Origin of the sequence: Bradyrhizobium sp. CCBAU 45389, from assembly GCF_028128625.1 — a bacterium.
GTDB lineage: Bacteria > Pseudomonadota > Alphaproteobacteria > Rhizobiales > Xanthobacteraceae > Bradyrhizobium > Bradyrhizobium liaoningense_B.
The window spans coordinates 449390-800130 of sequence record NZ_LBIY01000099.1 but is presented as its reverse complement, the minus strand read 5'-3'; the positions used below and the strand labels follow the sequence as shown (position 1 = coordinate 800130).

At 64.0% G+C, this 350741-nt stretch carries 339 protein-coding genes and 7 pseudogenes (1 of these 346 cut by a window edge); 197 read left to right on the top strand and 149 right to left on the bottom strand.

The window, feature by feature from the left end; genetic code table 11:
* The 6 genes from XH79_RS43060 to XH79_RS43035 form a co-directional block, all read right to left on the bottom strand.
* Positions 1–411: ATP-dependent DNA ligase (locus tag XH79_RS43060; RefSeq protein WP_442870031.1), on the bottom strand; the 411-nt coding region annotated here is incomplete at its 3' end.
* Between the two features lie 328 nt (positions 412–739).
* Positions 740–1084 (bottom strand): hypothetical protein, encoded by a 345-nt coding sequence (locus tag XH79_RS43055; protein WP_271585658.1) that lies wholly within the window; start codon positions 1082–1084, stop codon positions 740–742.
* Positions 1085–1557: 473 nt separating this feature from the next.
* The gene (locus XH79_RS43050; protein WP_271585657.1) at positions 1558–1800 is read right to left on the bottom strand and encodes a DUF6894 family protein; all 243 of its coding nucleotides are present in this window, start codon (positions 1798–1800) and stop codon (positions 1558–1560) included.
* 363 nt (positions 1801–2163) lie between these two features.
* On the bottom strand, positions 2164–2367 hold the full coding sequence (locus tag XH79_RS43045; RefSeq protein ID WP_271585656.1) for a hypothetical protein: 204 nt from the start codon (positions 2365–2367) through the stop codon (positions 2164–2166).
* Between the two features lie 382 nt (positions 2368–2749).
* Complete coding sequence (locus XH79_RS43040; RefSeq protein WP_271585655.1) at positions 2750–2950, bottom strand: hypothetical protein; 201 nt, start codon at positions 2948–2950, stop codon at positions 2750–2752.
* A 765-nt stretch (positions 2951–3715) separates the two neighbouring features.
* Complete coding sequence (locus XH79_RS43035) at positions 3716–3928, bottom strand: hypothetical protein (protein ID WP_271585654.1); 213 nt, start codon at positions 3926–3928, stop codon at positions 3716–3718.
* Positions 3929–4101: 173 nt separating this feature from the next.
* Here XH79_RS43035 and XH79_RS43030 point away from each other — a divergent pair, with 173 nt between their 5' ends.
* The 5 genes and pseudogenes from XH79_RS43030 (at position 4102) to XH79_RS43015 (ending at position 7329) form a co-directional block, all read left to right on the top strand.
* Positions 4102–4809, top strand: coding sequence for a recombinase family protein (locus XH79_RS43030; RefSeq protein WP_271585653.1), 708 nt, complete (start codon positions 4102–4104; stop codon positions 4807–4809).
* Positions 4746–5669 carry a recombinase family protein gene (locus XH79_RS43025; protein ID WP_271585652.1) on the top strand — a complete coding sequence of 308 codons (924 nt, stop codon included), beginning with the start codon at positions 4746–4748 and terminating at the stop codon, positions 5667–5669. Before XH79_RS43030 ends, XH79_RS43025 begins: the two co-directional genes overlap by 64 nt.
* A 69-nt stretch (positions 5670–5738) precedes the next feature.
* A pseudogene (locus XH79_RS43395) lies at positions 5739–5842 on the top strand (transketolase family protein); the annotation flags it as partial.
* A gap of 521 nt (positions 5843–6363) precedes the next feature.
* The gene (gene parS / locus XH79_RS43020) at positions 6364–6846 is read left to right on the top strand and encodes a type II RES/Xre toxin-antitoxin system antitoxin (RefSeq protein WP_271585651.1); all 483 of its coding nucleotides are present in this window, start codon (positions 6364–6366) and stop codon (positions 6844–6846) included.
* A gap of 19 nt (positions 6847–6865) precedes the next feature.
* Positions 6866–7329: pseudogene (locus XH79_RS43015) on the top strand (RES family NAD+ phosphorylase).
* A 460-nt stretch (positions 7330–7789) separates the two neighbouring features.
* Here XH79_RS43015 and XH79_RS43010 read toward each other — a convergent pair.
* Both XH79_RS43010 and XH79_RS43005 read right to left on the bottom strand, forming a co-directional pair.
* On the bottom strand, positions 7790–8041 hold the full coding sequence (locus tag XH79_RS43010) for an AbrB/MazE/SpoVT family DNA-binding domain-containing protein (protein ID WP_271585650.1): 252 nt from the start codon (positions 8039–8041) through the stop codon (positions 7790–7792).
* Positions 8042–8428: 387 nt separating this feature from the next.
* A complete protein-coding gene (locus XH79_RS43005; RefSeq protein ID WP_271585649.1) occupies positions 8429–8962 on the bottom strand; it encodes a hypothetical protein in 534 nt (177 codons plus the stop codon).
* A gap of 96 nt (positions 8963–9058) precedes the next feature.
* Between XH79_RS43005 and XH79_RS43000 the strand changes: the two genes are divergently transcribed.
* Together XH79_RS43000 and XH79_RS42995 are read left to right on the top strand one after the other, a co-directional pair.
* Positions 9059–9445 (top strand): addiction module antidote protein, encoded by a 387-nt coding sequence (locus XH79_RS43000; protein ID WP_271585648.1) that lies wholly within the window; start codon positions 9059–9061, stop codon positions 9443–9445.
* A gap of 279 nt (positions 9446–9724) precedes the next feature.
* Positions 9725–10003: a hypothetical protein gene (locus XH79_RS42995; protein ID WP_271585647.1), complete on the top strand. Its 279-nt coding sequence runs from the start codon at positions 9725–9727 to the stop codon at positions 10001–10003.
* A gap of 42 nt (positions 10004–10045) precedes the next feature.
* Here the strand turns inward: XH79_RS42995 and XH79_RS42990 are convergent, their stop codons facing one another.
* Positions 10046–10609: a hypothetical protein gene (locus tag XH79_RS42990; protein WP_271585646.1), complete on the bottom strand. Its 564-nt coding sequence runs from the start codon at positions 10607–10609 to the stop codon at positions 10046–10048.
* A 460-nt stretch (positions 10610–11069) separates the two neighbouring features.
* Here XH79_RS42990 and XH79_RS42985 point away from each other — a divergent pair, with 460 nt between their 5' ends.
* Positions 11070–11357 (top strand): helix-turn-helix domain-containing protein, encoded by a 288-nt coding sequence (locus tag XH79_RS42985; RefSeq protein ID WP_271585645.1) that lies wholly within the window; start codon positions 11070–11072, stop codon positions 11355–11357.
* A 96-nt stretch (positions 11358–11453) separates the two neighbouring features.
* Here the strand turns inward: XH79_RS42985 and XH79_RS42980 are convergent, their stop codons facing one another.
* Positions 11454–12038 (bottom strand): hypothetical protein, encoded by a 585-nt coding sequence (locus tag XH79_RS42980; protein WP_271585644.1) that lies wholly within the window; start codon positions 12036–12038, stop codon positions 11454–11456.
* Between the two features lie 391 nt (positions 12039–12429).
* Between XH79_RS42980 and XH79_RS42975 the strand changes: the two genes are divergently transcribed.
* Positions 12430–14088: a hypothetical protein gene (locus XH79_RS42975; protein WP_271585643.1), complete on the top strand. Its 1659-nt coding sequence runs from the start codon at positions 12430–12432 to the stop codon at positions 14086–14088.
* On the opposite strand, the gene XH79_RS42970 is transcribed toward XH79_RS42975, so the two are convergent.
* The 4 genes from XH79_RS42970 to XH79_RS42955 all read right to left on the bottom strand — a co-directional run bounded on the left by XH79_RS42970 (position 14003) and on the right by XH79_RS42955 (position 17482).
* Positions 14003–15733 carry an AAA family ATPase gene (locus XH79_RS42970; RefSeq protein WP_271585642.1) on the bottom strand — a complete coding sequence of 577 codons (1731 nt, stop codon included), beginning with the start codon at positions 15731–15733 and terminating at the stop codon, positions 14003–14005. The genes XH79_RS42975 and XH79_RS42970 overlap by 86 nt on opposite strands.
* A 143-nt stretch (positions 15734–15876) precedes the next feature.
* Complete coding sequence (locus tag XH79_RS42965; RefSeq protein WP_172646905.1) at positions 15877–16335, bottom strand: hypothetical protein; 459 nt, start codon at positions 16333–16335, stop codon at positions 15877–15879.
* A gap of 116 nt (positions 16336–16451) precedes the next feature.
* Positions 16452–17030, bottom strand: coding sequence for a hypothetical protein (locus tag XH79_RS42960; RefSeq protein ID WP_172646906.1), 579 nt, complete (start codon positions 17028–17030; stop codon positions 16452–16454).
* Positions 17030–17482: a hypothetical protein gene (locus XH79_RS42955; protein WP_259193001.1), complete on the bottom strand. Its 453-nt coding sequence runs from the start codon at positions 17480–17482 to the stop codon at positions 17030–17032. Before XH79_RS42955 ends, XH79_RS42960 begins: the two co-directional genes overlap by 1 nt.
* 73 nt (positions 17483–17555) lie before the next feature.
* Here XH79_RS42955 and XH79_RS42950 point away from each other — a divergent pair, with 73 nt between their 5' ends.
* Positions 17556–17843: a helix-turn-helix transcriptional regulator gene (locus XH79_RS42950; protein WP_172646908.1), complete on the top strand. Its 288-nt coding sequence runs from the start codon at positions 17556–17558 to the stop codon at positions 17841–17843.
* Positions 17844–17892: 49 nt separating this feature from the next.
* Here the strand turns inward: XH79_RS42950 and XH79_RS42945 are convergent, their stop codons facing one another.
* From XH79_RS42945 to XH79_RS42925, 5 genes are all read right to left on the bottom strand, one after another.
* Positions 17893–18063: a hypothetical protein gene (locus XH79_RS42945; protein WP_209944356.1), complete on the bottom strand. Its 171-nt coding sequence runs from the start codon at positions 18061–18063 to the stop codon at positions 17893–17895.
* 291 nt (positions 18064–18354) lie between these two features.
* Positions 18355–18561 carry a hypothetical protein gene (locus XH79_RS42940; protein WP_172646909.1) on the bottom strand — a complete coding sequence of 69 codons (207 nt, stop codon included), beginning with the start codon at positions 18559–18561 and terminating at the stop codon, positions 18355–18357.
* A 28-nt stretch (positions 18562–18589) separates the two neighbouring features.
* Positions 18590–19081, bottom strand: a complete 492-nt coding sequence (locus tag XH79_RS42935) for a hypothetical protein (RefSeq protein WP_253590955.1) — start codon at positions 19079–19081, stop codon at positions 18590–18592.
* A 16-nt stretch (positions 19082–19097) separates the two neighbouring features.
* Entirely contained in the window at positions 19098–19565 is a 468-nt protein-coding gene (locus XH79_RS42930; RefSeq protein WP_172646911.1) for a hypothetical protein, read from the bottom strand.
* A 711-nt stretch (positions 19566–20276) separates the two neighbouring features.
* Positions 20277–20504, bottom strand: a complete 228-nt coding sequence (locus tag XH79_RS42925) for a transcriptional regulator (protein WP_158332929.1) — start codon at positions 20502–20504, stop codon at positions 20277–20279.
* A gap of 772 nt (positions 20505–21276) precedes the next feature.
* On the opposite strand from XH79_RS42925, the gene XH79_RS42920 reads away from it, so the two are divergent.
* The 6 genes from XH79_RS42920 (at position 21277) to XH79_RS42895 (ending at position 26878) form a co-directional block, all read left to right on the top strand.
* On the top strand, positions 21277–21456 hold the full coding sequence (locus XH79_RS42920) for a hypothetical protein (RefSeq protein ID WP_014493201.1): 180 nt from the start codon (positions 21277–21279) through the stop codon (positions 21454–21456).
* A 10-nt stretch (positions 21457–21466) separates the two neighbouring features.
* The gene (locus tag XH79_RS42915; RefSeq protein ID WP_162136847.1) at positions 21467–21715 is read left to right on the top strand and encodes a hypothetical protein; all 249 of its coding nucleotides are present in this window, start codon (positions 21467–21469) and stop codon (positions 21713–21715) included.
* The gene (locus tag XH79_RS42910; protein WP_014493202.1) at positions 21696–22130 is read left to right on the top strand and encodes a hypothetical protein; all 435 of its coding nucleotides are present in this window, start codon (positions 21696–21698) and stop codon (positions 22128–22130) included. The genes XH79_RS42915 and XH79_RS42910 overlap by 20 nt, the downstream gene beginning before the upstream one ends.
* 196 nt (positions 22131–22326) lie before the next feature.
* Positions 22327–23265: a class I mannose-6-phosphate isomerase gene (locus XH79_RS42905; RefSeq protein ID WP_038959692.1), complete on the top strand. Its 939-nt coding sequence runs from the start codon at positions 22327–22329 to the stop codon at positions 23263–23265.
* Complete coding sequence (locus XH79_RS42900; RefSeq protein WP_271585640.1) at positions 23262–25547, top strand: glycosyltransferase family 4 protein; 2286 nt, start codon at positions 23262–23264, stop codon at positions 25545–25547. The genes XH79_RS42905 and XH79_RS42900 overlap by 4 nt, the downstream gene beginning before the upstream one ends.
* Positions 25548–25579: 32 nt before the next feature.
* On the top strand, positions 25580–26878 hold the full coding sequence (locus XH79_RS42895; RefSeq protein WP_271585639.1) for a glycoside hydrolase family 130 protein: 1299 nt from the start codon (positions 25580–25582) through the stop codon (positions 26876–26878).
* Positions 26879–26938: 60 nt separating this feature from the next.
* Here XH79_RS42895 and XH79_RS42890 read toward each other — a convergent pair whose 3' ends face one another.
* The 5 genes from XH79_RS42890 to XH79_RS42870 form a co-directional block, all read right to left on the bottom strand.
* Positions 26939–27232, bottom strand: a complete 294-nt coding sequence (locus XH79_RS42890) for a hypothetical protein (protein ID WP_225895068.1) — start codon at positions 27230–27232, stop codon at positions 26939–26941.
* 331 nt (positions 27233–27563) lie between these two features.
* Positions 27564–28565 carry a sensor histidine kinase gene (locus XH79_RS42885; protein ID WP_271585638.1) on the bottom strand — a complete coding sequence of 334 codons (1002 nt, stop codon included), beginning with the start codon at positions 28563–28565 and terminating at the stop codon, positions 27564–27566.
* Between the two features lie 973 nt (positions 28566–29538).
* A complete protein-coding gene (locus XH79_RS42880; protein WP_253590959.1) occupies positions 29539–30216 on the bottom strand; it encodes a Crp/Fnr family transcriptional regulator in 678 nt (225 codons plus the stop codon).
* A 182-nt stretch (positions 30217–30398) separates the two neighbouring features.
* A complete protein-coding gene (locus XH79_RS42875) occupies positions 30399–30866 on the bottom strand; it encodes a hypothetical protein (RefSeq protein ID WP_225895067.1) in 468 nt (155 codons plus the stop codon).
* 418 nt (positions 30867–31284) lie between these two features.
* Positions 31285–31449 (bottom strand): hypothetical protein, encoded by a 165-nt coding sequence (locus tag XH79_RS42870; RefSeq protein WP_168388416.1) that lies wholly within the window; start codon positions 31447–31449, stop codon positions 31285–31287.
* A gap of 172 nt (positions 31450–31621) precedes the next feature.
* Here XH79_RS42870 and XH79_RS42865 point away from each other — a divergent pair, with 172 nt between their 5' ends.
* Positions 31622–32626 carry an alpha/beta fold hydrolase gene (locus XH79_RS42865; protein WP_244981004.1) on the top strand — a complete coding sequence of 335 codons (1005 nt, stop codon included), beginning with the start codon at positions 31622–31624 and terminating at the stop codon, positions 32624–32626.
* A 103-nt stretch (positions 32627–32729) separates the two neighbouring features.
* Entirely contained in the window at positions 32730–33887 is a 1158-nt protein-coding gene (locus XH79_RS42860) for an AI-2E family transporter (RefSeq protein ID WP_244981005.1), read from the top strand.
* 63 nt (positions 33888–33950) lie between these two features.
* Here the strand turns inward: XH79_RS42860 and XH79_RS42855 are convergent, their stop codons facing one another.
* From XH79_RS42855 to XH79_RS42830, 6 genes are all read right to left on the bottom strand, one after another.
* Positions 33951–35042 carry a PAS domain-containing sensor histidine kinase gene (locus tag XH79_RS42855; protein ID WP_442870029.1) on the bottom strand — a complete coding sequence of 364 codons (1092 nt, stop codon included), beginning with the start codon at positions 35040–35042 and terminating at the stop codon, positions 33951–33953.
* Between the two features lie 29 nt (positions 35043–35071).
* Positions 35072–35863 carry an alpha/beta fold hydrolase gene (locus XH79_RS42850; RefSeq protein WP_172646919.1) on the bottom strand — a complete coding sequence of 264 codons (792 nt, stop codon included), beginning with the start codon at positions 35861–35863 and terminating at the stop codon, positions 35072–35074.
* Positions 35864–35977: 114 nt separating this feature from the next.
* A complete protein-coding gene (locus tag XH79_RS42845) occupies positions 35978–36376 on the bottom strand; it encodes a low affinity iron permease family protein (protein WP_172646920.1) in 399 nt (132 codons plus the stop codon).
* 86 nt (positions 36377–36462) lie between these two features.
* Positions 36463–36819: a response regulator gene (locus XH79_RS42840; protein ID WP_172646921.1), complete on the bottom strand. Its 357-nt coding sequence runs from the start codon at positions 36817–36819 to the stop codon at positions 36463–36465.
* A 121-nt stretch (positions 36820–36940) separates the two neighbouring features.
* Positions 36941–37312: a signal transduction histidine kinase gene (locus XH79_RS42835; protein WP_271585636.1), complete on the bottom strand. Its 372-nt coding sequence runs from the start codon at positions 37310–37312 to the stop codon at positions 36941–36943.
* Between the two features lie 27 nt (positions 37313–37339).
* Positions 37340–37741 (bottom strand): hypothetical protein, encoded by a 402-nt coding sequence (locus tag XH79_RS42830; RefSeq protein ID WP_271585635.1) that lies wholly within the window; start codon positions 37739–37741, stop codon positions 37340–37342.
* Positions 37742–38156: 415 nt separating this feature from the next.
* Here XH79_RS42830 and XH79_RS42825 point away from each other — a divergent pair, with 415 nt between their 5' ends.
* A complete protein-coding gene (locus XH79_RS42825; RefSeq protein WP_271585634.1) occupies positions 38157–38360 on the top strand; it encodes a hypothetical protein in 204 nt (67 codons plus the stop codon).
* Positions 38361–38575: 215 nt separating this feature from the next.
* On the opposite strand, the gene XH79_RS42820 is transcribed toward XH79_RS42825, so the two are convergent.
* The 7 genes from XH79_RS42820 to XH79_RS42790 form a co-directional block, all read right to left on the bottom strand.
* On the bottom strand, positions 38576–39385 hold the full coding sequence (locus XH79_RS42820; RefSeq protein WP_271585633.1) for a transglutaminase family protein: 810 nt from the start codon (positions 39383–39385) through the stop codon (positions 38576–38578).
* Between the two features lie 135 nt (positions 39386–39520).
* On the bottom strand, positions 39521–40405 hold the full coding sequence (locus XH79_RS42815; RefSeq protein ID WP_271585632.1) for a transglutaminase family protein: 885 nt from the start codon (positions 40403–40405) through the stop codon (positions 39521–39523).
* A gap of 226 nt (positions 40406–40631) precedes the next feature.
* Positions 40632–41399 carry a DUF1236 domain-containing protein gene (locus XH79_RS42810; protein WP_271585631.1) on the bottom strand — a complete coding sequence of 256 codons (768 nt, stop codon included), beginning with the start codon at positions 41397–41399 and terminating at the stop codon, positions 40632–40634.
* A gap of 86 nt (positions 41400–41485) precedes the next feature.
* Positions 41486–41755 carry a hypothetical protein gene (locus XH79_RS42805; RefSeq protein WP_172646926.1) on the bottom strand — a complete coding sequence of 90 codons (270 nt, stop codon included), beginning with the start codon at positions 41753–41755 and terminating at the stop codon, positions 41486–41488.
* Between the two features lie 48 nt (positions 41756–41803).
* Positions 41804–42157 (bottom strand): CsbD family protein, encoded by a 354-nt coding sequence (locus XH79_RS42800; RefSeq protein ID WP_253590966.1) that lies wholly within the window; start codon positions 42155–42157, stop codon positions 41804–41806.
* A gap of 150 nt (positions 42158–42307) precedes the next feature.
* On the bottom strand, positions 42308–42814 hold the full coding sequence (locus tag XH79_RS42795; protein WP_049803101.1) for a hypothetical protein: 507 nt from the start codon (positions 42812–42814) through the stop codon (positions 42308–42310).
* A gap of 50 nt (positions 42815–42864) precedes the next feature.
* Positions 42865–43941, bottom strand: coding sequence for a fatty acid desaturase (locus tag XH79_RS42790; RefSeq protein ID WP_172646927.1), 1077 nt, complete (start codon positions 43939–43941; stop codon positions 42865–42867).
* A gap of 432 nt (positions 43942–44373) precedes the next feature.
* Here XH79_RS42790 and XH79_RS42785 point away from each other — a divergent pair, with 432 nt between their 5' ends.
* The gene (locus XH79_RS42785; protein ID WP_014493230.1) at positions 44374–44574 is read left to right on the top strand and encodes a hypothetical protein; all 201 of its coding nucleotides are present in this window, start codon (positions 44374–44376) and stop codon (positions 44572–44574) included.
* A gap of 56 nt (positions 44575–44630) precedes the next feature.
* On the opposite strand, the gene XH79_RS42780 is transcribed toward XH79_RS42785, so the two are convergent.
* Entirely contained in the window at positions 44631–45404 is a 774-nt protein-coding gene (locus tag XH79_RS42780; RefSeq protein WP_271585630.1) for a sensor histidine kinase, read from the bottom strand.
* Between the two features lie 89 nt (positions 45405–45493).
* Positions 45494–45877, bottom strand: coding sequence for a response regulator (locus XH79_RS42775; protein WP_172646929.1), 384 nt, complete (start codon positions 45875–45877; stop codon positions 45494–45496).
* Positions 45878–46731: 854 nt separating this feature from the next.
* On the opposite strand from XH79_RS42775, the gene XH79_RS42770 reads away from it, so the two are divergent.
* The gene (locus tag XH79_RS42770) at positions 46732–47022 is read left to right on the top strand and encodes a DUF1488 domain-containing protein (protein ID WP_271585629.1); all 291 of its coding nucleotides are present in this window, start codon (positions 46732–46734) and stop codon (positions 47020–47022) included.
* A 223-nt stretch (positions 47023–47245) separates the two neighbouring features.
* Here the strand turns inward: XH79_RS42770 and XH79_RS42765 are convergent, their stop codons facing one another.
* From XH79_RS42765 to XH79_RS43180, 5 genes are all read right to left on the bottom strand, one after another.
* Entirely contained in the window at positions 47246–47560 is a 315-nt protein-coding gene (locus XH79_RS42765; RefSeq protein ID WP_028343627.1) for a hypothetical protein, read from the bottom strand.
* Positions 47561–47716: 156 nt separating this feature from the next.
* Entirely contained in the window at positions 47717–47920 is a 204-nt protein-coding gene (locus XH79_RS42760; RefSeq protein ID WP_172646930.1) for a hypothetical protein, read from the bottom strand.
* 101 nt (positions 47921–48021) lie between these two features.
* Complete coding sequence (locus XH79_RS42755) at positions 48022–48534, bottom strand: hypothetical protein (RefSeq protein WP_039153443.1); 513 nt, start codon at positions 48532–48534, stop codon at positions 48022–48024.
* 973 nt (positions 48535–49507) lie between these two features.
* The gene (locus XH79_RS42750; RefSeq protein WP_244981008.1) at positions 49508–49831 is read right to left on the bottom strand and encodes a hypothetical protein; all 324 of its coding nucleotides are present in this window, start codon (positions 49829–49831) and stop codon (positions 49508–49510) included.
* Positions 49832–50148: 317 nt separating this feature from the next.
* Positions 50149–50748, bottom strand: coding sequence for an ATP-dependent DNA ligase (locus tag XH79_RS43180; RefSeq protein ID WP_333938944.1), 600 nt, complete (start codon positions 50746–50748; stop codon positions 50149–50151).
* Between XH79_RS43180 and istB the strand changes: the two are divergent.
* Positions 50662–51422: pseudogene (gene istB / locus XH79_RS42740) on the top strand (IS21-like element helper ATPase IstB). The gene XH79_RS43180 and the pseudogene istB sit on opposite strands and share 87 nt — an antisense overlap.
* Positions 51423–52547: 1125 nt before the next feature.
* Here istB and XH79_RS42735 read toward each other — a convergent pair.
* On the bottom strand, positions 52548–52739 hold the full coding sequence (locus tag XH79_RS42735) for a CsbD family protein (RefSeq protein WP_028170261.1): 192 nt from the start codon (positions 52737–52739) through the stop codon (positions 52548–52550).
* 1000 nt (positions 52740–53739) lie between these two features.
* On the opposite strand from XH79_RS42735, the pseudogene XH79_RS42730 reads away from it, so the two are divergent.
* Positions 53740–54142 (top strand): annotated as a pseudogene (locus tag XH79_RS42730) (transposase); the annotation flags it as partial.
* A 472-nt stretch (positions 54143–54614) separates the two neighbouring features.
* Here the strand turns inward: XH79_RS42730 and XH79_RS42725 are convergent.
* A pseudogene (locus XH79_RS42725) lies at positions 54615–54941 on the bottom strand (transposase); the annotation flags it as partial.
* Positions 54942–54999: 58 nt separating this feature from the next.
* A complete protein-coding gene (locus XH79_RS42720) occupies positions 55000–55125 on the bottom strand; it encodes a DUF1003 domain-containing protein (RefSeq protein WP_244981009.1) in 126 nt (41 codons plus the stop codon).
* Between the two features lie 414 nt (positions 55126–55539).
* Here XH79_RS42720 and XH79_RS42715 point away from each other — a divergent pair, with 414 nt between their 5' ends.
* A complete protein-coding gene (locus XH79_RS42715) occupies positions 55540–55893 on the top strand; it encodes a hypothetical protein (RefSeq protein ID WP_232208625.1) in 354 nt (117 codons plus the stop codon).
* Positions 55894–55993: 100 nt separating this feature from the next.
* Here the strand turns inward: XH79_RS42715 and XH79_RS42710 are convergent, their stop codons facing one another.
* Complete coding sequence (locus XH79_RS42710; RefSeq protein WP_172646932.1) at positions 55994–57358, bottom strand: alpha,alpha-trehalose-phosphate synthase (UDP-forming); 1365 nt, start codon at positions 57356–57358, stop codon at positions 55994–55996.
* A gap of 261 nt (positions 57359–57619) precedes the next feature.
* Positions 57620–57868: a hypothetical protein gene (locus tag XH79_RS42705; protein WP_018273528.1), complete on the bottom strand. Its 249-nt coding sequence runs from the start codon at positions 57866–57868 to the stop codon at positions 57620–57622.
* Positions 57869–58077: 209 nt separating this feature from the next.
* On the opposite strand from XH79_RS42705, the gene XH79_RS42700 reads away from it, so the two are divergent.
* Entirely contained in the window at positions 58078–58353 is a 276-nt protein-coding gene (locus XH79_RS42700) for a hypothetical protein (protein ID WP_018648614.1), read from the top strand.
* Positions 58354–58381: 28 nt separating this feature from the next.
* On the opposite strand, the pseudogene XH79_RS42695 reads toward XH79_RS42700, so the two are convergent.
* Positions 58382–58719 (bottom strand): annotated as a pseudogene (locus XH79_RS42695) (IS701 family transposase); the annotation flags it as partial.
* A 186-nt stretch (positions 58720–58905) separates the two neighbouring features.
* Between XH79_RS42695 and XH79_RS42690 the strand changes: the two are divergent.
* From XH79_RS42690 to groL, 3 genes are all read left to right on the top strand, one after another.
* On the top strand, positions 58906–59175 hold the full coding sequence (locus tag XH79_RS42690; protein WP_092216775.1) for a hypothetical protein: 270 nt from the start codon (positions 58906–58908) through the stop codon (positions 59173–59175).
* Between the two features lie 343 nt (positions 59176–59518).
* Entirely contained in the window at positions 59519–59833 is a 315-nt protein-coding gene (locus tag XH79_RS42685; protein WP_271585628.1) for a co-chaperone GroES, read from the top strand.
* Between the two features lie 139 nt (positions 59834–59972).
* Positions 59973–61613 carry a chaperonin GroEL gene (gene groL / locus XH79_RS42680; protein WP_028338372.1) on the top strand — a complete coding sequence of 547 codons (1641 nt, stop codon included), beginning with the start codon at positions 59973–59975 and terminating at the stop codon, positions 61611–61613.
* A gap of 154 nt (positions 61614–61767) precedes the next feature.
* Here the strand turns inward: groL and XH79_RS43390 are convergent, their stop codons facing one another.
* The 4 genes from XH79_RS43390 to XH79_RS42665 form a co-directional block, all read right to left on the bottom strand.
* Entirely contained in the window at positions 61768–62115 is a 348-nt protein-coding gene (locus XH79_RS43390; RefSeq protein ID WP_370142613.1) for an exopolysaccharide biosynthesis protein, read from the bottom strand.
* Between the two features lie 106 nt (positions 62116–62221).
* Entirely contained in the window at positions 62222–62386 is a 165-nt protein-coding gene (locus XH79_RS42675; protein WP_018646276.1) for a DUF3309 family protein, read from the bottom strand.
* 510 nt (positions 62387–62896) lie between these two features.
* Positions 62897–63256, bottom strand: coding sequence for a hypothetical protein (locus XH79_RS42670; RefSeq protein WP_244981010.1), 360 nt, complete (start codon positions 63254–63256; stop codon positions 62897–62899).
* Between the two features lie 963 nt (positions 63257–64219).
* A complete protein-coding gene (locus XH79_RS42665) occupies positions 64220–65083 on the bottom strand; it encodes a transglutaminase family protein (protein ID WP_172646934.1) in 864 nt (287 codons plus the stop codon).
* A 397-nt stretch (positions 65084–65480) separates the two neighbouring features.
* Here XH79_RS42665 and ppk2 point away from each other — a divergent pair, with 397 nt between their 5' ends.
* Positions 65481–66170, top strand: a complete 690-nt coding sequence (ppk2, locus tag XH79_RS42660; RefSeq protein ID WP_370142616.1) for a polyphosphate kinase 2 — start codon at positions 65481–65483, stop codon at positions 66168–66170.
* A 653-nt stretch (positions 66171–66823) separates the two neighbouring features.
* On the opposite strand, the gene XH79_RS42650 is transcribed toward ppk2, so the two are convergent.
* Positions 66824–68521, bottom strand: coding sequence for a site-specific integrase (locus XH79_RS42650; RefSeq protein WP_016844141.1), 1698 nt, complete (start codon positions 68519–68521; stop codon positions 66824–66826).
* 460 nt (positions 68522–68981) lie between these two features.
* Here XH79_RS42650 and XH79_RS42645 point away from each other — a divergent pair, with 460 nt between their 5' ends.
* From XH79_RS42645 to XH79_RS42580, 15 genes are all read left to right on the top strand, one after another.
* Positions 68982–69422 (top strand): hypothetical protein, encoded by a 441-nt coding sequence (locus XH79_RS42645; protein WP_271585627.1) that lies wholly within the window; start codon positions 68982–68984, stop codon positions 69420–69422.
* A complete protein-coding gene (locus XH79_RS42640; protein WP_271585626.1) occupies positions 69412–70479 on the top strand; it encodes a DNA cytosine methyltransferase in 1068 nt (355 codons plus the stop codon). The genes XH79_RS42645 and XH79_RS42640 overlap by 11 nt, the downstream gene beginning before the upstream one ends.
* A gap of 43 nt (positions 70480–70522) precedes the next feature.
* Entirely contained in the window at positions 70523–70954 is a 432-nt protein-coding gene (locus tag XH79_RS43385) for a very short patch repair endonuclease (RefSeq protein WP_442870028.1), read from the top strand.
* An 894-nt stretch (positions 70955–71848) separates the two neighbouring features.
* On the top strand, positions 71849–72265 hold the full coding sequence (locus XH79_RS42635) for a nuclear transport factor 2 family protein (RefSeq protein WP_271585625.1): 417 nt from the start codon (positions 71849–71851) through the stop codon (positions 72263–72265).
* A gap of 305 nt (positions 72266–72570) precedes the next feature.
* Positions 72571–73080, top strand: a complete 510-nt coding sequence (locus tag XH79_RS42630; protein WP_245003981.1) for a sigma-70 family RNA polymerase sigma factor — start codon at positions 72571–72573, stop codon at positions 73078–73080.
* A 56-nt stretch (positions 73081–73136) separates the two neighbouring features.
* Positions 73137–74171: a FecR family protein gene (locus XH79_RS42625; protein WP_271585624.1), complete on the top strand. Its 1035-nt coding sequence runs from the start codon at positions 73137–73139 to the stop codon at positions 74169–74171.
* A 123-nt stretch (positions 74172–74294) separates the two neighbouring features.
* The gene (locus XH79_RS42620; RefSeq protein ID WP_271585623.1) at positions 74295–77735 is read left to right on the top strand and encodes a TonB-dependent receptor domain-containing protein; all 3441 of its coding nucleotides are present in this window, start codon (positions 74295–74297) and stop codon (positions 77733–77735) included.
* Positions 77736–77881: 146 nt separating this feature from the next.
* Positions 77882–78694, top strand: coding sequence for a hemolysin (locus XH79_RS42615; protein ID WP_271585622.1), 813 nt, complete (start codon positions 77882–77884; stop codon positions 78692–78694).
* Positions 78695–78706: 12 nt separating this feature from the next.
* On the top strand, positions 78707–80527 hold the full coding sequence (locus XH79_RS42610; protein WP_271585621.1) for a type I secretion system permease/ATPase: 1821 nt from the start codon (positions 78707–78709) through the stop codon (positions 80525–80527).
* Complete coding sequence (locus XH79_RS42605; RefSeq protein ID WP_271585620.1) at positions 80517–81827, top strand: HlyD family type I secretion periplasmic adaptor subunit; 1311 nt, start codon at positions 80517–80519, stop codon at positions 81825–81827. The genes XH79_RS42610 and XH79_RS42605 overlap by 11 nt, the downstream gene beginning before the upstream one ends.
* A 5-nt stretch (positions 81828–81832) precedes the next feature.
* A complete protein-coding gene (locus tag XH79_RS42600; RefSeq protein ID WP_271585619.1) occupies positions 81833–82456 on the top strand; it encodes a biliverdin-producing heme oxygenase in 624 nt (207 codons plus the stop codon).
* A 193-nt stretch (positions 82457–82649) separates the two neighbouring features.
* On the top strand, positions 82650–83612 hold the full coding sequence (exbB, locus tag XH79_RS42595) for a tonB-system energizer ExbB (protein ID WP_271585618.1): 963 nt from the start codon (positions 82650–82652) through the stop codon (positions 83610–83612).
* A 5-nt stretch (positions 83613–83617) separates the two neighbouring features.
* Positions 83618–84103, top strand: coding sequence for a TonB system transport protein ExbD (exbD, locus tag XH79_RS42590; RefSeq protein WP_271585617.1), 486 nt, complete (start codon positions 83618–83620; stop codon positions 84101–84103).
* Complete coding sequence (locus tag XH79_RS42585; RefSeq protein WP_271585616.1) at positions 84100–84924, top strand: energy transducer TonB family protein; 825 nt, start codon at positions 84100–84102, stop codon at positions 84922–84924. Before exbD ends, XH79_RS42585 begins: the two co-directional genes overlap by 4 nt.
* Before the next feature lie 70 nt (positions 84925–84994).
* The gene (locus XH79_RS42580) at positions 84995–85381 is read left to right on the top strand and encodes a hypothetical protein (protein WP_271585615.1); all 387 of its coding nucleotides are present in this window, start codon (positions 84995–84997) and stop codon (positions 85379–85381) included.
* 748 nt (positions 85382–86129) lie between these two features.
* Here XH79_RS42580 and XH79_RS42575 read toward each other — a convergent pair.
* Positions 86130–86420 carry a hypothetical protein gene (locus XH79_RS42575; RefSeq protein WP_212345328.1) on the bottom strand — a complete coding sequence of 97 codons (291 nt, stop codon included), beginning with the start codon at positions 86418–86420 and terminating at the stop codon, positions 86130–86132.
* A 158-nt stretch (positions 86421–86578) separates the two neighbouring features.
* On the opposite strand from XH79_RS42575, the gene XH79_RS42570 reads away from it, so the two are divergent.
* On the top strand, positions 86579–87871 hold the full coding sequence (locus tag XH79_RS42570; protein ID WP_271585614.1) for a c-type cytochrome: 1293 nt from the start codon (positions 86579–86581) through the stop codon (positions 87869–87871).
* 15 nt (positions 87872–87886) lie between these two features.
* On the opposite strand, the gene XH79_RS42565 is transcribed toward XH79_RS42570, so the two are convergent.
* Entirely contained in the window at positions 87887–88180 is a 294-nt protein-coding gene (locus XH79_RS42565; RefSeq protein ID WP_271585613.1) for a hypothetical protein, read from the bottom strand.
* 4 nt (positions 88181–88184) lie between these two features.
* Positions 88185–90155 (bottom strand): 4Fe-4S binding protein, encoded by a 1971-nt coding sequence (locus tag XH79_RS42560; RefSeq protein ID WP_271585612.1) that lies wholly within the window; start codon positions 90153–90155, stop codon positions 88185–88187.
* 151 nt (positions 90156–90306) lie between these two features.
* Between XH79_RS42560 and XH79_RS42555 the strand changes: the two genes are divergently transcribed.
* From XH79_RS42555 to XH79_RS42510, 10 genes are all read left to right on the top strand, one after another.
* Positions 90307–91062 (top strand): biotin/lipoate--protein ligase family protein, encoded by a 756-nt coding sequence (locus tag XH79_RS42555; protein WP_271585611.1) that lies wholly within the window; start codon positions 90307–90309, stop codon positions 91060–91062.
* Entirely contained in the window at positions 91059–91598 is a 540-nt protein-coding gene (locus XH79_RS42550) for a DUF6505 family protein (protein ID WP_271585610.1), read from the top strand. Before XH79_RS42555 ends, XH79_RS42550 begins: the two co-directional genes overlap by 4 nt.
* Positions 91595–92602 carry a DUF6352 family protein gene (locus XH79_RS42545; protein ID WP_271585609.1) on the top strand — a complete coding sequence of 336 codons (1008 nt, stop codon included), beginning with the start codon at positions 91595–91597 and terminating at the stop codon, positions 92600–92602. The genes XH79_RS42550 and XH79_RS42545 overlap by 4 nt, the downstream gene beginning before the upstream one ends.
* Positions 92599–93114 carry a DUF3305 domain-containing protein gene (locus XH79_RS42540; RefSeq protein ID WP_271585608.1) on the top strand — a complete coding sequence of 172 codons (516 nt, stop codon included), beginning with the start codon at positions 92599–92601 and terminating at the stop codon, positions 93112–93114. Before XH79_RS42545 ends, XH79_RS42540 begins: the two co-directional genes overlap by 4 nt.
* A complete protein-coding gene (locus tag XH79_RS42535; protein ID WP_271585607.1) occupies positions 93111–93731 on the top strand; it encodes a DUF3306 domain-containing protein in 621 nt (206 codons plus the stop codon). The genes XH79_RS42540 and XH79_RS42535 overlap by 4 nt, the downstream gene beginning before the upstream one ends.
* A gap of 132 nt (positions 93732–93863) precedes the next feature.
* Positions 93864–94646, top strand: a complete 783-nt coding sequence (locus XH79_RS42530; protein WP_271585606.1) for a molecular chaperone TorD family protein — start codon at positions 93864–93866, stop codon at positions 94644–94646.
* A 29-nt stretch (positions 94647–94675) separates the two neighbouring features.
* Complete coding sequence (locus tag XH79_RS42525; RefSeq protein ID WP_271585605.1) at positions 94676–94894, top strand: twin-arginine translocation signal domain-containing protein; 219 nt, start codon at positions 94676–94678, stop codon at positions 94892–94894.
* A gap of 2 nt (positions 94895–94896) precedes the next feature.
* Positions 94897–97839, top strand: a complete 2943-nt coding sequence (locus XH79_RS42520; RefSeq protein WP_212345342.1) for a formate dehydrogenase subunit alpha — start codon at positions 94897–94899, stop codon at positions 97837–97839.
* A gap of 12 nt (positions 97840–97851) precedes the next feature.
* A complete protein-coding gene (gene fdh3B / locus XH79_RS42515; RefSeq protein WP_011088224.1) occupies positions 97852–98448 on the top strand; it encodes a formate dehydrogenase FDH3 subunit beta in 597 nt (198 codons plus the stop codon).
* 39 nt (positions 98449–98487) lie between these two features.
* On the top strand, positions 98488–99501 hold the full coding sequence (locus XH79_RS42510) for a formate dehydrogenase subunit gamma (protein ID WP_271585604.1): 1014 nt from the start codon (positions 98488–98490) through the stop codon (positions 99499–99501).
* A gap of 17 nt (positions 99502–99518) precedes the next feature.
* Here XH79_RS42510 and XH79_RS42505 read toward each other — a convergent pair whose 3' ends face one another.
* The 12 genes from XH79_RS42505 to XH79_RS42450 all read right to left on the bottom strand — a co-directional run bounded on the left by XH79_RS42505 (position 99519) and on the right by XH79_RS42450 (position 110611).
* Positions 99519–99641 (bottom strand): hypothetical protein, encoded by a 123-nt coding sequence (locus XH79_RS42505; protein ID WP_271585603.1) that lies wholly within the window; start codon positions 99639–99641, stop codon positions 99519–99521.
* Positions 99642–99745: 104 nt separating this feature from the next.
* The gene (locus XH79_RS42500) at positions 99746–100033 is read right to left on the bottom strand and encodes a YciI family protein (protein ID WP_212345347.1); all 288 of its coding nucleotides are present in this window, start codon (positions 100031–100033) and stop codon (positions 99746–99748) included.
* 77 nt (positions 100034–100110) lie between these two features.
* A complete protein-coding gene (locus tag XH79_RS42495; RefSeq protein WP_271585602.1) occupies positions 100111–101085 on the bottom strand; it encodes a sugar ABC transporter substrate-binding protein in 975 nt (324 codons plus the stop codon).
* A gap of 42 nt (positions 101086–101127) precedes the next feature.
* Positions 101128–102105 carry an ABC transporter permease gene (locus tag XH79_RS42490; protein ID WP_018316000.1) on the bottom strand — a complete coding sequence of 326 codons (978 nt, stop codon included), beginning with the start codon at positions 102103–102105 and terminating at the stop codon, positions 101128–101130.
* Positions 102102–103052 carry an ABC transporter permease gene (locus XH79_RS42485; protein WP_271585601.1) on the bottom strand — a complete coding sequence of 317 codons (951 nt, stop codon included), beginning with the start codon at positions 103050–103052 and terminating at the stop codon, positions 102102–102104. Before XH79_RS42485 ends, XH79_RS42490 begins: the two co-directional genes overlap by 4 nt.
* Positions 103045–104568 carry a sugar ABC transporter ATP-binding protein gene (locus XH79_RS42480; RefSeq protein WP_271585600.1) on the bottom strand — a complete coding sequence of 508 codons (1524 nt, stop codon included), beginning with the start codon at positions 104566–104568 and terminating at the stop codon, positions 103045–103047. Before XH79_RS42480 ends, XH79_RS42485 begins: the two co-directional genes overlap by 8 nt.
* On the bottom strand, positions 104565–105959 hold the full coding sequence (locus tag XH79_RS42475; RefSeq protein ID WP_271585599.1) for an FAD-linked oxidase C-terminal domain-containing protein: 1395 nt from the start codon (positions 105957–105959) through the stop codon (positions 104565–104567). Before XH79_RS42475 ends, XH79_RS42480 begins: the two co-directional genes overlap by 4 nt.
* 61 nt (positions 105960–106020) lie before the next feature.
* Positions 106021–106905 carry an intradiol ring-cleavage dioxygenase gene (locus tag XH79_RS42470; protein ID WP_271585598.1) on the bottom strand — a complete coding sequence of 295 codons (885 nt, stop codon included), beginning with the start codon at positions 106903–106905 and terminating at the stop codon, positions 106021–106023.
* Between the two features lie 14 nt (positions 106906–106919).
* Entirely contained in the window at positions 106920–107822 is a 903-nt protein-coding gene (locus XH79_RS42465; RefSeq protein WP_271585597.1) for an NAD(P)-dependent oxidoreductase, read from the bottom strand.
* 21 nt (positions 107823–107843) lie between these two features.
* Complete coding sequence (locus XH79_RS42460) at positions 107844–109208, bottom strand: amidohydrolase family protein (protein WP_271585596.1); 1365 nt, start codon at positions 109206–109208, stop codon at positions 107844–107846.
* Positions 109209–109211: 3 nt separating this feature from the next.
* On the bottom strand, positions 109212–110291 hold the full coding sequence (locus tag XH79_RS42455) for a maleylacetate reductase (RefSeq protein WP_271585595.1): 1080 nt from the start codon (positions 110289–110291) through the stop codon (positions 109212–109214).
* Entirely contained in the window at positions 110288–110611 is a 324-nt protein-coding gene (locus tag XH79_RS42450) for a Dabb family protein (protein ID WP_271585594.1), read from the bottom strand. Before XH79_RS42450 ends, XH79_RS42455 begins: the two co-directional genes overlap by 4 nt.
* A gap of 107 nt (positions 110612–110718) precedes the next feature.
* On the opposite strand from XH79_RS42450, the gene XH79_RS42445 reads away from it, so the two are divergent.
* The 7 genes and pseudogenes from XH79_RS42445 to XH79_RS42415 all read left to right on the top strand — a co-directional run bounded on the left by XH79_RS42445 (position 110719) and on the right by XH79_RS42415 (position 119221).
* Entirely contained in the window at positions 110719–111642 is a 924-nt protein-coding gene (locus XH79_RS42445; RefSeq protein WP_271585593.1) for a LysR family transcriptional regulator, read from the top strand.
* Between the two features lie 12 nt (positions 111643–111654).
* A pseudogene (xylB, locus tag XH79_RS42440) lies at positions 111655–113099 on the top strand (xylulokinase).
* Between the two features lie 132 nt (positions 113100–113231).
* The gene (locus tag XH79_RS42435) at positions 113232–114755 is read left to right on the top strand and encodes a sugar ABC transporter ATP-binding protein (protein ID WP_271585592.1); all 1524 of its coding nucleotides are present in this window, start codon (positions 113232–113234) and stop codon (positions 114753–114755) included.
* Entirely contained in the window at positions 114748–115788 is a 1041-nt protein-coding gene (locus XH79_RS42430; protein WP_271585591.1) for an ABC transporter permease subunit, read from the top strand. The genes XH79_RS42435 and XH79_RS42430 overlap by 8 nt, the downstream gene beginning before the upstream one ends.
* Before the next feature lie 93 nt (positions 115789–115881).
* On the top strand, positions 115882–116829 hold the full coding sequence (locus XH79_RS42425) for an ABC transporter substrate-binding protein (protein ID WP_212345370.1): 948 nt from the start codon (positions 115882–115884) through the stop codon (positions 116827–116829).
* A 168-nt stretch (positions 116830–116997) separates the two neighbouring features.
* On the top strand, positions 116998–117465 hold the full coding sequence (locus tag XH79_RS42420; protein WP_271585590.1) for a MarR family winged helix-turn-helix transcriptional regulator: 468 nt from the start codon (positions 116998–117000) through the stop codon (positions 117463–117465).
* 46 nt (positions 117466–117511) lie between these two features.
* Positions 117512–119221 (top strand): FAD-dependent oxidoreductase, encoded by a 1710-nt coding sequence (locus XH79_RS42415; RefSeq protein WP_271585589.1) that lies wholly within the window; start codon positions 117512–117514, stop codon positions 119219–119221.
* A 153-nt stretch (positions 119222–119374) separates the two neighbouring features.
* On the opposite strand, the gene XH79_RS42410 is transcribed toward XH79_RS42415, so the two are convergent.
* On the bottom strand, positions 119375–121165 hold the full coding sequence (locus XH79_RS42410; protein ID WP_271585588.1) for a peptide ABC transporter substrate-binding protein: 1791 nt from the start codon (positions 121163–121165) through the stop codon (positions 119375–119377).
* 287 nt (positions 121166–121452) lie between these two features.
* On the opposite strand from XH79_RS42410, the gene XH79_RS42405 reads away from it, so the two are divergent.
* The 3 genes from XH79_RS42405 (at position 121453) to XH79_RS42395 (ending at position 124720) form a co-directional block, all read left to right on the top strand.
* A complete protein-coding gene (locus tag XH79_RS42405; protein ID WP_271585587.1) occupies positions 121453–122529 on the top strand; it encodes a HoxN/HupN/NixA family nickel/cobalt transporter in 1077 nt (358 codons plus the stop codon).
* 210 nt (positions 122530–122739) lie between these two features.
* Positions 122740–123063 (top strand): copper resistance CopC family protein, encoded by a 324-nt coding sequence (locus XH79_RS42400; protein ID WP_271585586.1) that lies wholly within the window; start codon positions 122740–122742, stop codon positions 123061–123063.
* Position 123064: 1 nt separating this feature from the next.
* On the top strand, positions 123065–124720 hold the full coding sequence (locus tag XH79_RS42395) for a copper resistance D family protein (protein ID WP_271585585.1): 1656 nt from the start codon (positions 123065–123067) through the stop codon (positions 124718–124720).
* A gap of 5 nt (positions 124721–124725) precedes the next feature.
* On the opposite strand, the gene XH79_RS42390 is transcribed toward XH79_RS42395, so the two are convergent.
* A complete protein-coding gene (locus XH79_RS42390; protein WP_271585584.1) occupies positions 124726–125613 on the bottom strand; it encodes a VOC family protein in 888 nt (295 codons plus the stop codon).
* A 167-nt stretch (positions 125614–125780) separates the two neighbouring features.
* Here XH79_RS42390 and XH79_RS42385 point away from each other — a divergent pair, with 167 nt between their 5' ends.
* Complete coding sequence (locus XH79_RS42385; protein WP_271585583.1) at positions 125781–126968, top strand: CaiB/BaiF CoA transferase family protein; 1188 nt, start codon at positions 125781–125783, stop codon at positions 126966–126968.
* Positions 126969–127179: 211 nt separating this feature from the next.
* Here the strand turns inward: XH79_RS42385 and XH79_RS42380 are convergent, their stop codons facing one another.
* From XH79_RS42380 to dctP, 5 genes are read right to left on the bottom strand one after another with little or no spacing between them, the layout of a single operon-like run.
* Positions 127180–128703 carry a malonate--CoA ligase gene (locus tag XH79_RS42380; protein WP_271585582.1) on the bottom strand — a complete coding sequence of 508 codons (1524 nt, stop codon included), beginning with the start codon at positions 128701–128703 and terminating at the stop codon, positions 127180–127182.
* Positions 128700–130109, bottom strand: a complete 1410-nt coding sequence (locus XH79_RS42375) for a malonyl-CoA decarboxylase (protein WP_271585581.1) — start codon at positions 130107–130109, stop codon at positions 128700–128702. Before XH79_RS42375 ends, XH79_RS42380 begins: the two co-directional genes overlap by 4 nt.
* Positions 130110–130127: 18 nt before the next feature.
* Complete coding sequence (locus XH79_RS42370) at positions 130128–131483, bottom strand: TRAP transporter large permease (RefSeq protein WP_271585580.1); 1356 nt, start codon at positions 131481–131483, stop codon at positions 130128–130130.
* The gene (locus XH79_RS42365) at positions 131480–132037 is read right to left on the bottom strand and encodes a TRAP transporter small permease (protein ID WP_271585579.1); all 558 of its coding nucleotides are present in this window, start codon (positions 132035–132037) and stop codon (positions 131480–131482) included. Before XH79_RS42365 ends, XH79_RS42370 begins: the two co-directional genes overlap by 4 nt.
* Positions 132034–133053, bottom strand: a complete 1020-nt coding sequence (dctP, locus tag XH79_RS42360; RefSeq protein ID WP_271585578.1) for a TRAP transporter substrate-binding protein DctP — start codon at positions 133051–133053, stop codon at positions 132034–132036. The genes XH79_RS42365 and dctP overlap by 4 nt, the downstream gene beginning before the upstream one ends.
* Before the next feature lie 123 nt (positions 133054–133176).
* On the opposite strand from dctP, the gene XH79_RS42355 reads away from it, so the two are divergent.
* Positions 133177–133863 carry a GntR family transcriptional regulator gene (locus tag XH79_RS42355; protein ID WP_271585577.1) on the top strand — a complete coding sequence of 229 codons (687 nt, stop codon included), beginning with the start codon at positions 133177–133179 and terminating at the stop codon, positions 133861–133863.
* Between the two features lie 34 nt (positions 133864–133897).
* On the opposite strand, the gene XH79_RS42350 is transcribed toward XH79_RS42355, so the two are convergent.
* The gene (locus XH79_RS42350) at positions 133898–134032 is read right to left on the bottom strand and encodes a hypothetical protein (RefSeq protein ID WP_271585576.1); all 135 of its coding nucleotides are present in this window, start codon (positions 134030–134032) and stop codon (positions 133898–133900) included.
* A 186-nt stretch (positions 134033–134218) separates the two neighbouring features.
* Here XH79_RS42350 and XH79_RS42345 point away from each other — a divergent pair, with 186 nt between their 5' ends.
* The 8 genes from XH79_RS42345 (at position 134219) to XH79_RS42310 (ending at position 142096) form a co-directional block, all read left to right on the top strand.
* On the top strand, positions 134219–135013 hold the full coding sequence (locus XH79_RS42345; protein ID WP_271585575.1) for a MetQ/NlpA family ABC transporter substrate-binding protein: 795 nt from the start codon (positions 134219–134221) through the stop codon (positions 135011–135013).
* A 141-nt stretch (positions 135014–135154) separates the two neighbouring features.
* Positions 135155–136192: a putative FMN-dependent luciferase-like monooxygenase gene (locus tag XH79_RS42340; protein ID WP_271585574.1), complete on the top strand. Its 1038-nt coding sequence runs from the start codon at positions 135155–135157 to the stop codon at positions 136190–136192.
* A 37-nt stretch (positions 136193–136229) separates the two neighbouring features.
* Positions 136230–136829: a CMD domain protein gene (locus tag XH79_RS42335; protein ID WP_442870035.1), complete on the top strand. Its 600-nt coding sequence runs from the start codon at positions 136230–136232 to the stop codon at positions 136827–136829.
* Positions 136830–136840: 11 nt separating this feature from the next.
* Positions 136841–137416: an alkylhydroperoxidase domain protein gene (locus XH79_RS42330; protein WP_271585572.1), complete on the top strand. Its 576-nt coding sequence runs from the start codon at positions 136841–136843 to the stop codon at positions 137414–137416.
* Positions 137417–137474: 58 nt separating this feature from the next.
* On the top strand, positions 137475–138632 hold the full coding sequence (locus XH79_RS42325) for an ABC transporter substrate-binding protein (RefSeq protein WP_271585571.1): 1158 nt from the start codon (positions 137475–137477) through the stop codon (positions 138630–138632).
* Between the two features lie 55 nt (positions 138633–138687).
* Positions 138688–140511 carry an ABC transporter permease gene (locus XH79_RS42320; RefSeq protein ID WP_271585570.1) on the top strand — a complete coding sequence of 608 codons (1824 nt, stop codon included), beginning with the start codon at positions 138688–138690 and terminating at the stop codon, positions 140509–140511.
* Positions 140511–141359, top strand: coding sequence for an ABC transporter ATP-binding protein (locus XH79_RS42315; RefSeq protein ID WP_271585569.1), 849 nt, complete (start codon positions 140511–140513; stop codon positions 141357–141359). Before XH79_RS42320 ends, XH79_RS42315 begins: the two co-directional genes overlap by 1 nt.
* Positions 141356–142096, top strand: a complete 741-nt coding sequence (locus XH79_RS42310) for an ABC transporter ATP-binding protein (protein ID WP_271585568.1) — start codon at positions 141356–141358, stop codon at positions 142094–142096. Before XH79_RS42315 ends, XH79_RS42310 begins: the two co-directional genes overlap by 4 nt.
* A gap of 3 nt (positions 142097–142099) precedes the next feature.
* On the opposite strand, the gene XH79_RS42305 is transcribed toward XH79_RS42310, so the two are convergent.
* Both XH79_RS42305 and XH79_RS42300 read right to left on the bottom strand, forming a co-directional pair.
* Complete coding sequence (locus tag XH79_RS42305; protein ID WP_271585567.1) at positions 142100–143614, bottom strand: ATP-binding protein; 1515 nt, start codon at positions 143612–143614, stop codon at positions 142100–142102.
* Positions 143615–143719: 105 nt separating this feature from the next.
* A complete protein-coding gene (locus XH79_RS42300; protein WP_271585566.1) occupies positions 143720–144538 on the bottom strand; it encodes a YkgJ family cysteine cluster protein in 819 nt (272 codons plus the stop codon).
* A gap of 522 nt (positions 144539–145060) precedes the next feature.
* On the opposite strand from XH79_RS42300, the gene XH79_RS42295 reads away from it, so the two are divergent.
* A complete protein-coding gene (locus XH79_RS42295) occupies positions 145061–145645 on the top strand; it encodes a LysE family translocator (RefSeq protein WP_271585565.1) in 585 nt (194 codons plus the stop codon).
* A gap of 37 nt (positions 145646–145682) precedes the next feature.
* Here XH79_RS42295 and XH79_RS42290 read toward each other — a convergent pair whose 3' ends face one another.
* On the bottom strand, positions 145683–146747 hold the full coding sequence (locus tag XH79_RS42290; RefSeq protein WP_271585564.1) for a ketopantoate reductase family protein: 1065 nt from the start codon (positions 146745–146747) through the stop codon (positions 145683–145685).
* Between the two features lie 1106 nt (positions 146748–147853).
* Between XH79_RS42290 and XH79_RS42285 the strand changes: the two genes are divergently transcribed.
* On the top strand, positions 147854–148705 hold the full coding sequence (locus XH79_RS42285) for an alpha/beta hydrolase (RefSeq protein ID WP_245003966.1): 852 nt from the start codon (positions 147854–147856) through the stop codon (positions 148703–148705).
* A gap of 199 nt (positions 148706–148904) precedes the next feature.
* On the opposite strand, the gene XH79_RS42280 is transcribed toward XH79_RS42285, so the two are convergent.
* On the bottom strand, positions 148905–149384 hold the full coding sequence (locus tag XH79_RS42280; protein WP_212345432.1) for a MarR family winged helix-turn-helix transcriptional regulator: 480 nt from the start codon (positions 149382–149384) through the stop codon (positions 148905–148907).
* A gap of 511 nt (positions 149385–149895) precedes the next feature.
* Here XH79_RS42280 and XH79_RS42275 point away from each other — a divergent pair.
* On the top strand, positions 149896–151479 hold the full coding sequence (locus tag XH79_RS42275; protein ID WP_212345435.1) for a porin: 1584 nt from the start codon (positions 149896–149898) through the stop codon (positions 151477–151479).
* Positions 151480–151828: 349 nt separating this feature from the next.
* On the opposite strand, the gene XH79_RS42270 is transcribed toward XH79_RS42275, so the two are convergent.
* From XH79_RS42270 to XH79_RS42250, 5 genes are all read right to left on the bottom strand, one after another.
* On the bottom strand, positions 151829–152272 hold the full coding sequence (locus tag XH79_RS42270; RefSeq protein ID WP_271585563.1) for a hypothetical protein: 444 nt from the start codon (positions 152270–152272) through the stop codon (positions 151829–151831).
* A 380-nt stretch (positions 152273–152652) separates the two neighbouring features.
* The gene (locus XH79_RS42265; RefSeq protein ID WP_212348669.1) at positions 152653–153300 is read right to left on the bottom strand and encodes a MarR family winged helix-turn-helix transcriptional regulator; all 648 of its coding nucleotides are present in this window, start codon (positions 153298–153300) and stop codon (positions 152653–152655) included.
* 958 nt (positions 153301–154258) lie between these two features.
* Positions 154259–155584: a flagellar protein export ATPase FliI gene (gene fliI, locus XH79_RS42260; RefSeq protein WP_271585562.1), complete on the bottom strand. Its 1326-nt coding sequence runs from the start codon at positions 155582–155584 to the stop codon at positions 154259–154261.
* 48 nt (positions 155585–155632) lie between these two features.
* Positions 155633–156361, bottom strand: a complete 729-nt coding sequence (gene flgF / locus XH79_RS42255; RefSeq protein WP_271585561.1) for a flagellar basal-body rod protein FlgF — start codon at positions 156359–156361, stop codon at positions 155633–155635.
* Positions 156362–156364: 3 nt separating this feature from the next.
* Complete coding sequence (locus tag XH79_RS42250) at positions 156365–157153, bottom strand: DUF1217 domain-containing protein (RefSeq protein WP_212348678.1); 789 nt, start codon at positions 157151–157153, stop codon at positions 156365–156367.
* Between the two features lie 143 nt (positions 157154–157296).
* Here XH79_RS42250 and motA point away from each other — a divergent pair, with 143 nt between their 5' ends.
* The 38 genes from motA to XH79_RS42060 all read left to right on the top strand — a co-directional run bounded on the left by motA (position 157297) and on the right by XH79_RS42060 (position 189291).
* Positions 157297–158193 carry a flagellar motor stator protein MotA gene (gene motA, locus XH79_RS42245; protein WP_212348681.1) on the top strand — a complete coding sequence of 299 codons (897 nt, stop codon included), beginning with the start codon at positions 157297–157299 and terminating at the stop codon, positions 158191–158193.
* Between the two features lie 2 nt (positions 158194–158195).
* On the top strand, positions 158196–159134 hold the full coding sequence (locus tag XH79_RS42240; protein WP_433996677.1) for a flagellar motor switch protein FliM: 939 nt from the start codon (positions 158196–158198) through the stop codon (positions 159132–159134).
* Positions 159115–159420: a hypothetical protein gene (locus XH79_RS42235; protein WP_271585560.1), complete on the top strand. Its 306-nt coding sequence runs from the start codon at positions 159115–159117 to the stop codon at positions 159418–159420. The genes XH79_RS42240 and XH79_RS42235 overlap by 20 nt, the downstream gene beginning before the upstream one ends.
* A gap of 76 nt (positions 159421–159496) precedes the next feature.
* The gene (fliN, locus tag XH79_RS42230; protein ID WP_212348690.1) at positions 159497–159871 is read left to right on the top strand and encodes a flagellar motor switch protein FliN; all 375 of its coding nucleotides are present in this window, start codon (positions 159497–159499) and stop codon (positions 159869–159871) included.
* Between the two features lie 2 nt (positions 159872–159873).
* Positions 159874–160914, top strand: coding sequence for a flagellar motor switch protein FliG (locus XH79_RS42225; protein WP_212348693.1), 1041 nt, complete (start codon positions 159874–159876; stop codon positions 160912–160914).
* Between the two features lie 13 nt (positions 160915–160927).
* Positions 160928–162013, top strand: coding sequence for a flagellar biosynthesis protein FlhB (gene flhB / locus XH79_RS42220; protein ID WP_212348696.1), 1086 nt, complete (start codon positions 160928–160930; stop codon positions 162011–162013).
* A 64-nt stretch (positions 162014–162077) separates the two neighbouring features.
* Complete coding sequence (gene flgB / locus XH79_RS42215) at positions 162078–162479, top strand: flagellar basal body rod protein FlgB (RefSeq protein ID WP_212348699.1); 402 nt, start codon at positions 162078–162080, stop codon at positions 162477–162479.
* 11 nt (positions 162480–162490) lie between these two features.
* Positions 162491–162907 (top strand): flagellar basal body rod protein FlgC, encoded by a 417-nt coding sequence (gene flgC / locus XH79_RS42210; RefSeq protein ID WP_212348702.1) that lies wholly within the window; start codon positions 162491–162493, stop codon positions 162905–162907.
* Between the two features lie 2 nt (positions 162908–162909).
* Entirely contained in the window at positions 162910–163239 is a 330-nt protein-coding gene (locus XH79_RS42205) for a flagellar hook-basal body complex protein FliE (protein WP_212348705.1), read from the top strand.
* 18 nt (positions 163240–163257) lie between these two features.
* Complete coding sequence (flgG, locus tag XH79_RS42200) at positions 163258–164046, top strand: flagellar basal-body rod protein FlgG (RefSeq protein WP_212348708.1); 789 nt, start codon at positions 163258–163260, stop codon at positions 164044–164046.
* 13 nt (positions 164047–164059) lie between these two features.
* Positions 164060–164536: a flagellar basal body P-ring formation chaperone FlgA gene (gene flgA, locus XH79_RS42195; RefSeq protein WP_271585559.1), complete on the top strand. Its 477-nt coding sequence runs from the start codon at positions 164060–164062 to the stop codon at positions 164534–164536.
* A complete protein-coding gene (gene flgI, locus XH79_RS42190; RefSeq protein WP_212348714.1) occupies positions 164533–165663 on the top strand; it encodes a flagellar basal body P-ring protein FlgI in 1131 nt (376 codons plus the stop codon). Before flgA ends, flgI begins: the two co-directional genes overlap by 4 nt.
* Before the next feature lie 67 nt (positions 165664–165730).
* Positions 165731–166492 (top strand): MotE family protein, encoded by a 762-nt coding sequence (locus XH79_RS42185; RefSeq protein ID WP_271585558.1) that lies wholly within the window; start codon positions 165731–165733, stop codon positions 166490–166492.
* Positions 166493–167188 carry a flagellar basal body L-ring protein FlgH gene (gene flgH, locus XH79_RS42180; protein WP_271585557.1) on the top strand — a complete coding sequence of 232 codons (696 nt, stop codon included), beginning with the start codon at positions 166493–166495 and terminating at the stop codon, positions 167186–167188. It begins immediately after the preceding gene.
* A gap of 42 nt (positions 167189–167230) precedes the next feature.
* Complete coding sequence (locus XH79_RS42175) at positions 167231–167674, top strand: flagellar basal body-associated FliL family protein (protein ID WP_271585556.1); 444 nt, start codon at positions 167231–167233, stop codon at positions 167672–167674.
* Positions 167671–168411 carry a flagellar type III secretion system pore protein FliP gene (gene fliP, locus XH79_RS42170; RefSeq protein ID WP_130365260.1) on the top strand — a complete coding sequence of 247 codons (741 nt, stop codon included), beginning with the start codon at positions 167671–167673 and terminating at the stop codon, positions 168409–168411. The genes XH79_RS42175 and fliP overlap by 4 nt, the downstream gene beginning before the upstream one ends.
* A 264-nt stretch (positions 168412–168675) precedes the next feature.
* Positions 168676–169620 carry a flagellin N-terminal helical domain-containing protein gene (locus tag XH79_RS42165; RefSeq protein ID WP_271585555.1) on the top strand — a complete coding sequence of 315 codons (945 nt, stop codon included), beginning with the start codon at positions 168676–168678 and terminating at the stop codon, positions 169618–169620.
* A 271-nt stretch (positions 169621–169891) separates the two neighbouring features.
* Positions 169892–170839 (top strand): flagellin, encoded by a 948-nt coding sequence (locus tag XH79_RS42160; RefSeq protein ID WP_271585554.1) that lies wholly within the window; start codon positions 169892–169894, stop codon positions 170837–170839.
* Positions 170840–171133: 294 nt separating this feature from the next.
* On the top strand, positions 171134–172081 hold the full coding sequence (locus XH79_RS42155; protein WP_271585553.1) for a flagellin: 948 nt from the start codon (positions 171134–171136) through the stop codon (positions 172079–172081).
* 304 nt (positions 172082–172385) lie between these two features.
* Positions 172386–174014, top strand: coding sequence for a flagellar basal-body MS-ring/collar protein FliF (gene fliF, locus XH79_RS42150; protein WP_212339945.1), 1629 nt, complete (start codon positions 172386–172388; stop codon positions 174012–174014).
* On the top strand, positions 174011–174718 hold the full coding sequence (locus XH79_RS42145) for a hypothetical protein (RefSeq protein ID WP_212339944.1): 708 nt from the start codon (positions 174011–174013) through the stop codon (positions 174716–174718). Before fliF ends, XH79_RS42145 begins: the two co-directional genes overlap by 4 nt.
* Positions 174719–174723: 5 nt before the next feature.
* Positions 174724–176031 carry a MotB family protein gene (locus tag XH79_RS42140; RefSeq protein WP_271585552.1) on the top strand — a complete coding sequence of 436 codons (1308 nt, stop codon included), beginning with the start codon at positions 174724–174726 and terminating at the stop codon, positions 176029–176031.
* On the top strand, positions 176028–177221 hold the full coding sequence (locus tag XH79_RS42135) for a chemotaxis protein (protein ID WP_271585551.1): 1194 nt from the start codon (positions 176028–176030) through the stop codon (positions 177219–177221). The genes XH79_RS42140 and XH79_RS42135 overlap by 4 nt, the downstream gene beginning before the upstream one ends.
* Positions 177218–178540, top strand: a complete 1323-nt coding sequence (fliK, locus tag XH79_RS42130) for a flagellar hook-length control protein FliK (RefSeq protein ID WP_271585550.1) — start codon at positions 177218–177220, stop codon at positions 178538–178540. Before XH79_RS42135 ends, fliK begins: the two co-directional genes overlap by 4 nt.
* On the top strand, positions 178491–179072 hold the full coding sequence (locus XH79_RS42125) for a transglycosylase SLT domain-containing protein (RefSeq protein WP_271585549.1): 582 nt from the start codon (positions 178491–178493) through the stop codon (positions 179070–179072). The genes fliK and XH79_RS42125 overlap by 50 nt, the downstream gene beginning before the upstream one ends.
* Positions 179073–179162: 90 nt before the next feature.
* Entirely contained in the window at positions 179163–180395 is a 1233-nt protein-coding gene (locus XH79_RS42120) for a flagellar hook protein FlgE (RefSeq protein WP_212339939.1), read from the top strand.
* 34 nt (positions 180396–180429) lie between these two features.
* Positions 180430–181905: a flagellar hook-associated protein FlgK gene (gene flgK, locus XH79_RS42115; protein WP_212339938.1), complete on the top strand. Its 1476-nt coding sequence runs from the start codon at positions 180430–180432 to the stop codon at positions 181903–181905.
* A gap of 3 nt (positions 181906–181908) precedes the next feature.
* Positions 181909–182955, top strand: a complete 1047-nt coding sequence (locus XH79_RS42110) for a flagellar hook-associated family protein (RefSeq protein ID WP_271585548.1) — start codon at positions 181909–181911, stop codon at positions 182953–182955.
* A gap of 69 nt (positions 182956–183024) precedes the next feature.
* Entirely contained in the window at positions 183025–183369 is a 345-nt protein-coding gene (gene flaF, locus XH79_RS42105) for a flagellar biosynthesis regulator FlaF (protein ID WP_212339936.1), read from the top strand.
* Positions 183369–183779 (top strand): flagellar biosynthesis repressor FlbT, encoded by a 411-nt coding sequence (gene flbT / locus XH79_RS42100; protein WP_271585547.1) that lies wholly within the window; start codon positions 183369–183371, stop codon positions 183777–183779. Before flaF ends, flbT begins: the two co-directional genes overlap by 1 nt.
* 14 nt (positions 183780–183793) lie before the next feature.
* Positions 183794–184216 carry a flagellar hook assembly protein FlgD gene (gene flgD, locus XH79_RS42095; protein ID WP_212339934.1) on the top strand — a complete coding sequence of 141 codons (423 nt, stop codon included), beginning with the start codon at positions 183794–183796 and terminating at the stop codon, positions 184214–184216.
* Positions 184213–184479 (top strand): flagellar biosynthesis protein FliQ, encoded by a 267-nt coding sequence (gene fliQ / locus XH79_RS42090; RefSeq protein ID WP_018641238.1) that lies wholly within the window; start codon positions 184213–184215, stop codon positions 184477–184479. The genes flgD and fliQ overlap by 4 nt, the downstream gene beginning before the upstream one ends.
* 73 nt (positions 184480–184552) lie before the next feature.
* A complete protein-coding gene (flhA, locus tag XH79_RS42085; RefSeq protein ID WP_212339933.1) occupies positions 184553–186634 on the top strand; it encodes a flagellar biosynthesis protein FlhA in 2082 nt (693 codons plus the stop codon).
* Positions 186631–187383, top strand: coding sequence for a flagellar biosynthesis protein FliR (gene fliR / locus XH79_RS42080; RefSeq protein ID WP_271585546.1), 753 nt, complete (start codon positions 186631–186633; stop codon positions 187381–187383). Before flhA ends, fliR begins: the two co-directional genes overlap by 4 nt.
* A 6-nt stretch (positions 187384–187389) precedes the next feature.
* Complete coding sequence (locus XH79_RS42075) at positions 187390–187809, top strand: hypothetical protein (protein ID WP_271585545.1); 420 nt, start codon at positions 187390–187392, stop codon at positions 187807–187809.
* Positions 187806–188282 carry a rod-binding protein gene (locus XH79_RS42070; RefSeq protein ID WP_212339930.1) on the top strand — a complete coding sequence of 159 codons (477 nt, stop codon included), beginning with the start codon at positions 187806–187808 and terminating at the stop codon, positions 188280–188282. The genes XH79_RS42075 and XH79_RS42070 overlap by 4 nt, the downstream gene beginning before the upstream one ends.
* A gap of 41 nt (positions 188283–188323) precedes the next feature.
* Complete coding sequence (locus XH79_RS42065) at positions 188324–188836, top strand: flagellar biosynthesis protein FlgN (RefSeq protein ID WP_212339929.1); 513 nt, start codon at positions 188324–188326, stop codon at positions 188834–188836.
* On the top strand, positions 188833–189291 hold the full coding sequence (locus XH79_RS42060) for a hypothetical protein (protein ID WP_212339928.1): 459 nt from the start codon (positions 188833–188835) through the stop codon (positions 189289–189291). Before XH79_RS42065 ends, XH79_RS42060 begins: the two co-directional genes overlap by 4 nt.
* Before the next feature lie 196 nt (positions 189292–189487).
* Here XH79_RS42060 and XH79_RS42055 read toward each other — a convergent pair whose 3' ends face one another.
* Complete coding sequence (locus XH79_RS42055; protein ID WP_271585544.1) at positions 189488–190258, bottom strand: response regulator transcription factor; 771 nt, start codon at positions 190256–190258, stop codon at positions 189488–189490.
* Between the two features lie 823 nt (positions 190259–191081).
* Between XH79_RS42055 and XH79_RS42050 the strand changes: the two genes are divergently transcribed.
* Positions 191082–192026 (top strand): hypothetical protein, encoded by a 945-nt coding sequence (locus tag XH79_RS42050; protein ID WP_212339926.1) that lies wholly within the window; start codon positions 191082–191084, stop codon positions 192024–192026.
* Positions 192027–192040: 14 nt separating this feature from the next.
* On the opposite strand, the gene XH79_RS42045 is transcribed toward XH79_RS42050, so the two are convergent.
* Positions 192041–192619, bottom strand: a complete 579-nt coding sequence (locus XH79_RS42045) for a MarR family winged helix-turn-helix transcriptional regulator (protein ID WP_183244958.1) — start codon at positions 192617–192619, stop codon at positions 192041–192043.
* A 651-nt stretch (positions 192620–193270) separates the two neighbouring features.
* On the opposite strand from XH79_RS42045, the gene XH79_RS42040 reads away from it, so the two are divergent.
* Positions 193271–194158 (top strand): dienelactone hydrolase family protein, encoded by an 888-nt coding sequence (locus XH79_RS42040; protein ID WP_271585543.1) that lies wholly within the window; start codon positions 193271–193273, stop codon positions 194156–194158.
* 99 nt (positions 194159–194257) lie between these two features.
* Here XH79_RS42040 and XH79_RS42035 read toward each other — a convergent pair whose 3' ends face one another.
* Together XH79_RS42035 and XH79_RS42030 are read right to left on the bottom strand one after the other, a co-directional pair.
* Positions 194258–195526: a serine hydrolase domain-containing protein gene (locus XH79_RS42035; RefSeq protein WP_271585542.1), complete on the bottom strand. Its 1269-nt coding sequence runs from the start codon at positions 195524–195526 to the stop codon at positions 194258–194260.
* Positions 195527–195646: 120 nt separating this feature from the next.
* Complete coding sequence (locus XH79_RS42030; RefSeq protein WP_271585541.1) at positions 195647–196495, bottom strand: SDR family oxidoreductase; 849 nt, start codon at positions 196493–196495, stop codon at positions 195647–195649.
* 141 nt (positions 196496–196636) lie between these two features.
* On the opposite strand from XH79_RS42030, the gene XH79_RS42025 reads away from it, so the two are divergent.
* Entirely contained in the window at positions 196637–197353 is a 717-nt protein-coding gene (locus XH79_RS42025) for an HAD family hydrolase (protein ID WP_271585540.1), read from the top strand.
* A 67-nt stretch (positions 197354–197420) separates the two neighbouring features.
* Here the strand turns inward: XH79_RS42025 and XH79_RS42020 are convergent, their stop codons facing one another.
* Both XH79_RS42020 and XH79_RS42015 read right to left on the bottom strand, forming a co-directional pair.
* Positions 197421–197828: a nuclear transport factor 2 family protein gene (locus tag XH79_RS42020; protein WP_271585539.1), complete on the bottom strand. Its 408-nt coding sequence runs from the start codon at positions 197826–197828 to the stop codon at positions 197421–197423.
* A 110-nt stretch (positions 197829–197938) separates the two neighbouring features.
* Entirely contained in the window at positions 197939–199408 is a 1470-nt protein-coding gene (locus XH79_RS42015) for a mannitol dehydrogenase family protein (RefSeq protein WP_271585538.1), read from the bottom strand.
* A 143-nt stretch (positions 199409–199551) separates the two neighbouring features.
* Here XH79_RS42015 and XH79_RS42010 point away from each other — a divergent pair, with 143 nt between their 5' ends.
* The 6 genes from XH79_RS42010 (at position 199552) to uxuA (ending at position 205796) form a co-directional block, all read left to right on the top strand.
* Positions 199552–200367 (top strand): FadR/GntR family transcriptional regulator, encoded by an 816-nt coding sequence (locus XH79_RS42010; RefSeq protein ID WP_271585537.1) that lies wholly within the window; start codon positions 199552–199554, stop codon positions 200365–200367.
* A gap of 89 nt (positions 200368–200456) precedes the next feature.
* Positions 200457–201416: a sialic acid TRAP transporter substrate-binding protein SiaP gene (locus XH79_RS42005; RefSeq protein WP_212340006.1), complete on the top strand. Its 960-nt coding sequence runs from the start codon at positions 200457–200459 to the stop codon at positions 201414–201416.
* 139 nt (positions 201417–201555) lie between these two features.
* The gene (locus XH79_RS42000; protein WP_212339918.1) at positions 201556–202134 is read left to right on the top strand and encodes a TRAP transporter small permease; all 579 of its coding nucleotides are present in this window, start codon (positions 201556–201558) and stop codon (positions 202132–202134) included.
* Between the two features lie 4 nt (positions 202135–202138).
* Positions 202139–203545: a TRAP transporter large permease gene (locus XH79_RS41995; protein WP_212339917.1), complete on the top strand. Its 1407-nt coding sequence runs from the start codon at positions 202139–202141 to the stop codon at positions 203543–203545.
* Complete coding sequence (locus XH79_RS41990) at positions 203542–204591, top strand: L-idonate 5-dehydrogenase (RefSeq protein WP_271585536.1); 1050 nt, start codon at positions 203542–203544, stop codon at positions 204589–204591. The genes XH79_RS41995 and XH79_RS41990 overlap by 4 nt, the downstream gene beginning before the upstream one ends.
* 14 nt (positions 204592–204605) lie before the next feature.
* Complete coding sequence (gene uxuA / locus XH79_RS41985; protein WP_271585535.1) at positions 204606–205796, top strand: mannonate dehydratase; 1191 nt, start codon at positions 204606–204608, stop codon at positions 205794–205796.
* A gap of 160 nt (positions 205797–205956) precedes the next feature.
* On the opposite strand, the gene XH79_RS41980 is transcribed toward uxuA, so the two are convergent.
* Positions 205957–206895: a LysR family transcriptional regulator gene (locus XH79_RS41980; protein WP_271585534.1), complete on the bottom strand. Its 939-nt coding sequence runs from the start codon at positions 206893–206895 to the stop codon at positions 205957–205959.
* 211 nt (positions 206896–207106) lie between these two features.
* Between XH79_RS41980 and XH79_RS41975 the strand changes: the two genes are divergently transcribed.
* The 6 genes from XH79_RS41975 (at position 207107) to XH79_RS41950 (ending at position 212994) form a co-directional block, all read left to right on the top strand.
* The gene (locus XH79_RS41975) at positions 207107–208189 is read left to right on the top strand and encodes an ABC transporter ATP-binding protein (RefSeq protein WP_212339913.1); all 1083 of its coding nucleotides are present in this window, start codon (positions 207107–207109) and stop codon (positions 208187–208189) included.
* Positions 208190–208224: 35 nt separating this feature from the next.
* Complete coding sequence (locus tag XH79_RS41970) at positions 208225–208941, top strand: HAD family hydrolase (protein WP_271585533.1); 717 nt, start codon at positions 208225–208227, stop codon at positions 208939–208941.
* A 15-nt stretch (positions 208942–208956) separates the two neighbouring features.
* Positions 208957–210264 (top strand): NAD(P)/FAD-dependent oxidoreductase, encoded by a 1308-nt coding sequence (locus tag XH79_RS41965; protein WP_271585532.1) that lies wholly within the window; start codon positions 208957–208959, stop codon positions 210262–210264.
* 21 nt (positions 210265–210285) lie between these two features.
* A complete protein-coding gene (locus XH79_RS41960) occupies positions 210286–211332 on the top strand; it encodes an ABC transporter substrate-binding protein (protein ID WP_212339910.1) in 1047 nt (348 codons plus the stop codon).
* 70 nt (positions 211333–211402) lie between these two features.
* On the top strand, positions 211403–212215 hold the full coding sequence (locus tag XH79_RS41955; RefSeq protein WP_260424180.1) for an ABC transporter permease: 813 nt from the start codon (positions 211403–211405) through the stop codon (positions 212213–212215).
* Entirely contained in the window at positions 212212–212994 is a 783-nt protein-coding gene (locus tag XH79_RS41950; protein ID WP_212339909.1) for an ABC transporter permease, read from the top strand. Before XH79_RS41955 ends, XH79_RS41950 begins: the two co-directional genes overlap by 4 nt.
* Positions 212995–213066: 72 nt before the next feature.
* Here the strand turns inward: XH79_RS41950 and XH79_RS41945 are convergent, their stop codons facing one another.
* Complete coding sequence (locus tag XH79_RS41945) at positions 213067–213717, bottom strand: TetR/AcrR family transcriptional regulator (protein ID WP_271585531.1); 651 nt, start codon at positions 213715–213717, stop codon at positions 213067–213069.
* A 207-nt stretch (positions 213718–213924) separates the two neighbouring features.
* Here XH79_RS41945 and XH79_RS41940 point away from each other — a divergent pair, with 207 nt between their 5' ends.
* The 3 genes from XH79_RS41940 to XH79_RS41930 are packed head-to-tail and all read left to right on the top strand — an operon-like array spanning position 213925 to position 218451.
* Entirely contained in the window at positions 213925–215262 is a 1338-nt protein-coding gene (locus XH79_RS41940; protein ID WP_271585530.1) for an MFS transporter, read from the top strand.
* A gap of 19 nt (positions 215263–215281) precedes the next feature.
* Positions 215282–216775, top strand: a complete 1494-nt coding sequence (locus XH79_RS41935) for a carboxylesterase family protein (RefSeq protein WP_271585529.1) — start codon at positions 215282–215284, stop codon at positions 216773–216775.
* Positions 216772–218451, top strand: coding sequence for a carboxylesterase/lipase family protein (locus tag XH79_RS41930; protein ID WP_271585528.1), 1680 nt, complete (start codon positions 216772–216774; stop codon positions 218449–218451). The genes XH79_RS41935 and XH79_RS41930 overlap by 4 nt, the downstream gene beginning before the upstream one ends.
* Positions 218452–218697: 246 nt before the next feature.
* On the opposite strand, the gene XH79_RS41925 is transcribed toward XH79_RS41930, so the two are convergent.
* The 5 genes from XH79_RS41925 to XH79_RS41905 all read right to left on the bottom strand — a co-directional run bounded on the left by XH79_RS41925 (position 218698) and on the right by XH79_RS41905 (position 222292).
* Complete coding sequence (locus tag XH79_RS41925) at positions 218698–219150, bottom strand: universal stress protein (RefSeq protein WP_271585527.1); 453 nt, start codon at positions 219148–219150, stop codon at positions 218698–218700.
* A gap of 73 nt (positions 219151–219223) precedes the next feature.
* A complete protein-coding gene (locus XH79_RS41920; RefSeq protein ID WP_212339903.1) occupies positions 219224–219652 on the bottom strand; it encodes a universal stress protein in 429 nt (142 codons plus the stop codon).
* A gap of 372 nt (positions 219653–220024) precedes the next feature.
* Entirely contained in the window at positions 220025–220783 is a 759-nt protein-coding gene (locus XH79_RS41915; RefSeq protein ID WP_271585526.1) for an amino acid ABC transporter ATP-binding protein, read from the bottom strand.
* Complete coding sequence (locus tag XH79_RS41910; RefSeq protein ID WP_271585525.1) at positions 220780–221442, bottom strand: amino acid ABC transporter permease; 663 nt, start codon at positions 221440–221442, stop codon at positions 220780–220782. The genes XH79_RS41915 and XH79_RS41910 overlap by 4 nt, the downstream gene beginning before the upstream one ends.
* A gap of 13 nt (positions 221443–221455) precedes the next feature.
* The gene (locus XH79_RS41905; protein WP_212339900.1) at positions 221456–222292 is read right to left on the bottom strand and encodes a transporter substrate-binding domain-containing protein; all 837 of its coding nucleotides are present in this window, start codon (positions 222290–222292) and stop codon (positions 221456–221458) included.
* A 237-nt stretch (positions 222293–222529) separates the two neighbouring features.
* On the opposite strand from XH79_RS41905, the gene XH79_RS41900 reads away from it, so the two are divergent.
* The 8 genes from XH79_RS41900 to XH79_RS41865 all read left to right on the top strand — a co-directional run bounded on the left by XH79_RS41900 (position 222530) and on the right by XH79_RS41865 (position 230365).
* Positions 222530–223447 carry an NAD(P)-dependent oxidoreductase gene (locus tag XH79_RS41900; RefSeq protein WP_271585524.1) on the top strand — a complete coding sequence of 306 codons (918 nt, stop codon included), beginning with the start codon at positions 222530–222532 and terminating at the stop codon, positions 223445–223447.
* 17 nt (positions 223448–223464) lie between these two features.
* The gene (locus XH79_RS41895; protein ID WP_271585523.1) at positions 223465–223818 is read left to right on the top strand and encodes a RidA family protein; all 354 of its coding nucleotides are present in this window, start codon (positions 223465–223467) and stop codon (positions 223816–223818) included.
* Between the two features lie 9 nt (positions 223819–223827).
* Positions 223828–225054, top strand: coding sequence for a pyridoxal phosphate-dependent aminotransferase (locus tag XH79_RS41890; RefSeq protein ID WP_271585522.1), 1227 nt, complete (start codon positions 223828–223830; stop codon positions 225052–225054).
* Positions 225051–226712 carry a thiamine pyrophosphate-binding protein gene (locus XH79_RS41885; RefSeq protein ID WP_271585521.1) on the top strand — a complete coding sequence of 554 codons (1662 nt, stop codon included), beginning with the start codon at positions 225051–225053 and terminating at the stop codon, positions 226710–226712. The genes XH79_RS41890 and XH79_RS41885 overlap by 4 nt, the downstream gene beginning before the upstream one ends.
* 3 nt (positions 226713–226715) lie before the next feature.
* Positions 226716–227981, top strand: coding sequence for an NAD(P)/FAD-dependent oxidoreductase (locus XH79_RS41880; protein WP_271585520.1), 1266 nt, complete (start codon positions 226716–226718; stop codon positions 227979–227981).
* Between the two features lie 10 nt (positions 227982–227991).
* Positions 227992–228735, top strand: coding sequence for an aspartate/glutamate racemase family protein (locus XH79_RS41875; protein ID WP_018641179.1), 744 nt, complete (start codon positions 227992–227994; stop codon positions 228733–228735).
* A gap of 108 nt (positions 228736–228843) precedes the next feature.
* The gene (locus tag XH79_RS41870) at positions 228844–229548 is read left to right on the top strand and encodes a GntR family transcriptional regulator (RefSeq protein WP_271585519.1); all 705 of its coding nucleotides are present in this window, start codon (positions 228844–228846) and stop codon (positions 229546–229548) included.
* Positions 229549–229585: 37 nt separating this feature from the next.
* Positions 229586–230365: an SDR family NAD(P)-dependent oxidoreductase gene (locus tag XH79_RS41865; RefSeq protein WP_271585518.1), complete on the top strand. Its 780-nt coding sequence runs from the start codon at positions 229586–229588 to the stop codon at positions 230363–230365.
* A 58-nt stretch (positions 230366–230423) separates the two neighbouring features.
* Here the strand turns inward: XH79_RS41865 and XH79_RS41860 are convergent, their stop codons facing one another.
* Genes XH79_RS41860 through XH79_RS41850 form a run of 3 tightly spaced genes read right to left on the bottom strand, consistent with a single transcriptional unit; the run spans position 230424 to position 234194 of the window.
* A complete protein-coding gene (locus XH79_RS41860; protein ID WP_271585517.1) occupies positions 230424–231218 on the bottom strand; it encodes an IclR family transcriptional regulator in 795 nt (264 codons plus the stop codon).
* A 19-nt stretch (positions 231219–231237) separates the two neighbouring features.
* On the bottom strand, positions 231238–232971 hold the full coding sequence (locus XH79_RS41855; RefSeq protein ID WP_271585516.1) for an FAD-dependent oxidoreductase: 1734 nt from the start codon (positions 232969–232971) through the stop codon (positions 231238–231240).
* Between the two features lie 8 nt (positions 232972–232979).
* The gene (locus XH79_RS41850) at positions 232980–234194 is read right to left on the bottom strand and encodes an ABC transporter substrate-binding protein (protein WP_271585515.1); all 1215 of its coding nucleotides are present in this window, start codon (positions 234192–234194) and stop codon (positions 232980–232982) included.
* Positions 234195–234748: 554 nt separating this feature from the next.
* On the opposite strand from XH79_RS41850, the gene XH79_RS41845 reads away from it, so the two are divergent.
* Positions 234749–236047, top strand: coding sequence for an MFS transporter (locus tag XH79_RS41845; protein WP_271585514.1), 1299 nt, complete (start codon positions 234749–234751; stop codon positions 236045–236047).
* Between the two features lie 9 nt (positions 236048–236056).
* Here XH79_RS41845 and XH79_RS41840 read toward each other — a convergent pair whose 3' ends face one another.
* Positions 236057–237583: a hypothetical protein gene (locus tag XH79_RS41840; RefSeq protein ID WP_271585513.1), complete on the bottom strand. Its 1527-nt coding sequence runs from the start codon at positions 237581–237583 to the stop codon at positions 236057–236059.
* A 195-nt stretch (positions 237584–237778) separates the two neighbouring features.
* Between XH79_RS41840 and XH79_RS41835 the strand changes: the two genes are divergently transcribed.
* From XH79_RS41835 to XH79_RS41800, 8 genes are all read left to right on the top strand, one after another.
* A complete protein-coding gene (locus tag XH79_RS41835; protein ID WP_271585512.1) occupies positions 237779–239128 on the top strand; it encodes an ABC transporter substrate-binding protein in 1350 nt (449 codons plus the stop codon).
* Between the two features lie 75 nt (positions 239129–239203).
* Positions 239204–240082: an ABC transporter permease gene (locus tag XH79_RS41830; RefSeq protein ID WP_271585511.1), complete on the top strand. Its 879-nt coding sequence runs from the start codon at positions 239204–239206 to the stop codon at positions 240080–240082.
* Positions 240079–240969: an ABC transporter permease gene (locus XH79_RS41825; protein WP_212339886.1), complete on the top strand. Its 891-nt coding sequence runs from the start codon at positions 240079–240081 to the stop codon at positions 240967–240969. The genes XH79_RS41830 and XH79_RS41825 overlap by 4 nt, the downstream gene beginning before the upstream one ends.
* 7 nt (positions 240970–240976) lie before the next feature.
* Complete coding sequence (locus tag XH79_RS41820) at positions 240977–242083, top strand: ABC transporter ATP-binding protein (protein ID WP_271585510.1); 1107 nt, start codon at positions 240977–240979, stop codon at positions 242081–242083.
* A 22-nt stretch (positions 242084–242105) separates the two neighbouring features.
* Positions 242106–242597: a (2Fe-2S)-binding protein gene (locus XH79_RS41815; RefSeq protein WP_271585509.1), complete on the top strand. Its 492-nt coding sequence runs from the start codon at positions 242106–242108 to the stop codon at positions 242595–242597.
* A gap of 2 nt (positions 242598–242599) precedes the next feature.
* Entirely contained in the window at positions 242600–244987 is a 2388-nt protein-coding gene (locus XH79_RS41810; RefSeq protein ID WP_271585508.1) for a xanthine dehydrogenase family protein molybdopterin-binding subunit, read from the top strand.
* 11 nt (positions 244988–244998) lie between these two features.
* The gene (locus XH79_RS41805; protein WP_271585507.1) at positions 244999–245796 is read left to right on the top strand and encodes an FAD binding domain-containing protein; all 798 of its coding nucleotides are present in this window, start codon (positions 244999–245001) and stop codon (positions 245794–245796) included.
* Positions 245797–245812: 16 nt separating this feature from the next.
* Positions 245813–247303: an amidase gene (locus XH79_RS41800; protein WP_271585506.1), complete on the top strand. Its 1491-nt coding sequence runs from the start codon at positions 245813–245815 to the stop codon at positions 247301–247303.
* Between the two features lie 41 nt (positions 247304–247344).
* On the opposite strand, the gene XH79_RS41795 is transcribed toward XH79_RS41800, so the two are convergent.
* The 3 genes from XH79_RS41795 to XH79_RS41785 all read right to left on the bottom strand — a co-directional run bounded on the left by XH79_RS41795 (position 247345) and on the right by XH79_RS41785 (position 249769).
* The gene (locus XH79_RS41795; protein WP_212339880.1) at positions 247345–247641 is read right to left on the bottom strand and encodes a hypothetical protein; all 297 of its coding nucleotides are present in this window, start codon (positions 247639–247641) and stop codon (positions 247345–247347) included.
* Between the two features lie 193 nt (positions 247642–247834).
* Positions 247835–248734 carry a LysR substrate-binding domain-containing protein gene (locus tag XH79_RS41790; RefSeq protein ID WP_018641158.1) on the bottom strand — a complete coding sequence of 300 codons (900 nt, stop codon included), beginning with the start codon at positions 248732–248734 and terminating at the stop codon, positions 247835–247837.
* Between the two features lie 66 nt (positions 248735–248800).
* Positions 248801–249769 (bottom strand): LysR family transcriptional regulator, encoded by a 969-nt coding sequence (locus tag XH79_RS41785; RefSeq protein ID WP_212339879.1) that lies wholly within the window; start codon positions 249767–249769, stop codon positions 248801–248803.
* 136 nt (positions 249770–249905) lie between these two features.
* Here XH79_RS41785 and XH79_RS41780 point away from each other — a divergent pair, with 136 nt between their 5' ends.
* The 11 genes from XH79_RS41780 (at position 249906) to XH79_RS41730 (ending at position 262425) form a co-directional block, all read left to right on the top strand.
* Entirely contained in the window at positions 249906–251219 is a 1314-nt protein-coding gene (locus XH79_RS41780) for a cation:dicarboxylate symporter family transporter (protein WP_212339878.1), read from the top strand.
* Positions 251220–251237: 18 nt separating this feature from the next.
* Positions 251238–252272: a PdxA family dehydrogenase gene (locus tag XH79_RS41775; protein ID WP_271585505.1), complete on the top strand. Its 1035-nt coding sequence runs from the start codon at positions 251238–251240 to the stop codon at positions 252270–252272.
* Positions 252262–253716, top strand: coding sequence for an MmgE/PrpD family protein (locus tag XH79_RS41770; protein ID WP_271585504.1), 1455 nt, complete (start codon positions 252262–252264; stop codon positions 253714–253716). The genes XH79_RS41775 and XH79_RS41770 overlap by 11 nt, the downstream gene beginning before the upstream one ends.
* A 17-nt stretch (positions 253717–253733) precedes the next feature.
* On the top strand, positions 253734–255170 hold the full coding sequence (locus XH79_RS41765) for an MmgE/PrpD family protein (RefSeq protein WP_271585503.1): 1437 nt from the start codon (positions 253734–253736) through the stop codon (positions 255168–255170).
* Positions 255171–255215: 45 nt separating this feature from the next.
* Positions 255216–256187, top strand: coding sequence for a Bug family tripartite tricarboxylate transporter substrate binding protein (locus XH79_RS41760; protein ID WP_271585502.1), 972 nt, complete (start codon positions 255216–255218; stop codon positions 256185–256187).
* 16 nt (positions 256188–256203) lie between these two features.
* Positions 256204–256992: an SDR family NAD(P)-dependent oxidoreductase gene (locus XH79_RS41755; RefSeq protein WP_271585501.1), complete on the top strand. Its 789-nt coding sequence runs from the start codon at positions 256204–256206 to the stop codon at positions 256990–256992.
* A complete protein-coding gene (locus XH79_RS41750; protein WP_271585500.1) occupies positions 256992–257810 on the top strand; it encodes an alpha/beta fold hydrolase in 819 nt (272 codons plus the stop codon). Before XH79_RS41755 ends, XH79_RS41750 begins: the two co-directional genes overlap by 1 nt.
* 64 nt (positions 257811–257874) lie before the next feature.
* Positions 257875–260034 carry a carboxypeptidase-like regulatory domain-containing protein gene (locus XH79_RS41745; RefSeq protein WP_271585499.1) on the top strand — a complete coding sequence of 720 codons (2160 nt, stop codon included), beginning with the start codon at positions 257875–257877 and terminating at the stop codon, positions 260032–260034.
* Positions 260035–260094: 60 nt separating this feature from the next.
* Entirely contained in the window at positions 260095–260886 is a 792-nt protein-coding gene (locus XH79_RS41740) for a fumarylacetoacetate hydrolase family protein (protein ID WP_271585498.1), read from the top strand.
* 237 nt (positions 260887–261123) lie between these two features.
* On the top strand, positions 261124–261870 hold the full coding sequence (locus tag XH79_RS41735) for a transporter substrate-binding domain-containing protein (protein WP_271585497.1): 747 nt from the start codon (positions 261124–261126) through the stop codon (positions 261868–261870).
* Between the two features lie 138 nt (positions 261871–262008).
* Positions 262009–262425 carry a hypothetical protein gene (locus XH79_RS41730; protein ID WP_212339869.1) on the top strand — a complete coding sequence of 139 codons (417 nt, stop codon included), beginning with the start codon at positions 262009–262011 and terminating at the stop codon, positions 262423–262425.
* Positions 262426–262435: 10 nt separating this feature from the next.
* Here the strand turns inward: XH79_RS41730 and XH79_RS41725 are convergent, their stop codons facing one another.
* The 4 genes from XH79_RS41725 to XH79_RS41710 are packed head-to-tail and all read right to left on the bottom strand — an operon-like array spanning position 262436 to position 265751.
* Entirely contained in the window at positions 262436–263179 is a 744-nt protein-coding gene (locus XH79_RS41725) for an IclR family transcriptional regulator (RefSeq protein WP_271585496.1), read from the bottom strand.
* Between the two features lie 20 nt (positions 263180–263199).
* Complete coding sequence (locus tag XH79_RS41720; RefSeq protein WP_271585495.1) at positions 263200–264051, bottom strand: HpcH/HpaI aldolase/citrate lyase family protein; 852 nt, start codon at positions 264049–264051, stop codon at positions 263200–263202.
* Positions 264051–264509 (bottom strand): MaoC family dehydratase, encoded by a 459-nt coding sequence (locus tag XH79_RS41715; protein ID WP_333938945.1) that lies wholly within the window; start codon positions 264507–264509, stop codon positions 264051–264053. Before XH79_RS41715 ends, XH79_RS41720 begins: the two co-directional genes overlap by 1 nt.
* A 39-nt stretch (positions 264510–264548) precedes the next feature.
* A complete protein-coding gene (locus XH79_RS41710) occupies positions 264549–265751 on the bottom strand; it encodes a CaiB/BaiF CoA transferase family protein (protein WP_271585494.1) in 1203 nt (400 codons plus the stop codon).
* 228 nt (positions 265752–265979) lie between these two features.
* Between XH79_RS41710 and XH79_RS41705 the strand changes: the two genes are divergently transcribed.
* From XH79_RS41705 to XH79_RS41680, 6 genes are read left to right on the top strand one after another with little or no spacing between them, the layout of a single operon-like run.
* Positions 265980–267005: a TRAP transporter substrate-binding protein gene (locus XH79_RS41705; protein WP_271585493.1), complete on the top strand. Its 1026-nt coding sequence runs from the start codon at positions 265980–265982 to the stop codon at positions 267003–267005.
* Between the two features lie 39 nt (positions 267006–267044).
* Positions 267045–267599 carry a TRAP transporter small permease gene (locus XH79_RS41700; protein WP_271585492.1) on the top strand — a complete coding sequence of 185 codons (555 nt, stop codon included), beginning with the start codon at positions 267045–267047 and terminating at the stop codon, positions 267597–267599.
* Between the two features lie 12 nt (positions 267600–267611).
* Complete coding sequence (locus XH79_RS41695; protein WP_271585491.1) at positions 267612–268901, top strand: TRAP transporter large permease; 1290 nt, start codon at positions 267612–267614, stop codon at positions 268899–268901.
* Positions 268902–268937: 36 nt separating this feature from the next.
* Positions 268938–270104, top strand: a complete 1167-nt coding sequence (locus XH79_RS41690; protein WP_271585490.1) for an acyl-CoA dehydrogenase family protein — start codon at positions 268938–268940, stop codon at positions 270102–270104.
* A gap of 21 nt (positions 270105–270125) precedes the next feature.
* Complete coding sequence (locus tag XH79_RS41685) at positions 270126–271679, top strand: AMP-binding protein (RefSeq protein ID WP_271585489.1); 1554 nt, start codon at positions 270126–270128, stop codon at positions 271677–271679.
* 7 nt (positions 271680–271686) lie between these two features.
* On the top strand, positions 271687–272934 hold the full coding sequence (locus tag XH79_RS41680; protein ID WP_271585488.1) for an acetyl-CoA hydrolase/transferase family protein: 1248 nt from the start codon (positions 271687–271689) through the stop codon (positions 272932–272934).
* Between the two features lie 2 nt (positions 272935–272936).
* Here XH79_RS41680 and XH79_RS41675 read toward each other — a convergent pair whose 3' ends face one another.
* Genes XH79_RS41675 through XH79_RS41665 form a run of 3 tightly spaced genes read right to left on the bottom strand, consistent with a single transcriptional unit; the run spans position 272937 to position 277281 of the window.
* On the bottom strand, positions 272937–273473 hold the full coding sequence (locus XH79_RS41675) for a hypothetical protein (RefSeq protein WP_212339859.1): 537 nt from the start codon (positions 273471–273473) through the stop codon (positions 272937–272939).
* 13 nt (positions 273474–273486) lie between these two features.
* Complete coding sequence (locus XH79_RS41670) at positions 273487–274806, bottom strand: hypothetical protein (protein WP_271585487.1); 1320 nt, start codon at positions 274804–274806, stop codon at positions 273487–273489.
* A gap of 60 nt (positions 274807–274866) precedes the next feature.
* Positions 274867–277281, bottom strand: coding sequence for an HAD family hydrolase (locus XH79_RS41665; RefSeq protein ID WP_271585486.1), 2415 nt, complete (start codon positions 277279–277281; stop codon positions 274867–274869).
* Positions 277282–277794: 513 nt separating this feature from the next.
* Here XH79_RS41665 and XH79_RS41660 point away from each other — a divergent pair.
* From XH79_RS41660 to XH79_RS41610, 11 genes are all read left to right on the top strand, one after another.
* A complete protein-coding gene (locus tag XH79_RS41660; protein ID WP_271585485.1) occupies positions 277795–278493 on the top strand; it encodes an RNA polymerase sigma factor in 699 nt (232 codons plus the stop codon).
* 144 nt (positions 278494–278637) lie between these two features.
* On the top strand, positions 278638–279462 hold the full coding sequence (locus tag XH79_RS41655; protein WP_018641141.1) for a flagellin: 825 nt from the start codon (positions 278638–278640) through the stop codon (positions 279460–279462).
* 62 nt (positions 279463–279524) lie between these two features.
* The gene (gene fliD / locus XH79_RS41650; RefSeq protein WP_271585484.1) at positions 279525–281207 is read left to right on the top strand and encodes a flagellar filament capping protein FliD; all 1683 of its coding nucleotides are present in this window, start codon (positions 279525–279527) and stop codon (positions 281205–281207) included.
* A complete protein-coding gene (locus XH79_RS41645; RefSeq protein WP_271585483.1) occupies positions 281207–281635 on the top strand; it encodes a flagellar export chaperone FliS in 429 nt (142 codons plus the stop codon). Before fliD ends, XH79_RS41645 begins: the two co-directional genes overlap by 1 nt.
* 159 nt (positions 281636–281794) lie before the next feature.
* The gene (locus XH79_RS41640) at positions 281795–282067 is read left to right on the top strand and encodes a hypothetical protein (protein WP_271585482.1); all 273 of its coding nucleotides are present in this window, start codon (positions 281795–281797) and stop codon (positions 282065–282067) included.
* Between the two features lie 268 nt (positions 282068–282335).
* The gene (locus XH79_RS41635; RefSeq protein ID WP_271585481.1) at positions 282336–283001 is read left to right on the top strand and encodes a flagellar hook assembly protein FlgD; all 666 of its coding nucleotides are present in this window, start codon (positions 282336–282338) and stop codon (positions 282999–283001) included.
* A gap of 31 nt (positions 283002–283032) precedes the next feature.
* Positions 283033–284298 carry a flagellar hook protein FlgE gene (flgE, locus tag XH79_RS41630; protein ID WP_271585480.1) on the top strand — a complete coding sequence of 422 codons (1266 nt, stop codon included), beginning with the start codon at positions 283033–283035 and terminating at the stop codon, positions 284296–284298.
* A gap of 3 nt (positions 284299–284301) precedes the next feature.
* On the top strand, positions 284302–284562 hold the full coding sequence (locus XH79_RS41625; RefSeq protein ID WP_212339850.1) for a hypothetical protein: 261 nt from the start codon (positions 284302–284304) through the stop codon (positions 284560–284562).
* A 15-nt stretch (positions 284563–284577) separates the two neighbouring features.
* Complete coding sequence (locus XH79_RS41620; RefSeq protein WP_442870034.1) at positions 284578–285036, top strand: flagellar protein FlgN; 459 nt, start codon at positions 284578–284580, stop codon at positions 285034–285036.
* 18 nt (positions 285037–285054) lie between these two features.
* Positions 285055–286830, top strand: a complete 1776-nt coding sequence (gene flgK / locus XH79_RS41615; RefSeq protein WP_271585478.1) for a flagellar hook-associated protein FlgK — start codon at positions 285055–285057, stop codon at positions 286828–286830.
* Positions 286831–286842: 12 nt separating this feature from the next.
* Positions 286843–287754 carry a flagellin gene (locus tag XH79_RS41610; protein ID WP_271585477.1) on the top strand — a complete coding sequence of 304 codons (912 nt, stop codon included), beginning with the start codon at positions 286843–286845 and terminating at the stop codon, positions 287752–287754.
* Between the two features lie 7 nt (positions 287755–287761).
* Here the strand turns inward: XH79_RS41610 and XH79_RS41605 are convergent, their stop codons facing one another.
* The 3 genes from XH79_RS41605 to XH79_RS41595 form a co-directional block, all read right to left on the bottom strand.
* Positions 287762–289336 carry an AMP-binding protein gene (locus XH79_RS41605; protein ID WP_271585476.1) on the bottom strand — a complete coding sequence of 525 codons (1575 nt, stop codon included), beginning with the start codon at positions 289334–289336 and terminating at the stop codon, positions 287762–287764.
* Between the two features lie 33 nt (positions 289337–289369).
* The gene (upp, locus tag XH79_RS41600; RefSeq protein ID WP_212339845.1) at positions 289370–290005 is read right to left on the bottom strand and encodes a uracil phosphoribosyltransferase; all 636 of its coding nucleotides are present in this window, start codon (positions 290003–290005) and stop codon (positions 289370–289372) included.
* 70 nt (positions 290006–290075) lie between these two features.
* Entirely contained in the window at positions 290076–290816 is a 741-nt protein-coding gene (locus XH79_RS41595; RefSeq protein ID WP_271585475.1) for a crotonase/enoyl-CoA hydratase family protein, read from the bottom strand.
* 86 nt (positions 290817–290902) lie between these two features.
* On the opposite strand from XH79_RS41595, the gene XH79_RS41590 reads away from it, so the two are divergent.
* Entirely contained in the window at positions 290903–291484 is a 582-nt protein-coding gene (locus tag XH79_RS41590; RefSeq protein ID WP_271585474.1) for a TetR/AcrR family transcriptional regulator, read from the top strand.
* A gap of 3 nt (positions 291485–291487) precedes the next feature.
* Here the strand turns inward: XH79_RS41590 and XH79_RS41585 are convergent, their stop codons facing one another.
* From XH79_RS41585 to XH79_RS41550, 8 genes are all read right to left on the bottom strand, one after another.
* Entirely contained in the window at positions 291488–291616 is a 129-nt protein-coding gene (locus tag XH79_RS41585) for a hypothetical protein (protein ID WP_271585473.1), read from the bottom strand.
* Positions 291617–291706: 90 nt separating this feature from the next.
* Positions 291707–292099 (bottom strand): hypothetical protein, encoded by a 393-nt coding sequence (locus XH79_RS41580; protein WP_212339842.1) that lies wholly within the window; start codon positions 292097–292099, stop codon positions 291707–291709.
* A 17-nt stretch (positions 292100–292116) separates the two neighbouring features.
* Positions 292117–292305 carry a hypothetical protein gene (locus XH79_RS41575; RefSeq protein ID WP_271585472.1) on the bottom strand — a complete coding sequence of 63 codons (189 nt, stop codon included), beginning with the start codon at positions 292303–292305 and terminating at the stop codon, positions 292117–292119.
* Between the two features lie 110 nt (positions 292306–292415).
* Positions 292416–292757 carry a hypothetical protein gene (locus XH79_RS41570; RefSeq protein WP_271585471.1) on the bottom strand — a complete coding sequence of 114 codons (342 nt, stop codon included), beginning with the start codon at positions 292755–292757 and terminating at the stop codon, positions 292416–292418.
* 81 nt (positions 292758–292838) lie between these two features.
* On the bottom strand, positions 292839–293756 hold the full coding sequence (gene dapA, locus XH79_RS41565; protein WP_271585470.1) for a 4-hydroxy-tetrahydrodipicolinate synthase: 918 nt from the start codon (positions 293754–293756) through the stop codon (positions 292839–292841).
* A 24-nt stretch (positions 293757–293780) separates the two neighbouring features.
* The gene (locus tag XH79_RS41560; RefSeq protein ID WP_271585469.1) at positions 293781–294035 is read right to left on the bottom strand and encodes a hypothetical protein; all 255 of its coding nucleotides are present in this window, start codon (positions 294033–294035) and stop codon (positions 293781–293783) included.
* 132 nt (positions 294036–294167) lie between these two features.
* A complete protein-coding gene (locus XH79_RS41555; protein WP_212339837.1) occupies positions 294168–294446 on the bottom strand; it encodes a hypothetical protein in 279 nt (92 codons plus the stop codon).
* Between the two features lie 22 nt (positions 294447–294468).
* On the bottom strand, positions 294469–294933 hold the full coding sequence (locus tag XH79_RS41550; protein WP_271585468.1) for a hypothetical protein: 465 nt from the start codon (positions 294931–294933) through the stop codon (positions 294469–294471).
* Positions 294934–295544: 611 nt separating this feature from the next.
* Here XH79_RS41550 and XH79_RS41545 point away from each other — a divergent pair.
* From XH79_RS41545 to XH79_RS41520, 6 genes are all read left to right on the top strand, one after another.
* Positions 295545–295634 (top strand): K(+)-transporting ATPase subunit F, encoded by a 90-nt coding sequence (locus XH79_RS41545; RefSeq protein WP_018641117.1) that lies wholly within the window; start codon positions 295545–295547, stop codon positions 295632–295634.
* A gap of 112 nt (positions 295635–295746) precedes the next feature.
* The gene (gene kdpA, locus XH79_RS41540) at positions 295747–297450 is read left to right on the top strand and encodes a potassium-transporting ATPase subunit KdpA (protein WP_271585467.1); all 1704 of its coding nucleotides are present in this window, start codon (positions 295747–295749) and stop codon (positions 297448–297450) included.
* 45 nt (positions 297451–297495) lie between these two features.
* Positions 297496–299610 (top strand): potassium-transporting ATPase subunit KdpB, encoded by a 2115-nt coding sequence (gene kdpB / locus XH79_RS41535; RefSeq protein ID WP_271585466.1) that lies wholly within the window; start codon positions 297496–297498, stop codon positions 299608–299610.
* A 59-nt stretch (positions 299611–299669) separates the two neighbouring features.
* Positions 299670–300275, top strand: coding sequence for a K(+)-transporting ATPase subunit C (locus XH79_RS41530; RefSeq protein WP_271585465.1), 606 nt, complete (start codon positions 299670–299672; stop codon positions 300273–300275).
* 40 nt (positions 300276–300315) lie between these two features.
* The gene (locus tag XH79_RS41525; RefSeq protein WP_212339832.1) at positions 300316–303039 is read left to right on the top strand and encodes a sensor histidine kinase; all 2724 of its coding nucleotides are present in this window, start codon (positions 300316–300318) and stop codon (positions 303037–303039) included.
* Positions 303036–303725, top strand: a complete 690-nt coding sequence (locus tag XH79_RS41520) for a response regulator (protein WP_212339831.1) — start codon at positions 303036–303038, stop codon at positions 303723–303725. The genes XH79_RS41525 and XH79_RS41520 overlap by 4 nt, the downstream gene beginning before the upstream one ends.
* A 156-nt stretch (positions 303726–303881) precedes the next feature.
* Here XH79_RS41520 and ku read toward each other — a convergent pair whose 3' ends face one another.
* Positions 303882–304763, bottom strand: coding sequence for a non-homologous end joining protein Ku (gene ku / locus XH79_RS41515; RefSeq protein WP_271585464.1), 882 nt, complete (start codon positions 304761–304763; stop codon positions 303882–303884).
* Positions 304764–304881: 118 nt separating this feature from the next.
* Here ku and ligD point away from each other — a divergent pair, with 118 nt between their 5' ends.
* Positions 304882–307548, top strand: a complete 2667-nt coding sequence (ligD, locus tag XH79_RS41510) for a DNA ligase D (RefSeq protein ID WP_271585665.1) — start codon at positions 304882–304884, stop codon at positions 307546–307548.
* A gap of 121 nt (positions 307549–307669) precedes the next feature.
* On the opposite strand, the gene XH79_RS41505 is transcribed toward ligD, so the two are convergent.
* Positions 307670–307834 (bottom strand): DUF3309 family protein, encoded by a 165-nt coding sequence (locus XH79_RS41505; protein WP_018318514.1) that lies wholly within the window; start codon positions 307832–307834, stop codon positions 307670–307672.
* Between the two features lie 179 nt (positions 307835–308013).
* Here XH79_RS41505 and XH79_RS41500 point away from each other — a divergent pair, with 179 nt between their 5' ends.
* Positions 308014–308331: a polyhydroxyalkanoic acid system family protein gene (locus tag XH79_RS41500; RefSeq protein WP_212339829.1), complete on the top strand. Its 318-nt coding sequence runs from the start codon at positions 308014–308016 to the stop codon at positions 308329–308331.
* 3 nt (positions 308332–308334) lie between these two features.
* Here the strand turns inward: XH79_RS41500 and treY are convergent, their stop codons facing one another.
* Genes treY through XH79_RS41470 form a run of 6 tightly spaced genes read right to left on the bottom strand, consistent with a single transcriptional unit; the run spans position 308335 to position 322344 of the window.
* Entirely contained in the window at positions 308335–311121 is a 2787-nt protein-coding gene (treY, locus tag XH79_RS41495) for a malto-oligosyltrehalose synthase (protein ID WP_271585463.1), read from the bottom strand.
* Between the two features lies 1 nt (position 311122).
* Positions 311123–312874, bottom strand: coding sequence for a malto-oligosyltrehalose trehalohydrolase (gene treZ / locus XH79_RS41490; RefSeq protein WP_271585462.1), 1752 nt, complete (start codon positions 312872–312874; stop codon positions 311123–311125).
* Positions 312871–314949 (bottom strand): glycogen debranching protein GlgX, encoded by a 2079-nt coding sequence (gene glgX, locus XH79_RS41485; protein ID WP_271585461.1) that lies wholly within the window; start codon positions 314947–314949, stop codon positions 312871–312873. Before glgX ends, treZ begins: the two co-directional genes overlap by 4 nt.
* Before the next feature lie 3 nt (positions 314950–314952).
* Positions 314953–317100: a 1,4-alpha-glucan branching protein GlgB gene (gene glgB / locus XH79_RS41480; RefSeq protein WP_271585460.1), complete on the bottom strand. Its 2148-nt coding sequence runs from the start codon at positions 317098–317100 to the stop codon at positions 314953–314955.
* Positions 317093–320386 (bottom strand): maltose alpha-D-glucosyltransferase, encoded by a 3294-nt coding sequence (gene treS, locus XH79_RS41475; protein WP_271585459.1) that lies wholly within the window; start codon positions 320384–320386, stop codon positions 317093–317095. Before treS ends, glgB begins: the two co-directional genes overlap by 8 nt.
* A gap of 11 nt (positions 320387–320397) precedes the next feature.
* Positions 320398–322344: a maltotransferase domain-containing protein gene (locus XH79_RS41470; RefSeq protein ID WP_271585458.1), complete on the bottom strand. Its 1947-nt coding sequence runs from the start codon at positions 322342–322344 to the stop codon at positions 320398–320400.
* Between the two features lie 204 nt (positions 322345–322548).
* On the opposite strand from XH79_RS41470, the gene malQ reads away from it, so the two are divergent.
* Together malQ and XH79_RS41460 are read left to right on the top strand one after the other, a co-directional pair.
* The gene (malQ, locus tag XH79_RS41465) at positions 322549–324510 is read left to right on the top strand and encodes a 4-alpha-glucanotransferase (RefSeq protein WP_271585457.1); all 1962 of its coding nucleotides are present in this window, start codon (positions 322549–322551) and stop codon (positions 324508–324510) included.
* A gap of 29 nt (positions 324511–324539) precedes the next feature.
* Positions 324540–326339, top strand: a complete 1800-nt coding sequence (locus XH79_RS41460) for a glycoside hydrolase family 15 protein (protein WP_271585456.1) — start codon at positions 324540–324542, stop codon at positions 326337–326339.
* Between the two features lie 17 nt (positions 326340–326356).
* Here XH79_RS41460 and XH79_RS41455 read toward each other — a convergent pair whose 3' ends face one another.
* The 7 genes from XH79_RS41455 to XH79_RS41425 are packed head-to-tail and all read right to left on the bottom strand — an operon-like array spanning position 326357 to position 334557.
* Positions 326357–327034 (bottom strand): phytanoyl-CoA dioxygenase family protein, encoded by a 678-nt coding sequence (locus XH79_RS41455; RefSeq protein WP_271585455.1) that lies wholly within the window; start codon positions 327032–327034, stop codon positions 326357–326359.
* 25 nt (positions 327035–327059) lie between these two features.
* Positions 327060–327872 carry an HAD family hydrolase gene (locus XH79_RS41450; protein ID WP_271585454.1) on the bottom strand — a complete coding sequence of 271 codons (813 nt, stop codon included), beginning with the start codon at positions 327870–327872 and terminating at the stop codon, positions 327060–327062.
* Positions 327869–328411 carry a gluconokinase gene (locus XH79_RS41445; protein ID WP_271585453.1) on the bottom strand — a complete coding sequence of 181 codons (543 nt, stop codon included), beginning with the start codon at positions 328409–328411 and terminating at the stop codon, positions 327869–327871. Before XH79_RS41445 ends, XH79_RS41450 begins: the two co-directional genes overlap by 4 nt.
* Positions 328398–329147, bottom strand: a complete 750-nt coding sequence (gene pgl / locus XH79_RS41440; protein WP_271585452.1) for a 6-phosphogluconolactonase — start codon at positions 329145–329147, stop codon at positions 328398–328400. Before pgl ends, XH79_RS41445 begins: the two co-directional genes overlap by 14 nt.
* Positions 329144–330655, bottom strand: coding sequence for a glucose-6-phosphate dehydrogenase (gene zwf, locus XH79_RS41435; protein ID WP_271585451.1), 1512 nt, complete (start codon positions 330653–330655; stop codon positions 329144–329146). Before zwf ends, pgl begins: the two co-directional genes overlap by 4 nt.
* A gap of 40 nt (positions 330656–330695) precedes the next feature.
* Positions 330696–331694, bottom strand: coding sequence for a phosphogluconate dehydrogenase (NAD(+)-dependent, decarboxylating) (gnd, locus tag XH79_RS41430; protein WP_271585450.1), 999 nt, complete (start codon positions 331692–331694; stop codon positions 330696–330698).
* 13 nt (positions 331695–331707) lie between these two features.
* Positions 331708–334557 carry a bifunctional transaldolase/phosoglucose isomerase gene (locus tag XH79_RS41425; protein WP_271585449.1) on the bottom strand — a complete coding sequence of 950 codons (2850 nt, stop codon included), beginning with the start codon at positions 334555–334557 and terminating at the stop codon, positions 331708–331710.
* 291 nt (positions 334558–334848) lie between these two features.
* Here XH79_RS41425 and XH79_RS41420 point away from each other — a divergent pair, with 291 nt between their 5' ends.
* The 4 genes from XH79_RS41420 to XH79_RS41405 all read left to right on the top strand — a co-directional run bounded on the left by XH79_RS41420 (position 334849) and on the right by XH79_RS41405 (position 340617).
* Entirely contained in the window at positions 334849–335541 is a 693-nt protein-coding gene (locus tag XH79_RS41420) for an STM3941 family protein (protein ID WP_271585448.1), read from the top strand.
* A 300-nt stretch (positions 335542–335841) separates the two neighbouring features.
* A complete protein-coding gene (locus tag XH79_RS41415) occupies positions 335842–337785 on the top strand; it encodes a PrkA family serine protein kinase (RefSeq protein ID WP_212339813.1) in 1944 nt (647 codons plus the stop codon).
* A 19-nt stretch (positions 337786–337804) separates the two neighbouring features.
* A complete protein-coding gene (locus XH79_RS41410) occupies positions 337805–339082 on the top strand; it encodes a YeaH/YhbH family protein (protein WP_212339994.1) in 1278 nt (425 codons plus the stop codon).
* Positions 339079–340617 carry a SpoVR family protein gene (locus XH79_RS41405; RefSeq protein WP_212339812.1) on the top strand — a complete coding sequence of 513 codons (1539 nt, stop codon included), beginning with the start codon at positions 339079–339081 and terminating at the stop codon, positions 340615–340617. Before XH79_RS41410 ends, XH79_RS41405 begins: the two co-directional genes overlap by 4 nt.
* Positions 340618–340825: 208 nt before the next feature.
* Here XH79_RS41405 and XH79_RS41400 read toward each other — a convergent pair whose 3' ends face one another.
* From XH79_RS41400 to XH79_RS41375, 6 genes are all read right to left on the bottom strand, one after another.
* Positions 340826–341266, bottom strand: coding sequence for a DUF1801 domain-containing protein (locus XH79_RS41400; protein WP_271585447.1), 441 nt, complete (start codon positions 341264–341266; stop codon positions 340826–340828).
* Positions 341263–341475 (bottom strand): hypothetical protein, encoded by a 213-nt coding sequence (locus XH79_RS41395; RefSeq protein ID WP_442870033.1) that lies wholly within the window; start codon positions 341473–341475, stop codon positions 341263–341265. Before XH79_RS41395 ends, XH79_RS41400 begins: the two co-directional genes overlap by 4 nt.
* 56 nt (positions 341476–341531) lie before the next feature.
* Positions 341532–341951 carry an SRPBCC family protein gene (locus tag XH79_RS41390; protein ID WP_212339809.1) on the bottom strand — a complete coding sequence of 140 codons (420 nt, stop codon included), beginning with the start codon at positions 341949–341951 and terminating at the stop codon, positions 341532–341534.
* Entirely contained in the window at positions 341948–342271 is a 324-nt protein-coding gene (locus tag XH79_RS41385; protein ID WP_212339808.1) for an ArsR/SmtB family transcription factor, read from the bottom strand. The genes XH79_RS41390 and XH79_RS41385 overlap by 4 nt, the downstream gene beginning before the upstream one ends.
* Positions 342272–342371: 100 nt before the next feature.
* Positions 342372–342821: a DsrE family protein gene (locus XH79_RS41380; RefSeq protein WP_212339807.1), complete on the bottom strand. Its 450-nt coding sequence runs from the start codon at positions 342819–342821 to the stop codon at positions 342372–342374.
* 97 nt (positions 342822–342918) lie between these two features.
* The gene (locus XH79_RS41375) at positions 342919–343539 is read right to left on the bottom strand and encodes a hypothetical protein (RefSeq protein WP_212339806.1); all 621 of its coding nucleotides are present in this window, start codon (positions 343537–343539) and stop codon (positions 342919–342921) included.
* Between the two features lie 209 nt (positions 343540–343748).
* On the opposite strand from XH79_RS41375, the gene XH79_RS41370 reads away from it, so the two are divergent.
* The 3 genes from XH79_RS41370 (at position 343749) to XH79_RS41360 (ending at position 346653) form a co-directional block, all read left to right on the top strand.
* Positions 343749–344318, top strand: coding sequence for an STM3941 family protein (locus XH79_RS41370; protein ID WP_271585445.1), 570 nt, complete (start codon positions 343749–343751; stop codon positions 344316–344318).
* Positions 344319–344626: 308 nt separating this feature from the next.
* Positions 344627–346192: an SUMF1/EgtB/PvdO family nonheme iron enzyme gene (locus tag XH79_RS41365; protein WP_271585444.1), complete on the top strand. Its 1566-nt coding sequence runs from the start codon at positions 344627–344629 to the stop codon at positions 346190–346192.
* A gap of 17 nt (positions 346193–346209) precedes the next feature.
* Complete coding sequence (locus XH79_RS41360; RefSeq protein WP_271585443.1) at positions 346210–346653, top strand: DUF4399 domain-containing protein; 444 nt, start codon at positions 346210–346212, stop codon at positions 346651–346653.
* On the opposite strand, the gene XH79_RS41355 is transcribed toward XH79_RS41360, so the two are convergent.
* The 3 genes in view from XH79_RS41355 to XH79_RS41345 are tightly spaced (each overlapping or abutting the next) and all read right to left on the bottom strand, a layout consistent with a single transcriptional unit that may run on beyond the window.
* Positions 346654–347709, bottom strand: a complete 1056-nt coding sequence (locus tag XH79_RS41355; protein ID WP_212339802.1) for a 2-oxoacid:ferredoxin oxidoreductase subunit beta — start codon at positions 347707–347709, stop codon at positions 346654–346656.
* On the bottom strand, positions 347706–349553 hold the full coding sequence (locus XH79_RS41350; protein ID WP_212339801.1) for a 2-oxoacid:acceptor oxidoreductase subunit alpha: 1848 nt from the start codon (positions 349551–349553) through the stop codon (positions 347706–347708). Before XH79_RS41350 ends, XH79_RS41355 begins: the two co-directional genes overlap by 4 nt.
* Positions 349523–350741, bottom strand: partial view of an FAD-dependent oxidoreductase gene (locus XH79_RS41345; RefSeq protein ID WP_212339800.1) — the 3' portion only. Its footprint extends 581 nt past the window's final position; 1219 of the gene's 1800 nt are visible here — the last part of the coding sequence; its start codon lies off the right edge, out of view — the gene reads right to left on this strand; its stop codon occupies positions 349523–349525. Before XH79_RS41345 ends, XH79_RS41350 begins: the two co-directional genes overlap by 31 nt.

Sequence of the window (350741 nt, the reverse complement as noted above, 5' to 3'; positions counted from 1 at the left end):
AGCTCCCGGCTCATGGCTGGATGGGTGCGGTTCTTGATCTTGAGCCATTCGCGCGTGCGGCCGGCGATATAGCGGCGATCGCGGCGCTTGGAGACGATGCCCTCCGAGGCGGAGGTCGCAGGCCGCGCGAAACAGGTCGGGCCCGATCGAGCCGCTCTCGAACGGGGCGATGAACATGCCGTCGGGTCGGCCGCGCAGCAGCCGGGCGAGGTTGGTCTTGCGCATCTCCAGCGGCAGCTGGCGCAGATCCTCGCCGCCGAGCGCGAGGACGTCGAAGGCGTAGAGCTGCACCTCGTCGTCGTGCCGGCGCGAGTGCAGTGTGTCGAAGTCGGAGACGCCGTCGACGCCGAGCACCACGGCCTCGCCGTCGATGACGAATTGCTGCGCGCGGTTGCGCAGCGCCGCCTGCACGATCCATGGGAAGCGGTCGGTCGCAGTTGTGCCCGTTCCTGGTGATCAGACGTACATTGCGGCCGCTCCGCTCGACGCGCAGCCGATAGCCGTCATGTCTCGTGGAACCAGTCGGGACCATCGGGGACGGCCTTGGCCGCGGTGGGCAGGCAGAACTCGAACGCAGGTGACATGAGAACGAGATAGTCACGCGGCCGCGAATATGCGAATCTTGCGGTCGATTTGAGCGTCGGGATTTCGACAGTGAGGCACCGATGACAATTGCATTGCCATACCTTGGAATTGCGGTCTGCTGCTCGCTCGCGATCTGGTTAGTGAGCCTGGTGCTTTAGGACCGAAGTGGAAGCGCCAGCTGCACGCCGATCGAGCGGCCAAGTTGGCTCTCGATGAAATCCTTCAAGGCGTCTGAGATCTCGTGATCTTCGGCGGCGATCCTGCGCTCGAGCTTGCGCGCGATGTCCTCGGATGCGTCGCGCGACCAGCCCTCGACCGGATTGAACGCGACCGCGCGAAGCACCCGGTCATATTGCCCGGCCAGCAGGTCGCCAATCAGCGTGCAGTGGTCGATGCCCTCGTCCGTCTCGCGGAAGGCCGCACCGTCTTGGAAGTCCTCAAGGACGATGTAAAAATCCTTGTCGAGGCGATCGTTCGGAATGATGGACTGCGAGGCCATACGCAGAACTCCACTGACCGGGGTCCAAGATAGGCAACGTTCGGCGGGAATGCGAGTCGCTTCATCTAAGCGACTGTCGAAGAGGCAGCGACACGGATGGCAGACTAAGACACTGCACATCCGAGGTACGCCGGTTGCCCAATCGTTGGTTAGACGGGCTCATGCGAGTTATTGCGCCCGGGCTAGCGAGACAGCCTTGGCTAGCCCGGCAACTTCGGCCCCGGCTCGTTCCCTCCTACCCGAGTTGGGGCCGACTTTTTTTGGCGCCTGGCAGGGCGGCCTTGGTTCATCTTGCGGCGCAGCTTCTGGATGACCGCGCGCAGCTCGGCGCGTACTTCTCAATGACCCGGCCGGCTCGGCTTTGCTTCTCTGGCTTCGGTCTGTTTCTCCAGCTCGGTCGTGCTCCAGTTTCACCGGGAGGAGGGGGCTGAACCGTTGAGATACATCAACGGGACGGCGGTAACCGTGGCACCTTACTGTCTCCTGAGGCGTTCGATCTGGACGGTGAACTGAACCCGCATCACTGGCCCAAAATCGTCGCGGATCTCAATAGAGGCTTCTCCAGGTTTGGTCGGGCGCTGGAAACTTTCCCGGGCGGCATCGGCCATTGCTCGGGACGCCTCCCGCTCCACGCCCTCCATGTCTGCAATCTCCGAACCTTCCTCGTCAACCACGAGACCGTCTTTGTCCCTCAGATCGAAATAATACCGCGCCATGAGCAGTGAGCCCTGCTTTACACACCGCGACGCGCAGTAGCTTGCGCGTTCCAGCCCTTCACCTCTGTTGTCCTACTCCGCTCTCACGAACGAGACGAGCAACCTGGCGAGGGCCGTCCCACACCTCAACAGCAGCGTGGGCTTCTAAGAATTTCTCGGATCGGGCTTGGGCGTCTGTGTCCGTGGGGCAATCGATTTCATAAACTGCACGGACAACGCCTCCTGCATCGACCGCGTACGCAACATATCGCATCGCAAGTCCCCTGATTGACGAGAACTGCTATCAAGATTCATTCGCCGCTTGATTGTTCCTGCGACGGCGTCTCATCGTGACGGAGGCTGGGGGCCTTTTGGATCTTGGCGTCACCTTGGCAATTCGACGCCGGGCGCTTTCAGCCACTCGCTCATATGCAGGCCCTCTTCGAATTGGCGGGCTTTGCGCAGCAACTCTTGCCGTCTGACACCTGGGGGAGCCGTCTTTGCACTTGCCCGCAGGCGCTCGGCTTCTGCGGCAAGTCGCTCTTCTAGAGATTGCGTTTGTTTGAAGCGACGCCGGCGCTTAGCCATGATCCGCTCCCCGGTCTGAGTTAGGCGGGAGCGCTGCACCGCGTTCTCGTCACCACCGATGTTTGCCACTGTGGCGTGCGGTGATGATTGGGAAACTACTTCGGTCGGCGGTCTTATTCCCCCTCAATTGTTAACTCCTGCACATAGGAGACCTCCGACTTTTGGCGTACTTCGCCTCGTTCTCTCGGAAACGGCTCTTACGTCTTTCGTCCTAGGAAGGTATCCGGCCTTGGATGGGGGACTGGTCGGCCATGGCGGCGCTCCCTGGCTATGCAGGCGGGAGCGCTCTCGGTCTCTCAGCCACCGACGCCTATGGACAAAGCCTTGGCCGGTGGTGGGGGTAAACTAGAGCCAGTCCCTTTGGTTCAAATAAAAGGAGCGTTCAGGCCCGATTCCCGGCGCTCTTCCCCCGTGACCGTTCCAGCGCGATGGCGGTTTCCAGCTCTTTCGCGAGAACCCTGTAATGAGTGACCACTCTGTCAAAGGCTGCGCGCTTAATTTCCGACTTCGCTGCATCCCTTAGCCGTTCGCACTTTACGATCTGCTCTCGCAACGTCGCGAGATGGTCGATCATGTCTTTCATGATGCCCCCTTGAAGAGCATCGTACCACGGGCGAATAAAATCGGGACATCGATTCACATTCGTTATAGCTGGAACCAGAGGTATCGGGAAAATTCGGCAATGCCGGGGCTGGCGAAGGCATTTCATTTCGGAATTATTGAGCCCGGCAGCGTGAGGGGCCGCTGTCCAAAAGCAGCGGTCCTTTACTTTGGGTCATTTACGGAACTGGCTGACATTTGCTGAGTTGCCTGCTCGCATCTGTTCCCAATACCAAATGCCCCAGCAAAGGCCCGAGCCGGGCGCCCCCTACACCGGCTTGGGCCTTCTTTTTGCGCTGCAGAGGCAGACTGGGATGCTGCAAAGCGGGGGGCGATCGTTGCCCCAATCGCTAGTTGATGCAGGTTGGGTCTGGGCTGGCGTGATGCCCTAACGCTGGCCCGGTTACCTTGGCCTCAACTCGCCCGACCTGATTTCCGGGAGAATCTGGCACAAACTTGCATAGCCAGCCCCACTCAACCTACATTAGGATAGGGACATGGGCAGTGAACAACTTGTGTTTGTGCTTGCCATTGGCGCTGGTGTTTCACCGTGGCCGCCACGGCGGCGCTACTCTTTGGCCTTTGATCTATCTCAATTGGCGCACGCGAGCCGCCCGCATCCTCCCATCGTATGGGAGGAGGCGACAGTGACAATGCGGCCTTGGATGTTGCACGCGCTGGCGTGGGGTGCGGCCGCCGTGGGCTTGGCAGCCGTCATTTCCATGAGCATGTAGTTGGGGCGCTGCATTCAATTTCGCACGTGCTCGGCCTCGACGGCGCGCAGCAGGGCGGCAAGACTGGGATATTCCACGCCATTGCGCGCGTAGCGGTTGACACGCTCGACATAGCGGGCCGATCCGTCGGACTTGCCGCGCCAGCTGAACTGTAGCTCGGCGCTGTTGTGCTGGCGCAGAACGTGGCCACCATTACCGAAATACTTGCTCATGGCGTGGGGCTTCATGGCCGCTCCTCCAGCTTCGCCAGCTCCGACTCGTCCATTCCCGGATAAGCGTCCCGGACGGGGACCTTCCTATTGTAGGCGAGAAGAGATTCGGCGGGGGTGAACAGCTTCACACTTCTTGGTTTTCAGGCAGCTTGGAATAGGCTGACAGCTGCACAGGTCGGGAGCCTTCCATGGGAACAGAGCTCACTGTCCAGCATGCCAGGCTGCCCCGGCGTCGGGAGCGCGAGCTCCGGGCTGCGCAATACGTCCGGATGTCGACGGACCGGCAGCAATATTCGATCGCAAACCAGATGGCGCTCATCGCGGCCTATGCAGCCGAGCATCGGCTCACGATCGTTCGCACATATATCGACGAGGGCATCAGCGGACTGAGGATCAACAACCGACTGGGGCTCATCGGTTTGATCAACGACGTTCAATCGGGTGCCGCCGATTTCGGGAATGTCCTGGTGCGGGACGTCAGTCGCTGGGGTCGATTTCAGGACACCGACGAGAGCGCTTATTACGAGTTCATCTGCAAGTTGGCCGGTGTGAAGGTGTTCTATTGCGCCGAGGTCTTCGAGAACGACGGAAGCCCGATGTCCGGCCTCTGGAAGAACATGAAGCGCCTGATGGCAGCGGAGGACAGCCGGAATCAGTCGGCGAAGGTTTTTGCGGGGCAGAGTCGAATTGCAGGGCTTGGCTATTGGGTGGGCGGTCGGCCCGGCTTCGCACTGCGCAGAGAGCTGATCGACGCAACTGGCAAGTCAAGGGGATTTCTCGAACATGGCCAGCAAAAGGCCTTGCAGACTGACCACCCGATGAGATCGCGGTCGTGCGATGGATATTCGAAAGTTTCGTCGGCGGGAAGGAGGAGACCGCTATCGCCCGCGAGCTGAACGCGAAAGGCGTTGCCAATCATCGACGCGTTCCGTGGAATCTTCAGATGATCGGTCGCATCCTTCGCAACGAGAATTACACTGGCAACACGGTCTACTGCCGGACATCGAACTACTTGCGAGGGCGCCGTGTCATCAACGCCAAGGCCAAGTGGATACGAGGGGTCGACGCACTTGAGCAGATTGTGCCGCGGAACGTCTTTGACGCCGCTCAACGAATTATTGAGCGACGACTGCGGCAACGGCTTTCCTCAGATGAATTGCTCAAGAAACTGCGCGTTCTTCAGCACCGGCTAGGCGCTCTGTCTCACAATGCGATCAATCGGGTCAATGGAGCCCCCAGCGCCGACCTGTACGAGCGGAGGTTCGGTAGCCTTCGTAACGCCTATGCCCTGATCGGCTACGTTCCGGATGGCGACTACAGCTACCTGGACACGCGCGGCGAGCGTGCCAATCTGATCAAGCAGCTAGCTGCCGAGATCGCCGGCCGCGTGCCGGGCGTGGGTCCTGATCTCATAGCGGAGCGAGCCGGTGGCTGCATGGCTGTGAAAGATGGGTCTTTCGTATCGCTACGCATGGTCCGATCCTGGAAACATTCTCAAAGGCATTGCCTGGCGTGGACACTGCGGCGTGGCTCGAAGGCCCGTCCTGGTCTCGTGGTCGTGGTCAGGTTGGATGAGCAGAACCGCCAGCCGGTGGACTTTATCTTAACGTCGATGACCGGCCTTCCGGAGCGTCCGCTGATCATGACCGAGGCCGTCGTGAAAAAGCGGTATCGGCGCAGGTTCAAGACCGCAGCGGAACTGATTCATGGGCTAAAGCGGAAGCTGGCCCGCGAACCGCGGGTTTCCTCCCATTGAGGTCGAGGCGTCCACCGAACAGCCGCCAAGGCCTTTGACGAAGAACTGAGGCTTCCTAGGTTGGCAGGCTATCAGGTCGCAGAGGATATCGCGCTGTTTCGCGTGATGCCGAACATGACAGTCATCGATCCCTGCGATGCCATGAGATCGAGCAGCTGGTGCCCGCCATCGCAGGGCGCGCACAGGTCGAGACAGCCTCTATTAGCCCCCGGGACACCGTTCGACGGCCAGATCGCTTTAGCTTTCTGCTCAGGTGAGTCCTTTGATGCGGCGCTTTCGTTGGCGCGGCATCGGACTGTGCAAATGCCCCGCCGAGGCGGGGCACAGTTCGTACGGTCGTCACCGGAAAACGCCTGTACTGCGTTTGACGAAGCATCGCCTTCCAGGGATTCGGTCGCTGCGTCCGGCTCGCTGACACGCTTGTCCCTGGTACACGTTTGTGGTACACGGTCCGAATATCGGGCGTCCGTAACAGGCTGATTTTTCTGCGGATTTTGGCATCTTTCGTTGGGTGGCAGAGAGTCCCACTCTCTCCGCCATCAGGCTCAAGAGTATCGGCTTTTCATCGCTGTGCATCCGTCAGCAAGTGCCCGCTGCCCTTCGCAACCAAGTTCGCCCGAGTTACACAGAGGGCTACGATCGATCGGTTGCGACATGTGACACATATTAGGCGACACATGACGCGAGGATTACTATGACTGCTGCAGCCGAGAAACCGGCTCCAAAGGGGCTAGGCAATGATCTGCAGAAGGTAGCCGATTTGCTCGGTGGGCCTCGCATCCTGTCGCGCCGCATCACAAGCACCCTCGAAGCCCACGAACTGCTGCTGGCTGGACTGCCGGGCTCCGCTCTGACCCACTTCGTCAGTCACCTCCTCTTCATTCAAACGGACTCGCTGGAAAAAGCCTTCGGAATGAGCCTTCGCACCTTTCAGCGACGCAAAGGCGCTCCGGACAAGCCACTCAACCAGGAGCAAAGCGGGCGGACCTGGAAGTTTGCCGAAATTCTGGCCAAGGCCACGGACGTGTTCGGTTCGCAGGAAGAAGCAGAGCAGTGGCTCGAGCGTCCGGCCATTGGTCTTGACCAGCGTCGCCCGATCGACCTGCTTACCACTCCGGCGGGCATCGAGCTCGTTGAACAGTACCTCACACGCCTCGCATACGGCGTCTATGCATGACGCCTTCTGTAGCTAGCCATTGGGAGGCGGCAAGCTCATCGCTTGGCGCCTCGATCAGGCGCGCTTTGCGTCGACCTCGGATAGTGGCGAAGGTGCATTCCAGGTCGACGGCCGGTGGAACAACAAAGGCGTTCGCGCCGTGTATTGAGCGCTTGATCCAGCGACCGACGATACTCGAAGTGGCGGTTCACAAAGGCTTCAAAGCGCTCGACACTCTGCCGCACGTACTGACCGCGCTACATATCGCCGACGCGTCAGACGTTCATAGTTCGCCCTGTCCACGTTCCGAACGCCAATTGGCTGCGACCGGGAATCCCGGGCGCGGGCCAGCAGGCGTCCGGTGATGTCTTGGCCAAGCACAAATTCGTCGTGATCTCAAGTGTGGTGTCCAATCACAGCTGGAATCTGATCTTCGATCCGACCAGGGCGAAGGCGGCGTTCGCGCTCGATGCGCGCCTTCATCCTTCGACATCACCGCTCTAATTCGACCGCGTAGTACCGACCGGCCGCGTGTAAAATATCGAAGAGGGGCAGCTGAAGATCTTTTCGTTCCATCTTGGATGCCGGCTTGCCGAGACGAGTTCCGGAGAGAGGGAGACTCGAACCCGCGCGCTTGACTCAGATCCAACCAAAATCGGCAAGGAGGAGCCGGCTAGCCTAGGCAAGATTCTTCGCATAAGGAGGCATCTCCGAAGAAGTGCCGGCCTTACTCGATAACATGTGTCATTTCTCGTTCGATCTGACTCTTTCTGCTTTAATCGGAGTCTGCCGCCGCCACTCGGCGCTAAGCAACAACTCGAGGCAGTTTGTCCTTTACGCCTGTCGCAGATGGCTGAAAAGGCTCTCGGAGCGCTTACTAACGGCCAAACCGACAGAGTGCTGCCCGATGCTGACGAGTTGATCGATCCGTGTCGGGAAAGGAATCATAACGACTTCACGCTACTTAAAGGTTGGCATAGGCTTTCCGATCTGCCTCGCTGCCCCATTCGCTAAAGGTGGCGAAGCAATGATCAACCAGAATAAGCTCGGCCTTTGTCATGACGACCTTATCACCAGTGATCATATAAGCGATCTCGTCACCCGCCTTCAGATGCAGAGCGGATCGGACTGCCTGGGGGATCGTGGTTTGAGATTTGGTTGCAAGTTTACTCGTAATCATGCACGCCTCTGTCGTTTCGCGTTCGACCTGAGTCATTCGCATCCAATTGGAGTCTGTCAGGCCGATCCAGCGATTGAACTTTGGGCGCCCAAGGCTATGACGCTCAAAGAGATTCTCGATGTGATCCAAACTGAGTAGTGAAAGTCTCCTATGGTCCCGGTGTCGTTTCTCGTTGAATCTGAGTCTTTCTGCTTCAATCGGAGTCTGCCAGCTCGGCGCAGGTGGAATGAGCACCGCTTAGATTACCGACCCACCAGCTCCGGATCGTCTCATCGGCCTTGTGAATACCAGAAATTCCGAAGGAGAAGATTGACACGTTTCGCGACCGCACGCCAGCATGAACCGATCATCGTCACAAGGATTCGAGTGGTGCCGCCACGGCAATCGCTTTCACAATGTTTGAACGACTTTTCAGACCGGCATTCAGCAGGCATCTCGAAAGGCTGCCGAACAATCGATCGGCTCAGCACAAGACGCGATTTCCAACATAAGCCGGTCGCCAATACCTCGAACCGGATTTCTGCGAACATGGAGTCCTTCGTCTTTCGCCAGCTCTGCAGTTCTCGCGAACTGCTCTGCTGAGGCCACAAGGTTGCTGGCCGCTCCCTTATTGCGCTGGAAATCGAAAAAGAGGCGCCAACCGCCGTCGCGCCACCGGAAAATTGTCAGATGGCCGGCGTCAATGTCGGAGTGGGCAAGTTCATAGCGGTGCAATTGCGCGATCTGATGAGCGTAGACAGGATCTCCAGCCTTGACCGGTGTTGAGGCTTCGAATTCGAAAGCGCCTTTAAACTTCATCATTGAAGCGGACTTCTGGATCTCTGTTTGAGCGGAAGAGGACTTGGGCGCATTGTACGCGTCCGGGCAAGACCCTGGTCCCGCAAGCTCGCCGTTGACTCGGTGGTTTGGCAGCCAGATCGAGCGAGAAACGACGGCATTGAGTTGTTGCTGCGGCATTTGTATCTTATAAAATACGGCGTGGCGTAGGTTAGAGAATCCGGCCAATTGTCGTTAGTGATTTGGCGCGCTCGCCAGCGGCGTTGGAGAAGAGCAATGGCCAAAACTAGACCATTTGACGCATCCGAGTATCTGGACAGTCCTGAGGCGATCGCCGCTTACCTAAGCGAAGCCTTTGAAACCAATGATCCAGGCTTCGTCACCGACGCTATCGGCATTGTTGCCCGCGCGCGCGGTATGTCCGCTCTTGCTAAGGATACAGGTCTTTCACGCGAAAACCTTTATAAGGCCCTTAGTCCAGAGGGACATCCCGAGTTCAGCACCGTTATGAAAGTACTTGGTTCTCTTGGTGTTGAACTGCACGCCCAACCGAAAGGCGTATTCGGGTCCCTGCCATATAAGGGGCCAGCAAAGTCGATCGCGGATATGGAGGCGGGGATCGCCGCGGAGGCGAAACGGCGGCATGCTCGCAATCGATACTAGTCTCATCATGCGCTATCTGGTGGGCGACGATCCCACCTGCCATTGGCGCGGCGGTCAATCCGTCGATAATCCCCCTGGTGCTTTTGTGCGCGTCCAACGATCGCCCCGGCTACGCCGTTTTTTGGCAAGGCTGATCGCGCTTAAGCGGCGTGAGCGACGCTTTGGGGCTGCCAATTCCAATGCAGTAGTTCGTCAATGCGCTTGGCAGGGTGATCCGGTAGGCGCGCCAAGTTTGGAGGCATAGCCAGGGCGATACTCTCGCAGCGGACGCGCCCATCCATGGAATTTGAGCTGACCAATCCAGTCCAGAAATGTCTGCAAATAGGCAATGAGCATGACGTAAGAAATGCCGCAAATGACCCAGAGAACCTTGCTGTGAGTGGTCTGCGCGGCCACCTGGAACGTGGCAGCCTATGCAAGCCAACCGAAGACTTTGAAGACGCCATCGGCCAGGCCGCGCATCGAGTAGATGAAGGCGTGATCGTCGGGCAGCTCGAAATGACGAAACTTCCAGGCCATCTAGAAGTCGTCCATGCGCGAGTACGGCCATTGACCTGAGGCAGGCCGTCCATCTTCCCACAGCTTGTACAATGTGCCCTCTCACATCACGAACACGCTTCTGAACGTGTCTTTCGCCTTTGCTGTGCCGGTCTGAAGGATGGGAAATCCTTCATCCAGGAACGCGCTATAGCAACCGAGATTGACGTAGATCATCAAGCCGACGCCAGGCGGATAATCCTTGCCGATCTTCTTCGTCACCACCTGATCGAGTGCGGCCGGGATTGCTTCAAATCTCTCCCGCCACTTCTCGACGGGGTCAGGACTGAGCTCAGCAAGCGCGGGTTCGTCGCCGCGCCGGCGGCCATCCTGATCGGCCTCCGTTGCCTCGAATTGCTGGATCTGGCCGTCGATGTGAATCTCGAAGTCCGGTCGATCGGCGGGCACCAAGCGAACCAGGTCCGATGACAGCGCGGTTGCAGCACGGGCGGCGATCCATGCATCCCGCAAAAAGGCGAGTCCGGCCTGGCCGAAAAAGACGTGTCGTGGCAGCGGACGAACAATCTGATCGACGCGAAGCCGGAATGCATCGGCAACCATCCAGTTGGAGAGCTCAGATCTCCAGCCGTCGAGCGTTGTGCGGGGAATGCGGAGCGGTGCGGACATCGGATGATTGAGACGAGATGCGCGGACTGGAAGTCGGCCCAAGCCGTACCGCCTTGGGCCTGCTGCCGTGCAGCGCGTTTGAGATCCAGCAACGACCGCTAGGTCGGCGCGGGGCCGTCAAACTTCCATAAGGTTCGCTGCTCGCCGATCTCCTCGAGTTCGGCGCGTGGGTGGAATGCCGGCCGAGACGATATCGGTTCGTTGCATCATTGCGGGATCACGAAGTCGGTTTGATGTGGGCGCCAGCCTATCCGATTCGCGGGGGTCCGTGGCGGCGACGGCGCCTGGCATTGCTGCGGGCCCGAAGCTGTTCCGCCAGGCGGCCGGCGCCTGCCGGTTCTTGTGAACAGGACACGTCTTAACGTATTTAACACTTTAAAGCGTGTTTTGTTCGCGCTCGCGGGATGCATCATCCTGCCGGATGAGGCGGCGAGAACGAGATCCGGAACGCACCAGGCGGTTGCTTGCGCGCAACCTCCGCCGGCTTCGTCTGGAGCGATCGTGGTCGCAGTACGATCTCGCCGACGAGACGCGTTTGCGCCAGGCGCTGATCAGCGCCCTCGAGCTTGCGACCGCAAATCCGACGTTAGACTCGCTGGACAAGATCGCGTTCGCGCTCGGTGTGGAGGTCGCGGAGCTGCTGTTGCCGGCTGCAAAAGTCCCGGCAGACCGGCCGAAGAGCGTCGATGCGCCCTCGCAGAAGCGGGGGGTCAGCAAGACTCGCCCCCGTCAGGCGGGCGGCCGCTGATCACATCCGCATGCGCTTCAGCATCTCGCCTCCTCGAATTGTCCGAATGTGTTTGCGGCGTCGCCGCACCCCTAGCGAGAACAACCGGCTGCGACGTCACAGGCTGTGCGCCACAGCTTGTAGCGCTTCGCGCGTGAGGTGCTTTTCCCGGATCAAGCCCGCGCCCTTGACCAGCTGCGCATAGTCTCCGACGGACGTGATCGGCCGCTTCCATTGTTGCGCGGCGAAGCAGATCGAGGATGCGTCGGGCCCCCATCGCAGGATCGCCGCATGTGATGGGGCCGCGATGTTCGCGACCGAGACGAGCGAGAGGTCCAGATGGCCGAGCTGCGCCGCGCCCGAACCAGGTTCGGCGGAGGCCTCGGAGGCCAGTTTCGTCAGCAGTCCCGCCAAATGGTCCTCGAGGGTGATGTGCTGCCCCTCACCAAGCGCAGTTCGGATCGGAAGCAGCGCGCCAAAGCCGCGAAGCGTCGTCAGCGAATCCTTGACGAAATCGGAACCGGCGGCCGCGATCAGCAACCGAGCGGCGTCGTGCGGGCTCATGTGAGCGGCGCCGCGCCCGTAACCCTTGAAGCTGATGAGCTCGGCCTTCTGCAGATTCCGCAAGTGCTGGACCACGGTCCTGGGCGGCAGACCGAGCGCGCCGGCGACCACGTCGGCGAGTTTCAGCGAGGTCACCACGGCGCGTTCCTGGGTTGATGACGAATCCTTGAAACTGTAATCGAATCCTTAGTGACGTAAAACGTGAAAGAAATCGGGTCTGCCCTCGGCGGGCCTCAGTCAGGGATTCTGACGCATTTCTGCCTCGATTTGTGCGGTTCTGCCTTGCCTCCAAGCCGGATCGTTGTGACATTGTCGCCACATTAGTAGCGTTTAATGTCGGTAAAGTGGGAGGGCAAGCCGTGGTCCTGTCTCGTCGTCGCCCCCGTCCCGGCCGGACCGCGCCGGCGAGAGCAGGCCAAGCCCGCCTGGCAAGGCCGCCGCCCGGCCCCTTGACCCCAAGCGTGGCCCCGCGCGCGGATGTGCGCGCACGGGTCTTCATCGGCGGCGGCCGCCCGGCACGCGCGCGGCGATGGCCGGCGCGGGCCGGAGCTCTCGATGGCTCGCCAGCGCTGCTGACCCGGAGGCGGCCATGAGCAAGCGGCGGCGCCGCGCGCGGCCGGACGATCACCTGCCGTATCCGCAGGATTTTCACCGGCCGCTCGATCCGCAGCGGCGGCTCGAGAAGTTCTTCCTCCGGACTGACGGCGAGCCGGCGCTCGAGGTGTTGCGCAAGCTCGACGAACGGTTCGGGATCGGCGGCGCCCTGCCGTATCTGACGATCCGGGCCGCCGATGCCAAGCGCGGGCCGATGATCGTCGTCTGCAATTCGGAGAACGGGGACGAACGATCGACCGAGATCTCGGCGGCGGGGCTGACCATGGCTCAGGCCCAGCTGCATCCGACGGCGCGGGTCAAGCTCGACAGATACGCGCAGGAGAAGCTGCTACGCCTGCAGTCGCAATATGTGCCGACCACGGTACGCTATGCGACGATCCTGCGCTGGTGGCTCGAGACGGTCGAGCCGAAGCGGCTGGCCAAGGAAAAGGAGGCGGCGCGGCGTCGCAACAACCGGGAGCGGGGGATCCGCGATCCCCTCGACCGGTTCGATGCGCATTTTCCCTACGTCACCAAGCTGATGGAGTTCTTTCGCGACCGGAGACTGTCGACCCATACGGAAGAGGTCGGTGACGACTTCAACAAATGGCTGCGCGCCGAACTGGTGACGGACGGGGCGCCGCTGGAAGGCGACCACCCGGTGGGCGGCGCCGACGGAACGGTGGCCCAATATCAGTATCGCCTGGCGTGCGCGTTGAAGGAATTGACAAGGCGGTTTCGTCCGCCGATCCGGCTCGGCTTCCGGCGCACCTACCCGCGCAAGAACGTCGAGCAGCGACTGGCGACGGGTTTCACCTGGCCCGAGGTGCTCCGGATCATCGTTTACTGCCTCGGCTACGTCTGGAACGAGGACGGGTTCGCCTGGGAATGGGTCGACGAGGAAGGGGGGCGGCGGCGCTGGCTGTTCGTTCCCAATCGCAAGACGCATATCCTCTACTTTTTTCCTGTGATCCGGTTCGTGCTGATTTATTTCCTCACCGGGACCCGCTTCTCCCGGATCGGCTCGCTCGGCTACAAGAAGGACGACTACCGCGGCTGGATCGATCTCGCGCGTCGCATGATCATCCGCAACGGCAGGCTCTCGCCGGATTATCCCAACAAGCCGCGCCGGCCGTCGCGCATCCTTCCCGCGGCACTGCGCATCTTTCGGTGGTGGCATGCGCAGGACCGGCGCCAGCAGGTTCGGGAGCAGTGGCACGATGTCGACAAGGGCGGCTATTACGTCGTCCACGACGGCCGTGGCGGCGAGGTCACCAATATCCGCTACCGGGCCAAGAAGGCGTTTGCGGCGGTCGGGATCACCCACACCAATCACGACCTGAAAACCGCCTGCGTCGGTGTGTTCTGGGAGGCGGGCTTCGACCTGCGCCGCATCGCCCGGCTGATCGGCAACGATCCGGACACGGTCGAGGAGGACTACCTCTTTCTGGTCGCGGAAAGTGAAGGCGTGTTGCGGCCCAGTCCCGACTGGTCGAAGCTGACATTCCTCAACTTCGTCGATCCGCAGCGCAAGTGCCGGCGCATTCCGCGCGCCTCCAGGCCGGGCCCGCCGCCGGAGCCGGCCGGTGGCTAGGCCGGCGCGCCGCAAGCGATCCAGCCCGCCGCGGCTGGCGCCCTGCGCGGTGACGCCGCGCTTCACCCGCGGCGACGTGCTCGCAACCTTGGAACCGGAGACCTGGATGCGATTCATCAGGCGGCGCGATCCGTTCTATCCGCTGTTGTGGACGGCGCTGGCGGCGCTGGCGGCCTGTGCGCGCATCCGCTTCCATCGCGCGGCGCTGTTCTCGCTGACCGACTACGAGGAACGGCGTCTGATCGTGCCGACGAACGGCGGGCATGCCTATCCCGTCATCCTGCTGCCGACCGCCGTCGCGGCGATGGAGCGCTATCTGGTGAGAATGACTCGGACGCAATTTGGATCGATCGGCGAAAGAATCGCATTCGTCGATGAAGACGAGAACGGGCCGCGGTTTTGCCCTTGCGGACGCGAAGAAACTGGTCATCTCCCGCATAAAGTGGCCAAGGTGCCCGTCGCCTGCGCCCTGAAACTGGCTGTGCGAACAAGACGCCAGCTCGAGCTTGATGCCCTGCTCGGCGGCCGAGCGTTGCATGGCCATCGGGAGCGTGGTCTTGCCGACGCCGGGCGGTCCCTCCAGGCACGCGCCGGCGTCGATCGCCGACCAGGGCATACCGGCTTTCCACATTTTCAGATCCGCGATCACGGATTTTGCCCAGCGCACCGCCTCGCCCATGCCGTGCAGGTCGTCGAGCGAAATGTCCCGAACGGACGCCGGCACGCGCCTCAGGTCGACGAGGCGTTTGAGTTGGGCGAGGCATTCCTCCGGCGATCGGTCGAACCGGATGCCGATCGATAGATCGGTGGCGGTGAGCAAGCGTGCGGCATCGTCCTCCAGCAGTTCGCGACAAGGTTTGCCGGTGACCACCCGGATCGCCAGCGCGATGACTCGCGCATCGATGGACGGCAACACGAGCCTGATCGGGTCCGACTTCAACACCACGGCCGGCAGGTGCGATTCCGCATCGGGCGAGATCGCGACGAACGGAAGCCCCAGGCACAGAGCGGAGAGTGCCTGCTTCTCGAATTCGCCGGTGTCCTTGGTCTTGCGGGGCTGTGTCATGGCCAGGCTGACCATGTCGAAATCTTCCCGCCGGCCCAAGTTGCCGGTATCCATCACCCGTACGCCCTCCGGAAAGAGGACGTCCTGCCAGTTGCCGATCACGGCCTGCAGCAGGTCGCGCTCGGCGACGTCGATGGTGACCACCGGCGCCGCAAGCTTCAGCCGGTCGAGCACGTCTTTGCGGCCGTCGAACAGACGGGCGAGAAGGAGACGCGCGGCGACCTTGGCGGCGGTCACCGGGTACGAAGGACCGGGCTTGGGCCTCTCGGGCAACGTCTCCACCTCGTCGTCGTCGAGCATCTCGACGAAGCTGTGGCGGCTCAGTTGCGAGAACGTGTTGGAAGGCGCGTCGGACGCCTTCTTCCGGGCTTTGCCGGCCCTCTTCGGAGCCGCCCCACGCTGTTTCATCGCCTTTACGAAAGCGGCGCGCATCCTGAATTGCGCAGCGTCCCGCCAGTCGTCCCGATAGACCGCGAGCTCCAGCGGACCCATGCCCGCGACGTCCTTGGACGGCGTCGTGTCGCCGGAGGCGGCGAGGCCGTCCGACTCCACGGCGATCTTCGGCAGGGTAGGAGACATCGTCAGGTCATCACCTTGGGGTTCGGATGAGGTTGAAGTCGGTGTTGTGAGCCGACGTGGCTAACGACTCGTCGCTCAACGCCGGCGGCGTCCAAGTTACCGACGACGCGAACGGAGAGGCGCTGGTCGCAAGCCTTTGACGCTCAGGTGCCATGCCCCTTGCGGCGCGGCGCGGACCGCTTGAGGGACGACAGCATGTTCGCCACCACCCACGAGGTGGCGAGCTGCTTGCGAAGCCGGGCCGGGAGCGGCATCTGCCGAAGCTTGATGGAGAGCACGAGCGCCGCGGCGGGATCGTCGAAGGCGCAGGCCAGCAGAACCGTCATGGCGAAGTCGACCTTGATGCCGATGGTGTCGGGCGACTTGCAGTGGATCACCATGGCGATGGCGGCCGCGGTGTCGCCGGCGATCGCACGGCGCCACTCCGGAATCGTGGTGGTCGTACCGCGCACGAAGGCCTTCACCTCCGCCTTGGAGGAGTCGTCGAACTCCTCGGCGGGGACGGTCCGCCAATAGCGGAGCGCGGGCGGCCATGCTGGGCGCCGGTGCCGGCCGGGATCGCCGCGTTCGTTGTCGTCGTAGTTCTTCAGGTCAGCCTCCATCGATCGCGCAGTCGACTGCGCGTTCGTTGCGATAGATGATGTTGCGCGGATCTTTCTCCTTAAGATCCACGGCGGGCCATGCCATGCCTCGCCGGGCCACGCCCCGGCACGGGGAGCTATTTGACCACTTCCTCCACCTGGAAGCGGCCGAACTCAGGGGTGTAGTCGCCGAGGCCGTACAAGCCGGCCACGCGGTAGAACGCGACGATGTCTTCGCGGTCGAGCAGCGAGGTCAGGAACGTGCCGTGGATGACGGCGCTCCAGCCGTCGAACATGGGCCGCGTCCTGACGGTGAGCGAACCGGTCCTACGGATCCGGACGGTCGTGCGGTACCGGAACCGCTCATCCTTCCACAACTCCGGCGCGGTCTTGGGACCGTCGTAGTGCAGGAGGGCCGGGCCGTCCGCGCGGAAGGCGGCCTTGGTGGTGTTGCCCATCTTCGTCGGCTTGGCGCCGTCTACGCAGACGCTCTTGATCATGTTCGCCGGCAGGCACGGCGCGCCGTTGTGCAGGTACAGCGAACCGTGGAATTCCAGCTCCGCCACCCGCAGATGGTCGGCCTCGGTCCTCTCGCTTTTGCCGGTCACGGCCTCGATCTGCTTGGCCAAGGGGTCGAGAGGATCGCCCAGGCGCGAATTGCGCATCAGCATGGGGCCGATGCCGATGAGGCGAAGGGAAATGTGCTCGATGCTCATCAGGTGATCTCCAGGGGCGAGCGGTAGTCGAAGAGGGCGGGAGGCGGCGGCGCCGCCGGCGTGGGCGGCGGCGGCTTGAAGGGCGACCGCGCGTACTTGCGGAAGCGCTCCATGCCGGTGACGCCGAGGTGACAGGGATGGCAGAGGGTCGTCAGGTCCTCGGCGAGTTCGCAGCGGAAGTTCCGGTAGGTGCGGTGGTGGACCTCCAGCCTCGCCTCCCGGCGCGAGGCGAAGCACAGCCGGCACCGGTGTCCGGAAGCCTCGAGCTCGGCCAGGCGGGCCGGGCTGGTTTGCCAAGCCGCGCTACTGATGTAGCGTCCGTACACCGTTCCGCGATCGGCGGATTCGGCAGGAGCCTCGGAGCAGATGGTGGAGATGGGCGTGTCGTCGGCGGAAATGGCCTGCGCAGGGGTGATCGGCTGCGGCTGGCCGTCGGTGTCGGGGAAGGTCATCAGAGTCCTCGTTCGGTTGCGTTGACAGGACTCTAACACCAGTGGCGCACAAGTGCACCAGAAATGCACAATAATGGTTAACGGAAGGCAAATTGCGTCTGCGCGCGCCTGGCTGGAGATTTCTCAGGCTGAACTTGCGCTCGCATCCAAGGTGGCGAAGCGAACGATCGCGCACATCGAGAATGGCGGTCGCATTCCCCACGACCGTACTCTCAAGGCGCTCGTCGATTGTCTGCAGGAGATGGGCGTCGAGTTTCTGATGGACGAGCACAACACCGAGCGGGGCGTGGGCATTCGGGTGAGGGAGGCCAAGCTTCACCCGGTAATCCTCGAGAGCCGAGACGAGGCAACGTCATCGTAGCGGGCCTCTTTTGCGGCTTCGGGCCCACCGGGCCGATCTGCATTCCGTCCTATTCCTCACTCGGCGTGGCGGCCGCGTCTCTCGGCACCAGCAGACTAAGCGCCGTCTCGATTTGCGCGAGCAGCCGTTCGATCTCTTCGCGTTCGTTGTGGCCGGGATCGCGCTCCAGTCGCTCCAAGAGCGCCTGCTTGCGCGCAAGCAGCTTTGCCAAGGTTGACATCGCACCTCCCGCGTGTTGGCGGCTAAGACTTCCACCGCGCTACACCTTGGCCAATCCAAGCCTGGAACCCATGCAGCGCATCGAGCAGGCCGACGCGTTCTTTTGTCCGTAGAGAACCTCGTTGTTCTTGATCGACTTCCATCCCAGCCGGAGCCAACGCGCGATATTCGGTACTGTCCTAATTCGGACAGTCGCGGAGGGGAATTAGGACACCGGCTACCGTTTGACTACGAGCCAGAAGAGGATGATGGCAAGGGCGTCTGACGAAAGAGGCCGCCAACTGAGGCGGCCTTACCAGCCATTCCTTTGAGCCTGATTGGCAAGCTTCTGCCAGCGCTCTGCAGCTTCCAGAAGCGTTTCCTTAGCCGCTTGATCGTCTACGGCTTCGGCCAGTGCCTCGGCTTCTCGCGCTCTGCGACGATATTCTTCCACCTTGGGCGACGCCATGGGGTGAAAACTGCGCTGGGGCGTGATGGTTGCTAAATTAAAGTAGGACACTCAAGAATCTAACTTAGGACACTAGGGCTTAATACGGACAGCACCCGATATTCTCATCAAACACGTGTGTGCCCGCGCGTTTGAGCGTGCCGATCCACTGCGCAATGATGACCAGATATTCCTTTGATTTGATCAGTCCCTGAATGTCGCCCGCGGGCAGGTCCGCGGCCGCGCCGTTCAAGGCCGCCAGGATGCGATCATCGCGCGATATCTTATGGACGAATTCATTCCAAGTATCCTTGTTGGTGCGACCGATGATCTTGTTGACCTCCCACTCGATCTGTTGCGGCAGGGTTCTGGCCCGCCCCTCCGCCGGAATCTTTCTGACCCCGATGACGCTTCTATGCAGCTTCGCTTCCGACCGAAGTGCGGACTGCTCCACCGCCCACTTCCGTCGGATCTCTGAATCCCAGCTAGTCCGCCGCTGCGCGGCGACAACTTGACTGAACCAGACCATCACCGCGGCGGAAGCCGCGGCACGATTCTCGGTCCGGACGCGGCGCCCGCCGCCCCAGATCATCTGGGCATTCGCATTGTTATATCGGCTCACGGCCCAGGTTGCCGAAGAGGAATCGCTGAGCCTCCAGCCGTCCACTCTCGGCAAACGCCTCGCGCGGCGTCGTGGCATGCGTCAAATGGAAATCATGGTAGGATGGACCCATGCTGCCGAGAAACAAATCGGCATAGCGGACGAGCGGGATGGAGCGTCCGTTCCTCTTGCGCTTTCCCTGCATCGGCAGAGCTAGCAGTTTGTGCTCTCCGACAGACGTTGCACCGAACATGGCCTCGCCCTGGTCGGCCACCATTCTGGCCCACAGATGCGCGTTAGCCCTGAATGCCGCGAAATTTCTTTCGACGACCTTGAAGGTGTCGAAGCGCCCTCGACCGGCGGTTGTTCGCCCTTCAACGTCGGTCGCATACCCCCGATTCAGGAATAGCCGCTCGAAACGAGGGCCCCGCGAAATGCTGACCTTGCTCAGTCGATCAGGTTGCAAAGCACGCATTGTACGATGCGGCCTCGATATAGACGCTGGGACTTGATACGACGGTGATGGAAGCGCGAGGGGCATCCGACATCAAGCGCCGGCGGCGAATTCACATGAAGCGCGACCGGCAGCGGCTGGCTGCCCCTTCCGGCGGGCTTCATCTTTCCCACGAAATCACCTCGATGGGTGCAAATCGCCTTGAAGCCAGCGGCCAAGGGCCTTGGACTTCATGGGGTCTTCATAAGCAGCAAGGGTCTCAAAGACCTGATTGCAGACAGCGCATTTGAACGTATGCAAGTCGACGTCCCTGGCGGGGTCTGGCTCGATGCTGACGAGCATCATCGCGGCGTAGCACTTCGGACAGGCGGGGCGCTCAAATGGAGCCGGAAGAACGGCGGACGACAGGTGCTGAGATTGGGCCATGGGTGCTTCCCCACAAATAGGCGGGAGCACAAAACTCTCGGTCACCGGTAATGCCGAGGTTGCGGGACCGGTGATGGTGCAACTATGCGCCCCAGGGAAGTCAAACGCGAGCTAATTCGAGCCCTGGCACCAGCCGCTGGCGGGCTTTTCACGGGGGCACCGTGGCGCGCGCGAGCTACTGCGCTTCATGGGTGCGGAAAAGCAGAAGCGCGGGTCGCACAGAATGAGCGACTGCCAGCAGCTGGCTGCTCACGCAAGGCGGCGAAAGGCGAACCTGAACAGGAAGTCCCGCTAACTGAATCAGCTTTATCTGGATCGTCCCGGCCTAGGCGCCGGGCGCTGGTTTGCTTTGGAGATTTTCGTTCGAGTCTCTTGTGCTTCCTTGGCCAATCTCAGTTCCTTGAGGCGCGCCATGTTTTCGCGAATATCAACGGCATTTTTTGCCTCTTCTTGCAAGACCACCTCGCGATGCGCGACCGCAAGGCGCTCTCGGTTCGCTTTGGCAGCGCGATGAAGTTCCCGATCGTCACTCATCCTATGGTCTCCGGCCTCGACATGCGGCTTGGAACGGTTAGCGGACCTCATTAGGCGCTCGGTTGAGGGCAGGAAGGCGCCCGCTTCGGGCTTTGCAAACCCGTCCGATGGTTTCACGGGCGTATCTCAATGTCGCGCCCATCGGTGCCTCGGTCCCAGCAGTCGTCGGGTCGAGCGTCTGGGCTGTGGTGGCGACCCTGCAACGATCAGCGCCACGAACAATCTCTTCATCACTGCTCATAGCACGTGCCGGCTGAGAAGTCTGACTTTGTTTCGTCGCCGCCTCAGGGGAGTGAACGATTCAATTCAACTCTGCGGGTGCGGCGAGGCCGACGACCGCCAACGGAGGCAGCCTCAACGCTGCGGGGTCCCTATTTCGATAGATCAGGGAGGCGCAGAACAGTTGCTTGGTTGTGGAGCGAACCTCAATCGCCATTCGGGACGTTCGTGGAAGCTGCTCCGGACTTCGAATTCGAGCCAACGACTCACTCCGAGGCGGAGAGCCCCGCAAATTCGATCTCGCTGCTGTTCCTCGACGTTTTAGCGCTCGCTATTCCCAGGACGTAAGCGTAGAGTTGCTTATCACCGCCCATCCTGCGGCTTCCACCGGTGACTGAGGGTAACGAACGCTCCCGCCGAAAGAAAGGAAGAGGAGCGTGGATGTCTCGATCTCGTTTGGCAGCCGACTGGATCGTGTCGCCGGTGATCTTCCTGCTGTTTCCTGTGCTCCTGGTATTTGCAGCGGTTGTCCCGCGTGGATAGCGCAACACGAATGCAATACCTGGTTGGCGGCCACAATGGAGCCGGCCGCGTCAATCTGAGTCGCGACACGGTGGCTGCAGCCTTGAAGAAGGCGCGGGAGCTCTTGCAGGAAGGCTATATGGACGTGCGGATCTGCACGCCGCGAGGCCAGATCCTGCTGCCTGACGAGTTCGATAAGCTCGAAGCCTGAGGGAACGGCTGTGCTGCCGCGCCAGAGCAAACGGCGGGCAGACGGTTTTCGCCTCGGCAGAAAGAAAACGTTGCGGGATGATCGGCGTGAATGTTGTGCGGAAAGGCAGCTGGACAAAGAGACGGCGACCTTAGTCGAGGAGCGCGCTGTCGACGCGTCGCTGCCGCTTTGCAACAGCAACTCGGATTTTGCGGCAACGCCGCCGTGTCTGTTCTGGTCGACTATCGAGTTTGATCGTAATGGATGGCTGCGCCTATGAAAGGCCGGACATGTTCAAGTCTAAACAATATCGTGCAGAAGCGGCCAAATACGGCGAACGGGTCAAGGGTTCGACCGATCTGGATGAAGGCCGCAAACTTCAGGAACTGCAGGACCGCCTCGTATCGCTTGCTGATAACGAGCAGAGACTGGCGGACGACTACCACGACGCAGTTCATGTCATAGGCCCGGACCAATCTCGCGGCGCGGCCCTTGCAAGCGAAGAGGAACGCGTTCTGCGGTGTCTTGGCGCGGCTGTCATCATGCAATGGAACGCTCTGCCGACGACGTTGCAGCGGGAGATCTTCGACACCGCTGGATCGGTCGGCAAGTTGCTGGAGACGGCGGAGCTTCGTGGGCAGATCGCGCGATTTCTGCACAAGCACAAGAATGACGCGAACGGCAACGAACATTGATGAAGGCACGCCCGTCTTTATGAACGCGCAAAGGTTGTTATCGGATGCCGGAGTAGCCACCTGATGGAGGACACGATCGGATCGCGGTGATAGCGCGCGTCGCGAGCGCGACGTTTTTTTAGCCACGCCAGATCTTACCGACCGCACCGACCAACAGCAGTCGCTTCGAGATGCGCGTCAAGGGTAAGGACAATCCATGACCATCGAACATGCCTCGGTGCAGGTTGCGCGCAAACCATGGGGGGTCGCAGACATCCGACCATGGAGCTGCATCGACGTTTCGGGCGACCCCGTCGGGGAGTTGTGGTTCGAGCGCATCGATAAAGATGCACCAGGCTCCGCCCTGCTGCTCAAGCTCCTGTTTACCAGCCAACCTCTGTCGATCCAGGTCCACCCCAACGATGAATTCGCGCACGCCATCGATCTGCCGAACGGGAAGACCGAGGCATGGTACATCCTGTCAGCAGCGCCGGGCGCGCGGGTAGCGCTGGGACTGACGCGGCGCCTCACGCCGCAGGCGTTGCGCGCAGCGATCAGGGACGGCTCGATCGCCGGTCTCGTGCAATGGCGCCCTGTTGCGAAGGGCGACTTCATCTGCGTCCCCGGCGGCACAATCCATGCCATCGGCGCCGGTATCGTGCTCGCCGAGATTCAGCAACGCAGCGATACGACATTCCGCCTGTTCGACTTTGGCAGGCACCGCGAGCTGCACGAAGACGACGCGGTGGCCGCTTCCGACGCCGGGCCATCCCAGGCTCAATCCGCTCCGCGGCGTCTCACGGACGCACGAAGAATTCTCGTCGCGAGCCCACAATTCGTGCTCGAGCGGGTCGATTTCCAGGCCAATTCGCAGTGGGCGCTCGATGCCGACCGGGAAACCTGGATGCTCGTGATCGAGGGGAAGGCGCGCATCGGGCATACGGATGCGACCGTCGGTGACGCGATCTTCATTGAGGCCGACAGCGCCGGCATCGCGATTGGCCTGGACGGAATGAGCGGCCTGGTCGCCTATCCGGGACCGGATCCCATGGTTTCGCTGCTGCAGGACTGCACCGGACGAGCGACCAAGTCTCCCGATGCATCCACCGGCACGGGCTCCAGGAAATCGGGCAAGATCATCGAGGCACAGACATGACGTCGCTCCGCCGCATCGCCCTTATCGGCAACTCGCTGCCTCGCCGTTGCGGAATCGCAACCTTCACGACGGACCTGCAGAGAGCGATATCGGCGTCACGCCCTGATCTGGAAACCTGCATCGTGGCGATGACCGATCGCGGCCAGGCCTACGACTATCCGCCGGCGGTCGCTTTCCAATTCAAGGACGACAATGTCGAAGACTACCTGCGTGCAGCGGATTTCCTGAATGCCGGCCGGTTCGATACCGTGTGCCTGCAGCACGAATTCGGTATTTTCGGCGGCGAAGCCGGCGCCCATATCCTCCCGCTGCTGGCGCGCCTGACCATGCCGGTCGTGACGACGCTTCATACCGTATTGGCCAACCCGTCAGCCAAGCAACGCGCGGTCATGGAGCGCATCGTCGATGCGTCGTCGAAGGTGGTGGTGATGGCTAACAAGGCCCGCGAGCTACTGCGCAGCGTCTACCTCGTGCCGGACGACAAGATCGAGGTGATCGCTCACGGCATTCCCGATGTCGCCTTTGCCGGGCCCGATGCGGCGAAGGCCAGGCTCGGATTTGACGGCAAGTCGGTCATTCTGACGTTCGGGCTGCTGTCCCCCAACAAAGGCGTCGAAGTCATGATCGATGCAATGCCCTCGATTCTGAAACACCGCGCGAATGCGGTGTATGTCGTGCTCGGCGCAACGCACCCCAATCTGGTTCGAGACCAGGGCGAAGCCTATCGCGAAAGTCTGATGGCGCGGGTCCGCGAGCTGGGCGTCGAGGACCACGTGGTGTTCCTCGACCGGTTCGTGGACCAGGCCACGCTGCTCGAATTCATCTCTATGTGCGACGTCTATGTCACGCCCTATCTCAATGAGGCCCAGATGACCTCTGGAACCTTGGCTTACAGTTTTGGGCTCGGGAAGGCGGTGGTGTCGACGCCCTACTGGCACGCACGCGAGCTGCTTACTGACGGATGCGGAGTTCTGGTACCATTCGGCGATGCGGCGGCGACCGGCGGTGAGATCGCCAAACTGCTCACCGACGACGCGCGCCGGCAAGAGATGGGCCAACGCGCATACGCCATGAGCCGGATGATGACGTGGGAACGCACGGCCGAGCGTTACATGTCCGCCTTCGAGGCCGCGCGGCAGGGTCATCGGCTCAAGGTCTTTGCGCGTCCCGATTCCGGCGCGCCGGAACCACGCGGCCCCGCTGCGCCCGACATGCAGATCAGCCATTTCATGATGATGTGCGACGACATCGGCTTGTTCCAGCACGCGGTTCAGTCGGTGCCGGATCGCTCGCACGGCTATTGCGTCGATGACAATGCCCGGGCGTTACTCTTGGCCTGCGCCCTCAACAATCCCGGCGAACAGGCGTTGCCGGAAATCCTGACGACCCGCTTTGCAGCATTCGTGCAGCATGCGTGGAATCCCGACATCAGGCGATTTCGCAACTTCATGGGCTTCAACCGAACCTGGCTCGAGGACAGAGGCTCGGAAGACAGTCACGGGCGGACGCTATGGGCATTGGGCGAGGCGGCGCGCGGAGACGCAAGCCCGTCGCGGCGCAGGTGGGCCACCGATTTGTTCGCCCAGGCTTTGTCGACGGCCGAGAGCTTCAGCTCGCCCCGCGCGTGGGCGTTCATGCTGCTAGGTCTGGACGCTTATTGCACTGTTGCTCCGGATGATCTCCACGCAAGGGAAGTCCGGCACGCGCTTGCTGACAGGTTGATGTCCTGTCTGGCGTCGGTAGAGACGCCGGACTGGGTGTGGTTCGAGGAAGGGCTCGCTTACGACAACGCGCGATTGCCGCAAGCCTTGATACTGACAGGGATGACGACTCAAACGCCGCAATACCGCGATGCGGGATTGCGCTCATTGCGCTGGCTGATGACGCAGCAGACGAGCGTGGCAGGTCATTTCCGGCCGGTGGGCACCGGCAGCTTCGGCGAACAGCGGCAACATCCCCGCGCCTTCGATCAGCAACCCGTGGAAGCCACGGCAACGATCGCTGCCTGCCTGACGGCGTGGCGTGCGGACGGCGATGCCGAGTGGAAAACCATGGCCATGCGCGCCTTCGGCTGGTTTCTGGGCAGCAATGATCTGTCCGTGGCACTGGTCGATCCGCACACCGGGAGCTGCCGCGATGGATTGCATCCCGATCGCGCCAACGAAAACCGTGGAGGCGAGTCGGTCGTCTGCTATTTGCTTGGACTTGCGGAGATTCGTCAGCTCGCGCGCGTCAACACCAGCCTGAACAAGCCCACGGCCTTACGCGCCGTGGGTGTTTGAATTTCCCTTTCATCCAGCGACCTGAGGATACCGTGTCACAAGCTACCTTCCTGAACCGGCAGGCGCTTCATCTGCGTCCCGATCCCGCGCGAGTTATCGTGCGGCCATTCAAGCCGGCGACTGAACCGCGCGATCTCAACCCCACCGACAAGATGCGCGCAAATCATATCGTCGAGCGAGTTCTCGCACTCGATCAGGAAGCCGTTGCCGCTCAGCTCGCGGACGTGCTGGACAATTTCAAGGGGCGACATCGCAACCTGTTGGAAAGATTCGAGGCCCGCGCGGACGAAATGGAGGACGCTTTCGCGACGCATGGCGTCTTCTCAAAGAAGCAGCGCCAGCTGGTCGGCGCCTATTTCCTCAATGAGTATTCATTCGAAGCCTCTGCCTTGTTCAATCCGAGCATCGTGGCGCACCCCGATCAATCGGGAGCGCCGAAGGGCGGCGTGCGCTTCATCCTCAGTCTCCGTGCCATAGGCGAAGGGCATGTATCGTCACTGACGTTTCGAACCGGGACCATCGCGGCTGACGGCAGTCTGGCTGTTGATCCGACGGCTCGGCTCGCGTCGATTCCGAGGATTTGCCATCGCATATCGGGGCCGGACGGCGAGCGTGTCGAGCTGACTTTCAAGCCCGAAGAAGACCTGACCGAGCGCGTCATCTTTCCCGTCACAGAATCCCAATCGAACGGCATAGAGGACGCGCGCTTTGTCGAATTCAGCGACGGCGATCGAAAGACGTATTACGCGACCTATACCGCTTACAGCGGTCGAGCCATCCGCTCCGAATTAATCGAGACCAGTGATTTCATGTCGTTTCGACTGACGCCCCTGCGAGGGGCTGCGGCTCGGAACAAGGGCATGGCACTGTTCCCGCGCAAGATCGGCGGCCAGCATGCCATGATCGCGAGGCAGGACAATGAGAACCTGTATCTAATCTATTCAGACGACCTCCACACGTGGGATGGCGGTCAAGCCATTTTGAAACCGCAGTTTCCCTGGGAGTTCGTCCAGATCGGCAATTGCGGGTCGCCGATCGAACTCGATGAGGGTTGGCTGCTGCTGACGCACGGTGTCGGCCCGGTCCGCAAATACTCGATCGGTGCGGCGCTGCTCGACAAGCACGACCCATCCAAGGTGCTGGCACGTTCGCGCGAGCCGCTATTGCGGCCTGAACCATCCGAGCGTGAAGGATACGTCCCTAACGTCGTTTATACGTGCGGCGGGATGCGGCACAAAAACCAGATCATCCTGCCATATGCCGTGTCGGACACATTCTCGAATTTCGCAACGATCGAGATTTCCGAGCTCATAAACGCGATGAAATGCTAGGGCGCGGCCAGCTGATCTCAGGAGCATACATCCAGTTCAATAGCTGCTTTTGTTCCCGAGCTACTCCTGCGCCTTGACGCCAGGCCGCACGCTTATCCTTGCGAGCTCGCGACGCTCGTCCTCTGTCAGCTGCCAATCCTCGCACTGGCTGCAAAGCTGCGCGAAGACGTCGTGTAATTGGCTTCGGGCTACCCTGACGATCTCGGTATCGTCGAATTCGCAAGACTTCAGGAAAATTGGCAAGGTAAAACTGGTCTGACGGCTTTCGAACTGAAACGTCAGGCGAATGTCCTCGCCACGTTCATTCGGCAGAATCACCTCGATGCGTGCGATCGTAATCTCGAACATATTCATGCGCATCTCTTGCTTGGTCGACCTTGAATTGAGCTTTTCAGCGGGCGCGCGGATTCCAACGAGGTTGCTCGGATGCACCGATATGAAGTCGCCCGTCCTTGAAGTTTTCAAAGGGAAGCGGCATGTCCGCAGCGTCACGGGCTCAGGCCTTTCGGGCATATTGCCGGGTTAGGCGCAGGCGCTGGCCGCAGACGTCGAGCCGATGGGCATTGTGCGAGGCCCCCTCATGCAGTCTCCCGGAAGGGCCGGCCACTCTGGAACGCGGACCTGATCTCCGTCTTCAAGGCTCCGCGTTGCGCCGGCCGCTACTATACGAAGATCTCAAGGTTCCTCACCTTGCCAGGCGATCTTTGCTCATGATCAGCGTAACGACCAGCCCCTCTTCCGACCAGTCGAATGCGATGGAGCCACCGAGCTGGGCCGCCATGCTCCGCTGCACCAATTTGCTTCCAAAGCCATTGAGCATTGCGGGAGCCTTAAGAGGCGGGCCACCCCGCTCGGTCCAGGTCACGACGACTTCGTCGCCATGGGCATTGCACGACACGTCCAAGGTGCCGCTTGCCAGCGATAGCGAACCGTATTTCGCCGAGTTCGTTGCCAGTTCGTGCAGCACAAGAGCGAGCGTTGTGCTCGACATTTCGCCGACTTTCATCTTGGGCACCGAAACGCGAATGCGGACGCTCGCCTCTCTTTCGTCGTAAGGCGCGAGCAAGATGGAGACCAGGTCACCAAGAAGCGCTCCTTCGCTCTTCCTTCCCGGTATGGGGCGAATGAGATCCTGTGCACGCCCCAAGGCCATCAGCCGATTTGTTAGCTCGTGGGCCATGTCTTCTTTGGTTGCGGCCGAACGCGATGTAAATTGAGTAAGCGCGGTCGCGATAGTCAGAAGGTTCTTCACGCGATGGCTCATCTCACCGGCCAGCAACTCGTTCGCTTCTTCGGCTTGCTTGCGTTGGGTAACATCGAGGAAGATGCCAAACATGGTTCGATCGGCGATGTCCACATCGTCGCCTTGCCCGCGCGCGGAGATCCAACGGATGTCGCCGTCGAACAAGATGCGAAAGTCAATCTCGTAAGCGCCTACTATTGCGCGGGTAGCGGCAAACGCAGACCTGACTCGTTCCAGATCGGCAGGATGGATGTTCCTGGACAAGATCTCGAATGTGATGTGTTTTTCACTCTTCGGAACGTCCCACAGGTCGTAGGCGCGTTCGTCCATCGTAATGGCGTCCGTATCCACGTTCCAGGCCCACAAGGCCACGCCGGCGGCGTCGGTCGCAGCACGCAAGTGCTTTTCATGCCAAACCGGCATCGATATCTTATCGGAGGACATCCGTTTTGCTTCCATCTTGTACACCGATAACGGCTGAGGGGCGCGGTGGTGCCGGGCAGTGCATATGAGCAGAAGAACGAGGCGCGGCGGAATCAATTTCCGTGATCGGCCCGCGCGCCGGCTGGCCTGCGCCCTCCGACATACACGCCGCGAGCGGATAAGAATGAGCCTTTGCCTTAGTCGGCGTGCGTGATCCTGCCCTTGCCTTTGCATGACTGGCATTTTGCTGGGTAGATCTTTCGGCCCGGTTCCACGGGCTGCATCACCGCAGCGAAGCCCGTTCCGCTGCATCCCGGGCAGGTATGCTCTTTGATCTTTAGCGTCATATCGACCTTTCAGGTTCCGCGGATCTGCGGCTACCAATTTCATTACAGATCGCGCGCTTCCATGATCTATCACGCTTCAGCGGTCCGTCCTGCTACTCGCGCTCCTGCGCCAAGCCAAACAAGAGCGGCCCGAGTTCGGCACTGGTCGAGATCTCGGGCCGCCCGAACGGCGCGGGGCGGCCCGCGACGCCCAGCGTCATCCGATCACATCCAGCTCGCGGTCGCTGTGCAATTTTGCTCACTCTTTGACGCCCCACTTGTTGGTCCCCACCTGCTCACGCGCCCTGATGCCGGGCACGCGAGGTAAGACCGGTCTGAGGTGCCTTCGAATTGAAACGTCGGCCGACCGTCCTCGCCGTGTTCGTTCGGCGGAATCGTCTCGATGCGTGATCTGTATGCTGAACGCATTCACGCGCATCACCTTGCTTGATCGAGCTTGAAACGACTTCCCTCGGTTTGATCTCGATCGCGCTCGGCAGCGATGCCGTCGCCACATACCGAATAACAACCATACTGGATCGCGATCAGCATCGCAGCGATCCAGCGAGAGGGCGAATGCTAAAGACCGGCGAGGGGGCCGACGGCCCCGACCTCCAAATGGCGGTGCCACGCATCTGCAGTCGATCAATCGACCGGTCGCGCGCCGGTCAGTCCTTCCGGCCCAGCTCCGACTTCTCAATCAGAACGGCGTTCAGGAGCGAGCTGTGGACCTCGATTTTTCCATTGTAGCTGATGAAGCCAAGCCTGCGGAATTTATTCATGAAGAAACTAACCCGCGATCGGGTCGCGCCGATCATTTCGGCAAGTGTTTCCTGACTGATCTTGACCCCAATAGGCTGCGGGCTGGTTTCCTTGCCGAAATTCGCGAGCAGAAGCAACAGCCGCGCCAGACGTTTTTCGCTGGAGTTGAATAGTTGGTCGATCAGATCTTCTTCGATTCGGCTATTGCGCGTGAGCAGGTACGCCATGAACAATTGGGAGAACTTGGGCCTGCCTTCGAGCGCTGAAATCATTGCCGGTTTCGATATTCTAGTGATGATGCTGTCTTCCATTGCCGTAGTCGTCGCGATACGCAATGGCTGGCCGTTGAGACAACCTTCACCAAAGAATTGTCCCGGCTCCAACATCCCGACGACGGCTTCCTTGCCCTGGTCGGAAACGACCGTGAGCTTGATCTTTCCTTTTTGAATGTAGAAAACCGCGTCCGCGACATCTCCCTGCACGAACACGTTCTGACCCTTGCCAAGCTTTGAGATCGATTTTCCTGCCCCAACCTTGGCGAGGAAGGTCTTGGGATCAAACTTGTCCTTCGCGGGCTTGGCCAAATGGACGCTCTCATTCCCTAGGTGTAGTGCCCCGTAATATTAGCAGAATGTCCGCTTCGTGGAAGGCGCAGCGCGGGAGAGCGGGAACGGAAATCACATCAGGGAATTCCGGCCCGCAAGGGGGGGCCAGGTATGGACATCCCGAAATACTGCGCAGATCGCGTCCTGCGCAGGTTCGCCGGCTATCCGCGTTGCTCCACCGCTTTTTCGCGGCCGAGCGATTCGGCACAAGCCCGTGCAACGGCCGAGTTTGGCTCGGTGCTTCCCGGCATCGTGGCCCAACCTCCCTTTTCGACGAACTTGCCTTGTTCCGATACATAGGTCGCCTTCTTCATTTCGGTCAGGTTCGCCGAGGCATCAGCGGTCTGTCGAAACTTTTCAACGCAGATGGGTGTGAGAGCTGCGACGACGGCCGTCGCAGCGCGGCTTGCAGCGAGGGTCTCTGCGGACCCACCGGTCACCCAGCCGCCCCAGCTGAAGCCAACGATCGCCAGGGCCATCGCCCCAGCCACAGCACCCCACAGAACGGAGCGCGCGGTCGCCTTTGTCTCCCGGGAGATGTCCATGATGTCGCCTTTGACTGAGAGGATCGAGATAGCTTGAGGAAGCCAAGCATGTCGATCGCTGGGCGGCTGTACCAAATTGCTCATTCAGCCTGCGTGGAGACCATTCGGACAAATTTGGATGGACACATTGCCGCACGACGTCACCCTAGACGAAGCTTTCCACAAATCGGCTGGATCGCATGCCCTGCGATGCTCAGACCTGTACGACCCTAGCTACATTCCCACGCAGTTGGGCGGCGAGTGCCAGCGGTCCACGCATTCTGTTCCTTTTTGAACAGCCAGCGCTGTCTACGCGTGCTCTGTTCTTTGATTGCCTGACTTGGACTCATACTTCCGATCGGCCCGGCCCTCGTGGCCGGGCTTTTCGTTCCGGTCCATGGATGTCTCTGTTAGCGTAGAACGGTCATCAGTCTGAGTCTGAGCAAAATCACAGCGGCCGTGCCCTTCACCGGCCGCCGCGAGAGAAAGCGAGGCCGCCAATTGGCGGCCTCATCGACAAGTTCTAACCGCCGGGCTCTTCCTTGTGATCATGCGGAGTGCCGCGATTTTTGTCGGTCTGCTCCGCATCCCCCGGCGTTTTCCCTGCCATATTTCCAGGGTTGAAATGGTACTTGCCATCGGGGTTCTCGCCAGGCTGCTTCTCATTCGGGTTCTTCTTGTTAGTCATTGGACCAGTCACTCCTTGGGAAGAGTAACAATGTTGAACGGGACCGAGGTCTCTATGTTCCCAAAGCTGCGATTGACCGCGTGGAACGAAAGCTCGCTCGTCCCCGTTGAGCATCAGCTGCAACATTTCTCATTGGCGTGAGGCGTCGTGCAGACCACTTGAGGTGTTGCACATGGCTTTTTCGCAAACACGTTCTTCCGCATTCCTATCCGACTGTCTGGCCGCCTTCAGGCGATATCCCGCCATCGCCGCGTTTGCTGGGGCCGCTACCCTTGTGGCGGCGACGGCGATCGCGAACCGGCATCTTGCCGATAAAGCGCAGCGTGATAACCCGCCACGGGGTCGGTTCATCGACGTCGACGGGGTTCGGCTGCACTATGTGGAGCGCGGCAATGGCCGGCCGCTGGTTCTCTTCCACGGCAATGGCAGCATGATCCAGGATTTCGAGTCGAGCGGCCTGATCGATCTGGCAGCCGAGAATTACAGGGTCATCGTCTTCGACCGACCCGGATTCGGGCATAGCCTGCGGCCGCGAAATGTGGTTTGGACGCCGGAGGCACAGGCGGACCTGTTCAGGAAGGCATTTGATGGGCTGGGCGTTCAGCGAGCCATCGTACTCGGGCATTCGTGGGGGGCGTCGGTCGCGGTCGCGCTGGCGATAAGGCATCCTTCCTTCGTCGAAGCGCTGGTGCTGGCATCGGGATACTATTTTCCGACCGCGCGAGCCGACGCAGTGGCCTCATCTCTACCCGCCACACCCGCGCTTGGCGATATCATCAGCTACACCGTCTCACCGATCCTGGGTCGATTGATGTGGCCGGCAATGTTGCGCAAGGTGTTTGGCCCGCAACCAGTCCCCGGCAAATTCGCCGGCTTTCCGAAGGAAATGGCCGTCCGGCCATCACAGCTCCGCGCCAGTGCGGCGGAATCGACGTTGATGGTTCCCGCTGCATTTGCTTCTTCGAAGACCTACGGCGAACTCGACATGCCGACGATCATACTTGCGGGCGAGGATGATCGTTTGATCGATATCGATGAGCAATCGGCCAGGCTGCATGACGAGGTCAAGCAGAGCAAGCTGCACCGCATTGCCGGAGCCGGACATATGATCCAGCAATCTGCCACGCGAGATCTAATGGCGGCTATCGACGAAGCCGCTGCCGAGACCCTGCACTAGTCCGTCGGATGCGGCGATGCGCTGGCGCGTACCGCTCGTCATGACCGCGCAGGGATACCTGGCTGCCGGCAGGACAGATTTGCGTGGAGGATGGAGGAGACCCTTGGTTTCGCTTTCGATGTTGCCGCAGGAGCCCCTCTCGTCGCCAGGGCAGGACGCCGGCGCGTCGGAATCGGAGGCCTTGCCAACGCAGGCGGTCGACAATGTCGAGATGCCTCTGCCGTCCAGTCCGCAGACGTTCTTTCTCGGTAGCCTGTTGACACTGGCCGTCCTGGCGGCCGTATACGTGGCAAGCTCGATCATATTGCCCGTGGTGCTCGCCTTCGTGTTGCAACTCATTCTGCAACCTGCTGTGGATCTTCTCGAGCGTATCGGCCTACCCCGTGCCGTCGGCGCGCTCTTGGCGATCCTGCTGGTCGTGGGAGCGCTCGTGGGCTTCGTGGCAGCCTTGTCAGTACCCGCCGCGTCGTGGGCGGAGAAGTTGCCGGACGGCTTACCGCGCCTGGAAACTCATCTGGTCGTCCTGAAGCGCCCGATCGAAGCGCTGCAAAAGGTTGTCCAGCAGGCGGAGCACGTCGCGGACTCTCCCGGGAAAAAGGAGCCCACCGTTTCGGTTCGCCGCGATCTCGGTCTGACCGGCGTGCTCTTTGCCGGAACGCGCGCTGTGCTCGACGGCCTGTTCACGACGGTTCTGGTGCTCTATTTCCTTCTGGTCGCAGGCGACATTTTTCTGCGACGCATCGTCGAGGTGCTGCCGAATTTTGCCGACAAGAGGCAGGCCGTGGACATCTTCCAGCAGATCGAAGCGGACATATCGGCCTATCTGCTCACAATCACGGCCATGAATGCTGCGGTGGGAATTGCGACGGCGGTTGCGATGTACCTCTGCGGGCTTGGAGATCCCTTGTTGTGGGGAGCCGCTGCCTTCCTGCTCAATTACGTTCCAATTCTCGGGCCGTTGTTGGGAACCATCATCTTCCTGCTGGCCGGAATGTTGAGTTTCGACAGCTTGTGGTGGGCCTTGCTGCCGGCGATTCTTTACTTCTGCATCCACCTCGCCGAGGGCGAGACCCTGACTCCCATGCTGCTTGCGCGACGCTTCACCCTGAACCCCGTGCTGATCATCCTGTCGCTGGTGTTCTGGTTCTGGATGTGGGGGGTGCCCGGCGCGATCCTGGCCGTTCCAATGCTGGCCATCCTGAAGATCGTCAGCGATCGCGTCCGTCCGCTAAAGGCTTTGGGGCACGTCCTCGAAGGATAATCGCAGCGTCTTGGTGATGGATTGAGGACGTACCGCCGGCGGGGCACGGCCAGTGCTGGCAGGCTACGAAAGAGGCATAGAGAAGGTGAAGCGGGTTCCAGCGGAGTTCGATGCGACGGTCAAAGCGCCCCCATGGGCCTTTGCGATCTGAGAGGCGATGTAGAGCCCCAATCCAAGCCCCTGCTTGCTCGCACGAGCTTTGCCGCGGAAGAACGGTTCGAACAACTTCTCCATCACCGTTTCCGGAATCGCCTCACCCGCATTGGCTACCCAGAGTTCGAACGATCCCTTTCGCGTCTCGGCGTGAACGACGACGGGTTTGTCGGTTGCCCCGTGCGTCACCGCGTTGCCGAGAAGGTTGGAGAGGAGTTGGCCGATGCGGATGCGATCGCAGTTCACCGGCTCGTGGATGGCAAATTCGGTCTCGATGACCCGGCCGGGTGAGGCCAGTCTCAGTTCGTCGACCACCTGGGCAAGGGCAGGTTCGAGCGGCGCTCTTGCATCGCGTTCCAGGGTAATGCCGCCGCCCAGCCGACCGCGCGCGAAGTCGAGAACGTTGTCGATCATCGAGGCCATTCGCATGACCGTGGTCTGCATCATGGCGATGATCTGGTGTTCCTTTTCGCTATGGACGGTTCGGTCGAGAATTCTCGCGCCGGCGCTAATGGAGGCGAGAGGATTGCGAAGATCGTGACCGAGCACGGCGATGAACTGTTCGCGCAACTCGGAGGTTTCGTGCTCGAGCCGCAGCAGTTCTTGCGTCGCCTTCTCGGCGCCAATCGCCAATTCTCGGTCGGCCAGAAGCTCGTGCTCGTAGCGCCGCCGATCCGTCGCCTTGATCAGGGCTAGACGGATGAGCAGCAGCCTTCCTTCCGGATCGCGGCGCTCGTTCGCGTTGGCGATCATCTGCAGCGGCGTACCGGCGGCGGTTAACACGTCGATGGCGAATTCGTCGAAGGATCCCTGCATTCGGAGCAGCGGCGCGATATGGGTTTCGTAATAGATACGGCCCGGCATGGTCAGGAAATCGCTGAAGCGCTTCCCGGTCATCCGTGGCGCCGTATGTCCGCTCCATTCCAGGAAGGTGAGGTTGACGTACTCGATCCGGCCGTTCGGCTGCAGGGTGACGTAACCGCACGGCGCTTTGTCGATCATGTCCTTGAACTGGGGATCGGAGGCGCGCACTAGACAAAAGGTCGCATCGCCGCGATGACCTCTTCCGGCGCGCTCAGATTTGGGCAATGCCCGGTCGCGTCCAGGACGATCATCCGGCTGTTGGGAATATTGCGGGCGACAAACTCGCCGACCTCCGGAGGGGCGATAATATCCTCGCTACACTGGAGAACGAGCGTCGGAAGGGAGACCTCCGCGAGGTCTTCGCGGTTGTCGGAGGTGAAGGTCACCCGGGCGAACGCTTTGGCGATTTCGGGATCGGTGCTGCAGAAGTTATTGGTTAGCTCCTGACCCAATTCCGGTCGGTCGGGATTGCCCATGATCATCGGCGCCATCTGCATCGACCAACCCATGTGGTTCGAGTCGAGAAACCTGAGCAATTCCTCGATCTGCTGAGCGCTGAACCCACCAACGTATCCGTCGTCGTCGATGTAACGGGGTGACGGACCGATGAGTACAAGCTTGCCGAACATCCCGGGGGCTTGTCGGGCGGCCAGCACGCCGATCATGCTGCTGACGGAATGTCCTACGAAGGCGGAATCCTTCAATCCGAGCTCCGTGCCGATTTCGACCACGTCTTTGGCGTAGCCGGACAGGGTCGAATATTTGGCGCTGTCGTAGGCCGAGAGGTCGGAGCCGCCGGCACCGACGTGGTCGAACACAACGGTCATGAAATCCTTTTCGAACGCGGGAGCCACAAAGCGCCACATGTTCTGGTCGCACCCGAAGCCGTGTGCGAAGATCATCGTCCGGTGGCCGGCGCCGCGAACGCGAACGTTATTTCGTTTGATTGTGCCTGCCATCAGGACTCCCCGTATCGCCCTTTATCGTGCAGTTCCTCTAACGTCGCCGGGCCGCGGTCCGGTTTGCGAGGCCTGAATGCAGTGGAGATGCCCGGTCCTGCGAGCCGATCCGGATCAGCCGGCGCGCTCGAGCATCTCGACTTTCGCTTTCTTGATTTCTTCATCCGACGCCTCCTCGATGCCCGCAATGCGGTTGCTTGCGGCCTTTGTCGCCAGGATCAATTCGTCGAGTTTCAACTGCAAGGCCAGCGTGTCGCGGTTCTGCGTTGCCTGGATCAGAAAGACCATCAGGAACGTCACGATTGTCGTGCCCGTGTTGATGACGAGCTGCCAGGTATCGCTGAAGCCGAATAAGGGACCCGTGATCGCCCACACGAGTACGACGGCAACTGCCAGCAGAAAGGTCGTCGGTCGGCCGGAAATGCGCGAGGTCGCAACTGCCAGCCGGGCGAACCAATTGCCGCTCGGCTGAGCATTCGCGGACGTAGAGCCTATGGGCAGATTTGCGCGCATTGAATGATTTCCTTGGCGAAGCGGAAGCCACACCGCAGATGTCCGCTAGTCAGCTATTGGCGATCGACGGACCGCAAGGAGCGCCGTCAGCTGATGGAAGGAGGCCGTCTTTCTTTTCCCATTTTTCTGACCGCTTCGACGATGCGGTCGGGTTGGTAGGGCTTGTGCAAGGTGAGACTGCCAGGCACCGGACGGGCCTCGACGGGCGAGAAGCCGGTCGCGTAGATCACCTGCAGCTGGGGATCATGCTCCCGACAACGTTCGGCGATCTGCCACCCGTCAACTCCGCCGGGCAGCCTGATGTCGGTGACCAGAACGTCCGCGATCTGCCTCTTGCACAATGCCAGCGCTTGCTCACCATTGGAGGCGTGAAAGACCTCGTAGCCTTCCTCGCGCAGAGCGTCGACCACCAATTCGCGGACAAGTGGATCGTCCTCGACCATAAGTATTCGCACCGGTGGCTCCTCAATACTCTTGACGACTGTTGCAAGTCTGGAACGGCCCAGCCTTGAGAGGGTTCCGCGGCGACGCTGCCAACGTCGCAGCATTCTCGGAATCAGAGACTCAGGCCATCCTGTGAAATGCCGGTGGCAACGTCTCTCGAACCAGTTCACTCAGATCCAGCGCCTCGCCGCTGTCCGCAATGTCGGAGAATAGAACCTCGACGAAGGGATGCTGTCGGTTGAATACCGCGCCTCGCTGGTATTTCGCGCTCACGATCCGCTGAAGTGCGGCAAGGTTCAGTCTGCCAAGCGCATTGTATTGATCGCGAAACAGGCTTTGTCGCCCACCACCATGCTCGATGGAGTCCGCCCAGACGTCCATCACCTTCCGCCCAATAAACGCTTCCACGCAATCATTTCCATCCTGAGCGAGAAGCCTTAGTCCATCCATGACGTGTGGTCCGTCATCGACCCGAAACTGTGTAAGCGACATGGGAGTCCTCCTGTTATCGGCGTCCATCTAGATCGGCGGGCAGTCGTGGACTGCTCCTCCCTCGTTGTCCCATCGCGACAGCGCCAGGGCATTTGATCTTGCATCGGCAGGCGAGTCTTCTGTCACCGGTAATTTGCCGCGACCGGCATCATCCTTGTGGTTGTGAAGAAACCGGGCGATTTGGCTGCGGAGCGCCGATGTCGCCAGTAACTTGCCGACCGACCCTGCAGTGTCGAAGATCTGCCGCTGCAGGGTCGTCGGCAGGGCGTTCCATTGCATGATGATGGCCGCGCCCAGACACCGCAAAACACGTTCTTCTTGGGCCGCAAGGGCTCCGCCGTGCGAGCGGTTCTCATCCGGATCGGGCGGGCGCTTGGTCAGCTCGCCGTGCTTGGCTTCTCTCGCCCGAGATTGCTGAGGTCTAAACACGTCGGGCCCCTTTCGCTGAAAGTCGCGGCCCCTTCCGAACAAACCCCGATGGGGTGATCAGACTCAAATAGATATGGGGATCAAAGGTCCCGACAACGAGCCCAGGGTCCAAATAAACTTGCACGATAGTTGGCATTGTTTGGCGTCCAGTTGCGTCGTGCAAAGAGCATTGCCGCGACAGCGGACTGCGGTGATCCCGCCAAACTCCCGGTCGTGAGCAATATTGACCAGCGGGCGGCGCTGCCGGGTCCATACTGCTGCGATCGCCGTGGACGCCGATCGGTGAGAGTTCGATAGTGCCGCTGCCCTTATTCCGCAGGGGGCGAGCGTGCTCGGGTCACAAGCCAGGGCCCCTAACGCCTCGCGCGACGTGGCGACCAGTGCTGGCTTTGGAGTGCAAGGTGAGGACGATGAAATGACAACGCTGCCGCGCAACGATCTGGACTGTCACGATTGGGCTACCCGGGCATCCGAGGCTCTGGCGCAAGCAAGGCAGTTGCCAGCTGGAGCGATCCGATTCGAAGCCATCAGAAAAGCCGAGCAACTTGGCTTTGCCGCTGAGATGAGGAAATGGCTGATACCGAAGAAGCCCAACCGCGCCCCGAAAGGGACTGGCTGACGGCGATCTCAGTTTCGAAGAGTAAAGTGCTGCTTTGCGTGAGAAGCTCCGGCCCAGAGAGCAGACCAGAAGGGCTTTCCTAAAGGAACGGCCCCAGGGCGTGGGGGCGCGCTGGGGCCGCCATTTCATCGGATGCGTGGGGGCACTTGCATCCGGTCGCCCGTTACCAAGCAACGCCGCCGACATTCGTTCCAGGAAAGCCGCAAGTCGCGTTGCTAGGAAGTGATCTCGTCGGTCCACACCTTGAAGCTCACCAGGGTGTTGGGCCCGAACGTCTGCGTAATCGGAACGTCAGCAGCGTCACGTCCCTGGGCAATCAGGATGCGTCCAATCCGTGGCACGTTGTTGCGCGGATCGAACGTGTACCAACGTCCGCCAATGTAGGCCTCGAACCATCCGGCGAAGTCTCCTGGGGCATAGGGGGGCGGCATGCCGATGTCGCCCAAATAGCCGGTGCAGTACCTTGCCGGAATGTTCATGCAGCGGCAGAACGTAATGGCCAGATGCGCAAAGTCGCGACAAACGCCCTTGCCCTCGTGGTACACTTCCCGGGAGGTCTTGGTGGCGCGCGCGTGCTCGTAGCCGAATTGAATGTGATTGTGGACGAAATCGCAGATCGCCTGAACGCGCGCCCATCCGGGCGGCTGCTTCTCGAAGAGCTTCCACGCGGTGTCGGATAGCTGGTCGGTTTCGCAATAGCGACTGCCGAGAAGATACACGATCGTCTCTGCCGGCAAGTCCTCGACCGCGTGTTGAGAAGCCGAGGGCACGGTGGCGTCCGGCAAGCCCGTGTCGCGAATGATGCCATCAGCCGCCAGGCGCAGTTGACCGGCTGGAGCAACGATACGGGTGCACCAGTTACCGAAGCCATCGCGGTATGGGTTGATCGCCACCGGAGGATCAGTGGTCAGATAGTCAGGCACGATAACGTCGGAAGCCCGGGTAAAATGAACGCCCAGGACCATGATCATGGGTGTGGGCTGCGGAAACTCGTAGACCATCTCATAGCCGACCCGGATCTTCACTCGACATCCTCCAAGGTCGAGAAGGCTGCTCGACTGCTTCGATCTTGTGTGTGCTCACCCTACACTCGCGACACAGCGCGGCGCGAACCCCAACGCCCTGGTGGTGCTTGTGTTCCAGCCACTTCATCACGGCAGCTACAATAGAGCCGACGCCGTTTTGACGTTGACCTCCACATTCATTCCAAGCTCGTCCTCGCGACTTCCCCAATAGGTGCCGAACAGGGGAATGGCCTGGCTCGGGATTCTGGCCACCGCGACGCGAATTAAGTCCCGGTTTCCGACGATGCCGTTGGTCGGATCGAACTCGACCCAGCCCGAACCGGGGATGTAAATCTGGCACCAGGCATGGGTGGCTCCCCCGCCCAGCCAGACAGGACCATCGCGATCCGGTACGTAGATATAGCCGGTGATAAAGCGTGCGGCGAAGCCCAGGCTTCGCGCAGCTTCAATCATCAAGACGGCAAAGTCCCTGCAGGTGCCTTTCCTCAGTTCAAGTGTGGTGGAGGGAATTTGAGTTCCTGGCGCCGTGCGGCGGTCATATGCGAAGCCATCCGAGATTGCTTCATTGAGGGTCATCAGGAGCTGGCCCGTCGGACGTTTCGTCCCCCGCGTGAGAAAGGTGTCCAGCCACCGGCCAACATGATCTTCCGGGTCGGAGAACCATCTCTGAACATAAGGTGCCAGGTCAGGCGCCTCTTCGTCATGATACGTGAATGGATGGTCCTTCGCGTAATCCTCAATCCTAAAGTCCGGGGCGTTCTCCGGAGTGTGGTCAACCTTGATTTCACAGTCGAATCGCAAGTAATCGCTCGCGCGGTCAAATTCGATGTGTGCGACGCAATTCCCAAAGACATCATGAAGCCATCTCACCTCTGAGGGCTTCGGCGTCACATCGAGCGAGAAGTCAATCAGTCGTTGATCGAAGCTGTCCCGCGGACGTGCCATTAGCTGATGCCGGCCGAGCCTTACCTCGCCCTCGTACCGGTACGTTGTACTATGCCGGACGATGAAGATCGCCATGATGTCGCCGGTCGACGAGGGTTAAGGGCTCACGATTCGCTCGATTGATGGCGACGATCGCATTCCGACGGGAAATGTACCTGAATTTGCCGACAACTGACGAGATCTTCGGAAGGCCGTGGCGCAAGTGATGCCAGGGCAGGTTCGCATGTCTGGTTGACCCATACAACAAGGGCGGCTCTCGAGCCGCCCTCGTAACTGCCAGTCATATGCCCGGCGTGGTCGCCTAGCCTTCGATGATGTAGACGATCTCGTGGGTGCGCGGGCGAAGAACAATGTACCTTCCGTGCACGAGGATGAAATCGTATCCACGCCATTCCGGATAGATCTCGACGATACGTGCCGGCATCGGGTAGTAGCGGACGCCCGCCGGGACGGCCGTTCCGATCGAGAGGTTGAAGTTCACGTTTGCAACTTCCTCGACCTTCTCTTGCTTCATCGCCGAACTGATCTGGGTGCGCTTCTCGGCGGGAGGCGTCGCTGTCGCTGCGGCTGCGGCGTTGCCGGTCGTCTTGTTGTCCGAGGTCGAGGGCTTGGTCTCGGCAGTCGGAGTCTTCAAGTCCTTCGAGGTCGCGGCCGAATCAGACGATTTCGTCTTGCTTTCGGCTTTCATCTCGCTCGCCGCCTTGCCGCCCGAAGGCGACGTCGTTTCGGCGGTCGGATTCTTCACGTCCTTCGTGGCGGCCGGCGTCGTCGACTCCGAGGCCTTCGACTTGCCATCGGCCTTCATGTCACCGGTCGTTTTCGCATCCGGCTTGCCCTCCGCATGTTGGGGCGCCATCTCCTTTGACCCAGCACCTGGGGTAGCCTTCTCGACTCCCTTTGCCGCGGGTGCATCCATCGGCGCCGCAGGATCACCTTTCGGCGAAGCGGCCGTCGGAGAGTCCTTCGCCGCTCCTTGATTGGCGCCTTGAGCTGTCGCAAACCCAGTCGTGGCCAATAGGGCCGCAACGGCCGCAGAAACCATTAATGACTTTCTCATCTGATTTTCCAATTCAAATTGAATCTATGCCGACGGACGCCGGCCATAGGGTGCAACGGCTCCGACCTCCTAGAGTTCCGCTTTCTCCGATTGAGCCATCACGCGAGCTGCGCAAGGCGCCATCGGCGGCGTGCGATGGCAACTCCCAACAGGAAGGCGACCAGCAGAGAGCCAAGAGGGGCTTCGCGCGCGATATTGCTCAGGACGCTCAGCGGCATTCCTGGCTTTCGTCCAGCCTCTATCGCGCCCGCAACCCGATTGGCGGTCCCCTTCACGGCGTCGGAGACTTCCGCGATAGGAGATTTCGGCTCTGAAGCAGGATCCAGGCTTTCGTTGGGGAAGGGGGCGAGCGGGATGTCGTCGCTCATGATTCAATCTCCAATCCAGCAATTGCTCGGCTGCACCCGTCCCAAACGCTATCGTGCGCGCCGCGTCGGGCGCGCCAGCCATTGCGCCAACACAAATCCGATCGCGCCGGCGATCAGCATCGAACCGAGCGGATTATCCTGCACCTTCCTCGCGATCGCTTGTGTGCCGTCGCGGAAGGTCTCGCCGCTGTTCTCATAGGCGTCCTTGGCGTAGTCGGCGGCGGCATCCGTAACGTCGCGCGCTGCGTCCTTGGCTTGGCCGTACAGGTTCTGCGCGGTGCCTTTCGCCTCGCGGAGACGGCCCGCTGCCTGGCTCTTTGCATCTCCGGCGATATCGCCGACGGTGCCCTCGAGCTTACCGGCGAACTCCTTCGCCGAACCGGCAATGCGATCGTTCTCCATAGCAGATACTCCCTGGGGTGAAAGTCTCGGCGAGCTAACTGGCAGGACCCCGCGACGTTCCTGCGCGCAGAGAGCGCGGCCTGCAAATGTGGTTGCGATCTGAGCTCCCAGCAGTCCACGCCTGCCGCTCGACCGCGCCGAAGAGACGGATCAAGATCGCCAGGAAAGCCGCTTTCGCTTCTGCGCAGCCTTGAATTCCAGGGCATGTCGTTGAACGGCGTGCTTGGCATTGAAGCTCCAACGACGCACGAGTTGCCATGCCGGCAGGGACGCGACCCAGTCCTGGCCTTGGCAAAACCTATCGTGGCACCAGGCGAAAGCAGGAATTGACATCAGCTTGTCGCGGTTGACGCAGAAGAGCCGCTCGATGAGCAGGAGTTTGAGAAGCTCGCCGACGATGAGGAGCGCAAACCCGCGACCGATGTGCCCGGTCGCCGTCAGGTAAGCCGCAAGAGGCTTGACAGGTTCAAGCAAGATGACCGGCACGAGGAACAGTGCCAGAGCCGGATAAGGGCGAAGCGACTCGATCCACGCTCGCACGCGCTCGAAAAACCAGCAGTTCGCCAACCGGCGAAAGACAGGTTTGAAGAGAGTGAAAAAGACCGCGTCCACCAGGAAGTAGATGGCTGCGATCAGAAACACAAAGGGTTTGAACATGCGGCTCAAGCGGGTTCTCCAATGAACCAAGCGCGAACCCATCGTTAAGTTCACGAATTCAAGCGGCGAATTCCAGGACCCGCAACGGAACCATTGCTCTGCGTCCCCTTATGGCGCGCGACCAGACCTATTTTGGCGTCTCGGAACGAAATGAGCCGTCGCTCCTTCTCGTCCCACAAGGCCTTCGGCACACATCGCAAGCTCTGGACGAGGGTGATTCGGCCCACATTTGCGAGTTCCGGATGATCCCGGAGCACGTCCGGCAGCCGATAGCAGGGAATTCGACTGCATAGATGATGGACGTGGTGGACGCCGATGTTCGCGGTGAACCAGCGCAAGACCCACGGCAAGTGATAGTGCGAACTGCCATAGAGCGCAGCTTCGTGAAAGCTCCAGGCTTCATCGCATGACCATGAGGTGTTCTCGAACTGGTGTTGGACATAGAACAGCCAGACGCCGATCGACGCAGCCAGAACCATGATCGGCAGATGCACCAGCAGGAATGGCCCAGGGCCTACCAGCCGGATCATGCCGACGATCAGAACCGCGATGGCGACGTTCGTGCCCATCGTGCTCAGCCATGGCTGCCAGCCGTTACGCATCATCCCAATCGGCAATCGATGCCGCAAGATGAACAGATATGTCGGGCCCACGCCAAACATGACGATCGGATGCCGGTACAGGCGATAGAGGATCTGGCGCCATCGAGACCGTGCGGCAAACTCACTCACGGTCAATGTATCGATGTCGCCCGAGCCTCTATGATCGAGATTGCCTGAACTCGCGTGATGCCGCGCATGGTTGCGCCGCCAATAATCGTAGGGAGTCAAAGTGACAACGCCGATGGCTCGGCCGATCCAATCGTTTGCAAGCCGGCTGCGAAAGAAAGACCCGTGGCCGCAGTCATGCTGGATCATGAAGAGACGAACGAGCAGGCCTGCCGCGGGCACGGCCAGCAGCAGGCCAATCCCATGGCCGCGGACAACGCCGACGAGCATCAGAGCCCAGATGACAGAAAAGGGTACTGCCGTGATCACCAGCTCGAAAATGCCGCGCGCGTCATCGGGTTGGCGATACCGGGCGAGCAGCGCTGCCAGCGAGCGGGCTTCCGGTGGATATTGAACCATGTCTAACTGCTTTCGGAGTGAGCCGCCAAAGCCAGGCCGCGACATCATCGACGACCGGAATGATCACGACGAGCCCGGGTTCGGCACGAGGTAACCCATGACACCGAGCACCGCGCCGATAAGCGACGCGGGCTACCGCAGGACATGCGATGATCGAACCCAATGCTAATCCGCGTCCGGATGTCTTGCTGAGCAATATTGCTCAGTCCGGGAGCCGGCACTTCAGAAAGGACGCGGGTTGATCGAGGCTACGAGGTGTACGCTTTCGGGATGCGGCGAATGCGGGCCGGACTCCTTGACCGATCTTGCAATCACTTCTCGGAAAATGTGAGCAATATTGATCAGCAGCCGGTCAGGTGGTGCGCGATTTTGGTGCCGTCCGATTCGCTTCACGACCACAGGTGAACGGCCCCGACCCGGAAGGAGCATCACATGCCCGAAATCTTCGCGCGCCCCGAGCCCTCGCTTATTCCGATCGCACGACCGCGCTGTCCGAAGTGCCAGGGCCGCATGACGCTGACCCGGATCGAATCCGACCACGGCAATCCTGACCTGCGGACTTTCGAATGCTCCAATTGCGAACTCGTCTGCCGGCTGCCGGCAGATGAACAAGTAAAATCACTCAAGACCTAAGGGCCCGAAGCCCGAAAAGGGAGTCCACTCACGTCACGCGATACGTCGCGCACAAGCTATGTGGCCGGGGTGCTCAGCGCGGCTATTGGCACGTCGAACGTGTACGAAAACCCCGTCGACGCATAGGCTAGTTGCACGTCACCCCGCAACTGCTTGCCCAGGGTTTCGATCAGCCGTGTTCCGAAGCTGCGCTTTGCGGGCGGCTGGACGACCGGGCCATTCTTTTCGGTCCAGGTGAGGTGCAAGCGTTGTGTCGCTTGGTCCACCGTCCAGATGATGTCGACGCGTCCCTCCGGGACCGACAGGGCGCCGAACTTGGTGGTATTCGTGCAAAGCTCGTTGAGCGTCATCGCGACGGCGATGACGGCACCCGACGCCATCCGGATATCGGGTCCCGCGATCGAGAATTTCGATTCGTCGGGATTGTCGAAGGCTTCGATGGCGCTGCGAACGACCGTGCCAAGATCGGCGCTGGACCATTTTGCCTGCAGAAGGAGATCGTGCGCCCGGCCGAGTGCCAGGAGCCGGCCCTCGATGGCGCGCTGCGCGTGCTCAACCCCCTGCAGGTTGCGCAGGCTCTGGGACACGATTGCGGCGACGGTCGCGAGCGTGTTCTTGATGCGGTGATGCAGCTCTTCGAGGATCAGCTTCTGCAGCTTGTCGGATGCCTCGCGTTCTTTGGCATCGATACCGGCCTTGGCAAGCAGGCTCCTCGTATTGATCTCAGCCTGCGCCAGGAGTAGCCGCAGGCTGACATTCTCCGCCAGAAAGTCCTGGTGGAATTCTGCGCCGCCGGGGCGCTTGTCCGTACGGAGATCAACTTCAAGCATTTGCAATTGTATCACCTTGGGCTGGGTACCGCACTTGATTTCGGCCGAGCATTCCCTCTGGCGGCATCCGGCGCCAAGAACGACGAGATTCAGGCGTGGCCAATCATGCTGCGTAACTCAGCTATGATTTGCCAGGCTTGGAGTGGTTTGCCAAAAAATCTGCTGCAGGGGGGAAGATCGATGCTCGATGGGTTCAATTGTCCCGACACCAGGATGATCTTGATCGCTGGCCAACGCTTATGCACGGTATGCGCAAGACCCAGGCCGTCCATGCTGCCGGGCAACTGAATGTCGGTGCACATGAGCGCGATGTCGGACCTGGATTCCAGGATTGCGACGGCTTCGTCGGTATCCAGAGCTTCAAGCGGCGTGTAACCGGCGTCTTCCACCATGTCGACCGCGCGCATGCGGAGCATCATCTCGTCCTCTACGACGAGAACGACGGCCGGACTGCGTGAAAGATCGGGCACCATCGGATGGGCATCCACGGGAAAACGGGTGTGACTGAAACAAGCGATTGATCTGAGACAAGCATCTCGGTGCCCCGACGATCCATGCCCAGGTGCTGTTTTCCTAAATATCCGAGTTTGGGCCTGAACGGTGGAGCGCGAAAAGAAGATAGCTCTCAACCGTCATTTTGCTGGCACGCCGACCCTGCCGCTGAAATGCTCGAGCATTTCAGCGGCGTTCTCCAGGATCGTAGCCATTTTCATCGCATCCGCACGCTCGTCTCCCGGCGGCATCTTGCGGGCTCTATCCAGGGCGTCTGCCGCCCGGATGTTCAGCTTGCAAGCTAACGAGGATTGGACTCGCTTGACTGGCCGGAATGAGCGGTTGGCTTGAGCTGACGGCGCGGGCCCACCGAGGGAAACTACCACTGAATAAGCATCGCAGCAGCGATCAGAAGCACAAAAAAGACCGGCAGCAGTACCGGAGGCACCAGCCACTCGCGAACGCTGAATTTGGAGATATCTGACATAGTAACCGCCTCTAGGTCGCGGCGGGAGCACAATGCTCTCAGTCACCGATAACAGCCGAGGGCGGGCGGTGATGTCTAGGATATAGTGCCGATCCGCAGAATAACCAGTCCAGGCGCAACTATTTGCTGTGACAGGATCGAGCGGGGTTGTAATCCGCTTCCAGCATAGCCATTTGGAGGCTGGCGCAACCGGATCGCTCCAAACTCCCTCCCTTGGCGCCAAGCTTTGGCTACCGCACATCTTGTCAGCGTATCGACCGGTTGCACGCGAGTGCGTCGGAGACAGGATCGGCTATCGCCATCGAATATGCCGCGACGCAAATCGCGTGCAGCCGGCACGGAGGTCTCGTGCTCCGACAACTGATCGGCCCCGACAACATGATCGAGTTTCCGAACCATAGCCGGTCATATGACCGCACGCGGCGTGCCGTACGATTTTGGGGACACGACAGCGCTATTGAGGCATCGTTTTTCATCAACGAAAATGCGCTGAAGCGAATTCAACCAGATATCGGTTACGACGAGTCGGGTTTTCTGCGCGCGTTCGATTCCAATCGCGACTTGATATGCGCCGCCGCTGCCAAGGTGTACGTCCGCGGCAGCAGGGGCTCTTACAACCTGGTCGCCGCTAATTTTTGAACCGATCGTGCTTCTGGATTTCGCCTGATCGGCCAAACTGCTTGATGTGCTTCGATCTGGCCATCTGAATACTCTCGACTGACCACGAGGGGTAGCGGCAGAGTTTAACCGAGACTGAGCGTCAGACGCCGAGTGAAGCGTTCGATCTATGCCATTTGAAGATGGCCTCAATGAAAATGGCCGCGGAGTACTCCGCGGCCATTCATAGATATCCCGTCGTCTCTCAGTAGCGGTCGGTCCCGATTCCGACGCTCACGCCGGGAGCGCGGAAGCCGACGCCGGCACGGTCGTCATAGCCGCGCCGCTCGATGTAACGCTCGCGTGGAGCGTATCCGTAAGCATCGCGCCCGTCGCGGATGATAACATGGCGTTCGCCGCGTTCACGCCAGCAGCGACCATCTTCATTGCAGACCATGCGAACGTTTTGAATGTTGCTCTCCGGCGCAATCGAAACGCTGGCGGAAAGTGGGGCGGCTGAAGCGGCGGTCACAATAAGCGTACTTGCGGCGGCTACCAGAGTGATTGCGAAGGTTTTCATAATAGCATTTCTCCAAAGGTGATTGTGTCAGTGAGCCAATGGGCTCGCGACAGGATGGTTCCAGGAACTCGGATGCGAATAATATTTAGCGCAGGTGCAGGCGAGGAGCAGGGACTCCAAGTTGAAGGCGGCTTGATACCCACACCCGTCGGCTTGCTAAGCAATTGATGCCAATGCCGCACGCCGCAGTTCGTTCTGATTGCGCTCACCGGTCGCAGCACGAGCGAGGATGCTCTGCGCAACCTGCAAACGGTTGGAGGTCGTGAGCAGAGTGGGTGAGAATGACCCTATCGCATCCTCAAAAATTGCTTTGAAGCTGGCAAGCTCTTCTGGAGAATAGACTACACGTTGATTCATCATCCTAATGACTTTCCCTATTTGCTACGTCTTGTCGGTGTGCCCTCTCACTGTCGCGCGCAAAAAAAATCGGCCAGCGGCGTCGGTCCAATTGCCATCGGAAGTTACTCCCTACCAGCTTCGGCCACGGAGTTGCGCGCGATGGTACCGGCAGAAATTTGAACTAAAGAACCGATTGCCCAACAGCCTGCGATCACAACGATCGAACCGTGAGACACGACCTGATCAACGACAATCATGCTGACAGATAGAAACGCTGCAATCGCGGCAATGAATGTGCCTGCTGCGCTGAAGATCTCAGCCGCATCGGTGTGGCTCCGCTCTTCCGGGAGCCCCTGAGCACGATGGCGAGGTAGGTCGATGCCGATATAGAAGCTAAAAGCTCCGTAGAGCATCAGCAGCAAGATGAACCAGACACTTCCAAACAGTTCGTGTTCGAGGCGCATCAACGCTGCGGCCACGTACATGCCGCACGAGCCTCCAATCGTGGCGAGTCCAATCCTTTCAAGGAAATGCGCCGATTTGATTAGGGGAGAAGGAGCGACCCATATGGTCGCCGCGCCATAAGTGTACTTTGCCGCAGACAGGGCACTGGGAACTACATTGCTCATTTTCATGTCGATCTTCCTTCTGCGATTGCCTGACGCGCGCGACGTGGTCGGCACTCCCGTGTTTGGAACAGCAATTTTGGAAAGAGTTTGCCTACCGACGGCAATGTGCTGCCATTTAGATGGAGGCGAGGAATTCGGTGCGTCGCCGTTTTGGCAGCTGTCGGGCAAGCAATCCGCTTGACCGCTACAAAAACGCTACTCCGTTTCCGGTTCAACGCCTAATCAATAATGACTGGCAATGGAGGCGGTCTGAAAAATCTGCGGTGTTATGCCTCCGACGAAACTCTCTGAGTCGCCGCAATCCCACAAGGGATGGCATCGCAGCGCGAGGTCGTACGCGCTGCGCCCAGCGGCCGATGCGAAGTCAATTGTGGGCTCGCTGCATTCCCGCGATTGGTATTCCCGCCTCTTGGCCTGCGGAATGGATTACGGCAGCGCCACCTACCAATGAGGTGAGCTTTCAAATGCCAAGCAGATTGTGCCGTGGCGAAGCGCGCAGGTGTCACCCGCTTCCCGCAGCTTGTCGCGAGGTCTGTCCGAGGTGCTACTGCACGGGCTCTCCTAGGTGACTGAGGGTGTTACGCTCCCGCCGTGATGGCTAAAACATACAGCCAGAACGACGCTGGCGCAGCCAGAGCACTGGATCTCGCATCGGCAGGCGTACCTCCTGTCACAGGCAATTTGCCGCGACCGGAATCATCCTTGTGGTCGTGCAGAAATCAGGCAATCTCCCGCGGAGCTCCGCTGTCTCCACCGGCCTTCCAACCGCCCCGGCGGCGTCGAAGATCTCCCGTTGCAGCACCGTCGGCAAGGCGTTCCATTGCATGATGAGGGCCGCGCCAAGACAACGCAGAATGTACTCCTCGTCAGCCGCGAGGGCTGCGCCGCGGGGATGGTCCTGCTCCGGGATGAGAACGGAGCCGTTGCAAGCCTCCGCGAACCCTCGCTTGTCATCCGTCAAAAAGACGAAGCCGTCCCTTCAGGTCTTGAATTTACGCGTTTCCTCAGCGCTGAGAACCCTTGACGAGTTCGCCGCGCGCGGTTGCCCTTGGGCGATGCTGCTCGGATGTGAACATGCAGAGCCCTCTCGTTGGTTGACCAGGACAGATATGGATATGGGGATCGAAGGTTCGAATAACGAGCCCAGGCGCAAAATAAGATTGCCAACGGAGCGCGCGGATAGGCTTTGCTGTGCGTCCAACCGTCCCGCCTGGCAAAAAGAGCCGCTGCGGCGGACTGCAATCAGGAACAATTCACCACCATCTTCGACCGCATCGTAGTTGCGAGCGATGGCGTCCTTCATCGCGAACCTCTCTGACAGTTTGTCCGCCGATAACTTCGGTCGACATTCAGATCTGATCAGGTAGCCTGCTTAATTCGCCGAGCTGCGCTTTTCCGGTTTAGCTCACTTGACGGACTCTGCCAGACCGGCTCGACCGGTCCGTATCTTCGTTTATGAAAACGGTGCCTCAATAGCGCTGTCGTGTCCCCCAAATCGCACGGCAGGCCGCGTGAACGACTATGGTTCGGAAACTCAATCATGGTTGAGGCCGAATAGTTGTCAGTGCACGAGACTCCGGGCCTGCCTGCGCGCGACTTGCATCGGGGCTTTGCCACAGTCTATCCCATGACGCACTCGCGCGCAGTCGGTCGATAAACTGACAAGAGGCGCGGCTGCACCTTATGGTCGTGTTGCCCGCTGTGCAGCGCGCTGAAGTCGCTGATGCCGTCCACCCCAAGGATCACGGCCTCGCCATCGATCACAAACCTCTTTTGGCGGTTCCTCAGCGCGGCCTCAGCAATCCAGGGATAACGCTTCGTCCAGTCGCTGCCGTTGCGGGAGGGCAGCCGGACGCGCTCGTTTTCCCGGATGACCAGCATCCGATGGCCGTCGTGCTTTACCTCATGGATCCAGTCCGGCCCTGGCGCGGTCCGCCGGGCTGAGATCACGGCGGCGGTGCTGGCGCCGTCCTCACCGCCGTCGTTGTTGCGCCCTCTAGCCGAAATACGAAGCCAGGGTCGGAGGAAGCTTCTGATGGCGCGGCAAAGAAGGTAATGGAAGCAACGACCAATCCGCTCGATGCCATGCTGGCGCGACTGCAGCTCTCCGGCATCTGCGATCAGCTCGACAGCCTGCTCGACGAGGCGGCACGCGCGAACCTGTCGGCGCGTGAGACACTGATCCTGCTGTACGAGCGCGAGATTGCGCGCAAGGCTCATCGCCGTATCGAGATGGCACTAAAACTTGCACACTTCCCGGCCGTGAAGGAGCTTGCGGGCTTCGACTTCGAGGCGCAGCCGTCGATCGATCCGAAACAGATCCGCGACCTGCCCGCGTCACATTGGATCGCCAACGGTGAGAACGTGCTGCTGCTCGGCCCACCGGGCGTCGGTAAGACGCACCTGTCGATCGCGCTCGGGCGAGAGGCGATCCTGGCCGGTTACAGGTGCAGTTCACAACCGCGACGACGCTGGTCGCGGGCCTTGCCAAGGCACATGGCGAACGGCGTCTGGACGAGAAACTGCTCGCGCTGTCGAAGCCAAAGCTGCTGATCGTCGACGAGCTCGGCTATCTGCCGCTGGAACCTGACGCGGCACATCTCTTCTTCCAACTGGTCAGCCGGCGCTATGAAACTGGCGCCATGCTGATCACCTCGAACCGCAGTGTTGCCGAATGGGGCACTGTGTTCGCCGGTCCCGTGGTCGCCACCGCGATCCTCGACCGGCTCTTGCATCACAGCCACGTGCTGACGATCCGCGGCGATAGTTACCGGCTCCGCGCCAAGCGAAAGAGCGGCCTCATCCAGCCGCCGCCCGCCGGTGACGGCCCTCCGGTCGGCTCCGCCTCCCTCCGGCCCGTCACCGGCGGAAACAACCTTCAACCGAGATCATAACCCAGATGGTGGGGGCAGTTCTTCATGACGCAAAGGGGGCAGTTCCGGATGGCGTTTGACACCTAGGACGCGCGGCAACAAAGTATGGCTTTGGCTGTTCACATGCATGGAAGCGCATCTTCTGCAGGTCACTACTGACGATGGCGAGTGCCGGTTTTGGTTAGCAGCCGGTACGGAAGAAGAGGCCGTTCAGCTCGTCTTGGATGCCATCCCGGAGGGATGGACCGCCAAACTAATCGATCGCGGGGGCACCGCTCTGGAGCAAGCTGCAGCGCTCGGCCTGACTGTTGGACTCGCGCCAGGAGAAGCCCGCGAGGTAAGCAGAGGAGTCGGGCTTAGCTGATACGCAGGCGTTTCTCCGCCGCCTCGATCTGCGAGCGGGGAAACCGGCCAGATGAATTTTGAAGCTTTAGCCCACAAGGAGCGTCAGATGAGCGAACGACGTGAGCTATATCGTAGTACCAACGGCGACGCTTGATTTCTGGGACGCGAGCCGGCCAATGGCCATGCTTTCATCATTCATCAGCCAAATGCGCCTTCTGGCGGCCGACTGACACACATTGAACTCGGCGATTTCTTGCGAAGGGAGCCGAAAGGACCCGAGCACCAGGCTCTTCTGCGCCTGATAGGTACGCTAGTGAACGTGCCACCGTACGCTTAGGGCGTACCAGCAGCGTTAGAGCGGCCTAGCGCTCATTCCACATATACGGGCTGTTCTCCGAGACCATAAGCAGAGACGGATCGGATATCGGCACACCTTGCAGGTCAATCGAGGCGTTTGAAAGGATCTGCGTGTACTCGCCATCAAAGCAATTGACGACCAAGCGCCGATCACCATCCAACGCTCTCTCCGCATGCGAATCTTCCTGAGCAGAGCTCGTAGCGGCCAACGCAAGCATTGACTAGCTGTTCCTACAGGATGCAAACGCTCCCTCACGCTTGGTGGCTGATAACCTCAGTAAGGAAGAGCAGCGAACGGCCGGCGCACACGAAAATTGAGGTTCGGGGCGAGGACGGGCCTTTCCAAGCCTCGCGCCATTCGGGATCAAAAGATCCAAGAAGCCGTCTCCCCACCAGAAAAGAGAGGGCCGCCCGGAGGCGGCTAGTTTTTGTCTTCTCTTCTGCTTATTTCTTGAGGGCGTCAGCGGCGTCCCGCGCTGCATCCTTCACATCTCCCGCCGCATTGTGGGCAGATCCCTTGGCCTTGTCGATCTTGCCTTCGGCTTCCATGTCCTTGTCGCCAGTGAGCTTACCGGCACCTTCTTTGATGGCGCCTTTTGCCTTGTCGGCAGCGCCCTTCACATGTTCGCGGTCCATGATCGTGTCCTTTGCTGCTGGGAGAGCACACAACGAAAGCGTTGCGCAGTGGTTCCTCCTGCGGAGGCCCGCTTAAGGCCGCCGGCGTCGGACGCCTCGGCATATTGAAGGCAAGCCACCACTAAATTCTCGTCGCCTGGCGGGCCGTTCTAACCGACTCGTGCTCTTATGGGGCGCGCCGGCCGGTCGCCGAGTGCGCGCAAGCGGATGGTCAAAATTGCTCAGACCTAGTCTGCGACAAGTGTTAACAACACCCATCACCGTCCGGTGCATGGCTTCTATCGGTGCTGAGAACCCCAGTTGCGCTCCCGCCTAACCGAACAGGGAGCACCCATGTTCAAGCAATCATCGATATTTCAATACCGCTTAGAGGACGAGGCAATTGACTTGCGCAAGCAGGCTGAGGGTATGGCTCATGGCGGTCGACGCAACGAACTTTTACGGATCGCAAGCCGGATCGAGACCTCGGTTAAATGGCTGGATTCACCCGGTCTGCGCGCTCCGACATAGACTACTAGCGCAGAGAGGCGGCACCAGCCGGTAGCCTCTCGTTCACGCGCGTGGCCTTTGTTTCTCGTTTTCTGGAAGGTTCCTATGGGCCGGGCGGCTGGCCTATCTCCGTGGCCTAATTTGATTCTGGGAGTGGCCTGTTTTGAATTTGGCCAGATCTGAGCATGATCAAGGTTTCTTGCCCGCTGAGAACGGAACTGGAATGCAGTTGCCAAGCCATTTGTGGTGCCTTGATCAATTTTGCTCAGTTTTGATCTGCCATGCCTGCAAGGATGCCATGGCCGGAACATAAATCCGAGGGCAATGATGATCAGCGTTTCACTGTGCCAGGAAGCTGCGGACCACTATTCTACACTGTCCCGTCAGGCTAGCCCTTCCCAGGATCGCGCCGCCGTCCTCAAGAACATCGCCCGAACTTTGCGGGGTTTAGCCGGTCAGCTCGATAGGCTGGCGTCTCTTGAGAGAACCATGGGCAAGTAAGGCCGCCTCAGTTGAAAGGATTCCGTCGGCGAGAACCATCGCGCGCCTGATGACCATCGGCCGAGACTTGCTCACGAAAGCGGAGGCTGTCACGGTCTCGGCGATCGAAGCTGGTGTACCAACCCTGGTCGAGGCACGCGAGATCATCGCCGAATTCCACCTGATGATCCGACGCAAGACCGAGGCGGGCCTCATCCCATGGATCGAGCGCGCCCGCGTCAGCGCCAGTCTCGTCGCCTCGTTCTCCAGCGGCGTCGCGAAGGATGAGGCGGCGGTACCGGCGGCAATCACTTCACCATGGTCCAACGGCCAGACTGAAGGTCAGATCACGCGCCTCAAGCTCGTCCGACGTCAAAATGTACGGCCGCGGCAAAATCGATCTGCTTCAAGCCAGACTAATTCGTTCAGAATAGTCGGCGCTGCACCAAACTTGCGTCAGAGCCAATATTGCAGGCCGAATGACAAGCAGGAGGAGCTGGCGCGCGAGGCAGCCGATCGTGGTTCCAGGATCGGCTCATCACCCGTATGGGCGAGATGACTGGTGTCGCGCTCCCCAAGGATTAGGGATCACGAGCTGGGCGTCACCTCCATCCAAACACAGTCCCCCGGATTCCTACGGAGCGATCGCCATCTATCGTTTACGCACTGCTGGTACGATATCTCCTGCATGGGCGGCGACATCGATCCTCAAAATCAGGCTGAGGCGGCGATGAAGGAGGCCGTCAACGCCGATGGTTTCCAACGGCAGCGTTGGATTCAGGTCGCGCAGGCCTGGCTCGAGCTCGCTCGGCCGGCAGAGGGTAGGTACCGTTATGGACGAGAGAAGGGCACGAACGTTTATAATGGCAGCGGCCTTGACCTTGCTCCCAAATCCCGTTTTGAGTTCACCGGCCAGATCGCCCGGTGCTTCGCGATGAAGACGAACTTCATGTCGCTTCCTTCGCGAAGAAAGCTCCGGCCTTTTTTTAGGATATCCCGCTCGGCCTTCAGCTTGGCGACCTCACGGCGCAACCGCTCGATCTCGTGCTGCTCGGGCTTCATCTGCCCATGACCGGGAAAGGCCTGTACCGGATCGGCGCCAAGCTCCTTCACCCACTTGCGCAGAACATTCTCATGAACATCCAGGTCCCGGCCGGCTTGCGCCACCGATACCCCGCGCTCCCGCACCAGCTTAACCGCCTCGACCTTGCGACTGAACTTCCGTCTCTTCATCGCCCACCTCCGGCTTCATGAAACACCTGATCTCGGTGTCCATCAAACCGGCAGCAGCTCAAATCTCAGATTGGCGGTTTTGGCTCATCATGATGATGGGCGCTGCGTAAGCCGCCTGGAAGGAAAGAACCAAGTTCAGCAAAATGAAGGGAAAAGGGTCCCAATGTCTGATGAATGCTATCATGTTCAGCATGATCCAAATGCCAAGAAGGACGCTTGGATGATGATGAAGCACCAAGAACCAACTGTTTCAGCGACCCGGTCAGCAAGCATCGCGCCCGGCGTCAGTGCGAGCTTGGGTAAGTTGCGGGCTGGCTTTTGAGTCCGGAGTTCTCGCAGCCGCTCCTGGTCTTCTGGACTGAGGTGGACTTATGGGTTTGCTCATTGGTCATTTGTTGCATCCACAGTTGAGAAGGGTCTACGGGCCACGGGAGGAAGCTAGTACTACCATCGATGGCTGTTGCCTGATCTCTGTTGCCGAAAATCCGTGAATCTGAATCAGGCGGGCAGTAGCTACAAAGGCGACGAGGCGTCCTGCGCTGGCCGCGACGCCGGGTTCGGAAGGCCGCGTCGGCCAGCAGAGGAAGGAGTGATCCGGATGACTATACCAGCGAAAGCCGAGGCGCCGCCGCCGACTGTCTTCGTTTTGGAGATCGACGGTCAGCCCATTCTGGCGTTCAGAGCTGCGACGATTCGTCAGGCCAGAGAACTCGGCAAGGAGGACTGGCTGCAAGATGATTTGAAGCGAATGATGGTCGGACACAGGCCGCTTTGGAATGGGAAGTCGCCGATCAGGGTGCGTCGCGCCAAGCCAGAAGAAGAAGTGTACTACGTTGACGCGAAGACGGAGAATGCTGCAGGCGATTCGCCTTTGGTCTTTCTGGTTCGGCGGGACGATCAAGCGGATGCAGGTAGTCCCGTCACCCGTGGATCATTTCCGCCCCGGAGATGATTTCGAAGTAACACCTTATCGGCGGACTGGGCGGCCTCGTTGACGAACGAGATTATCGCGACCTGCTGCACCGATGCCACGTCCCGAACGACATCCACAGTTAGCTGCTGAGAGCCCCGAGGAAACTCTCGCGCCACGCCGCAATGCTATTGCGGCGTAGTACCACCATCATGGCCCGCCAACGATCGCATCGCTCTCCAAGTGGCATCCCCAGCGCTGTCTGCAATGCTTCGGCGACGGCGTCGGGGTCATACGGGTTGGCGATCACGGCAGTGTCGAGTTCGTAGGCCGCGCCGGCAAAGGGCGAGAGAACGAGCACGCCAGGGTCATCGGGGTTCTGTGCAGCGACATACTCCTTGGCAACCAGGTTCATTCCGTCGCGCAACGGAGTGACAAGAGCGACGCGGCTGAGCCGAAAGAAGCCAGCGAGCGAACGCTGCGAGAAGCTCCTGTTCAAATACTGGATCGGCGCCCAATCGAGTTCCGCGTAGCGACCGGCCACGTCGCCCGCCAGCGCACCAAGCCTCTGTCGCAACGCACGGTATTCAGGAACGTCGCTGCGCGTTGCGGTGGCGATCTGCAGCAAGCGGACGTGGTTGCGGTATGCGGGATAGCCCTCGAGAAAGGCGGCGAACGCTTTGAACCGGTGCTCGAGACCCTTACTGTAATCCAGCCGGTCCACCCCAATGATGAGCTTGCGCCCCCGGAGACTCTCCTGCAGCCGGCGGGCCGTTCGGGATTTCACAGCGCGACTAGCCATTTCGGCGATCGCTTCAGTATCGATACCAATCGGGAAGGCGCCGGCGCGCAGAACCCGATCGAAAGCGTGAACGTGGCCATCGGACGAAATCGTGCCTCCTGCACGGCGAAGGATGGCGTCATGGAAGGCGGTCAAATCCTCCACCGTCTGGAAGCCGACGAGATCGTAAGCGCACAGTGATTTCAGCAGGTCGCCGTAGTGAGGAAGGGTCGCCAGCACCCCCAAAGACGGAAACGGCGTATGCAAGAAAAACCCGATCCGCTGTGTGGCGCCGGCGCGGCGAAGTTCCTCGGCCATCGGGATCAGATGGTAGTCATGCACCCAGACGAGGTCACTCGGGCTGAGCAGGGGCGCGAGGGCGTCGGCGAGCACGGCGTTCACCCGTCGATAGGCGGCCAAGTCCCGGCGGGTAAAGTTCATGAGGTCAAGGCGATAGTGGAATAAGGGCCACAGTGCCGCGTTGGAGAAGCCGCTGTAGTAGCCGTCATGGTCCGCGCGGGTAAGATCGACGGTAGCGTACGTCACTCCCTCGGTCTCAAAAACGTTCGGCTCTGGTGTTGTTTCTCCAAGCTTGCCACTCCACCCGAACCATAAGCCTCCAGCCTGATGCAGAGCGTCGACGAGGCCGGTCACGAGCCCGCCGCTGCGCTGCGCAGCTTCTGCCGGCAAGGCGACACGGTTGGAGACGATGACCAAGCGGCTCAAGCGGGTTCCCTCCGCACTGTCAGGGTTGCGTCGAGCCGAGCCGCCAAAAGATCTCGGCGAACACGGCAACGCAATGATCGGCGGTGATATCCGCCGGAGCCCACATTCGCTCGGTCCTCGCGCGAAAATCCACAATTCCTTCTACCGGAACTGACGGTCCCGTCATCAGGCAATCTGGGCGGGCGTTACCTGTAAAACATATAGATCTTCCCGCAGTAAATATAGGATACTCTGCCGACGATCTGGATTGTTGGGCGCTGTCTAAAGCTGATCTTCGCCAGGATTTCGACGGCAGACGCCCCGGGTGTGCCTCTCGATCTCAGCCAGTGCGGCGTCGAGCGAGGCGTGCGGCCCTTGCTGTATGCCGGCCATAGTTTCCGATGCGTGGCCCTCCGGATGGATCATGAACTGACGTGGAGCGCTTGCCGTGATGCGCCCCATCGAGCGGCCGAGCAGGTCCGTCAGCTGCCAAACCGTGCCTCCCTCTGCCGGTGTAACGATCACATCCATGGTGAACCTTGAGTCTGTACGCCGCGCGAACAAACCGCTGCAATAACCGATGGGCGAACTACCGAGTTCCGCGGCCGCGGCATTCTCGGTACTGGAAGGATTGGCGCTTCGGATCGCCCCGCGATCGAGCGAATGGCGCTTAATGCCGATATATGCGACTATATAGAATGGTCAAAAAGAAAGGTCGAAGGCCAACGTCGGGAGAAGAAATGGCAACCGCTCTCGACCGTTGGGACGAGGAAGGCGGAGCGCAGGAGTTGGCGTGGCCTTTACCCTATGAAGCCAGCGATTTGCGCGATGTGGAGCGCAGAGTCCTGGAATGTCTGGGTGCCGCCCTTGTCAGCGAATGGAATGATCTGCCTACTGACGTCCAGCGCAGGCTCTTCGAGCACGCGGCCTCGGGCAAATCGCACGACGCCACCGTGTTGAAGACGCGGATCGCCCGTTTCCTGCACGATCATAAAGGTGCTTCGGGTGGGCGCTAACACGACTTTGGCAGATTTGTTCACGCCTTGCTCTTCGCTGACCTGTGTTCTGCAGTACCCGTATCGCGGATCTGATGGCTGAAGAATGAGAGCGACGATGGCGGGACGCGCGGCTGGCAGGTTGGGCTGAGGTGGTGGCCGTCGTTTCATTTTTGCGCCCCGTCTTGGCAATGCGGAAGTGCTGCAAGAAGGCGTAAGCAACCATCGTCATAAGAGCGTGACGATGAAGACCGTGCCAGAACCGTCCCATCGCGCCATGACGGTTGTAGCCAACCGCTGCAAGTCTATCTCGGCTGGTAGATTTGCGAGATAGCATTTCTTCTCTCCGAGTCGCGATGCTTGCCGATCGCCAACTCGCATTTTTTCACTTGGCATCAGCAAGCATTTCGTCCGCCGGCATCTATACAAATCCGCGATGTGTATTGCCTTGTGTTTGGTGACTTCGCAGCCATCTCATGATAAAGAGATAGCTAATCTCGGCACAGAAAGCACTGTAAACGGATTGCTTCACTATCGCGCCGATGCAAAGCCGTTTCTGAAGGATAGCCGATCATGACCATGCGCTCCCGACGCGAAACGGTCACCTTCAAGCATCCCTTCCGGATCAAGGGCATCGACCGCCTCCTGCCTCCGGGTGCCTACGAGGTCATCACCGATGAGGAGATGATCGAAGGATTGTCGTTCGAGGCGTTTCGCCGGGTTGCCACTATGATCACGGTGCCGGCGGCGCCGCCGCGCACTTCAACGGTGGAGAGGATTTCCATCAACCCGGTCGATTTGGCTGACGCTCAGCGCATTGATGCCGAAGCGCCTCGCGAGTGACGAGCCACTCGATCTCGACAAGCACCGCTGAATGGCTGCACAAGAAGCGACCGACGTCCGGCGTATTCTGGCGCACGTCGAGAACAACGCAATGCCCCTGCGCGATGGGAAGCTTTCTCAAATTTGATGACGCGGCGTCCAACGACTTTCGCACCACACAGCTGGCCTTCACCGGATCCTTAGCCGCCGCGGTCTTGGCAGCTATTTCGTGATGCTCTGAGCGAATATCGTTTCGGGACGGTCTTGTACGTCCCCTTGCGGCGGCTTATGTGCTGATTAGCACTCGCTGGCCACGACTGCCATTTCGTCCAAAGCAACAACAACAAGAAAACAGGAGGGCAGCATGAAATTCCGTCCGCTTCACGGCCGCGTTGCGGTCAAGCGTATCGAAGCCGAAGAGAAGACCACTGGCGGCATCATCATTCCGGACAGCGCCAAGGAAAAACCTTCGCAGGGCGAGATCACGGCGGTTGGCCCAGGCGGCCGCGACGAATCCGGCAAGCTGCCCATCGATCTCAAGGTTGGCGACCGCGTCCTGTTCGGCAAGTGGTCAGGTACGGAGATCGAGCTCGATGATCAGGAAGTACTGATCATGAAGGAAAGCGACATTATGGGCGTTCTCACCGAGCTGCCCGCCGCCAAGAAGAAGGTCGCCTAAGCGCCAGTCTGTTTTCCTTATCCCAAGCAGCCAGCGTCTCGAAGGAGAAGGATAAGGCCCGCAAGTTGAACTCACGTCCCTAAAGAGCTCGCCGAGTCGCGCGGTCTTTCGGATTTGACAGTTGAAAACGGAGATCATGATGTCGGCCAAAGAAGTTAAGTTCGGCGTCGACGCCCGCGACAGGATGTTGCGCGGTGTTGAAATTCTCAACAATGCGGTTAAGGTCACGCTCGGGCCCAAGGGCCGGAACGTCGTGCTCGACAAGTCGTTCGGCGCCCCCCGCATCACCAAAGACGGCGTCACTGTCGCCAAGGAGATCGAGCTTGAGGACAAGTTCGAGAACATGGGCGCGCAGATGGTGCGAGAAGTTGCCTCCAAATCGGCAGATGCAGCTGGCGATGGCACCACCACCGCGACCGTGCTCGCGGCTGCGATCGTCCGTGAAGGCGCGAAGGCGGTTGCCGCCGGTATGAACCCGATGGACCTGAAGCGCGGTATCGACCTCGCGGTGGAAGCCGTGGTCGCCGATCTCGTGAAGAACTCCAAGAAGGTCACCTCGAACGAGGAGATCGCCCAGGTCGGCACCATCTCGGCCAACGGCGACGCGGAGATCGGCAAGTTCCTCTCCGACGCCATGAAGAAGGTCGGCAACGAGGGCGTCATCACGGTTGAAGAAGCCAAGTCGCTCGAGACCGAACTCGAGGTCGTCGAAGGGATGCAATTCGACCGCGGCTACATCTCGCCGTACTTCGTCACCAACGCCGACAAAATGCGCGCCGAAATGGAAGACGCCTACGTCCTCATCCACGAAAAGAAGCTATCTCAGTTGAATGAACTGCTTCCGCTGCTGGAAGCCGTCGTCCAGAGTGGCAAGCCGCTTGTGATTATTGCGGAAGACGTCGAGGGCGAAGCGCTCGCGACCCTGGTCGTGAACCGCCTCCGCGGCGGTCTGAAGGTCGCGGCCGTGAAGGCTCCGGGCTTCGGCGATCGCCGCAAGGCCATGCTGCAGGACATCGCGATCCTGACCGGCGGCCAGGCGATCTCGGAAGATCTGGGCATCAAGCTCGAGAACGTCACGCTCAACATGCTCGGTCGCGCCAAGAAGGTGATGATCGACAAGGAGAACACCACCATCGTCAGCGGCGCCGGTAAGAAGGCCGACATAGAGGCGCGGGTGGCGCAGATCAAGGCGCAGATCGAGGAGACCTCCTCGGACTATGACCGTGAAAAGCTGCAGGAGCGTCTTGCCAAGCTCGCGGGCGGCGTCGCGGTGATCCGCGTCGGCGGCGCGACCGAGGTCGAGGTGAAGGAGCGCAAGGATCGCGTTGATGACGCGATGCATGCGACCCGCGCGGCCGTCGAGGAAGGCATCCTGCCGGGCGGCGGCGTCGCCCTGCTGCGTGCTTCCGAGCATCTCAAGGGGCTGCGCACCAAGAACGATGACCAGAAGACCGGCGTCGAGATCGTGCGCAAGGCGCTGTCTGCGCCGGCCCGCCAGATCGCGATCAACGCTGGCGAGGACGGCTCCGTTATCGTCGGCAAGATCCTGGAGAAGGATCAGTATGGCTACGGCTTTGACTCCCAGTCCGGCGAGTACGGCAACCTGGTCACCAAGGGCATCATCGACCCGACCAAGGTCGTTCGTGTGGCGATTCAGAATGCGGCTTCTGTTGCGGCGCTCCTGATCACTACCGAAGCCATGGTGGCCGAATTGCCAAAGAAGAACGCCGGCGGTGGGGGCATGCCTCAAGGTGGCGGCATGGGTGGTATGGATTTTTAAGTCCTACTCGTTCAGAGCTCAACAATAACGAAGGCCCGGCAGAGATGCTTGGGCCTTTTTTGCAGGAATCAGCAAAAAGCGGCCGCCGAGAAGCGTGATGAATTCTCGCCGTTTCACGGATTTCCGTGAGGACGCCTTGTGCAATATCTCAAAATCAGCACTTTGCATTGCAGCCGGGTGGCGGGTGAGAATTGTTACCAAACCAGTCAGGACGCACCCCACCGTTACTGGATTTTGGGAAGTGCATAGCTCCGCCCTGGTTGGTCGCCCCCGTGATTAGACCGAAGACCGCGATCACCTGGGACGCGGGGATCATGAGTAGCAGGCCGGCTACGATCGAGACACCCGGTGCAATAGCGACCACAGCGAGCAGCAGCATAATAGGGCCGAAGGAGTGCTTGTGTAGGCGACCCATCAGCCAGCCCAGGGTAAAGCGATCTTGCCGGTGCCTCGTCGTGCAGCCGCTGCAGCAGGACCGAGGCAGGCACAAACACCCCTTCATCGGCGGGCATTGTCGGCTTCAGCTGGTCGGGGCTCGTTGGGACCCGGTACGCCGGGGACAGGATATTTTGGGAGGCGCCCGGTCGACACAGCCGACCCTGCGAGGGTCAGAGCCGACCCAGAAGTAGCAATACGACGAGGATGACCAGGATGGTACCGATGACCCCCATCCCACCGTGGCCATAGCCGTAGCCGTAGCCGCCGAAGCGGCCGCTGAAGCCACCAAGCAGGAAGATGATGAGGAGGATGATGAGGATAAGTCCGATCGACATTGTCCGACTCCTTTGGTGGGACCGTGTGGATATTGGGTCTCACGGTAGTCCGAGTTGAGTGCGCGATCTTCAAGCTTCCGGCGACGACTGTCGGCGGCATCACTGGGCAAGTGCTGTGCTACTTCTTCTCGATTGAAATGCCACCCGGCGCGGCGGACGCGGAGCAGGAGGCAGTTTGAGCTTGAGAGAGGCAGCCTTGGTATCGTTTGGCTCGGGGTCGGCGGTGCCCGTGGCGTTGCCGGGACGAGTCAGTCGCTTCGGGATTGCTGGTCGAGCCGATAGACCCGCCCCGCGCTCGCGCCTTTAGCTCCCTGGCGCAAGTTTTGTCTGTCTTGCGATTCGCCAACTCCTGCAAAAGTCCGCAGGCGACCCCGGATGGGAGGGGCCGATGCAGTTGACCGGATCACAAGGGCGCAGCCGCGCCATCGCGCTCGAGTGCGCTCGAGCGCGCGTTGAGTGGGCATGGTCTGTGACAGAGGTTGCCACGCCCAAACAGCGTCGCTCGTGCCCTCAATACGGGGCGTAGTATTGGCGGCGATAGGGATACTGGCCGCCGTAGTAATCTGGCGCATAGTAGCCCGGCGCGTAGCCTGGCCCGTAATAGCTACCACCGTAGGCTCCATAAGCGGCGGCTCCAGCCGCGGCACCCAGGATGCCAAGACCAATTGCGGCCCCCGGAGCGCCGTAGTAGCCGCGACCGCGGTAGTGGCGTCGGTAGTAGACTTCTGTCACTGCGGACGACGAAGCCGCTTGTGTCAGAAGAGCCGTGCTCGGCGAGATCGGAGCTGCCCCCGAAGGCAGCACCGAGGCGAGCGTCGCCGCACCGAAGAGTGCGACCGCAATCGCGTATTTCATTGTCTGCTGGTTCATGGTCGTATCCTCTCCAACTTGGAGCATCTCAAGCGGCAAGTCGATTGCGTGCCGCTGGCCGATAAAGAACCTCGACCCAGGGTGCTTGAAGCGCTGGTGGGGGGGCGGATCCGAGGATTCGTGGTTCTAAGCGAACTCACAGACCCGCCTCTGTACTCGCGCCGCGACTTAACCGATTACTTGGCGCAAGTTTTTTCGGCCTTCAAAGCCGCTTCTGCCGAGGCCTTTGTCGTGTGAGCGGCGCCGACAACCTTCATGCTACCGCCGGCAGCAGGCTGGCTCTCGACGATCTGACATTTCATGGTCGCAGTATCCTGAGCCAGGTAGAACGAGGAAGGCGATTGGCCAACGGTTTTGCCAGTCTCCGCCGCGAATGACGGAGAAGCGAATGCGAGAACAGCGACTGTCGCTAATAGAATTCTTTTCATAGTATCCACCAATTCTTATGCGTCCGGAATCGGACAAAGAATGAACAGGGCAAGCCGACAAGAGTTCCAGCTATCGCCGATTTGTTTGTTGCGTGTGGATCCGCGTGGATCAGTGACAGCCCCGAAAGTCTGTCGACAGATTGTGCCAATCGCCCAATTCCATTCTGCCTAGCGGCGATTCAGCGGGTGTTGCCGTTAGCGGGAATCAATTGGCTATAGCTGCGGCCCTCGCAAACATTCTCTCAATCACCGATGGATGCCGAGAGCAGGGCGGCGAGAAGTATTGTGCCGCAACGCAGCGCGAGCTCATGGTCAAAATTGCTCATTCAAGAAAATTTAACGAAAGGGAATTTGCCATCAGATTAGGACGGCATCACTCATCGCAATGTCACTCTTTGGCCCAAGCCCCACTGACGAGTAGGCGCAATAGGCGATGCCCATCATGAGCAGGAGCCTGAAGGCCCTTCTAGAAAACGTGAGGGCCTTGAAGCTGAACGACTGATCAGAAAGGCTGCCGAAGGTCCAATGCGTCGATCTATGATGTGACAAGAACTTCTACGGACATCCCGGCGAAGGCGCCGATGCTGCCGACGAAGCTGCCGGACACCGGAATCGTCTGCCGGATGTCGCGCGCGACCGCGACCGGGATCAGATTGAAGCCGCCGAGGCTACGATTCGTCGGGTCGAAAGTGATCCAGCCGGCGCCCGGTACGAAGACCTCGGCCCACGCATGGGTTGATCCCGCATCGCTCGATCCGACGCTCTGTTGCTCTGGATTGTAAAGATAGCCGGAGACGATCCTGGCTCCAAACCCGAGCATGCGTGCTGCTTCGGTGAACAGCACCGCGAAATCCCGGCATGACCCCCAGCCACGATTTAACGTTTCTACCGGCGTTTGGGTACCCTCATCCTCACGGCTCTGGTACTGGACAGCTTCCGAAACGCCGACGCTCAGGTCCTTTAGCAGCGACAGCGTATCAGTCCGACTTCCTCGAACGAACATTTGTGCCCAATTTCGTAGGACCCCCGCTGTGTCCGAGTACTGGGGGAGAGCCAGGGCGCCGAGATCGGTCCAATCGTCATCAGAATAGCGGAATGGGTAAGACATGGCCGAGACAGCGATATCGAACACCGGCCATGCAACCGCGTCGAGCTGAAGCTCCGCGACGCTGGCGATCACCAGGTTGGAGGCTGTCATCTGAAACGTGGCCGTCGCGATTGCATTGCCAAACACATCGTGCGCCCAGGTCAAGGCCGCATGCGGCGTCATCGTGACGTTGCTCGAAATCAAGCGGAGCTCGCGGCTTTCGCGCGGACGAAGCATCAAGCGGTGCGGCAACAGGTGCACGTGTTCGTTGAATCGATAAGTCGTCGTGTGAAGAACCTTCAGCATAATCAACGAAAGCTCCGATCGGGGCGGCCTCTGGCCAGGCCCCTTATCCGGTGGTCCCCTCGGGAAGTATGGCCGAGTTGAAGATGCCCATGCAAATGTCGATCCAGACGACCGAAACCGGACGAGGCACCGTGCGAGAACGCTGCGATTCATTCATACGGGCATGTTAACGGGTGTCGATGTGCAAGCACAACATCAGTTCGCGGTGCGATAGGATCCGACAAGTGTGACGTGCTGCAAATGTGTGGACAGCCTCGTGTCGCGCGACATTCCTGGATAGTGAGGCGACTAGGAGGGATCGAACCATGAAGAACCGGCCACCACTTCCGCAACATTTGAGTCGCCATAGGTATCACGCGCTGCTGGTCCGGCTGCAAATCGAGCTCGTCAAGCTGCAGCCTGCGTGATTGAGCGCGGCCAGCGTATCCTTGTCATCGTCGAAGGTCGCGACGCCGCCGGCAAGGATGGCACGATCAAGTGGATTGTCGAACATCTAAGCCCGCGCGATACCCGCGTCGTAGCGCTGGGGCCGCCGAGCAATCGGGAACGGTGTTCATGGTACTTCCAGCGTCACGTTTCGCACTTGCCCGCGGCAAGAGAGATCGTGCTGCTCAATCGCATTTGGTACAACCGTGCTGGAGTTGAGCGTGTCATGGGCTTTTGCACCAAGGAGGAAACCGAGGAATTCCTCGAGACCGTGCCGGGTTTCGAAGCAATGATTGAGCGTTCGGGGATCACCCTGCTCAAGTACTATCTTGATATTTCGAAACAGGAGCAGAAGCGACGGCTCGCCGACCGCCAAAGGGATCCCCTGAAGCAATGGAAGATGAGCCCCATCGATGCCAAGGCGCAGAAGCTTTGGAAAGCTTATTCCGAAGCACGGGACAAGATGCTGGAGCGGACGCACACCGTCACCTCGCCCTGGACCGTGGTCCGCGGCGGTGACAAGGAACATGCGCGGCTTAATATCATTCGCGATGTGCTGTGGCGGCTGAACTATCCGGGAAAGCACCGTCGTCTCCACAGACCCGATCCGGCGGTCGTTTTTCCTTACGATAAAGCCTGCTATGAGCGCGGCCTGATCGAGGCTTAGGTGGCTTACCTTGATGCCTCAGTTTGCATCGAGCGAAATTCTGTAGCCTGCATTTTCGAGAGCGGCGAGGACAGCTGTTGCGATAGTCTTGCATTCGTTGGGCTCTTTGTAAGTTTTCGGCCACACCGTCCCGTTTCCCGCGTCTGGAAAATCAACGAAAGCTGATTGAATAGCGCGTTCGATGATCCGTTGGAGCTTCTCATCCCGTATCATTGCCTCGTCTCCCGCTTCTCGACGATCGTCACAATATCATCATTTTACCTAGAGCCGCTGCGGTGCGCTGCCAATGCGCTGGAGTGCACAATATCCTGTTTGAAGGAGTAAAACGTATTTCGTTCCTCCGACGATCAGCGCAGGCGAGCGTAGCCCTCACCGATTTGCGACGCTCAAGCCGGGCCTCTTTGCGGCTGGCGACGTGGGGGACGGCGTCTATCGGCAAGCTGTCACGCCGGTCTCGGCTGCATGACGGCACTTGAGGCCACTCGCTTTCTCTTGGCCCAATGTCCTTCCAGCCGGCGCGCTTGTCCTATTGAAGATAGGCTCAACCCTTAAGCGGCAGGTCGAGCAATGTATGGCTGTAATTTCAATTACATACGAGTTCGCAGTTTTGTTCTGAGTGGCGCGCCATTCAGAACAGTCCAACGAACTCTGACTCAGTACGTCTTCAGCATTGTGAGCTCGCCGGCATCGGCTCGGTTTTTGGCGGCGAGCAAGATCTCCCTCATCTGCTTGATCACCTGCGGTTCTAGGGCTTCGATCTTCGCCGCGATCTGCGGATCAAGAATGCCTTTGCGGCCATACCGCCCTCGAACGTCGCTGGCATGTCCGAGAATGCGGTCGCGCGTGCGTTGTGCGATCGCATCATTGTCGAGCCAATCGGCCATGAGGTGCCGCGTCGAATAGAGGGTAAGGTCCGCGCGATCGAGTTTCAGTTTCGTCTTCACGTACTGCCATGCCTTGCTCAGCGGCTGCGACCAGCGGATCGTACCGTCTTTGCGAGTATAGGCGTCCCATTCCGGGAAGAGCCGTTCCTCTTGCTTGTCCATCAGATCCTGCATTCGATCCAGCAGCCCCAACTCGATGAGAAGCGGATGGATCGGAATGACCCGCCCGGCAGCGTTCGTCTTCAGATTGCGCAGATCCTTCACCGCGACGCGGCCATGGCGAGCATCGAACGGGCGCAAGTCGAAATAGTAGAACTCGCCATCGGTTCGGATATCGGCGCATTTGAGCTGGCCGACCTCGCCGGGCCTCATGCCGGTGAGGATGCAGATCAAGAAACCCCAGTAGATGTGCGATTGCACGAAGTACCGGCCGGGCTGCCAGACGTGCACGCGATTCTTGCAGCCGGTGAAGAGCGGCAGGCGCAACAGCGTCAGCAGCTCGTCATCGTCGAAGGCATCGCGCGGCAGCGGCGCCAAATTTTCGGGATCGATGCACACGAACTTGGGACGCGGTCCGCAGTAATGCTTTTCCGCGATGGCGAAGTCGACGAACTTATAGAGCCCGGCCCAGTACCGGCTCTTGATGGTGGTGGTCGTCACGCGCTCGAGCTGCGACCACTTCGTCTCTTCCGCATATTTGTAGCGCTGGAAAAGCGTCTTCGCGAACCGGCGTGGAATGTTATCGCGATTGGGGATATCCGGCAGCGCCTCGTCGAGTTGCTTCCATTTGGCATCGGTCAGTTCATCCATCCGCGGGTTGTCCAGGAAATCGATGGCGAACTGGATGACGGGTTCAGCTTCTCCGCGGCCCTTCGCGGTGTGTTTCCGCTTGCGGTCCAGCGGTTTGAGAAATTCCGCGAGCACGTCGGACATCCGGCAGGAATTGTCTTCGGCGGCCTCCCCGGTGGGGGCACATACCGCGGGCTCGGAGACCGGCGAGATCGAGCCCACCTTCTGCGCCGGAAGCAACGGAAGCCTTTGGGCGACTGCGTCCTGCACGAGGCGATCGATCATCGCGATGGGATCGAACGGTTGTGCGACCGCCGGGGCGGCGGGCGCCGTCCAGCCTTCCTTGACCGCCTCGGCCGCGTCATGCCGGCCGTTTTCATAGGCACGCCGAACGTTTAGGCGGGCGATCTCGCTTTCGGCCGCCTTGTTCTGGTTGACGAAGTCGACCCAGGTGCTCGGCATCCGAGGGAAACGCTGCGGGTAGGCATAGCCGCGGTCCTGCGCCCGGCCGAGATAGCGCCTGACCTCATGTTCGAACGCGCAGCGCTCGGCCAGCAGCCGCTCGTTCGCCGGCACGCCATGCTCGACATAGGCGTGCAGCCGCGCGTCGAGGATGGTCCCCAACGCCTCCAGGTCGGGAGCCGCGATCAGCTCCTGCACCCATCCGAGATTGTCCATCAGCCGCCGCCTAGCCTCATCAAAATTCCCGGTCCTGAGGCTGACACGAAGGAGGGGGAGCCCAAAGAGCTGAGCGGCCTGTTTCCCCAGCCGAATCTGCAGGAAATAGCGTCCATCGCCGCGCCGGGCGAGGTAGGAAGGACGAGCCACGCGTAGGCCTTTCCGGGGGGGCGGGCCGGGTGAGACATCCCCGTGGGATGTAACACCATCAAATCCGCTACCACATTCCGGCCAACGTGCTGGAAAAGCTCAGGATTTCGCTTCGATTTTGGACCTGGTAGCGCGTCCCTCTCCCGCTACCATTCTTGGCCTAACTCTTTCTATCTGCATCGGACGGTTTCCCCGCGCACGGCTAGGGCGAAGGCCACGACTCTTGTCCTGCTCGAACCGAGTCGGCTCGTTAGTAGGTCTAATTGCTGCACTCAACTATTCATAGTGTACGATCGATTCGCGTTGATTGATGGCGATAAAGAAACAAGAGTTTTACGAGGGGGCCGCTCTTCACCTGATTATTAGGTCGGGTCGCGTGAAGAGCATTCGGTATGACCCCCCCTTCTTCTTTCTAAACGAGCGAATGATTGTGTTGCTCAAGTACAGCACGAAGGTGCGGTCACCTTGGGGCTTCACGTTCACTGAAGATGAACAGCAACGGCTGTCGTTCATGTCGGGCAAACAACGAACTGTAATTGGTCTTGTTTGCGGGGCCGATGGCATCGTTGCGCTCCCGTACGACTCGTACTCAACGATTGCCTCTGCGCGAGCGGCTTCCGCCTATGTCTCCTGTTACCGCGATCACGGTGAGCATTATCAAGTCAGCGGTCCGGATGGAATCCTCAAGCGCAAGGTTCCGCCGTCCAGCTGGCAGCGCCTCCTAGAAGATGGGACGAGCAATGAAGCATAGCGAGCAGGTTCTAAAATTATTGCGCAAGCAAATTGGCAATGACAGCGAAGTCCAGGAAATCCGTAGAACCGCTCAGGAAGTTGTCAAGAAATGGATCAATCCACTGAGCGGTGGCGTGGAAGAGACGAATGGGTTGGTTTATGGCTTGGTGCAAAGCGGCAAGACTGGTGTCCTGTCGGTTAAAGAGGGCGACATACGGAACGTGTCACCATTGCGGTTGCGACGCGAGCTAAACTTGCAGAAGGGTGAATTGGACTTATTGGCTGGGTGTCCGCCCTGCCAGGGCTTTTCGTCATTGCGTACGCGTAATGGAAACAAGCGTAATAGAGACCGCAGAAACGATCTAGTAGGCCAAATGCTCAGGTTCGCGAAGGCATTCGAACCTAGGGCGATCATGATGGAAAACGTTCCTAAGCTTATCCAATACGGGCCGTTCAAGCGGCTATGTCAGGAACTCTCCGATCTCGGCTATGATGTTGATGTTCAGGTCAAGGATGCTGCTCGCTACGGTGTGCCGCAAAGGAGGCGGCGGCTTATTCTTCTTGCCGGAAAGGGGTTCCCAATCCAGGCGGCGGCGGAGGCTCGGGTTGTTCGAACAGTCCGCTCAGCGATTGGCGACCTGAAAGAAGCCGGAAAGTCGAAGGATGCGTTGCATGACCTTCCCGAAAAGCGGCGTAGTGAAAGAGTCGAGCAGCTGATTCGCGATATTCCAAAGGATGGCGGTAGTAGGACCGACTTGTCTGAGGACCGGCAATTGCCCTGCCATCAAAAGAGCGATGGTTTTAGGGATATCTACGGAAGGATGGCTTGGGACGAGGTGTCGCCAACGATTACTGGCGGCTGTTTCAATCCCTCCAAGGGAAGATTTCTCCATCCCGTGAAGAACCGCGCCATAACAATGCGCGAAGCCGCGTTGCTTCAAACGTTTCCCAAGCGATATCGGTTCTCTCAGAGAGCAGGCAAGGAGGCGATCGCGTTGATGATAGGCAATGCTCTGCCTCCTGAGTTCATTCGTCGACACGCGCTAGTTATCCTGAAAACTCTACAGTCGGGATAACGATCAGATCGTACGTTGAACGCTCATAACTAGACGACTGCCCATGGCCGATGTTTTTTCTAAGCGTAAGCGCTCAGAGATCATGTCCAAGGTACGAAGCCGCGGCAACCATGCGACCGAACTTCGCTTGATCAACGTTTTCCGTCAATGTGGGGTACGTGGATGGAGGCGAAACCAAAAGCTTTTTGGAAAGCCTGATTTTGTCTTCTATGATGCAAGGCTGGCAGTTTTCGTCGATGGTTGCTTTTGGCACGGATGTAAGGTTCATCGTAGTATTCCCAAGTCCAACGCTGTCTTTTGGTCAAATAAGATAGTTCGGAATGTTCGACGCGATGTGGCTGTTCGAAGGAAGCTAAATAGTCTCGGGTGGAGCGTGCTAAGGGTGTGGCAGCACGATCTTTGCAATCCGGACAAAGTTGGCACGCGCGTGAGTCGAACGCTGGCGCGGCTGCGGTCTAGTAAGGGCTCAGTTTAACTCTGACTATGCGCCTCGGGGGCTTTAATCTGGGGCTGAAGCGGCTGTTTCCAGTCGGTCGAGGCAGTTACCCGTCGGGCAAAACACCCTCCACCTCGTCAACCCCTCACCGTAAAAATATTCCACTTTACCGAAATTCGGAAATGTCGTACATCTCGCCCATCCCGGCTCATCCTTGAGGGGCGATCGTGAGGTCGTCATTTTCGCGAGCCGGGCTTGCGGTGGACGCGGCAGCGTCGGCACGAGAGGGGGCGGGCAGGGCGGGTAGTCCCTGTGAGCTCGTCACCGCGTGCGGACGAGCGGCGCTGCTAGGCTTCGTCTCGTCTGTAAGTTTTCGGCTCCGTCGACAGGGCTGGAAATACTGCGGCGACATGGCGGGCCGTGCGTACGGCAAAACCGTGTGGTCCTGGCCGTCGTTGCTACGGTCAAGCCTCTTGCGAAGATGCGCGCGAACCCAACCGGGCAGACGGCATCGTCAATTCGCGGGGCGAGGGAGGCCAGAGGGAAAGTTCGGCTCCCGGGAGAGCACGGCATAAGCCGTCCGACCATCGCGCAGGGAAGGCCGAGTGATTGGCACCACCTGTATGCTGCTGTGCGGTCTTTTTGCGCTACCTTTCGCGCAGCGGACCGCGGGTGCGAGGTCAGCACCCGGCCTTCCCTGCGCCCTCTTGGCCTTGAGGGTGGAGAGATCAAGCAAGCCTCGGGCAAAATCAGCCGCGAGAATGCAGAGCTGCGTCTGGCGTTTGACATCGAAGCTGAATGGAAGAACGGCGTTTTGAGACACGCCCGACATGCGGGTCGATCTTCGAGGATCGATCGGTTGGTCCGAATCTTGCGAGAGGGGACAGCGCGCGGCTTGTCATCCATGCGACACGATCGAAGGACGAGAACACCATGTCAGAACAGCAGATGATCGATCTCTTCGACCGTTGGGAGCGGGTTTGGCACGAGGGACGATTCGACCTCGTCCCGGCCTGCGTCGGCGAACATTACATTCGTCACGATGAAGCCGGCGACCGGATTGTCACGCGGGATGCCTACGCCGCCGAGGTTGCCGACGTGCAGCGGGAGCGACCCGGCATCCGTGTTGTCGTCTACGATCATTCCTTCAGCGGACATCGGGCATGGTTCCGCTTTGCGTTCAAGTGGCTCGATCCAAAGACCGGAGAGGCTCGCAGCCGGGCGGGGATGCAGTCCTACCGCACCGAGGGCGGCAAGTTGGTGGAGACCTGGTTATCGATGCAGCCACTCGGCTCGTCCTGGACCGATGCGCCTCAAGAGCGTTGGACGAGTTCGCCAGTCGTCGCATAATTGGAATCAAGACCGCCGATCTCATGTGCAGCCAAGCTTCGGCTGCGTCGCAATACCGGGCGGATACATCAACTCATGCAAAATCGGCGTAACGCATTTGCTGAAATCGATGCCGACGATGAGCGGCACGCTCGACGGTCTCAAGCTCATTGATTCTGCTGGGTTAGCGCCTCGAAAGCCCGAATGATATCGCGCCCGCAACTTGGAAGCTCTCTAACATATTGATGTTGCGCAATTAATCACCAGCCCTGTAAGACGTGCACGTCCGCGGCGAACTTGCGGATGTCGTGTGCTTCGGGTTCGTGATGTCCGACGTAGTGGTTGCCTCGATCTCAGCGCTCATCGATGCGTATTACGGCGAGTTGCGGTCTTACGCCTCCCGCAAGCTCCGCAACCCCGTCGCTGCCGAGGATGTCGTGCAGGAAGCCTGGTTGCGATTTGCCAGCTCGGGCAATGACAGGATCGCCAATCCGCGTGCGTATCTCTACCGGCTCGTCGGCAACCTCGTCATCGACCAGCAGCGCCGCGAGCAGACCCGCCTCGGCGCGGCCGCTCCGCCGTCCGATCATCTCGATGTCGTCGACGAGACGGTCGACACCGAGAGGCAGCTCATGGCGAGACAGCGGCTGGCGCTTCTGACCAAGGCGGTTTTCGAGCTGCCGCCCCGGTGTCGCGATTGCTTCATCCTGCGCCGCTTCGACGACCTCGAGCCGGACGAGATCGCCAGGCGGATGGGAATCAGCCGGAATATGGTTGAAAAGCACCTCCGGCACGCGCTGGTTCACTGTGCCAGGCGTCTGCGCGAAGGCGATTGATTTTTTCTCCCGGCTGACCTCCTCTGTTTTAGAATTGCTCCGTCTTAAAGAGTGAGATGGCGGGCGATCGCCACTCTTGCGGCGCTGTTTTCATGCTGGAACGACGATCATCCATGAATGACGGGGAGAAGCCGACTGCCCTGGACGAGGCGGCGGAATGGTATGTGCGGCAGGACGCCGGGGGGCTCGATGCCGGCGAAGAGGCGCGCTTCCGGGCATGGCTGCTGCAGCCGGCCAATCGGGCGGCTTACGAGGAAATCGCCGGCACCTGGGACGATCTTGGCCGCATCCCTCGTCCGGCACTCAGCACAGGATCGCCGCGACGGCGTGATGCCAGCACGGTCCCGCTTCGGCGGCATCCGTCTCGCACATCCCGGCCGCGCCGCTGGGCGCTTGCGGCCGCGGCGGTCGTGGCGGCGGTCGTCGCCGGCTATGCGCTCGACCTTCCCATGCGGCTCGAGGCAGATGCCATGACGGCGACCGGCGAGGCGCGGACCGTAATGCTCGATGACGGCAGCAGCGTCGCCTTGAACACCGCGAGCGCCATCGCCGTCGACTATTCGCGCGAGCGCCGGCGCATTCGTCTCTTGCGCGGCGAGGCCGTGTTCACCGTCGCCAAGGACACCACGCGCCCGTTCGTCGTCGCTGCCGCGTCCGGCGAGGCGGTCGCGCGCGGCACGGTCTTCGCTGTCCGCAAGGAGGATGAAGCCGCGACAGTCACCGTGCTGGAAAGCCGCGTGGGGGTGTCCTACCCGGCGGCCGGCCGGACGGCGGTCGAGCTTTCTCCGGGAGAGGCCGTCGGTTATTCGCGCCGCGGTCTCGGCCAGCTGCGAGCGGTCGATGCCGATGCGGCGACGGCATGGCGGCGTGGCAAGCTGATCTTCGTCGATCGCCCTCTCGGCGAAGTGATCGCGGAGCTCAATCGCTACCATTCTGGACGGATTCAAATCATCGACGGCTCCATCGGCAGCCATCCGGTCAGCGGTGTCTTCGACACCAGGAATCCTCTGCAAGCACTGGACGTTATCGAGCAGACTCTCGGTCTGCACTCGACGCGGCTGAGCAGCCTTCTGATCCTGCTGCATCACTGATCGAGAAAAACTTCGCTCCGTCGACCTCCTCTTTTCCAAGGCTCCTGCGTCTCACTGTCGGAAGGCAACTGCACCGGCCCGCGGCCGGTGCAGTTGCGACGGTGACGTGACGGGGGCGTGGTGTTGGGGACGAGTACGAGGAAGCGGATCGAGCTTGCATTGCTGGCGACGACGGCGATGCTTGCGGCGAGCATGGCAACGTCGGCAGCCATTGCGCAGGTCGCGCAAAATCCGGCCAGCGCCGCCGTCCGAACCTATGCGATTCCGGCCGGACCTCTCGCCACAGCGCTCAATCGCTTCGCCGACGCCTCGCAGCTTCAATTGGTCTATAGCGGCGTCATCGCGCGCGGCCGTCAAACCGGCGGCCTCAATGGCGCGTTCACACCGCAGCAGGCGATAGCGCAGCTTCTGACCGGATCAGGCCTGTCCTATCGCTTCACCGGCGGCAACGCCGTCACGATCTTCGATCCGGCAAACAAGGACGCCAGCGCGCCACCTCCCTCCGACGGTTCGCTTGTCCTGGATACGATCGACGTGACGGCCAAGCGCTCCGACGGCTTCACGCCCGACACGCCCTATGAGACGCCCGGTTCCGTCTCGCATGTCTCGCGCGAGCAGATCGACCGCGTTCCGCCGACCTCCGCCGGTGACGTGTTCGTCAACACGCCCGGTGTCATCTCGGCCGGCAGCCATGTCGGCACCTCGATCAATCCGAACATCCGCGGTCTTCAGGGCATGGGACGCGTCGCGACGATGATCGACGGCGCGCGGCAGACCACGAGCTCCTACCGCGGCTATCTCGGAAATCGCGACGAGACCTATGTCGATCCCGACCTGATCGGCGGCATCGACATCTCCAAGGGGCCGAGCACCGGCGTCGGGGTCGGCGGCATCGCCGGCACGATCAACCTGCGCACCCTCGATGCGGGCGACATCGTCAAGGACGGCCAGTCCTACGGTGTTCGTCTCAAGGGCACGGTCGGCACCAATGCGGTGACGGAACGGGCGCCCAGCCCCCTGTCCAGCAACACCGTCAACGCAGCCAGCGAGGGCCGTCCATCCTTCTTCAACGGCGGCTCCCAGTCGGGCAGCGTGGCGGTTGGGGCGATCAAGGACAATTACGAGTTCCTCGTCGCCTATTCGAAGCACGTCCAGGGCAACTATTTCGCGGGCACGAACGTGCCTCCCGGCATCACCTTCAAGCCTGCAGCGAACGCCAATGCGCTCATCGGCCCTGGACAGGAGGTGTTCAACACCTCGGAGAATACGGAATCGTTCCTGGCCAAGGGCAAGGTGAAATGGGGCGACGGCCAGTCGCTCGAACTCAGCTACCTCTCCTATCTCTCCCACTACGGCGAACTCGACGAACTCAGCTATACGTTCGCCCTGAGCTCCGGACTGCTGCCGTACGGACAATTTGCGCTCTCGGAAACGCGCGCCGATACCTACACGGCAAAGTACAAATACGAGCCATCCGGCAATCCCTATGTGAACTTCCGCGCCAATCTCTGGCTGAGCGACGTGGCGTCGCAGCGCAACGGCCTGATTGCCGGGCCGTCGAGCATGACGACGCTGGGCGGCGATGTCGGCAACAAGTCGGTGTTCGCGACGCCGCTCGGCGAACTGACCTGGGACAACGGAATGGAGTTCACCCGGGAGCACGCGACGGCGGAGCAGTTCGCGAGCGCCATCACGGGGTCGGAGGGGTGGGAAACCAACGGCCCGTCGGGCGTGCGGCTGCTGACGGGAACGTTCACCAACGCAAGCCTGAAGCCGATCAGCTGGCTGACGCTCTCGGGCGGACTGCGCTACGACTACTATAACTCCGAGGGCGAGGGCTATCTCACCAAGTTTCCGGCTCGCTCCGGCGGGCGCGCAAGCCCCAATGCCGGCATCACCATTTCGCCGGTCGACGGCATTCAGTTCTACGGCCAGTACAAGGAAGGATATCGTCCCCCGAGCCTGCGTGAATCGCACTGGCACTATCAGGGGCTGCTCTGGAACAACCCGGATCTGCAGCCCGAGACCTCCAGGAACTACGAAGGCGGCCTGAACGTCCTCCGCAATGACGTCATCCGCGCCGGCGACAAGCTGCGGCTCAAGCTGTCGTATTTCGACAACCACTACGACGATTACATCGTCCGCTTCCAGACCGGCACCACCGGCGACCACAAATACGAATGGTACAATATCGACAGCGCCAATTATCGCGGCTTCGAGATCTCCGGCGGATATGACGCGGGGCCGCTGTTCGTCGAGGGCGCCTTCACGAAATACACCAAGATCGAATATTGCGTGACGGCAGGACACTGCGCGCCGCCGATTTCGACGGCGGTGACGGATGCGGACGGGGCGCTGAAGAACGACTACGCCGCCAACTACATTCCGCCGGAATGGGCCGGCAGCGCGACGGCGGGCGTTCGGCTGCTCGATCAGAAGCTGACGCTGGGCGTGCGCACGCAGTTCTCGTCGTCGCGCTCGGGCAGCGTCTGGCCGCCGACGGCGCAGGGCACGTTCACCTGGCCGTCGTACACCGTGTACGACTTCTTCGGCAGCTACAGGTTCAGCGAGGATTCGATCCTCAATTTCAGCGTCGAGAACATCACCGATCAGTATTATTTCGGCGCGCTGACCTCGATCGGCGTTCCGTCTCCAGGTCGCACCGCCCGCGTCAGCTACACCACGACCCTCAACGATACCTCGCCTTTCGTCGTCAAGCTTCCCGATATCCGATTGGGAAATGCCTCCCTCGGCGCGCCCGGCTCCGATTGGACCGGCCTCTATGCGGGCGGCCATCTCGGTTACGGCTTTGCCGACATCAGGGGCGTGACCACCGATGCCAAGGGGCTGTCGGGCGGCATTCCGGCGACGGAATCGGCCTATGTCGACTTTCGAAATCTCACCAAGGGTTTTCAGGGCGGCTTCAACTATCAGTTTTCCAATCGCGTCGTGATCGGCGTCGAGGGTGATTTCTCCAGGACCAAGTTCACCAAGACGCAGAACGCGGTCGCGACGGAGGGAGCCGCGCTCAAGGCAGCCAGCTTCCTGCAGGCGCAGACCGACTACAGGCTGGATTGGACGGCATCGTTGCGCGGCCGGTTCGGCTACGCGTTCGATCGCATGTTCGTCTACGCGATGGGCGGTGCGGCCTTCCTGAAAGAGACCGAAATTCGCACCCAGTACCGCTCGAACTCCGCGAGCGCGGCCCTGCCGGCGGGCACCTTGACCCAGACGACTTTCAAGGAAGAGGCGTCCGCGACCCGCCGGGGATGGACGGTGGGCGCTGGCTTCGAATATGCGCTGACGAACAATTGGTCGCTGCGGGGCGAATACGCCTACGACCACTTCGGCGACGAGACCTTCCGGTTTCCCAACGCGACCGCCGGCGTGACGCTCCCGTACTCGGTGACGACGCGCTGCACGCCCTTTCCCGCGTGCCTGCGTACCGGCCCGGCCACCATCACGACGAACTATCCCGGCTCATCCCAGACCACGAATGGACGCATGGCGCAGAACTCACTCGATCTGCAGGCGATCACGATCGGCCTGAACTACCGCTTCTGATCATTCCGATGGCGAGGGCTCTGATCCAGTTCAATCCGGGCCTGACGAACCGGAAGCTGACCGAGTTTCGAGAATTCTGCGGTGACTCACCGCAGAAGTGAAGGCTCGCCGGGTGGCGGCCGATACAGCAAGCAAGGAGACATCCGATGTCTGTCGAAATCGATCTGACCAGCAATAGCAGCGATCTCTTGAGTTACTTCAAGAACACCTGGCAGGCGGACTTTGCCTACAACGGCAATGGCAGCTTCTACGATTCGTCGGCGGCACAGCCGTTTTCGCAATGGGGCGCGGGGACCAATGGCCACAGCGGCGTCGTCCTCGAGGGCGATCTGTACTATCCCATCGGGACCGGCGGTGGCCTTTCATCGACCAGCACGCTGGACAGCCTCGACTTCGGCCACAGCTATGCCGGCGGTTCGACCGGGCCGTTCAGCGTCACCTCCGATCTCCACATCGATCTCGGCGGTGCGGCTCCGGATGCGATGTTCAATGAGGCGATCTACGCGATGTCGCATGGCGGCAACCTGCAGCAGACCACGCTTGCGGTCGCTCCGGGCGTCAGCGTTCCGTTCCATGGTCTCTACGATTACTTCGCGGAGGTCGGGACGCACCAGGTCGGCACCAGCGGCGATGATGTGCTCTACAGCTTCGCGGGCAACGACACGCTCTCCGGCAACGGAGGTAACGACACGTATACGTTCGATCTGAACGGACTCGGTCAGTTGACGACCGATTTCACCAAGATCGGCAGCGATGTCGTCACCGACTTCACGGCCGCTAACGACTCGCTGATCTTCGGTCTGCAGAGCAGCGCCTACGACACCTATGCCGAGGTGCTCGGCGCTGCGACCCAGCAGGGCGCCAACACCGTGTTCGATTTCGGCGCGCTCGGCACGGTCACGCTCGACAACGTCAACAAGACGGATCTGGTGGGTGGCACCAACCTGTTCCTCGTCTAGGTCCGGACCTTGATGTTGCTCTCCTCCAAACAGATACCGCCGCAGGCCATGCCTGCGGCGGTCGTCGCGCCCCTCAGGCGTGCCGCGGCCGGGCTGGCGCTCGTCAGCGGTGCCATCAACGTCCTGATGTTGACGGCGCCGCTGTTCATGCTGCAGGTCTATGACCGCGTCCTGGCGAGCCGCAGCGTCCCGACCCTCGTCGGCCTCGCTTGCCTGGCGCTGGGGCTCTACGTCGTCCAGGCGTTCCTGGACGTCATCCGCGCGCGCATTCTCCTGCGCGTCGGCGAGCGGATCGACCGGCAGATCTCGGCGCGGGTTCATGAGGCCATCATCCGCCTCCCGCTCGAGACGCGAACCGTCGGAGACGGCCTGCAGCCGCTTCGCGATCTCGACAGCGTCCGGAATTTTCTCGGCACCCAGGCGCCGACAGCCCTGTTCGACCTGCCCTGGATGCCGCTCTACCTCGCCATCTGCTTTCTCTTCCATGCCTGGATCGGCGTCACCGCCCTCGGCGGCGCCCTCATATTGATGTTGCTGACCGTCGCGACCGAGGCGCTCACCCGCGCATCGCTGCGCGACACCACCATGCAGGGCATGGACCGCAATGCGAAGATGGATGCGAGCCGACGGAACGCGGAAGTCGTGCGCGCCATGGGAATGAACGACGCGCTCACCACGCGGTGGTCGGCCGTCAACGGCGCCTATCTGACCTCGAACCGCCGCACCGGCGACGTCGTCAGCACATTCAGCGCGAGCTCCCGCGCGATCAGGCAGATTCTCCAGTCCGCGATCCTGGGCGTCGGCGCCTATCTCGTCATCGGGCAGGAGGTGACGGCCGGCGTGATGGTCGCGAGTTCGATCATGATGGGGCGCGCGCTTGCGCCGGTTGACCTCGCGATCTCGGGCTGGAAACCGTTCCTTGCGGCGAGACAAAGCTGGCTGCGCCTGACGGATCTGCTCGCGCTCGTGCCGCCGTCTGCCGCGGTGCTGGCGCTCCCGGCCCCGGTGGGAAATCTGACTGCCGAGACGCTGACGATCGTTCCGCCGGGTCGCAAGAGCCCGACCGTGATCGGCGTCAGCCTGAGCCTCTCGGCAGGAAGCGCGCTAGGGGTCATCGGACCGAGCGGCAGCGGAAAGTCCACGCTGATCCGCGCGCTCGTCGGCGTATGGACGCCGGCCGGCGGCAAGATCAGGCTGGACGGCGCGTCACTCGATCAATGGGACCGCCGCGCGCTCGGGACCCACACCGGCTATCTGCCTCAGGGCGTCGACCTGTTCGAAGGCACCATCGCTGAGAACATCGCCCGCTTCAATGACAATCCTGATCCCGCCGCCGTCGTCGCCGCTGCCAAGGCCGCTGGCGCGCACGATCTGATCACACAATTTGAAAAGGGCTATCAGACCAATGTCGGGGAGGGCGGCTCCGTGCTGTCGGCCGGACAACGCCAGCGCATCGGACTGGCCCGGGCGCTTTACGGCGATCCGTTCCTCGTGGTGCTCGACGAACCCAACGCCAATCTCGATGCCGATGGCGAAAGAGCCGTGGTCCACGCCATCACCGCGATCCGCGCGCGAGGGGGCATCGCGATCGTCGTTGCGCACCGTCCGAGCGCGCTCGGCGCCGTCGACCATGTCCTGATGATGGAGGCCGCACGCTGCAAGGCCTTCGGTCCGCGCGATGCGGTGCTGGCGCGCGTCCTGCGGAACGGCCATGCGCGCGCAGCGACGGCGACGGATGACGAGCCGCGATCGGGCGTACCGATGCCGCTCCGCGTGGTCGCGGGCTCAACCGAAGCGCTGGAGCGAACTGCCGGGGGCAACGATGTCGAATGACGATGTCAGCGAAGTGTCTCGTTCAATCCGGCGCCAGTTCCTGCTGGGCGGCGCTGGTTGCCTCGTCCTCTTCGCAGGGCTTGGCGGGTGGGCGACGGCGACAAATCTGGCCGGTGCCGTCGTGGCCGACGGCACATTCGTCGTCGAGTCCTATGTGAAGAGCGTGCAGCATCCGACCGGCGGCGTGGTCGGTGAATTGCTGGTGCGCGAGGGGCAGCGCGTCAATCGCGGCGACGTCCTGATCCGGCTCGATGCAACGCAGGTGAAAGCCAATCTCGCCATCGTCAGCAAGCGCCTCGATGAGCTGACGGCGCGCGAGGCCCGGCTCGAGGCGGAGCGCGACGACCAGGAGGCGATCGTGTTTCCGCCGGCGCTTGCGGCGCGGGCCGACCGCGCGGAGGTGGGGCGTGTCATGCAGGGCGAGAAGAACCTGTTCCTGTCCCGCCGCGCGACCCGGAACAGCAAGAAGGCGCAGCTGAGGGAACGCGTTGCGGAGTACGAGCATCAGATCGACGGCCTGAAGACGCAGCAATCGGCGTTCGAACGCGGCCTCGAGGTTCGCCGGCGCGAGATGGCCAGCCTGCGTGATCTGTTGCAGCGGGGGATCACGACCGTCCAGCGTCTGAACGAGCTGGAACGGGACGAGGCGACGCTGGATGCCTATCGCGGCCAGGTGGTTGCGGGGCAGGCACAGGCAGCGGGCAGCATCGCCGAGGCGAGATTGCAGATCCTGCAGGTCGATCAGGACCTCAAGGCCGAGGTCACGAACGATTTACGCGAGACGCAGGCGCAGATCGGCGAGTTCTCGGAGCGAAAGATCGCGGCCGAGGATCAGCTGCGCCGCATCGACATGATCGCGCCTCAGGACGGATGGGTGCACAACCTCTCCGTCCACACGGTCGGCGGTGTCGTGCCTCCTCGTGAAACGATGATGGAGATCGTTCCCGACGACGACCGCTTGACGCTCGAGGCGCACATTCCGCCGAGGAACATCCACGATGTTCGTCTCGGGCAGCAGGCCAGTCTGCGCCTGACCGCCTTCAACCTGCGCACGACCCCGCAGATCGAGGGAACGGTGAGCCGCGTCGGTGCCGACCTCACGCAGGACCAGCGGACCGGCACGTCGTTCTATGTCATCCGCATTTCCATTCCTCCGGACCAGCTGGCCCGGATCGCCGAGCTCAAGCTCGTTCCGGGAATGCCGGCCGAAGCGTTCATCCAGACCGGCGAGCGCACGGCGCTGTCATATCTCGTCAAGCCGCTTTCGGATCAGATCAATCGCGCCTTCAGGGAGAACTAGCGAGCATGAGCACCGCCGACGTCGAAACGCCTCTCGAAACCACCCGGTCCAGACGCCTGAAGGCCGGGACGGAAGGGCAGCATAACGGTCTCGATGAATCGATCATGGCGCAAAACCCTTTCACCAGCCGTGAGAGGTATGGCCGCTTCGTCAATGTGCAGCATGAATTCCATCGGACGATCGATCCGCTCTATTCCAGTCCGAGGCTCGGTCAATTGCTGCCCGACCTCGCAGGCCGGCGGCGCTTTGGATTGATCGGACAGGATCTGAGCGATCTGGGCATCACGCCGATCGTCGTCCGCGACGCAGTCGAATTCAGTCATGCGGGCGCCGAGATCGACTTGCCGACGGCGCTCGGCTGGCTCTACGTCGCGGAAGGCTCGAATCTCGGCGCGGCATTTCTGCTCAAGGCGGCCGGAAAACTCGGGTTGTCGGAGTCCTTCGGCGCCCGCCATCTGGCGGCGGCTCCAGAGGGGCGCGCCGCGCATTGGAAGAAATTCACGGCGGCACTCGATGCCGTGAACCTCTCCGATGCCGAGGAGGAACGTGCCATCGCCGGCGCGCGAGCTGCTTTCTCGCGCGTGCAGCATCTGGTGTTCGATCTGCTGAGGCCGGCAGCGGGGAAATGACTACGTCTTACCGCGAACAGCTTTCCTCCGCACGAGGATGGGCAAACCGCAAGCCAGCGAAAATTGATCGTTTCAGAAGCTAGCCAGCCAGCGGTGCGCATCATCTGCCGAACGGTCGGCGGCGTGGAGGATGCAGGAACGTCGAACATCTCCGCGAATGTGAACTGGGAACAGACGATGGAAAGGACGTGACATGGCTCGCTCGGAGAAGCGGCGTTGGATGATGACGGTGATCGTGTTCATCGTCACCTTGGCGTCGGGAATATCCTGCGCGATGGCAGAGCGGCCCGACACGCCGCCTGCGGCGAGCCTCGCTACGCCGGCCGGCCAGCCGGCCTCGGGAGAGGTTACAGAGGCGGTGAAGCCGACCCCGGCCGGGACCGTCCCGGCTGTTCGTTCCGAGGTCTCGTCGCGGAGCCCGGACCCGCGCGCCGGCATGCCGCGTGATCTGTCGCCGCTGGGAATGTTTGCCGCGGCCGATTGGGTGGTCAAGACCGTGATGGTCGGCCTTGCCTTTGCGTCGCTCCTGACCTGGATGGTGCTGTTCGTAAAGGCGGTCGAGATTGCCTGCGCCCGCGCTCGGGCTCAACGCGCGTTCGACGTCATCACGGCCTCGGACAGCCTCGCCGCAGCCGAATACGCGCTGATCGAGCGTGGTGGGCCGGCCGCCTTCATGGTGCGGTCGGCCAGCGAGGAGATGGCGCGCTCGGCGGCGGCGCTGGACTTTGCCAAGAATGGCGGTCTGAAGGAGCGTGTCGTTTCCAGTGTTGTCCGTATCGAGGCCCAGGCCGGCCGGCGCCTGACGCGGGGCACCGGGCTCTTGGCGACGATCGGTGCGACCGCGCCCTTTGTCGGCCTGTTCGGGACGGTGTGGGGCATCATGAACGCCTTCATCGGTATCTCGCAGGCGCAGACCACCAATCTCGCCGTGGTCGCGCCCGGCATCGCCGAGGCGCTGCTTGCCACCGCGATGGGCCTCGTCGCGGCAATTCCGGCGGTGGTCCTCTATAATGTGTTCGCCCGCACCATCACCGGCTATCGCCAATTGCTCGCCGACGCGGCGGCCGGCGTCGAACGCCTCGTGAGCCGCGATCTCGATTTCCGCAAGGTTCCGGACGCTGCGGAGCGGGCGGCACTTCCGCTGGCAGCCGAGTAGACGTCATGGCTGGTGGAATACGCGAACGCTTCGATGACGGACTCGAAGAGAGCCACGACATCAATGTCACGCCGTTCATCGACGTGATGCTGGTGCTGCTCATCATCTTCATGGTGGCGGCTCCGCTCGCGACGGTCGATATCCATGTCGACTTGCCGGCGTCGACCGCCCAGCCTGTGCCTCGTCCCGACAGGCCGCTCTATCTGTCGCTGAAGGAAGATCTGACGCTCGCTCTCGGCAACGACCCGGTGACGCGCGAGAGCCTGCAAGCCGCACTGGACGGCGCTACGCAAGGCAACAAGGACACGCGCATCTTTGTGAGAGCCGACAGGACGGTCGACTACCAGCATCTCATGGAGGTGATGAACTTGCTGCGGGGAGCCGGCTACCTGAAGGTCGCGCTGGTCGGCCTCGAGGTCGCACCGGCGACGTTCGACACCGCCGTTCCCGGAAAAGGACCGACGTCGCCGCCGGCGACAGGTGCACCGTGAGTCGTTCCGGCGGATTTGTCACGCGCGAGGTCAGGCTTGCGGAGACGGCGCTCTGGGCCTCCGGGGCGGTTTTCACGGTTGTGTTCCATGCAGGGATCGCAGCCTGGCTGCTGCGATCCGAGCTGGTCGTTGCCGCCGCCGACGCACCGCCCACCGCCGTCCTGATCGAATTGGCCGCGACGCCGCAGGCGGCGATGACGGAAATGAACGAGCTCACGCCGGCGTTGAGATCCGTCGAGGAGAACGTCGCCCAGCTTGACCAGAAGCAGGAGGAGCCGCCCAGGGACCCGCCGCCCGAACCGACGGTCGAGCCCGAGCCCGAACCGGTCGAGCCTGTGGTCAGGGAGAAGCCGCCAGAGCTGGAGAAGGTCGAGGTTTCGCTTCCGCCGGCCGCGCCCAAGATGGAAAAGCCAACGCAGAAGCCAAAGCCGCGCAAGGAGCGCGCCGCAACGGAAGCCCAGGCTGCGATCCGCGCGCAGGCGCAAGCGCAGCAATCGAGCCGCACCGCCGCCGCGCAGACGGCGTCCGGCGCTTCCTCTCTATCGCCGGCCAGTTGGCAGTCGCTCCTGATGGGACATCTGGAGCGACACAAGCGCTACCCATCGGGCGCCCGATCGCGGAGCGAGAGCGGCGTTGCCTATGTGCGCTTCACCATCGATGAGAGAGGCAACGTGCTGTCCGCGAGTCTCGCCCGCTCGGCTGGTTTCGCCGAGCTTGATCAGGAGGTGCTGGCGCTCGTGCATCGGGCCTCGCCGGTGCCGTCGCCGCCACCCGGCGCCCAGCGAACCATTACCGCGCCCGTACGTTTCAGTACGCGATGACGCGCAGTCCCAATTTTGGTCTTCGGGCTGTAGTTCCAGCCAAGACCGCCAAGGTTATCAGTGGCGGGACATGCGCCTCTACAGGGTCACCACGAGCACGGGCCAGGCGCAGATCAATCTGTCGTCCGCCACCGGTTCGAAGAACGAGATCGACTTCCTCAGCGGCATAACCGATCAGAACCTGTGGTTCGAGCAGGCCGGCAACGATCTCAAGATTGATCTGCTTGGGACGAATACCAGCACGACGATCAGCAACTGGTTCGCAGGGAATGCCGGTGCATTGCAGGAGATCACGGCCGGCGGTCTCAAGATCGACAGCCAGATCTCGGAGCTCGTGCAAGCGATGGCGACGTATTCGGCAAGCCATGCGGGGTTCGACCCGTCAAATCCGACTGTCCAGGCTCTGCCGAACGATACCGCACTCCAAAACGCGGTCACGGCGTCTTGGCATGCGTAAGATCGACGACTGAGCCGTGCCCTTCGGGGCGCGGCTTTCCAAGTCAGAAAGAAGCCGCCGGGTTCGTCACCCTGGCGGCGTCGAAAAGTTCCGAGCTGTTGATCGCCTCCGCAGCTTCGTGCGTACCGCCGTTACCTTGTTTGCGGCCATGCAGGGTCATTTTAAGTGAGGGGGGATGACTCTGCTGTAACCTCAATCACACATGCTTCACCGAGCGGAACAGCGAGCCACTCTTAAATCAAGCGCAGTTCGAAGAATCTCGCCGAGGATCTGGATGATCTCGGAGAGCTGGCGCAACCGCCGCAGCGACGATCAAGAGAACGAGAGATGTGAGGGATCTCACACGGGGATCTCGGGTCTTGCACTAATCAGAGCTTCGACTCTCTTCGAACCAACGGAGGTTCGCGTGAAGCCCTTGATGATCTCTGGCCTGGCCGCGCTGACAGTTTTCGTGGCCGCGACGAATATGCTGCGATCGCATCCGTTACCGGTAGGCCGCACATCGGGGGCGGGAACGCTTCCGGTGCAGGAGATGCAAAGAGAGGCGCAACGAGGCAGACTGCCGGCTCAAGATTTCGCAGATCGATCTCTCGTGTTTCCAAGGGAAACGCAGCAGTAGAGACAATCCTGCCGTCGCGTCTCAACTGATAGCGATCGAGCTGGACGTCCTGGGCGGCTCGCATGTCCTCGAACAGTCCGCCATGCGGCTGGTCGGGTCGCGGGTTCCGCAATTGCCGCACGCGCCGTCTCAAGGGCTCAGGAAAATCGGGTTGATCCCGTTGGGATCGCCGGGCGGCCCCAGAGATGTAAGCCGGTAGACGTCGGCTTGAAGGATAACCAGGAGCAGCGCTAACACGACGACGATGTAGATGAGCAGTGGCGATGCGCCCTGCGCGTCGGGATCGCGATGCCGCGGCGGGTGCGCGAGAGAGTGCCACAACCGCGAGATGAATTGCAGATAGGCTCTCGGGTGCAGTTGCATATTCGGCCTCGATCCATGAGGCGCCGCTGGCGAGACTGCGACCACGCTGATCGCCATTCAAGGCGCCGCTTGTCGCACCTGGAACCGGATGCGAGCTGCCCTCGTTGAGCTGAATCAAAGGGGGGCGTTTTTGCCCAGTCACGGGACGGGGTTTCGCCGTGGTGCAAAGCCGGGCAGACTGGCACGGTGGGCGCCTCGAGTGTCTCCGACGGCCAATGGATTTGACCTTGCGTCTTGCCACCGTCCTTCTGACGGCATCGCTGCTGCTCCCGCTGCGGCCCACGCAGGCGCAATTGGCGGGACACGGCGGGCCTGTCCGCGCGCTCGCCGTTTCGGTCGATGGCAAGACCGTCTTGTCGGGCAGCTTCGACACTGCAGCCATCCGATGGTCGCTGGCGACCGAGTCCGCCGAGCAGGTCCTTCGCTTCCATTCGGGTGCGGTGAACGCGGCTGCCTTCCTCGGAGACGGACGAATGGCAACGGCCGGTGCGGACGGCCAGATCGCGATCTGGAGGCCGGGCCAGCCGCAACCGGACCAGGTTGTCGAGGGGCATACGGGACCCATTGTCGGGCTCGCCGTGTCTCCTGATGCATCGAAGCTGGCATCGGCTTCGTGGGACCACACCGTGCGGATCTCATCGCTGCCCGACGGCGGGACGCGCGCGCTGCATGGCCACTCGCAAGGTGTGAACGGCGTGGCCTTTGCTCCCGATGGACAATCGCTGGTGAGCGTTGGCTACGACCTGACAGTGCGGATCTGGCCCCTGCCGGGCGGCAGCCCCGAGACCATCGTGATGCCGGCACCGCTGAACGTCGTAGCCATCGCGCCTGATGGCGAGATCGTCACCGGCGCGGCAGACGGAAAGCTGCGCATGATGACCTCCGATGGCAGACAGACCGGCGAGGTCATGGTCGCCGCCAGGCCGATCGTAGCGCTGGCGACCTCGCAAGACGGCGCTTTGCTTGCCGCGGGGGCAATCGACGGCACAGTCGCGATCGTCGATCGCAAGGCGAGGAGTGTGATGCGCACGCTCGCCGGGCTTGGCGCGCCGATCTGGTCGGTCGCGTTCTTGCCCGATGGCGCGACGCTGCTGACTGGCGGCACTGACGGCAAGATCAGGCGCTGGAATGCGCTGACCGGCGCGGCGATCGGGTCGAACGTGCTGGGCACGCCGGCGGATCCGCTCGCGGCCTATGCCGGCGATCACGGCGCCGAAATCTTCAGGGCTTGCGTGGCCTGCCATACCTTGTCGGAAACCGAGGTCCAACGCGCCGGGCCGACGCTTGCGGGACTGTTCGGCCGGAAGATCGCCTCGCTGCCGGGGTATCGCTTCTCCGACGCGCTCAAGGCCATGGACATCGTATGGACGCCGGAGACCGTCTCAAAGCTGTTCGAGATCGGGCCGAACGCCTACACGCCCGGCACCAAGATGCCGGAGCAGCACATCGGCTCGGCCGAGGATCGCCGCGCGCTCACCGACTTTCTGGCGCGTGCGACGTCGAAATAGCCCGGCAACAACGCTCTAATAGGCCGGCCATTGCTCCACGGGAATATCTGTCAGATCCGGCTTCTCGTTGAGCATGCGGGCGACGTCGGTGCTGGGATGCTCCTTGAGCGCCGTCACGACGCACTCATTGACGTATTTCCGGCGCGACAGCCACTTGATCTTCTTGCCCTTTGCCTCGGCCTTGCAGGCGACGACCGCCTGCTTGAGCGCGACCTTTTCCGCCTTGGTGAGGGCGGCGGCCTCGGCGGCCGTGCCGGCGAGAACCGTGATGGCAAGGCACGTCGAAAAACCCATCGTGAAACGAGGCATGCGGCTAGTCCTTGTTCTCGCGTTGACGCAGATAGTCATCCGTCGTCCGTGGTGGCGCGCGCTCCGGAACGTCCTGGATCGGATCGAACTGCTGCTCGCTCATGACGATGACGCGGCAATCGGCGCACATCCGCAAGGCCTCGGTCCGGCGATCTCCGGTGGGATACATCCAATGGCGCCCCTCGAGCTTTGTCGCGATCCGATCGATCGTGCTCTTGACGCCGAACGGCGTGCCGCAGCGAACGCACAGGGCCGGTTCTTCCTCCTTGATCACCTGTGCCGGCGCGCGCCTCGCCCGGAAGTCGATCTGCGGGGTGAGGGTGATGACTTTCTCGGGACACGTGCTCTGGCACAGGCCGCACTGCACGCAGGCGTCCTCGACGAATTTCAGGACGGGACGCTCGGGATCGGCGCGAAGCGCGCCGGTCGGGCAGACGGAGACACAGGACAGGCACAGCGTGCACCCGCCGGCGTCAACCGTGACCGCACCGATCGGTGCGCCCTCGGGTAAGGCGATCACGTCGACAGGCTTGGGCGCGAGGCGATGCAATTCACCGAGGCCAAAGCGAAGCAGGTCGCCGCGCTTGCCGACCGTCCGGAAGGTTGCAGGCGTTGCGAGGCCGGCAAGCGGACCGATCCCCGTCAGCTGGTCAGCCAGAATGTCGGGATCGTCGGTTTCGATCGTGGCCACGCGGCCGCCGTCAAATCCGAGCCCGGCAAGAATGGTTTCGGCCATGGCGATCGTCTGCAACAACCCGGTCATGGCGTGTCGCGGCTTGGCGCGCAGCAGGAACCGCACGGCCGCCGCACCATAGGCAAACGCGCCGATAACGGCCTCCAGGCCGACCTGCGTCAACTCGTTGACGGCGAGGGGAAGCACGTTGGCCGGCAATCCGTCGCCATGACGGGCGAGCGCATCGATCAGCGGTGTGCCGTGCCCGCTGTCATGCAGCAGCAGGATCGGATCCGTGCCGCCAGCCTCGCGGTAGGCGAGCAACATGGCACGAAGGATCTGCAACTGGGTGTCGGCGGGCGGCAGCGCGTAGGACGCAGCTCCGGTCGGGCAGGCGGCCGCGCATTGCCCGCAACCTGCGCAGACCGCTGCGTTGACCGCGACATGGTCGCCGTCCGGCGTGATCGCACCGGTCGGGCAGAGATCGAGGCAGCGATGGCATCCGGTCAGCTTCGAGCGCGAATGCGCGCAGAGGCTGGGTGTGAAGTCGACATATCTGGGCTTGTCGAAACTTCCGACGAGATCGCGCGCGGCGAGCACGGCACGCAGCACTGCCGCGGGATCTTTCGGATCCGCACGGAGATAGCCGTCCCGCAGGTCGTGCGCAGGGAACAGCGGCGGATCGCCGGAGAGGTCGAGCACGAGATTGCAGCGTGAGGTCGCCCCATTGCGCGGGGTTCCGAACACGAAGCGGTCGCGCGAAGACGGGCGCGGCTGCGCATAGTCGTCGATCGTGAGCTCGAAGGCGCCAAAATGGCCCCGCGCGTTGCGGATCGTGCCCTTCACGATCGGGAACACGGCCGCGGCAGGCGGCGTCACGTCTCTCGGCTGCTTGAGCATGACCGTCACATCGAGATGATCTGCGAGCAGCCGCCCGGCTTCGATCGCCGCCTCGTCCTGCCCATAGATCAGGATGATGCCGTCACTCGACAGCGTGACGAGCGGATAGTCCGGTGCGGGAATCTCAGCCGCGGCAAGCAGCGCCGCCATCTTCGCGCCGGCATTCGCGCCGTCGCGAGACCAGCCGGCCGTTTCGCGGATGTTGACGAAGCTGATCCCGTCAGGGCGTTCGCCTGCCTCATCGGTGAACTGCGCAGCCTGCTGCGTGCAGGCAACCGTCAGCGGGCCTTCGGCTTTTGCGGCGTTGCGAAAATGATCGAGCTCCGCGCCGCAGAGATGACGATGGCTCCTGATCTCGCAATTGGGGCATCCACGCCGGATCGTGGCCACGTCGAGGCGCATCGTGTCTTCACACGAGCAGATCAGGACGGTTTTCGCTGGCTGCTTCAGGTCAATCCCTCCGCCAGTGCGGCGCCGACTTACGGACTCGCGCCATTCCTGCACCTCGTATAGATTTTCACTATCGGGAAGAAAAGGAAAGTGGAGGACGGCCTTGCGGTCGACCCCAACCAGCCACGTTTCCCTGGCGGAAGCGATCCATCTGCCGCCGCCGTTCACGCTCGTCCGGCTGCGTGAGGGGGGAGACGCCTTCGCGCACGCTTCTCGCATTGCACCAAAAAGCGGCGCCGGCACGCTGGTGTATGTCGGGCGGTTCGATCTCGCCGAATTTGCCGTGGTGCTCGATCCGGGCGAACCGTTGAGGACCGCGCGGCGCGCCTTCTACGCCGGCATGGTCGCGCTCACTGACGCTCTTCGCGCCTACGCGCCGCCGAACAAGACGGTCGCGATCGGCTGGCCCGACGCCGTCAAGATCGATGGCGGGCTGGTCGGCGGTGGGCGGATGGGATGGCCCTCGTCTGTGCGCGAGGACGAGCCGCCCGCCTGGCTGGTGTTTGGCGCCATGATCCGGACGGTCGCAATGGCCGAGCAGGGGCCCGGCATTCATCCGCTCGCGTCCGCACTCGATGAGGAGGGGTTTGGCGAAGCCGGAGCCGCAGAGGTGACCGAGAGTTTTGCACGGCACCTGATGCGGGTGTTCGATAGCTGGCAGGTCGATGGCTTTGACAGCGTCGCGCGCGACTATCTCAGCCGGATTCCCCGTGAGCGGGGAACCGTCCTGCGGATCGACGAGAGCGGCGATCTCCTCACGCGCCGCGTCGGCACCGACAGGGTCGAGCGGAGCGAGCTCGTCAAGGCGCTCGCCAAGCCATCCTGGCTCGATCCGAAACTCGGGGGGCCGCGGCTATGAAACTGCTGCGCACCATCGCGCTCGATCCCTCCGATACGTTCGTGTTCGATGCGGCGGCCGAGCCCGGCGAATGGGCCGTCTCGGGCGCGTTCCGCTTCTGCGACCAGGATCCCGCGACGTTGAGCGGCAAGGCGCGCGCGGCGTTTCGCAGTGGCTTCCTCGGGGTGCAATCCTGGGGCTGGTCGACGCTGGCGCAGATTGTGCCGGCAACGGAGAGCGATTGCCGGGCGCTGATCGAGCTCCTTGCCGGCCAACTCATCGATCGTTTCGGCGCGCCGGATCCGGCAACCGCGCGGACGGCCGCCGAAGAGGAGGTTGCCTTTGTGCAGTCGCTCTGCACGCATCCGATCAGTTCGCTCATTGCCGTCCACCGCTCGGTCAGCGGCGGCGAGGTCCGCGAGTCGTTCCGCAGGTTGCAGCTGCGGCAAGGGCAGGGGCACGGCAAGGCGTTCTCGTTCATGGAAGCCGAAGATGATGTCGAACCCGACAGCAATGTCAGGCTTGCCGATATGAGCCAGGAGCCGCAGCCCCGATGAACGATTTCTGGATCGCGTGCGGCCACCATCTGCTCGATCGCAATGAGAGCGGCGGGCTTTGCGTCACCGACGAGTTCCTGAAGGCCTATTTTGCCCGTCCCGAGCTGATTCCGCCGGACGAAGCATGCCCGGTCGAGCGGCGGCTGCACCGCGCGCTGCTTGCCGCCCCCCGCCGGCCGGTCGGTGCTGACGAGGTCGCAGCGATTGTCGATGCGGATGCCCGGGAGAATTGGCGGTTCGTGCTCGCCTTTCGCGACCTCCTCGTACGGCATCCGACGCTCGAGGCCGCCTATCTTGCAACCGTCCGGTCGCGCGCCAACGATTTGCCGCCGCTGTTCGTCAATCAGCTCGTGCATGTGATCCTGCGCAATGCGCTCGATGGCTGCGATGATCCCTTCGTGCTGCGCGCAGCCGAGCTGTTCTTCCGCCCGCAGCGCATCCTGCCGCATGAGCAGGCTTTGCTGCTCGGAGACGAAGAGGTCGTCGGTGGGCAGAGCCCGACCCCGGTGCTGTCGCTGATGTCGATGCTGGGGGCTGCGACCGATGCCCAGCTCGACGTCCTGAGCGAGGACAATGCCGACGACTATTGGCACCGAAGCGACGATTTCGACATGGCGTTCGACCTCACCGCAAGCGGCCGCGGGTCGAGGGCGCTGGCCCAGGCGATGACGCGCTGGATCTCCCATCTGCTCGGGATCGACGTCGGCATTGAGCCGCTGCGGGAATTGCATGATGCGCGGCTCACCTGGTATGTCGGGCTCGACGCCGATGCGACCAGGCTGGGCGACCGTCTCTGGCATGGGGAGCAACTCGATGACCGCAGCGCCGGCCGTGTGCTTTCATTGTTCCGCCTGACGTTTGCGGACAAGAGTGCGGCCGCAGACGAGATGCAGGGCGAGCCGGTCTATCTCATTCTGTCGGTGAACTCCGATCAGAAGCTCCGGATGAAGCCGCAGAATTTGCTGACGGGGTTGCCGATCAAACATCTGGAGATGGTGACATGAGCCCGGCTGCGCTGCCGCTCGTGCGCATTCCTGTCGGCATCGTGGTCGAGCGGCACAAGGCGGACTCGCCGTGGACCGACTTCGTCTGGCGCGCCGTCGCCGTGCTGCCGGACAAGCCGGACACAAAGCTCTGGACGGTGCTCCGCCAAGAGGGAGGTGGGACACTCTTTTATGCCGGCAGCGCTATGGTCGATCTCTACAGTTCCGAGACCGCGCGCTATCGCGATAATCTCGCTTCGGGGAGCCCGAGCATCTGGACAGTATTGTCGCCTGCGGAAGGCGTCTGGCCCTATTCGGTGGCTGCCGCCACCGCCGATCCTGCGGAAGGCGAAGCCTTCACGGAGGCCGGTGCCAATCTGGTCGAGGCCGTTCCCATGCCGGACGTGCTGCGCGAGCAGATTGAAAGCTTCGTTGCCGAGCACCACGTCGAACGGGAGTTCTTCAAACGCAAGCGGCGGCAGGCCGATCCGGAGGCGCTGGCGCGCCGGCAGCATGAAGGCGGACACGAATGAGCGAGGATAAGTTCCTGGCGCGCTGGTCCCGGCTCAAGCAGGAGGCAAAGGAGACCGCTGCGCAACCGGATCCGGCAATGCACGACAACACGCAGTCGGCGCCGCCGCCCGCCACGAAAGACGACGACGTGGAGTTCGACCTCTCGAGCCTGCCTTCGATCGATTCGATCACATCAGCGACCGATATCAAGGCGTTCCTGCGCAAAGGGATACCGCAGGAGCTGACACGTGCGGCGCTTCGTCGCGCCTGGAGCGCTGATCCCGTCATACGCGACTTCGTGGGACTTGCCGAAAACGCATGGGACTTCAACGATCCCTCCGCAATGCCGGGCTTTGGGCCGCTGGATTGTTCGGAAGCAGAACTGGCCGCGTTCGTGGACAGGATCATCGGCGGCATCAGCAAGTCGGCCGAGGCGCTGTCCGAGACTCCGGTTGAAGTCGCGGATTCTTCGCGGGAATTGCCCGAGGTTGAGAGATCAAATGTCGAGATCGTGGCCGAAGAGGAAGCGCGCCCCGCACCTGCTCCTGCTGCAGCGCAACTAACAGTCGCCGAAAGCACTGGAAGTGAACAGCTGTCGGTTCCTCGCCGCACGCATGGCGGCGCGCTGCCCCCCTAGGACTCCCCAACGAAAGACCATAGCCTCAAACTATGGGAGGCGATTGACCCTCTGTTGGGCCAGGACTACGCTTGGTCTAGCGCTTTGTAGAAAAAGAAAAATCAGCACCTGGGACTTGGATGGGAGGTCCACGTGCGTGATGACGGCCTTGAGCGAGCCATTGACGCCGCGGGCGGCGTGGCAGGACTTGCGCGCAAAATCGGCATTAGCCAACCCTCCGTTTCGAACTGGACAAAGGTGCCCGCACAACGGGTGGTTGCGGTCGAAGCGGCCACCGGCGTATCGCGCAATGACTTGCGGCCTGATTTGTACAGCGAGCCGCCGCTTCTGCCCGAAGTTCCGATTGAACCCGTCGATGCGGCGCGTGCGCAGGAATATTTGCTGCTCGCGACTCTCTTGCTCGCGGCACCATCAGGAAGGCTACTTGATCAACTGGCCGCATTGACGGGCGATGCGACGCCGCTCGGACGCGCGCATGCCGCGCTGGCTGAAGCCGCCGCCAATGCAGTCCCAGCGAAGGTCGAACGTGAATATTTCGACCTGTTCGTCGGTCTCGGTCGCGGCGAGCTCCTGCCCTATGCCTCCTATTACCTGACCGGATTTCTCAACGAGCGGCCGCTGTCACGCTTGCGCGCCGACCTCGCTGCGCTTGGGATCGAGCGTGCCGCGAACAATCCGGAGCCGGAAGATCACGCCGGCATCCTGTGCGAGGTCATGGCGGGCTTTGCGGGAGGCCGCTTCCCGGCGTCGTTCGAGGCGCAGCACGCATTCTTCGACAAGCACGTCGGGCCCTGGATCGGTCGGCTGTTCGCCGACATCGAGCGCGCGGAGAACGCCATCTTCTATCGTACGGTCGGCGCGCTCGGTCGCGCCTTTATCGACATCGAGACGGAAGCATTCACGTTCGCCAACTGACCTGCACCGGCAGGTCCAGGAGAGATGCGATGAGTGAAGACAGGAAAACCACAGTCGGGCGTCGCGATTTCCTGCGCAAGGTCGGCGTCGGCACGGTGGGCGCCGGCGCGACGCTTGCGACACCGTTGGTCGGGGCCGCGCACGCTGACAGCGAAACCAACGATGAGAAGCGCAAGGCGCGCTACAAGGAAACCGATCACGTCAAGGCCTTCTATCGCGTCAATCGTTATCCGGCCAAGGGAGGTTGACCGTGCTGATCAAGCGAACAAACCAGCATTCCCTGCGCCATGGTTCCGTTGCCGAGTCCCTTGCGGGGCAGGCCGGCAGTCTCGACCGCCGCAGCTTCCTGCGAAAATCCGGTCTTGCCGGTGGCGCGCTCGCCGCGCTCGGCACGCTGCCGGTCGGTGGCGTGCGCAAGGCGGAAGCGGCCGTGGCCGGCCCGCTCACCGCGGGCGCGACCGTCCGCAAGAGCATCTGCACGCATTGCTCGGTCGGGTGCACGGTCACGGCCGAGGTCCTGAACGGGGTATGGATCGGCCAGGAGCCGAGTTGGGATTCGCCGATCAATCGCGGTTCGCATTGCGCCAAGGGCGCCTCCGTGCGTGAGCTCGTGCACAGCGAGCGGCGGCTGCGCTATCCGATGAAACTGGTGGGTGGCCAGTGGACCCGCGTCTCCTGGGATACCGCGATCAACGAGATTGGAGACAAGCTTCAGGCTGTGCGCGAGAAGTCGGGCCCTGACTCCGTTTATTGGCTCGGCTCGGCCAAGATGACCAATGAAGGCGCCTACCTATTCCGCAAGCTCGGCGCATTCTGGGGAACCAACAACACCGATCACCAGGCCCGCATCTGCCATTCGACCACAGTCACCGGCGTCGCCAACACCTGGGGCTACGGCGCGATGACCAACAGCTACAATGACATCCGCAATGCGAAGACGCAGATGATTTTGGGCGGCAATCCGGCGGAGGCGCATCCGGTGTCGCTGCAGCACCTGCTCGAGGGGAAGGAACTGCAAAAGGCCAACTTCGTCGTCATCGATCCGCGCCTGACGCGCACCGCCGCGCATGCGACCGAATATGTGCGGATGCGGCCGGGGACGGACATCCCCATACTCTACGGCATGATGTGGCACATCCTCCAGAACGGCTGGGAGGACAAGGAGTTCATCCGGCAGCGCGTCTACGGTTTTGACGACCTCAAGAAGGAGGTCGAGAAGTGGACTCCGGACGAAGTCGAGCGAGTCACCGGCATTCCCGGCGAGCAGCTCAAGCGCGTCGCCAAGATGTTCGCCACCGAGAAGCCGGCCACGCTGATCTGGGCCATGGGACAGACCCAGAAGACCGTCGGCACCGCCAACGTGCGCGCCAGCTGCATCCTGCTGCTGATGACCGGCAATGTCGGCGGAGAGGGCAAGGGAGCCAACATCTTCCGCGGCCACGACAACGTGCAGGGCGCCACCGACGTCGGGCTCGATATCGTCACGCTGCCGTTCTACTACGGCCTCGCCGAGGGCGCCTGGAAGCATTGGTCGCGGGTTTGGGAGGTCGACTATGACTTCCTGAAGTCGCGCTTCGACTCCAAGCAGATCATGGAAACGCCGGGCATCCCGCTGACCCGCTGGTTCGAAGCGGCGACGCTGCCGAAGGATCAGGTCGCGCAGAAGGACAATGTCAGGGCGGTGTTCGTGCAGGGACACGCCTCCAACAGCATCACCCGCATTCCTGAATCCCTCAACGGCCTGAAGGCACTCGATCTGCTCGTCATCGCCGACCCGCACCCGACGACCTGGGCCTCGCTGGCGGTCGAAGCGGGGCGCAAGGATGGCATCTACATCCTGCCGGTCGCCACGCAGTTCGAGTGCAAGGGCTCGCGCGTCGCCTCCAACCGCTCGCTGCAATGGGGCGAGCAGATCGTGAAGCCGATCTTCGAGTCGAAGGATGATCTCGAAATCATCTATCTGATGGCGAAGAAGCTCGGCTTCGCCGACCAGATGTTCAAGAAGATCAAGATCGAGAACAATCTGCCTGAAGCCGAAGATGTGCTGCGCGAGATGAACCGCGGCAGCTGGTCGACCGGCTATTGCGGGCAATCGCCCGAGCGCCTCAAGGCGCACATGAAGAACCAGGCCAAGTTCGACATGCTGACGATGCGCGCGCCGAAGGACGATCCAGAGGTCGGCGGCGACTATTACGGCCTGCCTTGGCCATGTTGGGGATCGCCGGAGGTCAAGCATCCCGGCACGCCGCTGCTCTACAATACCAATCTGCACGTGATGGATGGCGGCGGCACGTTCCGGCCGCGGTTCGGCGTCGAGCGCGAGGAGAAGCTGCCGGACGGCACGACGCGCAAGGTGAGCCTGCTCGCGGATGGCTCGTACTCGCTGGGGTCGGGCATCCAGGACGGCTATCCGGAATTTACGCTCGCGAGCTTGAAGAAGCTCGGCTGGGACACCGAGCTCACCGAAGCGGAAATGGCGGTGATCAACAAGGTCAACCCGGCCACTCCGGACGCGGTGTCGTGGGCGCTCGACCTGTCGGGCGGCATCCAGCGCGTCGCGCTGGCGCATGGCTGCGTTCCCTATGGCAACGGCAAGGCGCGCATGCATGCCTTCGGCTTGCCCGATCCCATCCCGGTTCATCGCGAGCCGATCTACACGCCGCGCGTCGATCTTGTCGCCAAATACCCCACGCTGCCCGACGCCAAGCAGTTCCGGATGCCCAATATCGGCTTCTCCGTGCAGAAGGCCGCGGTGGAGAAGGGAATTGCAAAGCAGTTCCCGCTCATCCTGTCCTCCGGCCGTCTGGTCGAATATGAGGGCGGCGGCGAGGAGACCCGGACCAATCCGTGGCTCGCCGAATTGCAGCAGGACATGTTCATCGAGATCAACCCTGCCGACGCCGCCGAGCGCGGCGTCAAGGATGGCGGCTGGGTCTGGGTCACGGGAGCCGAGAACAATTCCCGGGCAAGGATGAAGGCGCTCGTCACCGAACGCGTCGGCAAGGGAGTTGCCTGGATGCCCTTCCACTTCGGTGGCTGGCTTGCGGGCAAGGATCTCCGCGGCAACTACCCGAAGGGCACCGACCCGATCGTGCTCGGTGAAAGCGCGAACACGATCACCACCTACGGATACGATCCCGCGACGAACATGCAGGAGACCAAGGTCACTCTCTGCCAGATCGCGGCGGCATAAGGAGCAACGACGATGGCACGTATGAAGTTTCTCTGCGACGCCGACCGTTGCATCGAGTGCAACGCCTGCGTCACGGCCTGCAAGAACGAGCACGAGGTCCCCTGGGGCATCAACCGTCGCAGGGTCGTCACCATCGCCGATGGCAAGCCGGGTGAACGATCGGTCTCGATGGCCTGCATGCACTGCACGGATGCTCCGTGCGCGGCGGTGTGCCCGGTGAACTGTTTCTATACCACCGCCGATGGCGTGGTCCTGCACTCCAAGGATCTCTGCATCGGCTGCGGCTATTGCTTCTACGCTTGTCCGTTTGGCGCGCCGCAATATCCGAAGGTCGGCAATTTCGGCTCGCGCGGAAAAATGGACAAATGTACCTACTGCGCCGGCGGTCCCGAGGCCGACGGCAGCAAGGAGGAATACGAAAAATACGGCGCGAACCGCCTGGCCGAGGGCAAGCTGCCGCTGTGCGCCGAGATGTGCTCGACCAAGTCGCTGCTGGCCGGCGACGGCGAGATCATCGCCCAGATCTACAAGGAGCGCGTGTTGAAGCGCGGCTATGGCTCCGGCGCATGGGGCTGGAAGACCGCCTATCGCGAAACAATCGAGTCCTGAAGGCGCCGCGCGCCATCGTACAAATGCCGGGAGGAGTACATGTCCTCATTCGCAAGGTTCATTCGACCAGCCATCGGCGCGTGGGCGTTGCTTCTGTTGGTCATGGCAGCTCCGGTGCCGTCGCCGGCCCAGCAGGTCAATCCGACGGCGAGCTCGGTGAACGAGCGCCAGTTGCTGCAAGAGATGGACCGGATCCAGGGACGCGTCAGCATCCCCGACCAGCGCTCCGGCGTGCTGATGCAACCTGCCGGCCGCGAATGGCGTGAATTCCGCAACGTCGCGCTGCGGTGGATCGGCGGCGTTGCAGTGCTCGGCATGCTTGCGGTGCTGGTCATCTTCTATTTGACACGCGGCATGGTCCGCCTCGAAAGCGGACGATCCGGCCGCACCATCGTGCGGTTCAACACCTTCGAGCGTTTCGTGCACTGGATGACCGCGACCTGCTTCATTATCCTGGCGATCTCGGGATTGAACGTCACGTTCGGGCGGCCACTGCTGCTTCCGCTGATTGGATTTGAGGCCTTCTCGGAATGGTCGCAATGGGCAAAATACGCGCACAACTACCTGAGCTTTCCCTTCACGATCGGCGTCGTGCTGATCTTTCTGATGTGGATCGGCGGTAATATCCCGAACAAGGTCGATCTGGAGTGGATCAAGCGCGGAGGCGGCCTGTTCGGTCATGATCATCCGCCGGCTCGCCGTTTCAACGCGGGTCAAAAGGGGATCTACTGGATCGTTGTGATCGGCGGTGGACTCGTGGCCGCGACGGGCTACGTGCTGATGTTCCCGTTCTACGTGACGGGGATCGAGGGCATGCAGATGGCCCAGATCGTTCACGCCGTCGTGGCCGTGCTGTTTATCGCCGCGATGCTCGCCCACATCTACATAGGCACGATCGGGATGGAAGGTGCCTTCGAGGCGATGGGATCAGGCGAGGTGGATGTCAACTGGGCGCGCGAGCACCATAGCCTGTGGCTCGACCAGGAGTCGGCACGGACCGGCCCGAACGATTCTCGGCCGCAGCCTCGCCATGCTGCGTCGGCGGCCGAATAGTGCATACGGAGTAGGGCCTAAAGCCGCACGCCCGTCGTCGAAAAGGCCTCTGCCACGGGGAGCTGTACGCTGTCGAGCACGGCAACTCCAGCCATCGTGATGACGACCGTCGCAACACAGGCAAGGATGAAAGCCTTCATCGCGATCCCTCCTTGCGAGTATTATACAGGACCTCTGGCTGCGGACAAAGGCTGCGCTTGGGAAGGTCGATGCGGCACACACACGACCGGGCTGGGGATCGCCTCTATCCTTGTCGCCGGATGAACCCGGTGATCGTCACCTTCTCCCAGATGCCGGCCGCTGCGAAGGGATCGGCGCGATTAAAGGCCTCGACTTCCGCACGCGTGGGGGCTTCGACCAGGAACAGGCTGCCGATCATGGTCGCGCCGTCGTCGGAGACGAGCGGCCCCGACATCACAATCTTGATGCCGAAACGCGAGGTATCGCTCAGGAAGGCCTTGTGGGCGTCGTAATTGGCGAGCCGGGTCGGCAGCGCGCCGGTGCGGTCGAGGGCGTGAATGGCGAACAGCATGGTGGTCTCCGTTTCTTGGCTTCGTTCTTGGGACGGCCGCGAGGGGCGGCCGTCCGGGTTCATCGTGATCGGGCGATCTACTTGCCGCCGAGCTTGCCGGCGTCCTCGAAGGTCGGGCAGGTCCGCTGCTCCAGCGGGACGTCGAACGGCCCAAAATTGTCCTTGGTGATGACGGTCGGCTTCAGCACGATCTCGCTGATGACAGGCTGATTGCGCAGGGCGCGGACAGCCATCATGGTGCCGAGGCAGCCTTGCGCGAATCCGTTGTAGTCGCCGCTGGCGAGCAGCTTGCCGGACTTGATCGCGTCGATCGCCTCCTTGGTCCCGTTGATGCCGATCACCTGCGCCTTGCGGTTGGCGCCGTCGAGCGCCTCGATCGCGCCGACCGCCATGGCGTCGTTGGCGGCGAGCACGCCGTCGATCTGCGAATTCGACTGCATCAGGTTCTCCATCACCTGAAGCGCCTGGAGCCGTTGATAGTTACCGGGCTGCGAAGCCAGGAGCTTGGCGCCGGGCGCTTCCTTCAGCGCGTCGTTGAACCCGCGGACGCGATCGACATTGGTCAGCGAGCCCTTGACGCCCTCGATGATGACGATGTTGCCCTTGCCGCCCAGCGTCTTGAGCAGGAAGCGCGCGGTCTCGAGCCCGAGGCTGTAATCGTCGGCGCCGACGAAGGAGAGGAATTTGCCGCCCGCGGAGCGGTCGGTGATGTTGATGACCGGGATCTTGGCGTCGTTGATCTTCTCGACGCCCGGCACCATCGCCTTGTAGTCGACAGGCGTGAAGACGATCGCGCTCGGCTTCTTCACCACGACGTCCTCGATCTGGCTGAGCTGCTCTGGGATCGAGTCCGGCTTGGTCGGGATGTACTGAAGCGTCTTCGCGTTCAGCGCCTTCGCCATGTTGTCGGCGCCGACCCGCACCGTCTGGAAGAACGGATTGGTCTGGTTCTTGGTGAAGACCGCGATGGTCTCGCCGTCGGCGCGTACCTCAGTGGTGAACGCAGCCGCCATCAGCAGCGGTAGCGCCAGATAGTCCAGTCTCAATTTCATATTGCCTCCATCCCTGATTTTGCTTGTTGGATTTCCGAGAACTCATTGCGCGCGGCGGCGGGTCTTCATATCGAGCCAGACCGCGAGAATGACGATGATGCCTGTCACCAGCGGCTGCCAGTTGGCGCTGACCGACAGGAGATTCATGCCGTTCAGCACCAGCGTCAGGATCAGTGCGCCGATGAAGGTGCCGAACACGGTGCCGACGCCGCCGAACAGCGAGGTGCCGCCGATCAGCACGGCCGCGATGGCCGGCAGCGTCAGGCTTTCGCCGATGTCGGCTTCGGCCGAATTGAGGCGCGACAGGAAGATGATCGAGGCGAGCCCCGCCATGGTGCCGGAGACGGCGTAGACCAGCAGCAGGCGCCGCGCGACGGGGATGCCTGATAGCCGTGCCGCGACCGGATTGGCGCCGATCGCATAGATCTCCTGGCCCCAGATCGTCCGCTGCGCGAACAGCGTTCCGATCCCGAGAAACACCAGCAGCAGATAGACCGGGATCGGCAGGCCGAACAGATAGCCGCTGCCGATCTGGCGGAAGCCTGCGGGGAAGCCGTGAAGGGTCTCGCCCGCCATGTACCAGTAGGTGAGGCCGTTCAGCACCCAGAGCATGCCGTAGGTGGCGATGAACGAGGGGATGCGCAGCGCGGTGACCATGATGCCGTTGAGGAGGCCGACGATGCCGCCGCAGGCAAGCCCGGTGAGGATGCCGAGCGCCGGCGAGCCGGTCTTGTGGATCACGGTGCCGGCGATACAGGCCGACAGCGCGACATTGGCACCGACCGAGAGATCGAGGCCTGCGGTCAGCACCACCAGCGTCAGGCCGGAGGCGATGAAGAAGGTCAGGCTCGCTTGTCTCAGCACATTGAGGATGTTGCCGAGGCTCAGGAAGGAATCGCTGAGCACGGCGAGCACCGCACAGATCAAGAGCGCGGCCAGCAGGCGATAGAACACCTGGATGGCATCCTGCGACAGGAACGAGCGGGGCGGCATCATCGCCTCTTTGGTGATGTCGGTCATGCGCGGCTCCTGAGGCCATCGAGGAACAGGGCAACGATCACGAGCACGCCGACGCTTGCGACCTGCACCGAGGATGGCAGCGAGATCAGGTTCAACCCGTTGCGCAGCACGCCAACCGAGAGAACGCCGAGGAGCGTGCCGAGCAGCCAGCCATTGCCGCGCTCAAACGAGGTGCCACCGACCGCGACCGCCGCGATGGCATCGAACTCGAGGCCAAGGCCTGCGGTCGGGTGCCCTGAATTCATCCGCGCGGTCATCAACAGGCCGGCGATCCCGGCCATGACGCCGCCGATCGCATAGACCGCGATCAGCAGCCGGTTCGGCGAGAGGCCGGCATAGCGCAGCGCCTCGCGATTTCCCCCGAGCGCGAAAATGTAGGTGCCGAAGCGGGTGTGATAGAGCAGGCCGTGGAAGGCCGCATAGGTCACCAGTGCCATCACGATCGGCACAGGCACGCCCAGAAGCGCCGCCGAATAGATGTCGCGCACGCTGTGGGGGATGCCGACCACGCTCTGGCCGTCGCTGACGATCAGCGACAGGCCTTGCGCCATGCCGAGCGTGCCGAGCGTCGCGACGAAGGGCGGAATGCCGAGAATGGCGACCAGCCAGCCGTTGGCGACGCCGAATGCGGCGCCGACGAGGAGGCCGGCACCAAGGCCGAGCAGCATCGACTTGGTTGCGAGCGAGACGATCGCGACGCAAAGCGAAGTCAGCGTCAGCACCGCGCCCATCGACAGATCGAGCCCCTCGGTCATGATGATCAAGGTCATCGGCAGCGCGAGCATGGTCAGGATGGTCGACTGCACCAGCACATTGGAGAGATTGGCGACCGACAGGAAGCCGGGCGCGATGACGCTGAACAGCGCAATCAGCAGCACCAGCACGATGGCAACGCCGGGAATGCGCTGCAGCGGATTGGGCTCCGAGACGACCGCGGCTTCACGCATGATGCATCCCCAGTCGCACGATGTTCTCCTCCGTCAATTCGCTGCGCGTCAAATGTCCGGCAATGCGCCCCTCGCGCATCACATAGGCGCGGTCGCAGACATGGCAGATCTCGACCTGCTCGGACGAGATCATCAACGCCGCAGCGCCTTCCGCGACGAGCCGATCGATCAGGGCGAAGATTTCCGACTTGGCGCCGATGTCGATGCCCCGCGTCGGCTCATCGAAGATGAAGAGTTTTGAGCCGGCCGCCAGCCACTTGCCGATCACGACCTTCTGCTGGTTGCCGCCGGAGAGCAGGCCGACAGTCTGCCGCGCGCTCGGGGTAGCGATCCGCAGCTGCCGGATCAGGCCGTCGGACGTGCGCTGCGCGCTGCGCTGGTCGAACAGGCCGCTCGGAAAGAGCTTCTTGAGCGCGGACACCACCAGATTATCGCCGACCGACCGGAGCAGCGCGAGACCCTCGCTCTTGCGGCTCTCCGGGATCAGCGCAATGCCGCGGCGGGCGGCGAGATCCGGCTCGCCCGAGATGGTCTTGCCGTCGAAGATGATCTCGCCTGATGTCATGGGATCAGCGCCAAAGATGGCGCGCGCGACCTCGCTGCGGCCGGAGCCGACCAGGCCGCACAGGCCGACGATCTCGCCCCGGCGCACCTCGATGTTGATGTCGGAGATGCCGGTGGACGCGGTCAGGCCCTTGACCTGCAGCAGGACGTCGCCGGGCTTGTCGGCAAAATTGCGCGGATAGGTCATGTCGACGTTGCGGCCGACCATCATGCGGACGAGCTGATCCGGCGTGACATCGGCAGGGCGAACCCCGTCGATGCGACGGCCGTCGCGCAGCACGGTGATGCGATCGCCGAGCGCGAACACCTCGGCCATGCGGTGCGATATGTAGACGATCGACACGCCGTCGGCCTTTAGCCGCGCGATCAGCGCGAACAGCAGTTCGGTTTCGCGGTCGGACAGCGCCGCGGTGGGCTCGTCCATCACGAGGATGCGGGCATTCTGGCTGATCGCTTTTGCGATCTCGACCATCTGCTGCTGCGCCACGCCGAGCTTGTCGACGGTGGTGGAGGGATCGATATCGAAGCCGATCGTGTCGAGCACGCGCTTTGCGTCCGCCAGGATCCCGCGGCGGTCGATGGTACCGGGGATACGGCCCTTCGGCTCGCGCCCGAGGAAGATGTTCTGGGCGATATCGAGATAGGGGACGAGCGAGAACTCCTGGAAGATCACGGCAATGCCGAGCTTCCGCGCATCGGCGGTCGATGCGATCGCGACCTTCTCGCCCTCGTGGTAGAACTCGCCGGCGTCGGCGCGGTAGGCGCCGCACAGCACCTTCATCAGGCTCGACTTGCCGGCGCCGTTCTCGCCCAGCAGCATGTGGACTTCGCCGGGGTAGACGGCAAAGGACACGTCATCCAGCGCCTTGACGCCGGGAAACTCCTTGCTGATGCCACGCAGCTCCAGCAGCGGGACAGGCGAGGTGACCTCGATCGGGAGCGCGTCGCTCATGCCTTGGCTCCGGCAGCAAAAATCTTACCCGGATTCATCAGTCCATCAGGATCGAGCGCGGTCTTGATCTGCCGCATCACATCGACGGCCTCGCCGAGCTCGTCGGTGAGATAGTCGATCTTGCCGAGCCCGATGCCGTGCTCGCCGGTGCAGGTGCCGTCCATCGCGATCGCACGGGAGACCATGCGGGCCTGGAGCGCCTTGGCGCCTTCGGCCTCCTCGGGCTTCGCCGGATCGATCAGGATCAGCATGTGGAAATTGCCATCGCCGACATGGCCGACGATCGGCGCGATAAAGCCGTGCTCATCCGCGTCGCGCCGCGTCTCGGTCAGGCATTCCGCCAGCCGCGAGATCGGCACGCAGACGTCGGTGATCACGGCGCGTGCGCCGGGCCGCAGGCCGAGGCCGGCATAGAGCGTGTTGTCGCGCGCATGCCAGAGCCGGCTGCGGTCTTCCGGCGCCTTGGCCCAGGCGAAGCCATGGCCGCCATGGTCGGCGGCGATGGCCTGCGCGGCCTCGGCCTGCTCGGCGACGGAGGCTTCCGAGCCATGGAATTCGAAGAACAGGGTGGGCGCTTCGCGATAGCCGAGCTTGGCGTAGGCGTTGATGCCGCGCATCATGACGTCGTCGAGCAGCTCGACGCGCGCCACGGGGATCGCGGACTGGATCACGGAGATCGCGGTGTCGACGGCGTCGTGCAGGGTATCGAAGCTGCACACCGCGGCCGAGATCGCCTGCGGGGCGGGGTGAACCTTCAACGTGATCTCGGTGATGACGCCGAGCGTGCCTTCGGCGCCGACGAACATGCGCGTCAAATCGTAGCCCGCGGCCGACTTCCGCGCGCGCTTTGCGGTGCGGATGATGCGGCCGTCGGCCAGCACCACCTCCAGCGCCATGACATTGTCCTTCATGGTGCCGTAGCGCACGGCCATGGTGCCGGAGGCACGCGTGGAGGTCATGCCGCCGATCGAAGCGTCCGCACCCGGATCGATCGGGAAGAACAAGCCGGTATTGCGCAGCTCCGCATTGAGCTGCTTGCGCGTGATGCCGGGCTGCACCACGACGTCCATGTCGCTGTCGTGTACCGCCAGCACCTTGTTCATGCGCGCGAAGTCGAAGCAGACGCCGCCTGCGACCGAAGCCGCATTGCCTTCGAGCGAGGTCCCAGCACCGAACGGGACGATCGGCATGCCTGCGCCCGCGCACAGCTTCACGATCTCGACCACCTCCTGCGTCGTCTCGGGGAAGACGACGATGTCGGGCGGCAAGTTGCGATAATGCGATTCGCTCTGCCCATGCTGATCGAGCACGCCGCGCGCAACGCTCGCGCGCGGGCCGATCATGCCGGTGAGGCGATCGGCCAAAATGCTCGTGCTGACCCGCGGTCCCATCCTTGCTCCCTGTTCGCTCCGGTTCACGGACTCTTGTTGGTCCGCTGCGTTGTCGTTCGGCTTAGGCAGCTCTTGCGCTGCTCGCAACCTGCTTCAGGCCGAAATCATAGTTGAGATGAAAATAGTCGCGCTCCACCATGCGACCATCCGGCGCACGGCCGCCGGGATGCCGCGTGAATTCGCGGATCAGGCTGTCCTTGACGCCGAACACCACGTCGCTGTCGAGATATTTGTCACCGGCGACAAACACATGCGTCACGAGCTGCTCGAAGCCCGGCGCAGAGATCATGAAATGCACATGCGCCGGACGCCAGGGATGGCGTCCTTGCGCCTCCAGCATGTCGCCGACCGGGCCGTCATGCGGGATCGGATAGGCGGCCGGCTTGATCGACCAGAAATGGAAGCGACCATTGGCGTCGGTGTGGAAACGCGCGCGCATCGCGAGATTGCCGATCTCGTCGAGTTGCTGCACGTCGTAATAGCCGTCATCGTCGGAATGCCAGACGTCGACGACGGCGCCCGCGAGCGGCTTGCCATCGACGGTCGAGACCGAGCCGGTGACCAGCATCGGATCGCCCTCCATCGGGCCGGAGATATCCGCGCCGCTGTCCTTCTCCGGCGCAGCCTGGACGAAGAACGGGCCGAGCACGGTGGTCTCGGTCGCACCTTCCGGCACCGGATGGTTGATGGCGTCGACGAGCATGGAGACGCCGAGCGTGTCCGACAGCAGGATGAACTCCTGGCGCTTGTCGTCGCACATATGCCCGGTACGGGTCAGGAAGTCGATGCCGTACTCCCATTCCTTCTGGGTGGGCCGGATCTCGCGGACGAAGGCGTGAAGGTGCCGCACCAGCGCCTCGCTGACCTCTTTGATGCGCGGATCGGTTGCGCCCGCGATCCGTTCCAGCACCGCTTCCGTGATCGTGTTCTCGTTGAAGTTACGCATGGGTATCTCCGCGATCAGAGTTTCGGCTCGCCGAGCCCGGATAGGCGCTCCAGATGCTTGACGGTCGCGATGAAGTCGGTATCCCCGTCGCCCTGGGCGACCAGCGAGCCGTAGGTCTCGCGCACCTGCGCTGCGAGCTGCAACGGCACGCCGACGGCGTGGCCGGCGCCCAGGATCAAATCGAGGTCCTTGGCCATCTGCTTGCAGGAGAAGGTGGACTCGAAGTCCCGTGTGCGTAGCGGCGCAGTCTTGTACTTCACCATGGGAGAAGCGACCGCGCTGTCGTCGAGCACCTTCAAGATGTCCTGCCAGGCGATGCCGCCCTTACGGGCCAGCGCCAGGCTCTCCGCCATCATCGCCGCCGACACCGCGATCATCAGATTGACCGAGAGCTTTGCGTAGCGTGCTTCCTCGGCCGGCCCGAGATAGGTCTGGGCGCGGGTGAAGGCGGCGAACAGCGGCCTTACACTCTCGAAGACGTCCTTCGGCCCCGAGACGAAGCAGGTCAGTGCGCCGGTATGAACGATGCTGGCGTTGCCGGAAACCGGGGAGCGCAGATAGGCGATGCCGCGCGCCTGCGCTGCAGCCGCAACTTCAGTCGAGGCCTCGACGCTCACGGTGCTGGTCTCGATCAGAACGGTTTTGGGCGCCATCGCCGCGATCAGGCCGGTGGGCCCGAGCAGCGCGCCGCGCAGGGCGGCATCGTCGGGCAAGGAGGTGACGACGGCAGCCTTGCCGCTTACGGCGTCGGTGGGCGAGGCGGCAATCGCAATGCCCTGCGCGCGAGCCTCGTCGAGTCGCAGCGCGCTCCGGTCGAACGCAGTGACGGCGTAGCCGGCCTTGGCGACGAGCGCCGACATCGGCAGTCCCATCTTGCCGATCCCGATGAAAGCAACATTCTTCGAAGCGTCTGTCATTGTTGTTGTCCATTGGCGCCTTCAGGCGGCGCGTCCTTGTCGTTCGATGTCCTGAACCAGCCGCCGGCCGGATTGCGCCAGCAGCTCCTTCTTCGCCTCCAGCTCCTCGACCAGCAGCCGGCCGTCCCGCTTCTTCCAGGCGCCGCCGATCATGACGGCCTCGATATTGGCAAGGCTCGTCTGCATCACCACGGTCGCGACCGGATCGTGCACCGGATAAAGATTGAGATCGGACGCGTTGATGATGACGAGGTCGGCGAGTTTGCCCGGCGTCAGCGAGCCGATCTGGTGCTCGCGGCCGAGCATGCGGGCGCCTTCCGTCGTGATCCAGCGCAGCGCCTCGCGCACGGGGATCGTGGTCGTCGCCGGAATGGTGCCGCTTGCCTGACGCGATTCCGCATTGTCGAGCGCCCGCTGCATCGACAGCGCGACGCGCGTGGCGGAAAGCAGATCACCGGCCAGCACCGATTCCAGATCGATGCCAATCGTGGGCCGCACGCCGCGCTTCAGGAGCCGCCCGGTGATCGGAAAGCCGTGGCCCTGGATCATCTCGTTCTCGGGCGTGACCGAGAAGGACACGCCGAGATCGATCATCCGGTCCAGCAGATCGTCCGGCAGATCGTTGCCATGGACGATGTTGACGCCGGGGCCGACGAGGCCGGCCTCGATCAGCTTCTCCCAGCCGCCGGGCGTCTTGGCCGGGCCGCCACCCTGATGCATGGATGCGATCAGGTTCAGCTCCCGCGCCAGGCGGAAATCGTGCGTGGCGACGTCGAGCGTCGAGTAATGCGGGCCGAGAATGGCGAGCCCAAGCGTGACGAGGCCATCGCGGTCGGCGAGGGAGCCGGCCAGCAGCCGCTCGACCTCGCGGCGCGGATGCGGCACTTCCGAGAAATGGGGCTCGCCGGGCTTCGGCTCGGGTTTCGGCGAGCCGTGGAAGAAGGCGGCGCGAATGCCGCTCTCGATCAGGCCGCGCACGGCGGCGTCCGTATGATCAGGCGTCGGATTGTTGTGACACCAGTCGACCAGCGTGGTGACGCCGTGGTTGATCTGGTTCAGAGCGCCGACGACGGTCGCGATGTAAATGTCCTCGGGCCGGAACACGGTCGCGAGACCGGCATGCATGCGGCGGAAATATTCCAGCAGCGTCCAGTTCGCGGCAAAGCCGCGCAAGCCCGTCTGCCAGGTGTGCATGTGCGCGTTGATCAGCCCCGGGATGACGATGCGCCCCTTGCCGTCGATAATCTCCGTGTCGGCCGCGACGTCGATCGACGGGCGCACATCGACGATACGGCTGCCCTCGACCAGCACATCGCCGGTGCCGAGGTCGCCGATCGCGTCATCCATGCTGATGACGGTGGCCGATCTGATCAGCGTGCGCCGCATGCTTCAAGTCGCCGGTTTGACGGCGCCCGGCGGCTCGCCGGCCCAGGCGCGTGCGATCAGGTCGCGGATGGCATTGCGCTCGAGCGGGCGCGGATTCCAATAGGCGTTGGTAACGGCAAGATCGGCCGCCTTGTCGATGCCGCTTTCCGGCATTCCGACATCGCGGAGTGCCAGCTTCGCACCGAGCCGCTTGGCGAGATCGTAGAGTCCTTGCGATGCATCGGCCGCACCGATCGCGCGGGAGATGCGCGACATCGCATCGGGCACGGCCGGCGCGTTGTAGGCCAGCGCATGCGGCAGCACGATGGTGTGGGTCTCGGCATGCGGCAGATCGAAGGTGCCGCCGAGCGTGTGGCAGAGCTTGTGATGCAGCGCCATGCCGACGGTGCCGAGGCAGACGCCGCACAGCCAGGCGCCATAGAGCGCCTCGGTGCGGGCCTCGCGGTCGTCGCTTCTGGCAGCGATGGCCGGCAAGGCACGCGCCAGCGCGCGGATGCCTTCTTCCGCCATCAGTGACGTCACGGGATTGGTGTCGCGCGCATAAAGCGCCTCGACCGCATGGGCGATCGCGTTGATGCCTGATGTCGCGGCCAAACTCGCCGGCAGCGTCAAGGTAAGATCGACATCGTAGATCACAGTCTCCGGCAGGATCGCCGCGTCGCGCACCGTGGTCTTCAGGCCGTTCTCGGTCTGGCCGACAATCGGCGTCATCTCCGAGCCGGCATAGGTGGTGGGGATACAGAGCTGGTTGATTCCGGTGCGCAGCGCCAGCGCCTTGCCGAGACCGGTGGTCGAGCCGCCGCCGAGCGAGACGACGCAATCGGCCTCGCAGGCCTTCATCGCCGCGAGCGCGCGCTCCGTGACCTCGACCGGGGTATGCATGGTGGCGCCGGGAAAAATGCCGGCATAGAGCGGGCCGAGCGCGGTTCCCAGGCTCTTGCCTTGGGCCTCCTGCTGCGGCGTCGTCAGCACCAGCGCGCGCTTGCCGCCGAGCCGTTCGACCTCGGTCTTGGCCGCGGCCAGAGTTCCGCTGCCGAACACGACGCGGCAGGGCAGGTTTTCAAAGGTGAACGAACCGATCATGCGCCGGTCTCTTTGATGGGATAATCGACCTGGAAGCGCCCGATCCGCAAGTCGCCAAGCGCCTCGCGCACGCGCAGATGTTCGGGGTGGTTGGCATAGGCACTGAGCGCGGCCTGATCGGTGAACTCGGAGAACAGCACCACGTCGCAGGCGTAGTCGACGGCACTGACGTCCATGCCGATCTCGATATGCGTGAGGCCGTCGATCCGGCCCTTGAGGCCCTCGAACAGGGTCTTGACCTTGAGCCGGGCGGCGGAGCGCTCCTCGGGGGTCTCCCCGCGCAGCCGCCACATCACGATGTGCCTGATCGGGCCCGACATTTCCTGATTTCCTCGCCTGCCGTTCTACTTTGTTGGGGCTATTTTGCCTTGCAGAAATCGGAAATAAAGGTCAAAATTTGTAAGTCTCTTTTCCGATTTGTGCAAAAATGGACAGACTGCTCCAACTCGAAGTCTTCTCCAAAACCGCCGAGCTCGGCAGCCTGTCCAAGGCCGCCGAAATCCTGCGGATGTCGAATGCGGCCGCCAGCCGTCACCTCAGCGCGCTGGAAGATCGGCTGGCGGTCCGGCTGATCGAGCGCAACACGCGCCGGCAATGGCTGACTGAGGCAGGGCAGGAGCTGCTGCAGCGCTGCAGCACGCTGCTGAACGAACTCGCCGAAGCCGAGGACGCTGTTTCCGATCGCGCGCTGTCGCCAAAAGGCATGTTGCGCGTGACGAGCTCGCTGTCCTTCGCGATGATCTATCTCGCGCCGATGCTGCCGGCGTTCCGCGCGCTCTATCCTGATCTCAGCGTGCAGATCATCAGCGCGAACCGCTATCTGGACTTCATCGAGGCTGGCATCGACGTCGCGATCCGCACGCGGGAGCACGAGCCGGATTCCAACATCGTCGTCCGCCGCATCGGCCAGATGCACCGCGTGCTCGCGGCTGCCCCGTCATATCTGGAGAAGCACGGCCTGCCGGAGCACCCCGCCGATCTCGCCCGCCACAACATGCTGATCTACAACCTTGCCAACGATCCCTATTCGCTGCGACTAAGCAAGGGCAGCACGACGCAGACCGTCCGGATCGCGCCGACGCTCGACAGCAATGACGGCCAGATCATCTGCGGTGCAGCGCGCGCGGGGCTCGGCATCCTGATCCAGCCGCTCTACATCGTGCAGAGCGATATCGCGGCCGGCCGGCTGGTGCCCGTCCTGAGCGGCTGGGAGCTGCCGCTACTCACCATGAACATCGCCTATCAAAACCGCGTTCGGCTGCCCGCCAAGATCAGAGTCTTTTCCGACTTCCTGGTCGCTCATATCCGCGAGCGTTCAGAGCCGGGGATATGGATCGACGCGACGAAGTAAACGGAAGCATCCATGTATCTCGGCATCGATCTCGGCACCTCGGCGGTCAAGACCGTTCTCGTCGACGATGCCCAGCGCGTGATTGCAAGCGAGAGCCGGCCGCTCGCGACCACCTCGCCGCAATCGGGCTATTACGAGCAGGACCCCGCGCAGTGGATCGATGCGACCTTTGCGACGCTTGATGCCCTCAAGGCGTCGCACGCCGACGCGTTGGCGGCGGTCGAGGGCATCGGGCTGTCCGGCCAGATGCATGGCGCCACGCTGCTCGATGCGAGCTTGAGGCCGCTACGGCCTTGCATCCTCTGGAACGACGGCCGCTCTGCCGCCGAGTGTCGTATCCTGGAGCAACGCTGGCCCGACTTGCGCGCGGTGACGGGCAACAAGGCAATGGCCGGATTCACCGCGCCAAAGCTGCTCTGGATCGCGACGCACGAGCCGGAGATCTTTGCGGCGACGAAACTCGTCCTACTGCCAAAGGCCTATTTGCGCTTGGTGCTATCAGGCGAGGCCATCGAAGATGTCTCGGACGCATCGGGATCGCTGTGGCTCGACGCTGCGCGCCGCGACTGGTCGGACGCAGCCTTAGCGGCGACCGGCCTGACGCGCGAGCACATGCCGCGTCTGGTCGAGGGATGCGCGCCTGCAACGACGCTGCGCAGCGAGCTCGCGCGGCGCTGGGGCATGGTGAGGACGCCGATCATCGCGGGCGGCGCCGGCGACAATCCGGCCGGTGCCGTCGGCATCGGCGCGATCGAGCCGGGAACCGCGTTCATATCGCTGGGAACCTCGGGGCCTCGCTGGCGCCGACCAACAGAATAGCCGCCAATCCCGATCGCGTCGTGCACACGTTCTGCCACGCCATTCCCGGCATGTGGATTCAAGCCGGCGCGATCCTCTCGGCCGCCTCCTGCCTCGCCTGGGCCGCGCGCCTGTTCGGCGTCACCGAGGCCGAGTTGCTGGCGCCGCTTGGTGCGCGCCCGCAGGCACCGTCGCCGGTGAGCTTCCTGCCTTATCTTGCGGGTGAGCGGACGCCCCACGACGATCCCGCCGTGCGCGGCATGCTCGATGGCCTGAGCCACGGCACCGATCGCGGGATGATCGTGCAGGCGGTGCTCGAAGGCGTTGCCTTCGCGCTTGCCGATTGCCGCGACGTGCTCGCCGATGCCGGCACTGCAATTGCGGAAGCCGATGTCATTGGCGGCGGTTCACGATCCCCGTACTGGCTCGCAGTGCTGGCCAACGTGTTGAACGTTCCGATCCATCGCTTCGCCGGAGGCGAGACCGGCGCGGCGTTCGGTGCGGCAAGATTGGGGCGGCTTGCTGTCACGGGTGAGGCAATCACCGCCGTGTGCACGCGGCCGCAGCGCGTCGAGACGTTTGAACCCGACGCTGGCTTGGCCGATGCCTATGCCGAGCGGCTTCCCGCCTGGCGCGAACTGTATCGGCCGCGCCACTAGCATCGTCTTTGATGCTGCATTCCCGTGTGTTCGGTATTGCCCTGTGCCGCGGCCTTTTGTTTAATGCGCGAACCGCGCTGACAAGAATGACTGAGACGCGGGTAGGAAACGCATTGTGCGCCGGGAGGCACGATGAACGATCCGATCCTGGAGATGCGCGGGGTCTCAAAGACCTTCTTTGGCATCAAGGCGCTGCGTGCCGTCGATCTCACCGTCTATGCCGGCGAAATTCATGCTCTGATGGGTGAGAACGGCGCCGGCAAATCGACGCTGATGAAGATCCTGTCCGGCGCGTACAGACCCGATCCCGGCGGCGAGATCCGCATCGAGGGCAGCCCGGTGCGGATCGAAGGTCCGCTCGGCGGCCGCGCCGCGGGCATCTCCATCATCTATCAGGAGCTGTCGCTGGCTCCCAATCTCAGCGTTGCCGAGAATATCTATTTGGGCCGGGAGATCTCGCGCTCGGGTTTGCTGGCGCGCGGCGCCATGCGCGAGGGCGTCGGGCCGATCCTGAAGCGGCTGGGCGCAGATTTCCTGCCGTCGACGCTGGTGGCGCATCTGTCCATGGGCCAGCGGCAACTGGTCGAGATCGCCCGAGCGCTGCACGCCAGATCAAAAATCCTGATCATGGATGAGCCAACCACCTCGTTGTCGGCCGCCGAAAGCGAGCGGCTGTTCGCGCTGATCCGCCAGCTGCGCTCCGAGGGGCTTGCCATCATCTACATCTCGCATCGCATGGACGAGGTCTACGCGCTCGGCGATCGCGTCACCGTGCTGCGCGACGGCCGGCTGGTCGGGTCACTCGACAAGCAGGACATTCGCGCCGACACCATCGTCCGCCTGATGGTCGGGCGTGACGTCTCCTCGTTCTACAAGAAGGATCATGATCCGGAGGCGGGGCGAGGACATCCCGTGCTCGCGGCGATCGACATGGCCGATGGCCAGCGCGTCAAGGGGTGCTCGCTGACCGTTCATGCGGGCGAGGTGGTCGGGCTTGCCGGCCTGATCGGCGCCGGCCGCACCGAGCTTGCACATCTCATCATCGGCGCGGCGCCCAAAACCTCCGGCCGGCTCGAGCTGGAGGGACGCCCGGTCGAGATCCGCACGCCGGGCGAGGCGCTCGAGGCCGGGATCGCCTATCTGACCGAGGACAGGAAGGCGCTCGGCCTGTTCCTGGACATGTCGTGCCTGGACAACATCAACCTCGCCGTGCTCGGGCGCGATGCCAAGCTCGGCTGGGTCCTGGACCGCGACAAGGCGCGCGAGCGCGCCGACCGGGCCTTCGCAGGCCTCAGCATCCGCGCCGCCAATGTCGGTGTCCCCGCCGGAGGCCTGTCCGGCGGTAACCAGCAGAAGGTGCTGCTGTCGCGCCTTCTCGCCATTGCGCCAAAGGTCCTCATCCTCGACGAGCCGACGCGCGGCGTCGACGTCGGCGCCAAGTCCGAGATCTATTCGATCATCGACAATCTCGCCAAGGTCGGCACCGCGATCCTCGTCATCTCGTCCGATCTGCCCGAGATCATCGGCATCTGCGACCGCGTCGTCGTGATGCGTACCGGGCACATCGCCGGTGAGGTCACCCGCGGCCCGAATTCGCCGCTGACGCAGGAAGACATCATGGCGCTAGCCACGGGGATGGAGCATCTCGATGCCTGACAATGGCGCCTTGCAGGCCAAGCCCGCGCCGACGACGACCAATGGCGCTGCCGCAGAGACAAGGCGCCAGCGGATGAGGATGCTGATCAGCGCACTCGGCATGCTGCCGGTGCTGCTGATCCTCTGCATCGGCTTCCACGTGTTGTCCGAGGGCCGCTTCTTCACCGGGCAAAATCTCGGCATCGTGCTGCAGCAGGCGGCGGTGAACACCGTGCTGGCCGCCGGCATGACCTTCGTCATCCTTACCGGCGGCATCGATCTCTCGGTCGGCTCGATCCTGGCGGCTTCCGCGATGGCCGGATTGACGCTCTCCAAGCTGCCGGAGCTCGGGATGCTGTGGCTGCCGGCCGCACTGCTCACGGGCCTCGGCTTCGGTATCGTCAACGGCGCGCTGATTGCACTCCTTCGGCTGCCGCCCTTCATCGTCACGCTCGGCTCGCTCACCGCGGTGCGCGGCCTGGCGCGACTGCTCGGCGCCGACACCACCGTGTTCAATCCATCCATTCCCTATGCCTTCATCGGCAACGGCTCGCTGACGCTCGTTCCCGGCGTCGCGTCGATCCCGTGGCTCTCCGTGATCGCTCTGCTCGTCATCTTCGTTTCGTGGCTGGTGCTGCGCCGGACCGTACTCGGCGTGCACATCTATGCGGTGGGCGGCAATGAAAGCGCGGCGCGGCTTGCCGGCATCAAGGTCTGGGGCGTGCTGATCTTCGTCTACGGTGTTTCCGGCCTTTTCGCCGGGCTCGGCGGCGCCATGCAGGCGGCGCGGCTCTATGCGGCCAACGGCCTTCAGCTCGGCCAATCCTATGAGCTCGATGCGATCACCGCCGTGATCCTCGGCGGCACCTCCTTCGTCGGCGGCATCGGCTCGATCTGGGGAACGCTGGTCGGCGCGCTGATCATCGCCGTCCTGTCGAACGGCCTCATCCTCATCGGTGTCTCCGACATCTGGCAATATGTGATCAAGGGCCTGGTGATCATCGGCGCGGTGGCACTGGATCGCTACCGGCTGCAAGGCTCCGCCAGGACTTAGGGGCTCGGCGCAGCTGAGTTGGCATGGCTTGGGATTCCGTTGCGGCAACTGGTCTGCCGCGCCGGAGACGAAGACAGACCAGGGAGGACGTCCATGTTGAAGACGATCACGCTCGCCGGCGCCGCCATGGCGCTTGCCCTAAGCACCGCACCATCCTTCGCCAAGGAGCTGAAGTCGATCGGCGTCTCGCTGGGATCGATGGGCAATCCGTTCTTCGTCGCCCTGTCGAAGGGCGCCGAGTTCGAGGCGAAGAAGACCAATCCCAATGTGAAGATCACGGCGGTCGGTTTCGAATACGACCTCGGCAAGCAGGTCACCCAGATCGACAATTTCATCGCCGCCGGCGTCGACCTGATCCTGCTCAACCCCGGCGATCCCAAGGCGATCGGGCCGGCGATCAAGAAGGCGCAAGGTGCAGGCATCGTCGTCGTCGCCGTCGACACCGCGGCCGAAGGCGCCGATGCCACCGTGACCACGAACAACGTGCAGGCCGGCGAGATCTCCTGCCAGTACATCGTCGACAAGCTCGGCGGCAAGGGCGACGTCGTCATCGAGAACGGGCCGCAGGTCTCCGCCGTGATCGACCGCGTCGTCGGCTGCAAGAACGTCTTCTCGAAGAATCCCGGAATCAAGGTGTTGTCGAGCGACCAGGACGGCAAGGGCTCGCGCGAGGGCGGTCTTACCGTCGCGCAGGGCTATCTGACGCGCTTTCCCAAGATCGACGCCATCTTCGCCATCAACGATCCGCAGGCGATCGGCACCGACCTTGCGGCGCGCCAGCAGAACCGCACGGGCATCGTCATCACGGCGGTCGACGGCGCGCCCGATATCGAGGCGGCGCTGAAAGATCCGCAGTCGCCGCAGATCCAGGCCTCGGCTTCGCAGGACCCGTTCTTCATGGCGCGGCGGGCCGTGCAGGTCGGTGTCGGCATTCTCAACGGCCAGAAGCCCGCCTCGACCGTCGAGCTCCTGCCGTCCAAGCTCGTGACCAGGGACAACGTCGCCGAGTACAAGGGCTGGACCTCGGATCGCTCGCAGTAAGACGCGGTCCGCTACCGAGAACGCCCGAGACACGAGATGACGGGCGGCGTTTTGTTCGACGCCGCCCGCCGCCGACACACCTGCACTGATCGGCCGTACGAGCGCGCTGGGCTGCCTGTTGTGTTAGCCTCGCACGATCTCGATCGGTCGATTCGGAAAGCACATCTCGTGAAAGCCAAGATATCCGGCACTGCGTGGCGGCATGCCAATATCGGCCGCCTGCTCAACAACGCCGTGCGGCGCTTCGAGGGCCGCGTGCTCGAATTGATGAGCGAGCGGGGACACGACGAGACGCGTATCGCCCATGTCAGCCTGACCCGCAATCTCGACGTGGAGGGGACGCGGCTCACCGAGCTCGCCCGCCGGGCGTCCATGAGCAAGCAGGCGATGGGCGAGCTGGTCGATCAGTGCGCCGAGCTCGGCCTCGTCGATCGCATCGCGGATCCGACCGACCGGCGCGCGCGCATCGTCATGTTCACGCCGGCTGGACGCAAATGGCTGGATGCGTTTCGGGACGCAGTCGACGTCGCCGAGCAGGAGATGCGCGCCGAGCTCGGCAAGGCCACCATGGACGCGATCCTGAAGGGGCTGGCGGTCTATGGCGAGAGGTTCGACACGCTCGAGGATGCCGATTAGTCAGGCTACTTGACGATCTCGTCAGGCTACCTTACCATGCAAGATAATGCTGGTAGGGAGAAGCGTCTTGGAAACACGTCTGACGGCCGCGGTGCTCATCGCGGGCGGGGGCCCTTGCGGGCTCATGCTGGCCAACGAGCTCGGCCGCCGCGGCGTGTCCGCGATCCTGGTCGATGAAAAGCCGGGCACGGCATTCAATCCGCAGGCCAATGCGACGCAGGCGCGCTCGATGGAGCATTATCGGCGGCTGGGTTTCGCCGACGAGATCAGGCGCGAAGGTCTGCCCGCGGGCTATCCGACCGACGTTGCCTACTTCACGCGCTACACTGCTTACGAGCTGGCGCGCTTTGCATTGCCGTCATCATCGCGCGCGGGCGAGCTGATCAAGGGCATGTCGGGCTCCTGGAGCGCGGCCGAGCTGCCGCATCGGGTCTCGCAGAAATATGTCGAGGCGGTGCTGCGCCGCCATGCCGAACGGCTCCCCGGAATCAAGCTCAACTACGGTCACCGGCTCATAAGCTATGTCGAAAATGATGACGGCATCGTGGGCGAGGTCGAATGCCTCGATGATTGCAGCCGCTTCCAGGTCCGGGCCGACTTCCTCGTCGGTGCCGACGGGTCGCGCTCGCAAGTCCGTCAGTCGCTCGGCATCGTCTACGGTGGTGAGACCGGGACGCAGCGCGATTTCATGGGCGGCCGCATGCTGGCGGTCTATCTCCGCTCGCCGGAGTTCTACGCCAGCGTCCCGCACGCCAGGGCGTGGATGTACAATTGCTTTAACGGCGACCGCCGCGCCTTCATGGCCTCGGTGAACGGGCGCGATGAATTCGCCTTTCACACGCAGCTCCGGCCGGGCGAGGATGAGAGCGCGATCACGGTCAGCGAGGCCAGGGCTGCGTTCCAGCGCGCCTGCGGCGCGCCCATCCCATGCGAGGTGCTGTCGTTCCTGACCTGGACCGCCGGTCACGCGCTGGTCGCGAACGGGATGCAGCGGGGCAGGGTGTTCCTCGGCGGCGATGCGGCGCATCTGTTCACGCCGACCGGCGGGCTCGGCTACAACACCGCGATCGAGGATGCGGTCAATCTCGGCTGGAAGCTTGCAAGCGTCGTCAAGGGCGTGAGCCCGGCGACGCTGCTCGACAGCTACGAGATCGAACGGCGTCCGGTGGCGCTCCGCAACACCGACTATGCGCGGCGCTTTGCCGACTCCCTCGGTCTGTTCGCGCCCGCACCTGACATCGAGGACGCCACGGACGCCGGCAGCGAGGCGCGGCGGATCGCAGGCGTCTATCTCGAACGGCATGCCCGCGCCGAATTCAACATCCCCGGCGTCACCTTCGGCGGGCGCTACGACGGCTCGCCCATCATCGTCTCCGATGGCAGCCAGCCGCCGCCGGATGCCGCGAACGTCTACATCCCGAGCGCCTGTCCCGGCGGCCGCGCACCGCATGCCTGGCTGGAGGACGGCGTGTCCCTGTACGACCTGTTCGGATTCGAATGGACGCTGCTCCAGTTCGGCGAGGTCGCGCCGGCTCGCGCTGCGGTCGCGGAGGCCGTCCGCAAGCTCGGCGTCGACGTGAAGCTCGCCACGCTGCCGGCATCGTTGCGTGACCTCTATGAGGCGGACCTCGTCCTGATCCGTCCCGATCAGATCGTGGCCTGGCGCGGAGGCGCATCCCAGTCCGGAACGATCGGACACACCCTTGCGCGCGCGCTCGGGCACGGCGCGAGCGACGGCGTCCGACTGGCAAGCTGAGCAATTTCCGCCGCATCCAATGCGGCGGTGCGGCCAATGACTCCCGCGCTGGTCGATATCGCCGTCGATGACGCCTGTTCAGCCATCAGCGCTGAATTGCGAAGCGCCACGACAAACGGGCCGCGCCGCTACGCATCCTACATCCTTTGCGAGCTACGAGCTTCGATACCAGCTCGCCAAGTTCCACGTCGTGACGTCCCAGCCCGACATGTCGACCATCAGGTTGTTGACGCCGGCGTTGACGATGTGGCGCGAGAGCAGCGGCAGGAGCACGTTGGCCTCGCAGAAGATCTCGTCGACCTTGATCAGCAGCGCGGCGCGCTTGACGGGATCGAGCTCGTTCTGCGCGGCCTTGTAGGCCTTGTCGGCCTCGGGATCGGAATAGCGCGAATTGTTGCGGCCCAGCCATTTGTTGTCCTTGGTGGCGATCTCCCAGGAAACGCACTGGTTCAGGAAGCGCTCCGGATCGGGCTGCGGCTGCGTCGTGTTGTACATCTCCATGTCGGCATAGAATTTCGAGTAGGTGTCGGGGTTGCCGACATCGGAGGAGAAGAACACCGATGCGGCGACCGCCTTGATCTCGATCTCGATGCCGGCCTTTTGGCAGGCTTGCTTGATGATGGCCTGGGTCTTCTGGCGCGGGGCGTTGGTGGAGGTCTGGAACACGTATTTGAGCTTCTTGCCGCCCTTCTCGCGGATGCCATCTGCGCCCTTGGTCCAGCCGGCCTCGTCGAGGATCTTGTTGGCCTTGTCGGCGTCGAACGCGTATTTCAGCTTGGGCGACTTGAACTGCTTGGGCGCATTGACGAAGCTCGCGGTTGCGACGCCGCCGCGTCCGTAGATGAACTTCTGGATCGAGTCGCGGTCGATCAGGAGATTGATCGCCCGGCGGACGGCGGGATCGGACAGCGTCGGGTGCTTGGTCTTGAGACTCGAACGCTCGCCGTCGACCTCGGTCCACGGGTCCGTCGTGTTGAGGATGATGAACTCGACGTTGCCCGAGGGCGTGACGTCGAGCTTGCCTTTTCCGCCCGCTTCCATGCGCTTGAGGACCTCCTCCTCCACCTGCATGTTCCAGGCATAGTCGTATTCGCCGGTCTGCAGCACGGCGCGCGCCGCGGATACCGCATCGCCGCCACCCTTGACCTCGAGCGTGTCGAAATGCGGCTGGTTCTTGACGTGGTAATCGGGGTTGCGCTCGGCGCGGATCAAATCGCCCGGCTTGAACTCGACGAATTTGTAGGGGCCGGTGCCGACCGGCTTCAGATTGCCGGGAGCCTCGCGTGATTTTGCGCCGGCATAATCGCCGAAATGATGCTTCGGCAGGATCTGGCCGACCGAGCCGACGAACGGGTCGGCCCAGAACGGCGTCGGCGCCTTGAAGATCACCTTGACGGCGTGGTCGTCGATCTTCTCGACCTTGATGTCCTTGTAGGAGCCCGTGGTGTAGGCCGCGGTTGCGAGATCCGCCGCGTACTGCCAGGTGAAGACGACGTCGTCGGCGGTGAAGGGCTTGCCGTCATGCCATTTGACGCCCTGCTTGAGCTTCCAGATCACGCTCGTGCCGTCGGCCGCAAGGCCGCCGTTCGCCTTGGTCGGGACCTCTGCGGCAAGGCAGGGGATGAGATTGCCGTCCTTGTCCCAGCCGGCGAGCGGCTCGAAGAAGACGCGCGAGGCGATCTGGTCCTTGGTGCCGCTCGCGAAATGCGGATTGAGCAAAGTGGGAGCCTGCCAGAGCAGGATCTTGAGCGGGCCGCCGCCGCCGGCCTTGGTCGGCTTGTACTCGAGCGTCGCATCGGCCATCGCCACGTCGTTCCAGACGAGGATCTGGCTTGCGACCGGCGCTGCGATCCCGACCGCAGCCAGCTTCTGGATGAACGAGCGTCGCGACAGCGTGCCTTGCTTCACCGCCGCGATCGCCGTGCGGATTTCGTTCTCGTTCATCAGATGACCTCCACCTTCGCCAAAAAATATCGTCACCGGCATGCAAGTGACCAGCACTCTAACCCGGGACGGCATCGCGGAGTCAAAGGGGTGCCCTGCGGCGAAATGGCGAACGCGCCTGTGAGAAGCCATAGTTCCGGCCGTCGTTGCGGCGAACGGCCTCGGCCGGGAGGGGCCACCCGCCGCGAGATGCGCGTTCCCGGGCGGTCGGCTGCGTGAGGCGAACATGGCCCGGCCCTTGCCCGCCAGTATGATGGATATGTATAAACATCATACTTGGAGGTGGCGTGGTTCGGTCAGATGATGTCGCAAGGCGGGCGTTCGAGCCTGGCGTGCTGTTCGGCGGGCTGATTGCCGCCAACATCGCCGCATGGGCCTTCGCCTTCGCCTTCGCCGCGTTCGGCGACCGGCCGACGGTGATGGCGACCGCGTTGCTGGCCTGGGTGTTCGGCCTGCGCCATGCCGTCGATGCCGACCATATCGCCGCGATCGACAATGTCGTGCGCAAGCTGATGCAGGCGGGCGATACGCCGCGCAGCGCCGGTCTGTACTTTGCGCTCGGCCATTCCACCGTCGTCCTGGTCGCGACCATGCTGCTCGCGCTCGGCGTCGTGAGCCTCGGCGGCGACGGCCTGCTCAAGGAGATCGGCGGCCTGGTCGGCACCTCGGTGTCGGCGCTGTTCCTGCTGGTGATCGCGGCGATCAATCTCGCCATCTTCGCTGGGCTGTGGCGGATCCTGCGCGAGGTGCGCGAGCAGGGCGTCCATGACGCCGCGCAGCTCGAGGCGCTGCTCGCGTCGCGCGGCTTGCTGGCGCGGTTGCTCGCCCCGATGTTCCGCCTCGTCACAAAAACCTGGCACATGTATCCACTCGGCCTGCTGTTCGGGCTCGGCTTCGACACCGCGACCGAGATCGGCCTGCTCGGCATTTCCGCCACCGAAGCCGCGCGCGGCGTCTCGTTCGCGCAGGTGCTGGTCTTTCCTGCGCTGTTTGCCGCCGGCATGGCGCTGGTCGACACCGCCGATTCCGTGCTGATGGTGAGCGCCTATCGCTGGGCCTTTGTCGATCCCTATCGCAAGCTCTGGTACAACCTCACCATCACCGGCGCCTCCGTCGCGGTCGCGCTGTTCATCGGCGGCATCGAGGCGCTCGGCCTGATCGCGGACCGGCTCGGCCTGTCGGGCGGGCCGTGGTGGCTGGTCGAGGCCCTCAACGACTCTCTCGCCCATGTCGGCTTTGCCGTGATCACGTTGTTCGTGATCGCATGGTTGCTCTCGGTCGTGCTCTATCGCCGCATGGCTCCGAGCGACCGGCGGCGCACGGTCGATCCTGACGAACTGAGCAGGGACGCCGCGCCGGGGTGATCGCACCTCAGTGTGTCGCAACGGCAACAATCGGCGACTTTCCGCGATCCGTGATTAGATCAGAATTCCTCGCGCCCTTGCGAACAGCCAACTCGCGCCAACATAGCGTCCGGTAAAGATCACGCGCCAGGGGGCGGGTGAAACAGACGGCTGTCGACAGCGAGTGAGCATCATGCGCGCGTTCTTCCGATCGCGTTCGTTCTATCTGCCTTGTGGTTTTCTGCTCATCCAAACGCATCCCGGGCCCACGCCATCATCGTCTCGTCCTCGCCGGTATCAGGCGCGACCGTATCGGGCGACACCGTCGTGATCCGCCTGCACTTCAACAGCCGGATCGATCGCGCGCGCTCCAAACTGACGCTGCTGGCTCCGGACGGCGCACCACGCGCCCTGACGCCGGCTTCCGACGCGCCCGCCGACGAGCTCAATGCCGATGCGACGCAGCTGCCGGCGGGGGCATGGCACCTGCGCTGGCAGGTGCTGAGCATCGACGGCCACATCACCCGCGGCGACATTCCGTTCACCGTCCACTGACGTGTACCTGCTCCTCGACATTTTCGGCTATCTGTCGGTGGTCCTGCGGGGCCTGATCCTGATCGCCCAGTCGTTCACCCTCGGCGGTCTCGCGTTTCAGCTGTTGCTGTGGGGACCGCTGCAGCCGCAGCTCTCCGTCTATGGCCTCACGATCGAGCAGCGATGCCGCGCGTTCCTGCGGTTCAGCGCCGCCGCATGGGCGCTCCTCACCGTCGCCTCGCTGGCGCTCAACGCGGCCGCGCTGGTCGGGACGCTCCAGGTGCCCTGGAGCGAGGCGGTCACTGCCGATTTCGGCCGCGCCGACCTCGTCATCGCGGCTTGCGCAGTGGGTATCGCCGTCCTGGCCAACGGTCCCGCGCATCGGCTGCGGTCGGCCGCGCTTCTCGCTTTGTCGGTGCTGGCGCTGGCGATGCAGACCCGGCTCACGCATGCGGCCAGCCGGCCGGATGTGCGCTGGCCGCTGCTGCTGTCCGACGCCGGTCACATGGCGGGCGCGGCGGTCTGGATCGGCGGTCTGCCTTACTTCCTGATCGCGCTGAACGGCTGCAAGGACGCCGGCGATTGGCGCCTGATCGCGCGCCGCTATTCGCTGATGTCGATGGCCGCGGTCGCCGCGATCGTCAGCGGCGGCCTCGTCATGGCGGCGAACTATATCGGCTCGGTCGCCGCGATCTACGGCACCGCCTATGGCGTCATGACCCTGGCCAAGCTCGGCCTGCTCTTGATGCTGCTGACGCTCGGCGCGGGCAACTACTTCCTGGTCGAACGGCTGCGCCGCGACCCCGCGACGCCGATCCTTCGCCTCAAGCGTTTTGCGGAGGTCGAGATCGGCATCGGCCTCACGGTCCTGCTGGCCGCTGCATCCCTGACCTCATTGCCACCGGGCGCGGATCTCCCGCACGATCGTCTCGCCTGGCATGAGATCGTCGAGCGCGCCACGCCGCAATGGCCGCCGCGCCTGACCAGCCCGGATTACGACAAGCTCACCGTCGCGCAGCTCCAGGCGAAGATCACGCTTGCGGACGCCGGGCGCGCCAACGCGCAGGCGGCCTACGTTCCCGGCGAGGGCACGATCCTGCCGCGCAATGCCGAGGACATCGCCTGGTCGGAGTACAACCATCACTGGGCCGGCGTCTTCGTGGTGTTTATCGGGCTGCTGGCGTTGGTCGAGCATTTCCGCTGGGGCCGCTGGGCGAGGCACTGGCCGCTGCTCTTCCTCGCGATGGCGGCCTTCCTGTTCTTCCGCGCCGACGAGCAGGCCTGGCCAATTGGTCCAGCCGGCTTCTTCGAGTCGCTGCGCGATCCCGAGGTGGCGCAGCATCGCATCTTCGTGCTGCTGATTGCCGTGTTCGGGCTGTTCGAATGGCGCGTACGCTTGCGCGGCAGCAAGGCCGGGCCGGCGGCCCTGGTGTTCCCCCTGACCACGGCGCTCGGCGGCGCGCTGCTGCTCACGCATTCCCATGCGATCGCCAACATCAAGGACCAGCTGCTCATCGAGATGAGCCACACCCCGCTTGCGCTGTGCGGCGTCGCCGCCGGCTGGGCGCGCTGGCTCGAACTGCGGCTCGACGGCCGCGTCAGCCGTGCCGCAGCCTGGATCTGGCCCGTCGCCTTCATCCTGGTCGGGCTGATCCTGCTCGATTACCGCGAAGCCTGAACGCGCTATCCGTCGTACTGGTCCGGCCCCATCGCCCACGACGTCTGATCGTGGCCGTAGGCGTAATTGCGGTTGTTGACCACAGGGTTGCGATTGACCATCGGCCGCATGAACATCGGATGGGTCGCGCTGCGCACCTCGTGCTCGACTGTGAACAGAGGCTTGCCGCTGTCGAGATCGACGATGTCGCAGAACCGGTACTGATATTGGTTGTCCTCGCGCGAGATCAAATTGCGCGCGAGCAGCTTGCGGTAGGGACCGGAGAAGTCGGTGATGTACATCTGCACGTGGTGCCCGTCATAGTCGCCCGGCGGCCGGTCGGTCTCGCGGAACAAGAGGTGCTGGTCGCGGCCCGTCTGCACCGCCGCAACCGCGCCGTCGCCATTGCGCAAGGATGCGGGCATGCCCATGACCTCCGGATAGAAGGCGCAGATCGAAGGCGCCGTTCCGATCGGCACGTCGAACTCGACATAGGGGATGCCGAGCGTGATGCGGCCGAAACGCGCCGCGTCCGGCTCATAAACGCGCATGCGGTTGCCCCACGGGCAGACGGCCTCGACATGGTCGTTGTGCTCGGCAAAGGTGAAAGCGGTGCCTTCGAGCTTCTTCGCGACCGATGCCAGTCGCGCCAGCAGCGCCTCGCGTCCCTCGATGACGAGGCCGGTATGGCCGCGCAGCACCTGCGGCCTGCCGCTCGGCAGGTGAAACTGGCTTCGTCCGGCGTTGATCCACATGTTGGTGTCGGACACCATCAGATAGGGATCGCGGGTGAGCCCAAGTCCCGTGACGTAGAATAATGTCGCCAGGCGCTGGTCCGGGACCTGGATGTTGACGTGCTCGAAATGAATCGCGTTGCCGAGATCTTCTGTGGATCGGTCGAATTGTTGCGGCATGGCTGTGCGCTCTGGGTGGGGGGACGGACAGGCCATACTAGAGCACAATTTCCGTCAGCCGAAACAGATCGGCGATCACATCTTGAGGGCGGACATCATGCCTTTCGCCACCTTGTCGCGGCAACCAGTCCCTGTAATCTGGGCAAAAGACATCAAGGAAAGGACCGATGGGGGGAGTTCTGGAAGGCGTGCGCGTCCTCGATTTCGGGCGCTATATCGCGGGGCCGTATTGCGCGACCCTGCTGGCCGAATTCGGCGCCGAGGTCATTCGCGTGGAGAAGCGCGACGGCAGCGAGGATCGTTTCGTCGCGCCGGTCGGTGAGGGCGGCGAAGGCGCGCTGTTCCTCCAGATCAATCGCAACAAGAAGTGCATCACGCTCGATCCGATGACGCCGGAAGGGCAGGAAGTGATGCGCCGCCTGATTGCGACCGCCGACGTCGTCGTCGCCAATTTGCCGCCGCAGACCCTGCGCGCGATGAAGCTCGACTACGACTCGCTTCGAGCGATCAAGCCGGACATCATCCTGACGACGGCAACGGCGTTCGGCGGGCCGGGACCGTGGTCCGATCGCGTCGGCTTCGACGGTGTCGGCCAGGTCATGTCGGGCTCGGTGTACATGACCGGTGCCGGCGATCCGCCGTATCGGGCCGCGGTGAACTGGGTCGATTTCGGCACCGCGCTGCACTGCGCGTTCGGGACGCTCGCCGCCCTGATCGAGCGCGGCAAGTCCGGCCGCGGGCAGATCGTCGAGGGCGCGCTGCTGGCAACCGCGCTGTCCTTTACCAATGCCACGCTGATCGAGCAGGCCGTCATCAACGTCAACCGCGTGCCTACTGGCAATCTCGGCCAGACCGCCGCGCCAGCCGACATCTACCGCACCAAGGACGGCTGGGTGCTGTGCCAGGTCACGGGACATCCGCTGTTCAAACGCTGGGCGAAGCTGATGGGCGAGGAAGACAAATGGCTCAATGATCCGCGCTTTGCCGACGACATCAGCCGCGGCAACAACGGCCCCGTCATCAGCGAGCGGATGGCGCGCTGGTGCGCCGAGCGCACCACGCAGGAGGCCGTCGACACGCTGGGCAAGGCGATGATCCCGACCGGGCCGGTGCTGAGCCCGCAACAGGCGCTCGATCATCCGCACATCCGCGCCGCCGGCTTCATGCAGGATGTCGATTATCCGGGCTTGCCCAAGCCTGCACCGGTGATGCGCGCCGCCGTGCGGCTGTCGGAGACGCCGGGTGAGATCGCGGCGCGACCGCCCACGCTCGGCGAGCATACCGATCGCGTCCTCGCCGAGCTCGGCTACGACACGGCTGCGATCGAAGCACTTCGACAGAGCGGCATCATCTAGCTGGACTGGACCGCCGACTGAAACGTTCAGGCGGCGGTCCAGTGCGATCTAGAGGAACTTGGGGAAGTTCTAAGGCCGCGAGACAACGCTAACCCGTCCCGTGCAAACGCATCAAGTTTCGTAGTGTTGCTCCGGCGACAGATTCGTTGCCGCGGCCCGCAAATGGCCACACTTGCAGCACGCAGCTTTCCGCTCCCCGGCGCTGCTCGATCTAGCCGGTCTTGGTCGTGTAGATGGCAGCGAAGCGCTCGCGCAGCAAATTCTTCTGCACCTTGCCCATGGTGTTGCGCGGCAAGGTCTCGACGAAGATGACGCGCTTGGGCTGCTTGAATTTGGCGAGGCGCCCTGACAGCGCATCGAGAATGGCGCGCTCGTCCACCGACGAGTTGGGCGAGCGGACCACGGCGGCGGTGACGCCTTCGCCGAAGTCGCCGTGCGGCACGCCGACGACGGCGCTTTCCGACACCCCGGGGATGGCGTCGATCTCGGTCTCGATCTCCTTCGGATAGACGTTGAAGCCGCCGGTGATGATGAGATCCTTGCCGCGGCCGACGATGTGGAGATAACCGTTCGCATCGAGCTTGCCGAGGTCGCCGGTGATGAAGAAGCCGTCGCTGCGGAATTCGGCGGCAGTCTTGTCCGGCATGTTCCAGTAACCGGCAAATACATTCGGCCCCTTCACCTCGATCATGCCGACGTCGCCAACGGGGAGGATCGCGCCCGTCTCGGGATCGGTGACGCGAACCTCGACGGCGGGAAGCGGCCGGCCGACCGAGCCGGCAATGCGCGCGCCCTCGTAGGGATTGGAGGCTATCATTCCGGTCTCGGTCATGCCGTAGCGTTCCAGAATCGCGTGCCCGGTCCGCTCCTTCCAGGCCCGGTGTGTCTCGGCCAGAAGCGGCGCCGAGCCGGCGACGAACAGCCTCATATTGGCGGTGGTGCGCTCGTTCAGTTCAGTGCTCTCGAGCAGGCGGACATAGAACGTCGGCACGCCCATCAGCACGGTGCTACGCGCCATCGTTGCCAGAATGCGTTCGGCGTCGAACTTCTGCATGAACAGGATGCGCGCGCGTGCGGCGAAGGTGACGTTGCAGGCCACGAAGAGCCCGTGAACGTGATAGATCGGCAGGGCATGGATCAGCACGTCCTTGCTCGAATAGCGCCACTCCCGGACGAGCGTCAGGGCATTCGAAGAAAGGTTGCCGTGCGTCAGCATGGCTCCCTTCGAGCGGCCGGTCGTGCCCGACGTGTAGAGGATGGCTGCGAGATCGTCATTCGTCCTGGCGATGGTGTCAAATTGCGCCGGGAAGTCTGCCGCGGCATCGACGAGCGAACCCTTGCCGTGGTGATCGAGCGTCTCGACCCGGCCGCCTGCCTTGGCGGCGATGGCGCGCAGATCGGCCTCTTCCCTGGGATCGCACACGATCAATGTCGGCTGCGCGTCGCGGATGAAATACTCGGTCTCAGTCGGCGTATAGGCGGTGTTGAGCGGCAGATAGACCGCGCCGGCGCGCAGCGTTGCAAGATAGAGTGCGACGGCCTCGACCGACTTCTCCACCTTGGCTGCGACGCGGTGGTCCGGGCCGATGCCGTTGCGGCTAAGGAAATTCGCAAACCGACCGCTGAGGGCCGCAAGTTCGGCATAGCTCAAGGTCGTGCCGTCGTCCTTCTCGATGCAGATGGACTGGTCGGACTCCGCACCGGCGAGCAGGCGATTATACAGGTTCGAGGTCATGACGAGATCTTCCGTTGCGAGTTGGTGTGAGGACTGGGAACGAGGTCGCGCGATGACAATTTCGCGCGAAGCGCCTTCTTCACCTTGTCGGACGCCACCACGGTGCCGGCTTCGGCAAAGGCTTCGTGGTTGGATTCGATGTGCTCGAGCGCGTAGAGATAGTTCACCATCAGCCCGTACGACTGCTTCATGCCCTTCGCCGAAGCATCCCCTAGGAAATTCAGCCGTTCCAGGCGCGCGCCGTTGCCGAGATGGAAGCGGGCGACCGGATCGAGCGGCTTGCCCGACGGCAGCTTCGCCTTGAGGAAGTAATAGGCGGCGAGCGCCGTGATCGGCTCTTTCGCCTGCGCGATGTCGCCGCCGTCGTCGAGCGCGACCAGCGCGCGCCTTGTGTCCTCGTCGATCGCCGCGGAGGCCTCGGTCTTGAGCTCACGCCTCGCCCAGCCGGCAAAGCCGGGCACCGGCGACAGGGTGACGAAGGTCTTCAGGTTCGGCAGCTCGCGGGCGAGATCCTGCACCACCTGCTTGATCAGGAAATTGCCGAAGGAGACACCGGCAAGGCCCTTTTGCGTGTTCGAGATCGAGTAGAACACGGCGGTCGTCGCCTCGTGCGCCGCAATCGCCTGGCGCGATTTGTCCAGCAGCGGTCCGATCGCGCCGGGGATCTCCCTGGTGAGCGCGACCTCGACGAAGATCAGCGGCTCGTCGACCAGCTGCGGATGGAAGAACGCATAACATCGGCGGTCCGGCGGCTCGAGCCGGTTGCGCAAATCGTCCCAGTCCTGAATGGCGTGGACGGCCTCATACCTGATGATCTTCTCCAGGATGTTGGCCGAGGTGGTCCAGTCGATCGGCCGCAGCACGAGAAAGCCCCGGTTGAACCAGGACGAGAACAAATGGACGAAATCGTCGTCGACGGCCTGGAGCTCGGGGTGCTCGCGCAGTAGCGAGAGCAGCACCTCTCGCATCCGCACCAGCGAGGCCGTTCCGCCGGGCGCGAGGTTGAGGCGCCGGATCAGCTCCTGCCGGCGTGGTTCCGCGGCGGCATGGAGTGCTTCGAGCCTGGCGCCATCGCCGCCCTCCTTGCGCTGGTAGGCGGCGATCGCGAGCTCGATGGCGCGACGGTCCGGCCCGAACCGGTCGGCGAGGGAGGACAGAAATTTGAGCCGCTGCGGCCCGGCCGCGGCTTCGAACGCGGCGAGCAGCGATTGCGCGATCGCAACGCCGGAGGCCTCGCCGCGACGCGACAGCAGCGCCTCGCCGAGAAGCTCGAGGTCGCGATCCTCGTCCGCCTCGCGATCCGGCTTCATGCCGAGAACCGCGCGGCCGCGCTGCGTCAGCGTGTCGATCAGCCCTTGCAGGAATTCGGGCGCCGCAATGCGTCCGGATCGGATGTCGTTCAGCATGGTTCGTGCCTCCTCGGTTTATCGCGATGGCGGACCCATCACGAGGTTGGGCAGAAGGGTGGAGATCGACGGCACCAGGCACAGCAGGACGACCGCGAACGCCATCAGCACGACGAAGGGCAGCGTTCCCCAGATCACGTCCCGCAGCGGGATGTCCGGCGCGATGTTCCTGATGACGAAGATGTTGAGTCCGACCGGCGGATGGATGAGGCCCATCTCCATCACGATCGTCATCACCACGCCGAACCAGATCAGGTCGAAGCCGGCGTCCTTGAGCGGCGGCAGGATGATCGGAGCTGTCATCAGGATGATCGAGACCGGCGGCAGGAAGAAGCCGAGCACGACCACCAGCACCAGGATCGCGCCCAGCAGCACCCATCGCGACAACTGCATCGCGACGATCGCCTGCGCCGCCGCCTGGCTGATGTGGAGATAGCTCATCACGTAGGAGTAGAGCAGCGACATGCCGATGATCAGCATCAGCATGGTCGATTCCTTCAGCGTCGATTCCAGGATCGGACCGAGATCCCGCGGGCGCCACACGCCGTAGATGGAGGCGATCAGGACGAGGGCCAGGATGCCGCCGAGGCCTGCGGTTTCCGACGGCGTCGCATAGCCGCCATAGAGCGCGATCATGACGCCGCTGAGCAGCACGACGAAGGGCAGCACGCGCGGCAGCGCACCGAACCGCATCGCCATGGTGAAGCGCTCGTTCGACAGGATCGGATGCTGCGCCGGATCGGCCGCATAGGCGCGCTGCGCCGCTTTGTATTCGGCCTTGAACCTCAGCACCGCATAGGTTGCGAACAGCACCACCAGGAGCAGGCCCGGCCCGATGCCGGCGAGGAAGAGACGGCCGAGCGATTGCTCGGCGGCGACCGCGTAGAGGATCATGGTGATCGAGGGCGGCAGCAAAATGCCCAGCGTGCCGCCGGCGGCGATCACGCCCGCGGCGAAGCCGCCGGAATAGCCGCGCTTGCGCATCTCTGGGATGCCCGCAGAGCCGATCGCCGAGCAGGTGGCCGGAGACGATCCCGCCATCGCGGCGAACAGCGCGCAGGCGAAGACGTTGGCGATGCCGAGGCCGCCGGGAATGCGGCCCATCCAGACGTGCAGCGCGCTGTAGAGGTCCTGTCCCGCCTTCGACTTGCCGATCGCGGCGCCCTTCAGGATGAAGAGCGGGATCGCCAGCAGCGTGATCGAGGCCATCTCCTCGTAGACGTTCTGCGTCACCGTATCGAGCGATGCGGCGGGCATGAAGTAATACATGAAGACGACGGCGACCGCGCCGAGCGCCAGTGCGATCGGCATGCCCGAGGCCATCATGGCGAGGGTCGCGCCACCATACATCAGTCCGACGGCAAGCGTGCTCATTTGCTCCTCCATGCGTCGAGGCTCGCGGCGAGCTGAAGCGCGATCTGCAGCGTCATCAGCGTCATGCCCAGCGACATCATGCTGTAGGGAATCCACAGCGGCGGGGCCCAGGTCGATCCGGATACCTGCCCGTCGACCCAGGCCTCGTGGAACAGCGTCCAGGACTTCCAGGCGAAGAAGCAGCAGAACAGCAGGCTCGCGGTGTCGACGACGAGCACGCGGATCGCATTGCCGCGCTTCGACAGATAGCCGGTGAGGGCCTCGATGCCGATATGGCCGCGCCCGGCCTGCACGAACGCGGTGGACAGGAACGTGGCGCCGACCAGCAGGAACACCGCGGCCTCGTCCTGCCAATAGGTTGCCGCGTTGAAGAAGTAGCGTGCGGCCACGCTGTAGCTCAGGATCGTGCTCGCGACGATAAGCGCGATCGAGCAGAGCACGACGATCACCCTGTTGAGCAGGGTCATCGCGCGAGCGATCCGTCCCACCGGGGAGCCGGGTCGCGCCGCCGTCACTGTGGCTGAATGGCCGAGATCGATGCCGTGCGCGCTCATGAGCCCGCCTCCAGGGCAAGCTTGATCAGGCGGGCGCAGTTCTCGTTCTTGTTGGCGTAGTCCTTCCAGGCCGTGTCGCGCGCAAGCTCCCGCCACGCCTGAACCGTCTTGTCGTCGAGATCGTGCACCGTCGCGCCGGCGGCCTGGTAGACCTTGGCCACACGGACGTCGTCCTCCACCGCAGCAGTGCGGCCGAACGCTTCGAGCTCGGTGCCGACCGAGACGATGATGTCGCGCTCCTCGTTCGAGAGCCGGTCGAACACCGCCTTCGACATCACGAGCGGCTCGAGCATGAACCAGTAGCTCTTGGCTCGCCCGGTCGTCAGATGCTTGGCGAGTTCTTCCAGACGGAACGAGGTCAGGCTGGTGGACGAGGTGAGGGCGGCATCGCACGCGCCGGTCTGCATCGCCGCATAGAGTTCGTTGGAGGGCAGCGACAACACCGAGGCGCCGGCAGCCTGCAGCACGAGATCCATCTCGCGCGAGCCGCCGCGGATCTTCATGCCCTTGGCATCGCCGACCTCGACCAGCGGACGCGCACGGCTGGCGACGCCGCCGGCCTGCCAGATCCAGGTGACGATGACGAGGCCTTTGGCGGCGAGGAATTTGCTGAACTCCTGGCCGATCGGCTTGTTCTTCCAGCCGAGGCCTTCGTCGTAACCGGTGACGAGGCCCGGCATCAGGCCGATGTTCAGTTCGGGAAGATCGCCGCCGGCGTAGGAGATCGGAATGAGGCTCATGTCGAGCGCGCCTTTGCGCATCGCCGAGACCTGCGCGTTGGTCTTCATCAGCGACGAGCCCGGATAGATCTCGGCGGTCATCGCGCCCTTGCTGCGCTCCTGGATCAGGGCCGCAAAGCGCCGGCAGAGCCGGTCGCGGAAATCGCCCTCGGTCGCGGTGCCTCCCGGAAACTGGTGCGAGATCTTCAGCGTCGTGGCGGCGCGCGCCTCTCCGAAGCGGAGCAGGGCCGGAGACGCGATCCCCAGCGCCAGGGCCTGGCGTCGTGAAATCCTCATTCCATACCTCCCGTTGCTAGATTGCATTTTTTATTTCTAATCTTGCATACAATTCATATATGAACTGCATGCTGTATGTTTTGTCAAGTCTATGGTATGGAATCGGCCGATAAGGTGCATACAATGAGCCAGGCCTTCAGACTGAAGCAGTCGATCGAAGACGCTGTGATTGCAGGGGAATTCCTGCCGGGCGATCGCCTGGACGAGGCCTCGCTCGCGGAGCGATTCGGGGTGTCGCGCACCCCCATTCGGGAGGCGTTGCTCCAGCTTGGCGCCGAAGGCTTCATCGATGTCCGTCCGCGCCGGGGCGCGATCGTCAGCGTTCCGTCACCGACCCGGCTGTTCGAGATGTTCGAGACCATGGCCGAGATCGAAAGCGCCTGCGGACGGCTGGCCGCGCGTCGGCTGACGCCGGACAATGACGCGGCGATGGAGGCGGCTCACCGTGCCTGCGAGATCGCCGCACACGAAGGCGACAGCGAGCAGTACTACGCGGACAACCGCAATTTTCATGAGGCGATCTATCGCGCCAGCCGCAACAGCTTCCTGGCGGATCAGGCGTTCGCCCTGCACAAGCGCTTGAGCGCCTATCGCCGCATCCAGCTTCGGGCGCGCAATCGTCTGCTGCAATCGCTCCAGGAGCACGCCGGGATTCTCGAAGCGATCCGTGCCGGCGACGAGCAACTCGCCGCGACGCGGTTGCACGACCACGTGCTGGTGCAAGGTGAGCGGTTCTCGGACATGGTGCTCGGCCTTGCCGGCGATCGACGATCGGATGCCGCCGGCAGCAGGAGCGGAACGACGCGATAGAGCGGCGGGACAATGTCCGCCCGCTCATCCGGCGTCACCTGATGCTGGCGACTCCGATTGCCAGCACCGACATCAGCGGCACATCTGTCGGTAGCTCCACCGCCGTCTTCGGCTCAGCCAGCCAGCGCGCGACCTTTTCGGTGAAGGAGCGTGTCGCATCGGCGAACATCGGCGCACTGTTGCGCCGTGATGCGCCTCACGCTTGCAGGACGCGCCGTTGTCGGCCGCGAATTCGTTTCCTATTTTGCGCCGAATGGAGAAAGTGTCTCCGCGTCTGCGAGTCAATATGGATTTCCATTTTATTGATTTCGCGCTGCGGAGAAGCGAATACGGTTCCAATTGTTGTCGTTGAGTGATGGAGACCAAGATGTCGTTTCGCCTTCCCCTGATCCTCGCGGCCGTGCTCGCCACATGGTCCGCCGCAGCCGCGGCCGAGACCATCAAGATCGGCGTGACGCCGGGGCCGCATGCGCAGATCCTCGAAGCGGTGAAGCCGATCGCCGCCAAGCAGGGCCTCGACATCCAGCTGCTCGAGTTCTCCGATTACGTGGTGCCGAACGCCGCGCTCGACGCCGGCGAGATTCAGGCCAATTCGTTCCAGAACCAGCCTTATCTCGACAACCAGAAGGCCGATCGCGGCTACAAGATCGAGGCCGTCGGCCTCACCGTGAACTTCCCGATCGGCGTCTATTCGAAGAAGCACAAGGCGTTCGCCGACATCCCCGAGGGCGGCAAGGTCTCGATCCCGAACGATCCGACCAATGGCGGCCGCGTGCTGCTGCTGCTGCGCGACAAGGGCGTGATCAAGCTGAAGGACGGCACGGGCTTCAAGCCCACGGTGCTCGACATCACCGAGAATCCCAAGAAGCTGAAGTTCATCGAGGTCGATGCGGCGCAGGCCCCGCGCGCGCTCGACGATGTCGATGCAGCCGCGATCAACACCAACTATGCAACCCAGGCGGGCCTCGATCCGGTCAAGGACCCAATCCTGCGCGAGGACCCGAAGGGGCCCTATGTCAATCTGATCGCCGTTCGCTCCGCGGACAAGGACAAGCCCTGGGTCAAGATCCTCGTGGACAGCTATCACACGCCCGAGGTCAAGGAGTTCGTCCTGACCAAGTTCAAGGGCGCGGTGCTGCCGAGCTGGTAGGCAGTCTGCCCGCCCAGAGTCCAGTGCAGGGGCGATCCGGCGGGCAGCCTTGCCTATGAGCCTTGCGCAATGCCCGCTTGTCTGGAGCTGCGGCAACCGACATCATCGCGGGCGTGGCAATCCTCGCCCGACAGGGATCGTATGAAACGCTTTGCAAACCTGAAACGCCTGGGCTTCTTCACGCGGCTGCTCGACGAGGCGCCGCCGGCGGACCGCTATCGCTTCGCGGCCGAGCAGATCGTGCGCGCCGAGAAGGCCGGGCTCGATTCCGCGTGGATCGCGCAGCATCATTTCCATGAGCGCGAGGGCGGCCTGCCGTCGCCCTTCACCTTTCTCGGTTATGTCGCAGCCCAGACCTCGCGCATCCGTCTCGGCACCGGCATCGTGACGCTGCCGCTGGAGAACGCGGTGCGGGTGGCGGAGGACGCCGCCGTGCTCGATCTGCTCTGCAACGGCCGCTTCGAGCTCGGTGTCGGCACCGGCGGCAATCCGTCGGCCTTCGCCGCCTTTGGCCTCGACGGCGCCCAGCGCAACGAGATTTTTGCGCGCAATCTGGACATCGTCCGCAAGGCACTGACCGGAAAGCCGCTCGACGGCGGCGACACGCTCTATCCGCAGAGGCCGCAACTGGACAAGCGCATCTGGCAGGCGACATTCTCCGTCGCCGGCGGCGCCCGCGCCGGCAACGCCGGCGATGGCCTGCTGCTCTCGCGCACCCAGCCGCGATCCAAGGACGCGCCGAAGGCGACGCTCGCCGAGATCCAGAATCCCATCATCGACGCCTATCTCGAAGCGCTGCCGCCGGGCTGCGAGCCGCGCATCATGGCCTCGCGCAGCGTCTTCGTCGCCGACGACCATCGCGAGGCGATGCGTCTTGCCGATATCGGACTGCGCCGCGCGCTGCCGCAATTCATGAAGGGCGGTCACCTTCCCCCGGGCGAGACGCTGGAGGAGATGATCACCGCGTTCGACACCCATGTCGGCGCCGCCGACGAGGTGATCGCCTCGCTTCGCACCGATGCCACGCTGGAGCGGGTGACCGATCTCGTCTTCCAGGTGCATTCGGTCGATGCGCCGCATCCTCACGTCCTGCGCTCGATCGAGCTGGTCGCGGAGAAAGTCGCACCGGCGCTGGGCTGGACCCGGACGGCGGCTAAAGACGTCGCTCTCGCAGGCTAGTCCGGATGAATGTGATCGCGTTGCACGAGGCTGAATGATGGCACCAAAGGATATCATCGACACGCTTGCCGGCATCGAGCCCGGCTCCACCCTGGATGCCATCCGCGCGCGTCGCCTGCATGCGCGCGAGAATGCGCAGAAAAGCTATCTCTCGCTGTTCGAGCCGATCGACGCCGGCGATTTTTCGCTTGCCGAACGCGCCGCGGTCGCGGCGTTCGTGACCGGGCTCCATGGCGAGTCCCCCGTCGCCGCCTTCTATCGCGAGAAGCTCGCAGCGAATGCGGATGGAGCGGCGCTGGTCGAGCCGATCCAGATCGAAATCGAGCGCGGCAAGACATCGGGTCCCTATGGCGCCTTTCCGGCCGGACCGTTGTCGGTCGAGAACAAGGCCGGCTTGATCTACCGCGTGAGTGCGGAACGCAAGCCGCAGCTCGGCACCCGGCTGGTCGCGGCGTTCGAGCATGCGCATCTGCTGGTGTTCCGCCCGCGCGATGCCGCATCCGCCGACATGAAGGCGCTGCTGGCCGCCGGCTGGTCGGAGACGGGCATCGTCACGTTCTCCCAGCTCGTTGCGTTCCTGTCGTTTCAGGTCCGCGTCGTCAGCGGCTTGCGCACGCTCGCAGCGGCAAGCGCGTAGGAGGTTGCATCATGAGCACCGTCAATCCGCCCGTCGTCTTCACCCAGGACGAGCTCGGCTGGGTCTCGTGGATCGACCCACTGCCCGAGGCTGAGCTGACCGAGCGGCATTTCGCCGGCCTCGTCGATCGTGCCCGCGCCAAATCGGAATACTTTCGTCTCTTGGTGCGCGATCCCGAAGCGCTGGAGGCCCGTACCAAGACCGACAAGGACATCTTCTATAATGTTGCCGACGGCCTGCCGCGTGCCGAGCGCGAGCTCGCAGCGGCTGCGACCTCGCGCTACAACGGCTGCATCTATTGCGCCTCCGTGCATGCGCGTTTCGCCAGCACCTACTCCAAGCGCCGCGACGACGTGCAGCGCCTGCTCGATGAAGGCGTTGGTGCCGATCTCGGCGAGCGCTGGAACGCCGTGGTCAGGGCCTCGGTGGCGCTGGCCGAGACGCCGATCGCCTTCGGACCCGACAATATCGCGGAGCTGCGCCGCGCCGGGCTGGACGACGCCGAGATCGTCGACGTCATCAACGGCGCCTCTTTCTTCAACTGGGCGAACCGGCTGATGCTGTCGCTCGGCGAGCCCTCGAAATAGGCAATCTCACCGGCACAAGAATTGCTGCTTGTATCAACTAAAGTGGATGGAGCCGTGCATGAGCAACATCGATCGTCGTACCCTGGTCAAAGGATCGCTCGCCGCCATGATGGCGGGCGCGACCTTCTCGCGCAGCGCCTTTGCGCAATCCGCCGAACCGATCCTGCTCGGCGTCAGCGGCCCCCTCACGGGACCGAATGCGCAATATGGCACGCAGTGGAAGCAGGGCTTTGATCTCGCGCTCGACGAGATCACGGCGGCCGGCGGGATCAACGGCCGCAAGCTCGCCTATCAGTTCGAGGACAGCCAGAGCGACCCGCGTCAGTCGGTGGCGATCGCACAGAAGTTCGTTTCCAATCCCGCCATCGTGCTGGAGCTGGGCGACTTCTCCAGCCCCGCGTCGATGGCGGCATCGCCGATCTACCAGCGGGGCGGTCTCGTGCAGTTCGGCTTCACCAACTCGCACCCTGACTTCACCAAGGGCGGCGACTTCATGTGGAGCACGTCCGTGAGCCAGGCCGACGAGCAGCCGCTGCTGGCGGCCTATGCCGTCAAGCGCCTCGGCCTGAAGAAGCTCGCGGTGCTGCATCTCAACACCGATTGGGGCCGCACCAGCCGCGACTATTTCGTCAAGGCCGCCAAGGAATACGGCGCCGAGGTCGCGGTGACCGAGGGCTACATCGCGGAGGAGCGCGACTTCCGCTCCACGCTGGTGCGCGTGCGTGATTCCAATCCGGATGGGCTGATCCTGATCTCTTATTATTCGGACGGCGCGCTGATCGCGCGTCAGGCCCGCCAGGTCGGTCTGAAGCAGACCATCTGTGCGGCAAGCTCGGTCTATTCGCCGAAATTCCTGGAGCTCGGCGGCGAGGCGGTCGAGGACGTCCATCTCGGCACGCGCTATTTCCCCGAGGATCCCAGGCCCGAGGTGAAGAAATTCATCGCCGGCTTCAAGGCCAAGTATGGCGGGCAGGAGCCCGACGCCTTCAACGCCTATGCCTATGATGCGATGAACATGGCGGCCGCCGTCGTCAAGATCGGCGGCACCGACCGTCGCGCCGTCCGCGACGCCTTCGCGAAGGTGAAGGATGTCTCGAGCGTGATCTTCGGCTCGGCGACGTTCGACGTCGAAAGCCGCCGCGTCAAGGGCGCGATGAATGCCGAGCTCGTCGTGCGCAAGGGCCAGTTCGCGCTCTGGGACGGCAAGCCGACCTGACCTGACGGCCGGAGCACCGCTCCGGCCGCTCTTCTCTCTACGTGGGGACCAACGTTTGTCTTCCTGGCTCGACTACACGATCAACGGGCTGATCGTCGGCAATGTCTACGCCCTCGTTGCGGTCGGGCTCGCGCTGATCTTCGGCGTCAGCCGGCTGATCAACTTCGCGCAAGGCTCGATCTATCTGGTCGGCGCCTATATCGGCTGGGTCGCGGTGGTGCAGCTGCATACGCCGCTGCCGCTCACCATCATCGTCGTCGCGGCGGCCGCCGCGGTGGTCGGTCTGGTCATCGAACGGTTCGGCCTGCGGCCACTGCAGAATTCGGTGCGCATCGCGCCGCTGCTCGCGACCATCGGCATCAGCTTCGTGCTCGACCAGCTGGTGATGCTGACCTTCTCGCCCAATCCGCGCGCGCTGCCGAGCCAGTTGCCCGATGTTCGCTTCCAGCTCGGCGGCGGCACCATCGGCCCGCTTGATCTGCTCATCGCCGGCGTCGGCCTCACCAGCGCGCTCCTGCTGTTCGTGTTCCTGCGCTACAGCAAGCTCGGCTGGGCGGTGCGCGCCGCCTCGCAGGACCGCGACGCCGCGATGCAGATGGGCGTCGACGTCAACCGCGTCAATCAGGCGGTGTTCGGCATTGCCGCCGCGCTCGGCGGCGTCTCCGGCATGCTGGTCGGCATGTACTACAACCAGATCGACACCGCGATGAGCCTGCAGGCGACGCTGAAGGGCGTCGTCGCGGAAGTGGTTGGCGGCGCCGGCAACGTGCCGGGCGCGGTGATCGGCAGCCTGCTGCTGGGGTTGGTCGAGAGCTACGGCGTTGCCGTATTCGGCACCAGCTATCGCAATCTGTTCGCCTTCCTGCTGCTGGTCGTCGTCTTGGTGCTGCGGCCGAACGGCCTGTTCGCCAGCGCGCGGCAGGCGCCGCCCGAGCCGCTCACCGGCACCTTCATCGCGCCGAGCCGCCCGGTGCGCATTCCGCGCTGGGCCCTGGCTGTCGCCGCCGCGATCTTCGCGGTCCTGCCGTTCTTTCCGGTGTCATTCTACGTGCTGCAAACCCTGATCAACGCCTGGCTGCTCGGCATGCTCGCGCTCAGCCTGACGCTGGTCGCGGGCACGATGGGCCAGGTCTCGCTCGGACATGCCGCGCTGCTCGCGATCGGGGCCTATACGTCGGCACTGTTGTCGCTGACGCTCTCCGTCCCTGTCGGCCTTGCCGTGATCGGCGGCGGCCTGATGAGCGCCGCGCTCGGCACGCTCTTGATCTCGCCGTCGTTCCGCCTGCGCGGGCACTATGTCTCGATCGCGACGCTTGCCATCGGCGAGATCGTGTCGCTGGTGATCCTGAACTGGGAAAGCGTGACGCGCGGTCCGATCGGTATCTCCGGCATCCCGCCGCTGTCGCTGTTCGGCTACGACCTGATCAGCCCGACGTCAATCTACTGGTTCAGCTTTGCCGTGATGGTCGTGCTGGCGCTGCTGCAGGGGCGGCTGCTCACCTCGCATCTCGGCCGCAGCTTCCGTGCTATCCGCGACGACGACATCGCCGCGCGCGCCTATGGCCTCAGCCTGAACCGCTATAAATCGCTAGCCTTCATCTTCGGCGGCTTCGCCGCCGGCGTCAGCGGCGGCATCGCCGCGCATCTCTATTCCTACATCAATCACGAGACCTTCAACACGCAGCAATCCATCCTGGCGCTGACGGTCGTCATCCTCGGCGGCCTCGGCAATGTCGTCGGCGCGATCGTCGGGGCGGTGGCGCTGGTCGGCCTGCCCGAGGTCTTCCGGATCGCGGCGGAGTACCGCATCCTGATCTACGGCATCGTGCTCTTGCTGCTCGTGCGGTTCAGGCCCCAGGGCCTGTTGGGGACGATCTGATGGCGGAGCAGCACAATCCCATGCTGTCCCTGCGCGGGCTGACGCGCCGCTTCGGCGGCCTCACCGCCGTCGACGCGATCAATCTCGACCTCACCAAGGGCGAGCTCATCAGCATCATTGGCCCCAACGGTGCCGGCAAGACCACGCTGTTCAATCTCGTGACCGGGCTCGACCGGCCCGATGCCGGTACGGTTCGTTTCGAGGGCCAGGACATCACCGGCCTGTCGCCGGAACGGCTTGCCGCCGAAGGCATCGCGCGCACGTTCCAGCTCGGCCGCGTGTTCGGCAATCTCAGCGTCATGGACAACGTCCTGATCGGTGCCCATACGCGGCTGCGGTCGGTGAAGCCGGCGGTGCCGGTCATCGGTCCGTTGCTCGAACTCGGCCTGGCGCTGCTTCGCCCGGCAAGCGTCAAGGCGGAGGAGGAACGGCTGCGCGAAGAGGTGAAGGCCATCCTCGCCCGCTTCGGCGAGCGCCTGTTGCCGCGCATCGACCAGCCCGCCTACAGCCTCTCCTACGCCAACCGCCGCCGCGTCGAGATCGCGCGTGCGCTGGCGCTGAAGCCGCGTCTCTTGCTGCTCGACGAGCCGACCGCCGGCATGAACCCGACCGAAACCGCGGAGATGCAGGCGCTTGTTGCCGAATTGAAAGCCGAAGGTCTGACCATCCTCCTGATCGAGCACAAGCTGGAGATGGTGATGCGCCTGTCCGACCGCGTCATCGTCATGGACGAGGGCAAGAAGATCGCGGCAGGGCCGGGCGACGAGGTGCGAACCGATCCCAAGGTGATCGAGGCCTATCTCGGCCATGGGCTATCAGGCGCGGCGGAGCAGGAGAGCGCGGCATGACGACGAGCGCACCCGAACCGCTGCTGGCGCTGTCTGGCGTCAACACCTTCTATGGCCAGGCCCAAGTGCATTTCGACCTCTCGATCACGGTCGCACGCGGCCACATCGTCTGCCTGCTCGGCGGCAATGCCAGCGGCAAGTCGACGACGATGAAGATCATTCTGGGCCTGGTGAAGCCGCGCTCGGGCGAGGTGACGTTCGACGGCGCCTCGCTGATCGGCCTTTCCACGCCGCAGATCGTCCGCCGCGGCATCGCCTCGGTGCCGGAAGCGCGGCGGCTGTTCGCCGACATGAGCGTGCGCGAGAACATCCTGATGGGCGCCTTCGTGCGCAACGACCGCGATGCCGTGGCACAGGATCTCGACAAGATGCTGACGCTGTTCCCCAAGCTCGGCCAGCGGCTGTCGCAGCGCGCAGGCTCCTTGTCCGGCGGCGAGCAGCAGATGGTGGCGATGGCGCGCGCGCTGATGAGCCGGCCCCGGATGATCGTGATGGACGAGCCCACCATGGGCCTGTCGCCGCTCTATGTCGACCGCGTGCTGGAGCTGATCCGTACCATCAACCAGGAGGGCGTCTCGGTGTTCATGGTCGAGCAGAACGCCAGCCTCGCGCTGGAGATCGCGCACGAGGCCTATGTGCTGCAGACCGGCAAGATCGTGCTGTCGGGTCCGGCGCGTGCGCTGAAGGACGATCCGCGGGTGCGTGATGCCTATCTCGGCGGCTCCGAGGCCGCCTAGCGCTCAAGCCGAAGCTGCGCTCTGCGTCGGCTCCGCCGGCAGCTCGTCGGCGTTGGGATCGCCCGGCGCGGTCGCCCAGGCGAGCTCCACCAGGGTCACGATCCTGCGGCCGCCGCCATCGAGTTGGCAGACGATCAGGCCCTGCTCCTCCATATAGCTGAGCAGGCGCTGCGCGCGGCGCAGCGAGTGGGAGCCATAGGCGCGCGCGATCGCGGCATCGCCGGGGCAGGGCCAGCCTTCCTTGGCCGCGCGCGCGATCATCATGAACACGCCCTGCATGTCGTCGGGCAGGATCGAGGCGCGCAGCGACACGTCCTGCCAGGTGTCGTCTTCAGTGAGATCGGTGCCGACGCCAGCGCGTGCATGCGTCAGCATGCGGCGGAATTCGTTGAGATCAGGCACCGCCGCCCCTAAGCCCTCGATGCGGCAACGGACCACGAATTCCTGATAGAGCACGCCGATGGCGCGGAAGCCGGCATCGGGCTCGGCGAGCACGGCCCTCAGCGTGCGATCGACGCGCTCGCGCCGCTCCGCCAGTTCCTCGGCGCTGACGGGCATCTCGATCGGCTCCGCGCGCACTTCCGGCGCGGCGGCGGCCTTGGCGGCCCGCAGCTGCTCGAGCAGATCCGGCGCCGGCCGGCGTTGCGGCCGGCTGGCATCGGGCGGCGGCGCGGCCAGGATCACGGCGCGGACGTCTTCAAGCGTCGCTTCCGGCAGCGGCATCAGCCGCGGCGTGGAATTGCGCGGGGAGGTGTCGGTCGGGCCGATGTTCAGACGCAGAGGACGGCGCGACAGCGCCGGTCCCAGCGCCATGAACTGGCCGCGCTCGAGATCGCGAAAGGCTTCCGCCTGCCGCCGCTCCATGCCGAGCAGGTCGGCGGCGCGCGCCATGTCGATGTCGAGGAAGGTGCGGCCCATCAAAAAATTCGAGGCTTCCGCGGCGACGTTCTTGGCAAGCTTCGCCAGCCGCTGGGTCGCGATGATGCCGGCGAGCCCGCGCTTGCGGCCGCGGCACATCAGGTTGGTCATGGCGCCCAGCGACAGCTTTCGCGCTTCGTCCGACACTTCACCCGCGACCGCCGGCGCAAACAGCTGGGCCTCGTCGACAACCACCAGCATCGGATACCAATGGTCGCGGTCGACATCGAACATTCCGCCGAGAAAGGCCGCGGCGCGCCGCATCTGGTTCTCGGCATCCAGCCCTTCGAGATTGAGCACGGTGGACACGCGATGCAGCCGCGCGCGCTCGCCGGCGACCTGAAGGCCACGCTCGGTGTGGTCCTCGGCGTCGATCACGAGATGGCCGAAGCGTTCCGCCAGCGTGACGAAATCGCCTTCCGGGTCGATGATGGCCTGCTGCACCCAGGGCGCGCTCTGCTCGAGCAGCCGCCGCAAGAGATGCGACTTGCCGGAGCCCGAATTGCCCTGCACCAGGAGACGGGTCGCCAGGAGTTCCTCGAGGTCCATGGCCGCCGCGGCACCGGCCGTGGTCAGCCCCATCTCGATCGCAACCGTCATGTCCCCGACTCAAGTCCCCATCATCCGCGGACAGGGGCTTATCAATCCCGCCGCGGCGCGTCGAGCGCTGCAGCGCGAATCAGGCCGCGTTGCCCACGGTGGCGTTCAGGCGTGATTCGAGAGCCCTAGAAGTGCGGGCCGGTAGGGCGGTTGCGGATCGTCGTCCTCGTTCTCTGGAATCGCACAGGAGCCGAACTCCTGCCTGATCCGCTCGATTTCGGCGATGCGCGCGTGCAGCCGCTGCAAATGCTCCGGCGACCTCGCCCTCCAGAACCGGAAGGTGTCGGCCGTGAGCGGCAGGAACGCCGTTCCGAACAATGTCGGCTCGGGAACGACGGTGCGTCCGAGCAGCAGGAACCGCTCGGCTCCGGAGACGACAAGGGTCGCGTAGCCGCGATTTCCGATTCGCCTGATCCCGTTCAGCGACCATTCGGCGAGCTTGCTGAAATACGGCTCCTCGCGCCAGCGATCGGTGCAATCGTCATCGACGGTGACGTTGACGGCGTCCTGGCTGAAATGCACCACGATGCCCGACTTTGCCGGGAACCAGTCGTCGTCGAGATGGCCCTGCAGCCAGGCGCAGACGAAGGACCGGCACATTTGCGGACGGCGCTCGTAGATCGTGCACCCCGTGCCGGCCTGCCAATGCCGGCACAGCTGGTTCACCGGCTTGTCGACGCCCGCCACCTCGAGGATGTCGCAGCAGGCGTTGCACGATCCGCATTCCCGGGCCGGCCGCGCCGTCTTCGGCAGGCCGGTCGCACGAAAGCCCTGGCCGTCGCGGACCAGCAGCTTCTGCTTCTCCAGCGCGATCAGAGCACGTTCGATCTTGAGACGGGAAAGCCCGGTGGCGTCGATCACGCCCTTCATCGTCGTCGCGCCGGCCTCTACCGCGCGGACGACGCTCAGCATCGCCTGGTCCATCGTCTTTTCTTGTTGTTGTCGTCCGATTCCGGACGCCGGCATCGCAGGCCGGTGCCGGGGAGTGGCGGCGAGTTGCCGGTTGTGAAGATAATTATTTACTCACAAAGCTATCTTTCTCCTTTTTGTCGAACAACAAGCTGAGCCCGACATGCACGCATGCAGCACTTGCGCAAATGCGGGATCAGGCATGGCGATCACGATCGCTCTGCGAAGGGGTTTGCAAACGCAAGACGCGGGCGACCGGCTCAATTCGCCCTCAAGCGCGGCCATTTCGGCGCCGCGCTGCGCCAGGAGAGGAGGCGCGACACGCATTGTCGTCACGCAGTCGTGATATCTGCGGTGCGGACGTTCGCGCCGCGTGAGGCGACACGTTTGCGTGATGAGGCGCGCCGGACAACGACATCGCGGCCGCGTTGCTGCTGCATCACACCGGGAACAGTCTCTCGTGGGACGAGAAGGGACACCCCATCATCGCATGACCCAGATCAAGGCCTAGCGGCGCGTTGCCTGCTAGCCGAGGGCATGAACTTCCTGACCTTCTTCACGGCGACCTGTTTTCTTCTCGCCATGCCGGGACCGACCAATACCTTGCTTGCGACTTCGGGGGCAGGGAGCGGCATTGCGCGCTCGCTCCATCTGCTCGCGGCGGAGCTGTGCGGCTATCTCGCCGCGATCGCGCTGCTGCGGCTGGCGCTCGGGCCCGTCGTGAGCGACATCCCGCTTGCGGCCGTCGTGCTCCGCGTCGCCGTCAGTGTCTACATTCTGGGTCTTGCCGTCATGCTCTGGCGCGTCAACGTGCGCGAGCTGCGCCGCGGCGCGGTGGTGACGTTCCGCCAGGTGCTGCTCGCCACGCTCTTGAATCCGAAGGCGATGGTGTTCGCCTTCCTGCTGCTGCCGCTTCAGGCCGGAGCGTCCGAGTTGTTGCCCCGGCTCGGTGTGATAGCGCTTCTGATCGTCATGGCGGGAGCGGCCTGGGTGATGCTGGGCGCCACGCTGGGCCGCGGGGCCTGTCGTCTCGGCCGTCCCGAACTGATCAGCCGAACCGGCGCGGTCACGCTCGTCGCCGTGACCGGCCTGATCTGGCTTCAATCATTTTTGAGCGCATGAGCGCCGCCGCCGCGTGCGTGCGATGGACACGGCGCGTTTACTGCGCGCCGGATCCGCCCTGCACGATCTTCTCGTTCAGCTTCTGATCGACGGTGTCGACCGTGCGGTCGATCTCGGCATTGGGCACGCCGAGCTGATGCGAGATCAGCTTCACCAGGAGGTCGACCCGCTCGATGAAGGGTGCGCCGCTCGCCACCGCGCGCGCGGCCGACGACGGCTTGAGCAGGCTTTCCGCGGCCTTGGCATATTTCGCGAACGGCACCTGGTCCTGCGGATCGGCGCCGAGGCGGCGGGCGAGGGCGTCGACATGGTCGTAGATCGTCTGCGAGCGTGCGAGATCGCCATGCACGGCGTCGCGGATCGACTGCGGCTCGTGCGGGGTGATGCAGCGGTAATTGCCGGTGAGCAGCATCGACCATTTCGCCAGCGGCACGAACAGGGAATCGAACACCTTCAGCTTCACCGGCACGTCGTGGCCGTCGAGCGTCACTGCGTCGATGTCGGCTTCGAGCTCGCGCAGCAGCTTGTTGTGCTTCTCGTCCGCGAAGACCGATGCCTTGAAATTGGTGGGCAGGCCGACGTGAAGCACGTTCGCGGCTTCCTCCGGCGGGCGGAAGGCCTGCGGGTCGGGCGAGCACAGCGTCACCAGCCCCGGCTCGAACCGCTCCCACACCTGCGCATTGGTATAGGCCTCCTCGAGATCCATGTCGGCGAGCGCGGGAATCCGCTTCAGGTAGGGCAGCGGCGGCATGTTCATGATCGACAGGCACGGCAGCTTCGCCGCGGCGATCTTGACCATCAGGACGCGCACCGTGTGGTTGGTGTATTGCGGCTCCTGCATCGCAAGTCCGACCAGATCGTAACGGGAGATGTCGACGTCGGCCGGCGTCACCGCGTCGAGCTTGCCGGGCAGGTCGCGTGAGAAGATCGCCCGGTGCACCGCCTCGTCGCGCAACTTGATGCGCACCTCGGTACCGTCGCGATTGATGAGCTCGGCGGTCTTGGCGCGGCAGACCAGGGTCACATTGTGCCCCGCCATCAGCAGCTTCGTGCCGAGCAGGGAGCCGTAGGAAGCCCCGAGAATCAGAATGTTACGCGCCATGTTTCGTCCCCTGGAATGTCATGTGATTTTTTGTGCCCCGGCCGTCGTCCGGGGGGCGATTTGCCGGCATGTAAAGCGAAGTGGCCGGCAATGGCAACTGGGATAATGCATACAAGATGCGGAAGGTCGGGGTGCCCGGCCGTGCGTAACGACCGAAATGCGACGGATCCCATCCGGCCAGGGCTCTGCAGATCCGAGACAAATTATGTCCCGAAGTCCGGAATGCATGTCTCATCCGGCTCGTCAGGGAGAGGCGATCGTGCGCCCGTCGCGCGATGCGCAAGCGTGCGGGGCGGAGGTCGTCTCGTCGATGAGGCGGCCGCATCGTCATTGCTGCGGTGACTGGCAGCGCGCCGGATGCGCCCATAAGACCTTCATGAAAGGTCGATACCGGTCATGCCTCTTCTGTCATCAAATGGCAGCCAAATTTTAGTCGTCGGCCGCAACAAAAAACTGCAAACGGAAGACCGAAAAAATGGCAAAGTGGCGCGGGGCCGTAACTGTAGATCAGCAACGGAGCTGAGACGTGACGATTGAGTTGGAGCCGGCGTGCAACTTGTGTTGAGACCGGCCGATGGGGGCTGCACACCGCTTGGCCAAGTGCCCCCGCCCGCGCGAAGCGAAGACGAAACGAAAATCGGATGGGGTCTCGCTGCAGCAAAGCCCCGATCCTGCGCAGGGCACGGTGTCTCGTCCCTGCGCGGAGTCGAGATGGCAGCGAGACAGATCGACGAGACGGACGGCATCAGCAGACGCAAGCGCGATGCATGCGACCAGGTACGCCTGGGATCGCATCGAGCAGGCGTGCACGGCGTTGCGCTGACAGCGCAGCCGGCAAACCTGCCCAATCGCTGACGCGCCGTTCGGGGAAAAAAATGGAAGGTAATCATTGGCCTCACGGCGCCAGCGATGGCGCCGGTGGAAGCCTGGTACGCTTGCGAAAGCGCGCGTCCGAATTTTTCGAAAGTCTGTCTGTCGCGGAGCTTGCGCGTGAGGCGCACAGGCATCTGTGGGTCTCAGACTGGTTGAGGCTCGCGGAGGACTATCGGAGCTCCGCCGAATCCGCGCGCGCAGATGGTGCCGGCCGGATTGCGCACGAGGCGTGGATGTGCGCGCTGATGGCGTTCGAGGTCGCGCGAAGCCTGTCTCGTCCGGAAGATCTCGCGAGTGCCGACTTCGCCGACAAGGTCGGTATCAGTCTGCGAAGCTTCGCGGACGATGCGGCCCAAGCGATCGAGCGCGTGGAGATCGATGGCTTCGATCAGGGAGCGTTGACCGGCTTCTTCCTGCCGGCGCTCCGTCACGGGCCTTCCGCGCCCGCGGTCATCTGCATCGCCGACGAGGACATCGCCCTGGCCTCGATGATGAGCAGGCTCTTGCCCGCCTCGCTGCGCCGGAACATGTCGCTTCTGCTCATCGATGCCGGCACTTCGCCTGTTCGCCGCCCGCTCAAACAGGAGCATATCCTCCAATGCTGGCTGGACTATCTGGAGGCTCGCCCGGATGTCGACGCGCAGCGGATCGCGGTCTACGGCGAAGGGGCGGGCGCCAGTCATGCCTCCCGCTTCGTCCTCTCGGATCGCAGGATAGCCGCCGCCGTGTGCGACGGCGGTCTTTTGCGGCTGGTCACGCACCGTGCATCGGTCCATTGGATGACAGGCGTTGAGGAGGTTGCCGCGGGCGAAGCGCCTATGCGTCCGCTGCCGTCGGCGCGCCGAATGGGCTGCCCGCTTCTCATGGTGGTCGGGAGCCGCTCGATGATGCGCGAGCAGGAGGCTCTCGATCTGCAAGCCAGCCATCGTCAGGCCGGAGCCGACTGCTCGGTCGTCGTGCCGAACCGCATTCCGTATCCTCTGGGCGAGGTCGAGAATTTCGTCACGGTGGACGACTTCATTTTCGAGTGGCTCGACGCCAAACTCGGAGCTGCCCGTCGTCTCGATCCTGTAACCTACCTCTAAAGCGCGATGAGATTGGGATGAATCGTCATCGCGCTTTGGATTGCTGCTTACGCATGATCTTTCCGGAGAACCGCTTCGCACTTTGCGCTAGTGCGGCCCCCGGGTCCGGATCATGCTTTAGCGCATGATCCCTGAGAATGCGCCGCGGTCTTCCCGCGATGAACGCGGCGCAGATCATGCTCTGTCAGGAAACCGCGGATCACGAGACGTCGATGGCCAGCAGTCGTGCGGCGAGCCGGGCATTCTTGGCAATGGTCGCGAGCGCGACATTCAGATCGGCGAGAGTCTTCTCGTCGACCTCGTTGAACATGGTCGAATTCAGGGCGAGCTTCCGCTTGGACAGTTTTTCGATGTCCGTCGTCGCCTTTTCCGTCAGCGACATCAGAATGAAGCGGGCATCGTCGGCAGCCGGGCGTCGCGACAGGAATCCGCCCTTCTCGAGGCTCTTGGTCTGGTTGGTCACGAAGGCGGGATGGATCCGCAGCTTGTTCGCGATGTCGATTCCGGCGACGCCGCGCCCCTCGTCCAGCTCGGTGATGGCCATCAGGATCAGCCATTGCGGCTCGGTGATGCCCAGCAGTCCGGCCCAGCTGCCGTGGATGTCCTCCAGCTGCGAGTGGATTTCAACGATATTCCAGATGAAGTCCGTAATCGCCCGGTCGGCCTTCTTCTCGATCATAGGCTTCCCCCAATTCATCATTTTCTTTTTGTCTGGTCGGTCTTTTTACCCGGATATTGGCAAACCGTCTCGCATATCGTGCGTGGAACACTTCATTAGAGAAATCGCGTCGCCACTTAATAGTTGCAGAAAGCAATTGATTAAGTTATCTCTTGCGCACTCAGAATTTGCTGCTCTTGACCTATGTCAAAGGGACGGCGATGTGAGACCTCCAAGAAAGCCCTCGGGATGCCCCCTGAGGGCTTTTTCTTTTGCTTCAGGTACTTGCTCCGTGTCGCGCAACTCCTGTTGCTTGCAGGCAACAGCGCTTTCCGAACTTGCAATTCACCAAATCAATGAATTGAGACGATTGTTTTTATAAACTATATGTGAGGTCACGACGGAGGGGGGGCACCTCGCTGTCGTTTCAGTCCGGACCTTCAGTGCGGACCTGAATTGAACGGAAATTGAGAGGGTCAAGCGGCCTCCACCGAGGAGCCGAGCCCCCTGAACCGACCTGGAGGTTTATCTAATGAAGTTGACGAAGACGCTCTTTCTCGGCTCGGCAGCCGGCCTGATGGCCGTCTCCGGTGCGTTCGCAGCCGATCTCCCCGTGAAGGCCAAGGCGGTCGAATACGTGAAGATCTGCTCGCTGTACGGCGCCGGCTTCTACTACATCCCGGGCACCGACACCTGCATCAAGCTCGGTGGTTACCTGCGCGCCGATGCCGTGCTCGGCTCCAACTCGGACTTCAACCCGAACCAGGGCGGTACTGCCGGTGCTCGCAACCGCCTGATGAACTACTACACCTTCCGCGCTCGTGAAGACCTGAACATCGACACGCGCACCGCGACCGAATACGGCGTGGTCCGTACCTTCTTCGACGGCGTGTTCACCTGGACGACCGGCAACTATACGCCCACCGGTTCGGCCACGGGCGGAACCGTGTACAGCGGCGCGCTCACTCTCAACGCTGCGGGCACCGGCCTCGTCGGTTCGAACGGCTCTGGCTCGGTGAACGGCACCGACGGTAACACCTCGGCCGGCGCGCTCGGCGTGTACTACGCTTTCATCCAGTTCGCCGGCTTCACGATGGGTAAGGCCGTGTCGCAGTTCGACGCGCCCTGGACCAACTATCCCGGCAACATCACCGACAACCTCGTCGGCGGCAGCGGCACCGTGACCGGCGTCACCCAGTTCACCTACACGGCCGATTTCGGCCAGGGCGTGACGGCGTCGTTCTCGGCTGAAGATGCCACCGCGTACTATCAGGCCGGCAACCTCAACATGACCGGCGCGACCGCGGGCGGCATGATCGGCGGCTCGTACGGCACCAACGCTGTCGGCGGCTCGCGTTCGCCGAACCTCGTTGGTCAGGTGCGTGTCGACCAGGCTTGGGGCCTGTTCCAGGCGTCGGTGGCTGCGCATGACAACCACGTCGGTTACTACGGCGCGACCGAGACCACCGGCCACCCCGACGACAAGTGGGGCTGGGCGGTTCAGCTCGCTCTGTCGATCAAGAACATCCCGACCGGCGCGGGTGACACGATCAACATCCAGGGCGTCTACACCGACGGTGCGACCCGCTACAACTTCCAGAACCTGTCGGGCAGCAGCTACGCGCTGTACGGCAACTCGGGTCTTGCCGGTGCTTATGGCAGCATCGGCTTCGCCAACGCTCCCGACACGGTGTTCGTGACCGGCAGCTCGCAGGAAACCGTCAAGACCTGGGGCTTCCGTGGCGCTTACACCCACAACTGGGATCCGAGCTGGAACACCGCGCTCTACGGTGCTTACGCTCAGGCCCAGTTCGGCACGCTGGCCAAGACCACGCTTTGCGGCGCCACCGGCACCGGCGGCGTGTTCGGCGGCCTGGCCGGTGTCACCGGCTGTAACCCGGACTTCGCGATCGGCCAGCTCGGTATCGTCACCCGCTGGACCCCGGTCAAGAACCTGACCTTCTCGGCCGACCTCTCCTGGACCCATCTCGACCAGAAGTACTCGGGCACTGTCGCTATCGCCCCGGGCGTCACGACCGCCAAGCCGGCCGCGACCTACGAGCTGAAGGATCAGGACTCGATCGCCATGATCCTGCGCGCTCAGCGTAACTGGTAAGATCTGTCGAAAGATCTCAAAGAGCACCCGGCGGGAAACCGCCGGGTGTTTTTTGTTGTGCGAGGCTGATCAGTTGAGATGCTGGTCAGTTGAGGCCTGGGCGGCCGAAGCCGCGTAGCGCGGATGGAGCCAACGGGTCGCGCGAATGCGCGCCCGATGACAGGCTCCGCGCAATCCGGGAAAGGTGCCTCGTCGAACCAGCGGTCCCGGATTTCGCCTCCGCTCCATCCGGGCGACGGGACCGGGTGTGTCGTTCCGCTGTCAACCCGATCTCGCAAAAATATTCCGCTTTACCGAAATTCGGATTAGTCGTATGTATGGCCCATCCCGGCTCATCCTTGAGGGGCGATCATGAGGTCCCCCCCCCCCCCCCCCCCCCCCCCCCCCCCCCCCCCCCCCCCCCCCCCCCCCCCCCCCCCCCCCCCCCCCCCCCCCCCCCCCCCCCCCCCCCCCCCCCCCCCCCCCCCCCCCCCCCCCCCCCCCCCCCCCCCCCCCCCCCCCCCCCCCCCCCCCCCCCCCCCCCCCCCCCCCCCCCCCCCCCCCCCCCCCCCCCCCCCCCCCCCCCCCCCCCCCCCCCCCCCCCCCCCCCCCCCCCCCCCCCCCCCCCCCCCCCCCCCCCCCCCCCCCCCCCCCCCCCCCCCCCCCCCCCCCCCCCCCCCCCCCCCCCCCCCCCCCCCCCCCCCCCCCCCCCCCCCCCCCCCCCCCCCCCCCCCCCCCCCCCCCCCCCCCCCCCCCCCCCCCGGTTCTTTTGCGCTACATTTTTGCGCAGCGGACCGCGGGTGTCAGCCGGCACCCGGCCTTCCCTGCGCCCTCTTGGATAAGAGGGTGGAAAGATGAAGCAAAGCTCGGGCGAATTAGGCCGCGAGGATGCAAAGTCGCGTCTGCGACGCCGTAGGATGGGTAGAGCACTTGCGAAACCCATCATGCTTCGGCGAGGAGGATGCGTGATGGGTTTCGCTTCGCTCTACCCATCCTACGAATGCATGTCGGAGAACTGAGGTGCTGCCACACACTCCGTCATTGCGAGCGCAGCGAAGCAATCCAGAATCCCGCCGCGGAGAGACTCTGGATTGCTTCGCTGCGCTCGCAATGACGATATGAGGCGATTACACCGATGCCCGTGAAACTATCGGCAAGCCTTGCTCTCGCTACCGCCCGGAAATTGCGCGTGCCTCAGCCCTGGCTCGCCACGCGGGCGCGATCGAGATGCTCCTCGATCTTGGGGCGGTCGCGGGTGCGCTCGAAACTGGTGCAGAGCAGCTCGGTCTCCTCGAGCGAAACAGGGGCGCGATACAACCGGCACATGAACTCGGCGGTCGCACGTCCCTTTGCTGCGGCCGGACCGATGCTTGGGCCGCGTTCAGCGAGAAACATGCAGTCCCGGCAGATGCTGGCATCGAGTCGTTGATGCGCGGCGTCGAGGTGGTTGAGGACCTCCCGCAAGGAGTCGCGCAAGCGGATGCACTCGTCGGTGCCAAGCGCCGTGACCGCATTCACCACGTGGTTGATCGGGTCGTGCTGGCTCAGGCACTTCTCGCCCTGCGCGGTGACGTGGAGCACCACAGAGCGCTTGTCCTCATGCGATGGCTTTCGCACCAGGAAGGACTTGCTCTCCAGCGTCTTCACGATCTGCGATGCCGTCGCCCTGGTGGCGCCGATGAAGCCGGCGAGTGCGGACGGTGTGCGCGAAAACCTGTTGGCCCGGCCGAGGAAGCGCAGTGCCATCCATTCCCGGTCGCGCAATCCATGCTGATTGCCTTCAAAATACCAAGCCCTCGCCGCCTGGACCAGCAGCTCGACGGCTTCTCTTGCCAATGGCATGGATTCCTACCTCGCCCCCGGAACTTCGTCTGCGGCGTCCCGAAGCCGCCTTGCGCCCTGGCTCGCGAATCCTTCGAGGAACGTCAGACCTCTGGAGACGTCCGATGAGCATGTCATACCCGGCCTCTGCTCGAAGGCACGGACTGCAGCGTGTCCGACACGGACCGATGCGCGTGGTGCAGTCCGGAGCGTGAGGTTACGCCGATGGCATACCAATCTCGTCGTCGCACGGGAGCCCGAGTTGCCGTCACCAGCGGATGATGGATCGGAGTTGTTCAACCGAAGCCCCTGAAGTTCAAGTCACACGTACATGTTTCTTATCTTCCGCCAAAACGATGAATGAGCTTCTCAACAAAATCAAGTAGAGACGCTCTCGGAGACTGGATGTCGCTGCAGGCGAATGTAACGTTCAAGACAATCTCGCGCCCAGGGACACATGATGGTGAACGCAATACGCTGTCCCGCGCGCAACATGCACGCAACTATACGACGGTTTGATTGCACAGCATGTTGATGTCTGCCGTTGATGCAGTTTGATCGAAGCTTGTGCATGACCAAGGCGATGTGTGTCGATGAATCATCCACAACTTGTGCGATCCGCGGGAGAATTGCCCGAGGGAACCCGCAAGGATTACACGCGGCAGTTGTTGTCGGCGCGATTCGGAGAATCGACGATTCGCCGCCTGCGACGCAGCCGCCCATGCTCCTCCGAACGGTTGAAGCGCGCTGAGAGGAAGGCGGCGGCAGCCATGGTGTGCATGCGCCGTCAGCGCGGCGCCATGCGTGACCGACCGCCGAAGTCGTGAGCAAGGCGAAACCGCGGACGCCGCGCGCCCCGTTCCGTTCCCGCTAAAGCTGGAGGGCTGCGTCAGCGCAAAGTGCGAAGCGGTTTTCCGGAAAGATCATGCGTAACAACAACCTAAAGCACGATGACGATCCATCCGGATCTCGTCGCGCCTTAGTCGCCCTTGAGCATGTCCCGGAGCTCGCGGAACGGGTCGGCGCTCGGTGGCGCCGAAGCGTCCTGCCGCATGGCGTTGTAGATCCGCGGAACCATGTCGACCGCCTGGTCGAGGCCCGAATCGCGTCCGGACTGGTATCCGCCCATCAGGCGCAGGTCCCGGGTGTCCTCGTATTTGGAGATCATGGTGCGCAGCTTGCTCACCAATTCGCGTTCCTCGGGGTCCCAGACGTTGTGGGCAAGGCGGGAGACCGAAGCGAGGACGTCCACGGCCGGATAGCGGGCCTGGTCGGCGATGTGCCTGGAGAGCACGATGTGCCCATCGAGCGTGCTGCGGATGGTATCGGCGATCGGCTCGTTGTGGTCGTCGCCGTCGACCAGCACGGAGAAAATGCCGGTGATGGTGCCGGATCCCTCCTCGCCGGGGCCGGCGCGCTCCAGAAGGCGCGGCAGATCGGTGAAGACCGTCGGTGCGTAGCCGCGCGCCACCGCGGGCTCGCCGGCGGCGAGCGCGACCTCGCGGGCCGCGTGGGCGAAGCGGGTGATCGAATCGACCATGAGCAGGACCGATTCGCCCCGATCGCGGAAATATTCGGCGACCGCCATGGCCGTCTTCGGCGCCAGCCGCCGCATCATCGGGCTCTCGTCTCCCGTCGATACGACGGTGACGGCGCGGCTGCGGTTGTTGCCGAGCACGTCCTCGATGAATTCGCGCACCTCGCGGCCGCGCTCGCCGACCAGGGCCAGCACGACGGTGTCGAAGCCCTGGCTGCGGGCGAGCATGGCGAGCAGCGTCGATTTGCCGACGCCGGAGCCGGCGAAGATGCCGACGCGCTGGCCGGCGCAGATCGGGGAGAACAGGTCGATGACGCGCACGCCGGTGCGCAGCGGCTTGTGGACGCGCGCGCGCTTCATGGCCGACGGCGCCTCGGCCTCCGCCGAGACGGCGCGCGATCCCGGCGTGAGCGGACCCTGTCCGTCCAGCGGGGCGCCGAGCGCGTTGATGACACGGCCCTTCCAGCTCGGATCGGGCGCGAAGGACAGCGGCGGCATCCGGTAGGCGACGGAGCCGAGGCCGCCGCCGAACTGCCGGTCGAACGGTTTGGCGATGATGCCGTCGCTGTCGATTCGGACCACCTCGCCGATCTGGGGCTTGCCGCCGGAATTGACGCCGATCAGCTCACCAAGCCTGACGAAGCGCGACAGGCCGGAGACACGGAAATGCGTCGGCGCGATCTCCGAGATCGCGCCGCTGACGCTGGCCAGGGGAGTGCTCTGCTGAAGCTCCAGCAGGGCCCACTCGAGTTGCCGAAGAGCGTTCAAGGAAACCGTCCACCCTCATTGCGCACGCGGCGCACTCTACTTGCGAGTCTATTTGCCCGGCTCGCCCAGCGTCCGGATTGCGTTCTGCAGCGAGCTCTCGGTGCCCTCGATCATCGAATTGGTGCCGTCGAAGGCGCGCGAGGCTGCCATCAGCTTGGTCAATTCCATCATCGGGTTGGCGCCGGACCCCTCGACGTAGCCCTGCTTGAAGCCGTCGCGGGAGAAATCGGCAATGGCTGTCGCGGGCCGGTCGGGCGTGACGCCGGAATTGCCGTAGCGCTCGAGATTGGCGTCAGCGGGAATGTTGAACAGGCCGATGGTGCCGATCTCGTTGTTGTCCTGGGTGATCGCGCCGCTGCGCGAGATCGAGACCGGTCCGCCGTTCGGGTCGAGTGTGATCTGGGCGCCGCCGGCATCGATGACGGGGAAGCCGGACACCGTCTGAAGGTCGCCGTTGGCGGCGATCTGGAGCCGGCCGTCGCGCGTATAGACCGTGCCGTTCGGACCGGCGAAGGCGAGAAAGCCCTGTCCGACCACAGCGACGTCGAGCGGATTGCCGCTCTCGGTGATGCTGCCTTGCTCGCGCGAGATGATGTTGTCGCCGGGCGAGGAGAAGGCGACCGGGTTTGCGCCGGCCTTGGACAGCACGGTCTCGAACTTCACCACGTCGGTGCGGAACGCCGCCGTGTTGACGTTGGCGACGTTGTTGGCGATCGTCTGGAGGCGCTTTTCGAGAGCGACCTGCGCCGACAATCCCACATAGAGAGCGGATTGCATGACTTACCTGTTGAACTTGATGTTCTGAAGCGTCGTGAGCATGTCGGTATCCATGCTGATCGACGTCGAGGCGCCGGCGATCAGGACCAGCGCGGGATTGGTCGAGGTATCGCTCTGGGCTTGGGTCGCGTCCCACATCGCCGCGAAACGCTGCACGAATTTGGTGACCTTGGTCGAATCCTGGAAATCGGTGAGATCGATATTGTCGGTGATCAACTTGGCCTGCATGTCGATGTCGGACGAGCTGATCGTCGACGACCAGCCCATTGCGGTCTGCACCACCTGCGTCAGCGCCTTGTCGGCGAGGATCTCGTAGGCGTTGGTGATCGTGGAGGCTTTGCGGGTGAAATAGAGCGCCAGCCGCAGGCCTTCGTTCTGGTCGCCGGCCTTCTCCTCCATCGTCTGCGTGACGTATTGGGTGGCCGTACCGGTCGTGGCTGCCGTGGTCTGGGTCGCCTGGTCGCCGAGCGCGGCGAAATTGAAGGCGGTGGCGAATTGCCGGTAGCGGGTGTCGCTGAGCTTGTTGGCGAAGGCGTCCGAATCCGAGACCCCTTCGGTCAGCACCTTGCGCATGAACGCCTTGGCGTAGGTCATGTCGCTGAGGCCGTAGGCCTTCATCGCATAGGAGTAGAGGCGATAGTCCTTCAGGAAGTCGTCGATCGTCTTCACATTGCCGATATGGCTGAGAAAGTAATCGGTCTCGCGGCTGACGTCCGGCTCCTGCGCGACCTGGGTCATCGACTTGCCCAGGTCCGTGGTCAGTCTGGTGTAATCCGCGATGGTGGATAGCATGACACGCGCCCCTTTGGCCGCAATTGCGACTTCGTCCCAAGCTGCCGCGGATTGCTTGCGCGAGGCTGATGATGCGGCAAGCCAGCTTCGCGCAAGGCTCGCCAACTAGATATTCCCGGTGGGATCGGCGATGGAGCGGCGCGTTGGGCAGTTTCGTGGGGATATTCATCACGGTGGCGGCGCTGCTCGGCGGATTTGCCGCCATGGGCGGGCATCTGGCCGTGCTGATGCAGCCGTGGGAATTCGTCATCATCATAGGCACCGCGGTCGGCACCTTCATCCTGGCCAATCCGTGGAAGACGGTCGTCGACACCGGGGTCGCCTGCATGCAGGCCATCACCAACGCGGTGCCCGGACAGCGCTATTATCTCGACCTGCTCGGCGCGCTGCACGCCCTGATGCGTGAGCTGCGGGGCAAGGGCCGCAACGAGGTGGAGGCGCATATCGACGATCCCTCCTCGTCCGAGATCTTCAAGGCGTTCCCCAACGTGCTCGGCGACCCCTCACTGCTCCAGTTCATCTGCGACTATGTCCGTCTCATCATCATGGGCAACGCGCGCACGCATGAGATCGAAGCGCTGATGGACGAGGAGATCCACACCATCGTGAAGAGCAAGCTGGCGCCTTACCATGCGCTGGTGACGGTGTCGGAGGCGATGCCGGCGCTCGGCATCGTGGCCGCGGTGCTCGGCGTCATCAAGGCGATGGGCGCGCTCGACCAGTCGCCGAAGCTGCTCGGCGGCTTCATCGGCGCCGCCCTGGTCGGGACCTTCGCCGGCATCTTCATATCCTACGGCGTCCTTTCGCCCTTCGCGATCAAGATCAAGATGATGCGCGAGAAGAAGTGCCGACCCTACATCATCGTCAAGCAGACGCTGCTGGCCTTCATGAACGGCGCCATGCCGCAGATCGCGGTCGAGCACGGGCGCAAGATGATCTCGAGCAACGAGCGTCCTTCGATCGACGTCGTCGAGAACGAGACGATCGCAGGTCCCAAGGCGGTCGTTGCCGACGCTGAACCGAAGGCGGCCCGCGCATGACGATGATGGAAGACGTCGAGGTCGACCAGCGGAAGCAGCTGCCGAACTACCTGCTGGATGCGGCGGGTATCTCGATCGAACGCATGCCGATGCTCAATGTGATCTTCGATCGCATGGCGGCATCGTGCACGGACAGCCTGCAGCCGATGGCGGGAACGCCCTGCTATTTCTCGGTCAACGGCATTACCAACGACCCCCTCGGCGACATCATCAAGGACTACGAGGGCAACGCGGTCGCCGCCGTGCTCTATGCCGAGCAATGGGACTCGCGCGTCATCATCATGCTGGATCGCGACTTCGTGTTCACGATGGTCGAGGCGATGTTCGGCTCAGACGGGGCCGAGCCGCCGCTCGACGTCGAGCGTACTTTCTCGAACATCGAGATCCGCCTGGTCCAGGCCCTGTTCGAGCGGTTCGCCAAGGCGCTGCAGGGCGCCTTTGCCGGCACGTCCAACGTCACCTTCCGTGTCGAGCGGGTCGAGACGGCGATGGCGTCGCTGGCGATCGGCCGCAGCAGCAACATGTCGATCTGCGCGAACATGATGGTGCAGGCGCTCTATCGCGGCGGCCAGATGTTCCTGATCATTCCGCACTCTGCACTCAACCCGCTGCGCCAGAAGCTCGCCCATGTCGTCGTCAGCGACGGCCGTGCGTCGGATCCGCGTTGGCGCGAGCAGATGGAGAGCGAGGTCAACAAGACCGAAGTGACGTTGACTGCCGTGCTCGACGAGAAGATGGTGACGCTCGACGACGTCGTGAAGTTCCAGGTCGGACAGGTGCTCGAGCTCGAAGCCACGCCGCGCACGCTGGCTCGTCTCGAAAGCAACAATCAGGTGCTGTTCTGGTGTCAGATCGGCCAGCTGGATGGCTATTACGCCATGCAGGTGGCGGATCCCGTGGATCAGAAGCGGGAGTTCGTCGATGATATCCTATCTCGTTGATGCCGTGCTGCTCATTGCGCTCGCCTTCACCAGCATGCGCGTGACCAAGATGCACCGCGAGCTGGCGCGGTTGCGCAGCTATCAGGGTGAATTCTCGACCATCGTCCACGAGACGGCGGGCGCCTTCGACACGGTCATCAACGCGGCGCATGACTCCACTGCAAACCTCGGGCGGCTCGCCAACGTGCTGAGCACGAAGATCGATCAGGCCCACGAGGCGATCGCGGCGCTCGACGCCAGAAGCGGGCTCGCATCCGCAGGTGGCGTCGACGTGAACAAGCATTGAAGCTCGGACCGGCGGAACAATTACGGTCGGAGCGTCGCGGCGCTTCGAAAGCGGAAATACCAAGAGGCGATACCAAATGGCGCAATCCTTCGACTATGAGTCTGCACCTGCATCGGGAGAGACCGAGACGTCTCCGCTGGAGCGGCTGGCGGAGATCGCCCAGCGCACGGCCGAGGAGACCGGCAAGTTCGCCAATGTCGACGCCATCCTGCGCATTCCCGTCACCATGCAGGTGGTGCTCGGATCGGCGACCATTCCGGTGGCGAATCTGATGAAGCTTGGCCGCGGCGCCGTGGTTCCGCTCGATCACCGGGTCGGCGAGCCCGTCGACGTCGTCGTCAACGGCCGCATCGTCGCCCGCGGCGAGGTGGTCGTGGTCGAGGAGGACAATTCCCGCTTCGGCGTCTCGCTCACGGAGATCGTCGGGCCTTTGGGGCAGGGTGATACCTGACAATGGCTGCACAGGTCGGCATCGCTCCCGTCAAGCAGCGAGGCGTTGCCACGCTGGGTGGAACGGAAAAGGTCGCCGCGCTCCTGCTCGCCATGGGCCGGCAGGCGGCCGCGAGCGTGCTCGCGCAGTTCGAGCCGCAGGAGATCCGGGTCGTCACCAAGGCCGCGGCCGAGCTGCGGCCGATCACGGCGCAGGAGCTTGAAGGCATCGTCGAGGAGTTCGCCCAGCAGTTCTCGATGGGCGCCAACATTCTCGGCACCCTCGGCGGTCTGGAAGCCGTGCTCGGCGACGTGCTTCCGGCCGACCAGGTCTCGGCGATCATGACGGATCTGCTCGGTAATTCGAGCCGGTCGGTGTGGGACCGCGTCTCGTCGGTGTCGGAGAATTCGCTGGCGACCTATCTCTCCAAGGAGCATCCGCAGACCGCGGCGCTCATCCTGTCCAAGGTCAAGCCGTCCTGCGCCGCCAAGGTGATGAGCCAGCTGCCGTCGAGCCTGCGCAACGAGCTGATGCGGCGTGTGCTCAGCCTCAAGCCGATCGTCGACGATGCGATGAAGGTCCTCGAGAAGACGCTGCACGAAGATCTGACGCTGAACTTCGCCCGCAACCTCGGCGCCGACACCTATGCCCGTGTCGCCGACATCATCAACAAGATGGAGCGCGGCCACATCGAGGACATACTGAAGAGTCTGTCGGAGAAGCGGCCGAAGTCGGCCGAGGTGCTGAAGGAGCTGCTGTTCACCTTCGACGACGTCATCAACCTGGCGCCGAAGGCGCGCACCATGATCTTCGACCAGGTGCCGACCGACCGCATCGTGATCGCGTTGAAGGGGACCGACAGGCACTTCCGCGAGCTGATCCTGTCCTCGGTCGCATCGCGCGTCCGTCGCGTCGTCGAGGCCGAGCTCGCCAGCGGCGAACCGTCGAACCAGCGCGACGTGCTCGAGGCGCGCCGCGTCATCACCGACCTCGCACTCGACCTCGCGGAGAAGGGCGAAATCGAGCTCAACCCCGACCAGGAGGATGAGCTGGTCTTCCGCTGACCGCTGAACGGGCATGGCAGAAACATCCGATCAGGAGAGCAAGACAGAAGAGCCGACCGAGAAAAAAGTCCGTGATTCGCTCGAACAGGGCAGAATTCCGGTCTCTCGGGAGGCATCCATCTTCGCCTCGATGGCCGCGCTGATGGTGATCCAGGCATTCCTGATCGGCCAGGGCGTGCAGCAATTGGTGCCGACACTGAAGGGGTTGCTCGATGACCCCGAGGGCTTTCCCCTCAGCACCGGGGCCGATGCTCAGAACCTCCTCACGGTGGTGGGGCTCCAGGCGTTCAGGTTCCTGGTGCCGCTGGTCGTCATCCTGATGGTGTTCGGGCTCGCGGCCTCGCTGCTGCAGAATGTGCCGCGCCTGGTGCTGCAGCGTATCAAGCCGGACCTGTCGCGGATCTCCCCGATCGGCGGCTGGAGCCGGCTGTTCGGGACGCAGGGCCTCGTCGAGTTTGCGAAGTCGCTGTTCAAGCTCGGTTCGGTGAGCGCCGTCGTCGCCGTCGTGCTGCGCTCGTCCGAAGCGAGGGCGTTCGAGGCGATGTACACCGATCCGGTCGCGCTTCCGGAGATGATCCTCAACATCGCGATGCGGATCGTCTCGGCGATCTGCATCGCGACCATCGTGCTGGTCGCGATCGATCTCGCCTGGGCGCGCTTCCACTGGCGGCGCGAACTGCGCATGACCAAGCAGGAGATCAAGGACGAGCACAAGCAGGCCGAGGGCGATCCAATGGTCAAGGCGCGCCTGCGCTCGCTGGCGCGCGACCGCTCGCGGCAGCGGATGATCGCCTCCGCTGCGCGCGCGACGCTCGTGATCGCGAACCCGACCCACTTCGCGATCGCGCTGCGCTACAAGCGCGAGGAGAACCCGGCGCCGCTCGTGGTGGCCAAGGGCATGGACGTGATCGCGCTGAAGATCCGCGAGGTCGCCGAGCAGAACAGGATCCCGGTGATCGAGAACAAGGCGCTGGCGCGCGCGCTCTACGAGGCGGTTCAGGTCGATCAGGTGATTCCGGCGGAATTCTTCCGGCCCGTCGCCGAGATCATCTACTTCCTGCAGTCGAAGCAGGCCCCGCGCCCTGAGAAGGTTCAGTAGATTTCCGAGGATGGTGCTTCGCGCAACAGCTTGACGAAAGCTTAACGCCCTAGGGTTCTCCCGAATGGACCGGAATGGGGCTGTCGTGGGACCGCTTTATCTCTTCGAACTCGCATCGTCGCAGGCGCGGTACCTCGAACTTCGCCAGTCGACCATTGCCACCAACGTCGCCAACGCCAACACGCCCGGCTTCAAGGCGCGCGACGTCGAGCCGTTCAACAAGGTGCTCGACACGATGCCGGTCAGGCTTGCGACGACGTCGTCGTCGCACCTTCAGCTGTCCGCCGCCGAGACCGAAACGCGCGCGACTGCCAAGAAGGACAGCTGGGAAGTGGTTCATTCCGGCAACTCCGTCAGCCTCGAGCAGGAAATGATCAAGGGCAACGACGTCAATCGCGACTACTCGATGAATTCGGCGGTCGTGCGCTCGTTCCATCGCATGCTGCTGTCGAGCGTGAAAACCTGAGGTGAATTGACATGCTGGACGCACTGAGCGCCTCTCTGACGGTTGCGAGCTCCGGGCTCGAGGCGCAGTCGACGCGCATGCGCATCGTCTCGGAAAACCTCGCCAATGCTACCTCGACCGGCCGGACCGCCGGCGCCGATCCGTATCAGCGCAAGACCATCACGTTCGATGCCGCGATGGACCGTGCCTCCGGCGCGCAGCTCGCGAAGGTCAAGGAAATCGGGGTCGACACCACGCCATACCGCGTCGAGTACGATCCCGGGCATCCCGCCGCCGACAAGGCCGGCTACGTCAAGCTGCCGAACGTCAACATGATGATCGAGATGGCGGACATGCGGGAAGTCAACCGGTCCTATGAGGCCAATCTCCAGGTCGTGAAACAGGTGAGGTCGATGCTGGGCATGACCATCGACCTTCTGAGGAGCTGACAATGCTTGAGGCGATTTCATCCACCGCGATTTCCGCAGGCCAGGCGGCGTCGCGCGCCACCGAGACGCAGGCCATCTCGCCCGCTGCGACGGCTCCGGTCCAGACCGGTGACGATGTCGGCTTCGAATCGGTGATGAAGCAGGTGACGACCGACGCAATCGGCACGCTGAAGGCGGGCGAAGCGGCGTCGATCTCGGCGATGCAGGGCAAAGAGTCGACGCGGAAGGTCGTCGAGGCGCTGATGTCGGCCGAGCAGGCCTTGCAGACGGTGGTCGCGGTTCGCGACAAGGTCGTGCAGGCCTACCAGGAAGTCGTCCGGATGTCGATTTGATCTGAGGGAGTAAGGTCTTTGAAATCGCTCGCCATTGCGGCTACGGGCATGAACGCCCAGCAGACCAATATCGAAGTCATCGCGAACAACATCGCCAACATTAACTCGACGTCGTACAAGCGGGCGCGCGCCGAATTCACCGATCTGTTCTACCAGATGGACCGCATGCAGGGCGTTGCCAACGTCAACGGCTCGTCGCCGATCCCGGAGGGCGCCAATCTCGGTCTCGGCGTCAAGTCGGCGGCGATCCGCAAGCTGCACATTCAGGGCGCGCTGACCCAGACCGGCAACCCTTACGACCTCGCGATCAACGGTCGCGGCTGGTTCCAGGTGCTGGGCCCCAACAACGAGGTGCAATACACCCGCGCGGGCTCGTTCAACACCAATGCCAACAGCCAGCTCGTCACCACCGACGGCTACCTGCTGGATCCCGCAATCACGATCCCGCAGGGCACGGTCCAGGTCACGGTCAACCAGACCGGTCAGGTGTTCGCCAAGCTGGACACCGAAGTGAACCCGCGGCAGATCGGCCAGCTCAACCTCGCCAACTTCGCCAACGAGGCCGGTCTCGAGCCGCTCGGGAGCAATCTCTATCGCGAGACCACGGCGTCCGGCACGCCGGTCGTCGGACTACCGGGCGATGCCGGCTACGGCAAGATCAACCAGCAATATCTCGAGGCTTCGAACGTCGATCCCGTCAAGGAAATCACCGAGCTGATCTCGGCGCAGCGCGCCTATGAAATGAACGCCAAGGTCATCCAGGCCTCGGATGAAATGGCCTCGACCGTATCGAAGGGCCTTCGCTAGTTCCGGTGTGTCCATGTTGAACAGGGTGGGCCTGATCGTGCGCGGGTTGGCCACCGTGCTGCTGGTTCTCGTCTCCGCGCGCGTCGCCGCGGCCGAGGAGAAGCGGCTGCCCGTGCCGGCAGTCTCGATCCGAGCCGGCGAGCTGATCCGCGACGACATGATCACGGAGCGCGCCTTCGCGCCGAACCTGCTCGGCGTCGCCATTTTCATCGAAGGACGTCAGGTTCTGGTCGGCCGCATGGCCCGGCGCGCGCTGCTGCCGGGCCAGCCGATCCCGACCAACGCGGTGGAAGATCCCTGGACCGTCGCCCGCGGCGCCATGGTCAAGGTCGTCGTCGAAGACAGCGGACTGTCGATCGTCACTTACGGCTCGGCGATGCAGTCCGGCGCGGCCGGCGCGCTCATTCCGGTGCGCAACACCGATACCGGCGTGATCATCAGGGGCGTCGTCCAGCCGGACGGCACCGTCAAGGTCATGGACGGGTCATGACCAGAGTCCTGCTTGCGCTCGTCCTCGTCCTTTGCGCCGCCAGCGCCCAGGCCGCCGTCCGCATCAAGGACATCGCGGATATCAAGGGGCTGCGTGAGAATCAGATCGTCGGCTATGGCCTCGTCATCGGCCTGAACGGCACCGGCGACACGCTGCGCAATGCCCCGTTCACGGAGCAGTCCCTGCAATCGATGCTCGAGAACATGGGCATCAACGTCAGGAACGAGACCACGAGCACCACCAATCCGACGCGCCCCACCACGCTGCGCACGCGCAACGTCGCGGCGGTGATGGTGACGGCAGACCTGCCGCCCTCGATCGGGCCCGGCGAGCGGATGGACGTGACGGTGTCGTCGCTCGGCGATGCGACCTCGCTGCTCGGCGGCACGCTGGTGATGACGTCGCTGCGCGCTGCGGATGGTGCGGTCTATGCGGTGGCACAAGGCGCGGTCACGGTTGCCGGCTACAGCGTCGGCGGCCAGGCCCAGAACGTCAGCCAGGGCACGCCGACCGCAGGGCGCATCCCGAACGGGGCGCTGGTCGAGCGCGAGGTGCAGGGAAGCCTCCATGAAATGGAATTCCTGGTGCTGGAGCTCAAGAATCCCGACTTCGTCACTGCGACGCGCATCCTGGACGCCGTCAACCGCTACGCCGGCGGCCGCTACCGCTCGCAGATCGCCTTCGAGCGCGACTATCGGACTATCGTGCTGTCGAAGCCGCGCTATGTCGGCCCGGTCCGCTTCCTGGCGGAAATCGGCGAGCTGACGGTCGAACCGGATACTCCGGCGCGGGTGGTGATCAACGAGCGCACCGGCACGGTGGTGATCGGACGCGACGTGCGGATATCGACGGTTGCGGTGACGCACGGCAATCTGACGGTCCGCGTCACGGAGATGCCCGTGGTGTCGCAGCCGGCACCGTTCTCGCGGGGCCAGACGGTGGTCGTCCCCCAGACCGTGGTCGAGGCCAACGAGGCCGGATCGCAGGTGGCCATTCTGAGCGGCGTCGACCTCCAGCGCCTGGTTCGCGGGCTGAACCAGATCGGCCTCAAGCCGTCGGGCATCATCGCCATTCTCCAGGCGATCAAGACGGCCGGCGCGCTGCAGGCCGACGTCATCGTCCAATGATGCATAAGCGTCGTGCAAGCTTGGTCGCTCAATGCTCAAGTCTCGACCGAGAATCGCACGCGTCCCGATGCTGAAGCTGGATCACAAAGCCAAACTCCTTCTGCTGGTCGCGGCCGCGGCGCTCGCGGGCGCTTCGCCCGTGCTAGCGCTGGATGATGCCAAGCCGTCGAAGCCGCTCAACCTGCTTTCCTTCGCCCGTGCCCGCGCGCCGGGACCGCAGAAGCCGCATACGCCGATCCCGGGTGACAATGCGTCGATGCGGGCGACGGCGTGGGCGGCCGAAGATAGCGGCCCCGCGATCACGGGCGCGGTGCCGGCTTCGGAGACGCCTGCACAGGCGCCAGCCCCGGCGCCCGCACGTCCGGCCAAACCCGGCAGCGTCACGGCGCCGCCGAAGCCTGCACCGCCGCAGGCTGCCGTGCCCGCCGATAACGAGGTTGCCCTGTTCTGCAGCAACGTGGCTGATCCCGCCGTCGATGCGAGGCTCGCCTGGCAGGTCAAGGAACTGGAGAAGGCCGAGACCCAGCTCCGCGAGCGGATCGCCGAGGTCGAGGCCAAGCGCGCCGAATACGAGAAGTGGATGGCGCTGCGCGACGACTTCCTGAAGAAGGCCGAGGCGCAGGTCGTCGAGATCTATTCGCGAATGAAGCCGGACGCCGCGGCCACCCAGATCGCCGGCATGTCGGACGAGACCGCTGCAGCCGTGCTTGCCAAGCTCAGCCCGAGGAGCTCGAGCGCAATTTTCAACGAGATGGACACGGCGCGCGCCGCGCATCTTGCCGACGTGCTCGGCGGAATGCGCCGCGTGGATGATGGAAAGACCAAATAGATGAAGAATCTGATCCTCATCCTCTCGCTCCTGATGCTTGCCGGATGCGTCAACGACCCGGCCGAGGTCCTGACCGGTCCGCGATTGTCGCCGGTCGGCAGCGGCCTGAGGACGCAGGCCGATCCGATCCCGGTGACGCCCCGCGTGCGCACGCCCGTCAGCTACCGCTCGACCTGGGACGACGGCACCGACCTCTACCGCGATCCCCGCGCGCGGCGCACCGGCGACGTCGTGACGGTGATCATCTCGATGCAGGACAAGGCCAAGCTCGACAACAAGACCGACCGCTCGCGCGATTCGCAGATCAAGTTCGGGCTGGACTGGCTGATGGACGTCGCGGGATGGGTCGACAAGGGACAGACCACCGCCAACCTCAGCACCAACACCCAGATCAAGGGCAACGGTCAGATCGATCGCACGGAGGACATCAAGCTGTCCATCGCCGCCATCGTCACCGACGTGTTGCCGAACGGCAATATGATGATCAGCGGCTCGCAGGAATTCCGCGTCAACACCGAGATGCGCGTGCTCAATGTCGGCGGCATCGTGCGTCCGCGCGACATTTCACGAACCAACACGATCTCCTACGACAAGATCGCGGAGGCGCGCGTGTCCTATGGTGGTCGCGGAAATCTGTCTGACGTGCAGCAGCCTGGATGGGGACACCGGATCTATGACACCGTGGCTCCGTTCTGAGGTTCGAACCGGCATGACCGCGCCGCGAGGGCAGGGGACGTCATGCGCTTGATTGCGGCTATCGTGGCGCTGACCCTGGTCGCGATCGGTGTGGGCGCACTTGCGGGCCTGCATCTGTTTGCGGCCGCCGAGCGCGTCGCCGACGCGAAGAACAACGCCGCGCCGCCGCCGATCGCGTCGAGCTACGCCGGCAGCGCCCGGCTTCGAAAGCTGTCCCCGATCGTGACCAATCTCGCCGCGCCGGCCAACAACTGGGCCCGCGTCGAAGCCTCCATGGTGACCGAGAGCATGAGCGACGAGGATGCCGGCATCCTGGCCGCCCATATCAGCGAGGACATCGTGACCTATCTGCGATCGTCCTCGGTCGCGCAATTCGAGGGATCGCGCGGGCTCCAGCATCTGCGCGATGATCTGACCGAGCGCGCCAATATCCGCTCGTCCGGCAAGGTCCGCGAGTTGATCATAGAGACGTTGGTGATCCAGTGAGAGTGAAAGTCCTGCTGCTCGCGTTGCTTCTTGCCGTGCTGCCCGAAGTGGCGCTCGCCCAGATCCCGGACCTCAACTCGCTGCTGCCCCCCGGCAACGGCTCGACCAGCGGCCGCATCATCCAGCTGATGGCGCTGATCACGGTGCTGTCGGTGGCGCCGGGGCTGCTCATCATGGTGACGAGCTTCACGCGATTTGCGGTGGCGCTGTCCTTCCTGCGCTCCGGCCTTGGCCTCCAGACCACGCCGGCCAATCTGGTGCTGGTCAGCCTTGCGCTGTTCATGACCTTCTACGTGATGGCGCCGACCTTCGACCGCGCCTGGGAGACCGGCGTCCAGCCTCTCATGAAGAACGAGATTTCGGAGGAAGAGGCTTACCTGAAGATCACCGATCCGTTCCGCGAGTTCATGCTGGCCCATGTCCGCGACAAGGATCTGCAGACCTTCGAGTCGCTTGCCGCCGAAAGCTTCCGCAAGAAGTTCGACGACAAGCGCATCGATCTGCGCGTGATCATTCCGGCCTTCATGATCTCCGAGCTCAGGCGTTCCTTCGAGATCGGATTCCTCATCATGCTGCCCTTCCTCGTGATCGACATGATCGTGGCGACGCTGACCATGTCGATGGGCATGATGATGATGCCGCCGACGATCCTCGCGCTGCCGTTCAAGATGCTGTTCTTCGTGCTGATCGACGGCTGGAACCTGCTGGCCTCCGGACTGGTGCGGTCGTTCTCGTAAGCGCCGCGATCGCCGGTCGGTCGGTTATGGTTAGCGAGAAGTACCGGCTTATGGTTACCGGAGGGTAATGGTAACCATATGATATTACTACGAAATTCAAGCCGATCTTAATCTCGGCGCAAGATTCGACGTGCTAGCAATGCGGCACGGCGGGTTGGACCCCACCCATATCAGTCCAAAGGCATGATGCCGCCCCTCCGTACCGGTGAAAGCCCGGTATGTCCCCTCGTGAAAATGTAACGCGTACATAAAGGGACATTCGCAATGTCAAGCCTGCTTACGAACTCGACCGCCATGACCGCGCTCCAGACCCTGCGGTCTGTCAGCTCGCAGCTCTCCACCACGCAGACCCGCATCTCCACCGGCCAGCGCGTGTCGACCGCTTCGGACAACGCTGCCTATTGGTCGATTGCGACGTCGATGCGCTCCGACAACGCCGCGCTCTCCGCGGTCTCCGACTCGCTCGGTCTGTCGGCCGCGACCGTCGACACCGAATACACCGCGCTCAATACGGTCATCGGCGACAAGGACTCCGGCCTGACCAAGCTCCAGGCGCTGCTGGTCGAAGCCAAGACCGCCGGTATCGACCGGACCAAGATCCAGGCCGACGTCAGCCAGATCCAGGCGCAGCTGCAGTCGACGGCGGACTCGGCGACGATCAACGGCATCAACTGGCTGAGCATCGATACCTCGACCGGTTCCACGGCTACGCCGACGAGCTTCAGCCTCGTGTCGTCGTACTCGCGTGTCGGCAGCACGCCCACCATCGGCTCCATCACGGTGACGACCGCCACCTTCGCGCTCTACACCGTCAACGGCGCAACCAAGACCGGCATCCTGGACACGGTGACCGGCAACAGCACGACCGGGTTCGCGTCGGTCGCCACGCTCGCCATCGGCTCGCTGACCGACTCGGCAACGGACCAGGCTACGCTCGATGGCTACATCGCGCAGGTCACCGCCGCGATCGGCACGGTTGCCTCGGCCGCCGCCAATCTCGGTGCCGTCAAGAACCGCATCTCGACCAACACGGAGTTCGTCAAGAACCTGATGGACTCGGTGGATCGCGGCATCGGCCAGCTCGTCGACGCTGACATGAACCAGGAATCCACCCGCCTTGCGGCCCTCCAGGTCCAGCAGCAGCTCGGCGTTCAGGCGCTCTCGATCGCCAACAACAGCAGCCAGAGCATCCTGTCGCTGTTCCGCTAAACTTCAGGTCATCTGGAGGAGGGCCGCGCTTCACGAGAAGCGCGGCCTTTTTTTGCGTGACGCCATGTCCACGCCATGATCCAGCTCGGTGTTGCAACTGAGACACGGAGCCACAAGCCTCGCACAAGCTTCGGCGGGTAACCTCACCGCTACGACAGGTTGGGTCCTTCACACGCATTTACGTGGCCCAAAGGCATGACGCCGCCCTGCCGTACCGGTGCAAGCCCGGTATGTCCCCAAACTCAATTCAATCGTCAAAGGGACATCAAAAATGGGTTCTAGCCTTCTCACCAACTCGTCTGCAATGACCGCGCTGCAGACCCTCCGCAACGTCAGCTCGCAGCTCGCGACCACGCAGAACCGGATTTCGACCGGCCAGCGCGTCTCGACTGCCGCGGACAACTCGGCCTATTGGTCGATCGCGACGTCGATGCGCTCCGACAACGCCGCGCTCTCCGCGGTCTCCGACTCGCTCGGTCTGTCGGCCGCTATGGTGGACACCGAATACACCGCTCTGAACACGGTCATCGGCGACAAGGACTCCGGCCTGACCAAGCTCCAGGCGCTGCTGGTCGAAGCCAAGACCGCCGGCATCGACCGCACCAAGATCCAGTCGGAAGTTTCCCAGATCCAGGGGGATATGAAGCTCAAAGCCGATGCGGCGACCATCAACGGCATCAACTGGCTGAGCATCGACACCTCGACCGGTTCCACGGCCACGCCGACGACCTTCAACCTCGTGTCGTCGTACTCGCGTGTCGGCGGTACGCCCACCATCGGCTCCATCACGGTGACGACCGCCACCTTCGCGCTCTACACCGTCAACGGCGCAACCAAGACCGGTATCCTGGATACGGTGACCGGCAACAGCACGACGGGCTTCGCGTCGGTCGCCACGCTCGCCATCGGCTCGCTGACCGACTCGGCAACGGACCAGGCCATTCTCGACGGCTACATCAACCAGGTCACCGCCGCGATCAACACGGTTGCCTCGGCCGCCGCCAATCTCGGTGCCGTCAAGAACCGCATCGCGACCAACACGGAATTCGTCAAGAACCTGATGGACTCGGTGGATCGCGGTATCGGCCAGCTCGTCGACGCCGACATGAACGCGGAATCGACGCGCCTCCAGGCGCTTCAGACCCAGCAGCAGCTCGGCGTGCAGGCGCTCTCGATCGCCAACTCCAACAGCCAGAGCATCCTGTCGCTGTTCCGCTAAGCTTCAAACCATCGGCAGAGGGCCGCGCTTCGCGAGAAGCGTGGCCCTTTTCATTTGGCTGGTCGGGCGCCATGACTTTCGCACCTCGCCCCTCGTACCTTGATTTGACGCACCCTGTTGCGGTCCGGTCACGGAGCCACAAGCTTCGCACAAACTTCGGCGGGTAACCTCACCGCTACGACAGGTTGGGTCCATCACACGCATTTCCGTGGCCCAAAGGCATGATGCCGCCCTGTCGTACCGGTGCAAGCCCGGTATGTCCCTAACAATACAATCTTCAAAGGGGCGTCAAAAATGAGTTCCAGTCTGCTCACCAACTCGTCTGCAATGACCGCGCTGCAGACCCTCCGCAACGTCAGCTCGCAGCTCGCGACCACGCAGAACCGGATTTCGACCGGCCAGCGCGTCTCGACCGCCGCGGACAACTCGGCCTATTGGTCGATCGCGACCTCGATGCGCTCCGACAACGCCGCGCTCTCCGCGGTCTCCGACTCGCTCGGTCTGTCGGCTGCGATGGTGGACACCGAATACACCGCTCTGAACACGATCATCGGCGACAAGGACTCCGGCCTGACCAAGCTCCAGGCGCTGCTGGTCGAAGCCAAGACCGCCGGTATCGACCGGACCAAGATCCAGTCGGAAATCACTCAGATCCAGCAGGATATGCAGCTCAAGGCCGACTCGGCGACGATCAACGGCATCAACTGGCTGAGCATCGACACCTCGACCGGTTCTACGGCCACGCCGACGAGCTTCAACCTCGTGTCGTCGTACTCGCGTGTCGGCGGTACGCCCACCATCGGCTCCATCACGGTGACGACCGCCACCTTCGCGCTCTACACCGTCAACGGCGCAACCAAGACCGGTATCCTGGATACGGTGACCGGCAACAGCACGACCGGGTTCGCGTCGGTCGCCACGCTCGCCATCGGCTCGTTGGACGACTCGGCGGCTGACCAGGCCATTCTCGACGGCTACATCACCCAGGTCACCGCCGCGATCAACACGGTTGCCTCGGCCGCCGCCAATCTCGGCGCCATCAAGAACCGCATCGCGACCAACACGGAATTCGTCAAGAACCTGATCGACTCCGTGGATCGCGGCATCGGCCAGCTGGTCGACGCCGACATGAATGCGGAATCGACCCGCCTTCAGGCGCTTCAGACCCAGCAGCAGCTCGGCGTTCAGGCGCTCTCGATCGCCAACCAGAACAGCCAGAGCATCCTGTCGCTGTTCAAGTAGGCCTCGGCTTTGGAAACGACCGTGCTCCCACGGGAGCACGGTCTCCGCCATGAACGGCGGATATGACGGCACAAGATGTGCCCGCAATCGATCCCCTGACGCCAGATATCGAGCGACACACCGCGGCCGATCACGCCGCTATACAGCCGGCTGTGCACCTGTTGCCGATACGCACGGCAGCGTCACCGATTTCTTGTAAATTTACCACGCCTCGCCCGCGAACGGACACATTCGTTGTCTCGCGCAACCTTCAGACAAGGTTGGCAGCGGAGTGTCCTCTACGTTCGCATTGGTACGAGGTCATATGCTGTTCAGTCGTGCGCAGATACAGCAACTGCTCAACAATCTGCTGGAGCTTGGGCCACGACGCCTGATGGCCTTGGGGCTGATCGGCTTTGCCGTTCTCGTCACCGTCGTCGGCGGCGCGTACTATCTGAGCCGGCCTGAATTCGAGACGCTCTATACCGGCCTCACCCGCGAAGACGTGACGCGCATGGGCGCGGCGCTGCGCGAGCAGAACATCGCCTTCGACGTCAATACCGCCGGTGACGCCGTCTCGGTGCGTCCGAGCCAGACCATGCAGGCGCGGATGCTGCTGGCCGAGAAGGGCCTGCCGACCAGCGCCAATTCCGGCTACGAGCTGTTCGACAAGATCGGCTCGCTCGGCCTGACCTCGTTCATGCAGGAAGTGACCAAGCTGCGCGCGCTCGAGGGCGAGATCGCGCGCACCGTCCAGCTGATGAAGGGCGTGAAGGCGGCGCGTGTGCACATCGTTCTGCCGGTGCGCGGTTCGTTCCGCGCGACCCAGCAGCCGCCTTCGGCGTCGGTCGTGCTGCGCACCGACGGTGCGATCGAGGCGCGCACGGCTCAGTCGATCCGCCATCTCGTCGCGGCCGCCATCCCGGGCATGAGCCGCGACAAGGTGACGGTGCTGGATGCCGACGGCTCGATGCTGCTCGCCGAGGAGGACGAGGCGAGTGCGGCGCCCACCAAGATGGCGAGCCTGCAGAAGACAGTCGGCGGAATGGTGCAGGAGAACATCCGCAAGGCGCTGACGCCGTATCTGGGCCTGGACAATTTCGAGGTCAGCGTCGCCCCGCAGCTCTCCACCGACAAGCGGCAGACCAACGAGACCGTCTACGATCCGGAGGGGCGCGCCGAACGTTCGGTGCGGAACGTGCGCGAGAAGGAATCGTCGCAGAACGCGGACCGTTCGCAGCCGACTACCGTGCAGCAGAACCTGCCCGATCAGCAGGTGAACTCCGGAGGGGGCAAGAACTCCAGCGAGGACAAGACCCGCCGCGAGGACGTGACCAATTTCGAGGTCTCGTCCAAGACCACGACGACCGTGAGCGACGGCTATCTGGTCAAGAAGCTCTTCATCGCCGTGCTGGTCAACCGCGCGCGTCTGGTCGCCGATCTCGGCGACAAGAGCAACCAGGCCATCGTCGACAGCAAGCTCGCCGAGATCAGCCAGCTCGCGGCGACCGCCGGCGGGTTGGACAAGGCGCGTGGCGACCAGATCCAGGTCACGGCGGTCGACTTCATCGAAGGCTCGCGCGAGCTCGCGCCGGTGCCGCCGATCAGCTTCGTCGAGATGATCAACAAGCAGCTCGGCAGCGTCATCAACGCGGTGACGATCCTGGCGGTCGCCTCGATGCTGGTCTGGTTCGGACTTCGGCCCGCGGTCAACGGCATTCTGACCCATCGGGCGGCGCAGGAGCAGACCGAGGCGGCCGAGGCTGCCGAGCTCGAAGCCGCTGCGGCCCTTGCATTGACCGAGAGCCAGGATCCCGAGCTCAATCTCGTCGAGGATCTCGAAGGCAAGATGCAGCGAACACCGCAGAAGCGGCTCGAGCAGATTGTCCGGCTCGATCAGGCGCAAGCGGCAGCGATCCTTAAAGACTGGATGCGACGCGAGGAGGCGGCATGAACGCGGCAATCGGAAAACTCCTGACGCAGTTCGATGCGAACGGCCGGGTCAAATCGCCGCCGCCTCCGCCGCCACCCAAGATCCAGGACGTGCTGACGAGGCCGAAGGAGGCGCGGCGCGAGCCGCAACCGCAGGCCCAGCCGCAGCGTCAGCCTCAATCGCAGCCGCAGCTTCAGCCGGCGCCTCCGGCGCCCGAGGCGGAAGCGCCGCCGGTCAATCTTCTCGACGATGCCTATCGTCGCGGCCATGCCGCAGGCGTCGCCGAAGGCGATGCCAGGGTCGCCGAGGAGCGCGTCCGCAGCGCGATCCGGCTCGGCGAGGAACGCTCCAAGTGGTCCGACCAGCAGGCCGCCGCGATCGTCGGCGGCTTCGAGGCGGCGTGCCGCGAGATCGAGACCAACATCGCGAGCTCCGTCGCGCGCATCCTGCTGCCTTTCCTTGCCGATGCGGTCCGCGACAAGGCGGTTGGATCGCTGGTCGAGCAGATCGCGGCGCTGACCGGCAATTCGCCGGTGCCGGTGTTCAAGGTCACCGGCCCGAGCGAGCTGCTCGACCTCGTGAGGACCCAGCTCGAAGCTAGCAGGCGCACGGGGGTCGAATATGAGGTCGCCGAGACTTCTGAGGTCCGCGTCGTCGCCGACCAGACCGTGATCGAGACGCAGATCACAGCCTGGGGCGAACGCCTGAAGGAAGCGCGCCGGTAGCAGCCATGGAAGAGGTCAAGCAGGAGATCGTCATCGTCCGCCGGCGCAGCGCCTTCGCGGAGGAGGCGCATCACGGCGGCGTCTGGAAGATTGCCTATGCGGACTTCATGACCGCAATGATGGCGTTCTTCCTGGTCATGTGGCTGCTCAACGCGCTCAACCAGGATCAGAAGCAGGTGGTCGCGAGTTACTTCAACCCGATCAAGCTCGCCGAGAATGCGCCGGCGCCGAAAGGTCTGAAGGATCTCACCAAGAAGGAGCCGACCACGTTCGACGGCCAGGAGGGCCGGCGTCAGCCGGGTGGGCCGAGCGAGGAGCGTCGCGGTGACTCCCCGACGGCCGAGAAGCCGCCGTTCTACGAGGAGAAGGTCCTGTTCCGCGATCCCTATGCGACTCTTGCCGAGATCGCAAACAACGCGAACGAGGCCTCGGGCCAGCGCCGCGCCGGCTCGCTGACATCAGCCGAAGAAGACGGTCTAAAGGGCGGCGACGCCTACCGTGATCCCTTCGATCCCGGCTATTGGAAGTTGGCGCCGCAGGCATCGAAGGACGCGGATCGTATCATCGAGAGCGAGTCGAAGCCCAACCCGTCCGCGCGCGACAACGCGTCCGGCGCGGGGCAGGGCGAGCCGCAGGCGCGCCGCGCCAAGGCGGATGATGCCGGCGGAAGCATCGCTCCGAATGCGGATGCGTCGTCCGCGAGCCTGTCGCCCCTGCTGCCGCCGGGGCCCGCGCCGTCGCAGTCGTCCCGCGACGGCAGCGCCCAGGCGAACGCGCAGCCCGGCGCGCAGGCGCGTCCGAACGACGCGAAGAAGGAGTCCGACCCGCGCGAGGCCGCGCAAACGCAGCAGCCGACCGTCAAGCAGCTGCAGTCCGCGATCGCCGATGCGCTGTCGGACATCAAGGCCGGTGCGGGACCGGTCGCCGAGGTGCGCCAGGTCGAGGAAGGACTGCTGGTCAGCTTGACCGACGATGCGAGCTTCGGCATGTTCGCGGTCGGCTCGGCCGAGCCGCGGCCCGAACTCATCCGGGTGATCGACAAGATCGGGCCATTGCTGACGAAGCGCCCCGGCATGATCATCGTCCGCGGCCACACCGACAATCGGCCGTACAAGTCGGAGAACTATGACAATTGGCGGCTGTCGACCGCCCGCGCGCAGATGGCTTACTACATGCTGGTCCGCTCCGGCGTCGATGCACTGCGAATCGAGCATGTCGAAGGTTATGCCGACCGGCGGCCGAAACTTCCCAGCGACCCGGCGGCCGCGCAGAATCGCCGGATCGAGATTCTGATCCGGGAGAAGCGTCCGTGATCAGGCCGCTCCTCTGCGCTGCCCTGTTGGTGGTGTTGCCGCCGATGGCGGCGCCCGCGCTCGCCGATCCGGCGCCGGTCCCCGCGTCGACGTCGAGCGAACCGTATGAGCTCGTGCGTGCCTTGCAGGCGGTGCAGGACGGTATCGCCAACGGCGACACCGCGGCGCATGGCAGCCACATCGCGCTGATCCGGCAGATCGGCGAGAAGTTTCTCGCTGCCGACGCGAACGTGTGGAGCAATCCGCAGAACGGACAGGCCGTCGTCATCTACCTGCTCAGCGGCGGCGCTCCGCAACTGGTCCGCAAGCTGCCGCGCGACAAGATGAACGTCGACGGTCGGCTGTTCGATGGCGCGCTCGCCTATGTCGAGGGTCGTCAGGACGAAGCGCGCGAGCTGCTCAAGGACGTCAAGCCGCGAACGATTCCGTCGGGCCTGGGCGGACAGGTTGCGCTGGTGCAGGGCGCGCTGTTCGCGCGCACCGAGGCATCGCTCGCGATCGAGCGGCTGGACGATGCGCGTCTGCTCCTGCCCGGCACGCTGGTGGAAGAGGCGGCGCTGCGGCGCGAGATCCTGCTGGTCGGGCAGGCTGAGGATTTCGACAAGTTCGAGTTCCTGACGCTCGCCTATATCCGCCACTACCGCAACTCGATCTATGCCGGCGATTTCTGGCAGCGCTTCTCCACAGGCCTGACGCAATCCAGCCTGGCGCTCGACGAGCGCCGCTTTGCGCGGATCGCCGCCCTGCTGGAGCAGATCGACCGCGCCAGCCGCATCAAGCTTCATCTCGTCCTCGCGCGCAACGCGATGCTGCGTGGACGGATGGCCGTGACCCGGCTGGCCGGCGAGCGTGCGCTGGCGCTCAGCGCCGATGCATCGGTGGAGCGTGAACGTGCGCATTTCTTCCGCGGCGCCTCGCGGGCGCTCACCGACGAATATGACGGAGGTCTCGCCGAGCTGAAGGCGCTCGACCGGTCGAAGCTGCCCGAGCGCGATGTAGCTCTGCTGAATGCGACGTTGCAGCTCGCGCTCGACGTTCGCAAGCCATTCGCGGGCGGCGCCGCCGCCACCGCCGACAAGCCTCCTGCTACGCCGGCGCGCCTCGATCTCGCATCATCGACCGCGACGCTCGCGCGCGCGCAGAAGCAGCTCGGCGAACTCGAACTCCTCGCCAAGGATCGCCGCCCATGACCAAACTCAGCGGAACCTCCGGACAGCTCTTCTCGGGGCTCGCCGAGAGCCTGAACATGCGCGGTACGTCGCGCTCGGCGAAAGCGGGGGGGACGAAGTCGCAGGCGGATACCTCGTTCAACGATCTGCTTCACACCGTCTCGAACCTGGCGAAGCGGGCACTCAACGACGAGGCCGGCGACACGACCGTGAAAGCCGGAACGCTGCGCGCGCGCCTGGCGCATCAGTCCGGGAAGGACGACACGGTGGACGATCGCACCGAGGCGGCCGACGAGGCCAAGTCCAGTCACAAATCGTCCGATCAGAAGACCGATCAATCCGCGGAGACGCAGAATCCGGTGGACGCTGCCGCGAAGACGGACGTGACGAACAGGTCGAGCATTCCGGTGATCGTCGGACAGCAGCTCGCCGTCGCGCCGGCCGTGAAGTCACAGGTGCAGTCGCCGGCTGGCGAGGAGAAGGACGCGTCCGCGCGCGACGAGCGCTCCTCCACCTCGAAGGGGGAGATTCCGGGTACGGGCATGGCCAAGATGGCCGCCGCCGACTCTGCGCCGACGGCTGCCGCTCCGGTCGGTGCGCGTTCGCAGGCGGCAGCAGCCGCGCAGCAGGACAACGAGGATCCGTCAAAGGCATTGCCCGCAACGTCAGGCTTCGAGGCCGTCACGGCCAATGTCGAACGCGCCGTCAAGGCCTCGGCCCGGGACGCATTGCCTGAGGCCACCAAGGTCACCGTGGTCCAGCAGGAGACCCATCTGCCCCCGGCGCAGTTCAACGCTCCACAGCAGGTCGCCAATGCGGTGATCACGGAGCTGAAGGAATCCGCGGCGCCGACGGCATCGTCCGCAGCCCCTGATCTCGCCGGGGCCCAGACCAATGCGCCGGACCAGCCGGTCAAGATCCTGACCGTCAACCTGGAGCCGCCGGCGCTCGGCAATGTCACCGTGCGCCTCCGCCTGGTCGGCTCGGAGGTCTCGATCCACCTCGCGGCCGAGCGCAAGGACACGAGCCAGATGCTGGACCAGCAGCGCGACTCGATCCGCGATCTGATGCAGTCGGCCGGTTACGTCGCCGACGTCGCGCCCGTCCAGCACGGCTCGCTCGATGGATTCCAGAGCGGCTCCGGCCAGTCGCAGCCGCAGCTCCCGGGCCAGCAGCAGTCATCCTCACAGTCGCAAGGCACGTTCGGCGGTGCCAGCTCGTCGTCGGGACAATCGGACGGCGATGCGAGACAGGCCCGGCAGGAGCGCCAGTCCAACCAGGAGACGCGTCATGACCAGGACGTGGCGCCGCAGATTCGTCGCGGCCCTGTTTATCTGTAACGCCGGCGCCGCGGAGGCCGCCGCCGACAGCGCGCGCCCGTGCGAGCGCGAGATGGCGCGCGCGGCCCAGCAGCACGGCATTCCGCTCGGCATTCTCTACGCCGTCGGCCTCACCGAGACCGGGCGGCGCGGGGCGCTCTATCCTTATGCGCTCGGCGCCGACGGCCAGACCGTGTTCGCCAAGGACATGAACGATGCGATCGCGAATTTCGAAGCGATGCGAGCCAAGGGCATCAAGCTGATCGACCTCGGCTGCATGCAGATCAACCACTATTACCACGGCGACAAGTTCACTTCGGTGCAGGCGATGTTCGATCCCGCCCGCAACGTCGACTACGCCGCGCGCTTCCTGAAAGAGCTGAAGCAGCGCGAGGGCAGCTGGACCATGGCGGTCGCCCGCTACAATGCGGGCCCCAACAACCAGCCGGCGCAGAAGCGCTATGTCTGTCACATCGTCGCTCATCTCGTCTCGAGCGGCTTCGGAGCCTGGACCGACAAGGCGCGCTCGTTCTGTCAGCCGAAAACGACCTGACAACATGAAGTTGTGCATGGTTCCCGACCATCAGCCCCGCGCAAGCAAGAACCCTCATTGTAGCTGCAACCTACCAAAGGAGCCCAATTCATGAGCCTGTATGGTGTTATGCGCACCGGCGTTTCCGGCATGTCTGCGCAGTCCAACAAGCTGTCGACGGTCTCGGACAACATCGCGAACGTCAACACGACCGGTTACAAGCGGGCTTCGACTGAATTCTCCTCGCTGATCCTGAAGAGCGGTTCGGGCAATTACGATTCCGGCGCCGTCGAGACGACGGTTCGCTACGCCATCAGCGACGCGGGAAATACGCAGTTCACCACGTCGACCACGGACCTCGCCGTCCAGGGCAACGGCTTCTTCGTGGTCTCGAACGCAGCCAACACGCAGCAATATCTGACGCGCGCCGGCTCGTTCGTGCCGGACGCCCAGGGCAATCTGGTCAACGCGGCCGGCTACTACCTTCTCGGCCAGCCCGGCAACGTGACCAATTTCTCGCAGAACAGCCTGTCGGGCATGCAGATCGTCAACATCGCGCAGGTTTCGCAGGTGCCGGTGCCAACGACGGCGGGGACGCTCACGACCGGCAATCTGGATCCGACGGCGGCTGTCATCGCCGGTCCGCCCGGCCCGGCGTCATATTCATCGAAGAGCTCGATCGTGGCCTACAACAATATCGGCCAGGCGGTCACGCTCGACGTCTACATGTCCCACACGGCGACGGCCGCCGGTTCGGACACCTGGCAGGTTCAGGTCTATGACTCCTCGACCGGTACGTCGCTCGCCGCCGCCACCACTTTCACCTTCGATACGACCGCAACCGGCAAAGGCGCGCTGGCCGCGGCGAGCCCGACCGGTATGACCTTTACCGTTCCCGGCGGTGCGGCGATGACCCTGGACTTGTCGAACATGACGCAGGTCGGAACCGACTTCAGCTTCAAGGCGACCGTCAATGGCAGCGTTCCCTCGGACATCGACAAGGTTGATGTCGACGATACGGGCCACGTGACGGCGACCCTCAAGAACGGCCAGCAGTTGACGCTCTACACCATCATGCTCGCCGACGTCGCGAGCCCCGACAATCTGACCCCCGAGGCGGGCAACGTCTATTCGACCAACATGAACTCCGGCAACGCGCAGGTCGGGAATGCCGGCACCGGCGGCCTCGGCACGATCCAGTCCGGCGCCCTGGAAGACTCCAACGTCGACCTCGCGGACGAGCTCACCGGCATGATCGAGGCCCAGCGTGGCTTCACTGCGAACTCGAAATCGTTCCAGACCGGCGCCGACCTGCTCGACGTCGTCGTCAACCTGAAGCGCTGAATTCTTCAGCGCCCGTTCCGGGCAAGTGCAAATCATGTCCCTTACCGCCGCTCTCGACTCCGCCCGCGCTTCACTTATGGCGTCGGGGATCCAGTCCTCGACGATCTCGCGCAACATCGCCGGTGCCAGCACCGCCGGCTATTCGCGCAAGATCGCCGTGCTGGACAATCTTCCCGGGGCCGGCGTCTATGTGGCGGCGATCCAGCGCGCCGCGAGCTCGGGTCTCTACAACAACGTCTTGACCGCGACCTCGTCGTCGGCCAAGCAAAGCGCGATCTATGACGGTCTCCAGAAGATCGCAACTGCCACGGTGGACGATCCGGAGCTCGACCAGTCGCCGACGGCGCAGCTCAATGCGCTGAAGCAGGCGCTGCAGCAATATGCCAACGCGCCGGACAACACTACGCTGGCGCAGGCGGCGGTCACGTCCGCCAAGGACATGGCGACCTCGCTCAACGAGGCGACCAAGACCGTGCAATCGGTTCGCGAGGGCGCGGACGCCGACATGGCGACTTCGGTCGCCAACATCAACCAGCTCCTTACCCAGTTCGACAAGGTCAACAATGCGATCGTAAGGGGAACGATTTCCGGTGACGACGTCACCGACTATCTCGACCAGCGCGACAGCATCGTCTCGAAGCTCTCGGAGGAGGTCGGCGTCTCGATGTCGATCCGCGCCAACGGCGATGCTGCGCTCTACACCGACAGCGGTGTCGTACTGTTCGACAAGACGGCGCGAACGGTCAGCTTCACGGCTACCAACATCTATACGCCCGGCACCACGGGCAATGCCGTCTATATCGACGGCGTCCCCGTGACCGGCGCCAATTCGGTGATGCCACTGAAGTCGGGCAAGCTCGCGGGGCTCGCTCAGCTGCGTGACCAGGACACCGTCACCTATCAGAGCCAGCTCGACGAAATCGCGCGCGGCCTGATCAATACCTTTAAGGAGAGCGATCAGACCGCCGCGGCACTGCCCGACGTTCCAGGTCTCTTCACCTATCCCGGCGCGCCGGCGATGCCGGCGAGCGCCACCGTCTCGGTCGGCCTTGCCGGCCTGATCAGTGTCGCAGCGTCCGTCGATCCGGCCCAGGGCGGCAATCCGAATCTGCTGCGTGACGGCGCGATCAGCGGCAACGCCGCGTACAACTACAACACCGCCGGCAACGGCGGCTACTCGGCCCGGCTGCAGCAGCTCATCGGCGGCATGGATGCGGCGCAGCCGTTCGATGCAACCACGCAAGGCAAGCCGAGTGGCAGCCTGATCGACTTCGCGTCGTCGTCGACGAGCTGGATCGAAAACCAGCGAAAGACCGCCGACTCCAACGTCACCTACCAGAAGACGCTGCTCGACCGCAGCACCGCAGCGCTGTCCAACGTCAGCGGCGTCAACATGGACGACGAGATGTCCTTGATGCTTCAGGTCGAGCGCACCTATTCGGCCTCGTCGAAGATCATCTCGACCGTCGACGAAATGCTGCAGAGCCTGCTGGCTGCCGTGGGGAATTAAGCCATGATGAGCGCGAACTACATCTCGACCTTGATGCTGTCTTCGTCGTTGAGGTCCTCGATCACGAACAACCAGGCCGCGCTGAGCAAGGCGTCGACGGAAGCGACCACCGGCCGTTTCGCCGATGTTGGCCTCGAGCTTGGTGCCACCACGGGAGGCGACCTCACCCTGCGGGCAGACTGGAGCTTCGCCGATCAGCTCGTCGATACCAACGAGCTCGTCTCGGGGCGCCTCGACGTGACGCAAGCCCGGATCACCCAGCTCGGCACGACCGCAACGGACTTCCTCAAGGACCTGATCGCGGCCCGTAGTACCGACAACGGCGGGCGGATCGTCCTGCCGCCTGCGTCCGCCAACCTCCAGGATCTGATCGGCGCGCTGAACGTCTCCTATAACGGTTCGTATTTGTTCTCGGGCATCGACACGCAGAACCAGCCGGTCACGGCCTATGCCGCGGGCTCGGCCAGCAAGAACCAGGTCGACGCCGATTTCCTCGCGACCTTCGGCTTCTCGCAATCCTCAGCCAGCGTGGCCGGCATAACCCCGGCCCAGATGCAGACGTTCCTCGACACCACCTTCGATGCCGAGTTCGCCAGCCCGGCCTGGAACACCAACTGGTCGTCGGCCACCGACCAGGTCATGCAAAGCCGCATCTCCACGACCGAGATCGCCGATACGTCCGTTAGCGCCAACCAGACCGGCTTCCGCAAGCTCGCCGAGGCCTACACCATGATGGCGGATCTCGGTAACGCGAAACTGAGCCAGGAGACGTTCCAGGTCGTCGTGGACAAGGCCATCGGCCTCGTCGGCAGCGCGATCACGGACCTCGCCACGCTCGGCGGCAGCGTCGGCACGGTCCAGCAGCGGATCACCTCCGCGACCGACAAGCTCAAGGCGCAGCAGGACATTCTGAACAATCAGATCATCGGCATGGAGAAGGTCGATCCGACCGAAGCCTCGGTCCGGGTCAACACCCTGCAGACCCAGATCCAGACGGCGCTGGCGCTGACCTCACAACTCCAGAAGATCAGCCTCATCAACTATCTCTGAGTCAGAAGTTCGTTTCCGAGGTTCACGACCCTTGTCTTGTTATTCCGTTTCCTGCGCAGAGTGGTCCTGATGACGTTTGAAGCCTATGCATCGGTCGTCGACGAGAGCGGCTATGAGGCGAGAGGCCGCGAGCGGCAGGCGCTCAGTCTCGGCATCGATCGCCTCGAGCGGCTTCAGAAGGGACGCTACAGTTTCGAGGATCACGTCCAGAGCCTGCTCTATGTGCGCCGACTGTGGACGATCTTCATCGAGGATCTCTCGCATCCGGAGAACGGGCTTCCCGAGAAGCTGCGCGCGGAGATCATCTCGATCGGCTTGTGGGTGGTCAAGGAGGCCGACCGCCTTCGTGAGGAGAAGTCGAACGACGTCATGCAGCTCATCGAAATCAACCGCCTGATCCGAGACGCGCTCTAATGAAGATATCCTTGCGAGCTGGCGAACGGATCTACATCAACGGCGCAGTGCTGCGCGTGGACCGCAAGGTGTCCGTCGAGCTCGTCAACGACGTGATGTTCCTGCTCGAAGGGCAGATCATGCAGGCGTCCGACGCCACCACGGCGATGCGGCAGCTCTATTTCATCGTCCAGCTCATGCTGATGAACCCGACCGACGTCCGGGACGCTTCGGCGCTCTACGCGCAGCACCACGCGGCCTTGGTCGCGGTGTGCGAAAGCCGCGAGATGCTCGAGGGGCTTGCCGCGGTCGACGAACTGGTCGAGGCGACCCGCTATTTCGAAGCGCTCAAGCGGATCCGGGCGCTGTTCCCGGTGGAGCAGGCGATCCTGGCCGGCGCCACGGTCGTTTCCCCATTCCAGGCTGCCTGACAGCGGAGAGGCACATGAACGTCACCAGCGCGACCGACAGCACCAGCAAGTCGACCAGTTCGACCAGCTCCACCACAACCACGTCTGGCAGCGGCATCGACTACAACATGTTTCTCCAGCTTCTCATCGCCCAGATGAAGAACCAGGATCCGACCAACCCGACGGACACTTCGCAATATGTGAGCCAGCTTGCGCAGCTCTCGCAGGTCGAGCAGGCGACGCAGACAAATACGAAGCTGGATGCGCTGCTGTCGTCGCAGTCGTTGTCGCAGGCGGATGGGCTGATCGGAAAGACCGTGAGCTTCACCGACTCGACCGGAGCGACCTTCAGCGGCAAGGTCAAGTCGATTTCCATCAACAGCGACGGCTCCATCGCGACCCTCGAGGACGGCACGAAGGTTGCCGTCGGGCCCGGCCTCACGATCAGCCAGTCATGAACGAGCGGGACGCCCTCGACATCGTCCAGGCGGCGATCTGGACCATCATCGTCGCCTCCGGACCCGCCGTCGGCGCGGCGATGCTGGTCGGCACCATCATCGCACTGATGCAGGCCCTGACTCAGATCCAGGAGGTGACGCTGACCTTCGTTCCGAAGATCATCGTCATTCTCGTGGTCGTCGCCGTCTCCGGCTCCTTCATCGGCGCCCATCTCTCGACCTTCACCGAGATGGTCTATTCGCATATCGAGCGGGGCTTCTGAGCCGCGAGGCGGCCACCACCCTCGCGTAAGCTTTGCGCGGCAGATTACGGGGCGGACCCTCTGCCGGTGACCCATGGCCGATACGTTAGCTGCTAGCCTGCCCAGCCCGCGCCGATTCGGGGCGGACGCCTTCTTTGCGGCCGGCATCGTGACCATGCTCACGATCCTGTTCCTGCCGATACCGCCGATCCTGATCGATCTCGGCCTCGCATTCTCGATCGCACTGTCGGCGCTGATCCTGATGGTCGCGCTGTGGATCCAGCGGCCGCTGGATTTCTCGGCTTTCCCGACCGTGCTGCTGATCGCGACCATCCTGCGCCTGGCGCTCAACATCGCGACCACGCGCCTCATCCTGTCGCGCGGCGGGGAGGGTGAGCACGCCGCCGGCTATGTCGTCGCCGGCTTCTCCAAATTCGTCATGGGTGGTGATTTCGTCATCGGCCTGATCATCTTCGCAATCCTGGTCACGGTGAATTTCGTCGTGATCACCAAGGGCGCGACCCGTATCGCCGAGGTCGGCGCCCGTTTCACCCTGGACGCCATCCCCGGCAAGCAGATGGCGATCGACGCGGACCTGTCCGCGGGTCTGATCGACGACAAGGAAGCCCAGCGCCGCCGCCGCGAGCTCGAAGAGGAAAGCGCGTTCTTCGGCGCCATGGACGGTGCTTCGAAATTCGTCCGCGGCGACGCCATCGCCGGTCTGATCATCACTGCGATCAACATCTTCGGCGGCATCGTGATCGGTGTCACCCATCACGGTCTGACGCTGTCGCGCGCCGCCGACGTCTACACCAAGCTCTCCGTCGGCGACGGCCTGGTGTCGCAGATGCCGGCGCTGATCGTGTCGCTGTCCGCGGGCCTGCTGGTCTCCAAGGGTGGCACCAGGGGATCGGCGGAGCAGGCCGTGCTCCGGCAGCTCGGCGGCTATCCCCGCGCGGTGTCGGCCGCCGCGCTGATGATGTTCGTGCTCGCGCTGATGCCGGGGCTGCCGATGCCGCCTTTCGTGCTGCTCGGCGGCGTCATGGCCTTTGTCGGCTACACCTTGCCCAAGCGGCAGGCGGCCGAGAAGCAGAAGGAAGATGCGCGCAAGGCCGACGAGCGCGCCCAGGCCCAGGCCAAGGAATCGGTCAAGGAATCGCTGAAGACGGCCGAGATCGAGCTGGCGCTCGGCGGGCACCTATCGGTCCACCTCCTGGGCTCGCGAACCGAGCTTGGCCACCGCGTCGCCAAGATCCGCAAGAAGTTCGCCAAGCAATACGGCTTCGTGATTCCCGAGATCAAGCTCACCGACAATCTGTCGATCGATCCCAAGAGCTATCAGATCCGCATCCACGACACCCGCGTCGCCCACGGCGAACTCAGGCTCGGAGAGGTGCTGGTGCTCGTCGACAAGGACGGCAAGCCCGACGTGCCCGGCGAGGAGGTGATCGAGCCCGCCTTCGGCATGAAGGCGTTGTGGGTGACGGAAGCCTTCGCCGACGAGGTCAGGCGGCAGGGCTGCAAGCCGGTCGACAATCTGTCGGTGCTGCTCACGCATTTGAGCGAAGTCATCCGGGCGAACCTCGCCCAGCTGTTGTCCTACAAGGACATGCGGGGCCTGCTCGACCGGCTCGATCCCGAATACAAGCGCCTGGTCGAGGACCTCTGCCCGTCGCAGATCTCCTATTCGGGCCTGCTGGCGATCCTGAAGATCCTGCTGGCCGAGCGCGTGTCGATCCGCAACCTGCATCTGATCCTCGAGGCGATCGCCGAGATCGCGCCCCATGTGCGGCGCTCCGAGCAGGTCGCAGAGCATGTGCGCACGCGCCTTGCCCAGCAGATCTGCGGCGACCTCTCCGACAACGGCGTGCTCAACGTGGTCCGTCTCGGCAATCGCTGGGATCTCGCCTTCCACCAGAGCCTGAAGCGCGACGCCAAGGGCGACGTCATCGAATTCGACGCTGATCCGCGCCTCATCGAGCAGTTCGCGACGGAAGCCAGCGCCGCCATCCGCAAGTTCACCGAGAACGGTACCAGCGTGGTGCTGGCGGTGACCCCCGAAGCCCGTCCCTATGTCCGGATGATCCTGGAGCGGGTGTTCCCGACGTTGCCGATCCTGTCGCATGTCGAAGTGGCGCGCAGCGCCGAGATCCGCGCGCTTGGAGCCATATCGTGATCAGCGGCCTCGCCGACAGCGTGCTGGTGACGTTCATCGTGTTCTGTCGCATCGGCGCCTGCCTGATGTTCGTGCCCGGCTATTCGAGCGTCAACGTCCCGGCCCAGGTCCGGCTGTTCATCGCGCTGGTCACGACGTTCGCGCTGGCGCCGATCCTGATCGCGGTCCTGAAGCCTCTCACGGAGAACGCGGCGCCGCTGTCGCTCGCGCTCCTGATCGGCTCGGAGATCCTGGTCGGCAGCGTCATCGGCCTCGGCGGGCGTGTGTTCTTCCTGGCGCTCCAGACCATGGCGACCGTGATGGCGAGCGCGATCGGGCTGAGCAACATTCCGGGCACGCCGGTCGCCGACACCGATTCGGCGCCGGCTCTCGTGCCGCTGATCATGGCATCGGTCACCACGCTGTTCTTCATGACCGACCAGCACTGGCAGGTGCTGCGCGGGCTGATGAACTCCTACGATGTCTGGCATCCCGGCGGCAGGATCGGCGGCGGCATGGCGCTCGACCAATTTGTCGGTCGCCTCTCCGAAGCGTTCGTGCTGACGCTGCGCATCAGTAGCCCATTCATCGTCTATTCCGTCGTCGTCAATTTCGCGGTCGGTCTGATCAACAAGCTGACGCCGGCGATTCCGGTCTATTTCATCTCAACGCCCTTCGTGCTGTTCGGCGGCTTCCTGCTGCTCTACCTCACCAGCGACGAGCTCTTGACGCAGTTCATCCTCGGCGTCTCCTCCTGGCTGGCGGAGTGACAGATCATGAAGTCGCGCGCGGACAAGCTTGGTCGGATGGTCTCGCTGGTGAAGCTTCAGCTCCGGCTGTCCGAGTGGCAGCTCGCGCACCTGCGGCAGCAGGAGCGCAGCCTGCAGGACGAGCAGGAATGGCTGGTCGGCGCACTGAACGAGGGCAAGCCGCCGGTGGGATCGTCGAGCGAGTCGATCGCACGGCGGCTCAACAGGACAAGCGTCGGCGCGCGCGCCGTGCAGGAGCAGGCCTCGCGGCAACTCGACCAGGTCCGCCTCGAGACCCGCCGCGTGAAGCAGCTCGAGGAAGTCGCCAAGGCGGCGCTCGCAGAGAAGCTTCGCGACGCCGAAAAGCGCTCGCTCGAGGAAATCACGGGAACAAGCCTTACCGTGCGCGCGTGGACGCCACGGCCAGCCAGCCGGAACAAGACATGATCGTGACAGCGACACCCGACCTCGTCCTCGATGTCCTCGAGGCCGCCGATCCCGTGACGCAGCGCGCGGCGACCGCGAAGCTCGACGCGCTGAAATCGTCGGGCGCCGATTTCGCCGCCACGATGGACGCCGAGGTCAGTAAGGCCGCGGCGGCCGCCGATCAATCCGCGGCGAAGGTCGCCGAAGCGCAGTCGGGTGCGGTGAACGGGCCTCCGGTGCAGGTGATCAAGGCGCCGGCGTCCGGCGAGGTCTACCGGAAGTTCGAAGCCTTCATCCTCCAGACCTTCGTCGAAACCATGCTGCCGAAGGAGTCCGAGGAGCTGTTCGGCAAGGGGACCGCAGGCAGCGTCTGGAAGTCGATGCTGGCGGAGCAACTCGGCAACCAGCTCGCGAAGGGCAAGGGCATCGGCATTGCGAGGCAACTCGCCGCAGCGAATCCGGCGGGACCGGACGTAACGGGGAAGGCCGGATGATGATCCGGAATGGGTGACAGAAGTTGAGGGGTGAATTTCCTATGCAGGCACAAGAAAGCGCGGCAGCCCTGGTGATGGAGCAGCCGGTCATGGATACCGAGGCGATGACGGTTGCGGCAACGTCTCCCGATGCGCTGTTGCCCGTGCTGCTGCCCAATGTCGGCGGCGAGGCGGTGATCGACGGCGCTGACGCGGTAAGATCGGACGAGGTGCGCGGCCTGCTGGCGGCGATCCGCCGGCTCGAAAGCATCGTCGAGGAGGAGACGGTCGCGCTCACGACGCGCAAGAAGATCGATTTCGACGACTTCAGCGCCCGCAAGAGCCGGAGCATGCTGGAGTTCGTTCGCCTGATGCGGGCACGGATGCATCTCGGCAGCGAGGTCGAGATCACCGAGGAGATCCAGCGCCTGCGCGAGAAGCTCGAGCGCAACCGGTCCATCCTCGAGATGCATTACGACGCGGTGCGCGAGGTTGCGTCGATCATCGTCAAGGCCATCAAGGACGCCGAGTCGGACGGCACCTATACCGGTCGTTCAGCGCAGGACGGAAAATGATCAGGGTAGTGCTGGCCGGGCTCTGGGTCTGCATCCTCACGGCGGGCACGAGCTACGCCGTGGCCTATTGGAAGGAAAACGGCAGCCTTTTGCCGGCCAAGGACGCCTATCTCGACGGGCTGCAATACCAGAAGACGCGGGCGCTGAGCGTGCCCATGGTCGAGAACGGCAGTGTGCAGGGCTATATCGTCGCGCGCTTCGTCTACACCGTGGAGGCTAAGGTTCTGCACCAGCTCAACGTTCCACCGGAGCCGTTCGTCGTCGACGAGGCGTTCCGCAGGATCTATGCGGACGACCGCCTCGATTTCAGGAAGCTCGCCCGCTACGATCTATCGATCCTCACGACGGCCATCAAGCAGCGCGTCAACGCGCGGATGCAGGCCGACGTCGTCCAGGACGTCCTGGTCGAGGACTTCAACTACGTCTCCAAGGAAGAATTCCAGTCGAAGCCGTAGGCGTCACCGGACCGGCGTGACGTGGCTTTTCGGAAGCACCACGCCCGATGAGATCCTGAGGCGCCATTCTCATCTCTGCGGCTGCGCCCGCGGTGCGAGGCCTGCATTCGCCGCTCCAGGCTCCTGAAAGTGCAACGGCCCCCGCGAAGATGCTCCGCGGGGGCCGTTGTCGGTTTCGTGGCGGCGCCCTGCCGCGTCAGTTTCCGGCCGGATACGCCGCCGGGGCGGCATGCGCCCTGTTGAGGAGAATGCCGACCTCGTCGAGCTCCTGCATCGACTCTTCGAGGGTCTCGCCGGCCGGGATGTTGAGGCGGTATCCGACGTAGCGCCGGGCCACGATCGCATCGAAGCCGAGGCGGTCACGGAGCTTCTTGCGCAGCTTGCTGACGTGGCTCTCGATCACGCTCTCGTCGAAGGTGGACTCGAAGATGCCGTAGACCGCGTTGAAGATCTGCGTCTTGGTGATCCACTTGCCGTGGTTGCTCACCATATACTCGAGAATGCGCAATTCGCGGCGGGGCAGGGTGAGGGCGTGGCCCGCGATCTCCGGGTCACGTCCGTTGAAGAAGACCTGGATCCTGGTCTCGCAGGGCCTCGGCAGCTCGCCGACCCGGCGGCGGGAGATCGCGGCCGTTCGGGCGAGAATCTCGCGGAGATGAATCGGCACGTGAACGACGTCGTCGACACCCGATTCGAACAGCTCCAGCGTGTTCTTGAGCATCTTCTGGCCGCTCATGGCGATGATGGGAGCCGAGGAGCGCTTCCGCATCGCCCGCGGCAGGCTTCCGCGGGCATCGCAATCCCCGAGGAGGAAGGCGTCGACCGCTGCCAGGTCCGATTCACTGGCAGATTGCAACCAGTCCCAGAATTCTCCGGAGGAGAAGCCGATCGACGATACACCTTCGCGAACGAGCCCTCCAACGTAGCTGTTCGTGACGCTCTCGCGATCATCAACGATAATATACATCAGTCTTTCGCCCCTGTTTCGCACTTGTCGCGGCCGGCAGGTTGTTGTGATGCACCGGCTCGGCGACCATGCTGTTTGACGATATTTCCAGCCCGCGAACCGTTGTTATGGTTTCGATATTCGCGGGCAGCCCTACGCATTCAGTGCCTGCGTTTTCCGCGGGCCTGTTACTTCGACTCGATACTGAACGCTTACTGCGTGAGGCCCGGCGGGTGTCTTACGGATCACCTTGCGGGGCGGATTGAGACAGCGACCTAGAACAGTTGCGCCAAGTTGCCTATTGCGTCCGAACGCTACTGAACTTTGCCGATCTCCTCGCCACCTGGCGAGAATCACTTGAGTAGGACCGTAACAATTGCCGATTCCCGATCAAGCGCGCGTAACGAAGCGGTTGCTATGTGTGTTTGATGCTGTTGATTTGTTGCGAGTTGTTTCTTGGTATCTCCGACCACATCAGTTGATTTTGTTTCTGAACTAGTTTTGCACCGTGTCGGGCCTATAGTTCCGCAAACCTGTATAATCACAGCTATTTTGGGTGGTTCTGCGGGTCACGCACATGGAGGGATTTTCAACCCCGGATTGACTCTGTCCACCGCTTTTCCACATGCGACAATTCGACTCATATGTGGCGGGGGGACTCCAGCTTGGCGAAATCTTGGCGAGTGTGTGTCTTTCGAGTCGCACTCTCGCCGCGTGCGTGACGCTTTTGACTCATTCGCCGTCGCTTTGTGCGTGCTGAAAAGTTTTCGATGCGCACGTTTCAGGCAAGCTTCGACAAATAAATTCGTCGCTCGATAGATCGAAGCGAACGGAGCATTTTCACATGTTGTCCGATGGACAAGCTCGTCCTGGCGCAACCGCCGATGTTGCCGCGGCGGCGCAGCCGGCTCCGGAAGCACGCAACACAAAGCCGACGCAGGCGGCGAAGCCTGCAGCAAGTGCAAAGCGCATGTCGGCCGCGGCGAACGACGAAACTCTGGCAAAAGAGGCGCTCGAGGGCTTGAAGCGCATTCGCGCCAAGGCGCGCCTCGACAAGATGGCAATACCCAAGCCGGCGCCGGCCGTGATCAAGCCGGCCGTGATCGTGGCCAAGCCGCCGCCGCCCCGTCCGACCTGGGTGGCGCCGCTTGCGACATTGGCAGTCGCCGCCATCCTGGTGGTCTGCGCCTGCACCGGCGTGATCGCCTATCTCACCACGCAGCCCGCCCAGAACAATGTCGCGGCCAATGCCGAGATCAGGAATCTGCGCGAGACGGTGGCCCAGCTGCGCAAGCAGCTGTCGGGCGTGTCCGAAAATCTCGACGGCCTGCGGACCGCGGTCGATCAATCCAGCAAGGCAACCAATGATCGCTTCGGCAGGTTCGCCGACAACCTCGACCGCATCGAACGGGTGAGCTCGTCGTCCACGGTGAAGCTCGACAAGCTCGCCCAGGCGCAAGCCCAGGCCCAGGCGCCGGCGACCGTGGCTTCGCAGCCGCCCTCGCAGGCGATGCCGATGCTGGCCTCGGTCGCCGCGCCGGAATTCACGGGTTCGGTGCCTGCGTCCGAACGCACGGCGGCACCGCGAAAGGTGGTCAAGGGCTGGTCGGTGCGCCAGGCCTATGAGGGGATCGCGATCCTGCAAAGCCCGAACGGCGTCATCGAGGCCGTGCTGGGACAGCAGGTGCCCGGCCTTGGCCGCATCGAGGAGATCCGCAGCGAGAACGGACGCCTGGTGGTGGAAACCAGCGGCGGCGTCATCTATTCGTCGCGCAAGGCTACGCCCTGATCGGAGCCTGCCTGTTACTGGCGGTGATGCTCGAAGCTGGTGCAGAGCAGCTCGACTTCCGGCTCGGCGATCGGCGCGCGGAACAGGCGGCAGGAGAACTCGACCGTCGTCTTGCCGTCCGCGCTGGTGCGATCTTCCCGGAGGAAGATGCAGCGCTTGCAGACGTCGGTATGGTGCCGCTGCTCGGCGGCGTCGGACTGATCCAGCACGTGGCGGAGCGCGTCGCGGAAACGGATCTTGGCCTCCTCGTCGAGCACGGCAATCGCCTCGACGAGAACGTTGACGGGGTCGCGCGCCAGGAACTTCTTGCCCTGCTGGGTGACGCTCAGCATCACCGACCGCTTGTCCTTGGCCGAGCGCTTGCGCTCGAGATAGCCGAGCCGTTCGAGCTCGCCGATGATGAACGAGGCGGTGCCGCGCGTAGTGCCGACGTAGCTCGCGAGCGCCGAGGGCGTGCGGGAAAACCGGTTGGCGCGGGAGAGGAAGCGCAGCGCCATCCACTCGCGATCGCGCAAGCCGTGCTTGGTGCCTTCGAACCACAGGATCCGTGCGACCTGCTCCACCAGTTCAATCGATTCACGAGCCAAATTCATTTCAATTCCGGATCGGATAAAGCTTTATTCAATTGAGCCTTTGGGGAGCGCAATCTGGGGGACGACAATGAAGCTCTCGGGCGATCCCTCGTCCTTGGCCGGACGGCGGAGCGCTCTTGGAAGGCGCCTTTTCGGTTTCCCGGAGGGAACCTTCGAACGTGCAACTAGAGCGTCACAAAGAAAGTTCGGGTGAATCGCACGGCTCAACTCTTCGGAAAATTTCAGTCAAATGACTGCGCTTCACCTGCCGGATTCCGATGGCGCGCAGCATCCCGGCAACATGATGTGTCGTTGCCGCCACTGCGCAGCCCATTTGTTGCCGCGGAGTGTTTCGAATTGCGCGAAGCGGCGGCGAGTCTGCAGCTTCTGACCGTGCGGAGTGGGGCGGGAGAACCACAATCTTGGGTTAATGGATGTTGCGCCGCAGTGCGGCCACGCGGTTAAAGCCCGCACACGATCTGTCCCGGCGGACGGCTGATCCGGTCGGGTGGCACGCGTGGTCCTTCGGTGGGCACCGGTGCTCGCGCCAACGAAGGGATGAGGCGGTGGGCATCGTCCTCGCAGGCTGGTGACTTGCGTTTGCCCGGCAACTATTGGCGAATGCGGCGCCCCTGGGGGCACCAGCATGGGAAAGCAGGAAGGGAAAGACCGATGAGCTTTGAAACCACCATGGCATCCGACGTCGTCGGGCTGACGAAAGTCGCCCCGCTCTCGCGCCGCGGATTCATGAGCGCCACCGCGGCCGTCGCCGCCGGCTATACGCTTGCGGCAGGTCCCGTCCGTGCCGACATCATCACGACGGATACCAACGGCCTCCAGGCCGGCGATGCCAGGATCAAGGTCGGCTCCGAGGAGATGCCCGCCTATTTCGCCCGTCCGGCCGGCAACACCAAGGCGCCGGTGATCATCGTGGCGATGGAGATTTTCGGCCTGCACGAATACATCAAGGACGTGACGCGGCGCCTCGCCAAGCTCGGCGCCTTTGCCATCGCGCCCGACTATTACTTCCGCAAAGGCGTCGATCTGACCAGGGTCACCGAGGTCAAGGACCTCTTGCCGATCGTCAACTCCAAGCCGGACGCCGAACTGCTGTCCGACCTCGACGCGGTGGCTGCATGGGCGGGATCGCAGGGCGGCGATACGGCGAAGCTCGGCATCATCGGCTTCTGCCGCGGCGGGCGCACGGTCTGGGAATATGCCGCCCATAGCGGCACGCTCAAGGCCGGTGTGGCCTTCTACGGCACGGTGGTCGACCCCGCCAATCCGCTGTGGCCGAAGAGCCCGATGCAGCTCGCCCCGGAGATGAAGGCGCCGGTGCTCGGCCTCTACGGCGGCGCCGATACCGGCATTCCCGTCGCCCAGGTCGAGCAGCTCAAGGCAGCGCTCGAGCAGAACAAGAAGACGGCCGAGTTCAAGATCTATCCCGATGCGCCGCACGGCTTCCACGCCGACTATCGCGGCAGCTACCGCAGGGACGCGGCGGACGATGCGTGGAAGCAGGCCGAGGCCTGGTTCAAGAAATACGGCGTGCTGAGCTGACGCCGGAGCATGATCCGGAAAAGTGTGCGCGGTTTTCCGGCAAGATCATGCTCGAAAATGAGGGCGGCCCGAGTGGCCGCCCTTTCCTTGTCGAGACGGTCACTTCGTCATCGCACCGTAGACGATGTCCTGGACCTGCTCGCGATAATATTTCCGGAGCTCGCCCGGCGCCGCGGTTCCCACGACAACCACGAGACGCTCCTTCGGGTCGCAGAAGAATTGCGTCCCGTAGGCGCCGTTCCAGGTGAACTCGCCGGGATTGCCAGGGACCGACGACAGGCCCTCGCTGGTGCGAACTGCAACCGAGAGGCCAAAGCCGAAGCCGCCGCGATGCGGCTCGACATTCGCCACGTTGTTCTTGATCTCGGGGCCGAGGTGATTGGTCGTCATGTGATGCACGGTCTTCGGGCCGAGGATGCGCTGTCCCTCGAGCTCGCCGCCGTTGAGCAGCATCTGCCCGAAGCGGACGTAGTCGCCGACGGTTGCGAATGAGCAGGCGCCGCCGCAGTCGAATTTTGTCGGCGTATCGAGCAACTTGATGGCCTGCGGCTTGCCGGTCTGCGGATCGTTGGCGAACGGGCGAGCGAGGCGAGGGCGCTGTGCGTCGGTCGGATGGAAGGTCGCGTCCTTCATGCCGAGCGGCTGCCAGACATTGGCGGCGAGATAGTCGCCGAGCTTCTGCTCGCTCACCTTCTCGACCACGGCGCCGAGCACGTCGATCGAAAAGCCATATTCGAACTCGGTCGAGGGCTGATGCGCCAGCGGCAGCTTCGTGATCCGATCGATGAAGGCCTGGGTGTCGCCTTCGATCGCGGGCGCGACGCCGTCAGGGTATTGCCGCGCCACCGGGCTCGATGAGTCCGGGCGGCCGCCATACATCAATCCGGACGTGTGCCGGTAGAGATCGTGGATGAAGATCGGCGAGGCCTGCGGCTCGAGCTTGAGCGAGCCGTCGGCCTGGGGTGCGCCGACCTTCATGTCGGCAAAGCCGGGATAGTATTCGGACAGCCTGGCCTGGAGCGGCAGCTGGCCCTTTTCCATCAGCGTGAGGCCTGCGACCGCCGCCATCGGCTTGGTCATCGACGCCAGTGCGAAGATCGCATCGACCGGCATCGGCGTGCCCTTGTCCGGATCGAGCATGCCATAGGCCTTGTAGTGCACGAGCTTGCCGTCCCGCGCGACCGCGACGACCGCGCCCGGCACGCGCTTGGCGGCGATCTCGCGTGCGAAGAAATTGTCGAGCCGCGCAAGACCCTGCTTCGAGAAGCCGACGTCGTCGGGATTGGCTTCGGGCAGCGGCGCGGCGTGCGCTGCACTGAACGTGATGGCGGCAGCCGCCGCCGCGATCATGGCGATCGTCTTCTTCATTCTATCCTCCCAGGCGAGCTTATTATGCGAATGGCTCGCTCATGCCTAGATCACGATTGCCCTGAAGCGATGTCAAGCGCGGGCAGGGCATGTCTGGGAGGCGCGAGAGGAGTCGGAACTCTATCGCCCTTCGCCTGCGCGCCACAGCGCATCCAGGGCCTGGCGATAGGTCGGATAAACCAACGTGACGCCGAGCTCGCGCTTCAATTTCGCATTGGAGACACGGGCGCTGCTGGCATAGAAGCTGCGCGCCATCGCCGACATCTCGGCTGTCTCGAACGCCTCTTCCGGCGGCGGCGCGAGGCCCATGAGCTGCGCGGCATAGGCGATCACGTCCTGCGGCGGCGCGGGCTCGTCGTCGCAGACGTTCCAGGTGCCGCCGCTGCCGTGCTGAATGGCGGCCATGATGGCGCTCGCGATGTCGTCGACATGGATGCGGTTGAAGACCTGCCCCGGCTTGATGATGCGCCGGGCCGTGCCTGCGCGCAGCGTCACCAGCGCGTTGCGGCCGGGACCATAGATGCCGGCAAGCCGCAGGATCGCGACATTGCCGTACCCGCCATTGGTCCAGGCCTGCTCTGCCGCGAGCCGCAGGCGCGTGCGCTCGAAGACGGCCCGCGGCGGCGTGTTCTCGTCCACCCAGCTGCCTGCGTGATCGCCATACACGCCGATGGTGGATAGGTAGATGATCTTGCGATGACCCGTTGCCAGCAAGTCTGCGAAGGCTGCGAGTGCGGGATCGCCGGCGCTGCCGGGCGGAATCGATATGAGAAGGACATCGGCGCCGCGGACCAGTTCGGCCGTCTCGCGGGCGGGAGCATTGCCGGAAAAGGCGTGCACCTCGATGCCCGCAAGGTCATCCCGCTTCGCGGGATCCCGCACGGTGCCGGCAATATGCGAGAAGCTGCTGCCGAACTGGCGGACGAAGTGTCTGGCGCTATAGCCAAGGCCAAGGATGAAGAGCCGCATGCGCCTCCCGTGCAGAGTTCCCGTTCGCGCGAGCTCCGCGCCAGTCGCTCATAAGAGATTTTTGGGTCCGGCAAAAGATATTGCGATTTGCCTCGCCCGCCAGCCCGGGCGATTCTCGCCTGGCACAGGGAGGCACCGATCATGCAGGCAGAAGCGTTCGCTCCGGCGCCGGCGGATGCGGCCGATCTGATCCGGCGCGCGGCCGCGCTGATCTTCGATGTCGACGGCACGCTGGCCGAGACCGAGGAGCTGCACCGGCAGGCCTTCAACCACGCCTTCGCCCGCGCCGGTCTCGGCTGGCAATGGGACCGCGCCGTCTACAAGGACCTGCTCCGGGTGACGGGCGGCAAGGAGCGCATGCAGGCCTATCACGCCAGGCTGGGGATCGCCCCGCCTTTGTCGGATGCAGACATCGGCGAGCTTCACCGCATCAAGACCGCGCGTTACGCCGAGCTGATCGAAACCGGCTGCTGCCCGTTGCGGCCGGGCGTGGTGGAACTGCTCGCCGCGGCGAAGGCGCGCGGCCAGCGGCTGGCGATCGCGACCACGACCTCGCACGGCAACATCGATGCGCTGCTGTCGCAGGCGCTGGGCAAGCGCTGGGCGGCGGACTTCGACGCGATCGTCGCCGGCGACGATGTCAGGCACAAGAAGCCGGCGCCGGACGTCTATCTCGAGATCCTGGCGCGGCTGAAGCTGGACGCGGTCGACTGTCTCGCGATTGAGGACTCTGCCAACGGCCTGATCGCGGCCTCGCGCGCCGGAATTCCCGTTCTCATCACCCGCAGCATGTTCTTCTGCGATGACGATTTCAGCGCGGCGCGGGTGGTGCTGGACGATCTGTCGGGGCTTGGATGAGGTCGCCAACAAAAAAGTCGGAAAACAACCCCATGCACAGTAGATCACACGTGCGTGCTCGCTCCGCTCAGTGGACGCGGCGGCTCGTTCTATCGTCCTCAGCCTGCTCGACAATCTGGGCGATCGGGCTCGACTGGTGATGCACCAGGCGCCAGCCGTCGCCGACGCGCCGAAAATGGTTCGCGGCCGCCAAAGCGGTGCCGTCGACGATCTCGATGCAGAGCACGCGGGCGCTGTCGCCGTCGACGATGGCCTGCGGTTCGGCGCAGACGATTTGCGGCCGCTGTGGGTTTTGCAGGATGTCGCGCCAGCTTCCGATCACCGTGGCGCGCCCAATGATGGCCGGCCATCCGGGATGGATGCAGGAAATGCCGTCGTCGTCCGCCCACATCCGTTCCATGCCGGCGAAGTCGCCGCTGGAGAAGGCGGCATAGAAGGCCGCGTTCGCGGCGATGACCTTGCTGTCCTTTGCCATGCCTCTCGGGTGCGGCAATGACAGGCAAAAATCAAGCGCGACTTGCGTTTGATTTTGCGTTCGATTTTGACCGCAGTGCAGCATTGAGGACGCCGCTGCCTGCTTTGTGATCAGGTCGAAACGAGCGTCTCCACCGCCCGCCGCGCGCCATCCTGATAGAGACGGCCGAGCGCCGCGGTGACGGCCTCGCGCAGGCGCGGCTCGGTGCCCAGCGGTCCGAACACCTTCTCGACCCCGAGCAGGGCCGGCGCGAGCCGTTCGGCCACGGGACCAGCCTCGCGTGCGAGGCCTGCGAATTCGGCGGCGAGGGGATCGCGCACGTCGATGGGGCGGCCTTGCTCATCGGTGGCGGTGACGTAGCGCATCCAGCCGGCGACCGCGAGCGCGTGCGTCGCGATCGGCAGGCCCCTCGCGAGGCGATCCTGCATCGCCCCGAGCAGGCGCTGCGGCAGCTTTTGCGAGCCGTCCATCGCGATCTGCCAGGTGCGATGATGCAGCGCAGGGTTGGCGAAGCGCTTGAGCAGCGAGGCGCGATAGGCGGCAAGGTCCGTGCCTGCAGGCATCGTCAGCGTCACCGCAGCCTCTTCCATCACCCGCGCGGCGAGGCGCGCGAAGTGCGGATCCCGCATGGTGTCGGCGATGGTCTCGTAGCCGCCGAGATAGCCGAGATAGGCGAGCGCCGAATGGCTGGCGTTGAGCAGCCGCAGCTTCATCAGCTCGAACGGCTTGACATCGGTGACGAGCTCGACGCCGGCGGCGGCAAGATCGGGCCGGCCCGCGGTGAAGCGATCCTCCACCACCCATTGCGTGAACGGCTCGGTCATGACCGGCCAGGCGTCGCGCATGCCGAGCGCGGATGACACCGCATCGCGGTCGGCATCCGTCGTTTCCGGCACGATGCGATCGACCATGGTGCAGGGAAAGGCGGCCGTATCCGCGATCCACTTGCCGAGATCCTTCGATCGGAGCGCGGCGAACTGCGTCACGATCCGCTGCACGGTATGACCGTTGGCGGCAAGGTTGTCGCAGCACATTACGGTGAAGGGCGGCAAGCCCTGTGCCCGGCGGCGTGCCAGCGCCGCCACGATGAAGCCGGGCGCCGAACGCGGCGCGTCAAAATTGTTGAGGTCGTGAACGACATCGGGATGCCGCTCGTCGAGATCGCCGGTTTGCGGCGTGTGGCAATAGCCCTTCTCGGTGACCGTAAGCGAGACGATGCGGATGGCGGGATCGGCCATCCGCTCGACCAATGCTACCGGCTTCTCGCGCGCGACGACGCTGTCGAGCAGGGCGCCGATGACGCGGTGCTCGGTGCCTTCGGCGGCGCGAACGGCAACGGTATAGAGATGATCCTGCGGGGCGAGGGCGTCGCGCGTGTCCGGGCTGCGCAGGCTCGCGCCGACGATGCCCCAGGACATGGCGCCCGTGGCAAGGCAATCGTCGATGACGACGGCCTGATGTGCGCGATGAAAGGCCCCGAGGCCGAGATGCACGATGCCGGGCGTGACGCGCGAGCGGTCATAGGCCGGACGGCGGATGGCCGGCGGCAAGCGGTCGAGATTGGCGCGGCCAAGGCGCATGGACGTCTCCCCTCTGCTTTGCCGCTGCTTGACATGGCGCCCGTCCTCGGTCAATGCTCCGGTCAATTGGTAAGACCAATTTTCCAAAAATTGGCGGGCCGCGGGTTTCGACGACCCCGCGCGACCCTTCCGGGAGGACCAGCGTGCCGCTGGAAGCTGTGGAGGCGAGACGGCTTTATCGCCAGGTCGCCGATCAATTGCGAAGCCTGATCGACAGCGGCGAGTACGCGGTCGGCAGCCGCTTGCCGACCGAGCGCGAGCTCGCCGAGCAGCTCAAGGTGTCGCGGCCGACGGTGCGCGAAGCCCTGATCGCGCTCGAGGTCGAAGGCCGCCTCCGTATCCGCGTCGGGTCCGGCATCTATGTGATCGAGCCCGCCGCCGTTGCCGCGCCTGCAGCGGCTGCTGTCATCGAGGGACCGTTCGAGCTGCTGCGCGCCCGCGAATTCCTGGAAAGCGCCATTGCCGAGCAGGCCGCGCGCGTCGCGACCAAAGACGATCTGGCCCGCATCGACGCCTCGCTTCTTGCGATGGAGAATGTCGAACATCCCGGTGAAGCCTCGATGGTGCACGACCGCGCGTTCCATGTCGCGATCGCCGGAAGCCTCGGCAATGCCGTTCTGGTGCGCGTGGTCGGCGAGCTGTTCGACCAGCGTCTCAATCCCTATTTCGCGAAGCTTGCGCATTATTTCGAGAGCCCGGGCACGTGGCGCACCGCGCTCGACGAGCATCGCGCGGTGCGCGATGCGATCGCGGCGCATGATCCCGAAGCCGCACGCAACGCGATGCGCGATCATCTGGCGCGGTCCCAGGAGCGCTTTGCGCAGAATTTCGGCGCCGAGAGTGCGGCAGGACCGGTTTCGGGCCACGGCCGTGCGGTGCGAGCGCCGGTAAAGCCATCGAAGCCGAAACCGGCATCGAAGAAGAAGCAGGCTGCGGGCGGCAGCGCGCGGCGGCGATGAGATTGGGCGGCCCGCATCCGCTTAAGGTGCGGGCGAACAAGAAGCAGACTTGAACGATGGAGGAAAAGTCAGTGTTGAAGAAGATGACGATGATGCTCGCGGTCTCCGCCGCGGCGATGTTTGCCACCACTCATGCCGGTATGGCGCAGACCAAGCTCAAATGGGCCCATGTCTACGAGACCTCGGAGCCGTTCCACACCGCCTCGGTCTGGGCCGCGCAGGAGATCGGCAAGCGCACCAACGGGCGCTACACGGTCGACGTTTATCCGGCCTCGCAGCTCGGCAAGGAAGCCGACATCAACCAGGGCCTCTCGCTCGGCTCGGTCGACATCATCATCTCCGGCTCGAGCTTCGCGGCCAAGAGCTTCGCGCCGATCGGCGTGACCTACTATCCCTACACCTTCCGCGACTCGGACCATCTCCTCGCCTACACCAAGAGCGACATCTTCAAGGAGCTCGCCAAGGGCTATGAGGACAAGAGCGGCCACCACATCGTCGCGGTGACCTATTACGGCGTGCGCCAGACCTCGTCGAACAAGCCGATCAAGAGCTGCGCCGACCTCAAGGGCCTGAAGATGCGCGTGCCCGACGTGCCGGCCTATCTCGCAATGCCGCGCGCCTGCGGCGCCAACACCGCGCCGATCGCCTTCGCCGAGGTCTATCTCGCGCTCCAGAACGGCACCGTCGAGGCGCAGGAGAACCCGCTGACCACGATCGAGGCCAAGAAATTCTACGAGGTGCAGAAGCACATCGTGCTGACCGGCCACATCGTCGACCACCTCAACACGGTGGTCGCCGGCGCGCTCTGGAAGAAGCTCAGCGACGAGGACAAGAAGATCTTCACCGACGTCGCGCAGGAGGCCGCCGCGAAAGCGACCGACGAGATCAAGCAGAACGAAGCCAAGCTGGTCGCCTTCTTCAAGGAAAAGGGCCTGACCGTGACCGAGGTCGACAAGAACGAGTTCCGCGACATCGTGCTGAAAAACGTTCCGTTCGAGACGTTCGGTTACCGCAAGGCCGACTGGGAGCGGATTCAGGCGGTCAAGTGACGCGCCCGTCGTTCCGGGGCGACGCGGAAGCGTCGAACCCGGAACCTCGAGATTCCGGGTTCGGTTCTCGGGACCGCGCTTTGCGCGGCCCCGTAGAGCCGCCCCGGAATGACAATGGAGAGGTTTGAGGAGCACACCCATGTCGACCGCCGAAATACACCGGCAGATCACTGCGGACGAGATCGCCCACACCTTCGAGGAGGAGGCGGCGCCGAAGGTCGATCTCGGCGTCTACGCTTTCGAGGACTGGGTGGCGCTGGCGATCTTCTGGGTGATGGCGCTTGCCGTCTTCCTCCAGTTCTTCACCCGCTACGTGCTCAACGACAGCTATGCCTGGACCGAGGAGATCGCGACCTACTGCCTGATCGGCGTGGTCTTCATCGGCTCCTCGATGTGCGTGCGGCTGTCGCGGCACATCCAGGTCGACCTCGTCTACCGCTATCTGCCGCATGTGGTGGCGCGCGCACTGTCGACAATCATCGATCTGATCCGGATCGCCTTCTTCGGCTACGCCATCAAGCTGGTCTGGGTCTACATCCAGATCATCGGCGATGAATCGATGACGACGATCAATCTGCCCAAGGATTACGTCTATTACGCCGTGCTGGCGGGCTTCGTGCTGATGTTCGTGCGCTCGGTGCAGGTGGCCATCCAACATTTGCGACAGGGTTATTCGATCCTCGAACGTCCCGGCGCCTACGACGGTTTTGAAGGGTAACGTCATGCTGCTGTTGCTTGGAGGCTTTCTCATCCTGATGTTGCTCGGCGTTCCCGTGGCGATTTCCATGGCCGCGTCGTCGCTGCTCTACATCCTGGTCAGCGGCGTGACCCCTGATGTCACGCTGGCGCAGCGCATGATCGCCGGCGTCGAGAGCTTTCCGCTGCTCGCCGTGCCGTTCTTCATCCTGGCCGGCAATCTCATGAACATCGCCGGCGTCACCGGCCGCATCTACAAATTCGCGGTCGCGCTGGTCGGCTGGATGCGCGGCGGCCTCGGCCACGTCAACATCATCGGCTCGGTGATCTTCTCCGGCATGTCCGGCACCGCGATCGCGGATGCCGCCGGCCTCGGCACCATCGAGATCAAGGCGATGAAGGACCACGGCTACTCCACCGAATTCTCGGTCGGCGTCACCGCGGCGTCCGCAACGCTTGGGCCGATCATTCCGCCGTCGCTGCCCTTCGTGATCTACGGCATGATGGCCAACGTCTCGATCGGCGCGCTGTTCCTGGGCGGCGTCATCCCGGGCATCGTCATGACGCTGCTGATGATGGCGACCGTCACCTATTTCGCGCACAAGAACAAATGGGGCAGCGATACGCCGTTCTCCTGGCCGCAGCTCGGATCGGCCGGCCTCGAGATCGCCATCGTGCTCGCTTTTCCGATGGCGATCTGGCTGATGGTGCTCGCCGGCCTCTCGGTCAATATGGCCGTCGTCATTGGTCTCGGCACGCTGCTCATTATCGACTGGTACTTCGACTTCTCGGCGGTGATGGCGCTGATGGCGCCGGTGATCCTGATCGGCGGCATGACGCTCGGCTGGTTCACGCCGACCGAAGCCGCGGTCGCCGCGGTGATCTGGTCGCTGTTCCTGGGCCTCATCCGCTACCGCACCATGACGCTGAAGACCGTGGCGAAGGCGACCTTCGACACCATCGAGACCACGGCCTCGGTGCTGTTCATCGTGACCGCAGCCTCGATCTTCGCCTGGCTGCTGACGGTGTCGCAGGCCGCGCAAATGCTGTCGGACTGGATGCTCAGCATCACCCACAACAAATGGGTGTTTTTAGCGCTCGCCAACGTGCTGATCCTGTTCGTGGGCTGCTTCATCGACACCACGGCGGCGATTACCATCCTGGTGCCGATCCTGCTGCCGATCGTGCTCAAGCTCGGCATCGATCCGATCCACTTCGGTCTGATCATGACGCTGAACCTGATGATTGGCCTGTTGCATCCGCCGCTCGGCATGGTGCTCTTCGTGCTCGCCCGCGTCGCAAAGCTCTCGGTCGAGCGCACGACGGTCGCGATCCTGCCCTGGCTGGTGCCGCTGATGCTCGCGCTGATCGCGATCACCTACATTCCCGAACTGACCCTCTGGCTGCCTAAATACATGGGACTCTCCAAATGACCTCGACTGCTCTCGCCGCAACCCTGTTCGGCCCCGAAGACCTGCGCATGATCGAGCATCCGCTCGACAAGCTGGCATCGGGCATGGTGCGCATCCGCTTCGGCGCCGGCGGCATCTGCGGCTCGGACATGCACTACTTCCGCCATGCCCGCACCGGCGACTTCGTGGTGAAGTCGCCGCTGGTGCTCGGCCATGAGATCTCGGGCGAGGTCGTGGAGATCTCCGGCACCGCCGCCAACCTGAAGGTCGGCGACCGCGTTGCGGTCAACCCGTCGCGCTGGTGCGGCCATTGCGTCGCCTGCCGCGAGGGCCGGCCGAACCTGTGCGAGAACATCTACTTCATGGGCTCGGCCTCGAAGACGCCGCATATGCAGGGCGGCTTCGCCAATTACTTCGACGCGATCCCGGCGCAATGCGTGAAGATTCCCGACCACGTCTCCTATCAGGCCGCGGCGCTGGCCGAGCCACTCTCGGTCTGCCTGCACGCGGTCGCGCGCGCCGGCAACATCGAGGGCAAGCGCGGCATCATCTTCGGTGCCGGCCCGATCGGGCTTCTGACCATGCTCGCCGCGCACCGCGCCGGCATGGCCGACGTGACGGTGGCCGACATTGCGCCGGCGCCGCTAGCCTTTGCGACCAAGCTCGGCGCCTCCCATGTCGAGAATGTCTCCACCGGCGAGGAAGGCCTGAAGGCGCAGGCGGCTTCGCGTCCCTACGACGTCGCCTTCGAGGTCTCGGGCACGGCTGCGGGCCTTGCGAGCGCGATCGGCATCGTCAGGCGCGGCGGTGTGGTGGTGCAGATCGGCAACCTGCCGGGTGGCCAGATCCCGACGCCGTCGAACGCGGTGATGGCCAAGGAGATCGACCTGCGCGGCTCGTTCCGCTTCGGCTTCGAGTTCATGACCGCAGTGGAACTGATTGCGGCCGGCAGCGTCGATGTGCTGTCGCTGGTCACCGCCGAGCGGCCGCTGGCGACCGCGCCGGATGCGCTGCGGCTGGCGCTCGACCGCTCGCAGAGCGTCAAGGTCGTGCTCACTGCGAACTGATTAGGAGAACGGGCATGATGCTGGAGGGATGGCGCTGGTACGGGCCCGATGATCCCGTCTCGCTGGACGACGTCAGGCAGGCCGGGGCGAGCGATATCGTCTCGGCGCTGCATCAGGTGCCGATCGGGGAAGCCTGGACGCGCAAGGCGGTCGAGGAGCGCAAGAACTTTATCGAGAACGGCCAGCCTGGCCGCTCAAAGCTGACCTGGTCGGTGGTGGAATCGATTCCGATCCCCGACGACGTCAAGCGCCTCGGCGGCAAGGCGACCAAGTCTATCGAAGCCTGGATCGCGAGCCTGGAGGCGGTCGCCGCCTCCGGCATCAAGATCATCTGCTACAATTTCATGCCCGTCGTCGACTGGTGCCGCACCGATCTCGAATGGGAGTTGCCCAACGGCGCCCGCGCCATGCGCTTCGACCAGGATCGCTTTGCCGCGTTCGAGCTGCACATCCTGAAGCGCCCGGCCGCCGCGCAGGAATATTCGCCCGAGCAGCAGGCGCGCGCCAAGAAGCTGTTCGACCAGATGAGCCAGGCCGATATCGACTATCTCGTCATGGTCATCGCCAGCGCGCTGCCGGGCTCGACCACCGAGCCGATGACGATCCCGCAATTCCGCGACCGGCTCGAGACCTATCGCGACATCACGCCAGAGATCCTGCGGCAGCACCTCGCCGAGTTCCTTGCGCGCGTGGCGCCGGTCGCCGAGCAGCTTGGCGTCTCCCTGACGCTGCATCCGGACGATCCGCCGCGGCCGCTGTTCGGCCTGCCGCGCATCGCATCCAGCGCCGACGACTATCAGGCTCTGTTCGATGCCGTGCCGTCGAAGGCGAACGGCATCTGCCTGTGCACGGGTTCGCTCGGCGTGCGCGCGGAGAACAATCTGCCTGAAATGGCGGAACGCTTCGGCCCGCGCATTGCCTTCGCCCATCTGCGCGCGACCAAGCGCGAGGCGGACGGCCTGTCGTTCTACGAGTCCGATCATCTCGACGGCGACGTCGACATGGTCGCGGTGCTGAAGGCGCTCTTGAAGGAGAACGCGCGGCGTTCGCCGGACAAGCAAATCGTCTTCCGCCCCGACCACGGCCACCGCATGCTCGACGATCTCGCCGCCACCAAGCGCACCAACCCAGGCTACACCGCGATCGGCCGCCTGCGCGGCCTCGCCGAGCTGCGCGGCGCGATCAGGGCGATCGAGCATCGGTAGAGGCTCTTCGCCTCTCCCCGCTTGCGGGGAGAGGCCGGAATGCGCGCTGAAGGCGCGGATTCCGGGTGAGGGGGACTCTCCGCGAGTCCAAACTCTTACCGTCCCCGCGGAGACTCCCCCTCACCCCGACCCTCTCCCCGCAAGCGGGGCGAGGGGGAAATTAGTAGCACGCGTCCATCGCGCCGAGCTTCGGATAGAGCCGGTCGATCGCGGCGATCTCGCTTCTCATCTGCGCGATGATCCAGTCGCGGATCTCGGCGGCGATCGGGCGCATCGGCCGGTTGCGCGGCGGCAGGAATTCGCAGATGCGGCGCGTGGTGGTGAGCGTGTCGGAGGCCGGCACCAGCGCGCCGGTGAGCAGCCAGTGCGAGGCGACCGTCAGCCAGCCGAGCGCGATGCCCTGGCCGAGCAGGGCGGCCTGCACCACGACGGCATAATCGGTGAAGCTCAGCGCCTTGGCCGCGCCGCGGCGCCCGGTGAGAAGCGATGCGTAATCCGCGGCCCAATCGCCCGGCGTCTCGGCGAGGCGGATGATGGTGTTTCCCTCGGCCGGATCGGTCTCGCCGAGATAGCCGGGGCTGCACATCGGCAGCATCACTTCCTTCATGATCAGCGTGCCGCCGGACGGGGGCTCTTCGCGATCGCGGAAGCGCATGCCGAGATCGACATTCTCTACCGCTCCGCGCAGCGCGCCGGAGATGAGCTGGAAGCGCAAATCCACTTGCGGAAACTGCTTCTGCAGCTTGTCGATGCGCGGCATCAGCCAATGCGTGGTGAAGGCGGAGGAGACCGACAGCGTCACGGTCTCGGTGCCCTTGCGCCGCCGCTCGATTTCGACGAGCCCGCTCTCGATGCTGCGGAAGCCTTCGAGCACGCGGCGATAGAGCAGCTCGCCTTCCTCGGTGAGCACCGCGCGGCCCGCCTTGCGATCGAACAGGCGAACGCCGAGATGCTCCTCGAATTGGCCGAGCATCCGGCTCACCGCCGGCTGCGTCACGTTCAGTTCCGCGGCCGCCGCGGTGAAGCTGCCATTGCGCGCCGCTGCGTCGAAGACGAACAGGGCGTTACTGGACGGCAGCATGCGGCGGAGCTCGGGCATAACGTCATGTTATGGGCGCGGTGAGAATTTGGCAATTGCCGAGTTTTCGCAAGTCTGGTGTCATGAGGATGACAGCCTAAAGACAGGGCCTTCGAGAGAAGATTTGGTGCAGCGCACGCTTCGGCCGCGAGTGCCCCAAATCCCTGTCTATAAAGCAGGCTTATGGCGTGCAGTGAGGCACGCCAGCGCAGGGACATGGCGAGGTCGATCGTTGGACAAGCGAGCGGAAAGCGTCGAGATCAGGTCCGCCAGCAAGGCCTATGGCGCCGTTCGCGCCCTCGACGACGTTTCGCTCAATGTCGGCGCCGGTGAATTCGTCTCGCTGCTCGGCCCCTCCGGCTCCGGCAAGACCACGCTGCTCGGCATTCTGGGCGGCTTCATCCTGCCGACCTCAGGCACAATTCTCTTCGGCGGCCGCGACGTGACCTGGATGCCGCCGCACAAGCGCGACATCGGCGTCGTCTTCCAGAACTACGCGCTGTTCCCGCATATGAGCGTCGGCGAGAACGTCGCCTTTCCCCTGCGCGCGCGGCGCCTGCCGAAATCCTCGTGGCCGGACAAGGTGCGCGCGGCGCTCAGCATGGTCGGCCTTGCCGGCTATGAGGAGCGCGGCATCGCGCAGCTCTCCGGCGGCCAGCGCCAGCGCGTGGCCCTCGCACGCGCCATGATCTTCGAGCCGCGCCTGATCCTGATGGACGAGCCGCTCTCCGCGCTCGACAAGCAGCTGCGCGAATCCATGCAGATCGAGCTGCGCGCGCTGCACAAGCGCATCGGCGCCACCATTATCTATGTCACCCATGACCAGCGCGAGGCGCTGACCATGAGCGACCGCGTCGCCGTCATGAAGGACGGCCGGCTGATCCAGATCGACGAGCCGGCGCGGCTGCACGATCATCCCGCCGATTCCTTCGTCGCCAGCTTCATCGGCGAAGCGACGATGCTCCCGGTCCGCCGCGTCGATGCCTCCAGCGTCGCGCTCGGCAATGCCCTGCTGCGCAGCGCGCGCGCCATTCCCGACGGCGATGCCCTGATGCTGGCCGTGCACAGCGAAAAGCTGCTGATCGACGACGGCGCGCAGGATGCCGCCTGCAACCGGCTGACCGGAACCGTCACCGACATCGTCTACCAGGGCGAGAGCCTGCGTATTTTCCTCGCGCTCGCCGATGGCATCGCGCTCAGCCTGCGCCAGCCGAGCTACCACCAGGCCTATCACCGCATTCCGCCGCTCGGCGGCAGCCTCACCGTCACGCTCCATCCCGAGGACACGATCGTCGTCCCCAGGGTGGGGGACTGAACTTCAGCCTCATCCAACCCGAGAGAAGAAACGATATGTCCACCCAAGCCGCGTTCAGCAATTTCAAGGTCTTCACCTTCGACGTCGTCGGCACCTTGATCGATTTCGAGACCGGCGTGCTCTCCGCGGTGCGAAGGATCTCGGGCAAGACGCCGGCCGAGCTCAGCGACGACAAGATCTTCGAATCCTACAAGCGCGGCCGCGACAAGCACTACGAGCGCTCGAGCGAGGTGATGTTCCACGTTTACCGCTATCTCGCCAAGGAGCTCGGGCTGCCGGCGGATGACGCCTCATGCGACGTCTTCCAGCTCGCCGTGCTGCGCTGGGGTCCGTTCTCCGATTCCGTCGAGGCGCTCAAGCGGCTGCGCACGAAGTTCCGCCTGGTTGCCATGACCAATGCCGACCGGGTCGCGCTGTCCTGCTACGCGCATGCGCTCGGCAATCCCTTCGACGACACCGTCTGTGCCGACGACACCGGCGTTGCAAAACCGAACCCGGAATTCTTCGCCTACAACAAGGGCCGCCAGTCCGCCTTCGGCTACAAGCAGTCCGACATCCTGCACGTGGCGCAGAGCCAGTATCACGACATCGGGATCGCGCGGAAGCTCGGCTACAAGGTGTGCTGGATCGAGCGCCGCCAGGGCATCGCCGGCTTCGGCGGCACGCCGGCCGTGGAGACGCTGACCAAGCCCGACTTCCATTTCCCGACCCTGAAGGCGCTCGCGGACGCCGCGATCGGGCCTGTGGCGTAAACGGAGAGCTGTGGCATGACACGGGACTGGAGCGCGCTGCCATCGGTCAATTCGCTGTGGGAAGCCACGGCGGATCCGGCGCGCGACTATCCCGTGCTGTCGAGCGAGCAACAGGCCGATGTGGTGATCATCGGAGCCGGGTATACCGGCCTCTCCGCCGCGCACCACATCGCCAAGAGCGGGCTCAGCCCCGTCGTGCTCGAGGCCAACCGTCCCGGCTGGGGCGCGAGCGGGCGCAATGGCGGGGTGATCACCGCAAAATTCCGCCTCTCGTTCCGCGAGATCGACGCCGCGCACGGCCGCGCCATGGCGCGGCGCATGTACGAGATCGCGCACGAATCGACCGACATGGTCGAGGAGCTCGTCTCCGAGTTCGGTATCACCAGCGCGAACCTCACGCGCACCGGCCAGGTCAAGGCTGCCCATAACGACACGACGCTGAAGGCCGCGATCGACGAAGCCAATTGGATGACGCGCGAGATGGGCTCGGCCGAAGTGCGCGTTCTCGACAAGAACGGCGTACGCGAGGAGACCGGCTCCGACATCTTCGTCGGCGGCGTGCTCAATCCCGGCTCGGGCGGCATCCATCCGTTGAATTATCTGCGCGGCCTCGCCGACGGCGTGGCGCGCCGCGGCGTTCCGATCTTCCAGCAGTCGCCGGTCATCAAGCTCCGGCGCGAGAACGGCGGCATCATCGCGGAGACGCCGCAAGGCGCAGTGCGCGCGAAACAGGCGATCATCGCCACCAACAGCTATTCCGATCTGACCGGCGCGACGGCGCATCTGCAGCGCACGCTGATCCCGTTCCGCAGCGCCATGGTCGCAACCGAGCGGCTCCCCGGCAATCTCGCGGGAAAACTGATGCCGACGGGGCGCACCTACACCGAGACCAAGCGCATGATGCGCTGGTTCCGCATGGTCGATAACCGCGTGATCTTCGGCGGCCGCGGCGCCTTCGGCAAGCAGGATTCGCAAGCCGCGTTCGACGCGTTGCGCAAGGCGATGGTCGGCATATTCCCCGATCTCGCCGATATCAAGCTCGCCTACAAATGGTCGGGCCTCGTCGCGATGACGCTGGATTCGGTGCCGCATATCGGCCGCCTCGACGATCGCACGCTGTTCTCGGTCGGCTACAACGGCGCCGGCGTTGCGATGTCGAGCCTGATGGGCCGCTATCTCGCCGCCTTCGTGCGCGGCGAGACGCCCGACGTCGGCCTGCTCGATGCGCGGCGGATGAAGGCGATACCGTTCTATCCGCTGCGTGAGCCCGCCGTGCGCATGGTCGCCGGCTGGTACCAGTTTCTCGATGCGATCGGTCAGTGAGATCATTTGGAGGAGGTGAGGATGACGATGAAACAGAGCTTTGGATTGGGCTGCGCGCTGCTGGGCGCAATCGGATTGACCAGTGCGGCTGATGCCGCCGAGCAGATCACCTTCGTCTCGCAGGGCGGCGCCTATCAGCAGGCGCAGACGGTGGCGATCCTCGATCCGTCCGCCAAGAAGCTCGGCATCACCATCAACCAGGACTCCATTCCCGACGCCTGGCCGGCGATCAAGACCCAGGTCGGCAGCGGCAAGCCGATCTGGGATGTCGTCGACACCCCGACCGGCAATTGCCTGCGCGGCGGCGAGCAGGGGCTGATCGAGAAGCTCGACTTCTCGAAGATTCCAAACGGCGCGGCGATGCCGGAGGCCTATCGCAGTCCCTATTCGGTATCCTACGAATTCTATTCCAGCGTGCTGTCCTACAGCCAGAAGACCTTCCCGAAGGACGCGCCGAACAGCTGGGCCGATTTCTGGGACGTGAAGAAATTCCCCGGCCGCCGCGCGCTGCGCAACCACCCGTTCGCGACGCTCGAGGCCGCGCTGATGGCCGACGGCGTCGCGCCCGACAAGCTTTATCCGCTCGACGTCGACCGCGCCTTCAAGAAGCTGGAAGAGATCAAGCCGCACATCACGGTGTGGTGGACCTCGGGCGCGCAATCGGCGCAGCTGCTCAATGACGGCGAGGTCGACATGGAGATGGCCTGGAACGGCCGAGTCAGCGCGGTCGCCAAGGAGGGCGCCAAGGTCGCCTTCACCTACAACCAGGGCATCCTGCAGAGCACCTCGCTCTGCATCCTCAAGGGCGCGCCGAACCTCGAGACGGCCGTGAAATTCCTCAACGAGGCCGTCGACCCCGTGCACCAGGCCAATCTGCCACTGCACATCGATTACGGTCCGGGCAATCCCAAGGCGTTCGAGACGGGCGTGATCAAGCCCGAGCGCGCCGCGCAATTGCCGAGCGAGCCGGCCAATGCGGCCAAGCAAGCGCTGATGTCCTACGCCTGGTGGTCCTCGCCGGCCGGAGAGGCCGCCGAGAAGCGCTGGGCGTCCTTCATGCAGAAGTAAGGCGAGGCGAGCGTTGACGACATCCGTGCCAGATCCCTCCCAGAAGCATCAGCGCCGCGAGCACGGCCTGATGCTGGCATTGGTGTCGCCGGCGCTGCTGGTGATCCTGGCCCTGATCGTGCTGCCGGTCGGCTGGCTCGCCTGGCAGTCGATCTATCATGACGGCTTCACGCTGGAGAACTATCGCCGCGTCTTCACCGAAGACGTCTACTGGCGCAGCTTTGCGCTGACCTTCGAGATCAGCCTCGCGGTCACCTTGATCGCGCTGCTGCTCGGCTATCCCGTGGCCTATCTCGCCAATTCGGTGCCGAAGGGGTGGAGCATCCTGATCCTGTCGCTGGTCGTGCTGCCGTTCTGGACCAGCGTTCTGGTGCGCGCCTATGCCTGGCTGGCGCTGCTCCAGCGCACCGGCGTGATCAACCAGTTCCTGCGCTATCTCGATGTGATCTCGGAGCCGCTCGCGCTGGTCCACAACACCTTCGGCACGGTGGTCGCCACCGTGCACATCCTGCTGCCGTTCATGGTGCTGCCGCTCTACGCCACCATGCAGAAGATTCCGAATGATCTGATGCAGGCCGGCGCCAGCCTGGGTGCGAGCCCGTCCCTGACCTTCATGCGGGTGTTCCTGCCGTTGTCGCTGCCGGGTGTGCTCGCCGGCTGCACCATGGTGTTCGTGCTCTGCCTCGGCTTCTACATCACGCCGGAGCTGCTGGGCGGCGGCCGCACCGTGATGGTGTCGATGCTGGTGAGCCGCAACGTCGAGCTCTACAACCAGTTTGGGGCTGCGAGCGCGGTTGCCGTGGTGCTGCTCCTGAGCGTGCTGGCGATCTTCTTCGTCGTCAGCCGCTTCATCTCGCTCGATCGCGTGCTGGGGCAGAAATGATGCGCGCCTCGCCCGCACGGATTGCCCTCTACGTGATCAGCGCGCTGGTGCTGGTCTATCTGATCATCCCCGTCCTGATCATCGCGCCGATCTCGTTCTCCAGCGCGCGCTTCCTGACCTTCCCGCCGCCGTCCTTCTCGCTGCGCTGGTACCAGCAATATTTCTCAAATCCCGCCTGGATGCAGGCGACGCGGGTGACGCTGACCGTCGCGCTGCTGACCGTCGTGATCGCGACCCCGTTCGGGGTGGCCGCCGCCTATGCCATCAGCCAGTCGAAGCTGCGGATCATGCGGCTGATCCACATGGCGCTGCTGCTGCCGCTGGTGGTGCCGATCATCATCACCGCCGTCGGCATCTTCTTCGTCTATGCCAAGGTCGGCCTGGTCGCGACCATGCCCGGCCTCGTGCTGGCCAACGTGATGCTGGGCCTGCCCTATGTCGTCATCTCCGTGCTCGCGGGCCTGCAGAGCTTCGACCCCGCGCAGGAGATGGTGGCGCGCAGCCTCGGCATGAACCGCCTGCGCAGCTTCTTCGCGGTGACGCTGCCGCAGATCAAGTCGAGTGTGGTGGCGGGCGGCATCTTCGCCTTTATCTCGGCGATGGACGAGACCATCGTCGCGCTGTTCATTTCCGGCGGCCAGTACCAGCCGCTGACCAAGCGGATGTTCACCGCGCTCCGCGACGAAATCGACCCGACCATCGCCGCGATCTCGACGCTGATGACGGCGGCGTCCTTCATGCTGGTGCTGCTGGCGAGCACGCGGCAGAAGAAGGGGTGAGCCCCCGATGTCGTCCCGGCCTAGTGCGCAATTGCGCACTAGGCCGGGACGACATCGAATATGTGGTGGCTGTTAAGCCTTCGCCCCCAGCCACGCCAGGATCATCTCCACGATCTGTGCCCGGCTCTTCGCCAATACCTTCGGCTCGCTGAGGTCGCGGTCGAACAGCGCGCCGAACGTGTGGCGGTTGGCGACGCGGAAGAAGCAGTAGGAGGAGATGGCGAGGTGCAGGTCGATGGCGTCGACGTCGTCGCGGAAGACGCCTTCGGTGCGGCCGCGCTTGAGGATGCCGTCGAGGGTGGCGATCACGCTGGCGTTGAGCTGGCGCAGCTGCAAATTCTGCTTCAGATGCTTGCCGTGGTGGATGTTCTCGATCGAGACGAGGCGGATGAAGTTGGGGTTGCGCTCGTCATGGTCGAAGGTCGCCTCGATCAGGCGGCGCAGGCCCTCGCGTGCGTCGCAGCTTTCGATGTCGAGCTGATCCTCCAGGGCGCGGATGCTGCGATAGGCCTCCTCCAGCACCGCGAGGTAGAGCTGCTCCTTGCCGCCGAAATAGTAATAGATCATCCGCTTCGACGTGCGCGTGCGCGCCGCAATCGCGTCGACGCGGGCGCCGGAATAGCCCTCCGAGGCGAATTCGGCCATCGCCACTTCGAGGATGTCGCGCTTGGTGCGCTCGGGGTCGTTGGTGCGCTTCGATGGGGGCGGCATGCGCTCGAGCATTGCTGTTTCTCCCGCCAGTTTCCATGGATCGCCTTGAAGGTGAAGGCAAATTTCGCCTCTTTGGGCGGCGATCCAATGCGTATTGCATAAACGTACTAGTTCGTACATTATCGATCCAAACCAAAGCTGCGGCAACAAGAACAACAAGAGCGCGCGCGAGGCGATCGGCCTGGCGCGAACCGCACCGGACACATGGGGAGGAATTTCATGACTTTGACGTCAACCGCATCGCTGCACGCATCATCCGGCGCGGACGCCGCGCCAAACAAGCTGCCCAAGCGCGCCGCGCTCGTCAGCTTCGTCGGCAGCATGCTCGAATACTACGACTTCTTCATCTACGGCACCGCGGCGGCGCTGATCTTCCCGAAAGTATTCTTCGCCAATGTTGATCCCGGCACGGCAACGCTGCTTGCGCTTCTGAGCTTCGGCATCGGCTACATCGCGCGGCCCGTCGGCGCCGTCATCCTCGGCCATTTCGGCGACCGGATCGGCCGCAAGACGGTGCTGCTGTTCACGCTGGTCCTGATGGGCTGCTCAACGCTCGCGATCGGCCTGCTGCCGGATGCCAAGACAATCGGCAATGCCGCGCCTGTCATCCTGACGCTGCTGCGCCTATTGCAGGGCCTGTCGGCGGCCGGCGAGCAGAGCGGGGCGAACTCGCTGACCCTCGAGCATTCCGCCAACTCCAACCGCGCCTTCTTCACGAGCTGGACGCTGAGCGGCACCCAGGCCGGCGCGATCCTGGCGACGCTGGTGTTCATTCCGGTGTCGAGCCTGCCGGAAGAGCAGCTCCTGAGCTGGGGCTGGCGCATTCCGTTCCTGCTCTCCGCGCTGGTGCTGCTGGTTGCCTATCTGGTGCGGCGGACCATGCCGGAAACGCCTGTGTTCGAAGACATCAAGGACAAGGCGCAAGTGGCGCGCTTCCCCGTCGTCACGCTGCTGCGCGACTACTGGCCGGACGTGCTGCGCGTGATCGTCTGCGCGCTGATCGCGACCGTGAGCACCGTGACGGCCGTGTTCGCTCTCGGCTATGTCACGAGCAAATTCGGCGTCGCGCGTTCGACCATGCTGTGGGCCGGCGTGCTCGGCAATGTCACAGCGCTGGTCGCGCAGCCGCTGTGGGCCTTGCTTGCCGACAAGATCGGCCGCAAGCCGGTGTTCATCGGCGGCGTGCTCGGCTGCGCCGTGCTGCTATTCCCTTATTTCATGCTGGTGACGTCGGGCAGCACGCCCGCGATCTTTGCCGCCGCGATGGGCCTGTACATCGTCTATTCTGCGCCGAACGCGATCTGGCCGTCGTTCTACGCGGAGATGTTCGAGGCACGCGTGCGCTATTCCGGCACCGCGATCGGCACCCAGCTCGGCTTCCTCGCCGCCGGCTTCACACCGCTGGTGAGCGCGAGCCTGGTCGGAGAAGGGCCGAACGGCTGGATTCCCGTTGCGATCTTCGTGGCCTGCTGCTGCGTGGTCTCGGCAGCCGCTGCTGCGACCGCGCGCGAAACCCACACCGTCGACATCGCCGATCTCGGCAAGCGGCGCGCTTGAGCGAAGGACAGGGCATCGCATGCTGACCAATGCTGTTCCGACCACGAACGGTCCCGTCATTGGGGCCGAGCAGGGGGCCGTGCGTGCCTTCAAGGGCGTGCCGTTCGCAACCGCGCGGCGCTTTGCCAGGGCAATGCCGCGACCGGCGTGGACGGAGCCCCGCCGCTGCACGGACTACGGCGCTTATGCGCCGCAGCCCGGACATCTCGATCAGGCGGAGGAGTCCTGTCTCAGCCTGAACATCTGGACGCCGTCAGAGGTGGATCGCCCACTGCCGGTAATGTTCTTCATTCACGGCGGCGCCTTCGTCACCGGCGGCGGCGCCGATTATGACGGCGCCTTCCTCGCCAAGCACGGCCCGGCGGTGATCGTCACGATCAACTACCGGCTTGGCCCGCTCGGCTTCCTGCAACTGCATCGCCATGGCTTGGGCGAGGCGAACAACCTCGCGCTCCAGGACGCGCTCGCTGCGCTCGACTGGGTGCATGCCAATATCGCGAACTTTGGCGGCGATCCGGACGCCATCACTCTGTCCGGCCAGTCGGCCGGCGCCTCCATGGTGATCGCGCTCGCAACCCTGCCGCAGGCGAGGGGCAAGTTCAGCCGCGCGCTCGCGCTGAGCGCGCCCGGACGGACCATCATGAGCGCCGATCATGCCGACGAGGTCGCGCGCCGCGTGCTCGACGAGCTTGAGCTGGCGCGCGATCCGGCCGCGATCGCCTCTGTGGCCTTGCCAAAGCTCTTCGCGGCGGTGGAGCGGGTCGGCCGCAGGCTCGCGGACGAAACGGAATCGGGCACCGTGTTCGGTCCGGTGCTCGATGGCACCGTGATTGCGCGCGAACCCCGCGACGTCTTCGCCGACGGCAGCTTGCGCGACATTCCGCTCTGGCTCGGTTCCTGCCGCGACGAGATGGTGATGTTCCTCAAGAGCACCCCGCCCGCTGCGATGATCCGCACCACCGAGCGCCAAGTGCGCGCCGCCTTCGGTGATGCCGGCTGGGAACGCCTGCTGTCCTATTACCGCGCCACGGCGCGCGTCGACGAGGATCCGTATGAGGCGCTGCTGTCGGACGCGTTCTGGCACCGCCCGATGGCCGATCTCGCGCGGCTGCACGCTGCGGCCGGCGGCGCGGTGTGGCTGAGTCGGTTCGACCATCGCCCGGCGCTGGAGCCGTTCCTGTCGCAGGGGCCCACCCACGGCGCGGACAATGCCTGCCTCTGGGCGCATCTGCCCGACTTCATCGATCGTCCGATCCTGAAGCGCAAGGGCGGGCCGATGACGCCTGCCGATATCGACGTCGCCGCGCGGTTTCAAGCGAGCTTGCTGCGCTTCGTCACATCAGGTGTGCCCGATGTCGCGGAAGCCTGGCCGCGCTTCGAGCTGCCTCAGGAGCCGCTCGCCATTTTCGGCCAGCCGTTCCATATTGTGCCACTCAATGAAGGCGTACGCTCGCGCCTGTGGGTGGAATTGAGCGCGAGCGACAACAACAAGAAAATGAGGGAGGCCGGATGAGTATCTCGAACACGAACGCTGCGCGCGTTCAGTGGCGATCGGCTATTTTGGTCATCTCGCTCGTTGGTACATTCGTCATGCTGGCAGCTTCGCCAGCGTCGGCGCAGGTCGTCGCGACGCCTGTCCCCGGTGATCCCGTCAGCATCGACAGCGGTGCTGTCTCGGGCAAGGTGCTGCCGTCGGGCGTGAGAGCCTATTTCGGCATCCCCTTTGCCGCGCCGCCGCTCGGCGATCTTCGCTGGCGCGCGCCGCAGAAGGTCGAGGCGTGGAAAGGCACCTATCATGCGGACCGGCTCGCACCGGAGTGCATTCAGGTGCTGCGCCGGCACAATCTCAATCATTATTTCGGCGAGGAGGCGACCAGCGAGAACTGCCTCTACCTGAACGTCTGGGCAAGCCCGGATGCGAAATCGGGTGCAAAGCTGCCGGTCGTGGTCTGGATCTATGGCGGCGGCTTCACGCTCGGCTCCAGCGGCATGGCGATGTATGACGGCGAGAACGTCGCGAAGAAGGGCACGATCTTCGTCAGCTTCAACTATCGCGTCGGCATTCTGGGCAATCTCGCCCATCCCGAGCTGACCGCAGAATCGCCGCACCGCGCTTCCGGCAATTACGGCTTGATGGACCAGGTCGCGGCTCTGGAATGGGTCAAGCGCAATATCGCGCAGTTCGGCGGCGACCCCGACAACGTCACCATCACCGGGCAGTCGGCTGGCGCCATGTCGGTGTCTGCGCTCGAGGCGAGCCCGCTGGCGAAGGGCCTGTTCCATCGCGGCTTTGCGATGAGCTTGAGCATGTTCGACAGCCGCTTCAAATTCCCGGCGCTTCCGGCCGCTGAGAAGATCGGCCTCGAGGTGCAGTCGGCACTCGGCGCATCGTCGCTTGCCGAGATGCGGCTGATCCAGGCTGACAAGATTCTGGCGATCCAGAAGGACTGCCAGCTCGGCTGCGCCGGCACGATCTCCGTCACCCCCGATATCGACGGCTATGTCCTGCCCGACACCGTCCCGAACATTTTTGCCGCCGGGAAGCAGAACGACGTCGCCACCGTCGCGGGCTTTACGCGCGACGAGAGCTCGAACGATCTGCGTACCGCCGGAACGGTGGATGCCTATGTCGCTGCTGCGCGAAAACTCTATGGCGATCAGGCCGACCGCTTCCTCGCGCTCTACCCCGCGAAGACTGACGGCGAGGCGAAAGCCATGGGGCTGCTTGCGGCGCGCGAGGGGCTGGTCGAGATCGGAACGCGCAACTGGGCGGTCGCGCAGAGCAAGACCGGCAAGGCACCGTTCTACATGTACATGTTCTCGCGCGTGCATCCGTTCGCGCCCGGCGTCGAGTTCTTCGACAGCCCGCAGAAGATCGGCGCCTATCACACCTCGGACGTGCCCTACTGGTTCGGTACCCAGGATGCCTTCAACAGATTCCGCACCACGCGCAATTGGACCGAGTTCGATCGCGCACTGTCCGAGCGCATGATGGACACGCTGGTCGCCTTCGCGCGCACGGGAAATCCCGCTACGCCCGCGACGCCGTGGCCGCAATGGGCCGAGGGCGCGCAGAAGTATGTCGAATTCGGCGACGACAGCGGAGTGCGCGAGGAGAACCGCGCGCGCCTCGACTTCCACACGCCGGCGAACGTCACCCCGTCAACGCCGCGGGTGTCGCGGGACTAGACGCCCGATCTAGAACTGCACTTCGCTCGGGATGTCCTCGGCGCCGAGGCCGACGGTCTCATAGGCCTTCAGGAGCCTCTCGGCATCTTCGGCCGGCCGTTCCATATTGTGCCGCTCAATGAAGGCGTACGCTCGCGCCTGTGGGTGGAACTCCGCTCGGGTACCAACGACAAGAAGAAAATCAGGGAGGCAGGATGAGCCCCTGGGCGCCGGCTTTCACCAAGCCTGCGCTATCGTTTCCGTTCGTCAGTGTACCACCAACACCGGCACGCTTCCGTCGGCCAGGACCTCCGATGTTTGACTCCCCAGGAATAACTTCTTGAGACCGCGGCGCCCATGAGAGCCCATGACGATCAGGTCGCAGCCTCCCGACTTTGCTGTTTCGATAATCGCGGTGGCCGGGTGCGCATTCGGAACGTGCAAGAGTTCTGCGGATATCCCGGCTTGCTCTGCCATCGCTCGCGCTTCGTCGAGGAGTTTGCCCGCACGTTCCCTGCAGGCCGCGTCGAAGCTATCAATTTCCTGCTGCGACGGTATCCATCCCGAGGCGTGTCCGCTCCCGTAGTCGATCGGCAGTGATTCCGTCACGGCGATGACTGTCACCTTGGCCTTCAGGGCCTTTGCCAAAGCGATCCCATGCCTAATGCCGTTTCTCGCGACGTCCGATCCGTCCGTGCTTAGGAGAATCCGGGTGTACATTTGGAGGCTCCCTTTCTGGACCCTATCGCCATCTTCCGGCGCGGTGGTTTGACTTCAACAGGGGGGCTCACATTCAGGGGCAGACCAGGACGGGAGTCTTTGCGTGCGTCAGCACCTTGTTCGTCACGCTCCCGATGAGAAGCGCGGCAAGTCCGCTGCGCCCATGCGACGACATGACGATGAGATCGCAGCCCTTGTCCGTGGCTGCTGCGATGATGGCCTGATGGGGTTGCCCGTTCTCCGCTTGAATCGTCTCGCAGGAGACACCGGCCGTCCTGGCCGCATTTGCCGCGCCGTTCAATACGCTCGCGGCCTGTTCCTTGCGCAACTCGGCATATGTTCCGACTGCTTCGAGGAACCGTCCTGACACTTCGGAAAACGGTTCCACAACGAAGATGAAGGATACGGTGGCTCCAAGGGATTTCGCCAGCGCCAATCCGTGCGCCACTCCACGCTCCGCTAGCTGAGACCCATCTGTCGGAATGAGAATGTGCCGGTACATGCTCTACCTCCCGATTGTCCGGACGTATCGCTGCCTTGCGAAGGTAAGTTAGCTCGCGTCCCGAATGCAGTCTTGAGATAAATCAACCTGTTGGTTCACCATACCGCGATCCGGATGTCCGCAATTGGCACAACCGCGACGTCTGTCGAGGCGAGCTAGGCGACGTCTGGCCGCAATGGGTTTGAGGGGACGCAAGAGCATGTCGCGTTCGGCGACGATCGCGGCGGGCGCGAGGAGAATCGCGCGCCTCGAGTTCCATACTCCGGCGAACGTCACGCAACGCCGCAGCTGTCGCGGGATTGAACGTGGTGTCCGGCGCCTGTCCCGGCAAGTTCAGCGCAGGAACGGCACGGGATGATCGTAGCAGGCCGTCTAATGCGTTTCGTGAAACCGGCTGAGGAACGACTTCAGCCGCTCGCTGCGCGGCTGGCGGATGGTCTCGTCGGGCGTGCCGATCTCGGCCATGACGCCGTCGTTCATGAAGCCGACCCGGGTAGAAACATCGGCGGCGAAGGCCATCTCGTGCGTGACCAGCACCATGGTCATGCCCTCGGCGGCAAGGCTGCGGATGACGGCGAGCACTTCGCCGACCAGCTCGGGGTCGAGTGCCGAGGTCGGCTCGTCGAACAGCATGACGTCGGGCTTCATCGCGAGCGCGCGCGCGATCGCGACGCGCTGCTTCTGGCCGCCGGACAGGCGGCTCGGAAACGCGTCGGCCTTGTCGGCGAGGCCGACTTTTGCAAGCAGGTCGCGGCCGAGCGCGTCGGCTTCAGCCTGCGTCATGCCTTTCACCTGCACCGGACCCTCAGTGATGTTGCGCAGCACCGACATGTGCGGGAAGAGATTAAAGTGCTGGAACACCATGCCGACGCTGCGGCGGAGCAGCGCGAGCTGCGCATCGCCTGCGGGACGCACGCTCTTGCCGAAGGCGAAATTGTGCGTGCCGATCGCAAGCTCGCCCTGCTGCGGCATTTCGAGCAGGTTCAGGCAGCGCAGGAAGGTGGATTTGCCGGAGCCGGAGGCGCCGATCAGGGTGACGACCTCGCCGCGTGCGACCGTGAGCGATACGCCCTTCAGCACCTCGTGGTCGCCGAACGCCTTGTGGATGTTGCTTGCGATCAGGGCACTCATCGATGCGCTCCCATCTTCAGCTCGACCCGGTCCGCGACCAGCGTCAGCGGGAACAGCACGACGAAATAGAGCACGGCAATCGTGGTGTAGACCTCGAGCGGCCGGTAGCTCGCCGCCGTGATCACCGAGCCCTGGTAGAGCAGGTCGCCGACCGCGACCACCGACACCAGCGAGGTGTTCTTGAGCTGCATAATGGTCTGGTTGATGAAGGAGGGGATCATCACCTGGGTCGCCTGCGGCAGCACGATGCGGCGAAAGATCTTGCCGCGACGCATGCCGATGGCGCGCCCGGCCTCCCACTGGCCGACGTCGACGGCCTCGATGCCGCCGCGGAAGATCTCGGCGTAGAACGAGCCGGCATAGAGCGAGAGCGCGATGAAGCAGGCCATCGCCGGCGACATGTCGACGCCGATCAGGACCGGTAGGGCGTAATACATCCAGACCAGCTGCACCAGCAGCGGCGTGCAGCGGAAGATCTCGATGTAGAGCCGGAGCGGCACCGCGACCCAGCGCGGTGCCGTCGTGCGCAGGATGCCGACGATCAGTCCGATCAGGAGGCCCGCGGCGACCGTGATCACCGTGTAGAAGACGGTGACCAGGAGCCCTTGCCAGATCAGGCCCCAATACGGCTTGAGCGCCGCGAACTCCCAGACATACATCGTCGAACGGCCGTCAGAACTGCACTTCGGGCGGGAGATCGTCCGCGGTGAGGCCGACGGCCTCGAAACCCTTGAGCATCCATTCGCGGGTCTGGCCCATCGAGCGGTTGTAGTCGGCCCAGGCGCTGAGGAAATCCTTATAGCGGCGGTCGCCCTCGGCGCGGATGCCCATGTTGGTCGGCAGCGTCAGCAGCGGGCGCGGGATCGCGAGATCGCCTAGGTTCGGGTTCTTCTTCAGGGTCGAGACCGAGAGCACGGCCAGCGAGACGTTGCAGTCGGCGCGGCCGGTTGCGACCGCGAGGATCGCCTCGTCGCGGTTCTTGAAGCCGAGGATCGTTGCCTTCGGGCAGTAGCGGCGCGCGATCGTCTCATGCGTCGAACCGATGTCGACGGCGATCTTGACCTCGGGCTTGTTGAGCTCGGCCCAGGTCTGCGGCTTGGCAAAGCCCTTCTTGGTGATGACGGTGAAGGAGTGCACCAGGATGGGGGTCGAGAAGTCGATGACGAGGGCGCGCTCCGGCGTCGGGTTCACGGCGAAGGCGAGGTCGACCTTGTCGGCCTGCAGGTCGAGGATCTGGTTGCCCCAGGTCGATTCCAGCGTCTCGACCTTGGCTCCCAGCTTACTCGCGATGTCCTTGGCCATCTCGATGCAGGCGCCCGACCATTCGTTGGTGGCGAGGTCCTTATGGAAGTAGGGCTCCTGGCCGACGATGACGGCGACCCGGAGCACGCCATTCTTCTTGATGCGGTCGAGCGTGGAGGTCGGCGCGTCGGCCTTGGCCGAGCTGCCTGCGGCGGCCATCGCTGCGCCCGCGAGCGCGACTGTGGTGAGAGCGTCCCTGCGATTCATGGTCTCTGTCTCCCTGGAATTTGGGTCGGATCGGCTCCGGCCACTGGACTATTTCTGTATTCAGGATAAAATGCAATACGGTATTTCACGTTGCTGGCCATTTGTGCGGCAAGGCAGAGATGAGCCCAATATCTTGGCAGGATTGCGCAAATTTCCTCGGACTGTGGGGTTGTCAATCGCATGCAAGTCTGTATTCAAGACTGAACGCAACAATCTCGTGACCTGAAGGAGAGGCCTGTGCGCGCTCTATTCGTCGATGCAAACGACACCCTGGCGGCGGTGACCGACAAGCTGCTGCGCTCCCAGGACCTGCCTGTCGGCATCAACCGCAACCCCTCCATCAAGCCCGATGACCTGCCCGGCCTGCTCGGCGACGCCGAGATCATGATCGTGGACCATACGGCCGTGCCGACCGGGATTGCCGAGAAGTGCAAGGCGCTCAAGCATGTCGTCTTCCTCGGCACCGGCGCGCGCAGCTACATGAATCCGGAGGAGTTGGCCGAGCGCGGCATCTCCGTCCACACCATCAAGGGTTATGGCGACACCGCCGTCGCCGAATGCGCGATCGCGCTGATGTGGGCCTCCGCGCGAAATTTTGGCGAGATGGACCGCGGCATGCGCGAGGGCAACTGGCTGCGCCGTGACGCGGTCCAGCTCACCGGCAAGACGCTCGGCCTGATCGGCTTCGGCGGCATCGCGGCGGAAGCCGCGCGCATGGCGGCGGGTTGCGGCATGAAGGTGATCGCCTGGAACAGGACGCCGAAGACGCATCCGGGCGTCGAGTTCGTGTCGCTGGAGAAGCTGCTGGCCGAGAGCCATGTCGTCTCGCTGCACCTCCTGCTCAACGACGAGACCAAGGGCTTTCTGTCGCGCGAGCGCATCGCGATGATGCGCAAGGGCAGCATTTTGATCAACACCGCGCGCGGTGCTGTGGTGGATGAAGACGCGATGCTCGACGCCCTGCGCTCGGGCCATATCGCCCATGCCGGCCTCGACGTCTTCACGATCGAGCCGCTGCCGGCGGGCCATCCCGTGACAAAGCTGCCGAACGTGACGCTGTCGGCGCATTCCGCGTTCCGCACGCCCGAGGCGAGCGACAATCTCATTGGTGCTGCGCTCGATCACTGTTGCCGCATCATCGCCACCGGCAAGTAAAGACATAAGGACAACCCATGTCGGATATCACCCGCATCGACCAGAACGCCCGCCGCAGCCGCGCCTCCGTGTTCGGCGATCTCGTTTTCCTCGCAGGGCAAGTTGCGGACACCAAGACCGCCGACATCACCCAGCAGACAAAAGAGGCGCTGGCCAAGGTCGACGACATGCTGGCGCGCGCGGGCACCGACAAGTCGCGCCTGCTCAGCGTGCAGGTCTGGCTCAAGAGCATGGACGATTTCGATGCCATGAACGCGGTCTATGATGCCTGGGTCGTGCCCGGCAACACCCCGACCCGCGCCTGCGGCAAGGTCGAGCTCGCCGATCCCGCCTACCGCATCGAGGTGATCGCGATCGCCGCACGCAAGTAAGGGCCAGCCGTGACTGTCCAGGCTCCCGCATCCGGCTTTCGGTCCGCCCGGCGCATCAGCGCGATCGGCGTCTCCGAGATCCTCAAGATCGGCGCGGTCGCGCAGCGGCTGAAGCGCGAGGGGCGGCCGGTGATCGTGCTCGGCGCCGGCGAGCCTGACTTCGATACGCCCGACCATGCCAAGGACGCGGCCGAGCGCGCCATCCGCTCGGGGCAGACCAAATACACCATCCTCGACGGCACGGTGGAATTGAAGGCGGCGATCGCCGAAAAATTCCGCCGCGAGAACGACCTCGTCTATGCCACTGACGAGATCACAGCCGGTGCCGGCGCCAAGCAGGTGATCCACAACGCCTTCATGGCGACGCTTAGTCCCGGCGACGAGGTGATCCTCGCCGCGCCCTATTGGACCAGCTATGCCGACATGGTGCGCATCGCCGACGGCACGCCGGTGGATGTGCCTTGCCGCGAGGAGAACGGCTTTCGCCTCGATGCCGCCGATCTCGAACGCGCGATCACGCCCAAGACGCGCTGGCTGCTGCTGAACTCGCCGTCCAATCCGACGGGCGCGGCCTATTCGGCGGCGCAGCTCCGTCCGATCCTGGACGTGCTCAAGCGCCATCCGCATGTCTGGCTGATGGCCGACGACATCTACGAGCACCTCACTTACGACGGCATGCCGTTCGTCACGGCGGCCGCGCTCGAGCCGAGCCTGAAATCGCGCACGCTGACCGTGAACGGCGTCTCCAAGGCCTATGCCATGACCGGCTGGCGCGTCGGCTATGGCGGCGGCCCGCGCGAACTGATCGCGGCGATCGCGGTGGTGCAGAGCCAGAGCACGACCAATCCGTGCTCGGTGAGCCAGGCCGCGGCGATCGCGGCGCTCACCGGCCCGCAGGACGTCCTTGTGGAACGCCGCGCCGCGTTCCAGCGCCGCAGGGACACCGTGGTCGATGCGCTCAACGCCATCGACGGCGTCAGCTGCCGCCGGCCGGAAGGCGCATTCTACACCTATGCCAGCTGCGCCGGCCTGATCAGCCGCCGCACGCCCGATGGCGTCTTGATCGACAGCGACGCGGCGTTCTGCCGCTTCCTGCTGGAGAGGCATGACGTGGCCGTGGTGCCGGGCAGCTGTTTCGGCCTTGCACCTTATTTCCGCCTGTCCTACGCCACCTCGGAACAAAACTTGCGCGAAGCCTTGAAGCGCATCGCCAAAGCCTGCAGGGAGCTGTCATGACCATTCGCAACACCCGCACCGGGGGCCAGATCCTGATCGACCAGTTGGTTGCTCAGGGCGTCGACCGCGTCACCTGCGTGCCGGGCGAGAGCTATCTCGCGGCGCTCGATGCGCTGCATGACAGCCCGATCGACGTCGTGATCTGCCGCGCCGAAGGCGGCGCTGCGATGATGGCGGAGGCCTATGGCAAGCTCACCGGGCGTCCCGGCGTCTGCTTCGTCACCCGCGGCCCCGGCGCCACCAATGCCAGCCACGGTGTCCACATCGCGATGCAGGACTCCACCCCGATGATCCTGTTCGTCGGCCAGGTCGACACCGGCATGCGCGAGCGCGAGGCGTTCCAGGAGCTCGATTACAAGGCGGTGTTTGGCTCCATGGCGAAATGGGCCGTCGAGATCGATCGCCCGGACCGCATTCCGGAGCTGGTCGCGCGTGCCTTCCGCGTCGCCATGCAGGGCCGTCCCGGTCCCGTGGTGATCGCGCTGCCGGAGAACATGCTGACCGAGACCGCCGCCGTTGCGGACGCCATGCGGATCGAGCCGGCGGTGAGCTGGCCGGCGCCTGCTGACATCGAGCAGGTCGGTGCGATGTTGGCGAGCGCCAAGGCGCCGCTGGTCATCCTCGGTGGCTCGCGCTGGACCGAGGAGGCGACCAGGAGCATCGCGCGTTTTGCCGAGCGGTTCGACTTGCCGGTCGCGACCTCGTTCCGCCGGGCCTCGTTGATCGACGCCGATCACTCGCATTATGCCGGCGATCTCGGCATCGGGCCGAGCCCGGGCCTCAAGGCGCGCATCGACAATGCCGACGTCGTTCTCCTCATCGGCGGCCGCATGTCGGAGATGCCGTCCTCGTCCTACACGCTGCTGGATATTCCAACGCCGAAGCAGAAGCTGATCCACGTGCATCCGGGCTCGGAAGAGCTCGGCCGCGTCTACCAGCCCGAGCTTGCCATCCAGGCAACGCCCGCTGCATTCGCCGCTGCCGTCGAGACGCTGAAGCCCGCGGGCGCGGTTGCCTGGAAGGGCGAGGCCGCCAAGGCGCACGCCGATTATCTCGCCTGGACCGACAAGGCGCGCGAGCTGCCGGGCTCGTTCCAGTACGGCCAGGTCATGACCTGGCTGCGCGACCGGCTGCCGAAGGACGCGATCGTCTGCAACGGCGCCGGCAATTATGCCGGCTGGATCCACCGTCATCACCGCTTCCACAGCTTCGCCGCGCAGCTCGCGCCGACCTCGGGCTCGATGGGCTATGGCGTGCCGGCCGGCGTGCTGGCAAAGCGGCAATATCCGGATCGCGTCGTTGTCGCCTTTGCCGGCGACGGCTGCTTCCTGATGAACGGGCAGGAGTTCGCGACCGCCGTGCAGTACGACGCGCCGCTGGTCGTGATCGTGGTCGACAATTCGCAATACGGCACCATCCGCATGCACCAGGAGCGCGACTATCCCGGCCGCGTCGTCGGCACCCAGCTCAAGAACCCCGACTTTGCGATGTACGCAAAAGCGTTCGGCGGCCATGGCGAGCGCGTCGAGCGCACCGAAGAGTTCGCGCCGGCGTTCGAGCGCGCGCTCGCCTCGGGCAAGCCGGCGATCCTCCACTGCATCATCGATCCCAGGGCGATCTCGGTCGGCAAGGACTTCACGCCAGCGGTGAAGGCGTAAGCGATGCCCGACGGCCGCCACGTCGCCATCATCGGAGCCGGCGCGGTCGGCGTGATCAGCGCCATCGAGGCGCTGCGCGAAGGACATCGCGTCACGCTGATCGATCCGGGCGAGCCCGGCGGCGAGCAGGCGGCGAGCTACGGCAATGCCGGCTGGCTCTCCTCCCATTCGGTGATCCCGCCGGCCGAGCCGGGTATCTGGAAGAAGGTGCCGGGCTATCTGATGGACCCGCTCGGCCCGCTCGCGATCCGCTGGTCTTATTTGCCGAAGGCGCTGCCCTGGCTGATCAAGTACCTGCTCTCGGGCTGGACCGCGGCGCGGGTCGAGAAGACGGCGTTCGCGCTGCGCGATCTCCTGAAGGATGCGCCGCTGCTGCACAGGAAACTGGCTGAAGAAGCGGGTGTGCCTGAACTGGTCGAGCGCAACGGCGTGATGCATGTGTTTCCGTCGCGCGGCAATTTCGACAACGATCTCGGCTGGCGCCTGCGCAAGAAGGTCGGCGTCGAATGGCTGGAGCTCAACGCCGACGAGATGCGTCAGCGCGAGCCGGACCTGCATCCGCGCTACACCTTTGGCGTGGTGGTGGAAGAGGCCGGGCGCTGCCGCGATCCCGGCGCTTATGTCGCCGCTCTCGCCAATCATGCGATCGCCGGCGGCGCCAAGCACGTGCGGGCCAAGGCGACCGGGCTGAAGCTGTCCGGCAACAAGCTCGTGGCCGTTCTCACCGAGACCGGCGAGATCGCTTGCGATGCTGCCGTCGTCGCGGCCGGTGCCCGCTCGAAGCGGCTCACCGCATCGGTCGGCGATCCCCTGCCGCTCGAAACCGAGCGCGGCTATCACGTCATGATCGAGAATCCGGAATCAGGTCCGCGCAGCTCGATGATGGCCTCCGACGCCAAGATGGTGGTGAACTGGACCAACAAGGGCCTGCGCGCCGCCGGCACGGTCGAGATCGCCGGCCTCGAGGCCGCGCCGAACTGGAAGCGCGCCGAGATTTTGCGCAACCACCTTCTCGGCATGTTCCCGAAACTGCCGAAGGACATTCCGGCCTCGCGCATCAAGACCTGGTTCGGCCATCGGCCGAGCATGCCGGATGGACTTCCCTGCATCGGCCACGCACGCGCCTCGCGCGACATCGTCTACGCCTTCGGCCACGGCCATGTCGGCCTGGTCGGCTCGGCCCGCACCGGCCGTCTCGTCGCGCAGCTTCTGAGCGGCAAGCAGCCGGAGATTCCGCTCGCGCCGTTCGCACCCAATCGCTTCCTCTGAGATCGCACCCATGACCTATCCTGCCAACTCGCCTTCTCGTATTGCCCGCGGCGGCAAGGCCGTCTATGGCGCGCCGCTCGGCATTCTGATGCTGGAAGCGCGCTTCCCCCGCATCCCCGGCGACATGGGCAACGGCACGACCTGGCCGTTCCCCGTGCTCTATCGCGTGGTGAGCGGCGCTTCGCCGGAGAAGGTGGTGCTGAAGGGCGCGGCCGGCCTGCTGCCCGATTTCATTGATGCCGCGAAAGACCTGGTGCGGCTCGGGGCGGAGGCCATCACCACCAATTGCGGCTTCCTCTCGCTGTTCCAGAAGGAGATCGCCGCCGCCGTCGGTGTGCCTGTCGCGACCTCATCGCTGATGCAGGTGCCGTGGGTGCAGGCGACCCTGCCGCCCGGCAAGCGCGTCGGCCTCGTCACGGTGTCGGGCTCGACCTTGACGCCGGCCCATCTCGAAGGCGCCGGCGTGCCGCTCGACACGCCGCTGGTCGGCACCGAGCACGGCAAGGAGTTCTTCCGCGTCCTGATCAAGGCCGAGAAGGACGACATGGACATCGCACAGGCCGAGCGAGACGTGGTCGAGGCCGGCAAGGAGCTCGTTGCCAAAAATCCCGACGTCGGCGCCATCGTGCTGGAATGCACCAACATGCCGCCTTATGCGGCGGCCTTGCAGGCCGAGGTCGGCTTGCCGGTCTACGACATCTATTCCATGATCACCTGGTTTCATGCTGGACTGCGTCCGCGCGCCTTCGCCTGATTCCTTCTGTCGCAAAGCTCTAGACAAGCTCTGCTAAACTCCGGTTTGCATTGCCATTGTCCACTTTAGCCCGGTATATTGGGCTGTGTTCGGGCATGAATGCAGCTGATGATGAGCAACGTGGAACTGGCTTCCGACAGTATCGTCGATCGCGTCTATGAACAGCTCAAGGCGATGGCCGTGAGCTACGAGTTCAAGCCGGGCGAACGGCTCAACGAGGGCGAGCTGGCCAAGCGCCTCGGCGTCAGCCGCACGCCGCTGCGCGAGGCGCTCAACCGCCTCAACACCGAAGGCTTCCTGCGCTTCACACCGGGCAAGGGCTTCTTCTGCCGCGAGCTCGACGCGCACGAGATCTTCGATCTCTACGAGCTGCGCAAGTCGATCGAGGTCGCCGCGATCCGCCTCGCCATCAAGCGCGCCAGGGACGAGGATATCGACGCGCTGCTGAAATTCCTCGAGGCCACCGGTCCCGATCCCGGCGAGCGCACCTCGGTGGAACTCGTCGAGCTGGACGAGACCTTCCACGAGCGGCTGATGGGCATGTCGAACAATGCCGAGATGCTGCGCGTGCTGCGCAACGTCAATGCCCGCATCCGCTTCGTGCGCTGGATCGACATGGACCGCATCAACCGCTCCAACACCCAGGCCGAGCACCGCGCGGTGGTCGAGGGCCTGAAGGCGCGCAATGAAGAGGCCTGCGTGTCGGTGCTGGAAAAGCACATCGACCGCCGCCTCGATCGCATCACCGCCGCGATCAAGGAAGGCTACGCGCAGATCTACATGCCGGCCACGGCGCGAACGGCGGCGAATTGACGCCCGACACGGCGTCCTGTTTTCGGGAAGCGCACGGATGAAGCTCAAGGACAAGGTCGCCGCCATCACCGGCGCGGCGCGCGGTATCGGCAAGGCCTGCGCCAAGAGATTTTTGGATGACGGCGTCAAGGTCGTCATCTCGGATGTCGATGCCGAGGGGCTTGCCGCGACGGCCGCCGAGCTGGGGCGGCCGGATGCGCTGCGCACCGTCGTCGGCAATGTCGCCAGGCGCGCGGACGTCGACCAGCTCGTTGCGACCGCCGTGAAGGAGTTCGGCCGGCTCGATATCATGGTCAACAATGCCGGCGTCGCCCGCAACCGGGACATCCTCGAGATTACCGAAGAGGAATTCGACGAAGTCATCGGCATCAATCTGAAGGGCGCGTTCTTCGGCGTGCAGGCGGCGGCGAAGCAGATGATCGCGCAGGGCGGCGGCGGGGTCATCATCAACATGTCCTCGGTCAACGCGCTGCTGGCGATCCCGGCGCTTGCGACCTACGCGATGTCGAAGGGCGGCATGAAGCAGCTGACGTCGGTCGCGGCCGTCGCGCTCGCCCCGCACAACATCCGCGTCGTCGCGGTCGGGCCGGGCACGATCCTGACCGACATGGTGGCGTCCTCGATCTACACCTCGGAAGATGCGCGCAAGACCGTGATGTCGCGCACGCCGGCCGGCCGGGGCGGCGAGCCGAGCGAGGTCGCGGCGGTCGTGGCGTTCCTTGCCAGCGACGATGCATCCTACATCACCGGGCAGACGATCTATCCGGATGGGGGCCGGCTCATCCTGAACTACACGGTGCCGGTGAAGGAGAAGTAGGGCGCGAGGTCGCTCCACGCCTTCGATGTCGTCCTGGCGAAAGCCAGGACGACTCGAATCACTCCGCCGCAACCGTCATCCCATGGCCCAGCCGCTTCGAAATGCCGCCGGCGCAGTTGCGCAGCGCATGTGCGATCGGGCTGTCCCATCGCGCATCAAAAGTGCCTTCCGGCCCCATCGCGGTGATGACCAGCGCCACGTGGCCGGCATGGTCGAACACCGGTGCCGAGAACGCGTTGACGCCGGGCAGGGGATCGCCGAGCGCGCGGGCGAGGCCGTGCTTGCGGACCTCGTTCAGCATCTCGGCGACCTTCGCGCCTTTCACCGCCCGCTTCGGATTGTAGCCGACGCCGTGGCGGTCGAGGCCGCTTTCGAGTGCGGCACTGATGGTCTTCTCCGGCAGGAAGGCCGCAAACGCACGGCCGGTCGCAGTCTCCAGCAGCGCCATCACTGAACCCGCGCGCATCACGATATGCACGGGCTGGCCCGGTTCTTCGAGCTGCACCACGGTCGGGCCATGCGTGCCCCAGACCGCCAGCGAGACCGCGTGCCCGATCTGGCTCGCAAGCGCAGCGATCCTGGGACCCGCGATGCGCACGCCAGACAGACGGCGCAGGCTGATCAGGCCGAGCTCCAGTGCCAGCGCACCGATCTCGTAACGGCCGGTGGTCTCGTCCTGCTCGATCAGCCCGATGCGCGAGAAGCTGGCGAGATAGGGATGCGCTTTGGCCGGCGTCATGCCGGCCTCGCGCGCGAGATCGCGCAGCATCATCGGCTCGCCGCTGCGGGCGAGAGCGCGGAGCAATTCTCCGCCGACCTCGATCGACTGGATGCCGCGGCTTTCTCTCTTCATGCGCCTCCTGGCGTCGCGCTTACGCCGCGTCGCGCCTCGCGGCGCTGTCGGCGAGATGACGGCCGGCAATGTAGCCGAAGGTCAGCGCCGGCCCAAGCGTGATGCCGGCGCCGGGATAATTGCCGCCCATGATGCTCGCCATGTCATTGCCGGCGGCATAGAGGCCGGGAATCACCCGGCCCTCGGCGTCGAGCGCGCACGCGTTTTCGTCGGTGACGATGCCGGCATAGGTGCCGAGATCGCCGATCACCATCTTGACGGCGTAGAACGGGCCGTTCTCGATCGGGGCAACGCAGGGGTTGGGGCCGTGCAGCGCGTCGCCCTGATAGCGGTTATAGGCTTTTGAACCCTTGCCGAAGGCGGCATCCTGGCCTTGCGGCGCCGTCGCATTGAATTGCTTGACGGTCTCGACGAATGCCTTTGCGTCGATACCGGCTTTCGCCGCCAGAGCTTCAAGCGTGTCGCCGCGCATGAGGTAGCCGGTATTGAGGTGATGACCCGTCGGCATCGGGAAGGGCGGCACGCAGCCGAGGCCGTATTTGCGCAGCGTCGGGTGATCGCAGACGAGATACGCTGCGATCTCCTCGCCGGGTTTTGCGGCCTTGATCATGGCCTGGACGAAGTCGTGATAGGAATTGCCCTCATTGGCGAAGCGCCTGCCGTCGCGCATCACCGCGATGACGCCGGGCTTGGCGCGGTCGATGAAGTGCGGCATCACGCCCTTCGAGCCGTCCTTGCGCGTGGTCAGCGACACCGGCACCCAGGCTGCCGCGTTCGGCAGGCGATCCTCGATATGCCCGCCGGCGCTTTCCGCAAGCCGCAGGCCGTCGCCGGTATTGCCGGTGGGGCCGGGCGAAAAGTGCTCCTTGCCGGTCGGTGCGTGCGGGAACATCTTCTTGCGACGTTCGACATCGTGCGGGAAGCCGCCGCAGGCGAGCACGACCCCCTGTCGCGCGCGAACACGCACCTCGCGGCCCTCGCGGACGACGATGGCGCCGGTGACTGCGCCGTTCTCGACCGTCAGCTCGCGCACCGGGGAGGACAGCCACATCGGAATCTTCAGATCCTGCGCGGACTTCGCGAGGCGTCCTGCGAGCGCATTGCCGTTGGTCAAGGTCATGCCGCGGCCATAGCGGAGCACGTCCATCAGGTGCCGCGACAGTCGCTTGGCGACATAGACCGCCGAGGTCAGCGATTTCGTCGCGCGCATGAAATGGACGATGTCCTTGCCTGACCCCAGCATCATGCCGAATACGGTGAGCTCGGGGAGCGGCATGCCCAGCGTCTTGATCTGGTCGCCGAGCTCGCGGCCGTCGAACGGACGGGCCACCATGGAGCGGCCACCCTGCGTGCCGCCCGGCGCCTCGGAGTGGTAGTCGGGAAAGACCAGCGGCATGTCGAAGCGCAGCGCGGTCCTGGTGGTGAAGAAATCAACGGCCTCGGGGCCGGCGTTCAGGAAGGCATCGACCCGCGCGGCGTCGTAATTGTTGCCGGCTTCGTGCCGCAGGTAAGTTCGCGCCTGCTCGGGCGTTTCCTCGATGCCATAGGCCTTCGCCAGCGACGTGCCGGGAATCCACAGCCAGCCGCCGGAGCGGGCGGTGGTGCCGCCGAAGCGCGGCTCCTTCTCCACGATCAGCACGTTGAGCCCGCGAGAGCGCGCGGTGATCGCGGCCGACATGCCGGAGCAACCCGATCCGGCCACGAGCACGTCGCACTCGTAAGTCTCAACTGCGTTGTGCTCGCTGCCGGTCATCGCTCACCTCACTTCTTCAGAAGCGGACATTTGGACTCCGAGACCGGGCGAAAGGCGTCCTCGCCCTTCACGGTCTTGACGATGTCCAGATAGTCCCACGGTTCCTTCGACTGCTCGGGTGACTTCACCCTGGCCAGATACATGTCGCGAATGACGCGGCCGTCCTCGCGCAACTTACCGCCATGGACGAAGATATCCTCGATCGGCAGTTCGCGCATCTTGGCCATTACCTTGGCGGGATCGTCGGTGCCGGCGGCCTTGATGCCCTTGAGATAATGCAGCACCGAGCCGTAGACGCCGGTGTGGATCATGGTCGGCATCACCTTGGTGCGCTCGTAGAACTTCTTCGACCAGGCGCGGGTTGCCTCGTCCATGTTCCAGTACGCGGCCGTGGTCATGTAGGTGCCCTGCGCGGCCTTGAGGCCGATCGCGTGCACGTCGGTGTCGAACATGAGGAGGCCGACCAGCTTCTGGCCGCCCTGGACGAGGCCGAACTCGCCGGACTGCTTGATGGCGTTGTCGGTGTCCTGGCCGGCATTGGCGAAGGCGACCACGTCGGATTTCGAGCTCTGCGCCTGCAGCGCGAAGGAGGAGAAGTCGGCGGTATTGGTCGGATGCTTGACGCCGCCAAGTACCTTGCCGCCCATCTCGTTGATGAAGCGCGTCGCGTCCTTCTCGAGCTGCTGGCCGAAGGCGTAGTCCGCCGTGATGAAGTACCAGGACTTGCCGCCTTCCTTGATCACGGCGGACGCCGTCACCTTGGACAGCGCATAGGTGTCGTAGGTGAAGTGCACGGTGTTCGGGCTGCACAGCTCGTCGGTCAGCGAGCTCGCGCCGGGGCCGGAGAGCAGCGCGATCTTGCTCCGCTCGCGCACCATGTTGTGCACGGCGATCGCGATGCCGGAATTGGGGATGTCGACGACGGCATCGACCTTGCCGTTGTCGAACCAGCCGCGCACGATCTGCACGCCGACATCGGTCTTCATCTGGTGGTCGGCACTGATGATCTCGATCGGCTTGCCGAGCACCGTCGGCCCGAACTCCTCCACCGCCATCTTCGCGGCCTCCACAGATCCCGGCCCGCTGTTGTCGCGGCCCCAGCTCGACAGGTCCGTCAGCACGCCGATCCGCACCGCGTCGTCGGAGACTTGCGCAGTCGCGGCTGTTGTCATGGCAGCCGAGGTCATGGCCGCGAGCATGGCGCAGGCCAGAAAGCCTCTCATCGTCGTTCCCTCACTTTTATGGGCCGCTTGTTGTGGCCGTTGCTCTGGCGATAAATTAGATATTGGCAAATGAATTTGTCAATGGCGAATAGAGGGGTGAGGCGGGTTCCACGGGGCGGCGGCTTGGAGCGGTGAGTTGGAATGTCGGTGCCCAATACGCGGTGTCGTCCTGGCGAAAGCCAGGACCCATAATCACCGCAGGCTGTTGTTTCGGACGCTTTAGCCGCAGCGCGTGTTTGATAACGCTGACCGGGGTAATGGGTCCTGGCTTTCGCCAGGACGACGATGAATGGGCAGAGTGCCAAACTGGTTCACCAACCGTCATTGCGAGCGCAGCGAAGCAATCCAGAGTCTTTCCGCAGAGGCAGTCTGGATTGCTTCGTCGCATCAGCGCAAAATTGCTGCGCAATTTTGTCGCGATCTCCTCGCAATGACGGGCGTTGCGAAGCGGCCCACAAATCTCTCGCTGTTATCCTGTGAGAGCCTTCACCTCCGCAGGTTGCAACCCTCCCTGCGATTGGCCATGATGCCATCCGGAATTTTTGGGGCAGGGCATGACGGCAGCAACGGGGGTCTCCGCGGCGACGGAGAGATCGACGACGGCGCATGTGGTGTGGGCGAGCGCGCTCGGCACCGCGATCGAGTGGTACGACTTCCTGATCTACGGCACGGCCGCTGCGCTCGTCTTCAACAAGCTGTTCTTTCCGAGTTTCGATCCGTTCGTCGGCACGCTGGTCGCGTTCTCCACCTACGCGGTCGGCTTCGTGGCGCGGCCGATCGGTGGCGCGATCATCGGGCATTACGGCGACCGGCTCGGCCGCAAGACGATGCTGGTTGCGACCATGATCGCGATGGGGCTCGGCACCTTCCTGATCGGCTGCCTGCCGACCTACAGCCAGATCGGCGTCTGGGCGCCGATCCTGCTGATCGCCTTGCGCTTCGTCCAGGGCATCGGGCTCGGCGGCGAGTGGAGCGGCGCGGTCGTGATGGTGATCGAGCATGCCGGCAACCGCCGCGGCTTCTACGGCAGCTTGGTGCAGATCGGCTTTCCCGTCGGCGTTGCCGCCTCCACCGGCATCTTTGCCCTGATGACCAAGCTGCCCGAAGCCGATTTTCTGAGCTGGGGCTGGCGCGTGCCGTTCCTGATCAGCATCCTCTTGGTCGGCATCGGCTTCATCGTGCGCTTGCGGCTTGCGGAGACGCCGCATTTCAAGGAGGTGGTCGAGCGCAAGGAGGTGCTGGCGCAGCCGGTGCTCGAAGTTCTTCGCCGCGACTGGCGCAGCTTTCTGCTCGCGATCGGCATCACGGTCTCGGAGGTCGGGCTCGCTTATCTGCTCACCGTCTTCACCGTGGTCTATGCCACGACCAAGCTCGGGCTGCCGCGCCAGGTGATCCTGGATGCGGTGGTCTATGCCGCGATCGTCGAGTTCGCGACGCTGCCGCTTGCCGGCTGGCTCTCCGATATCTTCGGCCGCAGGGCGCTGTATCTCGCCGGCGGCGTGTTCTCGGTGGCGCTGGCGTTTCCGCTGTTCTGGTTCCTCGACACCAGGGAGCCGGCACTGATCACGCTCGCGCTCGTCGTCACGATGACGCTGACCCACGCGTTGCTGTTCGGGCCGAAGGCTGCGTTCATGCCGGAACTGTTCCGCACCCAGGTGCGCTACAGCGGGGCATCGCTCGGCGCCAATGTCGCGGCCGCGCTGAGCGGCGGTTTCTCGCCATTGATCGCAACCGCACTGCTGGCTTGGGCGGGATCCTACTGGGCGGTGTCGGTGTATATCATCGGGCTCTCGATCATCACGATCATCGCGACCTTGCTGGCGCCGGAGACGGCGCGCGACGCTCTGAAATAGCAGCTTGCTTCAGCGACAGGCCGCGGCGTCCGGCATCACCAGGAAGGTGATGCTGGCGGGCGGCAGCCGGAGCCGGCCCGCCGGCGCGGGACGCCCCTGAAGGCGCGGCAGGCCGTCGTTGGCGGCCAATTCGAGGGGCTCGCCATTCAATCGGACCGTCGTGCTTTGCAGGCGATCGGCTTGCAGCGTGTAGCGCTCGGCCGGGCCTGTCAGCGTCACGAATTGCGGTGTTTTCCGCGACGTATTGATGAGGAGCACGGACACGGCGCCCTTGGTCGCGGGATGACAATGCGCGTAGATGTGAAAGTCGGGCATCGATGGAGTCTCCGCCTCGAGCACGGTCGTGCCCATCAGGCGCCGCCACAGCAGGGCGGCCCAATAGTTCGGTCTTGGACGAAACGATTGCTCGTCGAGCAGGCCGTAGTCGCTGGCCGCGAGCGTGTTGTGCATCACCACCTGCACGCCGGCTCTCGCCAGACGGCCGAGCTGGTCGAGATAGCGGAAGGTGTCGAGGAAGGTCGCATCCCAGGGATTGCCGCCGCAGGCAGCGTCCGCCGTTTCCGTCAGCCAGATCGGCTTGTCCGGCTCGAACGCGTCGCGCAGCGCGCGGTAGACGGCGAGCGTGGCGTCAGTGCGGGCCAGCCACTCCTCCGACAGCGCCTGCAACGGATCGTCATGGACACCGCAGCGGGGCGAGAGCGTGTTGTAATGGTGATAGGAGAAGCGATCGACACTGGGACCGGATGCGGCAAGCAGGTCGCGTGTGGTGATGCCCGAGCCGGACGGTGATGGTGCATCGCCGATCGAGCCCGGGCCGAGGATCAGTGTCTCCGGCGCGCTGCGTCGCATCCAGTCGCGGAAGATCCTGAAGTCGCGGCCATAAGCCTCCGCGTCATATCCCGGCGGCGCGCCGTTGTTCGCTGCAAGCGTCGGCTCGTTCATGAACTCGGCGGCGGCGATGCGGCCGCCGAGCGAGCGTGTCGCATCGATGAGGCGCTGCGCCTGGTCCGGCATCCACGCGCCATTTGCGTCGCGGCTGCCGGGGCTGACCGCAAAGGACGTCACGATCTCCGCATCGGCCGCGCGGGCGAAGTCGATGACGCCGCGCCATTGCGCGCGGGTGAGCACGGTGTTGAAGCCGGCAGGCGCAGAGGCCGGCGCGTGCTCGGTATCCGCAACATAGGTTGCGTTGGCCCAGGTGCCGCTGATGCGGATATAGGCCGGCGACAGCGCCGCTGCGAGCTTGCGAAGGCGAGTGTTGGCGAGATCGATCGGAGGCCTGCCGCTGTAGCGATCGCGCTGCATCCGGCCTTCCGCGTAAGGTTTCCAGAAACGTCCGCCCGTCACCTCCACCATCTCGACATTGTAGGATTGGAAGCGCGAGTCGACTGTGCCGATCGCCTTCATGCGCGACGGCGCGATCACGACTTCGCTCGCGCATGCTGTGCGACTTGTCGCCGCGACGAGCAACGCGACGCCGATCACGTGCGCGATGCGGACGTTGCCGCATCGTCCAGTCGCCGTCCTTGTATGCACGTCCTGACGCCTTCTTATGCGCGCTGCCAAAAGCCAATGCAGCGGTCTGACCCATTAGCCGCGTTTATATCGCGAATTTTTACTTCCAATTTTACTTCGCAAAATCTCAGCCATAGCCTCACGCGCAACTGATCACATCCGCAGCCGATCAGCGGCGATCGGGGCGAGCGTTCATCGTAACCAATGAGGGTTGCCATGTCTGACAGGATTAAGGGGACGTCCACTTCCGATCCGGCGGGAACGGAAGCGACACTTACGAAAAAGCTGAGCCGGCGCACGCTGTTGAAGGGGGCGGCCGCAATTGCGGGCGCGGCCGCAGGGTCGGACGCGATCCGCGGTTTCCCGACCATCTGGGCGCAGGAGATCAAGGACATCGAGCTGCGCCATGTCGGCGTGTCCTATTCGGTGGTGAAGGCGATCGGCGACCAGGCGGCCAAGGATCTCGGCTTCAAGGTGACGATGCAGAACCTCGACACCTCCGCCGCCATCAACCGCTTCATAAGCCAGCCTAATACGGTCGACATCGCCGATCTTGAGGGCTGGCAGGCCAAGCTGGCGGCGAAACGCGGCGTGATCCAGGGCATCGAGGTCAAGAAGGTCAAGGAGTTCGACAACATCCTGCCGATCTTCACCAAGGGCGAGATCGACGGCCACAAGATCCCGCGCCAGGGCATTTCGCCCTATGAAGCCATGTACATCGCCAAGCCCGACGCGACCGACCTCAATGACGGCGTCACCGAATGGGCGACCTTCCTGCCGCAGGTCTACAACGCCGACTCCATCGGCTATCGCCCCGACCTCGTCGGCCATGAAGTGACCGAGTGGAAGGACCTGATCGATCCAAAATTCAAGGGCAAGGCCGCGATCCTCGACGTGCCCGCGATCGGCATCATGGACGCGGCGCTCTGCTTCGAGAGCGCCGGGCTGATCAAGTACGGCAACAAGGGCAACATGACCAAGGAGGAGATCGATTTCACCTGCAACAAGCTGATCGAGCTGAAGAAGCAGGGCCAGTTCCGTGCGACCTGGACCACCTTCGACCAGTCGGTGCAGCTGATGGCGGCGGGCGAGGTCATCATCCAGTCGATGTGGTCGCCGGCGGTCGCCGCCGTCCGCGTCAAGGAAATTCCCTGCGTCTACGCGCCCGTCAACGTCAAGAACGGCAAGGAAGGCTACCGAGGCTGGTGCAACGGCATGGGCCTGATGAAGCACCTCACCGGCAAGAAGCTCGACGCGGCCTATGAATATCTCAACTGGTACCTGTCGGGCTGGCAGGGCGGCTTCGTCGCACGCTACGGCTATTACAGCCCGGTGCCCTCGACTGCGAAGAAATTCCTCACCCCGGCCGAATGGGCATTCTGGTACGAGGGCCAGCCCGCGCCCGAGGTGGTCAACGATCCCTATGGCGTTGCGATGGAGAAGGCCGGCACCAAGCGTGACGGCGGCTCGTTCCTCGACCGCGTCAAGAACATCTCCTGCTGGAACACGCTGATGGACGAGGCCGCCTACATGAACAAGCGCTGGAACGACTTCAAGGTGGCCTGAAACCTGCTTTCCCTGAAAATGCGCCGGCGCGGCGACGCGCCGGCGGATGAGATCGACGTCGAGGCGTTCGCTGACATGCAGCCGAGTCCAACTCCATCGCGATCCAACCTGGCCGGCTGGCTCTATGTCTCGCCGCTGGTCCTGGTGCTCGTGCCGTTCTTCGTGGCGCCGATCCTGGTGGTGCTGGCGGCGAGCTTCTTCGCCACCGACGGGTTTGGCGGGCTCACACCCGGCTTCACGCTGGCGAGCTATGTCGAGGTGCTTCATTCGGCGCTGACGCTGAAGCTGTATCTCGCGACGATCAAGTTCACGGTGCTGACCTGGATCTTCACGCTGATCATCGGCTTCTTCGTCGCCTACTTCCTGGTGTTTCACGTCCGCAACCAGCTGCTCGCGATCGGCCTGTTCCTCCTGTGCACGGTACCGTTCTGGACTTCGAACATCATCCGGATGATTTCCTGGATTCCGCTGCTCGGCAAGGAGGGCCTGATCAACCAGGCGCTGCTGGCGACGGGCGTGATCCGTCAGCCGCTGGAGGTGCTGCTGTTCTCCGATCTCGCGGTGGTCATCGCCTACGTCCACCAACTCACGATCTTCATGATCGTGCCGATCTTCAACTCCATGGCGCGGATCGACAAGAAGCTGATCGAGGCCGCGATCGACGCCGGCGCCAGTCGCTTCGACATCATGCGCCTGATCGTGGCGCCGATGTCCAAGAGCGGCATCGCGCTCGGCACCATCTTCGTGGTCTCGATCGTGATGGGCGACTTCTTCGTGGTCAAGGTGATGTCCGGCGGCGGTTCGGCCTCGGTGGTCAGCGCGTTCTACGAGGACGTCGGCGTGCTGCAATATCCGACTGCGGCCGCGAGCGCCGTGCTGCTGACGCTGGTGCTGGTTGCGATCGTCTCACTGATCCTGCGCACCGTCGATGTCAGGCAGGAGATCACGCGATGAGCGCGGTTCTCGCCGACATGCCGGAGACGATTGCCCCTGCAACCAGCAAGGCGATCGCGCCGAGCAAGGGCGGAAGGCCTTGGACGTTCTACGTGCTGGCGACGCTGTTTGCGGCTTATGTGCTCGCGCTCTACGGCCCGATGTTCTGCATCTATATCCTGTCGTTCCAGGACATCCGCGGCGGCCTCGTCTTCCCGATGAAGGGCCAGTCGCTGCACTGGTTCGTCGATCTTTTCACCCAGGTGCGGACCGGCGACGTCAAGGGCTCGTTCGACCGCTCGATCAAGCTCGCGGTCATCGTCACCATCATCACGGTGGTGGTGTCGTTCCTCGCCGGCCTTGGTTTCCGCCGGCGGTTTCGCGGCGACACATTCGTCTTCTACATGATGATCGGCAGCCTGGTCGCGCCCGGCCTCGTGCTCGGTCTCGGCACGGGGCTTCTGTTCCAGGCGCTCGGCCTGAATGCGAGCTGGTACACCTCGGCGCTGGGCGCGCAGCTGTCCTGGACGCTGCCGTTCGGCGTGCTGGTGATGTTCGCGGTGATGTCGCGCTTCAATCACGTCTGGGAAGAGGCGGCCTACGATCTCGGCGCCAGCCGCTGGCAGTCGATCCGTCTGGTGATGATCCCGGTGCTGGCGCCCGGCCTGGTCGCGGTCGCGCTGTTCGGTTTCACGCTGTCCTATGACGAGTTCGCCCGCAGCCTGCAGACGGCGGGCTCGCTGAACACGCTGCCGCTGGAGATCTGGAGCATGACGCTGAACGTCACCTCGCCCTCGCTCTACGCGCTGGGCACGGTGACCACCATCGTCTCCTTCATCGTCATCGGTGCCAGCCTCGGCACCATCGTGCTGATCCAGAAGAAGCGCGGCAGCAGGTCCAAAGGTTGAGCTGGGAATGAAGAACGATCGCGGCGATATCGAACTGGCAGGCGTCTGCAAGAGCTTTGACGGCGTCACCAATGTGGTTGACGGCGTCAATCTGAAGATCGCGGACGGTGCCTATTGCTGCTTCATCGGCCCCTCCGGCTGCGGCAAGACCACGATTTTGCGCATGATCGCCGGCCATGAGGACCCGACCGCAGGCGAGATCGTGATCGGCGGCCAGAATGTCGTCGGGCTCGCGCCGGTGCAGCGCCGCACCGCGATGATGTTCCAGTCCTACGCGTTGTTCCCGCATCTGACCGTGCGCGAGAACATCGCCTTTGCCTTGCGCGTGCGAGGTCAGTCCAAGGCGGATCGTCTGCGCGCGGCCGACGCCATGATCGAGAAGGTGCGGTTGACGCAGTTCGCCGACCGCCTGCCGGCGCAGCTCTCCGGCGGCCAGCAGCAGCGCGTGGCGCTGGCGCGGGCCGCGATCACCGAGCCGCGCGTGCTGCTGCTCGACGAGCCGCTGTCGGCGCTCGACGAGCAGCTCCGCGTCCAGATGCGCCAGGAGCTCAGGCGGATGCAGCAGGAGCTCGGCATCACCTTCATCCACGTCACCCACACCCAGCTCGAGGCGATCGCGCTCGCCGACCTCGTCGTGGTGATGGAGCAGGGCAGGATCAAGCAGGCTGGTGCGGCGCGCGAGGTCTACGCCCATCCGCACGACCGCTATGTCGCGGAGTTCATGGGTGGGCAGAACGTGCTCTCGGGCCGCGTCGAGAAGGTCAACGGCGCGAGCTTCACGCTTGCACAGGCGGCGCCATCGGGCATCGAGGTGCCGCTTCAGGCCCGCCCGACCGTCAGCATCGGCGACAAGGTCGATATCGCCGTGCGCCGCGACGACGTGGCGCTGGTGAGGCCCGGCAGGGAGCTGCCGCCCGGCTGCACCACATCGCTGCCAAGCCGGGTGCTCGCGATCGAATACCAGGGCTATTTCGTCAAGGTCATGCTCGACACCGTGCCCGACGACGAGTTCGTCGCTTACGTGCCGGAAAAGACCTTCTTCGCGGATCCTTTCACCGTCGGCGATGTCGTGATGGCCACATGGGCCACCGGCAGCGCACTTCCACTCGCCTGAAGACCTCATCGCGCACAGGAGTATGACCGTGCAGATATCCTTTACCCTCAACGGCCGGCCAACCACCGTGGACGTCGAGCCCGCAACGCTCGTCGCCGAGCTCCTGCGCGAGCAGCTCAATCTCACCGGCACGCATATCGGCTGCGATACCAGCCAGTGCGGCGCCTGCGTGGTGCACCTCGACGGTCTTCCTGTGAAGAGCTGCACCTTGCTTGCCCCCGCACTCGATGGCGCGAGCCTGCTCACCATCGAAGGTCTGCAAGGCGCGCCGGGCTCGAACCAAATGCATCCGATGCAGGAAGCGTTTCGCGAGCATCACGGCCTGCAATGCGGCTTCTGCACGCCCGGCATGCTGATGACGGCCGTGGCAATGGCCACCGAGAAGCCGAACCTGACGGAGGCCGATGTCCGCCACGGCCTCGAAGGCAATATCTGCCGCTGCACCGGCTACCAGAACATCGTCGTCTCGGTCATGGCCGGCGCTGCCGCCATGCACGCCGCCAAGGGAGAGTGACCATGGGCAATGTGATCGGCATCGGCGCCGCCCCGAAGCGGAAAGAGGACCAGCGCTTCCTCACCGGCCGCGGCAATTACGTCTCCGACATCAAGCGCCCGGGCATGACATCAGGCGTGTTCGTGCGCTCGCCGCACGGCCACGCGGTGCTGCGCGGCATCGACAAGAGCGCGGCGCTGGCTTCGCCCGGCGTTATTGCCGTCCTGACCGGCGACGATGTCGCCGACGATGCGCTGGGCTCGCTGCCCTGCGGCTGGGGCATCACCGACGCCAAGGGCGTGCCGATGAAGGAGCCGCCGTTCCCGATGCTGGCGCAGGACAAGGTGCGCTTCGTCGGCGACATGGTGGCCTTCGTCATCGCCGAGACGCCGGAGCAGGCGAATGCCGGGGCCGAACTCTTGAAGATCGATTACGAGGTGCTGCCCTCCGTGGTCGGCGTGCTCGAAGCTGTCAGGCCAGATGCGCCGCAATTGTTCGATGACGTGCCGAACAACATCTGCTGCGACTGGGAGCTTGGCGACAAGGCCGCGGTCGAAGCCGCCTTCAAGAAGGCGGCGCATGTTGCAAAGCTCAGTCTCGTCAACAACCGCCTGATCGGCAACCCCATGGAGCCGCGGGCGGCGATCGCCGAATACGAGCCGGGCACCGATCGCTTCACGCTGTGGACCACCAGCCAGTTCCCGCATGTCGTGCGCTTTTTGATGGGCGCGCTGGTGCTGAACATTCCCCAGCACAAGCTGCGCGTGGTCGCGCCCGATGTCGGCGGCGGCTTCGGCGTCAAGCAGTTCCATTACGGCGAGGAAGCCGTGATCACCTGGGCCGCCAAGCGCGTGAGGCGGCCGGTGAAATGGGTGGCGAGTCGTTCAGAAGGCTATGTCTCCGATCGTCACGGCCGCGATCACGTCACCGAGGCCGAGCTTGCGCTGGATGAGACCGGAAAATTCCTCGCCTTCCGCGTCAACACGCTCGCCAATATGGGCGGCTATCTCTCGACCTTCGGGCCGAACATCCCGACCAATCTCTACGGCCCCTTGCTCGGCGGCGTCTACACCACGCCGGCGATCTACTGCAATGTGAAGGTCGTCTTCACCAACACCGTGCCGGTCGACGCCTATCGCGGCGCGGGCCGGCCCGAGGCGACTTTCGTGCTGGAGCGCATCGTCGATGTCGCAGCCGCCGAAATGGGCATTGACCGCGTCGAGATCCGCCGCCGCAATATGATCCCGAAGGAAGCCTATCCGTACCAGACGCCGGTGCTGGTGCAGTACGATTCCGGCGATCCCATGGGCTGTCTCGACGGCGCGCTGGTCGCGGCCGACGTCAAGAACTTTGGCGTGCGCAAGGCCGCGTCAGCGAGCAAGGGCAGGTTCCGCGGGCTCGGTTACTCCACCTATGTCGAGGCCTGCGGCCTTGCGCCCTCTCGCTTTGCAGGACGGCTGGGGGCGCGCGGTGGCCTCTATGAGAGCGCCACGGTGCGTGTGCATCCGACCGGCCAGGTGACGGTGATGATCGGCACCCACAATCACGGCCAGGGTCACGAGACGACCTTCGCACAGATCGTCTCGGACAAGCTCGGCGTCGCCTTCGAGAATGTCGATATCGTGTTCGGCGACACCGACCGGGTGCAGTTCGGGATGGGCACGTACGGCTCGCGCTCGCTGGTGGTCGGCGGCGCCGCGCTGTCGAAGGCGACCGACAAGGTGATCGTCAAGGGCAAGAAGATCGCCGCGCATCTGCTCGAAGCGTCCGAGGGCGACATCCAATTCGAGGCCGGCAAGTTTTCCGTCGCCGGCACCGACCGCATCAAGTCCTTCGAGGAGATCGCGGGCGCGGCCTATGTGCCGCACAATTATCCGCTCGAGGTGCTGGAGCCGGGGCTGGAGGAGCAGGCCTATTACGACCCCGTCAACTTCACCTATCCCGGCGGCTGCCATATTGCCGAGGTCGAGGTCGACCCCGAGACGGGTACGGTGACGCTGGTCAATTACACCGCGGTCGACGACGTCGGCACGGTCATCAACCCCATGATCGTCGAGGGCCAGCTGCATGGCGGCATCGTGCAGGGCGTCGGCCAGGCGCTGTTCGAGAACGCGGTCTATGACGAAGGTTCCGGCCAGCTTCTGTCGGGGTCGCTGATGGACTACTGCATGCCGCGCGCCGACCATCTGCCGATGATGAAGGTCGCGACGCATTCGACGCTGTGCACGCACACGCCGATGGGCGTGAAGGGCTGCGGCGAGGTCGGCACCATCGGCTCGCCCGCCGCCGTCATCAATGCCGTGGTCGACGCGCTCTCGCATCTCGGCGTCACCCATGTCGACATGCCGGCGACGCCAAACCGGATCTGGCGCTTGCTGCAAAACGCGTCGCTGCCGGTCGCCGCGGAATAGGGAGGACAACAATGAAACCGTTTGCCTATCATCAGCCGGACCAGATTCCGGACGCGGCCAAGCTCCTGACCTCGATCGAGGACAGCAAGCTCGTTGCCGGCGGCATGACGCTGATCCCGACGCTGAAGCAGCGGCTGGCCAATCCGCCTGCGCTGGTCGACCTGTCCAAGCTCGGAAGCCTCAAGGGCATCACCGACGACGGCGCCACCATCACCATTGGCGCGATGACGCCGCATGCGGTGGTCGCAGCTTCGAAGGTGGTCCAGACGAAAATCCCGGGGCTCGCTGCGCTGGCCTCGATGATCGGCGATCCCGCCGTGCGCAGCCGCGGCACCATCGGCGGCTCGGTCGCCAACAACGATCCGGCAGCGGACTACCCCGCCGGCGTGCTCGGTCTCGGCGCGACTGTCGTTACCAGCACGCGGGAAATCGCTGCCGACAAGTTCTTCCTCGGCCTGTTCGAGACCGCGCTTGAGCCGGGCGAGATCATCACCGCGATCCGCTTTCCCGTGTCGCTCAAGGCCGGCTACGCAAAGTTCAAGGCGCCGGCATCGCGCTATGCGCTGGTCGGCGTGTTCGTCGCGAAATTCGCCGATGGTGTTCGCGTCGCCGTCACCGGCGCGGGACCAGGCGTGTTCCGCGTGCCGCCGATGGAGGCGGCGCTGTCGGGCAATTTCGATCCCTCCGCGATCGCGGCGATCAAGATCGATAATGACGGCCTCACCTCCGACATCCACGCCGAAGCCGATTACCGGGCGCATCTCGTCACGGTGATGGCCAAGCGCGCCGTCGACGCGGCGCTCAGCTAATTCCTTAGGGTTGATGATGACTGATGGTTCCGGCCGAACGGCCTTCCCGCCGGCGCCGACTGGTCTTGGCGCGCTCTCTGTGACCGAGATCATGGCCGGCTACCGGCGCAAGGCGTTTACCCCGCGCGATGTCGTCGACGACACCATCGCCGCGCTTCAGGCGACCAACGAGGCCTGCAACGCCGTGGTGACGCCGATGTACGAGCAGGCGAGGGCGGAGGCCGACCGTCTCACGAAGGAGATGCGTGCGGGCGAAGCCAAGGGGGCGCTTGCCGGCGTGCCTGTCACGATCAAGGATCTCGTCTTCGTCGCGGGCGTGCCGGCCTATGGTGGTTCGCCGATGAACAAGACGTTCGTGCCCGACGTCGATGCCGCCGTGGTCTCGGCGCTGAAGGCGTCCGGTGCGATCATCACCTGCAAGACCACCACCTGCGAGTCCGGCTACAAGCTGACGGCCGACAGCCCGGTCACCGGCACGACCCGCAATCCCTGGAATCCAGGCCGTACCAGCGGCGGGTCGAGCGGCGGCGCGGCAGCCGGCGTTGCCGCCGGCTGCGGCCCCATCGCAATCGGTACCGACGGCGTCGGCTCGATCCGGGTGCCATCGTCCTTCTGCGGCGTGTTCGGCCTCAAGCCGACCTTTGGCCTCGTCCCGCGCTCGCCTGGTTTCGCGCCACCGTCCTGGGCCTCGCTCGCGCACACCGGACCGATCACGCGCACCGTTGCGGATGCTGCGCTGACGCTGGAGATCATCGCCGGCTACGACATGCGCGATGCCGCGAGCCTGCCCGTGCCATCCCGTCGCTTCGACACCAACGCTGCGGGGTTGAACGGCATTCGCATCGGTGCCAGCGCCGATCTCGGCTACGCCGCGATCAGTCCCGATGTGCGCGCGGCGTTCAACAAAGCGATTGCCGTTCTCGATTCCTGCGGCGCGCAGGTCACCATGGATGGTCCGGCTCTCGATCCCGGTATTCTGGAGCACACGCTGAAGCCGATTGCTTTCACCGAGCAGGCTGCTGCCGTCGCGACCAAAACGGCGGCAGATCTCGCAAGCTCCGAGGCTGACTATCGGGATGTCATCACGGCCGGCCGTCACTACAGCGGCACGGACTATATCGAGGCCGGCTACCGGCGCGGCCAGGCGCGCAATGCATTCCTGAAACTGTTCGAGCGCGTCGATGCGCTGGTGACGCCGACCGTCGCGGTGACCGCGTTCGAGGCCGGGCAGATCGGTGTCGGCTCGATCGACGGCCGCGAGGTGGACTCGCATCTCGGCTGGTCGCCCTTCACCTGGCCGATCAATCTCGCCGGTCTTCCGGCCGCGACGCTGCCCTGCGGCTTTGACAGTGATGGCCTTCCGATCGGCCTGCAGATCGTCGCGCCCTGGCTCGACGAGCCCACCATCTTCCGCATCGCCGCGGCGTTCGAAGCGGCGCAGCCTTGGTCGAAATTCTGGCCGTCGCTGGCGTTGCGCGAGCAAAGCCCGGCGCACGTCAGGGCGTGACGGTGCTTGCGCAGGTCGCTGACGAGGAGTCTTGCGGGCATCTACGCAGCAGATTCTATATTCACCAAGACTTCTCCGGCGATGATCTCGGGATCGCCAAGATCGAGGTCGTGCAAGCTTGCTCGAACGAATTCCAGCACCTTGGCGTTCGCCGCATTCGCGCTTTCGCGGTCCTCAAATATCATCACGGCGACACCAACGCCTTCACCCCCGTCCAACACATAATAAGACTTGAAGCCGCGCGACTCTCTCAGGATCTGACCGACGCCGCTTTTGGCGCGGCGGGCAGCATCCGCGACCGAACGAACCTTGGTGTATTTTCGAATGAATATGAACATCGGGCCATCCCCTTGCGTCTCGGTTCCTGCCCCGCGCATCAAAGCACACCGGGCCGCTGCTGGACTAGGGCGTACTTACGAAATGGATCAAAAACGGAGATCGAAGCAGACGCCGAGCAATGTCCGATCGCGTGACGGGTGGACGCAGTTGGGGTCGTCTTCGGGGTATCTTTGACTACCTCTGCGATACACTTCAGGAAAGCTCAATCGGTGCGCCGCGACCACTGAGCTCTTCGTCGAGACGCAGATAGTGCGCGAGATAGTCGTGCAAGGCGGTTGCGGCCTTCGAAGTGGCGCCGCTCGACTTGTAGAGCAAGAGCTCGATCTTCGGCAGTGGCGGCAGACCTTCGTTCGGGCCGATCTCGCGCATCGCCGGTACCAGCGCGCTGCGGCCGAGCACGGTGACGGCCATGCCGGCGAACGCCGCGGCTTGCAGGCCGCCGACGCTTTCGCTGACGCAGGCGATGCGCCAGCGCAGGTTTGCGCGCTCCAGCGTGTCGATGGCGTAGTCGCGATAGATGTTGCCGGGCGGCAAGAGCGCCAGCGGGATCGGGCGCTCCTGGTGTGCGGCGGATTGCTCGCCGGTCATCCAGACCAGTTGCTCGCGCCGCACCACCTGGCCGCCGGTGAAATCGTTCATGCGGGTGACGAGCGCGATGTCGACGTCGCCGCGCTTGACGAGGCCGACCAGCGGCGTCGACAGCGCGCAATTGAGCTCCACCTGCACGCGCGGAAATGATTTCCGGAACACGCTGAGGATCTGCGGCAGCATGAACGCCGCGTAGAGATCGGGCGTGCCGAGCACGACCTGGCCCTCGATCTCCTGTGACGCCAGCTGCGAGATCAGCTCGTCATGCAACCTCAGGATGGACTTGGCGTAGGTCAGGACCGTGGTGCCGTCATCGGTCAGCGTCAGCCTGCGGCCGCCATGCTCGAACAATTGCTTGCCGGTCAGCTCCTCCAGCCGCTGCAATTGCAAGGTGATCGCCGGCTGGGTGCGGCCAAGCCGTCGCGCGGTCTCGGTGATGCTTCCTGTCTCGACCACCGAGATCAGCGACCGGAGCATGCGGATGTCGAGGCTGATGAGGTTCATACGGTGTCCATGTCGCCCAGAATTTATGCAAGTTCCGTGCTAAGGCCGGATACCCCCTGATGTTTCCTACCTCGCTCGCGGCGCTGAAGAAGCGGATTTTCCCGCCGGCCGGCCCTTGCGGACCGCATTCCAGAAATTCTCGGCCGCCCGGGTCATGCGGGCCCGCGTGCGGAACAGCGACACGCTGATCGGAATATCCCATTCCACGCCGCCGGCGCGCAGCAGGCGTCCGCTGTCGAGATCGGCGCGGACGAGGGTCAACGGCGCCCATGTCACACCGCGCCCTTCGCGCGCCATGTCGATCAGCAGCATGACCGGCGCGGCGAAGCCCGGGGCGAGCCAGGCCGACGGATCCTTCGCCGCCAGGAACGAGGTGACGAGCCGGCCCACGCCCGAGCCCGGATGATAGGCGAGATAGGGCAGCGGCGCGCCCGATGCGCCGGGCAGCGCATAGCGCGCCTGCGGCTTCTTGCTGCTGCGCCCGCCGCGGCCCGGCTTTGTGGCCGGTGCGCTGATCGGGATCAGGGTGTCAGTCGCAAGCTCGATGCGCTGGAAGCGGTCCATGTCGAGCCGGCTCACCAGCGAAGGGTGATAGTGCGCCAGCATGAAGTGAGCCTGCGCATCCAGCAGCAGCTTCTCGCAGCCGGCGAAATTCGAGGCGACGAGCTGCACCGCCGCGCCGGCCCGCGCGCTTTCTGAACTGCGGATCCACTGCGGGAAGAAGGTTTGCGACAGCGCATGCGTTGCCGCGAAGGTGACGGTCTCGGCCTTCAGCCGCGCCACCTCCAGCGCTTCTTCCCGCCCGACCTGGACCCGGCGTAGCACGTCCTCGGCCACCGGGCGGAAGCTCTCGCCCGCGGCCGTGAGCGTGACCGTATGCGTGGAACGTTCGAACAGCGGCGTGCCCAGCCACTCCTCCAGCGACCTGATGCGGCGGCTGAGCGCGGGCTGCGTCACATGCCGGCGCTCGGCCGCCCGCGAGAACCCGCGCTCGTCGGCGATGGCAAGGAAATCCTCCAGCCAGATCAGGTCCATAATAACGTTTTGTCCTCAAATCATACCGATACGGCATTAGCGCCTGAAACGCTGCTGGTCCAATGTAAACGGCATCGCGAGACAAGAACAAAGCGCCACCTTCGCATGGCGCGTCGATGCCGTTGGAGGAAGTGAATTGCAGGTTGCCGCAACGCCGCTGTCCGAGCCCCTGTCGAGCCCGGTCTCGGAACGCCGTCGCAAGCCGCTCTGGCGCGAGCAATATGTCCTGGTGGTTGCCGGCGCCGCGCTCGGCGTGCTGTTCGGCGCCCTGTTTCCGGCCATTGCCGTTGAATTCAAGCCGCTCGCCGACAGCTTCATTTCGCTGATCAAGATGACCATCGCGCCGCTGATCTTCCTGGTCGTGGTCACGGGTATTGCGCAGGTCGGCGACATGAAGGCGGTCGGCCGCATCGGCCTCAAGGCCTTCGTCTATTTCGAGGTCGTCACGACCCTGTGCCTGATGTTCAGCTTCGTCGTGGTGCGCTGGGTGCAGCCCGGCGCGGGCGTGGCGCGCGCCACGGCGCAGCAGGCGGAGACCGTCGCCCGCTATTCGCAGGCCCATGTCGGATCGCTGTCGGCCTATATCCAGCACATGATCCCGGAAAGTTTTGTGGGCGCGTTCGCGGCCGGTGACGTGCTCCAGGTCCTCGTGCTCGCGCTGCTCTGTGGCATCGGCTTGTTGCTCTTGGGCGACAAGGCCGCGCCGCTGCGCTCCGGCATGGAGCGGGTGACCGAGCTGGTGTTCAGCGTCGTGCATGTCGTCGTGGCGCTGGCGCCGATCGGTGCCTTCGGTGCCATGGCGTTCACGGTGGCGAAGTTCGGTGCCGCCACGCTCTATGCGCTGGCGCTGCTGGTCGGCACCGCCTGGGCGATGATGGCGTTCTTCATCTTCGTCGTGCTCGGCACCATCTGCCGCATGGCCGGCATCCGCCTGATGGATCTGCTCCGCCTGTTGCGCAACGAGCTGCTGGTCGTGCTCGGCACCTCATCGTCGGAAACCGCCATTCCCGGCATGATGGAGAAGCTGCCGAAGGCGGGCGTCGGGCGGGCGGTCGCCGGCCTCGTCATTCCCTCCGGCTATTCCTTCAATCTCGACGGCGTCGCGCTGACGCTGCCGCTGTCCACGATCTTCGTCGCCCAGGTCTACGGCATCGAGCTTTCGGCCGCGCAGCAGCTCAGCCTGTTCGTGGTGATGCTGTTCACCAGCAAGGGCGCGGCCGGCGTCACCGGCGGCGCATTCGCTGCGCTGGCTGCGACCGTTGTCGCGGCCGGCCTGCCCGCAGAGGGGCTGGCGCTGCTGCTCGGCATCGACCGCTTCATGTCGCTGGCGCGCGCCATCACCAACACCATCGGCAATGCGGTGGCCGCGATCGTCGTCGCGAAATGGGATGGCGAATTCAACCGGGAGGACTGGGCGCAGTCCGCGGCTCAAATCCAAGCAGTGAAATAAGGATCCAAGGTTTCTTCCATGACTACCAGCACCAATGAACTGCCCGTCATCGCGCTGACGCCGGGCGACTGCACCGGCATCGGCCCCGAGCAGATCGCGCGTATCCTGTCCGATGACCGGCTCGCCGATGCCGCGCGCCTCGTCGTGGTCGGCGATGCCCGCGTGCTCGAGATGGGCATGGTGCATGCCGGTGTGAAGCTGAAGCTCGAGCGGATCTCCTCGCCCAAGGCGGCGAGCTGGGGTCGCGGCGCGGTGCAGCTCGTCGACTTGGGCAATACCGATCCCGCCAAATTCCCGATCGGCAAGGCCAGCGCCGAATCCGGCCGGCTGACCGGCGAGACGCTGTCGCGCGCGATCGATTTCTCGAGGGCGGGCGAGGTCGATGCCATCACCTTCGCGCCGCTCAACAAGCGCGCGATGTTCGACGGCGGCTGGAAGTTTCCCGACGAGCACAAGATGTTCGCCAGCCTGCTCGGTCACAAGACCTACTTCTCCGAGATGAACGTGCTCGACGGGCAGTGGATGTCGCGCGTCACCGGGCACCAGTCGCTGCGCGAGGCGCTCGACGGCATCCATCCGCAGAGCATCACCGACTCGATCGTGCTGGTCGACCGCATGATGAAGAGGGCCGGCGTCGCCAAGCCCCGCATCGCGGTCGCGGCGCTCAACCCGCATGCCGGCGAGAACGGCCTGTTCGGCCGCGACGAGATCGAGATGATCCGCCCGACCGTCGAAGCCGCCGCGAAGACGGGCATTGCCTGCACCGGGCCTTACCCCGCCGACACCGTCTATATCCGCGCCTTCGCCGGCGAGTTCGACAGTGTGGTCGCGATGTATCACGACCAGGGCCAGATCGCGACCAAGCTGCGCGGCTTCAACCGCGGCGTCACCGTTACCGCTGGGCTGGAGACCGTCTTCACCACGCCGTCGCACGGCACGGCGTTCGACATCGTCGGCAAGGGCGTCGCCAACACCGGTGCGCTGGAGAGCGCGGTCCGCCTTGCCGCGAAACTGGTATCGATCAAGGTCAAGGAGGCTGCCTATGCAAACTGATCGCAGGACCCTGCTCCAGGCCGCAGCCGCGCTTCCACTCGCCACCGCCGGCGCCAACGCTGCCTTCGCGCAAACCCCGGCCGCGGCGCCTGCCGCCGCACCGCCCAAGGAGGTCACGCGCGCGCTGGCGCGTTATCTCGTCACCGCGAGCTATGACGATCTGCCCGCCAATGTCCGCAAGGAGGGCGTCCGCACGCTGCTGAACTGGGTCGGCGTCGCGATCGGCGGCTCGCATCACGAGACGGTCGATATCGCAGTCGCAGCGCTCGGGCCGTTCTCGGGTCCGCAGCAGGCCTCCCTGTTCGGGCGGCGCGAGCGGTTCGACATCATGAATGCGGCCTTCATCAACGGCGTGTCGAGCCACATCTTCGACTATGACGACACGCATCTGAAGACGATCATTCATCCGGCCGGCCCCGTGGCCTCCGCCATTCTCGCGGTGGCGGAGATGCAGCCGGTCTCCGGCAAGGACTTCCTGAACGCGCTGGTGCTGGGTGTCGAGACCGAGTGCCGGATCGGCAACGCGGTGTATCCGAACCATTATGATGTCGGCTGGCACATCACTGGCACCGCCGGTGTGTTCGGCTCCGCGGCGGCCGTCGGCAAGCTGCTCAAGCTGAACGAGCAGCAGATGACCTGGGCGCTTGGCCTTGCCGCATCGCAGCCGGTGGGCCTGCGCGAATCCTTCGGCTCGATGAACAAGAGCTTCAATCCCGGCCGTGCCGCCTCGAGCGGCATCTTCGCGGCGATCCTGGCCTCCAAGAACTTCACCTCGTCGGACGCGATGATCGAGGCCAAGCGCGGCTGGGCCAACACGATCAGCACCAAGCAGGACTACAACGAGATCCTGGGCGATCTCGGCAAGCGCTATGAGGCGGCGCTGAACACGTACAAACCCTTTGCCTGCGGCATCGTCCTGCATCCGGCGATCGATGCGGCGATCCAGCTCCGCAACGAGAACAAGCTGACGGCCGACCAGATCGAACGGGTCGACCTCAATGTCCATCCGCTGGTGCTGGAGCTGACCGGGAAGAAGACGCCCAAGCTCGGCCTGGAGGGCAAGTTCAGCATCTACCACGCGGTCGCCGTGGCGATCGTCGAGGGTGGCGGCGGCGAGAAGCAGTTCAGCGACCGCGCGGTGACGGATCCGACCGTCGTCGCGCTGCGCGGCAAGGTGAATCCGGTCATCACGTCGGGCATCAAGCCGGAGCAGGTCGATCTCACCATCGTGTTCAAGGACGGCCGCAAGCTCAACCGCTACATCGAGCACGCGATCGGCAGCGTCGAGGTGCCGATGACCGACAAGCAGCTCGAGACCAAGTTCTCCGATCTCGCGGACGGCATCATTCCCGCCGCGATGATCAGGCGTGTCATGGACGCATGCTGGAACGTCGAAGGTCTGGCGAGCGCAGCGGAAATCGCCAAGATGTCGGTCTCGTCCTGATTCTGGAGTCTATTGGAATGCCCTCACGTCGCCGTTTCCTTCAATCCGCCGGCTCGATTGCCGCTTTGGCCGCAACAGGTGGCCGTACGGCCCTCGCGGCAGGCCCTGGCGTCACCGAGCGGCTTGCGCGCTACATGGTCGCCGCGCGCGACCAGGAGCTGCCCGAAAAGGTGCTGCTCGAATGCAAGCACCGCATTCTCGACACGCTCGGCGCGATCGTGTCCGGCGCGCGCATGCGGCCGGGCGAGATGGCGCTGAAATATGTGCGCACGCTCGGCGGCGAGGCGCAGGCCTCCGTCGTCGGCTCCGACTTCCGCACCACGGCGGTCAACGCGGCGCTGGCGAATGCGATGTGCGCGCATGCCGACGAGACCGACGATTTCGAGCCGGTAACCAAGGCGCATCCGGGATGCGCGGTGGTGCCGGCCGCGCTTGCGTTCGGCGAGCGCGAGCATCGCAGCGGGCAAGACGTCATTCGTGCCGTCGCGCTCGGCTACGACCTGACCTGTCGCCTCCTGATGGCGCTGGGGCCGGATCTCGTGCGCGGCTCGCATCGCAGCGCCGAAGGCACGTCCTCGACCTTCGGTGCGCTCGGCGCCGCCGCCTCGCTGGCGCGGCTGGACGAGAAGGGGATGCGCTACGCGATCTCCTATTCGTCGCAGCAGGTCTCCGGCCTGTGGAGCTGGGTGAAGGATCACGACCACATCGAGAAGGCGTTCGATTTCGCCGGCATGGGCGCGCGCAACGGCGTCATGGCCGTCGACATGGTCAAGAACGGCCTGACCGGCGTCGACGACGTGCTCGACGGCACGCATAATCTTTTCATCGCGCTGTCGACCGATCCGAAGCCCGAGGAGATGGTGAAGGACCTCGGCAGCCGCTTCTATGTCACGGAGACGGCGATCAAGACGTTTTCGGTCGGTTATCCCATCCAGTCGCCGCTGGATGCGACGCTGACGCTGCGCAAGCAGCATGGCCTCACCCCCGACAAGGTGAAGAGCATCCTTGTCAAGCTGCCGACCGACGCGATGGGTATCGTCGGCGAGAGCGCGATGCCTGATGTCAATTGCCAGCATCTCGTCGCGGTCGCGCTGGTCAAGGGCGCGGTCTCGTTCAACGACAGTCATGACGTCGCGCTGATGCGCGATCCAAAAATCCTCGAACAGCGCGCCAAGGTGACGCTGGTGGGCGACAAGGCCCTGATGGATCCGGCCGCGCCGCGCGGCGCCGTCGTCGAGGTGACATTGACCGATGGCAAGAAGGTGGAGCACTTCACCAAATATCCGCCGGGCACCAAGGAAAATCCGCTGAATACGGAGGCCGTGGCCGCGAAAACCAGGGATCTGATCGCGCCTGTGCTGGGCACCGAGAAATCGGAGAAGCTGATCGAGCAGATCAACAATCTCGAAAAGGTCGACGACATCGGCAAACTGAGGCCGCTGATGACGACCTGAGATACCGGGGCGGCCAACGATAAATAAAAGGGGAGGAAACGCCTGATGTACCGATACTGCCGCCGCTGGGTTCTCGCCGTCTGCGGCGCCATCCTGCTGTCCGGTCCGACGCTCGCGCAGGATTATCCGTCCCGTCCGGTCAAGATCATCGTGCCGTTCCCGGCCGGCGGCTCCAACGACATCATCGCCCGCATCGTCGCGCAGAAGCTCGCCGAGGGGAGCGGGCAGACGTTTGTCGTCGAGAATCGTGGCGGTGCCGGCGGCAATATCGGTGCCGAGGCGGTCGCGAGCGCCGATCCCGACGGCTACACTTTGCTGCTGACGGCGCCGCCGCCGCTCACGATCAATGGCTCCCTCTACAAGAAGCTGCCGTTCGATCCGGCCAAGGCGTTTGCGCCGGTGGCATTGATCGCCTCCGTGCCGATCGTCCTGGTCGTCAATCCGTCGGTGCCCGCAAAGAACGTCGGCGATCTGATTGCGCTCGCCAAGGCCAAGCCGGGGACGATGAATTTCGGCTCGTCCGGCATCGGCTCGACCAATCATCTGGCCGGCGAGCTGCTCAAGAGCATGGCCGGCATCGACATCGTCCACGTGCCCTATCGCGGCGCGGCACCGGCAATGAACGATCTGCTTGCCGGGCAGATCCCGTTCATGTTCGACAACATGCCGGCGGTGCTGCCGCAGGTTCAGGGCAAGGCGATCAACGCGATCGCGATTGCGGGTGCGAAGCGCGCGGACGCGTTGCCCGACGTGCCCACGGTTGCAGAGACTGTTCCAGGCTTCGAGGCGTCGTCCTGGTTCGGACTGGTGGCACCTGGCAAGACGCCCGCGTCGGTGCTCGCCAAGCTGAGCAGCGAGGTCGAGACCATTCTGAAGATGCCCGATGTCAAAAAGCGGCTTGCTGAGCTCGGAGCGGAGCCCGGCACGGTTTTCGGCGCCGCCTTCGGACAATTCATGACGGATGAGACCGCAAAATGGGGCAAGATCATCAAAGCCTCCGGCGCCGCGGTGGATTAGGCGGGATGATGGCGTCATGGATTTGAATCTGGGCGGCAAGGTCGCAATCGTCACCGGCGGCAGCATCGGCATCGGCCGGGCGATTGCCGCCGAGCTCGCGCGCGAGCAGGCGCATGTCGTGATCGTCGCGCGCGACGCCGAGCGGCTCGCGGCGGCGGCTGGCGAGATGTCGCGCGACACCGGCCGGCGCGTGATCGCCTGTGCCGGCGACATGACCAAGCCGGACGACATTGTGCGGGCGATGAACACGGCGCGCGAGGCCTTCGGCCGCATCGACATCCTCGTCAACAATGCCGGGGCATCGCCGATGGGCCGGATCGCGGAGACGCCGGATGCGATCTGGGCCAAGTCGATCGAGCTGAAGCTGCTCGGCTACATGCGTTGCGCCCGCAACGTATTGCCGGAGATGCGCGACCGCCGCTGGGGCCGGATCATCAACATCATCGGCCGCAGCGGGCATCAGCCGCGCGCGGCCTATATGGCGGGCGGCGCGGTCAATGCGGCGTTGCTCAACTTCACATTGGCGCTCGCTGAGGAATGCGCGCCCGACAACGTGCTCGTCACCGGCGTCAATCCCGGTCCGGTCCAGACCGATCGCTGGGACAGCCTGATCGCGCAGGGCGCAGCGATCGCGGGACAGGATCGCGGCGCGGCGAACGCCGCGGCGATTGCCTCGGTGCCGCTCGGCCGCGTCGGGCAGCCGCATGAGGTCTCCGGCCTCGTCGCGTTCCTCTGTTCAGACCGCGCATCCTTCATTACTGGAACCTGCATCAATGTCGATGGCGGTGGAACGAGGTGTATCTGATGGCTAGCGAACTCAGGAAGATCGGTGTCGGCGAGGATTGCGAGCTTGCGGTTCGCCTCGATGACTATCTCCTGCCTTGGGACACCAGAGCGCCGGTCGTGATGCTGCACGGGCTGGCCGAAAGCGGTGAAGCGTTCCGGCGCTGGGTGCCGTATTTCGCCACGCATCATCTCGTGGTGCGGCCGGACTTGCGCGGCTATGGCGATTCGACGCCGATGCAGGGCGACTATGTCTATCGCTTCTCCGGCCTCGGTGACGACATCATCCGGATGCTCGACGCGCTGAAGCTCGACCGCGTGTTCCTGATCGGCGGCAAGATCGGCGGCACGCTGGCCATGCATCTCACCGCAAAGCATCCGGATCGCGTGATCGCGGTCGCCGCTGTCGGCGCGCCGGCTTCGCTGACCTCGTTCAACGAGCGGGCGCCGACCTGGCGCAAGCAGATCCGCGAGCAGGGCGTGGAAGCGTGGGTTCGCGAGACCACGGCCGGCCGGCTCGGCTCGTCGCTGCCGCCGGCAGCGCTGGACTGGTGGATCAAGCTGATGTCGAAGACCAAGGCCTCGACGCTGGAGGCGTTCCTCCAGATGGTGCCCACGGTCGACGTCACCGGCGAGCTGCCGTCGATCAGGCGCCCGGCGCTGGTCATCACCACGACCGGCTCCGGTCTCGGCAGCGTCGATTCCGTGAAGGCGTGGCAGGAGACGATCCCGGGCTCGAAGCTCGAGGTGTTGCCCGGCGATTCCTACCACGTCGCCGCCACCGACCCCGACGTCTGCGCGCGAAAAGTGAGGGAGTTCTTCGACCGGCTCAAGGCATGAGAGACACGTCCGATTAAGGCCCGATAGAGGCCCGGACGAAACACAAAAGCGATGGGAGGGAATGATGAGCTTGAGGCGAATGCTTGCCGGATATCTCGGCGCGACGGCGCTGCTGCATGCCGGCGCCGCGATGGCGGCGACGGTGGAGATATCCGCCAATGACATTGGCGGACAGGTGATCAGCGACAAGGGCGCGGAGGCCGGCGTCTGGGTGATCGCCGAGACCAGGGATTTGCCGACCAAATATGCCAAGGTGGTGGTGACCGACGATCAGGGCCGGTTCGTCATCCCGGATCTTCCCGCGGCCAATTACAAGGTCTGGGTACGCGGCTATGGCCTGCAGGACACCGCGCAGCAGGAGGCCCGTCCAGGCAAGGTCCTCGACTTCAGGGCGGCGCAGGCTTCGCCGAAGGAGGACGCGCAGAACTACCCCGGCATGTACTGGTATTCGATGCTCGACATCCCCAGGCCGGAGGAATTTCCCGGCACCGGCGACAAGGGCAACAAGATGCCGGAGACCATGAAGTCGCAGGCCCAGTGGGTCGATACGGTCAAGAACATGTGCCAGTCCTGCCACGCGCTCGGCACACGCGGCATCCGCGAAATCCCGAAAGTGTTCACCGACGGCTATGATTCCCACACGGCCTGGGCGGTCCGCACCCAGGCCGGCCAGGCCCAGGAATACATGGCCACCGTGCTCGCCAGCATGGGTCCGGAAAAGGTCTACGACCTCTTCTCGAAATGGACCGACCGCATCGCCGCCGGCGAATTGCCGTTCGCCAAGCCCGAGCGCCCCCGGGGCATCGAGCGCAACGTCGTGTTCACGATGTGGGACTGGGCGGCGCCGACGCGTTATCAGCACGATGCGATCTCGACCGACAAGCGCAACCCGCGCCTCAACGCCAATGGCCTGATCTACGGATCGTCGGAAGAAAGCTCCGACCTCGTGCCGACGCTCGACCCGGTGAAGAACATCGCCGGCACCATCAAGCACCCCTATCTCGATCCGAACACGCCGTCATCGACCGATGCGCCGCGCGGGCCGTCGGCCTATTGGGGCGACGAGCCGATCTGGGACGGCCACACCAGCATCCATAACGTCATGATGGACGAGCAGGGCAAGGTCTGGTTCACCGCGCGTCTGCGCCCGCCGGCCAATCCCGATTACTGCAAGCCGGGCTCGGACCTTCCCTCGGCGAAGGTCGCGCCGCAGGCAACCTCGTTGCGCCAACTGTCGCGCTTCGATCCCGCGACGGGCAAGTGGGACCTGATCAACACCTGCTTCACCACCCATCACCTCTATTTCGACGACGATGCCAACCAGACGCTGTGGACCAGCTCCGGCGGTCCCGGCCTCGGTGGCGGGCTGGTCGGCTGGCTCAACACCAGGCAGTACCGCGAAACCCTGGACGTCGTGAAGTCGCAGGGCTGGACGCCTTTGATCATCGACACCAACGGCAATGGCAAGCGCGATGCCTATGTCGAGCACAAGGATCCCGTCGATCCCACCAAGGACAAGCGCATCGCGGCGTCGTTCTACGGCATCATGCCGAGCCCGGTGGACGATACGATCTGGGGCCAGGCGATGGATCGCGGTTTCTCCCGCATCGACCAGCCCGGCTACATCGTGCGCGTCGTGCCTGGGCCGGACCCGGCGAACACTGCGCTCGCGGAAGTGTACCAACCGCCGGAGGGCACGTTCGGCCCGCGCGGGCTCGACATCGGCCTCGACGGCGTGGTGTGGACGGTCATGTCCAGCGGCCATCTCGCAAGCTTCGATCGCAAGCACTGCAAGGGGCCGCTGAACGGCCCGACAACCGCCGACGGCAAGCAGTGTCCCGAGGGCTGGAAGACCTGGCGCATGCCCGGGCCGCAGTTCAAGGGGCTCGATGCCAGCGGCAGCGCCAACCACGCCTATTATGTCTGGGTGGATCGCTACAACACGTTCGGCCTCGGCGCCAACGTGCCGATCGCAAGCGCCAACGGAAGCGAGTCGCTGCTGGCGCTGGTCAACGGCGAGCTGGTGAACCTGCGCAATCCCTACCCGCTCGGCTTCTTCACCAAGAATGTCGACGGCCGGATCGACGACCCCAACACCGGCTGGAAGGGCCGCGGCCTCTGGAGTACGACCGGGACGCGCGCGAGCTTCCACGGGGAGGGCGGCAAGGAGTCCTCGCCTAAAGTCTACAAGGTGCAAATGCGGCCCGATCCATTGGCCCATTGAGTGTTTTCGACTTAAGAATAGCCACGCAGGAAACGAATGCCCAAGCCAGGGACTATGACGATGACAAAAACTTCACGACGTGACGTGCTCACCGCCGCAGCCGCGATGACCGCGGCGGGCATCGCCGAAGCAACGCCGGCCGCCGCGCAGGCCGCGCCCAAGCCGATATTCCCGGTGCCGATGATTGCGATTCCGATCGTCGGCGAGACCCAGGTGTTCCAGGTCCGCCGCATCTATTGCATCGGGCGCAACTACGCCGCGCACGCGATCGAGCGCGGCTCGGACCCGAACCGCGAGCCGCCGTTCTTCTTCCAGAAGCCGACGGACGCGATCCAGAATGTCGCGATCGGCGAGGTCGCCGACCATCCCTATCCCTCGCTGACGAAAAACTATCATCACGAGGTCGAGCTGGTCGCCGCGCTGAAATCCGGCGGCACCAACATCCCGGTCGATAAGGCGCTCGACCATGTCTATGGCTACGCGCTCGGCCTCGACATGACCCGGCGCGATCTCCAGAACGGCATGGCCTCGGAGAAGAAGCCCTGGGAGATCGGCAAAAGCTTCGACCATGCCGCGGTGATCGGCCCGATCCATCCCGTCAGCAAGACCGGTCATTTCGAGAAGGGCGCCATTTCGCTCGCGATCAACGGCACGGTGAAGCAGAACTCGGATCTCAGCAAGATGATCTGGAGCGTCGCCGAGCAGATTGCAAAGCTCTCGGAAGCGTTCGAGCTCAAGGCCGGCGACATCATCTATTCCGGCACGCCGGAAAATGTCGGTCCCGTGGTGAAGGGCGACGTGCTCCTGTGCAAGCTCGAAGGCCTGCCGGATATGTCGATCAAGATCGTCTGACCCTCTTCGCCTCTCCCCGCCTGCGGGGAGAGGCCGGAATTTGCATCAGCAAATTCCGGGTGAGGGGGCTCTCCGCGAGTCCAACTGTCACCGTCCCCGCGGAGACTCCCCCTCACCCCAACCCTCTCCCCGCAAGCGGGGCGAGGGAGCACACCGTCGGCTTTGTTGACGGGGCGTTCAACTTTGGAGGCGGAGATGCTGCGGCATGGTTTGATTGCTGCGTTGGGTTTGATTTTCATGATCGGCACTCCCTCCGCGAACGCCGAAGGCCCCAGCGACATTGCACCCACCGGAACGCTGCGCGTGGCCGTCGCCGTCGGCCCCGCGGCATCGGCGTTCTGGACCACGCGCGATCCTTCGACCGGAAAGCCGCGCGGCGTCACCGTCGAGCTCGCGAGGGCCGCCGCCGACAGGCTGCACGTGCCGCTGCAACTCGTCGAATACCAGAGCTCCGACGAGATCGCTGCGGCCAGCAGCAAGGACGTCTGGGATCTCTCCTTCATGCCCGCCGACGTCAAGCGAGAGCAGTTCGTCGACCAGGGCCCGGCTTACGTCGCCTATATGAGCGGCTATCTCGTGCGTGCCGGTTCGGACATCCGCTCCGCTGCGGATGTCGATCGGGCCGGAATGCGTGTCGGTTGCATCGAGGGGACGTCGACATCGCGCACGGTCGAGAAGTCGCTGAAGCAGGCGAAGCTGACGAAGTTCGTGAAGCCGGAAGAAGCCGCTGAACTCATTGGCAAGGGCGAGCTCGATGCGCTCGCGATGGGCATGGGCGCCCTGGAAGACCTGTCGCGAAAGCTGCCGGGAACGAAGGTGCTGGACGAGGTGATCCAGTCGACCGGCGTGGTCGTCGTCGTTCCCAAGGGCAAGCGCGCGGCAAAGGTCTGGGCTGCGCATTTCCTGGATGAAGCCAAGGCGGACGGCACCGTGCGCCGCGCGCTCGACGGCAACGGGTTCACCAGCGACAAGGTCGCGCCGTAGTTGCGCTGATTGGCCTCCGGTGGGCTTTGCCCTTGAATTGCCGGAGTTCCATCGGCGATTGCCCCGTGTTGGGCAACGGACAAACGTCCTGCGGCCATATTTGAGTAAGAGTGGTCTTCCCTCGAGGGAGGCGCTCCGATGAAGAAAGCTCTGATCACTGCCGTCGTTCTGTTGGCCGGCGTGCCTGCGGGCGCTGCCGCACAGGAGCGTGCCGGTGCTGCGGCAATCGGAGCCGTGTCAGGCGCCGTGGTGTTGGGTCCGATCGGTGCGATCGCCGGCGCGGCGATCGGTTACACCGCCGGACCTGCAATCGCCCGGTCCTGGGGCGCGAGAGATTCGCGCTCGGCGCGACAGCGGCCGCCGCGTCGCGAGGCTTACCGCGCAGCCGGCACGCCGCCGCGCACGCGCCAGGCGATGGATGCCAGCGGTCAGATGAGGGCCGCCAGCAATCCGCCAGTTCAGGCCGCGCCTGTGGCGCAGCCTGTTCAAGCAGCTCCTGCGGCTCCTGCTGCGCCTGCGGAGACCACGCCGCCGCCCGCTCAGGGATTCGATTGAGGCCTCGTCTTCAGGCCGCAGTGGTCTTCGGCCGCAGCCGGTCGACCGTCCGCGCGATCAGCGCGGCCACTTCGGGCACCTTCGGACCGATCCGAAACTCCGGCCCGGCGACGACGACGGAGAGCCGGCGGTCGCCGATCGGCAGCGGGATCGCGGCACCCGCAAGATCGCGGCTGTAATCCGCGAAACTCTGGCAATAGCCCCGCGAGATGGAGCTGCGCAGCTCGGTCTCCACGGCCTCGATGCTGATCGGCGTCGACGGGCCGTACTGCTTGAACTCGATCTTGCGATAGACCGAGTCGCGCTCTTCTTGCGAATATTGCAGCAGCAGCGCGCGGCCGCTGGCGGTGGCGTGGATCGGCACGCGATGGCCGATGGTCGCGAAATAGCGGATCGCTGCCTTGGACTCGACGACGTCGATGAACACCGCCATCACGCCGGCTGGCGCCACGATCGATGCGGTCTCGCCGGTCTCGGCGGAGAGATCGGAGATCAGCTGATGCGTCCAGGGCGGCAGCGGCTCGACCTCCGAGATCATCCGCGCCATCGCCAGCCACCGCGGCGTCGGATAGAAGCCGGCACGCGGCCGCGGCTCATAGAGATAGCCCTTCTCCGACAGCGTCGCGAGCAAGTTGAAGGTCGAGGAGCGCGGCCAGCCGAAATGATCGGCGATCTCGGCAAGCGTCGCCGGCTTCTTCACTTGCGCGAAGAATTCCATGATCTCCAGGACATTTGCAGCTTGGCGAACGATCATGGCGAGACTTGCGTTCCGATCTAGGGCTGGCCAAGGATCTTCTTGGCGGCACGAAGGTGCGGCTTGTCGATCATCTGGCCGTCGAGCCGCAGCGTGCCGGAATTCGGATTGCTCGCGAACGCCGCGATGACTTTTTCCGCCCAGCTACGCTCGGCGTCCGTCGGCGCGAACGCCGCATTGACGACGTCGACATGCTTGGGATGGATCAGCGCCTTCGCCGAAAAGCCGTCGCGGCGCGCCGCGCGCGTCTCGGCTTCGAGGCCTGCGAGATTGTCGATGTCGGTATAGACGGTGTCGATCGGCGCGACCTCGGCCGCGGCCGCCGCCATCAGGCAGAGATCGCGCGCGAGGCGGTAGGGGCTGTGGAACACGCCGCCGCTCGCTTTCTCGGTGGCGCCGAGCGAGGCGGAGAGATCCTCCGCACCCCACATCAGGCCGGCGAGGCGAGGGGAGCAGCCCTTGTAGCTGCCGAGCCCGAAGATCGAGCTCGCGGTTTCAGTGGCAACGCAGACGATGCGCGTCGTGCCGACCGTGATGCCGGACGCAGCTTCCAGCGCTTCGAGCCAAGTCGCGACCTGCCGCACGTCGTCGCCGCCTTGCGATTTCGGCAGCACGATGCCGTCGGGCCTGCCCGGCATCACCGCGGCGAGGTCGGCGAGCGTCATGCCGGTGTCCAGCGCGTTGACGCGGACATAGAGCTGATGCGGGCCGGGACGGCTCTTCAGCATCGCCAGCGTCAGTCCGCGCGCCTCCGCCTTCTTCTCGGTGACGACGGAGTCCTCGAGGTCGATGATCAGCGCGTCGGCCTTGCCTTCGCTCGCCTTCTCGAATTTGCGCGGGGAATCGCCCGGCACGAACAGCATCGAACGCATCAGACCGGCCTCTTGTGCATCATCGCCATGCGGCGGCATTTTCCGACGATCTCGTCGTTCTGGTTCAAGGCGTGATGCTCGAACTCGACGATGCCCGCTTTCGGGCGCGATTTGGATTCCCTCAACGAAAGCACCTTCGTCGTCGCCCGCAAGGTGTCGCCATGGAACACCGGTTTCGGAAAGGTCACGTCGGTCATGCCGAGATTGGCGACGGTTGTCCCCAAGGTCGTATCATAGACCGTCATGCCGATCATGATGCCGAGGGTGTAAAGGCTGTTGAAAATGCGCTGGCCGAACTCGGTCTTTTCGGAGAAATGCGCGTCGATATGCAGCGGCTGCGGATTGAGGGTCAGCAGGCTGAACATGGTGTTGTCCATCTCCGTGACGGTCCGGGTCAGCGGATGCCTGAACTCCTGGCCTACGGAAAAGTCTTCGAAATAAAGTCCGGCCATCGCGATTTCCTCCCTGTGTTCTGCGATTTTGGCTGGCGCTGCGGTTTAAGGCGGCGCGGCCAGATGAACTGCCTTTTGCTCTGCGAGTTGGTCGATCTCCTCGGCCGAGAAGCCGGCCTCGTGCAAAATGTCGCGGCCATGCTGGCCAAGCGTCGGTGCGGGGCCGGCGGCCTCCGGTTGGGTTACGCTCCAGGTCGAGGGCACACGCATCTGGCGGATGCGGCCTTCCACGGGGTGCTCGACCGTCCTGAAGAAACCGGTCGCCTTGAGATGCGGATCCTCGAGGATCGTCTCCAGCGTATGCATCGGCATCACCGGAATGTCGGCGCGCTCCAGCAGTTCGCGCCACTCTGCGGTGGTACGCGTCGCGAAGATGTGGCCGATCTCCTCGTAGATCTCGTCGATATGCCTGGTACGCGCGGCGTGGTTGGCAAAGCGCGGCTGGTCGAGGAAATGCGGCTGCCCGATCGCCTCGAAGAAGCTGCGCCAGTGCTTGTCGTTGTAGATGAGGACGCAGAGATAGCCGTCGCTGGTCTTGTAGGGACGGCGATAGCGCGAGAGCAGGCGGGCGTAGCCGCCATGGTCGAGCGGCGGATCGTAGGTCAGGCCGCCGAGATGATCGACCAGGACGAACTCCGCCATGGATTCGAACATGGGCACGTCGATGCGCTGGCCCTCGCCGGTGCGCTGCTGGTGCATCAGCCCGCCCATGATCGCATTCACCATCATCAGCCCGACGATGCGATCGGCGATGGTGACGGGAACGTAGCGCGGCGTGCCGTCGCCGGCGGCCGCAAGCAGCGTCGGAATGGTCGCCGCGCCCTGGATCAGGTCGTCGTATGCGGGTTTTGCAGCGTAAGGGCCCGACTGGCCGTAGCCGAATGCACCGACATAGACGAGCGCGGGATTGATCGCGGCAAGCGTCTCGTAGTCGAGGCCGAGCCGCGCCATCGCCTGCGGGCGCACATTGTAAACCAGCGCGTTGGCGCGCTTGGCCAGCCGCAGCAGCGTGTCGCGTCCTTCCGTCTTCTTGAGGTCGAGCACGATGCTGCGCTTGCCGCGATTGGCGTTGTGGAACATCCCGCCCATGCCGGGCGTGCGGCCGGGACCGATCTGGCGAACGATGTCGCCCTCGGGGCTTTCGACCTTGATGACATCGGCACCCATGTCCGCCAGCACCTGGGTGCCGTAGGGGCCCATCAGCACCGAGGTCAGGTCGAGAATGGTGAAGCCGGCGAGCGGTCCCATGGGGCCTCTTGGGATGAATTCATATCCGTGGAGTTAGAGTTCATAAAAGTTGGGTGTCAATTCGACGCTGCTCATCCCACGCGCATGGGGCTATGCATAGTTCATATACTTGACAGATAAATTCACATATATGTACATTTTCCTCAAGCAAGAAATGGAGTGAGGGCCGGACTGTGCTGCAGCGTTTCGCTGCCGCCTTCGGCATGGGGACGCGTCAGGGAGAACAAGATGAAGACGAAACTGGTCTGGGCCGCCGCGGCGTTCGCACTCTCGCTGCCGGTCTCGACGCTTCAGGCGCAGGCGCTGGAGCTGAAGGTCGCCGATAGCTTCCCCGCCGGTCACTATCTCGTCCGCCTGATGCTCAAGCCGTGGATGGACGACGTCACCAAGCGCACCAACGGTGCGGTGACTTTCACCTATTATCCGAACCAGCAGATCGGCAAGGCGGCCGACATGCTGCGGCTGACCCAGTCGGGCGTGGTCGACATCGGCTACATCGGGCCGTCCTATGTCTCCGACAAGATGCCGCTGTCGGAAGTCGCGCAATTGCCGGGGGCCTTTGAGACGAGCTGCCAGGGCACGATGGCCTATTGGAAGGCGGCGCGCGAAGGCGTTCTGGCCAAGCAGGAATATGCGCCCAACAAGATCAAGCTGCTGTTCGAGGTGGTGCTGCCGCCCTATCAGGTGTGGACCGCGAAAGCCAAGGTCGACATGACCAAGGACATGCAGGGCCTGAAGCTGCGCACCACCGGCGGCGCGCAGGATCTGACCTTGCGTGCGCTCGGCGCGGTGCCGGTGCGCATGGCCGCACCCGATGCTTATGAATCGCTGTCACGCGGTACCATGGATGGTCTGCTATTTCCGATGGAAAGCGTCGTGGCCTACGGCCTCGACAAGCTGGTCAAGCACGCCACCGAAGGCGTCAGCTTCGGGAGCTTCATCGTCGCCTATTCCATCAACCAGTCGGTCTGGGACAAGCTGCCCGACGACGTGAAGAAGGCGATGAACGAGGCGTCCGAGGCGATCGAGCCGACCGCTTGCGCGCAGGTCGACAAGGAAACGGAGACCACCAAGAAGCACCTTCAGGATCAGGGTGTCAGCTTCGATCCGCTGCCGGAGGCGACCCGAACCGAGATGAAGGACAAGCTCAAGGGTGTCGGCAAGGAATGGGCGAGCGGGCTCGACAGCCGCGGCAAGCAGGCATCCGCCGCGCTGAAGGAGTTCGAAGACCTGCTCGCCGCCGGCGGCAAGTAAAGCGTCAAGTCATCCGACAGAGAGAAGGAGGCGCCAGAGGTGATCAAGCGGGCAGGAGATGTGCTCGGCGCGCTGGAGCGCGCGCTGACGGTGATCGCGGTGGTGTTCCTGTTTGTGATCATGCTGCTGGTGGTGACCGACGTGTTCATGCGTTACGTGCTGAACAGTCCGTTCGCCTTCACCTATGATCTGATCGGGCTCTATCTGCTGGCTGGCGTGTTCTTCTTCACGCTGTCGGACGGCCTGCGCGAGCATGCACATGTCGGCGTCGACATCCTGCTGTCGCGCTTCTCGCCGGCGGGACGGCGGCTGTCGGAGATCGTCACCGCGCTCGCCGGTCTGTTCGTGTTCGTCCTGATCTGCAAGGTCGGGTTCGAACGGGCGTTGGAGAATTACGAGCAGCACGATGTGCTGGCCGGCGCGATTGCCTGGCCGACCTGGATCTCGGCGGCGCTGGTGCCGTTCGGCTGCGGCGTGCTGGTGCTGCGCTTGGTGCTTCAGCTCGTCGGCAATGTGCTGAGCCTCATCAGCGGGCGCGATCTCTATCCGCTGCCGCCGGTGACCGGCGTCGGTGAAGCACGCAGCTTCGAGTAACGGGCGATATCCATGACACCCTTCATCGTTCTCGCCCTGCTGTTCGGTCTGCTCGCGCTCGGCACGCCCGTCGGCTTCGCCATGGCCTTTTCCGGCTCGGTCGGCCTCGTCATGGTCGGCGGATGGTCCACGCTGTTCGGCATCCTGCAGACCGCGCCGCTCTCGACGGTGTCGTCCTACGAGCTGATCACCATTCCGATGTTCCTCTTGATGGCGGACCTCGTGCTGCTGTCGGGCGTCGCGGATGATCTGTTCAAGACAGCGTCGGCCTGGGTCGGGCGTGTCCCGGGCGGTCTCGGCATGGCGACCGCGCTCGCCGGCGCCGGTTTTGGTGCGATCTGCGGCACCTCGACCGCTTCGGCGGCGACACTGTCCTCGACCAGTCTGCCGGCGATGATCCGTCAGGGCTACGAGCCGAAGATGGCCGCCGGCGTGGTCGCGATATCAGGCACGCTGTCGATGCTGCTGCCGACCAGCGTCGCGCTCGTCATCTTCGGCCTGCTGGCCGAGGTGAACATCGGAAAGCTCCTGATCAGCGGCATCATCCCCGCGATCCTCGTCACCATCACCATCATGGCCACGATCTACTTCCTGGTCTGGCAGGATCCGTCGCGCGCGCCGGCCGCGAAATCGGTGCCGTGGCGCGAGAAATTCGCGCTGCTGTGGCAGGTCTCGCCGATGGTGGTGCTGTTCTCGATCGTCACAGGCACGATCTATCTCGGCGTCGCCACGCCGACCGAAGCTTCCGCTTTCGGCGCGTTCGGCGCCTTCCTGCTCGCGATCGTCAAGGGCAAGATCACGCCGTCCTCACTCTATCACACGCTGCTGCGCGCCTGCCACGGCACCTGCATGATCATCATGATCCTGGTCGGTGCCTCGATCTTCGGCTATTTCTTCACGCTCACGCATGTGACGCAGGATCTCGTCGCCTGGATCGGCTCGCTGCCGGCCTCGCGCTGGGTGATCATCACGCTGATCCTGTGCGGCTATATCGTGCTCGGCTCGTTCATGGACCAGATCGCGATCCTGGTGCTGACCGTGCCGATCGTGCTGCCGCTGATCAAGACGCTCGGCTTCGACCCGATCTGGTTCGGTGTGATCAAGATCGTCACCGCCGAGGTCGGCATGATCACGCCGCCGGTCGGGCTGAACTGCTTCATCGTCGCCCGCTACGCCAAGCGGCCGGTGGCGGAAGTGTTCCACGGCACCTTCCCGCATTTCATCGCGCACCTGATCGCGATCGCGATCCTGGTGGCGTTTCCGTCCATCATCCTCTGGCTGCCCTCGCAGATGGGGCGCTAGGATCGGAGCCCGGCTCCCAAGAAGGAGATCAAGAACATGGATTTCGCGCTCACCGATCAGCAGGAAGCCATTCGCGATGCCATTGCCAAGATCTGCGAAGGCTTTCCCGATGCCTACTGGCTGAAGAAGGACCACGACGGCGGTTTCCCGCATGATTTCCACAAGGCGCTGGCGGACGCCGGCTGGCTCGGCATCTGCGTGCCTGAGGAATATGGCGGCTCCGGGCTCGGCATCACCGAAGCCGCCATCATGATGCGCACGATCGCGGAGTCGGGCGCCGGCATGTCGGGGGCGTCTGCCGTGCACATCAACGTGTTCGGGCTTAACCCGGTCGTGGTGTTTGGCACGGAAGAACAGCGTAAGCGCATGCTGCCGCCGATGGTCGAGGGCCGCGAGAAGGCGTGCTTTGCCGTCACCGAGCCCAACACCGGCCTCAACACCACGCAACTGAAGACCCGCGCGGTCGCCAAGAACGACCGCTACATCGTCAACGGCCAGAAGGTGTGGATCTCGACCGCGCAGGTCGCGCACAAGATCCTGCTGCTGGCGCGCACCACGCCGCTGGAGGAGGTGCGCTCGCCGACCCACGGGCTCAGCCTGTTCTACACCGATTTCGACCGCAGCAGGATCAAGGTTCACGAGATCGAGAAGATGGGCCGCAAGATCGTCGATTCCAACGAGCTGTTCTTCGAGGATTTCGAGATCCCGATGGAGGACCGCATCGGCGAAGAGGGCAAGGGCTTTCAGTACATCCTCGAGGGCATGAACCCCGAGCGCATCCTGATCGCGGCGGAAGCCGTTGGTCTCGGCAAGCTCGCGCTGTCGCGCGCGACCGAATACGCCAAGACGCGCGTTGTCTTCAACCGTCCGATCGGCAAGAACCAGGGCATCCAGCATCCGCTCGCGGTGAACTGGGTCGAGCTCGAGGCGGCCTGGCTGATGGTGATGCAGGCGGCCTGGCAATATGACAAGGGCTTGCCCTGCGGCGCCGGCGCGAACGCCGCGAAATACTTCGCAGGCGAAGCCGGATACCATGCCTGCGAGCAGGCCGTGATGACCCATGGCGGCTTTGGCTACGCCAAGGAATTCCACGTCGAGCGCTATTTGCGCGAAGTGCTGATCCCGCGCATCGCGCCGGTCAGCCCGCAGCTTGCGCTCAGCTTTATTGCGGAGAAGGTGCTGGGGCTCGCCAAGTCGTACTAGACTGGCCGTGGAGGATCGCCCATGAACCTCGCTCAGCATCTTCTGCGTGCCGCGAAGGCCGATGCGTCCGCGCCGGCGCTGTTCAAGGGGCTGACGCCGGTCGCGGACTACGGCCGGCTCGCCGCGACGGTGGCGTCGCTGGCGGCGTCGTTGCAGCAACGCTTCGGCCTCGCCAAGGGCGAGCGCGTCGCGCTGCTGATGAAGAACGTGCCCGACTATGTCGCCTGCCTCTATGCCTGCTGGCATGCCGGTCTGGTCGCCGTCCCGATCAATGCAAAACTGCATCCGCGCGAGGTTGCCTTTATTCTCGACAACTCCGGCGCTGCGGTGATGTTCGTGACCGAGGATATGGCAGGCGTCGCGTCGGAGGCGTTGGCGCTCGGCACGGCCAAGCCGCGCGTGATCGAAATCGGCTCGGCCGAGCATCGCGCGCTGGAGAAGGCCGACGGCATCGCCATCGCCGACGTAGGGATCACCGATCCCGCCTGGATCTTCTACACCAGCGGCACCACCGGCCGGCCCAAGGGCGCGGTGCTCAGCCATCGCAATCTGCTTGCGATGTCGCTGAACTATCTCGCCGAGATCAATCCGATCGTACCAGGCGAGGCGCTGCTGCACGCCGCGCCGATGTCGCACGGCTCCGGCCTCTACATGGTGCCGCATGTGCTCGGCATGGGTGCGCAGATCATCCCGGAGAGCGGCCGCTTCGAGCCCGACGAGATCCTGGAGCTGACGGCGAAGCGCGACAACATCTCCTTCTTCGCCGCGCCCACCATGGTGCGGCGCCTGACGGTTGCGGCGGAAGCGGCGGGCGCAACCGCGCCGGGACTGAAGACCATCATCTATGGCGGTGGCCCCATGTATGTCGCCGACTGCAAGGCCGCACTCGGCGTGTTCGGGCCGAAGCTCGCGCAAATCTATGGTCAGGGCGAGACGCCGATGACCATCACCTACCTGCCCAAATCCATGCATGTCGACGCCGGTCATCCGCGCCACGAGGAGCGTCTTGCCTCGGTCGGCATCGCGCAGGGCGTCGTGCAGGTGCGCACCGTGGACGAAGCGGGTCGCGACGTTGCGCCCGGCGAGGTCGGCGAGATCATCGTGCGCGGCGATACCGTGATGTCCGGCTATTGGCAGAACCCGGATGCCACAGGGAATACGTTGCGTGAGGGCTGGCTCTATACCGGCGACATGGGTGCCTTCGATGTCGACGGCTTCCTGACGCTGAAGGACCGCTCCAAGGATGTCATCATCTCCGGCGGCACCAACATCTATCCGCGCGAGGTCGAGGAGGTGCTGCTGCGGCATGAGGCCGTCGCCGAGGTCTCGGTGATCGGCCGGCCGCACCTGGAATGGGGCGAGGAGGTCGTGGCCGTTGTCGTTCCCGTTGCGGGCAGGGCGGTGACGCGGGAGGAGCTCGACCAGATGTGCAATGCCTGGATTGCGCGTTTCAAAAGGCCCAAGCACTACTACCTCACCGCCGAGTTACCCAAGAACAGCTATGGCAAGATCGTGAAGACGGAGCTGCGCACGCTGCTGGCTGAGTCCTCCGCGCGCCTCACCCCGATGGGCTGAGCCGGCAATGTCCGGGGGCCCGCCGCCGATCGATTTTTCCGGCCTGATCCGTGAAGGCGATCTCGTGGTGTGCGGGCAGGCGACGGCGGAGCCGGTCACCCTGACCGAGGCGCTGATGACGCAGGCGGCGCTGCTTCCGCCGTTCCGGATGATGATCGGGCCGGTGTTCTCGGAGACGTTTTCCGTGGCAGCTGCGAATGTGTCGTTCCAGAGCTATGGCGTGATCGGCAATGCGCGGCGGCTCGCCAGGGCCGGGCGGCTTGATGTGATCCCGAGCAACTACAGCACCTTCTGTGCCGATTTCGCTGCGCACCGCCACAGGGCGGACGTCGTCCTGGTGCAACTCGCGGAGGCCGACGACGGAAGGCTCAGTGCCAGCCTCTCCAACGACTATGTCATCGATGCCGCGCGCGGCGCCCGCCTCGTCATCGCCGAGATCAATCCGGATGCACCCTTTACGTTCGGTGCGGAGTGGCCGGAGGACGTGCCGATCCAGATGCGCGTCGCGGCGCTCCGCCCGCCGGTCGAACTGGTATCGACGCCGCTCGACGACGTCTCGCGTCGGATTGCCGCCCACGCGGCAAACCTGATCTCCGACGGCAGCACGCTCCAGTTCGGCGTCGGCCGCATTCCGGATGCGATCCTGTCGTCGCTGTCCCATGTGCGCAATCTCGGCATTCATTCCGGCCTGATCAACGATGCCGTCGTCGATCTGATCGAGCGCGGCGCGGTGACGAATGCGGAGAAGGGGATGGATGCCGGGATCACCGTCACCAACCAGGTGATCGGGTCGCAGCGGCTCTACCGCTTCGTGCACGAGAACAAGGCGGTGGCGGTGCGGCCGACGTCCTACACGCACGGTCAAAACGTGCTGGCGCGGATCGATCGCCTGGTCGCGATCAACTCGGCGCTTCAGGTCGGGCTCGATGGCAGCGTCAATTCCGAGACGCTGAATGGCGTTGCGGTCGGCGCGATCGGCGGGCAACTCGATTTCGTGCGCGGCGCCAATGCGTCACGCGGGGGCAGGGCGATCATCGCGCTGCCGGCGACGGCGTCGGACGGAACCAGCCGGATCGTCGCCAATGTCGAGACCGTGACCACACCGCGCGCCGATGTCGATGCCATCGTCACCGAATGGGGCATCGCCGAGCTGCGCGGCTGCGGCCTTGCCGAGCGGGCGCGCCGCATGATCGCGATCGCGGCGCCCGGGCACCGCGACGCGCTGTCAGCGCAGGCTCGCAGGTCCGCCGGCTAGCCTCAGTTCATCATCGCAAGCGTCGGGCGCTGGTTCTCGCCGGACCCGATGATAGCAGGGATATCCGTCGCCTCGCCGGCGATCATGCCCGACATCTGCCAGAACAGGTGCGCAAGGCGGGAGAACACCAGCCGCTCGCGTTCGGCAGGGACGGTGCCATCAGGGATCGTCACGGTCTCCAGGCCGACCACCTTCTTGAAATCAGGCCAGATCGTCATCGACTGCGCGATCACCGAATAGCAGCGCGGATCCTCGTCGCTCTCCTCGGGCGCCGGCGGCAGGCCCGGATATTGCGTCGGTGCGACGTAGAACTTGTAGGCGCCATAGCCGAGCCGGAGCAGGAATTTCTCGGGGACGGCGACGTCGGCGGCGAAGGACACCAGCCGGGCTTCGCTCAGCACGTCTGCCTCGATCGCGCTGAGGTCCGATGCGCGCAGCGCCGAGCAGAAGGCGAGGTCGCGATTGTGCTCGCGGAGCAGATTGGCCAGTGGCTGCTGCTGTTGCACGGTATCGGTGAGCAGGATGATGGTCTTGAGCATCGTCTGATATCCGTCAGGGGAAGAGATGGCGGGCGGTCATGGCCGCTTGGTCGGAGGCGTGGGTCGCGAAGAAATCGTTGGCAATGCGCTGACCCGGCGCGATCTCCAGGATGCGGTAGCGCGCGAGCGCGGCGGCTTCGCGCGCGGCGCCGACGTCGCCTTGCCAGGCACAGAGCGACAACTCGAGCCGGCCGTAGCCGCCGCAATCGGCGGCATAGGCACCGGTCACGGCTTCCACCGTCGCAGCCACCGCGCCCGCGTCGCTGGCCGAGACGTCGCGCAGGATCACGGCGATGCCGTCGCCGGTCGCGGTTTTCGAGGTCATCACCATGAAGGCATCGCGGGAACCGGTGCGTCCGGCGCGGCGGGCCGCGCGCGCAGTGCCGCCAAAGCCGGGATCTGGGCCGAGATCCAGCGTCGTGGTCTGCTGGTCATGCAGGATCGTGGCGCGCATCGCGCCGAGGTCGCCTTTCAGCGAATGATAGGAGCGGGGGAGCCACACGGTGTCGAGCGGCAGCTGTGAGGAGGTCAGGCTCCAGGCCTGATCGAGCAGATAGCCCTCCCAGATCGCAGGATAGGACGCGGCGAGTTGCTGCCAGGTGCGGAGCAGTGTCTCGGCGGCCCTGGTGCGCCCCAGATAGAGCGTGCGCGCCGACATTTCCCAGCGATTCCATTTGTGCAAGGCGACATCGCAGCCGAGGACCGTCGGAAGCAGTGGCGCCTCGCGCAACACCGCGCGGGCCTCGACGAACAGCAGCGGCTCGCGATACTTGTTCCACATCCGCATCATGAACTCCGCCTTCTCGAAGCAGAGGATGCGGTCGGCGAACTGGGTCTCGATCGGCTCGATGTGGCAGGCGAGGTCGAAGCGCTCGAGCGAGTGCCGCAGCGCGAAGGCCGCGGTCGCATCGGCCCCGCGCGGATAGCAGGAGACGATCCGCGGGCGACCGGTGGATGTGTTGGCGGCGGTGAGGAATTTCGACCAGCCGATGCCGCCCCACCACATCTCGTGCGGGCCGTCCGCGCCGCAGGGGCCGACGGTGCCGAATTCGGTCAGCTTGGACTTGAGGAAATCGAAGCCGGGATTCTCGCTTCTGGGAATGACGACGGCGCAGCCGGGGGTGAGCGAGCGATAGAACAGCTCGGCGGCCGCCCCGCTCGGTGGCTCCCTGAGAATGATGACGCCGTTTCGCCGGCCCTTGCTGAAATCGTCGAGCGTCGGCGCGCCATACTGATCGACCAGCCAGCTCAGGCGGTCACGCTGGGGCGGGCCGAGCCTGACACCGCCGGATTGCAGCAGCTGATCAAGGTTTTCGTGCGTCTCGTCCGTCAATTCCGTGCCCCCTCGCGCCAGCCTTGGACTTCAACGTCCCGGGCGGCGCGATCAGGCGCACTATTTGGTGCCGGCGCCGAGCGGGGTGATCGCGACGGAATAGATCGCGAGCTCCTGCGTCATCGGCGCCACCGGGATCAGCAGGCAGCCGTCGTCGCTCTCGGCGCGATAGTGCTCGCCGTTCCGCTGTACGCCGGCATAGACCAGGCTCCCGGCTGCAATGCCGATGACGTCCTGACTTGCGGCGGCCTCGCGGATCTCGCCGGCGGATTGCAGGGTGACGCCATGCAGGAGGCCCTCGGCCGCGAATTTCGGCAGCGGAAGCGCGAGCATGGCGATACCCATGGCGCGCGAGACCGGAATGCGCACGCGCAGCTCCCCGAGCCCGGTCCGGTGCACGGCGACCGATTCCAGCGCCGCCTCGCCATTGGCGCGAAACAATCCGACCTGAACCACGCCGCAGGGGCTCTCTTCGAAGACGTCGGCGGGCAGGCGGTTGGCGCCGAACAGCGTATAGAGATAGGCGTAGGACGGCGACATCAGCGCGAAGCTGCCGGCAAGCCACATCGGCGGCCCGGCCGACGTGCAGGCAGCCGAGAGGCCGCGGGCGGTGATCTGATTGCGGACGAAGTCGCGGTCGAGCATCGGCGCCAGCGCCTGCGTGCCGAGATTGACATCATGCTGCAGGCCGCCAAGCAGAGCCAGCTCGTCGCCATCGGGCAGCAGCAACAGGCGCGCCAGTGTCGCGGCGCTCCACCGTGCAGCGACGTCGGGCGCGGCATAGGGGCTCAAAGAGAAGTCCCGTGCAACGTCCGCGGCGCCTGCCGCGAAGGCGAGCGCGCCGGCCTGGATGTCGGTGGCCAGCGCGATCTGGCTGGCGGAATGTGGGTTGATCTCGCGCAGGATCTTACCGCCGTCATAGTCGCGCACCGAGCCATCGGCGGAGCAGCAGGCCTGCTCCAGCAGCGCGACGTTGCGCACCAGCATGCGCTTGACGTGGGGCGTGATCACGAGATCGGAGATGAAGCCTGTGGCGCTGTCCTGCTCGGCGAGATCGTCGAAGGAATCATCAAGGGAGATGAGATAGACGCCATGGAGGCGGATCCTGATCCCTTCCAGGTCGAAGACACGCCGGAGAGCCTTCTGCACGCTGCCGGAATAGCCGAGGTCGGCAAGCACGAGGTCGGTACAGTCGTCAAAGCCCGGTATCGTGCGGCGCAGATAGGCGAGCAGCCGCGCACGCAGGATTTCGGCTAGCTCGAGAAGCTCGCCGGTCTCCATCAGGGCGGGCAGCGCCTCGGCGAGCTCCTGGCCGGTCACGATCCCGTCGGGCGATCTCGCGAAAAACGCGGCGACCTTCGGTGGCACGACCTTGACCATGTCGCGGAAGGTCGGTGCGTCGAGCTTCGCTATCTTGGCGAGGAAATCGACGAGTGGCTGCATCGTGTCGGCCGAGGCCATCAGGCTGACGCGGCGGTTGATCTCGAGATAGGCCGAGGTCGCCCCGTGCAACTCCTGCCAGATCCGCTGCGACAGAAAGCCGTCACGACCGAGAAAGCCGAGCGCGACCCGCCGGCCGGGACCTCCGATCTGCTCGCAGCGCCCCGCGACAAAGGCGTCGAAGGCGGTCATCACCGGTCCGAGCACTGTCGCGCCCAGGTGATAGGCCGGAGACTTCTCGGCGCTTCGTGCGGCCATCATGCGCCGCAGCGTGCGCGAACCGTGATCGAGCCGCGAAGGGGCGGCCGGGCACAGCAGCTCGAACAGCGAGGTTTCACGCTGCAGCTTCGAAGCCAATTCGCGCGAAGCCTGGGGGTAGTAACGCGGCCGGATGCCGTGGCGTCGCGCGCCCTTGATGTCGGCTTGCTCGTTGTCGCCGATGTGGACGGAGGCGCCGGCGTCGACGCCCTGCTCGGTCAGGTACTTCGCGAACAGCGCTTCGCTCTTGCCGCTGCCATGGTCGCAGGAGGCGTAGAGAAAGTCCCAGACGAGGCCGGGGCGGCAGGCGCGCAGCAGCCGCGCCAGCCGATCGGAATCCCAATAGGTATCGGAGATGAATCCGACGCGATGGCCGGTGCGTTTCATTTCCGAGTATTGCCGAAGCATGTCCGGATTGACGCGGCAGAGCTCCAGCTCGGCCGCGAACTCCGATTCGACGAGGTCGCTCAGATCGCTACGCGTGAGACCGAACAGATTGAACGGAAAGAACGAATAGATGTCCTCGATGTGAACTTCGACCGCGCCGCGCTTGTCCTTCGCGGCCCTGCGTGCGCGCCCTTCGGCCTGGATTCGATGCTGAACGAAACTGACGGAAACATTCGGACAAGTTCTTGAAATGCCCGAGAGCTCGTAAGTCCTTTCAAATACGCCATCTGGTGTCGTGCAGGCTCGAACCAGAAATGTATCGAAAACATCGAACGACCAAGCAGAAACAATTTGGGCGCTGCGCGCTGCGCCGGTCGTTGCGATCGTCATGCTGCACTTCCCCGTCCACCAGGACGATTAACGTGCGCATTTGACGAGTCAGGCGCCGCACGCGCGAAAAAAGTTCACGCGCGATTCAAAATCGCATTCGCAGCGACTGACAGATTCAAAAAAATCGCTAGGTTCGAAAAAGGTGATTCGGAAAAAATTGCCGGGTGCGGAAGTCGTCTCGCGTTCATTCACACTCGGAAACAATCGCGTCTTGATGCGCTGCGCGCGCGTCGCGTTCGATCGCCTAGTGCCGCGTAATGTCAGCGTTTTCTCTCCACGACATCTGTTCAGGATGGATGATCCGCCATGGCGCGAGACGATGTGATGATTGCAGGTGTGACGCGCGAGATGATCGCGCGGTCGGCAATTATTGCCCGACACTCGGCAAAAACGACCGGCTAACATCTTGAAAAATAACAAAAATTCTCCGCCTGGATCGTTTTGGTGGCCCGTTCAACGCCTGGAAGCCGTGTGGCATGTGCGCCGCCGGCGTTGCGGGTTGGAGGTTGCGGGATGAGTTACGCTGCTGATGTCTGGGCTCCCGCCGAGGCCGAGATCACGACGACGGCGCCGGTCGATGCGGTCGTGCAGGTGACGCCGTCGGTGCCGCTCGCGCCGGACAGCGCGCCCGCTGCCGACGATGTCGTCTTCGACGAAGACAGCGAGTTGCTGGACAGGCTCGCTGCCGACGACGAGGCGGCGTTCCGCATGCTGGTCGAGCGTCACATCGATCGCGCCTATGCGATCGCCCTGCGCATCGTCGGCAACGCGGCGGATGCCGAGGACGTGGTGCAGGACACCATGCTCAAGGTCTGGAGCCATCGCGGTCGCTGGCAGCACGGCCGCGCCAAGTTCTCGACCTGGCTCTACCGCGTCATCTCCAACCGCTGCATCGATCTGCGTCGCAAGCCGCGCAACGAGAATGTCGAGACGGTGCCGGAAGTCGCCGACGGTCAGCCCGGCGCCGTCGAGATCATCGAGCGCAACGAGCTGAACGATATGCTGGAGCTCGCGATGCAGCGCCTGCCCGAGCAGCAGCGCATCGCGGTGATCTTCTCGTACCACGAGAACATGAGCAACGGCGAGATCGCCCAGGTGATGGACACGACGGTCGCCGCGGTAGAGTCGCTGCTCAAGCGGGGGCGCCAGCAGCTCCGGCAGCTGCTGCGCAAGCACGAACGCGACATCCGCACCGCGTTTACCGACTGCTAACCATAAAGTTCACGCCGCAAAATTTTCCGCGCCTGATCTCTCTGCGCTCCGCCGTTTGAGCGAACGGACGGGGCTGCGGTCCGCGTCGTCGTAAGTCGATTTCAACGATGCGGCACGCCATGCCCATCAGCACAGGAGCTTCCAATGCCCGCAATCAATACCAATACCGCCGCCAACGCCGCGGTCCGTTACCTCAACATCAATTCGTCGCAGGAGACCAGCTCGCTCTCGAAGCTGTCGAGCGGCTCGCGCATCACCTCCGCGTCCGACGACGCCGCCGGCCTTGCGATCTCGACCCGCATCTCCTCGGACGTCACCACCCTGCAGCAGGCCGCGACCAACGCCTCGCAGGCGACCGCGATCCTGCAGACCGCCGATGGCGGCGCTTCGAACATCTCCGACATTCTGGCCCGCATGAAGTCGCTCGCCTCCGAGTCCGCCTCGGGCACCACGACCGACTCCAGCCGCGCCTACATCAACTCGGAATTCACGCAGCTCACGAGCGAAATCGACTCGATCGCGTCCGGCACCCGCTATTCCAGCCAGAGCCTGCTCGACGGCTCCAGCGTGTTCGCCTCGGGCGTCTCGGTGCTGGTCGGCTCGTCCGGCTCGGACACCATCACGATCACGCTCACCAGCCTCACCGCATCCTCGCTCGGCGTCTCCTCGCTGGACGTCAGCACGCTGTCGGATGCGACCTCGGCACTGACCACGCTCGATACGGCAATCGATACGGTTTCCGCCGCCCGCGCCAGCATCGGCGCCCAGGAATCGCGCTTCAACTTCAGCGCCGACTCGATCTCGACCCAGACCCAGAACCTGCAGTCAGCGAATTCGGCGATCAAGGACGTCGACATCGCGGCCGAGCAGTCCAAGCTCTCGTCCGCGGAAGTGAAGACCCAGGCCGCCGTCTCGGCGCTGGCCGCGGCGAACCAGATGCCGCAGTACCTGCTCAAGCTGCTGGGCTGATGATGATCCGGGCGGGCCGGCATGACGCCGGCCCGCTCCCTGCCAGGGGATAGTCAGGCAAAGTGACCAGCGTCAGCTCAACCAGCAGCAGCACAAGTTCCGGCGTCACCGTCACCACGAGCGGGACGACCAATTCGAGCAGCATCGACTGGTCCGCGCTGATCCAGTCCGCAGTCGACGCGAAAACCGCGCAGGCGGACACGATCTCGACCACGATCACGAACAACGAGGCCAAGATCTCGGCCTATCAGACGCTGCAGACCGATCTGCAGACGCTGTATTCGGGCCTGTCGTCGCTCTCGACCGCGGTGGTCAACTCGCTCTCCAGCAGCGCGTTCGCGACGCGCGCCGCGAGCATCAGCTCGACCGGCGATGTCAGCGCCTCGTCGGCGCTCTCCATGACGATCAAGAACGGGGCTGCGATCGGCGACCATACGCTGACGATCAGTCAGCTCGCGACCGCACACAAGGTTTCCGGCACCGCGCAATCGAGCCAGACCGACGAGCTCGGCTATTCCGGCACGTTTTCCATCGGCCTTTCGGGCGGTGCTACGTCCGACATCACCGTCACCAGCACGATGTCGCTGCAGGACGTCGTCGATGCCATCAATGCACAGACCTCGACGACCAACGTCCAGGCCTCCATCGTGCAGGTCTCCAGCACGTCGTACCAGATGGTGCTGACCGGCACCGAGGATGCGGCCGATATCACTTATTCCAGCACGTCCGGCGACGACATCATGAACGAGCTCGGCGTGACCGACAGCTCGGGCAGCTTCACCAACGTCATCCAGGAGGCGCAGTCGGCCGAGTTCACGCTCGACGGCATCTCGATGACCCGCGATACCAACGACATCTCGGACGTCCTGAGCGGGGTCACCTTCAGCCTGCTCCAGGCGACGCCGGACGGAACCTCGCTGAACATCAGCATCGAGACCGATACCAGCCAGATCGAATCGGCGCTGGAGACGTTCGTCACCAACTACAACGCCTTTCGCGATGAGGTCATCGCCCAGCAGGCGACCGCAACCGATGGCACGGCGGACTCGAGCGCGGTCCTGTTTGGCGACGGAACGATGCGCAACATCATGGATGCGCTGCAGAACGCCCTGAACAGCACCGTAGGCGACATGACCATGGCCGATCTCGGCCTGTCCTTCAACGAGAAGAACGAGCTCGAGCTCGACACCTCGACGCTGTCGGATATCCTGAGCACCAATCTGAGCGGCGTGACCAAGCTGCTGTCGGCGCAGACCACGACGTCGTCGAGCCAGCTCAGCGTCGTCAACACCGGGACGTCGCCGCAATCGTTCACGCTGGATCTCACCGTCGATTCCGACGGCAATCTCACCGCGGCCTCGGTCGGCGGCGACTCCTCGCTGTTCACGGTCAGCGGCACCACCATCATTGGCGCCTCTGGCTCGATCTATGCCGGCATGGCCTTCACCTATAGCGGTTCGACCTCGCAGTCGATCACGGTGACCTCGACCACCGGGATTGCATCGCAGATCTATCAGATCGCGAAGAACTATTCGTCGTCGTCAGGCGCGCTGCAAACGCAGATCACCAGCCTGACCAACCGCGACGACGAGCTTCAGCAGAAGGTCGACGACATCAACAGCGCGGCCTCGACGCTGCAGTCGCAGCTCCAGACGCAATACGCGAAGTACCAGGCCGCGATCGAGAGCGCCAACAGCACGCTCGACTATCTCAAGGCCCTGCTCAATTCCAGCTCGAGTGATTGATGATGCACAATCCGATGGCGTACATGGCCAACCAGGCCTATCGGGGAACGGCGACGACCGTGCCGCCGCTCAAGGCGGTCTCGATGCTGCTTGGCGGCACGATCACGTTTCTGCAGAAATCGCTGGCGGCCCAGGAGGCGCGGCGCTTCGAGGAAGGGCACGACTACCTGATGAAGGCGACCGCGATCCTGCGCGGGCTCAGCCACAACCTCGATTTCGCCAAAGGCGGCGACGTGGCGGAGCGTCTGTTCCAGACCTACAACGCGATGATCCTGGCGAGCCTCAAGTCCTATGGCCGTCCGCACGCCCGCCAAAGTTTCGGCCGCATCATCGCCGGGCTGACCGAGCTGCGGGAGGCCTGGGAATTCGTCGACACGACCGTGCGGAGCGGCAAGCCGGGGCCAGCCGATCCGGTCTGCAAGGGCTGACGACGCCTGCTCCTCCGCGACGTGGGGAGGGCAGGGTGCCGTTTCCACCGCTTTCCGTAGCGCCGCGGGCGCTTTTGGCGCCCGAGGCCGTTGAAATCCGGTTTCCGCCGCGCCTGCAATGCTTTATGACGAGCCTGACCGAGGCGGGATCGGCGGGCGATGGACGTCACCGAGTTTGAGGAACTGATCGATCGGCTGGGCGAGGATCTCTCCCTCTGGCCCGACGACCGGCGTTTGCCCGCCGAAGCGCTGCTGGCGCAATCCTCCGCCGCGGAGGCCCTGCTGGACGAAGCGCGCGCGTTGCGCCAGGCGCTTACTGCGCCCCCGGTCCGTGCGCCGAAGGGCCTCGCCGACCGCATCGTCGCTGCTGCTGCGAAAATGAAAGGCGACACCGCCGAGCCGCGCACGGAAGGCGAGACGGCGGAGAGCTGAACGGCCTCTCTCGACTAGAACTCGTTTCTTGCTTCGCCTCTCCCCGCTTGCGGGGCGAGCGAGCGCAGCGTCACCGACGATGCAAATCACCTTGAACTCACCGCTCTTTTAAGACGCGCGAGCGGCAGATTTTGCCGTGTCGAAAGCCATTTTCTCACGCGCGAATCCTCGCCTGAATCCGCGCGTCCATGCGTTTCATCAGCACACAGATTTCAAGCGCCGCGACCCGACACCGGCTCGCCGACCGCGCAAGAAAGCGGAGTTTCTGATGACCGTTTCCGCCGTAAGTTCAGCGACGACCGCGACCACGACGACGTCGTCGTCGAGCACGTCATCGAGTTCGTCGCTGACGTCGAGCGACTTTCTCAGCCTGCTCGTCAGCGAGCTCCAGAACCAGGATCCGCTGAACGCGACCTCGACCACCGACTTCATCAACCAGCTCACCTCCTACGCCAATTTCACCCAGCAGGAGTCGATCAACTCCAACATGTCCTCGCTCGCGAGCTCATTCTCGAGCCTCGTGACGCTGAACTCGGTGAACTATATCGGCCACACCGTCGAGGCGAAGACCGACACCTCGACCCTGAGCAACGGCTCGGCAACGTTCGGCTATTCGCTGTCCTCGGCGGCTTCGAACGTCTCGATCAGCATCTCGGACTCCTCCGGCAACGTCGTCTACACCGGCACCGGGACGGGAAACTCCGGCTCGAACACCTTCACCTGGGACGGCAAGGATTCAAGCGGCAATCAGCTCTCTGACGGCGGCAAGTACACCATCTCGGTGACCGCGACTGATAGCGCCGGCAACTCGGTCCTCAATTACACGACCGTCACCGGCACGGTGACCGGCATCGACACCTCGACGTCCACGCCTTCGCTGACGGTGAACGGCGTCGCCGTCAGCGCCGCCAACATCCTCGGCGTCACGTCCTGATCTCAAGGCCTGCTTTTCTAGGAGTTTCATCATGAGTCTCACCGGTGCATTGTCCTCGGCGATCTCGGCGCTCAGTGCGCAGAGCCAGTCCCTGTCGATGATCAGCGACAACATCGCCAACTCCGATACGACCGGCTACAAGACGACGTCGGCGATGTTCGACGCGCTCGTGACGGCTTCGAGCAACACCACCTCCTACGCGTCGGGCGGCGTCACCGTCTCGGGCCGTTCCAACATCACCCAGCAGGGCCTGCTCGCCGCGACCTCCAATGCCACCGACGTCGCGATCCAGGGCTCGGGCTTCTTCGTGGTGACCAGTGCCACGTCCGGCGGCATCACGTCCTATACCCGCAACGGCGCCTTCACGATCAACAATGCCGGCTATCTCGAGAACAGCGGCAGCTATCTCGAGGGCTGGCGCACCGATGCGGACGGCAATGTCGTCGGCAGCGAATCGGCGAGCAATCTCGAGGCCATCAACACCCAGGTCGCCTCGACCAGCGGCAGCGCCACCACCAAGACCACGATTGCGGCCAATCTGCCGTCGGATGCCGCCACCGGCGACACCTATACCAGCTCGATGACGGTCTACGATTCGCTCGGCGCGGCGAATACGATGCAGATCACCTGGACCAAGACCGGCACCAACGCCTGGAGCGCGAGCTTCGCCAATCCGACCTCGACCTCGGACACCACGACCGCGACGGGCACCGCCTCGGGCACGATCGACATCACCTTCAACAGCGACGGCTCGCTGGCGAGCACCAGCCCGGACCCGGCGACCGTCTCGATCACCGGCTGGACCGACGGCGCGGCCGACAGCACGATCACCATGGATCTCGGCACGGTCGGCGGCACCGATGGCCTGACGCAATATGCCTCCGGCGAGACCACGCCCTCGGTCAACGTCACCAGCATCGATTCGGACGGCCTCTCCTACGGCAAGCTATCGAGCATCTCGATCGGCGACGACGGCCTCGTCAACGCGACCTATTCCAACGGCGAGACCATTGCGATCTACAAGATCGCAGTTGCGACCTTCGCCGATCCCAACGGGCTCGCCGCGTCCAGCAACGGACTCTATTCGGCGACCGTTACTTCGGGCAATGCCTCGCTGCAGGGCTCCGGCGAGAACGGCGCGGGCACGATCTACGGCAGCGAGCTGGAATCCTCGACCACCGATACCTCGAGCCAGTTCTCGAGCATGATCTCGGCGCAGCAGGCTTATTCCGCCGCGTCCCAGGTCATCTCCACCGTCAACAAGATGTACGACACCCTGATCTCGGCGATGAGGTGAGCGATGGCCGGTGAAAAGGCAAACGCGGCCGGCGAAGCGCTGTTGCGCAGGATGCAGCGGCTGCTGGCGCGAGCCGCGACCGTCAGGGGCCGTGACCGCAAGCAGCTCCTTGCGCTGCTCGACGACGTCGAAACGACACGCCGCGGTCTCCTGCGGGAATGCGCGGAGATCGAGGGCGAGATGAGGCAGGCAACCGTCAGGGCGACCGCGATCGGTGCGTATTTGCGCAGCTCGCAAGTCCGTCGCGGCAACCGGCATAACTAGAAGAAGGCGATGACCATGAGTGTAGCCCAGGCCAAGATGACGAACGCTGCGAATGGCGACGTCAGGATCAAGTCGCTGATCACGCTGATCGACACGCTGACCGCGCTTGTCGCCGAGGAGAATGCCGAGCTCGCCAAGGGCCTGCCTGCCTCGCGCCTGAAACAGGTCGACGAGAAGAACCGGCTGGCGGAGATGTTCGAGCGGACGGTGGCCGAATGCGCGGCGGGCTCGACCAGCCTGCATGTGCGCGACCGCATCCTTCGCGAGCAGCTGATGGACAAGATCCTGAAGCTGCGTGCGGCGATGGACGAGAATCTGGTGCGGCTGCGCGCGGCGATCGAGGCCAGCAACCGCCGGATCGAGGCGGTGATGCAGGCGATCCGCGAGCAGATCGCCGCGGTGTCGCCCTATGGTGCCTCCGGCCGCGTCGCCGCCGCTCGGGCGGTCTCCAGCGGCACCAGCCGCAGCGCCTGACGGTTCGAGGAGCCCGCCGTGTCACTCGATATCGCACGATCGATTGCTTTCAGCGGATTGTCGGCGACGTCCGTGCAGATCAGCGTGACGTCGTCGAACATCTCGAACGCCGACACGACGGGCTATACCAAGAAGTCCGCAAGCCAGTCGAGCAGCGTCACCAACGGCGTCGGTACCGGCGTCACGGTGACGGGCATCACCTCGACGGTCGACAAGCTGCTCTTGAAGTCGCTGGTCGGTGCGGATTCCGACCTCGGCGCGGCCGACACCACCAACACCTACCTGACGTCGCTCCAGAAGCTCTACGGCTCGATCAGCAGCAGCGACGATTCCTCGTCCGGGACCTCGCTCGCCAACAGCATTGCATCGCTGGAATCGGCGCTCTCGTCGCTGGCGAGCACGCCGAGCAGCGCCTCGCTGCAATCCAACGTCGTCAGCGCGCTCGACGACGTCGCAAGCCAGTTGCGGGAGACATCGAGCGGGATCCAGAAGCTGCGCTCCGACGCCGACCAGGACATCGCGTCCTCGATCGACGACGTCAACACGGACCTGCAGCAGATCGCGGATCTCAACGCCCAGATCAAGCAGACCGCGGCGGCGGGCCAGTCGACGGCGGACCTGGAGGACCAGCGCAACACCGCGCTCCAGGATCTCGCCTCGAAGATGAACATCAGCTATTTCACGGCATCGAACGGCGATCTCCAGATCTACACCACGTCCGGCCAGGCGCTGGTGGACTCGTCCGCGCACACGATCAGCTATACCGCCGCCGCCAATGTGACGGCGGCGACGACCTACTCGGCCGGCTCGTCGTCGAGCGGCTTCAGCGCGATCACGGTGAACGGCGTCGACATCACCTCGCAGATCACCGGCGGGGACATCGGGGCGCTGATCACCCTCCGTGACGACACCTTGCCGGACGCGCAGTCGCAGCTCGACCAGCTCGCACAGCAGCTTGCTTCGGCGATGAACAGCGTCTCGAATAGCGCCTCCTCGGTGCCCGCGCCGACGAGCCTGACCGGCACGACATCCGTCACCAGCAGCACGGCGCTGTCGGCCACCGGCACGGTGCGCCTTGCCGTCACCGACCAGAGCGGCAATCTGGTCTCTTACAGCGATCTCGACCTGTCGTCCTATGCCACGGTCGGCGATCTCGTCACCGCCATCAACGGCATCTCGGGCCTGTCCGCGTCGGTCGATGCGGACGGCCATCTCTCGATCACCGCGACCGGCTCCGGCAACGGCGTCGCCATCAACGAGATGACGAGCGCGGTCGGAAGCGCGGGCGAGGGGTTTTCCGAGTATTTTGGTCTCAATGACCTCGTGACGGGAACGAGCGCGGCGGATATCGCGGTCAACAGCAAGATCCTGTCCGGAACGAACGAGCTGCAGCTCGCGACGCTGGATTCGTCGTCGACGCTGACGGTCGGCAGCACGGTGCTGTCCTCGGGCTCCGCCACCGTGATCAATGCCTTCTACGACGCGTTGACGGACTCGCGGACCTTCGCGTCGACCGGCGGCCTTGCCGCCACCACGGGGTCGCTGGCCGATTACGCTTCGGCCATCGTGTCCGATGTCTCGAGCAAGGCCTCGCAGGCGTCGGCCGACTACACCTCCAAGGAGACGGCGCAGTCGACCTACGCGAATTCGCTGTCGTCGCAGTCCGGCGTCAACCTCGACGAAGAATCGGCCAATCTCAGCACGCTCCAGAACAAATATTCGGCGGCTTCGGCCCTGATCCAGGCCATCAACTCCATGTACTCGGCGCTGCTCACCGCCGTGCAGTCGACGTAAGAGGGCACGCGGATGGTCGCGATGCGGGTTGCCACCTTCGCCCAGTCGAACAGGATGATCGCCGACGCCATGCGCGTGGAGTCGGTCATGGCCAACAAGCAGATCCAGGAATCCTCGGGCGTCGTCTCGACCGATTTCGGCGGCTACGGCTCCGACGCTCAGCACGTCGTCAATCTCCAGGTCTCGGTGACGCGCGCGCAGTCCTATATCGATGCCGCAACGCTCGCCGACAGCAAGGTCCAGGTGATGTATTCGGCGGTCGGCTCGGTCACCGACATCCTCACCCAGCTCCGCTCCCAGCTCAGCGCCGCCTCGACGGGGAGTTCGACCGAGGTGAATTCGGTGATCGGCTCCGCCCAGCAGATGCTGGAGCAGATGGGCTCGTTGATGAATACGCAATATGACGGCCAGTACGTCTTCGCCGGCGGCAAGACGGAGACGGCCCCGGTCGATCTCACGACCTTTTCAACCGGCACCGGCTCGACGACCACGGCGGACACCAGCTACTACAATGGCGACAGTGAGATTGCATCGGTGCGGGTTGCGGCCGACGAGACCGTGTCCTACGGCGTCACCGCCGACAATTCCGCATTCGAGGAGGTGATGCGTGTGCTGAAGTTCGTGGCCAACAGCACCACGCTGTCGTCCTCGGACATCACCAGCGCGCTGGATCTCGCCAGCACGGCCCTCGACGACACCGCGGCGGTGCAGGCAAAGCTCTCCAGCGCCGCGTCCTCGATCGAGACCGCCAGCGCCCGCCAGACCGACTATAAGAGTTATGCCGAGACGCTCTCGAACGACCTCACCAGCGTCGACGTCGCCGCCATCACGGCGCAGCTTTCGACCTACCAGACGCAGCTCACCGCGTCCTATTCGGCGCTCGGCAAGATCCTGAGCATGAATCTCGCGAGCTACCTGAAATAGGACGGGCTCATTCGGCGGCGATGCGCTCCATCGCCATGGTGCGAAGCCTGGCGCGCTGGATCTTGACGCCATTGGCGCTGTCGGTGACGGGGAAGGCGTCGACGAGATAGATCCTCGCGGGCACCTTGTAGCCGGCGAGCCGCTCCCGCAATCGCGCGGTCAGAGCCTCCTGATGCGGCGGCTCCTTCGTCGGGATCACGAAGGCGACACAGCGCGCCTGGCCCTTCAGGTCGACGGCGACGACCTGGGCATCGGCAACACCCGCGCAGGATTTGAGCTCGTCCTCGATCTCGCCGGGCGCCACGAGAAAGCCGCCGAGCCGCATCGCATCGCCTGCGCGGGTCTCGTAGACGAAGGCACCGCCGCCGCGTAGCCGGCCGATGTCGCCGGTGCGGAAGAACCCGTCGGCGGTGATCGCATCGCGGGTTGCATCTAGGTTGTTGAAGTAGCCGAGGAAGCGCGAGGGCGCGCTGATTTCGATCTCACCGGAGACGCCTTTAGCCACGAGCTCGCCAGTTTCGGTGTCGCGAATGCGCAGCTTCGCGTCCGCCGACATCGGCCAGCCGCCGCCCTCGATGCGATCGGCGAACGTGTCGTGCGGACGGCCAATCGAGAACAGCGCCTGCACCTCGCTCGAGCCGTAGAGGCCGAACAGCGGCAGGCCGCGGGCCTCGGCCTCTGCAGCCAGCTCGCGCCAGCCGGGTTGGAACGCGGCGAAACCACAGAGTTCGAGATGCGGAAACGGCCGCGGCGCATCGGTAAGGGCGAGAATGCGGCGAAACATCTCGTCGGAGCCGAACGAGTGCGTGATCCTTTGTTCACCGAGGATCTTCAGCGCCGGCGCGGCCTCGAAGGCGTCGAGCACATGGACGGTTGTGCCCGCCGCGAAGAAGCCGAGCAGGCTCGTCATGCCGAACGTGCCGCAGAACGGCAGCATCGCCAGCAATGAATGACGCTGCGGCGAGAGTTTGAGTGCCCTGGCTACGGAGGTCGCGTGCGTGGCCAGCGTCCGCTGCGAATGCGCGACGAGCTTTGGTCCCTTGGTCGTACCCGACGTCGTGTAGAGCAGCACGGGCAGGTCGATGTCATCCTGAGCCGGCGGGGCGGCCGGATAAGACCTGTCGAACGCGTCGAACCGGACGCAGGGCCAGTGCGCAGGAATCGTATCCGCGCCGACCACGGCGAGCTGCTGCAGTGCCGGCGCCTCTGCCCTGGCGACATCGGCGAGGATGGCGGCAAAATCGATCGAGCGGAAGGCGGCCTCGACCACCATCAGCCTGGCGCCGGACACCTTGAGCAGATGTGCGACTTCCGCGCCGCGGTAGCGCGTGTTGACGGCGGCAACGATCGCGCCGAGGCGGGCGGCGGCGAACAGCAGCGCGATCCACTCGATCCGGTTGACCAGCCAGACCGCGACGACGTCGCCCTTGCCGATGCCTTGGGCCGCAAGCCAGGCCGCGGTCTGCTCGATCCTCTGTGAGAAATCCGCGCGCGAGATCGGTACGCCGTCAAACACCAGGGCCGGATCGGCGGCGTCTTCGATCCGGATCAGCGATTGCAGCGAAAAGTCGTCGGCGCTCATAGCAACCGGAGTAACCCGATCGCGCAAACCTGTCTACTTGGTGCCGAACATCCGGTCGCCGGCGTCGCCCAGGCCCGGCACGATATAGCCGTGGTCGTTCAGGCGCTCGTCGATCGCGGCGGTCCAGACCGGCACGTCAGGGTGTTCGCTCTGGAACTTGGCGATGCCCTCGGGCGCGGCCAAAAGGCACACGAAGCGGATGTCGCGGGCACCGCGGTCCTTGAGCAGGGACGCGCCGGCGCAGGCCGAGTTGCCGGTCGCCAGCATCGGATCCATCAGGATCACGGTGCGGTCGGACAGGTCCTGCGGTGCCTTGAAGTAATATTCCACGGCCTGCAACGTCTCGGGGTCGCGGTAGAGCCCGATATGCGCAATGCGCGCCGAGGGCATCAGCGCCAGCATGCCGTCGAGGAAGCCGACGCCGGCGCGCAGGATCGGCGCAAGAGTGAGCTTCTTGCCGGCGATCTTCGGCGCCTGCATCGCCGCGATCGGCGTCTCGATCTCGACCAGCTCCAGCGGCAGGTCGCGCGTCACCTCGTAGCCGAGCAGCATCCCGATCTCATTCAGGATCTCGCGAAAGCTCTTGGTCGAGCGGTCCTTCTCCCGCATCAGGGAGAGCTTGTGCTGGACCAGGGGGTGGGCGACGACGTTGACGCTGCTTGTGCTCATGAAACCGCTCTACACGGTTCCGTGAAATTGCGCCAGATCGGGCGGCTTTTTTCCGCGGGATACGGACCCCTCAGGCAGGCACCGCGACCGCGCTGCGCGCCCGGTTGCTTGCCTCATAGGCAGCCATGGTCAATTCACGGTCGATCGCCGCCCGCATGGCATCCATGGTCGGCTGGCGCAGGCGCTTCTTTGCGATCGCATGTGATGGCTTGTGGATCGCACGCAAGACCGCGATGATCTCCTCGAGGGCGTCATCGATGGCCTCCGGCGCAACCACGCGGTCGAGGAAGCCCGCCGTCCGCGCCTCGTCGGGCTCGTACATCTCGCCCAGCGTTGCGGTACGGCTGAGCCAGGCCGGATGCACGCGGCTGCGCGCGAGCTCGATGGCGAAGCTCGGCGGGGCGATGCCGATCGCGACCTCGTTCAGTCCCATGCGGTGCGGCCCCCGCGCGCCCAGCCTGACGTCGCAGGCGAGCAGCAGGAATGTCCCCATCGGAAAGGCATGGCCCTCCATCACGCCGATGGTCGGATGCGGAAACGCCATCAGCCGCAGCGCAAGCTCCGCGCCGGCCCGGACCATCTCGAGGCTTTTGGCGGCATCGCCCGAGGCGAACACTTTTAGGTCGAAGCCCGCGGAAAAAATGCCCGGCCGCGCCGAGCGCAGCACCACCATCTCGGCTTCCTTTTCGGCGCGGTCGAAGGCGCCGCCGATCCCGCCCAGCATCGCGGCCGACATCACATTGACCTTGCCGTCGTCGAGGACGATCCGGGCCACGCCGTCGTTCAGCTCGTAGGTCACTCCCTCAGGCATCTGCCTCTCCCTGTCGTTGTCATGTCTTGACTGTCGGAGGCTCATGTAGACCAATCAATATAATTTTCGACCGAAAGGAGAGCGCCATGCCGGCCGTGCCAAAGCACCGCCAACCCATCATCGATGCTGCGGTGACGCTGTTCCGCCGCCAGGGATTTGCCCGCACCGGCCTCAACGATATCGTCGACGTCAGCGGCGCGCCGAAGGGCTCGCTCTATCACTACTTTCCCGACGGAAAATCCTCGATCGCCGTGGCGGCGGTCGGGGAGGCCGGCCGCCGTGTGGCGGAAACCGTCGCAAAGCTTGCGGAAGAATGCGGCTCGACCGGCGAGCTTCTGCGCGCCCATGCCCGGCTGCTGGCGGGGTGGATGCGGGGCTCCGGCTTTCGCAACGGATGCCCGATCACGACCGTACTGCTCGAGCTAGCACCGCGCGAGCGCGCGGTTGCGGAAGCCGGACGCAAGGCCTATGCGGCTCGGATCGCACTTCTCCGCGACAGGCTGATTGCGGATGGGTTCGCAAGGCCGCGGGCGGAAGCGCTTGCCGTGCTCTGCACGTCGGCGCTCCAGGGGGCGCTGATCCAGGCCCGCGTCGAGCGCAGCGGCAGGCCGATCGAGGTCACGGCGGCGGAACTGGCCCGGCTGATCGAGGCGGAAGCAAAGAGGTGAGGGCTAGACTCCAAACCCGCGCGCGACGAGCGTGATCACGATCGTCAGGATCGCGCCCCAGACCAGGCTCAGCGTCATGGTCAGGATGGTCGTGGTGACGGCGTGCTCGAGATTTCCCTTCAGGAGCTGCACGCTACTTGTCCTGGGCGGGCGTTGTACCGAAGCGCATGCCGAGCAGCAATGCACCCATCAGCGCAACCAGGATGGCGATCTTGAGTTCGATCATGTCGTCAACCTTGCGACGATGCGCGTAAGAAGCCGCCTGGCTCCTTCCGCCAGCACGATGACGGGATTGCCGCGGTTCTCGATGTCGAGCTCGAAGCTTTCCAGGGGGAACACCAGGGCGCAGCGCGCCGGCGCGCTCTGGCGGTTGGCGAAGTCCACCGCCGAGCTCTTGAACAGGAACAGACCGCCGACGCGTCCATTCGCTTCGCGCGCCACCCAGAGGCCGGCGCGGTTGCGTCCAATGAAGAAGGCGGGGATGGCGGCACTGACGACATCCGGATCGAGTGGCTTGAGCGTCGATGCCGGTCCATGCGTGGTGTTGGCCTGGTGACGCGAAGCCTGAATGGCAATTGCGGCCATGGCGGCCTCCTCACACATCTGCAAGGTCATGATGGCCTCCCGGCCGGTCAGGCATGAAGGTGCCAGACATAGATTGCCGTCCTCAGCGCGATCAGCGCGGTGAGCACGCTACCCATCGAGAGCAGCGTCAGCACGCCGATGGCGAAACGTTTGAGCTGCGTCTTGCGTCCCTCGGAAATGCGCGCCGGACGCTCAGGCACGAAGGGGCGGTCAAGGGCATGTGTCAGGATCGACATTTTTTTAGTCCTTATCCGGTGCGGCGAGACGGCCGCTCCAATCTGCCTTCCATGATGACCATCGCGGCGTATGATTGCGAGGTGACCACTGCGGCTGCCGTATAGGAAAGTCATAAAGGCGCCGGCGGTCGCGCCGGCAGCCCCCTGAAGAGGTTCGGGTCGCGCTTCGATTGGGGCTTGGATGGTGCCGGCTTCGATCGCGCGAGCCCGACGGCGGCGGCGAAGGCAAGCTGTAGCCGCGGCTCGTCGATCTGCTTGCAAAAGCAGTCCAGGATCGCCGCCGCGTCCTGCCGCTGGCCGCAGATGGCCGCGCAGAGATGGGAGCTGGTGCGCCGGAAGAAGTGCAGCGAGTCTTCGCCGCTGCGCCGGCCGCCGAGACGATCGAGCTCGGCTGCGAGCGCGGCAACATTGAGTCGGTCGGAATCGCTTCGCGTCACGGCAAAGCGCAGCATGGCCAGTTGCCAGGCGCAGAGCAGCCTGTGATGGTCGTCGATTGATGGAGGCATGCAAGATCCGAACGGCGGCGCGAGGCGTCAGGCGCCGACGCTGTCGATCAGTTCCTCGTCGGCGATCGCGGCGAAGGCGCGTACCACTTCCCTCTGCGCGGCCGCGTCCAGCGGCACGATCGGCAGCCTTGTCGCCGGCGACATCAGACCCAGCACGCTCAGGGCGCTCTTGAGCGCCGCCGGACTGTCCTTGGAAAGGCAGGTGATGAGCGGGGTGAGGCGCTTGTGCAGGTAACGTGCCGACTGCAGGCGGCCTTGCCTGACCTGCGAGAAGATCGTGCGGCACAGATCGGGGGCGATGTTGGAGACTTCCGAGATCGCGCCGTCGCCGCCGCTTGCGATGGTGCCGAAGGCGGTGACGTCGTCGCCGGAGAGCAGGCGAAAGCCGGCCGGCAGCAGCCGGTTCAGACGCATCGGGCGGGTGATGTCGGCGCTTGCGTCGCACAGGCCGACGAACTGGCGGGACTCGACGAGACGCAGCAGCGTTTCGTCGGCGAGCGGGCGCAGCGTGCGGGCGGGAACGTCGTGCAGGATCACGGGCAGGCCGATCGCGCCGGCGATGGCGCGGAAATGCGCGAGCATTCCCTCCTGCATCGGCTTGTTGTAGGCGGGCACCACCGCCATGACGGCGTCGGCGCCGGCCGCTTCCGCACGCCGCGCAAGTTCGATGGCGTGGCTGGTGGCATTCGACACCGTCCCGGCGACGATGCGCGCGCGGCCGCAGACGGCCTCGACCGCGGTGCGGATGACGAGCTTCTGCTCGGTCGGGGAGAGCGTCGGCGCCTCTCCGGCCGTCTCGCAGACCACGATTGCGGGCACACCGGCTGCGACCTGGCGCTCGCAGAGCGCGGCGAACGCCTCGACATCGATCGCGTCGGCCGCGTTGAACGGCGTCGGCAGGTCCGGAATGAAGCCGGTGAACCAGGCTGAGGGAGGGATGAACATGGTCTTTCGCCTGTTGGCGCCGGCTCAGGCGGCGCGCTGCGAGACGATGATGTCGGGGCGCTTGCCCATGTCGAGCTCGAGCTCGCGCGGCAGCTCGACGACGGTCTCGGGATGCTGTCCGTTCTCGAACAGCGCGTATTTGACGGCCTGGGCGCGGCTGACGAACAGGCCGCCATAGAGGCCGTTCTGCTCCTGCGCAACCCATTGTCCCCGGCGGTTGCGGCCGATGAAGACGATGGTCGAAGGGGAGCTGCACGAGGGAGGTTCGACGAGTTTCACGGATGTATTCCTTCCGATTGACGCCGGTGGCGAGCGCGAGCCCGCAACCGTCCGATCAATATCTGTTCAAGCGAATATGATTTCGAGTGAGGCGCTGCGGCGATCTCATAGGAAGCTCATAAAGCGTTCCGTTCAGCTCTGCTCGTTGACAAGGTGAACCAGCGCGAACAGCGCCCCGAATGCCGCGCATTCGTCCCAATGATTGAGGACGGCGCCAAACAGCTGCTCGCGCCTGAGAACCGCGACGGCGGCGCAGAGGATGATCGACATCCAGAGCAGGGCGGCGAGGCTGCGGCCGAAGCCGATGCTGCCGAACGCTGCAAAGGCTCCGAGGAGGACAACGCGCACGGCAAAGCGCGCGATCACCCGCGCCGGGCTCAGGGCCCGAGATGTGTTCGAAGATTGCGGCACGGCGCGAACCTGTCCGGCTGGCTTAGCTGAAGTTCTCGCAGGCAACCGGCTCGTAGAGCGGATCCGGGGCAGGGCGCACGGTGGGAACGCTTGGCCGCGAAACCTCCACGGCCAGCGCCTGCACCTCGATGAACGCCGACAGCAAAGCGAGCGCGAGGTCGCCATGGTGTGCCTCGATCGCGGCGTCCAGCCAGTCCGGCAGTTCGCGCTCGCGCGAGAGCGCGCAATGCCACTCGCCCTCGTCATAGGCGATGCGGCGGACCTGCCACAGCGGCAGCTCGAGCTCCATCAGCGCCAGCGCCGCGTCGGTCCAGGCTTCCGCATCGATCAGGCGCTGGACGCGTGCCCTGCGTTCGCCCTGGCCCAGCGACGGGAGGCGCCGGCAGGACTTGACGATCTCGAGCATCAGCGGCCGCGTCACTGCCGGTGCCGCGCGAAGCTGCCGGGCGAGGGAAGGTGGGTCTATGCGTCGGAGAGCAGCGGTCATGTCAGGCCTCCTGGAAGTGGCGTCGGTCAGTCGGCCGGCCTCTCCAAGATGGCTGGAAGGACATTTGAAAACGAGATGGGGACCGGGCGAGAGATATAGGGATTTCATAAGTGCCCGGATTCTTCCGGGTCAGACCGATAGAGTCCGGATTACCGTCTCCGCCGAGGTGGAGGCTTATGGAAGCAGGGCGTTTTGAAAAGACCTGAGGCGCAGCCTGCCGTATCAACGGAGGGCAAAGGCGTCGGTGGATTGCGTCGCTGCACCGCCTGCACGGAGCGTGCTCCCGGAAATGCGTTGTCGGTGTCGCATGGCGGATGGCACGACGTGCCGGCCTTTATGAGATTCCTATAACGTCGCCATAGGCCTCATCTCGAAAACCTATGTGCGCAATGGCACTTCAGCGCGGTGAAGTTCCCGGCCGGGGAGACACGTGCTGCATTCGCTCGCAGCAAGCGGCCTGCCGGGAATCCGGAGACAGGCAATGCCGGATATCGTCTCGTATTGAGGAGTATCGCCATGATGGACATTCTGATGCTGGCGCTGGGCTTCGCCTTCTTCGCCCTCGCGATCGGCTACACCTACGCCTGCGAACGGCTGTGACGGAGCGCGCCATGATCTTCGATTACGCGCTCGCCGGCGCCGTCTCGTTCGGCCTCCTGGTCTATCTCACCTACGCGCTGCTGCGGCCCGAGCGGTTCTGAGTCGTGCTGCTGCTTGTCGAATTGCTGCTGGCCGACGCCGTGCTCGTCACCGGCCTGCTTGCGCTGCTCCTGCCGCTTTTGCGCTGGACACAATGCCTGAAGGGTTAATGCCATGACTGTGATCGGTTGGCTCCAGATCATTCTCTACTGCGCGATCATCGTCGCGCTCACCAAGCCGCTCGGCTGGTACATGACGCGCGTGTTCAACGGCGAGCGCACGTTCCTGTCGCCGGTGCTGCGCCCGATCGAGGCGGGCATCTACTGGATCTCCGGCGTTGACGAGAGGCGCGAGCAGCATTGGCTGACCTATACGGTCGCGATGCTGCTGTTCCATGTCGGCGGCTTCCTCATCATCTACGGCGTGATGCGGCTCCAGGCCGTGTTGCCGTTCAATCCGGCCGGGCAGGGCGCGGTTGCGGAAGACCTTTCCTTCAACACCGCGATCTCCTTCGTCACCAACACCAACTGGCAGAATTACGGCGGCGAGAGCACGCTGTCATATCTCGTCCAGATGCTTGGCCTGACGCACCAGAACTTTCTGTCGGCCGCAACCGGCATCGCGCTCGCGGTGGCCCTGATCCGCGGCTTCTCGCGCGCCTCGGTGCGCACCGTCGGCAATTTCTGGGTCGATGTCACCCGCACCACGCTCTATGTTCTGCTGCCGATCTGCGTCGTCTACACGCTGTTCCTGGTCTGGCAGGGCATGCCGCAGACGCTCGGCGCCTATGTCGATGCGACGACGCTCGAGGGCGCCAAGCAGACCATCGCGGTCGGCCCGGTCGCCTCGCAGGTTGCGATCAAGATGCTCGGGACCAACGGCGGCGGCTTCTTCAACGCCAACGCCGCCCATCCCTTCGAGAATCCGACCGCGCTGTCGAATTTCGTGCAGATGCTGTCGATCTTCCTGATCGGCGCGGCCATGACCAACGTGTTCGGCCGCATGGTCGGCAACCAGCGCCAGGGCTGGGCGATCCTCTCCGTCATGGGCGTCCTGTTCGTCGCCGGCGTCGCCGTCACCTACTGGGCGGAAGCGAACGGCACCTCGACCCTCCACGCTCTGGGCCTGACCGGTGGCAACATGGAGGGCAAGGAGGTCCGCTTCGGCATCGTCGCCTCCTCGCTGTTCGCTGTGATCACGACGGCCGCCTCCTGCGGTGCCGTCAATGCCATGCATGACAGCTTCACTGCGCTCGGCGGCATGATCCCGCTGATCAACATGCAGCTAGGGGAGATCATCATCGGCGGCGTCGGCGCCGGCCTCTACGGCATGCTGCTGTTCGTCGTGCTCGCGATCTTCGTCGCAGGCCTGATGGTCGGCCGCACGCCGGAATATGTCGGCAAGAAGATCGAGGCCCGCGAGGTCAAGATGGCGATGCTCGCGATCCTGGTGCTGCCGCTGATGTATCTCGGCTGGACCGCAGTCGGCGTGGTCTATCCGGCGGCAGTCGCCTCGATGGCGAATGCCGGCCCGCACGGCTTCACCGAGGTGCTCTACGCCTTCACCTCGGCGACCGGCAACAACGGCTCGGCCTTCGCAGGGCTCACCGGCAACACCTTCTTCTACAACCTCACGCTCGCATCGGCGATGTTCGTCGGCCGCTTCTTCATGATCGTCCCGGCGATGGCGATCGCGGGCTCGCTCGCCGCCAAGAAGTCGATTCCGCCTTCGGCCGGTACGTTCCCGACGACCGGTGGGCTGTTCGTCGGCCTCGTCGTCGGCGTGATCCTGATCATCGGCGGCCTGACCTTCTTCCCGGCACTCGCGCTCGGCCCGATCGTCGAGCACCTCGCGATGAACGCCGGCCAGGTGTTCTGACAGCTGCTCTGATCGAACCTCTTCTGACTGTTTGGAGTGACCTCCATGGATACGATGAAACTGCAAAAACGCGCCCCGATGTCGGCGATGCTCGATCCCAGGATCGTGCTGCCCGCGATCAAGGCGTCCTTCACCAAGCTCGACCCGCGGCTGATGGTGAAGAACCCCGTGATGTTCGTGGTCGAGATCGTGGCCGCGCTCACCACCGTGATCTTCCTGCGCGACCTCGTCACGGGCGGGGCGAGCCTCGGCTTCACCTTCCAGATCATCCTCTGGCTCTGGTTCACGGTGCTGTTCGCCAACTTCGCTGAAGCCGTTGCGGAAGGCCGCGGCAAGGCGCAGGCCGAATCGTTGCGCAAGACCCGCACCGAGAGCCAGGCCAAGCTCCTGACCGGCGCAGGCCAGGCCTTCAAGCTGGTCCCGGGCACCAGCCTGAAGGTCGGCGATGTCGTGCTGGTCGAGGCCGGGGACACCATTCCCTCCGACGGAGAGGTGATCGAGGGCGTCGCCTCCGTCAACGAGGCCGCCATCACCGGCGAGTCCGCGCCCGTGATCCGCGAATCCGGCGGCGACCGCTCGGCGGTAACAGGCGGCACGCAGGTCCTGTCCGACTGGATCCGCGTGCGCATCACCGCGGCGCAAGGCTCGACCTTCATCGATCGCATGATCAAGCTGGTCGAAGGCGCCGAGCGGCAGAAGACGCCGAACGAGATCGCGCTCAACATCCTGCTCGCCGGCCTCACCATCATCTTCGTGTTCGCCACCGTCACCATTCCGAGCTATGCGGCCTATGCCGGCGGCTCGATCTCCGTGATCGTGCTGGTTGCGCTGTTCGTGACGCTGATCCCGACCACGATCGGCGCGCTCTTGTCGGCGATCGGCATCGCCGGCATGGACCGCCTGGTGCGCTTCAACGTGCTGGCGATGTCGGGCCGCGCGGTCGAAGCCGCCGGCGACGTCGACACGCTGCTGCTCGACAAGACCGGCACCATCACGCTCGGCAACCGGCAGGCGACCGCGTTCCGTCCCGTTCGCGGCGTGACCGAGCAGGAGCTGGCGGACGCCGCCCAGCTTGCCTCGCTCGCCGACGAGACCCCGGAAGGCCGCTCCATCGTCGTCCTGGCGAAGGAGAAGTATGGCATCCGCGGCCGCGACATGGCCGAGCTGGGTGCCACCTTCATCCCGTTCACGGCGCAGACCCGCATGAGCGGCGTCGATGCCGGCGGTTCGTCTGTGCGCAAGGGCGCGGTCGATGCCATGCTGAACTATGTCGGCGGCGGCGCGCCGCTGGCGGTTGCCTCCGGCAATGCCGCCCGCGCGATCCAGCCCGCCGGGCTCTCGGAGGTCGGCCGCGAGATCCAGACCATCGCCGACGAGATCGCCAAGGCCGGCGGCACGCCGCTTGCGGTCGCCAAGGACGGCAGGCTGCTCGGCGTCATCCAGCTCAAGGACATCGTCAAGGGCGGCATCCGCGAGCGTTTTGCCGAGCTGCGCCGCATGGGTATCCGCACCATCATGATCACCGGCGACAATCCGATGACTGCCGCCGCCATCGCGGCCGAGGCCGGCGTCGACGACTTCCTGGCGCAGGCAACCCCCGAGGACAAGCTCAAGCTGATCCGCGACGAGCAAGCCAAGGGCAAGCTGGTGGCCATGTGCGGCGACGGCACCAACGACGCGCCCGCGCTCGCCCAGGCCGATGTCGGCGTCGCCATGAACACCGGCACGCAGGCCGCCCGCGAGGCCGGCAACATGGTCGACCTCGACTCCAACCCGACCAAGCTGATCGAGGTGGTCGAGATCGGCAAGCAGCTCTTGATGACGCGCGGTGCGCTGACGACCTTCTCGATCGCCAACGACGTCGCAAAATACTTTGCGATCATCCCGGCGATGTTCCTGGCGTTCTACCCCCAGCTCAATGTGCTCAACGTCATGAACCTGTCGAGCCCGCAGAGCGCCATCCTGTCGGCGATCATCTTCAACGCGCTGATCATCATCGCGCTGATCCCGCTCGCGCTGAAGGGCGTCGCCTATCGCGCCGTCGGCGCCGGCGCGCTGCTTCGCCGCAACCTCTTGATCTACGGGCTTGGCGGCATCGTCATTCCCTTCATCGGCATCAAGGCGATCGACCTCGTCGTGACCGCCTTGCACCTGGCTTGATCGCCATCGTGCGGGACGCGCGGCGTCCCGCACGATGACGAAGATTTTGGAGACCCAACATGCTCAGAGAAATCCGCCCCGCCATCGTCCTCTTGCTGGTGCTCACTGCCATCACGGGCCTCGCCTATCCGCTGGCGATGACCGCCATTGCCGGCGCGATCTTCCCCGCCAAGGCACAGGGCAGCCTGATCGAGAAAGACGGCAAGGTGATCGGCTCCGCCCTGATCGGGCAGGAGTTCAAGGACGACAAGTACTTCCACGGCCGCCTCTCGGCGACGCTGGCCCCGGACCCCAATGATTCGACCAAGACGGTGTCGGCGCCCTACAACGCCGCCAATTCGGGTGCCTCCAACCTAGGCCCGACCAGCAAGGCGCTGGCCGACCGGCTGAAGGAGGACGTGGACAAGCTGAAGGCGGAGAACCCGTCTGCGCCGGTGCCGGCCGATCTGGTGACGACGTCGGCCAGCGGCCTCGACCCCGACATCTCGCCGGAAGCGGCGGAATTCCAGGTGCCGCGCGTCGCCAAGGCCCGGAATATGCCGCAGGACGCTGTGAAGCAGATCGTGGCTGCCAACGTTCAGGGCCGTTTGCTCGGCCTGCTGGGCGAACCCCGCGTTAACGTACTGGCGCTGAACCTCGCGCTGGATCGCGCTGCAGCCAAGTAGCAGTCTAGGCTCGCGGCGCGCAGATGATTATATTGACAGCATGGTCCGAGAGCGCCGCGATCCCGAACAACGTCCGTCTCCCGAGGCGCTGCTGGAAGCTGCGCGCCGGGAGGAAAGCGCGAGCGGCAAGCTGAAGATCTTCGTCGGCGCCGCCCCCGGTGTCGGCAAGACCTACGAGATGCTGCAGAGCGCTCATGCCAAGCGCAAGGCCGGCATCGATGTCGTGGTCGGCTTCGTCGAGACCCACGGCCGCGCCGAGACCGAGGCGCTGGTGCGGGGCCTCGAAGTGATCCCGCGCAAGCGGCTCGATTACCGCGGCCAGATCGTCGAGGAGATGGACCTCGACGCCGTGATCGCGCGGCGGCCGCAAATCGCGCTGGTCGACGAGCTCGCCCACACCAATGCCGCGGGCAGCCGCCATCCCAAGCGCTATCTCGACGTCGAGGAGCTGCTGTTCCACGGCATCGACGTCTACACCGCCGTCAACATCCAGCACATCGAAAGCCTGAACGACGTCGTCGCCCAGATCACCCATGTGCGGGTGCGCGAAACCGTGCCGGATTCGGTGTTCGACCGCGCCGACGCCATCGAGCTGATCGACCTCACGCCCGACGATCTGATTCAGCGGCTGAGGGAGGGCAAGGTCTACGTCCCCAAGCAGGCCGAGCGGGCTCTGGAGCATTATTTCTCGCCCGGCAATCTGACCGCGCTGCGTGAGCTCGCGCTGCGGCGGACGGCCGAACGGGTCGACGAGCAGCTGCTCAACCACATGCAGGCGAATGCGATCGCCGGCCCCTGGGCCGCGGGCGAGCGCATCCTGGTCTGCGTCAGCGAGGATCCGCGCGCCGCCGGCCTCGTGCGCTATACCAAGCGGCTGGCCGACCGGCTGCATGCACCGTTCACCGCGATCTCGATCGAGACCCGGCGCTCGCTGCAATTGTCCGACGAGGAGCGCGATCGTCTCGCCGATACGCTGCGGCTCGCGGAGGCGCTGGGCGGCGAAGCCTTGACCATTCCCGCCGTCGGCCGCCGCATCGCCGACGACGTCATCAACTTCGCCCATGGCAACAACGTCACCCAGATCGTGATCGGCAAGTCGACCCGCTCGCGCTGGTTCGAGATGACGCGCGGCTCGGTCGTGCATGATCTGGTGCGCCGTGCGGGCAATATCAGCGTTCACGTCATCCCCGGCGACGAGCTCTCCGAAGAGGCGGCGCCAAAGACAGTGGTGCAGACCGCGGCACGGTCCGAGCCGTTTGATGCACTTCCTTATCTGAAGGCGCTCGGGATCACCGCACTCGGCCTAGCCGCAGCGGTGGCCATCAAGCCCTATTTCGGCATCGAGAACGTTGATCTGATGTTCCTGACCGCGGTGGTCGCCGTGGCTGTCCGCTATGGGCTGTGGCCGTCATTGCTTGCGAGCGTTGCGGCGTCGCTGGCGTATAACTTCTTCTTCCTGCCGCCGGTCTACACCTTCACCATCACCGATCCAACCAACGTCGCGGCGTTCTTCTTCTTCATGTTGATCGCGTTCGTGGTGTCGAATGTAGCAGGCCGCGTGCGCACGCAGGCCGATGCAGCCATCGGCCGGATCAGGATGACCGAGCAGCTCTATGCCTTCAGCCGCAAGCTCGCCGGCACCGCCACCCTCGACGATGTCCTCTGGGCGAGCGCCTACCAGATCGCGTTGATGCTGAAGGTGCGTGTCGTGCTGCTGCTGCCGGAGGACGGTCTGCTCACGGTGAAGTCAGGCTATCCGCCGGAGGACCAGCTCGACCAGGCCGACCTCGCCGCTGCCAACTGGGCCTGGAGCAATGATCGCTCCGCGGGCCGCGGCTCGGATACGCTGCCCGGCGCAAAACGGCTGTTTCTGCCGATGCGCACCGGGCGCGGCCCGATCGGCGTCATCGGCATCGACAACGATCGCACCGGTCCGCTGCTGACGCCGGATCAGCGCCGGCTGCTGGACGCGCTGGTCGACCAGGGTGCGCTCGCGATCGAGCGCGTGCTGCTGGTCGAGGACATGGATCGCGTCAAGCGCACGGTCGAATCCGAGCGGCTGCGCTCGGCGCTCCTGACCTCGATCTCGCACGACCTGAAGACGCCGCTCGCTTCCGTGCTGGGCGCGGCCTCGACCATGCGCGATCTCGCCGGCGCCTTGTCCGACACCGAGAAGCGCGACCTGCTCGCCACCGTGATTGACGAATCCGAGCGGCTCAACCGCTTCATCGCCAATCTGCTCGACATGACCAAGCTCGAGTCCGGCGCCATCGTGCCCAACACGGCCTTGCACGATCTCGGCGAGATCATCGGCAGCGCGCTGCGCCGCGCCAGCAAGATCCTGACCGCGCACAAGGTCGAGCTGGTGCTGGCCGCCGATCTGCCGATGCTGCAGCTCGATGCCGTGCTGTTCGAGCAGGTGCTGTTCAACCTGCTCGACAATGCCGCGAAATATTCGCCGCCCGACACCACCATCTCGATCCGGAGCCGGCGCGAGCGCGATCAGGTGGTGCTCGAGGTTGCCGACGAAGGCGACGGCATTCCGTCCCACGAGCTCGAGAGCGTGTTCGACAAGTTCTACCGCGCGCAGAAGGGCGATCACGTCCGTCCCGGCACGGGCCTCGGGCTCGCCATCTCCCGCGGCTTCGTCGAGGCGATGCGGGGCACGATTTCGGCCGCTAACCGCAATGACCGGAGCGGCGCGATCCTCACCATCCGTCTGCCGGTTCCGGCACAGACCCACGCATTGGATACCGCCGCATGAGTGCCGCCCCGATCAAGGTCCTGGTCATCGACGACGAGCCGCCGATCCGCAAATTGTTGCGGATGGGGCTGACGACGCAGGGCTATGAGATACTGGAAGCACCGAACGGCAAGTCGGCGCTGGAAAAGCTCGCTGAAGGACCCGCGCTGATCATCCTCGATCTCGGCCTGCCCGACATCCAGGGTCATGAGCTGCTCCGCACCATCCGGGCCCGCAACGAGGCCGTGCCGATCGTGGTGCTGTCGAGCCGGGGCGACGAGGCCGGCAAGGTGCAGGCGCTCGATCTCGGCGCCGACGACTATCTGACGAAACCGTTCGGCATGGACGAGCTTCTCGCGCGCCTGCGCGCCGCGCTGCGGCACCAGCTCCAGGTGCAGGGTGAGCGCCCGGTGTTTCGCACCGGCGATCTCTCGGTCGATCTCGTCCGCCGCATCGTCAAGGTCGGCGAGCGCGACGTCAAACTGTCGCCGAAGGAATACGACCTGCTGCGCGTGCTGGTGCAGCACGCCGGCAAGGTGCTGACCCATCGATTCTTGTTGAAGGAGCTGTGGGACGAGCTGACCGATGCGCAATACTTGCGCGTCTATGTCCGCCAGCTCCGCCAGAAGATCGAGGCCGATCCGGAGCGCCCGCAATATGTGCTGACGGAAACGGGAATCGGCTACCGGCTGAAGGCGGGGGATTGACCCCACAGACTGAAGGCGGGGGATTGACCCCACAGGCCTGTAGGGTGGGCAAAGGCGCAAAGCGCCGTGCCCACCATTCTCTCGATTTCGATAAAGGTGGTGGGCACGCTCCGCTTTGCCCACCCTACGATATCGAGTATGGGGCGAGCGGTCTCCTCACCCCGCCTTCCTGTGCCTCGCCGCTGCCCGGTGCGACTTTCGCGGACTGCGCTGCCGCCCCGTGGCACGGCGCGCATGCGACTTCGCCGACGTTTTCCCCCCGCGCCGCTTCAGGCTCTGCTTCAACGCATCCATCAGGCTGACGACGTTGCTCGGGCGCTCCTCGGGCTCGGGCAATTCGATCTTCTTGCCGCTGGCCTTGCGCTTCACCAGCGCCTTCAGCGCGTTCTCGTACTCGTCCTTGAATTCGCCGGGATCGAAATGCGCGGCCTTGGTGTGCAGGATGTGGCCGGCGAGCTCGACCATGTCCTTGGTGATTTTCGGGCTCTTGATGTCGTCGAAGAACTGGTCCTCGTCGCGGAGCTCGTAAGGGTAGCGCAACGTGGTGCCGAGCAGGCCCTTGCCGAGTGGCTCGATCGCGATGATGTGCTCGCGGTTGGTGAGCACGATCTTGGCGAGCGCCACGCGATCCTGATCCTTCATGGCATCGCGGATCACCGCGAAAGCGTCGGCTGCGGCCTTGCCGTCAGGCGCGATGTAATAGGGATGGTTGAGATAGCGCTGGTCGATTTCCTCGCTCGGCACAAAGCTCTCGATGTCGATGGTGTGGTTGCTCTCGATCTGGACCGCCTCGAGTTCCTCCGGCTCGATCTCCACATATTTGCCCTTGCGCAGCTCGTAGCCGCGTCCCTTCTGGTCGCTCTCGACGACGTCGCCGGTCTCGGCGTCGATCATCTGTTGCTTGAGGCGGTTGCCGGTCTCGCGGTTGATCATGTGAAACCGGGTCTTCTCGGCGGCCGTCGTTGCGGGGTAGAGCACGACGGGGCAGCTGACCAGCGAGAGCTTCAACGTTCCCTTCCAATAGGCACGCGGGGCCATTGCATTCTCCAGCGTTTTCAATGTGTTTTGGAACCCCAACCCCTCCATTGTGTTTTGGTTCCGGGTGGGACTTTTGCCGTGATAGGCTTTGAAAACCAAAAGAGAAGCGGGACCGGTCGTGCTGCGAAAACTCTCCACCTACCGACAGAAGCGTGACTTCGAGAAGACGCCCGAGCCATCCGGCAAGACCGCGGTGGCACCATCGGAACAGCGTCGTTTCGTGATCCAGAAGCATGACGCGTCGCGGCTGCACTACGATTTCCGGCTCGAATTCGACGGCGTATTCAAGTCCTGGGCCGTGACGAAAGGGCCTTCGCTCGATCCGCACGACAAGCGCCTCGCGGTCGAGGTCGAGGATCACCCGCTCGACTATGGCGATTTCGAAGGCACGATTCCGGAAGGCCAATATGGCGGCGGCACCGTGATGTTGTGGGACCGCGGCACGTGGGAATCCGACGATCCCGAAGCCGGCTTCAAGAAAGGCGACCTCAAGTTCACGCTCCACGGCGACAAGCTGCATGGCAGCTGGGTCCTGGTGCGTATGCGCAACCGCGGCGGCGAAAAGCGCACCAACTGGCTGCTGATCAAGCATCGCGACGACTATGCCCGCGAAGGCAAGGCCAACGACATTCTCGACGAGGACACCTCGGTCGCCTCGGGCCGCGCGATGGAGCAGATCGCCGAAGGCAAGGGCCGGGCGCCAAAGCCGTTCATGCTGGCGAAGGGCACGGGCAAGGCCAAGGCGAATGCGGTCTGGCAATCCAATCGGGCCGAGGAGACGAAAGGCAGGACCTTGCAGCCGGCGCCGCGCACGGCGTTGAAGGCCGCCGGAAAGAAAGGAAAGAAGACGACGACGGCCACGAATGCCAGGAAGGTCTCGGCGATGCCGGATTTCGTGGCGCCGCAGCTCTGCACGTCGGTCGAGCGGCCGCCGGCCGGCGCGGGCTGGTGCCACGAGATCAAGTTCGACGGCTACCGCGTGCAGCTCCGGGTCGAGGACGGCGAGGCGACGTTGAAGACGCGCAAGGGCCTGGACTGGACCGACAAGTTCGCCGCGATCGCGAAGGAGGCGGGCTCGCTGCCGGATGCCATGATCGACGGCGAGATCGTCGCGCTCGACCACAACGGCGCGCCGAATTTCTCCTCGCTCCAGGCCGCACTGTCCGACGGCAAGACCGAGGACCTCATCTTCTTTGCCTTCGATCTCCTCTTCGCGGAAAATCAGGACTATCGCCGGCTGCCGCTCGGCGAGCGCAAGGCGCGACTCAAGGAATTGCTTGAGGCGCGCAAGCGGAAGTCGGCCCAGATCCGCTATGTCGAGCATTTCGAGAGCGGTGGCGATGCCGTTCTGGAATCGGCTTGCAAGCTCGAGCTGGAAGGCGTGGTGTCGAAGAAGCTGGACACGCCGTACCGCTCGGGGCGAACCGAGAGCTGGACAAAAGCAAAGTGCCGCGCTGGGCATGAGGTCGTGATCGGCGGCTACAAGACCACCAACGGCAAATTCCGCTCGTTGATGGCCGGCGTGCATCGCGGTGATCATCTCGCCTTCGTCGGCATGGTCGGCACTGGCTTTGGCGCCGACACGGTCAAGCGCATCATGCCCTCCTTGAAGGCCATGGAGGCCAAGGAGAGTCCGTTCGGAGGCAAGAATGCCCCGAAGAAGACGCGCGACGTGCACTGGCTGAAGCCGGAGCTCGTCGCCGAGATCGAGTTTGCCGGCTTCACCGCCGACGGCAATATCCGCCAGGCCGCGTTCAAGGGCTTGCGGCAGGACAAGCCAGCCGAGGAGGTCGAGGCCGAGACGCCGGTCGATACCGCGCTCGCAAAACCTTCGGCCCGGAAGCGTGTCGTTTCAAAAGCTGGCAAGAAGGACGCCGGCACCGCCGAGGTCATGGGCGTCGTCATCTCGAAGCCCGACAAGGAGCTATGGCCGGACGGCGGCGACGGCGAGGGCGTCACCAAGCTCGATCTGGCGCGCTATTTCGAATCCGTTGGCGCATGGATGATCGCGCACATCAAGGGCCGCCCCTGTTCGATCCTGCGCGCACCCGATGGCATCGGCGGCGAAAAATTCTTCCAGCGGCACGCGATGCAGGGCACATCAAACCTGCTCGAGCTCGCAAAAGTCTCCGGCGATCGCAAGCCCTACTTGCAGATCGATCGCGTCGAGGGGCTCGCGGCGGTGGCGCAGATCGGCGGCCTCGAGCTGCATCCCTGGAATTGTGCGCCGGATGCCTATGACACGCCGGGCCGGCTGGTGTTCGACCTCGATCCCGCGCCGGACGTCGACTTTGCCGACGTCGTCGAGGCGGCCAAGGAGATGCGGCAGCGGCTCAGCGATGTCGGTATGGAAAGCTTCTGCAAGACCACGGGCGGCAAGGGCCTGCATGTGGTCGTGCCGCTGCTCCATGGTGCGCGCGACAAGGTGAGCTGGAAGGAGGCCAAGGCGTTTGCGCAAGGAATCTGCCAGTGGATGGCCGATGACGATCCCGAGCGCTATCTGCTCAACATGTCGAAGAAGCTGCGGGACGGAAAGATCTTTCTGGACTATCTGCGCAACGATCGGCTCTCGACGGCGGTAGCGCCCCTGTCTCCCCGCGCGCGTGACGGCGCCACGGTCTCGATGCCGCTCGCCTGGGCGCAGGTGAAGAGCGATCTCGATCCGAAGAAATATACGGTGAGGACCGTACCCGGCCTGCTGGCGCGTTCGAAGGCGTGGGAGGGCTATGATGATGCGGCCGCGTCGATCAAAGCGGCGATGAAGAAGCTTGCGGGGAAGAAGTAGGGTGGGTTAGCCGTAAGGCGTAACCCACCTCTTTGGTTTCCGCAGAGACAGAGGTGGTGGGTTACGCTCGCGGACCGCGCTTTGCGCGACCGCGTGCTAACCCACCCTACGAAGTCTGCAACTAGATCCGTCCCATCAGCAGCAGGATCAGCAGGATGACGATGACCAGCCCAAGGCCGCCGCCGCCGTAATAGCCGGTGCCGTAGAACGGGCCGCCGCCAATGCCGCTGAAGCCGCCGAGCAGGGCGATGACCAGAATGATCAGAATGATCGTGCCGATTGACATGCGAGTCTCCTCCAGCCCTTGTAGAAAGGGTCGTTTGCACCTGTCCCGTGTGTGAGGGCAACTTGCCGCAGGTTTTAAAGTTCCGGTTTTGAAACGGGGCGACAGGTGCAAGTTGCATGGAACCTTTATGGTCGCAGACAGCATCACTAAGTGAGGATCAATCAGCACGGGGCAGGACCATGTCAGCACCGCTTGTCGTTTCCATTCCGCATCGCCTCGGCCGCGAAGAGGCGGTGCGCCGGCTCAAGGCCGGGCTTGGCCGCGCGGCGGCCAGCATTCCCGTGATGCAGGTCGAGGAGGAGCGCTGGAGCGGCGACAGCATGAATTTCCGCATCCGCGCGCTCGGCCAGGTCGCGACCGGTCAGGTCGACGTCGCCGACGATCACGTCAAGGTTCAGGTGGTCTTGCCGTGGCTGTTGCAGCGCTTTGCCGAGATGGCGCAGGCGACGATCAAGAAGCGCGGGCAGCTGCTTCTGACCAAGGACGACGGAAAGTGAGTTTCAGGCGCTTACGCGCTGCCGCGCAGGCCTGATCGCGCTTGCTGCGCGGGCCGCAATGACAGCCGCCGGAAGATCACGGAAAGCCTGTGCGATCGGCAGTGCGTTGCCTGCAAGTCCCGCTGCGGCATAGCCCGTGATATCGACGGTCGCGTCGAAGCTCTCGCGGGCGGGCCATTCCCGGCCGGCTTGCGTGAACGGCGCAAACCGGCGTCCGACGATGACGATCGCTGCCGAGCGGCCTCGGCGGCGAGCGAACGCGATGACGTGCTCGGCATGCGTGCCGCGCACCTCCAGCGGCTGATAGTCGCCTTGCGCGAAAACGTCGCCGAGCTCGTTGCGCTGCCTGAGCAGGCGCCGCGTCCAGGCGAGCTTGAGCCGGCCGTCCGGCCAGGTCCTGCTCAGCCCGCTCCAGTCCGGTGCTTGCAATGACGCCAGCGCCGTATCGCGCGCGGAAAAATCCACGGGGCGGCGGTTGTCGGGATCGACCAGCGACAGGTCCCAGAATTCGGTGCCTTGATAGAAGTCGGGCACGCCCGGCAGCGTCGCCTTGAGCGTGAGCTGGCTCAGCGAGTTCAGCGCGCCGAGCAGCGCGAGACGGCGGGCCAGGGTTTGCAGCGCGTCCAGGAATTCGCCTGACAGCGCGGGATCGAGGATTTTTTCGATGAAGCTCTTGATGCCGTTCTCATAGGCCTCGTGCGGGTTGAGCCAGCTCGTCTCCTCCTTGCCCTCGCGCGCGGCCTTGAGCGCATAGGCCTGGATGCGCTCGACGAAACCGGCATCGGGCGGCCCCTGCAGCGGCCATGCGCCGAGCAGGGTCTGGTAGAGCATGTATTCGAACGTCGCCGACGGCGCGCGCAGATGGCCGTGGAGCGCAAGATGCGGCGCATTCAGAACCTTCCAGCGCGACACCGCGCTGGTCCATTCCCCGGGGATTTCGCTGAGCGCCGCGATCCGGGCGCGCGCGTCCTCACCGCGCTTGGTATCGTGGGTAGCGGTCGCCGTCATCCCCAGCGGCCACTCCCGGGCACGCGCCCGCATCGCCTCATGGAAAGCGGGGACGGTGAGGCCGGTGCTCGCGGGATCGCCGCCGACCTCGTTCAGCGCCAGCAGCCGATGGAACTGGTAGAACGCGGTGTCCTCCAGCGACTTTGCCATCATCGGCCCGGTGAACTGCTGCACCTTCAGCGCGAAGCGGCGCACGCGCGGCGTGCTGTGAGGGGGACGTCCGGGCTTGAGCAGATCCATGGTCAGGGCATCGCGCAGGAAGTCGAAGATGCCTTCGTCCGCGGCGAACCACTCGGCGCGGGCGCGCGCGATGGTGTCCTCGATCAGCTTGCGGTCGTGCGCGGTCGCCCCGGCCGTGGTCAGATAGGTGCGATAGACCGGGAAATGCAGCACATAGAGCTCGAGCGCCTGGCGCAGGCTGTCGGCCGAGAAGTCGCGGGTCGAATAATGCCCGTTGGCGATGCGCGCGAGCAGGCGCGTCAGCACGGTGAATTCACTCGTCAGCAGCGTCTCCAGCACGCGCCGCTTGGCCTCCTTGACGTAAGGCGCAAGCCGCGGCGAGCGGTTGCTGACCTGGCGCCAGGTCTCGTCCAGCGCCTCCAGCCCTTGGGGATCGACCAGCACCTGCGTGATGACGTTCATCCACTCATAGCCGGTGGTGCCCCGGACGCCGGCGAAATGCGGCAGCTTCTCGTGCTCGCAGAGGATCTTCTCGATCACCGTGTAGAACGGTTTTGTCTTGCCCTGCGCATCGCGCACCAGCCGGCGCAGCCGCTGGCAATATTGCGCGGGATCGCGCAGGCCGTCGATGTGATCGAGGCGGATACCCTGCAATCTGCCGTCGGCGACGAGCTGCTTCACCAGGCGGTGCGTGGCGGCGAAGGTGCCGGGATCTTCGACGCGCAGGCCAGCGAGGCCGTTGACGTCGAAGAAGCGGCGATAATTGATGTCGCTGGAGGCAAGCCGCCAGTGTCCGAGCTTGTAGTTCTGGCGCTCCAGGAGGTGATGCAGCGCCAGTGTCTGCGCGGGACGGTCCTTGGCGGCGCGGTAGGCGGCAAGACCGCGGCTGATGATGTCGGCCGCGCCCGCGATCTCCTTGAGCTCCGACTTGAATCCCGGCGCTTCCTTGCGATTGGGGCGGCGTAATCCCGTATAGCGCGCCGCAAGCGCGAGCAGGCGCTTGCCGGCCTCCGTCTCCGCGGCATCCGCCTCCTTCACGATCACGCGCAGTATTTCGCCATAGCGCTCCGGCGCGATCGGCAAGCGATGCTCGAAATACCAGGCCGAAAAGCTTCCCTCATCGGGATCGTAGCGCAGCTCGATCTCGCCGCGCTCCAGCGCCTCGCCATAGGAGGAGCCGAGGATCGGCAGCAGCACGCCGCCGCGGGCGCGATAGGCCAGTTGATCCCAGTCGATGTCGAAGGAGTTCGCGTGCGGCGAGGCCTGTCCCCATTCCAGCACGTCCAGCCACCAGGGATTGTCGGCAAAGTGCACGCCGACATGGTTGGGCACGAAATCGATGATGAGGCCGAGATCGTGCTGCCCGAGCGCCTCGCTCAGCCGCGCGAAGCCGGCTTCGCCGCCGAGCTCCGGACTGAGCTGGCTGTGGTCGACGGTGTCGTAGCCATGCGTCGAGCCCTTGCGCGCCTTCATCACCGGCGAGGCATAGAGATGCGTGATCCCAAGTGCCTTCAGATACGGCACCACCGCGGCGGCCTCGTCGAAGCCGAAATCCGCGGTGAGCTGAAGCCGGTAGGTCGCAATGGGAATCGCGGGAGGCATGTCAACCTCCGAGGCGCCAGACCACCGACCAGGGCGGAAGCCGATCGCCGGCCGCGCCGCCCCAGATCGGCGTGCCGGTGCTGACATTGGAGGTGATCTCGTGGTCCGACAGATTGGCGATGAGGCGCAGCGTCGTGCCGTCGCCCATGCGCCAATGTGCGCTGAGCAGACCGTTGTCGGCCGCCTCCGCATCGCCGAAGCTTGCGCCCTTCAGCCGCGGCATGATCTCCTTGCGCCGGAGCGCGAGCAGCTCTCGTACCAAAGCTAATCGTGCGTTCTGCTCCGGCGTACGCCCGGTCCAGTCGAGCACAGCCGATTGCAGTGTTGCGGGATCGAGCGGGTCGGGCACCTCGTCGCCGTATGTCTCATAGGCCCAGCCATATTCCTGCCTGCGGCCCTTGCGCACGGCATCGGCAAGGCCGCCCTGGAAATCGCAGAAGAACGGGAAGGGGACCTTCGAGCCCCATTCCTCGCCCTGAAACAGCATCGGCACCATCGGCGCGAGCAGGGTGACTGCGAGCGCCGCCTCGATCTGCTGCGGCGATGCGAGGGCCTCGAGCCGCTCGCCGAGCGGGCGGTTGCCGATCTGGTCGTGGTTTTGCAGGAAATTGACGAAGGTCGAAGGCGGCAACTGGCCGCTCGGCTCGCCGCGCGGCTTCTTGCCCCAGAATTCCGAGATCTCGCCCTGATAGACGAAGCCGGAAGCGAGCGCGCGGGCGAGATCCATGCGCGGGGTCTGGTAATCGCCGTAGTAGCCGGCGAGCTCGCCGGTCAGCATCACGTGCCAGACATGGTGGTAATCGTCGTTCCACTGGCCGCGATATTTTCCGTTCGGCGGCTCCTGAGCGGCGTCGAGCAGGCTGGCGCGATTGTCGCCGTTCTCCAGCACGAGATGGATGTGCCGCCCCGTCGCCCTGGCAAGCTCGCCGGCGGTCACGCTGAGGTCCTGCAGCATCGATTGTTCGCCGGGGACAGCCATGATGTGGTTGGCGGCGTCCAGCCTCAGTCCGTCGATGCGGTAGTCGGTCAGCCAGGACAGCGCGTTCTCGACCGCAAAGGCGCGCACCTGCGGCACCCGGTAGTCGATCGCGCTGCCCCAGGGTGTGTGCGCATCGGTGAAGAAAGACGGCGCATAGCGGCCGAGGTAGTTTCCTTCAGGGCCGAAGTGATTGTACACGACGTCGAGGAACACCATCAGCCCGCGCAGATGGGCCTCGTCGATCAGCATCTTCAGATCTTCGGGGCGGCCATAGGCGCTGTCGGGCGCATACCACAGCACGCCGTCATAACCCCAGCCGCGGCGTCCCGCGAAATCGGCCAGCGGCATCAATTCCAGCGCAGTGATGCCGGTTGCTACGAGATGATCGAGCTTGCCGATCATGGCGCGGTAGGTGCCTTCGCGCGTGAAGGTGCCGACATGGGTCTCGATCAGCACCGTCTCTTCCCACGGCCGGCCGCGCCAATCCTGCGCGCGCCAGGCGAAGGCGTCGTGATCGATCACCTCGCTCGGGCCGAACACGTCTTCGGGCTGGAAAGCCGAGGCCGGATCGGGCACGTCGATCTCGTCGTCGATCCTGAATTTGTAGGGGCTGCCAGGGGTGAGGCCGGCAATCTCGGCCACGTACCAGCCATCCTGCCGGCGCTGCATCGCGTGCCTGCGGTCGAGCAGGAGATCGACACGGCGCGCGCCGGGAGCCCACAGCCGGAACGACACGCCGTCTTTCGTTGGCCGCGCCCCGAAGGATGGCCTCATGACGCCCCCGCGAAGGCGAGCACGGAGCGCGGCGCCGCCTTGCTATCGCTTCCGGACAGGAAGTCGATGGTGTTCAGCTTGGCATCGGTCGTGTTCAGGATCTGCTGCCAGCTCTTGTATTCGGTCATCTCGGGCAATTTGAATGCGATCTCTTCGGGCGCGGCGTTCAGGACGATAAAGATCGCAGCCCCGCCCGGTTCCATCGGTCCCATCACATAGGAGAGAAACCGCCCATCCGGGAATGTCCAGTCGCTCTCCGTCATCTCGCTGCCTGTGGGCGTCAGCCACAGCGCGCCGTAGGAGCTGCCGTCCTTGGGGCGACCGTCGAGCCAGCGATGGCTGCGAAGCTGCGAGAAGCGGCGGCGGATGTCGGCGAGATGGCCGACGAAGTCGACCATGTCCTCGCCCTCCGCGCCGAGTTTGTCCCAGCCGACCCAGCCGACCTCGTTGTCCTGGCAATAGGCGTTGTTGTTGCCGGATTGCGAATTGCCGACCTCGTCGCCGGCAAGGATCAGCGGGACGCCCTGCGCCAGCATCAGGCAGGCCAGCACGTTCCTGCGAAGCTGCCGGCGCAGCTCCAGGATTTTCGGATCGTCGGTCGGTCCCTCGACGCCGCAATTGTTGCTGTGGTTGTCGTTGGAGCCGTCGCGATTGTCCTCGCCATTGGCCTCGTTGTGCTTCTCGTTGTAGCTGAAGAGGTCGGCGAGCGTGAAACCGTCATGCACGGTGATGTGGTTGATGCTGGCGCGTGGCCGCCGTCCGTCATGGTTGAACAGGTCTGATGACGCCGTCATGCGGCTGGAGATGTCGCCGATCAGGCTGCCTTCGCCGCTCCAGTAACGGCGCATGGCGCTCCGATAGCGGTCGTTCCACTCCGACCATTGCGAGGGGAATGCGCCGACCTGGTAACCGCCGAGGCCGAGGTCCCAGGGCTCGGCGACGAGCTTCACGGCGGCCAGCACCGGATCCTGCCGGATCGCGGTCAGAAACGAGATGCCGCGATCAAAACCGTTCGGTCCGCGCGCGAGCGTGGTGGCGAGATCGAAGCGGAAGCCGTCGACATGGCAGACCTCGACCCAGTAGCGCAGCGAATCCATCACCATCTGCAGCACGCGCGGATGGGTGAGGTTCACCGACGAGCCGCAGCCGGTGAAGTCGTCGTAATAGCGCGGGTTCTCGCGGTTGAGCCAGTAATAGGAGGCATTGTCGATGCCGCGGTAGCACAGCGTCGGGCCGAGATGGTTGCCCTCGGCGGTGTGGTTGTAGACGACGTCGAGCATCACCTCGATGCCGGCATCGTGCAGGCGCGCGACCGTGGTGCGGAAGGAATCCAGCGCATTGTCCTGGGCGTAGCGCGGCTCCGGCGCGAAGAAGGACAGCGTGTTGTAGCCCCAGTAATTGGCGAGCTTCTTTTCCACCAATATGCGGTCGTCGACGAAGCTGTGGATCGGCAGCAGCTCGATGGTGGTGACGCCGAGCTTCTTCAGGTGATCGATCATCGCCGGCGAGGACAGGCCGCCATAGGTGCCGCGCAAATTCGGCGGCACGTCGTCGCGCTTCTGCGTCAAACCTTTGACGTGAGCCTCGTAGATGATGGTGTCTTCCCACGGGATGTTCGGCCGGATCTCGCGCCGGCCCCAGTTGAAGGTCTCGTCGACCACGACGGCCTTGGGCATGCCGCGCGCATTGTCGCGCCGGTCGAACGACAGGTCCTCGCGCGGCGAGCCGGTGCGGTAGGCGAAATGCGCATCGCTCCAGACCAGCCGCCCCGAGAGCCGCTTCGCATAGGGGTCGAGCAGCAGCTTGTTGGCATTGAAACGGTGACCGTGCTCGGGCTCGTAGGGGCCGTGCACCCGGTAGCCGTAGAGCTGGCCGGGTGAGACGTCGTTGAGATAGCCGTGCCAGACGTCCTCGGTCCTTTCAGGCAGTTCGACGCGCTCGAGCTCGCGGCGGCCTTGGGCGTCGAACAGGCAGAGCTCGACCTTCTGTGCGTTGGCGGAGAACAGCGCAAAATTGGTGCCGCGTCCGTCCCAGCTTGCGCCGAGGCGTGCGGGCGATCCGGCGGTCAGGCGCATATGTCAGCTTTCCGGAACGAGGAAGATCGCGGCGAGCGGCGGAATGGTGAGGCGGAGCTCGGGGGTCTTGCCGTCAACGGTCTGGACCTCGCCGATGTTCCCGACATTGCTGCCGCCGTAATGGGCGGAGTCGGAATTGAATGCCTCTTTCCACTTGCCGGCCAGGGGCACGGGGACGCGGTAGTTGCGATAGACGTTGGGGGAGAAATTGACGATGACGAGGCACCGCGCGTGCTCGTCAAAGCCCTTGCGCAGCCAGGCGAATACGTTGCGGTTGGCATCGTCGGTGATCAGCCATTCGAAGCCGGCCTGGTCGCAATCCATCTGGTGCAGCGCCGGCACCGCGCGATAGAGCCGGTTGAGGTCGCGGATCAGCGCCTGGATGCCGGAATGGACCTTGTACTCGAGCAGGTGCCAGTCGAGCGACTGGTCGTGATTCCATTCGCGGCTCTGCGCGATCTCGGCGCCCATGAACAGGAGCTTCTTGCCGGGGTGGCCGAACATGAAGCTATAATAGGCCCGCAAATTCGCAAAGCGCTGCCATTCGTCGCCGGGCATGCGGCCCAGGATCGAGCGTTTGCCGTGCACGACCTCGTCATGCGACAGCGGCAGGATGAAGTTTTCAGAGAAGGCGTAGTGCAGGCCGAACAGGATCTCGCCGTGATGATGCTTGCGGTGGATCGGATCCTTGCTGATGTAGTTCAGCGTGTCGTGCATCCAGCCCATGTTCCACTTGTAGCCGAAGCCGAGCCCGCCGAATTCGACCGGACGCGAGACCTGCGGCCATGCGGTGGATTCTTCCGCGGCCGTGGTCGCCTGCGGGAAGCGGGCAAAGACCTCCGTGTTGAAGCGGCGCAGGAAGTCGATCGCCTCGATGTTCTCGCGGCCGCCATACTGGTTCGGAATCCACGCGCCGGGCGGCCGGCTGTAGTCGAGATAGAGCATCGACGCCACCGCATCGACGCGCAGTCCATCGATGGCGTAGCGTTCCATCCAGAACAGCGCGTTCGACACCAGGAAGTTCGTCACTTCGGTGCGGCCGTAATTGTAGATCAGCGTGCCCCAGTCGAGGTGGCGGCCCTGGAGCGGGTTGGCGTGTTCATAGAGCGCCGTGCCGTCAAAGCTGCCGAGCCCGTGCGGATCGTCGGGGAAATGGCCGGGCACCCAGTCGAGCAGCACGCCGATGCCTTCGCGATGGCAGGCATCGACCAGCGCGGCGAAATCCTCCGGTGTGCCGAACCGGCTGGTCGGGGCATAGAGGCCGGTCGGCTGATAGCCCCAGGAGCCGTCGAACGGATGCTCGCTGACGGGCAGGAATTCGAGATGCGTGAACCCCATGTCGCGCGCATAGGCCGGCAGCTGCTCGGCGAGCTCGCGATAGGTCAGCCATTCATTGTTGTCCTTGCGCCGCCACGAGCCGAGATGGACCTCGTAGATCGACATCGGCGCCGACAGCGCGTTGATGCCGTCGGGTGCGGAGCGCGGCCGCGGCAGACGCGCCTCGTCGAGCACGATCGAGGCCGTCTTCGGCCGTACCTCGCTTGCAAACGCCAGCGGATCGGATTTCAGCGGCAGCAGATGGCCATGCGGGCCGATCATCTCGAACTTGTAGTGATCGCCGATCTTCGCATGCGGGATGAACAGCTCCCAGTACCCGCTGCCGCGTACCCGCATCGGATGACGCCGCCCGTCCCAGAAGTTGAAATCGCCGACCACGGATACGCGCCGCGCATTCGGCGCCAGCACCACGAAGCCGATGCCGTCGACGCCGTCGAGCCGCATCGGATGCGCGCCGAGCTTGTCGTAGAGGCGCTGGTGGGTGCCCTCGCCGAGCAAATAGAGGTCGAAATCGGTCAGGATCGGCGGGAAGCGGTAGGCATCCTCGAACTCGACGACGTGGTTGCCGAATTTCGCGCGCAGCTGGTAGTGCTTCGAGCCGTTGGGCAGGGCTCCGATGAACAGGCCGGAGTCATGAACGCGGTCGAGCGGCGCGACCTCGCCATGCTCGCCGACCGCCTCGACATCGGAGGCCTCGGGCAGGAAGGCCCGCACCACGCTCTTGCCGCCCTCGGGATGCAGGCCGAGATAGTGGAAGGGATCGGAGTGGCGGCCCTCGATGATCGCGTAGGCTTCCGCTGGCAGTTTAGGCATGGGCTTCGCTCTCGGCACTGGACAGAATGCGAAGCAGTCCGGTCAGCGGCGCATGGAGCCCCTCGGGCCGGTGGGACAGTTCGTACTCTACGTCGTCGAACGCTTGATCAAGCAGGAAAAACCTTAACAGGCCGTCCGCGGCTTGCGGATTTTCGGGCCATAGCCGCCGGTCGGTCATGGCCTCGCGATAGGCGTGCAGGAACGTCGTGGTGGCGCGTTCGCGCCATTCGCCGAGCGCGGCGGCAAGCCGGTCCTGTTCCTCCGAGGCGCCCGTGAGGGCTCGGGTGAGGGCGACGTTAACCGAAAGATCAATCGAGCGGATCAGACCGGCGACGTCGCGCGCGGCAGGCAGCTTGCGCCGCTTGCCGGCCAGCGGCCGGTGCGGATGTCCGTCGAAGTCGATGATGAAGATGTCGTCCTTCACGATCAGAGTCTGCCCGAGGCGGAAGTCGCCATGATGACGGATGTTCAACCCGCCGATCCCGGAAGGCAATAGTGCATTGAGGTGGTCGGGCAGGGCCGCGCGCGCTGCGCCGAGCTGGTCGATCAGCGGCCGGTCCGCCTCCCGCAGGCCGTCGCGGCTGTTGGCCAGGTGCTCGAAAACGCGCTCGGCCCGCGTCTCGAGGTCGGAGACCCAGCGCTTGGCGTGTTCGGAGCCGATCGGCTCCGGAGCGAGATTGTCCGGCTTTGCCGCGGCCAGGGCAACATGCAGCTCGGCAAGCCGCCGGCCGATCTGCGCGATGAAGTGCAGGTAGGGCGCCTGCTCCTGGGTCTCGCGGGGCGCCTCGCCCGCGGACAAGACCCGCTGCTCGTCGATATAGCGATCGAGATAACCGGTGGTCACGGTCCAGCCGTCGCCCTGGTTCTCGACAAAGGCATGCAGCACGCCGAGTGTGCTGCGCCGATCGTCCTCGACCAGCTCGACACTGCCGAGCAGCGCCGGCGTATTGGCGAAGCGCGCCACTTCCGTGAGGTAGTGGCCGATCTCGATCTCGGGACTGGTCCCGCTTTGGAGCCGGCGGTAGAGCTTGGCGACATATTGGTTGTCGACCAGTGCAGTGCTGTTCGACTGCTCGATCGCGCGGATGCGCTGGGGCTCCTTGATGGTGTAATCGGCGAACCGGCTGGTGGCCTTGAACTCCAGCCGCAGATTGTTCTCGTCCACAACCAGGTTTTGCGACAGACCCCGCAGGAAAAGTCCGATGAAGATCTGCTCAGTCGCAACGTCAAGCAGCGTACCCTCGCGCGCGCCCTGGCGCACGGCGGCGAGTGCCTTCGGGTTGAAGCGTTCGCGGTCGAAGCGCACCCACTCGATCTGCATCGGCATCACGTAGCGCGTGGTGACGTCGTCCCGCGTCGTCTCGAAGAACGCGATCCAGGGTCTGTTGTCGCCGATATCGCTGAACGGCACCGCCGAGGTGAGCGTGGCCTTGATGTGCTTGGGATTGTGATCGGGATACCAGCGTGTCCTTGCCAAAAATCCCGGCAGCACGTCGCGTTCGAACACGCCGCGCTCGCGGGCGAGAGAGACCCAGTTCGAATTCACCGGCACGACCAGGGTCTCGAACTCCGGCACCGCGCGCGGCGCCACCGGCTCGGACTTGTCGCGCTCCTGAAGCTGGAACCAGTAGAAGCCGTAGGGCCCCAGCGTGATCATGTAGGGCAATTCGCCGATCGCCGGGAAGCGCGTCCGTCCGAGCATTTCCTGCGGGATGCGGTCCTTCCAGGGCGACAGATCGAGCTCGGTCGCCTGTGCGGCGCGCGAGAGATTGGCGACGCAGAGGATCACCTCGTCGCGATACTGCCGGACATAGGCCAGCACGGCGCGATTGGCCGGACGGATGAAGGTCATGGTGCCGCGGCCGAAGGCCAGCGTCGACTTGCGCACCGAGATCAGCCGCTTGGTGGCGCTGAGCAGCGACGACAGGCTGCGCGACTGCGCCTCCACGTTCACCGATTCATAGCCGTAGACCGGATCCATGATCAGCGGCGCGTAGAGACGGGCGGGGTCGCAGCGCGAGAAGCCGCCGTTGCGGTCCGGGCTCCATTGCATCGGCGTGCGCACGCCGTTGCGGTCGCCGAGATAGATGTTGTCGCCCATCCCGATCTCGTCGCCGTAATAGATGATCGGCGTTCCCGGGAAGGACAGCAGCAGCGAGTTCATCAGCTCGATCTTGCGGCGGTCGTTGTCCATCAGCGGCGCGAGGCGCCGCCGGATGCCGACATTGATGCGGGCCCGCGGGTCGTTGGCGTAGGTGGTCCACAGATAGTCGCGCTCGACGTCGGTGACCATCTCCAGCGTGAGCTCGTCATGGTTGCGCAGGAACAGCGCCCATTGGCAGCTCGCCGGAATGTCTGGCGTCTGGCGCAGGATGTCGGTGATCGGGAAGCGGTCCTCCTGCGCGATCGCCATGTAGATGCGCGGCATCAGCGGGAAGTGATAGGCCATGTGGCATTCGTCGCCACGACCGAAATATTCCTGCACGTCCTCCGGCCATTGATTGGCTTCGGCCAGCAGCAGCTTTCCTTTGGAATAGGCGTCGAGTTCCTGGCGCAGGCGCTTGATGATCGCATGCGTCTCGGGAAGGTTCTCGTTCGAGGTGCCCTCGCGCTCGCAGAGATAGGGAATGGCGTCGAGGCGGAAGCCGTCGACCCCGGCGTCCAGCCAGCGCTTCATCACCTGGATGAGCGCGCTGACCACGCGCGGATTGTCGAAATTGAGATCCGGCTGGTGCGAGAAGAAGCGATGCCAGTAGAAGGCGCCGGCCTCGTGATCCCAGGTCCAGTTCGACTTCTCCGTGTCGGTGAAGATGATGCGCGTGCCCTGGTATTTCTGGTCGGTGTCGCTCCAGACGTACCAGTTGCGGGCGCTCGAACCGGGATGGCTGCGGCGCGCGCGCTTGAACCATTTGTGCTGGTCCGAGGTGTGGTTGACAACGAGCTCGGTGATGACGCGCAAACCGCGCTTCTGCGCTTCCTGGATGAAGCGCTTGAAATCCTTCATCGTCCCGAAATCGGGATTGACCGAGCCGTAGTCGGCGATGTCGTAGCCGTCGTCGCGGCCGGGCGAGGGATAGAACGGCAGCAGCCACAGCGCGGTTACGCCGAGCTCCTGCAGATAGGGCAGCTTCTCGGTCAGCCCGGCAAAATCGCCGATGCCGTCATGGTTGCTGTCGGCAAACGCCTTGACGTGGAGCTGATAGATAATGGCGTCCTTGTACCAGAGCTCATCCACGATCTCGGCAGCCTCAACTTTCTTGGTGTCGACGGAAGACAGAACATTCATGGCGTGACCCCTTACGCCAGGCAGCGGAACAAGAGCGCCGGATCGCGGTCGGGATCGATACGCAACCTGACCCCGCCCCATTCGATGCGGGACTGTTCGCCGGTGAGGAGGTTTTCGAGTGCCGTCACATGGTGTCGCCGTCCATCGGCGTCAACGGTGACGTCGCCGAGCGGCAGCCAAAATTCGCGCGCATGGCGCGAGAGCGCAATCACGACGACGACGGTGTTCGCGGGATCGGCCGTCTCCTTGGCCAAGGCGATCGTCTCGCCGTCCTCGACGTTGAGGAACCGCAAGTTTGCGGTCTGCTGAAGTGCCGCGTTTTCGTTGCGGATGCGGTTGAGCGCGGCAATGTAGGGCTTGATGTTGCCGGGCGTGTTCCAGTCGCGCTGCTTGATCCGGTACTTCTCGGAATCGAGATATTCCTCGCGGCCGGGAATCGCCTCGTGCTCCAGCAGCTCGAAGCCGCCGAAGATCCCGTAATTGTCCGACAGCGTCGCGGCCAGCGCGAGCCGCGATTTGAATACCCAGGCTTCGCCGCTCTGGAGATGATAGGGCAAGAGGTCCGCGGTGTTGACGAACAGGTTCGCCCGATAGAAGTCCCGCTCGGGATAACGCGTCAGCTCGCCCAGATACTGTTCCAGCTCCCACCTCAAAGTGCGCCAGGGGAAATAGCTGAAGGACTGCGCGAAGCCGAGCTTGGCGAGACCCTTCATCAGCTTCGGTCGTGCAAACGTCTTGGAGAACAGGATCACCTCGGGATGCCGGCGGCGGATGTCGCCGATCAGCCATTCCCAGAACGGAAGCGGCGTGGTGTCGTGATTGTCGATGGCGAAGATGGTGACGCCATGGTCGATCCAGAACAGCAAGGCGTCGCGAAAAGCGTTCCACAGCCCGGCGCGATCGACGCAGCCGAAGTCGGGGATGACGATGTCCGAATAGGGGCCATCCGCTGCTCGCACCGAGCGGTCCGGCCGCCATTTGAACCATTCCGGATGCTGGGTCAGCCAGGGATGGTCCGGCGAGCACTGCACCGCGAAGTCCAGCGCAAGCTCGAGCCCGTATTCGAGACATGTGGCGACCAGCGCACGAAAGTCCTCGATCGTACCGAGCTCGGGATGCAGCGCATCGTGCCCGCCCTCGGTGGAGCCGATCGCATAGGGCGAGCCGGGATCGCCCTCGCTCGCCACCGGCGCGTCGTTGCGGCCCTTGCGGTGTGTGTGGCCGATCGGGTGGATCGGCGTGAAGTAGAGCACGTCAAAGCCCATTGCGGCGATATCAGGCACGCGTGCAATGCAGTCGCGGAGCGTGCCGTGCCGGCCGGGAATGTCGCTCTGGCTGCGCGGCATCATCTGGTACCAGGCGCTGAAGCGCGCCTTGTCGCGGTCGATGATCAGCGGGAACAGCGGCGAGCGCGTCAGGTCGGGCCGCGACTGGCTCTCGGCCATGGCTTTGCCGAGCTCGGCTGCCAGCAGCGAAGCGACGTCGCCGGTCTGGAGATAATCCTCGCATCGCTTGATGATGATCGCTGCGGCGTCCTGCCGCGCGCCATGCGCCTTGGTCAGCAGTCCCGCGCCCTCGATCGCATCGAGGCTGACATCGGCCCCGGTGCGCCGCTTGCGCGCGATGGCGTGCGACCAGGTCGCGAACTCGTCGGTCCAGGCTTCAATTGCGTAGACATATTGGCCGGGCTCAACGGGCGTGAACGTGCCGGACCAGCGGTCATTGCCGTGAGGGGTCATCGGCTCGCTCCGCCATTCGCGGTCCTGCTCGCGGCGCCAGATCAGCGCGGCGGCGATCACGGCGTTGCCATCGCGGTAGATGTCGGCCCAGACCTCGACCCGTTCGCCCGCGATCCGCTTCACGGCGAAGCGGCCGCCGTCGATCAAGGGATAGACGTCTTCGATGAGGAAAGCGCTGCCGGCTGCGGCACTTTCGACAGTTTGAATTGTCTTGTTCACGGTGATGCCATTGACAAGAAAGCAGGAGCCCGTTTCCCTTGTCGGGAACCTACGCTTGGTACCATTATAGAAAGCCGCTTGTGTGTCATTGGTTCCCTGGGGAACGGCAAGCGCAGTTTGCGAGTTACCCCTGACTAACCTCTTCCGCGACCTCGTTAAAATCCCTGCCCTTGGCCAAACGATGGCCTGCAAGCTGCGTGCCGAATGGATCTTTTAGCTCAAGCCCGGATCAAGGGCGTTCAGTCCGAATTCATCGACGCCCTGGGCAAGCTGCGGGTCACCGCGCCCGAGGCGCTCAAATCCATCCTCGATGCCCTGCCGGAGAAGCGGGTCTACCGCTTCGTCAGCGGGCCTGTCGTGGTGCGCGCCCTGGGGCATCCGCGCACCGAACTGGCGGCAACGGGAACGCCGCCGCTGCAATGGAAGATCTCCGGCAACGGTAATGTGATCGCGCAAGGCGAGACGCGCGAGCCTGTCATTGCCTGGCCCGCCGGCCTGCCGCTCGGCTATCACCGCTTGACACTGACGGATGCCGGTGGTGCGAGCGAAGACGTGCCGATGATCGTGGCGCCCGAGCGCGCCTTCGGCGGCGATTTCGACCGCGGCTGGCTGCTCGCCGTGCAGCTCTACAGCGTCCGCTCCGACCGCAATTGGGGCATCGGCGATTTCACCGATCTCGCCGGTCTCGTCCGGCTCGCCAAGCAACTCGGCGCCGACGGCGTCGGCCTCAATCCGCTCCACGTGCTGTTCGACGACCAGCCGGCCGATTGCAGCCCCTATTCGCCGAACAGCCGGCTGTTTCTCAATCCGCTCTATATCGACGTCGAGGCGATCCCGGAATTTTCCGCCGATCTCGTCCCCGATGCGGCTGCAACGGCCGCGCGGCTGCGCGAAGGCGACCGCGTGCCCTATGCCGACATGGCGGCGCTGAAATGGCTGGCCTTGCGCGCGGCCTTCAACAGCTTCGTGACGAGCGCGAGCGCGGCGCGCCGCAAGGAGTTTGACGCCTTCCGCGCCGCCCGCGCGCCGCTGTTATCCCGCTTTGCCTGCTTCGAGGTGCTGCGGCATCGCTTCAACCGGCCGTGGTGGGAATGGCCGTCCGAATGGCAACAGCCGGACGTAGCCAAATGCGCCGAGCTGCGCAACGGTCCGGACAAGCGCGAGGTCGAGTTCGTCGAATTCGTGCAATGGACGGCCGACAGCCAGTTGCATGCCGCCAAGGAGCTGGCCGGCCAGCTCGGCATGCGCGTCGGGCTCTATCTCGACGTCGCCGTCGGCGTGCAGTCCAACGGCTTCGATGCCTGGAACGAGCAGACCGCGATTTCCCGCCACCTCGCCGTCGGCGCTCCGCCGGACGTGCTCAACACCGTCGGCCAGGACTGGGGCCTCGCCGGCTTCAACGCCGGCGGTCTCGAGGCGCAGTCCTTCGTGCCGTTCGCCGACATGCTGGCGGCGTCGATGCGCCATGCCGGCGCCATCAGGCTCGATCACGTGCTCGGGCTGAAGCGGCTTTATCTGGTGCCGCGCGGCTTCAGGCCCGACAACGGCGCCTATGTGCAGATGCCGTTCGAAGCGCTGCTCGCCGCGGTGGTGCGCGAGAGCGCGGCCCACAAATGCATCGTGATCGGCGAGGACCTCGGCACCGTGCCGGAAGGCTTTCGCGAGACCATGCAGGATTTCGGCATCTGGTCCTACCTCGTCATGATGTTCGAGCGCGACGATGCCGGCCATTTCCGCAATATCGACCACTACCGGCCCAACGCGCTGGTGACGCTGAACACGCATGATTTGTGCACCTATGCGGGCTGGCGCTCCTTCAGCGATCTCAAGATGAAGCGCTCGCTCGGGCTCGATCCCGGCGAGAACGACCAGGCGCGCTGGGACGCCCTCGGCGCGCTCGACGAGATCCTGCGCCAGAACGGCATCGGCGCCAACGACCTCTATTCGGTGCTCGCCTTCCTGTCGCGCACGCCCTCGCGCCTGCTCGCGGTGTCCATGGAGGATCTGCTCGGCGTGATCGACCAGCCCAACATTCCCGGCACGATCGACGAGCACCCGAACTGGCGCCAGCGGCTTCCTGTCGCGCTCGACAAGATCGCGGCCAAGGTCGATCTCGCGGCTTTGAAGGCCGCGACGCGGGAACGATCATTGACCGGCGGGAGTTGAAGGCCGGGGCTTCCCAGGCTCGTACGACATTGACGCAAAGGATCGAGGACTATGCGCTGATCGGCGACTGCGAGACCGCGGCGCTGGTCGGGCGCAACGGCTCGATCGACTGGCTGTGCTGGCCGGCGTTCGATTCCGACGCCTGCTTTGCCGCGATCCTCGGCACGCACAGGAACGGCCGCTGGCTGGTCGCGCCAAGCGGGGAGGTGAGGGGCATCTCGCGCCGCTATCTCGGCAATACGCTCATCCTGGAAACGCAATTCGAGACGAAGAGCGGCATCGTCGCGCTGATCGATTTCATGCCGCCGCGCGGCAAGGCGTCCGACATCGTGCGCCTGGTCCGCGGCGTCAGCGGGAAGGTCGAGATGCGGATGGAGCTCGTCATCCGCTTCGGCTTCGGCGTGGATATCCCCTGGGTGCGACGGATCAATCATTCCCTGCTCGCGATTTGCGGCCAGGACATGACGGTGCTGCGCACGCCGGTCGAGACCCGCGGCGAGGATCTGACCACGGTGTCCGACTTCGAGGTGAGGGCAGGCGAGACGATCCCCTTCGTGCTGACCTACGGTCCCTCGCATCTCGATCCACCCGGGCCGATCGACCCGGAGCTCGCGCTGCGAGAGACGGAAGAATTCTGGAAGGATTGGTGCAGCCATTGCACCCGCGACGGCGACTATCACGATCTGATCGTACGCTCGCTGATCACGCTGAAGGCGCTCACCTTCGGCCCCACCGGCGGCATCGTCGCCGCGCCCACCACCTCGTTGCCGGAAAAGCTCGGCGGCAGCAGGAACTGGGATTACCGCTTCTGCTGGCTGCGCGATGCCACCTTCACGCTGCTGGCGCTGATGAACTCGGGCTATACCGAGGAAGCCTCGGCCTGGCACAATTGGCTGCTGCGCGCGGCCGCCGGATCGCCGTCCAACATGCAGATCATGTACGGCATCTGGGGCCAGCGGCGGCTCCTGGAATGGGAGGCGGGCTGGCTCGCCGGTTATGAGGGCGCCAAGCCTGTGCGCGTCGGCAACGCCGCGCATGCGCAGCTCCAGCTCGACGTCTATGGCGAGCTGATCGACGCCTTCCACCAGTCGCGCATGGCCAAGCTGAAGCTCGACGAGGAAAGCTGGGCGCTGGAATGCAACGTGCTCAACCACCTCGCCGAGGTCTGGGATCGGCCCGACCACGGCATCTGGGAACGGCGCGGGCAGCCCCGGCACTACGTGTTCTCGAAGGTCATGACCTGGGTCGCCTTCGATCGCGGCATCAAGAGCGCCGAGACTTTCGGCTTCAAGGCGCCGCTGCTGCATTGGCGCGCCTTGCGCGAAGCCATTCATCGCGACGTCTGCAACAACGGTTTTGACGCCGAGGAGAACGCTTTCGTCGAGTCCTACGGCTCGAAGCTGCTCGACGCCAGCGTGCTGCTGCTGCCGGCGGTCGGCTTCCTGCCGGCCGAAGACCCGCGCATCCGCGGCACCATCGCCGCGGTCGAGAAATGCTTGATGCGCGACGGCTTCGTGCTGCGGCACGATCCGCGCGAACTGCCCGCGGGCCAGCCGCCGCTCGAAGGCGCGTTCCTCGCCTGCAGCCTGTGGCTCGCCGATGCCTATGTGCTGGCGGGCGATCTCGACAAGGCGCAAGTCTTGTTCGATCGCGTGGTCGGCATCGCTAACGATGTCGGGCTACTCGCCGAGGAATACGACTCCGTGGCCCGCCGCCAGACCGGCAATTTCCCGCAGGCGCTGACCCACATCGCATTGATCAACACGGCGCATAACCTCTCGGCGGCAAGGCAGAAGAGCGAAAAGCCGGCGATGCAGCGGTCGAAGTAGTGATGCTCGCTTGGGTCCTAGACCCCAAGCCACTCCAGGCCGCCCGGGAGCTTGCTGACGGCAAAGTCGACTTGCAGGACGCGGCGATGCATCGGCGCGGTGGCGGCGTCCGAAGCGTGGAGAATAGGCGTCGCGTACAGCCAGATGTCGCCGGCATCAGCCAGACATGCAACCGTGCCGGAACGTCGTACGACGTTCCGCACTTCATCTTCCGGAATCCGGCCAAGCTTGTGCGATCCGGGCGCAATCAACAGCGGCGCATTGCTGACCGGGACCGGATCGATATGAACCCGCAGGGTCACCATGCCCGACAGCAGGGCGAAGGGCGGTTCGACATGCTGCATGCCGCTCTTGATGCTCCAGGTCTCGAAGCCTTCAGCGGCGACCCGTTGCTTCACGGCGATGGTGCGATCCTGGTGCCACCCCAGCGCCCAGTTCGTTGCGGCCGTCTTGTCAAACAGAACGGCCCTGACCGGACGGCAAGCTTCTCCAAGCACCGACGCGGCGCAGCTTCCGATCAGCCCACTCGCGGCAAGGATGGGCGCGAGACCCTCGACGCCTCGTAGCCTTAGTCCGGCGTGATCGGGCGGCAAATGGGACAGGATCTCTTTGAGCCGACGCAATTGATCGGGGGGCAGCACTTGCCGGAACAGCTGCGCGCCGTCGTCCAGAAAAGTCAGCCGTTCGATGTCCAAGGTCGCGCAACCCATAGCCGATCGCTCAGCCAACCCCGTTCCGCTTCAAGATCATCTCCATCGCCTCCGCAAAACCGTCCTGCTCGTTGCTCCCTGTGACGTGGGTCGCCTCGTCCTTGACGTTGTCGGTGGCGTTGCCCATGGCGATGGAGGTGCCGCTGACGCGGAACATCGCCAGATCGTTCTGCATGTCGCCGATGGTGGCGACCGCGTCGGTCGAGATGCCCAGGCGCTTGGCCATAAACTCGACGAACGTGCCCTTGTTGAATCCGGGCGGGGTGATGTCGAGATAATAGGTCTGCGAGCGCACCGCGGTCGCCTCGCTGCCGAGCGCCTCCTGCATCGCCTTCTCGCACGCGGCAAGCCCGGCCGCGTCGGCGCTGGCGCCGACGATCTTGCAGGCGCTGGCGAGATACGGCGAGAAATCAGTGATGATGGTCGGGTCGGACCGGATCGTGTGCTGCTCATGCGCGACGTATTTGCCGCTGGGATTGTCGATCAGCCATTTGTCGGCAGTGAACAGCCAGATGTCTGCGCCGAAGTCGCGCAGGATCTGCAAGGACCGCTCGGCGGCGCCCGGCGGAATCAGGTGCTGCTCGACCGGCCGCATCTCGGGATCGACGATCGAGGAGCCGTTGAACGGGCCGACCGGCAGCCAGAGCGCCAGCGGTTCGATCAGGAAGCGCATGCCGATCGCGGGACGGCTGGAGGTGATGGTGAAGCCGATGCCGGCCTGGTGCAGCCGCTGCACTGCGCTTCGCGCACGCTCGGTCAGCGTCTTGTCCTTGGTCAGCAGCGTGCCGTCGACGTCGGAGACCACGAGTGAGATGGGAGTCATGGCAGAACCTTGGGTATTGCCCCGCCCAGCTTCAATTGCCGCACGATGCCGTCCACGATCGCCTCGACGGTCTCGTCGATCGAGACGGTGATGACGTGCTCGCCCGCTTCCGGCGGCTCCAGCGTGTCGAACTGGCTCGTCAGCAGCCCGGGCGGCATGAAATGGCCCTTGCGCTGCGCGAGCCGCTCGGCGATCAGCTCCTTCGTGCCCTTCAGGAACACGAAGCGGACGTCACTGCGTCCGCGCAGCAGCACGTCGCGATAGGTGTGCTTCAACGCCGAGCAGGCGATGATGACATGCTCGCCGCGTCCGCAAACCCGCTCGATCTCGTCGGCGATGGCATTGAGCCAGGGCCAGCGGTCCCCGTCGGTGAGGGGATGGCCGGCCCGCATCTTCTCGACATTGCTGGCGGGATGAAAGCTGTCGCCGTCCTCGAAGCGCCAGCCGAGCCGCTCGCCGAGCGCCGCCGCAACCGTGCTCTTGCCCGAACCCGACACGCCCATCACGATCAACGCACAAGGTGCTTCAACGCGGCCCACGAATTTCCTCCGGAAGCGCGGCCCTGTCGACCAGCCAGACGGTCTCACCATTCGAGCGCGCGCGTAAGGCCGGCAGATTCTCGCCATTGAGGAGGCGCGTCAAGATCGGCTGCTTGTCGTGCCCGGCAATCTCGAACAGCATTTCGCGGCAGGAGGCCAGAGCGGGCAGGGTGAGCGAGACCCGCGGCACGAGCGGCGCGACATTGGCCTTGGGGACGCCGATGACCCAGCGCCCGGTCTCTTCGATCTCGGGAAAGCCGGGAAACAGCGAGGCGGTGTGGCCGTCCGGTCCTGCGCCCATCAGGACGAGGTCGAACAGCGGCCGCGCCGGATCGAGCCGGTCTGCGCCGTAGAAAGCTTGCAGCTCGCGCGAATAGGCTCCCGCACCGGCATCGGGATTTTCAGTGGTCGTCGGGATCGGATGGATATGGCTGGCAGGCGCATTGCGATCGAGGAATGCCGCCCGCGCCACCGCCATGTTGTTGAGGGGATCGCTGTCAGGCACGAACCGCTCGTCGCCGATGAACCAGTGCACGCGGTCCCACGGGATCTTGCCGCGCCAGGCATCGCTGCCGAGCAATTGATAGAGCTTCTTCGGGCTGGAGCCGCCGGTGAGGCAGATCGCGATACGCGAGGGGTTGGCGACGATCCGCGCCATCACCCGTTCGGCCGCGGCCTGCGCCAGCGCCTCGGCATCCGACGCAACGATCAGTTTCGGCTGTCCGGCTGCAATCACGAAAATTTCCGCCAGCTTCGCCCGTCGCGCCGGAGCAGTTCGTCGGCGCAGGCGGGGCCGTCGCTCCCGGCTTCATAGGTCTCGATGCCGTTGGTGCCGGCACTTTTCCACGCGTCCAGGAACGGCTGCACCGCCTGCCATCCGGCCTCGATGCCGTCGGCGCGCTGGAACAGGATGTTGTCGCCGATCATGCAGTCGTAGATCAGCGTCTCGTAGCCGGTCGACGGGTCGGCACGGAAATAGTCGCCGTAGCGGAACTTCATCTCGACGCCGTCGATGGTGATGCTCGGCCCCGGGATCTTGGCGTTGAACTGCAGCTCGATGGTCTCGGTCGGCGCGATGCCGATGGTGAGGAAATTCTGCGACAGGCGGTCGACGTCCGTGCCCGAGAACATCGACAGCGGCGCCTGCTTGAACTTGATCGCGACCTCGGTGCGTTTGTGACCCAGCGCCTTACCGGTGCGCAGGTAAAAGGGGACGCCGGCCCAGCGCCAATTGTCGATCATCAGCTTCAGCGCGACGAAGGTCTCGGTGGTGCTGTCGGACTTGACGTCCTCGGTCTTGCGATAGTCCGTGATCGCGTCGTCGCCGCTGCGGCCGGCGAGATATTGCGCGCGCACCGAATTCTTCAGCGCCTCTTCCCGGCTCGGCTGCTGGATCGATGTGAGCACGTCGGCCTTCTCGGAGCGCACGGAATGTGCGTCGAAACGTGCGGGGGGCTCCATCGCGACCAGCGACATCAGCTGGAACAGATGGTTCGGCACCATGTCGCGCAGCGCGCCGGTGGCATCATAGAAGCCGCCGCGATGGCCGACGCCGAGCTTCTCCTCCACCGTGATCTGGATATGGTCGATATGGTTGCGATTCCAGATCGGCTCGAACATGCCGTTGGCAAAGCGCAGCACCAGGATGTTCTGCACCGTCTCCTTGCCGAGATAATGATCGATCCGGTAAATCTGGTGCTCGTCCATGATCTTCAGCAGCTCGCCATTCAGCGCCTTGGCCGATGCGAGGTCGGTGCCGAACGGCTTTTCGATCACGAGCCGCCGCCAGGCGCCATTCTCCTTCATCATGCCGGTGCGGCCGAGCTCGCGCGCGGTCGGCGCGAACGCGGCCGGCGGGGTCGCCAGATAGAACAGCCGGTTGCCGCCGGTCTCCTGCGCGCATTCCAGTGAATCCAGATGCTCGCGCAGGCGATCAAAGGAAGGCGGATCCTTCGGATCGGCCTCGACGAAGGTCACGCATTCCAGCAGCTTCTTGGCGATGTCGTCGTCCACGGGCCGGGTCGCGAATTGCCGCAGGCCCTTCAGCAGGCTGTCGCGCAGCTCGTCATCCGACTGACCCCTGCGGGCCACGCCGACGACGCAGAATTTTTCCGGCAACAAGTGCTCGGCCGCGAGGTTGTAGAGCGACGGCATCACCAGGCGATGGGTAAGGTCGCCGGTGACACCGAAGATGACGAAGGCGCAATTTTCCGGCTTGCGCTTGGCTTGCGGGTCTTTTGTCACGAATTGTCGGCCTTCGCTTGTCTACTTGTTACTCAGGCTTCTATTTGGGTTTCGAAGCGCCCGGCTGCTTCGGCTCCTTGTGGCCGCCGAAACCCGCGCGCATCGCGGAAAGAATTTTTTCGGCGAAGGTGTGTTCCTTGCGGGAACGGAAACGTGTGTAGAGCGCCGCGGTCAGGACTTCGGCCGGCACGGCCTCGTCGATCGCAGCATTCACGGTCCAGCGCCCTTCGCCGGAATCCTCCACGAAGCCCGAATATTCCGAGAGCTGCGGGCTGTCGGCGAGGGCGGTCGAGGTGAGATCGAGCAACCAGGACGGAATCACGCTGCCGCGCCGCCACACTTCGGCGATGTCGGCGAGATCGAAGTCGTAGCGATGATCCGCCGGCAGGGCGTCGATATTGGCGTTCTTGAGGATGTCGAAGCCTTCGGCATAGGCCTGCATCAGGCCGTATTCGATGCCGTTGTGGATCATCTTGACGAAATGCCCGGCGCCGACAGGGCCGGCATGGATGTAGCCCTGTTCGATGCGGGGATCGCGCCCCTCGCGTCCTTCGGTGCGCGGAATGTCGCCGGCGCCCGGCGCGAGCGCGGCAAAGATCGGATCCAGCCGGTCGACCACGGCCTTCTCGCCGCCGATCATCATGCAATAGCCGCGGTCGAGGCCCCAGACGCCGCCCGATGTGCCGACGTCGACATAGTGGATGCCGCGCGCCTTCAGCGCCTTGCCGCGGCGGACGTCGTCCTGCCAGAAGGTGTTGCCGCCGTCGATGATGACGTCGCCTTCCTGCATCACCTTTGCAATCGTGTCGATCGTCGTCTCGGTGATGTGGCCGGCCGGCAGCATCACCCACGCCGTGCGCGGCCGCTCCAGCTTCGAGATGAATTCCTCGAGTGTCGCCGAGCCGACCGCGCCGTCGGCGGCAAGGCCCGCGACGGCCTTGGTATCCTTGTCGTAGACCACGGTCGAATGTCCCTGGCGCATCAGGCGGCGAACGATGTTGCCGCCCATCCGGCCGAGGCCGATCATGCCGAGTTGCATGTGAGAGATTCCCTTAATTCAGTGCGTCGTTGAGCGCCGCATTGAGTGCGGCGAGACCTTTCTTGAGCCCACCCTTCAGGTGGACACGCAGCGCGCGCCGGCCGCGTTCGGTGAGCACGTCGAAATCGCCCCGCGCCTGGGCCGCCTTGATCACGCCGAAGCTCGCCTTCTGGCCCGGCACGGACAGGTCCTTGGCGTCGTCAGCGGTGATCTGGAGGAACACGCCGCTGTCGGGCCCGCCCTTGTAGGCCTGGCCCGTGGAGTGCAGGAAGCGCGGGCCGAACTCGGCGCAGGTCGCGACATGCCGCTTCTCGCGCACCTCGAGCCGCATCGCCTGGAGGGCATCGATGGTGGCCTTGTCGCGCGCGATGTAGCCAAGCAGGGCAACGTAATCGCCATCGCCTGAGCGCGAGAGGTGCGCCTTCAGCCAGGAGGTGAGGTCGCCATTGGCGCCGGCAGCGCGTAGCGCCGTGGCGTTGGCCTCGTCGGTGTAGAGATCGGCCTCGACCGTGCTGACCACGGGCTGTTCGTCCGGCAGCGCGCCGGTCTTCTCGAACGAGGCCGTGAGCTCGCGGGTCTTGATCTTGGCCGCTTCGACGTCGGGCTGGTCGAACGGGTTGATGCCGAGGATCGAGCCCGCCACCGCCGTCGCCATCTCGAAGCGGAAGAACTCCTGGCCGAGATGGTCGATCGACTTCATCGCGATGCGCACGACGGGATGGCCGGCCGCTTCGATTGCGGCAAGCTGGGAGTCGTGTGCGGCGTCGGCTTCGCCCTCGATGCGGATGTCGATGAAGAAACGGTCATTGCCGTAGACCGAGGGATCGCCGAGCGGCTCGCCGTCGATCGGGATCAGGCCCTTGCCCTCCTTGCCGGTCGATTCCGCGATCAGCTGCTCGGCCCAGGCACCGAAATCGGCGATCTTCTTCGACGACAGGATCGTCACCTTGTCGCGGCCTTCGAGCGCGGCAAGCCCCATGGCAAGGCCGAGTTGCACGCCCGGGTTTTCGGACGGCGGCACGTCCGGTCCGCAGGAGCGGGCCATGGAGAGCGCGTGCTTGACGAAGGTCTTGACGTCGATGCCGGCAGTCGCCGCCGGCACCAGGCCGAACGGCGAGAGCACCGAGTAGCGCCCGCCGATCGAGGGCTCGCCATGGAAGATGCGGGCATAGTTCAGCGTCTTCGCCGCCTTCTCCAGCGACGATCCGGGATCGGTCACCGCGATGAAGCGATGGCCGGTCTTCACCTTGGGGCCGACCGCCTTGGCAACTTGCTCATGGAAATAGTCCTTCATCGCGTTCGGCTCGGTGGTGCCGCCGGACTTGCTGGAGACGATGAACACGGTGTTGGCGATGTCGATCTTCCCCTCCATCGCCCGCACCTGCGCGGGGTCGGTGGAGTCAAGCACGTGCAGCTTGGGGAAGCCGGGCTTCTTGCCAAAGGTCTCGGCCAGCACCTCGGGTCCGAGGCTCGATCCGCCCATGCCGAGCACGACGGCGTCGGAGAATTTCTGGCCCTTCACGCGGCCCGCATAATCCTCGTAGTCGGCGACATCGGCCTTGGCCGCGCTGTCGAGCCAGCCGAGCCATTTGTCCTCGTCGGTGCCGGTCCAGACCGACTTGTCGCGCTGCCAGAGCCTGCGGATTTTTGCCAAGGCACGCCATTCCTCGGTGCTCTTGGCCACGGCCTTGCCGAGCCCGTCGCCGAGCGATAGCTGCTGGCGGTCGAGCGCCGGCCCGAGCACGGTGGCGCGCTTGTGCGCGACCGCGCCGTAGAGCTTGTCGGCGGCGTCCGCAAACAGCTTGACGCCGTCCTTGACCAGCTCCTCGGTGATCGCGTCGAGCGAGATGCCCGAGCGCTCCAGCTCCTCCAGCACGCGCCTTGCGTCCTCGACATTCTCTTCCAGGCTGTCGCGCGGCTTGCCGTGGTCGCGGAACGCATCCAGCGTCGCCGGCGGCACGGTGTTGATGGTGTCGGGGCCGATCAGCTCCTCGACATAGAGGACGTCGCTGTAGTCCTTGTTCTTGGTGCCGGTCGACGCCCACAGCATGCGCTGCGGCTTGGCGCCCTTGGCGGCGAGCTTCTCCCAGCGGGGACCTGCGAACAGGCGCTTGTAATCCTGATAGGCGACCTTGGCGTTGGCGATTGCGACCTTGCCCTTGAGGGCGGCAAGCCGCTCCTTTTCGGATGGGTCATTAGCGCGCGCGATCTTCTCATCGAGCTGCTTGTCGACGACGCTGTCGATGCGGCTGACGAAGAAGCTCGCAACGCTTGCGACATGCGAGGGGTCGCCGCCGCCTGCGACATATTTTTCCAGGCCCGCGATATAGGCCTCCGCCACCTGGAGGTAGACGGCCTTGGAGAACAGCAGCGTGATGTTGATGCTGATGCCGTCGCCGATCAGCGTCTCGATCGCCGGAAGGCCTTCCGGCGTCGCCGGCACCTTCACCATCAGGTTCTTGCGGCCAACGTCCTTCCACAGACGCCGCGCCTCGGCCACCGTGCCGGCGGTGTCCATCGCCAGATAGGGCGATACCTCGAGGCTGACATAGCCGTCGCCGCCCTTGAGGCGGTCATAGACCGGGCGCAGCACGTCGGCGGCATTCTGGATGTCCTCGACCGCGACGGCTTCGAACAGGTCGGCCACGGTCCGGTCGCCGCGCTTCAGCGCCTTGCCGATCGGGGCGTCATATTCGTCCGAGCTGCCGATTGCCTTCTCGAAGATCGAGGGGTTCGAGGTGACGCCCTTGACGCCATCGGTGTCGATCAGCCGCTTCAGGTCGCCCTTGGCGATGAAGCCGCGGGCCAGGAAGTCCAGCCAGACGGCCTGTCCGTGCTTTTCCAGTTCTTTGACGGGATTCATGGTGCTTATTTATCTCCAAGCCTGCGGGCGAGGGGTTTCCGCGCCGGTCCTGACGCGCTATCCTCTAGCTTACATGCTCCCGGGAGGGAACCAATCAAGCGTGTGGGAGTCATACCTCTAGTGTAACTCCGTCGCGATCATGGCGATCCAGGCGGCAGTGGCTGTGTTGCGTAAAAAGTCGTTGGCCGGGAAAGTTTCGGCCGAGGTCTCGTTGCGTAGCGTCTGTCGGCCGCTGCACAGCCGGTCTTCAGTGGATTCCGATCCGCCGGATACTTTGTGGCTCGGTCGCGAATGGCCATGCTGGGGGAAAGCATGCACCTGCATCCTGACGGCTCTCCGTCCGCCGTCTCCGACAGCCCGCAGTCGGTCGCGCCGACCGTGCGCGTCGATGCGCCGCACGATCTCGAAATCAACCAATGCGCAACGCGTTCGCGGCTGCTGGTCGCGGCGGGTTTCGCGATGATGCTGTTCAGCGCGAGCCTTGCCTTCGACTGGTGGGACAGCCTCGGCGACTACGACACGACGGTCGGCTATGCCGGCGTCGCGGTGTTCGGCCTGATCACCGGCTGGCTGATCTGGCTGCTTCCCGGCGAACGTGGGCCGGTGGTGATCGTCACCCCCTTCGGCATCCGCGATCTCCGCATCGGCAATGAATTTCTGCTGTGGGAGTCGATCGCGGAGATTTCGACCGAGGAGCGCCGCGGGCACAGGATGATCGTGCTGACGCCGACGCCGGCATTGCAGCGGCAGCTCTGCTGTATTCGCGGCAGGAGCCGGGCGGCGTCGCGCGGCGCGCAGGACGATCGGATCGTCATTTCCACCGAGGGACTGGCGACCGATTTTGATACATTGCTGCGCGCTTGCCGCGAGTGCCATGCCGCCAGCGATGCACACGCCGCATTGCGGCGAGACCGCGATCAAGGCACGCAAGACGCGGGTGCACAAGGCTCAGGTGCACAAGGCTTGGCCGTACAAGCGTCATAAAGCTGCCGCCGGCTGGCGACTATGCTGCACCGCCGGATGAGCTGATCCCCGGTAATGCCCGGATGTGGCGGCCGAGTGACATTTTCTGGAAATGAGCGAAGATATACATAGATTCGCATAAATAACAGGCAGGTGCCTGTTCGTAACTCACCCGGTTGCCTACGTTGTGCGTTGCGTCGAGTCGGCCCCCGGGTGTCCAATGACTGTCATGTGCTCACGCTGATTCGAGAAGCGGCCTGAGGAACGGTCCAGTAACTGCTTTCGTTTCAGCTTGTAGCGGAACTCACGCGGAGAGGGATCATGTATAACGATTCTCTATTCAACGCTTTCGCTCGGTCGTTCGAGGCGAGAAGCCAGCACGACATGTCGATGGCGGAATATCTGGAATCGTGTCGAAGCGATCCCATGAAATACGCGAACGCGGCCGAACGACTGCTAGCAGCGATCGGCGATCCGCAGACGATTGACACGGCCAAGGACCCACGCCTTGGCCGTATTTTTTTGAACCGCACCATCCGCACCTATCCGGCCTTCGCCGGCTTCTACGGCATGGAAGAAACCATCGAGCGCATCGTCGGGTTCTTCCGCCACGCGGCGCAGGGCTTGGAGGAGCGCAAGCAGATCCTCTATCTGCTCGGCCCCGTGGGCGGCGGCAAATCCTCGCTCGCCGAGCGGCTGAAGTCGCTGATGGAAGTGCAGCCGATCTACGTGCTCAAGGCCGGCGATGAACTCTCGCCCGTGTTCGAAAGCCCGCTCAGCCTGTTCGATCCCGATCATCTCGGACCGATGCTGGAGGAGAAATACGGCATTCCGCGCCGCCGTCTCACCGGCCTGATGAGCCCGTGGTGCTACAAGCGGCTGGAAGCCTTCGGCGGCGATATCTCGCAATTCCGCGTCGCCAAGATCCAGCCGTCGCGACTGCGTCAGATCGCGGTCTCCAAGACCGAGCCGGGTGACGAGAACAACCAGGACATCTCGTCGCTGGTCGGCAAGGTCGACATCCGCAAGCTCGAGACCTACGCGCAGAACGATCCCGACGCCTACAGCTATTCGGGAGGCCTCAATCGCGCCAACCAGGGCATCCTCGAATTCGTCGAGATGTTCAAGGCGCCGATCAAGATGCTGCACCCGCTGCTCACCGCAACGCAGGAGGGCAATTACATCGGCACCGAGAACATCGGCGCGATCCCGTTCACCGGCGTGATCCTGGCGCACTCCAACGAGGCGGAGTGGGCGAGCTTCAAGGCCAACAAGAACAACGAAGCCTTCATCGACCGCATCTGCGTGATCAAGGTGCCTTACTGCCTGCGGGTCGCCGAAGAGCAGAAGATCTACGAGAAGCTGATCCAGGGCTCCGAGCTCGCGTCCGCGCCGTGCGCGCCGTCGACACTGGAAACGATGGCTCGGTTCTCGGTGATGTCGCGCCTGCGCAAGCACGAGAATTCCACGCTGTTCGGCAAGATGCGGGTCTACGACGGCGAAAGCCTGAAGGAATCCGATCCCAAGGCACGAAGCGTCCAGGAATACCGGGATGCCGCTGGTGTCGACGAAGGCATGGACGGCGTGTCCACGCGCTTTGCCTTCAAGATCCTGGCTGCGACCTTCAACCATGATCCGCAGGAGGTCGCCGCCGATGCCGTGCACCTGATGTACGCGCTGGAGCAGTCGATCCGCCGCGAGCAGCTGCCGGAGGAAACCGAGAAACGTTACCTGGAGTTCATCAAGGCGGAGCTGGCGCCGCGCTATGCCGAGTTCATCGGGAACGAGATCCAGAAGGCTTATCTCGAATCCTACTCGGATTACGGTCAGAACCTGTTCGACCGCTACGTCGACTACGCCGACGCCTGGATCGAGGATCAGGACTTCAAGGATCCCGACACCGGCCAGTTGCTCGATCGCGAGCTTTTGAACCAGGAATTGACCAAGATCGAGAAGCCGGCCGGCATCGCCAACCCGAAGGATTTCCGGAACGAGGTGGTCAAGTTCTCGTTACGGGCCAGGGCTCAGAACAGTGGCAAGAATCCGACCTGGACCTCCTACGAGAAGATTCGCGACGTGATCGAAAAGCGGATATTCTCCCAGGTCGAGGACCTGCTTCCGGTCATCTCCTTCGGGTCGAAGAAGGACGGCGAGACGGAGAAGAAGCACGGCGAGTTCGTCGCACGCATGGTGGAGCGCGGCTACACCGAGCGTCAGGTTCGCCGGCTCGTCGAATGGTACATGCGTGTGAAGCAGGCCGGTTGAGGCGGATGAAAAAGTGCCGATTCACATTATTGACAGGCGCCTGAATCCAGGCGGCAAGAGTCTTGAGAACCGTCAGCGGTTCTTGCGTCGGGCCAAATCCCTGGTGCAGGGCGCCGTCAAGAAGACCTCGCAGGAACGCGACATCAAGGACGTCCTGGAGGGTGGTGAGGTCACGATCCCGCTGGACGGGATGCACGAGCCGCGTTTCCGCCGCGAAGGCGGAACGCGCGACATGGTGCTGCCCGGGAACAAGAAGTTCATCGAGGGCGACTATCTGCAGCGCTCCGGCCAGGGCAGCGCCAAGGATTCCGGTCCGGGCGAAGGCGACAGCGAGGACGCCTTCCGCTTCGTGCTGTCCCGCGACGAATTCGTCGATCTCTTCCTCGACGACCTCGAACTGCCGGATCTCGCCAAGCGCAAGATCGCGCAGACCGAGAGCGAGGGCATCCAGCGCGCCGGCTACACCACGTCGGGCTCGCCCGCCAACATCTCGGTGAGCCGGACCGTGAAGCTCGCGCTGGCGCGCCGCATCGCGCTCAAGCGTCCTCGCAAGGAGGAGATCGAGGAGCTGGAAGCCGCGATCGCCGCCTGTACGGACGAGGACGAGCGTACCGAGCTCATCGCCCAGCTCGAAGCGCTGAAAGCGAAATCCAAGCGTATTCCCTTCATCGATCCGCTCGACATCCGCTACCGCCGTTTCGAGACGGTGCCGCGGCCGGTCGCGCAGGCCGTGATGTTCTGCCTGATGGACGTCTCCGGCTCGATGTCCGAGCACATGAAGGACCTCGCCAAGCGCTTCTACATGCTGCTCTACGTGTTCCTGAAGCGCCGTTACAAGCATGTCGAGATCGTCTTCATCCGCCACACCGACCGCGCCGAGGAGGTGGACGAGCAGACCTTCTTCTACGGTCCGGCCTCGGGCGGCACGCTGGTCTCCAGCGCGCTGCAGGCGATGCACGAGATCGTGCGCGAGCGCTTCAATCCGTCGGACTGGAACATCTACGCCGCGCAGGCCTCCGACGGCGACAATTCCTATTCCGACGGCGAGCTCACCGGACTGCTGCTGACCGACAAGATCCTGCCGGTCTGCCAGTTCTTCGCCTATCTCGAGGTCGGGGAGTCGGGCGGCAGCGCCTTCGATCTTTCCGACTCCTCGCTCTGGACCCTTTACGAGCGCCTGCGCAACAGCGGCGCACCGCTCTCGATGCGCAAGGTCTCCGAGCGCAGCGAGATCTTCCCGGTGTTCCACGATTTGTTCCAGCGCCGCGAAACTGCTCAGGAGAAAGCCGCTCCATGACGGCACGATTGTTCGAAGGCGCGGATTGGGACTTCCATACCTTGCAGCGCATCACCGACGCCTGCGAGGAGGTGGCGTTGAAGGATCTCGGGCTCGACGTCTATCCGAACCAGATCGAGGTCATCACCGCCGAGCAGATGCTGGACGCCTACTCGTCGGTCGGCATGCCGCTGTTCTACAAGCACTGGTCCTTCGGCAAGCATTTCGCGTTCCACGAGGCCTCCTATCGCAAGGGCCTGATGGGCCTCGCCTATGAGATCGTGATCAACTCCTCGCCCTGCATCTCCTACCTGATGGAGGAGAACACGGCGACGATGCAGACGCTGGTGATCGCGCACGCCGCCTTCGGCCACAACCATTTCTTCAAGAACAATTATCTGTTCAAGCAGTGGACCGACGCCGACGGCATCCTGGACTATCTCGACTTCGCCAAGAACTACGTCATGCAATGCGAGGAGCGCTACGGCCGCACCGAGGTCGAGCGCACGCTCGACGCCGCGCATGCGCTGATGTCGCACGGCATCGACCGCTATCCCGGCAAGAAGAAGCTGGACCTGCGCGCCGAGGAGAAACGGGCAGGGCGCCGCCGCCAGCACGAGGAAGAGGTCTTCAACGATCTCTGGCGCACCGTGCCGGCCGGCAAGAGCAAGAGCCGTTCGACGCTCAGCATCGAGCGGCGCCGCAAGCTGCTCGGGCTGCCGCAGGAAAACCTGCTCTATTTCCTCGAGAAGAGCGCGCCGCGGCTGGCGCCATGGCAGCGCGAGCTCTTGCGCATCGTCCGCCACATCGCGCAATATTTCTATCCGCAGAGCCAGACCAAGGTGATGAACGAGGGGACGGCCACCTACGTCCACTATCGCATCATGACCAAGCTGCATCAGCAGGGCCGCATCACCGACGGCAACTTCCTCGAATTCCTGGGCTCGCACACCAACGTGGTGTTCCAGCCCGAATTCGACGATCCGCGCTTCTCGGGCTTCAACCCCTATGCGCTCGGCTTCGCCGTGATGCAGGACATCGAGCGCATCGTCACCAATCCGGAAGACGAGGACCGCGAATGGTTCCCCGACATTGCCGGCAGGAACGACGTTATGGGCGTGCTGCGCGACGTCTGGGCCAATTACCGCGACGAGAGCTTCATCGGCCAGTTCCTGAGCCCCAGGCTGATGCGGCACTTCCGCATGTTCCATCTCCATGACGATCCCGAGGAGCGCGCCGGCATCCGCGTCGATGCCATCCACGACGAGCGCGGCTTCCGCCGCGTGCGGCGCGAATTGGCGCGGCAGCACGACGTCGGCTACATCGACGCCAATATCGAGGTGGTCGACGTCGATCTCTCCGGCGACCGCCGGCTGATCCTGCATCACCACGTCATCAAGGGCTCGCAGCTCAACGAGACCGACGCCAAGCGCGTGCTTCAGCACCTGGCCGATCTCTGGACCTACGACGTCGCGCTGATCGAGGTCGACGCCAACGACAAGGTTTTGCGCGAATACGTCGTCAGCCCGCGCCCGATTCCGGCGGCGGTGGCCTGAGGGCGGACGGTAGGTTCTGCATCGACGCGGCGGGTCGCTTTCCTGCGGCCATCCTTCGAGACGCCCGCCTTCGGCGGGCCCTCAGGATGAGGGCGGGATGTGCGGCGGCGATTTCAACACGCGGGGATGCTGAGCCTCATCCTGAGGAGACCGCGAAGCGGTCGTCTCGAAGGACGAGGCGCTTGCACCAGCCGCCACCAAGAACGTTCTACGCCGGCCGCTTCTTCGCCGGCTTCTCCTTCGACGCATTCAGCTCCACCGCCGCGCGGATCAGCGCCTTCAACGCCTTCTCGTCGATCTTTTCGCCCTCGCGAATATCGATCGCGCGGCGCACATTGCCGTCGAGGCTGGAATTGAACAGGCCCGCCGGATCGTCCAGCGCCGCGCCCCTGGCGAAGGTCAGCTTCACCACAGCCTTGTAGGTTTCGCCGGTGCAGATGATGCCGTCGTGCTCCCAAACGGGAACGCCGCGCCATTTCCATTCCTCGACGACGTCAGGATCGGCCTGCTTGATCAGGCCGCGGACCCGGCTGAGCATCTCGCCGCGCCAGTCGCCGAGCTCCCTGATCCTGCCGTCGATCAGCCTGGAAGGCGCGGCGCCGTCCGCGTCCTTCGCGCCGCTCTTTTTCGCCGCCACGGCCTTCTTCATGACCTCGCCTCACTGTGCGCGTCGCCGCGCCGGCCAAGATAAGGCAGCGCGAACAGATACAGCCCGGTCGCGAGCAGCGGGATCAGCGGAACGAGCGCCAGGAAGCCGATCCAGGCGGCATCGAGCTGCATGGTCATGGCGACGATGTTCGCGATGACGGCGAGCGTGAAGGCGATGGACAGCCAGCGATGGATCTGGCGAACCCACATATTCCCGGTCAAGAAAACCTCCTCTTGAGATGATCGAATGAAGGTCGGTGACGGCGCTACTCGGCCCGCGCCAGCAGCTCGTCCAGCTTGTTGAAAAACTGCTTCCAGCCGGCATGCGCGCCGCCATAGGCCTGCTTCTGCGTCGGACTGAAGCCCGCCTGCTCGACGCGCAGATGCGTGCCCGCGCCCGTCGGCGTCAGCGTGAACGTCACCACGCTCTTGAGATCGAAGGCGGCGTCCTCGTGCGAGAAATTCCAGGTATAGGCGAGCGTCTTCTGCGGCTCGATGGTGAGCACCTCGCAGTCCAGCACGCCGCCCCATTCGCCGCGCAGGTTGAAGCGATGGCCGACCTCCGGCTTGAAGTCGTTCTTCATCAGCCATTCCTCGATCAGATGCGGCTGCGTCAGCGCGCGCCAGAGCCGCTCCGCCGGGAAGGCGAACTCGCGCTCGACGACGACGGATCGTGTTTCGGTCATTGGTCCATCCTCTTCAGGAGATCATCGAGAGCGTCGAGCCGGTTCTGCCAGAAGCCGGCCATCTGGCTGGTCCAGTCGACCAGCGGATTGAGCGCGCCGGGCTGCGCGCTGTAGTGCGTCTGGCGTCCCTCATGGCGGTCGCGCACCAGGCCCGCCTGCTTCAGCGCGCCGAGATGTTTCGAGACCGCCGGCTGGGAAACGCCGGACCGCAGCGTTAGTGCCCCGACCGTCTGCTCGCCCTCGCGGCACAGCCGTTCGAAGATCGCCCGCCGGGTCGGATCGGCGAGGGTCCTGAACAGGAGGTCGTGGGTGGCGGACATGCGAGATCCATAACTCAGAAGTTATGGATTAACTCATAACCGTGGGGTTATGGATGAGTCAAGTGCCAAGAGGAGGATTATGATATGGCGGGCCGCAACCCTACGGCCGCAGATAGAGATACCCCTGCGACTGCAGCTCGGCCAACCGGACCACGCCGCCCTTCTCCGCGCTGACGAAGCCGGGCAACAGATCCGTCAGCGTGACGTTCTGCGCCTTCATCGTGTTGCCGCAGGCGGCGAGCTCGACGCCATCCTTGAAGAATTCGCCGACGCGCCTGCTGACATCGGGGTTGGCTTGCGCCGCGTGAAACGCCTTCAGCGCCGGCCCGTGGATCACCAGTGCGATCGTCACGTGCTCGGGCCCACCGACGCCGTCGATGTGGTTCTGGATGTTGCCGAGCACGAAATTGACCTTCTCGGCGTCGCTGAGGTGATAGACCACCTTGAGCTTGTTCGACGACGGAGCCTCGGTCGCGGCCTTCGCGCTGGAGGCGCCAAGCGCTGCGCCCAAAGCCGAGACGGCGCTCCACAAGATGTTCCGGCGGTTCATGGCGGTCTCCCTCAAGCATGATCCGGAAAAGTGTGAAGCGGTTTTCCGGAAAGATCATGCGCAAATAACGACTAAGCCTGACTTTGCCGGACAGATATCACTTGTGACGGAGCGCTGCGAGTTCCTTGCGGTCGGTCACCAGCGACGCGCATTCGCTGGTGTCGGTGCGATCGAGGCGGAAAATCGCATCGTCGGCGCCGGCGACCAGCGCATGCTCGGCTTCGTCATCCGGCTTGTTGTTCTGCCAGACCCTGACCCGCGCGAGGCGCACGATCGCCGACTTGTCGTCCTTGGAGAGCGCAACGCCGATGCCGCCGCCCTCGCAGTCGACGCCACAGCCGAGGCGGATTTCAGTGCCGTCCTTGGTGAACACGGCGTGGTTACAGGAGCCGCTGGAATCGAAATCGCCGCTGCGGTGGCGATACCTGAAGCCGAGCCGGAACGAGTTGTGGAGCTGCTTGTCCTCCTGGTCGACCTCCGCGGAGATCAGCAGCTTCATCGATGCGACCTTCTGCTTCGGGTGCCGTGCCAGGTGCTCGGCGTCGTAACGGCGGACGAAGCAGGCATAGGCCTTGTCGCCCGGCCTGCCCGCATACATGCGCGCGTTGAAGGTGTCGGCCTCGGCCTTGGTGGCCTCACGGATGTCGTCGGCCTCCTCGGCCCGGGCGGCGCCGACGAAGCCGGCAAGGACAAGCGGAAGGATGAGGGCAAGCTTCATGATCGCACCCGGGGCGTGTGAACCGTCGTCCATCCGCAACGCGCAGGTGGGAGCCGACTGGCATTTAGTCGCGGGCGGAAAACGTTGCGTTCAAGTGTGCCTGGCCGCACGCCTTGCGGGCAGCCTCGCGCAAGGTTCCCGCTTTAACACTTTGGAAGGAGGGGCGTTGGTAAACCCCTGGTTGTTGCAGATGACTGGTGGCGGTCAAAATGTCCATAAGTCAGAACTTGCCCAACCTTGCGATCGGCTATTCCCTTCCGCGGCTGTTCAAGTTGCTGGGAGCCGGCCTGTTGGCGACGCTGCTGTGCGGCGCGCTCGCATTCAGCTGGCACTATGGCAGGGACATCGCCACGATCCAGATCGCGCTCAGCTATTTCGGCATCGTGTTTTTCGGCCTCGCCACCTGCAAGACGCTGTGGACGTTGATCTCCGCCAGGGAGCCGGTCCTCTTCATCACCCGTATCGGCATTCGCGACACCAGGATCGCCGATGACACCATCTCGTGGCGATCGGTGCGGGACATCTCGATCTTTCGGTATCGCAGCCAGAAGATCGTCGTTCTTCAGGTCGATCCTCTTCTCGCCGAGCGGTTCGAAGGCGGCCTTCTGAAGCGCGTCTTGTCGCTGCTGAACAAACCCATTGGTGCGGACGGCGTGCTCGTCACGGGCGGCCTGACCATGGACGGCGAAACGCTGTTCGAGACCTGCAAGCAATACTGGACGGCGGGACGGCTGGCCTATACGGGCCGCGCCGCAGCTGAGCCCGAGCCGGTCAGCTAGTCCAGGCCGCAGCCGAGGCGGACCGCATTGCTTTCACCAAACACTGCGTGTTGGCAGTCGCCGCACGCGTGACGCGTTCAACTCGCATACGCGCGCACGGCAGAGCGAGGGGGCCTGGTTCCATGTGCGGCCTTAGTCGAACCTCGAGCCAGGAAGGTTCAATCGGCACGGGCCCTCGTTTTTTGGGAACTCGATGCTGACAGCCATTCGACATTGTCCCCATTCGTCAATGTGATAGCCTTCACAGGCGATTGCTTTTGGCAGTCGTAGAGTGGGGCCGCCTCTCGTCGTGTGTGGAGTCCCCCGCAATGGGCGAAATTCGCAACTTCAGATCCGGAAATCAGGACGAGCCGCCTCCACACGGCCCCATGCCTCGTCGTCTCGCGGCGATCATCGTCGGCGACATCGCTTCCTACAGTCGCATCATGCAGGCCGACGAGGAGGGAACGCATGTCCGCGTCAAGCGGATCGAGCGGGATATCATCCAGCCCAGCATCGTCGAGCACCATGGCACGCTGGTGAAGACGACGGGCGATGGCTTCATCGCCATCTTCGACAGCCCCGTCGAGGCCGTTCGATGCAGCATCGTCATCCAGCAGAATCTCATCGGCCGCAACGCCCCGCTTCCCAAGCATTCGCGGCTCGAATACCGGATTGGCGTCAATCTCGGCGACGTCATCGTGGAGCCGGATGACGTCTACGGCGACGGCGTCAACATCGCCACACGCATCGAGGGCATCGCGGAGCCCGGTCAGGTCTATATCTCGGGTGCGATCTACGAGCAGATCAAGCACAAGGTGGTGTGCGGCTACGAGTCGCTCGGCGATCGCAAGGTCAAGAACATCACGGATCCCGTACGCGTCTATCGCGTGCTGCCGGATGCAGACGCAGTCGGCAGGACGCGAAGCCGGCGCGAGAGCGTCCTGCTGATTCTTCTCATCACGGCATTGCTGGTGATTGCCGGCTACGTGCTTTGGTACGTGCTGGTGCAGCACCGCAGCCAGGTGGGGCAACAGGCTGCCGCTCCTCCGATCGCTGCGCCGTCGCCTTCGCCGGCGCCGCAATCCGCTCCGCCGTTACCGAGCCCGGCGGTGCCGGCACCTCAGGCCGCGCCCGCGGCTTCTCCGTTGCCCGCAACGGCGCCATCGCCCGCAGCATCGCCTTCACCATCCCCGGCATCCAGTCCATCGGTGACGCCGGTCCGCGAACCCCAGATGATCGCCGTTCGCGGCGGCAGCTTCGCGATGGGAAGCAATGATGATCCGAGCGAACGACCGGTCCACCAGGTCGCGATCAAGCCGTTCTCGATCGGAAAATATCCGGTGACGGTGCAGGAGTGGAACGAATGCGCCGCCGCCAAGGCGTGCGGATTCACGGCGATCGGCAAGGACGATGCTCCCGTCAGCAATGTGAGCTGGACCGACGCGCAGCAATATGCCGCCTGGCTCGCGCAGGCGACGAAGAAGCCGTACCGGCTTCCGAGCGAAGCCGAATGGGAATATGCGGCGCGCGGCGGAACGCAGACCAAATACTGGTGGGGCGACAGGCTCCAGCCGGGCATGGCCGGGTGCAAGGATTGCGGTGACCTTGCGGCCGAGCAGCCGGCCAAGGTCGGCAGCTTCAAGCCCAATCCATTCGGGCTTCACGACATGGGCGGCGGCATCGATCAGTGGGTCGAGGACTGTTGGCACAGGACCTATCAGGGCGCGCCGAACGACGGCTCGGCGTGGAGCAGCGTGGATTGCAGCTCTCACGTCCTGCGCTCGGGCTCCTGGAAGAACGACTCGCGATATGTGCGGCCATCCAACCGCGACGGTTACGACACCAATGTCCGTTACCCCACACATGGATTCCGGGTCGCGCTCAGTCCGTAAGTGCTGGAGTGGATTTGATGAAGATCATTTTTTGCGCCGCATTGGCGGCGGCGATCGCATTGCCTCCGGGCGCCGCCTATTCGCAGGGCAAGAGCGCGCCCAAGGATGCCAAGCTCTATTTCATCACCCCGCGTGACGGGCAGAAGGTTCGCGGCGGGTTCTGGGTCCGGTTCGGCTTGCGGAATATGGGCGTGACGCATGCCGGCGACGACTATCAGAACGCCGGCCATCATCACTTGCTGGTCGATGTCAACGATCCCATCGATCCCAAGGAGCCGATCCCGCAGGACAAGTCGCATCTGCATTTCGGGGCCGGGCAGACCGAAACCATGCTCGAACTTCCACCGGGGACGCACACGCTGCAACTGGTGCTCGGCGACGCCAAGCACTATCCGTTCGAGCCGCCCGTCGTGTCCGAGAAGATCACCATACGCGTCAGGCAACCGTTTGCCAGCAAGTGATCAGCGCAGGCTGGCGTTGATCTTGTCCAGCACCGCCGAGCCCGGGCAGAGCGTGTCCGCTTCCAGCGTGTTGAGCGGGGTTTCGACCGTGTTGAGATGCTCGTGCAGATCCTCCGCGTCCGGGTCGACATAGAGCAGGCCCGTGACGATCTGCCCCTTGGCGGCGTGCTTCGCGAGGAAGGTCTGTGCGCCCAAACGGTCATGCGGATCGTAGTCGGCGTCGATCTTGCGCAACGCGATCTTGCTGCCGTCATGCTGCTCGACCACCTGCACCGTGCCCGGCGCGTAATCGACAGCGATCGGATCGCGGCCGACCAGCACGTCGAGCCGGTTCACGGCGTCATTGTGCTCGCGGACATAGTCAAAACTCTTGGTCGAGCCGGCGTGGTTGTTGAAGGCGATGCAGGGGCTGATGACGTCGATGAAGGACGCGCCCTTGTGGCCGATCGCGGCCGCGATCAGCGGCACCAGCTGGCTCTTGTCGCCGGAGAACGAGCGCGCCACGAAGGTCGCGCCCAGCTGCAGCGCGATTGCGACGAGGTCGATGGCGTTGTCGGTGTTGGTGACGCCCTTCTTGCTCTTCGAGCCGCGGTCGGCGGTGGCCGAGAACTGGCCCTTGGTCAGGCCGTAGACGCCGTTGTTCTCGACGATGTAGGTCATGTTGACGCCGCGCCGGATCGAATGCGCGAACTGGCCGAAGCCGATCGAGGCGGAATCGCCGTCGCCGGAGACGCCGAGATAGATCAAATCGCGGTTGGCGAGGTTGGCGCCGGTGAGCACGCTGGGCATGCGGCCGTGCACGGAGTTGAAGCCGTGCGAATTGCCGAGGAAATAGTCCGGCGTCTTCGACGAGCAGCCGATGCCGGAGATCTTGGCCACCCGATGCGGCTCGATCGAGAGCTCGTAGCAGGCCTCGATGATCGAGGCCGTGATCGAATCGTGGCCGCAGCCGGCGCACAGCGTCGAGATCTTGCCCTCATAGTCGCGGTGCGTGTAGCCGAGCTCGTTCTTCTTCAGGCCCGGATGATGGAATTTCGGCTTGGCAATATAGGTCATGACACGGCCTTGCGGAGCGGGGTCACCTTGAGGTGATCCTGGTGGTCGCCAATGGCTTTTGCGATGTAGCGGGCGGTAATCGGTGAACCGTCGTAGTGCACGATCGGAACGAGGCGGACGGGATCGATGCCGTTCTCGTTGACGATGAGCTGACGCAGCTGGCTGTCGCGGTTCTGCTCGACGACATAGACGAAGTCGTGCTCGGCGAGGAAGCTCGCCACGCTCGAATGGAACGGGAAGGCGCGGATGCGCATCCGGTCGAGCTGATGCCCGCGCGCCTCCAAAAGTCCGATCGCCTCGTCCATCGCCGGCGAGGTCGAGCCGAAATAGATCACGCCATATTTGGTCGGTCGTTCCGCATTGGCCTGCAGCGGCCGCGGCACCAGGTCCTGCGCGGTTTCGAACTTGCGCACCAGGCGCTGCATGTTGTCCGCGTAGACCGTGCCTTCCTCCGAATAGCGCGCATAGCGGTCGCGCGAGGTGCCGCGGGTGAAATAGGAGCCCTTGGTCGGATGCGTGCCGGGATAGGTGCGGTAGGGGATGCCGTCGCCGTCGACGTCGAGATAGCGGCCGAAGTCGCGGCCCTCTTCCAGCATCTCCGCGGTCATGATCTTGCCGCGGTCATATTGCCGGGCGTCGTCCCACTTCAGCGGGCGGCAGAGCCGGTGGTTCATGCCGATGTCGAGGTCGAGCATCAGGAAGATCGTGGTCTGCAGCCGCTCGGCGAGATCGAAGGAGGCAGCCGCGAACTCGAAGGCTTCGGCTGGATCTTCCGGGAACAGCAGCACATGCTTGGTGTCGCCGTGCGAGGCATAGGCGCAGGCGATGATGTCGCATTGCTGGGTGCGCGTCGGCATGCCGGTGGAGGGGCCGGCGCGCTGGATGTTCATGATCACGGCCGGGATCTCGGCGAAATAGGAGAGGCCGATGAACTCCGTCATCAGCGAGATGCCGGGCCCCGAGGTCGCGGTGAAGGCGCGCGCTCCGTTCCAGGAGGCGCCGATGACGATGCCGATCGAGGCCAGCTCGTCCTCGCCCTGAACGATGGCGTATTTCGCCTTGCCGGTCTCGGGATCGTGGCGGTACTTCTTGCAATGGGCGGTGAAGGCCTCCGCCACCGATGAGGATGGCGTGATCGGATACCAGGCGCACACGGTGGCACCGCCATAGACGGCGCCGAGCGCGGCGGCGCTGTTGCCTTCGATGAAGATGCGGTCGCCGACCTTGTCGGACTTCTTCACCCTGAGCCCGATCGGGCATTTCAGGTTCTGCAAGGCCCAGTCGCGGCCGAGATGCAGCGCGTGGACGTTGGAGGAGAGCAGCTTCTCCTTGCCCTTGTACTGCTCGCCGATCAGCTGCTCGATCAGCTTCGGGTCCATGTCGAGCAGCGCCGAGAGGCTGCCGAGATAGATGATGTTCTTGAACAGCTGGCGCTGGCGCGGATCGGTATAGGTCGAGTTGGTGATCGCGGTGAGCGGCACGCCGATCACGGTGATGTCGTCGCGGAATTTCGTCGACGGCATCGGCTTGGTGGAATCGTAGAACAGATAGCCACCGGGCTCGATGCCGGCGACGTCCTTGTCCCAGGTCTGCGGGTTCATCGCCACCATCATGTCGACGCCGCCGCGGGCGCCGAGATGGCCGGCTTCCGTCACCCGCACCTCGTACCAGGTCGGCAGGCCCTGGATGTTGGAGGGGAAGATGTTGCGCGGGGACACCGGCACGCCGTGGCGCAGGATCGCGCGTGCGAACATCTCATTGGCGCTGGCCGAGCCCGAGCCGTTGACGTTGGCGAAGCGGACGACGAAGTCGTTTACGCTGCTGATCGGCTTTTTGTCGGACATGTCGAACCTGCGTGGGTCATATCGATGAAATATTTCTGCATGTCCCAGGCTCCGGTGGGACAACGCTCGGCGCACAGCCCGCAATGCAGGCAGACATCCTCGTCCTTCACCATCACGCGCCCGGTCTTGAGGTCGCTGGACACGTAGAGGTCCTGGTCGGGGCGCGGCGAGGGCGCCTTCAGGCGCTGGCGCAGATCGTCTTCCTCACCATTGTCCGTGAAGGTGATGCAGTCCATCGGGCAGATGTCGGCGCAGGCGTCGCACTCGATGCAGAGCGAGGTCGAGAACACCGTCTGCACGTCGCAGTTCAGGCAGCGCTCGGCTTCGCCCAGTGCGAGCTTGACGTCGTAGCCCAGCTCGACTTCGGCGCGGATGTCCTTCAGCGCGATGACCTTGTCGCGATGCGGCACCTTGAAGCGCTTGTCGTTGGAGATGTCGTTGTCATAGCTCCATTCGTGGATGCCCATCTTCTGCGAGGAGATTTGCACCTCCGGCAGCGGGCGCTCGGTGATGTCCTCGCCCGACAGCATCTTGTGGATCGACAATGCGGCGTCATGGCCGTGCGCGACCGCCCAGATGATGTTCTTCGGCCCGAATGCGGCATCGCCGCCGAAGAACACTTTCGGATTGGTCGAGGCGAAGGTCTTGGGATCGACCTGGGGCATGTGCCATTTGTCGAATTCGATGCCGCAATCCTGCTCGATCCAGGGGAAGGCGTTCTCCTGGCCGACCGCGACCAGCACGTCGTCGCAGGGAATGGTCTGATCGGGATCGCCCGAAGGCACCAGATTGCGGCGGCCCTTTGCGTCGTATTCGGCTTTGACGTGCTGGAAGCTGACGCCGATCAGCTTGCCGGCGACATGCTTGAATGCCACCGGCACCATGTAGTTGAGGATCGGGATATCCTCGTGGATCGCGTCTTCCTTCTCCCAGGGCGAGGCCTTCATCTCCTCGAAGCCGGAACGCACGACCACCGTGACTTTCTCGCCGCCGAGGCGGCGCGCGGTGCGGCAGCAGTCCATCGCGGTGTTGCCGCCGCCGAGCACGATGACGCGCTTTCCGATCTTGTCGACATGGCCGAACGACACATTGGCCAGCCACTCGATGCCGATATGGATGTTGGCGGCGGCTTCTTTCCGACCGGGAATGTCGAGCTCGCGGCCGCGCGGCGCGCCGGAGCCGACGAAG

Bases quoted from the DNA above. Each gene is read 5' to 3' on its own strand.
- XH79_RS43055 (WP_271585658.1), bottom strand. From the start codon at position 1,084: ATGGCCTCGCAGTCCATCATTCCGAACGATCGCCTCGACAAGGATTTT.
- XH79_RS43050 (WP_271585657.1), bottom strand. From the start codon at position 1,800: ATGGCGCGGTATTATTTCGATCTGAGGGACAAAGACGGTCTCGTGGTT.
- XH79_RS43045 (WP_271585656.1), bottom strand. From the start codon at position 2,367: ATGGCTAAGCGCCGGCGTCGCTTCAAACAAACGCAATCTCTAGAAGAG.
- XH79_RS43040 (WP_271585655.1), bottom strand. From the start codon at position 2,950: ATGAAAGACATGATCGACCATCTCGCGACGTTGCGAGAGCAGATCGTA.
- XH79_RS43035 (WP_271585654.1), bottom strand. From the start codon at position 3,928: ATGAAGCCCCACGCCATGAGCAAGTATTTCGGTAATGGTGGCCACGTT.
- XH79_RS43030 (WP_271585653.1), top strand. From the start codon at position 4,102: ATGGGAACAGAGCTCACTGTCCAGCATGCCAGGCTGCCCCGGCGTCGG.
- parS (WP_271585651.1), top strand. From the start codon at position 6,364: ATGACTGCTGCAGCCGAGAAACCGGCTCCAAAGGGGCTAGGCAATGAT.
- XH79_RS43010 (WP_271585650.1), bottom strand. From the start codon at position 8,041: ATGACTCAGGTCGAACGCGAAACGACAGAGGCGTGCATGATTACGAGT.
- XH79_RS43005 (WP_271585649.1), bottom strand. From the start codon at position 8,962: ATGCCGCAGCAACAACTCAATGCCGTCGTTTCTCGCTCGATCTGGCTG.
- XH79_RS43000 (WP_271585648.1), top strand. From the start codon at position 9,059: ATGGCCAAAACTAGACCATTTGACGCATCCGAGTATCTGGACAGTCCT.
- XH79_RS42995 (WP_271585647.1), top strand. From the start codon at position 9,725: ATGGAATTTGAGCTGACCAATCCAGTCCAGAAATGTCTGCAAATAGGC.
- XH79_RS42990 (WP_271585646.1), bottom strand. From the start codon at position 10,609: ATGTCCGCACCGCTCCGCATTCCCCGCACAACGCTCGACGGCTGGAGA.
- XH79_RS42975 (WP_271585643.1), top strand. From the start codon at position 12,430: ATGGCCGGCGCGGGCCGGAGCTCTCGATGGCTCGCCAGCGCTGCTGAC.
- XH79_RS42970 (WP_271585642.1), bottom strand. From the start codon at position 15,733: ATGTCTCCTACCCTGCCGAAGATCGCCGTGGAGTCGGACGGCCTCGCC.
- XH79_RS42965 (WP_172646905.1), bottom strand. From the start codon at position 16,335: ATGGAGGCTGACCTGAAGAACTACGACGACAACGAACGCGGCGATCCC.
- XH79_RS42960 (WP_172646906.1), bottom strand. From the start codon at position 17,030: ATGAGCATCGAGCACATTTCCCTTCGCCTCATCGGCATCGGCCCCATG.
- XH79_RS42955 (WP_259193001.1), bottom strand. From the start codon at position 17,482: ATGACCTTCCCCGACACCGACGGCCAGCCGCAGCCGATCACCCCTGCG.
- XH79_RS42950 (WP_172646908.1), top strand. From the start codon at position 17,556: ATGGTTAACGGAAGGCAAATTGCGTCTGCGCGCGCCTGGCTGGAGATT.
- XH79_RS42945 (WP_209944356.1), bottom strand. From the start codon at position 18,063: ATGTCAACCTTGGCAAAGCTGCTTGCGCGCAAGCAGGCGCTCTTGGAG.
- XH79_RS42935 (WP_253590955.1), bottom strand. From the start codon at position 19,081: ATGATCTGGGGCGGCGGGCGCCGCGTCCGGACCGAGAATCGTGCCGCG.
- XH79_RS42930 (WP_172646911.1), bottom strand. From the start codon at position 19,565: ATGCGTGCTTTGCAACCTGATCGACTGAGCAAGGTCAGCATTTCGCGG.
- XH79_RS42925 (WP_158332929.1), bottom strand. From the start codon at position 20,504: ATGAGTGACGATCGGGAACTTCATCGCGCTGCCAAAGCGAACCGAGAG.
- XH79_RS42920 (WP_014493201.1), top strand. From the start codon at position 21,277: ATGCAATACCTGGTTGGCGGCCACAATGGAGCCGGCCGCGTCAATCTG.
- XH79_RS42910 (WP_014493202.1), top strand. From the start codon at position 21,696: ATGGATGGCTGCGCCTATGAAAGGCCGGACATGTTCAAGTCTAAACAA.
- XH79_RS42905 (WP_038959692.1), top strand. From the start codon at position 22,327: ATGACCATCGAACATGCCTCGGTGCAGGTTGCGCGCAAACCATGGGGG.
- XH79_RS42900 (WP_271585640.1), top strand. From the start codon at position 23,262: ATGACGTCGCTCCGCCGCATCGCCCTTATCGGCAACTCGCTGCCTCGC.
- XH79_RS42890 (WP_225895068.1), bottom strand. From the start codon at position 27,232: ATGAATATGTTCGAGATTACGATCGCACGCATCGAGGTGATTCTGCCG.
- XH79_RS42885 (WP_271585638.1), bottom strand. From the start codon at position 28,565: ATGTCCTCCGATAAGATATCGATGCCGGTTTGGCATGAAAAGCACTTG.
- XH79_RS42875 (WP_225895067.1), bottom strand. From the start codon at position 30,866: ATGAGCAATTTGGTACAGCCGCCCAGCGATCGACATGCTTGGCTTCCT.
- XH79_RS42870 (WP_168388416.1), bottom strand. From the start codon at position 31,449: ATGACTAACAAGAAGAACCCGAATGAGAAGCAGCCTGGCGAGAACCCC.
- XH79_RS42865 (WP_244981004.1), top strand. From the start codon at position 31,622: ATGGCTTTTTCGCAAACACGTTCTTCCGCATTCCTATCCGACTGTCTG.
- XH79_RS42855 (WP_442870029.1), bottom strand. From the start codon at position 35,042: ATGATCGACAAAGCGCCGTGCGGTTACGTCACCCTGCAGCCGAACGGC.
- XH79_RS42850 (WP_172646919.1), bottom strand. From the start codon at position 35,863: ATGGCAGGCACAATCAAACGAAATAACGTTCGCGTTCGCGGCGCCGGC.
- XH79_RS42845 (WP_172646920.1), bottom strand. From the start codon at position 36,376: ATGCGCGCAAATCTGCCCATAGGCTCTACGTCCGCGAATGCTCAGCCG.
- XH79_RS42840 (WP_172646921.1), bottom strand. From the start codon at position 36,819: ATGGTCGAGGACGATCCACTTGTCCGCGAATTGGTGGTCGACGCTCTG.
- XH79_RS42835 (WP_271585636.1), bottom strand. From the start codon at position 37,312: ATGTCGCTTACACAGTTTCGGGTCGATGACGGACCACACGTCATGGAT.
- XH79_RS42825 (WP_271585634.1), top strand. From the start codon at position 38,157: ATGACAACGCTGCCGCGCAACGATCTGGACTGTCACGATTGGGCTACC.
- XH79_RS42815 (WP_271585632.1), bottom strand. From the start codon at position 40,405: ATGGCGATCTTCATCGTCCGGCATAGTACAACGTACCGGTACGAGGGC.
- XH79_RS42805 (WP_172646926.1), bottom strand. From the start codon at position 41,755: ATGAGCGACGACATCCCGCTCGCCCCCTTCCCCAACGAAAGCCTGGAT.
- XH79_RS42800 (WP_253590966.1), bottom strand. From the start codon at position 42,157: ATGGAGAACGATCGCATTGCCGGTTCGGCGAAGGAGTTCGCCGGTAAG.
- XH79_RS42795 (WP_049803101.1), bottom strand. From the start codon at position 42,814: ATGTTCAAACCCTTTGTGTTTCTGATCGCAGCCATCTACTTCCTGGTG.
- XH79_RS42790 (WP_172646927.1), bottom strand. From the start codon at position 43,941: ATGGTTCAATATCCACCGGAAGCCCGCTCGCTGGCAGCGCTGCTCGCC.
- XH79_RS42785 (WP_014493230.1), top strand. From the start codon at position 44,374: ATGCCCGAAATCTTCGCGCGCCCCGAGCCCTCGCTTATTCCGATCGCA.
- XH79_RS42780 (WP_271585630.1), bottom strand. From the start codon at position 45,404: ATGCTTGAAGTTGATCTCCGTACGGACAAGCGCCCCGGCGGCGCAGAA.
- XH79_RS42775 (WP_172646929.1), bottom strand. From the start codon at position 45,877: ATGGTGCCCGATCTTTCACGCAGTCCGGCCGTCGTTCTCGTCGTAGAG.
- XH79_RS42765 (WP_028343627.1), bottom strand. From the start codon at position 47,560: ATGAAAACCTTCGCAATCACTCTGGTAGCCGCCGCAAGTACGCTTATT.
- XH79_RS42760 (WP_172646930.1), bottom strand. From the start codon at position 47,920: ATGATGAATCAACGTGTAGTCTATTCTCCAGAAGAGCTTGCCAGCTTC.
- XH79_RS42755 (WP_039153443.1), bottom strand. From the start codon at position 48,534: ATGAAAATGAGCAATGTAGTTCCCAGTGCCCTGTCTGCGGCAAAGTAC.
- XH79_RS42750 (WP_244981008.1), bottom strand. From the start codon at position 49,831: ATGAAGGACGCCATCGCTCGCAACTACGATGCGGTCGAAGATGGTGGT.
- XH79_RS43180 (WP_333938944.1), bottom strand. From the start codon at position 50,748: ATGAGCCTTGCGCGCAATCTCGCGCTCGTACAGCAGGATCAGTGTCTC.
- XH79_RS42735 (WP_028170261.1), bottom strand. From the start codon at position 52,739: ATGGACCGCGAACATGTGAAGGGCGCTGCCGACAAGGCAAAAGGCGCC.
- XH79_RS42720 (WP_244981009.1), bottom strand. From the start codon at position 55,125: ATGATAGCATTCATCAGACATTGGGACCCTTTTCCCTTCATTTTGCTG.
- XH79_RS42715 (WP_232208625.1), top strand. From the start codon at position 55,540: ATGACTATACCAGCGAAAGCCGAGGCGCCGCCGCCGACTGTCTTCGTT.
- XH79_RS42705 (WP_018273528.1), bottom strand. From the start codon at position 57,868: ATGGATGTGATCGTTACACCGGCAGAGGGAGGCACGGTTTGGCAGCTG.
- XH79_RS42700 (WP_018648614.1), top strand. From the start codon at position 58,078: ATGGCAACCGCTCTCGACCGTTGGGACGAGGAAGGCGGAGCGCAGGAG.
- XH79_RS42690 (WP_092216775.1), top strand. From the start codon at position 58,906: ATGACCATGCGCTCCCGACGCGAAACGGTCACCTTCAAGCATCCCTTC.
- XH79_RS42685 (WP_271585628.1), top strand. From the start codon at position 59,519: ATGAAATTCCGTCCGCTTCACGGCCGCGTTGCGGTCAAGCGTATCGAA.
- groL (WP_028338372.1), top strand. From the start codon at position 59,973: ATGTCGGCCAAAGAAGTTAAGTTCGGCGTCGACGCCCGCGACAGGATG.
- XH79_RS43390 (WP_370142613.1), bottom strand. From the start codon at position 62,115: ATGAAGGGGTGTTTGTGCCTGCCTCGGTCCTGCTGCAGCGGCTGCACG.
- XH79_RS42675 (WP_018646276.1), bottom strand. From the start codon at position 62,386: ATGTCGATCGGACTTATCCTCATCATCCTCCTCATCATCTTCCTGCTT.
- XH79_RS42670 (WP_244981010.1), bottom strand. From the start codon at position 63,256: ATGAACCAGCAGACAATGAAATACGCGATTGCGGTCGCACTCTTCGGT.
- XH79_RS42650 (WP_016844141.1), bottom strand. From the start codon at position 68,521: ATGGACAATCTCGGATGGGTGCAGGAGCTGATCGCGGCTCCCGACCTG.
- XH79_RS42645 (WP_271585627.1), top strand. From the start codon at position 68,982: ATGGCGATAAAGAAACAAGAGTTTTACGAGGGGGCCGCTCTTCACCTG.
- XH79_RS42640 (WP_271585626.1), top strand. From the start codon at position 69,412: ATGAAGCATAGCGAGCAGGTTCTAAAATTATTGCGCAAGCAAATTGGC.
- XH79_RS43385 (WP_442870028.1), top strand. From the start codon at position 70,523: ATGGCCGATGTTTTTTCTAAGCGTAAGCGCTCAGAGATCATGTCCAAG.
- XH79_RS42635 (WP_271585625.1), top strand. From the start codon at position 71,849: ATGTCAGAACAGCAGATGATCGATCTCTTCGACCGTTGGGAGCGGGTT.
- XH79_RS42630 (WP_245003981.1), top strand. From the start codon at position 72,571: ATGTCCGACGTAGTGGTTGCCTCGATCTCAGCGCTCATCGATGCGTAT.
- XH79_RS42625 (WP_271585624.1), top strand. From the start codon at position 73,137: ATGGCGGGCGATCGCCACTCTTGCGGCGCTGTTTTCATGCTGGAACGA.
- XH79_RS42615 (WP_271585622.1), top strand. From the start codon at position 77,882: ATGTCTGTCGAAATCGATCTGACCAGCAATAGCAGCGATCTCTTGAGT.
- XH79_RS42610 (WP_271585621.1), top strand. From the start codon at position 78,707: ATGTTGCTCTCCTCCAAACAGATACCGCCGCAGGCCATGCCTGCGGCG.
- XH79_RS42605 (WP_271585620.1), top strand. From the start codon at position 80,517: ATGTCGAATGACGATGTCAGCGAAGTGTCTCGTTCAATCCGGCGCCAG.
- XH79_RS42600 (WP_271585619.1), top strand. From the start codon at position 81,833: ATGAGCACCGCCGACGTCGAAACGCCTCTCGAAACCACCCGGTCCAGA.
- exbB (WP_271585618.1), top strand. From the start codon at position 82,650: ATGGCTCGCTCGGAGAAGCGGCGTTGGATGATGACGGTGATCGTGTTC.
- exbD (WP_271585617.1), top strand. From the start codon at position 83,618: ATGGCTGGTGGAATACGCGAACGCTTCGATGACGGACTCGAAGAGAGC.
- XH79_RS42580 (WP_271585615.1), top strand. From the start codon at position 84,995: ATGCGCCTCTACAGGGTCACCACGAGCACGGGCCAGGCGCAGATCAAT.
- XH79_RS42575 (WP_212345328.1), bottom strand. From the start codon at position 86,420: ATGGCGATCAGCGTGGTCGCAGTCTCGCCAGCGGCGCCTCATGGATCG.
- XH79_RS42570 (WP_271585614.1), top strand. From the start codon at position 86,579: ATGGATTTGACCTTGCGTCTTGCCACCGTCCTTCTGACGGCATCGCTG.
- XH79_RS42565 (WP_271585613.1), bottom strand. From the start codon at position 88,180: ATGCCTCGTTTCACGATGGGTTTTTCGACGTGCCTTGCCATCACGGTT.
- XH79_RS42560 (WP_271585612.1), bottom strand. From the start codon at position 90,155: ATGCGCCTCGACGTGGCCACGATCCGGCGTGGATGCCCCAATTGCGAG.
- XH79_RS42550 (WP_271585610.1), top strand. From the start codon at position 91,059: ATGAAACTGCTGCGCACCATCGCGCTCGATCCCTCCGATACGTTCGTG.
- XH79_RS42545 (WP_271585609.1), top strand. From the start codon at position 91,595: ATGAACGATTTCTGGATCGCGTGCGGCCACCATCTGCTCGATCGCAAT.
- XH79_RS42540 (WP_271585608.1), top strand. From the start codon at position 92,599: ATGAGCCCGGCTGCGCTGCCGCTCGTGCGCATTCCTGTCGGCATCGTG.
- XH79_RS42535 (WP_271585607.1), top strand. From the start codon at position 93,111: ATGAGCGAGGATAAGTTCCTGGCGCGCTGGTCCCGGCTCAAGCAGGAG.
- XH79_RS42525 (WP_271585605.1), top strand. From the start codon at position 94,676: ATGAGTGAAGACAGGAAAACCACAGTCGGGCGTCGCGATTTCCTGCGC.
- fdh3B (WP_011088224.1), top strand. From the start codon at position 97,852: ATGGCACGTATGAAGTTTCTCTGCGACGCCGACCGTTGCATCGAGTGC.
- XH79_RS42510 (WP_271585604.1), top strand. From the start codon at position 98,488: ATGTCCTCATTCGCAAGGTTCATTCGACCAGCCATCGGCGCGTGGGCG.
- XH79_RS42505 (WP_271585603.1), bottom strand. From the start codon at position 99,641: ATGAAGGCTTTCATCCTTGCCTGTGTTGCGACGGTCGTCATCACGATG.
- XH79_RS42500 (WP_212345347.1), bottom strand. From the start codon at position 100,033: ATGCTGTTCGCCATTCACGCCCTCGACCGCACCGGCGCGCTGCCGACC.
- XH79_RS42495 (WP_271585602.1), bottom strand. From the start codon at position 101,085: ATGAAATTGAGACTGGACTATCTGGCGCTACCGCTGCTGATGGCGGCT.
- XH79_RS42490 (WP_018316000.1), bottom strand. From the start codon at position 102,105: ATGACCGACATCACCAAAGAGGCGATGATGCCGCCCCGCTCGTTCCTG.
- XH79_RS42485 (WP_271585601.1), bottom strand. From the start codon at position 103,052: ATGCGTGAAGCCGCGGTCGTCTCGGAGCCCAATCCGCTGCAGCGCATT.
- XH79_RS42480 (WP_271585600.1), bottom strand. From the start codon at position 104,568: ATGAGCGACGCGCTCCCGATCGAGGTCACCTCGCCTGTCCCGCTGCTG.
- XH79_RS42475 (WP_271585599.1), bottom strand. From the start codon at position 105,959: ATGGGACCGCGGGTCAGCACGAGCATTTTGGCCGATCGCCTCACCGGC.
- XH79_RS42470 (WP_271585598.1), bottom strand. From the start codon at position 106,905: ATGCGTAACTTCAACGAGAACACGATCACGGAAGCGGTGCTGGAACGG.
- XH79_RS42465 (WP_271585597.1), bottom strand. From the start codon at position 107,822: ATGACAGACGCTTCGAAGAATGTTGCTTTCATCGGGATCGGCAAGATG.
- XH79_RS42460 (WP_271585596.1), bottom strand. From the start codon at position 109,208: ATGCGGCGCACGCTGATCAGATCGGCCACCGTCATCAGCATGGATGAC.
- XH79_RS42455 (WP_271585595.1), bottom strand. From the start codon at position 110,291: ATGATCGGTTCGTTCACCTTTGAAAACCTGCCCTGCCGCGTCGTGTTC.
- XH79_RS42450 (WP_271585594.1), bottom strand. From the start codon at position 110,611: ATGTCGGGCCCGATCAGGCACATCGTGATGTGGCGGCTGCGCGGGGAG.
- XH79_RS42445 (WP_271585593.1), top strand. From the start codon at position 110,719: ATGGACAGACTGCTCCAACTCGAAGTCTTCTCCAAAACCGCCGAGCTC.
- XH79_RS42435 (WP_271585592.1), top strand. From the start codon at position 113,232: ATGAACGATCCGATCCTGGAGATGCGCGGGGTCTCAAAGACCTTCTTT.
- XH79_RS42430 (WP_271585591.1), top strand. From the start codon at position 114,748: ATGCCTGACAATGGCGCCTTGCAGGCCAAGCCCGCGCCGACGACGACC.
- XH79_RS42425 (WP_212345370.1), top strand. From the start codon at position 115,882: ATGTTGAAGACGATCACGCTCGCCGGCGCCGCCATGGCGCTTGCCCTA.
- XH79_RS42415 (WP_271585589.1), top strand. From the start codon at position 117,512: ATGCTGGTAGGGAGAAGCGTCTTGGAAACACGTCTGACGGCCGCGGTG.
- XH79_RS42410 (WP_271585588.1), bottom strand. From the start codon at position 121,165: ATGAACGAGAACGAAATCCGCACGGCGATCGCGGCGGTGAAGCAAGGC.
- XH79_RS42390 (WP_271585584.1), bottom strand. From the start codon at position 125,613: ATGCCGCAACAATTCGACCGATCCACAGAAGATCTCGGCAACGCGATT.
- XH79_RS42385 (WP_271585583.1), top strand. From the start codon at position 125,781: ATGGGGGGAGTTCTGGAAGGCGTGCGCGTCCTCGATTTCGGGCGCTAT.
- XH79_RS42380 (WP_271585582.1), bottom strand. From the start codon at position 128,703: ATGACCTCGAACCTGTATAATCGCCTGCTCGCCGGTGCGGAGTCCGAC.
- XH79_RS42375 (WP_271585581.1), bottom strand. From the start codon at position 130,109: ATGCTGAACGACATCCGATCCGGACGCATTGCGGCGCCCGAATTCCTG.
- XH79_RS42370 (WP_271585580.1), bottom strand. From the start codon at position 131,483: ATGAGCACGCTTGCCGTCGGACTGATGTATGGTGGCGCGACCCTCGCC.
- XH79_RS42365 (WP_271585579.1), bottom strand. From the start codon at position 132,037: ATGAGCGCGCACGGCATCGATCTCGGCCATTCAGCCACAGTGACGGCG.
- dctP (WP_271585578.1), bottom strand. From the start codon at position 133,053: ATGAGGATTTCACGACGCCAGGCCCTGGCGCTGGGGATCGCGTCTCCG.
- XH79_RS42355 (WP_271585577.1), top strand. From the start codon at position 133,177: ATGAGCCAGGCCTTCAGACTGAAGCAGTCGATCGAAGACGCTGTGATT.
- XH79_RS42350 (WP_271585576.1), bottom strand. From the start codon at position 134,032: ATGTTCGCCGATGCGACACGCTCCTTCACCGAAAAGGTCGCGCGCTGG.
- XH79_RS42345 (WP_271585575.1), top strand. From the start codon at position 134,219: ATGGAGACCAAGATGTCGTTTCGCCTTCCCCTGATCCTCGCGGCCGTG.
- XH79_RS42340 (WP_271585574.1), top strand. From the start codon at position 135,155: ATGAAACGCTTTGCAAACCTGAAACGCCTGGGCTTCTTCACGCGGCTG.
- XH79_RS42335 (WP_442870035.1), top strand. From the start codon at position 136,230: ATGGCACCAAAGGATATCATCGACACGCTTGCCGGCATCGAGCCCGGC.
- XH79_RS42330 (WP_271585572.1), top strand. From the start codon at position 136,841: ATGAGCACCGTCAATCCGCCCGTCGTCTTCACCCAGGACGAGCTCGGC.
- XH79_RS42325 (WP_271585571.1), top strand. From the start codon at position 137,475: ATGAGCAACATCGATCGTCGTACCCTGGTCAAAGGATCGCTCGCCGCC.
- XH79_RS42315 (WP_271585569.1), top strand. From the start codon at position 140,511: ATGGCGGAGCAGCACAATCCCATGCTGTCCCTGCGCGGGCTGACGCGC.
- XH79_RS42310 (WP_271585568.1), top strand. From the start codon at position 141,356: ATGACGACGAGCGCACCCGAACCGCTGCTGGCGCTGTCTGGCGTCAAC.
- XH79_RS42305 (WP_271585567.1), bottom strand. From the start codon at position 143,614: ATGACGGTTGCGATCGAGATGGGGCTGACCACGGCCGGTGCCGCGGCG.
- XH79_RS42300 (WP_271585566.1), bottom strand. From the start codon at position 144,538: ATGGACCAGGCGATGCTGAGCGTCGTCCGCGCGGTAGAGGCCGGCGCG.
- XH79_RS42295 (WP_271585565.1), top strand. From the start codon at position 145,061: ATGAACTTCCTGACCTTCTTCACGGCGACCTGTTTTCTTCTCGCCATG.
- XH79_RS42290 (WP_271585564.1), bottom strand. From the start codon at position 146,747: ATGGCGCGTAACATTCTGATTCTCGGGGCTTCCTACGGCTCCCTGCTC.
- XH79_RS42285 (WP_245003966.1), top strand. From the start codon at position 147,854: ATGTGCGCGCTGATGGCGTTCGAGGTCGCGCGAAGCCTGTCTCGTCCG.
- XH79_RS42280 (WP_212345432.1), bottom strand. From the start codon at position 149,384: ATGATCGAGAAGAAGGCCGACCGGGCGATTACGGACTTCATCTGGAAT.
- XH79_RS42275 (WP_212345435.1), top strand. From the start codon at position 149,896: ATGAAGTTGACGAAGACGCTCTTTCTCGGCTCGGCAGCCGGCCTGATG.
- XH79_RS42265 (WP_212348669.1), bottom strand. From the start codon at position 153,300: ATGCCATTGGCAAGAGAAGCCGTCGAGCTGCTGGTCCAGGCGGCGAGG.
- flgF (WP_271585561.1), bottom strand. From the start codon at position 156,361: ATGCAATCCGCTCTCTATGTGGGATTGTCGGCGCAGGTCGCTCTCGAA.
- XH79_RS42250 (WP_212348678.1), bottom strand. From the start codon at position 157,153: ATGCTATCCACCATCGCGGATTACACCAGACTGACCACGGACCTGGGC.
- XH79_RS42240 (WP_433996677.1), top strand. From the start codon at position 158,196: ATGATGGAAGACGTCGAGGTCGACCAGCGGAAGCAGCTGCCGAACTAC.
- XH79_RS42235 (WP_271585560.1), top strand. From the start codon at position 159,115: ATGATATCCTATCTCGTTGATGCCGTGCTGCTCATTGCGCTCGCCTTC.
- fliN (WP_212348690.1), top strand. From the start codon at position 159,497: ATGGCGCAATCCTTCGACTATGAGTCTGCACCTGCATCGGGAGAGACC.
- XH79_RS42225 (WP_212348693.1), top strand. From the start codon at position 159,874: ATGGCTGCACAGGTCGGCATCGCTCCCGTCAAGCAGCGAGGCGTTGCC.
- flhB (WP_212348696.1), top strand. From the start codon at position 160,928: ATGGCAGAAACATCCGATCAGGAGAGCAAGACAGAAGAGCCGACCGAG.
- flgB (WP_212348699.1), top strand. From the start codon at position 162,078: ATGGACCGGAATGGGGCTGTCGTGGGACCGCTTTATCTCTTCGAACTC.
- flgC (WP_212348702.1), top strand. From the start codon at position 162,491: ATGCTGGACGCACTGAGCGCCTCTCTGACGGTTGCGAGCTCCGGGCTC.
- XH79_RS42205 (WP_212348705.1), top strand. From the start codon at position 162,910: ATGCTTGAGGCGATTTCATCCACCGCGATTTCCGCAGGCCAGGCGGCG.
- flgA (WP_271585559.1), top strand. From the start codon at position 164,060: ATGTTGAACAGGGTGGGCCTGATCGTGCGCGGGTTGGCCACCGTGCTG.
- flgI (WP_212348714.1), top strand. From the start codon at position 164,533: ATGACCAGAGTCCTGCTTGCGCTCGTCCTCGTCCTTTGCGCCGCCAGC.
- XH79_RS42185 (WP_271585558.1), top strand. From the start codon at position 165,731: ATGCTGAAGCTGGATCACAAAGCCAAACTCCTTCTGCTGGTCGCGGCC.
- flgH (WP_271585557.1), top strand. From the start codon at position 166,493: ATGAAGAATCTGATCCTCATCCTCTCGCTCCTGATGCTTGCCGGATGC.
- XH79_RS42175 (WP_271585556.1), top strand. From the start codon at position 167,231: ATGCGCTTGATTGCGGCTATCGTGGCGCTGACCCTGGTCGCGATCGGT.
- XH79_RS42165 (WP_271585555.1), top strand. From the start codon at position 168,676: ATGTCAAGCCTGCTTACGAACTCGACCGCCATGACCGCGCTCCAGACC.
- XH79_RS42160 (WP_271585554.1), top strand. From the start codon at position 169,892: ATGGGTTCTAGCCTTCTCACCAACTCGTCTGCAATGACCGCGCTGCAG.
- XH79_RS42155 (WP_271585553.1), top strand. From the start codon at position 171,134: ATGAGTTCCAGTCTGCTCACCAACTCGTCTGCAATGACCGCGCTGCAG.
- fliF (WP_212339945.1), top strand. From the start codon at position 172,386: ATGCTGTTCAGTCGTGCGCAGATACAGCAACTGCTCAACAATCTGCTG.
- XH79_RS42145 (WP_212339944.1), top strand. From the start codon at position 174,011: ATGAACGCGGCAATCGGAAAACTCCTGACGCAGTTCGATGCGAACGGC.
- XH79_RS42140 (WP_271585552.1), top strand. From the start codon at position 174,724: ATGGAAGAGGTCAAGCAGGAGATCGTCATCGTCCGCCGGCGCAGCGCC.
- fliK (WP_271585550.1), top strand. From the start codon at position 177,218: ATGACCAAACTCAGCGGAACCTCCGGACAGCTCTTCTCGGGGCTCGCC.
- XH79_RS42125 (WP_271585549.1), top strand. From the start codon at position 178,491: ATGACCAGGACGTGGCGCCGCAGATTCGTCGCGGCCCTGTTTATCTGT.
- XH79_RS42120 (WP_212339939.1), top strand. From the start codon at position 179,163: ATGAGCCTGTATGGTGTTATGCGCACCGGCGTTTCCGGCATGTCTGCG.
- flgK (WP_212339938.1), top strand. From the start codon at position 180,430: ATGTCCCTTACCGCCGCTCTCGACTCCGCCCGCGCTTCACTTATGGCG.
- XH79_RS42110 (WP_271585548.1), top strand. From the start codon at position 181,909: ATGATGAGCGCGAACTACATCTCGACCTTGATGCTGTCTTCGTCGTTG.
- flaF (WP_212339936.1), top strand. From the start codon at position 183,025: ATGACGTTTGAAGCCTATGCATCGGTCGTCGACGAGAGCGGCTATGAG.
- flbT (WP_271585547.1), top strand. From the start codon at position 183,369: ATGAAGATATCCTTGCGAGCTGGCGAACGGATCTACATCAACGGCGCA.
- flgD (WP_212339934.1), top strand. From the start codon at position 183,794: ATGAACGTCACCAGCGCGACCGACAGCACCAGCAAGTCGACCAGTTCG.
- fliQ (WP_018641238.1), top strand. From the start codon at position 184,213: ATGAACGAGCGGGACGCCCTCGACATCGTCCAGGCGGCGATCTGGACC.
- flhA (WP_212339933.1), top strand. From the start codon at position 184,553: ATGGCCGATACGTTAGCTGCTAGCCTGCCCAGCCCGCGCCGATTCGGG.
- XH79_RS42075 (WP_271585545.1), top strand. From the start codon at position 187,390: ATGAAGTCGCGCGCGGACAAGCTTGGTCGGATGGTCTCGCTGGTGAAG.
- XH79_RS42070 (WP_212339930.1), top strand. From the start codon at position 187,806: ATGATCGTGACAGCGACACCCGACCTCGTCCTCGATGTCCTCGAGGCC.
- XH79_RS42065 (WP_212339929.1), top strand. From the start codon at position 188,324: ATGCAGGCACAAGAAAGCGCGGCAGCCCTGGTGATGGAGCAGCCGGTC.
- XH79_RS42060 (WP_212339928.1), top strand. From the start codon at position 188,833: ATGATCAGGGTAGTGCTGGCCGGGCTCTGGGTCTGCATCCTCACGGCG.
- XH79_RS42055 (WP_271585544.1), bottom strand. From the start codon at position 190,258: ATGTATATTATCGTTGATGATCGCGAGAGCGTCACGAACAGCTACGTT.
- XH79_RS42050 (WP_212339926.1), top strand. From the start codon at position 191,082: ATGTTGTCCGATGGACAAGCTCGTCCTGGCGCAACCGCCGATGTTGCC.
- XH79_RS42045 (WP_183244958.1), bottom strand. From the start codon at position 192,619: ATGAATTTGGCTCGTGAATCGATTGAACTGGTGGAGCAGGTCGCACGG.
- XH79_RS42040 (WP_271585543.1), top strand. From the start codon at position 193,271: ATGAGCTTTGAAACCACCATGGCATCCGACGTCGTCGGGCTGACGAAA.
- XH79_RS42035 (WP_271585542.1), bottom strand. From the start codon at position 195,526: ATGAAGAAGACGATCGCCATGATCGCGGCGGCGGCTGCCGCCATCACG.
- XH79_RS42030 (WP_271585541.1), bottom strand. From the start codon at position 196,495: ATGCGGCTCTTCATCCTTGGCCTTGGCTATAGCGCCAGACACTTCGTC.
- XH79_RS42025 (WP_271585540.1), top strand. From the start codon at position 196,637: ATGCAGGCAGAAGCGTTCGCTCCGGCGCCGGCGGATGCGGCCGATCTG.
- XH79_RS42020 (WP_271585539.1), bottom strand. From the start codon at position 197,828: ATGGCAAAGGACAGCAAGGTCATCGCCGCGAACGCGGCCTTCTATGCC.
- XH79_RS42015 (WP_271585538.1), bottom strand. From the start codon at position 199,408: ATGCGCCTTGGCCGCGCCAATCTCGACCGCTTGCCGCCGGCCATCCGC.
- XH79_RS42005 (WP_212340006.1), top strand. From the start codon at position 200,457: ATGATGCTCGCGGTCTCCGCCGCGGCGATGTTTGCCACCACTCATGCC.
- XH79_RS42000 (WP_212339918.1), top strand. From the start codon at position 201,556: ATGTCGACCGCCGAAATACACCGGCAGATCACTGCGGACGAGATCGCC.
- XH79_RS41995 (WP_212339917.1), top strand. From the start codon at position 202,139: ATGCTGCTGTTGCTTGGAGGCTTTCTCATCCTGATGTTGCTCGGCGTT.
- XH79_RS41990 (WP_271585536.1), top strand. From the start codon at position 203,542: ATGACCTCGACTGCTCTCGCCGCAACCCTGTTCGGCCCCGAAGACCTG.
- uxuA (WP_271585535.1), top strand. From the start codon at position 204,606: ATGATGCTGGAGGGATGGCGCTGGTACGGGCCCGATGATCCCGTCTCG.
- XH79_RS41980 (WP_271585534.1), bottom strand. From the start codon at position 206,895: ATGCCCGAGCTCCGCCGCATGCTGCCGTCCAGTAACGCCCTGTTCGTC.
- XH79_RS41970 (WP_271585533.1), top strand. From the start codon at position 208,225: ATGTCCACCCAAGCCGCGTTCAGCAATTTCAAGGTCTTCACCTTCGAC.
- XH79_RS41965 (WP_271585532.1), top strand. From the start codon at position 208,957: ATGACACGGGACTGGAGCGCGCTGCCATCGGTCAATTCGCTGTGGGAA.
- XH79_RS41960 (WP_212339910.1), top strand. From the start codon at position 210,286: ATGACGATGAAACAGAGCTTTGGATTGGGCTGCGCGCTGCTGGGCGCA.
- XH79_RS41955 (WP_260424180.1), top strand. From the start codon at position 211,403: ATGCTGGCATTGGTGTCGCCGGCGCTGCTGGTGATCCTGGCCCTGATC.
- XH79_RS41950 (WP_212339909.1), top strand. From the start codon at position 212,212: ATGATGCGCGCCTCGCCCGCACGGATTGCCCTCTACGTGATCAGCGCG.
- XH79_RS41945 (WP_271585531.1), bottom strand. From the start codon at position 213,717: ATGCTCGAGCGCATGCCGCCCCCATCGAAGCGCACCAACGACCCCGAG.
- XH79_RS41940 (WP_271585530.1), top strand. From the start codon at position 213,925: ATGACTTTGACGTCAACCGCATCGCTGCACGCATCATCCGGCGCGGAC.
- XH79_RS41935 (WP_271585529.1), top strand. From the start codon at position 215,282: ATGCTGACCAATGCTGTTCCGACCACGAACGGTCCCGTCATTGGGGCC.
- XH79_RS41930 (WP_271585528.1), top strand. From the start codon at position 216,772: ATGAGTATCTCGAACACGAACGCTGCGCGCGTTCAGTGGCGATCGGCT.
- XH79_RS41925 (WP_271585527.1), bottom strand. From the start codon at position 219,150: ATGTACACCCGGATTCTCCTAAGCACGGACGGATCGGACGTCGCGAGA.
- XH79_RS41920 (WP_212339903.1), bottom strand. From the start codon at position 219,652: ATGTACCGGCACATTCTCATTCCGACAGATGGGTCTCAGCTAGCGGAG.
- XH79_RS41915 (WP_271585526.1), bottom strand. From the start codon at position 220,783: ATGAGTGCCCTGATCGCAAGCAACATCCACAAGGCGTTCGGCGACCAC.
- XH79_RS41910 (WP_271585525.1), bottom strand. From the start codon at position 221,442: ATGTATGTCTGGGAGTTCGCGGCGCTCAAGCCGTATTGGGGCCTGATC.
- XH79_RS41905 (WP_212339900.1), bottom strand. From the start codon at position 222,292: ATGAATCGCAGGGACGCTCTCACCACAGTCGCGCTCGCGGGCGCAGCG.
- XH79_RS41895 (WP_271585523.1), top strand. From the start codon at position 223,465: ATGTCGGATATCACCCGCATCGACCAGAACGCCCGCCGCAGCCGCGCC.
- XH79_RS41885 (WP_271585521.1), top strand. From the start codon at position 225,051: ATGACCATTCGCAACACCCGCACCGGGGGCCAGATCCTGATCGACCAG.
- XH79_RS41880 (WP_271585520.1), top strand. From the start codon at position 226,716: ATGCCCGACGGCCGCCACGTCGCCATCATCGGAGCCGGCGCGGTCGGC.
- XH79_RS41875 (WP_018641179.1), top strand. From the start codon at position 227,992: ATGACCTATCCTGCCAACTCGCCTTCTCGTATTGCCCGCGGCGGCAAG.
- XH79_RS41870 (WP_271585519.1), top strand. From the start codon at position 228,844: ATGATGAGCAACGTGGAACTGGCTTCCGACAGTATCGTCGATCGCGTC.
- XH79_RS41865 (WP_271585518.1), top strand. From the start codon at position 229,586: ATGAAGCTCAAGGACAAGGTCGCCGCCATCACCGGCGCGGCGCGCGGT.
- XH79_RS41860 (WP_271585517.1), bottom strand. From the start codon at position 231,218: ATGAAGAGAGAAAGCCGCGGCATCCAGTCGATCGAGGTCGGCGGAGAA.
- XH79_RS41855 (WP_271585516.1), bottom strand. From the start codon at position 232,971: ATGACCGGCAGCGAGCACAACGCAGTTGAGACTTACGAGTGCGACGTG.
- XH79_RS41850 (WP_271585515.1), bottom strand. From the start codon at position 234,194: ATGAGAGGCTTTCTGGCCTGCGCCATGCTCGCGGCCATGACCTCGGCT.
- XH79_RS41845 (WP_271585514.1), top strand. From the start codon at position 234,749: ATGACGGCAGCAACGGGGGTCTCCGCGGCGACGGAGAGATCGACGACG.
- XH79_RS41835 (WP_271585512.1), top strand. From the start codon at position 237,779: ATGTCTGACAGGATTAAGGGGACGTCCACTTCCGATCCGGCGGGAACG.
- XH79_RS41830 (WP_271585511.1), top strand. From the start codon at position 239,204: ATGCAGCCGAGTCCAACTCCATCGCGATCCAACCTGGCCGGCTGGCTC.
- XH79_RS41825 (WP_212339886.1), top strand. From the start codon at position 240,079: ATGAGCGCGGTTCTCGCCGACATGCCGGAGACGATTGCCCCTGCAACC.
- XH79_RS41820 (WP_271585510.1), top strand. From the start codon at position 240,977: ATGAAGAACGATCGCGGCGATATCGAACTGGCAGGCGTCTGCAAGAGC.
- XH79_RS41815 (WP_271585509.1), top strand. From the start codon at position 242,106: ATGACCGTGCAGATATCCTTTACCCTCAACGGCCGGCCAACCACCGTG.
- XH79_RS41810 (WP_271585508.1), top strand. From the start codon at position 242,600: ATGGGCAATGTGATCGGCATCGGCGCCGCCCCGAAGCGGAAAGAGGAC.
- XH79_RS41805 (WP_271585507.1), top strand. From the start codon at position 244,999: ATGAAACCGTTTGCCTATCATCAGCCGGACCAGATTCCGGACGCGGCC.
- XH79_RS41800 (WP_271585506.1), top strand. From the start codon at position 245,813: ATGACTGATGGTTCCGGCCGAACGGCCTTCCCGCCGGCGCCGACTGGT.
- XH79_RS41795 (WP_212339880.1), bottom strand. From the start codon at position 247,641: ATGTTCATATTCATTCGAAAATACACCAAGGTTCGTTCGGTCGCGGAT.
- XH79_RS41790 (WP_018641158.1), bottom strand. From the start codon at position 248,734: ATGAACCTCATCAGCCTCGACATCCGCATGCTCCGGTCGCTGATCTCG.
- XH79_RS41785 (WP_212339879.1), bottom strand. From the start codon at position 249,769: ATGGACCTGATCTGGCTGGAGGATTTCCTTGCCATCGCCGACGAGCGC.
- XH79_RS41775 (WP_271585505.1), top strand. From the start codon at position 251,238: ATGACTACCAGCACCAATGAACTGCCCGTCATCGCGCTGACGCCGGGC.
- XH79_RS41770 (WP_271585504.1), top strand. From the start codon at position 252,262: ATGCAAACTGATCGCAGGACCCTGCTCCAGGCCGCAGCCGCGCTTCCA.
- XH79_RS41765 (WP_271585503.1), top strand. From the start codon at position 253,734: ATGCCCTCACGTCGCCGTTTCCTTCAATCCGCCGGCTCGATTGCCGCT.
- XH79_RS41760 (WP_271585502.1), top strand. From the start codon at position 255,216: ATGTACCGATACTGCCGCCGCTGGGTTCTCGCCGTCTGCGGCGCCATC.
- XH79_RS41755 (WP_271585501.1), top strand. From the start codon at position 256,204: ATGGATTTGAATCTGGGCGGCAAGGTCGCAATCGTCACCGGCGGCAGC.
- XH79_RS41750 (WP_271585500.1), top strand. From the start codon at position 256,992: ATGGCTAGCGAACTCAGGAAGATCGGTGTCGGCGAGGATTGCGAGCTT.
- XH79_RS41745 (WP_271585499.1), top strand. From the start codon at position 257,875: ATGAGCTTGAGGCGAATGCTTGCCGGATATCTCGGCGCGACGGCGCTG.
- XH79_RS41740 (WP_271585498.1), top strand. From the start codon at position 260,095: ATGACAAAAACTTCACGACGTGACGTGCTCACCGCCGCAGCCGCGATG.
- XH79_RS41735 (WP_271585497.1), top strand. From the start codon at position 261,124: ATGATCGGCACTCCCTCCGCGAACGCCGAAGGCCCCAGCGACATTGCA.
- XH79_RS41730 (WP_212339869.1), top strand. From the start codon at position 262,009: ATGAAGAAAGCTCTGATCACTGCCGTCGTTCTGTTGGCCGGCGTGCCT.
- XH79_RS41725 (WP_271585496.1), bottom strand. From the start codon at position 263,179: ATGATCGTTCGCCAAGCTGCAAATGTCCTGGAGATCATGGAATTCTTC.
- XH79_RS41720 (WP_271585495.1), bottom strand. From the start codon at position 264,051: ATGCGTTCGATGCTGTTCGTGCCGGGCGATTCCCCGCGCAAATTCGAG.
- XH79_RS41710 (WP_271585494.1), bottom strand. From the start codon at position 265,751: ATGGGACCGCTCGCCGGCTTCACCATTCTCGACCTGACCTCGGTGCTG.
- XH79_RS41705 (WP_271585493.1), top strand. From the start codon at position 265,980: ATGAAGACGAAACTGGTCTGGGCCGCCGCGGCGTTCGCACTCTCGCTG.
- XH79_RS41695 (WP_271585491.1), top strand. From the start codon at position 267,612: ATGACACCCTTCATCGTTCTCGCCCTGCTGTTCGGTCTGCTCGCGCTC.
- XH79_RS41690 (WP_271585490.1), top strand. From the start codon at position 268,938: ATGGATTTCGCGCTCACCGATCAGCAGGAAGCCATTCGCGATGCCATT.
- XH79_RS41685 (WP_271585489.1), top strand. From the start codon at position 270,126: ATGAACCTCGCTCAGCATCTTCTGCGTGCCGCGAAGGCCGATGCGTCC.
- XH79_RS41680 (WP_271585488.1), top strand. From the start codon at position 271,687: ATGTCCGGGGGCCCGCCGCCGATCGATTTTTCCGGCCTGATCCGTGAA.
- XH79_RS41675 (WP_212339859.1), bottom strand. From the start codon at position 273,473: ATGCTCAAGACCATCATCCTGCTCACCGATACCGTGCAACAGCAGCAG.
- XH79_RS41665 (WP_271585486.1), bottom strand. From the start codon at position 277,281: ATGACGATCGCAACGACCGGCGCAGCGCGCAGCGCCCAAATTGTTTCT.
- XH79_RS41660 (WP_271585485.1), top strand. From the start codon at position 277,795: ATGAGTTACGCTGCTGATGTCTGGGCTCCCGCCGAGGCCGAGATCACG.
- XH79_RS41655 (WP_018641141.1), top strand. From the start codon at position 278,638: ATGCCCGCAATCAATACCAATACCGCCGCCAACGCCGCGGTCCGTTAC.
- XH79_RS41645 (WP_271585483.1), top strand. From the start codon at position 281,207: ATGATGCACAATCCGATGGCGTACATGGCCAACCAGGCCTATCGGGGA.
- XH79_RS41640 (WP_271585482.1), top strand. From the start codon at position 281,795: ATGGACGTCACCGAGTTTGAGGAACTGATCGATCGGCTGGGCGAGGAT.
- XH79_RS41635 (WP_271585481.1), top strand. From the start codon at position 282,336: ATGACCGTTTCCGCCGTAAGTTCAGCGACGACCGCGACCACGACGACG.
- flgE (WP_271585480.1), top strand. From the start codon at position 283,033: ATGAGTCTCACCGGTGCATTGTCCTCGGCGATCTCGGCGCTCAGTGCG.
- XH79_RS41625 (WP_212339850.1), top strand. From the start codon at position 284,302: ATGGCCGGTGAAAAGGCAAACGCGGCCGGCGAAGCGCTGTTGCGCAGG.
- XH79_RS41620 (WP_442870034.1), top strand. From the start codon at position 284,578: ATGAGTGTAGCCCAGGCCAAGATGACGAACGCTGCGAATGGCGACGTC.
- XH79_RS41610 (WP_271585477.1), top strand. From the start codon at position 286,843: ATGGTCGCGATGCGGGTTGCCACCTTCGCCCAGTCGAACAGGATGATC.
- XH79_RS41605 (WP_271585476.1), bottom strand. From the start codon at position 289,336: ATGAGCGCCGACGACTTTTCGCTGCAATCGCTGATCCGGATCGAAGAC.
- upp (WP_212339845.1), bottom strand. From the start codon at position 290,005: ATGAGCACAAGCAGCGTCAACGTCGTCGCCCACCCCCTGGTCCAGCAC.
- XH79_RS41595 (WP_271585475.1), bottom strand. From the start codon at position 290,816: ATGCCTGAGGGAGTGACCTACGAGCTGAACGACGGCGTGGCCCGGATC.
- XH79_RS41590 (WP_271585474.1), top strand. From the start codon at position 290,903: ATGCCGGCCGTGCCAAAGCACCGCCAACCCATCATCGATGCTGCGGTG.
- XH79_RS41580 (WP_212339842.1), bottom strand. From the start codon at position 292,099: ATGACCTTGCAGATGTGTGAGGAGGCCGCCATGGCCGCAATTGCCATT.
- XH79_RS41575 (WP_271585472.1), bottom strand. From the start codon at position 292,305: ATGTCGATCCTGACACATGCCCTTGACCGCCCCTTCGTGCCTGAGCGT.
- XH79_RS41570 (WP_271585471.1), bottom strand. From the start codon at position 292,757: ATGCTGCGCTTTGCCGTGACGCGAAGCGATTCCGACCGACTCAATGTT.
- dapA (WP_271585470.1), bottom strand. From the start codon at position 293,756: ATGTTCATCCCTCCCTCAGCCTGGTTCACCGGCTTCATTCCGGACCTG.
- XH79_RS41550 (WP_271585468.1), bottom strand. From the start codon at position 294,933: ATGACCGCTGCTCTCCGACGCATAGACCCACCTTCCCTCGCCCGGCAG.
- XH79_RS41545 (WP_018641117.1), top strand. From the start codon at position 295,545: ATGATCTTCGATTACGCGCTCGCCGGCGCCGTCTCGTTCGGCCTCCTG.
- kdpA (WP_271585467.1), top strand. From the start codon at position 295,747: ATGACTGTGATCGGTTGGCTCCAGATCATTCTCTACTGCGCGATCATC.
- kdpB (WP_271585466.1), top strand. From the start codon at position 297,496: ATGGATACGATGAAACTGCAAAAACGCGCCCCGATGTCGGCGATGCTC.
- XH79_RS41530 (WP_271585465.1), top strand. From the start codon at position 299,670: ATGCTCAGAGAAATCCGCCCCGCCATCGTCCTCTTGCTGGTGCTCACT.
- XH79_RS41525 (WP_212339832.1), top strand. From the start codon at position 300,316: ATGGTCCGAGAGCGCCGCGATCCCGAACAACGTCCGTCTCCCGAGGCG.
- XH79_RS41520 (WP_212339831.1), top strand. From the start codon at position 303,036: ATGAGTGCCGCCCCGATCAAGGTCCTGGTCATCGACGACGAGCCGCCG.
- ku (WP_271585464.1), bottom strand. From the start codon at position 304,763: ATGGCCCCGCGTGCCTATTGGAAGGGAACGTTGAAGCTCTCGCTGGTC.
- XH79_RS41505 (WP_018318514.1), bottom strand. From the start codon at position 307,834: ATGTCAATCGGCACGATCATTCTGATCATTCTGGTCATCGCCCTGCTC.
- XH79_RS41500 (WP_212339829.1), top strand. From the start codon at position 308,014: ATGTCAGCACCGCTTGTCGTTTCCATTCCGCATCGCCTCGGCCGCGAA.
- treY (WP_271585463.1), bottom strand. From the start codon at position 311,121: ATGCCTCCCGCGATTCCCATTGCGACCTACCGGCTTCAGCTCACCGCG.
- treZ (WP_271585462.1), bottom strand. From the start codon at position 312,874: ATGAGGCCATCCTTCGGGGCGCGGCCAACGAAAGACGGCGTGTCGTTC.
- glgX (WP_271585461.1), bottom strand. From the start codon at position 314,949: ATGCGCCTGACCGCCGGATCGCCCGCACGCCTCGGCGCAAGCTGGGAC.
- glgB (WP_271585460.1), bottom strand. From the start codon at position 317,100: ATGCCTAAACTGCCAGCGGAAGCCTACGCGATCATCGAGGGCCGCCAC.
- treS (WP_271585459.1), bottom strand. From the start codon at position 320,386: ATGAATGTTCTGTCTTCCGTCGACACCAAGAAAGTTGAGGCTGCCGAG.
- malQ (WP_271585457.1), top strand. From the start codon at position 322,549: ATGGATCTTTTAGCTCAAGCCCGGATCAAGGGCGTTCAGTCCGAATTC.
- XH79_RS41450 (WP_271585454.1), bottom strand. From the start codon at position 327,872: ATGACTCCCATCTCACTCGTGGTCTCCGACGTCGACGGCACGCTGCTG.
- gnd (WP_271585450.1), bottom strand. From the start codon at position 331,694: ATGCAACTCGGCATGATCGGCCTCGGCCGGATGGGCGGCAACATCGTT.
- XH79_RS41425 (WP_271585449.1), bottom strand. From the start codon at position 334,557: ATGAATCCCGTCAAAGAACTGGAAAAGCACGGACAGGCCGTCTGGCTG.
- XH79_RS41420 (WP_271585448.1), top strand. From the start codon at position 334,849: ATGGCCATGCTGGGGGAAAGCATGCACCTGCATCCTGACGGCTCTCCG.
- XH79_RS41415 (WP_212339813.1), top strand. From the start codon at position 335,842: ATGTATAACGATTCTCTATTCAACGCTTTCGCTCGGTCGTTCGAGGCG.
- XH79_RS41405 (WP_212339812.1), top strand. From the start codon at position 339,079: ATGACGGCACGATTGTTCGAAGGCGCGGATTGGGACTTCCATACCTTG.
- XH79_RS41400 (WP_271585447.1), bottom strand. From the start codon at position 341,266: ATGAAGAAGGCCGTGGCGGCGAAAAAGAGCGGCGCGAAGGACGCGGAC.
- XH79_RS41395 (WP_442870033.1), bottom strand. From the start codon at position 341,475: ATGTGGGTTCGCCAGATCCATCGCTGGCTGTCCATCGCCTTCACGCTC.
- XH79_RS41390 (WP_212339809.1), bottom strand. From the start codon at position 341,951: ATGACCGAAACACGATCCGTCGTCGTCGAGCGCGAGTTCGCCTTCCCG.
- XH79_RS41385 (WP_212339808.1), bottom strand. From the start codon at position 342,271: ATGTCCGCCACCCACGACCTCCTGTTCAGGACCCTCGCCGATCCGACC.
- XH79_RS41380 (WP_212339807.1), bottom strand. From the start codon at position 342,821: ATGAACCGCCGGAACATCTTGTGGAGCGCCGTCTCGGCTTTGGGCGCA.
- XH79_RS41375 (WP_212339806.1), bottom strand. From the start codon at position 343,539: ATGAAGCTTGCCCTCATCCTTCCGCTTGTCCTTGCCGGCTTCGTCGGC.
- XH79_RS41370 (WP_271585445.1), top strand. From the start codon at position 343,749: ATGTCCATAAGTCAGAACTTGCCCAACCTTGCGATCGGCTATTCCCTT.
- XH79_RS41365 (WP_271585444.1), top strand. From the start codon at position 344,627: ATGGGCGAAATTCGCAACTTCAGATCCGGAAATCAGGACGAGCCGCCT.
- XH79_RS41360 (WP_271585443.1), top strand. From the start codon at position 346,210: ATGAAGATCATTTTTTGCGCCGCATTGGCGGCGGCGATCGCATTGCCT.
- XH79_RS41355 (WP_212339802.1), bottom strand. From the start codon at position 347,709: ATGACCTATATTGCCAAGCCGAAATTCCATCATCCGGGCCTGAAGAAG.
- XH79_RS41350 (WP_212339801.1), bottom strand. From the start codon at position 349,553: ATGTCCGACAAAAAGCCGATCAGCAGCGTAAACGACTTCGTCGTCCGC.